345 protein-coding genes, 1 tRNA gene and 6 pseudogenes (1 of these 352 cut by a window edge) are annotated in these 461,373 nt (G+C 61.5%); 181 read left to right on the top strand and 171 right to left on the bottom strand.

Annotated features, from left to right (window positions below; all coding sequences use genetic code 11):
- Positions 1 to 317: 317 nt before the first annotated feature.
- A complete protein-coding gene (locus tag MJP36_RS20480) occupies positions 318 to 1,373 on the bottom strand; it encodes a permease (protein WP_090372095.1) in 1,056 nt (351 codons plus the stop codon).
- Positions 1,374 to 1,417: 44 nt separating this feature from the next.
- Entirely contained in the window at positions 1,418 to 2,119 is a 702-nt protein-coding gene (locus tag MJP36_RS20475) for a histidine phosphatase family protein (RefSeq protein WP_090372093.1), read from the bottom strand.
- 165 nt (positions 2,120 to 2,284) lie between these two features.
- On the opposite strand from MJP36_RS20475, the gene MJP36_RS20470 reads away from it, so the two are divergent.
- The 3 genes from MJP36_RS20470 (at position 2,285) to hemB (ending at position 4,949) form a co-directional block, all read left to right on the top strand.
- Positions 2,285 to 2,983: a glutathione S-transferase N-terminal domain-containing protein gene (locus tag MJP36_RS20470; protein ID WP_060752442.1), complete on the top strand. Its 699-nt coding sequence runs from the start codon at positions 2,285 to 2,287 to the stop codon at positions 2,981 to 2,983.
- Positions 2,984 to 3,000: 17 nt separating this feature from the next.
- Positions 3,001 to 3,843, top strand: a complete 843-nt coding sequence (locus MJP36_RS20465) for a PhzF family phenazine biosynthesis protein (RefSeq protein WP_244383904.1) — start codon at positions 3,001 to 3,003, stop codon at positions 3,841 to 3,843.
- 131 nt (positions 3,844 to 3,974) lie between these two features.
- Complete coding sequence (gene hemB, locus MJP36_RS20460; RefSeq protein WP_060752444.1) at positions 3,975 to 4,949, top strand: porphobilinogen synthase; 975 nt, start codon at positions 3,975 to 3,977, stop codon at positions 4,947 to 4,949.
- 54 nt (positions 4,950 to 5,003) lie between these two features.
- On the opposite strand, the gene MJP36_RS20455 is transcribed toward hemB, so the two are convergent.
- Genes MJP36_RS20455 through MJP36_RS20445 form a run of 3 tightly spaced genes read right to left on the bottom strand, consistent with a single transcriptional unit; the run spans position 5,004 to position 10,566 of the window.
- Positions 5,004 to 5,420: a hypothetical protein gene (locus tag MJP36_RS20455; protein ID WP_235593993.1), complete on the bottom strand. Its 417-nt coding sequence runs from the start codon at positions 5,418 to 5,420 to the stop codon at positions 5,004 to 5,006.
- A gap of 35 nt (positions 5,421 to 5,455) precedes the next feature.
- Positions 5,456 to 5,866, bottom strand: coding sequence for a DUF6896 domain-containing protein (locus tag MJP36_RS20450; RefSeq protein ID WP_060752445.1), 411 nt, complete (start codon positions 5,864 to 5,866; stop codon positions 5,456 to 5,458).
- Positions 5,863 to 10,566 carry an RHS repeat-associated core domain-containing protein gene (locus MJP36_RS20445; protein ID WP_244383903.1) on the bottom strand — a complete coding sequence of 1,568 codons (4,704 nt, stop codon included), beginning with the start codon at positions 10,564 to 10,566 and terminating at the stop codon, positions 5,863 to 5,865. Before MJP36_RS20445 ends, MJP36_RS20450 begins: the two co-directional genes overlap by 4 nt.
- Positions 10,567 to 10,799: 233 nt before the next feature.
- Here MJP36_RS20445 and MJP36_RS20440 point away from each other — a divergent pair, with 233 nt between their 5' ends.
- On the top strand, positions 10,800 to 11,885 hold the full coding sequence (locus tag MJP36_RS20440; protein WP_244383902.1) for a DUF1615 domain-containing protein: 1,086 nt from the start codon (positions 10,800 to 10,802) through the stop codon (positions 11,883 to 11,885).
- On the opposite strand, the gene MJP36_RS20435 is transcribed toward MJP36_RS20440, so the two are convergent.
- Positions 11,886 to 12,671: a DUF4349 domain-containing protein gene (locus tag MJP36_RS20435; RefSeq protein WP_244383901.1), complete on the bottom strand. Its 786-nt coding sequence runs from the start codon at positions 12,669 to 12,671 to the stop codon at positions 11,886 to 11,888.
- Positions 12,672 to 12,828: 157 nt separating this feature from the next.
- Here MJP36_RS20435 and MJP36_RS20430 point away from each other — a divergent pair, with 157 nt between their 5' ends.
- On the top strand, positions 12,829 to 13,248 hold the full coding sequence (locus MJP36_RS20430; RefSeq protein ID WP_104993254.1) for a PaaI family thioesterase: 420 nt from the start codon (positions 12,829 to 12,831) through the stop codon (positions 13,246 to 13,248).
- Positions 13,249 to 13,346: 98 nt separating this feature from the next.
- Here MJP36_RS20430 and MJP36_RS20425 read toward each other — a convergent pair whose 3' ends face one another.
- The 3 genes from MJP36_RS20425 to MJP36_RS20415 are packed head-to-tail and all read right to left on the bottom strand — an operon-like array spanning position 13,347 to position 15,933.
- Positions 13,347 to 14,528, bottom strand: coding sequence for an acetyl-CoA C-acetyltransferase (locus MJP36_RS20425; protein ID WP_161550142.1), 1,182 nt, complete (start codon positions 14,526 to 14,528; stop codon positions 13,347 to 13,349).
- An 11-nt stretch (positions 14,529 to 14,539) separates the two neighbouring features.
- Positions 14,540 to 15,199 carry a CoA transferase subunit B gene (locus MJP36_RS20420; protein ID WP_065872325.1) on the bottom strand — a complete coding sequence of 220 codons (660 nt, stop codon included), beginning with the start codon at positions 15,197 to 15,199 and terminating at the stop codon, positions 14,540 to 14,542.
- 35 nt (positions 15,200 to 15,234) lie between these two features.
- Positions 15,235 to 15,933, bottom strand: coding sequence for a CoA transferase subunit A (locus tag MJP36_RS20415; protein WP_090372081.1), 699 nt, complete (start codon positions 15,931 to 15,933; stop codon positions 15,235 to 15,237).
- A gap of 133 nt (positions 15,934 to 16,066) precedes the next feature.
- On the opposite strand from MJP36_RS20415, the gene MJP36_RS20410 reads away from it, so the two are divergent.
- Positions 16,067 to 16,969, top strand: coding sequence for a LysR family transcriptional regulator (locus MJP36_RS20410; RefSeq protein ID WP_090372079.1), 903 nt, complete (start codon positions 16,067 to 16,069; stop codon positions 16,967 to 16,969).
- Positions 16,970 to 17,036: 67 nt separating this feature from the next.
- Here MJP36_RS20410 and MJP36_RS20405 read toward each other — a convergent pair whose 3' ends face one another.
- The 6 genes from MJP36_RS20405 to MJP36_RS20380 form a co-directional block, all read right to left on the bottom strand.
- Entirely contained in the window at positions 17,037 to 17,366 is a 330-nt protein-coding gene (locus MJP36_RS20405; protein ID WP_060756451.1) for a hypothetical protein, read from the bottom strand.
- Between the two features lie 495 nt (positions 17,367 to 17,861).
- The gene (locus tag MJP36_RS20400) at positions 17,862 to 18,713 is read right to left on the bottom strand and encodes an NAD-dependent protein deacetylase (RefSeq protein WP_244383900.1); all 852 of its coding nucleotides are present in this window, start codon (positions 18,711 to 18,713) and stop codon (positions 17,862 to 17,864) included.
- A gap of 8 nt (positions 18,714 to 18,721) precedes the next feature.
- Positions 18,722 to 19,162: a CBS domain-containing protein gene (locus tag MJP36_RS20395; protein ID WP_244383899.1), complete on the bottom strand. Its 441-nt coding sequence runs from the start codon at positions 19,160 to 19,162 to the stop codon at positions 18,722 to 18,724.
- A 131-nt stretch (positions 19,163 to 19,293) separates the two neighbouring features.
- Positions 19,294 to 21,243: a DNA topoisomerase III gene (locus tag MJP36_RS20390; RefSeq protein ID WP_244383898.1), complete on the bottom strand. Its 1,950-nt coding sequence runs from the start codon at positions 21,241 to 21,243 to the stop codon at positions 19,294 to 19,296.
- Between the two features lie 195 nt (positions 21,244 to 21,438).
- Positions 21,439 to 23,061 carry an MFS transporter gene (locus MJP36_RS20385; protein WP_104993256.1) on the bottom strand — a complete coding sequence of 541 codons (1,623 nt, stop codon included), beginning with the start codon at positions 23,059 to 23,061 and terminating at the stop codon, positions 21,439 to 21,441.
- Positions 23,062 to 23,145: 84 nt separating this feature from the next.
- A complete protein-coding gene (locus MJP36_RS20380; RefSeq protein ID WP_244383897.1) occupies positions 23,146 to 24,807 on the bottom strand; it encodes a GMC family oxidoreductase in 1,662 nt (553 codons plus the stop codon).
- Positions 24,808 to 24,936: 129 nt separating this feature from the next.
- Between MJP36_RS20380 and MJP36_RS20375 the strand changes: the two genes are divergently transcribed.
- The gene (locus tag MJP36_RS20375) at positions 24,937 to 25,830 is read left to right on the top strand and encodes a LysR family transcriptional regulator (protein ID WP_060756446.1); all 894 of its coding nucleotides are present in this window, start codon (positions 24,937 to 24,939) and stop codon (positions 25,828 to 25,830) included.
- Positions 25,831 to 25,963: 133 nt separating this feature from the next.
- On the opposite strand, the gene MJP36_RS20370 is transcribed toward MJP36_RS20375, so the two are convergent.
- The 4 genes from MJP36_RS20370 to MJP36_RS20355 form a co-directional block, all read right to left on the bottom strand.
- Positions 25,964 to 27,823, bottom strand: a complete 1,860-nt coding sequence (locus tag MJP36_RS20370; RefSeq protein ID WP_244385654.1) for a DUF3857 domain-containing transglutaminase family protein — start codon at positions 27,821 to 27,823, stop codon at positions 25,964 to 25,966.
- A gap of 155 nt (positions 27,824 to 27,978) precedes the next feature.
- Positions 27,979 to 29,079 carry a DNA alkylation repair protein gene (locus MJP36_RS20365; RefSeq protein ID WP_244383896.1) on the bottom strand — a complete coding sequence of 367 codons (1,101 nt, stop codon included), beginning with the start codon at positions 29,077 to 29,079 and terminating at the stop codon, positions 27,979 to 27,981.
- 28 nt (positions 29,080 to 29,107) lie between these two features.
- Positions 29,108 to 30,454 (bottom strand): glutamine synthetase family protein, encoded by a 1,347-nt coding sequence (locus MJP36_RS20360; RefSeq protein WP_244383895.1) that lies wholly within the window; start codon positions 30,452 to 30,454, stop codon positions 29,108 to 29,110.
- 11 nt (positions 30,455 to 30,465) lie between these two features.
- On the bottom strand, positions 30,466 to 31,023 hold the full coding sequence (locus tag MJP36_RS20355) for a helix-turn-helix domain-containing protein (protein ID WP_104993258.1): 558 nt from the start codon (positions 31,021 to 31,023) through the stop codon (positions 30,466 to 30,468).
- Between the two features lie 46 nt (positions 31,024 to 31,069).
- Here MJP36_RS20355 and MJP36_RS20350 point away from each other — a divergent pair, with 46 nt between their 5' ends.
- The 3 genes from MJP36_RS20350 (at position 31,070) to MJP36_RS20340 (ending at position 33,094) form a co-directional block, all read left to right on the top strand.
- Complete coding sequence (locus MJP36_RS20350; RefSeq protein WP_244383894.1) at positions 31,070 to 31,438, top strand: nuclear transport factor 2 family protein; 369 nt, start codon at positions 31,070 to 31,072, stop codon at positions 31,436 to 31,438.
- 77 nt (positions 31,439 to 31,515) lie between these two features.
- A complete protein-coding gene (locus tag MJP36_RS20345) occupies positions 31,516 to 31,824 on the top strand; it encodes an RcnB family protein (protein WP_060756441.1) in 309 nt (102 codons plus the stop codon).
- 76 nt (positions 31,825 to 31,900) lie between these two features.
- The gene (locus MJP36_RS20340; protein ID WP_090372057.1) at positions 31,901 to 33,094 is read left to right on the top strand and encodes an MFS transporter; all 1,194 of its coding nucleotides are present in this window, start codon (positions 31,901 to 31,903) and stop codon (positions 33,092 to 33,094) included.
- On the opposite strand, the gene MJP36_RS20335 is transcribed toward MJP36_RS20340, so the two are convergent.
- Together MJP36_RS20335 and MJP36_RS20330 are read right to left on the bottom strand one after the other, a co-directional pair.
- A complete protein-coding gene (locus MJP36_RS20335; RefSeq protein WP_090372055.1) occupies positions 33,057 to 33,329 on the bottom strand; it encodes a DUF1652 domain-containing protein in 273 nt (90 codons plus the stop codon). The two genes, MJP36_RS20340 and MJP36_RS20335, sit on opposite strands and share 38 nt — an antisense overlap.
- Before the next feature lie 102 nt (positions 33,330 to 33,431).
- A complete protein-coding gene (locus tag MJP36_RS20330) occupies positions 33,432 to 34,928 on the bottom strand; it encodes a PAS domain S-box protein (RefSeq protein WP_244383893.1) in 1,497 nt (498 codons plus the stop codon).
- Between the two features lie 175 nt (positions 34,929 to 35,103).
- Here MJP36_RS20330 and MJP36_RS20325 point away from each other — a divergent pair, with 175 nt between their 5' ends.
- Entirely contained in the window at positions 35,104 to 36,072 is a 969-nt protein-coding gene (locus MJP36_RS20325) for a hypothetical protein (RefSeq protein WP_161550153.1), read from the top strand.
- A 78-nt stretch (positions 36,073 to 36,150) separates the two neighbouring features.
- Positions 36,151 to 36,771, top strand: coding sequence for a transglycosylase SLT domain-containing protein (locus MJP36_RS20320; RefSeq protein ID WP_060756436.1), 621 nt, complete (start codon positions 36,151 to 36,153; stop codon positions 36,769 to 36,771).
- A 61-nt stretch (positions 36,772 to 36,832) separates the two neighbouring features.
- Here the strand turns inward: MJP36_RS20320 and MJP36_RS20315 are convergent, their stop codons facing one another.
- The 3 genes from MJP36_RS20315 to MJP36_RS20305 form a co-directional block, all read right to left on the bottom strand.
- Positions 36,833 to 37,999 (bottom strand): hypothetical protein, encoded by a 1,167-nt coding sequence (locus tag MJP36_RS20315; protein ID WP_244383892.1) that lies wholly within the window; start codon positions 37,997 to 37,999, stop codon positions 36,833 to 36,835.
- 14 nt (positions 38,000 to 38,013) lie between these two features.
- Complete coding sequence (locus MJP36_RS20310; protein WP_090372049.1) at positions 38,014 to 38,901, bottom strand: nitrilase family protein; 888 nt, start codon at positions 38,899 to 38,901, stop codon at positions 38,014 to 38,016.
- 121 nt (positions 38,902 to 39,022) lie between these two features.
- Positions 39,023 to 40,966, bottom strand: a complete 1,944-nt coding sequence (locus MJP36_RS20305) for an FAD-dependent oxidoreductase (protein WP_244383891.1) — start codon at positions 40,964 to 40,966, stop codon at positions 39,023 to 39,025.
- Between the two features lie 259 nt (positions 40,967 to 41,225).
- Between MJP36_RS20305 and MJP36_RS20300 the strand changes: the two genes are divergently transcribed.
- The 7 genes from MJP36_RS20300 (at position 41,226) to MJP36_RS20275 (ending at position 48,479) form a co-directional block, all read left to right on the top strand.
- Positions 41,226 to 41,570, top strand: a complete 345-nt coding sequence (locus MJP36_RS20300) for an FKBP-type peptidyl-prolyl cis-trans isomerase (protein WP_104993266.1) — start codon at positions 41,226 to 41,228, stop codon at positions 41,568 to 41,570.
- Positions 41,571 to 41,582: 12 nt separating this feature from the next.
- On the top strand, positions 41,583 to 42,182 hold the full coding sequence (locus tag MJP36_RS20295) for a GNAT family N-acetyltransferase (RefSeq protein WP_090372455.1): 600 nt from the start codon (positions 41,583 to 41,585) through the stop codon (positions 42,180 to 42,182).
- Positions 42,183 to 42,506: 324 nt separating this feature from the next.
- Positions 42,507 to 42,635, top strand: coding sequence for a hypothetical protein (locus MJP36_RS27955; RefSeq protein ID WP_275113256.1), 129 nt, complete (start codon positions 42,507 to 42,509; stop codon positions 42,633 to 42,635).
- Between the two features lie 32 nt (positions 42,636 to 42,667).
- Positions 42,668 to 43,384 carry an MgtC/SapB family protein gene (locus MJP36_RS20290; protein ID WP_060756430.1) on the top strand — a complete coding sequence of 239 codons (717 nt, stop codon included), beginning with the start codon at positions 42,668 to 42,670 and terminating at the stop codon, positions 43,382 to 43,384.
- Positions 43,385 to 43,679: 295 nt separating this feature from the next.
- On the top strand, positions 43,680 to 44,306 hold the full coding sequence (locus MJP36_RS20285; RefSeq protein WP_060756428.1) for a response regulator transcription factor: 627 nt from the start codon (positions 43,680 to 43,682) through the stop codon (positions 44,304 to 44,306).
- Position 44,307: 1 nt separating this feature from the next.
- Complete coding sequence (locus MJP36_RS20280; RefSeq protein ID WP_244383890.1) at positions 44,308 to 47,922, top strand: transporter substrate-binding domain-containing protein; 3,615 nt, start codon at positions 44,308 to 44,310, stop codon at positions 47,920 to 47,922.
- 134 nt (positions 47,923 to 48,056) lie between these two features.
- On the top strand, positions 48,057 to 48,479 hold the full coding sequence (locus tag MJP36_RS20275; protein ID WP_060756426.1) for an aminotransferase class IV: 423 nt from the start codon (positions 48,057 to 48,059) through the stop codon (positions 48,477 to 48,479).
- Here MJP36_RS20275 and dkgB read toward each other — a convergent pair.
- Both dkgB and MJP36_RS20265 read right to left on the bottom strand, forming a co-directional pair.
- Positions 48,476 to 49,294, bottom strand: coding sequence for a 2,5-didehydrogluconate reductase DkgB (gene dkgB / locus MJP36_RS20270; protein ID WP_244383889.1), 819 nt, complete (start codon positions 49,292 to 49,294; stop codon positions 48,476 to 48,478). The genes MJP36_RS20275 and dkgB overlap by 4 nt on opposite strands.
- A gap of 153 nt (positions 49,295 to 49,447) precedes the next feature.
- Entirely contained in the window at positions 49,448 to 50,527 is a 1,080-nt protein-coding gene (locus MJP36_RS20265) for a 3-deoxy-7-phosphoheptulonate synthase (protein WP_244383888.1), read from the bottom strand.
- 605 nt (positions 50,528 to 51,132) lie between these two features.
- Between MJP36_RS20265 and MJP36_RS20260 the strand changes: the two genes are divergently transcribed.
- The 7 genes from MJP36_RS20260 (at position 51,133) to MJP36_RS20230 (ending at position 56,035) form a co-directional block, all read left to right on the top strand.
- Positions 51,133 to 51,882, top strand: a complete 750-nt coding sequence (locus tag MJP36_RS20260) for a carbon-nitrogen hydrolase family protein (protein WP_244383887.1) — start codon at positions 51,133 to 51,135, stop codon at positions 51,880 to 51,882.
- Positions 51,883 to 51,901: 19 nt separating this feature from the next.
- On the top strand, positions 51,902 to 52,336 hold the full coding sequence (locus tag MJP36_RS20255; RefSeq protein ID WP_060756422.1) for a GNAT family N-acetyltransferase: 435 nt from the start codon (positions 51,902 to 51,904) through the stop codon (positions 52,334 to 52,336).
- 205 nt (positions 52,337 to 52,541) lie between these two features.
- Complete coding sequence (gacA, locus tag MJP36_RS20250) at positions 52,542 to 53,183, top strand: response regulator transcription factor GacA (protein WP_003190387.1); 642 nt, start codon at positions 52,542 to 52,544, stop codon at positions 53,181 to 53,183.
- 1 nt (position 53,184) lies between these two features.
- Complete coding sequence (gene uvrC / locus MJP36_RS20245; protein ID WP_161550157.1) at positions 53,185 to 55,008, top strand: excinuclease ABC subunit UvrC; 1,824 nt, start codon at positions 53,185 to 53,187, stop codon at positions 55,006 to 55,008.
- Between the two features lie 32 nt (positions 55,009 to 55,040).
- Positions 55,041 to 55,601, top strand: a complete 561-nt coding sequence (gene pgsA / locus MJP36_RS20240) for a CDP-diacylglycerol--glycerol-3-phosphate 3-phosphatidyltransferase (protein WP_060756420.1) — start codon at positions 55,041 to 55,043, stop codon at positions 55,599 to 55,601.
- Between the two features lie 59 nt (positions 55,602 to 55,660).
- Positions 55,661 to 55,736 (top strand) — tRNA-Gly (locus MJP36_RS20235).
- 23 nt (positions 55,737 to 55,759) lie between these two features.
- Positions 55,760 to 56,035 carry a hypothetical protein gene (locus MJP36_RS20230; protein WP_244383886.1) on the top strand — a complete coding sequence of 92 codons (276 nt, stop codon included), beginning with the start codon at positions 55,760 to 55,762 and terminating at the stop codon, positions 56,033 to 56,035.
- 435 nt (positions 56,036 to 56,470) lie between these two features.
- Here MJP36_RS20230 and MJP36_RS20225 read toward each other — a convergent pair whose 3' ends face one another.
- On the bottom strand, positions 56,471 to 57,010 hold the full coding sequence (locus MJP36_RS20225) for a hypothetical protein (RefSeq protein WP_244383885.1): 540 nt from the start codon (positions 57,008 to 57,010) through the stop codon (positions 56,471 to 56,473).
- Between the two features lie 534 nt (positions 57,011 to 57,544).
- On the opposite strand from MJP36_RS20225, the gene MJP36_RS20220 reads away from it, so the two are divergent.
- The 3 genes from MJP36_RS20220 (at position 57,545) to MJP36_RS20210 (ending at position 61,147) form a co-directional block, all read left to right on the top strand.
- Positions 57,545 to 58,222 (top strand): vWA domain-containing protein, encoded by a 678-nt coding sequence (locus MJP36_RS20220; protein WP_244383884.1) that lies wholly within the window; start codon positions 57,545 to 57,547, stop codon positions 58,220 to 58,222.
- Positions 58,223 to 58,307: 85 nt separating this feature from the next.
- Complete coding sequence (locus MJP36_RS20215; RefSeq protein ID WP_244383883.1) at positions 58,308 to 58,970, top strand: PP2C family serine/threonine-protein phosphatase; 663 nt, start codon at positions 58,308 to 58,310, stop codon at positions 58,968 to 58,970.
- Positions 58,967 to 61,147 carry a protein kinase domain-containing protein gene (locus MJP36_RS20210; protein ID WP_244383882.1) on the top strand — a complete coding sequence of 727 codons (2,181 nt, stop codon included), beginning with the start codon at positions 58,967 to 58,969 and terminating at the stop codon, positions 61,145 to 61,147. The genes MJP36_RS20215 and MJP36_RS20210 overlap by 4 nt, the downstream gene beginning before the upstream one ends.
- Positions 61,148 to 61,485: 338 nt before the next feature.
- On the opposite strand, the gene MJP36_RS20205 is transcribed toward MJP36_RS20210, so the two are convergent.
- The gene (locus MJP36_RS20205; RefSeq protein ID WP_244383881.1) at positions 61,486 to 61,995 is read right to left on the bottom strand and encodes an Lrp/AsnC family transcriptional regulator; all 510 of its coding nucleotides are present in this window, start codon (positions 61,993 to 61,995) and stop codon (positions 61,486 to 61,488) included.
- 196 nt (positions 61,996 to 62,191) lie between these two features.
- Between MJP36_RS20205 and MJP36_RS20200 the strand changes: the two genes are divergently transcribed.
- The 3 genes from MJP36_RS20200 to mdeB all read left to right on the top strand — a co-directional run bounded on the left by MJP36_RS20200 (position 62,192) and on the right by mdeB (position 66,543).
- Positions 62,192 to 63,208 (top strand): 1-aminocyclopropane-1-carboxylate deaminase, encoded by a 1,017-nt coding sequence (locus tag MJP36_RS20200; RefSeq protein WP_244383880.1) that lies wholly within the window; start codon positions 62,192 to 62,194, stop codon positions 63,206 to 63,208.
- 125 nt (positions 63,209 to 63,333) lie between these two features.
- Complete coding sequence (locus MJP36_RS20195) at positions 63,334 to 63,795, top strand: transketolase (protein ID WP_244383879.1); 462 nt, start codon at positions 63,334 to 63,336, stop codon at positions 63,793 to 63,795.
- Between the two features lie 48 nt (positions 63,796 to 63,843).
- Positions 63,844 to 66,543, top strand: coding sequence for an alpha-ketoglutarate dehydrogenase (gene mdeB, locus MJP36_RS20190; RefSeq protein ID WP_244383878.1), 2,700 nt, complete (start codon positions 63,844 to 63,846; stop codon positions 66,541 to 66,543).
- Positions 66,544 to 66,553: 10 nt separating this feature from the next.
- Here the strand turns inward: mdeB and MJP36_RS20185 are convergent, their stop codons facing one another.
- The 7 genes from MJP36_RS20185 to MJP36_RS20155 all read right to left on the bottom strand — a co-directional run bounded on the left by MJP36_RS20185 (position 66,554) and on the right by MJP36_RS20155 (position 74,574).
- Positions 66,554 to 67,708, bottom strand: a complete 1,155-nt coding sequence (locus MJP36_RS20185; RefSeq protein WP_244383877.1) for a M20 family metallopeptidase — start codon at positions 67,706 to 67,708, stop codon at positions 66,554 to 66,556.
- Complete coding sequence (locus MJP36_RS20180) at positions 67,705 to 69,129, bottom strand: M20 family metallopeptidase (RefSeq protein ID WP_244383876.1); 1,425 nt, start codon at positions 69,127 to 69,129, stop codon at positions 67,705 to 67,707. Before MJP36_RS20180 ends, MJP36_RS20185 begins: the two co-directional genes overlap by 4 nt.
- Complete coding sequence (locus MJP36_RS20175) at positions 69,126 to 70,115, bottom strand: ABC transporter ATP-binding protein (protein WP_244383875.1); 990 nt, start codon at positions 70,113 to 70,115, stop codon at positions 69,126 to 69,128. Before MJP36_RS20175 ends, MJP36_RS20180 begins: the two co-directional genes overlap by 4 nt.
- Entirely contained in the window at positions 70,112 to 71,122 is a 1,011-nt protein-coding gene (locus tag MJP36_RS20170; protein ID WP_244383874.1) for an ABC transporter ATP-binding protein, read from the bottom strand. The genes MJP36_RS20175 and MJP36_RS20170 overlap by 4 nt, the downstream gene beginning before the upstream one ends.
- Before the next feature lie 15 nt (positions 71,123 to 71,137).
- Positions 71,138 to 72,040: an ABC transporter permease gene (locus MJP36_RS20165; protein ID WP_244383873.1), complete on the bottom strand. Its 903-nt coding sequence runs from the start codon at positions 72,038 to 72,040 to the stop codon at positions 71,138 to 71,140.
- A gap of 9 nt (positions 72,041 to 72,049) precedes the next feature.
- Positions 72,050 to 72,967 carry an ABC transporter permease gene (locus tag MJP36_RS20160; RefSeq protein ID WP_244383872.1) on the bottom strand — a complete coding sequence of 306 codons (918 nt, stop codon included), beginning with the start codon at positions 72,965 to 72,967 and terminating at the stop codon, positions 72,050 to 72,052.
- An 86-nt stretch (positions 72,968 to 73,053) separates the two neighbouring features.
- A complete protein-coding gene (locus MJP36_RS20155; RefSeq protein WP_244383871.1) occupies positions 73,054 to 74,574 on the bottom strand; it encodes an ABC transporter substrate-binding protein in 1,521 nt (506 codons plus the stop codon).
- A 186-nt stretch (positions 74,575 to 74,760) separates the two neighbouring features.
- Here MJP36_RS20155 and MJP36_RS20150 point away from each other — a divergent pair, with 186 nt between their 5' ends.
- Both MJP36_RS20150 and MJP36_RS20145 read left to right on the top strand, forming a co-directional pair.
- Positions 74,761 to 75,678, top strand: coding sequence for a LysR substrate-binding domain-containing protein (locus MJP36_RS20150; RefSeq protein WP_198762826.1), 918 nt, complete (start codon positions 74,761 to 74,763; stop codon positions 75,676 to 75,678).
- 140 nt (positions 75,679 to 75,818) lie between these two features.
- The gene (locus MJP36_RS20145) at positions 75,819 to 76,226 is read left to right on the top strand and encodes a DUF2000 domain-containing protein (RefSeq protein WP_205345282.1); all 408 of its coding nucleotides are present in this window, start codon (positions 75,819 to 75,821) and stop codon (positions 76,224 to 76,226) included.
- A gap of 102 nt (positions 76,227 to 76,328) precedes the next feature.
- Here the strand turns inward: MJP36_RS20145 and MJP36_RS20140 are convergent, their stop codons facing one another.
- The 4 genes from MJP36_RS20140 to MJP36_RS20125 form a co-directional block, all read right to left on the bottom strand.
- The gene (locus MJP36_RS20140; RefSeq protein WP_244383870.1) at positions 76,329 to 77,792 is read right to left on the bottom strand and encodes a carbohydrate-binding protein; all 1,464 of its coding nucleotides are present in this window, start codon (positions 77,790 to 77,792) and stop codon (positions 76,329 to 76,331) included.
- A 93-nt stretch (positions 77,793 to 77,885) separates the two neighbouring features.
- On the bottom strand, positions 77,886 to 78,092 hold the full coding sequence (locus MJP36_RS20135) for a hypothetical protein (protein WP_060756414.1): 207 nt from the start codon (positions 78,090 to 78,092) through the stop codon (positions 77,886 to 77,888).
- Entirely contained in the window at positions 78,089 to 79,528 is a 1,440-nt protein-coding gene (locus tag MJP36_RS20130; protein WP_244383869.1) for an efflux transporter outer membrane subunit, read from the bottom strand. The genes MJP36_RS20135 and MJP36_RS20130 overlap by 4 nt, the downstream gene beginning before the upstream one ends.
- Positions 79,529 to 79,590: 62 nt before the next feature.
- A complete protein-coding gene (locus MJP36_RS20125; RefSeq protein ID WP_104993279.1) occupies positions 79,591 to 80,406 on the bottom strand; it encodes a helix-turn-helix transcriptional regulator in 816 nt (271 codons plus the stop codon).
- A 319-nt stretch (positions 80,407 to 80,725) separates the two neighbouring features.
- On the opposite strand from MJP36_RS20125, the gene MJP36_RS20120 reads away from it, so the two are divergent.
- The 7 genes and pseudogenes from MJP36_RS20120 to MJP36_RS20090 all read left to right on the top strand — a co-directional run bounded on the left by MJP36_RS20120 (position 80,726) and on the right by MJP36_RS20090 (position 146,564).
- Positions 80,726 to 82,423: a cyclic peptide export ABC transporter gene (locus tag MJP36_RS20120; protein ID WP_060756411.1), complete on the top strand. Its 1,698-nt coding sequence runs from the start codon at positions 80,726 to 80,728 to the stop codon at positions 82,421 to 82,423.
- Positions 82,424 to 82,883: 460 nt separating this feature from the next.
- Complete coding sequence (locus tag MJP36_RS20115; RefSeq protein ID WP_244383868.1) at positions 82,884 to 92,543, top strand: non-ribosomal peptide synthetase; 9,660 nt, start codon at positions 82,884 to 82,886, stop codon at positions 92,541 to 92,543.
- Positions 92,544 to 92,611: 68 nt separating this feature from the next.
- The gene (locus MJP36_RS20110) at positions 92,612 to 102,367 is read left to right on the top strand and encodes a non-ribosomal peptide synthetase (protein ID WP_482082806.1); all 9,756 of its coding nucleotides are present in this window, start codon (positions 92,612 to 92,614) and stop codon (positions 102,365 to 102,367) included.
- Positions 102,364 to 121,863: a non-ribosomal peptide synthetase gene (locus MJP36_RS28200; RefSeq protein ID WP_244383867.1), complete on the top strand. Its 19,500-nt coding sequence runs from the start codon at positions 102,364 to 102,366 to the stop codon at positions 121,861 to 121,863. The genes MJP36_RS20110 and MJP36_RS28200 overlap by 4 nt, the downstream gene beginning before the upstream one ends.
- Positions 121,864 to 122,172: 309 nt before the next feature.
- Positions 122,173 to 143,331, top strand: coding sequence for a non-ribosomal peptide synthase/polyketide synthase (locus tag MJP36_RS20100; RefSeq protein WP_244383866.1), 21,159 nt, complete (start codon positions 122,173 to 122,175; stop codon positions 143,329 to 143,331).
- A gap of 121 nt (positions 143,332 to 143,452) precedes the next feature.
- Positions 143,453 to 144,603: pseudogene (macA, locus tag MJP36_RS20095) on the top strand (macrolide transporter subunit MacA).
- Between the two features lie 2 nt (positions 144,604 to 144,605).
- Positions 144,606 to 146,564, top strand: coding sequence for a MacB family efflux pump subunit (locus tag MJP36_RS20090; RefSeq protein ID WP_104993283.1), 1,959 nt, complete (start codon positions 144,606 to 144,608; stop codon positions 146,562 to 146,564).
- A 60-nt stretch (positions 146,565 to 146,624) separates the two neighbouring features.
- On the opposite strand, the gene MJP36_RS20085 is transcribed toward MJP36_RS20090, so the two are convergent.
- The 4 genes from MJP36_RS20085 to MJP36_RS20070 form a co-directional block, all read right to left on the bottom strand.
- Positions 146,625 to 147,965 (bottom strand): diaminobutyrate--2-oxoglutarate transaminase family protein, encoded by a 1,341-nt coding sequence (locus MJP36_RS20085; RefSeq protein WP_244383865.1) that lies wholly within the window; start codon positions 147,963 to 147,965, stop codon positions 146,625 to 146,627.
- A gap of 396 nt (positions 147,966 to 148,361) precedes the next feature.
- Positions 148,362 to 149,198, bottom strand: coding sequence for a helix-turn-helix transcriptional regulator (locus MJP36_RS20080; RefSeq protein WP_081087076.1), 837 nt, complete (start codon positions 149,196 to 149,198; stop codon positions 148,362 to 148,364).
- Positions 149,199 to 149,372: 174 nt separating this feature from the next.
- Positions 149,373 to 149,978 (bottom strand): LysE family translocator, encoded by a 606-nt coding sequence (locus MJP36_RS20075; protein ID WP_244383864.1) that lies wholly within the window; start codon positions 149,976 to 149,978, stop codon positions 149,373 to 149,375.
- Positions 149,975 to 150,865 carry a TauD/TfdA family dioxygenase gene (locus tag MJP36_RS20070; protein WP_090372002.1) on the bottom strand — a complete coding sequence of 297 codons (891 nt, stop codon included), beginning with the start codon at positions 150,863 to 150,865 and terminating at the stop codon, positions 149,975 to 149,977. Before MJP36_RS20070 ends, MJP36_RS20075 begins: the two co-directional genes overlap by 4 nt.
- Before the next feature lie 188 nt (positions 150,866 to 151,053).
- On the opposite strand from MJP36_RS20070, the gene MJP36_RS20065 reads away from it, so the two are divergent.
- A complete protein-coding gene (locus tag MJP36_RS20065; protein ID WP_060756402.1) occupies positions 151,054 to 152,004 on the top strand; it encodes a LysR substrate-binding domain-containing protein in 951 nt (316 codons plus the stop codon).
- 16 nt (positions 152,005 to 152,020) lie between these two features.
- Here the strand turns inward: MJP36_RS20065 and MJP36_RS20060 are convergent, their stop codons facing one another.
- The 5 genes from MJP36_RS20060 to MJP36_RS20040 form a co-directional block, all read right to left on the bottom strand.
- Positions 152,021 to 153,646 carry a methyl-accepting chemotaxis protein gene (locus tag MJP36_RS20060; protein ID WP_060756401.1) on the bottom strand — a complete coding sequence of 542 codons (1,626 nt, stop codon included), beginning with the start codon at positions 153,644 to 153,646 and terminating at the stop codon, positions 152,021 to 152,023.
- Between the two features lie 123 nt (positions 153,647 to 153,769).
- Positions 153,770 to 154,882, bottom strand: coding sequence for an alkene reductase (locus MJP36_RS20055; RefSeq protein WP_244383863.1), 1,113 nt, complete (start codon positions 154,880 to 154,882; stop codon positions 153,770 to 153,772).
- A 47-nt stretch (positions 154,883 to 154,929) separates the two neighbouring features.
- A complete protein-coding gene (locus MJP36_RS20050) occupies positions 154,930 to 157,167 on the bottom strand; it encodes a xanthine dehydrogenase family protein molybdopterin-binding subunit (RefSeq protein WP_244383862.1) in 2,238 nt (745 codons plus the stop codon).
- Positions 157,164 to 157,637 carry a (2Fe-2S)-binding protein gene (locus MJP36_RS20045; protein WP_060756398.1) on the bottom strand — a complete coding sequence of 158 codons (474 nt, stop codon included), beginning with the start codon at positions 157,635 to 157,637 and terminating at the stop codon, positions 157,164 to 157,166. Before MJP36_RS20045 ends, MJP36_RS20050 begins: the two co-directional genes overlap by 4 nt.
- On the bottom strand, positions 157,634 to 158,878 hold the full coding sequence (locus MJP36_RS20040) for a c-type cytochrome (RefSeq protein ID WP_425226323.1): 1,245 nt from the start codon (positions 158,876 to 158,878) through the stop codon (positions 157,634 to 157,636). Before MJP36_RS20040 ends, MJP36_RS20045 begins: the two co-directional genes overlap by 4 nt.
- Before the next feature lie 256 nt (positions 158,879 to 159,134).
- Here MJP36_RS20040 and MJP36_RS20035 point away from each other — a divergent pair, with 256 nt between their 5' ends.
- The 3 genes from MJP36_RS20035 to MJP36_RS20025 all read left to right on the top strand — a co-directional run bounded on the left by MJP36_RS20035 (position 159,135) and on the right by MJP36_RS20025 (position 162,880).
- Entirely contained in the window at positions 159,135 to 160,031 is an 897-nt protein-coding gene (locus MJP36_RS20035) for a LysR family transcriptional regulator (RefSeq protein WP_104993289.1), read from the top strand.
- Between the two features lie 223 nt (positions 160,032 to 160,254).
- A complete protein-coding gene (locus tag MJP36_RS20030) occupies positions 160,255 to 161,205 on the top strand; it encodes a GlxA family transcriptional regulator (RefSeq protein WP_104993290.1) in 951 nt (316 codons plus the stop codon).
- A 178-nt stretch (positions 161,206 to 161,383) separates the two neighbouring features.
- Positions 161,384 to 162,880 (top strand): ATP-binding protein, encoded by a 1,497-nt coding sequence (locus MJP36_RS20025; RefSeq protein WP_244383860.1) that lies wholly within the window; start codon positions 161,384 to 161,386, stop codon positions 162,878 to 162,880.
- On the opposite strand, the gene MJP36_RS20020 is transcribed toward MJP36_RS20025, so the two are convergent.
- On the bottom strand, positions 162,827 to 165,622 hold the full coding sequence (locus tag MJP36_RS20020; protein WP_244383859.1) for an ATP-binding protein: 2,796 nt from the start codon (positions 165,620 to 165,622) through the stop codon (positions 162,827 to 162,829). The two genes, MJP36_RS20025 and MJP36_RS20020, sit on opposite strands and share 54 nt — an antisense overlap.
- Before the next feature lie 320 nt (positions 165,623 to 165,942).
- Here MJP36_RS20020 and MJP36_RS20015 point away from each other — a divergent pair, with 320 nt between their 5' ends.
- Positions 165,943 to 166,518: a flavodoxin family protein gene (locus tag MJP36_RS20015; protein ID WP_060756392.1), complete on the top strand. Its 576-nt coding sequence runs from the start codon at positions 165,943 to 165,945 to the stop codon at positions 166,516 to 166,518.
- Positions 166,519 to 166,550: 32 nt separating this feature from the next.
- On the opposite strand, the gene MJP36_RS20010 is transcribed toward MJP36_RS20015, so the two are convergent.
- Positions 166,551 to 166,985: a helix-turn-helix domain-containing protein gene (locus MJP36_RS20010; protein WP_104993293.1), complete on the bottom strand. Its 435-nt coding sequence runs from the start codon at positions 166,983 to 166,985 to the stop codon at positions 166,551 to 166,553.
- Between the two features lie 328 nt (positions 166,986 to 167,313).
- Here MJP36_RS20010 and MJP36_RS20005 point away from each other — a divergent pair, with 328 nt between their 5' ends.
- On the top strand, positions 167,314 to 168,237 hold the full coding sequence (locus MJP36_RS20005; protein ID WP_060756390.1) for a LysR family transcriptional regulator: 924 nt from the start codon (positions 167,314 to 167,316) through the stop codon (positions 168,235 to 168,237).
- Positions 168,238 to 168,255: 18 nt separating this feature from the next.
- On the opposite strand, the gene MJP36_RS20000 is transcribed toward MJP36_RS20005, so the two are convergent.
- The 4 genes from MJP36_RS20000 to MJP36_RS19985 all read right to left on the bottom strand — a co-directional run bounded on the left by MJP36_RS20000 (position 168,256) and on the right by MJP36_RS19985 (position 173,903).
- Positions 168,256 to 169,683, bottom strand: coding sequence for a mechanosensitive ion channel family protein (locus tag MJP36_RS20000; protein WP_244383858.1), 1,428 nt, complete (start codon positions 169,681 to 169,683; stop codon positions 168,256 to 168,258).
- 62 nt (positions 169,684 to 169,745) lie between these two features.
- Positions 169,746 to 170,762 carry an alpha/beta hydrolase gene (locus MJP36_RS19995; RefSeq protein ID WP_244383857.1) on the bottom strand — a complete coding sequence of 339 codons (1,017 nt, stop codon included), beginning with the start codon at positions 170,760 to 170,762 and terminating at the stop codon, positions 169,746 to 169,748.
- Positions 170,763 to 171,395: 633 nt separating this feature from the next.
- The gene (locus MJP36_RS19990) at positions 171,396 to 172,118 is read right to left on the bottom strand and encodes a FadR/GntR family transcriptional regulator (RefSeq protein WP_060756387.1); all 723 of its coding nucleotides are present in this window, start codon (positions 172,116 to 172,118) and stop codon (positions 171,396 to 171,398) included.
- A 48-nt stretch (positions 172,119 to 172,166) separates the two neighbouring features.
- Positions 172,167 to 173,903, bottom strand: coding sequence for an IlvD/Edd family dehydratase (locus MJP36_RS19985; RefSeq protein WP_244383856.1), 1,737 nt, complete (start codon positions 173,901 to 173,903; stop codon positions 172,167 to 172,169).
- 191 nt (positions 173,904 to 174,094) lie between these two features.
- Between MJP36_RS19985 and MJP36_RS19980 the strand changes: the two genes are divergently transcribed.
- The 7 genes from MJP36_RS19980 to araH are packed head-to-tail and all read left to right on the top strand — an operon-like array spanning position 174,095 to position 182,413.
- Positions 174,095 to 175,417, top strand: a complete 1,323-nt coding sequence (locus tag MJP36_RS19980; RefSeq protein WP_244383855.1) for an MFS transporter — start codon at positions 174,095 to 174,097, stop codon at positions 175,415 to 175,417.
- Between the two features lie 15 nt (positions 175,418 to 175,432).
- Positions 175,433 to 176,422: an AraD1 family protein gene (gene araD1 / locus MJP36_RS19975; protein ID WP_244383854.1), complete on the top strand. Its 990-nt coding sequence runs from the start codon at positions 175,433 to 175,435 to the stop codon at positions 176,420 to 176,422.
- A 10-nt stretch (positions 176,423 to 176,432) separates the two neighbouring features.
- Positions 176,433 to 178,013 (top strand): aldehyde dehydrogenase (NADP(+)), encoded by a 1,581-nt coding sequence (locus MJP36_RS19970; RefSeq protein ID WP_244383853.1) that lies wholly within the window; start codon positions 176,433 to 176,435, stop codon positions 178,011 to 178,013.
- 16 nt (positions 178,014 to 178,029) lie between these two features.
- Positions 178,030 to 178,893, top strand: coding sequence for an SMP-30/gluconolactonase/LRE family protein (locus MJP36_RS19965; RefSeq protein ID WP_104993299.1), 864 nt, complete (start codon positions 178,030 to 178,032; stop codon positions 178,891 to 178,893).
- A 38-nt stretch (positions 178,894 to 178,931) separates the two neighbouring features.
- Positions 178,932 to 179,936: a substrate-binding domain-containing protein gene (locus MJP36_RS19960; RefSeq protein WP_060756381.1), complete on the top strand. Its 1,005-nt coding sequence runs from the start codon at positions 178,932 to 178,934 to the stop codon at positions 179,934 to 179,936.
- On the top strand, positions 179,933 to 181,435 hold the full coding sequence (gene araG / locus MJP36_RS19955) for an L-arabinose ABC transporter ATP-binding protein AraG (RefSeq protein WP_104993300.1): 1,503 nt from the start codon (positions 179,933 to 179,935) through the stop codon (positions 181,433 to 181,435). Before MJP36_RS19960 ends, araG begins: the two co-directional genes overlap by 4 nt.
- A gap of 9 nt (positions 181,436 to 181,444) precedes the next feature.
- Positions 181,445 to 182,413, top strand: a complete 969-nt coding sequence (araH, locus tag MJP36_RS19950; RefSeq protein WP_060756379.1) for an L-arabinose ABC transporter permease AraH — start codon at positions 181,445 to 181,447, stop codon at positions 182,411 to 182,413.
- 237 nt (positions 182,414 to 182,650) lie between these two features.
- On the opposite strand, the gene MJP36_RS19945 is transcribed toward araH, so the two are convergent.
- The gene (locus MJP36_RS19945) at positions 182,651 to 183,799 is read right to left on the bottom strand and encodes an aldose epimerase family protein (RefSeq protein WP_244383852.1); all 1,149 of its coding nucleotides are present in this window, start codon (positions 183,797 to 183,799) and stop codon (positions 182,651 to 182,653) included.
- 137 nt (positions 183,800 to 183,936) lie between these two features.
- Between MJP36_RS19945 and MJP36_RS19940 the strand changes: the two genes are divergently transcribed.
- Both MJP36_RS19940 and MJP36_RS19935 read left to right on the top strand, forming a co-directional pair.
- Entirely contained in the window at positions 183,937 to 184,704 is a 768-nt protein-coding gene (locus MJP36_RS19940; RefSeq protein WP_244383851.1) for an SDR family NAD(P)-dependent oxidoreductase, read from the top strand.
- Positions 184,705 to 184,899: 195 nt separating this feature from the next.
- A complete protein-coding gene (locus MJP36_RS19935; protein ID WP_425226350.1) occupies positions 184,900 to 186,210 on the top strand; it encodes an ArnT family glycosyltransferase in 1,311 nt (436 codons plus the stop codon).
- A 9-nt stretch (positions 186,211 to 186,219) separates the two neighbouring features.
- Here MJP36_RS19935 and MJP36_RS19930 read toward each other — a convergent pair whose 3' ends face one another.
- On the bottom strand, positions 186,220 to 186,657 hold the full coding sequence (locus tag MJP36_RS19930; RefSeq protein ID WP_244383850.1) for a helix-turn-helix domain-containing protein: 438 nt from the start codon (positions 186,655 to 186,657) through the stop codon (positions 186,220 to 186,222).
- Positions 186,658 to 186,738: 81 nt separating this feature from the next.
- Between MJP36_RS19930 and MJP36_RS19925 the strand changes: the two genes are divergently transcribed.
- Positions 186,739 to 187,227 (top strand): DUF2938 domain-containing protein, encoded by a 489-nt coding sequence (locus MJP36_RS19925; protein WP_244383849.1) that lies wholly within the window; start codon positions 186,739 to 186,741, stop codon positions 187,225 to 187,227.
- Between the two features lie 55 nt (positions 187,228 to 187,282).
- On the opposite strand, the gene MJP36_RS19920 is transcribed toward MJP36_RS19925, so the two are convergent.
- The gene (locus MJP36_RS19920) at positions 187,283 to 188,977 is read right to left on the bottom strand and encodes an AMP-binding protein (RefSeq protein WP_244383848.1); all 1,695 of its coding nucleotides are present in this window, start codon (positions 188,975 to 188,977) and stop codon (positions 187,283 to 187,285) included.
- A 260-nt stretch (positions 188,978 to 189,237) separates the two neighbouring features.
- Between MJP36_RS19920 and MJP36_RS19915 the strand changes: the two genes are divergently transcribed.
- Entirely contained in the window at positions 189,238 to 190,014 is a 777-nt protein-coding gene (locus MJP36_RS19915) for an ABC transporter substrate-binding protein (protein WP_060756372.1), read from the top strand.
- 208 nt (positions 190,015 to 190,222) lie between these two features.
- Here the strand turns inward: MJP36_RS19915 and MJP36_RS19910 are convergent, their stop codons facing one another.
- The 12 genes from MJP36_RS19910 to MJP36_RS19855 form a co-directional block, all read right to left on the bottom strand.
- On the bottom strand, positions 190,223 to 190,849 hold the full coding sequence (locus tag MJP36_RS19910) for a helix-turn-helix transcriptional regulator (RefSeq protein WP_060755458.1): 627 nt from the start codon (positions 190,847 to 190,849) through the stop codon (positions 190,223 to 190,225).
- Complete coding sequence (locus MJP36_RS19905) at positions 190,849 to 191,982, bottom strand: NAD(P)/FAD-dependent oxidoreductase (RefSeq protein ID WP_244383847.1); 1,134 nt, start codon at positions 191,980 to 191,982, stop codon at positions 190,849 to 190,851. The genes MJP36_RS19910 and MJP36_RS19905 overlap by 1 nt, the downstream gene beginning before the upstream one ends.
- A gap of 21 nt (positions 191,983 to 192,003) precedes the next feature.
- Positions 192,004 to 192,951 carry an ornithine cyclodeaminase family protein gene (locus MJP36_RS19900; RefSeq protein ID WP_244383846.1) on the bottom strand — a complete coding sequence of 316 codons (948 nt, stop codon included), beginning with the start codon at positions 192,949 to 192,951 and terminating at the stop codon, positions 192,004 to 192,006.
- A gap of 169 nt (positions 192,952 to 193,120) precedes the next feature.
- Positions 193,121 to 194,188 (bottom strand): ABC transporter ATP-binding protein, encoded by a 1,068-nt coding sequence (locus tag MJP36_RS19895; protein ID WP_244383845.1) that lies wholly within the window; start codon positions 194,186 to 194,188, stop codon positions 193,121 to 193,123.
- A complete protein-coding gene (locus MJP36_RS19890) occupies positions 194,185 to 195,777 on the bottom strand; it encodes an ABC transporter permease (protein ID WP_425226322.1) in 1,593 nt (530 codons plus the stop codon). The genes MJP36_RS19895 and MJP36_RS19890 overlap by 4 nt, the downstream gene beginning before the upstream one ends.
- Positions 195,778 to 196,794, bottom strand: a complete 1,017-nt coding sequence (locus MJP36_RS19885) for an iron ABC transporter substrate-binding protein (RefSeq protein WP_198763588.1) — start codon at positions 196,792 to 196,794, stop codon at positions 195,778 to 195,780.
- Between the two features lie 321 nt (positions 196,795 to 197,115).
- On the bottom strand, positions 197,116 to 198,447 hold the full coding sequence (locus MJP36_RS19880; protein ID WP_244383844.1) for a c-type cytochrome: 1,332 nt from the start codon (positions 198,445 to 198,447) through the stop codon (positions 197,116 to 197,118).
- 16 nt (positions 198,448 to 198,463) lie between these two features.
- The gene (locus tag MJP36_RS19875; RefSeq protein WP_244383843.1) at positions 198,464 to 200,701 is read right to left on the bottom strand and encodes a xanthine dehydrogenase family protein molybdopterin-binding subunit; all 2,238 of its coding nucleotides are present in this window, start codon (positions 200,699 to 200,701) and stop codon (positions 198,464 to 198,466) included.
- A complete protein-coding gene (locus MJP36_RS19870; RefSeq protein ID WP_060755441.1) occupies positions 200,701 to 201,153 on the bottom strand; it encodes a (2Fe-2S)-binding protein in 453 nt (150 codons plus the stop codon). The genes MJP36_RS19875 and MJP36_RS19870 overlap by 1 nt, the downstream gene beginning before the upstream one ends.
- A 174-nt stretch (positions 201,154 to 201,327) precedes the next feature.
- Complete coding sequence (locus tag MJP36_RS19865; RefSeq protein ID WP_244383842.1) at positions 201,328 to 203,691, bottom strand: TonB-dependent receptor; 2,364 nt, start codon at positions 203,689 to 203,691, stop codon at positions 201,328 to 201,330.
- A gap of 30 nt (positions 203,692 to 203,721) precedes the next feature.
- Complete coding sequence (locus MJP36_RS19860) at positions 203,722 to 204,699, bottom strand: FecR domain-containing protein (protein WP_060755439.1); 978 nt, start codon at positions 204,697 to 204,699, stop codon at positions 203,722 to 203,724.
- Positions 204,700 to 205,215 (bottom strand): sigma-70 family RNA polymerase sigma factor, encoded by a 516-nt coding sequence (locus MJP36_RS19855; RefSeq protein ID WP_060755438.1) that lies wholly within the window; start codon positions 205,213 to 205,215, stop codon positions 204,700 to 204,702.
- Between the two features lie 166 nt (positions 205,216 to 205,381).
- Between MJP36_RS19855 and MJP36_RS19850 the strand changes: the two genes are divergently transcribed.
- Positions 205,382 to 207,544: a TonB-dependent receptor gene (locus tag MJP36_RS19850; protein WP_244383841.1), complete on the top strand. Its 2,163-nt coding sequence runs from the start codon at positions 205,382 to 205,384 to the stop codon at positions 207,542 to 207,544.
- Between the two features lie 52 nt (positions 207,545 to 207,596).
- On the opposite strand, the gene MJP36_RS19845 is transcribed toward MJP36_RS19850, so the two are convergent.
- The 13 genes from MJP36_RS19845 to MJP36_RS19785 form a co-directional block, all read right to left on the bottom strand.
- Positions 207,597 to 208,646: a hypothetical protein gene (locus MJP36_RS19845; protein ID WP_244383840.1), complete on the bottom strand. Its 1,050-nt coding sequence runs from the start codon at positions 208,644 to 208,646 to the stop codon at positions 207,597 to 207,599.
- Positions 208,643 to 210,466: a hypothetical protein gene (locus MJP36_RS19840; protein WP_244383839.1), complete on the bottom strand. Its 1,824-nt coding sequence runs from the start codon at positions 210,464 to 210,466 to the stop codon at positions 208,643 to 208,645. The genes MJP36_RS19845 and MJP36_RS19840 overlap by 4 nt, the downstream gene beginning before the upstream one ends.
- Before the next feature lie 3 nt (positions 210,467 to 210,469).
- A complete protein-coding gene (locus tag MJP36_RS19835; protein WP_244383838.1) occupies positions 210,470 to 211,720 on the bottom strand; it encodes a hypothetical protein in 1,251 nt (416 codons plus the stop codon).
- Positions 211,721 to 211,739: 19 nt separating this feature from the next.
- Positions 211,740 to 212,657: a hypothetical protein gene (locus tag MJP36_RS19830; protein WP_244383837.1), complete on the bottom strand. Its 918-nt coding sequence runs from the start codon at positions 212,655 to 212,657 to the stop codon at positions 211,740 to 211,742.
- A gap of 60 nt (positions 212,658 to 212,717) precedes the next feature.
- Positions 212,718 to 215,081 (bottom strand): hypothetical protein, encoded by a 2,364-nt coding sequence (locus MJP36_RS19825; protein ID WP_244383836.1) that lies wholly within the window; start codon positions 215,079 to 215,081, stop codon positions 212,718 to 212,720.
- 10 nt (positions 215,082 to 215,091) lie between these two features.
- The gene (locus MJP36_RS19820) at positions 215,092 to 216,231 is read right to left on the bottom strand and encodes a hypothetical protein (RefSeq protein WP_244383835.1); all 1,140 of its coding nucleotides are present in this window, start codon (positions 216,229 to 216,231) and stop codon (positions 215,092 to 215,094) included.
- On the bottom strand, positions 216,201 to 217,646 hold the full coding sequence (locus MJP36_RS19815; protein WP_090371891.1) for an alkaline phosphatase family protein: 1,446 nt from the start codon (positions 217,644 to 217,646) through the stop codon (positions 216,201 to 216,203). Before MJP36_RS19815 ends, MJP36_RS19820 begins: the two co-directional genes overlap by 31 nt.
- Entirely contained in the window at positions 217,636 to 218,856 is a 1,221-nt protein-coding gene (gene eboE, locus MJP36_RS19810) for a metabolite traffic protein EboE (protein ID WP_244383834.1), read from the bottom strand. The genes MJP36_RS19815 and eboE overlap by 11 nt, the downstream gene beginning before the upstream one ends.
- Positions 218,853 to 219,737, bottom strand: a complete 885-nt coding sequence (locus MJP36_RS19805; protein ID WP_090371887.1) for a TatD family hydrolase — start codon at positions 219,735 to 219,737, stop codon at positions 218,853 to 218,855. Before MJP36_RS19805 ends, eboE begins: the two co-directional genes overlap by 4 nt.
- 24 nt (positions 219,738 to 219,761) lie before the next feature.
- Entirely contained in the window at positions 219,762 to 220,430 is a 669-nt protein-coding gene (locus tag MJP36_RS19800; RefSeq protein WP_244383833.1) for an EboA domain-containing protein, read from the bottom strand.
- The gene (locus tag MJP36_RS19795) at positions 220,427 to 221,311 is read right to left on the bottom strand and encodes a UbiA family prenyltransferase (protein WP_244383832.1); all 885 of its coding nucleotides are present in this window, start codon (positions 221,309 to 221,311) and stop codon (positions 220,427 to 220,429) included. Before MJP36_RS19795 ends, MJP36_RS19800 begins: the two co-directional genes overlap by 4 nt.
- Positions 221,308 to 223,173, bottom strand: coding sequence for a 3-dehydroquinate synthase (locus MJP36_RS19790; RefSeq protein ID WP_244383831.1), 1,866 nt, complete (start codon positions 223,171 to 223,173; stop codon positions 221,308 to 221,310). The genes MJP36_RS19795 and MJP36_RS19790 overlap by 4 nt, the downstream gene beginning before the upstream one ends.
- A 382-nt stretch (positions 223,174 to 223,555) precedes the next feature.
- Positions 223,556 to 224,485: a LysR family transcriptional regulator gene (locus tag MJP36_RS19785; protein WP_060755425.1), complete on the bottom strand. Its 930-nt coding sequence runs from the start codon at positions 224,483 to 224,485 to the stop codon at positions 223,556 to 223,558.
- A 109-nt stretch (positions 224,486 to 224,594) separates the two neighbouring features.
- Here MJP36_RS19785 and MJP36_RS19780 point away from each other — a divergent pair, with 109 nt between their 5' ends.
- Together MJP36_RS19780 and MJP36_RS19775 are read left to right on the top strand one after the other, a co-directional pair.
- Positions 224,595 to 226,094 (top strand): CoA-acylating methylmalonate-semialdehyde dehydrogenase, encoded by a 1,500-nt coding sequence (locus MJP36_RS19780; protein WP_244383830.1) that lies wholly within the window; start codon positions 224,595 to 224,597, stop codon positions 226,092 to 226,094.
- Between the two features lie 351 nt (positions 226,095 to 226,445).
- Positions 226,446 to 228,995 carry a hypothetical protein gene (locus tag MJP36_RS19775; RefSeq protein ID WP_244383829.1) on the top strand — a complete coding sequence of 850 codons (2,550 nt, stop codon included), beginning with the start codon at positions 226,446 to 226,448 and terminating at the stop codon, positions 228,993 to 228,995.
- A gap of 71 nt (positions 228,996 to 229,066) precedes the next feature.
- Here the strand turns inward: MJP36_RS19775 and MJP36_RS19770 are convergent, their stop codons facing one another.
- The 4 genes from MJP36_RS19770 to xylA all read right to left on the bottom strand — a co-directional run bounded on the left by MJP36_RS19770 (position 229,067) and on the right by xylA (position 234,242).
- Positions 229,067 to 230,203 carry a sugar ABC transporter permease gene (locus tag MJP36_RS19770; RefSeq protein WP_090371873.1) on the bottom strand — a complete coding sequence of 379 codons (1,137 nt, stop codon included), beginning with the start codon at positions 230,201 to 230,203 and terminating at the stop codon, positions 229,067 to 229,069.
- Entirely contained in the window at positions 230,204 to 231,757 is a 1,554-nt protein-coding gene (gene xylG / locus MJP36_RS19765; protein WP_244383828.1) for a D-xylose ABC transporter ATP-binding protein, read from the bottom strand.
- Positions 231,754 to 232,755, bottom strand: a complete 1,002-nt coding sequence (xylF, locus tag MJP36_RS19760) for a D-xylose ABC transporter substrate-binding protein (protein WP_090371868.1) — start codon at positions 232,753 to 232,755, stop codon at positions 231,754 to 231,756. The genes xylG and xylF overlap by 4 nt, the downstream gene beginning before the upstream one ends.
- Positions 232,756 to 232,925: 170 nt before the next feature.
- Positions 232,926 to 234,242, bottom strand: coding sequence for a xylose isomerase (xylA, locus tag MJP36_RS19755; RefSeq protein WP_244383827.1), 1,317 nt, complete (start codon positions 234,240 to 234,242; stop codon positions 232,926 to 232,928).
- Between the two features lie 139 nt (positions 234,243 to 234,381).
- Here xylA and MJP36_RS19750 point away from each other — a divergent pair, with 139 nt between their 5' ends.
- Positions 234,382 to 235,557 carry a XylR family transcriptional regulator gene (locus tag MJP36_RS19750; RefSeq protein WP_198763543.1) on the top strand — a complete coding sequence of 392 codons (1,176 nt, stop codon included), beginning with the start codon at positions 234,382 to 234,384 and terminating at the stop codon, positions 235,555 to 235,557.
- Here MJP36_RS19750 and MJP36_RS19745 read toward each other — a convergent pair.
- From MJP36_RS19745 to MJP36_RS19735, 3 genes are all read right to left on the bottom strand, one after another.
- Positions 235,554 to 236,819 (bottom strand): carbohydrate porin, encoded by a 1,266-nt coding sequence (locus MJP36_RS19745; RefSeq protein ID WP_161550126.1) that lies wholly within the window; start codon positions 236,817 to 236,819, stop codon positions 235,554 to 235,556. The two genes, MJP36_RS19750 and MJP36_RS19745, sit on opposite strands and share 4 nt — an antisense overlap.
- Positions 236,820 to 236,875: 56 nt before the next feature.
- Complete coding sequence (locus tag MJP36_RS19740; RefSeq protein WP_244383826.1) at positions 236,876 to 239,284, bottom strand: glucose/quinate/shikimate family membrane-bound PQQ-dependent dehydrogenase; 2,409 nt, start codon at positions 239,282 to 239,284, stop codon at positions 236,876 to 236,878.
- A 114-nt stretch (positions 239,285 to 239,398) separates the two neighbouring features.
- Positions 239,399 to 240,274: a bestrophin family protein gene (locus MJP36_RS19735; protein ID WP_060755415.1), complete on the bottom strand. Its 876-nt coding sequence runs from the start codon at positions 240,272 to 240,274 to the stop codon at positions 239,399 to 239,401.
- A gap of 396 nt (positions 240,275 to 240,670) precedes the next feature.
- On the opposite strand from MJP36_RS19735, the gene MJP36_RS19730 reads away from it, so the two are divergent.
- The gene (locus tag MJP36_RS19730; RefSeq protein WP_372241720.1) at positions 240,671 to 241,462 is read left to right on the top strand and encodes a hypothetical protein; all 792 of its coding nucleotides are present in this window, start codon (positions 240,671 to 240,673) and stop codon (positions 241,460 to 241,462) included.
- A 3-nt stretch (positions 241,463 to 241,465) separates the two neighbouring features.
- Positions 241,466 to 242,506 carry a GGDEF domain-containing protein gene (locus MJP36_RS19725; protein WP_090371857.1) on the top strand — a complete coding sequence of 347 codons (1,041 nt, stop codon included), beginning with the start codon at positions 241,466 to 241,468 and terminating at the stop codon, positions 242,504 to 242,506.
- Positions 242,507 to 242,508: 2 nt separating this feature from the next.
- Here MJP36_RS19725 and MJP36_RS19720 read toward each other — a convergent pair whose 3' ends face one another.
- Genes MJP36_RS19720 through MJP36_RS19710 form a run of 3 tightly spaced genes read right to left on the bottom strand, consistent with a single transcriptional unit; the run spans position 242,509 to position 244,537 of the window.
- Positions 242,509 to 243,111, bottom strand: coding sequence for a glutathione S-transferase family protein (locus MJP36_RS19720; RefSeq protein ID WP_244383825.1), 603 nt, complete (start codon positions 243,109 to 243,111; stop codon positions 242,509 to 242,511).
- A 29-nt stretch (positions 243,112 to 243,140) separates the two neighbouring features.
- Complete coding sequence (gene mug / locus MJP36_RS19715; protein ID WP_104993326.1) at positions 243,141 to 243,674, bottom strand: G/U mismatch-specific DNA glycosylase; 534 nt, start codon at positions 243,672 to 243,674, stop codon at positions 243,141 to 243,143.
- Positions 243,671 to 244,537, bottom strand: coding sequence for a LysR substrate-binding domain-containing protein (locus MJP36_RS19710; RefSeq protein ID WP_090371850.1), 867 nt, complete (start codon positions 244,535 to 244,537; stop codon positions 243,671 to 243,673). The genes mug and MJP36_RS19710 overlap by 4 nt, the downstream gene beginning before the upstream one ends.
- 134 nt (positions 244,538 to 244,671) lie before the next feature.
- Between MJP36_RS19710 and MJP36_RS19705 the strand changes: the two genes are divergently transcribed.
- From MJP36_RS19705 to MJP36_RS19680, 6 genes are all read left to right on the top strand, one after another.
- The gene (locus tag MJP36_RS19705) at positions 244,672 to 245,721 is read left to right on the top strand and encodes an agmatine deiminase family protein (RefSeq protein ID WP_244383824.1); all 1,050 of its coding nucleotides are present in this window, start codon (positions 244,672 to 244,674) and stop codon (positions 245,719 to 245,721) included.
- On the top strand, positions 245,718 to 246,599 hold the full coding sequence (gene aguB / locus MJP36_RS19700; RefSeq protein WP_244383823.1) for an N-carbamoylputrescine amidase: 882 nt from the start codon (positions 245,718 to 245,720) through the stop codon (positions 246,597 to 246,599). The genes MJP36_RS19705 and aguB overlap by 4 nt, the downstream gene beginning before the upstream one ends.
- Positions 246,596 to 247,675, top strand: a complete 1,080-nt coding sequence (locus MJP36_RS19695; RefSeq protein WP_244383822.1) for an extracellular solute-binding protein — start codon at positions 246,596 to 246,598, stop codon at positions 247,673 to 247,675. Before aguB ends, MJP36_RS19695 begins: the two co-directional genes overlap by 4 nt.
- A gap of 168 nt (positions 247,676 to 247,843) precedes the next feature.
- Positions 247,844 to 248,944: an agmatine deiminase family protein gene (locus MJP36_RS19690; RefSeq protein WP_244383821.1), complete on the top strand. Its 1,101-nt coding sequence runs from the start codon at positions 247,844 to 247,846 to the stop codon at positions 248,942 to 248,944.
- Positions 248,945 to 248,988: 44 nt separating this feature from the next.
- Positions 248,989 to 249,816 (top strand): glutathione-dependent disulfide-bond oxidoreductase, encoded by an 828-nt coding sequence (gene yghU / locus MJP36_RS19685; protein ID WP_104993330.1) that lies wholly within the window; start codon positions 248,989 to 248,991, stop codon positions 249,814 to 249,816.
- Between the two features lie 64 nt (positions 249,817 to 249,880).
- Positions 249,881 to 250,861, top strand: a complete 981-nt coding sequence (locus tag MJP36_RS19680; protein ID WP_060755404.1) for a Dyp-type peroxidase — start codon at positions 249,881 to 249,883, stop codon at positions 250,859 to 250,861.
- On the opposite strand, the gene MJP36_RS19675 is transcribed toward MJP36_RS19680, so the two are convergent.
- Entirely contained in the window at positions 250,839 to 251,711 is an 873-nt protein-coding gene (locus MJP36_RS19675) for an undecaprenyl-diphosphate phosphatase (RefSeq protein WP_090371838.1), read from the bottom strand. The genes MJP36_RS19680 and MJP36_RS19675 overlap by 23 nt on opposite strands.
- Positions 251,712 to 252,085: 374 nt before the next feature.
- Here MJP36_RS19675 and MJP36_RS19670 point away from each other — a divergent pair, with 374 nt between their 5' ends.
- Entirely contained in the window at positions 252,086 to 252,592 is a 507-nt protein-coding gene (locus MJP36_RS19670; protein ID WP_060755402.1) for a GNAT family N-acetyltransferase, read from the top strand.
- Between the two features lie 31 nt (positions 252,593 to 252,623).
- Here the strand turns inward: MJP36_RS19670 and MJP36_RS19665 are convergent, their stop codons facing one another.
- Positions 252,624 to 253,580 (bottom strand): GlxA family transcriptional regulator, encoded by a 957-nt coding sequence (locus MJP36_RS19665; protein ID WP_244383820.1) that lies wholly within the window; start codon positions 253,578 to 253,580, stop codon positions 252,624 to 252,626.
- 157 nt (positions 253,581 to 253,737) lie between these two features.
- Between MJP36_RS19665 and MJP36_RS19660 the strand changes: the two genes are divergently transcribed.
- Positions 253,738 to 254,415 (top strand): type 1 glutamine amidotransferase domain-containing protein, encoded by a 678-nt coding sequence (locus tag MJP36_RS19660; RefSeq protein ID WP_244383819.1) that lies wholly within the window; start codon positions 253,738 to 253,740, stop codon positions 254,413 to 254,415.
- Between the two features lie 80 nt (positions 254,416 to 254,495).
- Positions 254,496 to 255,620, top strand: coding sequence for an alkene reductase (locus MJP36_RS19655; RefSeq protein WP_198763508.1), 1,125 nt, complete (start codon positions 254,496 to 254,498; stop codon positions 255,618 to 255,620).
- Here the strand turns inward: MJP36_RS19655 and MJP36_RS19650 are convergent, their stop codons facing one another.
- Entirely contained in the window at positions 255,621 to 256,619 is a 999-nt protein-coding gene (locus MJP36_RS19650; RefSeq protein ID WP_244383818.1) for an NAD(P)H-quinone oxidoreductase, read from the bottom strand.
- 152 nt (positions 256,620 to 256,771) lie between these two features.
- Between MJP36_RS19650 and MJP36_RS19645 the strand changes: the two genes are divergently transcribed.
- The gene (locus tag MJP36_RS19645) at positions 256,772 to 257,158 is read left to right on the top strand and encodes a DoxX family protein (RefSeq protein ID WP_244383817.1); all 387 of its coding nucleotides are present in this window, start codon (positions 256,772 to 256,774) and stop codon (positions 257,156 to 257,158) included.
- A 229-nt stretch (positions 257,159 to 257,387) separates the two neighbouring features.
- Here the strand turns inward: MJP36_RS19645 and MJP36_RS19640 are convergent, their stop codons facing one another.
- From MJP36_RS19640 to MJP36_RS19615, 6 genes and pseudogenes are all read right to left on the bottom strand, one after another.
- Positions 257,388 to 258,206: an alpha/beta fold hydrolase gene (locus tag MJP36_RS19640; RefSeq protein WP_161550115.1), complete on the bottom strand. Its 819-nt coding sequence runs from the start codon at positions 258,204 to 258,206 to the stop codon at positions 257,388 to 257,390.
- 117 nt (positions 258,207 to 258,323) lie between these two features.
- Positions 258,324 to 258,575 (bottom strand): annotated as a pseudogene (locus MJP36_RS19635) (peptidase associated/transthyretin-like domain-containing protein); the annotation flags it as partial.
- 70 nt (positions 258,576 to 258,645) lie between these two features.
- On the bottom strand, positions 258,646 to 259,152 hold the full coding sequence (locus MJP36_RS19630; RefSeq protein ID WP_244383816.1) for a flavin reductase family protein: 507 nt from the start codon (positions 259,150 to 259,152) through the stop codon (positions 258,646 to 258,648).
- A gap of 67 nt (positions 259,153 to 259,219) precedes the next feature.
- Positions 259,220 to 260,254, bottom strand: coding sequence for a methionine synthase (locus MJP36_RS19625; protein WP_244383815.1), 1,035 nt, complete (start codon positions 260,252 to 260,254; stop codon positions 259,220 to 259,222).
- Positions 260,255 to 260,280: 26 nt separating this feature from the next.
- Positions 260,281 to 261,264, bottom strand: a complete 984-nt coding sequence (locus MJP36_RS19620; protein ID WP_244383814.1) for a DUF1852 domain-containing protein — start codon at positions 261,262 to 261,264, stop codon at positions 260,281 to 260,283.
- A gap of 259 nt (positions 261,265 to 261,523) precedes the next feature.
- Complete coding sequence (locus MJP36_RS19615; RefSeq protein ID WP_244383813.1) at positions 261,524 to 261,925, bottom strand: RidA family protein; 402 nt, start codon at positions 261,923 to 261,925, stop codon at positions 261,524 to 261,526.
- A gap of 139 nt (positions 261,926 to 262,064) precedes the next feature.
- On the opposite strand from MJP36_RS19615, the gene MJP36_RS19610 reads away from it, so the two are divergent.
- Positions 262,065 to 262,985, top strand: coding sequence for a LysR family transcriptional regulator (locus tag MJP36_RS19610; RefSeq protein ID WP_060755393.1), 921 nt, complete (start codon positions 262,065 to 262,067; stop codon positions 262,983 to 262,985).
- 45 nt (positions 262,986 to 263,030) lie between these two features.
- Here the strand turns inward: MJP36_RS19610 and MJP36_RS19605 are convergent, their stop codons facing one another.
- Positions 263,031 to 264,305, bottom strand: a complete 1,275-nt coding sequence (locus MJP36_RS19605; protein ID WP_244383812.1) for a diguanylate cyclase domain-containing protein — start codon at positions 264,303 to 264,305, stop codon at positions 263,031 to 263,033.
- Positions 264,306 to 264,625: 320 nt separating this feature from the next.
- Positions 264,626 to 265,846 carry an FAD-dependent monooxygenase gene (locus MJP36_RS19600; RefSeq protein WP_244383811.1) on the bottom strand — a complete coding sequence of 407 codons (1,221 nt, stop codon included), beginning with the start codon at positions 265,844 to 265,846 and terminating at the stop codon, positions 264,626 to 264,628.
- A 102-nt stretch (positions 265,847 to 265,948) separates the two neighbouring features.
- Between MJP36_RS19600 and MJP36_RS19595 the strand changes: the two genes are divergently transcribed.
- Positions 265,949 to 266,899 (top strand): LysR family transcriptional regulator, encoded by a 951-nt coding sequence (locus MJP36_RS19595; RefSeq protein WP_244385651.1) that lies wholly within the window; start codon positions 265,949 to 265,951, stop codon positions 266,897 to 266,899.
- Between the two features lie 121 nt (positions 266,900 to 267,020).
- On the opposite strand, the gene MJP36_RS19590 is transcribed toward MJP36_RS19595, so the two are convergent.
- Positions 267,021 to 267,641 (bottom strand): tyrosine-type recombinase/integrase, encoded by a 621-nt coding sequence (locus tag MJP36_RS19590; protein WP_244383810.1) that lies wholly within the window; start codon positions 267,639 to 267,641, stop codon positions 267,021 to 267,023.
- A 469-nt stretch (positions 267,642 to 268,110) separates the two neighbouring features.
- On the opposite strand from MJP36_RS19590, the gene MJP36_RS19585 reads away from it, so the two are divergent.
- From MJP36_RS19585 to MJP36_RS19565, 5 genes are all read left to right on the top strand, one after another.
- Entirely contained in the window at positions 268,111 to 269,529 is a 1,419-nt protein-coding gene (locus MJP36_RS19585; RefSeq protein ID WP_244383809.1) for a DUF3696 domain-containing protein, read from the top strand.
- Positions 269,513 to 270,415, top strand: coding sequence for a hypothetical protein (locus tag MJP36_RS19580; protein WP_244383808.1), 903 nt, complete (start codon positions 269,513 to 269,515; stop codon positions 270,413 to 270,415). The genes MJP36_RS19585 and MJP36_RS19580 overlap by 17 nt, the downstream gene beginning before the upstream one ends.
- A 394-nt stretch (positions 270,416 to 270,809) precedes the next feature.
- On the top strand, positions 270,810 to 272,438 hold the full coding sequence (locus tag MJP36_RS19575) for an AAA family ATPase (RefSeq protein ID WP_244383807.1): 1,629 nt from the start codon (positions 270,810 to 270,812) through the stop codon (positions 272,436 to 272,438).
- Positions 272,425 to 273,243 carry an HNH endonuclease gene (locus MJP36_RS19570; protein WP_244383806.1) on the top strand — a complete coding sequence of 273 codons (819 nt, stop codon included), beginning with the start codon at positions 272,425 to 272,427 and terminating at the stop codon, positions 273,241 to 273,243. Before MJP36_RS19575 ends, MJP36_RS19570 begins: the two co-directional genes overlap by 14 nt.
- Positions 273,244 to 273,826: 583 nt before the next feature.
- Positions 273,827 to 275,233 (top strand): amino acid permease, encoded by a 1,407-nt coding sequence (locus tag MJP36_RS19565; RefSeq protein ID WP_244383805.1) that lies wholly within the window; start codon positions 273,827 to 273,829, stop codon positions 275,231 to 275,233.
- On the opposite strand, the gene MJP36_RS19560 is transcribed toward MJP36_RS19565, so the two are convergent.
- Positions 275,200 to 276,135, bottom strand: coding sequence for a LysR family transcriptional regulator (locus tag MJP36_RS19560; protein WP_244383804.1), 936 nt, complete (start codon positions 276,133 to 276,135; stop codon positions 275,200 to 275,202). The two genes, MJP36_RS19565 and MJP36_RS19560, sit on opposite strands and share 34 nt — an antisense overlap.
- A gap of 98 nt (positions 276,136 to 276,233) precedes the next feature.
- On the opposite strand from MJP36_RS19560, the gene MJP36_RS19555 reads away from it, so the two are divergent.
- Both MJP36_RS19555 and MJP36_RS19550 read left to right on the top strand, forming a co-directional pair.
- A complete protein-coding gene (locus tag MJP36_RS19555) occupies positions 276,234 to 276,563 on the top strand; it encodes a nuclear transport factor 2 family protein (RefSeq protein WP_244383803.1) in 330 nt (109 codons plus the stop codon).
- Complete coding sequence (locus MJP36_RS19550; protein ID WP_244383802.1) at positions 276,560 to 277,342, top strand: SDR family oxidoreductase; 783 nt, start codon at positions 276,560 to 276,562, stop codon at positions 277,340 to 277,342. Before MJP36_RS19555 ends, MJP36_RS19550 begins: the two co-directional genes overlap by 4 nt.
- 126 nt (positions 277,343 to 277,468) lie before the next feature.
- Here the strand turns inward: MJP36_RS19550 and MJP36_RS19545 are convergent, their stop codons facing one another.
- Complete coding sequence (locus tag MJP36_RS19545) at positions 277,469 to 277,831, bottom strand: winged helix-turn-helix transcriptional regulator (RefSeq protein ID WP_244383801.1); 363 nt, start codon at positions 277,829 to 277,831, stop codon at positions 277,469 to 277,471.
- A gap of 114 nt (positions 277,832 to 277,945) precedes the next feature.
- On the opposite strand from MJP36_RS19545, the gene MJP36_RS19540 reads away from it, so the two are divergent.
- Positions 277,946 to 278,680: an SDR family NAD(P)-dependent oxidoreductase gene (locus MJP36_RS19540; RefSeq protein ID WP_244383800.1), complete on the top strand. Its 735-nt coding sequence runs from the start codon at positions 277,946 to 277,948 to the stop codon at positions 278,678 to 278,680.
- Between the two features lie 70 nt (positions 278,681 to 278,750).
- The gene (locus MJP36_RS19535; RefSeq protein WP_244383799.1) at positions 278,751 to 279,350 is read left to right on the top strand and encodes an NADPH-dependent F420 reductase; all 600 of its coding nucleotides are present in this window, start codon (positions 278,751 to 278,753) and stop codon (positions 279,348 to 279,350) included.
- Positions 279,351 to 279,419: 69 nt separating this feature from the next.
- Here MJP36_RS19535 and MJP36_RS28195 read toward each other — a convergent pair.
- The 3 genes and pseudogenes from MJP36_RS28195 to MJP36_RS19525 all read right to left on the bottom strand — a co-directional run.
- Positions 279,420 to 279,854: pseudogene (locus MJP36_RS28195) on the bottom strand (methyl-accepting chemotaxis protein); the annotation flags it as partial.
- A gap of 150 nt (positions 279,855 to 280,004) precedes the next feature.
- A pseudogene (locus MJP36_RS28190) lies at positions 280,005 to 280,643 on the bottom strand (PAS domain-containing protein); the annotation flags it as partial.
- Positions 280,644 to 280,931: 288 nt separating this feature from the next.
- On the bottom strand, positions 280,932 to 281,837 hold the full coding sequence (locus MJP36_RS19525; protein ID WP_244383798.1) for an AraC family transcriptional regulator: 906 nt from the start codon (positions 281,835 to 281,837) through the stop codon (positions 280,932 to 280,934).
- Between the two features lie 99 nt (positions 281,838 to 281,936).
- Here MJP36_RS19525 and MJP36_RS19520 point away from each other — a divergent pair, with 99 nt between their 5' ends.
- A complete protein-coding gene (locus tag MJP36_RS19520) occupies positions 281,937 to 282,674 on the top strand; it encodes an SDR family oxidoreductase (RefSeq protein ID WP_244383797.1) in 738 nt (245 codons plus the stop codon).
- Positions 282,675 to 283,039: 365 nt separating this feature from the next.
- Complete coding sequence (locus MJP36_RS19515; protein WP_060755381.1) at positions 283,040 to 283,621, top strand: DedA family protein; 582 nt, start codon at positions 283,040 to 283,042, stop codon at positions 283,619 to 283,621.
- A gap of 65 nt (positions 283,622 to 283,686) precedes the next feature.
- On the opposite strand, the gene MJP36_RS19510 is transcribed toward MJP36_RS19515, so the two are convergent.
- Together MJP36_RS19510 and MJP36_RS19505 are read right to left on the bottom strand one after the other, a co-directional pair.
- Positions 283,687 to 284,136 carry a GNAT family N-acetyltransferase gene (locus MJP36_RS19510; RefSeq protein ID WP_081087032.1) on the bottom strand — a complete coding sequence of 150 codons (450 nt, stop codon included), beginning with the start codon at positions 284,134 to 284,136 and terminating at the stop codon, positions 283,687 to 283,689.
- Positions 284,137 to 284,817: 681 nt separating this feature from the next.
- Complete coding sequence (locus MJP36_RS19505; protein WP_161550098.1) at positions 284,818 to 285,984, bottom strand: MFS transporter; 1,167 nt, start codon at positions 285,982 to 285,984, stop codon at positions 284,818 to 284,820.
- 94 nt (positions 285,985 to 286,078) lie between these two features.
- Between MJP36_RS19505 and MJP36_RS19500 the strand changes: the two genes are divergently transcribed.
- Positions 286,079 to 286,972: a LysR family transcriptional regulator gene (locus tag MJP36_RS19500; protein ID WP_060755379.1), complete on the top strand. Its 894-nt coding sequence runs from the start codon at positions 286,079 to 286,081 to the stop codon at positions 286,970 to 286,972.
- A gap of 173 nt (positions 286,973 to 287,145) precedes the next feature.
- Positions 287,146 to 287,862 carry a class I SAM-dependent methyltransferase gene (locus tag MJP36_RS19495; protein ID WP_244385650.1) on the top strand — a complete coding sequence of 239 codons (717 nt, stop codon included), beginning with the start codon at positions 287,146 to 287,148 and terminating at the stop codon, positions 287,860 to 287,862.
- 227 nt (positions 287,863 to 288,089) lie between these two features.
- On the opposite strand, the gene MJP36_RS19490 is transcribed toward MJP36_RS19495, so the two are convergent.
- Positions 288,090 to 288,791, bottom strand: a complete 702-nt coding sequence (locus MJP36_RS19490; RefSeq protein ID WP_244383796.1) for a glutathione S-transferase — start codon at positions 288,789 to 288,791, stop codon at positions 288,090 to 288,092.
- 129 nt (positions 288,792 to 288,920) lie between these two features.
- Between MJP36_RS19490 and MJP36_RS19485 the strand changes: the two genes are divergently transcribed.
- Positions 288,921 to 289,526, top strand: a complete 606-nt coding sequence (locus tag MJP36_RS19485; protein WP_244383795.1) for a TetR/AcrR family transcriptional regulator — start codon at positions 288,921 to 288,923, stop codon at positions 289,524 to 289,526.
- Positions 289,527 to 289,536: 10 nt separating this feature from the next.
- Here MJP36_RS19485 and MJP36_RS19480 read toward each other — a convergent pair whose 3' ends face one another.
- Positions 289,537 to 290,982: a phosphatidylserine decarboxylase family protein gene (locus MJP36_RS19480; protein WP_161550091.1), complete on the bottom strand. Its 1,446-nt coding sequence runs from the start codon at positions 290,980 to 290,982 to the stop codon at positions 289,537 to 289,539.
- Positions 290,983 to 291,074: 92 nt separating this feature from the next.
- Complete coding sequence (locus MJP36_RS19475) at positions 291,075 to 291,662, bottom strand: LuxR C-terminal-related transcriptional regulator (protein ID WP_090371786.1); 588 nt, start codon at positions 291,660 to 291,662, stop codon at positions 291,075 to 291,077.
- Between the two features lie 129 nt (positions 291,663 to 291,791).
- On the opposite strand from MJP36_RS19475, the gene MJP36_RS19470 reads away from it, so the two are divergent.
- From MJP36_RS19470 to MJP36_RS19460, 3 genes are read left to right on the top strand one after another with little or no spacing between them, the layout of a single operon-like run.
- Positions 291,792 to 292,970: an acetyl-CoA acetyltransferase gene (locus MJP36_RS19470; protein ID WP_060755375.1), complete on the top strand. Its 1,179-nt coding sequence runs from the start codon at positions 291,792 to 291,794 to the stop codon at positions 292,968 to 292,970.
- Between the two features lie 3 nt (positions 292,971 to 292,973).
- Positions 292,974 to 294,506, top strand: a complete 1,533-nt coding sequence (locus MJP36_RS19465; protein WP_244383794.1) for a class I adenylate-forming enzyme family protein — start codon at positions 292,974 to 292,976, stop codon at positions 294,504 to 294,506.
- 45 nt (positions 294,507 to 294,551) lie between these two features.
- Positions 294,552 to 295,871 (top strand): MFS transporter, encoded by a 1,320-nt coding sequence (locus tag MJP36_RS19460; protein ID WP_104993360.1) that lies wholly within the window; start codon positions 294,552 to 294,554, stop codon positions 295,869 to 295,871.
- Positions 295,872 to 296,034: 163 nt separating this feature from the next.
- Here MJP36_RS19460 and MJP36_RS19455 read toward each other — a convergent pair whose 3' ends face one another.
- A complete protein-coding gene (locus MJP36_RS19455) occupies positions 296,035 to 296,901 on the bottom strand; it encodes a LysR family transcriptional regulator (RefSeq protein ID WP_244383793.1) in 867 nt (288 codons plus the stop codon).
- 93 nt (positions 296,902 to 296,994) lie between these two features.
- On the opposite strand from MJP36_RS19455, the gene MJP36_RS19450 reads away from it, so the two are divergent.
- From MJP36_RS19450 to MJP36_RS19435, 4 genes are all read left to right on the top strand, one after another.
- Positions 296,995 to 297,543 carry a DUF4865 family protein gene (locus MJP36_RS19450; protein WP_244383792.1) on the top strand — a complete coding sequence of 183 codons (549 nt, stop codon included), beginning with the start codon at positions 296,995 to 296,997 and terminating at the stop codon, positions 297,541 to 297,543.
- Positions 297,544 to 297,637: 94 nt separating this feature from the next.
- Complete coding sequence (locus tag MJP36_RS19445; protein ID WP_244383791.1) at positions 297,638 to 298,192, top strand: histidine phosphatase family protein; 555 nt, start codon at positions 297,638 to 297,640, stop codon at positions 298,190 to 298,192.
- A 57-nt stretch (positions 298,193 to 298,249) separates the two neighbouring features.
- Entirely contained in the window at positions 298,250 to 299,005 is a 756-nt protein-coding gene (cobF, locus tag MJP36_RS19440) for a precorrin-6A synthase (deacetylating) (RefSeq protein WP_244383790.1), read from the top strand.
- Positions 299,006 to 299,013: 8 nt separating this feature from the next.
- A complete protein-coding gene (locus MJP36_RS19435) occupies positions 299,014 to 299,733 on the top strand; it encodes an alpha/beta hydrolase (protein WP_244383789.1) in 720 nt (239 codons plus the stop codon).
- A 132-nt stretch (positions 299,734 to 299,865) separates the two neighbouring features.
- Here the strand turns inward: MJP36_RS19435 and MJP36_RS19430 are convergent, their stop codons facing one another.
- Both MJP36_RS19430 and MJP36_RS19425 read right to left on the bottom strand, forming a co-directional pair.
- A complete protein-coding gene (locus MJP36_RS19430) occupies positions 299,866 to 300,420 on the bottom strand; it encodes a DcrB/PsbP domain-containing protein (protein ID WP_244383788.1) in 555 nt (184 codons plus the stop codon).
- 72 nt (positions 300,421 to 300,492) lie between these two features.
- Complete coding sequence (locus MJP36_RS19425; protein ID WP_104993366.1) at positions 300,493 to 302,301, bottom strand: monovalent cation:proton antiporter-2 (CPA2) family protein; 1,809 nt, start codon at positions 302,299 to 302,301, stop codon at positions 300,493 to 300,495.
- Between the two features lie 214 nt (positions 302,302 to 302,515).
- Here MJP36_RS19425 and MJP36_RS19420 point away from each other — a divergent pair, with 214 nt between their 5' ends.
- Both MJP36_RS19420 and MJP36_RS19415 read left to right on the top strand, forming a co-directional pair.
- Positions 302,516 to 304,072, top strand: a complete 1,557-nt coding sequence (locus MJP36_RS19420) for a DUF726 domain-containing protein (protein WP_060755365.1) — start codon at positions 302,516 to 302,518, stop codon at positions 304,070 to 304,072.
- A gap of 39 nt (positions 304,073 to 304,111) precedes the next feature.
- A complete protein-coding gene (locus MJP36_RS19415; protein WP_244383787.1) occupies positions 304,112 to 305,431 on the top strand; it encodes an Nramp family divalent metal transporter in 1,320 nt (439 codons plus the stop codon).
- Between the two features lies 1 nt (position 305,432).
- Here the strand turns inward: MJP36_RS19415 and MJP36_RS19410 are convergent, their stop codons facing one another.
- Positions 305,433 to 306,365 (bottom strand): LysR family transcriptional regulator, encoded by a 933-nt coding sequence (locus tag MJP36_RS19410; RefSeq protein ID WP_244383786.1) that lies wholly within the window; start codon positions 306,363 to 306,365, stop codon positions 305,433 to 305,435.
- Positions 306,366 to 306,482: 117 nt separating this feature from the next.
- On the opposite strand from MJP36_RS19410, the gene MJP36_RS19405 reads away from it, so the two are divergent.
- The 6 genes from MJP36_RS19405 to MJP36_RS19380 all read left to right on the top strand — a co-directional run bounded on the left by MJP36_RS19405 (position 306,483) and on the right by MJP36_RS19380 (position 309,790).
- Complete coding sequence (locus MJP36_RS19405) at positions 306,483 to 306,971, top strand: DMT family transporter (protein WP_244383785.1); 489 nt, start codon at positions 306,483 to 306,485, stop codon at positions 306,969 to 306,971.
- A 4-nt stretch (positions 306,972 to 306,975) separates the two neighbouring features.
- Positions 306,976 to 307,431: a DMT family transporter gene (locus MJP36_RS19400; protein ID WP_060755361.1), complete on the top strand. Its 456-nt coding sequence runs from the start codon at positions 306,976 to 306,978 to the stop codon at positions 307,429 to 307,431.
- 89 nt (positions 307,432 to 307,520) lie between these two features.
- Positions 307,521 to 307,691 (top strand): metallothionein, encoded by a 171-nt coding sequence (locus tag MJP36_RS19395; RefSeq protein ID WP_060755360.1) that lies wholly within the window; start codon positions 307,521 to 307,523, stop codon positions 307,689 to 307,691.
- Positions 307,692 to 307,773: 82 nt separating this feature from the next.
- Positions 307,774 to 308,538 carry an AraC family transcriptional regulator gene (locus MJP36_RS19390; protein ID WP_244383784.1) on the top strand — a complete coding sequence of 255 codons (765 nt, stop codon included), beginning with the start codon at positions 307,774 to 307,776 and terminating at the stop codon, positions 308,536 to 308,538.
- A gap of 88 nt (positions 308,539 to 308,626) precedes the next feature.
- Complete coding sequence (locus tag MJP36_RS19385; RefSeq protein WP_081087031.1) at positions 308,627 to 308,800, top strand: DUF1427 family protein; 174 nt, start codon at positions 308,627 to 308,629, stop codon at positions 308,798 to 308,800.
- A gap of 30 nt (positions 308,801 to 308,830) precedes the next feature.
- Positions 308,831 to 309,790: a quinone oxidoreductase family protein gene (locus MJP36_RS19380; protein WP_244383783.1), complete on the top strand. Its 960-nt coding sequence runs from the start codon at positions 308,831 to 308,833 to the stop codon at positions 309,788 to 309,790.
- Positions 309,791 to 310,046: 256 nt separating this feature from the next.
- Here the strand turns inward: MJP36_RS19380 and MJP36_RS19375 are convergent, their stop codons facing one another.
- Entirely contained in the window at positions 310,047 to 311,075 is a 1,029-nt protein-coding gene (locus tag MJP36_RS19375; RefSeq protein WP_060755357.1) for a purine-nucleoside phosphorylase, read from the bottom strand.
- Between the two features lie 14 nt (positions 311,076 to 311,089).
- A complete protein-coding gene (locus MJP36_RS19370; RefSeq protein ID WP_244383782.1) occupies positions 311,090 to 312,052 on the bottom strand; it encodes a nucleoside-specific channel-forming protein Tsx in 963 nt (320 codons plus the stop codon).
- A gap of 204 nt (positions 312,053 to 312,256) precedes the next feature.
- On the opposite strand from MJP36_RS19370, the gene MJP36_RS19365 reads away from it, so the two are divergent.
- Positions 312,257 to 313,057 carry an aminoglycoside phosphotransferase family protein gene (locus tag MJP36_RS19365; RefSeq protein ID WP_244383781.1) on the top strand — a complete coding sequence of 267 codons (801 nt, stop codon included), beginning with the start codon at positions 312,257 to 312,259 and terminating at the stop codon, positions 313,055 to 313,057.
- Positions 313,058 to 313,063: 6 nt separating this feature from the next.
- Here MJP36_RS19365 and MJP36_RS19360 read toward each other — a convergent pair whose 3' ends face one another.
- Entirely contained in the window at positions 313,064 to 313,984 is a 921-nt protein-coding gene (locus MJP36_RS19360; protein ID WP_244385649.1) for an AraC family transcriptional regulator, read from the bottom strand.
- Between the two features lie 222 nt (positions 313,985 to 314,206).
- On the opposite strand from MJP36_RS19360, the gene MJP36_RS19355 reads away from it, so the two are divergent.
- Positions 314,207 to 314,980, top strand: a complete 774-nt coding sequence (locus MJP36_RS19355) for an L-iditol 2-dehydrogenase (protein ID WP_244383780.1) — start codon at positions 314,207 to 314,209, stop codon at positions 314,978 to 314,980.
- Positions 314,981 to 314,986: 6 nt separating this feature from the next.
- Here the strand turns inward: MJP36_RS19355 and MJP36_RS19350 are convergent, their stop codons facing one another.
- Positions 314,987 to 315,679 (bottom strand): NUDIX hydrolase, encoded by a 693-nt coding sequence (locus tag MJP36_RS19350; RefSeq protein WP_244383779.1) that lies wholly within the window; start codon positions 315,677 to 315,679, stop codon positions 314,987 to 314,989.
- A gap of 146 nt (positions 315,680 to 315,825) precedes the next feature.
- Here MJP36_RS19350 and MJP36_RS19345 point away from each other — a divergent pair, with 146 nt between their 5' ends.
- From MJP36_RS19345 to nadE, 3 genes are read left to right on the top strand one after another with little or no spacing between them, the layout of a single operon-like run.
- On the top strand, positions 315,826 to 316,473 hold the full coding sequence (locus MJP36_RS19345) for a nicotinamidase (RefSeq protein WP_090371727.1): 648 nt from the start codon (positions 315,826 to 315,828) through the stop codon (positions 316,471 to 316,473).
- A gap of 11 nt (positions 316,474 to 316,484) precedes the next feature.
- Positions 316,485 to 317,702, top strand: coding sequence for a nicotinate phosphoribosyltransferase (pncB, locus tag MJP36_RS19340; RefSeq protein WP_244383778.1), 1,218 nt, complete (start codon positions 316,485 to 316,487; stop codon positions 317,700 to 317,702).
- A 1-nt stretch (position 317,703) separates the two neighbouring features.
- Positions 317,704 to 318,519 carry an ammonia-dependent NAD(+) synthetase gene (gene nadE, locus MJP36_RS19335; RefSeq protein ID WP_244383777.1) on the top strand — a complete coding sequence of 272 codons (816 nt, stop codon included), beginning with the start codon at positions 317,704 to 317,706 and terminating at the stop codon, positions 318,517 to 318,519.
- Here nadE and MJP36_RS19330 read toward each other — a convergent pair whose 3' ends face one another.
- Genes MJP36_RS19330 through MJP36_RS19300 form a run of 7 tightly spaced genes read right to left on the bottom strand, consistent with a single transcriptional unit; the run spans position 318,520 to position 324,959 of the window.
- Positions 318,520 to 319,551, bottom strand: a complete 1,032-nt coding sequence (locus tag MJP36_RS19330) for an ABC transporter substrate-binding protein (RefSeq protein WP_244383776.1) — start codon at positions 319,549 to 319,551, stop codon at positions 318,520 to 318,522.
- A 14-nt stretch (positions 319,552 to 319,565) separates the two neighbouring features.
- On the bottom strand, positions 319,566 to 320,663 hold the full coding sequence (locus tag MJP36_RS19325) for an NAD(P)/FAD-dependent oxidoreductase (RefSeq protein WP_244383775.1): 1,098 nt from the start codon (positions 320,661 to 320,663) through the stop codon (positions 319,566 to 319,568).
- A complete protein-coding gene (locus MJP36_RS19320; RefSeq protein ID WP_161549421.1) occupies positions 320,660 to 322,003 on the bottom strand; it encodes an FAD/NAD(P)-dependent oxidoreductase in 1,344 nt (447 codons plus the stop codon). Before MJP36_RS19320 ends, MJP36_RS19325 begins: the two co-directional genes overlap by 4 nt.
- Entirely contained in the window at positions 322,000 to 322,290 is a 291-nt protein-coding gene (locus MJP36_RS19315; protein WP_060755345.1) for a (2Fe-2S)-binding protein, read from the bottom strand. The genes MJP36_RS19320 and MJP36_RS19315 overlap by 4 nt, the downstream gene beginning before the upstream one ends.
- Entirely contained in the window at positions 322,290 to 323,084 is a 795-nt protein-coding gene (locus MJP36_RS19310) for an ABC transporter permease (protein ID WP_060755344.1), read from the bottom strand. The genes MJP36_RS19315 and MJP36_RS19310 overlap by 1 nt, the downstream gene beginning before the upstream one ends.
- Before the next feature lie 4 nt (positions 323,085 to 323,088).
- Positions 323,089 to 323,934, bottom strand: a complete 846-nt coding sequence (locus MJP36_RS19305) for an ABC transporter permease (protein ID WP_244383774.1) — start codon at positions 323,932 to 323,934, stop codon at positions 323,089 to 323,091.
- Entirely contained in the window at positions 323,931 to 324,959 is a 1,029-nt protein-coding gene (locus MJP36_RS19300; RefSeq protein ID WP_244383773.1) for an ABC transporter ATP-binding protein, read from the bottom strand. The genes MJP36_RS19305 and MJP36_RS19300 overlap by 4 nt, the downstream gene beginning before the upstream one ends.
- Positions 324,960 to 325,194: 235 nt before the next feature.
- On the opposite strand from MJP36_RS19300, the gene MJP36_RS19295 reads away from it, so the two are divergent.
- Entirely contained in the window at positions 325,195 to 326,031 is an 837-nt protein-coding gene (locus MJP36_RS19295) for an IclR family transcriptional regulator (protein ID WP_244383772.1), read from the top strand.
- A gap of 37 nt (positions 326,032 to 326,068) precedes the next feature.
- Here the strand turns inward: MJP36_RS19295 and MJP36_RS19290 are convergent, their stop codons facing one another.
- Both MJP36_RS19290 and MJP36_RS19285 read right to left on the bottom strand, forming a co-directional pair.
- Positions 326,069 to 326,731: a response regulator gene (locus MJP36_RS19290; RefSeq protein WP_060755340.1), complete on the bottom strand. Its 663-nt coding sequence runs from the start codon at positions 326,729 to 326,731 to the stop codon at positions 326,069 to 326,071.
- On the bottom strand, positions 326,712 to 330,089 hold the full coding sequence (locus MJP36_RS19285; RefSeq protein ID WP_244383771.1) for an ATP-binding protein: 3,378 nt from the start codon (positions 330,087 to 330,089) through the stop codon (positions 326,712 to 326,714). The genes MJP36_RS19290 and MJP36_RS19285 overlap by 20 nt, the downstream gene beginning before the upstream one ends.
- 312 nt (positions 330,090 to 330,401) lie before the next feature.
- On the opposite strand from MJP36_RS19285, the gene urtA reads away from it, so the two are divergent.
- The 5 genes from urtA (at position 330,402) to urtE (ending at position 335,240) form a co-directional block, all read left to right on the top strand.
- The gene (urtA, locus tag MJP36_RS19280) at positions 330,402 to 331,610 is read left to right on the top strand and encodes an urea ABC transporter substrate-binding protein (protein WP_060755339.1); all 1,209 of its coding nucleotides are present in this window, start codon (positions 330,402 to 330,404) and stop codon (positions 331,608 to 331,610) included.
- A 95-nt stretch (positions 331,611 to 331,705) separates the two neighbouring features.
- On the top strand, positions 331,706 to 332,623 hold the full coding sequence (gene urtB / locus MJP36_RS19275) for an urea ABC transporter permease subunit UrtB (protein ID WP_060755338.1): 918 nt from the start codon (positions 331,706 to 331,708) through the stop codon (positions 332,621 to 332,623).
- A 10-nt stretch (positions 332,624 to 332,633) separates the two neighbouring features.
- A complete protein-coding gene (urtC, locus tag MJP36_RS19270) occupies positions 332,634 to 333,785 on the top strand; it encodes an urea ABC transporter permease subunit UrtC (protein ID WP_244383770.1) in 1,152 nt (383 codons plus the stop codon).
- The gene (gene urtD, locus MJP36_RS19265; RefSeq protein WP_060755336.1) at positions 333,782 to 334,540 is read left to right on the top strand and encodes an urea ABC transporter ATP-binding protein UrtD; all 759 of its coding nucleotides are present in this window, start codon (positions 333,782 to 333,784) and stop codon (positions 334,538 to 334,540) included. Before urtC ends, urtD begins: the two co-directional genes overlap by 4 nt.
- A gap of 10 nt (positions 334,541 to 334,550) precedes the next feature.
- Complete coding sequence (gene urtE, locus MJP36_RS19260) at positions 334,551 to 335,240, top strand: urea ABC transporter ATP-binding subunit UrtE (RefSeq protein WP_060755335.1); 690 nt, start codon at positions 334,551 to 334,553, stop codon at positions 335,238 to 335,240.
- 51 nt (positions 335,241 to 335,291) lie between these two features.
- On the opposite strand, the gene MJP36_RS28185 is transcribed toward urtE, so the two are convergent.
- Both MJP36_RS28185 and MJP36_RS28180 read right to left on the bottom strand, forming a co-directional pair.
- A complete protein-coding gene (locus MJP36_RS28185; protein ID WP_411984738.1) occupies positions 335,292 to 335,999 on the bottom strand; it encodes a methyl-accepting chemotaxis protein in 708 nt (235 codons plus the stop codon).
- Between the two features lie 465 nt (positions 336,000 to 336,464).
- A pseudogene (locus MJP36_RS28180) lies at positions 336,465 to 336,908 on the bottom strand (MCP four helix bundle domain-containing protein); the annotation flags it as partial.
- Between the two features lie 249 nt (positions 336,909 to 337,157).
- On the opposite strand from MJP36_RS28180, the gene fmdA reads away from it, so the two are divergent.
- The 8 genes and pseudogenes from fmdA to MJP36_RS19220 all read left to right on the top strand — a co-directional run bounded on the left by fmdA (position 337,158) and on the right by MJP36_RS19220 (position 368,599).
- Positions 337,158 to 338,387, top strand: a complete 1,230-nt coding sequence (gene fmdA / locus MJP36_RS19250) for a formamidase (protein ID WP_060755333.1) — start codon at positions 337,158 to 337,160, stop codon at positions 338,385 to 338,387.
- A 2-nt stretch (positions 338,388 to 338,389) separates the two neighbouring features.
- Positions 338,390 to 338,737: an FmdB family zinc ribbon protein gene (locus tag MJP36_RS19245; RefSeq protein WP_244383769.1), complete on the top strand. Its 348-nt coding sequence runs from the start codon at positions 338,390 to 338,392 to the stop codon at positions 338,735 to 338,737.
- 15 nt (positions 338,738 to 338,752) lie between these two features.
- Positions 338,753 to 339,787: an aliphatic amidase gene (locus MJP36_RS19240; RefSeq protein WP_060755331.1), complete on the top strand. Its 1,035-nt coding sequence runs from the start codon at positions 338,753 to 338,755 to the stop codon at positions 339,785 to 339,787.
- 130 nt (positions 339,788 to 339,917) lie between these two features.
- Entirely contained in the window at positions 339,918 to 341,273 is a 1,356-nt protein-coding gene (locus tag MJP36_RS19235; protein WP_104993391.1) for an MATE family efflux transporter, read from the top strand.
- A 40-nt stretch (positions 341,274 to 341,313) separates the two neighbouring features.
- Entirely contained in the window at positions 341,314 to 342,486 is a 1,173-nt protein-coding gene (locus tag MJP36_RS19230) for an MFS transporter (RefSeq protein ID WP_244383768.1), read from the top strand.
- A gap of 234 nt (positions 342,487 to 342,720) precedes the next feature.
- Positions 342,721 to 356,757, top strand: a complete 14,037-nt coding sequence (locus MJP36_RS19225) for a non-ribosomal peptide synthase/polyketide synthase (protein WP_244383767.1) — start codon at positions 342,721 to 342,723, stop codon at positions 356,755 to 356,757.
- A gap of 3 nt (positions 356,758 to 356,760) precedes the next feature.
- Positions 356,761 to 357,363 (top strand): annotated as a pseudogene (locus tag MJP36_RS28175) (condensation domain-containing protein); the annotation flags it as partial.
- A 133-nt stretch (positions 357,364 to 357,496) separates the two neighbouring features.
- A complete protein-coding gene (locus MJP36_RS19220) occupies positions 357,497 to 368,599 on the top strand; it encodes an amino acid adenylation domain-containing protein (protein WP_482082805.1) in 11,103 nt (3,700 codons plus the stop codon).
- 293 nt (positions 368,600 to 368,892) lie between these two features.
- On the opposite strand, the gene MJP36_RS19215 is transcribed toward MJP36_RS19220, so the two are convergent.
- Together MJP36_RS19215 and MJP36_RS19210 are read right to left on the bottom strand one after the other, a co-directional pair.
- Entirely contained in the window at positions 368,893 to 371,334 is a 2,442-nt protein-coding gene (locus tag MJP36_RS19215; RefSeq protein WP_244383766.1) for a TonB-dependent siderophore receptor, read from the bottom strand.
- A gap of 110 nt (positions 371,335 to 371,444) precedes the next feature.
- Entirely contained in the window at positions 371,445 to 373,097 is a 1,653-nt protein-coding gene (locus tag MJP36_RS19210) for a cyclic peptide export ABC transporter (RefSeq protein ID WP_060755324.1), read from the bottom strand.
- Between the two features lie 199 nt (positions 373,098 to 373,296).
- Between MJP36_RS19210 and MJP36_RS19205 the strand changes: the two genes are divergently transcribed.
- Positions 373,297 to 374,124: a formyl transferase gene (locus MJP36_RS19205; RefSeq protein ID WP_060755323.1), complete on the top strand. Its 828-nt coding sequence runs from the start codon at positions 373,297 to 373,299 to the stop codon at positions 374,122 to 374,124.
- A 185-nt stretch (positions 374,125 to 374,309) separates the two neighbouring features.
- On the opposite strand, the gene pvdO is transcribed toward MJP36_RS19205, so the two are convergent.
- The 3 genes from pvdO to pvdM are packed head-to-tail and all read right to left on the bottom strand — an operon-like array spanning position 374,310 to position 377,851.
- Positions 374,310 to 375,182, bottom strand: coding sequence for a dihydropyoverdine dehydrogenase (gene pvdO / locus MJP36_RS19200; RefSeq protein WP_090371665.1), 873 nt, complete (start codon positions 375,180 to 375,182; stop codon positions 374,310 to 374,312).
- Positions 375,183 to 375,213: 31 nt separating this feature from the next.
- The gene (gene pvdN / locus MJP36_RS19195; RefSeq protein WP_244383765.1) at positions 375,214 to 376,482 is read right to left on the bottom strand and encodes a pyoverdine-tailoring periplasmic protein PvdN; all 1,269 of its coding nucleotides are present in this window, start codon (positions 376,480 to 376,482) and stop codon (positions 375,214 to 375,216) included.
- Between the two features lie 19 nt (positions 376,483 to 376,501).
- The gene (pvdM, locus tag MJP36_RS19190; RefSeq protein ID WP_244383764.1) at positions 376,502 to 377,851 is read right to left on the bottom strand and encodes a pyoverdine-tailoring dipeptidase-like protein PvdM; all 1,350 of its coding nucleotides are present in this window, start codon (positions 377,849 to 377,851) and stop codon (positions 376,502 to 376,504) included.
- A gap of 141 nt (positions 377,852 to 377,992) precedes the next feature.
- Here pvdM and pvdP point away from each other — a divergent pair, with 141 nt between their 5' ends.
- Positions 377,993 to 379,621, top strand: coding sequence for a pyoverdine maturation tyrosinase PvdP (gene pvdP / locus MJP36_RS19185; RefSeq protein WP_244383763.1), 1,629 nt, complete (start codon positions 377,993 to 377,995; stop codon positions 379,619 to 379,621).
- Between the two features lie 18 nt (positions 379,622 to 379,639).
- On the opposite strand, the gene MJP36_RS19180 is transcribed toward pvdP, so the two are convergent.
- Positions 379,640 to 380,182: an acyl-CoA thioesterase gene (locus tag MJP36_RS19180; protein ID WP_244383762.1), complete on the bottom strand. Its 543-nt coding sequence runs from the start codon at positions 380,180 to 380,182 to the stop codon at positions 379,640 to 379,642.
- 106 nt (positions 380,183 to 380,288) lie between these two features.
- Here MJP36_RS19180 and MJP36_RS19175 point away from each other — a divergent pair, with 106 nt between their 5' ends.
- Complete coding sequence (locus MJP36_RS19175) at positions 380,289 to 381,248, top strand: GlxA family transcriptional regulator (RefSeq protein WP_244383761.1); 960 nt, start codon at positions 380,289 to 380,291, stop codon at positions 381,246 to 381,248.
- 1 nt (position 381,249) lies between these two features.
- Here the strand turns inward: MJP36_RS19175 and MJP36_RS19170 are convergent, their stop codons facing one another.
- Positions 381,250 to 382,113 carry a LysR family transcriptional regulator gene (locus MJP36_RS19170; RefSeq protein WP_244383760.1) on the bottom strand — a complete coding sequence of 288 codons (864 nt, stop codon included), beginning with the start codon at positions 382,111 to 382,113 and terminating at the stop codon, positions 381,250 to 381,252.
- Between the two features lie 101 nt (positions 382,114 to 382,214).
- Here MJP36_RS19170 and MJP36_RS19165 point away from each other — a divergent pair, with 101 nt between their 5' ends.
- Positions 382,215 to 383,213 carry a quinone oxidoreductase family protein gene (locus MJP36_RS19165; protein WP_090371650.1) on the top strand — a complete coding sequence of 333 codons (999 nt, stop codon included), beginning with the start codon at positions 382,215 to 382,217 and terminating at the stop codon, positions 383,211 to 383,213.
- A 61-nt stretch (positions 383,214 to 383,274) separates the two neighbouring features.
- Here MJP36_RS19165 and MJP36_RS19160 read toward each other — a convergent pair whose 3' ends face one another.
- The 3 genes from MJP36_RS19160 to MJP36_RS19150 form a co-directional block, all read right to left on the bottom strand.
- Positions 383,275 to 383,778 carry a hypothetical protein gene (locus MJP36_RS19160; protein ID WP_244383759.1) on the bottom strand — a complete coding sequence of 168 codons (504 nt, stop codon included), beginning with the start codon at positions 383,776 to 383,778 and terminating at the stop codon, positions 383,275 to 383,277.
- Between the two features lie 145 nt (positions 383,779 to 383,923).
- Complete coding sequence (locus MJP36_RS19155; RefSeq protein WP_161549444.1) at positions 383,924 to 384,646, bottom strand: pirin family protein; 723 nt, start codon at positions 384,644 to 384,646, stop codon at positions 383,924 to 383,926.
- An 82-nt stretch (positions 384,647 to 384,728) separates the two neighbouring features.
- Complete coding sequence (locus MJP36_RS19150; RefSeq protein WP_161549445.1) at positions 384,729 to 385,160, bottom strand: helix-turn-helix domain-containing protein; 432 nt, start codon at positions 385,158 to 385,160, stop codon at positions 384,729 to 384,731.
- 170 nt (positions 385,161 to 385,330) lie between these two features.
- Between MJP36_RS19150 and MJP36_RS19145 the strand changes: the two genes are divergently transcribed.
- From MJP36_RS19145 to MJP36_RS19130, 4 genes are all read left to right on the top strand, one after another.
- Positions 385,331 to 385,921 carry an antibiotic biosynthesis monooxygenase gene (locus MJP36_RS19145; protein WP_060755312.1) on the top strand — a complete coding sequence of 197 codons (591 nt, stop codon included), beginning with the start codon at positions 385,331 to 385,333 and terminating at the stop codon, positions 385,919 to 385,921.
- A complete protein-coding gene (locus tag MJP36_RS19140) occupies positions 385,918 to 387,756 on the top strand; it encodes an amidohydrolase (RefSeq protein WP_198761957.1) in 1,839 nt (612 codons plus the stop codon). Before MJP36_RS19145 ends, MJP36_RS19140 begins: the two co-directional genes overlap by 4 nt.
- Before the next feature lie 29 nt (positions 387,757 to 387,785).
- Positions 387,786 to 388,403 (top strand): isochorismate family cysteine hydrolase YcaC, encoded by a 618-nt coding sequence (ycaC, locus tag MJP36_RS19135; RefSeq protein WP_060755310.1) that lies wholly within the window; start codon positions 387,786 to 387,788, stop codon positions 388,401 to 388,403.
- Between the two features lie 168 nt (positions 388,404 to 388,571).
- Positions 388,572 to 389,459 carry a LysR family transcriptional regulator gene (locus tag MJP36_RS19130; RefSeq protein ID WP_060755309.1) on the top strand — a complete coding sequence of 296 codons (888 nt, stop codon included), beginning with the start codon at positions 388,572 to 388,574 and terminating at the stop codon, positions 389,457 to 389,459.
- On the opposite strand, the gene MJP36_RS19125 is transcribed toward MJP36_RS19130, so the two are convergent.
- The 4 genes from MJP36_RS19125 to MJP36_RS19110 all read right to left on the bottom strand — a co-directional run bounded on the left by MJP36_RS19125 (position 389,456) and on the right by MJP36_RS19110 (position 394,040).
- On the bottom strand, positions 389,456 to 390,397 hold the full coding sequence (locus MJP36_RS19125; protein ID WP_244383758.1) for a D-isomer specific 2-hydroxyacid dehydrogenase family protein: 942 nt from the start codon (positions 390,395 to 390,397) through the stop codon (positions 389,456 to 389,458). The two genes, MJP36_RS19130 and MJP36_RS19125, sit on opposite strands and share 4 nt — an antisense overlap.
- Positions 390,394 to 391,563 (bottom strand): acyl-CoA dehydrogenase family protein, encoded by a 1,170-nt coding sequence (locus MJP36_RS19120; RefSeq protein ID WP_244383757.1) that lies wholly within the window; start codon positions 391,561 to 391,563, stop codon positions 390,394 to 390,396. Before MJP36_RS19120 ends, MJP36_RS19125 begins: the two co-directional genes overlap by 4 nt.
- Positions 391,564 to 391,716: 153 nt before the next feature.
- Entirely contained in the window at positions 391,717 to 393,051 is a 1,335-nt protein-coding gene (locus tag MJP36_RS19115) for an LLM class flavin-dependent oxidoreductase (protein WP_244383756.1), read from the bottom strand.
- A gap of 14 nt (positions 393,052 to 393,065) precedes the next feature.
- Complete coding sequence (locus MJP36_RS19110) at positions 393,066 to 394,040, bottom strand: ABC transporter substrate-binding protein (RefSeq protein WP_104993412.1); 975 nt, start codon at positions 394,038 to 394,040, stop codon at positions 393,066 to 393,068.
- Positions 394,041 to 394,322: 282 nt separating this feature from the next.
- Between MJP36_RS19110 and MJP36_RS19105 the strand changes: the two genes are divergently transcribed.
- Positions 394,323 to 394,706, top strand: a complete 384-nt coding sequence (locus tag MJP36_RS19105) for a c-type cytochrome (RefSeq protein WP_060755304.1) — start codon at positions 394,323 to 394,325, stop codon at positions 394,704 to 394,706.
- An 8-nt stretch (positions 394,707 to 394,714) separates the two neighbouring features.
- Here the strand turns inward: MJP36_RS19105 and MJP36_RS19100 are convergent, their stop codons facing one another.
- Positions 394,715 to 396,298: a rhodanese-related sulfurtransferase gene (locus MJP36_RS19100; protein ID WP_244383755.1), complete on the bottom strand. Its 1,584-nt coding sequence runs from the start codon at positions 396,296 to 396,298 to the stop codon at positions 394,715 to 394,717.
- Positions 396,295 to 396,906, bottom strand: a complete 612-nt coding sequence (locus MJP36_RS19095; protein WP_244383754.1) for a cysteine dioxygenase family protein — start codon at positions 396,904 to 396,906, stop codon at positions 396,295 to 396,297. The genes MJP36_RS19100 and MJP36_RS19095 overlap by 4 nt, the downstream gene beginning before the upstream one ends.
- A 217-nt stretch (positions 396,907 to 397,123) precedes the next feature.
- On the opposite strand from MJP36_RS19095, the gene MJP36_RS19090 reads away from it, so the two are divergent.
- Together MJP36_RS19090 and MJP36_RS19085 are read left to right on the top strand one after the other, a co-directional pair.
- Positions 397,124 to 398,029 carry a LysR family transcriptional regulator gene (locus MJP36_RS19090; RefSeq protein ID WP_060755301.1) on the top strand — a complete coding sequence of 302 codons (906 nt, stop codon included), beginning with the start codon at positions 397,124 to 397,126 and terminating at the stop codon, positions 398,027 to 398,029.
- Between the two features lie 105 nt (positions 398,030 to 398,134).
- Positions 398,135 to 398,929, top strand: coding sequence for a class II aldolase/adducin family protein (locus MJP36_RS19085; RefSeq protein WP_104993415.1), 795 nt, complete (start codon positions 398,135 to 398,137; stop codon positions 398,927 to 398,929).
- A 188-nt stretch (positions 398,930 to 399,117) separates the two neighbouring features.
- Here MJP36_RS19085 and MJP36_RS19080 read toward each other — a convergent pair whose 3' ends face one another.
- Positions 399,118 to 400,194, bottom strand: a complete 1,077-nt coding sequence (locus tag MJP36_RS19080) for an LLM class flavin-dependent oxidoreductase (RefSeq protein ID WP_244383753.1) — start codon at positions 400,192 to 400,194, stop codon at positions 399,118 to 399,120.
- A 174-nt stretch (positions 400,195 to 400,368) separates the two neighbouring features.
- Complete coding sequence (locus MJP36_RS19075) at positions 400,369 to 401,223, bottom strand: AraC family transcriptional regulator (protein ID WP_198761946.1); 855 nt, start codon at positions 401,221 to 401,223, stop codon at positions 400,369 to 400,371.
- Positions 401,224 to 401,345: 122 nt separating this feature from the next.
- Between MJP36_RS19075 and MJP36_RS19070 the strand changes: the two genes are divergently transcribed.
- Positions 401,346 to 401,756, top strand: coding sequence for a hypothetical protein (locus MJP36_RS19070; RefSeq protein WP_104993417.1), 411 nt, complete (start codon positions 401,346 to 401,348; stop codon positions 401,754 to 401,756).
- 110 nt (positions 401,757 to 401,866) lie between these two features.
- Positions 401,867 to 402,775 carry a glutaminase B gene (glsB, locus tag MJP36_RS19065; protein WP_090371624.1) on the top strand — a complete coding sequence of 303 codons (909 nt, stop codon included), beginning with the start codon at positions 401,867 to 401,869 and terminating at the stop codon, positions 402,773 to 402,775.
- A gap of 46 nt (positions 402,776 to 402,821) precedes the next feature.
- Here the strand turns inward: glsB and MJP36_RS19060 are convergent, their stop codons facing one another.
- The 3 genes from MJP36_RS19060 to MJP36_RS19050 form a co-directional block, all read right to left on the bottom strand.
- A complete protein-coding gene (locus MJP36_RS19060; RefSeq protein ID WP_244383752.1) occupies positions 402,822 to 403,322 on the bottom strand; it encodes a signal peptidase II in 501 nt (166 codons plus the stop codon).
- 632 nt (positions 403,323 to 403,954) lie between these two features.
- Complete coding sequence (locus tag MJP36_RS19055; protein ID WP_244383751.1) at positions 403,955 to 405,199, bottom strand: saccharopine dehydrogenase family protein; 1,245 nt, start codon at positions 405,197 to 405,199, stop codon at positions 403,955 to 403,957.
- A gap of 28 nt (positions 405,200 to 405,227) precedes the next feature.
- A complete protein-coding gene (locus MJP36_RS19050; RefSeq protein ID WP_090371620.1) occupies positions 405,228 to 406,325 on the bottom strand; it encodes a carboxynorspermidine decarboxylase in 1,098 nt (365 codons plus the stop codon).
- A 186-nt stretch (positions 406,326 to 406,511) separates the two neighbouring features.
- On the opposite strand from MJP36_RS19050, the gene MJP36_RS19045 reads away from it, so the two are divergent.
- The 10 genes from MJP36_RS19045 (at position 406,512) to MJP36_RS19000 (ending at position 415,893) form a co-directional block, all read left to right on the top strand.
- Positions 406,512 to 407,180, top strand: a complete 669-nt coding sequence (locus MJP36_RS19045) for a DUF2268 domain-containing putative Zn-dependent protease (RefSeq protein WP_244383750.1) — start codon at positions 406,512 to 406,514, stop codon at positions 407,178 to 407,180.
- 157 nt (positions 407,181 to 407,337) lie between these two features.
- On the top strand, positions 407,338 to 408,357 hold the full coding sequence (locus MJP36_RS19040; RefSeq protein ID WP_104993419.1) for a LacI family DNA-binding transcriptional regulator: 1,020 nt from the start codon (positions 407,338 to 407,340) through the stop codon (positions 408,355 to 408,357).
- Positions 408,341 to 409,345, top strand: coding sequence for an ABC transporter substrate-binding protein (locus tag MJP36_RS19035; protein WP_244383749.1), 1,005 nt, complete (start codon positions 408,341 to 408,343; stop codon positions 409,343 to 409,345). Before MJP36_RS19040 ends, MJP36_RS19035 begins: the two co-directional genes overlap by 17 nt.
- 15 nt (positions 409,346 to 409,360) lie before the next feature.
- Entirely contained in the window at positions 409,361 to 410,158 is a 798-nt protein-coding gene (locus MJP36_RS19030) for an ABC transporter permease (protein ID WP_060757197.1), read from the top strand.
- On the top strand, positions 410,155 to 410,949 hold the full coding sequence (locus tag MJP36_RS19025) for an ABC transporter permease (RefSeq protein WP_161549453.1): 795 nt from the start codon (positions 410,155 to 410,157) through the stop codon (positions 410,947 to 410,949). Before MJP36_RS19030 ends, MJP36_RS19025 begins: the two co-directional genes overlap by 4 nt.
- Entirely contained in the window at positions 410,946 to 411,977 is a 1,032-nt protein-coding gene (locus MJP36_RS19020) for an ABC transporter ATP-binding protein (protein ID WP_244383748.1), read from the top strand. The genes MJP36_RS19025 and MJP36_RS19020 overlap by 4 nt, the downstream gene beginning before the upstream one ends.
- 9 nt (positions 411,978 to 411,986) lie before the next feature.
- A complete protein-coding gene (locus MJP36_RS19015) occupies positions 411,987 to 412,820 on the top strand; it encodes a phosphodiesterase (RefSeq protein WP_244385648.1) in 834 nt (277 codons plus the stop codon).
- Between the two features lie 137 nt (positions 412,821 to 412,957).
- Positions 412,958 to 414,277 carry an OprD family porin gene (locus MJP36_RS19010; RefSeq protein WP_161549455.1) on the top strand — a complete coding sequence of 440 codons (1,320 nt, stop codon included), beginning with the start codon at positions 412,958 to 412,960 and terminating at the stop codon, positions 414,275 to 414,277.
- Positions 414,278 to 414,626: 349 nt separating this feature from the next.
- Entirely contained in the window at positions 414,627 to 415,235 is a 609-nt protein-coding gene (locus MJP36_RS19005; protein ID WP_244383747.1) for a LysE family translocator, read from the top strand.
- Positions 415,236 to 415,350: 115 nt separating this feature from the next.
- Positions 415,351 to 415,893 (top strand): DUF924 family protein, encoded by a 543-nt coding sequence (locus MJP36_RS19000; RefSeq protein WP_425226349.1) that lies wholly within the window; start codon positions 415,351 to 415,353, stop codon positions 415,891 to 415,893.
- On the opposite strand, the gene MJP36_RS18995 is transcribed toward MJP36_RS19000, so the two are convergent.
- A complete protein-coding gene (locus tag MJP36_RS18995) occupies positions 415,890 to 417,329 on the bottom strand; it encodes an alpha/beta hydrolase family protein (protein WP_244383745.1) in 1,440 nt (479 codons plus the stop codon). The genes MJP36_RS19000 and MJP36_RS18995 overlap by 4 nt on opposite strands.
- Before the next feature lie 173 nt (positions 417,330 to 417,502).
- On the opposite strand from MJP36_RS18995, the gene yfcF reads away from it, so the two are divergent.
- Positions 417,503 to 418,129, top strand: coding sequence for a glutathione transferase (gene yfcF, locus MJP36_RS18990; RefSeq protein ID WP_244383744.1), 627 nt, complete (start codon positions 417,503 to 417,505; stop codon positions 418,127 to 418,129).
- Here the strand turns inward: yfcF and MJP36_RS18985 are convergent.
- Positions 418,104 to 418,379, bottom strand: a complete 276-nt coding sequence (locus MJP36_RS18985) for a hypothetical protein (RefSeq protein WP_244383743.1) — start codon at positions 418,377 to 418,379, stop codon at positions 418,104 to 418,106. The two genes, yfcF and MJP36_RS18985, sit on opposite strands and share 26 nt — an antisense overlap.
- A 144-nt stretch (positions 418,380 to 418,523) precedes the next feature.
- On the opposite strand from MJP36_RS18985, the gene MJP36_RS18980 reads away from it, so the two are divergent.
- Together MJP36_RS18980 and MJP36_RS18975 are read left to right on the top strand one after the other, a co-directional pair.
- Positions 418,524 to 419,168: an ATPase gene (locus tag MJP36_RS18980; RefSeq protein ID WP_244383742.1), complete on the top strand. Its 645-nt coding sequence runs from the start codon at positions 418,524 to 418,526 to the stop codon at positions 419,166 to 419,168.
- Between the two features lie 34 nt (positions 419,169 to 419,202).
- A complete protein-coding gene (locus MJP36_RS18975; RefSeq protein WP_090371598.1) occupies positions 419,203 to 419,544 on the top strand; it encodes a hypothetical protein in 342 nt (113 codons plus the stop codon).
- Positions 419,545 to 419,700: 156 nt separating this feature from the next.
- Here MJP36_RS18975 and MJP36_RS18970 read toward each other — a convergent pair whose 3' ends face one another.
- A complete protein-coding gene (locus MJP36_RS18970) occupies positions 419,701 to 420,447 on the bottom strand; it encodes a creatininase family protein (protein WP_244383741.1) in 747 nt (248 codons plus the stop codon).
- Positions 420,448 to 420,477: 30 nt separating this feature from the next.
- The gene (locus MJP36_RS18965) at positions 420,478 to 421,191 is read right to left on the bottom strand and encodes a murein L,D-transpeptidase catalytic domain family protein (RefSeq protein ID WP_090371594.1); all 714 of its coding nucleotides are present in this window, start codon (positions 421,189 to 421,191) and stop codon (positions 420,478 to 420,480) included.
- A 39-nt stretch (positions 421,192 to 421,230) separates the two neighbouring features.
- Here MJP36_RS18965 and MJP36_RS18960 point away from each other — a divergent pair, with 39 nt between their 5' ends.
- Complete coding sequence (locus MJP36_RS18960; RefSeq protein ID WP_244383740.1) at positions 421,231 to 422,817, top strand: L,D-transpeptidase family protein; 1,587 nt, start codon at positions 421,231 to 421,233, stop codon at positions 422,815 to 422,817.
- Between the two features lie 26 nt (positions 422,818 to 422,843).
- Here MJP36_RS18960 and MJP36_RS18955 read toward each other — a convergent pair whose 3' ends face one another.
- Together MJP36_RS18955 and MJP36_RS18950 are read right to left on the bottom strand one after the other, a co-directional pair.
- The gene (locus MJP36_RS18955; protein WP_060757183.1) at positions 422,844 to 424,235 is read right to left on the bottom strand and encodes a sensor histidine kinase; all 1,392 of its coding nucleotides are present in this window, start codon (positions 424,233 to 424,235) and stop codon (positions 422,844 to 422,846) included.
- Entirely contained in the window at positions 424,213 to 424,896 is a 684-nt protein-coding gene (locus tag MJP36_RS18950; RefSeq protein ID WP_060757182.1) for a response regulator transcription factor, read from the bottom strand. Before MJP36_RS18950 ends, MJP36_RS18955 begins: the two co-directional genes overlap by 23 nt.
- Positions 424,897 to 425,185: 289 nt before the next feature.
- Between MJP36_RS18950 and MJP36_RS18945 the strand changes: the two genes are divergently transcribed.
- Positions 425,186 to 426,091 (top strand): hypothetical protein, encoded by a 906-nt coding sequence (locus tag MJP36_RS18945; protein WP_060757181.1) that lies wholly within the window; start codon positions 425,186 to 425,188, stop codon positions 426,089 to 426,091.
- A gap of 157 nt (positions 426,092 to 426,248) precedes the next feature.
- Here MJP36_RS18945 and MJP36_RS18940 read toward each other — a convergent pair whose 3' ends face one another.
- Positions 426,249 to 427,475 (bottom strand): multidrug effflux MFS transporter, encoded by a 1,227-nt coding sequence (locus MJP36_RS18940; RefSeq protein WP_244383739.1) that lies wholly within the window; start codon positions 427,473 to 427,475, stop codon positions 426,249 to 426,251.
- Positions 427,476 to 427,569: 94 nt separating this feature from the next.
- Between MJP36_RS18940 and pdxR the strand changes: the two genes are divergently transcribed.
- A complete protein-coding gene (gene pdxR / locus MJP36_RS18935) occupies positions 427,570 to 428,991 on the top strand; it encodes a MocR-like pyridoxine biosynthesis transcription factor PdxR (RefSeq protein WP_244383738.1) in 1,422 nt (473 codons plus the stop codon).
- Positions 428,992 to 429,006: 15 nt separating this feature from the next.
- Here pdxR and MJP36_RS18930 read toward each other — a convergent pair whose 3' ends face one another.
- Entirely contained in the window at positions 429,007 to 429,915 is a 909-nt protein-coding gene (locus MJP36_RS18930) for a MurR/RpiR family transcriptional regulator (RefSeq protein WP_060757178.1), read from the bottom strand.
- Positions 429,916 to 430,199: 284 nt separating this feature from the next.
- Between MJP36_RS18930 and MJP36_RS18925 the strand changes: the two genes are divergently transcribed.
- The 13 genes from MJP36_RS18925 (at position 430,200) to MJP36_RS18865 (ending at position 444,854) form a co-directional block, all read left to right on the top strand.
- Positions 430,200 to 432,137 (top strand): bifunctional 5-dehydro-2-deoxygluconokinase/5-dehydro-2-deoxyphosphogluconate aldolase, encoded by a 1,938-nt coding sequence (locus tag MJP36_RS18925; protein WP_244383737.1) that lies wholly within the window; start codon positions 430,200 to 430,202, stop codon positions 432,135 to 432,137.
- A 104-nt stretch (positions 432,138 to 432,241) separates the two neighbouring features.
- The gene (iolE, locus tag MJP36_RS18920; protein ID WP_161549463.1) at positions 432,242 to 433,129 is read left to right on the top strand and encodes a myo-inosose-2 dehydratase; all 888 of its coding nucleotides are present in this window, start codon (positions 432,242 to 432,244) and stop codon (positions 433,127 to 433,129) included.
- A 3-nt stretch (positions 433,130 to 433,132) separates the two neighbouring features.
- A complete protein-coding gene (gene iolB / locus MJP36_RS18915) occupies positions 433,133 to 433,921 on the top strand; it encodes a 5-deoxy-glucuronate isomerase (RefSeq protein ID WP_244383736.1) in 789 nt (262 codons plus the stop codon).
- A gap of 10 nt (positions 433,922 to 433,931) precedes the next feature.
- Positions 433,932 to 435,863, top strand: coding sequence for a 3D-(3,5/4)-trihydroxycyclohexane-1,2-dione acylhydrolase (decyclizing) (gene iolD, locus MJP36_RS18910; protein WP_244383735.1), 1,932 nt, complete (start codon positions 433,932 to 433,934; stop codon positions 435,861 to 435,863).
- A gap of 19 nt (positions 435,864 to 435,882) precedes the next feature.
- Positions 435,883 to 436,893, top strand: coding sequence for a bifunctional inositol 2-dehydrogenase/D-chiro-inositol 1-dehydrogenase (gene iolG / locus MJP36_RS18905; protein ID WP_244383734.1), 1,011 nt, complete (start codon positions 435,883 to 435,885; stop codon positions 436,891 to 436,893).
- Positions 436,894 to 437,027: 134 nt separating this feature from the next.
- Positions 437,028 to 438,056: a Gfo/Idh/MocA family protein gene (locus tag MJP36_RS18900; protein WP_244383733.1), complete on the top strand. Its 1,029-nt coding sequence runs from the start codon at positions 437,028 to 437,030 to the stop codon at positions 438,054 to 438,056.
- Between the two features lie 128 nt (positions 438,057 to 438,184).
- A complete protein-coding gene (locus MJP36_RS18895) occupies positions 438,185 to 438,361 on the top strand; it encodes a hypothetical protein (protein WP_162843538.1) in 177 nt (58 codons plus the stop codon).
- A gap of 48 nt (positions 438,362 to 438,409) precedes the next feature.
- Complete coding sequence (locus MJP36_RS18890) at positions 438,410 to 439,345, top strand: sugar ABC transporter substrate-binding protein (RefSeq protein ID WP_244383732.1); 936 nt, start codon at positions 438,410 to 438,412, stop codon at positions 439,343 to 439,345.
- A 65-nt stretch (positions 439,346 to 439,410) separates the two neighbouring features.
- The gene (locus MJP36_RS18885) at positions 439,411 to 440,964 is read left to right on the top strand and encodes a sugar ABC transporter ATP-binding protein (protein ID WP_060757170.1); all 1,554 of its coding nucleotides are present in this window, start codon (positions 439,411 to 439,413) and stop codon (positions 440,962 to 440,964) included.
- Between the two features lie 25 nt (positions 440,965 to 440,989).
- Entirely contained in the window at positions 440,990 to 442,012 is a 1,023-nt protein-coding gene (locus MJP36_RS18880; RefSeq protein WP_060757169.1) for an ABC transporter permease, read from the top strand.
- Between the two features lie 341 nt (positions 442,013 to 442,353).
- Positions 442,354 to 442,758, top strand: coding sequence for a TraR/DksA family transcriptional regulator (locus MJP36_RS18875; RefSeq protein ID WP_060757168.1), 405 nt, complete (start codon positions 442,354 to 442,356; stop codon positions 442,756 to 442,758).
- Between the two features lie 94 nt (positions 442,759 to 442,852).
- The gene (locus tag MJP36_RS18870) at positions 442,853 to 444,538 is read left to right on the top strand and encodes a methyl-accepting chemotaxis protein (protein WP_425226320.1); all 1,686 of its coding nucleotides are present in this window, start codon (positions 442,853 to 442,855) and stop codon (positions 444,536 to 444,538) included.
- Positions 444,539 to 444,650: 112 nt separating this feature from the next.
- The gene (locus tag MJP36_RS18865) at positions 444,651 to 444,854 is read left to right on the top strand and encodes a hypothetical protein (RefSeq protein ID WP_060757166.1); all 204 of its coding nucleotides are present in this window, start codon (positions 444,651 to 444,653) and stop codon (positions 444,852 to 444,854) included.
- A gap of 8 nt (positions 444,855 to 444,862) precedes the next feature.
- Here MJP36_RS18865 and MJP36_RS18860 read toward each other — a convergent pair whose 3' ends face one another.
- A complete protein-coding gene (locus tag MJP36_RS18860) occupies positions 444,863 to 445,099 on the bottom strand; it encodes a DUF2789 domain-containing protein (RefSeq protein WP_060757165.1) in 237 nt (78 codons plus the stop codon).
- Positions 445,100 to 445,235: 136 nt separating this feature from the next.
- Positions 445,236 to 445,511: a hypothetical protein gene (locus MJP36_RS18855; protein ID WP_244383731.1), complete on the bottom strand. Its 276-nt coding sequence runs from the start codon at positions 445,509 to 445,511 to the stop codon at positions 445,236 to 445,238.
- Between the two features lie 409 nt (positions 445,512 to 445,920).
- Between MJP36_RS18855 and MJP36_RS18850 the strand changes: the two genes are divergently transcribed.
- Together MJP36_RS18850 and MJP36_RS18845 are read left to right on the top strand one after the other, a co-directional pair.
- Complete coding sequence (locus MJP36_RS18850; protein WP_060757163.1) at positions 445,921 to 446,370, top strand: hypothetical protein; 450 nt, start codon at positions 445,921 to 445,923, stop codon at positions 446,368 to 446,370.
- Positions 446,371 to 446,498: 128 nt separating this feature from the next.
- Entirely contained in the window at positions 446,499 to 447,515 is a 1,017-nt protein-coding gene (locus tag MJP36_RS18845; protein ID WP_060757209.1) for an ABC transporter substrate-binding protein, read from the top strand.
- 280 nt (positions 447,516 to 447,795) lie between these two features.
- Here MJP36_RS18845 and MJP36_RS18840 read toward each other — a convergent pair whose 3' ends face one another.
- Positions 447,796 to 449,922: a TonB-dependent receptor gene (locus tag MJP36_RS18840; protein ID WP_244383730.1), complete on the bottom strand. Its 2,127-nt coding sequence runs from the start codon at positions 449,920 to 449,922 to the stop codon at positions 447,796 to 447,798.
- A 93-nt stretch (positions 449,923 to 450,015) separates the two neighbouring features.
- Positions 450,016 to 450,405 carry a DUF2946 domain-containing protein gene (locus tag MJP36_RS18835; RefSeq protein WP_060757161.1) on the bottom strand — a complete coding sequence of 130 codons (390 nt, stop codon included), beginning with the start codon at positions 450,403 to 450,405 and terminating at the stop codon, positions 450,016 to 450,018.
- 93 nt (positions 450,406 to 450,498) lie between these two features.
- On the opposite strand from MJP36_RS18835, the gene MJP36_RS18830 reads away from it, so the two are divergent.
- The 5 genes from MJP36_RS18830 (at position 450,499) to MJP36_RS18810 (ending at position 453,479) form a co-directional block, all read left to right on the top strand.
- Positions 450,499 to 450,936, top strand: a complete 438-nt coding sequence (locus MJP36_RS18830) for a DUF3995 domain-containing protein (RefSeq protein WP_060757160.1) — start codon at positions 450,499 to 450,501, stop codon at positions 450,934 to 450,936.
- Positions 450,937 to 451,047: 111 nt separating this feature from the next.
- A complete protein-coding gene (locus MJP36_RS18825) occupies positions 451,048 to 451,377 on the top strand; it encodes a hypothetical protein (RefSeq protein ID WP_090371566.1) in 330 nt (109 codons plus the stop codon).
- Between the two features lie 107 nt (positions 451,378 to 451,484).
- Positions 451,485 to 452,180, top strand: coding sequence for a fumarylacetoacetate hydrolase family protein (locus MJP36_RS18820; RefSeq protein ID WP_244383729.1), 696 nt, complete (start codon positions 451,485 to 451,487; stop codon positions 452,178 to 452,180).
- Between the two features lie 36 nt (positions 452,181 to 452,216).
- The gene (locus tag MJP36_RS18815; protein ID WP_244383728.1) at positions 452,217 to 453,125 is read left to right on the top strand and encodes a helix-turn-helix transcriptional regulator; all 909 of its coding nucleotides are present in this window, start codon (positions 452,217 to 452,219) and stop codon (positions 453,123 to 453,125) included.
- Between the two features lie 93 nt (positions 453,126 to 453,218).
- A complete protein-coding gene (locus MJP36_RS18810; RefSeq protein WP_060757156.1) occupies positions 453,219 to 453,479 on the top strand; it encodes a hypothetical protein in 261 nt (86 codons plus the stop codon).
- Between the two features lie 289 nt (positions 453,480 to 453,768).
- Here the strand turns inward: MJP36_RS18810 and MJP36_RS18805 are convergent, their stop codons facing one another.
- Positions 453,769 to 454,713 (bottom strand): sensor domain-containing diguanylate cyclase, encoded by a 945-nt coding sequence (locus MJP36_RS18805; RefSeq protein ID WP_244383727.1) that lies wholly within the window; start codon positions 454,711 to 454,713, stop codon positions 453,769 to 453,771.
- A 244-nt stretch (positions 454,714 to 454,957) separates the two neighbouring features.
- Between MJP36_RS18805 and MJP36_RS18800 the strand changes: the two genes are divergently transcribed.
- Positions 454,958 to 455,206, top strand: a complete 249-nt coding sequence (locus tag MJP36_RS18800; protein ID WP_090371558.1) for a DUF1652 domain-containing protein — start codon at positions 454,958 to 454,960, stop codon at positions 455,204 to 455,206.
- On the opposite strand, the gene MJP36_RS18795 is transcribed toward MJP36_RS18800, so the two are convergent.
- The gene (locus tag MJP36_RS18795) at positions 455,203 to 455,343 is read right to left on the bottom strand and encodes a hypothetical protein (RefSeq protein ID WP_178126884.1); all 141 of its coding nucleotides are present in this window, start codon (positions 455,341 to 455,343) and stop codon (positions 455,203 to 455,205) included. The genes MJP36_RS18800 and MJP36_RS18795 overlap by 4 nt on opposite strands.
- Before the next feature lie 226 nt (positions 455,344 to 455,569).
- Here MJP36_RS18795 and MJP36_RS18790 point away from each other — a divergent pair, with 226 nt between their 5' ends.
- Genes MJP36_RS18790 through MJP36_RS18775 form a run of 4 tightly spaced genes read left to right on the top strand, consistent with a single transcriptional unit; the run spans position 455,570 to position 457,410 of the window.
- Complete coding sequence (locus MJP36_RS18790; RefSeq protein ID WP_244383726.1) at positions 455,570 to 455,881, top strand: YXWGXW repeat-containing protein; 312 nt, start codon at positions 455,570 to 455,572, stop codon at positions 455,879 to 455,881.
- A 31-nt stretch (positions 455,882 to 455,912) separates the two neighbouring features.
- Positions 455,913 to 456,491: an RNA polymerase sigma factor gene (locus MJP36_RS18785; RefSeq protein WP_198761908.1), complete on the top strand. Its 579-nt coding sequence runs from the start codon at positions 455,913 to 455,915 to the stop codon at positions 456,489 to 456,491.
- Positions 456,488 to 456,919, top strand: coding sequence for a hypothetical protein (locus tag MJP36_RS18780; RefSeq protein WP_205343643.1), 432 nt, complete (start codon positions 456,488 to 456,490; stop codon positions 456,917 to 456,919). Before MJP36_RS18785 ends, MJP36_RS18780 begins: the two co-directional genes overlap by 4 nt.
- Positions 456,916 to 457,410: a periplasmic heavy metal sensor gene (locus tag MJP36_RS18775; protein ID WP_090371552.1), complete on the top strand. Its 495-nt coding sequence runs from the start codon at positions 456,916 to 456,918 to the stop codon at positions 457,408 to 457,410. The genes MJP36_RS18780 and MJP36_RS18775 overlap by 4 nt, the downstream gene beginning before the upstream one ends.
- Before the next feature lie 103 nt (positions 457,411 to 457,513).
- Here the strand turns inward: MJP36_RS18775 and MJP36_RS18770 are convergent, their stop codons facing one another.
- Positions 457,514 to 457,876 carry an NUDIX hydrolase gene (locus tag MJP36_RS18770; RefSeq protein WP_090371550.1) on the bottom strand — a complete coding sequence of 121 codons (363 nt, stop codon included), beginning with the start codon at positions 457,874 to 457,876 and terminating at the stop codon, positions 457,514 to 457,516.
- A gap of 126 nt (positions 457,877 to 458,002) precedes the next feature.
- Here MJP36_RS18770 and MJP36_RS18765 point away from each other — a divergent pair, with 126 nt between their 5' ends.
- From MJP36_RS18765 to MJP36_RS18755, 3 genes are all read left to right on the top strand, one after another.
- On the top strand, positions 458,003 to 458,992 hold the full coding sequence (locus MJP36_RS18765) for a Gfo/Idh/MocA family protein (protein WP_060757148.1): 990 nt from the start codon (positions 458,003 to 458,005) through the stop codon (positions 458,990 to 458,992).
- A gap of 27 nt (positions 458,993 to 459,019) precedes the next feature.
- Positions 459,020 to 459,649, top strand: coding sequence for a ribonuclease T2 family protein (locus MJP36_RS18760; RefSeq protein ID WP_244383725.1), 630 nt, complete (start codon positions 459,020 to 459,022; stop codon positions 459,647 to 459,649).
- Between the two features lie 111 nt (positions 459,650 to 459,760).
- Positions 459,761 to 460,348 carry a LysE family translocator gene (locus MJP36_RS18755; RefSeq protein ID WP_244383724.1) on the top strand — a complete coding sequence of 196 codons (588 nt, stop codon included), beginning with the start codon at positions 459,761 to 459,763 and terminating at the stop codon, positions 460,346 to 460,348.
- Here MJP36_RS18755 and MJP36_RS18750 read toward each other — a convergent pair.
- Together MJP36_RS18750 and MJP36_RS18745 are read right to left on the bottom strand one after the other, a co-directional pair.
- A complete protein-coding gene (locus tag MJP36_RS18750; RefSeq protein WP_090371542.1) occupies positions 460,290 to 461,165 on the bottom strand; it encodes an AraC family transcriptional regulator in 876 nt (291 codons plus the stop codon). The genes MJP36_RS18755 and MJP36_RS18750 overlap by 59 nt on opposite strands.
- Before the next feature lie 105 nt (positions 461,166 to 461,270).
- Positions 461,271 to 461,373, bottom strand: partial view of an ABC transporter ATP-binding protein gene (locus MJP36_RS18745; protein ID WP_161549478.1) — the end only. Its footprint extends 1,520 nt past the window's final position; 103 of the gene's 1,623 nt are visible here — the last part of the coding sequence; its start codon lies beyond the right edge, outside the window — the gene reads right to left on this strand; its stop codon occupies positions 461,271 to 461,273.

Genomic DNA, 461,373 nt, shown 5'->3' with positions numbered 1-461,373 from the left:
CCGGGTTAGCCGTCTTGGGCCAGGGATGGCCCATGACGGCGGCCCACGGATTCAAGCCTGTGTTCGGGCACACCGAGCTTGAGCGAGGTGCCGAGTGGTGGGGCAAGGACCTTTTGGTTACTTTTGGGTTCTTCCAAAAGTGACCCGCTGTAAGAGCGGAACCATAAGCCGCCGTTACCGCAGCAATGGATATGTACGCGATCTACCTAACATCCAGGTCGGCTGACAAACCGCCACGGGAGCAAGCTCCCTCGCCACAGGTTTCAACCTGGCACAGATACCCCGGTTGTCGCAATGCCACCAGCCTCTGAGAGTCACTAGAGAATGACGGCCCCGATCAACCCACACACCACACCCACCAACATGGTCAACCCGGCCACCGTCACCAGCACCCGTGCATCGAAGTCTTTGCGCAGCATCAGCAGTGACGGCAGGCTCACGCTCGGCAAGGTCATCAGCAAGGCCACTGCCGGGCCGGTGCCCATGCCGAGGGTCATCATGGTTTGTACGATAGGGATCTCGGCGGCGGTCGGAATCACGAACAAGGTGCCGACAATCGCCAATGGCACCAGCCAGAGCAGGCTGTTGGCCATGGCGCCATCCACATGGGGGAACAACCACACTCGCGCTGCGCCCAGGATCAGTACGGCCAGGATATAGACCGGGATGGTGCTCCAGAACAATTGCCACAGGGTGCGCAGCCAACGGCTCAGGAACGGCTGCGATTCGACGACGCTGACCTCTGAAACCGCCTCCAATGCGGCATCGGGCACCTGCTCCGGTCGCGCAATGCGCTGGGCCACCAGCGACACGCCCACCACCAGCACAATCCCCGCCACCAGGCGCAAGGCCGTAAAACCCCAGCCCAACACAAAGCCCATGAATACCAGGGTGGCCGGGTTCAGCACCGGGTTGGCAATCCAGAACGCCAACGCCGCTCCCACCGATACTTGCTGACGGCGCATGCCTGCCGCCACCGGCGCCGCGCAGCAACTGCACATCATCCCCGGCAGTGCGAACAGCCCGCCGCGCACAGTCGATCCCAGCCCGGCCTTGCCAAACAGGCGCAGCAGCCAGTCGCGGGGAATCAACACTTGCAGAAGCGAGCCGAGAATCACCGCCAGCACCGCCGCTTTCCAGATGGCCAGGAAATACACCTGCGCATACGCCAGCGCGGCCATCAGCGGCGCGGTTTGTTGATCGTTGAGGATTGACGCACCAATGCTGTGGTTATCCGCTGCCACGAATGCCTTGAAGTAGTAGGGCGACCACTTCACGTAGTACAGGCCGACGCAGGCAACCAGGAGGAACAGGGCGGGTTTCCACCAGAAAGACCAGCCCCGGGCGGGCTGGGTAGACGTGAGGTTGGGCATGCTGATGATCCGAAGCTGAGTCAATAGCGGTGCATCATACGCCCTCAGATGTCAGCGCTCACCTGGGTGGCATCCGGGCAGGTCTGCTGGCCGTTGTTCAAGCCCTGTTGGTAGTTGCGGCTCAGCAACGATGCTTTGCCGTTGTGCCAGGTCAGCGTCAGCACATATAACGTGTCGTAGTCGTTGCCGGACCAGTCGTGGGCGATGGTGTACTTCGAGCCCACCGCTTCGCTGGCGACCTTGTTGATCAGTTCCGGCAGGTAGCCATGGGACCAGGCGGTGTAGATGATCGAGTTGTGGTACTTGTCTTCCACCAGTTCGTCGGCGAGGGCGCTGGTGTCGTTGGCGGAGAACTTTATATTCACCGGCAGGCCGAGCTTGATGGCGCTGGGGCCGATGGTCATCAATGGACGAATGTAGCTGTAGGAATTGTCATGCTCACCTTCCTCGACATTGCGCGTCGGGTTGGAGGCAAACACATAGTTGGCCTTGCCGAACTTTTCCGGCAACACGCTGGCCAGGTTCATCGCACGGTTGAGGCCCTGGCAGTTGAGCTGACCCAGGCCGCCGGCAGGCTTTTCACCATGGCGCAGGAACACCAGCGTTTGCACGCCATCCACCGGCCCGGCATTGATGAGCGGGGATTCGAGGACCAAGCCGATTGCTCCGCCGAGTAACAGCAATGATGGCAGTAGGTAGGTGTAGCGTTTGAATCGTTGCGCAAGGCGCAAAGGTGAAATGGTCATTGTCAGTTCGAGTCTGCTTTCAACGTTTTGGCGCACGTAAGAGTGCATTTTGGCGCGTTGGTTCGCCTGCGCGGCAGCCTAGCTTGGCTATGTTGCGTAATGATGACCCATGCAGGGCGAGGCCCGGATGACTATGATGGGGGTTTTCAGCCTGGGAATTTTCCGATGAATGCACTTGCCGCTTTCCCGATCAACAGCAAATGGCCCGCCCAGCATCCGGAGCGCCTGCAACTGTATTCGTTGCCGACGCCCAACGGCGTCAAAGTGTCGATCATGCTGGAAGAGCTGGCTTTGCCGTATGAAGCGCACAAGGTCAGCTTCGAGACGCAGGACCAACTATCCCCCGAGTTCCTGTCCCTGAACCCCAACAACAAGATCCCTGCGATCATCGACCCCAATGGTCCGAGCGGTCAGCCGTTGGCGTTGTTCGAGTCCGGCGCGATCCTGATCTACCTTGCGGAAAAGACCAGCCAACTGCTGTCTGAGGACCCGGCCACGCGCTATGAAACGATCCAATGGTTGATGTTCCAGATGGCCGGTATCGGCCCGATGTTCGGCCAGGTGGGTTTTTTCAACAAGTTTGCCGGCCAGGCTTATGAAGACAAGCGCCCGCGTGACCGTTACGTCGCGGAGTCTCGGCGGTTGCTGGAGGTACTGGAAAAACGCCTGCTGGGCCGCACCTGGATCATGGGCGATGACTACAGCATTGCCGACATCGCCACCTTCCCGTGGATTCGTAACCTGATTGGGTTCTACGAGGCGGGTGATCTGGTGGGAATCGCCGATTTCCCCAACGTATTGCGTGTGCTGGACGGGTTTGTGGCGCGTCCGGCGGTGATCCGTGGCCTGAGCATTCCTGGCTGAGCCCTGAAGAGTTGAATATGCGGACTTTCGATTTCAAGCAATTGGATGTATTCAGCGGCGTGCCGCTCAAAGGTAACCCACTGGCGGTAGTGCTGGGCGCCGACAGCCTTACCGATCGGCAGATGGCTGACTTTGCCAACTGGACCAACCTCAGCGAAACCACCTTTTTGCTGGAGCCGCGTGATGCGCGGGCCGATTACCGGGTGCGGATTTTCACCACCCTCACTGAGCTGCCGTTTGCCGGGCATCCCACGCTGGGGAGCTGCCATGCATGGTTGCAAGCGGGGGGCCTTCCGAAGGGCGAAGAGATCATCCAGGAGTGCGAAATCGGCCTGGTGCGGATCCGACGTCGAGGCAATGAGTTAGCGTTTATCGCGCCGCCATTGTTGCGTTCCGGTTTGGTTGAAGCCGCTCTGTTGGAGCGCGTGCGCCTGGGGCTCGGTTTGGCCCCGGAGGCGATTGTGCGCAGTCAGTGGGTCGACAATGGGGCGGGATGGATGGCAGTGATGCTGGCTGAGCGTGACCAGGTACTGGCCTTGCAACCGGACTATGCGCAACTGCAGGGCCTGGCCGTGGGTGTGATTGCTCCCTGTGACCCTGAACGTGATCGGGTAGACACGCAATTTGAAGTGCGCGCTTTCATCGCCGGTGACGGCGCTCCGGAAGATCCCGCCACCGGCAGTTTGAATGCCGGCGTGGCTCAGTGGTTACTGGGTGAGGGCCTGGCGCCCGAGCGCTACGTGGTCAGCCAAGGCACGGCTATCGGGCGAGCGGGGCGCATTTACGTTGAGCGCCAAGGCGCTGAAATCTGGATCGTTGGCGCGGTGACAGGCTGTATCGAAGGACGCGTACAGCTCTAGATCAATAAATTGTTACGCGCCACGCAATACACTGTTGGCCCCTTGGCGTTTGTGCTGCCGGGGCCTCGGGGCATAAGCTTTGGCCCCAAAGATTTTGCTTCTACTGTTTTTAGCCTTCAGCCAGGAAAACCATGACCAGCCAGTTCCCACAAGCCCGTCCACGCCGCCTGCGCCGCTCTGAGCAGTTACGCGGATTGTTCCAGGAAACCGAATTCACCCTTAACGACTTGGTATTGCCCATTTTCGTCGAAGAAGAAATCGACGAGTTCGTGCCGATCACCAGCATGCCGGGTGTCATGCGGATCCCCGAGAAGAAACTGGCCGGTGAAATCGAGCGCTTTGCGCGTGCCGGGATCAAGTCGGTGATGACCTTCGGCGTGTCTCATCACTTGGATGCCGATGGCAGCGATACCTGGAAGGAGCGTGGCCTGGTTTCGCGCATGTCCTCGATCATCAAGGACGCCGTGCCGGAAATGATCGTGATGTCCGACACCTGCTTCTGTGAATACACCGACCACGGCCACTGCGGCGTGATGCACGGTGCCCACGTCGATAACGACGCTACCCTGGCCAACCTCGGCAAGCAAGCCGTGGCCGCCGCCCGTGCCGGTGCCGACGTCATCGCACCGTCGGCGGCGATGGACGGCCAGGTCCAGGCCATCCGCCGCGCCCTGGATGACGCAGGCTTCACCCACATCCCGATCATGGCCTACTCCACCAAATTCGCCTCGGCCCTCTACGGCCCGTTCCGCGAAGCGGGCGGCAGCGCGCTCAAAGGCGATCGCAAAAGCTACCAGATGAACCCGATGAACCGCCGCGAAGCGGTACGCGAATCCCTGCTGGACGAACAGGAAGGCGCGGACGCCCTGATGGTCAAGCCAGCCGGCGCTTACCTCGACATCATCCGCGACATCCGCGAAGCCTCACGCCTGCCGGTGGCGGCGTACCAGGTAAGTGGCGAGTACGCGATGATCAAGTTCGGCGCACAAGCCGGGGCGATCGATGAGGCGCGAGTGGTACGGGAGACGCTGGGGTCGATCAAGCGTGCCGGGGCGGATTTGATTTTTACGTATTTTGCGATGGACCTGGCGTTGGCGGGGATCTAAGGGGACTGCGCAAGCCTGTTGCGGGGGAGGGTGCTCCGCACAGGTTTGTTTTGTTTACCAAGTTGATGGGTCTTCGAGGCTGGCTTTTTGGAGGTCTTCCATCCAAATAATCCGAGCGAATTGATAAGCGTCTGCCAAGAAGTCTCTAGGCTTTTCAAGGTTGTACCATTCTGACCTAGGCCATGAGGCTGCTTCACCTTCACCAATCTTGAATAAGCTTTGGAAATCGTAGTACTTGTCGCTCAGGCAGCATTTTAAAGCTTCGACCAACGCGTATTTATGTCTGTAGGAAAGGTAATCCAAGCTCAATGCGTAGTTTTTTATGAGTTCTTCTCTGTCTGCGTGTTCATTTGGATTGTATTTGTCCAACTCCTTCCCAAGATCTTGCTCTCGGTCGTAAACATCAAATACACCTATGAACCATTTCAAACTGGGGTCGAATGGGATGTTCAGAAATGGGTCTTTGAGCATTATTTTTTTTCGATGGAATGGTTCTGTATTTTTTATTAAGGGTGTATGAAATACAAATTTGATACGGAACCTTCAATTTTCTTGGCTCTGCCCGTTTTTACATATTCGTTGAGTTCATGCTCTAAATATTTCTTATCGGTATATTTCTCATATTTATGTGGTAATTCACATGCGTACATGTAAAGCCGCCAAGCATCGAAGCCATCAACCCTTTCGTCAGGACCGTAATCAAAGTCGATACATATTTCAGGTAGGTGTACTCGGCAGCCAATCCCGTGTAGCTCATAGGTTACGTCATCATTGACTTTGCCTCGTTGTGGAATTTTCCTAGCATGCCATAGGCTCAGAATATTTTTGGTACCGAACGAGTGCTCAAGTAAATCTGTCGCTTTCTTTACCTGCTCCAAATATTCGGTGATCAAATTTTCTAGTTTCTGACTTTTCATCTTCTTGGCTTTTCCAGTCTGTCGTGCCCAACCGAGTTTGAAGCATCTATTATATCTTTGATATTGCTATATGAGCTTTCGTGACCATTTATATCATGGATTAATCGTATGGTAATTGGCGTATGTGTTTGCCTCGCGGCTGCGGCTCGATGATGACCATCAAGAATATAGTATTGCTGGTTATGCTCCACTACATCGATGGGATTGTTTTTGTCGTATCCAGTGCCTCGCATGCTGCGGGCAATTTCCTCCACTTTCCTTGTTGATCGTTTCCCTTCAATGCTGTGTGTCCGATTCAGCGCTCTAGCATCAACCTCGTGGATAAGTGGGGGGGACGGCTGCTTTTCATTCAAGGCTGATTTATAGGATGAGTCGTTAGTACTTATACTAGGTCCGCACCCATCCCCACCAGGACACGTACTCAACCCCAGCGGATCCACCCACCCCGTAGGATTCGGCACGTACAGGTACGCATTGATCCCACCCGCCAGCTTCACCGGATCCGGCGTCAGGTATCGACCAATATCCGGATTGTAGTAACGATGACGGTTGTAGTGCAGCCCGCTTTCTGCGTCGCAGTACTGGCCCTGAAAACGCAACGGATTGTCGATTTTGCCGACATCAAGGCGGGCGATTTCGCCGTAGGCGCGGTAGTGCGCGGACCAGACGATTTCGCCGTCGGGGGCGGTGAGTTCCTGCGGCGTGCCGAGGTGGTCGAGTTGGTAGTGGTAGGGTTTTGTCTCCTTTGGCCCAAAGCCTTCCAGCAGGGCGAGCGGGCGGAAGGTGCCGGGTTCATACAGATAACTGCGATGGCGCTCCGCATGATGCTCGGCAATCAGCTTGTCGCCTTGCCAGAAAAACTCCGTGGTTGTGTCATCCACGGTTTTGCTGATGCGCCGCCCAAATGGGTCGTAGCGATAGTGTGCGGTTTGCCCGTTTGGTGTGGTGAGGCCAATCAAACGGTGTTGGCAGTCGTAGCGGTATTCGGTGACGAGTTGCTGGCCTTTGCCGCGTCGTTCGCGGATGAGGTTGCCGAAGGCGTCGTAGTCATAGTGATGATCGCCCTGGATCATCAGGCGATTACCCGCAACGATGTCCGGGCCGGGGCGGTTCTGCATCAGCAGGTTGCCCGCCGGGTCGTGGCCGAAGCGTTCCTGTACGTCTTGCGAGTGGTTGGCGCGGGTCAGGCGGGCGAGGGGGTCGTAGTGGTAGTCGTGCTGGCCCTTGCGCGTGTCGAGCAGGCGGGTGAGGTTGCCGGTTTTGTCGTAGTCGTATTGGCGTTGGTAAAGAATGTGTTCCTGCTGGGTGATGGCGTGGGCGTGCAGGCGGTGCTGGTCGTCGTAGTGGTAGTGGCTGAGCAACTGGCCTTGTTGGCGTTGGTGTTCACGGCCGTTTTTAAACAGGTGTGAGGTGAGCAGTGCACCGTTGAGTTCAACCGTGGAAAGGTGACCGCCTTTGTCATGGTTGAACACCAGACGGTTGTTGTCCGGCAGGCGCAGGTGTTTTAACTGACCACAGGCATCATAGCCGTAGCGCAGGGTGCCCCAGCCTTGGTGCTCGGCGGTCAGGCGATTCTGGACGTCGTATTCGTAGGCCAGCGCCCAGTGGCCGTCGTTGACACTGAGCAGGTTACCTTGGCGGTCGTAGGCATATTCAACCACTTCGCCATCGGGGAGGATTTTTCTTACAAGGCGCCCGGCGTGGTCGCGCTCATAACGTGTAACCAGCTGACTACCATCGTCACCGTGTTCAGCCTTTTCCAGCAGATTGCCGTTGAGGTCGTAGGCATACGCCGTGCGCTGGCCGTCAAAGCCGATTTCTTGCTGGATCAGGCCGTTGGGGTGGTAATCAAGCTGATAGTTTTCGCCGGCTTCGTTTTCAATCGCAGTCAGCAACAGCCGCACGTTGTCGTAGCGGTACTTGACCTGGGTGCCGTCGGCATTGAGGCGGCGGCTGATCAGGTGCAGGCCGTCGGCGTATTCGTAACGGGTGACGTGGCCGAGTTCATCGCGTTCGGCGGTGATTTTTCCGTAGGGGTTGTAGCTGTATTCCCGACACGCACCGCCCGGCAAGACCACGCGAACCAGGCGGCCCACGCTGTCCCACTGGTATTGGGTCAGCGCGCCGTGCTCATCCTCACGCGCCACCTGCCGCCCAACGTCGTCATAGCGATAACGCTTGATGGCGCCATTGGGCAGTTGCTCCTCCAGCAATTGCCCGCGCTCATTCCAGACCAGCCGATGACAGCTGTGATCGGGGTACCAGACGCCTGTCAGTTGCCCGTATTGGTTGTAGCTGTAGTCGGTGATATGGCCGGCGGGATCCGTCCGACGCGTCACATCGCCCTGGTCATTGCGCTCATATTTCCAGACCGCCTGACCCCGTCGCACCACGCGTACGAAGCCGTTGTCATGCTCGTAGGAGGTTGGTTCGTCCTCCCCCGGAAACATCGCCACCAAGCGTCCGGCATCGTCGTACTGATAGGCCGTCACCGCGCCCAATGGGTCTTGCTCGACCGTCAGCCGGCCCTTGTCGTCGTAGGATTTGAAATGCTCGGCACCGTCCGGGTCGATGCGCTGTACCAGCCGTGCGCGCTGGTCATGCACGTAGACTTCCTGGCTGCCGTCGGCGTTAAACACCGTGACCTGACCGTCGTCACCCCAGGCATAACGCGCGTCCATCTGCGAAAAGCTGGCCCAATGCCGGACACAGCGCGCCGCCTTGCCGGAACGTTCCCATTCCCAATAGAAACTCGCGCCACCGGCCAACTGCCGCTCAAGGATGACGTGCTGATCGTCGTAGCGATAAGCCTCACGTTCACCCACGGCATTGGTCGCACACACCAGTCGGCCTGCGTCGTCATAGGCGTAGGACACAACGTTGTATTCGGTCACCCAAGTGAAGGCTTCATGGCCTTTGGCGCGCTGAACCTGATAGTCCACCGCCACAATGTGCTCAAGCCCATAGCGCAAAAACAGCGAGCGGCCGACGCCGTTATCCAAGCGTTCAATGCGCCCCGAGCTATCCCGCACAATGCGCAACCGGTTGTCGTACGCATCGCTGATGGAGGTCAGCACACCGTCACGAAAGTGGTAGAAGCGTGATGCCTGGGCCAGCACTAACTCATCGGGCAGAGCGCCCAGATAAATCGCCGCTTCGGCCAGGCTGTTGGTGATTGCGGGTCGCGATTCAGTGGGCAGCGGAAACTCAGTGCAGCGATTCTCATGATCCGTCCACACCACCAAATTGCCATCAACGACAAGCCTGTGCGCCAGCGCATGACTCCAGCCAAACCCCAACCCACAATCCACCTCCACGGCACTGGTGCGATACAGCCGCGTCCACTCAAACGGCAACACGCCATCCAGCGTGCCATCGGTCAGCGTCAGCAACTCCTCGCCGGTGACCATCGACACCGGGCAGCCATGGGAGGCGGTCTTGTCCGCCGATGCCGAAGCCTCCCCATTGAGGTTTTTCCCAGAGGACGGCACATCGTCGACAGTCTCCTGCCTGACCAGTACGGTGCGCTGCGTCGCCTTGTCCCGCACTGCCGTCACGGGGTTGGAAACCAACTGATCGCCAGCTTTCAACGGCCCAACCGGCACCGTCTTGATCGGCGTCGGCACACTGCTCAGCAACAGCGGTTTCAGCGCTTCGGCATGGGGCTCCAGAGGTGGCCCCACCAACTGATTCGCCAGCGTTTCCAGCCAGCCCCGCACCCGCCCGGATTTGATATGCCCCAATACCTGGGCTCCCAGCCGAAGCTGCACGCCCATGCCCCGGGTGGCCCAGATCAGAAACAGGTTGATCAGTATTTCACCCGTGATTTCACCCAGCAGCTCATACATGTCAGGCGGCGGCAGCATGCGTATCCAGGCGACCATGGCTGATAGGTAAATGAACAGCAGTGGCTCGTCGCTGAGCACGAGCAAGCCCTGTGCAACGACCTCGCTGCTCAGTTTCAGTAGTTGATCTAGTTCAGTTTGGGAGAGGTATTGCAGCAGCTTCTGGCTGTTGGGCTTGATGTCCGCCAGCAGGTCACAGAGTTGTGTGATGTTGTCCCAAAGGTTGTAGAGGGCTTGGGCGATTCCGCTTGAGAGCGCCACACTTTGCATCACACTGCGTTCCAAAGGCGCGGCCTTTGAAAAGTCGCTCCACCGGGCGTTGAAGGTCTGCGTCCATTCCTCGCGCAGGCGGGTCTCGAGCCCCGCGATCACCGATTGATAAGACGCATACAGCGCCTTGACGTGATCCTTGGATACGTCGGGATAGAATGTGACTTGATAACGCTGATCACGCGTGCAGCCCTGGACTTCAAGGATGCCGCTGGGGCCGATGGTGTCATGGATGGGCGGCCCCACCGGGCTGCCATCTGCTGCAATGGCTTGCAGCGCCACGGGTGTATTGCCGATGGGCACGAACTGCGTGCTTTCGAACATATGCACCAGGGTCAGTGAACCCTGGGCTTTGCACATGGCAACGGTGGCGCTGGGCGCCTTGGACGAACCCGGAGCGGTCAGTGCGACGTCGTCGCCGACCTTGAAGACCTGCTCAAGATCCAGTGCCGAACCGCTCCAAAAGCTTTCAGCCCAGTCGTCGAAGGTATTCAGGCAGGTTCTGAAATCACGCAAGACGTGTTCAACGTCCGGCGTTTTGGCGTCCATGGGGGCCAGGACAAACCTGGCAATCACCGGGATCAAAAGGCAGCCCTATCGGGCAAGGTGGTTACGGAGAAGTACATCGGCGGTCCCTCGCACTGAATGATCAGGCGAAGGACTTTGGAGAGGTTTGTAAGGAAAAGAAGCCGGACCTATTCGTCAACAGAAGTAGGGCGTTTCAGTAGTTTTTGTCCTCCATACAAGTCGGCGAACCCCGGTTAGACTTACCTGTCGATATCCGCAGTGCCCGGCCCGTCGTCGTTCAAGGAAGCCCCATGTATTCAAGCCGTCTGATCCTGTGCCTCACTACCTCATTGGTACTGGCCGGTTGTTCCACCACGCGCAACCCGCAACAGCCGCAGCGCAGCGAGGCCGATGTGAAGGCCCAGATTGTGCGGCTGCTGCCGGCGTCGGTGCCGGACCGCGGCGGTTGGGCTCAGGATATCTACACCGCCTTCGACACCCAGAAGATCTACCCCAGCACCGAAAACATCTGCGCCGTGCTGGCGGTCACCGAGCAGGAGTCCACTTACCAGGTCGACCCTGCGGTGCCGAACATGGGCAAGATCGCTCAGGATGAGATCCTGCGGCGGGCCGGCAAGGTCCATGTGCCGGCGTTCGTGATACGCACCACGCTGCAGTTGCGCTCGCCCACCGGCAAGTCCTACGCCGAACGCCTGAGCGCCGCACGCACGGAGAAGGACCTGAGCGGGATCTTCGACGATTTCATCAGCATGGTGCCGCTGGGAAATACGCTGTTCGGCGGCTTCAACCCGGTACACACCGCCGGCCCGATGCAGGTGAGCATCGACTTTGCGCAGCAACATGCGCGGGGTTATCCCTACACGGTGGATGGCACGATTCGCCGGGAAGTCTTCACCCGACGCGGCGGCATGTATTTCGGCATTACCCATTTGCTGGGTTACCCGGTGAACTACGACCAGCCGCTGTACCGTTTTGCCGACTTCAATGCCGGCTGGTATGCCAGCCGCAACGCCGCGTTCCAGGCCGCCGTCAGTCGTGTCACCGGCACCGAGCTGGTGTTGGATGGCGACTTGATTCGTTACGGCTCATTACTGCCGGGTACCACCGAGCTGGCGGTGCGTTCGCTGGGTTCGAAACTGGATATGCGTAACCCGAGTATCCGCAGCCAGCTCGAGCAGGGCGAGCAGCTGGATTTTGAAGACACCACGCTCTACAAACGCGTGTTCGCCCTGGCCGACAAGGCTGCCGGCAAGCCGATGCCGCGCGCGATCCTGCCGGGCATCGTGCTGAAAAGCCCGAAGATCACGCGCAACCTGACCACGGCGTGGTTCGCCCAACGAGTGGACGAGCGATATCAGCGTTGTATGAAGCGTTGATCAAGTGCGTCGTTTGACAAACCGGCGCCACAACCCCACCCACAGCCATACCACCGGGAACGCCAGGATCACAAACGGCAATACATAGCTGGCGCGCTCCAAGGCGTCCGCCGTGCCGTTCATCAGGTTGTCGCCCAGGTTGCTGAACATTCGGCTGAAGCGCGATTGCTGGTTCGCACCGTCGCTGGAGCGGAAGTTGAGGGTGACGCGGTTGGTATCGAGGCGACGCTGTTGGCCGGCCGCGAGCTGGGCCAGTTCCTGAAGTTCGTTCTCAATGGACGCCTGTTCCTTGCTCAGTGCAATCAGGTCGCTGACGGTGATGTCCTTGCGTTTGGCCAGATCATCCAGGCGCTGCTGCTGGGCTTGCAGACGCTGTTGGCGACGCTTTACGTCATTGACGGCGTCGGCCAGGTCCTCGGCGGTGGTGATGCGCTGGCCGAGTTTGCCGCCTTCGGCCGCCATCGCGACCATCGGTTCCACGCCGGTAGGCGCTATGCGCAAGATGATCTCGCCGCCGTCGCCATCTTCGGTGATGCCCAGGATGTTGCAGGCACCAAAGCGCGCGGTTTCACAGGCTTCGCGGGTGGCTTGCATGCGTGGTGCGAGCAGAGCGCCGGGCAGGGCCAGGGTCAGCTCGTGTTCGTAGGCCAACTGCGCACCGGCCCGACCCTGTTCGCCGTTGATTACCGTGGCGCGGGGGTGGTCCTTGGGCGAACAGCCGGTCAAGACCAGCCCGGCCAGTAACAGCATGAAAAACGGGCGAGATTTGCCGTCCAGATGGCGCATTGCAGTTCCTTGGGATGTACAGCGGAATTGGACGGCGATTAAACCGGGTCTGGCGGATTAACGCAAAGCATCAGAGGGGATATGTGTGGTTGATGGTGATGGCCCTCACGGCGGCCCTCGAGTACACCTCAAACCTTACTCCAAGGACGAATTCACCATGAATGTTCATGCCGTGCCCGAAGGTTTTGTTTCGCTGCCGCGCAGCAGCCCCCTCCTTGATTTGCTGGGTCCTGCTTATGGCCGGGGTGAGGGGCTGCACCTTGAAATTGGTCTGCGTGCGGATAACCGCCACGCCAACGGGCGCGGCACGGTGCATGGCGGCGTGCTGGCGACCTTGGCGGATGTCGGCATGGGGTATGCGATGGCGTTTTCCAGTGAGCCGCCGTTGCCGTTGATTACGGCCAGCATGACATTGGACTACTTGGGGACGGTGCGGGTGGGGGATTGGATTGTGGTGCGACTGGAGCACCATAAACGCGGTCGGCAACTGGCGTTTGCCACGGTGAGCCTGCAGGTGGGAGATCGGGTGGTGGCTCGGGCGAATGCGGTGTTTGCGGTGCCACAACCTGACAGCTGACTCAGATCAACTGTGGGAGGGTGTTTTTCTGACGCGGCCGCCAAAAAGAAAAGGCCCGGTTTGCGTGGAACCTGGCCTTTTCCGTAGTGCGCGTTGAATCAGTTGCGTTCGAGGGCGAGGGCTACGCCTTGGCCGCCACCGATGCACAGCGTCGCCAAGCCTTTCTTTGCATCACGCTTGATCATTTCATGCAGCAGGGTGACCAGCACGCGGCAGCCGGACGCACCGATCGGATGGCCGATGGCAATGGCACCGCCGTTGACGTTGACCTTGTCAGCGTCCCACTCCAGCTCTTTACCCACCGCCAAAGACTGCGCGGCGAAAGCCTCGTTGGCTTCGATCAGGTCCAGGTCACTCAGTTGCCAACCGGCTTTGTCCAGGCAGCGGCGTGTCGCCGAGACCGGGCCGATGCCCATGATGGCCGGGTCGACGCCGGCATTGGCGTAGCTGGCAATGCGCGCCAATACGGGCAGGCCGAGGGCGCGGGCTTTATCGGCGCTCATCAGCAGCACGGCAGCGGCGCCGTCATTGAGGCTGGAAGCGTTGCCGGCGGTGACGCTGCCGTCTTTCTTGAACGCAGGTTTGAGCTTGGCCAGGGATTCGGCGGTGGTGCCGGCACGAGGTTGTTCATCCACGGCGAAGGCGACGGGGTCGCCTTTGCGCTGGGGGATCAGGACTGGCGTGATCTCATCGACAAAGCGCCCGGCCTCGATGGCGGCGACGGCCTTTTGTTGCGAGGCGGCGGCGAAGCTATCCTGGGCCTCACGGCTGATACCGTACTTGTCCACCAGGTTTTCGGCGGTGATACCCATGTGGTAGTCGTTGAACGCATCCCACAGGCCATCGGTGATCATGCTATCGATCATCTTGGCGTGGCCCATGCGCAAACCGGTGCGCGCGCCAGGCAAGACGTACGGCGCCAGGCTCATGTTCTCCATGCCACCGGCAATGATCACCTCGGCGTCACCGCAACGGATGGCTTGGGCGCCCAGGTGCAGGGCCTTGAGGCCCGAACCGCAGACCTTGTTCAGCGTCAGGCTGGGCACCGCGTGGGGCAAGCCGGCCAGGATCGAGGCCTGGCGCGCCGGGTTCTGGCCGGAGCCTGCGGTCAGTACCTGGCCGAGGATCACTTCATCCACCTGGGCCGGGTCCAGGCCGGTCTGCTCCAGCAGGCGGCGGATCACGGCAGCGCCCAGTTCCGGTGCCGGAATGCTGGCCAGTGAACCCTGGAAGCTGCCCACGGCGGTGCGGGTGGCAGCAACAATCACGACGTCTTGCATGGAATCTGTCCTCACTGGAAGTGCATTTCTGGAACGTGGTCCGGGACAATCAGTTTACCGGCGGTCTTGCTCACAATCTCCTCGACGCTGACGCCAGGTGCGCGTTCCTTGAGGACAAAAGCGCCATTTTCGATTTCCAGGTAGGCCAGGTCCGTCAGTACACGCTTGATGCAGTTCGCGCCGGTCAGCGGCAGGCTGCATTGGCTGAGCAGCTTGGACTCACCGTCCTTGGACGCGTGGGTCATGATCACGATGATGTTTTCCGCTCCGGCCACCAGGTCCATGGCACCGCCCATGCCTTTGACCAGCTTGCCGGGGATCATCCACGAGGCGATGTTGCCTTGCACGTCCACTTCAAACGCACCGAGCACGGTCAGGTCGACATGGCCGCCGCGAATCATCGCGAAAGACTCGGCGGAGGAGAAGATCGAGGCGCCGATACGCGCGGTCACGGTCTGCTTGCCGGCATTGATCATGTCGGCATCGATGGTGTCTTCGGTCGGAAACGGGCCCATGCCCAGCAGACCGTTTTCCGACTGCAGCATCACTTCCATGCCTTCGGGAATGTAGTTGGCCACCAGGGTCGGAATGCCGATGCCGAGGTTGACGTAGAAACCGTCCTGCATTTCGCGGGCGACGCGTTGAGCCATTTGTTCGCGGGTAAGAGCCATGTTTTTTTCCTCTTATTGTCTGGGCTGGAGGCGGATTATTTGCGGACGGTGCGCTGTTCGATGCGCTTCTCGAAGGTGCCGCAGATGATCCGGTCGACGTAGATGCCAGGGGTGTGGATCTGCGCCGGGTCCAGCTCGCCCGGTTCGACGATTTCCTCGACTTCGACCACGGTGATCTTGCCCGCAGTAGCGGCCAGCGGGTTGAAGTTCTGAGCGGTGTGACGATAGATGACGTTGCCGAAGTGGTCGGCTTTCCAGCCTTTGACGATGGCGAAGTCACCGGTGATGGACTCTTCCATCAGGTAGGGGCGACCGTTGAATTCGCGGGTTTCCTTGCCTTCTGCAACCGGAGTGCCGACACCGGTTGCCGTGAAGAAGGCCGGAATGCCGGCGCCGCCGGCGCGCATTTTTTCCGCCAGGGTGCCTTGGGGGGTCAATATCACTTCGATTTCGCCGCTGAGCAGCTGCTTCTCGAACAGTGCGTTTTCACCGACGTACGAGGCGATCACCTTGCTGATCTGCTTTTCTTCCAACAGCACCCCCAGGCCAAAACCATCCACGCCGCAGTTGTTGGAAACCACGGTCAGGTTGCGGGTGCCTTTGCGCTTGATCTCGGCAATCAGGTTTTCCGGAATGCCACACAGGCCAAAACCACCGGACAACACGGTCATGCCGTCTTCCAGGCCTGCCAGGGCTTCTTCATAGGACGCCACGCGTTTATCGAAACCTGCCATACGCACCTCTTTTATTGTTTGTGGGCCAGCCAATGAACCGAGTGTTGCGCCGAAGCATTGATTTGTTAAGTTGTTTTTTAAGGTTGATTGATTTAAAAAACAGCATAGTCGCCTGGCCGTTCGGAGTCGCCTCATGACCGTTAAACAGATGCGTGCCTTTCTCGCCGTGGCCCAGAGCCTGAGTTTTGCCGCGGCCTGCGAGCGTCTGCACCTTTCCCAATCGGCGCTGAGCCTGACCATCAAGGGCCTGGAAGAGGGATTGGGCGGACGCTTGTTCAGCCGCAATACCCGTAACGTCGCGCTCACCCCTGAAGGTGAATCGCTGTTGCCGCTGGCGCGTCGGCTGATCGCCGACTGGGACAATGCCGAGGATGAACTACGCCAGCGCTTCACTTTGCAGCGCGGGCGCGTGACGGTGGCGGCGATGCCATCGTTCGCGGGCAACCTGTTACCGCCGATTCTCAAGATATTCCGCGAACGTTACCCCCAAGTGAACGTGACGGTGCACGACCTGATCAACGAGCAGGTACTGGAGATGGTGCGCGACCGGCAGGTGGAATTGGGAGTGGCGTTCGAGCCCTCCGAGGCTTCTTCGCTGGCATTTACGCCGCTGTACCTGGACCGGTTCATCGCGGTGGTGCCGGGCGATTCACCCTTGGCCGAGCGCGTCGAAATCGACTGGAAAACCCTGTTGGCGCAACCGTTCATTACCTTGCAACGGCCATCCACGGTGCGGGTCATGCTGGAGGAGCACCTCGGCGCCCTGCAGATGAAGCTGCCGGTGGCTCTGGAAAGCCATCAGTTAGCCACGGTGGGCAAGATGGTTGCCAGTGGATTGGGCGTCAGCGCTGTCCCCGCTTTATGTGCGCGGCAGATGGAGGAAGCGGGTGCCCACTGCATCACCTTGAGTGATCCGGTGATCGAAAGGCCCATTGGCGTGCTGACCAAGCCGGGGCATGAACTTTCGGCTGCGGCGCAGGTATTGTTTGATATCTTCAGGGATGAAGCGGGGAAGGGCAGGTTTCCAACTTTCTAAGTACGGCCACTATAAATATGGGAGCTGGCTGGCCAGCTCCCATACAAGGGTGAGTACTACTTGTCAGTTAGTAGTAGCGGTCGATCACTTTAACTTGTGAGTTGTCTTTGAAAGACGCCCACGCATTGTTAAGTGTGTCGAACACCTGCTCGATAAAGTTGCGATCAGCTGCAGCCTTCTTGCCGACATAACCCTGGCCGCGGCGGTACATCTTCAGGCGCGCCGCCAGTTCACGGTTATTGCGGTCGAACTCGGCTTCTTCGGTGTGGGGCGCCAGGCAGTCGATTTTCACTTCGCCCGATTTACCTACCCACAGGATATGGTCGTCGAGTGTGTCTTTCTGCGCTGCGAACATTTCAGCCAATTCATTGATAGTTGGTTGGTTGTTCAGATTCATGTGTAAGCCCCTTGACCAGTTGGCGATCTATCAGTTGATTCACGTTAGTTGTCTCCGGTTCCGAAAACCGGGCGTCAGCGACTGTCTGCCGAATACGGGCAGGGTCTTGAACCTGATGCATGTAGTCTTGCTGATGAACTGCTACGCAATGGTTTCATAACGAAGACAAGCAGCGTTTGAGCTCCTTGTACCGAGCCTTGCGGGCCGGTCAGCTTCATCAATCTGCCTTGTGGGCAGTGCACATCCGGAAAAAACAGCTCGGCGGTCAGACGAGCTTGTTCAAAACACGGGTTACCGACGCTCCCGATCCGGGAGACGTCTAGATCATGCAAGGACAAAAACGTTACGTCAACGGTTATGTAGTGATTATTTTAAAGCACTACATAAACTGCTGTAGGGACGGGGGCCTGCCGTAAAACGTGACTTGAGCGTCATTTATTGGAAGACAGGTCGAGGTCAAAAGTGGCTATGTAGTGAGCGGGGCAAGCCCGCTCACTACAGGCATTTCAGTCGTTCGGCCAGCAGGGGTAGCAGCCGCTCGCAGGATGCTTCGATCTTCATCTGTAAAAGGTCGTCTGCGCGGGTCTTGCCCAGGTTGATGGCAATCACCGGCTTGCCTTGCTCGATCATCGCTTTGCACAGGCGAAACGCTGAATAGGCCATCAGTGAGGAACCCACCACCAGCAAGCCTTCGGCGTGCGCCACCGCAGCCATTGCCTTGGCTGCCGTGGCTTGGGCGACATTCTCGCCAAAAAACACCACGTCCGGTTTCAACCGTTGCCCCTTGCAATGGGGGCAGTGGGGGACCTGGAAGCGTTCTTCAAAGGCGGGGTCGAGCAATGTATCGCCGTCGGGCGCTTGTACGGCATCGACACCCGCCAGGTACGGGTTCTGGCTTTCCATCACCCGTTGGATCAGATCGCGCTCGCTGCGCTGCTGGCAGTCCAGGCACAGCACCCGGTGCAGGCTGCCGTGCAGTTCGATCACATCATGACTGCCGGCCTGATCATGCAGCGTGTCGACGTTTTGCGTGATCAAGCCGCTGATTTGTTCGCGGCGTTGTAACGCGGCCAGTGCCAGATGCGCCTTGTTTGGTTGCGCAATGCGCACCCGTGGCCAGCCCAACATGGCGCGAGCCCAGTAACGACGCCGCGCCTGCGGGGTGGCCAGGAACTCCTGATACATCATGGGTGCCTTGCCCCGGCGCACGCCCTCGCTGTCGCGATAATCGGGAATGCCCGACGACGTGCTGATCCCTGCACCGGTCAGTACCAGAAAGCGCCGTTCGGTCATGGCCTGGTGCAGGGTGTCGAGGTGGTCTTCCTGATGTTCCAGCGTATCCAGCATGGGTTCCCCTATTCGCCGCGGATGTACTGCTCCAATTGCTTGATAAGGTCAGCCTGGCTGGCGATGGCTTCCTTCACCAGGTCTCCGATGGACAGCAGGCCCAGCAGTTGACCGTTTTCGACCACGGGCAGGTGACGAAGGTGGCCGTCGGTCATGATGTTCATGCACTCATCGACCTTTTTGTGAGTGTCGACGGTTATCACCGGAGAACTCATCACCTCATGAACCTTGGTCGTGACTGACGATAGCCCCTTGAGCATGATTTTGCGTGCGTAATCCCGTTCGCTGATGATCCCTACCACTACGCCTTCCTTGACCACCGGCAAGGCCCCGACGTTTTTCTCCGACATACGAACCAGGGCTTCAAATACGGTGTGGTCATGTTGGATGGTATGGACGTCCTGGTTTTTCTGGTCCTTGGCTTTAAGCACTTCTGCAACGGTTTTCATGGCGGCCACTCCGGTGTTGTTGTTAGGAAGTCAGGGTCCTCCTACAGAATCCTAGACGGGCCACGGGGCCGCAAGGTCCAAAGCGGCGTTAAACCTGTCGAAAAGCGTCATTCGCTGGATTTTTTTGACGGTTACCCGCTGTTTGCAGGTTTTTTCCCCCGCCTTGGGGTGGTAGCGGCCTTGCGGGGTGCGCTTTTTCGTTTCTTTTTCCATGGGGGAGCACTTTCGCCGCCAGGGCTTGCCGGGCCTGTGATGGTCATGCGCATGCCGTTGCAGCGAGCCACTTGCTTGCTCATCCAGGCCGCTTGTTTGGCGACGAATTCTTCCAGGCTCATTTCTCCGCTCTGCACCATGTCCAGCGCCTGTTCCCAAATGGCGGTAGTGCCGGGGTCGGCGATGGCGCGGGGCACTGCGTCGATCAGGCTGAATGCCGCCGGGGTGGCGCAGAGCGCCTTGCCGTTTTTCACCAGGTACCCACGGTCCAACAGCCCCTGGATGATCCCGGCGCGAGTGGCTTCGGTGCCGATACCGGTAGTGTCCTTGAGCTTTTGCTTGAGCAGCGGGTCTTCCACCAGCTTGGCGACGTTTTTCATCGCCTTGATCAGGTCGCCTTCGGTGAAGGGTTTGGGGGGCTGGGTCCACAGGTCTTTCAGATTGACCTTGGCTACGCTGCAGTCCTGACCTTGCACCAATGTCGGCAGAGCCTGCGGGGCCGGCGCCTCGCGGCCTTTGGCGGGCGCCAGCGCTTCGGGCAAGGCGCGCTTCCATCCCGGCTCGATGATCACTTTACCGACGGCGCGCAACGCCTGGCCTGCACAGTCAAAGTCCGCCTGGGTGCGATCGTACTCGTGGTTGGGCAGGAACTGCGCCAGGTAGCGCGCGCGAACCAGGGTGTAAACGGCGCGGTGTTTGCCGGTCAGTTGCGTGACATCCTTGCCGGCCCCCGTGGGAATGATGCCGTGGTGCGCGCTGACCTTGGCGTCGTTCCAGGCCCGTGAGCGGCGCTGCGGATCGACATGGGGCATCAGTTCATTCAGCGTCGCGTCCGCCCGCGCCAGTGCCGCAAGAATGTTCGACGCTTCGTGATGCTGGCTCAGCGGCAGGTAGCCGCAATCACTGCGCGGGTAGGTGATGACCTTGTGGGTTTCGTACAGCGACTGGGCGATGTCCAGGGTTTCCTGGGCGCCGAGGCCGAGCTTCTTCGAGCAGATTTCCTGCAGGGTGCCCAGGTCGAAGGGCAGGGGGGCCACCTCGCGCATGCGCTCGGTACGCAACTTCATCAATCGCGCGGTGGCGGCGTGGCTCATGGCGTCGGCCGCCTCCCGAGCCAGCTGTGGGTTGAGGCAACGACCCTGGTCGTCGCAGGCATCTTCGCCTGCACGCCATTGGGCGGTGAAGGTCATGCGCTCGTGGCGCAGGTCGACATCGATGGCCCAGTAGGCCACCGGCACGAAGTCGGCGATGCTGCGGTCGCGGTCCACCACCAGGCGCAAGGTTGGCGTCTGTACCCGGCCTACCGGCAATACGCCCTGATAACCGGATTGGCGCCCGAGCAGGGTGAACAAGCGACTCATGTTCATACCGATCAGCCAGTCGGCGCGTGAACGGCCGAGGGCCGAGTGATACAGGCTGAAGGTTTCAGTGCCAGGCTTGAGTGCGGCCAGGGCCTTGCGAATGGAGGCGTCATCCAGCGCCGACAGCCACAACCGCTGGATGGGCCCGCGATAGCGGCAATGCTCTACCAGTTCACGGGCGATCATTTCACCCTCGCGGTCGGCGTCGGTGGCAATCACCAACTCCTGGGCTTCCCCCAGCAGACGCTTGACCGCCTTGAACTGGCTGGCGGTCTTGGGCTTGACCAGCATCTTCCACTTCTGCGGGACGATCGGCAGGTCGGCCAGTACCCAGCGTTTGTATTTGGCGTCGTAGGCATCCGGCGGGGCGGTTTCCAGCAGGTGGCCGATGCACCAGGTGACTGTGACCCCATTGCCCAGCCAGCACCCGTCGCCGCGCCGGCTGGCGCCGAGCACGGCCGCGATATCTTTGGCCTGGGAGGGTTTTTCACAGAGGTACAGCCGCATGGTCATCACATCAGATCGGGTTGATGCCTTGCAGGATGCGCAGTTGGAGGGTTTTGATCAACTGTTATCTGTATGGATGTACAGCGAAATGTGAGGGGGGCTTGTTTGCGATGGCGGTGCTTCAGTCACAAGTGCATTGACTGAGCGACCGCTATCGGGAGCAAGCCCCCTCCCACAAGGGATCAGCAGAGCGGATCAGTTGTTATCGATATCCACATGTCGCGTTTCCTTGAGGCAGAACAACCCCACGATCAAGCTCACCCCGGTGACCACTACCGGGTACCACAAGCCGTAGAAGATATCGCCGGTGTACACCACCAGTGCAAACGACACTGTCGGCAGGAACCCGCCGAACCAGCCGTTACCGATATGGTAGGGCAGCGACATCGAGGTATAGCGGATCCGCGTCGGGAACAGCTCGACCATCAACGCCGCCAGCGGCCCGTAGCACATGGCGGCAATCAGGATCAGCGCCACGATCAACACCACCACCATCACCTTGTTGACCTGGGCCACATCCGCCGATGTCGGGTAGCCGGCCAAGGTCACCGCGCCACGCAGGGCGGCTTCGTCGAAACCGTCGATGCGCACATCGCCCACGCTGACCTGCACCGGGCTGCCTGTCGGGGCGGCGGCGCTGTGGTACGGCAGGCCCTGTTTGACCAGGAAGGTCTTGACCTTGTCGCACGGGCTGTCAAAACGCGCCTTGCCCACTGGATCGAACTGGAAGGTGCAGGTGGCAGGGTCTGCCAAGACGGTGATCGGTGCCTGGCGGCTGGCCTGGTCCATCGCCGGGTTGGTGTAATGGGCCAATCCCTTGAAGATCGGGAAGTACAGCACGGTCGCCAGCAGCAGGCCGAGCATCAACACCGGTTTGCGGCCCAGCTTGTCCGACAGCCAGCCGAACAGGATAAAGAACGGCGCGCCAATCACCACACTGATGATCAGCAGCATATTGGCCAGGGCCGGGTCCATCTTCAAAAATTGGGTGAGGAAGAACAAGACATAGAATTGTGCCGCGTAAAAGGTCACCGCCTGGCCGCCGTTGATGCTGAACAGGGCGATCAACACCACCTTGAGGTTTTCCCATTTGCCGAAGGATTCGCGGATCGGCGATCGGCTGGCCTTGCCTTCCTCTTTCATTTTGAGGAACGCGGGCGATTCATGCAGGCTCATGCGAATCCAGGTGGAAATGCCCAGCAGCACGATGGAGAACAGGAACGGGACACGCCAGCCCCACACCTCGAACTGGTCGCCGGTGAAGTAACGGCAGGCCAGCACCACCAGCAGTGACAACAACAGGCCAATGGTGGCGGTGGACTGAATCCAGCTGGTGTGCAAACCGCGTTTGCCGGCGGGGGCATGTTCGGCCACGTAGGTGGCCGCGCCGCCGTACTCACCGCCCAGTGCCAGGCCCTGCAGCATGCGCAATACGATCAGGATGATCGGCGCGGCGATGCCGATGCTGGCGTAGTTGGGCAATAAGCCGACGCAAAAGGTCGCCACGCCCATCAGGATGATGGTGACCAGGAACGTGTATTTGCGCCCGATCATGTCCCCCAGGCGGCCGAATACCAGGGCGCCGAACGGCCGCACCACAAAGCCGGCAGCAAAGGCCATCAACGCGAAGATAAACGCGGTGGTGTCGTTGACCCCGGCAAAGAACTGTTTGCTGATTACCGCCGCCAGGGCGCCGTAGAGAAAAAAGTCATACCACTCGAACACCGTGCCCAGGGATGAGGCGAAGATGACTTTCTTTGAGTCGTTGCTGGTGCTCGCGTCGATTACCGAGCCCAGGGGTTGCGCATGTTCTGACATCGGGTAGCCCTCACAGTGATTATTTATTGTTGTTCCACTGTCGGCGCCGGGGGCGGCGCCGCTATTGCTTCATTCATTGCCTCTTTAAGCCGGATGCGCTGCGTTTTCGTTGACGTTCTTCGCGAGCAAGCTCGCTTCTACAGTATTGGGCGACAAGATGAGCTGCGCCGCTTTCTCAGCGATCATCAAGGTCGGTGAGCAGGTGTTGCCGGAAGTGATGCGCGGCATGATCGACGCATCGGCGATGCGCAGGCCGGGTACGCCATGCACCCGCAGTTGCGCGTCGACCACCGCGTCCTTGTCATCGCCCATGCGGCAGGTGCCCACCGGATGGAAGATCGTGGTGCCGATCCGCGCGGCGGCTTCGTGCAGTTGCTCTTCGGTTTGCAGTGCGTCACCGGGCAGGTATTCCACCGGCTTGAACTGGCTCAGCGCCGGCGCGGCAACAATCCGCCGAGTCAGGCGGATCGCGTCGGCGGCCACTCGCAGGTCTTCCGGATGGCTGAGGTAGTTGGGCCGGATCAATGGGGCATCTGCCGGGTTGGCCGAACGGATATCGATGCGGCCACGGCTGTGTGGGCGCAGGTCGCAGACCGACGCGGTAAAGGCCGGGAACCCGTGCAACGGCTCGCCAAAACGCTCCAGTGACAGCGGCTGCACATGGTATTCAAGGTTGGCCGAAGTCTGCTCGGGGCCGGAGCGGGCAAACGCGCCGAGCTGGCTGGGCGCCATCGACAACGGGCCACTGCGGTCATACAGGTAGCGCAGGCCCATGCCCATCTTGCCCCACACCGAGCCTGCGATCTGGTTCAGGGTGCGTGCGTTTTCCAGTTTGTAGATCAGGCGCAACTGCAAGTGGTCCTGCAGGTTGCCGCCCACCCCCGGCAGATCATGCAGCACATTGATGCCCAATGGCCTGAGCACGTTGGAAGGACCTATCCCCGAGCGCTGCAGAATACCCGGGGAGCCCACGGAGCCGGCGCACAGCACGATCTCCTGGCGCGCCTTCCAGCCGACCTGCTGGCCATGCTGACGGCCGAGGACGCTGGTTGCCCGGCCGTTTTCCAGCAATACGCGGTCGACTTCCACCTCGGTCAACACAGTCAGGTTGGGCCGCTGGCGAATCGGCTTGAGAAACGCCTTCGCCGCATTCCAGCGTACGCCGGCCTTCTGGTTGACCTGGAAGTAACCGCAGCCTTCGTTATCGCCCTGGTTGAAATCGCTGAGCGCTGCGATGCCGCTTTGCGCGGCCGCGTCGCGGAACGCGTCGAGGATCGGCCAGTGCAGACGCTGTTGATCGACGCGCCACTCGCCGCCATCGCCGTGAAATGCAGAGCTGCCGGCAAAATGGTTTTCGCTCTGCTTGAACAGCGGCAGTACATCTTTCCAGGCCCAACCCGGATTGCCCGCCGCCGCCCAGCCGTCGTAGTCCTTGGCCTGGCCGCGCATGTAGATCATGCCGTTGATGGACGAGCAACCGCCCAGCACCTTGCCCCGTGGATAGCTCAGCGCACGGCCCTGCAGGCCCTCCTGGGCTTCGGTCTTGAAGCACCAGTCGGTGCGCGGGTTACCGATGCAGAACAGGTAGCCGACGGGGATATGGATCCAGGGGTAGTTGTCGCGGCCGCCGGCTTCGAGCAGCAGCACACGGTGGGCGGGGTTGGCCGACAGTCGATTGGCCAGCAGGCAGCCGGCCGGGCCGGCGCCCACTATCACGTAATCGTATTGAGCAGTTGCACTGGGCATCTCGGGTCTCGCTTGTTTTTCTTATTGGCTTCATCCTAGTTGTTAGTTTTCGTCTTAAAAATGTTAGTTTTTACCCAGCTGCTGTGCGTTTTTAAACAGCGTGCATGGGACTTGCGCAACGGAGGCGATATGTTCGACTGGAACGACCTGCGGTATTTTCTGGAGTTGCAGCGCAGTGGCCGCCTGCTCACCGCCGCGCAACGCTTGAAAACCACCCACGCCACCGTCGCTCGGCATATCGAAGCCATCGAGAAAAGCCTCGGCACGGCGCTGTTCGTGCAGCACGCCCAGGGCTACGAACTGACGCCCGCGGGCGAAGCGTTGCTCAAGCATGCCGAGGCCATGGAAAACGTCGCATTGCTGGCCGAAGACGAGCTCACTCATTCAGCCGCGCCCCTGGGCAAGATCCGCCTGGGGGTGGCCGAAGGGTTGGGGGTGATGTTCCTCGCCGGCCGCATGGGCGGGCTGTTCGAGCGGTATCCGGGGTTGGAAGTGGAACTGGTGGCGGTGCCGCGCTTCGTCAGCATCCTCAACCGTGAAGCGGAAATCAGCATTCACCTCGAACGCCCCAGCGTCGACCAACTCGTCACGCGCAAACTCACCGATTACCGCCTCGCGCTCTACGCCAGCCGCGCCTACCTGGAGCGTCACCCGCCGATCGAAAAGCGTGAAGACCTCGCCACCCATTCCTGGATCGATTACGTGGATGACCTGCTGTTCAGCCAGGAACTGAAATTCCTCAGCAGCTTCTGCCGAAACCCTAAAGTGGTCTTCCACAGCACCAGCGTGATTGCCCAGCACCAGGCTGCGCGTTCGGGGTTGGGCATCGCGGTACTGCCGTGCTTCATGGCGGCGGGGGATGCGGATCTGGTGGCGTTGTTGCCGGGGGAGAGTATTCAGCGCAGTTACTGGATCAGCTCGAGGCGGGAGTTGCACAAATCCGTGAGGTTGCGGGTGTTGTGGGATTACGTCGTGGAGTTGTGCGCACGGGAGCAAGCGTTGCTGCTCAACGAGCCTGACTGAATAAACCGGATTAAAAATGTGGGAGGGGGCTTGCTCCCGATAGCGATGGCTCAGTCACAGATGTATTGACTGACCGGCTGCTATCGGGAGCAAGCCCCCTCCCACAATTGGACGGTGTTGCGTCAGGGTGACCTTAAAGCTTCACCACCTGATGCACCTGCTCGGCACACGCGCGCGCATTCTCAATCATCGTGCCAAACGCCTCGCTGGCAATCTCATCGTGGGCCAGCCAGCGCTTTTTCTGGCTCAAGCGGTAGTGGTAGCGCAGTTCGCCATCCTTGAGGGTTCCGTCGAGGTCCAGGTCGTACCAGGGCGAGCGCACTTGGCATCCGGGGATGGCTTTTTCCATCTGCCCGCCGCTGAGGGTGATGGTGTAGTCATTGGTTTCGGGGTTGCCCAGGTACAGTTCAGCCTGTTGTCCGTGGCGGCGATAGTTGATGAAGCTGTCCCAGCGATCTTTCAAGGATGCATCGCTGTAGACGTAATCGTTCGCCAGTTTTTCCAGGGCATGCTGGTCGTTCAAGGTGGCTTTGACGGTATAGCCATCGTGCATGACGAAGGCGGTGGGCTCGCGGGTGATGTGGCAGTCGCTGATCTCGTTGCCGAAGTTGGCGCAGATGTTCTGGTCGGTGGCAGTGGCGCCTTGCTGGCGGTCGGCGACGCTCAGTTGCATCAGCGGCAGGCGGCTGAAGGTGATGGTGGCCTGGGTCGCGCCGTTGCCCTGTTTGTCGAAGTGGACTTTTTTATCCAGGAGCAGGGTGGTTTCGGGGCGTTCCAGCGGGATGTGTTCTTCGCGTACCTGGCCCTGGGCATCGTTGACCAGTACCCAGCGGTCCTGGATGTCCGGCATCACCTGGCCGGGCGCAAACACCGGGTTGGTCGGGTCGAGCCACCACACCTGGTCATCCACTTCGGCACGCACGATGGCGTGGTTCGGGGCGAGGGTGCCGGGGATCAGCAAGGACTCGACCACATCGCCACGGCTGACCCAGGCCGTCTCGGCCTTGATGCCACTGGCCTTGAGCATGGCGGTCAGCAGAATCGCCAGGTCTTTGCAGTCGCCATAACCATGCTGCTCGATTTCCGCCAGGTTGAACGGCACGTAGCCGCGTTCGGTGGCGCGCCAGTCGCCCAGGTAGCGGTAGTGGTCGTTGATGTGTTGCATCAGTGCGGCGACTTGTTCGGCCGGTGCCAGGCCGCGTGCGGCGACTACGGCGGCGGCACTTTGCGTGGGCAGGCTGGCCCCAAGGATCTGGTTGTAACGTTGGGCGAAATCGCCGAAATACGCCTGGCGATCCAGTGCGCTGCCCACCTCCAGGCGCGGGATGCGCAACAGGGCGGCGTTGGCGGATTCGTTGATGTAGTTCAGGTAGGCGGGGGCTGTTTGCACTACGTCCAGAGTCTTGCCGTTGGCCGAGGGCGTCACCTTGAAACCTTCGAACAATTCACTGCGCCATTCGATCGGCCGCTCGGCGGTAAAGCGCGCCTTGAAGTGGTCGCGCCGTGTCGCGCTGGGACCGAACTTGAGCGCGTAGTGAAACTGGGTCATCAGCGGTTTCGCGGGGTTGTGTTCGCGCACGGTCAGGCGGATCTGTGTGCCAACGCGCAAGTTGGGGAAGGCCAGGGAGGTCTGCTTGTCGCGGCTGAAACCCTGGTCCGGGTTGGGCGCGGTGCGTGTGTCGATCTGTGCGGCACCCAGTGCTACCGGCTTCGCGCCGGGTTGGGTGGATTGCGCGCTGATCACTTCAAAGGTGTCGCCTTCGGAGTAATCGAAGTCGATGCGCGAAAGCATTTCGCGGCCGTTGGGCTTGAGGATGGTGTAGTGGTAGGTGGTGGTGCAGTCGGTGCTGGCGTCGCGGTTGAAGTGGCAGTGCAGTTCGGTGTCGCTGGCCAGCGGGGCTTCGGCCATGGGTTGCAACGCAGCGTAGGTGGACTGGGCAGCGAGGCCCAGGCTGAGGGCAAGCAACGGGCGGTGAAACGGAAAACGGTACAAACGGGACATTGGCGCCTCGGGTGACACATTGAAACAACTACCCGATGGGTAGTGAGAAGGCGGCGAATGATAATGGATCGCAACAATAAAGGCCAGGATTGTTCGACAATATATTGGCTGTAAGGCCCGAGATAGAGCCTTTTCTATGATTTATGTCAGGGGTTCAGCAGTTCGAATTCGGCGCTAGCAAGCTTTTCGCCATTGATCAAGACATGTACCGCGTGTTTGCCGGGGTAGTGCTTGCGCGTGGTCAGCTCGCGGATATGTTGTTCACGACGGATGCTCTGACGCTCGCCTGCGCCGAGGGTAAATGCCTTGAGCTTGAACACCTTGGCCGCGCTGTGACCGGCGCTTTTGACGTAATCGATGGCGTAGTCCACCACCAGCTTTTGCGCAGCGGCGGCGGTGGATTCCAGGCTGAAAGACAGGTTGATGCGTTCCCCCAGGCGGATCACGGCCGGTGTGACGCAAAGGTGATGAATCTTCACCTCGGCTTTGTCGCCCGCGCCCATGATCGTCAGCGCGCGGCTGTTACCTTGCTTGATCAGGCTGCGCAGTGCGTGACGGGCGATCCAGGCGGTGTGCGGGTTATCCAGGGACCAGCCTTCGATCAGGGTGAGCACCCAGTCCGGGTGGTCCTTGGTGATGTCGTTGAGGTGGTTGGCCACCGATTTGCGCACGTACAGGCTGCTGTCGGCCTTGAGGTTGTCGAGGATCACCGCGCACAGCTCGGGGTTGGCTTGCACTTGACCCAGGCGAAAGGACCAGGGCAGGCGAGGGCGCGAACCTTCGCTGGCGAGGCGACGCACGTGTTCATTGGCATCCAGCGACCAGGTCCGCATCACCGCCAGGGTGCGTTCGAAGTCGTCCAGCAGGAACTGGCGGATAGCGAATTCGGCTGAACCAAAGGTGGTGAAGTATTTGAGCGCGGCCATGGAGCGCTCGAAGTCGTCACGCCCGTAACTGGCCACGTAGTGCGGCAGGAACAGGCTGACGAACCCGCTGTTCAGGCGCGGGGCCAGCGCATAAAGCAGCTTGAGGGTGTGCGGGTAATCCAGTGGGATGACCGCATGCAGGCTTTCACTGACCCGCGCCATGCGCTGCATCACCGACAACTCGGCAAGCCCCGCCTTGGCGCGCTTGAGGAAGCCCTTGGCGTCGAAATCCGGGTACACCGCCGTCATCTCGGTGGCGATGTGTTGCAGGCGTTCGAGGTTGAAGATTTCCTTGAGGGCCGGGGCGCTTTGTTCGGTCATCGGTGAGTCCATGCAGGGTGGGGGCGGTTCAGAGAAACCAGCGGTATTCCCGTGCCGCGATCTCTTGGTGGAAGGCCAAGTGATCCTGGCGTTTGTTTTCGCAATACACGTCGACGAATTCGCCGCCCAGCTTATCGCGCAATACCGGTTGGTGCTGCATGGCACGCACGGCGTCGAGCATTTCCAGGGGGAAGTCGGCGCCGCTGGTGCGGTCTTCGTTGAGCGGTGCGATGGGTTCGCGTTTGGCTTCAAGGCCATGCTCCAAACCGGCGAGGATGGCGGCCAGCACCAGATACGGGTTGGCATCGGCACTGGCCAGGCGATGCTCGATGCGCAGGTTGCGTGGGTCGGACTCGGGGATGCGCACACAGGCGTCACGGTCCTCAAAACCCCAACTGGCGCGGGTCGCCGCGTTGACCGTACCGCCCAGGCGGCGGAAGGCGTTGTGGTTGGGCGAGAAAATCGGCATGCAGTGCGGCAACAACTCCAGGCAACCGGCCACGGCATGGCGCAGCGGTTGTTGCTGGTGCGCCGCCAGCAGGTTGTTGCCCGCCGCGTCATACAGGCTCACATGGACGTGCATGCCACTGCCGGGATATTGCAGATAGGGCTTGGCCATGAAACTGGCGCGGTAACCGTGCTTGAGCGCCACGCCACGGGTGCTGCGGCAGAACAGGGCGGCCCAGTCGGCGGCGCGCAGGCCGTCGTCCAGATGGCCGAAGTTGATCTCGAACTGGCCGGGGCCGAGCTCGGCGGTGATCACTGTGATGTCGATGCCTTGGTCCTTGGCGGTCTGTGCCATGTCGTCCAGTACCTCGCTGAAGCGCGACAGGCGTTCGATATGCAGGTTGGGCTGGTCATCGGCGTCGTCGCTCAGCGCGTCGCGGGCAAATTGCGGCAGGCCGTTGTCGAGTTGCTTGTCGAACAAATAGAACTCCAGTTCGAACGCCACTACCGGGTGGATGCCCTTGTGTTGCAGGCGTTCCAGCACTTTGGCCAGCACTTCACGGGGTTCGAATTCGATGGGCACTTCGGTGCCGTCGGAGGTGATCAGCATTTGGCCCAGTGGCTGTTTTTCCCAGGTCACGGGTTTGAGCGTACCCGGCACCAGGCGGCGGTTGGCATCCGGGTCGCCGTCGTTGAAGCAGTAATCACCAATCTTGAACAACCCACCCTGAACCCCCAGCAGCACGGCGTTTTGCGGCAGCTTCAAGGGGCTGCCGGCGGCGACCTTTTCCAGCATCTCCACGGGGTAGCGTTTGCCGTAGAAGTGCCCGGGGATATCCAGGGCAATCAGGTCGACATAACGTACGTCGGGGTGGTTCTGGCGAAAGGTCCGGACTTCGGCCAGCAACGTCGAGCAATGGCTTTTCACGGGTGCAGCTCCTAGTTGTAAACCCACAGTACGCGGGCGGGCAGATCGGTCAGGTTGGCGTAGCGACAGTGGGCGAAACTGGCCAGGTGGAAGCTGTCGCCGGGGCCCAGGGTGACCGACTCGGCTTCGCCCTCCACCCACAGCGTCAATTGACCCTCCAGCACGAAGCCGGCCTGCTCGGCGCGGTCGCTCATGGTTTGTTCGCCGCTGTTGGCACCGGGTGCCAGCAGGCTGTCGAGCATCGAGAAGGCGCCGTTCATGCTGGGCGAAACCAGAATGTCGGTGATGCCATTGGCGTAATACACCGTGCGCCGCTCGTTGGGCCGGGTGACCCAATCCACCGCCTTGGGTTTGGGCAGGCTGTAGAAGTAAGTGGTGGGCACGTCGAGGGCGTGGCTGATGGCGGTCAGGTCAGCCACGGTCGGTCGCGACAGGCCACGTTCGACCTGGGACAGAAAACCCACCGAACGCTCGATTTTTTGCGCGAGTTGGGCCAGGGTAAGTTTCTTGTGCTTGCGCAGGTCGTGGATGAGGGTGGCCAGGACGGCAAGTTCTTCTTGTTGGTTCATGAAATTTATGTCGAATAATTTCATGAAAAATTACAGGATTTATTTCATGCGAGCAATGAGGACGACGTTGGAAGCGCTTTTGTTCCAGTTGGAGCGGGAGCTGCAAGGCGGTGCCACCCGTTTGAATGCGGCGCGGCTGTCGCAGTTGCTGGCGGATGATTTCGTTGAATTTGGTGCCAGCGGCCATGTGTGGGGTAGCAAGGCTCAGGTGATTGCCGGGTTGCAGGATGAAGTGTTTTGCGAACGCCGGATGACTGAGTTTGCGCTCAACCTGCTGAGCAAGGGCGTTGCGCTGGTGACCTATCGCTGCCACCGGGAGGGCGTGGGCGATTCGCTACGCAGTTCGGTGTGGCGGGAGGAGGAAGGGCAGTGGCGGATGGTGTTTCATCAGGGCACACCCGCTGCGGACCTATAATCGCCGATTGCCGGTTGAATGTTCAGACCGGTAGGCGGTCGTAACCTGGGTACGCATCATTCATTGAAGGAGTTTCCATGAAGTCAAAAGCCCTCGTTGCCTGCCTGCTGCTCACCGCCGGCCTGTCCACTGCCAGCTTCGTCGTGCAAGCCAATGATACTCCGCAGGAAACCGTGCAACCTTCAAGCATCAACGCCCGTGACTTGAAGGAAGGCGACCGTGCCCCGGATATCCTGATGCGCAAGGAATCGGCGATCAGCAATTGGAAAAAACACGGTCTCAAGCAGCCTGAAGCCGACAGCCAGTGGGCGCGGGTCGGCGATAAATTCGTGTTGCTCAAGACCACCAACGGCACCATTCTCGAGATCACTCCCGTTAAAAAATGACCTCCCGTAACACCCTGCTCTTGCGTTAAGGTAACCGGCCCGACGGACCGCGTTACCTTCAAAGAAAGAGAGCAGGATGCTTGCCACAATAAGAAACTACCCCCGCACGGTTAACCTGTTGCTGTCCGCCACATTGATGCTGACGTTGGCCAAGGCAATCACCTTTCCCTACCTGGTCATTTACCTCACCAGCCGCTTTGGCCTCGATATCTCCCAGGTTGGCCTGGTGATCGGCAGTTCGTTGATTGTCGGCTCGCTGCTCAGTGTCTACGGCGGCTTTCTGGTCGACCGCATCAACAGTTATCGCCTGCTGCTCGGCTTGAGCGCGCTGTTTGTACTGGGCTTTATCGGCACGGTGCTCGCGGGGAATATCTGGGCGTTCTACAGCTGCCTGATCCTGATCAACCTGGCCTACGCCGTGATCGATATTGCGGTGAAAGCCGGCTTCGCCAGCCTGTTGCCGGAAGACGCGCGCAGTGAAGTGTTTTCCATCAAGTACACCCTGACCAATATCGGTTATGCGATCGGGCCGGCGTTCGGGGCGGTAGTGGCCAAGCTGGATATCAGCCTGCCGTTTCTGCTGTCGGCGCTGTTGGGCGTCGGGTTTTTCCTGCTGTACTGGCGCTGGGGCGATCGCACGCTGACCAGCGTCGATGCCACGCAAAAACCCGTGCCGTTCATGGCCGTAGGCCGTGTGCTGCTGCGAGATCATCGCCTGGTGTGCTTTACCCTGGGCGGCGTCCTCAGTGCCGTTGTGTTCGGCCAATTCACCGCCTGGCTGTCGCAGTACCTGGTCACCACCACGACAGCGCAATACACCTACACCGTGATCAGCGCCGTGCTCACCACCAATGCCGTGGGGGTTATCGCCTTGCAGTACGTGATTGGCCGGCGCATCTCGCACCGCTACCTGGGCCAGTGGCTGGTCGCCGGCTTGGGCATGTTCATGTTGGGCTTGATCGGCTTTGCGCTGGCCACCAGCGTGGTGTGGTGGGTAGTGGCGATGGCGGTATTTACCGTGGGGGAAATCATCGTGTTCCCGGCCGAGTACATGTTTATCGACCGGATCGCCCCGGACCACTTGCGTGGCATGTATTACGGGGCGCAGAACCTGTCCAACCTGGGCGCCGCGCTGGGGCCGGTGCTGTGCGGGCTGGTATTGGCCAACCTGCCGGCCCACACCCTGTTCTACATGCTGGGGGCGTTCATTGTCGGCGGTGGAGTGTTCTATTTCATTGGGGCGTCGTTGAAGGCAAATCATCCAGCGTAAGCTTGCCCACGTTGTTGCTTTCCAGCTCGTAGCGTAGCTCTTCGACCATCTTGGCGACTTCTTGCGGGGTCTGCAGTCGGTTGGTGCTGATCCCGGTGACCACCAGGTCGACCCGGCCCGTTGCGGCGTCGAAGACCTTGAGAGTCAGGGATGCGTCCCGGCACAGGGTGAATTCGCAGGTCAGTGGCGACAGGCCTTCTTCGATGCAGTTTCGCAATTGAGAGACGGTAAACATGCGGGTTCCTTCATGGCATCAATACGATGCCTTGAAGGTTATGGCTTAGCCTGGGCCGCAATAAGGTGAGTTCGCACTAGTCGCACTAGTGCATTTGCACTTTCATGGCTTGTTTTTCAGGCGCAACTCACCGGCGAACAGCCCGCGTTCACGGGCCCAGACGATGGCGCCACTGCGGCTGTGCACCCCCAGTTTGGAATACACCGTGGCGACATGGTTACGCACGGTATTGGGCGCCAGTTTCAGGCGTGAGGCGATCTCCTTGTCGGCCAGCCCCTCGCAAATCAAACCCAGCACATCGCGCTCTCGAGCGGTGAGGTCGGTAAAGGCCACGTTCGGCAAATTGGGGCTCTTGACGCTCTTGGCGTTGGCGAGCTTCTCGATCAGGGTCTGGCTGAACCAGGACGCGTCCTGCATCACTTCCTCGATCGCCGCGACGAGTTCAAGCTCGGTGCGCTTGCGTTCGGTGATGTTCATCAGCACCAGCAGGTAGCAGGGCACGTCCTGGATGATCACGGTGTCGGCGGAGGCCACGCAGTCGATCACTTCATTGCCTTTCTTGCGCACCCTGATGTCCTGGCCTTCCAGCCGACCGGCTTTTTCCAGGTTGGCAAACAGTTGCTCACTCGCTTGAGGGTTGTCGATAAAGTCGATTTCCTCAATGGCTTTGCCAATCAATTCCTCACTGGTATAGCCGGTGATATCCATGAAGGCTTCATTGATATCCACGACCTGGCGGTTGTCCGCGCTGCACATCAGGGTGGGTACGGGCGTCAGTCGGAACGACTTGGCGAAGCGCTCTTCACTCTGGCGCAAGGCAATTTCCGCCTTGCGTCGTGGCTCCAGGTCCATGAACGAAAAGAGCATGCAGTCTTCTTCGTTCATGTCCAGCGGCTGGCCGGCGACGATCACCAGTTTGCTACCCCCTTCAGGCAGCCGCAATTCGGCCTGCATCTGCGGGATGGTCGAGCCTTCACCCAGACGCTGGATGGCCAGGTCCTTGCGCTCGGCCTGCTCCAGTACGTCCAGTTCATAGACGGATTTGCCGATGACCTGATCGCGGTTGTAGCCGGTCATCTCCAAAAAGCCCTGGTTGACCTTGATGTAGCGCAGGTCGCTCAAGCGGCAGATCACCGCCGGTGCCGGGTTGGCATTGAAGGTTTTTTCGAAGCGCTGCTCGGCGCTGGCCCATTCGGTGGCGTCGCTGAGGATCAGCACCAGCAGTTCGGGTTCATCGTGTGAGTCGGTGATGACCAGGCTGCGCAGGCGGTGTACCCAGGTTTTCTCCTCCTCTGCGCAGGGGGTGACTTCGACCATCACATCGCTGAACTCTTCGCCCGCCGCTGCACGAGCGAGGGGGTAGTTTTCCAGTTGCACCGGGTGGTTGTTGCGATAACGCAGGGCGAAGCGCTGCGCGTACTCCTGCGTGTTGGCGCCCAATGCTACGACTGACTCCACACCGTGCATGCGCAGTGCGGCTTCGTTGGCCCAGAGAATGGTCTGGTCGACTTCGGCCAGAATCACACCGTCGGACAGCCCGGAAATGATCTGCTGCAGTTGGCGACGGTTGGTTTCTTTGGCAAGAACGTCCCGGGTCATAGAATCTCCTTGGGTTTTGGGCGCATGGAAGTACGACATCCGGGCATCAGGATAGTGCAGAGCAATTCCCCATGCGGGGGTGCGAATGCACCAGGTGGCATGGTGCATTTGAACGAGGACGCCGGACAGCGCGCTCGCCAGACTGAAACGGTCAATCACTGTCAAAGGATCGAACATGACCACTGTCTATGAAACCCATCGTTCTGCATTTCGCGTGTCCTGGAGCTCTGTGCTGGCCGGTAGTGCAATTGCCCTGGTGAGTTACCTGGTGCTCAGTGTGTTGGGCACCGCCATCGGCGCCAGTGCCATCGACCCGATGGAGGCGGGTAACCCGTTGCGGGGTTTTGGTACGGGCGCAGGTATCTGGTTGTTTGTCTCCACGCTGCTGGCAATTGCCGCTGGCGCGTTTGTGGCGGGGCGTACCGCACCGGATCGCGGTGGCTTGCACGGCGTACTCACCTGGACCTTGACCACCTTGTTCACCACTTGGCTGTTGGCGGCATTGGCCTCCGGCGTTGTGGGTACGGCGGGCAATGTGGTCGGCAAGGGCCTGTCCGCTGCCGGCAGTGGCATCGCCGCTGTGGCGCCGGGTATCAGCGACAGCGTCAAGCAGCAGTTGGACGAGCAGGGCATCCACCTGGATTGGAACAGCCTGCAAAGTCAGCTCGACACTTTGCTCAAGCAAAGCGGTAAACCTGAACTGGACCCGGCCAACGTTGAGCAGAAAGCCGATCAGGCGACGGCCGATGGCAAGCAATCGGCGACGGCTGCCGCTACGGACCCGACCCAGGCCGGCGATGCGTTGAAGCAGTGGTTCGATCGGGTCAAAGCCTCCGGCGAACCTGCCTTGAATGCCGCGGATAAAGACGCGCTGATCAACATCGTTGCGGCCCGTACCGGCAAGAGCAAGGCTGAGGCCACCCAGATCGTCGACAATTATGCTCAGGCGTATCAACAAGCCGTGCAGAAAGTCGATGAGCTCAAGCAACAGGCCGAGCAAAAGGCTCGTGAGGCCGGTGAAGTGGCGGCCAAGCAAGTGTCCCGCGCAGCGTGGAGCACCTTGGCGATGCTGTTGCTGGGTGCTGCCTTGAGTTTCCTGGTAGGACGCCTGGCACTGACAACGCGTCGCGTACCTTTGGCGTAAAGCTGTTTGCGGCAAGGACGCCGCTTCGCTGAACGCGTAAAATGCCGGCTTTTTACGCGTATCACACAAAGGTGCCCCTTGAGCGCAGGCAAAGCCGTCGGACTGTTGTTACTCACCTCACTGCTGGCGGCCTGCGGCACCTCGCCGCCACGCACACCCAATGATATCTGCGGCATCTTCCGCGAAAAGGACGACTGGTACGACGCCGCCAAAGTCACGCAAAAGCGCTGGGGCGTGCCGATCCAGGTACCGTTCGCCATCATGTACCAGGAGTCCGGCTTCCGGCAGGACGCCTTGGCCCCGCGTAAATATCTGCTCTGGATCATCCCCTGGGGCCGCGTCTCCACGGCCGCCGGCTACGCGCAGGCCAAAGATGAGGTGTGGAACGATTACCGCAAAAGCACCGGCCGCAGCGGCGCCAGCCGCCAGGACTTCGACGACGCGATCGACTTTGTCGGCTGGTACATGGACAAGACCTACACCATCAATGGCGTCTACAAATACGACGCCTATGGCCAATACCTGAACTACCACGAAGGGTGGGGCGGCTACCGCCAACGCACCTACGCCGCCAAAGCCTGGCTGCCACCGGTGGCGAGCAAGGTGCAGGCACGCTCGCAGATGTATGCGGCGCAATATGCCGGGTGCAAGGATGATTTGGGGCGGGGGTTCTGGAGTCGGTTTTGGCGGTGGTTGTGAGGTCGAAATGTTTGGCTGCTCCCACGCTGTTCAATGTACAGCGTGGGAAAACCTCAGTGACTCAGGCTAACCAGCCCACCAGCGGCACCACCAGCAGCGTGCTTAGCGCCATCGCTATTACATTGCCGATATACGGATGAAAGTGCGGGGGCATTCGCCCAGCCATTGCGCAGGCCAGGGGCGGTGCAATCAGTGCGCCCAGTAAGGCACTTGAGCCGATCACCGTCCAACTGCCACCGTGTGCCAATACTGCCGCAGGCACCACCGATACCAGCGGAACGTAGGTTGGATACCAGCCCCGTTTGATCCATTGTTGCCGCCAGATCACCACACCCAGCGCGGATGTCAGGGCCTGCGCGCCGATCATGTGCAACACCAGGCCCGACCCATAAGCCGGACTGAGCGGGTTAAGGGCGTATGCCAGTAGCACCCCGGCCAGCAGCCCAAGGCTGGCCAGCTCATTTCCGAAAAAGGGGGCTTCAGAGAAGTCCGCCAACACCCGGCGCAGGCTCCACACTACGCCATAGGTGGGTGGCTTGGCCGGCATGGGTCTGATGGGCGCGATGTAGTCCGACCGCACCAGTGCAGGCAGACGATGGCAAAGCAGGAACGCGATGACACTCCCAGTCGCCATGCCCAGCACATTGCCGATCACCACCGGTAAGCCCAGTGGCGTGCATACAAAGTTCACGATCAAGAGACACATCGGCGTAACCAGCAGTGCCCCTGATAACGCACCATTGAACGTAACCTTCCAGCCTCCACCGAACATCAGCACCATCGCCGCCGGCAATGAGACGAAGGCTGCAAACGTCGGTTGCCATGTCTCGGAACTGACGCTCCACCCCCATAACAAGTTGCTCAGCAGTAGCCCCAGCAGCGAGCTGGTGACTAGCCAAGGCCATAGCCCAGTACCATAGGAAATGGAAAAACCTTGCCAGGTTTTCCCGCGCTTGCTTGCCCACCAAGCCAGGTAGGCGCCACCCAGCAAACCGAGCGAAGCAAGCTCGTGCTTGTAGAAGGCAACTTCACTGATGTCCCCGAGTATCCAGCGCAGCCAGGCAGCGGGATGGGGCAGGCTTTCGGTCATTTCGGCATAGCCCGGCCAAGACCCTTGATGACTCAGGGTGACCCAGAACACCAGCAATACGCTTATCAAACCCAGGATGAAGACCGTGGTATCGGCTCTCGATCGGACGAGTGTTGCCTTGGTAAATAACGTTTCCATGGGTGCCCCTCCGATCAGCGTGGCAGGGCAGGGTGTTGGCAATACCCGAGCATTTGATCGTAGAGGTCAGTGCGTCGGTCGCGTTGCAGGTCATTGAGGCTGTTCCAGATTGGCGCGCTTCGGGCACTGGTGATATCGATGTCTGCGAACAGGATTTCCTGGCGATTGGGCGAAGCGACAGCGCCGATAGGCCAGCCATTGGTTCCTGCAATCAGCGAGCAACCGAGATAACGGGCATCGCGCTCTTCACCAATGCGGCTGGCAGCCGCGATAAATACGTTGTTCACATGGGCCGCGGTCATCGTCAGGTACGAGGCCATGCATTTGCCTGCGTCGTCGAATAATGGCGGTGGTGTCCAAACCCAATTATTCAGACTGCAAATGATATCGGCGCCTTGCTGGCTGAGAATGCGCGGTACTTCTGGAAACCAGATGTCCCAGCAGATCAGCAAACCGATGCGGCCGATGGGCGTTTCAAACACCGGAAAACCTGTATCTCCGGGGGAAAACCAGAGCTTTTCAAGGTTCCACAAATGAGCTTTGCGATATTTTCCGATAAACCCGTCGGGCCCTAACAGGACGGCTGTATTGAACAAACGCGTGTCGTCAATTTCGCTCAAGCCCGCAACCAGATACACCTGGTGCCTGCAGGCAAAATCAATCCACGCCCGTACACTGGCGCCGTCCGGTACCGTTTCGGCATGATCAAAGGCATCCTGGCGACTGCTGAAGAAGTACCCACAATTGGAAAGTTCGGGCAGTACGATCAAGTTGGCGCCGCCGTTCACGGCTTCGGTTGCCAATGCAAGACTTTGGTGCAGGTTGTTGGCGCGGTTGTCGATACCGACTTGAGGGTCAAGCTGGATGACCGCTACGCGGGCGGGGCTTATTGGTTCGCTCATGAAGATGACCTCTTATTGTTATACAACCAGGAAATGGTTGGGCGTTTATAAGAGGTGACAACTTGTTTAAATGAAAGTCGGATGGTTCCTACTGCGTAGTAGTCTATTTCTGTTGATTGAGTTACGTTTTATACGCTGGATAGTCTTGAATGCTAAAACCTCCATTAAAAAGCGCTTGGGTTTTGTTGCAGATGTGGATCACCGTATCAATCGCACCTCTGAAACAGGGTTCAGTCCAGCCGGCATCGACAGAAAAGGATTCACCGCAGAGATAAAGGTCCGATGTGTAAGAAAACTCTCTGTTGTATTTCATCAAGGTCACTGCCTCGTAGTAGGCGCCTGCACGATAGAGTTTTGCACAACCGAGTGAGTTTTTATTATTCATCCAGCGTTGGACTACCGCTTGTTCGCGGCCGATATAAGGTGATATTTTTTGTTTTATATTGCTTGATTTTAAAAGGATCCTGTCCAGTTCCTCTATGCACTTGTTCACAAGCTCCTTGTCGCTGAATATCGAAAGTTTTGTAACGTCATCTTCCCATGTGTAGCTGAGCAGTATGCAGTCGTAGGTGTTGTTTTTGTTGTAGCGGTAGGTATAGACATCGTGGACCAAGCTATCGGTAACGATGGTTTGGGGAATGGTTTTGTTATGTGAGAGAAAAGACTTTTTAAGCGGAGCGTACACTTTGCAACTGGTTTCCCAGTGAGCGGCTTTGTAGGCCGCTACTATCTCGAATGGGAGCATTGTCTGATCGAAGTTTTCGAGAAGAATTTGTGTCTCTATCAGCCACGAAGGGAGCGTCATGACAACCGAGTCAGCGTCGATGAATTTCTTCTCCGTCTCATCTGGATGTGCGGCGTTCCAGTCATAGTAAACGCGTATTTGACCATTTTTAAGTTTTTTCAGTTTTGTCACTGAACTGCTGGTCAGCAAGCCGGAAGAACTCTTCATCAGGTGTTCATACAATGATTCCTGGGTCTCGTCTGATTTTATGAATAAGAGAGATTCTGCGAGAGCGCCTAATCCTACGTACTTGGGTTTGTTAAAGTGAAGTCCGCTGGAGTCCACAGTTTCTGTAGCGTCCAAATAAGGCGAGGCTACCGGGGTTCCATCTGCGCTTACGCGTCCATGGATCAATTGCAGATGGCTGCTGAACCCAAATATCGCAGTGCGTAGGGGGTAAATTGAGCAAACGTCATAGAAGGCTCCCCAACTGCCATCACCGATTCCAATAGAGTAGAAAACAGCTGACTCCTGTGCGGTCATGCCCAGCCCGCCAAAATTGCCTGGATCGCTGGCCTGCCATCTATCAATAGCGGGCATTTTTACCAGGTCGCGAAATGAAATACCTTCGTATTTTTTGACGATGGAAGCCCACATATCATCCCAGTGTTCGCAGCCGTAATGCTCTGACACATGCAGGGTCATGCGTTCAGCGAAAATCTTCCATTTTGCGAAGACAGCACCTAGGGTTTCACCCGGTGGTGCTGTTTTTCCATCGGTGTTTTTCCATATAAGCAGGGTGGGCTCGATGTGGCCGTCTATGCTCCCTTCTCGTAGGTATATTCCAGTTGACCGAACGGCAGGACTGCCTGGGTTAGGGAAGTCTGAATGAACCAATTCAAATACGCTCGCATAATAAGCCATGAGTGAGCGCCCTTCTTTTGGGGGCTCATCGGACGTATTGAAAAAAGGCATTCTCATGGCGCCCATTTCAAAAGGCGGGCGGCCGAGGGTATTGCTATTGTTGCTCCCAAGGACTGTGAGATGCCTGCCGCCGATGCGCTTGGACTTTTCAATGAGCGTAATGTTTGTGAAGCCGCACCGATGTAGTTCTCGTGCGGTTGTTAAACCTGTAATGCCTGCCCCAATAATGCAGATTTTATGATGGTTTTGCGTGGCTTGTGCGATACCGTTTTTTTGCTCTACCAGTGCGCGATAGTCAAAGCACAAGTCTGGCGGGTTAGGGAATCTGGCTCTCCATTTATCATTGGGAGAGCGCTTTTTCCGATGATGCTTGTGGGCGATGTCGGCTGGATAGTTGAAGCTTGAGCCTATTGTCATTGTGAGGTTCGCTGATCAGATGATTGTCTGTTCATAGGTTGTCTTCAGTCGCTGGGACAAGAGAATAAGCAGGGAGTGATTTTTGGCTGGGGAAAATCGCGTTCTTTAGTAGGGAAACCGCAAACCGCCAACGTGACCCAGCGCCTTTTTGAGGTTTCCTGGTCACGAGCCGCTCGTTGAGCCGGCCGTTCCGCCCACTTGCCAAACCCCACCAATTCTGGGAAAACCCCCAACCTTTGCGCCGACAACGAGATTCCCCATGAGCACTGACGAACTTCAGATCACCGACATCCGCCCCGGCACCGGCAAGGCCGTCGTCAAGGGCGCGTTGATCACCACCCAATACACCGGCACCCTGGAGGATGGCACGGTGTTCGATTCGTCCTGGGAGCGCGGCAAACCGTTCCAGTGTGTGATCGGCACGGGCCGGGTGATCAAGGGCTGGGACCAGGGCCTGATGGGCATGCAGGTGGGCGGTGTGCGCACGTTGTTCGTGCCGGCGCACTTGGCGTATGGCGAGCGATCAATGGGTGCGCATATCAAGCCCAACAGCAATCTGCGCTTTGAAATTGAATTGCTGGAAGTGCTCACGCGGGATGATTGAACGAGGATGGACATGGACGTTGATGCTCAGGTGATACCGAACTGCTCTATCGAGGGTGTTCGGGTAAGTGAGTTGGGCAGTTGCGATGAGGCCCAGTTGCAACGGCTGTTTGAGCGGGCGCCGGATTACTTCATCGCCGTGAATGGCGAACCGGCGACGCCGACCGAGGCGCACGAGGAGTTGCAGGGCTGTCTGCCCGCAGGTTGGAGCTGCAGCCGGATGTACTGGCTGGGTTACCGGGGGGGTGATGACCAACTGGTCGCCGTGGTGAATATCGCCGCAGACTTGCTGGCAGCCGGTGTGTGGCATATCGGGTTGCTGTTGGTCGATAAGCGTATGCATGGCACCGGTTTCGCTCATCGCTTGCATGAAGACCTTGAAGCATGGGCGGCGAAGCGCGGTGCCCGATGGCTTCGGCTGACGGTAGTCATCGGCAATACCAAGGCCGAGCGTTTCTGGCCCAGGCTGGGTTATGTGCAGGTGCGTACCCGCGAGGGCATCGAGATGGGGCGGCGGGTGAACCGGGTGTCGATACAGATCAAGGCGCTGGCCGATGGGCAGGTTGATGATTACTTGGCGGTGGTGGCGAGGGATCGACCGGGCGCGCCCTGAAAATCACCTGCCTGAACTTACCCTGAAGAATTGTCTCATTCACCATGCGGATACTTTCCTACGGTTTACTCCCGCGCAAACGGGGCGTAAGCTTCGCGCGTTTTCATCAATAGCGGAGACCCTCAGTGGGTACTTGTTCGAGTGACAGTTGTCGGCCGGTTTCGGTAACCGGCACCTACTTGGCAAGATAACGCGCGTTCTTGCGATGCCGTTGTCTCGCCTTGAATTGCGAGAAGCGGCATCCCGGCAGCGGCCAGTCCTGGCACCTGCCCGAATCCCTCTCATGACGCTGATCAGCACCTGGCTCACGCCGGGATGCCACGCATGCGCCTGCCTTTTATGATGGGCGCTGCGTACTGCTCGATCCTTGACATCACCCCGTTGCCACACCTGTGGTATGGGGTTGATGCCGACACGCCGTGCCCCGGTAGTGAAGGGTTTCCACATCCGTAATTCTGGCGGGTAATGAGCAGGGAAGAATCCTTATGCAAGCAATCAACAACATCAACCTCAACTCCCTCGTGGATACTGTGGTCAGCCTCACCGCGGCGTTTATTCTGGGCGGCCTGATCGGTTTTGAGCGCCAGTACCGTCAGCGTACGGCAGGCCTGCGTACCAACGTGCTGGTCGCCGTGGGGGCGGCGATTTTCGTCGACATGGCCAACCGCCTCGGAGGTGCGGAAGGCGCGGTGCGCGTGGTTGCGTACGTGGTGTCGGGCATCGGTTTTCTGGGGGCGGGCGTGATCATGCGGGAAGAGGGCAATGTGCGTGGGCTCAACACCGCCGCTACCCTCTGGGCCTCGGCGGCGGTGGGGGCCTGTGCCGGCGCCGACCTCATTCTCGAAGCGCTGCTGGGCACCCTGTTTATACTGGCGGCCAACACGCTGCTGCGGCCGATCGTCAATAACATCAACCGCCAGCCGTTGGATGTGGTGTCGGCAGAGGTCACCAATATTCTCTATGTGATTGCGCGGCGCAGCCAGCAACAGGCGGTGATGGTGTTGCTGGAAGCCGAGTTGGCACGGTGCAATTACCCAGCCAGTGATGTCGACGTGCGGCCGTTCGGCAGTGAGGAAGTGGAAATCGAGGCAACCCTGGTCGCGACGTCGGTCGATGGGGATGAACTGGATGCGCTGGTGACGCGTATTTCCATGTCAACTCTGGTGGTGCAGGCCTTTTGGAGCCCGAGTACCACCGACTGAGCCTCCTATGAAAACCCGGCGGGTCCAAGGATTGGCAGGGTTGTGCGCGGAAAAGTCCTACACTCAATTAGGATTATCCTTTCAGATGGGGCGTTATTACGTTGTTAAGGTTGCGCACTTGCGGCTGACGGGCCCTTTGGTCCGGCTTCGCGTGCTCGTGGTGTTTTCAATTGAAGGGGCCGGCAGCGCCTGGTGATTGCCTGGAATGTGCGCAGTACCGTTGGTCGGGACTGTCATTTCTCACAGGTGCCGAGGCCCTACGTAATGTGAAAGGGTGTCTACTTAGGGGAGTTTTATGGCCACAGCGTTAATCGCGGAAGACCACCCGTTTATCCGTGCCACGGTCAGGCATCTATTGAAGCTGGAAGGTTTCGATGAGATCTACGAGGCGGGCAACGGTGCGGATGCCATGCAACTGGCGCGGGAGAAGTGTCCCAGCCTGATCATCATGGACCTGGCAATGCCCAAGATGGGTGGGCTGGAAGTGATCAGCCGGATCAAGTCGCTGGGCTTGCCGTGCAAGATCCTGGTGCTCACGTCGTACCTGGCGGTGTTTTTTTCCACCCGCTGCATGCGTGCCGGGGCCATGGGGTTTGTCGCCAAGACCGGTGAACTGGACGAACTGCAAAAGGCGATCAAGGCGATCATGTCCGGTTACAGTTGCTTCCCCAGTATCGCCACCAGCTCGGTGCGTCGCGATGATTTGCAAGTGACGGAGGCGGCCATGGTGGAGGCACTGTCAGACCGCGAATTGATGGTGCTGCAGAAACTCGCCCAGGGCCTGGGCAACAAGGATATCGCCGAAGACCTGTTGCTGAGCCACAAGACCGTCAGTACCTACAAGACTCGACTCAAAGAGAAGTTGCATATGTCATCGGTGGTGCATCTGTCCAAGTTTGCCCAACGCAATCATCTGATCTGAAATGACCCGCGCCACGTTTTTGAGGTTTACCGCGATCTGGCTGGTGAGCCTGTTGCCTCTGTGCGCGGCCGCTCTCGATGAGCCGCGCACGCTGCGGCTGTTGGGGCATTCGCGGGTGGAGCAAGCCAGTGTGGTGCTGGATGAAGCTCAACTGCGCTGGCTGCGCGAGCGGCGAACCCTGGTGATGGGCGTGTCCGCCCCGGATTACGCGCCTTTTGACTTGACCAATAACAACGACGAACTTGAAGGGGTCACTGCCGATTACGCCGCCTTGATCGGGCAGATCCTGAATATGCCCATTGAGGTGCGGCGCTACGATACCCGTGATGAGGTCATTGAGGCGCTCAAACAAGGCAGCGTGGATTTCCTCGGCTCAGCCAATGGTTATGAAGCGGCCGACCCGCAGTTGCGCCTGTCCCGTTCCTATGCCAATGATCAGCCCACGTTGGTGACCCGCACCGGTGACAGCCAGGCGCTGAGTGACGACCTGGCCGGCAAACGCGTGGCGATGCTCTATCACTATATGCAGCCCGCTGCGGTGCAGGCCTTCTATCCCCGTGCCCGGTTGGAGCTGTTTCCCTCGACCGTCGAAGCCCTCGGCGCGGTGGCGTTTGGTAACGCCGATGTGTACCTGGGCGATGCCATCAGCACCAGTTACCTGATCAACCACAACCATCTGAATAACGTGCGCATGGCCGACTTCTCTGCCCTGGAAGTCAACCCTTTTGCCTTTGCCGTCACCCGTGAAAATACCCGTTTGCTGCCCATACTGGACACCGCCCTGGCGGTCATTCCGGCGAGCGAGCAGATGGAAATCCTGCGTCGTTGGAGCGCCGGCAACCTCGGGATCGTCGGTACCGGCCGCTTGCACCTGAGTGCCAGCGAACAGCGCTGGTTGCAGAAACATCCCCGGGTCAAGGTCGCGACGCTCGACAAATTCGTACCATTGTCGTTTTTCGATGAGCACGGGCAATTCGAAGGGTTGAGCGCCGAAGTGTTGTCGCGCATCAGCCTGCGTACCGGCTTGAAGTTCGATGTGGTCTCGGGCACTTCAATGCCGCAGCAGATCGATCAAGTCAGTACGGGCGCGGCGGACATGCTGGCGGTGGTCACCCCCAGCGTCGAGCGTGCCGAGAAGATACGGTTCAGTCGGCCCTATCTCACCAATCCCTTTGTGCTGGTCACGCGCAGTGACGAACGCAGCCCGCTCACCCTGGAAGACATGGTGGGCAAACGCCTGGCGCTGATCCCCGGCAATGGCCTGCGTGATGCGATCACCCAGAATTTCCCGGGGGTTGAATTTGTCGACGTTGAGAACCCGGAGCAAGCCATGGCGCTGGTAGCCAATGGGGGAGTGGACGGCGCGGTCAATTCGCTGATCAGTGCGCGCTACCTCATAGCACGGTACTACCGCGACCGATTGCGGGTATCCAGCACGGTTGGCTCCGAGCCGGCTCGCGTCACGTTTGGCGTCAATCGCAGTCAGCTGGAGCTGTACTCGATCCTCGATAAGGCGTTGCTGAGTATCACACCTCAGGAAATGGATGAATTGATAGGTCGTTGGCGCAACGACATCATCATCGAGGACAGTTACTGGTTGCGTCACCGCAACGCGATCATTCAAGGCTTCGGGTTGGCGGCACTGTTGCTGCTGGTCACATTGGGCTGGGCCATTTATCTGCGCAGCTTGATCCGCAAGCGGGTGCAGGCCGAGCGGGCGTTGAGTGATCAGATGATCTTCATGCGCGCCTTGATCGACGGTACGCCGCACCCGATTTATGTGCGTGACCGGCAGGGGCGCTTGATGGCTTGCAACAGCGCCTATCTGGATGTGTTTGGCTTCAAGCTCGAAGACGTGATCGGCAAGACCGTGGTGGAAACCGACACGGGCAATCCCCCGCAGGCCCGGTCCTTCCATGAGGATTACTTGCGGTTGATGGCTGACGGCGAGCCGCAGATTCAGGACCGCATACTCAAGGTGCCCACGGGAGAGGTGCTGACGATCTACCAGTGGATGCTGCCGTACCGTGATCGTGATGAGAAGGTGGTGGGCATGATCGCCGGCTGGCTGGATGTGAGCGAGCGTCAGCGGCTGCTGGGCCAATTGCAGGAGGCCAAGGATGATGCCGACGCCGCCAACCGGGCCAAGACCACATTTCTGGCGACGATGAGCCACGAAATCCGCACGCCGATGAACGCGGTGATCGGCATGATCGAGCTGGCCCTGAAAAATGCCGAGCAGGGCCGGGCCGACCGTGATGCGCTGGAGGTGGCCTCGGTGGCTTCGCGCGGCATGTTGGAGCTGATCGGCGATATCCTCGATATCGCGCGGATCGAGTCGGGGCATTTGTCACTGGCATTGCAGCCGGCCAATCTGCATGAGTTGCTGGCCTCGGTGGTGCGGGTGTTCGAGGGGCTGGCACGGGTCAAGGAGTTGGTGCTGCAGGTTGAGTTGGACCCGCTGAAGGGGCTCATCGTGATGCTCGACCCGCTGCGCTTCAAACAGGTGATCTCCAATTTGCTGAGCAACGCGATCAAGTTCACCCCGCAGGGCCAGGTAAAGCTGGGTGCCCAGGTGCTTGATGAAGGCGAGTATTTGAGCGTGCAGTTGTGGGTGCAGGACACGGGCGTCGGTATCAGTGCCCAGGATCAACAACGGCTGTTCAACCCTTTTGTCCAGGGCGGCAACAGTGAGCAGTCGGCCCGCAGCGGGTCTGGCCTCGGGCTGGTCATCAGCCGCAGCCTCTGTGAAATGATGGGCGGGCAGTTGCACCTGAGCAGTGTGCTGGGGCAGGGCACTCGAGTCGATGTGACGTTGAGGCTGGCGCGGGCCGCTGCATTGCCGGCCCAGGCGCTGCCGGCGGGCGTACAGACCCCGTCGGCCCGGGCGCTGCGCATTCTGGTGGTGGACGACTACCCGGCCAATCGCCTGCTGCTGGCCCGGCAGTTGAATTTCCTGGGGCATCAAATCACCACGGCCGAAGACGGAATTCAAGGGCTGGCGCAGTGGCAGGCCGGGCACTTCGACGGGGTTATCACGGACTGCAATATGCCGCTCAAGAACGGCTACCAGTTGGCGCAGGACATTCGTGCACAGGAGCGCGCACAGGGCCTGACGCCGTGCCTGCTGCTGGGGTTCACCGCCAACGCGCAACCCGAAGAAACCGAGCGCTGCCGGCAGGCCGGCATGGACGGGTGCCTGTTCAAGCCCACGGGGCTCGAGGATCTGCGGAGCGCGTTGGCTCCCCTCACCGCCAGCCTTTGCGAACCAGAAGTGGCCGCGTTCGATTTGAGCACCTTGGCCGCATTGACGGGTGGAGATCCCCATGTCCTTGAAGAATTACTGATGCCACTGCTCGACAGTCTGGCGGCGGATCGCACGCTGTTGTCGACGCTGCAACGCAAAGCCGATTTCGCCGGGCTGCACGACCTGGCCCATCGTGCCAAGGGTGGGGCGCGGATGGTCAAGGCACACACGCTGATCCAGGGGTGTGAAGCGTTGACGACCGTCTGTGAGCGCCGCGACCGCGAAGCGTTGGGGCCAGTGGTTGAAGCGCTGGATGACGCGATCGATGATTTGCAGCGTGGCCTGAGCATGTATTGCAAGCGGCCTTGACCGCAGTTGATGGCCATTCGGTGGATTTGGGAGAACTCCTACGCGAAGGGGGAACATGCCTGATTTTGTCGTCGAGGTATGTCTGGAAAATGGTCGGCACTCACTGACGAGTACTGCCAGCCCAGGGGCTTGCCATGCCGAACAAAGCACTGACTATCCTGATTGCCGATGAACAGCACCTGCAACGGCTGTACATCGAAAAAATGCTCAACCAGTTGGGGTATCACCGGATTGTGCCGGTGCAAACCTTCGAAGAGGTCCAGATCCTGACGGCCATCCCGGCCGAGCCCTTCGATGTGCTGATCATCAATGCGGGGCTGGCGGCCTGTGCTGACGGGCCAAACCCACAGGTGCGCCATGTGCTGGTCTACGACCAGCTCGACATGGGAGCGCTCGCCGGTGCAACGCCGACGGTGCTGGTACGCCTGCCGGGTGTGCCGGACAACGTCAATCTTGAACACTTCATGGACATCATCGATCCACCCGCGTCCCCCCAGGGGCTGCGGGTGTTGCCATGGCTGCGGGAGTTATCCCGCCGCCCCGTGGCCGGGGTTTAGTCCCACTTCGGTGCGATGCCCTTGGGGCTGGTCAAGCGGTGGCCACGTTCGAGGCCGGCAATCTGCGCCATATCGGCCGGGCTCAAGGTCAGTTGCAGGGCCTTGAGGTTGCTTGCCAGGTTGGCACGCTTGGTCGACGACGGGATCACTGCGTAGCCCAGCTGCATGGCCCAGGCCAGGGTGACTTGCGCCGGGGTGGCCTGATGGCGTTCGGCAATCTGTTGGATTACCGGGTCGTTCAACACTTCGCCGTAGGCCAGGGTCATGTACGAGGTGATCTGGATGCCATGGTCGGTGGCGAAGTCCACCACCTTGCGGTTTTGCAGGTAAGGGTGGAGTTCGATCTGGTTGGTCGCGATGTTCTCTGCGCCCACTGCGGCAATGGCCTGCTTCATCAGGTCGATGGTGAAATTGGAAATGCCGATCTGGCGTGTCAGGCCCAGGCGCTTGGCTTCCAGCAACTGCTCCATGAATTGGGCGACGGGCACCTGGTCTTCCGGCGATGGCCAATGAATCAGGGTCAGGTCCAGATAGTCGGTCTGCAGTTTGCGCAGGCTTTCCTTGAGGCTTGGAATCAACTGGCCTTCGGCGAAGTTGGCGATCCAGATCTTGCTGGTGATGAACAGCTCATCACGCGGCACGCCACTGTCGGTGATGGCTTGACCGACTTGTGCTTCGTTCTCGTAGATCTGCGCGGTATCGATGACGCGGTAACCCAGTTCCAGGCCGGTGCTGACGGAGTCGATGACCACTTGGCCTTGCAGGCGGAAAGTGCCGAGGCCGAAGGCCGGAACAGGTTGTTGGGGAATAGACATCGGTAACTCCTGAAGGGCGATAAACAACGAAGCCGAGTATCCGCCCGTCGTTCCTTCGGAAAAACCGCTTGATCCGAAAAGGACTCTTGACTGCAAATCACGAATCGCAGCCTCAGCCCGAGTCCAGGGGGGAGTGAAAGGGGGCTGCAGGCGTCAGCTGGCGTTGCGATGCAGGCGCAGACGTTCGGCGGCGCTGCGCAACAACGGCTCGGTGCCGTCCCAACCCAGGCAACCATCCGTCACCGACACACCGTATTTCATGGTCGGGCTCAGCGGTTGGCAGCCTTCGAACAAATGGCTCTCAAGCATCATGCCGATCAGCGAGGTATCGCCCTGCAAGCGCTGCTCCAGCACGTCGTTGAATACGGCGGGTTGACGCAGCGGGTCTTTGCCGCTGTTGGCATGGCTGCAGTCAACCATGATCCGCGCCGCCACCTTGGATTTGGCCAGGTCGTGCTTCACCTGCGCCACGCTTTGCGCATCGTAGTTCGGCCCACGATGACCGCCGCGCAGCACCAGGTGCGTGTCCGGGTTGCCGGGGGTCTGAATGATCGCCGGATGGCCCTGGCTGTCGACGCCGAAATGGCGGTGTGGGTGAGACGCCGAGCGCATTGCATCACAGGCAATCGCGACGCCGCCGTCGGTGCCGTTCTTGAAGCCCACGGGCATACCCAGGCCGCTGGCCATTTCGCGGTGGATCTGCGATTCAGTGGTACGTGCACCGATGGCGACCCAGCTGAGCAGGTCATCGAAGTAGCCCGCAGCCATGGGTTGCAGCAGTTCGGTAGCGACCGGCAGGCCCAGTCGCAGCATTTCGCGCATCAGTTCGCGGGACAGGCTGAGGCCGGTGGCCATGTCATCGCTGCCGTCCAGGTGTGGGTCGTAGGCCAGGCCTTTCCAGCCGATGGTGGTGCGCGGTTTTTCGACGTAGGCGCGGATCACCAGCAGCATCTGGTCGCTGACGTCCCGGGCGAGCTTTTGCAGATTGCGTGCGTACTCCATGGCCGATTCCGGGTCGTGGATCGAACACGGGCCGACAATCACCAGCAAGCGTGAATCTTCGCCATTGAGAATGGCGCGCACGGCTTGGCGATGGGCGTGGATCTGTTCAACGAGGAACGGGCTGAGAGGCAGCTGGTGCTTTAAATCCAGGGAACTGGGCAGACGCTGAGTCAGGGCTTCATTGGCGCTGTTCAGGTTCGAAACGGGCAGAGCGGCGACGGAGGAGTTCATATTCAAGGCTTCCTGGGCAAGCGGCGGGTTGTTCCCGCGCGCTCTGCCCTACTGGGGTGTTCGACAATTGGCCGTATTGGCTGCGTGTGTTGGCTTGCCACCAATAGGTGACCGATCGGAGGCGGCAGGCTGTCCCGAACGGAGCTTGCTAAATCGCCAGGCAGTGCAGGTGTCGTAGCGGTAATAGGTGGCGTAGTTCATGTCGTGATTTCCTTGAGTGTTCCGAAAATAAGTGGGGCCTGAAAAAACAAAACCCCCGATCGGGGAGCCGACCGGGGGTTTAGATTTCTCTGGTAGGCGACCCCTTGAGTAGTGGGCGCCGATTTCAGGTATCAGGCGCGCCAGTGGCTAAACCAATACCCAAAATAAAAGCTTACAGCTGCGCTCGAACCGCTCACACGGGTAGCCGATACCGAGCGCTGGGCGCTGGCAGCAGGGCAAACCTGAGTGTGGGTGAGTTGCAACATGGTGTGTCTCCGAAAGATGGAAGGAGCTTACTAGAGGCGCACGGGTGGATTCAATCAGTAATTTCTATTGCCTGGGAGGACTGACGACTATGGGCCGAGATATGCTCACAGAACCTTGATGACTGCCTGGATGTAACCATGAATGCCTTGACCCTTGCTGCGGCTCAATCGATTTCCATCGCGGGTGATGTCGCGGCCAATATCGAACGGCACCTGGTCTTCATGCAGGCGGCAGCCGAGCGTGGTGTGCAATGCCTGGTATTTCCGGAGTTGTCGTTGACCGGGTATGAGCCGTCCTTGGCCGCGGCATTGGCGATTGATCCACACGATCGGGTGCTGGCACCGCTACGCGACAGCGCACGTGAACTGCGCTTGACGGTGGTGGTCGGGATGCCGATCCGGCTGGCGCCAGAGGCGGGCGTATCGATTGGTGCACTGGTTTTGGCGGCAGACGGTTCATTGGCGGTCTACACCAAGCAACATCTGCACCCAGGCGAAGAGGTGGCATTTGTCGCGGGGCAGGGTGGCCGGGCGCTTGAGTTCGGGAGCGAGCGGGTTGCGTTGGCGGTTTGCGCTGACTTCTCCCACGCCAGCCATCCACGCCAGGCCGCGCAAACCGGCGCCAGTGTGTACGCCGCCGGCGTGCTGATCAGCGAAGGCGGCTATGCGACGGACAGTGCCTTGCTCCGGGGCTATGCTGTTGAACATGACCTGCTGGTGTTAATGGCCAACCACGGTGGCCCGTCTGGCGGCTGGGCTTGCGCCGGTCGCAGTGCCATCTGGGACGCCGAGGGGCGCCTGGTGGCTGCCGCGCCAGGGGTTGGCGATGCACTCCTGGTTGCCCAACGCACCGACGGCGGCTGGAGTGGCTACGCAGTCGACCTTTGAGTTGAAGGAGCGCAACCTCATGGGGTTTCACCTGCGCGAAGCGACCTCTCAGGACCGCTTGTTTGCCCGGACCCTGACCTACGAGGCGATGAACCACTATTACCTGCAGTATGGTTTGTCATGGTCGGATAATGGCTTTGATACCGCCTGGGCCTGTCGGGAAAACTGGCTGGTTTGCCGCGACGGGCATGTCATGGGTTTTATCAGCGTGAGTTGTGACAGCGCGGCGTTGTACATCCGCGAGTTGCATATGCTTGACGGTGCGCGCGGGCAAGGTGCTGGCAGTTGGGTGTTGGCGCAGATGGCGCTGAAGGCTCGCGAGCAGGGTCTGCTGCGCCTGACCGTGTTCAAGACAAACCCGGCCAGGCGGCTTTATCAGCGCATGGGTTTGAGTATCGTCGGTGACGAAGGCTGCTTCTGGCGGATGGAAAGGGTCTGTCGCTCACCTTCCTGACCGCTCAGTTGGGTTGAACAGGAAAAAAACAGGTCGCACCCCCGTAAATCCTGACCGTTCTCACAGCAAACTGCGCTAATCGCGTCGCGCTGTGTGGCCGCTATGTATCCAAACTCTATATATATGACGCTTGCAGCTAGGTCTGCGCCTTGGTTTTTTGCTAAGGTGTTCAGCAACCTATAAGACCATATCGCGAGGTGTCTGCTTGATTAGGGTGCTAGTAGTCGATGACCATGATCTCGTTCGTACAGGCATTACACGAATGCTGGCTGACATCGATGGCCTGCAAGTAGTCGGCCAGGCCGAATCGGGGGAGGAATCCCTGATCAAGGCCCGGGAGTTGAAACCCGATGTGGTTTTGATGGACGTCAAGATGCCCGGGATCGGCGGTCTTGGTGCCACTACCAAATTGTTGCGCAGCCATCCGGACATCAAAGTCGTGGTGGTGACCGTGTGCGAGGAAGACCCGTTTCCAACACGCCTGCTTCAAGCAGGCGCGGCGGGCTACCTGACCAAGGGCGCGGGCCTGGCGGAGATGGTGCAAGCCATTCGCCTGGTGTTTGCCGGCCAGCGGTATATCAGCCCGCAGATCGCCCAGCAGTTGGCGATCAAATCGTTTCAGCCCACCAGTGACTCGCCGTTTGATGCACTTTCGGAACGGGAAATCCAGATCGCCTTGATGATCGTGGGTTGCCAGAAGGTGCAGACCATCTCCGATAAGCTGTGCCTGTCGCCAAAAACCGTCAACACCTACCGCTATCGTATCTTCGAGAAGCTTGCCATCAGCAGTGATGTTGAATTGACCTTGCTCGCGGTGCGCCACGGCATGGTGGACGCCAGCGCCTGACATGACCACACCGTTTGATCCGAGCGCCTTTCTCTCCACCTGCAGTGGCCGCCCCGGCGTGTACCGCATGTTCGACAGCGAGGCGCGGCTGCTGTATGTCGGTAAAGCCAAGAACCTGAAGAACCGCCTGGCGAGCTACTTTCGCAAGACCGGTCTAGCGACGAAAACCGCTGCGCTGGTGGCGCGTATCGCCCAGGTCGAAACCACCATTACCGCCAACGAGACTGAAGCGCTGCTACTTGAGCAGACGCTGATCAAGGAATGGCGTCCGCCCTATAACATTCTGCTGCGTGACGACAAATCCTACCCCTATGTGTTTTTATCTGATGGCGCCTTCCCACGTCTGAGTATTCACCGGGGCGCGAAGAAGCAGAAGGGCAAGTATTTCGGCCCGTACCCGAGTGCCGGTGCGATTCGTGAAAGCCTGAGCTTGCTGCAAAAGACCTTTTTTGTGCGTCAGTGCGAAGACAGTTTCTACAAGAACCGCACGCGGCCGTGCCTGCAATACCAGATCAAGCGCTGCAAGGCGCCCTGCGTGGGCCTGGTGGAACCGGCGGAGTATGCCGAGGATGTTCGCCATTCCGTCATGTTCCTTGAGGGGCGCAGTAATGCACTCACCGATGAACTCTCGGTTTCCATGGAGCAAGCCGCCAATACCCTGGATTTCGAACGCGCCGCTGAGCTACGTGACCAGATCTCTCTGCTGCGTCGCGTCCAGGACCAGCAAAGCATGGAAGGTGGCAGCGGTGACGTCGATGTGATCGCCGCTTTCGTCAACCCGGGCGGTGCTTGTGTACACCTGATCAGCGTGCGGGGCGGGCGGGTGCTGGGCAGCAAGAATTTCTTCCCGCAGACCGGCATCGACGAAGACGTCGCCGAAGTCATGGCCGCGTTCCTGGGCCAGTACTATGTCAGCAGTCCGGAGCGCGACTTGCCGTCGGAGCTGATCGTCAACGTGGTGCATGAAGACTTTCCCACGCTGATCGAGGCCATCCACGAGCTGCGTGGTCGTGAGCTGGATATCAGCCATCGGGTACGCGGCACCCGGGCGCGCTGGCAACAATTGGCCGTGACCAATGCCGAGCAAGCCCTGGGCGCACGCCTGGCGAATCGACAGCATGTTGCCGCACGCTTTGACGCCCTGGCGGAGGTCCTGCACCTGGACGAGCCACCGCAGCGCCTGGAGTGCTACGACATCAGCCACTCCAGCGGCGAGGCCACCGTGGCCTCCTGTGTGGTGTTCGGGCCGGAAGGGCCGATCAAATCCGATTACCGGCGCTACAACATCGAAGGCGTCACCGCCGGCGATGACTACGCCGCCATGCATCAGGCCCTCACACGACGCTTCAGCAAATTGAAGGACGGCGAGGGCAAGCTGCCCGACATTCTGCTGGTGGACGGCGGCAAGGGCCAGTTGTCCATGGCGCGTGACGTGCTCAACGAACTGGCGGTGCCCGACCTGATCCTGCTCGGTGTGGCCAAGGGCACCACGCGAAAGGCCGGTTTCGAAACGTTGTACTTGAATGATGCCGCCCATGAGTTCACTTTGAAGGGCGACTCACCTGCATTGCACCTGATTCAACAGATTCGCGACGAAGCCCACCGTTTTGCCATTACCGGTCACCGCGCCCGGCGTGGCAAAACCCGGCGCACCTCAACCCTGGAAGGGGTGGCGGGGGTTGGCCCGACACGGCGTCGCGACCTGCTTAAACATTTTGGTGGCTTGCAGGAGCTGTCCCGTGCCAGCATTGACGAAATAGCCAAAGCACCCGGTATCAGTAAAAAGCTCGCTGAGTTGATTTATGCAAATCTGCACAGCGAATAGAATGCCTTCTCACCTCGTAGCCAGTTGTGCCGATGAATATCCCTAATCTGATCACCGTTCTACGCGTCCTGCTTATTCCGATTTTTATTTTGCTGTTCTATTTACCTTACGAATGGAGCTATGCGGCCTCCAGTTCGGTATTTGCGTTTGCCGCCGCCACCGACTGGCTCGATGGCTACCTGGCCCGCCGCCTGGAACAGAGCACGCCGTTCGGCGCGTTCCTCGACCCGGTGGCAGACAAGCTCATGGTCGCGGTGGCCTTGGTCCTGCTGGTGCAGGAGCACGGCAACCTGTGGCTGACCTTGCCGGCCGCGGTGATCATCGGTCGCGAGATCGTCGTTTCGGCCTTGCGCGAATGGATGGCCGAAATCGGCGCCCGCGCGCATGTTGCCGTATCGAACCTGGGTAAATGGAAGACCGCCGCGCAAATGCTCGCCCTGGTGATCCTGCTGGCCAACCCCTCGGACTTTTCGTTCTGGGTATTCATTGGCTACGCCTTGCTGCTGATTGCGGCCGGCCTGACCCTGTGGTCCATGCTCCAATACCTGCGCGCTGCCTGGCCTCATCTGCGCACTACCGTTGAAAAGAAATAAACTTTTTTGAATCAAGAGGTTGACGGGTTCTGAGAAATCTATAGAATGCGCACCACCAAGCGGGAATAGCTCAGTTGGTAGAGCACGACCTTGCCAAGGTCGGGGTCGCGAGTTCGAGTCTCGTTTCCCGCTCCAAGATTCATAAAAAAGCCACTCAGATGAGTGGCTTTTTTATGCCTGATGTAAAGGCAGGCTGTGTTGCTCAGCTTTCACGCCGAGCATTATCTGCTCATCACAAAGGGCTGACTGAACAGGCTGGCAGGCTTGGCTTGGAAGGCTTCATGGTTGACTATCGCGCTATACAGATGGACTCCTATTTTTCGTCTGTGATTTCTGACTTCATTCGTCAGCGGCTGCTGACCAAGGAAGTGAGTTTTAAGTTTGAAACGGTGATGTCACATCCGAGAAAAGTCGAATTCATGAGAGAGACCTAGGCGTGCGGATATCGCACTTATCTGTACTTCGTGTCGACCGACAATCCTGAAATCAACGTGGATCGGGTTGAGATTCTCGTTAAAGAGGGTTGCCAACCGGGCAGGCCTGAAAAGGTTCGTGAGCGCTTATCAAGTCGCTCAACTTGCTACCGGACGCAGTTGTCGCGAGTGATCAGGTCTTCATTTTAGACAACTAACGAGGCCTTTCTGTCTTGCTCGCGGAAATTACAGACGGCACACAGCTTCAATGCTACACGGAAGACATCTTGGATTAGTTTTTTGAGTCCTACGCTGACAAAGTAGGGGGGCAGTCACTCCCGTGTTAAATTTTCCAAGATGATTGCTGGTTCGCTCGTTCAATAGTGTAAATATCCATTAGGCTGATAGATATTGTTTGGCGCGGGGCGTCAATGTGGCACTTTTATTTAAGTATGGTTAATCGGGGCGTATGAGTTTCCCTGCCGTACAAGGAGCGAGAGGTGCAATTCCTTGCCCTGTGAATCCGAGTCGAGCAGCGGATACGATTGTAGAAGCAGCGTCGGCGACTACTTTTACTCCTGGCGTTGACGAACTAGTTACCTTTGAAATTGCCCCATTCTCAAGTTCGACACCAAAGTTTGATGTTTCGAAAATACCGGGCTCGTAAGAAATGTATTTAATATTTCGTGGGTCAACATCTGCGGCTATTTGTGCTTCCTGTATCTTTACAGGGTCACAAGCTGTAGCTGCAGTATCCGCGTCGGTTCCGGTGAAAATTTTTATAACCTTGCCATCTTTGTCCAAAATTCTATCCTGATAGTAGGTATAAATTCTTTCTCGTAAAGGACTGAATGGAACCCCAACATACCTCGTCTTCTCATTTTCACTCCCAAATTTTTGAGCAGCCTGATCGCTATTCATGACATAGATATGACCAGAGCAGCCGGTCAATATTTGACTAACACCTGTCACCAGCAATATTCTAAAGCGCTTCATGTCCGCAACCTCCCCCTACAGTTAGGTATATTGCTACCATTAATGTAGGTGACTTTCATCTAAGTGCAAGCCGCGCGGCAGTCCTGACTTGATTTTTCATGTCTGTATGAGGACGCCGATAGCATCACGGGAGGGCGAGCGTTGGATATCGGAATATCCACTGGCATAAAGTTTGGGAGTCACGCGTGAGTTTGGAAAACCTCCTATTGTCCTGATAGCCTTATCACTATCTGCTTTACTTGGATGAGTTCTGGACGTGCGTTCGAGAAGTCCGAGTGTCTCAAGAGAAAGAGGTCTGTAAGGTCAGGCCAGCGATACACTGATGTTCAACTCCGCTATTATCAATCGCCCATTTTGTCTTGAAGGCAGCCGTTTTGTTCGCAGATGAACAATGCGACGCCTGTGAACTGGATGCCCAGCCAAGCTCCAAAAGCTGCTGGAGGCTGTTCGGATTAACTTGTGCGTTATATAGTCTGCAATGTTGTCGTGCCATCATGTGTGACAGCTTTGTCAGGGACTGAAAAGGGGGACAAGATGACCGATTTTGAGCAGCAACCGTTTGCGGACGCCGAGTTTGCAGAGAACCCGGAGCAACGATGCCCCTGTATACTGCTATTGGACACGTCATCGTCCATGAATGGCGCGCCGATCCGCCAGTTGAACGATGCGCTGCAATTCTTCAAAGAAGAGCTGTACGCCGATGCAATGGCAGCGAAGCGGGTAGAGTTGGCAGTGGTTACCTTTGGACCGGTCAACGTCCAAACCGAGTTCACGACTGTCGATGGTTATTTCCCCGAAGTGTTGGAGGCCAGCGGTGTCACGCCAATGGGCGAGGCCGTCGAGCGTGCGTTGGATCTGCTGCGTGAACGCAAAGAGCGTTACCGAGCCAACGGCGTCAAGTATTACCGGCCTTGGGTTTTCCTGATTACAGACGGTGCGCCAACTGATAATTGGCAGGAAGCGCGCCGACGTGTTCATGAGGGCGAGGAACGAAAGGAGTTCATGTTCTACTCCGTTGGAGTTGAAGGCGCGGAGATGTCCATTCTCAATCAGTTGGGAACACGTCAACCGCTCAAGCTGAAAGGCCTGGCATTCCGAGAGCTCTTTGCTTGGCTATCGAGTTCTCTGAGCGCCGTATCGCAGTCGAGTCCAGGGGATGCGGTTCCTCTTGCCAATCCGATAGGGCCAACGGGGTGGGCAGTTGCAGAGTAACCTGCATTGGCGCTGGGCTGCAGCGTCGCGTATTGGCACGTCGCATCTACGAATGGGAACGCGGAAGCAGGATGCATTTAGCGTAATGCGCGTCCATTCAGATGCAATGTGTGCGATCGTTTCTGATGGCGCAGGCAGTGCTAGTTACGGAGGGCAGGGCGCTGCATTAGTGTGTCGCACCCTGCGGGGCAATTTTCGTAACTGGTTTAAACAGCATGAAGTTTTGCCGGGCGACGAAACGATCATGTGTTGGATCGACCAACTCCGCGACCATCTTTCTATGGTCGCGCAGGCGCGGGGTGTAACTCGTCGACAGTTTGCTGCCACGTTGGTCATGCTGGTGGTATTCAAAGATCAGGTCTTGGCCTTACAGATCGGCGATAGCGCACTCGTAGCACGCAGAGCGGGTGTGTGGGAGGCCATTTGCTGGCCGGAGAACGGTGAGTTTGCTTCGACGACCTATTTCGTTACCGATGATCCTGAAGTTCGTCTGCATACCTATCGCTTTGATCGGGAGCACGATGCGTTCGCGCTTTTTTCAGATGGGCTTGAGTCCGTCGCGCTGGAGCAGGCGACGCAACAACCTTTTGCTCGCTTCTTCGACCCGATGATCAAACCGGTGGATCAAGCACGGGCGGATGGGCGCCTTGCCGAGTTATCAGACGCGCTCGCAAGTTATCTGCAAAGTCCTTCGCTGTGTGACCGCACGGATGATGACAAGACACTCATTTTGGTGTCATGCCGATGAGTTCTACCCAGGTTAAGATCGGCGGTAAAACCGAGCGACTCGACAAACAACTGGGCAAAGGCGGCGAAGGCGACGTGTACGCCTTGGTTGGTCAGGGTGAATGCGCGGTCAAGATCTACAAGTCGGAGTTGCGAGGCTCCCGCGAGAACAAAGTCAGAGCAATGATTGACGGGCGATTGGCGGGGGCGACAACCCTCGTCGCTTTTCCGGCCGAAGTGGTGACTGACGCCTCTGGCAACTTCCTCGGTTTTACCATGCGGCTGGTGGCGGGATATCGTGCGCTGCATGAGCTATACAGCCCGAAATCTCGAAAGATGCATTTTCCCAAGGCTGATTATCGCTTTCTGGTGCGCGTAGCTCAGAATGTCGCACGTGCTGTCGCCACAGTGCATCAAGCCGGTTGCATCATTGGCGACCTCAATCACTCTGGGGTTCTGGTAGGTCCTGATGCAACGGTCGCATTGATTGACGCCGATAGTTTCCAGTTCAGTTTGAAAGGCCACGCTTACCCTTGTGTTGTAGGTACCGAGGACTTCACACCACCGGAGCTTCACGGTGGTAGCCTTGCGAATGTCGTTCGTACCCAGGCTCACGATAATTTCGGGCTTGCAGTAGCTATTTTTCAGTTGCTTGCAATGGGTAAGCATCCTTACGCGGGTCGTTACAATGGTCCGGATCTGTCTCTGGGCCAATCGATCGCACAGAATCGATTTGCCTTTTCGATGGTTCGACGGAACGACACGCGTACCACACCACCGCCCGGCTCCGTGCTGCTCGCAGATTATCCTGAATCAATAGCGGCGGCACTGGAACGCGCTTTTGGTCTCTCGCCCTCGTCACGTCCAGACCCCGCCACCTGGGTCAGTTTGCTCCAGGGACTTGAGAAGGGACTGCGCCGCTGTGCAGACGTATCGACCCACTATTTTCCAGGTTCGGCAACTTCTTGTTTGTGGTGTCGGCTAGCTAGTCAGTCTGGGGTCGAAATGTTTCCCCAAGGTCTGGTTGTTGGCACTGTGCCCCTGGCAGGACCTTTCGATTTAGAGCGCGCGTGGGTGGCCATTCGAGCGCTGCGTCTTCCTACGCCGGAAGAGGTGTTGCCGGTTTGGAATGGCACTATTGCTGCGCCCAGCCTAGCTGCGACACGAGCAAAGGGTAATCGCCATGATCCCGCGATCTTGGGTGGTGTCGCTTTGCTAATCGCAATTATTGGCTGTGGTCTCGCTTCAAAAGCTGCACTGCTGTGGGGCGCGCTCGGGCTTTTCGGTTTAATAAAGATCTTTGCTACCAATAAGGTCGACTCAACGCCTTTTCGCAAGGTTTATCAAGACGCAGACAATAAGGTGCGCTCGGCGTCCCAAGCTTATCTACAACGAATTGGTCTGCGAGAAATGTATATCTCGCGCGCCGATCTGGAAGATGCAGTCATTCGATATCGGCAGCTTGAAGAGGATCTTGCTCGAGCACTCAATCAACTGAAGCTGACACGCGAGGAGCGCCAGCTTGCAGTTTTTTTGGATCGCTTTTTGATCAGACGCGCGTCGATAGCCGGTATTGGAGCAGGGAAGACTGCCACGCTTGCGTCTTTTGGCATTGAGACGGCTGCGGACGTCACTGCTTCAGCAGTTCGAGCGGTGCCAGGTTTCGGAGAGGCACTGACGGCGAAGATGTTGGCTTGGCGTCAGGGGCATGAGGGCAAGTTTCGCTACAACGCCACGCCCGATCCGTCCGATTTACAAGCAGAACAGTCCACCCGGGCGGCGTTCGCAACCAAACAAATCGAACTCCAAAGAAAAATCCAGTCGGGTTTGGCTGCTTTACAAGCAGCTATACCACGCTGCCTTTCTGCCAAAAACACACCAGATCAGGCGTTCACGCAGGCACTCCAAGAGCGTGCTATCGCACAACATGATTGTGCTGCGTTGGGGATTAATGTGCCGGCGCCGGCTGCAATCTCCATCGATATTCCCAAAAGAACGCAGATACAGCCGAGCAGAGCCCAGCCAGCGCCGATGACCTCTCGTTCATCGGTTTTGACTACCACGCGTTCATCAGCAGCGAACGCTTGTCCGAGTTGCGGTGCTTCCATGATTCGTCGTACCGCACGTAAGGGGAAAAATGCGGGGCGTCAGTTTTGGGGTTGCTCCAAGTTTCCTGTATGCAAAGGCACGAGAAGCTAAGGTTGGGCTAGCGGTAAGCTATGCTTTGCGGCATCTCCATGAATGGTATGGGCGGTGAGCACGGTCAACGCGGTAAGCAGATCCTTTCATAGGCTTGTTATGCTCAAAGAAGTAGTTCATGATTCTGTCCATAGAAAGCGTTTATTGGCTTAAAAGATCAACGTTTTCATAGAGATAGATGTTTAGTAAGACACTCGTTTCCGCTCCAAACACAAAGAAAAGCCACTCAATCGAGTGGCTTTTTTTTTGCTCGTCAGATTCCAGGCAGACTCTGGCGGGAACTCGCTGATCAACGAAAAAAACCACATACGCGCAGCCTTTCGAATCTGATTCAAGCCTCAAAACGGAATCTGAGTCGTCGACAGGACCTGGCGCAGCCCCATGAATGACCGAATCTGGCGAACGCCGGGCAGGTAAAGCAATTGCTCCGCGTGGAGCCGGTTGAAACTGTTGCTGTCCTTGGTCCGTATCAACATGAAGTAGTCGAACTCTCCCGTCACCACATGGCATTCCATGCAGCCGGAGACTTTTTGTGCGGCCGCCTCGAAGGCGGCGAAAGATTCCGGTGTGGAGCGGTCCAGCACGACACCGATCAAGACCACCATCCCCGCGTCCAGCGCGTCATTGTCCAGCAGTGCGACGATGCCTTTGATCAGGCCGACCTGCTTGAGCCGCTCGACACGCCTGAGGCAGGCCGGGGCACTCAATTTCACCTTCTCTGCAAGCGCCACATTGGAGATGGAGGCATCTCGTTGCAGGGCCTTGAGAATCGCGCGGTCGGTTCGATCCAGTGGCTGCGGCTCTGGGGCTGTAGCGCCCGGCTTGTTGCGATTATTTGTTGCTTTCATATCGTGTTTTACACATTAAAAGTGTGTGTGATGTGAATTTCTGGAAATTATGTTTTTCCAAATGGCAAAAACTTGCAACACATATTTTCTGAATTCTTCTTAGTATTTAACTCATCGAAGCCCTCCTGAAAGAGCCCGGAATGTGGCCTCTTTCTCTCGTCTGGCGCTTGGATATCCACTATCAAGGAGCACAGTCATGAACCTGAATCGTTTTAAACGTTATCCGTTGACCTTCGGTCCTTCTCCCATCACGCCCTTGAAGCGCCTGAGTGAACATCTGGGGGGCAAGGTCGAGCTGTATGCCAAACGTGAAGACTGCAATAGCGGCCTGGCCTTTGGTGGGAACAAGACGCGCAAGCTCGAATACCTCATTCCCGAAGCGATCGAGCAAGGCTGCGATACGCTGGTGTCCATCGGTGGCATTCAGTCGAACCAGACCCGCCAGGTCGCTGCGGTCGCAGCTCACTTGGGCATGAAGTGCGTACTGGTGCAGGAAAACTGGGTGAACTATTCCGACGCAGTGTATGACCGCGTAGGCAACATCGAGATGTCGCGCATCATGGGCGCTGACGTGCGGCTTGACGCAGCAGGCTTCGATATTGGCATTCGGCCAAGTTGGGAAAAGGCCATGAGTGATGTCGTGGAGCAGGGTGGCAAACCCTTTCCGATTCCGGCGGGTTGTTCCGAGCACCCCTACGGCGGCCTGGGCTTCGTCGGTTTTGCCGAAGAAGTGCGGCAGCAGGAAAAAGAACTGGGCTTCAAGTTTGACTACATCGTGGTCTGCTCGGTGACCGGCAGTACGCAGGCGGGCATGGTTGTCGGTTTCGCCGCCGACGGTCGTTCCAGGCAGGTGATTGGTATTGATGCTTCGGCCAAGCCGGAACAGACCAAGGCACAGATCCTGCGTATCGCTCGACACACCGCTGAGCTGGTGGAGCTGGGTCAAGAGATTACCGAGGCGGATGTGGTGCTCGATACGCGTTTTGCCTACCCCGAATATGGCTTGCCCAACGAAGGCACATTGGAAGCCATCCGCCTGTGCGGCAGGCTTGAAGGGGTGCTGACAGATCCGGTGTACGAAGGTAAATCGATGCACGGCATGATTGAAATGGTGCGTCGCGGTGAATTCCCCGAAGGCTCGAAAGTGCTTTACGCACACCTGGGCGGGGTGCCGGCGCTGAACGCCTACAGCTTCCTGTTCCGTAACGGCTGAGCGTAGCGCTGCCTGGAGTGTCCCCTGGGAACGGGCCAGCCCGTTCGCACGGGGTTCGAGTCTAGGCCGACGGACACTACTCATGCCGTAGACGCTCGCGTCCAGATCACGCCGGGAGTACCACCATGCATGCGATATCGCAGTCTGCAATCTGGGTGAAAGAACCCCTGGCGGATACCGGGGTGGTCATCGTGACCAGCGCCGCTTTGCCCAAATACCTGATTGACGCGTTGCACATGGCGATTGACGACTGGGATCAGGTCGCCTACCTGGCGGTCCGGCAATCGAGGGCGTTTATGCTCGACTGGTTGCAGTCGGGTTCCAACCCGACAGCCTCGGCGCCGGCAACCCCCTGTCAGGCCAGCCAACTGCTGCGCGGCGTATCCAAGGGCTGCTTTTTACTGGATGTCGAAGTCAGCCCGATACCCCGTCTCACCTGGCTGGGATCAGTCTGCGGTCATCCGCTGCGAGTCCTGAGGCTGGAATACGCAGCATCCCACGCAGCGCTTGATCAACAGGTCGAAGAGATTTTATCGGTGACGCGCACGCTGGTGAAAAGTGTGTTGCAGGAACGTTGTTTCAGCTAGCAGCCATCCATGCTTGAACTTCATTATCCAGATAGAAAGGCTCAACCCATGAACCTGTCCGATATTCATGCTCAATGGCCGGGCCAGACCGCTGAGGATGCTCTAGAAGTGGCTGAATGGCGGGACGCCTTGTTGTCGGTTATCGCCCATAGCGGCACGGTACAGGCCAGGCAGATCCTCGACATGCTGGTGACTGTGGCAAGTGCCGCAGACATCGGCTGGCGGCCCAGCCATGGCACGCCCTACATCAATACCATCGGTGTAGAGCGTCAGCCGGTGTTTCCCGGGGACTTGGCCATCGAAGAACGGCTGGCCTCGATCATGCGCTGGAATGCGTTGGCGATGGTTGCCAGGGCCAACCACGCTTATGGTGAATTGGGCGGGCATATCGCGAGCTATGCCAGTGCGGCGGATTTGTTCGAAGTGGGCTTCAATCATTTTTTCAAGGCGCGGACCGAAAGGAGCGCCGGCGACTTGGTGTTCTATCAGCCGCATTCGGCGCCCGGCATCTATGCCCGGGCGTTCCTTGAGGGACGCCTGGAAGAACAGGACCTGCTGCATTATCGGCAAGAGATCGGCGCGCGGGCCAAGGGTAGCCGAGGGTTGTCGAGTTACCCGCATCCTTGGCTGATGCCGGACTTCTGGCAGTTTCCGACGGGCTCCATGGGCATTGGTCCGATCAGCTCGATCTACCAGGCGCGCTTCATGCGTTATCTGGCGCACCGTGGCCTGCAAGACACCTCGGGACGAACCGTCTGGGGCGTATTCGGCGACGGGGAGATGGATGAGCCGGAGAGCATGTCGGCACTGACGTTGGCCGCGCGCGAAGGGCTGGATAATCTGGTCTGGGTGGTCAATTGCAACCTGCAACGGCTGGACGGACCGGTTCGTGGCAATGGGCGAATCATTGACGAGCTGGAGGCGCTGTTTGGCGGAGCCGGCTGGAACGTGATCAAACTGGTCTGGGGGGGCGACTGGGACAGTTTGTTTGCCCGCGATACAGAGGGTGCGCTGGTCAAGGCGTTATCCAGTACCGTCGATGGGCAGTTCCAGACATTCGCGGCAAAAGACGGGCGCTTCAACCGTGAACATTTCTTTGGCCAGAACGAGGCATTGGCGCAGCTGGCACAGGGTCTGACGGATGAACAGATCGACCGTCTGAAACGCGGCGGCCACGACATGGTGAAGATCTTCGCCGCGTACCAGAGCGCGTTGCTCGAAGGCAGGAGGCCCACCGTGATTCTCGCGCAGACCAAGAAGGGTTTCGGCATGGGCGATGCGGGGCAGGGCAAGATGACCGTGCACCAGCAGAAGAAGCTCGACCGGGAAGCGCTGATCGCGTTCCGCAATCGTTTCAACTTGCCGCTGACCGATGAGCAGGCCGCCTCATTGAGCTTCTTCAAGCCCGATGAAGACAGTGTTGAAATGCGCTATCTGCATGAGCGCCGCCGTGCCTTGGGTGGGTATATGCCTTCGCGGCTGTCGACAGCCGAATCATTGGCGGTGCCGGACATCGGCAGCTATGGCGGGTTTGCCATTGCCGCCGAAGGCAAGGAGATGTCCACCACCATGGCGTTCGTTCGAATGCTCAGTGGTCTGCTGCGCGACAAACAGCTGGGCCCGCGCATCGTGCCGATCGTGGCGGATGAAGCGCGTACGTTCGGCATGGCCAGCCTGTTCAAGCAGATCGGCATCTACTCCAGCGTGGGGCAGCGCTATGAGCCGGAAGATATCGGTTCGATCCTGAGCTATCGAGAAGCACTGGACGGCCAGATTCTCGAAGAGGGCATCAGCGAGGCCGGGGCGATCAGTTCCTGGGTGGCGGCGGCGACCAGCTATTCGGTGCATGGTCTGCCGATGTTGCCGTTCTACGTGTATTACTCGATGTTCGGCTTCCAGCGCATCGGCGACCTGATCTGGGCGGCGGCGGATCAGCGCGCCCGTGGCTTTCTGCTGGGGGCCACTGCAGGCCGCACGACATTAGGTGGCGAAGGTTTGCAGCACCAGGACGGCAACAGTCATCTAATGGCGGCAATGGTGCCCAATTGCCGTGCTTACGATCCGGCATTCGCCGGTGAGTTCGCGGTGATCCTGGATCACGGCATGCGCCAGATGCTGGAGCGTCAGGTGGACGAGTTTTATTACGTAACCCTGATGAATGAGAACTACCCCCAGCCCAGCCTTCCTGAAGGCGTCGAACAGGCGATTATCAAGGGTATGTATCGGTTCGCCCGGCATGAAGTCGAAGGCGCGCGTGGACGTGTGCAGTTGTTGGGTTCCGGCGCCATCCTGCGCGAAGTGATTGCCGCCGCCGAGTTGTTGGCGAGCGATTGGGGCATCGACAGCCAGGTCTGGAGCGTTACCAGCTTTACCGAGTTGGCACGGGATGCGCGTGAAGTGGAGCGCTGGAATCGACTGCATCCTGGCCAACCCTCGCGCCGCAGCCATATCCAGGCGTCGCTCAACGACTCGGCGCCGATCATTGCCTGTACCGACTACGTCCGCGCCTTGCCGCAGTTGATCGCCAGTTATCTCGATACCCGCTATACGGTACTCGGCACCGATGGATTTGGCCGCAGTGATACCCGCGACCAGCTGCGCAGCTTTTTTGAAGTGGACCGCCACCAGATCGTCCTGAGTGCATTGACAGCCCTTGCCCACACCGGATGCCTCGACGCCAATGTGTGCGCCGAAGCCATTGAACGCTATGCGATTGATGTGGACGCGGTGGCGCCTTGGAACGCTTGAAAGCCGGCAATCAGACGCTATCGCCGACAGTCAGAATGGTCGCCACCAACGCCAGGGCGCGAGGTACCAGTGTGTCCAGTTCCAGGTATTCACGTTCGGTATGCACTTTGCCTCCCACCGGCCCCAGGCCACACAGGGTCGGTATGCCCAGGCTGGCGGTGAATCCGGAGTCGGCACAACCGCCGGTGAACTCGCCTTCGACGCTGAAACCCAATGCCAGCGCTTGTTGTTGGTAGAGATGCAGCAACCGTTCGCTGTGGCAGGCTTCCATCGGGAGAAAGGTAGTCGCTTCCTTGAGGATGGCCTGGGTGCCGGCCAGCTCTTCCTCTGCAACGATGGCCTGGATTTCGGTAAACAGTCGGTCCCAATGCCTGAGTTCGATGAAGCGCACATCCAGCCGGGCGCAGGCGCTGGGCGCGACGGTATTGCTGGAAGTGCCACCGGTTATCAGGCCGACGTTGGTCGTGATGCCTGCCGTGTAATCGGTCAAGGCATGGAGCTTGACGATCTTGCGCGCCAGGGCTTCGATGGCGCTGGCCCCGTCGGCATGGTTGACCCCGGCATGCGCCGCGCGGCCGCTGACTTCGATGATCAGTGTGGCGCCGCCTTTGCGTGCGCTGACCACGTTGCCGCTGGCCCTGCCTGGTTCGGTATTGAGCACGGCACGCGCGCCCAGGGCGGCTTTTTCGATATGGGTCCTGGCGCTCCCGGAGCCGATTTCCTCGTCGCCGGTGTACAGCACCTGCACCGGATAGGGCAACTCACCGGCGCGCTTGAGTGCCTTGAGCGCGAAGCAATTGAGCACCAGGCCGCCTTTCATGTCGGCGACGCCGGGGCCATGGGCGAGGTTGCCGTCGCGGCTGTAGCCGCGAGTCATCACGGTGCCTTTGGGGAACACCGTGTCGCGGTGGCCGAGCAACAGCACCGGCTTTGTGGACTGGCCGGGCACTTCAGCGAGTAACACGTCGCCGAAATGATCGACCGGCATGCGCTTGAGCAGGATGCCGTCGGCTTCCAGTTCCGCCGCGAGCAGCGCGCCCACCGCGTCGACGCCCGCCTTGTCATAGCTGTTGGAGTCCGTGTCGACGAGACGCTGCAGCAGCGTTTCCATGGCTTCGCGCTGCCCGGCAAGCCAGGCCAGCGCTTGTTGTGGCGCGGCGCTCATTGCGCCTGCTCGCGCAAGTGATGTTCCTGAGTCAGGCGTGCTGCGTCGTTGCCCAGGTCCCAGAACAGACCGGCCATGATTTGCAGGCTTTCCTTGACCACCGGTGCCAGCAGATGCTCGTTCGGCGCATGTTGCGAACAGGCCGGGTACGAGTGGGGTACCCACAAGGTGGGCAGGCCGAGCACGTCCGCGAACACATCGTTGGGCAACGAGCCCCCGAGGTTGGGCAGCAGCGCAGGCTTTTTGCCGGTGGTCTGTGCCAGGGAGCGCAGTGCCCAACTCACCCACGGGCTTTGCGGGTCCAGCCGAGTGGCATGCATCACCTCGATGAGGCTTTGCTTGACCTCGACGTTGCTGAAACCGTGCGCATCCAGATGGGCACGCACCGCCGGGATAAAGGTGGTGTAGTCGCTGTTCACCACGAAACGGATATGGCAGTGCGCATTGGCTTTACCCGGGATCGCATGCACGGGGGCCTCCGGGTTGCCGGTCTTGAAGGCGATGACGTCGAGGGTGTTCCAGCCGAACACTTTTTCGCTCAGCGAGAGTTGCGGGTTACCCCAGTTGGCGTCGATTTGCGGATCGCCCGGCCCGCCACCTACGTCAATATCAGCCAATGCCTGCCGAACCGGCTCCGGCAGTGTCTCGGGCTGCAGGCCGGCAACTTTTACCCGACCCTGTTCATCGATCATGCTGGCGATGGCGTTGGCCAGAATGATGCCAGGGTTGGCCAGCAAGCCGCCCCAGTTGCCGGAGTGATGCGCGCCTTCGCGCAAATTGACCGCCAGCTCGAAGTTGAACACCCCGCGTGAACCGAGAAAAATCGTTGGTCGTGCTGCCGCCAGGCGCGGGCCGTCCGAGGCGATGAAGATGTCCGCCGCAAGCTCTTCGCGGTGGGCGGTACAGAACGCGTTCAAGCCCGGCGAGCCTTCTTCTTCGCCCATTTCCAGCAGCAGCTTGACGTTGAAGCCGAGCTTGCCGTCGCGAGCCTTGAGCGTTTGTTCCAGCGCGGTCAGGTTGATCAGGTGCTGGCCTTTGTTATCCGCCGTACCGCGGCCGTACCAGCGCTCGCCGTCGACCGTGACTTGCCAGGGGGACAGGCCCTCACGCCATTGGGCTTCATAGCCGCGCACCACATCACCGTGGCCGTAGCTGAGTAGGGTCGGCAGTTCTGGATGTTCGATACGTGTGGCGATCATGAAGGGGCCACGCTCTGCCACCGGGTTGTCGTAGATCTTGACGCTGAAGCCCATCGCCTCGACCTGCGGAGTGATGAAGTCCTGGAGGTAGCGATACAACTCGGGCTGGCTGTCCGGTGCCTGGCTTTCGGTGGGCAAGGCGACGCTGCGTTCGAGCAGATTGAGAAAGGCGCCGTTGTCGAATTGCGCTGTGGTGTTACTGATGGCCAATGAGCGACTCATGAGGGGACAAGCTCCAGTGTTTGGGCGGGACTGTCGTGAAGGTGGCAACGCACGCTGCCGCCGATAATGGAATCATTGGCCGGATAGGCCGTTTTGCACGGTGCGAAGCAGCTCGGGCAGCGCGGGTGAAACGCACAACCGGACGGCGGTGACATCGGATTGGGAAAGGTGCCGTGCAGGCCGATATCGGGAATGCCCAGGCGCGGGTCGGGCGTGAGCACCGAATCCAGCAAGGCGCGGGTATAAGGGTGGCCGGGTTCGGCGAACAACGATTGGCGCGTGCGTTCTTCGACGATGCGTCCCAGGTACATCACCGCCACCCGATCGGCGAGGTGCTCGATGACCGCGAGGTTGTGACTGATCAGCAGATAGGTCAGGCCGAATTCGCGCTTGAGGTCTTGCAACAGGTTGAGGATCTGCGCCTGCACCGAGACATCCAGCGCGGAGGTGGGCTCGTCGCAGATCAACACATCGGGACGCATGATCAGCGCGCGTGCGATCGCGACACGCTGGCGTTGCCCGCCCGACAGCTGGTTCGGGTAGCTGTCGATCACCCGCTTGGGCAGGCCGACCACATCAAGCATCGCTTCGGTCTTCTTGCGTCGCTCGGCGGTGCTGCCGATGCCGTGCACGATCAGCGGCAGGGTCACGATTTCGCGCAGGGTCTTGCGGGGATTCAGCGAGGAATACGGGTCCTGGAAAATCGGCTGAATATGCCGGGACATTACCTTGCGATCAGTCGCCGCCAGGTGTTGGCCATTGATCAGCACATCGCCACTGGTCGGCGGCAACAGGCCGAGCAGCAGCTTGGCCAGGGTACTTTTCCCGCAACCGGACTCGCCGACCAGACCGAGGGTCTCGCCACGCATCAGGCGCAGGGAAACCCCATCCACGGCTTTCAAGGTGGCGGCCGGTTTGAAAAAACCCTGGTTGATCCGAAACTCGCGACGGATGTCGCACAGCTCCAACGCGATGTCTTTTTTCATGACCTTGCACGCTCCTGCAGGCGAATCGGGGCCGGGGCGGCGAACAGGCAGCGCGCCATGTGCCCGTCCTGTTCGATTTCGGGGATGTGTTGCGCGCAGGCCGGCATCGCCTGGCCGCAACGATTGCGGAATGCACACCCTTGCTGATCGCCGACCAGGCTTGGCACCAGGCCCGGAATCGAACCCAGCGCTTCACCCGGTCGGGTCCGGCCAGGGATTGGAATACTCGCCAGCAGACCGCGGGTATACGGATGCTGCGGGTTCTCGAACAGTTGCTGGGCAGGGGCGGTTTCGACGATTTCCCCGGCATACATCACGGCGACCCGATCGGCGATCCGTGCGACCAGCCCAAGATCGTGGGTGATGAAGATCACCGCCAGGCCGAGTTCCTTCTGAATATCGCGAATCAAGCGCAGGATCTGCGCCTGAATGGTCACGTCCAACGCCGTGGTGGGTTCATCGGCGATGATCAGGTCCGGTTCGCACATCAAGGCCATGGCAATGATCACTCGTTGGCGCAAACCACCGGAAAGTTGATGCGGATATTGGCGCAAGCGCTCGGCGGCATTGCTGATGCCGACTTTCTCCAGCATGCTCCCGGCGCGTGCGAGGGCGTCCTTGCGTGACACTTTGCGATGCCGGGTCAGCACTTCGCTGAGCTGATCGCCAATGCTGTACGCCGGGTTCAGCGAGGTCATCGGCTCCTGGAAGATCATTGCCAGGCGGTTGCCGCGCAGGTCGCACATGTGGCGTTCGCTCTGGCCGATCATGTCGATACCGTCCAGTGTCAGCCGCGACGCAGTTCGTTTGGCCTTGCGTGGCAACAGGTCCATCAGCGCGAGCGACGTCAGGGATTTACCGCAGCCGGATTCGCCGACGATGCACAGCATTTCACCGCGCTCGACTGCAAAGCTCAGGCCGCGCACTGCATGCAGCACATCATCCGGCGTTGGGCGGTTGCCCATGGGGATATCCACGCGCAGGTTTTCTACATGGAGTAGTGCCATGTTCAGTACCTTCTATCAGTTGCGACCGTCGGGCAGGATCAGATCGCGCAGGCCATCGCCGACCAGGTTGATGCCCAGCACCAGGATCATCAGGGCGACGCCGGGAATGGCGATGACCCATGGGGAAAAGAACATGTAGGGCTTGCCTTCGGCGATCATCAAACCCCAGGACGGCGTGGGCGGTTGTACGCCGACCCCGAGGAATGAGAGCGCCGACTCCAGCAGGATCGCGTGGGCCATTTCCAGCGTCGCGACGACGATCAGCGCACCCACCAGGTTGGGCAGGATTTCACTGGCCAGAATGCGCAGGGTCGAACAGCCCAGCGCCTGCGCCGAGGCCACATATTCGGCATCGCGAATCTGTTGCACCGAAGCCCGGACCACCACGGCGAAGCGATCCCAGAGCAGGCAACCGAGCAGTACGATGACCACTTTCAGCGAGCCGCCCATCAGCGAGGCTGAGGCCAGCGCGACCATCACCACCGGCATCGCCAGCCGAGTGGTGATCAGGTAGCTGATAAACGCATCGACCTTGCCGCCGTAGTACCCCGCCAACAGCCCCATGACGGTGCCGATGAAGCCGGAGATCAGCGCCGCCGCAATGCCGATGAACAAGGAAATACGTGCGCCGTAGAGCAGGCGTGACAGGTAGTCACGGCCCAGCTTGTCGGTGCCCAGGACATACTCCCAGGTGCCGTTGGCCATCCAGACCGGCGGCTTCATGCGCAGCATTACGTCTTGCGCATAAGGGTCGTAAGGTGCCAGCCATGGCGCGAAGAGCGCCCCGGCGAAGATGAGTAGCAACAACACTGTGCCGATGGCGAAGCCGCGATGACGAAAGCTCTTGCCGAGTACTCGGCTCAGGCTGCTGGGGGGGGGCAGGTAGTCATTGATCGCGAGGGGAGTGGGGGTGCTCATGTAAGCCTCCTAGCGCACGCGAATGCGCGGGTCGAGCAGTGCGTTGAGCACGTCGGCCAGCAAGGTGAGAATGATGTAGATCACGGCAATGAGCAGGACCACGGCCTGTACCACCGGAAAGTCATCACGGGCGATGGCATCCCAGGCGAGTTGCCCGATACCTTGCAGCGAGAATACGGTTTCGATCACCACCGACCCGCCGAGCATGAAGCCGAACTCCACCGCCGCCAGCGCGACCACCGGAATCAACGCGTTGCGCAGCGCATGCCTGAACAACACGCGGGCAGGGCGCAGGCCCTTGGCGCGGGCGGTGCGGATGTAATCGGAACTGAGCACGTCCAGCATGCCTGCACGCGTCAGGCGCATGATTGCCGGCGTCGCGTAGTAGCCCAGGGCAATGGCCGGCATGACGAAGTGCAGCAGGGTCGAGTTGCCGGACACCGGCAGCCACTTGAGCGTCACCGCAAACACCACGATCAGCATCAGCGCAAACCAGAAACTTGGCATTGCCTGGCCCAGTACCGCAATGCTCAAGGCCAGCCGGTCCACCCAGGTGTCGCGCTTGACCGCAGCCAGCACGCCGAGTGGAATCGCCACCAGCAAGGCGATGCCCAGCGCCATGGCACCTAAGCCGAGGGTAATCGGCAAGCGGCTGGCGACCAGGTTGTAGACCGATTCCTGAAAGAAGAACGAGTTGCCCAGGTCCAGCCGCAACACACCGCCCAGCCAGTTGAAGTACTGGGCCGGCAGCGGTTTGTTCAAGCCGTACTGCACGCGGATCTGTTCGATCTGTTCGCTGCTGGCTTCCGGTCCGCCAATGGCCGTGGCCAGGTCGCCGGACAGATGCAAAAGAGAAAAGCTGATCACCGACACCGTAATGGCAACGCAAATAGCGATGCCCAGACGGCGCAGAAGGAATCCAAGCATGACGAGTTTCCTCATCTCCAGTGGAGATCACACGTTTTGGGACGGCGCGGATGAGTCCACGCACCACTTTTTGACCCGGTCGCGTATTACTTCCAGGTGGCCTCGACGAAGCGCGGCAGTTCATCCGGGTACGGTGTGAAATTCAGATCGGAGGTGTAGGCGTAGTTCATCGAATAGTTGAACAGAGGCGCCCAGTAAGCCTGCTCGCTGATACGCTGCAGCGCTTTTCTGTAGTTGTCCTTGCGCACCTGCGGGTCGAGGGCGTTGTCAGCCGTCTGTAACCAGCCCTGAATCTGTGGATCTTTGATGTTGTCGTCCGGATTGCCCTTGAACCAGGTACCGGCCGACGCCGAGGTGTCGAGGATCGAGAACGAACCCCATGCCTGAAACGACATGGGCACCTTGCCGCCACGTTGCTGATCGCGCAGGGCGGCATACTTCAAGTAGCGCAGCTTGGCGTTGATGCCCACGGCACGCAGGTTGCCGATGATGGCTTCGACATAGTCACGATCGCGATACGCGAAGATTTCCGTCTCGAAGCCATTCGGGTAGCCGGCTTCGGCCAGTAGCGCCCTGGCTTTGGCCGGGTCATAGTCGTACACCGTGGCAGCCGTGGGGTCGCAGCCAAACTGGCCCGGATAACAGGCAACCTGCAACGGCTTGGCTTCGCCACCCACCAATTGCGTAGCCAGCGCATTGCGGTTGATCGCATGGTTGATGGCCTGGCGCACCTTGAGTTGCTTCATCGGCGAGTTTTCAGTGGAGGTGCCTCGCGCATCCAGGATCAGGAAGCCGATGCGCATGGTTTCACCGCTGGTCACGGTCAGGTTCGACATACCTTTAAGGTCGACGGCCTGATCCGGGGTCACGCGCCATGTCCAGTCGACACCATCCGTCATCAACTCGGCCAGGCGGGTTTCCGCATCCGGAATCACCCGGAATTTCAGGTGGCCGATATGGGGCTTGCCTTGTGGGCTGTCCGCGAAGTAGTCCTTGTTGATCTCCATGCTCACACCTTCGCCTGCCACCACCGACACCGCTTTATAGGGCCCGGTGCCTATCGGCTTGCGGCTGAATTCGGCCAGGCCGACCTTCTCGAAATACTGCTTGGGGAACATCGGAACGGCGTTTGACAGGTATTCCAGCGCCGGGGGGAAAGGCTTCTTCAAATGCAGGCGGACGCTGTAGTCACCGGTTTTTTCGGCGCTCTTGATCCAGTCGACGTTTTGCACGGTGACGACTTTCGCCTCGGGCGACACCACGTAATTGAGGGTGAACACCACGTCGTCAGCGGTGAAGGCGTCGCCGTTGTGGAATTTGACGCCTTTGCGCAGCTCGAAGTCGAGGGTGGTGTCGTCGACCTGCTTCCAGGCGGTGGCCAGCATGGGTTTGTATTCGCCGCTCTTGGGATCGCGGTAGATCAGATTGTCCCAGATCAGCCGGCCGAGAATCACGCCTTCGCGCAAATCGTTGTGATAAGGGCTGATGTTTTCAGGCTCGCTGTCGGAAGCGTAAACCAGGGTGTCGTTGGCTTTACCGGCATGTGCCGGGAAGCTGCTGATGAGGCCCATCAGCGCAATGCTGCAGGCGAAACCTTTGATGCCCATGCCGTCGTCTCCGTTGGCGAGAGTGGTTGAATCAAAGGGCAGCGGATCGCAAATGCGCGAAAGGAGAGTGAGAAAATCCGGTCATGTTTTTTTGGTCTGGACACGAATGTAGGGAAAGGCTATCAATGCCGCAAGAATAATATTTCGATACTTGCATTGCCGAAAAGGCAAACCATGGGGGCGCCGATGCAGCTATATGGTGTGCAGTCCACGGCACTGCGCTATTTCCTCGAAGTCGCGCGATGTGGATCGATCAGCGAAGCCTCGCTGCGCCTGAATGTCGCCGCTTCAGCGGTGAGTCGACAAATATCCAAGCTTGAGTTGGCGCTCGATGCCAGCCTGTTCGAACGCCGTGCCCGGGGCATGGTGCTCAGCGAGGCAGGAGGGCGGCTGGCGGCCTATGCGCGCAAATCGCAGCTTGAGGCCGAGCAAGTGGTGCTGGAGATCTCCGCGCTGCATGGCCTGCAGCGGGGCCATGTGCACGTAGCCTGCTCGGAAGGGTTTGCATTGGAGTACATGCCCAGAAGCATCAGTGCGTTCAGGCGGGAGTACCAGGGCATTCATTTCACATTGGAGGTCTGCGCGCCCGCCGAAGCGACCGAGAAGGTGCGTTCCGGCGAAGCCGATCTGGCGATGACCTTCAGCCTGACCCCGCAAAAGGAAATCAAGGTCGAACATGTCCTGAGCGGAGCGATTTTTGCCGTGGTCGCCAATTCCCATCCCCTGGCCGGGCGCGAAGCGGTCAGCCTCGCTGAGTTACAACCCTGGCCCATTGCGTTACCCAAGGCCGACACCACGATACGACAGCTATTCGACATCTGCTGCGGCGTACAGGGATTGTTGTTCGACCCAGTGTTGACCACTAACTACGTGGCCGCGCTCTACAGCTTCGTGCGCGAAGAAGGCGTTATCAGCCTGGCCAGTGAAATGACCTTGCAAAAGCAGGTGGCGGACAAGGTACTGCAATGCTTGCCGATCCTTGACGAAGGCATGCAGGCACGGCGTATCGAACTGCAGAGCATGGCCGGGCGCAACTTACCTGCGGCGGTTTCTGCGTTCAGGGATTTTCTGATTGCTGATCTGGCGAAAATGGAGCGTCGGTGATCTGAAGCAACGGCGGCCACGCTCTCCTCCAGCTCAATCAACCGCGCAGCGGGCATGCACAAACGTTCTAGCCGCTGACATCATTGCTGCGAATAATACCGGCTAATCCCGCCCCCAATGAAACGGTATTGGAGCCGCTAATGTTCGACACCAAAGTCGCGATCATCGTGCGCAACGACTTGAAGATCTGGCAGCGTTTGAACGTCGTCGCATTTCTTGCAACCGGTATCGCGTCGGCGGCTCCCGAAGCCATGGGCGACGCCTATGCCGATGCGAATGGCCACCTTTATGCAAAAATGCTGGGCCAGCCGATGCTGATATTCGAAGCCGATCTGGCGGGCCTCCAGACTGCCCATCGCGTAGCTCTGGCACGGGATATCACGATAGTGCCCTACGTCTTTGCGATGTTTTCAACCGGCCACGATCAGGCGAACCGTGAGGCATTTCTGGCAGAAGACCCCCAGCATCTGAACCTGGTTGGGATCGGTATTCGAGGGCCCAAAAAAGCCGTGGAAAAAGCCACGAAGGGTTTATTGCTTCACACGTGATAATCAGCCCAGGCACATAAACAAAAATGCCCGTATCGAAAGGTACGGGCATTTTGTTTATGCGGCCGGCAATGCGTCCTCTTGGTTATCGTCTGCGGCGGATCACGCCCGCCGTTGAATCGCCACCCTGGACCAAAGGGTAAAGGCAACATTCGGGGCCCAACCGCTATTGGAGGTGTGCTCCTGAATACACACGTAGCGATTGCCTTCATACGTCACCCCATCGTCCTTGCGATAGTGATGATTCAGTTGCCACTCCGGGTATTGCGGATCAGTCATTCCACCCGCGGTCTTGACGTTCAGGCTGACTCCCGGCAACGACTGATTGCCTTGGCTATCGGTGGCGGTGACGAAATAGCTGTACTGGGTATCCGCTGTCAGGCCATTGTCCGTAAAGGTCAACGCGGCGGTCTGGCCTACCGGGCTGCCATTGCGATACAAGGTATAAAACTCGATCGGGCGCACACCGCTGGCAGCGCTCCAGTTCAAGGTCACGCTGACTTCCGTCTGGGCTGGGGAAGACAAGCTCCCCGGCGCCGAAGGCCGCTCATTGCCGCTGTCGCCATGGATCAGTGATGCGTAACGGTTGCGGAACTCCCAGTTGTAGCGGGCTCCCTGCTTGTTGAGGCCGTCATCCCAGTTCACCGACCAGGTCATCAGCCCCTTGACCGACAACCCTGCCGCATCCAGGCGCTTGAAGGCATTGCTCACCGCCGCGGGGTCAATGACGTACCCGGTCGCCGCCGCATCGACATTGCTAGGCAAGCCGATCACGAACTTGTCGGCGGCAATCTTGATGTATTCACGAGTGCCTGTGAGCAGGCTTTCAGTCAGATAAAACAGGAAGTCTTCTTTCAGCGCATCATTGTTCTGGGCAATCCACTCACCCTTTCCGCCGTTGGCTTCCTGGACCCACACACCGTCGCCCCCTTGGTTGTAGTATTGCGGCGCGATGAAATCGTAGTAACCCTCCAGTGCCTGGATGTAGGCGACGTACGCCCCGGTCGTGACGAGATAGGGGAACTCTGGCGCCATGCTGATAATGAAGTGTTTGCCTTCGCCCGCGTAGTGATCCTTCACCAGTTTCAGCGCAGCCGGCAAAACGGTCTTATTGTTGGCGGTGTGAATGGCTTTCTGCTCAAGGTCGATGTCCAGCCCATCGAAACCATAAGTTTCCACCAGGCGGATGATTTCCCTGGCCAGCGGTCGCTCGTCACCGTCATGCAACTCGATATGCGCATCGGCACCGCCGAGGGAGATCAATACGGCTCGGCCCTGACTGTTGAGCACCCCGACCTGGCGACGAAACTCTTCGTCCGACAGGTTGTAAGGCTTGAACGTGGGAATGCCGTTGCCTTTCATGAAGGCCACAGCCACCACGTTGTATTCCTTGGGGATGTCCACCAGGTTGAGGTTGGCGAACTGCCCCTGCTGGTAACCGTCACTGGAACCCGCCGGCCAGTTGTGCCAGAACCCCATGAGGATTTTCTTGCCGGCGATTGACGGCATCAACGACGCTGCATCGTTCGCCAGTTTCTTTACTGAGGAAAAATCAATCTTGCTCATATTCCAATCCTTTAGAATTTGAATGAATCAACAACTGTCCGGTTGTGATTTGAAGTCAGCTCAAGCTTGGGCTGATGCAGAGCGCCGACGTGCTCACTCGCGTGACGCCTTCGGCGGCGCGTCCGCCAACTTGAGGTTGGCGGCGATGTAAAACCCTACGACCGTGCGTTTTTTCTCTTGATATTCACAGGGCACCAGCGTGGTGTTGGGCAGGTGCGTGCTGTCCTGCGCTGGTTTGACCAGCATTCTCTTGCCCCCCGAGCGCAGGCGTACATATTGCCCGGGCTCGAAGGTGCTCATGGGCGCGTCTCGGCAACGGCCAGGCGGGTCGGTTCTCCCCAGGCGCCGCCGAGGGCGGTGTACAGGTTGACCTCGGCGACCAGTTGCGCCAACCGGTCGGTGATCAGCGTCTGTTGCGAGGAAAACAGCGAGCGCTGTGCATCGAGAAAGACCAGGTTGCTGTCCACGCCGATTTTATAGCGACGTTGCGCGAGGTCGTAATAGGTCTGGTTCGCCCGCACCAGGTCGCGTTGCGCGCTCAGTTGATCGTCATAGGTCTGGCGTGCCGCCAAGCCATCGGAGACTTCCTGGAACGCCGTCTGAATGGCTTTTTCATACCGTGCGATGCCGATGTCTTTCTGCAGCTTGGAATAGTCGAGGCTTGCGCGCAGGCTGCCGGCATTGAAGATCGGCAGGTTGATCTGGGGCTGGAACGTCCAACTGCCCGAGCCACCCTTGAACAGGCTGGACAGTTGGGAGCTGGAGGCGCCCGCATTCGCAGTCAGGCTGACGCTGGGGAAGAACGCGGCACGGGCCGCGCCGATATTGGCGTTGGCGGACTTGAGCTGGTATTCGGCCTGCAGGATATCGGGCCGGCGTTGCAGCAGGTCCGACGGCAGGCCGGAAGGCACCTGGGCGATCAAGTCACTGGCCAGCGGCCGAGCCGGCAAGGATGGCGGCAGTGCGCCGCCGATCAACAGCGTCAGGCTGTTGCGGTCCTGCGCCACTTGACGCTCGTAGCGGGCCAGGTTGGCGCGGGCGTTCTCGACACTGGTTTGCGCCTGTGCGGCGTCCAGTGACGACGCGGTCCCCACCGCCAGGCTGCGCGTGGTCAGGCGCAGGCTTTCCTCGTAGGAGGCCAGGGTCTGGCGGGTCAGCACCAGTAACTCCTGGTCGGCGCGCCAAGTCAGGTAGGCATTGGCGACGCTGGCGACCAGGCTCAGTTCCGCGCTGCGGCGCGCTTGCTCGGTGGCCAGGTAAGCCTGCATCGCCTGCTCGCTAAGGCTGCGTACGCGACCGAAGAAATCCAGTTCGTACGCACTGATCCCCAGCGTCGCCGAATAGGTGGAGGTGATTGCCGCTTTGCCGGTGCGGGTAATGCTCGCCGGGACACGCTGGCGGGTGCCGCCGACGCCCGCGGAAATCGCCGGGAACAGGTCGGCGCGCTGTATCTGGTACTGCGCGCGGTAAGCCTCGACATTCAGGGCGGCCACACGCAGGTCGCGGTTCTGGGTCAGGGCGGTCTGAATCAGTTGCTGCAGGGCCGGGTCGCGAAACAGTGTGCGCCACCCCTGGCTGGCCGCTTCTTCGCTGACCGTCCCAGCGGCAGCGGCATATGCCGGACCTTGGGGATACTGTGGCGCCACGGGCGCGGCCGGTTGCTGGTAATCGGGGATGAGCGAGCAGCCGCTCACTGCCACTGCAACCGTTACCAGAGAGAAAGCAAACTTGTTCATGAGCCAGCCTCATTTGAAAAGGGGCACGGGTGGCTGCGCAGCCACCCGTTGCTTGAGTTGCGCTAGGCGCCGACCATCCATCGGGTCAATCCATGTCGGCCGCTGACCCCAAGCTTTGCGGTGGCACGCTTGAGGTAGGTTTCGATAGAGCTATTTTTCAGCTGCAGCGTTTCTGCTATTTCCGGCACCGTCTTGCCGTTGAGCAAACCCAGGCAAACTTCCTGTTCGCGGGTCGATAAGGTGATGTCGCACAACGCCAGGCGCTTTTGAAACTCGCGATGAATGTGCGTCGGTTCCTGATGGGTGACCAGGGTCGCCATCCAGCTGCCCATCTTTCGCAGCGAGCTCTGGCGGCTGAACTGGGCATAACTTTCAATCAGCGGCAGCAGGGCTTCGGAGAGATTCTTGAGCAGCGACAATTCGCTCAAGGAAAAATCCTTGTGCGTGGGCGACCGATACAAGGTCACGACGCAGCGCCGGTTGCCGTCGCGTGACGCCAGCGTGCACTGGTGCGCCGCACGGCGCGTGCCCTTGCCGGCTGCACCTTTGGGGCGCGTGTTCATACGGATCAACAACGAGCCTTCCATCTCCAGCACCTCCTTGAGCAATTGAGGGTTATGGGCAGGAAGGCTTGCGTCGGGCGCAGGGAAGTCGGCGGGGTCGCCGGCATTGCCCAGGGGCTTGATGTCGGTCAGTTGAGCGTTTGACTTATCGAGTGTCCATTCGCTGAGCGTCAACGCCGTGACCGGCAAGAGTTTGTCGATCAGCTTGAGCATGTTGAGTGCGAAGTGATCCTGGTCAGTACTGGAGATCAACTCGCCGAGTATGAAATAGAAGTGTGGGCTGTCCGCATTTCGAATACTGCTGGTCAGATCCATAGTCCAATCATCCTTGATGGCGCCGTTTTTATAAGTTGTTGGTGAGCGAGCAGTGCAGCCATCGTTCACTCCTGAAGGGTTCAACTCGGGTCCGTATTAGGCCCACTCATTGCGCGACGGTCTGTAATAGAAAGCGGGGACATTCAAGCCTCACCCGCTTGCCCCTCATGGATTTGCCTCACTCAACGCTTTGTACAGGCTTTCGGGGACAGCCGAATTCCGGGCAATCCGTACACTTGCGGCTCCGGCACCCTGGCCAGTCGCAGCGGTTTGCCTGACGGGCCACGCCCGGTCTTGAGTGTATTTGAGGAGTTAATCCATGAATAAAGAGCATGAGAAGCCGCCCAAGCCGGGCTCGGTCTTGCGCCTGCTTTGGCAAAATCATCCCTGGCTGGCCTTCTTTTCAGTGGTCACCGGCATCGTCAGCGGCGTGGCGGCGATCGCGGTGGTGAACGTGATCAACCAGGCGATCTACGAGCAGGGATCGCGGTTGCACTTGCTGTACTGGTTTGTCGGTTTGAGTGTGGTGGCGCTGGCGTTTCGCAACGGCGCGACCTTGTTTCCCGCGTACGCCAACATGAAATTGATGACGCGCCTGCGCATAGCGTTGTGCCAGAAAATCCTTTCTTCGCCCCTCGAAGAAGTGGATCGGCGCGGCCCGCCCAATGTGCTGACGCTGCTGACCACTGATATTCCGCAGCTCAATGCGACGCTGCTGGTGATGCCCGTGGTCCTGGTGGAATGCACGGTGTTCATGTGCGGCCTGGCTTACCTGGCCTACCTGTCGTGGACGGTGTTTGCGTTAACCCTGGCGTTGTTGGCAGTGGGTGCGATTCTGTACGTCTTCCTGTTTCTCGGCGGCGTAAAGTTCACCGGACGCGTGCGTGATGAGTTCACCGCTTTCAACGAACACACGCACGGGCTGGTCTTCGGCCTCAAGGAGTTGAAGCTCAACGGCATTCGCCGCCGCTGGTTTGGCCGCTCTGCCATCAAGGAGTCGTCCACCCGGGTGGCGCGCTTCAATTTCATCGAGCATATGTGGTACCTCGGTGCGGAAAACATGGGGCTGGTCACCCAGTCACTGCTGATCGGCAGCCTGGTGTTCGCGTTGCCGTTGCTGATGGTGGCTGACAGTCAAGTGATGACCGGCAGCGTGTTGACGGTGATGTATATCCTGGGGCCGCTGGGGTTGCTGATCGGTGCGATGCCGGTCGTGGCGCAAGGGCGGATTGCGGTCAGTCGTCTCGCCGAATTTGGTTTCCTGATCAACGAACACCACGCCGAACAGGACGAACCGGATAACACCAATGTCCTGCGCCTGGAGCACAAGAAGCATTGGCGCCAGATCACGCTCAAGGGTGTGGTGATGAACTATCGTGGCGCCGACGCGGAGAACGGTTTCGCGCTGGGGCCGGTCGACCTGACCATCAACAGCGGTGAGTTGATCTACATCATCGGCGGCAACGGTTGCGGCAAAAGTACCCTGGTCAAGGCGCTGTGCGGGTTGTACGTGCCCCAGGCCGGGCAGATATTGCTCGACGGCGTCGCCGTCAACGATGAAACCCGCAGTGACTACCGTGACCTGTTTTCTGCGGTATTCAGTGACTTCCATCTGTTCAACCGCCTGATCGGTCCTGAAGGCGAGGAGGTCAATCCGGCCCAGGCGCAGAAGTACCTGGCCGCACTGGGCCTGGCGGAAAAAATCAAGATCGAAGGGCTGGGGTATTCCACCACCAAAGAGCTGTCCTACGGCCAGCAAAAACGCCTGGCCCTGGTGTGTGCCTACCTGGAAGATCGCCCGGTGTATGTCCTTGATGAGTGGGCGGCGGACCAGGATCCTCCGTTCAAGCGCTTCTTCTATGAAGAGTTGCTGCCGGAGCTCAAGCGTCGCGGAAAGACCGTGCTGATCATTACGCATGATGATCAATACTTCCAATTGGCTGACCGCATCGTCAAGTTGGTCGACGGCCATATCGTCTCCGATGTAAGCCTTGTCGCCGAGGACCGTCGCGCCTGATCCAGGCGATGCCGACGCCTTTCCCCAAGCACGACACCTATAGTTTTAATAACTAGCGGTGTCGTGCTTTTTTGTTTTTAAAAATTCTTAAATATCAAAAAGATAATTGAGAAATTGCGAAATATTTCCGTGTCCCGTGATTGTCCGGGATTCGGGTGACATACAGCCAAAAACGCCGATGATTAAATTTGCCAATGCGCTTATCAGGTCACGCTGTGGGCGGCTTTTTTATCCGGCGTACGAGGCCGTATAGGCATATTGAGTTGCCCATTGGTCTGACGTTTTTAACGATTTTTGCCTCAATTTCCCTCGCTGCTGCGCTGTGACCCAGGTGGCACTGACAAAACTCTGAGAAGGCTTTTATGAAACGTTTTTCTGCAGTGGCCATGGGCGACCTTGTCGCGAAAAAAGTCCTATCAAGCAACCTTGCCGTGGCAGGGTTTACCGCGCAGGTGATCGCATGAATTCGCCCGTGCAGTTGCCGCAGACATTCCCGCTGACCGCCGCGCAGAAAGCCATCTGGCTGGACCAGATCACGCAGGCTGAATCGCCGCTGTACAACATCGGCTCTTACCTGGAGCTCAACGGCCCGATCAACGCCGAGCGGATGCAACGCGCCGCCGAGTTGCTGGTGGCCAAGCACGACGCCCTGCGCCTCACGCTGCTGGAAGCCACCGATGCCGATGGCGTGCCGCTGCAATGTATCGCGTCAACTGTGCCGGTGGAGGTTCCGCTGCTAGACCTCTCTGAACACGCCGATCCTGTCAGCGCCGCGTTGGTATGGATGGGCGAGCATATGGCCCGTCCGTTTTCGCTGACCCAGGCGCCGCTGTTTCGCTTTTTCCTGATCAAGTTGGGGGAGGCGCACTACTACTTCGCCAGCCAGGCCCACCACATCATTCTCGACGGCTGGGCCTTCGGTGAAATGCTGCAATCGCTGGGCGGCATCTACAGCGACCTGGCCGAGGCGCGACAGCCTGACATGCAGGCCAGCTCCTATGTCGACTTCATTGATGAAGACCTGCGTTACCGCGAGTCGGCACGTTATGCAAAGGATCGCGAATACTGGCAGCACAAGTATCAGACCCTGCCCGAAGCGCTGTTTGCCCCGCGTTATCAGAACCAGCATGCCAAGGGCAAAGCCCCTGGCCGGCACTATGTGCGGCCGTTCCCGGTGGTGTTGCACGATCGTATGGGAGAGCTGGCGAAAGCCTGCCAGGCCTCGACCTACCACGTGTTGCTGGCGGCCATGTATGTCTACTTCACGCGTGTGAGCCAGCGCGATGAATGGGTGGTGGGCTTGCCGTTGCTCAACCGCTCGGCCAAGTTCAAAACCACCTTGGGTCTGTTTACCCAGGTCAGCGCCGTGCGCTTCAGCCTCGGTCGCGAGCTGACCTTCAGCGCCCTGGTCGGCGCGGTACGCGATGCACTCAAGCAGGATTATCGCCACCAACGCTTCCCTTTGAGCGGCATGAACCTTCGGACCGAAGGTGGCCAACTGTTCGACCTGACTCTGTCTTACGAACAGGACGACCACCTGTACCAGTTCGCCGAGCAGGGCGGGCACCTGCTCAAAGTCACCAACAACCACGAGCAGATGCCTCTGGCGTTTCACCTGCGGGCGAGTAATCACAAGGACAAGGCGTGGGCGCACTACGTTTATAACGAAGCGTATTTCAACGCCGATGATATCGAGACCCTGGCCGAGCGCTTTACCCGCGTGCTCGAGCAGGCCCTGGAGAATGCCGATCTGGCCGTGGCTGAGTTTTCGTTGACCACCGAAGCCGACCGTGCGCTGATGCAGCATTGGAATGCCGACGTCGGCACGTACCCCAGCCATGCCACTCTCCATGGGCAGTTTGAGGCGCAGGCGGCAGCGCGGCCCCATTCGACAGCGCTGATTTTCGACGGCCAACACTTGAGCTATGGCGACTTGAACCGCTGCGCCAACCAGGTGGCGCATCGTTTGCTGAGCCTGGGCGTGCGCCCGGATGACCGGGTGGCGATCTGCGTCGAGCGCGGGCTGGACATGATCATCGGCCTGCTCGGCATCCTCAAGGCCGGCGCCGGTTACGTGCCGATCGACCCGACGTACCCACAGGAACGCATCAGCTACACCCTGCAGGACAGCACGCCGGTAGCGGTGTTGGTGCAGCAGGCGACCCGTGCCCTGGTGACCGAGCTGTCGGTGCCGGTGCTCGAACTGGACGGCGGCGATTGCCAGGGTGAGTCCACTCAGAATCCCCACGTACCGGGCCTGACTTCGGCCCACCTGGCGTACGTGATCTACACCTCCGGTTCCACCGGCTTGCCCAAGGGCGTGATGATCGAGCACCGCAACGTGGCGCGCCTGTTCAGCGCCACCGAGGGCTGGTTCCATTTCAACGAGCAAGATGTGTGGGCACTGTTCCACTCGTTTGCGTTTGACTTCTCGGTCTGGGAAATCTGGGGCGCGCTCATCCACGGTGGGCAGTTGCTGGTGGTGCCGCAGCTCACCAGCCGTTCGCCGGACGCCTGTTATGCGCTGTTGTGCAGCGGCGGGGTGACTATCCTCAACCAGACGCCGAGTGCCTTCCGTTCGTTGATTGCGGCCCAGGGCCAGAGTGCCCTGAAGCATTCCCTGCGCCAGGTGATCTTCGGCGGTGAAGCCCTGGAACCGGGGATTCTCAAGCCGTGGTATGCGCGTGCGAGCAACGCCGCTACGCAACTGGTGAACATGTACGGCATCACCGAAACCACCGTGCATGTGACCTATCGCGCACTGACCGCCGCTGACGCCCAACGCGTCGGCACGAGCCCGATTGGCGGGCGCATACCGGACCTGCGCCTGTACATCCTCGATGCACAGGGCCGGCCCGTCCCGCACGGCGTGGAAGGTGAGTTGTACGTGGGTGGCGCGGGCGTGGCCCGTGGTTACTTGAACCGGCCGCAATTGAATGCCGAGCGCTTCCTCGACGACCCGTTTGACACCACTGCGGGCGCACGTATGTACCGTACCGGCGACCTGGGTCGTTGGCAGGCGGACGGCAGCATCGACTACCTGGGGCGTAACGACGACCAGGTGAAGATCCGTGGTTTCCGTATCGAGCTGGGTGAGATCGAGGCTCGCTTGGCCGCCTGTGAAGGCGTGCGCGAAGCGGTGGTGATCGCCCGCGAGGATGAGCCGGGAGACCAGCGCCTGGTGGCCTATGTGATCGCCACCGACGGCGCTGAACCGTCGGCCGCCGAGTTGCGCACGCAGCTGCGCGTGTCCCTGGCCGAGTACATGGTGCCCAGCGCCTTTGTGCTGTTGAAGAGTTTGCCGCTGACCACCAATGGCAAGCTGGATCGCAAGGCTTTGCCGGCGCCGGATACCGAAGCCTTTGCGCGACGCGAGTACGCGCCGCCGCAAGGTGAGCTTGAAACCACCCTGGCGCGCCTCTGGAGCGAACTCTTGGGCGTCGAGCGGGTAGGGCGGCATGATCAGTTCTTTGAGTTGGGCGGCCACTCGCTGTTGGCGGTCAAGCTGATCGAGCGCATGCGCCAGGTTGGCCTGAACGCGGATGTGGGCGTGCTGTTCGGCCAGCCGACCTTGGTCGCGCTGGCCGCTGCCGCCGGCAGCCGACACCAGGTACAGGTGCCGGCCAATGCGATCCCGGCCGATTGCACGCGGATCACTCCGGCCATGTTGCCCCTGACGCGTTTGCCCCAGGAGCAGATCGACCGCGTGGTCGCCGGCATCCCCGGCGGTGTCGCCAACGTACAGGATATCTATGCGCTGGTGCCGTTGCAGGAAGGCATCCTGTTCCACCACCAGGCCAGCACCGAGGGCGACCCCTACCTGTTGCAGGCGGTGTTGCGCATGTCCGGTCGCGAGCAGGTGCAGAGCTTTGTCGAGGCCCTGCAACAGGTCATCGATCGCCACGATATCCTGCGCACCTCGGTGGCCTGGCAAGGTCTCGACGAGCCGGTGCAAGTGGTCTGGCGCGAGGCACGCCTGCCCGTGCAGGAAGTACAGTTCGATCCGGCAGTGGGAGCGGTGGCCACGCAACTGTCCGAGCGCTTTGACCCACGTCACACGCGCATGGACCTGACCCGCGCGCCGATGATGGCCCTGCATATCGCCCAAGACCTCCCAGGTACCGGCTGGGTTGCGGTCCTGCAATTCCATCACCTGATCGATGACGCGACCTCGCTGGCGCTGCTGGGCCAGGAAATCGAGGCCGTGATGCAAGGTCGCGGCGATCGGTTGGCGCCGTCGGTGCCGTATCGCAACTATGTGGCGCAGACCCGCCTGGGCATCAGCCAGGCCTCCCACGAGACGTTCTTCCGCGAGATGCTGGGCGACGTCGACGAGCCGAGCTTGCCGTTCGGCTTGCAGGATGTGCAGGGCGATGGCCAAGGGGTGACCCAAGCCAGCGTGCCGGTGGCCAAGCTGCTCGGGCAGCGCCTGCGCACCCAGGCCCGGCGCCTGGGCGTGAGCAATGCCAGCCTGTACCACTTGGCCTGGGGCCAGGTGGTCGGGCATCTGGCCGCACGCCGCGACGTGGTGTTCGGCACCGTGTTGATGGGCCGCCTGAGCAGCGGCGAAGACGCCGACCGTGCCTTCGGTATGTTCATCAATACCTTGCCATTGCGCGTTGAAGCGGGCGACCAGGGTGTCGAACGTGCGCTGAAAACCACCCATGCGCGCCTGGCCGCCTTGCTCGGCCATGAACATGCGCCGCTGTCCCTGGCACAACGGTGCAGTGGCGTGGCGGCACCGACACCGCTGTTCAGCGCCTTGCTCAACTACCGGCATGCCGCCGTCGGCGCACAATCGGCGGAAGATGCCGGCAAGGCCCTGGTCTGGGGCGGGGTGGAAATGGTCGGCGGCGAAGAACGCACCAACTTCCCGCTGATGTTGTCGGTGGACGACCTCGGTGATGCCTTCGGCTTGAGCGTGCAAGCCGTGGCCGGCGTCGACCCGCAGCGCATCTGCGGCTACATGCACCGCGTACTCGAAGCCATCGCCGACGCCCTGGAGCACCAGCCGGATCAAGCGTTGCATAGCCTCGCGATCCTGCCGGACGCTGAACGTCAGGTACTGCTGGCCGACTTCAACGCCGTCGATATTCAATACCCGGTCACGGCAACCGTGCACGCGCTGTTCGAAGCCCAGGCGCAGCGCCAGCCGGAGGCGATCGCCGTGACCTATGCCGGCGAGTCGCTCAGCTATGGCGATTTGAACGCCCTGGCCAACCGGCTTGCCCACCGCCTGATCGCCGACGGCATCGGCGCCAATGACCGTGTGGCGATCTGCGCCGAGCGCAGCCTGGAAATGGTCGCCGGCCTGCTGGCGATTCTCAAGGCCGGCGCGGGTTATGTGCCCTTGGACCCGGCGTACCCGGACGAACGCCTGGGGTACATGCTGCAAGACAGCGCACCCAGGGCCTTGCTGACCCAGCAGCGCCTGGCGCAACGTTTCCACCCGTGCAGCGTGCCGACCTTGTTGCTGGATGCGGTTGACGGCCTCGCTGCGCAGCCCGCGCACAACCCGCAAGTAGCGGGCCTGAATGCCGAGGCCCTGGCCTACGTGATCTACACCTCCGGCTCCACCGGCCAGCCCAAGGGCGTCGCCATGCCACACGGGCCGCTGGTCAACCTGATGCAGTGGCAGATTGCGCAAACCCTGGCCGATGGCCGTCCGGCCCAGCGCACCCTGCAGTTTGCCGCATTGGGCTTTGACGTGGCCTTCCAGGAGGTCTTCAGCACCCTGTGCGCAGGCGGTGAGCTGTCGTTGATCCCGGGTGACTTGCGCCTGGATTTCCGCGCACTGTTCCGACATCTCTGCGAGCAGCGCGTGCAACGCCTGTACCTGCCGTGCATTGCCCTGCAGGCGTTGGCCGAAGCCGTGGCCGAGACGCCCGAGTTGGGGCGCTTGCCCTGTGCGCTGCAGGATGTGATCACCGCCGGTGAACAACTGCGTATCAGCGAGCCGATGCGCGAGCTGTTCCAGCGCCTGCCTGGCTGCCGCTTGCACAACCACTATGGGCCGACCGAATCCCATGTCACCACGGCCCTGACCCTTAAGGGGGATGCGCGGTCCTGGCCGGTGCTGCCATCGATTGGCGTGCCCGTGGCCAACACGCGGATCTACCTGCTCGACGAACACCTGCAACCGGTGCCGTTGGGAGTTGCCGGTGAAATCTATATTGGCGGCGCCTGCGTGGCCCGTGGTTATTTGCACCGCGATGACCTGACCGCCGAACGCTTCCTGGCCGACCCCTTCATGCCCCACGGCCGCCTGTATAAAACCGGTGACTTGGGGCGCTACCAGGCCGACGGTCAAATCGATTATCTGGGGCGTAACGACGGTCAGATCAAGATCCGCGGTTTCCGTGTGGAACTGGGCGAGATCGAAGCGCGCCTGGCCCAGCATCCGGGCATCCGCGATGCGGCGGTGCTGGTGCGCGAAGACAGCCCCGGCGACAAGCGCCTGGTGGCCTATTTCACCGCCCACGCCGAGGCGCAGCCTGCGGGTGTCGACGTGCTGCGCGAGCATCTGCAGGCGCTACTGCCCGACTACATGATCCCTGCGGCCTATGTGCATCTGGACGCGCTGCCGCTGTCGCCCAACGGCAAGCTCGACCGCCGCGCCTTGCCGGTGCCGGATGTCGAGGCGTTCGCCAGCCGTGATTATGAAGCCCCGCACACCGCCATCGAGACCACCCTGGCGGAACTGTGGAGCCAGCTGCTGGGTGTGGCCCGCGTGGGGCGCCAAGACAACTTCTTCGAACTGGGTGGCCACTCGCTGCTGGCGGTCAAGCTCATCGAACGCATGCGCCAACAGGGCCTGAGCGCCGACGTGCGCGTGCTGTTCGGCCAGCCGACACTGGCGGCCCTCGCGGCAGCGGTGGGGGGCGGCAGTGAAATCCAGGTGCCGGCCAACGGTATCCCGGCGGATTGCGCACACATCCGCGCCGACATGCTGAGCCTGATCGACCTGGGGCAGGACACCCTCGACCGTATCGTCGCGCGGGTGCCGGGCGGGGCGCGCAATGTGCAGGACATCTACCCGCTGGCACCGTTGCAGCAGGGCATTTTGTACCACCACATCACCAGCGAGCAGGGCGACCCCTACCTGTTGCAGGCGACCTTCAGCCTGGACAGTCGCGCGCAGCTCGAGACCTTCATCCAGGCGCTGCAGGCCGTGATTGACCGGCATGACATGACGCGTACCGCGATCTACTGGGAGGACCTGCAACAGCCGGTGCAAGTGGTACTGCGCCGCGCCGAGCTGCCTCTCGAAGAACTGCATTTCGATCCGGCTCGGGGCGCCATGCTGGAACAATTGCACGCGCACTTCGACCCGCGACGGGTGCGGCTGGAGTTGAGCCAGGCGCCGCTGCTGCACCTGGCCTACGTGCACGATGAGGCCAACCAGCGCTGGCTGGCGATGCTGCTGTTCCACCACATTGCCATGGACCACACGGCCTTGGATGTGATCAGCGAGGAGGTCCTTGCCTATCGCAGTGGCGGTTTTGCACAGTTGGACGCGGCGATACCGTACCGCAATTACGTGGCGCAGGCGCTGTTGGGCGTCAGTCAGGCCGACCACGAACAGTTCTTCCGTGAAATGCTTGGCGACATCGATGAGCCGACGCTGCCGTTCGGCCTGCAGGAAGTGCAGGGTGACGGGCTCGCGGCTGAAGAAGCCAAGATCCAGCTCGAAGCTGGGCTGTGCCGGCGCCTGCGGGCGCAGGCGCGCCACTTGGGTGTCAGCGCGGCCAGCCTGCACCACCTGGCCTGGGCGCGGGTGCTGGCCAGCGTCAGCGGGCGGGATGACGTGGTGTTCGGCACCGTGTTGCTGGGGCGCATGCAAAGTGGCGACGGCGCTGACCGGGCGCTGGGCATGTTCATCAACACCTTGCCGCTGCGGGTCAGCATCGATGAGCAAGGCGTGCGTGCCGCGGTGCGCGCTGTACACGCCCGGCTCTCGGCACTCTTGGGGCATGAACATGCACCGTTGGTGGTGGCGCAGCGTTGCAGCGCCGTGCCGGCTTCGTCGCCGCTGTTCAGTTCAATTCTCAACTACCGACACAGCCCGTTGCTGGAGCGCGAAGGGCCGCAGTATTGGTCCGGCGCGCAGGTGCTGGAGGTGCGTGAGCGCACCAACTACCCGTGCATGCTGTCGGTGGACGACCAAGGCGAAGGCTTCCTGCTCGGCGTACAGACCAGTGGCGTGGATGCCCAGCGCGTAGCAGCCTACATGCAGACCGCTTTGCAGCAATTGGTGGAGGCGCTGGAGACGGCGCCGCACACTGCTGTGCGGCACCTCTCGGTGATCCCGGCAACCGAGCGTGAGACCCTGCTGGAGCGCTTCAACGACACCGCCCAGGACCACGCGGTGCAACAGACGATTCACGGCTTGTTCGAAGCCCAGGTGCAGCGCACGCCGGACGCGATTGCGCTGCAGGCGGACGGCCGGCGCCTGAGCTATCGCGAGCTGAACCAACATGCCAACCGTCTCGCCCATCATCTGCTCGAACAGGGCGTAGAACTGGAGTCGCGGGTCGGCATCTGTGTTGAGCGCAGCGTCGAGATGGTCATCGGGCTGCTGGCGATCCTCAAGGCCGGCGGCGGGTACGTGCCGCTGGACCCGGCGTATCCGCTGGACCGCCTGGCCTACATGCTGGAAGACAGCGCGCCGTCGGTGGTCCTGGTACAAGGCTCTACCCGCGCCTTGCTCGGTGACGTCGGCGTGCCGGTGGTCGACCTGGAGCACGTCACTTGGCAGCACCAACCGGCAAACGACCCGCTGATTGCCCAATTGTCCCCGCAGCATCAGGCCTACGTGATCTACACCTCAGGTTCCACCGGCAAGCCCAAGGGCGTGATCAACGAACACAGCCCGGTGGTCAACCGCCTGCTGTGCATGCAGGACACCTATCGCCTGGACGGCTCGGATGCGCTCCTGCAGAAAACCCCGTTCAGCTTCGACGTGTCGGTGTGGGAATTCTTCTGGCCGCTGTTCACCGGTGCGCGCCTGGTCATGGCTCGCCCCGGTGGGCATAAAGACCCGGCCTACCTGTGTGAGGTGATCCAGGCCGAACGGATCACCACGGTGCATTTTGTGCCCTCGATGCTCGATGTGTTCCTGGCCCATGGCGATGTCAGCCAGGCGGCCGGGCTGGTACGGGTGATGTGCAGCGGCGAGGCCTTGCCGGGCAGCCTGGTGCGCCGTTTCAAGGCGCAACTGCCGGACAGTGCCTTGTTCAACCACTATGGCCCCACCGAAGCGGCGGTAGAGGTCACGGCGTGGGATTGCAACGGCGCCGTTACCCCGGACAACACCCCGATCGGCAAGCCGATTGGCAACGTGCGCATGTACGTGCTCGACGCGCACTTGCAGCCGGTGCCGCTGGGCGTCAGTGGCGAGCTGTTCATCGGTGGTGTGCAGGTTGCCCGAGGCTACCTGAACCGTCCCGAGTTGAACGCCGAGCGTTTCCTCAAGGACCCTTACAGTGCTGGGCGAATCTACCGTACCGGTGACGTTGCACGGTATTTGCCCGATGGCAACATCGAGTACCTGGGCCGCAACGATGACCAAGTGAAAATCCGTGGTGTGCGCATTGAGCTGGGGGAAATCCAGGCACGCCTCGGCGAGTTCCCGCATCTCCAGGAAGCCACGGTGCTGGCCCGTGAGGACGTGCCGGGCGACAAACGCCTGGTGGCCTATTACACCGGCGTGCCGGCCGCCACCGAGGCGCTGCGTGCGCACCTGTTGGAGCAATTGCCCGACTACATGGTGCCGCAACTCTTCGTGCACCTTGACGCGCTGCCGCTGAGCCCCAACGGCAAGCTTGATCGCAAGGCCCTGCCGGCGCCGGACGTGGGAGCGCTGCGCACCCATGCCTACGAAGCCCCTCAGGGCGAAATTGAAACCGCCATGGCGCGGCTCTGGACGGAGTTGTTGAAGGTCGAGCGCGTGGGTCGCCACGACAACTTCCTGGAGCTGGGTGGGCATTCGTTACTGGCGGTCAGCTTGATCGGGCGCTTACGCCAGGAAGGCATCGAGGCCAACGTCAAGGCGCTGTTCGAACACTCCACGCTGTGGGAGTACGCGGCAATTACGGAAAGAATGGAGATGGTCCTGTGAGTGTTATCGAACTGTTGGCGACACTGAAGCAAAAGGATGTGCAGCTGTCCGTCAAGGGCGATCAACTCGTGTTGCAGGGCAACAAGCTGGCCTTGAGCGAGCCGGGCGTGCTGGCATCGCTGCGCGAGCATAAAGCCGCGCTGATCGCCTTGATCAAGGCCGGCGATTACTCGGCGCAGCGCGCTGGGCAACTCGAGGTTCCGGCCAATGCCATCCGCCCTGACTGCACCCGGATCACCCCGGCGCTGCTGCCGCTGGTCAACCTGAGCCAGGCGGCGATTGACCGTATCGTCGCCACGGTGCCCGGCGGCACCGCAAATGTGCAGGACATTTACCCGCTGGCGGCGCTTCAGCAGGGGATTTTCTACCACCACGTCACGGCGCGCCAAGGCGACCTCTACCTGATGCGCTCACAGTTCGCGATCACCACGCGGCCGCGCCTGGAGGCTTTTGCCCTGGCCCTGCAGCAGGTGGTCAACCGTCACGACATCCTGCGCACCAGCATTGTCTGGGAGGGGCTGGATGAGCCGGTGCAGGTGGTCTGGCGCGAGTCGCAACTGATGATCGACGAGGTGCTGCTCGACCCGGCAGACGGGCCGATCACCGAGCAGTTGTACCGGCGCTTCGACACCCGCTCGATGCATATGCCTCTGGGCCAGGCGCCGCTGTTGCGTGTGGTGTTCGCCGAAGACCCGGCCAACCAGCGGTGGGTGGCGATGTTGCTGTTCCATCACATCGCCATTGACCATGTGGCCATGCAGGTGGTGTATCAGGAGATCCATGCCTGTCTGTACGGCAATGCCGAACAGCTCGGCGCGGCGGTGCCATACCGCAACTATGTGGCCCAGGCACGCCTGGGCACGACCGAGCAGGAGCATGAAGGGTTCTTTCGCGACATGCTTGGCGATCTGGATGAGCCGACCCTGCCTTTCGGTCATCAGGATGTGCAGGGCGACGAGCAGGTCGGCGAACAGGTCCATCGACTCGACGCCGAGTTGAGTCGACGCCTGCGCACCCAGGCCCGGCAGCAGGTGGTCAGCGTCGCCAGCCTGCATCATTTGGCCTGGGCCCAGGTGCTGGGGCGTATTTCCGGGCGTGACGATGTCGTGTTCGGCACCGTGCTGATGGGGCGCATGGGCGGTGCCGAGGGCAGTGAGCGCGGGCTGGGGCTGTTTATCAATACCTTGCCGCTGCGTCTGGATGTGGGCGCACTGGACGTACAGGCCGCGGCCAAGGCCGCCCATGTGCGCCTGACGCGCCTGTTGGGGCATGAGCACGCGCCGCTGGCGCTGGCTCAGCGTTGCAGCGGCGTGGCCGCGCCTACGCCGTTGTTCAGTGCCTTGATCAACTATCGCCAGAGCCACGCGTCGGCATCGAGCGGGCCGCAATGGGACGGTATCGAGCTGCTGGGCGGCGAGGGGCGCAGCAACTATCCGCTGGTGCTGTCGGTGGATGATGTCGGTGAAGATTTCAACCTGACACTGCAAGGCGTCGCCAGCATGCCGTTGGCGCGCATCCTCGGTTATCTGCTCACCGCGCTGCACAGCCTGGTCGAGGCGCTGGAGCAGGGCCACGCCACGCCGATGCAGGCTTTGCCGATCGTGCCCGCCGAAGAGCGGCGCCTTCAGTTGGTCGGTTTTAATCACACGGCCAGGGATTACCCGCGTGGGCAGACCATTCACGCCCGGTTCGAGGCGCGTGTACGGGCGTTGCCCCAGGCGGTGGCCGTGCGCCAGGGCGCGCAGCAACTGAGCTATCAACAGCTCAACGAGCAGGCCAACCAACTGGCCCACCATTTGATCGAACGGGGCGTGGGCCCTGACGATCGCGTTGCGATCTGCGCTCGACGCAGCGTCGAAACCCTGGTGGGCCTGGTGGCGATCCTCAAGGCTGGCGCGGCCTACGTGCCGGTCGACCCGGCGCACCCCCAGGAGCGTATTGCCTACCTGTTGCAAGACAGCGCGCCCGTGGCCGTTCTGGTGCAGGCGGCGACCGCCGGCCTGGTTGCCGGGCTGCCGGTTGCGGTCATCGATCTGAATTCGGCTGCCTGGCACACCACGCCTGTCGACAACCCGCACGTGGCCGGCCTGACCCCGGCGCACCTGGCCTATGTGATCTACACCTCCGGTTCCACCGGCCAGCCCAAAGGGGTGATGGTCGAACACCAGACCCTGGAGAACCTGGTGAACTGGCATTGCGATGCCTTCGACCTGCACGCCGGCAGCCAGACGTCCAGCGTGGCTGGTTTCGGTTTTGATGCCATGGCCTGGGAAGTCTGGCCGGCCTTGTGCGCGGGGGCGACCCTGCACCTGCCGCCTGCGCAGCAAGCCCATGAAGACATCGACGCACTGCTGCAATGGTGGGTCGCCCAGCCGCTGGATGTGAGCTTCCTGCCGACGCCGGTGGCCGAGTACGCCTTCAGCCAGCACCTGGAACACCCGACGCTCAAGACCTTGCTGATTGGCGGTGACCGTCTGCGTCAGTTCCATACGCCTCGGCGCTTCAAGCTGGTCAACAACTACGGCCCGACCGAAGCTACGGTCGTTGCCACCTCCGGCTTGATCGAAGCGGGCAAGCCCCTGCACATCGGCAAACCGGTGGCCAACGCGCAGGTGTACGTGCTCGATGCGCAACGGCAACTGTTGCCGCAAGGAGTGGCCGGCGAGCTGTATGTGGCCGGTGCCGGGGTGGCGCGGGGTTATCTGAACCGCCCTGAGATGAGCGCCGAACGCTTCCTTCAGGACCCGTTCAGCCGCGACCCGCAAGCGCGCATGTACCGCACGGGAGACCTGGTGCGCTGGCGTGAGGACGGCACCCTGGAGTACCTGGGGCGTAACGATGACCAGGTGAAAATCCGTGGCGTACGCATCGAACTGGGCGAAATCGACAGTTGCCTGGCCGCCCATCCCCAGGTCCGTGAAGCGGTGGTGCTGGTCCGTGACGGGCGGCTGGTCGCCTATTTCACCGCCGACCATGCGCTGGACGCCGAGAGCCTGCGTGGCTTTGTCCAGGTGCAGTTGCCGGAATACATGGTGCCGGTGGCCTACGTGCAGCTCGATAGCCTGCCGCTGACCGCCAACGGCAAGCTCGACCGCAAGGCCCTGCCGGAGCCCGGGCTGGAAGCATTGCTCAGCCGAGGCTATGAAGCCCCGGAGGGCGAGGTGGAAACCACCCTCGCGCAGCTCTGGGCCGATGTGCTCAAGGTCGAGCGGGTGGGGCGGCATGACCACTTCTTCGAGCTGGGCGGGCATTCGTTGCTGGCCGTCAACCTGGTGGAGCGCATGCGCCAGGCGGGCCTGAGCGCCGATGTACGCGTGCTGTTCAGCCAGCCGACCCTGGCGGCCCTGGCGGCGGCGGTGGGCGCCGGCCATGAAGTGGCGGTACCGGCCAATCGCATCGAGGCCGGCTGCACTCGGATCACCCCGGACCTGCTGCCCCTGGCCACACTGGATCAGGCGAGCATCGACCGGATCGTCGCCGCGGTGCCCGGTGGTGCGGCCAATGTGCAAGACATCTATCCCTTGGCGCCGTTGCAGGAGGGCATTCTCTACCTGCACTTGTCGGCCGAGCACCGTGACCCGTACGTCCTCACGTCGCAATTCGAATTGGCGGATAGCGCGCGGTTTCAGGCGTTTTGCCAAGCCCTGCAACAGGTGGTCGAACGCCACGACATCCTGCGCACCGCCGTGCTCTGGGAAGGGTTGGAGCAGCCGATGCAAGTGGTGTTGCGCCATGCGCCATTGCCGGTGGAGCCGTTCACGCCGGCCCCTGGCGCAACGCCAGTCGCCGAGCAACTGCGTGCCGAAGTACGGGCGCGCTACGCCCGTCTCGACCTGAACCAGGCACCACTGATGCGCCTGGTCTACGCCCATGATGCGGCACGCGGGACAATCGTCGCGTTCTTTGTCTTCCATCACTTGGTGCTCGATCACACCGCTGTCGAGGTGGTGCAGCATGAAATGCAGGCGTATCTGCTGGATCACGCCGACCGCCTGGGAGCGGCGGTGCCCTATCGCAACTACGTCGCCCAGGCGCGTCTGGGCGTCAGTGAGCAGCAGCATGAAGCGTTCTTTCGCGAAATGTTGGCGGACATCGAGGAACCGACCCTGCCGTTTGGCCTGCAGAGCGTCGAGGATGCCGGGGCGGACATCGACGAAGCCGAACTGACCCTCGACGCGGGCCTGAGCCGCCGGCTGCGTGTACATGCCCGGCAACTGGGCGTCAGCCCGGCGAGCGTGTTTCACCTGGCCTGGGCGCGGGTGCTGAGTGTTATCGCGCAGGCCGACCGCGTGGTGTTCGGTACGGTGATGATGGGCCGCATGCAGGGCGGAGACGGCGCCGACCGGGCGCTGGGCATGTTTATCAACACCCTGCCGCTGCGTGTCGATATCGATGACCAGCCGGTGCAGGCGGCGGTCAAGGCCACCCATGCCCGCCTGAGTGGCTTGCTCGGCCATGAGCACGCCGCACTGGCGCTGGCGCAACGTTGCAGCGCGGTGCCGGCGAGCGTGCCGTTGTTCAGTGCCTTGCTCAACTACCGGCACAGTGCGCTGCTATCGTCGGCCGAGCAGGCCGAGTACCAGCACGCCTGGCGCGGCATTGCGGTGATGGATGTGCATGAGCGCACCAACTACCCGCTGAGCGTGAGTGTCAACGACCTGGGCGAGCAGTTCAGCCTGAGCATATTGGCGGTTGCCACGCTGGACGCGGAAAAAATCGGTGTTTACTTCAATACCGTCATCGAACAGTTGGTCGATGCGCTGGCCCATACGCCATCGGCGCCCCTCAACGGTGTGTCGATACTGCCGCCGGCTGAGCGTCATCAGGTGCTGCAGGCGTTCAATGGCACTGCCAGGGATTACCCGCACACCTGCACCTTGCACGCGCTGTTCGAAGCCCATGCGGCGGCGGCTCCCCAGGCGGCGGCGGTGCATGGCGAGCAAGCCGTGAGTTATGCGCAATTGAACCGACGGGCCAACCAGTTGGCCCATCACCTGCTCGGCCAAGGCGTTGCGCCCGGCGACCGCGTGGCGATTTTGCTGGAGCGTTCCGTGGACCTGCTGGTCAGCCAGTTGGCAATCAGCAAGTGTGCGGCGGTGTATGTACCGTTGGATGTCAACGCGCCGTTGGACCGTCAAGCCTTCATGATCTCGGACAGCGGAGCGGCTCTGTTGCTGACGGCAGCCTCGATCAAGGTGCCGGAGGGGGCGCGTCGTCTAGATCTGGATCGCCTCGACCTTGCCGACGAACCCGAGCACAACCCGGCGTTGGAGCAATCCGCCGAGACGGCGGCGTACATCATGTACACCTCCGGCTCCACCGGTACGCCGAAGGGCGTGCTGGTGCCGCATCGGGCGATCACGCGCCTGGTGATCAACAACGGCTATGCCGATTTCAATCAGCAGGACCGCGTGGCATTCGCTTCGAACCCGGCGTTTGACGCCAGCACCCTCGATGTCTGGGCACCTTTGCTCAATGGCGGGGCAGTGGTGGTGGTCGATCAGGACACGCTGCTGTCCCAGGCCGACTTTTCCGCGCTGCTGAAGGCACAAGCAGTCAGCGTGTTGTGGATGACCGCCGGGTTGTTCCACCAGTACGCCGAAGGATTGTTGCCGGTCTTCCCGCAACTGCGTTACTTGATTGTCGGTGGCGATGTACTCGATCCGAGCGTGATCGCCCGGGTCCTCAAGGACGGAGCACCCCAGCATCTGCTTAACGGCTACGGCCCGACCGAGGCTACGACGTTCTCGACTACCCATGAGATTACGCGGGCAGACGAGGGCAGCATCCCGATTGGCCGTCCGGTGGGCAACAGCCGTGCCTATGTGCTCGACGCCCGCCAACAACCGGTGCCGGTCGGTGTGACCGGCGAGTTGTACATCGGTGGCCAGGGTGTCGCCCTGGGCTACCTGAACCGCGCTGACCTGACGGCGGAGAAATTCCTCGCCGACCCGTTCAACGACGGAGCGCTGATGTACCGCACCGGCGACCTGGTGGCCTGGCGTGCCGACGGTACCTTGCAGTATCAGGGGCGTAACGACCAGCAGGTGAAGATCCGCGGTTTCCGTATCGAACTGGGCGAGATCGAAACGCGCCTGAGTGAACACCCCCAGGTCAAGGACGCGGTGGTACTCGTGCGTGAGGACGAACCGGGGAAAAAGCGCCTGGTGGCGTATTTCACCGAGCGTGAAAACGTCGATATCCAAGCCTTGCGTGAGCATCTGCACGCGCAGTTGCCGGACTACATGGTGCCGGCCGCCTACGTGCGCCTGGACCATCTGCCGCTGACCAACAACGGCAAGGTCGACCGCAAGGCCCTGCCTGCACCGGACCAGGAAGCCCTGCTGAGCCGTGGCTACGAAGCGCCACAAGGAGAAGTGGAAACCGTACTGGCGCAGATCTGGGCCGACCTGCTCAAGGTCGAGCAAGTCGGTCGTCACGACAACTTCTTTGAACTGGGCGGCCACTCGCTGATGGCGGTCAACCTGATCGAACGCATGCGCCGCGCCGACCTCAGCGCCGACGTGCGCGTGCTGTTCAGCCAGCCGACTTTGGCAGCGCTGGCCGCTGCGGTGGGCAGTGGGCGTGAGGTAGCCGTACCGGCCAACCTGATCACGCCCGATTGCGTGCGTATCACCCCGGACCTGCTGCCCCTGGCGAACCTGGACCAGGTGGCGATCGACCGCATCGTCGCCAGTGTGCCGGGCGGCGTGGCCAACGTGCAGGATATCTACGCCCTGGCACCGTTGCAGGAAGGCATCCTGTACCACCACATCACGGCGGAGCAGGGCGACCCGTACCTGTTGCAGTCGCAAATGGCGTTCGACAGCGTGGAGCGTCTGCAGCGCTTTGCCCACGCCTTGCAAGGCGTGATTGACCGTCACGACATCCTGCGCACCGGGATTGTCTGGGAGGGCCTGAGCACCCCCGCGCAAGTGGTGTGGCGCAAGGCCGATCTGGCGGTGCAGGAACTGGTGCTCGACCCGGCCGAGGGCGACATCCTGAGCCAGCTGCATGCACGCTTTGATGCCCGGCATTACCGCCTGGATGTCAGCCAGGCGCCGTTGATGCGCCTGGCCTATGCCCGTGATGAACTCAACGAACGGATAGTGGCGGTGCTGTTGTTCCACCACACGGCATTGGACCACACCGCGCTGGAGGTGGTCAGTTGGGAAATGGCGGCCAGCCTGTTGGGTTCCACCGAACCGCTGGCCGCGCCGGTGCCGTACCGCAACTACGTGGCCCAGACACGTTTGGGCGGCGTTGAACAGGAACATGAAAGCTTCTTCCGCGAGATGCTCGGTGACGTTGACGAACCGACCTTGCCCTTCGGCATGCAGGACGTGCAGGGCGACGGCAACACCGTGGCCGAGGTCACGCAGGTGCTGCCGGCAGATGTCAGCCAGCGCCTGCGTGCGGCGGCGCGTACCCTGGGCGTCAGTGTCGCCAGCCTGTTCCACCTGGCCTACGCCCAGGTGCTGGGTGCGGTTTCGGGCAAGCAGGATGTGGTGTTCGGCACGGTACTGGTTGGGCGTATGCAGGGCGGCCAAGGCGCCGACCGCGCATTGGGCATGTTCATCAACACCTTGCCGCTGCGCGTCGACCTCGGTCAGCACAGCGCACAAGACGGCGTGCGTGCAACCCATGCACGGCTGTCGGCGCTGCTGGGGCACGAGCATGCCTCGCTGTCCCTGGCCCAGCGTTGCAGTGGCGTGGCCGCGCCGGCACCGTTGTTCAGCGCGATGCTCAACTATCGCCACAGTGCCAGCGATGGGGTGATGCACCAGACCCGTGACGCCTGGGTCGGCATCGAAACCCTGGCCAGCGAGGAGCGCACCAACTACCCGTTGGCGTTGAACGTCGATGACCAAGGCGACAGTTTCCGCTTGAACGTGCAGGCCATCGCGGTGGATGCCCAACGCGTGCTGGATTATGTGCAGACCGCCTTGTACAACCTGGTGCAAGCGCTAGAGACCGCACCGCATACGGCCTTGTGGCAACTGTCAGTACTGCCGGCCGAGGAGCGCGAAACGCTGCTGGTGGCGTTCAACGACACGGCCCGCGACTACCCGTTGCAACAAACCCTGCACGGCCTGTTTGAAGCCCAGGTGCAACGCACGCCAGATGCCATTGCACTGCTGTCTGACACCCGGCAGCTGAGCTATCGCACGCTGAATGAGCGCGCCAACCGTCTGGCCCATCACCTGCGTGAGCTGGGTGTACAGCCGGATTCGCGCGTGGCGATCTGCGTCGAGCGCAGCCTCGAAATGGTCATCGGCCTGCTGGCGATCCTCAAGGCCGGTGGCGGTTATGTGCCGCTGGACCCGGCTTATCCGCAGGAGCGCCTGACCTACATGCTCGAAGACAGCGCGCCGGCCGTGGTGCTGGTGCAAGAGGCGACTCGTGGTCTGCTCGGTGAAATCAGCGTACCGGTGGTGGACCTGGAGCAGGAGACCTGGCAACAGGCGTCGGCGAGCAATCCGCTGATTGCCGGGTTGACCCCGCAACACCAGGCTTACGTGATCTATACCTCGGGCTCCACCGGTAAACCCAAGGGGGTGATCAACGAGCACAGCGCGGTGGTCAACCGCCTGTTGTGGATGCAGGAAGAGTACGGCCTCGACGCCAGCGACACGGTGCTGCAGAAAACCCCGTTCAGCTTCGATGTGTCGGTGTGGGAATTCTTCTGGCCATTGTTCACCGGCGCTCGCCTGGTCATGGCTCGCCCGGGTGGGCACAAGGACCCGCAGTACCTATGCGAAATCATCCAGGCCGAGCGCGTCACCACGCTGCACTTCGTGCCCTCCATGCTCGATGTGTTCCTCGCCCATGGCGATGTCAGCCAGGCGGCCGGGCTGGTGCGGGTGATGTGCAGCGGTGAGGCACTGCCTGGCAGTGTGGTGCGTCGCTTCAAGCAGCAACTGCCGGCCAGCTCGCTCTTCAACCTCTATGGGCCGACCGAAGCGGCGGTGGACGTCACCGCGTGGGATTGCGCAGGGCCGGTCACCCCGGATAACACGCCAATCGGCAAACCGATCGCCAATACGCGCATGTACCTGCTGGACGAACATCTGCAACCGGTGCCGCTGGGTGTCAGTGGCGAGCTGTTCATCGGTGGCGTGCAGGTTGCCCGTGGCTACCTGAACCGCCCGGAGCTGGCCGCCGAACGCTTCCTCGACGACCCGTTCAACGCCGGACGCATGTACCGCACCGGTGACGTTGGACGCTTCCTGCCCGATGGCAACATCGAGTACCTGGGGCGTAACGATGATCAGGTGAAGATCCGTGGCCTGCGTATCGAACTGGGGGAAATCCAGGCGCGCCTCGGCGAGTTCCCGAATATCCAGGAAGCCACGGTGCTGGCCCGTGAGGACGTGCCGGGCGACAAGCGCCTGGTGGCCTATTACACCGGCGCGCCGGCCGAGACCGAGGCGTTGCGTACGCATTTGCTGGCGCAATTGCCGGACTACATGGTGCCGCAACTGTTCGTGCGTCTGGATGCATTGCCGCTGAGCCCCAACGGCAAGCTGGACCGCAAGGCCCTGCCGGCGCCGGACCTGGCGACGCTGCGGGTGCGTGCCTATGAAGCGCCGGTGAGCGACACGGAAATGGCCCTGGCCCGGCTCTGGGGCGAATTGTTGAACGTTGAGCAAGTCGGTCGGCATGACCACTTTTTTGAATTGGGCGGCCATTCGTTATTGGCCGTCAGCCTCATTGGGCGACTCCGCCAGGAAGGCATCGATGCGAACGTCAAGGCGCTGTTCGAGCAACCCACGCTCTGGGAATACGCCGAAATTACAGAAAGAATGGAGATGGTCCTGTGAGTGTTCTCGAACTGTTGGCGACATTAAAAGAAAAAGACGTTCAACTTGCAGTCAAGGGTGAGCAACTCGTGGTGCAGGGCAACAAGCAAGCGCTGAAGGAACCCAGCGTGCTGGCTGCGCTGCGTGAACACAAGGCCGCGTTGATCGCCTTGATCAACGCCGGCGAGTACCGCGCAGAGCGTGCCGGGCAAGTCACCATTCCGGCCAATCGCATCCCCGCCGAATGCACGCGCATTACCCCGGACATGCTGACGCTCATGACGCTGGATCAGGCGACTATCGAGCACATCGTCGCGTGCATCCCCGGCGGCGCGCCCAACATCCAGGACATCTACCCGCTGGCACCGCTGCAATCGGGCCTGCTGTTCCATCACCTGTCCGAGCCACAGGGCGATCCTTACGTCTTGCAATGCCTGATCGGCCTGGACAACCGCCAATGCCTGGACGATTTCAATCAGGCCCTGCAACACGTGGTCGACCGGCACGACAGCTTCCGCACGGCGGTGTTGTGGGAAGGGCTCGACGAACCTGTGCAAGTGGTCTTGCGCCAGGCCCGCCTGCAGGTCGAAGAAGTCGCCCTGGACCCGACCGTCGGCGATATCCGCCAGCAACTGGAGCAGCGTTTTGACAACCAGCATTACCGGCTGGATCTCAGTCAGGCGCCGCTGATCCGTATCGCGTGTGCCGAGGACCCGGCGACGGGGCGCTGGCTCGCCCTGATGATGTTGCATCACATCGTATCCGACCACGCCGCGTTGGCGGTGGTGCAGCATGAAATCCAGCACTATTTGCTGGGCCAGGCTGCGCAACTGGGCAAACCGGTGCCGTACCGCAACTATGTAGCGCAGGCGCGCCTGGGCGTCAGTGAGCAGCAGCACGAAGCGTTTTTCCACGAGATGCTCGGCGACGTCGACACGCCGACACTGCCGTTGGGCCTGGCGGATGTGCAAGGTGATGGGCATTTGCTGCAAGAGGCCGCGCTGACGATCCCGACGACGTTGAGCCAGCGCCTGCGAGCCCAGGCGCGGCAGCAGGGGGTCAGCACGGCCAGCCTGTGTCATCTGGCGTGGGGCCAGGTGCTGGCGGCCGTTACCGGCAATGAGCGGGTGGTCTTCGGCACGGTATTTCTCGGGCGTATGGACAGCGGCGAAGGCGCCGAGCATGCGCTGGGTATGCTGATCAATACCTTGCCGCTGCGAGTGGACATCGGCGAGCAGGACGCACCGGCCGCGCTCAAGGCGACCCATGCACGGCTGACGGCGTTGCTTGGCCATGAGCACGCGCCGCTGGTGCTGGCCCAACGCTGCAGCGGCGTGGCCGCGCCGCAACCGTTGTTCAGTGCCTTGCTCAACTATCGTCATAAAGCGCATGACCTCGCGTCCGAACAGGCCCAAACGGCCTGGCGCGGCATCGAGTTCTTCCACACGGAAGAGCGCAAGCGCACCAATTACCCGCTGACGCTCAGTGTCGATGAACTGGCGGACGGCTTCTCTTTCACCGTGCAGGCGTTGCCGGTGCTGGGCGCGCAACGTTTCTGCGAGCGCATGCACGTTGCCCTGGAACACCTGGTGCAGGCGCTGGAGCAGGGCTCGACGCTCGCGGTCAATCAACTGCCGGTGCTGCCGAGTGCTGAGCGTCGACAGGTGCTTGAAGACTTCAACCAGACCCAGATCGACTACCCACGTGGGTTGACGCTCCACCAGCGTATTGAACAGCACGTGCAGCGCAACCCGCAGGCGGTCGCCGCGGTGTATGACGGACAGGCGCTGTCCTATGCCGAGCTGAACCAGCAGGCCAACCACCTGGCTTTTCAACTGATCGAGCTGGGCGTGCAGCCTGACGACCGCGTGGCCATCTGCGCGCGGCGCAGCCTGGACACCCTGGTCGGGCTGGTGGCGATCCTCAAGGCCGGTGCGGCGTATGTCCCCGTCGACCCGGCGCACCCGCTGGACCGCATCGGCTACTTGCTCGAAGACAGCGCCCCGGTTGCGGTGCTGGTGCAGCCGGAGCTGGCCCAGCGTTTACCGACGTTGCAGGTGCCGGTGCTGGAACTCGACAGCCGCTTGTTGCACGGTGCTGCCTGCGGCAACCCCCAGGTCGCCGGCCTGAGCCCGGCACACTTGGCCTATGTGATTTACACCTCCGGTTCCACCGGTCTGCCCAAGGGCGTAATGGTCGAACATCAGACCGTGGAAAACCTGGTCAACTGGCATTGCGATGCGTTCGACCTGCACGCCGGCAGCCATACCTCCAGCGTCGCCGGGTTTGGTTTCGATGCGATGGCCTGGGAAGTCTGGCCGGCCCTGTGCGTCGGGGCGACCCTGCATCTGCCGCCGGCGGCGCAGGGCAACGAAGACATCGACGCCTTGCTGGCCTGGTGGCAGGCGCAACCGCTGGATGTCAGCTTCCTGCCGACGCCAGTGGCCGAATACGCCTTCAGCCAGAACCTGCAACACCCGACCCTCAAGACCCTGCTGATCGGCGGTGACCGTCTGCGCCAGTTCAGTCAGGCGCAACGCTTTACCTTGGTCAACAACTATGGCCCGACCGAGGCCACCGTAGTGGCGACCTCCGGCGTGATCACGGCAGGGCAGGCATTGCACATCGGCAAGCCGGTGGCCAATGCCCAGGCGTACGTGCTGGATGCACAACTCAAGCCGGTGCCGCTGGGCGTGACCGGTGAGCTGTACGTGGGGGGTGCCGGGGTGGCGCGGGGTTACTTGAACCGTGCAAAAATGACCGCCGAACGCTTCCTCAAGGACCCGTTCAGTGCCGACCCGCAGGCGCGGATGTACCGCACCGGCGACCTGGTGCGTTGGCTGGCGGACGGCACGTTGGAATACCTGGGGCGTAACGACGACCAGGTGAAGATTCGCGGTGTACGTATCGAACTGGGCGAGATCGACAGCTGCCTGGCCGCCCATCCTCAGGTGCGTGAAGCGGTGGTGCTGGCCCGTGACGGACGGCTGGTCGCTTATTTCACCGCGCATGACGCGTTGGATGTCGAGAGCCTGCGCGGCTTTGTGCAGGCGCAGTTGCCGGAGTATATGGTGCCGGCCGCCTACGTACGTCTGGAGCATATGCCGCTGACCGCCAACGGCAAGCTGGACCGCAAGGCCCTGCCGGAACCGGACCAGGACGCGCTGCTCAGCCGCAGCTATGTGGCACCGCAGGGCGAGGTGGAACGCACCCTGGCACAGATCTGGGCCGAGGTGCTCAAGGTCGAGCGCGTGGGGCGGCATGACCACTTCTTCGAGTTGGGCGGGCATTCTTTGCTCGCGGTGGGGTTGGTCAGTCGCATGCGCCAGGCCGGTTTGAATGCCGATGTACGCGTACTGTTCAGCCAGCCGACCCTGGCGGCATTGGCCGCCGCCGTCGGCCAGGGGCGTGAAGTGACGGTCGAGCCCAACCGTATTCAAGCGGATTGCCAACGCATCACCCCGGACCTGTTGCCGCTGATCACGTTGGACCAGAGCAGCATTGATCGGATTGTCGACAGCGTACCGGGCGGTGTCGGCAACGTGCAGGATATCTACCCGCTGGCACCGTTGCAGGAAGGCATCCTTTACCATCACCTCAGCGCCGAACAGGGCGACCCGTACTTGCTGCAGGCGCGTTTCAGCTTTGCCGACGCGCAGCGTTTGCAAGCGTTTGTCCAGGCCCTGCAGGCGGTGATCGATCGTCATGACATCCTGCGTACCGCCATCGTGCTGGAGGGTTTGCAAGCGCCGGTGCAAGTGGTCTGGCGCAAGGCCGAGCTTGATGTGCAAGGCGTATCGGTGGACGCCGCCCACGGGGACGTGCTGGCCCAGCTGGAGCAGCGTTTTGGCGCCCGTCACCACCGCGTGGACCTGGCTCGCGCGCCACTGATGCAACTGGTGTATGCCCAAGACCCGCTCAATCAGCGGGTGGCGGCGATTTTGCTGTTCCACCACATTGCCCTGGACCATACCGCGCTGGAGGTCGTCAGCCAGGAAATGCAGGCCTACTTGCTGGACCCGACAGCCGAGCTGCCGGTGCCGGTGCCGTATCGCAATTACGTGGCCCAGGCCCGCCTGGGTGTCAGCGAACAAGAGCATGAGGCGTTCTTTCGCGAGCTGTTGGGCGACATCGAAGAGCCGACGTTGCCCTTTGGCTTGCAGGATGTGCAAGGCGATGCCCAGGCGATCGAAGAGGCCAGCCTGCGTATCGACCCCGAGTTGAACCAGCGCCTGCGAAGCCAGTTGCGCCACCTCGGGGTCAGCGCCGCCAGCGTGTTTCACTTGGCCTGGGCCCAAGTGCTGGCCGGGGTGACCGGTAAGCAAGACGTAGTCTTCGGCACGGTGCTGATGGGGCGCATGCTCGGTGGCGAAGGGGCGGAGCGGGCGCTGGGCATTTTCATCAACACCTTGCCGCTGCGCATCGATGTGGATGGTCGCGACGTTCGCGCCGGTGTGCGCCAGGCGCACTCGCGCCTGAGCGCGCTGTTGGGGCATGAACATGCCGCGCTGGCCCTGGCGCAACGTTGCAGCCAGGTGCTGGCGCCGTTGCCGTTGTTCAGTGCGCTGCTCAACTATCGCCATAGCAGTGTCGGCGACGGGGTGGCGCAGGCCCAGGCCTGGCAAGGGATGGTAGGGCTCGGCGGCGAGGAGCGCACCAACTACCCGCTGACTTTGAACGTTGATGAATGGGGCGACGGTTTCAGTCTCACGGTGTTGACCCTGCCACAAGTCGGTGCGCAACGCCTGTGCGCTTTTGTGCACCAGGCGCTGGAACACTTGGTACACGCGCTGGAGCATGCCCCCACGACTGCGCTGCAGGCACTGGCAATCCTGCCGGCGGCTGAACGCGAGCAAGTGTTGAGTACCTTCAATACCACGGCACGGGAATACCCGGCGGCACACACCGTCCATGAGGTTTTCGAAGCGCTTGCCGCCGTACAACCGACGGCATTGGCGGCCGTGCATGCCGAGCAACGGGCGACCTACGCCGAACTGAATCTGCGGGCCAACCGCCTGGCGCATCACCTGATCGGTCTGGGTGTGGCGCCGGGTGCCAGCGTGGCGATCCTGCTGGAACGCTCCGTGGACCTGCTGGTCAGCCAGCTGGCAATCAGCAAGTGCGCGGCGGTGTATGTGCCGCTGGACGTCAATGCGCCGTTGGACCGTCAAGGCTTCATGATTGCGGACAGCGGGGCGGCTCTGCTGCTGACGGTGGCCTCGGTTGAGGTGCCGGAAGGTGTTCGTCGCTTGGACCTGGACAGCCTGGATCTGAGTATCGAGCCGGATCACAACCCGGCGCTGGAGCAATCCGCCGAGACCGCGGCGTACATCATGTACACCTCCGGCTCCACCGGTACGCCGAAGGGCGTGCTGGTGCCGCATCGGGCGATCACACGCCTGGTGATCAACAACGGCTATGCCGATTTCAATCAGCAGGATCGGGTGGCGTTTGCTTCGAACCCGGCGTTTGACGCCAGTACCCTCGATGTCTGGGCACCTTTGCTCAATGGCGGGGCAGTGGTGGTGGTCGATCAGGACACATTGTTGTCCCAAACTGATTTCGCGGCGTTGTTGCAGGAACAAGCAGTCAGCGTGTTGTGGATGACCGCCGGCTTGTTCCACCAGTACGCCGAAGGGCTGCTGCCGGTTTTCCCGCAACTGCGTTACCTGATTGTCGGTGGCGATGTACTCGATCCGAGCGTGATTGCCCGGGTCCTCAAGGACGGCGCGCCCCAGCATCTGCTTAACGGCTACGGCCCGACCGAAGCCACGACGTTCTCGACTACCTATGAGATCACTCGTGCAGACGAGGGCAGCATTCCGATTGGCCGTCCGGTGGGCAACAGCCGTGCCTACGTGCTCGACGCTCGCCAACAACCGGTGCCGGTCGGTGTCACCGGCGAGTTGTACATCGGTGGCCAGGGGGTTGCCCTGGGCTACCTGAACCGGGCTGACCTGACGGCGGAGAAATTCCTCGCCGACCCGTTCAGCGACGGGGCGCTGATGTACCGCACCGGCGATCTGGTGGCCTGGCGTGCCGACGGCACCTTGCAGTATCAGGGCCGTAACGACCAGCAGGTGAAGATCCGTGGTTTCCGCATTGAACTGGGCGAGATCGAAACGCGCCTGAGTGAGCACCCGCAGGTCAAGGACGCGGTGGTACTCGCTCGTGAAGACGAACCGGGGCACAAGCGCCTGGTGGCGTACTTCACCGAGCGTGAAAACGTCGATATCCAATCCTTGCGTGAGCATCTGCAAGCGCAGTTGCCGGATTACATGGTGCCGGCCGCCTACGTGCGCCTGGACAGCCTGCCGCTGACCAACAATGGCAAGGTCGACCGCAAGGCCCTGCCTGCACCGGACCAGGAAGCCCTGCTGAGCCGTGGCTACGAAGCGCCACAAGGTGAAGTGGAAACCGTGTTGGCGCAGATCTGGGCGGATGTGCTCAAGGTCGAGCAAGTAGGGCGTCACGATAACTTCTTTGAACTGGGCGGCCATTCGCTGCTGGCGGTCAATTTGATTGAACGCATGCGCCAGGCCGACCTCAGCGCCGATGTACGCGTGTTGTTTCGCCAGCCCACCCTTGCGGCGCTGGCGGCTGCCGTCGGCTCCGGGCGTGAGGTGGTTGTACCGGCCAACCGGATTACGCCTGACTGCGCACGCATCACTCCCGACCTGCTACCCCTGATGACCCTGGACCAGGCGAGCATCGACCATATCGTCGCCCAGATCCCGGGCGGCACGGCGAATGTGCAGGATATTTACCCGTTGGCGCCATTGCAGGAAGGCGTGTTGTACCACCATATCCGTGCCGAAACCGGCGATCCCTACTTGCTGCAATCGAGTTACGGGTTTGACAGCCTGGAGCGTTTCCAGGTGTTTATCGAGGTGCTGCAGGCGGTCATCGATCGCCATGACATCCTGCGCACCAGCCTCGTCTGGCAAGGCCTGGAAAACCCGGTGCAAGTGGTGTGGCGCAAGGCCGCGCTGGCGGTGCAGGAAATGCCCGCCGACCCGCACGGCGATGACGTCGTGAACCAGCTGCGTGAGCGTTTCGATGCCCGTCACTATCGCCTGGAACTGACCCAGGCACCGTTGATGCGCATCGTCTATGCCCGTGACGAGGCCAATCAGCGGATCGTCGCGTTGCTGATGTTCCATCACTTGATCATGGACCATACCGCCCTTGATGTGGTGCAACAGGAAATGCACCTGTTGCTGCAGGGTCAGGCCGAACAGCTGAAGCACGCGGTGCCTTACCGCAATTATGTGGCGCAGGCACGTCTGGGCAGTACTGATGCGGAGCACGAGCGGTTTTTCCGCGAGATGCTCAGCGATATCGATGAGCCGACCTTGCCGTTCGGTCTGCAGGATGTGCAGGGCGATGGGCATGGCGTGGGCGAAGCCACACACCTGCTTGATAAAGGCTTGAGCCTGCGCCTGCGCGAACAGGCACGCCAGACCGGCGTCAGCGCCGCCAGCCTGTTTCACCTGGCCTGGGCACGGGTGTTGGGCAGCGTGTCGGGCCGTCGCGAGGTCGTGTTCGGCACCGTGTTGCTCGGCCGCATGCAAGGCGGTGAAGGGGCGGACCGTGGGCTGGGGATGTTTATCAATACCTTGCCGCTGCGAGTCGATGTCGACGCAGTGGGCGTGCGCTCGGCCGTCAAGGCAACCCATGCGCGACTGACGGCGTTACTGGGGCACGAGCATGCTTCACTGGCGCTGTCCCAGCGTTGCAGCGGGGTGCCGGCGAGCGTGCCGTTGTTCAGCGCCTTGCTCAACTACCGGCACACTGGCGTGGTCGAGGACATGGCTGCGCTCGAACAGGTATGGCACGGTATGTACTTCCTGCACGCCGAAGAACGCACCAACTACCCGATCACCTTGAGCGTCGATGACCTGGGCGAGCAATTCAATCTCAATGCACTGGTGGTTTCGCCCCTGGAGGCGCGCCGTCTCTGTGACTACCTGCTCACCGTCGTGGAGCAGTTGGTGCAGGCACTGGAGCAATCCCCCGATCTGCCGTTCGAGCAATTGTCGGTATTGCCGGCGAGCGAAGTACACCAGGTGCTGGTCGAGTTCAACCCGACCACGCGTGCCTACCCCGAAACGCTGACCTTGCACGCGCTGTTCGAAGCCCATGCGGCGGCTGCTGCGCAAGCGCTGGCCGCAGTGCATGGCGAGCAAGCCGTGAGTTATGCGCAATTGAACCGACGGGCCAACCAGTTGGCCCATCACCTGCTCGGCCAAGGCGTGGCGCCCGGCGACCGCGTGGCGATCTTGCTGGAACGCTCCGTGGACCTGCTGGTCAGCCAGTTGGCAATCAGCAAATGTGCGGCGGTGTATGTGCCGCTGGACGTCAACGCGCCGTTGGACCGTCAAGGTTTCATGATCTCGGACAGCGGGGCGGCTCTGCTGCTGACGGCGGCCTCGATCGAGACGCCGCAGGTTGCTCGTCGCCTGGACCTGGATACTCTGGATCTGAGTCTTGAGCCTGATCACAACCCGGCACTGGAGCAATCCGCCGAGACGGTGGCGTACATCATGTACACCTCCGGCTCCACGGGGACGCCAAAAGGCGTGCTGGTGCCGCACCGCGCCATCACGCGCCTGGTGATCAACAACGGCTATGCCGATTTCAATCAGCATGATCGGGTGGCGTTTGCTTCGAACCCGGCGTTTGACGCCAGCACCCTCGATGTCTGGGCGCCATTGCTCAATGGCGGCGCGGTGGTGGTGGTCGATCAGGACACATTGCTGTCCCAGGCCGACTTTGCCGCGCTGTTGCAGGAACAAGCAGTCAGCGTTTTGTGGATGACCGCCGGGTTGTTCCACCAGTATGCCGAAGGGTTGTTGCCGGTTTTCCCGCAATTGCGTTACCTGATTGTCGGTGGCGATGTGCTCGATCCGAGCGTGATCGCCCGGGTCCTCAAGGACGGAGCACCCCAGCATCTGCTTAACGGCTACGGCCCGACCGAGGCGACGACGTTCTCGACCACCCATGAGATCACGCGGGCAGACGAGGGCAGCATCCCGATTGGCCGTCCGGTGGGCAACAGCCGTGCCTATGTGCTCGACGCCCGTCAACAACCGGTGCCGGTCGGTGCCACCGGCGAGTTGTACATCGGTGGTCAGGGTGTCGCCCTGGGCTACTTGAACCGGGCTGAGCTGACGGCGGAGACATTCCTCGCCGACCCGTTCAGCGACGGGGCGCTGATGTACCGCACCGGCGACTTGGTGGCCTGGCGTGCCGACGGCACCTTGCAGTATCAGGGGCGTAACGACCAGCAGGTGAAGATCCGCGGTTTCCGCATCGAACTGGGCGAGATCGAAACCCGCCTGAGTGAACATCCGCAGGTCAAGGATGCGGTAGTACTCGCCCGTGAGGACGAACCGGGGCACAAGCGCCTGGTGGCGTACTTCACCGAGCGTGAAAACGTCGACATTCAAGCCTTGCGTGACCATCTGCACGCGCAGTTGCCGGATTACATGGTGCCGGCCGCCTACGTTCGCCTGGACCATCTGCCGCTGACCAACAACGGCAAGGTCGACCGTAAGGCCCTGCCTGCACCGGACCAGGATGCACTGCTCAGCCGTGGCTACGAAGCGCCACAAGGTGAGGTGGAAACCGTACTGGCGCAGATCTGGGCGGATGTGCTCAAGATCGAGCAAGTCGGTCGTCACGACAACTTCTTCGAACTGGGCGGCCATTCGCTGATGGCGGTCAACCTGATCGAACGCATGCGCCGCGCCGACCTCAGCGCCGACGTGCGCGTGCTGTTCAGCCAGCCGACCCTGGCCGCGCTGGCGGCTGCGGTGGGCAGTGGGCGTGAAGTAGCCGTACCGGCCAACCTGATCACGCCCGATTGCGTACGCATCACCCCGGACCTGCTGCCCCTGGCGGACCTGGACCAGGCGGCGATCGACCGCATCGTCGCCAGCGTGCCGGGCGGCGTGGCCAACGTGCAGGATATCTACGCCCTGGCACCGTTGCAGGAAGGCATCCTGTACCACCACATCGCAGCGGAGCAGGGCGATCCGTACTTGCTGCAGTCGCAGCTGGAATTCGACGATATCGAGCGTCTGCAGGCGTTTGCCCAGGCCTTGCAGGCGGTGATCGAGCGCCATGACATCCTGCGCACCGGCGTGGTCTGGGAAGACCTGGCCATTCCCGCCCAGGTAGTCTGGCGCAAAGCCGAGTTGCCGGTACAGGCAGTGGACCTGGACCCGGCCGATGGCGATATTCTCAGCCAACTGCATGAGCGTTTTGATGCCCGGCATTACCGCCTGGAGGTCAGCCAGGCGCCGCTGGTTCGTCTGGTGTACGCCGAAGACCGCGCCAACCAGCGGATAGTGGCGATCCTGTTGTTCCATCACCTGGCGCTGGACCATACGGCCCTGGAGGTCGTCAGCCAGGAAATGCAGGCCAGCCTGCTGGGGCTGTCCGAGCCATTGGCGGCGCCGATCCCGTATCGCAACTATGTGGCTCAGGCGCGCCTGGGGCTCAGTGAGCAGGAGCACGAAGCGTTTTTCCGCGACATGCTCGGCGATATCGAGGAGCCGACCTTGCCGTTCGGTTTGCAGGACGTACAAGGCGAAGGGCATGCCATCCGTGAAGCCTCGGTGGCTCTGGACGCCGATTTGAGCCGGCGCCTGAGGGCGCGGGCGCGGCTGCTGGGGGTCAGCGCCGCGAGCGTGTTCCATCTGGCGTGGGCGAAGGTGCTGAGCAGCGTGTCCGACTCGCGGCAGGTGGTGTTCGGCACCGTCCTGATGGGCCGCATGCAGGGCGGGGACGGCGCTGACCGGTCGCTGGGCATGTTTATCAACACCCTGCCATTGCGGGTCGATACCGAAGGCTTGGGGGTGCAGGCCGCCGTCAAGGCGACCCATGCACGCCTGACCGGCCTGTTGGGGCATGAACATGCCTCGCTGGCCCTGGTGCAACGTTGCAGTGGGGTTGCGCAGTCGACCCCACTGTTCAGTGCGCTGCTCAACTATCGCCATAGCCCGGCGGCCCATGCCGGCCTGACGGCCGAGATGGAGCAGGCCTGGCGCGGCATGCGCTTCCTGACGTCCGAGGAGCGCACCAACTACCCGGTCAGCCTGAGCGTCAACGATCTGGGCGAAGACTTCAGCCTGGATGCACTGACGGTTGCATCGGTCGATCCGCAGTTGGTCTGCGGTTACCTCGTGACCCTGCTTGAACAGCTGGTCGAGGCTCTGGAGCACGCGCCACAACGGGCGTTGGAGCAACTGTCGATCCTCTCGCCGGCACAGACCCGCCAGTTGCTCGCGGATTTCAACGCCACCGACGCGGATTACCCACGGGACCTGACCGTGGTGCAGATGATCGAGGCGCATGCCTTGCACACGCCACATGCCGTCGCGGTGGTGCTGGGCGACCAGGCGTTGAGCTATCGCGAACTGAACGAACAGGCCAACCAGGTCGCGCATCACTTGCGCAGCCTGGGTGTGCAGGCCGATGCCCGCGTCGCCCTGTGCATGGAGCGCAGCCTGGCGATGATTGTCGGGCTGCTGGGCATCCTCAAGTCGGGTGCCGCCTATGTGCCGCTCGACCCCGAGTACCCTGCGCAACGCCTGGCCCTGGCGCTGCAAGACAGCCAGCCGCTGGCGGTGCTGGTCCACGCAGCCACCCGCACGGTGCTGGAGGATTCGGGTGTGGCACAGGTCGACCTGGACGCACTGTCGTTGACCGCACAGCCACGCCACAACCCGGTCGCGGTGGCCGGGCCGAATGACCTGGCCTACGTGATCTTTACCTCCGGCTCCACCGGCCGCCCGAAAGGGGTGATGGTGGAGCATGGTTCGCTGGTCAACCACATCACCTGGCAGACCCGCACGTTTGGTTTTGATGCCAACGAACGGATCTTGCAACGCACCTCGGTGGCCTTCGACGCCTCCGTCTGGGAGATCTGGACGCCGTTGGCGATTGGCGCGCGCCTGGTGCTGTTGCCGGCGCAAGCCTCGAGGGACGTCGAGCAAATGGCGCAGACCCTGGTGGAACACCAGGTCAGCGTTGCGCAATTTGTGCCAAGCCTGCTGCGCCTGCTGGTGCAACTGCCGGACAGCGGCGTGCGCTGCCGTTACCTGTTCAGCGGCGGTGAAGTGCTGGAGCCGCAACTGGCAATGCAGGCCCGGGCGCTGACCACTCACGGGATCGTTAACCTGTATGGGCCGACCGAAGCCACCATCGACAGCACGTCGTGGACCTGCGACGGCAGTGCGCCGGTCGAGTCGGTGCCGATTGGCAAGCCCATCGCCAATGCCCGCGCCTATGTGCTCGACACACGCCTTGAGCCGGTGGCGCTGGGGGTGGTGGGCGAGTTGTACATCGGCGGTGCCGGTGTGGCGCGTGGGTATCTGGGCCGCGATGACTTGACGGCCGAGCGCTTCCTGGCGGACCCCTTCACCGGCAACGGGCGCCTGTACAAGACCGGCGACCTGGTGCGTTACCTGGCCGATGGCACGCTGGAGTACGTGCGACGCAATGACGATCAGGTCAAGTTGCGTGGTTTGCGTATCGAATTGGGTGAAATCGAAGCGCACCTGGCGGCGCATAGCGCTGTGCAGGAGGCCGTGGTGCTGGTGCGTGATGAGCGCCTGGTGGCGTACTGCACGCGGCGCGATGCGCAGTCGCAGATCGATATCGAAGCCTTGCGTGAGCATGTGCAGCAGTCTGTGCCGACCTACATGGTGCCGCAGGCCTATGTGGTGCTGGAGGCGCTGCCGCTGAGCCCCAACGGCAAGCTGGACCGCAAGGCGCTGCCGGAGCCGGGCATGGAAGCGGTGATCGCACGGGGTTATGAAGCACCCAGCGGTGCGGTCGAGACCCTGCTGGCACAGCTCTGGGCCGATGTGCTGAAGGTGGACAAGGTCGGTCGTCACGATCACTTCTTCGAACTGGGCGGGCACTCGTTGCTCGCCGTCAGCCTGATCGGACGCATGCGCCAGGCCGGCCTCAACGCCGATGTGCGCGTCCTGTTCAACCAGCCGACCCTGGCCGCGCTCGCCGCGGCCGTGGGCAGCGGGCGCGAGATCCAGGTGCCGGCCAACATCATCCCGGCCGGTTGCACGCACATTACGCCGGACTTGCTGCCACTGCTGACCCTGGATCAGCCGAGCATCGACCGTATCGTCGCCACCGTCGTCGGCGGCGCGGCCAACGTGCAGGATATCTACCCGCTGGCGCCGCTGCAGGAAGGCATTCTTTACCACCACATCAGCGCCGAGCAGGGCGATCTGTACGTGCAGCAGGGGCAGTTCGCGTTTGCCGATCTTGCGCGCCTGCAGCAGTTTGCCGAAGCCCTGCAACGGGTTATCGACCGCCACGATGTGCTGCGTACCGGGTTTGTCTGGGAGGGCCTGGAGCAGCCGGTGCAGGTGGTCTGGCGCCAGGCGCGGATGGTCACCCGCGCGGTGCAGTTCGATCCGCGCGGCGGCGATATCGCCGCGCAACTGGCGGCGCACGTCGACCCGCGCCGCCATCGCCTGAACGTGACCCAGGCGCCACTGATGCAACTGGTGTACGCCGACGATGAGGCCGGCCAGCGCATTGTCGCCACACTGCTGTTCCACCACACGATCATGGACCACATGGCGATGGACGTGGTGTGGCGGGAAATGGAAGCGTTCCTGCTCGGCAAGGGCGATGAATTGATCGCCTCGGTGCCTTACCGCAACTACGTGGTGCAGACGCGCCTGGCCAGTCGCGAGCAGGAACACGAGGCGTTCTTTCGCGACATGCTCGGCGATATCGAGGAGCCGACCCTGCCGTTCGCACAGCAGGACGTGCGCGATGACGGCTACGATATCGAAGAGGTCGACCTGACCCTGGACGCCGGCTTGAGCCGACGCCTGCGCGCGCTGACTCGCCAGAATGGCGTCAGCCCGGCCAGCCTGTTCCACCTGGCCTGGGCACGTGTGCTGGGGGTGGTTTCCAGCACTGAGCGGGTGGTGTTCGGCACGGTGATGATGGGCCGCTTGCAAGGCGGTGAGGGCGCCGACCGGGCGGTGGGCATGTTTATCAATACCTTGCCGCTGCGCGTCGATATCAGCGGTCAAGGCGTGCAGGAGGCCGTCAAGGCCACCCATGCGCGTCTGTCGGGCTTGCTTGCCCATGAGCTGGCCTCACTGGCCCAGGTCCAGCGTTACAGTGCTGTGCCGCAGTCCATGCCGTTGTTCAGTGCGTTGTTCAACTACCGCCATACGCCGGACAATGCTGCTGAAATCACCGAGGCGTCGCGTCGTGCGTGGCAAGGCATGGAGTTGTTACAGGCGCGGGAGCGTTCCAACTACCCACTGACCTTGAGCGTCAACGATTTGGGCGAGGCTTTCAGCCTGAGCGCACTGGCGCTGGCATCGATTGGCGCGCAACGCCTCTGCGAGTACGTGAACCGGGTCGTCGAGCAACTGGTCGAGGCGCTGGAACACGCCCCGCACACCGCGATGAACAGCCTGTCGGTGCTGCCCGCCGAGGCGCGTCGGCAGTTGCTCGAAGGCTTCAACGCCACCCGTGTCGACTATCCCCACGGCCTGACCATTCACCAACGCTTCGAGCAGCAGGTCGAGTTGTACCCGCATACGCTGGCGGCGGTGTACCAGGGCCAAAGCCTGACCTACGTCGAACTGAACCGCCAAGCCAACCAACTTGCCCACCAATTGATCGAACTCGGGGTGCAACCCGACGATCGCGTGGCGATCTGTGCGCAGCGCAGCCTGGAAATGCTGGTGGGCCTGGTCGCCATTCTCAAGGCCGGTGCGTGCTATGTGCCGATTGATGCGGCGCACCCGGCCGAGCGCCTCAGTTACCTGCTCGACGACAGCGCACCGGTGGCTGTGCTGATCCAGCCGGCGCTGGCGCAGCGTCTGCCGACCCTGACCGTGCCGGTATTGGAACTCGACAGCCGTCTGTGGCAAGGCCCGTCCAAAGGCAACCCACAGATTGCCGGCCTGACCCAGGCACACCTGGCTTACGTGATCTATACCTCCGGTTCTACCGGCCTGCCCAAAGGCGTGATGGTGGAGCATCGCACTTTGGAAAACCTGGTGAACTGGCACTGCGATACGTTTGAACTGGGGCACGGCGGCAAGACGTCGAGCGTCGCCGGTTTTGGTTTCGACGCCATGGCCTGGGAAGTCTGGCCGGCCTTGTGCGTGGGGGCGACCCTGTATATGCCGCCGGCCCATGAGGGCGGTGAAGACATCGATGCGCTGCTGCAATGGTGGTTGGCGCAACCGCTGGATGTGAGCTTCCTGCCCACCCCAGTGGCCGAATATGCCATCAGTCAGGACCTGCAACACCCGACCCTCAAGACGCTGTTGATCGGCGGCGACCGCTTGCGGCAGTTCAACAAGCCGCAGCGTTTCAACCTGATCAACAACTACGGCCCGACCGAAGCCACGGTGGTGGCGACCTCCGGGCGCGTTGACGCCGGGCAGGTGCTGCATATCGGCAAGCCGGTGAGCAATGCCCAGGTGTATCTGCTCGATGAATACCAGCAGCCGGTCCCCCTGGGAGTCGCGGGTGAGTTGTACGTGGCGGGTGCCGGGGTGGCCCGGGGTTACCTGAACCGCCCAGAGATGACCGCCGAGCGCTTCCTCAAGGATCCTTTCAGTGCGGATCCGCAGGCGCGCATGTACCGCACCGGCGACCTTGCGCGTTGGTTGGAAGACGGTACGCTCGATTACCTGGGCCGTAACGATGATCAGGTGAAAATCCGCGGCGTGCGTATCGAGCTGGGTGAAATCGAAACCCGCCTGAGCGAACAGGCCGGCGTCCGCGAAGCCGTGGTGCTGGCCCGTGACGGACGCCTGGTGGCGTATTTCACCGAACAGGCGGCGCTGGATATCGACACCCTGCGCAGCGGTTTGCAAGCGTGCTTGCCGGAGTACATGGTGCCGGTCGCCTATGTGCGCCTGGACCACCTGCCGCTGACCGCCAACGGCAAGCTGGACCGCAAGGCACTGCCGGAGCCGGATCAGGACGCGATGCTCAGCCGCGGCTATGAAGCTCCGCAGGGCGAGGTGGAAACCACCCTGGCGCAGATCTGGGCCGAGGTGCTCAAACTGGAACAGGTGGGTCGCCACGACAACTTCTTCGAGCTGGGCGGGCACTCGTTGCTGGCCGTGGGCCTGGTGGAACGTATGCGCCAGGCGGGCTTGCAGGCGGATGTGCGCGTGCTGTTCAGCCAGCCGACCCTGGCCGCCCTCGCGGCGGCGGTGGGCGCCGGCAACGAAGTGGCGGTACCGGCCAATCGCATCGACATCGGTTGCACCCGCATCACTCCGGACCTGCTGCCCCTGGCCACGCTGGATCAGGCAAGCATTGACCGGATTGTCGCCAGTGTGCCGGGCGGTGTGGCCAACGTGCAGGACATCTATGCCTTGGCGCCGTTGCAGGAGGGCCTGTTGTATCACCACATCAGCGCCGAACAGGGTGACCCGTACCAGCAACACGCGCTGTTCGCGTTCGACAGCCGCCAGCGGCTGGACCGGTTCGCCCAGGCGCTGCAATACGTGATCGGTCGCCACGACATCCTGCGTACCGGGCTGTTCTGGGAGCAACTGGAGGTGCCGGTGCAAGTGGTCTGGCGCGAGGCCCCGCTGACGATGGACGAACTCGTCCCGCAGGCCGGCGAGGTGCTGACGCAATTGCGTGAGCATTTCAGCCTCGGCCGTCATCGCATGGATATCCGCCAGGCACCGATGATGCACCTGGGCTTTGCCCATGACCCGCAGCATCAGCGCTGGATCGGCATGTTGTCCTTCCACCACCTGGTCAACGACGCGACCTCCATGGGCGTGCTGGTGGCGGAAATCGAAGCGCACATGAGCGGGCGCGAGCAGAAACTGGGCGCTTCGGTGCCGTACCGCAACTATGTGGCGCAGACCCGCCAGGGCAAGGACCGTGCGGCCCATGAAGCGTTTTTCCGCGAGATGCTCGGCGACGTCGACGAACCGACGCTGCCGTTCGGCGTGCAGCGCATCGACAGTGAGCGGGATGCCACCGAGGAGGTCGATCACTGGCTGGGCGCTGCGTTCAGCCAGCGTCTGCGGCGCCAGGCACGGCAGTTGGGGGTGAGTGCCGCCACGCTGTATCACTGGGTCTGGGCCCAGGTCATCGGCGCGGTGTCAGCCCGTGATGACGTGGTGTTCGGCACCGTATTGCTCGGCCGCCTGCAGGCCGGCGACGGCGCCGAGCGTTCCCTGGGGATGTTCATCAACACCTTGCCGCTGCGCGTGCGCCTGAAGGATGAAAGCCTGACGGCGGCGGTCAAGAACACCCATGCGGCCTTGAGTCAGTTGATGGCTCACGAGCATGCGTCGCTGACGTTGGCGCAACGTTGCAGTGGCGTGGCCGCGCCGGCACCGTTGTTCAGTGCCTTGCTCAACTACCGTCATGCCTCGGCCAGCGTCAGTGAGGCCAGCCGCGTCGCTTGGGACGGCATCGAGATGCTCGCCAACGAAGGGGTCAACAGTTACCCGCTGATTCTCTCGGTGGATGACGTGGGCGAGGATTTCCGGGTCAGTGCCCTGGCACCGCGCTCAGTGGGTGCGCAGCGGGTCTTGGGCTACGTGTGCACGACGTTGGCCGGGCTGGTCGAGCAGTTGGAACAGGCACCGCATTCGGCAGCCAATCGCCTGTCGGTCTTGAGCAGCGATGAGCGCCGGCAGTTGTTGCAGACGTTCAACGATACGGCGCGGGGCTACCCGCAACTGCAACCGCTGCATCAGGTGTTTGAGGCATGGGTACAGGCGCATCCGCACGCCCTGGCGGCGTCGCACGGGCAGCAACAGGTCAGCTATGCCGGGTTGAACGCACGGGCCAACCGCCTGGCCCATCATCTGATCGGCCTGGGGGTAGCCCCCGGTGACCGCGTGGCGATCCTGCTGGAACGCTCGGTGGACCTGCTGGTCAGCCAGTTGGCAATCAGCAAGTGTGCGGCAGTGTATGTGCCGCTGGATGTCAACGCGCCGTTGGACCGTCAAGGCTTCATGATCTCGGACAGCGGTGCGGCGCTGGTGTTGACGGCGGCCTCGATCAAGGTGCCGGAAGGCGCCCGTCGTCTGGACCTGGACAGCCTGGATCTGAGTATCGAGCCGGATCACAACCCGGCACTGGAGCAATCCGCCGAGACGGCGGCGTACATCATGTACACCTCCGGCTCTACCGGCACGCCCAAAGGCGTATTGGTGCCGCACCGGGCGATCACACGCCTGGTGATCAACAACGGCTATGCCGATTTCAATCAGCATGACCGCGTGGCGTTTGCTTCGAACCCGGCGTTTGACGCCAGTACCCTGGATGTCTGGGCGCCATTGCTCAATGGCGGCGCAGTGGTGGTGGTCGATCAGGACACATTGCTGTCCCAGGCCGACTTTGCCGCGCTGTTGCAGGAACAAGCAGTCAGCGTTTTGTGGATGACCGCTGGCTTGTTCCACCAGTACGCCGAAGGATTGTTGCCGGTCTTCCCGCAATTGCGTTACCTGATTGTCGGTGGCGATGTGCTGGATCCGAGCGTGATCGCTCGGGTCCTCAAGGATGGCGCACCCCAGCATCTGCTCAACGGCTACGGCCCGACCGAGGCGACGACGTTCTCGACTACCCATGAGATTACGCGGGCAGACGAGGGCAGCATCCCGATTGGCCGTCCGGTGGGCAACAGCCGTGCCTACGTGCTCGACGCCCGCCAGCAACCGGTGCCGGTCGGTGTGACCGGCGAGTTGTATATCGGTGGCCAGGGGGTTGCCCTGGGCTACCTGAACCGGGCTGACCTGACGGCGGAGAAATTCCTCGCCGACCCGTTCAGCGACGGGGCGCTGATGTACCGCACTGGCGACCTGGTGACCTGGCGTGCCGACGGTACCTTGCAGTATCAGGGGCGTAACGACCAGCAGGTGAAGATCCGGGGCTTCCGTATCGAACTGGGCGAGATCGAAACGCGCCTGAGTGAGCACCCGCAGGTCAAGGACGCGGTAGTACTCGCCCGTCAGGACGAACCGGGGCACAAGCGCCTGGTGGCGTACTTCACCGAACGTGAAGCGCTGGATATCGAAGTGCTGCGCGCCTATCTGCAAGCGCAGTTGCCGGAGTACATGGTGCCGGCGGCCTATGTGCGCCTGGACAGCCTGCCGCTGACCAGCAACGGCAAGGTCGACCGCAAGGCCTTGCCGGCACCGGACCAGGAGGCGTTGCTCAGCCGCGTTTACGAGGCACCCCAGGGGCCGACGGAAGTGGCCCTGGCGCAACTGTGGGAGAAGGTACTCAACGTCGGGCAGGTGGGGCGCCATGACCACTTCTTCGAGTTGGGTGGGCATTCATTGTTGGCGGTGAGCCTGGTCGAGCAGATGCGCAAGCAAGGGATGGACGCTGACTTGCGCGTGTTGCTCGCTCAACCGACGCTGGCTGCAATGGCCGCGGCGGTGGGGCAGGTCGAGCATGTGGTCGTGCCGCAATCGAGCGTGCCCACGTTCGAGCGCAAACGTCGGATCTGATCGACACACGCCTGGCAGACCGACGCGGGTGAACCGCGCCGGTCTGTCGGGCGTGCGCGTTTTTGACAGTCACGTGTCACCCCTACGTTGTCCCTGCTTCCTATGACATACACCTTTCCGTGGATGTTTTAGTTTTCCAGCCCTGTGGGAAGCCCTGGGGCACGCATTCAACCCATCACTTTTTGAACCTGACGGCGACAGCGTCGAGCCCATGCCGGGCCGCACGCTGCTGTTTGACGCCGGGTGCTCAGGTTGCAATTGAAACCGGACTTTCTCGTCACTGTTTTCGAATCTTAAGCAGGTCACACCATGCACTTCAGCGAATTGATGGCAGTTCTTTCGACTCACGCGATCCACCTGCAACGTGAAGAGGATGACCTCGTCATCCTGGGCGACGATGAGGGGCTCGACGATGGGTTGATCGACCACTTGCGCGGACACAAAGCGCAATTGCTGGAGTTGATCGCGCGCAATGGGGGGGACTGGTTGAGCCCGGCCTACCGCATTACGCCGCAGATGCTGCCGTTGACGACCCTGGACCAGGCAACCATTGACCGGATTGTCGACGCCGTGCCGGGCGGCCTGGCCAACGTCAAGGACATCTACCCGCTGGCGCCGCTGCAGGAAGGCATGTTGTACCACCATTTGACGGCGGAGCAGGGCGACCCCTATTTGCTGCAATCGCTGTATGCCTTCGACAGCCGTGCGCGGCTGGAGCACTTCACCCAGGCGTTGCAGTACGTGATCAAGCGTCACGACATCCTGCGCACCACGGTGGTCTGGGAAAGCCTCGATGAACCGATGCAAGTGGTACTGCGCAAGGCCACGTTGATCAGTGAAGAGCTGCATCTGGACCCACGCGACGGCGATGTGCTGGGCCAGTTGCGCAGCCGCTTCGATGCGCGTCACTACCGCCTGGATATCCGCCAGGCGCCGATGATGCGGGTGGCCTTCGCGCTGGACTCGCCGAACCAGCGCTGGGTGGCGGTGCTGTTGTTTCACCATATGGCCCTGGACCACACGGCAATGGAGGTGGTGCAGCACGAAATGCAAGCCTTCCTGCTGGGGCAGACCGAGCACCTGGGCGAGCCGGTACCGTATCGCAACTATGTGGCGCAGGCTCGCCTGGGCGTCAGTGAACAGCAGCATGAAGCGTTCTTTCGCGAGATGCTCAGTGACATCGATGAGCCGACGCTGCCGTTCGGTCTGCAGGACGTGCAGGGTGACGGTCATGGCATCGAAGAAAGCCATCGCATGCTGGATAACGCCTTGAGCCAACGGCTACGCGTGCAGGCCCGGCAGTTGGGGGTGAGTGCGGCCAGCGTGATGCACCTGGCACTGGCCCAGGTACTGGGTAAAGTCTCCGGACGCCAGGAGGTGGTGTTCGGCACCGTATTGCTGGGCCGGATGCACGCGGGCGAGGGCTCGGACCGTGCCCTGGGGATGTTCATCAACACCCTGCCGCTGCGTGTGAGCGTGGGCGAGCAAAGCGTGCGCAGTGGCCTGAAACTGACCCACCAGCGGTTGACCGCATTGCTCCAGCATGAACACGCCTCGTTGGCCCTGGCTCAGCGTTGCAGCGCGGTGGCGACGCCGACGCCGCTGTTCAGTGCCATGCTCAACTACCGCCACAGTGCAACCGGCGGCAGTGCCGAGGCGCAGACGGCGTGGGCCGGCATCCAGGCGCTGGGCGCCGAGGAGCGCACCAACTACCCGCTGACCGTCAACCTCGACGACCTGGGTGAAGATTTTCATATCACGGTGCTTGCAGATGCCGAAATCGGCGCGGCGCGGATCGCGGATTATCTGCATGCCGCCCTGGAAAGCCAGGTGGCCGCACTGGAGCACACGCCGCAGGCGGCGTTGCAAACCCTGGGCATCCTGCCGGCAGCCGAGCGCCAGCACCTGTTGCACCACTGGAACAGCGGCGATGGCGTATTTGCCGACAGCGCCTTGATCCACCAGCAGGTCGAAGCCCGGGCAGCGGCCGAACCCGACGCTACGGCGGTGCTGTTTGAAGACCAGCGCCTGAGCTACGGTGACTTGAACCGCCGCGCCAACCAGGTGGCGCATCGCTTGTTGAGCCAGGGCGTGCGCCCGGATGACCGGGTGGCGATCTGCGTCGAGCGCGGGCTGGACATGATCATCGGCTTGCTCGGCATCCTCAAGGCGGGGGCCGGTTATGTGCCGATCGATCCGGCGTACCCGCAGGAACGCATCAGCTACACCCTGCAGGACAGTGCACCGATGGCGGTACTGGTGCAGCAGGCGACCCGTGCCCTGGTGGCCGAGGTTTCGGTGCCGGTGCTCGAACTGGACGGCGGTGATTGCCAGGCCGAATCCACCCGGAATCCTGATGTACCGGGCCTGACTTCGGCCCACCTGGCGTACGTGATCTACACCTCCGGTTCCACCGGCTTGCCCAAGGGCGTGATGATCGAGCACCGCAACGTGGCGCGCCTGTTCAGCGCCACCGAGGGCTGGTTCCACTTCAACGAGCAAGACGTGTGGGCACTGTTCCACTCGTTTGCGTTTGACTTCTCGGTCTGGGAAATCTGGGGCGCGCTGATGCATGGCGGGCAGTTGCTGGTGGTGCCGCAATTGACCAGCCGTTCGCCGGACGCCTGCTATGCGCTGTTGTGCAGCGCCGGGGTGACCATCCTCAACCAGACGCCGAGTGCCTTCCGTTCATTGATTGCGGCCCAGGGCCAGAGTGCCCTGAAGCATTCCCTGCGCCAGGTGATCTTCGGCGGCGAAGCCCTGGAACCGGGGATTCTCAAGCCGTGGTATGCGCGTGCGAGCAACGCCGGTACGCAACTGGTGAACATGTACGGCATCACCGAAACCACCGTGCATGTAACCTATCGTGCGCTCGAAGCGGCGGATGCGCAGTTGGTCGGCGTCAGTCCGATTGGCGGGCGCATTCCGGACTTGCAACTGTATGTGCTCGACGAGCAGAACGAACCCGTGCCGGTGGGCGTGGTCGGCGAGTTGTACGTGGGTGGCGCGGGGGTTGCCCGTGGCTACTTGAACCGGCCGCAGTTGAATGCCGAGCGGTTCATTGCCGACCCGTTCAGCGGTCGTGCGCAGGCGCGCCTGTACAAGACCGGTGACCTGGCGCGTTGGCAGGCGGACGGCAGCCTTGACTACCTGGGGCGCAACGACGACCAGGTGAAGATCCGTGGCTTCCGTATCGAGCTGGGCGAGATCGAAGCCCGCCTGGCCGCCTGTGAAGGCGTGCGCGAAGCGGTGGTGATTGCCCGCGAAGATGAGCCAGGAGACAAGCGTCTGGTGGCCTATGTGATCGCCGCCGAGGGGGCCGATCCGTCGGCCGCCGAGCTGCGTGCGCAGTTGCTGGTGTCCCTGGCTGACTACATGGTGCCCGCTGCGTTTGTGCGGGTGGCGCAGTTCCCGTTGACCACCAACGGCAAGCTGGACCGCAAGGCGTTGCCGGCGCCGGATGCCGACGCCCTGGCGCGTCGCCAGTTCGAAGCCCCCGAGGGGGAGGTGGAAACCACGATTGCCGCGATCTGGCAGGATTTGCTCGGTGTTGAACACGTGGGCCGCCAGGATCACTTCTTCGAGTTGGGCGGCCATTCGCTGTTGGCGGTCAAGCTGATCGAGCGCATGCGCCAGGTCGGGCTGGGCGCCGATGTGCGTGTGCTGTTCGGCCAGCCGACCCTGGCCGCACTGGCGGCCGCCGTGGCCGATGCGAGCAAGGACGTGGTGGTGCCCGCCAATCGTGTCCCAGAAGGCTGCGCACACATCACCCCGGACATGCTGCCCCTGGCCACGCTGGATCAGGCCGACATCGACCGCATCGTCGCAACCGTGCCGGGCGGCGCGTGTAACGTCCAGGAAATCTACAGCCTGGCGCCGCTGCAAGAGGGGATTTTGTACCACCACCTCGCGGCGGCCCAAGGCGATCCGTACCTGCAATACATCACCTTCAGCTTTGACAGCCGCGAGCGCCTGCAACGCTTTGCCGCAGCTCTGCAAGGCGTGATTTCGCGACATGACATCCTGCGCACCGCCGTGGTCTGGGAGCGCCTCGACGAGCCGGTACAGGTGGTCTGGCGCGAGGCGCAACTGGGGATGGATGAGATTCACCTGGACCCGGCCGCCGGGGATATCGCCACGCAATTGACCGAGTGCCTCAACCCGCGTCACCACCGCCTGGATATTCGCCAGGCGCCCATGATGCGCATCGGTTACAGCGAGGATGCGCCCAACCAGCGCTGGGTCGCGGTGTTGCTGCTGCACCATCTGGTGGATGACGCCACGTCGCTGCGTATGCTCATCTCGGAAATCGAAGCTCATACCCGTGGCGAAGAGGCCCTGCTGCCACCGTCGGTGCCGTACCGTCATTATGTGGCTCAGGCGCGCCAGGGCGTGAGTCGCGAAGAGCATGAGGCGTTCTTCAGCGAGATGCTCGGGGACATCGATGAACCGACCCTGCCTTTCGGTCTGCAGGACGTGCAGGGTGAGGGCCACGGTGTCGAAGAGGTCGTCCTGATGCTCGATGACCGCCTCAGCCAGCGCCTGCGCGCGCAGTCCCGCCAGTTGGGGGTGACGCCTGCCAGCCTGTATCACTTGGCGTGGGCGCGGGTGCTGGGTGGCGTGTCGGGACGCACGGATGTGGTGTTCGGCACCGTGTTGCTGGGGCGCTTGCAGGGCGGTGAAGGCTCAGACCGTGCCCTGGGGATGTTCATCAACACCTTGCCGCTGCGGGTCAGCCTCGCTGAAGCCGGCGTACGCGCCATGGTCAAGAGTACCCATGCGCGCCTGACCGGCTTGCTCGGTCATGAGCACGCCTCGCTGGTGCTTGCGCAACGCTGCAGCCAAGTGGCGGCGTCGACGCCGTTGTTCAGTTCGCTGCTCAACTATCGCCAGCTCGGCGGCGCGGACGTTTCGGCACAAGCGCAGACGGCCTGGGAAGGCATTGCCGTGGTCGACAGCAAGGAGCGCACCAACTACCCGCTGACCCTGTCGGTCAACGACATGGGAGAGGCGTTCAGCCTGTCGGTCATGGCCGACGGTTCGATTGGCGCGGGGCGAGTGTGCGGCTACATGCAATGCGTCCTGGAGAACCTGGTCCAAGCCCTGGAGCAGACCCCGCAGGCTTCGCTGCAAGGGTTGGCGATGTTGCCGGCGGGCGAGCGCGAACAATTGTTGCAACACTGGAACGCCACCGACAGCCTGTTCGCCGATACCGCATTGCTGCATCACCAGGTCGAGCTGCAGGCGGCTTTACGACCTGACGCTACGGCGGTGCTGTTTGAAGACCTGCGCCTGAGCTACGGCGACTTGAATCGCCGCGCCAACCAGGTGGCGCATCGCTTGTTGAGCCTGGGCGTGCGCCCGGATGATCGGGTGGCGATCTGCGTCGAGCGCGGGCTGGACATGATCATCGGCCTGCTCGGCATCCTCAAGGCCGGCGCCGGTTATGTGCCGATTGACCCTGCGTACCCGCAGGAACGCATCAGCTACACCCTGCAAGACAGCACGCCGGTAGCGGTGCTGGTGCAGCAGGCGACCCGTGCCCGGGTGGCCGAGGTGTCGGTGCCGGTGCTCGAACTGGACGGCGGCGATTGCCAGGGGGAGTCCACTCAGAATCCCCACGTCCCGGGCCTGACTTCGGCCAACCTGGCGTACGTGATCTACACCTCCGGCTCCACCGGCCTGCCCAAGGGGGTGATGGTCGAGCACCACAACGTGGCACGCCTGTTCAGCGCCACCGAGGGCTGGTTCAACTTCAACGATCAGGATGTCTGGGCACTGTTCCACTCGTTTGCGTTTGACTTTTCGGTCTGGGAAATCTGGGGCGCGCTCATCCACGGTGGGCAGTTGCTGGTGGTACCGCAGCTCACCAGCCGTTCGCCGGACGCCTGTTATGCACTGTTGTGCAGCGCCGGGGTGACCATCCTCAACCAGACGCCGAGTGCCTTCCGTTCGTTGATTGCGGCCCAGGGCCAGAGTGCGCTGAAGCATTCCCTGCGCCAGGTGATATTCGGTGGTGAGGCCCTGGAACCGGGGATTCTCAAGCCGTGGTACGCACGCCCAGGCAACGCCGGTACGCAACTGGTGAACATGTACGGCATCACCGAAACCACCGTGCATGTGACGTATCGCGCCCTTGAAGCGGCGGATGCGCAGCGGGTCGGCGTCAGCCCGATTGGCGGGCGCATTCCGGACTTGCAACTGTATATTCTCGACGACCAGCGCGAACCGGTGCCGGTCGGTGTCGTCGGCGAGTTGTACGTGGGGGGCGCGGGGGTTGCCCGTGGCTACTTGAACCGGCCGCAGTTGAACGCCGAACGGTTTATCGCCGACCCGTTCAGCGGTCGTGCGCAGGCGCGTCTGTACAAGACCGGTGACCTGGGACGCTGGCTGGCGGACGGCAGCATTGACTACCTGGGCCGCAACGACGACCAGGTGAAAATCCGTGGCTTCCGTATCGAGCTGGGCGAGATCGAAGCCCGCCTGGCCGCCTGTGAGGGCGTGCGCGAAGCCGTGGTGATTGCCCGTGAAGACGCCCCCGGTAACAAGCGTCTGGTGGCTTATGTGATCGCCGCCGAGGGCGCTGAACCGTCGGCCGCCGAGCTGCGTGCGCAGTTGCTGGTGTCCCTGGCCGATTACATGGTGCCCAGTGCGTTCGTCCTGCTTGAGCGCTTGCCACTGACCACCAACGGCAAACTCGACCGCAAGGCCTTGCCGGCCCCCGATGGCGATGCCCTGGCCCGTCGCGAATACGAGTGCCCTGAAGGCGAGATGGAACTGACCCTTGCCGCGCTCTGGCAAGAATTGCTCGATGTGGAGCGGGTGGGTCGCCACGACAACTTCTTTGAACTGGGTGGTCATTCGCTGCTGGCGGTCAAACTGATCGAACGCATGCGCCAGATGGACTTGAGCGCCGATGTGCGCGTGCTGTTCGGCCAGCCGACCCTGGCGGCACTGGCGGCGGCGGTCGGCGGGCATCAGGCACTGGAGGTGCCGGCCAACCGCATTGAGCCGGACTGCCAGCGCATCACCCCGGACCTGTTGCCCCTGGCCGACCTAGACCAGGCCGCTATCGACCGCATCGTCGCGAGCGTGCCGGGCGGCGTGCGCAATGTGCAGGATATCTACGGCCTGGCGCCGCTGCAGGACGGCATGCTCTACCACCATCTGGCGGCGCCGCAAGGCGATGCCTACCTGCTGCATATGTTGTTCACCTTCACCGGGCCTGAGCCGGTGAACCTGTTCGCCAAAGCGCTGCAAAGCGTGATCGAGCGGCACGACATCCTGCGCAGCAGCATCGCCTGGGAAGGGCTCGAGGATCCGGTACAGGTCGTTTGGCGTCAGGCAACCCTGGGGCTGGAAGAGGTGGTGATCGACCCGGCGGACGGTGACGTGCTGACGCAGTTGCACGAGCAGTTCGACCCACGCCATTACCGTCTTGACCTGAGCTGTGCGCCGCTGATGCATCTGGCCTACGCGCAGGACAGCGCCCATCAGCGCTGGGTCGGCATCCTGTTGTTCCATCACATGGTGCTCGACCACACCGCGCTTGAGGTGCTGATCGAAGAGGTCCAGGCCAGCCTGAAAGGCCACACCGAAAACTTGGCGCCGTCGATTCCCTATCGCAACCATGTGGCGCAGTCGCGCCTGGGCGCGGATCGACAGGCCCATGAACGCTTTTTCGAAGGCATGCTCGGTGACATCGATGAACCGACCCTGGCCTTCGGCCTGCGCGATGTGCAGGGCGATGGCAGCGGTGTCGAAGAAGCCCACCTGATGCTCGACAGCCAACTGAGCGGGCGCTTGCGCGAGCAGGCGCGCTTGCTTGGCGTCAGCGCCGCCAGCCTGGTGCACCTGGCCTGGGGCCAGGTGTTGGCGCAGGTCGCGGGGCGTGACGATGTGGTCTTCGGCACGGTGTTGCTCGGCCGCCTGCAAGGCGGTGAAGGCGCCGGCCGTGCCTTGGGCCTGTTCATCAATACCTTGCCGCTGCGTGTGAGCATCGGCGGGCAGGGTGCCCGCGAGGCCGTGCGTGTCACGCATGAGCGACTGTCGCAATTGCTCGCCCATGAACACGCGTCATTGTCCCTGGCCCAACAGTGCAGCGGCCTGCCGGCGACGCAGGCGCTGTTCAATACATTGCTCAACTACCGGCACAGCGCGCCGGTCGAGGCCACCAGCGCGGATATCGCCGCGTGGGACGGTATCCAGGCGGTGAGCATGGAAGAGCGCACCAACTATCCGCTGGTGTTGAACGTCGATGATTTTGGCGCCGGCTTCCAGCTCAACGCCCAGGCGCTGGTGAAAATCGGTGCGCAACGGATTTGCGGCTTTATGCAGGTGGCCCTGGCGCACCTGGTGAGCGCGTTGGAGCACACGCCACACCAGCCGTTGAGTCAGTTCTCGGTGCTGTCGGCCGCCGAACGGGAGGCCGTGCTGGTTGACGTCAACGCCACTGCCGTCGATTACCCCGAGGCGCAGACCATCCACCGCCTGTTCGAGGCTCAGGTCGAATGCCAGCCGGATGCCACGGCCGTGCGCCAGGACGACCAGCACATCACTTATCGCCAGCTTAATCAGCGCGCCAATCAGTTGGCCCACCGCCTGCTCGAAGAGGGCGTGCGTCCGGATGACCGGGTGGCCATCTGCGCGCGCCGCAGCCTGGAAACCCTGGTCGGTCTGGTGGCGATCCTCAAGGCCGGTGCGGCGTATGTGCCGATCGATCCGGCGCACCCGCAGGAGCGCATCAACTACCTGTTGCAGGATTGCGACCCGGTGCTGGTGCTGGCGCAATCGAGCACGCGCTCGCTGCTGAGCCACACCGAACGGCCGGTGATCGAACTGGACAGCGACCAGTGGCACCGTCGTCCGACGCTCAACCCGAGCGTGGCGGGCCTGACGCCGGCGAACCTGGCTTATGTGATCTACACCTCCGGCTCCACCGGCTTGCCCAAGGGCGTGATGGTCGAGCACCGCACCCTGGAGAACCTGGTGCACTGGCATTGCCAGGCGTTCGACCTGCACGCGGGTGGGCACACTTCCAGTGTCGCCGGGTTCGGTTTCGATGCCATGGCCTGGGAAGTCTGGCCGGCCCTGTGTGTGGGGGCGACGTTGCACCTGCCTCCCGCCAAGCAGGGCAGCGAAGACATCGACGCGCTGTTGCGCTGGTGGCTGGTGCAACCGCTGCACGTGAGCTTCCTGCCGACCCCGGTGGCGGAGTACGCGTTCAGTCAGCAGTTGCAGCACCCGACCCTGAAAACCTTGCTGATCGGCGGCGACCGCCTGCGTCAGTTCAGCACGCCGCAGCGCTTCGATGTGGTCAACAACTATGGTCCGACCGAAGCCACGGTGGTCGCGACCTGCGGCCTGATTGAGGCCGGCAAGGCCCTGCACATTGGCAAACCCATCGCCAACACCCAGGTCTATCTGCTCGACGAGCACCTCAAACCGGTGCCGCAAGGTGTGGCCGGTGAGCTGTACGTCGGGGGTGCCGGTGTGGCGCGCGGTTACCTGAACCGTGCGGAACTGACCGCCGAACGCTTTTTGCAGGACCCGTTCAGCCAGGACCCGCAGGCTCGCCTGTATCGCACCGGCGACCTCGCGCGCTGGCTGGAAGACGGCACGCTGGACTACCTGGGGCGCAATGACGACCAGGTGAAGATCCGCGGTGTGCGGATTGAACTGGGTGAAATCGAAACCTGCCTGGCCGAGCACCCGGACGTCAGCGAAACCGTGGTGCTGGCCCGTGACGGGCGCCTGGTGGCGTATTTCACCGAACACCAGGCCCTTGACCGCCAGGCCCTGCGCAGTTGGTTGCAGGCGCAATTGCCGGAGTACATGGTGCCGGCGGCGTATGTGCGCCTGGACAGCCTGCCGCTGACCGCCAACGGCAAGCTCGACCGCAAGGCCCTGCCGGTTCCCGATCAGGATGCCGTGCTCAGTCGCGGTTACGAAGCGCCCCAGGGTGAAGTGGAAATTGCCCTGGCGCAGATCTGGAGCCAAGTGCTCAAGGTCGAGCAGGTCGGGCGTGAGGATCATTTCTTTGAGCTGGGCGGGCACTCGTTGCTGGCGATGCGCTTGATCTCCCAGGTGCGCCTGCACCTGGGGGTGGAACTGGACCTCGCGGACCTGTTCGCCCATCCGCAACTGACGGCGCTGGCGCAGGTGGTGGCCAAGGCCGGGCGCAGCAGCCTGCCGCCGATTGTACCGGTGTCCCGAGAAGAGTCCTTGCCGCTGTCGTTTGCCCAGCAGCGCCTGTGGTTCCTGGCGCAAATGGAGAATGCCGGGGCGGCCTACAACATGCCGGTCGGCCTGGGCCTGCGCGGCGCGCTGGACATCCTGGCGCTGGAGCGTGCACTGGCGCGGATTGTCAGTCGCCATGAGGTGCTGCGCAGTGTCTTCGTGATGGATAACGATGAGCCGCAACTGCGGATCACACCTGTCGAAGGTTCATTTGTACTGGAACAGGATGACCTGCGCGGGCAGGCCGATGCCGTGCAGCGCTTGCAGGTGTTGACCGAATATGAAGCGTCGACGCCGTTTGACCTGGTCAACGGGCCGCTGCTGCGCGCACGCCTGGTACGCATGGGCGACGAGCACTCGGTGTTGTTGCTGACCCTGCACCACATTGCCTCTGACGGCTGGTCGATGGGCGTGCTGAGCCGCGAAATGGTGCTGTTGTATGGCGCCTTCAGCCAGGGCCTCGCCGATCCATTGCCACCGCTGACGCTGCAATATGCCGACTTCGCCGTCTGGCAACGCCGCTGGTTGAGTGGCGAGGTGTTGCACAAGCAGAACCTGTATTGGCAGCAAACCCTGGCCGGCGCGCCGGCCATACTGACCCTGCCGACCGACCGGCCACGCCCGGCGCAACAGGATTTCTCCGGCGCGGTGCTGGCGTTGCAACTGGATAAGGCACTGACTCAGGGCCTCAAGGACCTGAGTCAACGACATGGCACCACGTTGTACATGAGCCTGCTGGCGGCATGGGGTGTCTTGTTGGCGCGTTTGTCCGGGCAGGATGAAGTGGTGATCGGCTCGCCGGTGGCCAACCGCAACCAGCTGGAGCTGGAAGGTCTGATCGGCCTGTTCGTCAACACGCTGGCGCTGCGCATCGATACCTCGGGCGAACCGACGGTGCAAACCCTGCTGGCGCGGGTCAAGGCCCGGACGCTGGGTGCGCAGGCGCATCAGGACCTGCCGTTCGAACAAGTGGTCGACATCGTCAAACCGGTGCGCAGCATGGCCTACAGCCCGGTGTTCCAGGCCATGTTGACCTGGCAGGGCAGTGAAGGCGGTGGCGCACCGGTCGTCGGCGACTTGATCATGGAGGACGGCGGCCAAGTCAACACATCGGCGAAGTTTGATCTGTCCCTGGAGTTAAGCGAAGCCCAGGGCCATATCATCGGCTCTTTGAGCTATGCCACGGCGCTGTTCGACGAGGCGACCCTCAAGCGTCACCTGGGCTACTTCGAGCGCCTGCTGCACGCGATGGTTGCCGACGATCAAGGCGTGCTGGCCCGCGTGCCCCTGCTGGATGAGCGGGAGCGCCAGCAGCAGTTGGCCGGCCTCAGTGGCCTGCATACGCCGCTCCACCCCGGCACCGTACACAGCCTGTTTGAAGCCCAGGCCATGCGCACCCCCGAGGCGCTGGCGGTGCAGACGGCGGCTGTGACGCTGACTTACCGTCAGCTTAATGAGCGGGCCAACCAGTTGGCCCATCACCTGCGTGAGCTCGGCGTGGTGCCGGATGCCCGCGTGGCGATTTGCGTGGAGCGCAGCGCCGAGCTGATCGTCGGGTTGCTGGCGATTCTCAAGGCCGGAGGCGCCTATGTGCCGATCGACCCGAACTACCCGCTCGAACGCATTCATTACATGCTCAAGGACAGCGCCCCGGCGGCGTTACTGGTGCACGCTGCGACCGCGCAACTGGCCGCTGCGGGCGGCCTGCCCGTGGTCGACCTCGACCGTGAGGCGTGGCGCGGGCAAGCGCTGGACAACCCACAGGTGCCCGGGCTGAGCGCGAAACACCTGACCTATGTGATCTATACCTCGGGCTCCACCGGGCAGCCAAAAGGCGTGATGGTCGAACACCAGGGCGTGGTCAACATGCTCCACTGGTACCTCGAAGACGTCGGGCTGGACGCCGACGACGCGGTGTTGTTGCTGACGTCGCACAGCTTCGACCTGACCCAGAAAAATATCTTCGCCAGCCTGGCCGTCGGCGCCACCTTGCACCTGGCCGACAGCCCGTTTGATCCTTCGAGCATCGTGCGCCAGATCGACGCGCAGGCGATCACCCATATCAACCTGGCCCCGAGTGCGTTCTATACGTTGATCGACGCCGATCAACAGCACGTCTTGAGCCGCCTGCGCCGGGTCGTGCTCGGCGGTGAGCCGATCAAACTGTCGCAGTTGGAGAAACTGCGGGCGCCGCGTCCGCAATTCATCAACAGCTATGGCCCGACCGAGTGCAGCGACGTGGTCGCCTGGCACGGCATCAATGCGGATCTTGCCAGCTATGGAGCAGGGGATATTCCGCTCGGCCAGCCGTTGCGCAACCTGACGCTCTACGTGCTGGACGCCTACGGGCAACAGGTCCCTACCGGCAGCGTCGGCGAGTTGTACATCGGTGGCGCGGGCGTGGCACGCGGTTACCTCAATCGCGAGGACCTGACGGCCGAACGTTTCCTCGACGACCCGTTCACCGCCCAAGGACGCATGTACCGCACGGGCGACCTGGCGCGTTACCGCGCGGACGGCACCCTCGACTACCTCGGGCGTAATGATGACCAGGTCAAGATTCGCGGCCTGCGCATTGAACTGGGTGAAATCGAAGCCTTGCTCGCCGCCCATCCCGAGGTGCTTGAAGCAGCCGTACTGGTGCGCGACGAGCGCCTGGTGGCCTACTTCACCGCGCACGTGGCGGGGCAGGCGCCTCAGATCGAGGACCTGCGGACCTACCTGCAAAACGAACTGCCGGAATACATGGTGCCGTCGGCCTATGTTCAGTTGCCGGCACTGCCGTTGAGCCCCAACGGCAAGCTGGATCGCAAGGCGCTGCCGGCACCGGGGCTCGATGCGGTGGTCAGTGGGGTGTATGAAGCCCCCGAGGGCGACATTGAAACGACGTTGGCGCAGATCTGGCAAGACCTGCTGGGGCTTGAACAGGTCGGTCGCCACGGGCATTTCTTCGAATTGGGCGGGCACTCGCTGCTGGCGATGCGCCTGATTTCCCAAGTGCGCCAGCGCCTGGGGGTGGAGTTGGCCTTGGCCGAGCTGTTTGCCCATCCGCAGTTGGCGGCGTTGGGCCAAGTATTGGCCCAGGCGGCACGCAGCACCTTGCCGGCGATCTTGCCGGTGCCACGGGACCAGGATTTGCCGCTGTCGTTTGCCCAGCAACGCTTGTGGTTCCTGGCGCAGATGGAAGGCGCCAGCACCGCCTACAACATGCCGATTGCCCTGGGGCTGCGCGGCCAGCTGGATGCCCAGTCGCTGGAGCGAGCACTGACAGCCATCGTGGCGCGCCATGAGGCGCTGCGTAGCCGGTTCGTGCAGCACAACCATGAGCCGCTGGTGCGTATCGAGCCGGCCGAACGGGCGTTCGCGCTGCTGCGCCTGGAAGTGGACAGCGATGCCGATCTGCAGGTGCACGTCAGCCAAGAGGCGCTTGAACCCTTCGATCTGGAGCAGGGCCCGCTGATTCGTGCGCGCCTGGTGCGACGCGCCGACGATCACCATGTGCTGTTGCTGACCATGCACCACATCGTGTCCGACGGTTGGTCGATGGGCGTACTGACCCGTGAGTTGATGGCGCTGTATGAAGCGTTCCGTCTGGGGCAGGCCGACCCGCTGCCACCGCTGGCCCTGCAATACGGCGATTTTGCCGTATGGCAACGGCGTTGGCTGAGTGGCGAGGTGCTGCAGCAACAGAGCCAGTACTGGCAGCAGGCGTTGGCGGATGCGCCCGCCTTGCTGTTGTTGCCCACCGACCGCCCACGGCCGGCCCGGCAGGACTACAGCGGTGCGACCTTGAGCCTGTTGCTCGATGTCAACCTGACCGCCGGGCTCAAGGCCCTGAGTCAGCGTCATGGCACCACGCTGTACATGACCATGATGGCCGCGTGGGGCGCGTTGCTCTGCCGTCTGTCCGGCCAGGATGAGGTGGTGATCGGCTCGCCGGCGGCCAACCGCATGCGTGCAGAAGTCGAAGGGCTGATCGGCCTGTTCGTCAACACCCTGGCGGTGCGCATAGGGGCCGGCGAAGAGCTGACCGTGGCTGCGCTGCTGGCCCATGCCAAGGACCGCACCCTGGCGGCGCAGGCCCATCAGGACTTGCCGTTCGAACAAGTGGTGGAAGTGCTCAAGCCGGCGCGCAGCCTGGCCCACAGCCCGGTGTTCCAGACCTTGCTGACCTGGCAGAGCAGTGATGCGCCGAGCCTGGTAATGGGCGATCTGCAGTTCGAAGGGCTCGGTGAGGCCGGCAACTTTGCCAAGTTCGACCTGTCCCTGGACCTCGGCGAAATGCAGGGACACATCGCCGGGACCCTGGAGTACGCCACGGCGCTGTTCGACGAGACCACCCTGCAACGTTACCTGGGATATTTCGAGTGCCTGCTGCAGGCCATGGTTGCCGACGACCAGGCGTTGCTGGCGCACATTCCCTTGATCGATGAAGACGAGCGCGACTACCTGTTGCACGGCCTCAACGACACCCACGTGGCCTATGCGCAGGACAGCACCATTCACCAACTGTTCGAAGCCCAGGTCGAGGCGCATCCGGATGCGATTGCCGTGGCGTTCGAACAGCAGCGCATCAGTTATGCGCAGTTGAACCGTCGGGCCAACCGCCTGGCGCACCACTTGATCGGCCTGGGCATCGGCCCGGATGACCGCGTGGCGATCTGCGCCGAACGCGGCGATGAAGTATTGGTGGGCTTGCTCGGGGTGCTCAAGGCCGGCGGCGCGTATGTGCCGCTGGACCCCAATTACCCGCCGGAGCGCCTGGCCTACATGATCGCCGACAGCGCACCGTCGGCCGTGCTGACCCAGCGCGCGTTGCAGGACCGGTTGCCGCCCCTGGCGATTGCGCAGGTGTTGCTGGACGAGCCACACAGCGGTGCCGAGCACAACCCGCAAGTGCCGGGGCTGACGGCCCGCCACCTGGCGTATGTGATCTACACATCGGGTTCCACCGGCAATCCCAAGGGCGTGATGATCGAACATCGCGGGCTGGTCAACTACAGCCTGGACGCCGCACGCCTGTTCGGCCTGACCGCGCAGGACACGGTTTTGCAGCAGAACACCCTGAACTTCGACCTGTCGGTGGAGGAAATCTTCCCAGCCTGGCTGGCCGGCGCGACCCTGGCGCCAAGCCGTTATGTGTTTGGCACCGAGGCCGCACGCGACCCGGCGATCACGCCGACCTTCCTGCACTTGACGGCGGCGCACTGGCACACCCTGGCCGCCGAATGGCACCACAGCCCGGAGCAGGCGCAGGCGCATTTGCGCAATGTACGGTTGATCAACGTGACCGGTGATGCACTGTCGGCGCAGAAGTTGAAGCTGTGGGACGAGGTCCGCCCGGCCCATACCCGGCTGATCAACACGTATGGCCCGACGGAAGCGACGGTGTCCTGCACCACCGCTTATGTGACCCATACGGGCGATACCACGGGCAATACCACCATCGGTAAACCGATGGCCAACACCCGTATCTACCTGCTCGATAGCCAGCAGCAACCGGTACCGTTCGGGGTGGCGGGAGAGATCTTCATCGGCGGTGACGGTGTGGCACGGGGGTATCTGAACCTCGACCAGATCAGTGCCGAGCGCTTCCTCGCCGACCCGTTCAACGACGCCCCGGGGGCGCGGATGTACAAGACCGGCGACCTGGCGCGCTACCTGGCGGATGGTTCCCTCGAGTACCTGGGCCGCAACGACTTCCAGGTCAAGGTGCGCGGCTTCCGGATTGAACTGGGCGAGATCGAATCGCGCCTCGGCAACTGTGCCGGGGTCAAGGAAGCGGCGGTGATCGCCCGTGAAGACCGTCCTGGCGAGAAGCGCCTGGTGGCCTACGTGGTGCCGCACGCCGGGGTCAGCTTGACGGCGGCCGGTTTGCGCAGCTTCCTGGCGCCGTTGCTGGCCGAATACATGATCCCGTCGGCGTTCGTGAGCCTCGACGCGTTGCCGCTCACGCCCAACCGCAAACTGGACCGCAAGGCCTTGCCGGCGCCGGATCAGTCGGCGGTGGCCAGCCGCGATTACCAGGCTCCCGAGGGGCGCATTGAACGCAGCCTGGCGCTGATCTGGGCACAGGTGCTGCAACTGGAGCAGGTCGGTCGGCATGACAACTTCTTCGAGCTGGGCGGCCATTCGCTGCTGGCGGTCAAGTTGGTCGAGCGCATGCGCCAGGACGACCTGCGGGTCGACGTCGGTGCCTTGTTTACCCACCCGACCCTGGCCGGCCTGGCCAAGGTCGTGGGCAGCCGCCGTGCGCTGGAGGTGCCGGCCAACGGCATCACTGCCGAGTGCCAACGCATTACGCCGTCGATGCTGCCGCTGGCCAGTCTCAACCAGGACGAAATCGACAGCCTTGTCGCCGGCGTGCCGGGCCAATTGGCCAACGTGCAAGATATCTACGGCATGACGCCGTTGCAGGAAGGCATCCTTTATCACCACTTGCTGGCCGATGAGGGCGACCTTTACCTGGAACAGGCCTCGTTTCATTTCGACAGCCGCGAGCGTCTCGAGGCATTTGCCCAGGCCTTGCAGGGCGTGATTGAGCGCAACGATATCTTGCGTTCCACGATGCGTTGGGAAGGCTTGAGCGAGCCGGTACAGGTGGTGTTGCGTCATGTGCCGTTCGCGCTGGAAGAGATCAGCCTGGAAGGCGAGGAAGAGGCCGGTGCGCAACTGCGTGAGCGTTTCAACCCGCAGCACTTCCGCATGGACCTGCGTGATGCGCCGTTGATGCGCCTGGTGTGCGCCTACGATCGGCCGCAGCAACGATGGGCCGCGTTGCTGATGTTCCATCACATGTTGTTCGATCACGTCGCCATGGACCTCCTGCAATACGAGTTGCAGGCCTTCCTGGCGGGTGAGGAAGCCCGCCTGAGTGCAGCGGTGCCGTATCGCAACTATGTGGCCCAGGCGCGCCTGGGGATGACCGAACAGGAACATGAAGCGTTCTTCGGCGCGATGCTGGCCGATATTGATGAACCGACCCTGCCGTTCGGCCTGCACACGGTGCAGGCCGGTGGCACGCTGGAACTGGCACGACTGCCTGTGGAAGAGGGCCTCGGCCAGCGCCTGCGCAGCGCTGCCCGGCAACTGGGGGTGAGTGCCGCAAGCCTGATGCATGTGGCTTGGGCTCAGGTGCTGGCGCATGTCTGCGGCCAGGATGATGTGGTGTTCGGCACCGTGCTGATGGGCGGCATGCAGGGCGGTGAACGCGCCCTGGGGCTGTTTATCAATACCTTGCCGTTGCGCATCAGCGTCGGTGCCGAAGGTGCACAGGCCGGGGTCAAGGCCACGCATGCACGCCTGAGCACGTTGCTGAGCCATGAGCATGCCTCCCTGGCGTTGGCGCAGCGTTGCAGCGGCGTGGCCGCGCCGGCACCGCTGTTCAGTGCTTTGCTCAACTACCGTCACAGCGCGGCCAATGCCTCCAGTGAGGACATGGCTGTATGGAGCGGTATCCAGGCCCTGGGCGGTGAAGAACGCAGCAACTACCCGCTGTCGCTGGACATCGATGACTTCGGCCAGGCGTTTGCGCTGACCGTCCAGGTCAGCCCGCACGTCGGTGCGCAGCGTGTGTGTGCGTACATGCACGCTGCGCTGGACAGCCTGGTGGACGCCCTGGAGCGCACGCCGCAGGCGTCGCTGAGCAGCCTGGAAGTGCTGCCGCTGAGCGAGCGCCGCCAAGTGTTGCTGGACTTCAACCAGACCCGCACCAGTGATCCGCAGGACCAACTGATCCATGAGCTGTTCGAGCAGCAGGTGCTGCGTAACCCCGACGCGGTTGCGCTGGAGTTCGATGGCCAGTCGCTGAGCTACGCCGAGCTCAATGCCCAGGCCAACCAGTTGGCCCATCATTTGATCGCTCTTGGCGTGCAGCCTGATGACCGCGTGGCCATCGCCCTGGAGCGCGGTACGCAGATGATCGTGGCATTGCTCGCTAGCCTGAAGGCCGGCGCCGCGTATGTGCCGCTCGACCCGGCCTACCCGGCGCAGCGCCTGGCGTTCATGCTGGCTGACAGCGCACCGCGTGTGTTGCTCAGCGAGTACGCGGTGCTGCCGTTGCTCGGTGCGCTACCGGAAGGCTTGCAGGTGGTGACCTTGAACAGTGCGCTGCAACCGTGGCGTGAGTTGAGCGAGCACAACCCGTCGGCGACTGAGCTGGGGCTTGGCGGCGAACATCTGGCCTACGTGCTCTACACCTCCGGGTCCACAGGGACGCCCAAAGGCGTGATGATCGAGCACGCGGGGTTGTGCAACGAGATCCGCGCCATCAGCGGCTTGACCGGCCTGACGGCGGGCGATCGTGCGCTGCAATTTGCGACCATCAACTTCGATGCGTCCATCGAGGAGATTTTCGCTGCGCTGACCTGTGGTGCGACCCTGGTGGTGCGCAGTGCCGCCTGGTTGACTGATGCCGCTCAATTCTGGGCACTGGCGGCGCAGGCGCGCTTGTCGGTGATCAGCCTGCCGACGCGCTTCTGGCAGGGCCTGGCGGACGATCATGCGAGTGTCATTCCGGCCTCGGTACGGGTGATCGTGGTCGGTGGTGAAGAACTGAGCCCGGAAGCGGTGCAGCACTGGTTCCTGCGCAGTGGGCACACGCCACGTTTGCTCAATACCTACGGCCCGACTGAAGCCACGATTATCGCCACCGCCAACGAGGTGTGCGCGGCCAACCCGCATCCGCGCGCAATCGGGCGGCCGATTGCCAACACCCGGGTGTATGTGCTGGATGCCCATGGGCATCCGACCGGGTTGGGGGTGGCCGGCGAGATTCATATCGCCGGTGCCGGTATCGCCCGGGGTTATCTCAACCAGCCGCAACTGAGCAGCGAGCGCTTCCTGGCCGACCCGTTCAGCGAGGTGCCGGGCCGCCTGTATAAAACCGGCGACCTGGGCCGCTGGCTGCCGGACGGCACCCTGGAGTACCTGGGCCGCAACGATGACCAAGTGAAAATCCGCGGCTTCCGCATCGAGCTGGGTGAAGTCGAGAGCGCGCTGCTGGCCTGTGAAGGGGTGCGCGCGGCGGTGGTCATGGCGCGTGACGACAGCGAAGGGCAGGTCAGCGGCAAACAGTTGGTCGCCTACCTGTGCGGTACGCCGGGTTCGGTCGAGCAGTTGCGCGAAGAGCTGCTGACACACCTGCCGCAGTACATGCTGCCCAGTGCCTATGTACAGCTGGACAGCCTGCCGGTGACGCCGAACGGCAAGCTGGACCGCAAGGCCCTGCCTGCCCCTGAGCAGGTGATGTTCAGCCGCGACTACGAGGCCCCGGCGGATGCGCTGGAAGAACGCCTGGCGGCCCAATGGGCGTTGGCGTTGAAACTGCCACGGGTTGGGCGTCACGACAGTTTCTTTGAAATGGGTGGGCATTCCCTGCTGGCTATCCGTCTGGTCAGCCTGTTGGCTCAGGTCGAGGTACAGGTGACGCTGGCGGAGTTGTTCCAGCATGCCAGCGTCGCGTCGATGGCTGCGCTGTTACGCTTGCGCACCGAGGTACCGGTGGCGGAGCAAGGGCTTGTCACCGTGCGTGCCGAGGGGACGCAGGCACCGTTGTTCCTGGTGCATGAGTTCAGTGGCTTGAACGTGTATTTCCCGGCGCTGGGCCAGCACCTGGATGCCGATATTCCGGTGTACGGGCTCGAGGGCGTGGCCTGGGGCGAGCCGCAATTGCGCACCCTGGAATGCCTGGCGGCGCGGCATATCGACTTGATGCGCAGGGTTCAGCCGCACGGCCCGTACCGCCTGGCCGGTTGGTCGTTCGGCGGGGTACTGGCATACGAGATCGCCGCGCAGTTGATCGGTATGGACGAGGAGGTCGCGTTCCTCGGCCTGCTCGATACCCACGTGCCGCGCCTGGTGGATCAGGGCAGGGCACGCTGGTCGGTGGCCCATGCCCACCAGTTGCACCTGCTGGAACAATGCCGCGCTTACTGCCAGGCCCAGGTGCCGGTGGACGGTCACGCACTGGCGAGCCTGGTGCAACTGGAGTCCGAAGCCGAGCACATGGCCTTTGATGAGCTGTGGCAGCGCGTCCGTGACGCCGGTTGGCTGCAGCCGCAACTGGCGGCGCTGTCGCGTGAAGCGCTGTGGGCCTACCTGGACCGTGAGGTTGCCCACGGCCATGCGCAGGCGCATTACAGCCTGTTCCCGTTGAACCTCCCGGTGCATCTGTTTACCGCCGAACAGCGCATGGACGAGGCCTCGCGCAGCAGCGAAAGCCTGGGCTGGGAGCAGATCGTGCCGGCCGCGTTGCTGCACCGCATCGATGTGCCGGGCGATCACCAGAGCATGATGCAGGCGCCGCATATCGCGGCGTTGGGCAAGGCCATCGGTGCGGCGTTGAGCGCCACGCTGCCTGCGCCGACGCAGGTGGCGTATCAGCCAGTGCTGACGATCCAGAGCGGGCAGGCGGGGCGAGCACCGATCTTCTGTATCCCAGGCGCCGGCGACAGTGTCACCGGGTTTATCGGCCTGACCGATGCGTTCGGACCGGGCTGGCCGATCCATGGCCTGCAGCCTCGTGGGCTGGACGCCAAGGCGGTGCCGCATAGCCGCGTGGAATCGGCGGCGCGCGCCTATCTGGTGGCGCTGGAGCAGCACTGCCCAAGCGGGCCGGTGCATCTGCTCGGGCATTCCTTCGGCGGCTGGGTGGCGTTCGAGATGGCCCTGCGCCTGCAGGCCCAGGGGCGTGAAGTGCTGTCCTTGAGCCTGATCGACAGTGAGGCCCCTGGCGGCACGGGTACGGCGGGCCAGCCCTACACGGCGACCGGCGTATTGCAGCGCTTGATTGAAACCATGCAACTGGCGGCCGGCAAGCCTTTCGGGATTGATCCGCAGGTGTTTGCCGGCCTGGATGAAGCGGCCCAGTGGGTCGCGTTGCACCGCGCCATGGTGCAGGTCGGCATGCTCTCCGCGCGTTCGACGCCTGACGTGATGTTCGGGCCGGCGCGGGCTTTCGGTGCCGCGCTGCGCACGGTTTACCAGCCACGCCAGCGCTACAACGGCCAGGTCCGCCTGGTGCTGGCCGATGATCCGAGCCTGGATGCACAGGGCAATCAGCGTGAGCAGGCCGGCATGATCGAGGGCTGGAGCCGGTTCACCGATCACCTGGAAACCTGGTACGGCCCAGGTAACCATTTCACCCTGCTCAAGGCGCCGCATGTCTACAGCCTGGCGTCCTGGTGGCACGACGGGCTGGTCGCACCGGTCGGCAAGGTGACCTCATGAAGTGTGACAGAGGGGGAGTCGGCACGGGCGCTTGCGCCCTAACCTGAAGCGAACATTCACGCAATTTAGTGCGAACCCGGCCACCGGTCGGGTCTACCTTTCAACGTATTAGTGGTCATCTATGGAAAAGTCGAAGTTTCGCAAGGTTTTTTGGGGCGTGGGGCTGGCGGTCGTGGCTGGGATGATTGTCTATTCGGTGCAATCACCCGCCGAGCCACCCGAATATCTGACTGCCAAGGTCGAGCGCGGCGAGATCGAGAACTCAGTGCTGGCCACCGGGATTTTGCAGGGGGTCAAGCAGGTTGATGTCGGCGCGCAAGTCTCCGGCCAGTTGAAATCACTGAAGGTCAAGCTTGGCGATAAGGTCAAGAAGGGCGAGTGGTTGGCGGAAATCGACCCCTTGGTGCTGCAGAACACCCTGCGCCAGGCCCAGGTCAATGAAGAAAATCTGGAGGCCCAGCGCAAGGCGACGGCGGCGCAGGTTGCCCAGACCAAATCGGTCTGGGAGCGTTACACCCAACTGCAATCGGACGCGGCCATTTCCCGGCAGGATTTCGAGACCGCCGAATCCAACTATCTGGTACAGAGCGCCAATCTGGTCGCCCTGGATGCCCAACTGAAAAATGCGCGTATCCAGATCGACACCGCCAAGGTCAACCTGGGCTACACCCGTATCGTCGCGCCGATTGACGGTGATGTGGTCGGCATCGTCACCCAGGAAGGCCAGACCGTGATCGCCGAGCAACTGGCGCCGGTGCTGCTGAAACTGGCCGATCTGGACACCATGACCATCAAGGCACAGGTGTCGGAAGCCGATGTGATTCATATCCGGCCGGGCCAGGAGGTGTACTTCACCATCCTGGGCGAAGCCGACAAACGCTACTACGCCAAACTGCGCGGCACCGAACCCGCACCGCAGAACTACCTGGACACCCAGGCCGCGGGCACCCCCCAAGCAGAACACGGCGGTGTTCTACAACGCCTTGTTCGATGTGCCCAACCCGGAACATCGCCTGCGTATTTCGATGACCGCCCAAGTGCATCGTGCGTGACATCGCCAAGGATGTGCTGATGGTGCCGGTGGCGGCACTGGGCAAGCGCAATGGGGACGGTTCGTACGTGGTGCGGGTGATCGACGAGACCGGTCACGCCCAGGAGCGCAACGTGCAGGTGGGGATCAATAACAACGTCAAGGCACAGATCAAGGATGGCCTGGCAGAAGGCGACAAAGTCGTCATCGGTGATCCTGCGCCTGCCGTGGCGGGGGTCTGACAATGACTCAAGCCTTGTTGGAGCTCAAAGGCATCAGCCGCAGTTTTGTGGCCGGTGAGAAGGCCTTCATGGCCCTCAAGAATGTCAACTTGACGATCAACGCCGGGGAAATGGTGGCAATCACCGGCGCCTCGGGGTCGGGCAAGTCGACATTGATGAATATCCTGGGTTGCCTGGACTACGCCACTGAGGGCAGCTACACCATCAACGGCCGTGAAACCCGCGACCTGGAAGACCATGAACTGGCGGAACTGCGCCGTGATCACTTCGGTTTCATCTTCCAGCGTTACCACCTGCTGCCGCACTTGAGCGCCATGCACAACGTCGAGATGCCGTCGATCTACGCCGGCGTCACGGAAGCTCAGCGCCACAGCCGTGCCAAGGAACTGCTGGCGCGCCTGGGCCTGGCCAATCACCTGGTCAACCGTCCCAGCCAGTTGTCCGGTGGCCAGCAGCAACGGGTGAGTATTGCGCGGGCCTTGATGAACGGCGGTGAGGTGATTCTGGCCGACGAACCGACCGGCGCCCTCGACACCGCCAGCGGCAAGGAAGTGATGAACATCTTGCTGGAGCTGCACGCGGCGGGGCATACGGTGATTATCGTGACCCACGATGCGAAGGTCGCGGCGAATGCCGAACGTATCATCGAGATGCGCGACGGCGAGGTCCTCAGTGATCGGGCCAATGAACGCGTCGGGGTCGAGGCGGCAGCGCCGGCGGCCGCCCAGCTCAAGGCCAGCCCGGGGCGGCGCCTGGTGGCGAGCCTGGGGCTGTTCAAGGAAGCCTTCGTGATGGCCTGGATCGCGTTGATTTCGCACCGCATGCGCACGTTGTTGACCATGCTGGGGATCGTGATCGGCATCACCTCGGTGGTGTCGATCGTGGCGATCGGCGAAGGGGCCAAACGTTACGTCCTCAGTGATATCCAGGCGATCGGCAGCAACACCATCGATATCTACCCGGGCACCGACTTTGGTGACAGCCATGCCTCGGCCATCCAGACCCTGGTGCTGTCCGATGTAACCGCGCTCAGTCAGTTGCATTACATCGACAGCGCAACCCCCAACGCCGGGCGCAACCTGCTGCTGCGCTTCGGCAATATCGACGTGGATGCCACGGTCAACGGCGTGAGTGCCAGCTCGTTCCAGGTGCGTGGGATCAAGATCGCCGAAGGCATCACCTTCAGCCAGGAGGATGACACTCGCCAGGCTCAGGTCGTGGTAATTGACCACAATACCCGCAACCGTTTGTTCGGCCCGAATGTCGAGGCACTGGGCCAGATCATCCTGGTGGGGAACTTGCCGTGCACGGTGATCGGGGTGGCGGCGGAGAATAAAAACATCTTCAACACCAGCAAGGCCCTGAATGTCTGGGTGCCGTACGAAACCGCGGCCGGCCGCCTGCTGGGCCAGCGTTACCTGGATAGCATCACGGTGCGGATCAAGGACGGGCAGCCGAGCAAGGTGGTGGAAGCCAACGTGGTCAAACTGCTGGAACAGCGCCACGGCACCAAGGACTTCTTCACCTACAACCTCGACAGCATCATGCAGACGGTGCAAAAGACCAGTCAGTCGCTGGCGTTGCTGCTGTCGCTGATCGCCTTGATTTCCCTGGTCGTGGGCGGCATCGGCGTGATGAATATCATGCTGGTGTCGGTGACCGAGCGTACACGGGAAATCGGCATCCGCATGGCGGTGGGGGCACGTCAGTCGGATATTCGCCAACAGTTCCTGGTGGAAGCGGTGATGGTCTGCCTGATCGGCGGAGTCATCGGTATCTCGTTGTCGTTCGGGATCGGCTTTGTGTTTTCCCTGCTGATCAAGGAATGGCAGATGGTGTTTTCCCTGGAGTCGATTGTCACTGCGTTCGTGTGTTCAAGCCTGATTGGCATCATCTTCGGCTTTGTACCGGCCCGCAATGCGGCGCGACTGGACCCGATCGAAGCCCTCGCACGGGACTGAGGCACCCGTTAAAAAGCCCGCCACCGTTGACGGTTGGCGGGCTTTTTTTGCGGCCGGTGGTCAGGCCGACTGACTAACGCTGTGCAAGCGGTGCGCGGTGGCGGTACTGACGGCGTCTTCGAAGCGCTCGAGCACGTTGCCTACCTGGGCTTCGGTGATGGTCAGGGCGGGCAGGAATCGCAGGACGGAACCGTGACGACCGCCGGTTTCGATAATCAGGCCGTTATCGAAACAATTGAGCTTGATCGCCCGCGCCAGGGTGCCATCACCCAGGCCCACCCGACCGTCCACGCGTGACTTGGTGACCTCGACCCCGATCATCAGGCCACGACCGCGTACATCGGCGATCGGGTCATATCGCCCGGCGATCTCCTGCAGGCCGGCCAGCAGTTGCGCGCCACGTGCCGTGGCATTTTCAACCAGGTTGGCCTGGCGGATATGGCGCATGGTGGCACGCCCGGCGACCATGGCGATCTGATTGCCGCGGAAGGTGCCGGCGTGCATGCCCGGGCCCCAGGTATCGAGGTGTTCGGCGTAGACAATCACCGACAGCGGGTAGCCGCCGCCGATCGCCTTGGACAGCACCAGGATGTCGGGCACGATACCGGCATGTTCGATGGCAAAGGTGCTGCCGGTACGGCCCAGGCCGGTCTGCACTTCGTCGATGATCAGCACAATGCCCAACTCGCGGGTGATCTCGCGTAACCCACGCAGCCACTGGGCGGAAGCGGGAATACAGCCACCTTCACCTTGCACCACTTCGACGAGCACGGCGGCGGGGCGGGTGACGCCACCTTCCGGGTCGGAAAGTACGGTGCGGATGTAGTCGATTGACAGTTGGTCCGTCTGCTCGCCATCGGTGCCGAACGGGCAGCGGAAGCGATACGGGAAGGGCAGGAAGTGGGTGTTTTGCGCGGTGACGCTGGGGATGTTTTTGGGGTTGAGATTGCCCATGGCCGACAGGGCGCCGGCGGTCATACCGTGATAGCCGCCGTGAAAGGCCATCAGCGCCGAGCGTTTGGTGTAATGACGCGCCAGTTTGATCGCGGCTTCCACCGCATCCGAGCCGCTGGGGCCGCAGAACAGAATCTTGCTGGAGTCACGCATGGCGGCCGGCAATTGGGAAAACAGTTCCTGTACAAACGCCTGCTTGGCGGGTGTGGCCAAGTCCAAGGCTTGTTGCAGTTGGTCGGTGCCGAGGAAATCCAGCACCGCTTCTTTGACGACGGGCGGATTATGCCCCAAGGCCAGAGTTCCGGCGTTGGCCAGGCAGTCGAGGTATTCCTTGCCTTGGGCATCCTTGACCCACACGCCTTTGCCGCTGACGAACAGGCGCTGGAACGTGGCGGCATAGGTGCGTGCATTCGATTCGACTTTCTTCAGATAACTTAGCTCTTCCATAATCATGCACTCATCGGCTGCGGCAAAGCGCAGCGCTGGATAGTTGATGGAACAAGAGACGGCGTGTCGTTAATAACGAGCGTTATTCAAGGCAGTAAACGGTGGGCCGGTTATATGACCGTATGACGTTTGTTGCTGGAAAATAAACGCAGCCGTAAAGTTAGCCGAACAGCCTGTAAAGTGAGCACTGTCAAGTTAACTTATGACCCGGTTTAGTTTGAAGGAAGGCGGCAACGGCCGCTATCGGTTCAGGCGCGGGATGTCCCCGGAATCTCTGTCAATCAGGTGACAATAAGAGTAATAACCCGCGCCTGCGCTTGAACCGTGAAAGTTGTGTGTGGTTGCACGAAGAAAGTGTCAGTGATTCTGCTGTTAAATGAATAAACAGGGTGTTTTTTATTGCAGGCGTGTCACCGTCGGGTTACCAGGATTGGCATGCATCCAACGGATCAGCGAATGGCGCCCGCTGATGCCCATCTTGATCACCGCGCGTTTCAAGTAGCTTTCCACGGTATTGACTTTGAGCTCCAGCGCTTCAGCCAGCTCAGGCGCGGTACGCCCCGCCAGCAGGCCGGCGCAGATTTCCTTTTCGCGGTTGGACAGCCTCAAGCCAGATTGCACCAGGCGAGCCTCAAAACGCTGGCGCAGGGAATCCATGTCCCGGTTTTGTGGGACAAGCCCATCAACGGCGATATTTTTGTCCGGCATGCCTTGAGAATTTATCGCATTAATGTGCTTCTCTACCAACGCCAGCAGGAGCAAGGAGAAATCCTTGAGGATTATCTGCTCCTGCATCGAGAAGTCATCGATGTGTTCGCGGTAGAACGAAATTATATAAAAGTATTCTTTTTTCCGGGATTTGAGATGCAGCTGGGAACTGAAGGGAATGGGCGTCAACGCCGGTTTTGAAGACGCGCCGGCCGACGCTGAAAAGCTCGCCACGGATTGCGCGAGGACGGGCTTTGCTACCTGTAGGGCGGTCGGTGATTCAGGTGTTCTGGGTTGAGCGGACTTGATCAACGAAGACATGTGCTCCGGGCTCAGGATCTCCGCGCCGGCCCCGGTGGGCTCTACGCGCGCGCCGTCAGCGCCATCGATGCGCACATGGGTGATGTGCGTGGCATCCACGGGCACCTTGGTGAGTACCAGATCATGCAGAAATCGCGAGAAGTGGCGGCTGCCCGTACTGGCGATGACTTTACCGATGAGAGGAAACAGTGTTTGAGCGTTCATTATTTCACCGTCATGTTTCGGTTGATGACTGTCACAGCGGTTGGGTCGGTTGAAGCGCAAGCCTCACGGGGTAAAGCGGCAAGAAAGCCCGAGCTTTGGTTGCATGTTTTTAAACGGTGACCTAGCATCATTTTTGAATGATGGCTTAATGATATTATTTGGCGTTGCACGTTTTCATCCCTGCATCAGCCGCTGTGTGCCCATCACTCCGGACAGCAGGCCGATCCCCAGCAGAAATACACTGGGGGCCTTGGCCATGACTTTCTGGGCCACCGCGAAGGACAGCATCTGGCGCGAGATGGCGCCATAGATCAGCAGGATGGTGATATCGATCACCCCCCAGATCAGGGCGAGGATCAGTCCCTGTTTAATGAAGTCGCCATTGGGTTCGATGAACCCAGGCAGGAAAGCGAGGAAAAACAGGATGTCTTTCGGGTTGGACAACCCCACTTTCAGGGCGCGCCAGAAAAAATGACGCTGGCTTTTTTGCACCCTGGCAACGCTGTCCGAACTGGCCAGGAGGCTGGACACCCCCAGCCAGGCCAGATACAGCCCGCCGACCACTTGGCCCCAGTTCAGCAGCACCGGGCTCACATCCAGCGCGGTATAGATGAGCGTCAGGGTGATCAGCAGCAAGAGTTGGGCGGACACCACGCCGCCCGTGATCGTGGCCGCAGGCCAGGCTTGCCTGGCATCGGAGATGACCAGGGCCACCACCGGGCCGGGCGAGGCAATCAGGAAAAACACGGCCAGGGCAAAGGTCAGGTGCAGCATGCTCATAGGGTGGTTACCAGGTCCAGGACACGTTGGTTTTTGCCCAGGCGTTGCGCGTAGTAGCGATAGCCGGCGACCGCGAATGTGCGTTGGATCCAGCGATCGCGGCCATCCAGGCCAGCTGAGAACGCACTGCGGGCATGCGCGGTTTTACGGTTGTCGATGATCAACAGGTCACCGGCCTTGAGGTGCACCGGGTGGGCGACTTCCCAGGCGGCCTTGCGCAGGAGTTCGAGCTTGAGTTGCGCGTGTTTGCTGCTGGCCACCATGAATTGAGGGTCAAAGCGGAAATAGGGGGACTCGGGGTCACCGTATAGAACCGTTTGTTTTTGGTTTATATCAATGCGGCAGTTTTTTTCTGTGGCGCAGTAGTCCGACAGAAAGTTGTATTTTTCTTCATGGAAATAATTCAGGTCATGCGGGGTAATAATGTCGCGAATGCCATCGATGGAGCTGATGAAGGTCGCGGCCTCGGCGCCGGGGTCCTGGCGCAGGCAGAAAAGCACCAGATAATCCGGAGACACGGCATGAAAGGCATTTTCGGTATGCAGTTCCAACTCACAATCGTAGCTGTCCGAGTTGGCACCCTTGGAGTACTTTTTATGCGGGAAAAAGTTATTGATGATATCGCCGTTGGATTCCTGGATATAACCAATTGGGTCGCCCAGCATGGCCGTGGCTTTCAGAATGATCTGCTCACTGATCGTGCACTCTTTTTGCAGGCTGGCGCGGTCGCTCGGTGTTGGCGGAATTGTGCCGATGGGCAGGTCTTTTAAATGCAGGAAGCCTTTTTTATTACCAAATAAACGAAAATTCAATATATCGGATTCGGTCGCCTGGTCGAGTTTCGCTTGCTGGATACTGGAAGACAGGAGTTGATTGAAATTAGGCATGGTGAAGGATCTGCTGTGTGTTTAAAAACTATTAAAGGCCGCAGAGGTTAGGCGCATGCCAAGCATGATTGGATTTTTTATAGGGTTCGGTTGCGCTTGAAATGACTAATAAGTCTGTCGCTTATTTGTACGGTTGATTATTTGTCAATCGCACGGTATTTAAAAACGGAAAAAAATGATGGGTAAGGATGAGTATGAATCATGATGCGCTTGATCAGGGCGCGCGCCGGCTGCCGCCGCTCTACGCATTGCGGGCCTTCGAATTGGCTGCGCGTTTCAGTTCTTTTACCCAGGCTGCCGACACCCTCTTTATCACCCAAAGCGCCGTAAGCCGGCACGTCAAGGCCTTGGAGGAGCATTTTGGCTGCGCATTGTTCGAGCGCAAAGGGCCGAAAATTTTCCTCACCCAGACCGGACGATTGTTGGCTCAAGAATTGAAAGTCGGCTTTCGCCTGATCGAAAATGCCTGCACCGTCACCAGCCGCAAGGAGAAAACCCTGAGGGTCAAGGCGCCTTCCACCTTGACAATGCGCTGGTTGCTGCATGTGCTGGATGAGTTCAATGCCGTGAACGGTATAGAGCAGGCGCAATTGTCCAGCGAGTGGATGGACGTCGATTTCGTCAACTTCGATGTCGAGCCGTTCGACTGTGCCGTGTTGTTGGGCAACGGGCGTTTTTCCGATGACCTTGAGTTTATCAAGCTGTTTGATGAATGGCTGATACCGGTCTGCTCGCCGAGCCTGCTGGAGCAGCACAACCTGAGCGGTGAGGGGATATTCTCCGCGGAATTGATCCACCCGTCCCGAGACCGGCGCGATTGGCAACGCTGGCTGGAGCGTGTGGGCTTGATGTCGGCGGTTTCCTGGCAGAAAGGCAAAATTTTCGACACCCTGGAACTGGGTATCTCCGCCGCGATCCAGGGGCGCGGCGTTTCCATCGGTGACCTGGCGCTGGTCGGTGACGAATTGGTCAAGGGCTCACTGGTACTGCCCTACAACAAGGCGGTCAGTACCGGTGACAGCTACTACCTGGTATGGCCCGCACGCAGCAATCACAACGCCGCGCTGGAGAGCTTCAAGCGTTATTTGCTGGAAACCGTGCCGGTGATAGACGAGCGCGGGTTGGAATTCTTGAGTTGACGCAGCCCTGGCAACGTCAGGTTCGAAAGCGTCCCACCAGCGTGCTCAACCCTGCGGCCAGCGTTGCTAGCGCCTGGCTGGCTGCGCGGGTCTGCAAGGCACCTGCCGCAGACTGCGCCGACAGGTCGCGGATCGCCAGCAAATTGCTGTCCACCTCACGGGCAACCTGAGCCTGCTCTTCGGCTGCACTGGCAATCACCAGGTTGCGCTCATTGATCTGGCTGATGGCCGCGAAAATATCTTCCAGCACGGCCCCCGACGCCTGGGTGATACCCAGTGTGTCTTGCGCCCGCGCCGTGCTGCTGCGCATCGAACCCACCGCCTGTTCGGCCGTGCTTTGCACGTTCGCAATCATCTGTTCGATCTCGCGGGTCGATGTCTGGGTACGGTAGGCGAGGGTGCGCACCTCGTCGGCCACGACGGCAAACCCCCGGCCTGCTTCACCTGCGCGGGCCGCTTCGATGGCCGCATTGAGGGCCAGCAGGTTGGTCTGCTCCGAGACTGAGCGGATCACGTCCAATACCTTGCCGATGTTGCGCACTTCATCGGCGAGGTGCTGGATATGCGTTGCGCTGCCCTGAATCTCGGTGGCCATCGATTGCGTGCCGCTGATGTTCTCGCGTACTTGCTGGCGGCTTCTTTCCGACAGCGTATGGGAGGCGGTGGCCGCTTGCGAGGTAGACACTGCGTTGCGCGCCACTTCTTCGACCGCGCTGGTCATCTGGTTGACGGCTGTCGCTGCCTGTTCCAGTTGCATGTCCTGCTGTTGCAGGCCACGGTTGCTTTCTTCGGTGACGGCATTGAGTTGTTCAGCGGCTGAGGCCAACTGCGTGGCGGAGTCAGCGATCTGGATCAGAGTTTCGCGCTGGCGGGTCTGCATGCGTTGGAGTTCAACGAACAACTCGCCGATTTCGTTGCGACCAGGCGAGACGACCTCACAGGTCAAGTCGCCCCCGGCAATGCGTTTGAAGTGTTCGCCGGCCTCGCGCAATGGCCGCAGGACCCTGCCGGCAATGAATGTCCAGCAGACGAGCGCGAGTGCCAGGGTCGACAGGGTCAGGGCGATAGCCAGCGTTTGCGCAGTCTTCAGCCGCGCAGCCGCTTGCGTGTTGATCTCTTGGGCGCGGGCATTCAAAGCGTCGACCAGCTTCACGCGGATTTCCTGCAGCTTGGTCATGCTATTGCCGGCAGCGATATTGACCTGGAAATACTGATCGGCCGAATGCGCACGAGTGGCGGCGCGCTGGCCGGCGATGGCCGTACCGTATTCGGCGAATGCCTCTTTGAGAGTGTCGGCGAGCGCTTTCAGCGCCGGCTCACGCAAGTCTGTGGTCGAGGCATCGAGCTTGGCGATGGCCTCGCTCCAGATAGCCTCGCTGCGAACCAGCCGTGCCTGCGACTCATCAAAGCGTGCGCCGACGGTCTCGATAAACGCCGAGGACACATTGGCGCTGGTGCGAATGGCCAGTAGCAATGCGTTGTTGATCCCGTCGATTTGGCGTGAAGTGCGCCCCAACTCGTCAATCTGGTCGTGACTGCGTTCGGCCGACCACCAACCGTTCAGGGCCGAGAACAGCAGTGCAATGACGAACAGCAGGAGCACCCCGAACATACCGGTGCGAATTTTCAGATGGGCGAGCATGAGGCCACTCCGTGAACGACTGGATAATAGTGACCGAGCTATCCGCCGCCGCTTCAGGAACTTAAGCGGCAAAAGTGGGAACTCGTTCGATTACCGGACGTTAAATGCGGCGCGGGTTGAGGCTTATGGATGAGCGGGGTAATCAGTGTATCCGCGCTGGTCGCCACCAAAGAAGGTACTGGGGTCTGACGCGTTGAGCGCCAGTCCCTCACGGATGCGCCGTGGCAAGTCAGGGTTGGCCAGGAACGGCCTTCCGAAGGCAATGATGTCAGCGCGGTTGGCGGCCAGGGCATGTTCTGCGGTTTTCGGATCGTAACCACCGGCCACCATCAGCACGCCTTTCCATTGCGTACGAAGTTGGCCGATGATTGCGTCCCAGCGCGGATCGAAATGCTCGTCCTTGACGGTGCCGACCACGGCAGGTTCCACAAGGTGCAGGTAGGCCAGGGGCCAGCGGTTCAGGGCGCTGACGATATGGCCGAATGTGGCTTCGGGAGTCGCATCGCCCATGCCCATGAAGCGGCCCATCGGTGTCAGCCGTACACCTACGCGCTCCGCCCCGACTTCATCGCCAACCGCCTCGACGACTTGCAACAACAGGCGCGCGCGATTTTCCACACTGCCGCCGTAGGCGTCCTCACGCTGGTTGCTGTTGCTATTGATGAACTGGTCGAGCAGATAACCGTTGCCCGCGTGGATTTCAATGCCGTCCATCCCGGCTTTCAAGGCGTTGCGCGCGGCGCGACGGTAATCCTCGATGATCTGCACAATCTCCGCAGTTTCCAGGGCACGTGGTACGGGTACATCCCCCCAGACGCCGTTGCCATCGTCATCGACGATAAATGTCTTGCCTGGCACCGGCAGTGCGCTGGGGGCAACCGGCAGGGCGTTATCGGGTTGGAAGCTGGGATGGGAAACACGCCCCACATGCCACAGTTGCATGAAGATCAGTCCCCCGGCTTCGTGCACCTGTGTACTCACCTGGCGCCAGCCTTGCACCTGTTCATCACTGTAAATCCCCGGGGTCCAGGCGTAGCCCTGACCTTGACGGGAAATCTGCGTGGCTTCGGTGATGATCAAGGCGGCACTGGCGCGTTGCCGGTAATACTCGGCGTTCAGGGCGGTCGGAAGATCGCCCGGCTGGCCGGCTCGGGAGCGGGTCAGAGGGGCCATGGCCACACGATGAGCCAGTGTGTAGGGGCCAACGGCGATAGGTTGAAACAGGTGCTGAGTCATGGGTATTTCCTTTGCGTCAAACGCAATGCGTTGAAGGGGGCTTAGGGCTATGCCTGTTGTACTGAGCGGGTCAGGGGCAGGTTCAGCCAGCGGCGGCCGGTGGCGTTCGCGACGGCGTTGCCGATGGCGGCGGCCATGGGGCCCTGGACGATCTCGGCCGCGCCAAGAAAGGGTTGTCCGGGCTGATCGAGCAAATGTACGTCGACCTGCTTGGGTAACTGAGGAAAGCGCAGGATCGGGTAACCGCTCCAGTCGTAGCTGCGGACTCCGCCCGGGTCGTAGCCGACTTTTTCATACAAGGTCCAGCTGGCGGACTGCACGATGCCTCCCTCCACCTGGTTGCGCAGGCCATCGGGGTTGACGATTTGCCCCACGTCCACGGCGGTTATCACTTGGTCGAGCTGAATCTCGCCGGTTTGCGGATGCACGTGCAAACGCACGGCGAGTGCGCAGTAGCCCATGATGTTCTTGTAGCGGGCAAACGCGAAGCCAATGCCGGAGCCCGGTTGATTGCCTTTATGCGGCCAGCCGCTGGCATCCCGGACGCGCTCGACTACCGCACGGGCTCGCGGGTCTGCCAGATGGGCAAGGCGCAAGGCAACCGGATCGATGCCGGCCTGGATGGCCAGTTCATCGATACAGGCTTCGATGGCGAAGATATTGATGTGGGCCCCCAGCGAACGCATGGCGGATGTGCGAAACGGCATTGTGGTCACGAAGTTCATGTCGATGCGCGTAGAGGCCAGGGTGTACAGCGGCACCGCATTCCGATCGCCATCCCCTTCGGGCTGGGCGATTGGAACCGACGGCGCGGAGACGAACGGACGGGCCAACAGCCGAGCGGGGATCAGTCTGCCGGCATTTACGATGCGTTCGTTGTGTGGCGTGGTCCACAGCTCATAGGCCCAGTCCTGCAATTTGCCCTGTGCATCGAGGGTGGCCCGGACCTCGGTGAGCATGGCACTGCTGTAGGGCTCCCAGAGGTTTTCCTGCTCGCGCATCCATTGCACACGCACGGGCGTGCCGGCGACGCGCATTGCAATCAGCGCGGCGTCGGCTGCCGCGTCGTCCGCGCCATTGTGGCCGTAACAGCCGGCCCCCTCGACATGGATGCAGCGCACCTGCGCCGGTGCCAGCCCCAGCATCTCGGCGATCCCGGTGCGAAGAGGGTAGACACCTTGCGTGTGGGTCCACACGGTGAGCATGCCGTCCTTGAACCAGGCCACGGCGCAGGACGGGCCAATGGACCCGTGCATGAGGTACTGCTTGGTGACGCGCGCGTGATAACTCGCGCCGGCTACGGCGGCCGGGTTGCCTTCATGGCTGATGGGATAGCGATGGGCGGGCAGGCGGGTCAACAACGAGTGGATGTCATCCGCGTCGGGAATCGCCTCTGCACCGCTCCAGCGGGCCAGTGCATACCCGCTGCGCATCGCTTTGATGGCTTGCCATTCATCTTCGGCCACCACGGCCAGGTAGTTGCCGTCACGCACCACCTGTACGACGCCGGGCAGGTTTTTGACTGACTCGGTATCGAACGCTTCAAGCAGGCAACCAGGACGTGGTGGACGGATGACGCGGGCATGTAGCATGCCGGGCAGGCGCAGATCCTGGACGAACGCTGCGCCACCACTGACCTTGGCCGGGATATCCAGGCGTGCAAGAGAATGGCCGATCAGCTTGAACGCGGACGCCGGCATCGAGGGTGATTGCGCCTTCGCATAGTGGTGCAGGTCAACGCCCTTGACGGCTTCGGCATAGGTCATCCGTTGCCCGTTCAGGCCCTCGATGACGCCCTCCTGAGTGGTCAGCAAGGCGGTTTCGACTTTCCAACGGCGTGCCGCCGACTCCAACAGCAACTCGCGAACCTGAGCCGCCGCATTGAACAAGGCCGTGCCGCTGTCGAAAATACTGTGGCTGCCGGCGGTGTAGCCTTCGTCGGGCGTCAGGGCGGTATCCGCAGTGAGCAGACGGATCGCGGAGGGTGAGATATCCAGGCGTTCGGCGGCAATCTGCAGGAGGGCGGTTTTCACGCCTGTCCCCAATTCAACCTTGCCGGTGTAGACGGTGATGCCCTCGGCATCGACGCGGATCCAGGCATCGAGGTAGGGATTGGTGCGCAGGCTTCCAGGAAGATCGGGTGCCAGCACCACCGTGCCGAGCGTATCGACTTCGCTGTCGGCCAGTGCATGCCGCGCTGCCGGTAAAAGGGTGAATGTCAGGACCAGCGCGCCTGCGCGCAGAAAAGCGCGGCGCCCCTGATCAACCTCAGGCTGAAGGGTCATACGGCGCTCCTGTCTTGCCTGGCGACACGGCTGATGGCCTCGACGATCCGCAAGTGGGTTCCGCAGCGGCACAGGTTGCTCGCCATATGCTCGCGAATGGTGTCTTCGTCTGGATGGGGAGTGTGCTCAAGCAACGCCTGGGCGCGCATCAGCATGCCGGCGATGCAGTAACCGCATTGCGCGGCCTGGGTCTCGATAAAGGCCTTTTGCAAAGGGCCTGGACGCTCTGCCGTGCCCAGGCTCTCGACCGTGCGGATGGCCTTGCCCTCCAGGCCCGTGCAGGGGGTCAGGCAGGAAAATACCGGCTGGTCATCCACCAGCACAGTGCAGGCACCGCACTGTCCCAGACCGCAGCCGTACTTGGCGCCGTTAAGCCCCAGATGATTGCGCAGCGCATACAGCAACGGCATGTCGGGCGCGAGCTCCAGCGAGTGGGGCGAGCCGTTGACGTTGAGGGTCATTTGGGTCATTGCGCCTCCTGGCGTAACTCGTGAAGGGTGGAAGAAAGGTCTGTCCATGGCTGGCCCGGCTTCGCCTGCTCGCGAAGAAATGCAGCCAGTGCCGCGATCTGCTCGTTGTCCAGGCTGGCAACGAACGGTGGCATGGCCGGCCCGGGTTGCCCTGGGGTGGCCGGCACGCCTTCGAGCACCGTCTTGAGAAAGTTGCGCGCGCTCACTGCCTGCAGCGCTGAGGTCTGGCCCAGGGCGGGGCGCCCGTCGATCTCGCGCATCGGCGCGGCCGGGCCATGGCAACCCGCACAGGCGCCTTCGAACAACAGGGCGCCAGACGCCTGCTCGGCTGCCCCGATGGGGCGTGTGACCGCTGGGGCGGGGGAGGGAGATGCGGCGCTCGTGAGGCTCAGCAGGTATTCGGCAATGGCTTCGGCGTCGCCGGCGGGCAGCTTGGCCAGGCCCAGGCTGACCGGGCGCATCGGCCCGGCCGCGGTACCATGGCCTGCCACGACTTCCGCGCGCAGATAGCTCACCAACTGCTCGCTGCTCCAGGCAGGGGCACGGTTGGCCAGGCCCAGCAGGGAAGGCGCGTCCCATCCGTCGACCCGCCCTCCCGCAAGGTGCTCAGCGGTTTTCTCGGCGCCCAGCGGGTCAAGTGGAGAATGGCAGCCGGCGCAGTGGCCTGGACCTTCGACCAGGTAGCGGCCACGGTTCCAGCTTGCCGATTGCTGCGCCACGGGCGTCAAGGGTTGGGTATGCAGGAACAGCAGATTCCAGAACGACACCAATGGCCGGATGTTCATCGGGAATTTCATCTGGTTCGGTACGGCTGGCGAGTGCACGGCGGGGCCACTCATCAAATAGGCATAGACGTCCTGGATATCCCCTTGCGTCAGGCGGCGGTAGTGCACGTAGGGGAAGGCGGGATACAAGAAGTGCCCATCGCGCGCGACCCCTTCGCGCATGGCTCGCTCAAAGGCCGGTAATGACCATTGGCCAATACCGGTCTCGGCGTCCGGTGTGATATTGGTGCTGTAGAGCGTGCCGAACGGTGTTACCAGAGCCAATCCACCCGCCAGGTATTGGCCGCCGGGTCGCGTATGGCAGACTGCGCAGTCGCCGGCTTCGGCTACCCGCGCGCCCTGTTTTACCTGAACGGGATCGAAGTGCCGTGGCGGTTCGGCCGGTGCGATCGCCGGGCGCCACATCAGCAGCACCGCGCATATTCCACCGGCCAAGGCGAGAACTGCAGCGCCCACTCCTAGCTGCCTGGCTTGCATGACATCACCCTTCATTCGTCCGTGAACCCGCAAGGGATTCGTATCGCCGAGGGTAGAGAAGAGACGCACGCGGCGGTATTGCCAAACCGCGCAACGGCGCTTTGCGTCATACGCATCGCTCAGTTGGCCCAGCGTCGGATTTTCCTCGGCGCCGGTGCCTGAGCACACGTGTGCAAGACACTCCATGCACGCTTGGGCATAGTGGTTCGCTTGTTTTTTTGTTCGGAATTGGCTGATGGACAAATTGCTGGCGCTGAAGATGTTCGTTGAAACCGTGCGGTGTGGCGGCTACTCATCAGCGGCGCGCAAGCTTGGTCTCTCGACGTCTTCGGTGACGCGCCAGGTGGCCGGCCTGGAAAGTGCCTTGGGCGCCAGCCTGCTTAATCGCACCACACGCAACACCAGTGTCACGGCTGCGGGGCAGGCTTATTTCGAAAAGGCCGTGGTGATTCTCGACGCCGTCGACGAAGCCGATGCCACCGTCGCCGACCGTGGCACCGAGATCCAGGGGCACCTGCGTGCCAGCGTCCCGGTAGAGTTCGGGCGACGCATTATCGCGCCTCACCTGGGGCGTCTGCTTGAGCGTCATCCGGGCCTGGAGATCAGCCTATCGTTGAGCGATCGGGTCAGCGACCTGATCAGCGAGCGCATCGACGTGTCTGTGCGCCTCGGTTCTTCGATGGTCAACGAGGACGTCGTCAGCAAGAAGATCGGGGATTTCCAGCGTTGGGTCGTGGCCAGTCCCGAGTATCTGGCGCAGGCCGGTCTGCCGCTGCATCCCAATGACCTGCTCAACCATCAGTGCCTGCGGTTTGACTATGGCGCGGCGCACCACGACTGGACGTTCCAGGGCGACGAGGACACCTTGCGCCTGAGCGTGCAGGGGCGCTTGCAAAGCAACAACGCCGACATCCTGCGCGAAGCGGCACTGGCGGGTGGCGGGGTGGCGCTACTGGCCGACTGGCTGGTGCGTGACGACGTCGGCCGGGGCCATCTGACCCGCGTGCTGGAACAGTATGAAGTCAATCCCGGCACCGCCAGCACCGGCATCAATGCGCTGTACCTGCCTAACCACCGTGGCTCGCGGCGTATCAATGTGTTTATCGCATTCCTTGAGGAAATCCTCGGCTAACGCCCTTCATCTGGCGTACGGTTTCTGCCAGCCAGCGCAAGACTGGCGGGTGGGTTGCGCGATTGCGCGAGCCGTTTACGATCAAAGCCGAAATCGAAATACTGTCTCAACAAGGTTGACAGTAGTGTGCGTGGGTTCACGTTTCCTTCACGTTGCAATTGGCCATAATGGTCAGCACTGCCCCACGTCTCCTATTTCCTTTGACATCAGTGATTTCCAACCCATGAAAACCGTGGCAATGGTGCTGTTTCCAGACTTTCTCCTGCTCGATATGGCCGGGCCCATGGAAGTGTTTTCCATCGCCAATCGTTATCTGGCGGCGGCCGACCATTATCAGTTGTTGACGATCGGCACCGAGCATGGCGCCTTGCGCGCCTCCAATGGCGTCAATGTTCAGGCCGACGTGCACATAGACCAGGCCGGCGACAGCTATGACCTGTTGCTGGTGCCGGGCGGCCCGGGGGCCTACAACGGAAAACACCGGCCGTTGCTCGACTGGCTGCAGGGCGCGGTCGGCCAGTCGGCCAGGTATGGCTCGATCTGCACCGGGGCGTTCATATTGGGGCATGCCGGTTTGCTCGACGGTTATCAGGTGACGACTCACTGGCATTACACGGAGCGGTTGATTCGGGCGTTCCCCAAGGCAATCGTCAAGACCGATCAGATTTACGTGCAGGATCGCAACCTGAACAGTTCCGGCGGGGTCACCGCCGGCATCGACCTGGCACTGGCGCTGGTCGCCCAGGACCACGGCAAGAAAATCGCCCAGGACGTGGCCAAGGTCTTGCTGGTGGTGATGAAGCGCCAGGGCGGGCAAGCGCAGTTCAGCCCGTTGATGCCTGCCGTGGCGCCGCCGGAAACGCCGGTAGCCCGGGTGCAGAACTATGTGCTCGAACACATTGATGAGGCCTTTAGCGTCGAACGCATGGCCAGCCTGGCGAATATGAGTGCGCGACATTTCGCCCGGGTGTTTGCCCGTGAAGTGAACATGACGCCCATGGAGTTTTTGCAAAGCGCGCGTATCGACTGGGCCCGCAGCCTGCTGGAAACCAGCGACCTGCCGCTCAAGACCGTCGCCTACAAGAGTGGTTTCGGCAGCGTGCGGCACATGCGTTTTCTGTTCGGTGAAAAACTCGGCTTGACCCCCGCCCAGTACCGCGAACTGTTCAACTGAGGCGTGGTTGTCCGTCCTGCGCACCGGGATGGCCGTGACGCTCCCTCCAGGGCGGTTGTCCCGTCACGGGTGTCTGCCAAGATGTTTATGAACTCTTGGCAATGGAGATGCGAGAGCCTGGGCGAACTCGTGCAATGCGCTACCTCGAGTCGGGCCAGGTTTTGCGCACTGAATGTGCATGAACAGACTCAGCGATTTAAACAACAGTGCGGTGTTGCGGTTTGGTCCGTATGTGTTTCACACGCGCCAACGGTTGATCCTGCACGGTGATCGGCCGCTGCGCATGGGCGGGCGGGCCCTGGATATCCTCCAGGTACTGGTCGAACACGCAGGCGACGTGGTCAGCAAGGAGGCGTTGATTGCCCAGGTCTGGCCGACTTCGGTGGTCGAGGAAATCAACCTGCGCGTGCACATCGCCGCCCTGCGTCGGGCCCTCAACGATGGCCAGGACGGCTGTTGCTACATCGTCAATGTCCCCCAGCGCGGTTATTGCTTTGTCGCCCCGGTGCAACGCGAGCCGGACGGGCTGCCGGTTTCGATCGAGACCGTTGAGCAACCCCGACACAACCTGCCGGTACGGATCACGCCGGTAATCGGTCGGGATTCGCTGGTGGGCAGCGTGGTCCGGCAGTTGCCGGTGTGCCGTTTCATGACACTGGTCGGCCCCGCCGGCATTGGCAAGACCACGGTGGCTTTGCGCGTGGCCGAACTGTTGTTGCAGCACTATGACGATGGCGTCTGGTTGGTGGATCTGGCGGCACTCGATGATCCGGCGCGGCTCGTCGATTATCTGGGCCAGATGCTTGAACTGGACGTGGCTGGGAAGGCGCTGGCGCAACGGCATGCGTTGCTGGTGCTCGACAATTGCGAGCACTGGCTCGAATGCTGCCGAAAGCATGTGGAGAGCCTGTTGGCTGCGGCGCCACGGTTATCGATCCTGGTCACCAGCCGCGAGCCGCTGCGGGCTGCGCGGGAGACGGTGCAGTGTCTGCCGGCCCTGGCGGTGCCGCCGATGTCGGCGTTGCACAGTGTCGGCGAGACCCTGAGCTATTCGGCGGTGCAGTTGTTTGTCAGCCGTGCCCGTAGCCGCCAACAGGGCTTTACTCTGCGTGAGCAGGACCTCCCGGCCGTGCGGGAAATCTGTCGGCGCCTCGACGGTCTGCCGCTGGCCATCGAGCTGGCGGCGGCGCAGATCGATGCGCTGGCACTGGTTGGGCTGCGTGCGCAACTGGATAACTGTTTTCAATTGCTGACCCAGGGCCGGCGCACCGCCGTCGCGCGGCATCAGACACTCAAGGCTGCATTGGACTGGAGCTATCAGCGCCTGAGCCCGCTGGAACAGACCGTCCTGCAAGGGCTGGCGGTGTTCAAGATAGCCTTTACATTGGACGCAGCCATCGGCGTCATCAGCTGTGCGGTGCTGCGGCCCGCCAGCCTCGTTGAAGTGATAGACCGGCTGGTGCATAAATCGCTGTTGTCCGCTGAACAAAGCAATGGCATCACCCGTTATCGGTTCCTCAACACCACCCGCACTTACGTGCTGGAAAAACTGGAACTGAGCGGGCTGCAGCGCGTGTTTGAAGTGCGTTATGCCGGCTACATCAGCCGGGCACGCTGGGTTTCAGGCAAGCCGGTGTTGTTGCAACTCGTCAAGCAAGCGACGGACTTTGCTTAGGTCCGGGGTGGCAAAGCCTTCGGTAAACGCGTTGTAGAGGGGCGCCAGCAAATCATGGGCTTGTTGCTGGCGTCCTTGACGCTGCCAAAGCTCGGCCAGTGATGTCGCCGTACGCAGTTCCCACGCCCGTGCCCCCTGGGTTCTGGCAATTTCCAGGGCTTGGAGCAGCACCGTCTCGGCAGCACTCTGGCTGTTTTGCGCAAGCAGGGCATTCGCTCTGGCCCGCAGGATTTCCGCGGTGCTCCAACCGGCAGCGCCGTTTTCGGCGCGTGCCAGCAAGGCGTCATCGACGAAACCGCTATCCAGGGTGACCATGATTTCATGGATCAGCCCGTTGCCGGCTGTCGCGGTCGGATGTGCGCCCTCGGCATCGAGCACCTGCGCATACTGCCGGGCCCAGTTATAGAACAGCAGCACCGAGTGCTTTTGTGCCTGTTCGAGCAGCAGGCGCAACAGCTCGCGGGCCGTTTGGCGGTCACCGTTGTAGTGCGCGATCAGACACCCGGACAGCGCCAGCGTGTAGCAGATGGACGTGCCGTGGTCGATCTGGACGGCAATGTCCAACGCCTGCCGGGCAGTCTTCCAAGCCTTTTCGGGAAGGCCCTGTAACCAGAGGATCCGCGCCAGAATGGTCAGGGACGCGACGCTCTGGTCGTACTGGATGCCAAAGCCATGGGTGAAGCGATTGAGGTGGCCGCTCTGGGCCATGCACTGGAGGACCTGTTCGGCGCGCTGGCGTGCCTGGTGCTGGTCACCGGCAAAGTGCAGGGCCAGCACCTGCAAACGCTGGGTACTCAGGGAAACGGCGGCGTTGCCTTGCACGCCCAGGCGATCGAATTGCAGGCTCTGTTCCAGGGCCGTTTGATAGTTGCCGCAACTGAGGTTGACCGCCATGTGCCCGGACACGGCCCGGAGCTGGCCGGCCAGGTCGTTGTTGCTTTCGGCCAGGGTTCGGGCGCTTACAAAGGCTTCGACGGTTTCGGCGGTGCCCCCTTGGGTGTGGTAGCAGGCACTGCCGAGGGCGAGGTTGAGGGCCGTTTTCAGGCGGGGGCAGGGCGCGGGCGTCAATTGGAGCAGGGCCAGGGCCTTGCGCACGTAGACACCGTGCTCCTTGAGCAGCGACAGTTCCTGCCAGAGGGGCGTCGACACCGAAGCTAGCTGGATCGCCACGGTCTGTGGCCCTTGCGCGTTAAAACCCCAATCCAGGGCCGCGCGGATGTCTTCCAGGTGGCGCGCGTAGCGCTCGATCCAGACCTCGGTCTGGACCTGCTCCCAGTCGTTGCCGGCCTGGTGCATCAAGGCCAGGCAGCTCTCGGCGTGGCGTTGCAGCGTGCCCTGCAAATCATTTGCCTGGTCGAGTTTTTCCAGGGCATAGCTGCGGGTGGTGTCGAGCAGACGGTAGAACACCTGCTCGTCACCGACCTCCACGTTCAGCAGTGACTTGGCCACCAGTTGCGTAATCGCGCCCAGTACCGCGTGGGGTTCGAGCTGCTCTCCGACAATCACCGTCGCCGCGGCCTCCAGCGTGAAACTGCCCCTGAATACACTCAGTCGGCGCAGGCTGATCTGTTCACAGGGCGTCAGCAGCTCGAAGCTGCAGTCGAGTGTCGCGCGCAGGGTCTGATGCCGGCCCAGGGTCGTCTGGCAGCCCTGTGCGTACAAGCGAAAACTGCCTTGCAGTTGCTTCAACAGTTCGCTCAGGCCGAGGCTGTTCACGTGTGCGGCGGCCAGTTCGATCGCCAAAGGAATACCGTCCAGGCGGCGGCAGATCTCGATCGCCAGAGGCAGTTCGTCATCGCTCAGTTCGAAACTGTCATGGCTGGCCATTGCCCGTTCGACGAACAGTTGCACCGCCGAAAAGCCCAGGGCCTGGGAGCGCTCCAGCGCGGCGATGGGCGGCGGGCAGTCGAGTGTTTCCAGGCGCTGCACGAATTCGCCTTCGGCCCGCAGGCTCTCGCGGCTGGTGGCCAGAATGTGCACATCGGGCGCCCCGCGAAGGAGGCTTTCGCTGAGTAGCGCAATCGCGTCGATCAGATGCTCGCAGTTATCGAGGACCAGCAGCATGTGCCGTTCATGCAGGAAGGTCGTCAGAGCGCTCAGCGGCTCGGCGTCGTGCAACGACAGCTCCAGCAGGGTCGCCAGGTGGTTGGCGATCATCGCGGGATCGCTGATCGAGGCCAGGTCCAACAGGCGAATGCCGTCCCGGTAGTGACCGATCAGCTGTTCCGCGACGCGCAGCGCCACGCTGGTCTTGCCGATACCCCCAGGGCCGACAAGGGTGATGAAACGCTGGCGTGGCAATTGCGTTACCAGACTGTCAACCAGGGCCTGGCGACCCACCAGGCGCGTATGACGAATCGGCAAGTTATGCCCGCGCTGCCCCTGGCCGCTGCTCGGCGGGCGTTGTTCGGCAGGCGCCAGCGAATACGGCGCGACGAAGCTGTAACCCCGCTGGGCCACGGTGACGATATAGCGCTGGCCGGCTTGACCGTCGCCAAGGGCTTTGCGCAGCGCCGCGATATGCACACGCACATTGATGTCTTCGACAACGCTGTTGGGCCAGACCCGTGCGATCAACTGCTGCTTGCTGACCAGATCCCCGGCGTGCTCCAGCAGGATCAACAGAATGTCCATGGCGCGCCGGCTCAGGCGCAGGGGCTGGTCGGCCTCCAGCACCAGGCGTTGTCCGGGGTAGACCCGGTAAGGGCCGAAATGCACAGCCTGTTCGGGGGAAAGGGTCAACGGGTCACTCCTGCCTGCATGCGTCTATCACGGGGTATCCGAGCATGTTCCTGAGTTTTTTCCGGCAGCGCAACGCGGCGGTACCGGGTATACGTTGCCGGCAACGTTTGTGGTGCCGTTCACCCGTGCCGTATTGACTGGGGCTGCGCTGACAAAAGGCTGAGTCGCGGCTTTTGGCGCACCCCTGAGAATTAACAACGTTTAACTCGTCCTGCGTCTGGTTTACACCCAAAAATCCAAGGCTTCCAGTCCATCAACCGAAGGCACTGGTTTTTGTGCTCGTGCAGCAAAAGGGATGGACACTTCAGGAGAAGGCTGGAATGAGCGACGTGGTGGTGGTCTATCACAGCGGTTATGGCCATACGCGGGTTATCGCCGAAGCGGTGGCTCAGGGGGTGGAGCGGCACTCGGGCAGTACGTGCCGGTTGATCCCGGTCGAGGAGGTGGACGAGCAGTGGGACTGCCTGCACCGCGCCGACGCGATCATCTTCGGCGCCCCGACTTACATGGGCAGCGCGTCGGCGTCCTTCAAGGCCTTCATGGAGGCCACCGCGTCGTTCTACCTGGCGCAACCCTGGCGCGACAAGCTGGCAGCCGGGTTCACCAATTCCGGTTGCCTGTGTGGCGACAAGCTCAACACCTTGCTGCAGATGGCCGTATTCGCCGCCCAGCACTCGATGATCTGGGTCGGCCTCGACCTGTTGCCGGCGCGCTCCAGCGTTGGCCGGTTCGATGGGCAATTGAATCGTCTGGGCAGCTCGCTGGGGGTCATGGCTCAATCAAATGTCGAGCAGTCCCCGGACCATGCGCCACCTGCCGAAGATCGCTGCACCGCCGCTCACCTGGGGGAGCGGGTGGCGCGCCTGGCCGAACGCATGCACCCTGCGTCGGGTTGATGCATCGCGTCCCATCCCTCACAAGGCTCAGCTCAGCAGTGAGCGGCTTGCGCTGCTGAAGAGGCAGGCAGGGCCCGTACGGCCTGGCAGCGCCAGGCGAACGGCGTGATGCCTTCGCTGCGGGTGAACATGTGGCAGAAGTGCGCCTGATCGCAGAAGCCACACTCCAGGCTGATTTGCGTCAAGGTCAGGTCGGTGTCCTGGATCAGTTGTTTGGCGCGCAGGATGCGCTGGCAACGAATCCAGTCCTGGGGCGACAAGCCGGTGCTGGACTTGAAGGCGCGAGAGAAATGACTGCGAGACAGGGCGCAGGCCCGAGCGAGTTCGGTGACTTCCAGCGTTTCACTCAACCTTTCGAGGATCAATTTCTTGACCAGGCTTTCCCGCCAGGGAGAAAGGCCTCCGGTGGCCGGGGTGCGCGTTTGAGTGGTTGATACACGGACGGCGTTGTACTGAGCGTGGGCCATGGCAAATATCCGTATCGATGGGAGCGCGCTGGCGCACTGCGCGATGGCTCAGCAGCTTCCCGCGTTAGAAAACAGTCCTGCACAGAGGGCTTCATTTTTGGGCGCGGGTCGGTGGTTGGCGAGTTAAACGTTGTTAATTCCCTTCCTGTGCAACAGCATCCATTGAGCACATTGCTGCAATTTCTTGCGCCGAAAACGCGTGCATAATTGCGCGTATTTCGCCGGAGCCTATCGAACGCGGGTTTTACCGGCGGGCGGCAAGAGCGCCGATGCTCGAGTGAAGTTCGACTGAGGCGTACCTGGCTCAACACACAATGGGACTGTGCCTATGAACCGTAATGATCTGCGCCGCCTGGACATGAACCTGTTGGTGATTTTCGAGGCCCTGATGTTCGAAAAGAACCTGACCCGTGTGGCTGAGAAGCTGTTCATGGGGCAGCCTGCGGTGAGTGCTGCGCTGGGGCGCCTGCGCGATTTGTTCGACGACCCGCTCCTGTTGCGCAATGGTCGCGGGATGGAGCCGACGGCGCGAGCGTTGGCGATTCTTAAAGAGCTGCAACCGGCGATGGACATCATCTCGGGTGCCGTCAGCCGGGCCAAGGAGTTTGACCCGGCGACCAGCTGCGATGTGTTTCGCATAGGCCTTTCGGACGATGCCGAATTTGGTCTGTTCCCGCCGTTGCTGCGCCAGTTGCAGCAGGAGGCGCCGGGCATTGTCGTGGTGGTGCGTCGGGCCAATTATCTGTTGATGCCGGCCTTGCTCGCCTCGGGGGAGATCTCCGTGGGGGTCAGCTACACCACCGACTTGCCGGCCAACGCCAAGCGCAAGCGGTTGCGTGATATTGCCTGCAAAGTGTTGCGTGGGGATGACCGGCCTGGTGAGCTGACGCTCGATGAGTACTGCCAGCGCCCCCACGCGATGGTGTCGTTCTCGGGCGACCTGAGCGGCAACATCGACCTTGACCTTGCCAAGGTCGGGCGTGCCCGGCGCGTGGTGCTGGGGGTTCCGCAGTTCAGTGGCTTGCGGGCGATGCTCGCCGGTACTGAAATGATCGCCACCGTGCCCGACTACGCGGCGTGCGCCTTGGTCGAAGGTTGCGCCCTGCGAGCCGAAGACCCACCGTTTCCCATCGATGCGGCGCAACTGTCGATGGCCTGGAGTGGCGTTCACGACAACGATCCGGCAGAGCGCTGGTTACGTTCGCGGATCAGTCAGTTCATGTCGCAACCCCTGGACATCGCGACCCCCTAGATCCGGCTGAAAGCGGGGTCAGCGTTTTTGCAACCAGCCCAGGAAACCGCCTTTCCTGACCGGCACGGGCTTAGCCATCAACGCCAGCCGACTGTTCTGTTGCCGTACCGCCTGCAACTTGTTCAACGCCTGGCCGACCTCGCTGCGCTGCGCCATGCACTGGCGGGTCAGCTGCTTGTCGAGACGGTAGATGATCGAGGAGGTCAGCGCGGTGAATGTCGCCTGGGACGGTGTATCGGCAAGGATGCTCTGTTCGCCCATGACCTCGCTCGGCCCCATGCGACCGGCCTCGGCCAGGCCATTGCTGTCGGACACGCTGACACTGACGATACCGGTGGCAATCACAAACAGGCTGTCCGGCACTTCGTCCAGATCCAGCACCACCTGGCCGGCGCTGTATTGTTGCGGCACCATTGATTCGGCGAGGCGGTCACGCTCCTCATGGCTGAGCGAGCGGAAAACCTTCACCTCATCGAGCAACGCACGGGCGCGGCTCGAGGGTTCGATCACACCGTCCGGATGCCTCGAGATACCTGCCGCCTCAAGATGCCGATGGGCGAGGTCGAACAACTGGTTGCGCACATCGCCTTTCCTGGCCAGTTCGGCGATGAAACCGCTGGCCACGTATTCGGACATTTCCTCTCCCGCCTCCTTGAGCAACGCTTTCGGCGCCGGGTTGAGCAACAGGCTGCTGCTGCCTTGCAGCGTCCGGTCGAGGGCATCGAGCACCCGGCGCGGCCGTACGTGATTCGGCACCTTGATGCTGATCGACACGCCGTGCAGGTTGGTGGGGCGGCTGAGGTTGACGATCTTGGCCTTGGCCGCCACCGAGTTAGGCACCACCGCCAGCGTGCCGGCGCTGGTCAGCAGATGGGTGGCACGCCAGTCGATATCGAGCACCTTGCCTTCGACGCCGTCGATCATCACGAAATCGTCTACCTGATAGGGCTTGGTGGTGTTGAGCACGATGCCGGAGAACACGTCGCTCAGCGTACTTTGCAGCGCCAGGCCGACCACAATGGCGACCACCCCGGAGGTGGCGAGCAAGCCTTTGACCGGCAGCTCCAGCACATACCCGGCGGCGGCGACAATGGCCGCCAGGAACACCAACGCGCCGATCACGTCCTGCAACAACCGACCGCTGTGCCCGATGCGCCGCATCAGAATCAGGCCGACCACTTCGGTCAGCACCCGTGCGGCGTACAGCCACCAGAGTATTCCCAACGCCGTAGCGCCCAGTTGCGCAACCCGGTCATCGGCAAACAACGGCGCCTGCAACGGGCTGACGCCGGCATTGATGACCAGCGCGCTGAACGCCACGAACAACAGCAGGCGCACGCCGATGCGCGAGGCGCGGTGCGTGAACGGGGCGAGATGCCAGAGCAACGCGTCGAGCACCAGCAGCAGGGCGCTCCAGGACAACGGGTGGGTGAGGAAAAGGCTCATGGATTGCACTCCGGCGGGTACAAAAAACTCGCCACACCCTGAGGTGTGGCGAGAGGTCGGACTCAGTTCAGATGCGTCTTGAGTTCGGCTGCGGCTTGACGTACCGCCGCTTTGACTTCCGGAATCTGGCTCAGCGGATTGAGCAGGCCGAAGTCATGAATCATCCCGTTGTAGCGCACCGCAGTCACCGGTACACCGGCCGCGTCGAGGTGGCGGGCGTAGCTTTCGCCTTCGTCACGCAGCACGTCGAACTCGGCGGTTTGCACCAGCGCGGCAGGCAGGCCCTTGAGCTGTTCGGTGCTGGCATTCAGGGGGGATGCGTGGATCTGTGCGCGTTCGGCCGGGTTGGTGGTGTAGTTGTCCCAGAACCACTGCATCATGCCTTTGGTCAGGAAGTGGCCTTCGGCAAACTGCTGGTACGAGGCGGTTTCGAACCCGGCGTTGGTCACCGGCCACATCAGCAGCTGGAAGCGCAGGGCCGGGGTGTGCTGTTCCTTGGCTTTCAACGCCACCACCGCTGCCATGTTGCCGCCGACACTGTTGCCGGCCACCGCCAGACGCTTGCCGTCGACGCCGATGTCCTTGCCGTGCTCGGCCACCCATTGAGTGGCGGCGTAGGCCTGGTTGATCGCGGTCGGGTAATGAGCTTCCGGCGACGGGGTGTAGTCGACGTACACGGCAACTGAGCCCGAGCCCACCACCAGATCACGAATCAAGCGTTGGTGGGTCGGGAAGTCGCCCAGCACCCAACCGCCACCGTGGAAGAACATGAACACTGGCAACTCGCCCTTGACCTTGGCCGGACGCACCACTTTCAGGTTGATCACCTGACCGTCAACCTGGATCGCCTTGTCGCTGACCTCAACCCCCGACAGATCGACCTTCACCGACGCCTGGGCACCGGTCAGCACGCTGCGGGCATCTTTCGGGCTCAGTTGCTCCAGCGGTTTGCCACCGCCGGCGGCAAGGGCGTCGAGGAACGCCTGGGTGTTGTGTTCGACGCCAGGGCTGCCGGCGGCGAAAGCATTGCCGATGGACAGGGCGAGCAGGGAAGCGGTGAGGGTTTTCTTGAGGCTCATGATTAATTCCTTTTTCAAACGTTCGAGTTTTTATGCCGTGGGATCGGGCTGCTGTGACGCTGGGTTCAGGTCTCAGCAACACCGTGAGCACAGATTAATGAGGCGCTCGAAAGTGAAAAAGCGGCTGGAAGCCGTTTAACTGTCAATCAGAATGTGACAATTAGCTTGTTCGAAAGCGGCTTTAAAGGCCGCGCCCGCTGCGTTTTTGATCGTGATCTTGATCTTGCTTTTGATCTTAAGCGCCCCGTCAAACCACGCTGGCCGAACGCAGGCTTGAATCCGTGGGTAACCCGGCAGGACGCCGGGTTAGCCGTCCTGGGCCAGGGATGGCCCATGACGGCGGCCCACGGATTCAAGCCTGTGTTCGGGCACACCGAGCCTGAGCGAGGTGCCGAGTGGTGGGGCAAGAGCCCTTTTGCTTACTTTGGGGCTGGGCCGGCATTCCGGCTCTTTTCCAAAAGTGAGCCGCTGTAAGAGCGGAACCTTAAGCCGCCGTTACCACTTCAATGGATATGTACTCGGACCACTCCAACATCCCGGTCGGCCCATAGGCCGCCACGGGAGCAAGCTCCCTCGCCACAAGTGCCAACCTGGCACCAGAGTTTTAGATAGGGAAAGAGGCGAGCAACGAGCCTACAACGGCGTCAACACATTCATCACGGTATCCAGCGCCACACGGGTGTCATCCAGCTGCACCAGCGAAGCATGCCGGGCACCGAGCGCGTCTCGGTTCTGGATCGCTGTGAGGATCGCCTTGTGCCGGGGCAGGCTGAGGCCCTGGATATCCGGACGTCGGTTGGTGATATTGATCGACTCGCGCAACGGCAGCGACAGCATGTTGCACATGTAGGCGAGCAAATCGTTGCGCGTGGCGTCGGCGATGGCCCGGTGAAAATCCAGGTCGGCCTGCAGCAATTGTTCGTGAGTCTGCGCGGTCTCCATGCCACGGTAGGCCTCCTCGATCGTGGCGATGTCCTCGACGGTGGCGGTGGTCGCGGCCATCGCGGCGATTTCCGGTTCGAGAATGCGCCGCACACCCGCCAGTGTGTTGAAAAACTCACTATGGGGCGTGGACTGCATCAGCCAGGACAACACGTCCGGGTCGAGCAAGTGCCATTTCACACGCGGCCGCACCACCGCGCCGACCCGTGGCTTGGAATACACCAGGCCCTTGGCGCTGAGTACTCGCGTGGCCTCCCGCAACACCGAGCGGCTGACCTTGTATTCCTCGCAGAGCGTGGCTTCCAGGGGCAGTTTTTCTTCGGGCTTGAAGCGGCCGGAAACGATGTGCATGCCCAAGTCCTGAACGATCTGGGCATGCATGCTCTTGCGCGGTTTGGGCGGCTGGTGATCCATAACGACAGGGATGCTCTGACTTAGATTCGCGGCATCATAGCATCCCAATTAGTGGGAATGACGTGGGACTTCAGCGCCACGGCAACCCACCAGGAAGTCAAAGTCGCAGCCTTGGTCGGCCTGCAACACATGGTCGATATACAACTGGCGGTAGCCACCGACGATCAGCTTCTGCGCGGGCTTGAGGTCGGCCATGCGGGCTGCCAGCTCTGCGTCGGGGATGTCCAGGTGCAAGCGGCCGTTGGCGCAGTCGAGTTCGATCCAGTCACCTTCCTGCACCGCAGCCAACGGGCCGCCGGCTGCGGCTTCCGGTGCGACGTGCAAGACCACCGTGCCGTAGGCGGTGCCGCTCATGCGTGCGTCGGAGATGCGCACCATATCGGTGACACCCTGGGCCAGCAGCTTGGCCGGCAGGCCCATGTTGCCGACTTCCGCCATGCCTGGGTAACCCTTGGGGCCGCAGTTTTTCATGACCAGGATTGAGTTGGCATCCACGTCCAGCTCCGGGTCGTTGATGCGTGCCTTGTACATGTCGAAGTCCTCGAACACCACCGCGCGGCCTCGGTGTTGCATCAGCTCGGGGCTGGCGGCCGAAGGCTTGAGGACTGCGCCCAATGGCGCCAGGTTGCCACGCAAGACGCAGATACCGCCGTCGGCGCGGATCGGATTGTCGAGCGTGCGGATGACCTCGTCCTGGCCGTAGATCGGCGAGTCCTGGGTGTTCTCGCCGAGGGTTTTACCGTTCACGGTCAGGGCATTCGGATGCGGGATCAAGTTGGCTTCACCCAGACGGCGCAGCACGGCGGGCAGGCCGCCGGCGTAATAGAACTCCTCCATCAGAAAACGCCCCGACGGCTGCAGGTCGACGATGGTCGGCATGCCACGGCCGATGCGGGTCCAGTCGTCGAGGTCGAGTTCCACGCCAATACGCCCGGCGATGGCTTTCAAGTGGATCACGGCGTTGGTCGAACCGCCGATGGCCGCGTTCACACGAATTGCGTTTTCAAAGGCTTCCTTGGTGAGGATCTTCGACAGTTTCAAATCTTCGCGCACCATCTCCACGGCGCGCATGCCGGACATATGCGCCAGCACGTAACGCCGCGCATCCACGGCCGGTATCGCCGCGTTGTGGGGCAGCGACGTGCCTAGCGCCTCGGCCATGCACGCCATGGTCGACGCGGTACCCATGGTGTTGCAGGTGCCCGCCGAACGCGACATGCCGCCCTCGGCCGCGAGGAAATCATCCAGGCTGATGGTACCGGCCTTGACCTGTTCGCTGAGCTGCCAGACCACGGTGCCCGAGCCGATGTCCTGGCCCTTGTGCTTGCCGTTGAGCATCGGCCCACCCGTGACCACGATGGCCGGTACGTCGCAACTGGCCGCTCCCATCAGCAGGGCCGGGGTGGTCTTGTCGCAGCCGGTCAGCAGCACCACGCCGTCGATGGGGTTGCCGCGAATGGCTTCCTCCACATCCATGCTCGCCAGGTTGCGGGTGAGCATGGCGGTCGGGCGCAGGTTCGACTCGCCGTTGGAGAACACCGGGAATTCCACGGGGAAGCCGCCGGCCTCGATCACGCCGCGTTTGACGTGCTCGGCGATCTGGCGGAAGTGCGCGTTGCACGGGGTCAGCTCCGACCAGGTATTGCAGATGCCGATGATCGGTTTGCCATGGAACTGATGGTCGGCAATGCCCTGGTTCTTCATCCAGCTGCGGTACATGAAGCCGTTCTTGTCGGCAGTACCAAACCACTGGGCGGAGCGTAGGCCGGGCGTTTTATCAGACATGATCGATTCTCTTATTGTATGACTATATGTTCTATCTGCGGCTAAACATAAGCGTAAAAACCCTGCTTTGGAAGAGTTGTTTTGCAAATAGTCCTACTATATAGTTTGTCTCAACTGAGGTATGACCCTGGCGGATGTTCGCGAGAGGTGTCCCCCGAGCTTCTATAAAAACAACAATCGGAGATCGACCCATGAGCCAGGAACTGCGGCTTATTCGGCGCATCACGCTGAAATTGATTCCCTTCCTGATCCTGCTGTACCTGATCGCCTACGTGGACCGTTCCGCCGTGGGCTTCGCCAAATTGCACATGGGCGCCGATGTCGGCATCGGCGACGCCGCCTATGGCTTGGGCGCCGGGTTGTTCTTTATTGGCTACTTCCTGTTCGAGATCCCCAGCAACCTGATGCTCGACCGTTTCGGCGCACGCCGCTGGTTTGCGCGCATCATGGTTACGTGGGGCGCGATCACGATCGGCATGGCCTTCGTGCAAGGCCCGCACAGCTTCTATGTGATGCGCTTTTTGCTGGGCGCGGCGGAGGCGGGCTTCTTTCCGGGCGTGCTCTACTACATCACCCAGTGGTTTCCGGTGCGCCATCGCGGCAAGATCCTTGGGTTGTTCATCCTGTCCCAACCCATCGCGATGATGATCACCGGGCCGGTCTCCGGTGGCCTGCTGGGCATGGATGGCCTGCTCGGCCTGCACGGCTGGCAGTGGCTGTTTATCGTGATCGGCACGCCGGCGCTGCTGCTGACCTGGCCGGTGCTGCGCTACCTGCCGGATGGTCCCCGGCAGGTCACCTGGATGAGCGACGACGAGAAAGCCTGGTTGACCGGTGAACTCACCAAAGACTTGCAAGCCTACGGCCAGACCCGTCACGGCAACCCACTGCACGCCTTGAAAGACAAGCGCGTGTTGCTGCTGGCGCTGTTCTACCTGCCGGTCACCCTGAGCATCTACGGCCTGGGCCTGTGGCTGCCGACCCTGATCAAACAGTTCGGTGGCACTGACCTGGTTACCGGTTTCATCTCGGCCGTGCCCTATGTGTTCGGCATCATCGGCCTGCTGATCATCCCGCGCAGTTCCGACCGCTTGAACGACCGTTACGGCCATCTCGCGGTGCTTTATGTGTTGGGAGCCATTGGCCTGTTCTGCAGTGCCTGGCTGAGTCTGCCGGTGCTGCAAATGGCGGCGCTGTGCCTGGCGGCGTTCGCGCTGTTTTCCTGCACGGCGGTGTTCTGGACCTTGCCGGGGCGGTTCTTTGCCGGCGCCAGTGCGGCAGCGGGCATTGCCTTGATCAACTCGGTGGGCAACCTCGGTGGCTATATCGGCCCGTTCGTGATCGGTGCGCTCAAGGAGTACACCGGCAACCTGGCCTCGGGCTTGTACTTCCTGTCTGGCGTAATGGTGTTCGGGTTGTTGCTGACCGGCGTGGTCTACCGCCTGCTGGAACTCAAGCATGTACTGCCCGCCGACCAATTCGCCGCCAGCGCCCGTGGCGCCACCCGTACTTAATGGAGGAGAAGCTTCATGCGTTTAGTTCAGTTCGAGTTGCACAACGGTGAGCGCCGCGTCGGCGTAGTGGACGGCCATCAACTGCGCGAAGTGCGGACGGCCCACAGCGTGCGAGAACTGGCGCTGGCCGCCATCGAGGCGGGCGTCAAGTTGCAGCAGCAGGTGGAGAACCTCGGCCTGGGCGCCAGCCACGACTACGCGGCCTTGCTGGCCGGGCAGCAGATCCTGCCCCCGCTGGACCATCCGGACCCGGCCCATATGCTTATCAGCGGCACCGGCCTGACCCACCTGGGCAGCGCCGCCGCACGCGACAAAATGCACCAGGCCGGTGACGACAGCGCACTGACCGACACCATGCGCATTTTCAAGTGGGGCGTGGAGGGCGGTAAACCCGCCGCCGGCCAGGCCGGTGTGCAGCCGGAGTGGTTCTACAAGGGCGATGGCAGCATCGTCGTGCGTCCGGGCCAGGCTTTCGCGGTGCCGCCGTTTGCCGAAGACGCCGGTGAAGAACCGGAAATCGGCGGCCTCTATGTGATCGGCCCGGACAGCCTGCCGTATCGCCTGGGCTTCGCGGTGGGCAACGAGTTCTCCGACCACGTGATGGAGCGCAAGAACTACCTGTACCTGGCCCATTCCAAACTGCGCAGTTGCAGCTATGGCCCGGAGTTGCGCGTTGGTGAGTTGCCCCAGCACCTGGCCGGCACCAGCCGCATCCTGCGCAATGGCGAGGTGATCTGGCAGAACGAGTTCCTCAGCGGCGAGGCCAATATGTGCCACAGCCTGGAAAACCTCGAGTACCACCACTTCAAATACCGTCAGTTCCTCAAGCCTGGCGATGTGCACATCCATTTCTTCGGCACCGCCACGCTGTCATTTGCCGACGGTATACGTACCCAACCGGGCGATGTCTTCGAGATCAGCCAGGCCGAGTTCGGCGCACCGCTGGTCAACAGCGTCGGCAGCGTTGACGCGGCATTCGAACCCGGCCAAGTAGTGCCCCTTTAAGGAGATCGACATGACCCAGTTCCTCGGCCACAACTACATCGGCGGCCAACGCAGCGGCAACGGCAGCGTCAAGCTGCAAAGCATCGACGCCACCACCGGCGAAGCCTTGCCGCAGGATTTCTACCAGGCCACCGCGCAGGAAGTCGACGCCGCCGCCCAGGCCGCAGCGCAAGCTTATCCAGCCTACCGTGCCTTGAGTGCCGCACGTCGTGCACAGTTCCTGGACGCCATTGCCGATGAGCTGGACGCGCTGAGCGACAACTTCGTTGAGCTGGTGTGCCGCGAAACCGCATTGCCCGCCGCCCGTATCAAGGGTGAGCGCGCACGTACCAGCGGCCAGATGCGTCTGTTCGCCAGCGTGCTGCGCCGTGGTGATTTCTACGGTGCGCGCATCGACAAGGCCTTGCCGGATCGTCAACCATTGCCACGTCCGGACCTGCGCCAATACCGCATCGGCCTCGGTCCGGTCGCGGTGTTCGGTGCAAGCAACTTTCCGCTGGCGTTTTCCACGGCCGGCGGTGACACCGCCGCCGCGCTGGCGGCCGGTTGCCCGGTGGTCTTCAAGGCGCACAGCGGGCACATGGCCACGGCTGAACAGGTGGCCAACGCAATTATTCGCGCGGCCGAGGCCACCGAAATGCCGGCGGGCGTGTTCAATATGATCTTTGGCGGTGGCGTCGGTGAGGCGCTGGTCAAGCACCCGGCGATCCAGGCGGTGGGGTTTACCGGTTCGCTCAAAGGCGGGCGTGCCCTGTGCGATATGGCGGCGGCACGCCCGCAGCCGATCCCGGTGTTCGCCGAAATGTCGAGCATCAACCCGGTGATCGTGTTGCCCGAGGCCCTGCAAGCGCGTGCCGACACCATCGCCCGCGACCTGACCGCCTCGGTGGTGCAAGGCTGCGGCCAGTTCTGCACCAACCCTGGCCTGGTGATCGGCATCGCGTCGCCGGCGTTCACCGCGTTCACCCGGCAGGTGGCGCAGTTGATCGGTGAGCAACCGGCGCAGACCATGCTCAACGCCGGCACGCTTGGCAGCTACGGCAAAGGCTTGCAAAAGCTGCTGGCGCATCCGGGTATTCAACACCTGGCGGGGAATGCCAAAACCGGCAACCAGGCGCAGCCGCAGTTGTTCAAGGCCGATGCCCGCCTGCTGATCGACGGCGATGAAGTTTTGCAGGAAGAAGTGTTCGGCCCCACCACGGTGTTTGTCGAAGTGGCCGATCCGGCGCAACTCGACGCCGCCTTGCACGGCCTGCAGGGTCAGCTCACGGCGACGATCATTGGCGAGCCGGCCGACCTGCAACAGTTCGCTGCGCTCACGCCGCTGCTGGAGCAGAAGGTCGGGCGCATCCTGCTCAACGGCTACCCGACCGGCGTGGAAGTGTGCGATTCGATGGTGCATGGCGGCCCGTACCCGGCGACCTCCGATGCGCGTGGCACCTCGGTCGGCACCCTGGCCATCGACCGTTTCCTGCGCCCGGTGTGCTTCCAGAATTACCCTGATAGCCTGCTGCCCGACGCGTTGAAAAACGCCAACCCATTGCGTATCCAGCGCCTGGTGAATGGCACGCCATCGCGCGATTCGCTGTAAGGCACCCGGAGGTTCCATGTCGTGTCATGCGGTCACTGCACACCGTGCACAATTGGGCGAAGGCCCGTTCTGGGACGTGCCGACCCAGGCGTTGTATTGGGTCAATATTGCCGGCAAACAGGCACTGCGCCTGATGAACGGGCAGTTGCAGATCTGGCAGTTGCCCGAGCATGTCTCGGCGTTTATCCCGTGTGCCCGTGGCGACGCACTGGTGACGTTGAGCAGTGGCGTGTATCGCCTGGACCTGAGCACCGAAGCCTTGACGCTGCTCTGTGTGGCCGACACTCAGCCGGGCAACCGTGGCAATGAAGCGCGCTGCGATGCCCAGGGCCGCCTGTGGCTGGGCACCATGCAGAACAATATCGGCGAACACGGTGAAGACCTGCCGATTACCCGGCGTTCCGGCGGGCTGTTCCGTATCGACGCCGATGCACAGGTCACGCCGTTGCTGCGGGGCCTGGGCATTCCCAACACGTTGCTGTGGAACGAGGAGGGCACCCAGGTGCATTTTGGCGACAGCCTGGACGGTACGCTTTACCAGTATTCGATCCAGCCCGACGGCCAGTTGGCAGCGCCACAGGTCTGGTTCGGTCCGCACAGCCGCGGCGGCCCGGACGGCTCGGCGATGGACGCCGAAGGCTACCTCTGGAACGCACGCTGGGACGGCAGTTGCCTGCTGCGCCTGACACCCACGGGGGAGGTGGACCGCATCATCGAGTTACCCGTCAGCCGGCCCACCAGTTGTGTCTTCGGTGGGCCGAACCTGACCACCCTGTATATCACCAGTGCCGCCAGCCCCTTGGATCATCCCTTGGATGGTGCGCTGCTGGCCATCGAGGTCGACGTGCCAGGCACACCCTGTCACCGCTTTGCCGGTTAAACAACCAGACTTGAAAACAACAATAAGGAGTCACCCGTATGAATCTTCGTCGTGGTATCCGTTCCCTGTGCTGCACCGCGGTGGCGGTCTCGGCCCTGAGCCTGAGTGGCCTGCTGCTGGCCGCTGAAGAAGTGAAGATTGGTTTTCTGGTCAAGCAGGCCGAAGAACCGTGGTTCCAGACCGAATGGGCGTTTGCCGAAAAAGCCGGCAAGGAGCATGGGTTCACGGTGATCAAGATCGCCGTGCCGGACGGCGAGAAAACCCTCTCGGCCATCGACAGCCTGGCCGCCAACGGCGCCAAGGGCTTTGTGATCTGCCCGCCGGATGTTTCCCTCGGCCCGGCGATTGTCGCCAAGGCCAAGGCCAACGGCTTGAAAGTGATTGCGGTGGATGATCGCTTTGTCGATGCCAAGGGCAATTTCATGGAGGACGTGCCGTACCTGGGCATGGCGGCCTTCGAAGTGGGCCAGAAGCAGGGCGCCGCGATGGCTGCCGAAGCGAAAAAACGTGGCTGGGACTGGAAAGACACCTATGCGGTGATCAATACCTTCAACGAGCTCGACACCGGTAAAAAACGTACCGATGGTTCGATCAAATCCCTGGAAGAAGCCGGCATTCCCAAGGACCACATCCTCACTGCCGCGCTCAAGACGCTCGACGTTCCCGGCAGCATGGACGCCACCAACTCGGCCCTGGTCAAGTTGCCCAGCGGCGCGAAGAACCTGATCATCGGGGGCATGAACGACAACACCGTGCTCGGCGGCGTGCGCGCCACCGAAAGCGCAGGGTTTGCCGCCGCCAACGTGATCGGTATCGGCATCAACGGCACCGACGCCATCGGCGAATTGAAGAAGGCCAACAGCGGCTTCTTCGGCTCCATGTTGCCCAGCCCGCATATCGAGGGCTACAACACTGCGCTGATGATGTACGAGTGGGTCACCAAAGGTACCGAGCCGCCTAAGTACACCGCCATGGACGAAGTGACGCTGATCACCCGTGCGAACTTCAAGGACGAACTGACCAAGATCGGACTGTGGAAATGATGGCTGCGGCCCTGCGGTTTGACGGTATCGGCAAGACCTTTCCCGGGGTCAAGGCGCTGGACGGCATCTGCTTCACCGCCCACCCGGGGCAGGTGCACGCCTTGATGGGCGAGAATGGCGCGGGCAAGTCGACGCTGTTGAAGATCCTGGGCGGCGCCTATATTCCGAGCAGCGGCACGGTGCAGATCGGCGAGCAGACCATGGCCTTCAAATGCGCCGCCGACAGCATTGCCAGCGGTGTCGCGGTGATCCACCAGGAGTTGCACCTGGTGCCGGAAATGAGCGTGGCCGAGAACCTGTTCCTGGGGCACTTGCCGACGCGCTTTGGCGTGGTCAATCGAAGCCAACTGCGCAAGCAGGCGCTGGCGTGCCTCAAGGGCCTGGCCGATGAAATCGACCCGGACGAAAAGCTAGGACGCCTGTCGCTCGGCCAGCGCCAACTGGTGGAAATCGCCAAGGCACTGTCCCGTGGCGCCCATGTGATTGCCTTTGACGAGCCGACCAGCAGCCTGTCGGCGCGGGAGATCGACCGCTTGATGGCGATCATTGCGCGCTTGCGCGATGAGGGCAAAGTGGTGCTGTACGTGTCCCATCGCATGGAAGAGGTGTTCCGTATTTGCGATGCGGTGACCGTGTTCAAGGACGGCCGCTTCGTGCGCACCTTCGACGACATGCGCGCTCTGACCCACGACCAGTTGGTGACCTGCATGGTCGGTCGCGATATCCAGGATATCTACGACTACCGTGCGCGCGAACAGGGCGCGGTGGCGCTCAAGGTCGACGGCCTGCTTGGCCCGGGCTTGCGCGAGCCGATCAGTTTTGAGGTGCGCAAAGGCGAGATTCTTGGGTTGTTCGGGCTGGTCGGGGCCGGGCGCACCGAGCTGTTGCGGCTGCTCAGCGGCCTGGAACGTGCCAGCGCCGGCACGCTGGAACTCTGTGGTGAGCCATTGCCGTTGCGCTCGCCTCGCGACGCGATTGCCGCCGGGGTGTTGCTGTGCCCGGAGGATCGCAAGAAGGAAGGCATCATCCCGCTGTCCAGCGTGGCCGAGAACATCAATATCAGTGCCCGTGGTGCGCATTCGAGGTTTGGCTGGTTACTGCGCGAGGGTTGGGAAAAAGGCAACGCCGACCAGCAGATCAAGGCGATGAAGGTCAAGACGCCGAATGCGGCGCAGAAAATCCTGTACCTCTCCGGCGGCAACCAGCAGAAGGCGATCCTGGGTCGCTGGCTGTCGATGCCGATGAAAGTGCTGCTGCTGGATGAGCCCACGCGCGGTATCGATATCGGCGCCAAGGCCGAGATTTACCAGATCATCCATAACCTTGCGGCCCAGGGCATCGCGGTGATTGTGGTGTCCAGCGACTTGATGGAAGTCATGGGCATCTCCGATCGCATCCTGGTGCTGTGCGAAGGCGCCATGCGCGGCGAACAAATCCGCGAACACGCGACTGAATCCAACCTGCTGCAGCTGGCCCTGCCGCGCGGCCTGGCGAACTGAGAGAACACCATGACCACTCAAAACAACGCGTTGCCAACGGCACGCAAACCCTTGGATATCCGTGCACTGCTCGACAACTGGGCGATGCTGCTGGCGGCGGTGGGCATCTTTGTGCTGTGCGCCTTGCTGGTCGATAACTTCCTCTCGCCGCTGAACATGCGCGGGTTGGGCCTGGCAATTTCCACCGTGGGCATCGCCGCGTGCACCATGCTGTTCTGCCTGGCGTCGGGGCACTTCGACCTGTCGGTGGGCTCGGTGATCGCCTGCGCCGGGGTGGTGGCGGCCATCGTCATGCGCGATACCGACAGCGTGATGCTGGGCATCGGGGCGGCGCTGGTGATGGGCCTGGTCGTCGGGCTGATCAACGGGATCGTGATCGCCAAGCTGCGGGTCAACGCGTTGATCACCACGTTGGCGACCATGCAGATCGTGCGGGGCCTGGCTTATATCTTTGCCGATGGCAAGGCGGTGGGCGTATCCCAGGATCAATTCTTTGTGTTCGGTAACGGCCAGTTGTTCGGCGTGCCGGTGCCGATCCTGATCACCATCCTGTGCTTCCTGTTCTTCGGCTGGCTGCTCAACTACACCACCTATGGGCGCAACACCATGGCCATCGGCGGCAACCCGGAAGCGGCGTTGTTGGCGGGAGTGAACGTTGATCGCACCAAGATCCTGATCTTCGCCGTACACGGCGTGATTGGCGCCCTGGCCGGCGTGATCCTGGCCTCGCGCATGACCTCCGGCCAACCGATGATCGGCCAGGGGTTCGAACTGACGGTGATCTCGGCGTGTGTGCTGGGCGGGGTGTCGTTGAGTGGTGGTATCGGCATGATCCGACATGTGATTGCCGGGGTGCTGATTCTGGCGATCATTGAGAATGCGATGAACCTGAAAAACATCGACACGTTTTATCAATATGTGATCCGAGGGTCCATCCTGCTGCTGGCCGTGGTCATCGACCGCATGAAACAACGCTGATCCAAGCCATGTGAAGAGCAAGTGTGGGAGGGGCGGTGCGACGATTCGACTTGCTCCCGATAGCAGTGGTGCAGCACCGGATGTAACAACTGACCCACCGTCATCGGGAGCAAGCCCCCTCCCACAGTTTTAATCAGTGGTGAGTTTGAAGACGGTGTGATCCTCGGTGCTGTTGGCCAGCGCTGATCCAAGCCATGTGAGGAGCAAATGTGGGAGGAGCAAGCCCCTCCCACAGTTTTAGTCGGTAGTGAATTTGAAGACGGTGCTCTGGGTGTAGGTCTGCCCAGGGTTCAGGCGGGTCGAGGCAAACTTCGGTTGATTGGGCGCGTCCGGGAAGTGTTGGGTTTCCAGGGTGAACCCGCCCCAGTGCAGGTACGGCTTGCCGCCTTTACCCTTCACTGTGCCGTCGAGGAAGTTGCTGGTATAGAACTGCACTCCAGGCTCCGTGGTGTAGAGCTGCAACCGCCGCCCGGACTCAGGGTCATGCACCTCGGCCGCCAGTTGCTTCACATCACCTTTGCTATCCAGTGCCCAGTTGAAGTCGAACCCGCCTTGTTTCGGCTCGGCGAATTTCAGTTGCGGGTGATCATCCTTGATGTGTTGGCCGATGGCGGTGGGTTTGAGGAAGTCCATCGGCGTGCCCTGAACGGGCGCAAGTTCGCCGGTAGGAATCAAGGTGGCATTCACCGGGGTGTAGTGGCTGGCATGCAAGGTCGCGACTTGCTTGAGGATGTCGCCGTTACCTGCGCCGGCGAGGTTGAAGTAACTGTGGTTGGTCAGGTTGAGCACGGTGGGTTTGTCGGTGCTGGCCTTGTAGTCGATGTGCAGTTCGTTGTTATCGTTGAGGCTGTAGGTGACCTCGGTTTTCAGGTTGCCCGGGAAGCCCATCTCGCCGTCCTTGGACAAGTAGGTGAGGGTGACGCCGACCGAATCCTTGCCGTTGACCGGCTTGGCTTGCCACACCTGCTTGTCGAAACCCTGGGCGCCGCCGTGCAGCGAATTGGGACCGTCGTTGAGCGGCACCTGATAGCGTTTGCCATCGAGTTCAAAGGCACCGCCGGCGAGCCGATTGCCGAAGCGTCCGATGGTCGCGCCGAAAAACGCCGTGCCGGCTTGGTAACCCTGCACATCATCGAAGCCGAGCACCACGTCGTCGACCTTGCCGTGTTTGTCCGGCACCTTCAGCGACTGCAACACGCCGCCGTAGGTAATCACCGTGGCTTGCATGCCATGGCTGTTGCGCAGGATGTACTGTTCGACGGGCGTGCCGTCGTTGGTTTTACCGAACGGTTTGTGCTCGCTGCTGAGCCCTGCCGCCTGGGCGCCGCCGCTGGCAATCAGCAGGGACATGGCGAGACCCGAAAGCAGGTATCGAGGGTGCTTCATGATCGAACTTCCTTTTGTTGTTTTGAGTGGAATAGTTCTACTAATGTGCGATATTTGTCGCTGTGACAGCGAATTTATAGCCTTTAAAGCCGGTTTCGTAAAATAAAATAAGACTAATTGATCGAGGCAACCGTTATATGAGTACTGCACAGGCTGTTTATCCCGACCTTGAAGGCAAGACCGTACTGATCTCCGGAGGCGCGTCAGGCATCGGCGAATTCATGGTGCGTGCCTTCGCCGCCCAAGGCGCCAAGGTGGCCTTTGTGGACCGCGCGCAAAGCCAGGGCGAGCGCCTGGCGGCACTGCTGAACTCAAACGGGCACAGGGTAGAGTTCGTCTGCTGCGACATCACCGATGAAATCGCCTATAAGGCCGCCATCGGGCGTTTCGAGCATTCCCTGGGGCCGATCAGCGTACTGATCAACAATGCAGCCAATGACGTGCGCCACACGTTGGACGAGGTGGATTCGCAAACCTTCGACAAGCTGATCTCGGTCAACCTCAAGCACGCCTTTTTTGCCGCCAAGGCCGTGGTGCCGATGATGAAAAGCGCCGGCGGCGGCTCGATCATCAACCTGGGCTCGGTCGGTTGGATGATGGCGTCCGCCGGCTACCCCGTATACGCCGCCAGCAAGGCCGCCGCCCATGGCATGACCCGCGCATTGGCGCGGGAGCTGGGGCCAAGCCGTATCCGCGTCAATACACTGGTGCCCGGCTGGGTGATGACCGAAAAACAGTTGGCGATGTGGGTAGATGATGCGGCCCGCGAGTTGATCAGCCGCAGCCAGTGCTTGCCGGGGTCTGTCGGGCCTCAGCATATTGCCGATATGGCGCTGTTTCTGGCGTCTGATGTGTCCGCGATGTGCTCCGCGCAGAACTTTATCGTGGATGGCGGCTGGGTTTAGGTGTGATTTGGCCAGCCGTAGCCCGGCTGGCCAATGCTCTCGAGACGAGGTACGGTTTTTAACAACTCTTTACTTTTAGCGTCTGGATTACCCAAAAAACAAAGTGCTAATTTGCGCGTTTTCTGGGGGCGATGGAACGGTGTGGACAAACTAAGGGAAGTGGCTTTAAAAAAGCCGTGCTCATTTATCTTCATCATGGCTTTTGTGGTCTTGGCGGTATTGCAGTACAAGCCTGCGGTACTCAACTACACCACGCGCTTTGTCGATTTTGCCGAATATATGCTGCAGTACGGCGTCACCCTGTTTCCTATTGCGGATGATCTGCAGCCCTATCCTGACTATACGGTCTTCAATACATTACTTGTCTATCTGGTCTCCCTGCCATTTGGGCGCATCTCGATTCTTTCGATGGGCGTTCCCTTTTGTATAGCCGCCGCCTTGATGCTGGTGTTCATTTACAAGTTGGGAGCACTGCATGAAAAGAAATGGGGTGCATACGGTGTCGTGTTTGCGCTGTTCACCTGGTCTTTCCTGGACGGTGTGAATTCCTTGGCGCTGGATGTCTACCCGGCACTGTTTACGGTGATGTGTTTTTACCTGGCTTATACGGGAGAGATGTACAAGCAACGTTTGCGCTTGCTGCTGGTTCTCGCGGTTCTTGCGCTGGGCTTTGCGTTTCGTGGCCCGATTGGCCTGATTGGTCCGGCCAGTGTGGTCGCCTCTTACTATCTGCTGAGCCGACAGTGGCGCATGCTGGTGGTGTTTTCCTTGCTGGCTGGCGTGGTGCTGACCTTGGGGGTTGCCATACTCGCGTGGGCGGCCTATTTACAAGGCGGCGAGGCTTTCCTGCATGAGGTGCTGGTCATGCAGGGACTGGGACGCTTTGGCAGTGATCACGCTCCCCGTTACTACTTCTATTTTTCGGCGGGCCTGTTGACCTATGGCGTCACCGCTTTAATTGCTGTGGGCGTCATTATCAAGAAGGGCAAGCAGTTTTTTGCCGATACACCTCACCCGTCGACAGACATGCTGTTGTATCTCACCGGCTGGTTCTTGGTGGTGCTCGTGCTGTTCACGATCCCCAGTTCGAAGAAGGCGCGTTATATACTGTCGATCACACCCGCTATTTCATTGTTGGCCGCTTATATTTTTGTAGAACGTAGCCAGCTATTTGCAAGGACGCGGCAAAAGTTGTTGAAGTTTTGCTTGAACTTGCCGGTGATCGGGCTGGGCATGCTATTGCTGGCTTGGGTTCATGGTTTATATGCCCAGACGCCCCTTCATCCCAATTATCTTGGTGCGTCCGTTGGCTTGATTGCCCTCGCTGCACTTCGGCCCTGGATGGAGTCGCGCCTGCGCACCTACCCACATCGCGAGTTCGTGGTTTTCTGCTTTGGTGCCGCCGCCTTTCTCCTGCTGGATTTGTTTTTCTTTAATTCCATTACTTACCATTTGGAGTTGGCCAATGAGCCGACTCCCAAATTCCTGCCTTATTGGTTTTGGTAAGGCATGCCGTCAGCGGTGCATGAGGCTATCCGCAGGGCCGGCCTTGTGCCTGGAGCGCTTGAAGGCTCCCGCTGCGGCAATGTTGAGTAACCGGCGAAAATTCGGGCATTGCGCGTGGCTGGGGGCAGAGCATGCGGCGGCATGCCGCAAGCCCTTGCTCATGGCCTGCAGTTGCTTGACCGTCGCATCAAGCTCATCGGCCTTGGCCAACAGCACCGCTCTGTCCACGGTCACCTGACCACTGGCGGGCAGCATGGCCTGTATCTCGTCCAGTGAGAGGCCTCCCGCTTGCCCGAGTGCAATCACCGCCAATTGCTCGACCACTGCTGCGGCAAACTGGCGGCGAGCGCCGGGTGGGCTGATTGCCGTGATCAAGCCTTTCTTCTCATAGAAACGCAAGGTGTGGGCAGGAATGCCCGTGCGCTTGACGACCTCAGTGATATCCATTGATAGACCATTGACTTGAAGTTGACTTCAACTTCTATGATGCCTGCGCATGTTTAATCGGTCCATGGACAAGAGGTGGATATGGCATCGCTGGAGATGGCTGCACAGGTTGTTTTGTTGGGCGCCGGCGCTACGGTGGTGATGGATGTGTGGATGTTGATCCTGAAAGCCTTTGGCGTTCCAACGCTGAATTTCGCGCTGGTTGGACGCTGGGTCGGGCATGCCTGCCGAGGGCAGTTCGCTCATCGCAGCATTGGGCAAGCGATGCCCGTGCGAGGTGAAGTCGCTCTGGGCTGGATTGCGCACTACGTCACAGGCGTTGTGTTTGCCGTGTTGCTGGTGTGGATTCAAGGTGTTGACTGGCTGCAGCAACCCACCTTCCTGCCGGCATTCGCGTGGGGCGTGGTCACAGTGGCTGTACCACTGTGTGTGATACAGCCCGCCATGGGGGCGGGATTCGCATCCTCCAGGACGCCGACGCCGGGCAAGAACCGCTTGCGCAGTTTGGTCAGCCATGCCGTCTTCGGCGTGGGCCTCTACCTGGCTGGGGTCGCGATTAGCTGGGCCTAGAGGGGCACCCAATGCAATCGCGGCCAATGCCGTAGCGTCGTCCCTGTGGCTTTTTTCAGCCCTGTGGCTGCACAAAGTCTTCCTCGAAGTGCTCGTGTTCACCTCGTGTATCACCCTGGCGACGCAGCACTTCCATCTGGCGCAGTTCCACGCGGCGGATCTTGCCGGAAATGGTCTTGGGCAGCTCGCTGACGAACTCGATACGCCGCACCCGCTTGTAGGGCGCCAATTGTTCACGGGCGAAAGCCAGGATGTGGCGGGCCAACTCGGCGTCGCCGACGCTGTCATGGGCCAGGATCAGGAATGCCTTGGGCACGGCCAGGCGCAACGGGTCGGGGCTCGGCACCACGGCCACTTCCATCACGGCCGGGTGTTCGATCAGTGCGCTTTCCAGTTCGAAAGGGCTGATGCGATAGTCGGAGGCTTTGAACACATCGTCGGCGCGCCCCACGAACGTGATGTAACCGTCGGCGTCGATCTGTGCGGTGTCGCCGGTGCGGTAGTAGCCGTCGCGCATCACTTCTGCGGTTTTTTCCGGGCTGTCTTCGTAGCCGAGCATCAAGCCGAGCGGGCGTACCGCCAGGGGCAAGGCGACTTCTCCCTCGGTGCCGGGCCGGCCGTCGGGATCGAGCAGCGCCACTTGGTAACCCGGTAATGGGCGGCCCATGGAGCCTGGCTTGAGCACCTGACCGGGTGTGTTGCCCACCAGGGCGGTGGTTTCCGATTGGCCAAAACCGTCGCGCAGCGGCAGCCCCCAGGCCAGCTGGATCTGCTCGATGATTTCCGGGTTCAGCGGCTCGCCGGCGCCCACCAGTTCACGCAGGTTCAAGCGTGGCTTGTAGGCGGCCAGGTCTTCCTGGATCAGCATGCGCCACACCGTGGGCGGTGCGCACAGGCTGGTCACGCCGTAGCGTTCCAGCGCGCCGAGCAGGGCCGGTGCGCTGAATCGCGCCACGTTATGAATAAAGATGCAGGCACCGGCATTCCAGGGGGCGAAGAGGCAGCTCCAGGCATGCTTGGCCCAGCCCGGCGAGGAGATATTCAGGTGCAGGTCGCCTGGCTGCAGGCCGATCCAGTACATAGTCGACAGGTGGCCCACCGGATAGCTCTGGTGACTGTGCAACACCATTTTGGGTTTCGAGGTGGTGCCGGAGGTGAAGTACAGCAGCATCGGGTCGATGGCCTGGGTGCTGCCGTCGGCTTGGAACGCCTCGGGATATTCGAAGGCGGCACTGTGGGCGACCCAACCGGAGGGTGGCGAGCCGACACAGATACGATTACAGCCGTCAGCCAGGCCGGTGAACTTGCTGATATGTGCCTGGCCGACCACCAGATGGCGTACTTGCCCGCGCTCGATGCGGTCGCGCAGGTCATCGGGGTTCAACAGCGCCGTGGCGGGGATGACCACGGCGCCGAGCTTGAAGGCGGCGAGCATGGTTTCCCACAGCGCCACATCATTGCCGAGCATCAACAGGATGCGCTCACCACGCCGCACTCCGAGGGCACGCAGGTGGTTGGCGACCTGGTTGGAGCGTGCCGACAGTTGCTGGAAGCTGTAGCGCTGCTCACTGCCGTCTTCTTCGACGATCCACAGCGCATCGGCCGAATTGCCCTCAGCCATGGCATCGAAGTAATCCAAGGCCCAGTTGAATGCGTCCAGCTGCGGCCAGCGAAAATCGCGGACAGCGGTGGCGTGGTCAGTGCGGTGAGCGAGGAGAAAATCCCGAGCGGCCAGGAAGGGCTGGGTCATGGTGGCTGTCCTTAATTATTGTTGTGGGGACTGGCCCCCGGCGCGACCGGGTGGCTGAGCCGAGTATAGGCACGCATAAATCAGAGCAAAACGCTCAAAAACACCACTGCGTTGTGCAAAAAAGTCATGGGGGGCGGCAACATCGAGGTGTGATTGACGGTTAATACATAAAAGTCCAGTATGGAATTATAAGTACAAAAAGTAGCGTCACCTCGTTCTTCACGCTTGCCAAACCAACAACAACTTGCGAGAACACGACCATGAAGAAACGCGCGCTCATCACAGCCTTGACCTTGGGTTTGATCGCCTCCAGCCATCTGCTGGCCGCCGAGAAAACCCTGCGCATCGGCATTGAAGCGGCCTATCCACCGTTCGCTTCCAAGACCCAGGAAGGCAAGATCGTCGGGTTCGACTACGACATCGGCAACGCGTTATGCGCGCAGATGCAAGCCAAGTGCGTGTGGGTAGAGGGTGAGTTCGACGGGCTGATTCCTTCCCTCAAGGTGAAGAAAATCGACATGGCCTTGTCGTCCATGACCATCAACGAAGACCGCAGGAAGTCGGTGGATTTCACCCACAAGTATTACTTCACCGGCTCGCGGCTGGTGATGAAGGAGGGAGCGGTGGTGGACGATCAGTACGCGAGCCTCAAGGGCAAGACCGTCGGCGTGCAACGCGCCACGACCACCGACCGCTATGCCACCGAGGTGTTTGAGCCCCAAGGGATCAACGTCAAGCGCTACAGCAACAATGAAGAGATCTACATGGACCTGGCCGCAGGCCGCCTGGATGCGATTTTCGCCGACACCATCCCCCTCAGCGACTTCCTGTCGATGCCGCGTGGCAAGGGCTATGCCTTTGTCGGCCCGGAGCTAAAGGACCCCAAGTACGTGGGCGAGGGCGCCGGTATCGCGGTGCGCAAGGGCAACACGGCGTTGGTCAGTGAGCTGAACGCCGCGATTGACGGCATCCGCGCGAGCGGCGAGTACCAGAAGATTTCCCAGCAGTACTTCAAGTCCGACATCTACGGCGATTGATAACCCTGGTCCCAACTGCGGGCTTGTCCTAATTTCTGTCAGTTAAGCGATAGAGCAGACGATGGATAACCTGTGGGAGGGGGCTTGCTCCCGATAGCGGCGTGTCAGGTTCAGAAGCCGTGACTGACACACCGCTATCGGGAGCAAGCCCCCTCCCACCGTGACAGCGTTAAGCCTTAACTGACTGGCATCAGGGCAAGCCCGCTCACTACAACTTCAGTTCTTTCAGGTGTTTGTAGACGGTCGCCCGGCCCATGCCCAGCACATTGGCCACATAGTTGGAGGCGCTCTTGCCCTTGAATGCGCCCTCGGCATGCAGCGCCAGTACCAGTTCGCGTTTGTGGTCACGGGTCAGCAGGTTCAGGCTCAGTTGGCGTTCACGCATCCAGGCGTGCAGGAACGTGTTGATGCGTTCCTGCCAGTCATCGCGAAACAGCGAGTCCGGCTGGGGGATCAGCTTGCTGGGCGACAGGAACAGGTCCAGCGCTGCTTTGGCGTTTTCGAACAGTGAAATATTCAGGTTGATGCACAGTACCGCGAGGCGATGGCCCTGGTGGTCGTGCAACACGGTACTCAGGCTACGAATTTTCTGACCGTCCCAATTGAGCTTTTCGTAAGGGCCGATATTCACTTCGCTGACGTCATCGCTGAGCATGTCCTCCAGCGAGGAGTCATCGCCAATGGCTCGTTTCGACAGGTTATTGGCGATGTAGTCGACGGTTTGCGTGCGCAAGTCATGCAGCACCACTTCCGCATGGGGAAAGAACAACGTGGCGATCGCATCGGCGATCGCACGGAAGTTCTGCATGACCTTGTCGTGTTCAGCGGTGTTCATCAATGGGGCTCCAGGCGGACGGGGGAGAGCATACCAGCGTCCAGGCCGAACCGCGTCAGGTGCTCGGGCAATGGGGCGCCGCGTGCCAGGGCGGCGCTGGCCTGGCCCATGGCGGGCGAGGTCTGGATGCCATAGCCGCCTTGCGCCGCGACCCAGAACAGCCCGGGCACGCGGGTATCGAAGCCCGACAGCAAATTACCATCCGGCACAAAGCTGCGCAGGCCAGCCCAGGTGCGGGTGGGGCGGCGGATGGTCAGGGTGGTGGCTTCTTCGATCTGGTAGATGCCCATGGCGATGTCCAGTTCTTCGGGCTGCACATCCTGGGGTTCCACCGGGTCGGCATTGGCCGGTGAACCGAGGAACATGCCGGCATCGGGCTTGATGTAGAAAGCTTCGTCGAGGGCCACCAGCATCGGCCAGGCATGGCTGTCGACGCCCTCAGGCCCGGCGAAGATAAACGCCGAGCGGCGCTTGGGTTGCAGGCCGATGGACGCGGCGCCCGCCAGCGCGCCGATGGAGTCGGCCCAGGCCCCGGCGGCATTGATGATAACCGGGGCGGTGAAGGTCGCGTGCTGGGTACGCACCTGCCACAGGCCGTCGGCATCGCGGCTCAGGCCCAGCACGTGGCTGTCGGTGTGCACTTCGCCCTGATTGCGGCGGATGCCGCGCAAATAGCCTTGGTGCAGGGCGTCGGTGTCGATGTCGCTGGCCGTCGGATCATAGATCGCACCATGGACTTTTTCGCGGCGCAGGATCGGCAAGCGTGCGCAAGCCTCGTCGGCACTCAACTGTTCGACCTGCGGCACCGTGGCCTTGGCGCTCAGGTATTGGGCGTTCAATTCGGCGGGGTCATTGTTGAAGTCGACGGTCAACTCACCCCGTGGCGTGAGCAACGGGTGCTCACAGAAACCTGCGGGCGGGTTATCGAAAAACGCCCGGCTGGCCAGGGTCAGCGCACGCACTTGCGACGTACCATAAGCGGCGGTGTAGAGCGCCGCCGAGCGCCCGGTGGAGTGATAGGCCGGGTGGTTTTCACGCTCCAGCACCAACACCTTGCCGTGCGGCGACAGCCAGAAACCCGTGGACGCACCCGCAATGCCGCCGCCGATGATGATGAAGTCTGCATGGCTCATGAACATCTCCTTGAATGGGATTCAGCGCTGGATCTGGTAGAGGGCATTGGCCAGTGCCACATCTTCCAGGCCCAGCCCGATGGAGCGGAAAAAAACGTGGCGATCGTAGTCCGGACGCTGTGCCCTGTCGCTGAGCAACTCGGGCAGGTCGCCGACCACGGCGCGTTTATCCCAGCCGTGCTGCTCGGCAGCAATCAGCATTTCGCCGGCCGCGTCCGGCGTGGTCTGGCGATAGTCGCAGAATACATGCATGGCGTTCAGGCACTGGGGCGGTACTTCATGGGCACGGGGGGCGTTGGTGCTGATGGAGGTGATCAGCGCCGGTTTACTCAGGTGCGATGGATCGATCACCGGACCGGCCGACGAGGTGCACAGCAGGATAACGTCGGCGTCTTGCAGGGCCTCGTCGCAGGATCGGGCCAGACTCAGGCGCGGGTCCAGCGCCTTGAGCTGCGCGAGGGTTTCAACGCCGGCACTGCCAAGGCTTGGCGAATACATGCGGATGCTTTGCCAGCCTCGCAGGTGCTGCACGTAGTGCAGGTGCGCCTGGGCGACCTTGCCGCTGCCGATAATCGCCAGGCGTCGGGCTGCCGCGGGCGCCAGGGCATCCACGGCCAGTGCTGTCGTGGCGGCGGTGCGGGCGGTGGTCAGTTCTGCCGCGTCGCACAGCAGCAGCGGCTGCCCGGTGTGCATCGACATCAGCAATGTCCAAGCCGTCACCAATGGCCCTTGCTCGCGCACGATATACGGTGAAGTCTTGACGCCGTACACCTCTTCGGCGGCCAGCACGCCCAGGTAATTGATGAAGTCACCCGCGCCGTGCGGGAACTCTACCCACTGTTGCGCGGGCTGCACCGCTTGCCCAGCGGCCAGGTCGCGAAACAGCTGGTGCAGGATGCGCGGCACATCGACTTGTGCGAGCAGTTCACGGGCCTGGCCCTGGTTGATCACGAGAGGCGTGCTGGACATGGATATCTCCGCATAAACTATTTTGTCCATTATGGACTTTTAGTTATGCCTGGCAACATCCGCACGAAAAAAGCGTTGGGCGAACGTTACGTCGCCAGCCACACCGTGATACACAGCCCGCGCTTGTTCTTCCTAGGTGATATCGGGCCTCGAAGATAAGCCCCGAAACTCAGCTGAGACTGAGCGCCGCGTCTTTTTTCAGGATATGTGCCATGCCGATCGTGGTGAGGTGCACCTCAGTGCCGGTCGGCGGCGCCTGCAAGCCCGAACTGCGCACCAGGATCGCCTGGCCCGGTTCGTCCTCATCGGGGTGCAATACCACGGTCAGGGTGCAGGTATTGCCGCCGAATTCGCGCTCGGTCACCACGCCACGGCAACCGGCATCACCGCTGGTGCTCAACTGCAGCTGCTCCGGGCGCAGCATGATCCGTGTGGTGTCGTGCAGGGACGGGTTGTCGACCGGCACGCGCCCCAGGCCGCAATGCGCCCAGCCGCCTTCTACCCTGGCGGGCAGCACCACCGCTTCACCGAGGAACAACGCGGTTTGCTCATCGACCGGGTATTGGTACAGGTCCATCGGGTGGCCCGATTGCACCAGGCGGCCCTGGCGCATCACCGCCAGTTGGTCGGCAAACGACAGCGCCTCACTTTGGTCGTGGGTCACCAGAATGGTGGTGATGCCGGCGTCGCTCAGAAGGCGTGCAACCATCTTGCGCATGGCTGAGCGCAAGCCGGTGTCCAGTGCCGAAAACGGCTCGTCCAGCAGCATCAGCCGTGGCTGTTGCGCCAATGCACGGGCCAGGGCGACACGCTGCTGCTGGCCGCCGGACAACTCGTGGGGCCAGCGCCGGGCCATGTTGGCGTCCAGGGCCACGCTGTCCATCAGCTCGGCGATGCGGGTGTCGCGGGCCTCACCTTTGGTCGCCAGGCCGAAGCCGATGTTGTCGGCCACGGTCATGTGCGGGAACAGCGCGCCGTCTTGCGGCACGTAGCCGATCTGGCGCTGGTGCGCCGGTACGGCGTGGGTGGCGTCCACCAGGGTCTGGCCGTTGAGGGTCAGGCGGCCGGTGTCGGGGAATTCAAAGCCTGCGATCATGCGCAGCAAGGTGGTCTTGCCGGAACCGGACGGCCCGACGATCACTGTGCGGCTGCCCGTGGGCACCGACAGGCTGACGTCCGCCAGGGCACGCTGGATGCCGAAGGTCTTGCAGAGGGCGTGGAGTTCGAGGGCGTTCATCGGCCTGCCGTGCGTTTGGATTGGTGGTAGAGAAGGCCGGTCAACGGCAGTGAGAGCAGGATCATGATCAGCGCATAGGGCGCCGCGGCGGCGTAATCGATTTCGCTGGTCATTGCCCAGAACCCGGTGGCCAGGGTGCGCGTGCCGTTGGGGGCCAACAACAGCGTCGCCGTCAGTTCATTGGTGATCGCCAGGAACACCAACGCAGCCCCCGCCGCGGCTGCGGGGGCGGCCAGGCGCATGGTGATCAGCCACAAGGCGCGGCCCGGCGAACGGCCGAGGCTGCGTGCCATGTTTTCCAGCTCTACCGGCGCCTGGGCGATACCGGCGCGCAGACTCACCAGCGCCCGTGGCAGGAACATCAGCAAGTAGGCGAGCAGCACGGTGATCGTGGTCTGGTAGATCGGCCGGGCAAAGTGGATGGTCACCGTGACCAGGGCCAGCGCGACGACGATACCCGGCAGCGAACTGGTGATGTAATTGCAGCCCTCCAGAATGCGCTGCAAGCGCCCCGGCGCACGGATCGACAGCCACGCGATCGGTACCGCCGCGCACGTGGTCAACAGCGCCCCGGCAATCCCCAGCAGCACGGTCTGCTCCAGTGCCGGCAACAGTTCGCCGAGCTGCCAGACCTCGCTGCCACCGGCGATCAGCCATTTGCCCAGGGTGACCAGCGGAACGCCCAGGGCCAGTGCGCAGGTGGCGACCTGCAAGGCCAGGGCGAGCAGGGTGGTGGTCGCGCCCAGTGTGACGGTGCGCTGTTCGCGGGCGCTGCCGGAACCGACCCGCGCATAGCGCGCATGCCCGCGTGCGGCGGATTCGACGGTCAGCATCGCCAGGCAGCACAACGCCAACACCGCAGCCAGCATGTTCGCCGCCGGGCCGTTAAAGGTGGATTTGAACTGATCGAAAATGGCCGTGGTGAAGGTGTCGAAGCGGATCATCGCGTACAGGCCATATTCGGCCAGCAGGTGCAGGCCCACCAGCAGCGCGCCGCCGCAGATCGCCAGGCGCAGTTGTGGCAGCACCACCCGCCAGAACACCGCCCAGGGCTTGAGACCCATGGACTCGGCCACGTCTTCGATGGCCGGATCAAGCCGGCGCAACGTCGCCGCCACCGGCAAGTACAAAAACGGGAAGTAGGCAATCACCGACACCAGCACGCCTGCCGGCAAGCCGTGGATCGACGGCACCAGGCTGACCCAGGCGTAACTGTGCACAAACGCCGGCACCGCCAGCGGCGCTACGGCCAACAACGACCAGGCGCGCCGCCCCGGCAGGTTGCTGCGCTCGGTCAGCCATGCCAGCGCAATGCCCAGCGCCATGCACAACGGTAAGGTGAACAGCACCAGCAATACGGTGTTGAGCAACAGTTCGCCCACACGCGGGCGCCACACTAGCGCTTCGATCTGCGCCCAGCCAATTTGCCACGACACGCCGATCACAAACGCGATCGGCAGCAGGGCCAGCAGCGAAACCAGTACCGACAAACTGGTGACCCACGTGCCGCCACGGCTTTTGAACAGGCCGTGGAAGCGTTTGCGCGGCGACGCGTGGGCGATGCCGGTCAGGGAAGGTTCAGGCAACAATCAGAGCAGTCCGGCCTGGGTCATCAGCTCGACCGCTTTTTTGCTGTTGAGCTTGGACGCGTCGACCTTCGGTGCATCCAATTGCGCCAGCGGGGTCAGCTTGGGGTTGGACTGGGCGTTCAGGCCCACCGCGTATTCGAACGAGTTGCCGTCCTTGAGAATCGCCTGGCCGTCTTTGCCGGTGATCCACTTCAGGAAGGCTTGTGCCTGTTCTTTATGTTTGCTGGAGGCCAATACGCCGCCACCGGAGATGCTCACGAACGCGCCCGGATCCTGATGCTTGAAGTAGTGCAACTGGGTGTTCTTGCTGTTTTCACCGGTCTTGGACTGATCGACGAAGCTGTAATAGTGATAGATCACGCCGCTGTCGACCTGGCCTGCATTGACGGCTTTGAGCACGGCGCTGTTGCCACGGTAGATGCTCGCGTTGGCCTTCATTGCCTTGAGCCAGTCGAGGGTGGCGGCTTCGCCCTTGAGTTCCAGCACGGCGGCGACGATGGCCTGGAAGTCGGCACCGGCCGGCGAGGCGGCCCAACGGCCTTTCCAGCTTGGCGAGGCCAGGTCCATCAGCGATTTGGGCAGGTCGGCGTCTTTCAGTTTGCTCGGGTTGTACACAAACACCGTGGAGCGTGCGGCAATCCCCAGCCATTTGCCGTGAGCCGGACGGTAGGCAGGGTCAACCTGTTCCAGGGTGGCCGGTGCTACCGGCGCGAACAGGCCGGCGTTGTCCACCAGGACCATGGCCGGGGAGTTTTCGGTGAGGAACACATCTGCCGGGGAGGCGGCGCCTTCCTGCACGATCTGGTTGCCCATCTCCGTGTCATCGCCATTGCGGATCGTCACCGGAATCCCGGTTTCCTGGGTGAAGCCTTCGACCCAGGCCTTGGTGAGGCTTTCGTGCTGGGCGTTGTACACCACCAGGCCGACTGACTCGCTGGCGGCATACACATGCCCGGCACTGACCAGGGCAGTGGCAAGCAGGGCTTTTTTGACGAACGAAGGAAGGCGACTGGTCATGCGGTGAACACTCCGGGTCTGATGGCTGCGCGAGAGATACGCGAGAAATCGGTCGAGACTAAACCAATAGGAATCATTTTCATATTGAGGCGCGGCAATGTAGAGCCGGGAATGAGAAAAAAACGTCAAAAACAGGATAAATCGGGAACTATCGGAAGGCGCCTCTAATGCGCTAGCTGACTTTGTAGTGAGCGGGCTTGCCCCGCGCTGGGGGGCGTAGCCGCCCCAACAAGGACGCTGCGGTGTTTCAGAGAGACCGAGGTGTCTGGTTTTAGGGCGGCTGCGCCGCCCAGCGCGGGGCAAGCCCGCTCACTACAGTGGTCAGCGCATGTGGAGGATGATCGGGCTGCTGCTGGCCGGATCGGTGTGTCCGCGCAGCTTGTTCACCGCTGATGCTTCAATCGCGCCGCCATGATTGCCCCAGGTACTACGCACGTAACTCAGCACTTCGGCGATTTCTGCGTCCGACAACTGCTCACGAAACGCCGGCATGCGGTACGCGTCCGGCATGCCGGCGGTCACGACCCGTTGTGAGCCGTTGAGGGTGATGTTGATCGCTGAGGCACTTTCCGTTGCCAACGCCGAGGTAGCACCGGCCAGGGGCGGCATCCACTCGGGCTGGCCCTTGCCGTCCGCGCCGTGGCAGGAAGCGCAGCGGGTGGCGTAGGTGTGGGCGCCGGGGCGGGTGTCGACGGCGGCGTTCTGGTATTGCCAGGGCGTGCCGTCACGCTGCGGGTCGCCGGGCAGTGACTTGAGGTAATGGGCGATGGCTGCCAGGTCCTCGTCGTTCATGAACTGGGTGGAGTTATTGAACGCCTCGGTCATCGAGCCATATACCACGGCATGCCGGTTGCGACCGGTCTTGAGGAACTGCACGATCTCAGGCTCGCTCCAGCGGCCCAACCCGGTGTTGGGGTCCTGGCGCAGGCTGGGTGCATACCAGCCGTCGAGCAGGGCACCGGCGAGGAACGGGGTGCCGGACTCATCCAGGGCTTTTTCATTGAAGGCCAGGCCGCGTGGTGTGTGGCAACTGCCGCAGTGGCCGGGCCCCTGGACGATATAGGCGCCGCGATTCCATTGCGCATCCTGGCCGGGTTTGGCCGCGTACGGGGCGCTGGGGGCAAACAGGCCGTTCCAGAGTGCAATGGGCCAGCGCATATTCAACGGCCAGGGAATATCACTGGGGATATTGGGCTGGTTGGAAGGCTGCACGCCCTTCATGAAAAACGCGTACAGCGCACGCATGTCGTCATCGCTGAGCTTGACGTAGGACGGGTAGGGCATGGCCGGGTAAAGCCGTCGCCCGCCGGGTGCCACGCCGTGGCGCACCGCACGGTCAAAGTCGGCCAGGGTGTAGGCGCCGATACCGGCGCCCTTGTCGGGCGTGATGTTGGTGGCATGAATCGCCCCCAACGGCGTGGCCATCTCCAGGCCACCGGCGAACGGTGCCTTGCCCGGCAGGCTGTGGCAGGCCACGCAGTCACTGACGCGGGCGACATACTCGCCGCGGCTGACCAGGCCCGGGTCAAAGGTCTGTTCCTGCTCGAAAGGCGTGGCGGGCTGGCGTGTGACATACCAGGCCAGCGCGCCGGCCGCGACCAGGCCGGCCAGCACCAGCCAGCCTGCGGTTCTTGCGAATCGTGGGTTGTTCATGGGCGGTTCCTGTCGGTTAGGCGAACGTATATCGGCTCAATGGCAGGCTGCGGATGCGCTGGCCGGTCAGATGCGCCACCGCATTGGCCACGGCGGGCGCCACTGCAGGCAGCGGCGGTTCACCGATACCGCCCATTTTTTCGCCACTCTCGACGATCTTCACGTGCACCTGCGCCATGCGTGAAGGCGGCAGGATCGGGTACAGGTCGTAATTGCGCGCCCGGGGCTTGCCGTCTACCCACACCGACTCTTCCACCAAGGTCTGCGACAAGCCCAACGCCACGGCGCCATGCACCTGCGCCTCGACAATCGCCGGGTTGACGATGCTGCCCGGGTCGATCGCTTCCCAGATGTGATGCACCTTGACCTGGCCATTTTCAATCGACACTTCGGCGACTACCGCCGCCTGGGAGCCGAACGGCGAGGCCATGGCGATGCCGCGGGCGCGTCGGCTGCCATCTTCCGCGGTGTACGGCCCGCGCTTCCAGCCGCCGGACAGTTCCGCCGCCGCTTGCAGCAGGGTGGTCAGCCGTTTGTTGTCGCGCAACAGGTGCAGGCGCAACTCGTAGGGGTCGTGGCCGCCTTTGTCGGCCAGTTCATCAAGGAACGCCTCGTAGAAGAAGTCGTTGAGCGAATTGCCCACCGAACGCCAGTAGCCGAGCATGGGCGCGCCTTTGACGTAGATCTGTGCGATGCGTTTGTTCGGGATCGCGTAGGCTTTGCCCGACAGCCCTTCAAGGGCCGTGGGGTCGATTTTATCGCCCTGTTTGCCGGCAAGGGCTTCGGTCGGGCCTTCGGTGGCGCTGACCGCCTCGAGGGCGACCGGCAGGCCCTTGTCGTCCAGCGCAGCGCGGAACTTGACCACGGCGACCGGGCGCAGCACATCACGCAGGAACTCTTCTTCACGGCTCCAGATCAACTTGACCGGGCGACCGACTGCCTTGGCCAAGGCAATGGCCTGCGGATACGGGTTGGCCGAGTCATACAGGAAGTGCCGGCCGAAAAAACCACCGAGCAACGGCGAGTGCAGGGTGATCTTCGCGGGGTCGAGCCCGGTGCGCTTGGCGATATCGCCGCGGAACATGTCCGGCGCCTGGTTGGGCAGCCAGACCTCCAGCGTGCCGTCGGGGTTGAAGCGTGCCAGGGCCGACGGTGGCTCCAGTTGGGCGTGGTTCAGGTATTGGTTGTGGTAGGTGGCTTCGACCTTGGTTTTGGCATTCGCCAGCGTACCGGCTACATCGCCTTCCTTTTCGTCGTCACGGGCTGGCCCCTGTTGGGCGGCAAGGAAGTCACGGTGCTTGTCGCTGGAAAAATTCGCAGGCATGACCCGCAGCGGCGAGTCGGCCTGCGCTTCCAGCCAGTCCACCTGGATCGCCTCGACGGCACGCTTGGCATGCCACCAGCGTTCGGCAACCACGGCCACTGCGCCGGGCAGTTGATGGACCGAGTGCACCCCCTTCATGGCTTCGACCTGCGCCTGGTTGCGCAGGCTGCCGACGGTCATGCCCAGGCGCGGCGCATGTTGCACGGCGGCGTGGAGCATGTTGTCGACCTTGAGGTCGATGCTGTATTGCGCCTTGCCGGTGGACTTGTCGTAGGCATCCAGGCGTTTGACCGGCTTGCCGATCCAGCGGAACTGGCTTGGATCACGCAGGGTGATCGTTGCCGGATCGGGCACCGGCATGTCCAGCGCGCGACCGGCCAGTTCGCCATAACCCACCGAGCGGCCGGAGGCGGTATGCACGACGCGGCCGGGTTGCGTGGTCAATTGGGCCACGGGCACGCCGAGCTGTTCGGCACCGGCCTGCAGCAGCATGGCGCGGGCCAGGGCGCCGAGGCGGCGCATGGTCGGGTAGCTCATCCGCACCGACATACTGCCGCCGGTGATGCGCATGCCGTTTTCCATCACCACATAGGCTTCACCGGGCGGGGCAGCCTCGACGATAAAGGTGGCGGGGTCGGCATCCAGCTCTTCGCCGACAATCTGCGCCATGGCGGTGTGGGTGCCTTGGCCGCCTTCCATGAATGGGCTGCGCAGGTGAATGCTGCCGTCCGGGCGGATTTCCAGGAACGCCGGCACCTGGGTACCCCGTTCTGCGGCGTTGGCTGTGGCTGCCAATGCCCTGGGCGAACTCAGCGGCAGGCCAAAGCCAATGACCAGCGCGCCCACGGCGGTGCCGGCAAGGAAGCGACGGCGGGACAGGTTGACCGGATCGCCCAGGGGCAGGTCGAGGTTTTTGTCGGAGGTATTCATCAGACGACCTCCTTCGCCAGGTCCTGCATGGCGGTATGAATCGCGTTATAGGTGCCGCAGCGGCACAGGTTGACCATCGCCGCGTCGATCTGCGCCGGCGTGGGCGCTGGGGTGTGCTTGAGCAGCGCCGTGGCTGCCATTACCTGCCCGGACTGGCAGTAACCACACTGCGCCACCTGATGTTCGACCCAGGCCGCGACCACGCGCTTGCCTACGTCATCGTTTTCAACGGCCTCGATGGTGGTGATCTCCCGTCCCACCACGCCGGCCACCGGCGTCACGCAGGAGCGCACCACGTTGCCGTCCACCAGCACCGAACAGGCACCACACTGGGCCAGGCCGCAACCGTATTTAGTGCCGGTCAGCCCCAGGTCATCGCGGATAACCCACAACAAGGGCGTGTCGGCGTCGGCCTCAACCTGATAGGCCTTTTGGTTTATACGTAATTCCATGGCTGGGTCACCTGCTGATCATCGGTTGGTGGTGCTGATTTCTTATAGGAGTGGTGCGACAACAAGTCGCCCATCGTCGAACTCTAGACCAGCGCGCAAGAGGGATCTATCCGCTAGTCGGCAAGTTCAGAGGATCAGGCAAGTATTCGAGAGGATTGGGTGAGCGTACGGGTTTCAGAAATCGACGGTGGCTGATAGCACGAGGGTGCGCGGCGCGCCTTGGGAGAAGGCACCGTAGGAAGCTACGCCGGACCAATAACGGTGGTCGAACAGGTTTTGCACCGAGGCACGGAATGTGGTCGGACGTTCGGCGATGCGCGTGCTGTATCGCGCGCCGGCATCGATGCGGGTCCAGGGGGCCAGTTGCTGGGTGTTGTCCTGGTTGACGTATTGGCTGGCGGTGTAGAGCGTGCCGCCGGTCAGCGTCAGCCCTTCTGCCCAGGGCACATCCCATTCGGTCCAGAGGTTGGCCTGCACCTTGGGTGCACCCACCGGGGTATTGCCCAGGTCGGCGGCAACGCCGGTTCGGGTCAATTGCGCATCCAGCAACGTAATACCGCCGAGCAGGCGCACGCCTTGGGCGACTTCGCCCAGCAGGCTCAACTCCAGGCCACGATTGCGTTGTTCACCCTGTACTGAAAATCTCCCGTTGGCTAATTCGCCACTGGGCTTGGAAATCTGGAACAGCGCCAGGGTCGACATGAAGGTGCCGTAGTCGAGTTTCAAGCCGAGTTCGTGCTGCCTCGAAACGTAAGGCGTAAAGACCTCACCGGCGTTCGAGGCGTTGGCGGGGGCGATGTCACCCTTGCTCAGACCTTCGACGTAGTTGTAATAGAGCGACACATGCTCCCACGGCTTGACCACCGCGCCGAACAGCGGTGTGGTCTTGCCTGCGTCGTAGGGCGTGGCCACCGCGCCGTTCGCAGTGTAGTTATGCGACTGGATGTGCTGCTGGCGCAGGCCGACGGTCATTTGCACACGTTGCTCCAGCAGCGACAGGTTATCGGCAATGGCGACGCCGGACAGTTCGGAAGTGGAGACCTTCAGGGCGTCCGGCTTGGCAATCGATGGCTCAGGGCGGTCGACGGGATGGTAGAGGTTGGACAGGATCGGCGTACCGGAATTGATCCCGCGCGACAGCTCGTCGCGATAACGACTGACCTGCACGGTGGTGCTGTGGCTGATCGGGCCGGTATCGAAGTGCAGGCGTGCACCGCCATCCACTGTGTACCGCCGGACCTCGAAACGGTAATAGCCAGGGGTCGATGAGGTGTCGCCGGCGGTATTGATGATTGTGGGTGTCTGATCGGACAGGCGTGCCACGCCCGATTGGCCGCCACCGGCATGGGTGAATACGGTGAGTGTGTCGCTCAGGTCGTATTCTGTGCTGAACAGGGCGGATTTATCCCGGGTTTTCGACCAGCCCCAGTCCTGGCTCACGTTGGTACGCCCATTGGCGGCGTCGGGAATTTTTATACCTGGGGCGATCAGGAACGGTCGGGAAGCGGCGTCGAATTGTTCCTGTTGGGCGATCAGGTCCAGGCTGGTACGCAAGCGGTCACCCTGGTAATCGAGGGACAGGGCACCGATGTCGACTGCACGCGATTGCGCGTCGACGCGTGTATCGCCTTGTTGCACGCCGCCATTGAAGCGCACACCGAAGCGGCGTTCGTCGCCGAAGCGTCGGCTGATATCGATCCGATTCGCGACGTGCGCATCTTGTGCGTAACTGGCGGTGTAACGGGTCAGGTCCTCATCCAGCGAGCGTTTGGGCACCACGTTGATCACCCCGCCGACAGCGCTGTTCGGCGAGATGCCGTAGAGCAGGGCGCCCGGGCCTTTGACCACTTCGACACGCTCGGCGTAGTCGGTGAAGACCCGATAGTTGGCAGCCACGCCGTACACGCCGTCGAACGCCAGCTCACCGAGGTTGCCTTCCCCGACAGGAAAGCCGCGTATGAAGAACGAATCGACAATCCCGCCCGCCTGGCCGGTGGAGCGCACCGATGAGTCTCGTTCCAGCACATCGCCTACCGTCACTGCCTGCTGGTCCTGGATCAGCGACGCGGTGTAGGTGCTGAGGCTGAAGGGCGCGTCCATCACATCCGTATTGCCCAGCATACCCAGGCGCCCGCCGGCGGCGGCCTGGCCGCCCGAGTAGGGCTGCGGCAAACTCTCGGTACGGGGTGTAACGCCGTTGACCGTGGTGGCGGACAGAATGACCTGGCGCAGCATCAGGGTATAACTGCTGTCGTCGCGCGGCACCATCTCCAGGCCACTGCCGGCCAGCAAACGCGTGACGGCTTGCTGGGCCGAATAAGTCCCGGACAGGCCGGGGCTGGTGCGCCCTTCGGTCAAGGCCGGCAGGAACGACAGGGCAATACCGGCGTCCATGGCGAAACCCGACAGCGTGGGGCCCAGTGGTCCAGGGGCAATCCGGTAGGTGCGTGGGCTGAGCGAATCCAACGGTGGTGGGGTGGCTGCCAGGGCCGCGCCGGCTAGCGCCAGGCTGAGCAGCGTGCTGCGAATGACGAGCATGAAGAGGCCCCTTATTATCGGTGCGCCGGGTCAGGCGGGGGCAAGGGTGACCCAATAGCCGCTCAAATGGTCGGCCGCACGCACCGGGTAGGTGTGCACCAGCATGTTCAAGGTGCGCTGGGTGTCGCTGATGGGGAAGGCGCCGGAAATGCGCAGGTCGGCAATCGCCGGATCGCAGCGCACGAAGCCTCGGCGGTAGCGTGCCAGTTCGGCGACAAAATCTGCCAGGCGCATCTTGTCGGCCATCAGCATGCCCTGGGTCCAGGTATCGGCGTTGCGATCGGCCAGGCTCGGCGCGTCGAAGGTCTGTGCAGAGAAGGCGGTGCGTTGCCCGGCATTGACGACCAGCGGTGACGTCTGACGGTTCTCGGCCAACGCGACCTGCACCGCGCCTTCGAGCACCACCAACTGGGTGCGCGGACCCCGTTCACGCACGGTAAAGCGCGTGCCCAGGGCACGCATGCGGCCTTGGCGGGTATTGACCAGAAACGGCCGGGGAAGGGCGGCTGTATCCGTTGCGGTCTGCACCAGGATCTCGCCCTCGCGCAAATAGACCAGGCGCTGCTGGTGGTCGAACCGCACATCGATGGCCGTGTCGGTATTGAGGGTGATGCGCGAGCCATCGGCCAGGGTCAGTTCGCGGCGTTGGCCCACGGCGGTACGGTAGTCCGCTGTCCACTGCTGGGATTGGGCCAGCTTCCAGCCGCCCCAGCCCACGGGCATCATTGCCAGTAACAAGGCCAGTTTGCCCAGGGCCGCGCGCCGTTCCGGGTGGCTTGGCCGATCCAGTGCCGACATCGCCAGGGACGGCGGCAGGCCGCCCAGCGTACTCTGCAGCCATTGTGCCCGCGCCCAGGCGCGGGCACGCTCCGGCGTACTGACCTTCCAGCGTTCCCAGTCGGCACGCTCGCTGTCGTTCAGGTCGTTCTCGCTCAGGCGCATCAGCCACTCGGCGGCTTCTTCGAGGGTTTCGGCTGCCAGCGGTGGCTCTCTACGCACTGTGGGCATTCATTCGACCCACGTCAGGCATTGCAGGAAGGCTTGTTTCATGTAGCGCTTGACGGTGATCAGCGACACGTCCAGTTGCACGGCGATGTCGTGGTATTTGAGGCCGTTGATCTGCGACAGCAGGAAAGCACGTTTGACCATGGGCGGCAGCGCGTCGAGCATCGCATCGATTTCATGCAGGGTCTCCAGCACCAGAAAGTGCGATTCCGGCGAAGGCGCCTCGTGCTGCGGCGCATGGGCGAGCGCATCCAGGTAGGCGCGTTCCAATGCCTTGCGCTGGTACCAATTGACCAGGATGCCCTTGGCCACGCAGCTCAAGTAAGCCCGTGGCCGCTCGATGACAGTGACTTGGGAGGCGAGGATGCGAGTGAAGGTGTCCTGGGCCAGATCCGCCGCATCCATGGCATTCCCGAGTTTTCTTTTCAGAGTGGCGTACAACCAGCCGTGGTGCCCGCTGTAAAGCGCCTCGATCGCGCGCAGGTGGTGGTTGTGATCGTCGGAACAGGTTTCGCTCATGGCGCGCATTCGTGCAATTGAGAAGTATTCCCAATGCTAAAGGGCAAAGCCTTGATCGCGCAACGCCCATGAGGTCAAAAAATATTCAGGAGGCTGATACTTTTTCGCGAGTCGACTGGCAATAGGCGTAATTCCCATTGCCTCTCGTTGAAAGGACCCCGATGTCATGCCCGTTACTCGCCGGTTAACACTCGCCATTCGTAGCGCCTTGATCCTGGCCGTCTCAAGCCCCCACGCCTGGGCCGCCACCCCGGAACCGGCTGACGGCACGCAGCCCCTGACCCTTGACGCAACCAACGTCAACGCCCGTTACAACGGCCCTGGCGACTTGCCCGACGTGCTTGCCGGCGGCCAGGTGGCCCGTGGTGCTCGCCTGGGTATGCTGGGTAACAAGGACGTGATGGACACACCATTCAGCGTGACCAGTTACACCGCCAAGACCATGTCCGACCTGCAAACCGTGACGGTGGCCGATGCCCTGGAGCGCGACCCGTCGGTGCGCTCCACCGGGCAGACAGGAGGCATCGTCGATTCGTTTTTCATTCGTGGGTTTGCCGTCGGTGAGGGCAACCTGGGCGAGTTGGCCTACGACGGTGTGTACGGCGTGGCGCCCAATTACCGAGCCTTCACCGACTATGCCGAGCGCATCGAGGTGCTCAAGGGGCCGGGTGCGCTGATGTACGGCATTTCGCCCAACAGCGGTGTCGGCGGGGTGATCAATATCGTGCCCAAGCGCCCGCTGGACCAAGACTTGACCCGTTTCACCGGTAGCTACGCCTCGGACTCCCAAGTAGGGGGGCACCTGGATATCAGCCGCCGCTTTGGTGACGAAAACCAGTTCGGCGTGCGTTTCAACGGCAGCCTCCAGGGTGGGGACACGGCGGTCGACAACCAGAGTCGCGACGTGGGGGTCGGGGCGATTGCCCTGGATTACCGCGGCGAACGGTTGCGCCTGAACCTCGACTACATCAGCCAGAAAGAAAGCTTCGACGGCGCATCGCGACCGTTCACCATTGCCGCTGGCGTGCAGGTGCCGTCGGCCGCCAATGGGCGTACCAGCCTGCCGCAGAAATGGGGCTGGTCGGACACCCAAGAGCAGTCGGCACTGCTCGGCGGCGAATATGACTTGAACGACTCACTGACCGTGTTCGCCCATGCGGGCGGCGGCCGGTCGGATGTGAAACGCATGTCCGACCAAGTGCCACAGATCCTCAATGACGCCGGTGACACCCGCAATACACCCGGTTACTACAAATTCAATGTCGATCGTTCGACGGCTGATATTGGCCTGCGGGGCAACTTTGTCACAGGCCCGGTGAGCCATATCACCACGTTGATGGCGACTCGTTATCAGGATGAGTTGTCCCGTGGCATCAACAATGGCACGCCGATCCTTTCCAACATTTATCACCCGGTGGACGCGCCGAAGCAGTCCATCAACAGCCCCAAGGTGCTGCGCATTTCCGAATCGGAGTTGTCCGGCCTCGCATTGAGCGACACCCTCGGCGTGCTGGACGACCGTATTCAGTTGACCCTGGGCGTGCGCCGCCAGGATATCGAGTCGCGTAACTACGCGGCCACGGGCGTCGTCAGTTCGCGCTACAAAGACAACGCGACGACGCCGCTGGTGGGGGTGGTGGTCAAGCCCTGGGAGGATGTTTCGCTCTACTACAACTATGTGGAGGGCCTGAGCAAAGGCGATATCGCGCCGGGCACGGCGGTGAACGCCGGGGAAGCCTTTGCGCCGTATACGTCCAAGCAGCATGAGTTGGGTGTGAAATATGAGTACGGCACCTTCATGACCACCGTGGCGCTGTTCCAGATTGAGAAGCCCGGCGGTGAGGTAGGCGCTGACGGCGTGTATTCGGTGCAGGCCGAACAGCGCAACCGGGGTGTCGAGTTGAGTGTGTTCGGCGAAGTGGCCCCCGGCACGCGCTTGATGGGCGGTGTGACGTTGCTCGATGGTGAGCTGACCCAGTCGGCCACTGCCGCCAACCGTGGCAATAAACCGGTCGGCGTACCGGACATCCAGGCCAACCTGTGGGGTGAATGGGATACGCCGTGGCTGGAGGGCTTTACCCTGACCGGCGGGGCGATCTACACCGACCGTCAATACGTCAACCAGGCCAACACCCAGGTGCTGGGTTCCTGGACGCGCGTCGATGCCGGTGCACGCTATGCGACGAAGATCGAGGGCCGCCCGACAACGTTCCGCGCAACGGTGCAGAACGTGTTTGATCGTGAGTATTGGTCGGGCGTTGCGTCGTATGGGGCTTTTTCGCCAGGCTACCCGCGCACCTTGCAACTGTCGGCCACGGTGGATTTCTAAGCACGTGCCAAACGGCGGGGGAGCGTCCTGCAACGCTCTCCCGCCTGATCACTCAGAGCAGCACCCGCCGCAGCCTGCCGCTCAGCGGTACGCTCCTGTGGTCGGGCGAAGGCAGCGCTCGCCCCGTCAACCCCATCCCTTCACTCACCAATACCGCACCGTCCACTCGGCATACATTGGACGGTGTATCCAGCCCGCGGGCCAGCACTTCTACCTGCCCGGTCTTCAAGCCGCATCGCAGCAGCCGCCCGCTGAAACGGGTAAACCCGCCATGCAAAGGTGCGCCACTCCAGTCCGGTGGCAAGGGCTGTTGCAGGTGGCTGCAGAGTTCCAGCACCAGTAGTTGCCCATCCGGGCAGAGTGCCAGGCCGGTAGGCAGTTGCAGGCCGTGAACCACCACGTCGATACGCCCACTCGATGGGTCTACCCGAATCACTTGGCCGGCGCGGTCAGCGAAGTCGATGCCTTTGCGCGCAGGATCAGCGTGCAGTTCACCGGAAAACAGGCTGATCAGCACCGCATCGGTCTGGGCTTCGTACACCAGGGTGACGGGCACGGCGTCCTGGCCTTGCGCCAGATCGGGCAATTGCACCAGCACGCGCTCGTCCGCACCGCTGCTGAACTCCACCAGTTGGTTGGTATCGGGCTTGACCGCCAGCCAACTCTTGCGGGTGGGGTGATAGCACAGCGCATTCAGGTTGCCCCGGCTGTGGAATACCGGCTCAGGCGGGCTGTATTGCAGGTCCAGCAGTTTGGAGCCGCCAACGTAATCGGTCTGGCTGGCCAGACAGCGCCCGCCACCGCAGGCGATGTCCGACAGGCCCATGATCTCATCGCGCAGCATGCGCGCCTGCATATTCATGGCGCGAAACCCTTGGGCCAATACCTCGCCAGGCAGGTAGGCGCCGGGCTGATGGGGATCGGGTCGCAGGCGGCTGATACGACCGCTGAACGGCTGGTCCGGCAAGCCGGAGCCGGCTTCGGCCAGCAACAGGCTGCCATCGGCTTGCAGGCACAGGCCGCGGGGGTTGAGCAAGCCTTCGGCGATCAATGTGCTGGGGCGCAGGTTTTCGCCGGGCTGCGCAGGTATAAGAAGGGTCATGACTGATGCTCCGTCTGCGGCGGCTGCCACGGTTCACCGGTGAGGTACGCCCGCAGCAGCGCCCGCTGGCAGGGCGACATCGAGCGAACCACCGGCATGAACAGTGTGGTGCCTTTGTACACGTCCGAGGTGCGCGCGAGGATGGCATCTTTGGCGCCCATGACTGCGTCAGGCTGATTCAACGCGACGTAGCGCGACATGGCAGGGAAGGCCAGGTAGTGAAAACGCAGGACCTTGGGATACATCATTGCCCAGGTGATCGTGGTGCCCTTGGGAATGCCGAAATCGGTCTGCGCGTATTTGCGCAGGTTGGTGAAGTAGGCGCCGCTGGGATGGCCATTGACGCTATAGGCCAGGGCGACGAAACCCGCCTGGGCGGCACTGCCGGGTTTGAGCGTGACGGGGAAGCGGACGCTGGGCTGGCCGGCTTCCAGCGTCACGCTGGCGGGCACGTTGAGGAAATCCCAGTATTGCGGGGCGTCGTAGACCGCCGGTGCGCCGGGCGTCAGGTCGATCCGGGTGGTGTTGGGCACCGCGCCGCCCAGGTAGCTGACATACAGGGTAATCGACAAACCCTTGGGGTAGTCCTCCAGGTACACATTGCGCTGGTCGGCATACACCCGGTACACCGACTCGATGGCGTTCAGTGAGGTCTCGGCCACCCGGTTCGGCGCCTTGATGGCCAGGGCGCTGGTCTTTACCGCCTGCTGCTGGCTGGTGTTCAACGGCACATCGACGATACCGCCGTACACGTAGTAATTGACCAGCGGGCTGGCGCTGGGGTCGAGGGTGATCAGGGGGGTGGTGCCGGCGGTCAGCGTGACCGGGCCGTAATTGGCGTTAGGCCCGATGGGGCTGGTGATGTCGTCCCTGACGGCGCGGAAAGTCTGTTTGGGGATCACATTGACCATATCGAGGCTCAACAGCGCCGCATTGGCCAACTGCGCGTAGCCCGTGTTCCTGGTGTCCTGGTTGATCAGTTGCCGGCCCGGCTGGCAATCGAGGGGTTCGCCGGCAAATGCCGGGGCCAGGGTGCCGATGACCCGGCCGATGCTCGGGTTCGGCGTATCCCGGCCGTTGGCGTAGTCGTCGACCAATTGCGCGGTGGTCATCTGCGGGCACATTTCGAACATCACGAAGCGCAGCACGATCCCGGTGGCCCCCGGCGCCTGGATGATCGCGCGCAGGCCGCTGCTGTTCTGGTTCCAACTGACGATACTGCTCAACGGGAAAGTCAGTTGAAAGGTGCCGCTGAACCGAAAGGAGCCCGGTGCATCCATGCTGGGCGGTTCCAGCACGCGTTTTTTCACATCCAGGCTGCTGCACACCGCATTGGCGTGAATCAACAGTTGGATGTTGTCGTTGTTGCCGATCTGCAGGCCGCCGACGAAGATCTGGGTGGTGGTCGAGGCCGTGGGGTCCAGGTCCACCATCATCGGGCCGGAAATCGGTCCTTGTTGGGTCACCGGGTCTATGGAGCCCAGCAGGTAGACCGGCTGGCCGACCTGGTCGCCGCTGGTGCCGACATTGCCCGGGCTGCCTTGGGAACTGATCAGCGCGTTCTTCATGCTCACCACATGTTGCCCGTAGTGGTTCCAGCCGCCGGCGGTGTAGTAATTGCCGTTGGGCGTATTGATCATGTTGTTCAGTTGCTCGTCGCTATACAGCTCGGCCTCGGGGGCCAGGGTGGAGGTGGTCAGGTCAAACAGCGGCCAGTTGGCGTCCGAGTTCTGCGGCAGGGTCGGGGAGTTGTTCGGCAGGCTGACGTCCGTGCGGATGCCGCCCCAGAAATTCAGTCGGGGTCCGTTGAGGATGCTCATGGTCTATTCCTTGTCCTTGGGCGATGGATTGCCCGGCGCGTTGGCGAATTTGAACAGGTAGGAGAAGTCGGACTTGTAGCGGCTCTTCACCGGCGTCGCCATGGAGTGGCAATTCATGCAACTGCTGTTTTGCTGGATATAGCTCTCCATGGTCACGTTGGCCGACAGTGCCGGGGTCGGGTCACCCAAGGGGTTGCCGGGGTCGTTCGGTGTGGTCGGGCGCTGGGTGGTGATGAGCTGGTAGTACTTCAACGGGCTGTTTTGCAGCCCGGTGTTGGCGCGGTAGGTCGTGTTGACGGCCTGGGTGATGTCGGCAATCGGGGTCACGCGGCTGAGCGGGTTGGGGGTTTGGAATGTCATGCCCGGTTTGGGCACGCAGACCAGCTGGGTGCCGTGGGTTTGCCAGTCGCAGGGCGACTGGTTGGTGGTTTTGGCGTCTGGGTTGAAGTAGCTGTAGGTGCCGTTACTACTCTGCGCAGACGGCAGGTTGTCGACCTGCTCGAAGGTTGACCAGATCCACTGCGGATAGCCGGCCGCCTTGGTGATGACATGCAGGCCTACCAGCCCCAGGTAGGCTTCGGTCACACCGGTACGCTGGCCCTGGCTGTCGAATGTGGGCACACGGGCGAGCATCGTCAGATAGCGGCTGGCGTTGTCGTGGGGGGTGAGGATGCGCCAGCTGGACTTGACCTCGATGACGCCATTGGGGAAAGCGATGTTTTTCGCCTTGGACACCACATTGGCGTTGTAGAAGGTATTGCTGACAATGTAGTTGTAGGAGATCTCGTTGGCCGAAATGTCGTAAAAGGTCGGGTTACCGGCCTGGTCGATCAGCCAACCGCCGACCGCCTGGTCAACCGAGTTGACCTGCGAGCTGTTTTTCAATGCGGCAATATTGATGATGCCCAGGCTTTTGGCGAGTAGCGGGGTGTTCCACGGCCCCGGGTTGGCGGCCTGTGGCAGGAATATTTCTTCGACCGTCTTGTAGGTCTGCCACACGGTGTAACCGGCAGCGCCCGGTGTTTTGCTGCAGTCGGGCTGGCCGCGCTGCCCGTTTTGTGCCGGCCAGTTCAAGGCGATAAACAACTGCCAACTGTAGTTATCGAACGGTCCTTGCCCGGCGTCGGCTGCCGGTGCGCTGGTCGGCGGCCGGCAATTGAGCTGGGTCGCTTGTGCCGACGGCTGGGGAGCTTCCCGGGCCTGGGCCGACAGGCTGGCCAGCCCGAGTAACATCACACTCAGTAGCATTTTCATGGCGGTTCATCCTTGAAGGTCAGGGCTTGCGCTGCATGAGCTGGTTCCACTGCGCCTTATGCCCATTGCTCTGGGCTGCCGGTGGCTCGAACAACTGGCAAGGCGGCGGGTTCGACGGGCACATGGCGGCCACTTGATTCCAGGTCTCGGCCGGGTCGGGCTTGGCGATGCGAAAGTGGGTGTAGTTCTGGCTGACGATGGGCGCGTTGGCGACGCTGGTGTCCCCCGAGAAGAAAAACGATTGCGGCAGTCGGTAAGGCGGCTTGCCCGTCAGCTGCTTGTTGAAGGCATAGCCGAACAGAATCGGCCCCGACGGCGACTGCAAGTCCAGGGCGTAAGCCTGCACGCTGCCATTGAGGTGTTGGCTGCGTTCGACGCTGTAGGGCAGGTGCTGCACGAAGTCCTGGCGCGGCGGGTGGTTCATCGGCGAGAACATGCAGCAGGCCGGCATGTCTTTCGGGCGGTCCTGCGGGTACGTGAGGAAGTACGCCTTATTGCCCAGGGACACGAAGGAGCAGCTGTAATTGTTGTTCTTGATCGGAAAGATCGGCAGGCAGTACTTCTCGTAGTGCTCCATCATCGCGCCGAAGCCGTCGCCGTCTGCCGGGATGTAGGTGGTGTCGTAATAGCTGGTGCCCTTGGATACCGTGTAGTCCGAAGGTTGCAGGGTCGAGGGCGGGGTACTGTAGGGCGGTGGGTTTTTCTCGTAGTTGTGCATCACCCGGTACATCGTCCACTCGCTGATCCATTGCGCCGGGAAGAACGGGTCGGACGGCTCGCCGGGAAGCCGTTTGGCGATGCAGTTGCCGTTTTGTTCATTGCACCCTTCGGTGTTGTGCACGCCGTTGGTGAAGTACACGGCAGCGTCGTCGGCAAACGCGCCGGGGCTGAGCAGCGTTAGCAGCAGCAACAGCCGGTTCAAGAGGCGGGTATTCATCATCACACTCCTGTGTTGTGCCGGGTGACGCAGGTGTCACCCGGTGGTTCCGTCAGTGGTTCAGTGGTAGTCGCTCATGCTGAGCGGTATGGGAGGGTAATTGCGCTTGACCAGGGCTTGTGCCCACAGCTCCAGCACCGCGCGACGGCTTTGCGGCATGTCGCGGGTGATCGGCATCGCCAGGGTGCTTTCTTCTTGGTACGGCTTGCTGATCAGCACAATCAACTGGTCCACGGCGCCTTCAATGCGCGTCAGGGAGTTGAGCGGCATGTACTTGCTCATGATCGGGTACAGGTAATAGAAAGGTTGCAGGATGAAGGGGTAGATGAAGGTCTCCCAGATGATCTGGCCGGCATCTTCGCGCTGGTAAATCAGGTTCCACGCATTGACGAAGTCCTGTTGCAACTGGGGTTCCAGCGGCAGCACGCGCAACGGCGCGAGGAAGTCGGTGTAGGCTTGGTTGAGGGGGAAGCTGAAGGGGATGGTCGGTGCCTGCTGACCTTCCTGCACAAAGAAGCGCAGCGTGGGAAACCCCGGTGCCTGGGCCGTGACGGTCAGGTTGGCGATACCGTTGGCGTCGGTCTGCACCTTGGCCAGGCTGTATTGCACGGTGTTGCTGAGGGGGTCCTTGAGCGTGCCTTGCATGGAGATCGGGTTGGCAAAGGTGAGACACGGGCTCAAGGCAACCGAAGCCGGTGTCGGCAGAAATTGCCGGTAGGTCAAAGGCTCGGTCTGATCGTCGGACACGGCGAGGCGCGTCGCCATCAGCTGGCGGCCGGTGCCTTCGGTGATCTGGCCGGCCAGCGGTATCGTCCCAATGAATTGCGGCAGGTTGGGGCTGTTGTTGATGGGGTTCTGCGGGTCGTTGTTGAACAGCGTGAAGTCCGCATCATTACTGAATGCCAGGTAGTAATCGGTGGTGCACAGCATGTAGGCGTTGTTGTATTGCGCAACCCACAGCGTGGTACCGGCCGGTGCCGGCTGGCCGTCGAATTGCACCATGATCTGCAGCGTCTTGGTGTCTCCCACATCGATGAAGCTGGCGCTCTGCACCACTTCGGCGGTCCACAGTTGCTGGGTCGCGGCGATGATGGCCGTGGTGCCGGGTTGTTGCAGTTCCAGGCTACCGGTCTGCAACAGGCTTTGTGCATCGACCGTCAACGGCAGGTCGAGGATGCCCGAGCGCTTGTCGAATTGCGCCTGTTGGTAATCGTCGTAGCCGAAGCTGGCGATGGGGGTGAATTGCGTGCCCTGGCGCACGCCCACTTGATAGTCGCCGGCCTGGTATTTGGCTGCGACGGGGATGTCGGTCTTGGGCTCCAGGGGATAAAACGGGAAGGTGTTGCCCAGGTCCAGAGACAAGGTATTGCCATGGGCCTGGGCCGAGATCACGCCGAGCTGCGCCGAGGTGGCATCGCTCGGTGAGGTTTTGTAGATCGGCACCGGCTGGGCGGGTACCAGGCGCCGCCCGGCGGGGGCAGTGGGAAATTCGTCATCGAACCACAGGCCCAGGGTGCCCACCGTACGGCTGTAGGCCGGGTTGAAGAAAATATCGCCGACGTTGTCCAGGCCCTGTTGATACATGGCCTGCACTTTAGCCTGGGCCTCGGGCGTGGCGTCATGGGTATCGATCGGTGGGTAGTTGTTGAGGATGCCGTTCTTGTCGTAGCAGGTCAGGTAGGTGGAAAAGCGGAACATCAACCCCTTGGCATTTTGCTGTTGCATCTGGGTTTGCAGGTTTTGCAGCAACGCTGAATTGCCGAGCACCCAGGACAGGTTTTCTTTCGGGAAGCAGGTTTGCCAGGTGGTGGTGACGTAGGCCAGGCCGCCGAGGTTGGCCCAGTTGAAGTTGAGAAAGCGGTCGAGCATGCGGTGCTCGCGCTTGAGCGTCAGGCCACATTGGGCATTGCCCAACACCAGGCTGTCGAAGTACAGCGCGGTGAAGGTGTTCTGCCAAGGGCTCACATCGACGAAGCGCGCCGGTGAGTTCGGCGCACCGCCGAACGAGTTGCCGAGCAACTGAAAGCTCTGGTTGATCAGCGGGTCCTGGCTCACGTAGCCACCCCCCGGCAGCTCGCCGCCAGTGATCACCGACTGCGTCTGGTTGTAGCTCACGGTGCCGCAGGCGTTGTCGCCGAACAGGTTCCATTCGCCGGGGATGGTCGGCGCGGCCAAATTCGCGGCATTGCCCGGCACCTGCATGACGTAGGCGGGCACCTGGGCCGGCGGCAGCGGCGTTATGGTCCAGGGCAGCAGAGTGCTGGCAGCGTTCCATGGCGTGATGTCGAAGTCTTTCAGGAACCGCCAGTTCATCTGCATCTTCACCGCGTCGTAGAGCGGGAACATGTCATTGTTGTTGGCGGTCGGCGGGTTCCAGAACATATGGCCGCCGAGGTAGATGCGCGGGAAATTCAATACGCTCATGTCAGGCTCCTTAACGTTGCCACTGGGCGCGTTTGAGCGACCAGACAAAATCCAGTTTGTGGTAACCAACAAAGTCGGTGTCCGGTAGCGGGGCGGTGGGGTAGACGATGCCGCCGTCTTTGTTCAGGGCGAAATTGAAGTAGCCCTGCTTGGGCGAATACGCGGCGGTGCCATGGCAGGCGAAACACGACGACTGGCTCTGGAACGCTGATTCCAACTGGGAGTTGGCGAGCAAGGTCGGGGTGGTCTTGGACTGCACGCCGATCAACTCATACTGCGCCAGTGCCGGGTACTGGGCCTGGAATGTGCTGTTGACCGGTTGCGCCGCCGGGGTCGGCCCGGTGCTGTTGGTCATCGGCGTGGGCGGGATTGCGTTGGTCACGGTGTACTTGCCGTTATTGCGGTTTTCGAAGGTGGTCCACACCCAGTCGGGATTGAGTTTGTTGATCACATGCAGGCCGCTCAGCGCGGCATACCCCACCACATATTGCGTGCCTTGCTGGTAGTAGGCCTGGGCGATGTAGTAGCCGTCACTGGCCAGTTGCTGCTGGTAACTTTGGTCGTTGCCGATCCACAGCCAGGCGGCTTTGAGCTCCCAGGCAGTGGCGGGAAAATCAAGGTCGCTGGTCAGCGCGGCCTGGCCATTCACGTTGTAGACCTTCTGCTGCACGATGTAATTGAAGGTGTCCTCGCCCATCAGCAGTTGGAAGCGCACCGCCTGGCCTTGTTCGGCGGCGGGTACCTGGCCGCCCATTTCCAGGATCAGCCCGTCCACCTGCTGGGTGGCGTTGAGGTTGTGGAAGGTGCGATTCGGGTTCATACCCATCGCCTGGGCCTGGGTCAGTACGGCGGCAGGCGGCGCCGCGCTCTGGTTGTAGGGTTGGGGCTGGGCGCCATTGGGCAGGTAGACCTGGTCGGAGGGTTTCAAGGTTTCCCACACCACATTCGGGCTCTGTGCAGCGGCCGGCTGATTCAGGCAGGCAAACCAGTTCCAGGCCAGGGTCTCGGGGCTTTGCACGAAGGTGGCCCGGGTCTGATCGAGGTTGCCTCCATACTGCAAAAAGTTCGTGCAGTCGAAGGGGTTGGTGTCTTGGGCATGGGCCAACCCGGCCAGTGCACTCAGGACTGTGATAGATAAGGCTCGCCGCATGGAAGCTCCTTGGCTGTGGCCGGTTCGGTCTGTGGGCGCCCCAGGAAATGTTCCAGGAGCAGTTGCTTCACGGCCGTCGCCGCCAACCGTGGCGGTAACGACAGTGCGCAATCGGTGATCAGCAGCGGGCCGTTCTGCGCGTTGCTCGGAAGGCGACCATGGCTGCCACGCACCAGTGAGGTGTCCAGCGGGATCAGGTCCATGTAGTAGCGAAAGCCGAGTTTTTTTTGCAGCAGGCGCCGCGCCACTTTCAGCGTGGGAAAGCGAATGGCCGGGTCGACAAACAGCTCCACCGGGTCGTAGCCGGGCTTGCGGTGAATGTCCACGGTACGCGCGAAGTCCGGTGCTTTGCGCTCGTCCAGCCAGTAGTAGTAATCGAACCAGCACCCGCTGGCGGCCACGGCCACCAGTTCGCCGCTGCGCGGATGGTCGAGCTGCCAGGCGTGTTGCTCGGCCTTATCCAGCACCTGTTCGATGCCGGGCTGGCGCTGCAGCAGGGCCTTGACCCGAGGAATGTCCTGGGCGCGTTTGACGTAGATATGTGCAATTTGATGGTCCGCCACCGCAAACGCCGGGCTGGCGCCAGGGTCGAGCAGTTCCCAGCCCAGGGACTGGCGCACCTGCAACAGACCTTCGTTGCGCAGGATGCGGTTGATCGACACCGATTGCTCGACCGCATCGATTCCATATTCCGAGAGCAGCATCACGGCGGCGCCCTGGGCCTGGGCAAAATCCAGCAGGCGCCCGACCTGACTGTCGATGGCGCGAACTTCGGCGGCGATCGACGGATGCTCAGGCCCCACGCGTTGCAGGCTGTAATCCAGGTGGGGCAGGTAGATCAGTTGCAGATGTGGCCGGTTGATCTGGAATTCGGTGATGGCGCAATCAACGATCCAGCGGCTCGAGGCAATGCCCGCCGCCGGCCCCCAGAACCCTGGGAACGGGAACTCGCCGATCTGCTGCTCGATCTGCTCATGCAGCCCGGGTGGCGACGAATACAGGCCGAACTGTTTGCGCCCATCGGCCGGGTAGTGCGGGCGCGGGGTGATGGCGGCGTCCACGTCGGCATACATGTTGAACCACCAGAACAACTGGCTGCAGCGAAACCCCGGGATTTCGCGTTGGAGCGTGTGCCAGACCTTTTCCCCCTGGATCAGCCCATTGGGTTGCAGCCAGAAACGCACCTCGGCCTGGTCGCGAAAGTACCAGCCATTGCCGACGATGCCATGCTGCGACGGCGGCGCGCCGGTGAGGATGGACGCCTGCACCGTCGAGGTCACGGCGGGGAATACCGGTTGCAAGTGAGCCAACTGGGCGGTCTTGAGCAACCGGTTGATGTGCGGTGTCGCCTCACCGAGCAGCGCAGGCGTCAGCCCTACCACGTTGATCAGCAGCAGCGGTTGCTCAGAAAGCATCGGCGTAGGCCTCCCGGCTATAGGCGTGCAACAGGCCGCGCTGGCGCAACTGGTCCTCGACCCAGTGCAGTTCGGCGACGATGCCTTCGAGCTGGGCCAGGGTGGTGGTGGGGCGCAGTTGAGCGGGCAGCACGCCCCAGCTGTAGGTCTCGACCTCCAATACCGGGTGAAACTCGACGTGGTCGGACAGGTAGTCGAAGGTCTGCGCCAGCGCCTCCTGGCTGCCGCTGAGTTCGGGCAGCAGCAGCCGTTCGCTGAACAGCGGGATATGGAAGTGAACGCGCAGCTCGCGAAACTCACTGCACTGCGCCAGGGCTGCGGGCAAGTCCGCCCAGGCCACGCGTCGACCCTGTGGGTCGAGAGCCTTCACCTGGTGCAGGTAGGTGGCTTCGGCAAAGCGGCCCAGGGTGTCGAGCACGTGTTCGCGTCGCGGATCATGCGGCGGCGGCAGGCGGCAGATCATCGCGTTGGACAGCTGGACCTTGCCCACCGGTACGCCCGCCTGGCGTAGCCGATCCAGGGACTGGTAACAATCCTCGAACATGACGGCCTGGTGGCACACGTCGAAACACAGGGCCAGGTAGGCATGGTTCGGGTCCATCGCCTGCCGTCGCTGGAAAAACGCAATGGCCTGCTCGGTGTTTTCCAGCACGCAGTCCGGCTCCATCTCCAGGCAGAACACAATTTTCTTGCCGCTGTCCTGGTGCAATTGGGCGAGTGCGGCGGTGAGTTGGCTGAGGTGCTCGTCGGCACGCGCCTGCAGCACCGCGCTCCAGGTGGCGGCATAGCCCAGCGGCACCGTGGATATCACCCCTTGGCGGCAATCCGGCGGTAACGCCTGGGCCAGCAGGTACGCCAGGTCGAGGCTGTAGGCCAACCGCTGCGGGTCGGCCCAACTGGGCAGGTAGACCTCGGCTTTCACCGCGCCCTGATGGAACTCGCCATAGGGGAAGCCATTCAAGGAGGTCAGGCGCAACCCACTGCTTTGCAGCAACGCCAGGAATTCCTGGCGCGCCGCGGGTTGCTGCAACTGCCGGGCCGCGTGAGCGCAGATCCACAAACCACTGTCCTGCACGTCCAACCCGCGCAGGTTGCGCACGCCTCGGAAATGTTCGGCGATCGAGGCCCTGAGCCCGGCCAGGTCGCGGGTCGGGTGCACATTGCTGCAATAACCGACCTGAGTGGCCGTCCAACCGCCGATGTCGCTCATTTGACCACCGGCTCCTGGCCGCGCAGGGCCGAGTTGTCCTGCCATTGCTTGCGCTGGTCGATGGGCAGCGGTGTGCTGACCAGGGCCTTGTCCAGCTGGCCGCTCTGCGCGAAGAAATCCACCGGGTTATGGAACAGCACCTGTTCGACCTGCGCCTGGCTGAAGCCCGCCGCCAACATCGCCTGGCCGGTCTTGGGCACCTTCAGCGGGTCGCTGATGCCCCAGTCAGCGGCACTGTTGACCACCATTTTTTCCGTGCCGTATTCCTGGAGCAGGGCGACCATGCGCTGCTCCGACATCTTGGTGTTGGGGTAGATGGAATGGCCGCGCCAGCAGTCGCTGTCGAGCACCAGGGGCAAGGTCAGTTCGTTGAGGTGGTCGATGATCACCAGGTGCTCGGCAATCCCCACTTCGCGGATCACCGCCAGGGTGCGCTTGGTGCCGCCGATCTTGTCGCGGTGGGGCGTGTGCACCAGCACCGGCAGGTTGAACTGCCTGGCCAGCTCCAGTTGCGCGGCGAGAAAACGGTCCTCTTCGGGGGTGATGTCGTCGTAGCCGATTTCACCGACGGCCACCACACCGTCTTTCACCAGGTAACGCGGCAATATCTCCAGCACCTCATTGGCCACCGACAGGTCATTGGCCTCCTTGGGGTTCAGGCCAATGGTGCAGAAATGATGGATGCCGAACATGCTGGCGCGAAAGCGTTCCCAGCCGAGCAAGGTGTCGAAGTAGTCGATGAAACTGCCGACGCTGGTGCGTGCCTGGCCCTGCCAGAACGCCGGCTCGATCACCCCGGTAATCCCGGCGGCGGCCATGTTCTGGTAGTCGTCGGTGGTGCGGCTGACCATATGGATATGCGGATCGAAGTAGGTGGGCATAGTGAATCCTCTTCAGGGAAAGTCTCAGTTCAGGTACGGGTGCCACTGCGGTGGCAGGTGTCGGCGTTGTTCCGGGTCCAGCAGGTGGAAGGCGATCACCTCGGGCAGGCCGGGCGATATGGGACGGCCCGCGGCCTGTTGCTCTTGCATCAGGTCCAGGGCCAACTGATTGAACGTGGTGCTATGCCGTTGCTTGAGGCCGACCACACGCCCGACGTCCAGGCCCATGCCGAGTGCCTTGAGTACAAGCTGGTGAAAGGCCCGCTCGGGGTAATGGCGTGATGGGTAGGCGTTGTCGAGGGCCAGGGCGGCAAACACCTGCGGGTTGCTGGTGCGTCCGGCCTGCAAGGCCAGCGCCAGGCACTGACCGTTGCTGTCGAGCCAGTCGAGGGCACCGAGCAGGGCGATTTTTTCCTGATCGTCGCCCCACAGGAACCACTGGCGTAGCAGGGGCAAATGTTCGGCAATGGCGGCGGTTTCCAGCACCTGGGCCAGCAGCAGTGCACGCGCCAGGTCGACCTCAGGGGCCGTCAAGTGACGCTTGCACTGGCTGCTCAACAATGCCGCCGTGGTGGCGTCTGGTTGTTGCGCGAGCGTGGCCTGCGCCTGGCGCCACCACAGCGCTTGGCTGTCGTGCAGTTGCTGGCTTAGCGCTTGGCGCAGTTCGATAAGGCGATCCTGGCGCATGTTCATGTCGGCTTGATCCAACGCTGAAAGTGGGGAAGCAGGAAAAACACCAGCACACACAGCAGACTGCCCAACGGCTGGTCGGCCACGGCCAACACCAGCCCATCGAACAGCGGCAACGCCGCCAGGCCTGCGCCGATAAAAGCGCGCACCTGGCGTTGTTGCGGGTTGGCCAGGTGCCTGCGGTAGTGCAGGCCCAACCAACCCAGCCAGAGCAGCAGCACCGGCCAGAACCACAGGTTGTTGGAGTAGATCGCCAGGGCCAGCGGGCTGAGCATCAGCAACAGCGGCAGGCGGCTGACCAGTTGGTTGCGGTGTTCCTGGCGAGCCAGGTAAGTCAGGCCGCTGATGTACACGCCCAGCAGCATTGCGCACAGCCAGATCGGCTCCGGCGGCAGTGCCAGGCTGGCTGCCGCCGTGAGGTACAGCGCCGAGCGGCACGCTCCCATCAGCCATACGCTGTGGGCGTATTTTTTGTGCAGCAGGTTGTAGCCGAAGATGCAGGCCAGCAGCAGCCCCACGCCGCCAAGCAGCCAGTGGGGCTGATCGATCAGGCGGCTCAGGCCCAGCACGGCCATGGCGGCGAGGATCAGCAGCAGCGCCGTGGCCAGGCCCACTTGCTGCCGGCTGGCCAGGCCCAGGGTGATGGGGCGCGGGTTGTGGTGTTGTTGATCCCAGTCGGCGTCCAGCCAGTCGTTCAACAGCATGCCGGCCAGGTACAACAGCGACAGCGTGCTCAGCAGCAACCCCCAGACCAGCGACGACGGCGGCGCCAACGCTCCGGCGCTGCTGGCGAGCAGGGCGGCAGCCAGCGTGTTGGTCCACACCGTGGGCAGGTTGGACACGCGACCCAAGGTCAACCAGGTTTTCAGGTTGGCCTGGCTCATTGCGCGTAACTCAGTGGCAGCGCCAGGTCGCCGCGGTTCGCCAACCGTTGCAGCGCCTGTTCCATTTGTGCGTCATCGATGGCATGCAGGTCTACCGACTCTCCGATGCAACGAAGCATGGGGATCGACAGCTGCCCGCCCAGGTGCTGACGGAACTCCTCCAGGCCGAGCAACACCTGGGAGCGGCCCTGGGCATCTTTCATCTTCAGTTCCGGCGGGCACAGGTTGAAGCCCAGGGTGTGCAGCAGGTTCATCAGCCGTTGCGTGTCGCTAGCGCTCAACAACCCCACGGCATTGGCGTACAGACTGTCCAGGGCCATGCCCACGGCGACGGCTTCACCATGACGCAGGCGGTGCTGGCTGAGGTTTTCCAGCTTGTGCGCGGCCCAATGCCCGTAGTCCAGTGGGCGGCCATTACCGCGTTCGAACGGGTCCCCGGCGCCGGTGATATGCCCCAGGTGCAGTTCGGCGCAACGGCGAATGGCGTAGCGGCTGGCCGGGTGATCAAAGCGCGCGAGGGCGTCGGCATGCTGCTCCATCCACTCGAAAAACACCGAGTCCTTGATCAGCGCCACCTTGACCGCTTCGGCCAGCCCGGCGATCTGGTCGCGGTGGGTCAGGCTGGTGAGCAATTGGAAGTCGTTGAGCACCGCTGTAGCGGGATAGAACGCGCCCAGCAGGTTCTTCTGACCGAAGGCATTGATGCCATTTTTCACCCCGATACCGGCGTCGTTCTGCGCCAGTACCGTGCTGGGGACGCGCACCAGACGGATGCCGCGATGAAAGGTCGCGCAGGCGTAGCCCACCGCGTCCAGCACCGCACCGCCGCCCAGGGCCAGTACGTAGCAATGCCGGTCCAGATGGTGCTGCAGCATGTCGCTGTAGAGCTGCTCCAGGACTTGGGTATTTTTGCTCAGTTCGCCGGCCGGCACGGCGATGGGCGCCGTTTGCAGGTGCAGATCGGTGTGGGCGGCGAAATACGCGTCGATCTGCTCCCGCAGCTGAGGCGCGCTGTGCAGCAGTTGTGCGTCGGCAAATATCAGCACCGTCACTGGCCCGTTGTGCGGTGCGCTGAGTTGTTGATGCAGGCAAGGGTTGCGTGGGTCGAACAGATGGTCGGTGAACACCACCGGGTAGTCATAGCTGACGCTGAAGCAGCCACGCAACGCTTGTTCGGCAGCGGGTTTGCGCAAAGATTTGTATAGGCTGTACCCCGCCACGAACAGCAGCGGTAGCACCATGCTGGCAAGGATCGTCACCAGCAGTGCATTCTGCTCGATCAGGAACGTGCCGATGGCGGTATAGGCCAACGCCAGGCCCGCATTGGCCAGCGTGGTAATCAACAGAAACGCGCGCAGCGGGTAACGCTGCATTCCGGCGGCCACCACCGAAGTTTCCGCCAGCACCGGCACCCCGCGCAGGCAAATCAACGACAGCGTGTTCAGCCGATACGCCAAGTGCCCCGGGCGACGCTGATGCAGGCCAAGACGACCGGATAACAACCGAAAGTAGCCGGCGCCCAACGCGTAGCCCAACCCGGCACCCAGGCACAAGCCGATAAAAATCACCAGGTAGCCGCCCAGGCTGCCGAGCATGGCAACCGCCAGCAGCGCAACCACGCTCGAGGGTACGGGCAGCAGCACATCCAGCGCGAGCAGGGTAATCAGCAGCAGGGCCAGGTTGAGTGCCACACCGGGCGTGGAAGGTTGGTACAGGTTGAGGTGAAGCAGGAAGGCCTGGATCTGTTGCTCGAACAACAGGAAGCTGGCGATGACCAACACGCAAAAGCCAAACAATGACAGCCAGAAATGTTGGGCTGGCCCCTTTTTCAAGAACGCACGATACGGCTGGCTGCGTTTCATCAAAGCATCCCTTCTGAGTATTAAGACTTAAGTTCCGTGTCTGTATTTAGAGCAGCGTCGGGTCTTGTTTCAGAGCAATAGAATCCCTCGCCAGAATGGCTGGCTGAATGAACAATGGCGGTTGGCCTTCACGGTATTCATGAACCTAGACGGTTGTGGTTTTTTTGCAAGTACGTCGAGTCACAACGGCTGTAACGTAGACGGTATGGGCAAGATTTTTATATTCAATACAAATAGTTGTATTGAAATTCAGCGGGCGTCAATAACTTGTTATGAGCCCACATAGTTGAAGTGTTTGTTATGAGGATTATTGCCGCTGGCTATATGGTTTATTATTAAAAAGCGGTTTGTCGAGAATGATTCCGCTTAATGTGCTTGTTGTTTATCCAATGAAACGAAACCCCGCTGATAACTTGTTCTTTAGATAGCCAACTAACGTACTGACCGACTTGGGTACATGGGGCGAGTAGGGGCGGATCAAGTAGATCTCATCGGCAAATACCCCTTTGAGTGTCCAACCCTCGAGCACCTGCACCAGCGTGCCGCTGGCCAATGCGGCGTGGGCACTGAAATCCGGGAGCAGGGCGATACCCAGGTGGTTGAGCGCCGAGTCGCGCAGGGCTTCGCTGTTGTTGGTGGCAAAGCTACCGGCGATGGGCACGGTGATACGCTCGGCGTTGCGTTCGAAGGTCCAGGCCGGTTGGTCGGCCCCGCGTGGGTAGAACAGGCAATTATGCGCAGTGAGGTCGCCGGGTTCGCACGGCTCGCCGTGGCGTTGCAAGTATTCGCGGGTTGCCACCAGCACCGAGGCGGTGTCGCACAGCTTCCACGCCACATGGGTTTCCGGCACCTGGAAACCGTGGCGCACCGCCAGGTCGTAGCCCTCGGCCGCCAGCGAACTCAAGGTATCGGAAACATCCAGTTGAATGCGCACCTGCGGGTAGAGCTGCAAGAACTCCGACAGATGCGGCACCAACTGTTGCCGGGCAAAGGCCACCGGCGCGGTGAGGCGCACCAGGCCGCGAATCTCCCCGGCCGAGTCGCGTACCGAAGAGAAACTGCGCGCGATTTGGGCATAGGCGCTGCGCACTTCGCGGGTCAGGGACTGCCCCGCATCGGTCAGCCGTACGCTGCGTGTGGTGCGGGTGACCAACCGTGTACCGGTGGCTTTCTCCAGGTCCGAGATGCGCTGGCTGACGGCGGACTTACTCACGCCCAGGCGCGCCGCGGCGGCGGTGTAGGTGCCTTGCTCCTCCAGCACCGACAGCCAGTGAATATGGGTCCACAATCCCTCGATCTCGGCTTTTTCCATGGTGCTATTGTTCGCTTGTATGGACAATAAGTTCTGAATTCTGCTCTGGTTGGGAACAAAGCGAAAGCCTATCGTGGCTTCCATTGCCATCCACCAGGGAGCCTCTGCCATGACTACCACCCTCGAGCACTACATCAACGACCAGCGCGTGAGCCGCGATGATCGCTATCAGGACGTCTTTAACCCGGCCACTGGCGAAAAGACCGGCCGCGTCGCCCTGGCCAGTCGCCAGACCGTGTCCGAGGCCGTCGCCGCTGCCCAGGCTGCGTTCGCAGGTTGGGCCGACACACCGCCGATCCGCCGTGCTCGCGTGTTGTTCGAGTTCCTGCACCTGCTGCGTGAGCGCAAGGATGACCTGGCGCACATCATCGTCGCCGAGCATGGCAAGGTCTTCACCGATGCCCAGGGTGAAGTCGACCGTGGTATCGACATTCTTGAGTTCGCTTGCGGTATTCCCAACCTGCTCAAGGGCGAGCACTCCGACCAGGTGTCCCGTGGCATGGACAACTGGACGATGCGCCAGCCTCTGGGCGTGGTGGCGGGCGTGACGCCGTTCAATTTCCCGGTAATGGTGCCGATGTGGATGTACCCGATCGCCATTGCGGCGGGCAACACCTTCATCCTCAAGCCGAGCCCGACCGACCCGAGCGCCTCGCTGTTCATGGCCGAACTGCTGCGCGAAGCCGGCCTGCCCAAAGGCGTGTTCAACGTGGTGCAGGGCGACAAGGAAGCAGTGGATGCGCTGATCGAACACCCGGACGTCAAGGCCGTGAGTTTCGTCGGCTCCACGCCGATCGCCCAGTACATCTACGAAAGCGGCGCCCGCCACGGCAAACGCGTGCAAGGGCTGGGCGGCGCGAAAAACCACATGGTGGTAATGCCCGACGCGGATATCGAGAAAACCGTCGACGCACTGATGGGCGCCGCCTACGGCAGTGCCGGCGAGCGTTGCATGGCCATTTCCGTCGCCGTGCTGGTAGGCGATGTAGGTGACAAGGTCATCGCCGCCTTGACCGAACGGGCCAAGCAACTGCGCATCACCGATGGCCGGGACTTGAAAGCCGAAATGGGCCCGATCGTGTCCCGTGCCGCGCTGGAGCGCATCAGTGGCTACATCGAACAGGGCGTGCAAGCCGGTGCGCAATTGCTGCTCGACGGGCGGGGTTACGTGCCGTCCGAGGCCGGCCTGGAACACGGCTTCTGGCTCGGCGCCACGCTGTTCGACCACGTGACCCGGGACATGAGCATCTACCGCGAAGAAATCTTCGGCCCGGTACTGGCCTGCGTGCGCGTCAACGACTTCGCCGAAGCGATCAAACTGGTCAACGACCACGAGTTCGGCAACGGCGTCAGCTGCTTTACCCGCGGCGGCCACATTGCCCGCGAGTTTGCCCGGCGTATCGAAGTCGGCATGGTCGGCATCAACGTACCGATCCCCGTGCCCATGGCCTGGCACGGGTTTGGCGGCTGGAAGAAGAGCCTGTTTGGCGACATGCATGCCTACGGCACCGAGGGTGTGCGCTTCTACACCAAGCAGAAGTCGATCATGCAGCGCTGGTCGGAGAGCATCGAACAAGGCGCCGAATTCGCCATGCCGGTATCCAAGTAACAACCTGCAGAACGCCGTAGGGTAAATGTGGGAGGCGGCAAGCCCTAATGCCAGTCAGTTAAGCGTAAGTGCCGTCTGTAGGAGCGAGCTTGCTCGCGAAAAACGTCAACGATAACGCGTGTTGCCTGAATGAACGCGGCGCCTGTGAGTTTTTCGCGAGCAAGCTCGCTCCTACAAAAAGCCTTAACTGACTGGCATTAGGGATTGCCCCCTCCCACAAGTTTGTCGCATTCAGGCATCCCATCGTGCAATGGAACAATTTCTTACCTCAGTACCACACAGGGTGGACAAATCTACCGCCGTGTTTCCTACCGTGGTCGAGAGAACATTCCACTCGCATGATGATGAATAATGACCACCAATATTCTTGCATTTCCTACTGATCGCCATTGGGCCAGAAACCTTGAAGGGGGCGCAGAAACAGCGAGCAGTCGTACCAAGCGATCTTCGGGTTCTGACGCAGCGGGCAACAGTGAGGCGCCCAAATCGGCATCAGGCCCCTCAGCCGCCAGCCCGCCTCAGGTCACCGGCGGCTCATCGGTCCATGTGGGCAAAAATAATGCGCCATCGGAACTCAGCAAAAGCTCTGTGAGTTGGGTGAGTTATCAGCACGGTGTCAACCTGGCCGAAGCCATCGAGCCGGGCTCTTCGAAGCGGATGACCCAGGATGAACTGATCGCCTTGCCCGGCAAAATGAATGCTATGGCGGTGACACCCGAACAAGAGCTGTTGATTGCGTCGACGCGCATTGGCCCCGCGCTGGAGTGGGCCGTTGCCAACGGCATTCTTGAATATAAAACCGAATTTTCGCAGGCGGACATTCAAAAAGCCCTTGCCGCATTGGATCAGCATCTTGAAAAGATGGCGGGTGCCATCGGTAGCCTCTCTAGCCCCATGCCAATGAGGAAGGATTATTTCCTTGGGACGCAACAGGTATCGCCCATCAAAGGCCATGCCGATCCGGATAATAAAAAATACCCGGTGGCTATCTACGATGACCAAAAATTCGGCGAAGACTTCAAAGCCGATCTGGCGAACAAGAAAGCCGCCTACGGCACGATAATCCAATACGCTCTCTCAACGCTGCCCCCGGCGGATCAAATCGCCATAGCGCACGGTGACGTCGGTGTGTATGCGATGAAGTCACCCGGAGAGGGCGGCGAGCCCGAGCGCACTACGTTCTTGATTAAAGCGGTTCACGAAGGAAAGACGACGGTCTATGAAGTCAACCCTGAACGGGGGACCGTGGTTAAGCGGGACGATTACGTCGGTGTATTTCAGGGCCACAGTGTCATCGGAAAACAACGTTTACCCGACGGCAGTTATGCGAACGCATTCACCGCGTGGCCAAAACCCAGCATTCAAGGGCAGCGTTATGAGGCGAAAGCTGATCAGCCAGTGGGCGCCCGATCGGACAATACGCCGTTTTCCGCCCAGCTTTATACGTTGGAACCGCTGGCGACCTTTCCGGCCTCTGCGCAAGGCAGCGCCGGAAAGCCAACCTATCAGGCAAAGTTCGTGGAGCGAACCGGTCAGATCGGCACGACGGTGTCCGAAAAACTGTTTTTTATGAAGGATCTGGATTTGCTGGAGAGGGCAAAAGAGGATCCGGAGCGCGTGACTGAAGCCGAAAAAGAGGACAGAGACAACTATCAGACATTCAAGGCCGACAGGGAGAAGCGTCGTGAAATCCTTAAAGGTTTCGTGCCTTTTTGGCACGGTGTCGAGGCAATAGTTGCGGGTCGCCCGTTCGAGGGCATCGCGCAAATATGGATTGATCTGCTCTCACTGTTTACGCCTGTTGAACAAGCCGCCGCTGGCTTGACCAGGGGAGTTGTCCGATGGGTCAAACCCATCCTCCCGAAGTTTTTGAAACCGTCGGTAAATTTTGCGAGTTACAGCTTAAAGCCTGGGGTTGCCGGGGTTAAATGGGAAGGCGGCGTACAGGGTTTGAAGTGGGCACCCAATGCTTCCAAAAAAGCCTCTCAGGGCATTGAGCAGTTCAAGGCTGCCGCCGTGCCGTTGCCCCGCAGCCAACCGGGTGTCAGACAGATCGAGCTGAATGGTGTGAAGTATTTTGCTTCCGAAAAGCCTGATGCCGGCGATGGCGTCCACTATGTGTTACGCATCGCCAAACCGGATGACCCTACGAAGTTAGTCAGTAGCGGAAAAATTGCCAAGCCTGATGACGCAGGTGTCTGGAGGAGAAGAGGCGTCGAGGGCGGCGGGAAAATATCAGAGGTTTTTTCGCAAAAATATAGAGATGCTCGTAAGGAACTGGCTGGCGTTGTGGAAAAACACAAGCAGTCAGGGGGCGCGCTCTCCGAGCAGCAGAAGGACGAGTTCACCAAGACCCTGACTAAACTTGTCGGAGAAAGTAATGCTGATGATTTTGAGCATGTGGGTACTTATACTCGCGCAGGCTCAGACTTCGTCAATCAGCCCCTGCGTGCGAATCGGCGTACGCCGGAACTTGAAGCGTTTTTGCGTGAGTTTGATCAATTAAAGCCCTATGAGGGCAAGGCGTATCGTTCGGCGTTCGTCACCCCAGAGGGTGCAAATCGGCTTAAAAATGGCGTAGGCAAAGTCTTCCAGGATCCTGGCGTACAGTCCGCCTCGGCGACCGTGCACAATTCAGTGGAGTGGGAAGGTTGGGCGAAAGGCGTGGCAAAAGGTCAGGGGCAGGGGACTCAGCAGGTCGTCTATGTCTTTGATGAGTCCATACCGAAGAAGAACGTATCAACCAGTTTCTTGAAGGATCATGTCGCGATCGGCGCGGGCCAACCCGTCAAAGTATTGGCTGTCCAGGAACACGGTGGAAAGTTGTTCGTCTATTTTTCGTCGCCTTCCGAGGTCCCTGACCATCTCTACAATATCTACAATGGCGCCCAGATTTATTGACGTCATAGGCTTTCGGCACGGACGCATAGCCCTGATCATTCCCACATCCCGTGGGAATGATCAGGGCGGGTTCAGCGCCGCCCAGCCCGCGTACTCACATCCACCCACACCGCCAGCACCAGAATGCTGCCCTTCACAATCATCTGCCAGTAACTGTCCACATCCAGCATCGACATACCGTTGTCCAGGCTGGTAATCACCAACGCCCCGAGCAACGCGCCATACACCGTGCCCGAACCGCCGCGCATGGACGTGCCACCGATAAAGCACGCAGCAATGGCGTCGAGTTCACCCATGTTGCCCGCCGACGGCGAACCGGCCGCGAGGCGGGCGGTGTTGACCAGGCCGGCGAGGGCGCACATCACGCCCATGATGCCGAAGATCCATAGCTTCACCGCCTGTACGTTGATACCCGACAGGCGCGTGGCTTCCATGTTGCTGCCCACCGCGTAGACGCGACGACCGAACACGGTCTGGCTGGTGACGTAGCTGAACACGCCGAGCAGCACCAGCAATAACAACACCGGCACCGGGATGCCGTCGTAGCTGTTGAGGGTGGTGACGAACCCGGCCAACACCACGCCGATCACCCCCACGCGCAACCCATCACGCACTCGCGAGTGCGCCGCCAGGCCATGCAAGGCGCGGTTGCGCCGCTGCTTCCAGGTGAGAAACACGGTCAGCGCAAACAGCAGCACGCCCAGGCCGACTCCTACCGTATGCGGTAAATAGCCCTGGCCCACGTACACCAGTGACGGCGATACCGGTGCGATGGTGGTACCGCCGGTAATCCCCAGCAGAATCCCGCGAAACGCCAGCATCCCGCCCAAACCTACGATAAACGACGGGATACGCAGGTAAGCCGTCATGTAGCCGTTGGCCAAGCCGATCATCAGCCCGCACAACGCCACCAGGCTCAGGTTGGCCAGCAGCGGAATGTGGTACACCACGTCCAGGATCGCCGCGAGCCCGCCCAGCAGCCCGAGCAACGAGCCCACCGACAAATCGATCTCGCCGCTGATGATCACCAGCACCATGCCGCAGGCCAGGATTCCGGTGATCGACATCTGCCGCAGCAGGTTCGACAGGTTGCGCGGCGTCACGAAGCCGCCTTCGGTCTGCCAGCTGAAAAACAGCCAGATAAACGCCACGGCGATGACCAGGGCCAGCATTTTATAGCGGGTAAAAAGGTGTTTGACCTGATTCATCTACGCGGTCTTCCGATCATGATGGTTTTGGCTGAGCGCGGCGGCGAGCACCTGTTCCTGGGTGAGGTCTTCATTGATAAAGTTGCCACGCAGTTGCCCGTCGCCGATCACCAGCACGCGGTTGGACACGCCCAGCACTTCGGCCAGTTCCGAGGAAACCATGATGATCGACACGCCTTCGGCCGCCAGTGCGCTCATCAGTTTGTAGATCTCGTACTTGGCGCCCACGTCCACGCCGCGTGTGGGCTCATCGAGGATCAGCACCTTGGGCTTGGCCATCAACATCTTCGCCAGCACGGCTTTTTGCTGATTGCCACCGGACAGGCTGGTGATCGACAGCGACGGGCTGGCCGTCTTGAGGTGCAGGCGGGCGATCTGTTGCTCGATGCTGCCCAACTCGGCTTCGGCGTTGATGCGCGTCAGGCGCGAGTAGGTTTCCAGCACGGTCAGGGTGATGTTCTGGCCCACCCCGAAATCCGGAATGATGCCTTGGCGCTTGCGGTCTTCGGGCACCATGCACAGCCCCGCGCGGATCGACTTGAGCGGCGTGCGCGTGTCGACCGGCACGCCGTCCAGCCACACTTCGCCGCTGTAGCGGCCGGGGTAGGCACCGAACAGCGCCGATACCAGTTCCGTGCGTCCGGCGCCCACCAGCCCGGCGATGCCGAGGATTTCCCCGCGCCTGAGCACAAAGGAAATATCGTCAACGCGTTTGCGCTTGGGGTTGTCGACGTCATAACAGGTGACGTTGCGTGCTTCGAAAATCACTTCGCCCACCGCGTGGGGTTCGGTGGGGTAGAGGTTGTTCATCTCGCGGCCGACCATCTGGGTGATGATCTGCGGGATATCCATGTCGGCCATGGCGGTGGTCGCGATGTGTTTGCCGTCGCGGATCACGGCAATGGTGTCGCACACCGCCGCCACTTCATCGAGCTTGTGGGAGATGTACACGCAGGCCACGCCCTTGGCCTTGAGGTCTCGGATGATATCCAGCAGTACCTCGATTTCCGAACGGGTCAGGGCCGAGGAGGGCTCATCGAGGATCAACAGGCGTGCCTGTTTGTTCAGGGCCTTGGCGATTTCCACCAGTTGCTGGTAACCGCCGCCGTATTGCGACACCGGCAACGCCACGTTCATGTCCGGCACCTTGAGCTCGCGCATCAAGGCTTCGGCGCGGTGGAGCATGGCCGGGTAGTTCATGCGCCCGCCGGGCAAAGTCAGCTCGTGGCCCATGAAGATGTTCTCAGCCACCGACAGGTCAGGCACCAGGGTCAGCTCCTGGTGAATGATGACGATGCCGGCAGCCTCGGTTTCGCTGATGGACTGGGCCTTGAGCGGTTGCCCATCCCAGAGGATTTCACCCTCCCAGGTGCCGTGCGGATAGACCGCCGACAGCACCTTCATCAAGGTGGATTTACCGGCGCCGTTCTCACCGCACAGGCCGACACATTCCCCCGGCCGCACGTTGATATCGATACCGTTCAGGGCGGGCACACCGCCAAAGGTCTTGACGATGCCGCGCATTTGCAACAGGTAGTCGGACATGACCATCATTGCCCGGCAATCTGTGCCTTGGTATAGAACCCGTCCTTCTCCAACAGATCGATATTGGCCTTGGTCAGCGGGGTGGGCGTGAGCAGGATGGTGTCGACCTTTTTGCTGCCGTTGTCGTATTGCGAGCTGTAGCTAGGTTTTTCATTGCGCGCCAGTTGTACCGAGAGTTTGGCCGCCTCGGTGGCGATCAGCTTGAGCGGCTTGTACACGGTCATGGTCTGGGTGCCGTCGAGCACGCGCTTCACGGCGGCCAGGTCAGCATCCTGCCCCGAGATCGGCACCTTGCCGGCCAGCTTCTGTGCGGCCAGGGCCTGGATCGCACCGCCGGCGGTGGCGTCGTTGGAAGCGACGATGGCGTCGATCTTGTTGTCGTTACGCGTCAGGGCGTTTTCGACGATGCTGAGGGCCTCGGTAGGGTTCCATTCCTTGACCCACTGTTGGCCGACAATCTTGATATCACCCTTGTCGATGGCCGGTTGCAGCACCTTCATCTGGCCTTCGCGCAGCACCTTGGCGTTGTTGTCGGTGGGGGCGCCGCCGAGCAGGAAGTAATTGCCCTTGGGCGCGGCTTGCAGCACGCCGCTGGCCTGCATCTCGCCGACTTTTTCGTTATCGAAGGAGATGTACGCGTCGATATCGGCATTGAGGATCAGGCGATCATAGGACACCACCTTGATCCCGGCCTTCTTGGCTTCGGCGACGGCGTTGGTGAGTACGGTCGCGTTGAACGGCACGATGACGATCACATCGACACCACGGGAGATCAGGTTTTCGATCTGGGAAATCTGCTTCTGCTCGTTGGCATCAGCCGACTGTACAAACACTTTGGCATCCAGCTTTTCGGCTGCCGCCACAAAGTAGTCGCGGTCGCGGGACCAGCGTTCCAGGCGCAGGTCGTCGATGGAAAAGCCGATTTTCGGGTGAGCGGAATCAGCCATCGCCGGCAGGGCGAGCAAAGCCAGGGCAGAGGCAAGAAGAGTGCGTTTGAATGACTTCATAGTGGTGCGTCCTTTTATTGTTGTAGTAAGACTCTGTAGTGAGCGGGCTCGCCCCGCGCTGGGTGGCGCAGCCGCCCCAAACCCAGGCACCGCGGTCTTCCTGACATAGCGTAGCGTCCCTGTCTGGGGCGGCTGCGCCACCCAGCGCGGGGCAAGCCCGCTCACTACAATCAGCTGTAGATGAAGCGGTTCACGACACCTTCGAGCATCTCCTGTCGCCCGCTCACGGCCTGCGGGTTCAGCTCATGGGCAAATGCATGCTCGGCCAGGGACTCCAGGCTGTACTCGCCGGCCAGTACGGCCTGGCCCAGCGGCTGTCGCCAACCGGCATAACGCTGGTCCTTGAATTGTTGCAAGCGGTCGTTCTGCACCATGGCGGCTGCGCGTTCCAATGCCAGGGCCAAGACATCCATGGCGGCCACGTGCCCGTGGAACAGGTCGACTTCGTCCAGGCTTTGGCGACGGACCTTGGAGTCGAAATTGTAGCCGCCATTCTTGAAACCACCGGCCTTGAGGATTTCATAAGTGGCGAGGGTCATTTCCTCGACGCTGTTGGGGAACTGGTCGGTGTCCCAGCCGTTCTGCGGGTCGCCACGGTTGGCATCGATGCTGCCGAAAATGCCAAGGGACACGGCGGTGGCAATTTCATGCTGAAAACTGTGCCCGGCCAGGGTCGCGTGGTTGGCCTCGATGTTCACCTTGATTTCCTGTTCCAGGCCGTACTCATGCAGGAAGCCGAACACCGTGGCGCTGTCGTAATCGTACTGGTGCTTGGTCGGCTCCTGGGGCTTGGGCTCGATCAGCAGGTCGCCCTTGAAGCCGATCTTGTACTTGTGCTCCACCACCATGCGCATAAACCGGCCGAGCTGCTCGCGTTCGCGCTTGAGGTCGGTGTTGAGCAGGGTTTCATAGCCCTCGCGACCGCCCCACAGCACGTAGTTGGAGCCTTTGAGCCGCAAGGTGGCGTTCATCGCACTGCACACCTGGGCGGCCGCATAGGCAAACACCTCCGGGTCCGGGTTGCTGGCGGCGCCGGCGGCAAAACGCGGGTTGCTGAAGCAGTTGGCGGTGCCCCATAACAGCTGGATGCCGGACTGTTCCTGATGACGCTCCAGGTGATCGACCATCTGCGCAAAGTTATGGCGATATTCCTTGAGCGAGCTGCCTTCGGGGGCGACGTCCGTGTCGTGAAAGCTGTAGTAATCGATGCCCAATTTGGAGAAGAACTCAAAGGCGGCCTGCGCCTTGCCGATCGCCAGCTCCATCGGCTCGCCACTGCGCTGCCACGGCCGCTTGAAGGTGCCCAGGCCGAACACGTCCGAGCCCGGCCACACAAAGGTGTGCCAATAACAAACGGCCATGCGCAAGTGCTCGCGCATGGGTTTGCCGAGGATCAGTTTGTTGGCGTCATAGTGGCGGAAGGCGAGGGGCGCGTCGCTGTCGGGGCCTTCGAAGCGGACCTTCTCGACACCAGGGAAATACTGCATGGCGTTTTCCTTATTGTTCTTGGCGGTGTCTGGATACTAGCAACGGCGTTGGGCCCGCCGATTATGAAAATCACCAAGGGAGGGTGCGATTTTGAGTGGCGGGGTTTAGTCTGTGGCGACTGGCCTCAGGACAAAAACAATGAAAACCCTACCGCCCGTTCACCGTATCGCCCTGTTGTTCAACGGCAGCAAAATCTACGATCGCGGCATCATCGCCGGCATCGGCAACTACCTGAGCAGTACCCGTGCGTCGTGGGATCTGTTTCTGGAGGAAGACTTCCTGTGCCGTCTCAAAGGCATCGAGCATTGGCAGGGCGACGGCATCATTGCGGATTTCGACGACCCGCTGATCGGCGAAGCGCTGGCCGGGAGCCGCTTGCCGGTGGTGGCGGTGGGCGGCTCCTACGAGGATGCGCGCGCCTACCCCAAGGGCATTCCCTATGTGGCCACCGACAATCATGGCCTGATGAAGCTGGCGTATGAACATTTGATCGAGGCGGGGTTGACCCGGTTTGCCTGTTTCAGCTTGCCGCCGGCCCAGTCTAACCGCTGGGCGCAGGAGCGCGAAAAGGCCTTTCGCAGCCTGTTGACGCGTGATGGTGTGCCGGTGGAGATCTATCGCGGCCTGGGCACCAGCGCACCGCTGTGGGACAGCGCGGTGGAGCAGCAGATTGCCTGGCTGGAAAGCCTGCCCAAACCCATCGGCATCATCGCCGTCACCGACGCCCGTGCCCGGCAACTGCTGCAAGCCTGCCTGACGGCCGGGATCGCCGTGCCGGAAGAAGTGGCGTTGATCGGCATCGACAACGACCCGCTGACCCGCACCCTCACGCGGGTGCCGCTGAGTTCGGTGATCCAGGGCACCGAGACCATGGGCCGTACCGCCGCCGCCCTGTTGCACCAGATGCTGCACGGCAAACCCTGCGCCGGTACGCAGATCCTGGTGCCGCCGGAGGCGATCAACGTGCAAGCCTCCAGCCTGCACCAACCCTTGGGCAACCCCTACGTGATGCAGGCGTTGCTGTTTATCCGCCAATACGCATGCCAGGGTATCAAGACCGCCCAGGTGGCGGCCTATGTGGGCGTATCACGCTCATCCCTGGAGTCGCACTTTCGCAAGGAACGTGGCTGCAGCGTGCACGACGAGATCCTGCGCTTCAAACTGGCGGCCGCCGCCAAGGGCCTGGAGAACCACCGCGTGGCGATTGCCGAGGTTGCCGCGCGCTGCGGCTTCAAATCGGCGCAGTACCTGCACACGGTGTTTCGCCGGGAGTTCGGCTGCACGCCACGCGAGTACCAGCAGGGCGCGGCCTAGAACACGGCTTTGACCTGCAACCCCACGACCAGCGCGTTATCGATGTTCTCACCCGAAAACGCGCCCGGCTCGATGATGTATTGCACATCCGGGCGCAGGGTCAGCCAGGGCGTGGCCTGGTAGCCATAGCTGAGTTCGATCAACTGCTCGGCATTGTTCAGGTCGGGATACTCGGTCCCCGCCTTGAAGGCCGCCAGTTCCTGTACGTCACGGCTGCGAGGGTTCGGTACCGCACGGCCGTAACCCAGGGCGACGGTATCGCGTGGCCGACCTTCGAAGGGCTTGTACAGCACCAACCCTGCGCCGTACCACTTGCTGAACGGCGACGCTGCTTCACTGGCTGCCGAGTACTGACCGAAAGCATGCAGCGTGCGCCCGGCGGAGGCCTCGGAGGCCCACACCGCCTGGTCGATCAGCAGGTAATGGCCGCCACGCCCGTTGACCTCTTTATTGCTACCGATGCGTTTGACGTTGGAGCTGTCGTAGTAATAACCCAGCTTGTACTCACCGGGCAGCGGGCCTGCGTGTTTGTACACCAGTTCGATCGGCACCACGGTGCCGGTGGTGTGTTTCGGGTCCAGGCGCCAGGCGCGGCTGGAGTTACCGTTGCTCTCGGGGTCGACGTTGAAGGCTGCGACGCGCAGTTGCCAGGACGGTGAAAAATCGTATTTCACGCGGGCACCCAGGCGCGCATTCGGGTAGTTGGTCCAGCCGCTGCCGCCGGACATGTTCAGCGGATGCCCGCAGAAACCGGCGTTCATGAAGTTGCAGAGGATGCCGCTGTCCAGGCCGCCGAGGTCATTGCCCATGGCCATGTAGCCCAGCTTGACGTTAAGCGCCGGGGTGAACAGCGTGCGCTCGTAGCTCAGTTCGGTGAGGCGGGTATAGAGGCCGCCGTAGTTTTCCTGGATCGGCAGGCGGTTACCCACCAGATCCTCGGAGGCGCTGTTGCCGCGACGGTCATTGATCGTGACCTGGATGCGGTCGCCATGGTTGAAGCCGTAGAGCTTGCCCAGGTCGAACTGCACGCCGAGCTTGATGTTCTGCGAGTAGCGTGCCGCACGGTGTTGGCCGCCGTCGGCGTTGTAGGCGGTCTCGCCGCTGTAGTCGCCGGTGAAGCGAATGCCTTGCTCGTCGAGTTCACGGCGCAGGCCGCCCCAGTCGCCGGTCAAGGTGGTGTCGTCGGCTTGTGCGGGCAGCGCGGCGCCAAAGGCCAGGCCCAGCAACAGGCGCCCAATGGACGTAGGAGAAACGGGGAACATGCAGGTTCTTCCAAATAGACGGCGCGGTGCCGAAGCACCGCGCAAACACAGGGTTTTTATGGCAGGGCGTAGGCGATCACGTAGTCGCCACGGTCGGTGGACTGGCGTGCGCCACCTGCGGTGATGACCACGTACTGCTTGCCGGTTTTCGGCGAGACGTAGGTCATCGGGCCGCCCTGGCTGCCGACGGGCAGGCGGGCTTTCCAGATTTCTTCACCGTTGCCGCTGTTGAAAGCGCGCAGGTAGAAGTCCTGGGTGCCGGCGATAAAGATCAGGCCACCCTGGGTCGACAGCGTACCGCCAAGGGTCGGCAAACCGATCTTGATCGGCAGGTGCATGCGGATACCCAGCGGGCCGGTGTCTTCCACGGTGCCGACCGGCACTTGCCAGGCGACTTTCTGGGTCTTCATGTCGATCGCGGTCAGGGTGCCGAACGGCGGCGCCTGGCACGGAATACCGGCCACCGACAGGAAGCGGTTTTTGTTCACCGCATACGGCGTGCCCTTGAGCGGTACGGCGCCCATGCCGGTGTTGAGTGCTTCACCACCGGACGAGGCCTGGGCGCGGTTCTGCGACGGGATCATCTGGATCCACAGGCCCAGGCGCATGTCGTTGACGAAGATAAAACCGTGCACCGGGTCGGTGGAAATACTGCCCCAGTTCATGCCGCCCAGGGAACCTGGGAAACTCAGCGATTTATCGGTGCCCGGCGCGGTGTACAGGCCGTCGTAGCGCATGCCCTTGAAGTCGATGCGGCACAGCAACTGATCGTACGGCGTGGCACCCCACATGTCCGCCTCGGTCAGGGTTTGCGCGCCGATCTGCGGCATACCCACCGATTTGGGCTGGGTCAGCGAGTAAGGCTCGTTGGGGATGTTCGCCGCCTTGACGGGCACTTCCTTGACGTCGGTCAGCGGCTTGCCGGTGGCACGGTCGAGCACATAGATCTGCCCGGCCTTGGTGCCGATCACCACGGCGGGCACGGCTTTGTCGCTACCCGGCGGGGTGAAGTCGATGAGGCTCGGCTGCATCGGCAGGTCGAAGTCCCACAGGTCGTTGTGGACAGTCTGGTAGACCCATTTTTCGCTGCCGGTGGAAGCATCCAGCGCCAACACCGAGGCGCCGTATTTATGGTTGAGCTGGGTGCGTTCCACGCCATAGATATCGGTGGAGGAACTGCCCATCGGCAAGAACACGGTGTTCATCAACGGGTCATAGGACATCGGTGCCCAGCTGTTCGGCGTACTGCGCACATACGTGCTGCCGGCTGCGGGGGCTTGCTTGTCTTCGGGGTTGCCCGGGTCGAAGGCCCAGCGCATTTTGCCGCTGATTACGTCGAAACCCCGGATCACGCCGCCGGGCATGTCGGTCTGCACGTTATCCGCCACGCGCCCGCCGACCACCACGGTGGTGCCGGCCATCAAGGGCGCCGAGGACAATTGGTAGTAGCTGTCCGGTACGTCGCCCAGGCCGGCTTTCAAGTCCACCTGACCATGGGTGCCGAAGTCTTCGCAGAATTTACCGGTGTCGGCATCCACCGCGATCAGGCGCGCATCAATGGTGTTGGTCAGCAGGCGACGCTGGCATTGCGCACCGGCCGGTAGGCTGGCGGCGAGGATCGGCGAGCTGTTGGGCTGCGTCGGTTGGGCAATCGGCGCGGTGGCGTCGAAATACGCCATGCCACGGCAGCGCTGCCACACCGCCGACTTGGCGTTGATCTCGTTCTTCCACAGCTCTTTGCCGGTGTCGGCATCCAGCGCAATCAGGTTGTTGTGGGGGGTGCAGATAAACACCTTATTGCCGATCTGCAACGGTGTCAGTTGGTCTTCGGCACCGTTGCCGTCGCTGATCGCCACGTCGCCGGTGTGGTAGGTCCAGGCCACCTTGAGCTTATTGACGGTGTCGCGGTTGATCTGGTCCAGTGCGGCAAAGCGGCTGCCGCCTTCGGTATTGCCGTAGTGAGCCCAGTCTTTTTGCGCGTCGGCCGCAGCGACCGGCGTGATGCCAGGGCCTTGACCGGTCGACGCGACGCTTGGGTGGGCGACAAACATATTGCCTGCCGCGACCGCCACGCCCACCGCCAACACGGCGGCAATCGCATAGGCGCCCCGTGCCGGCCGGTTGACCAGCAGCGGGTACACCAGCGCCACGACCACGCCGATCACCGCGAACATGAACAGTCGCGAGAACATCGGCCAGAACACCAGGCCCACATCCGCAATCGCCCACACGGCGGTCCCTACCAGGAACGTCGCGAACAACCAGGCGCCCGCCGGTTTGCGCTGGGCAATCAACAGCCCGGACACCGCCATCGCCAGGCCGCCGATCAGGAAGTACCAGGAGCCACCAAGGCTCACCAGTTTGGCGCCGCCCACGGCCAGCGCCACGCCGAGCAGGGCGATGATGACGCCCAGGCCCAGCAGGAGAAATCTAGAGGCGCCGGTGGCGCGCGATGCTCGTTTCATATCGATAAATGCTCGAAGGTGAGAGGCGAAGGCGCGATTTTAGCAATATAAGTAACCAGTTAGTACATTATGCTCGGTAATAGTCTGTTACCGGCTCGGCGATGATGCCCGGCGTCAAGCCAGGGCATCCCGCTGCATGGACTGCAGGTTCTTCTCGATGGTCTCGCAGATGTTTTCCATCTGTATCTGGTGTTCGCTGGAGCGAAACGGGCTTTGCAGGTCGGTGCCGATGCGTTCGATCGCCAGCAGCATGAAGCCCACCACCGTTGAGGCCAAGGGTGTGAACCAGCCCAGGGACTCCACCAGGCCCACCGGCACGATCAGGCAAAACAGCGAAATGAACAACCGGGGGAAATACACGTAAGGGTAGGGCAGCGGCGTATTTGCAATCCGCTCCATGCCGCCCTGGCTGTTGGATAAATCCACCAGCGTGGACTCCAACCGCGCCAGGCGAATGCTGTCCAGGCGCCCGGCCTGGTATTCCCGGGCCAGCAAGGTCGCCGAACCGGTGAGCAGGTCATTGGCAAAATTATTCGTGGCGCCGTTGCGCGCGAACTCGTCCGCCGGAATAAACGCACTGACCTCATCAGGGCAAGGGCGACCCCTGAGGTGCGCCGCCAGGCAGTTCACATAGGCGACGTGGCGACGCAACAAAGTCGATTTGATCGGGTTCACCTCGCCCTGGGCATCATCGAGCAAGGTCAACACCTGGCGGGCGTAGCTGCGTGAGTTGTTGACCATCGCCCCCCACAGCGTGCGCGCTTCCCACCAACGGTTATAGGCGCTGCTGTTACGGAAGCTGATCAATACCACCAGGGCCGAACCCAGCAGTGTCAGGGGCATCAGCGGCAGGTTGATCTTGGCATTGAGAAACAGCATGAAATCCACCGTGACGGCGATGTCCCACAACAGCAGCCAGAACAGCGACCAGCCCACATAACCCATGGTTTTGATGATCAGACGGTATTTCTTGAGGATCGCGGCTTTCAAATCAAGACCTCGCAGGGAACGGTTGGTAACAGTGCTCTGATTCGGACGTGCGCAGTCTGGGAAAGGTTCGCTGATCAATGCGTGAATGGAGTTATTCAATAAGTGCAAGGCGTAAATACGGGGGAAGTGTCACAAGAGTTCTCTGGATTGTGCGCAATCAGCGCCTTGGAACAACTTTGGTATTGATGATGTGTGGTCGGCCAATCGCTGTACATTGCGCCATCAGGCAAAGCGCCATTACCTGAAGTTTTGCGACGTGATTTGTTGTGGGACCGGGTCACGGAAACTTCTGTGGCCGAGATCAGTGGAAGACAGTTGGTTGGTCAGGGCTCATTCATGCACGTCAGTTCGTTGAAGTTGGCTATATGTCACACGGCGCAGGAGCTCGAACGCCATGTGGATTTTGAACGTTCCATCCGGGCCCACTACACGGTGCAGTTGGGCCCCTATTCAAGACGGCCGTTTTTCTACAAGAGCGCACTCAAATACAGCCGTTTGATGGTGTCGTTTGCGTTGTTGAGTGAATACTTCCGCAAGCCGACGCCGTTACTGTCCGAGGTCAAAACCTTTTGTGTGGCGCGCGGGTACTGCTCGCGAAACAGCCTGGAGTCGATCTTTTCGTTACTACGTGCCTTGGGTTTCATGGAAGTCGCGCCACACCCGGAAGACAGCCGTTTCCGGGTGTATTCACCGTCGGAGGAAGCCTGTCGCGAAGTGCGTCTGATGCTGGCGTCGATTACCCACTCATTGACCCGGATGTGCCCGGATCGCGCCACCTTGCAGCGCATGCATGCGCTGGATGACCAGCAGTTCCTGGCGACCTATTTCAAAGGCTTTGGTGTCATCCTGGCCGCCGACCTGACCGTCGATGTGTTGCTGCCCGAGTGTTACTGGCTGGTCAAGCGAGATGCCGGGCATATGTTGATGCTCGCCATCTACAACGATGCGTTTGCGCCGGACAATCAACGGGCGCGCTTTCGTTCGTCTTCCTACCTGGCACTGGCCAAACAACTTTCAGTATCGAAAACCCACGTCATCCGAGTGGTTCAGGAGGGGGTCGAAAAGGGCTACTTCAAAGTCCACTCCAAGACCCGATTGGAAGTGCTGCCGCGATTTGCCAGCCTGGTCCGGCGGTTTATGGCGTTTTCATTTGCGGTGAGCGTGCATGCCGTTGAGATGGGAGCCTAAAAGATGCCTGCTCACTTGAAGTTGAGACCCAGAATGCGCCGGTTGCTCTCGCCGGCGGTCACCTGGGCCGAAGGGATAGGGATTGTGGCCTGGGTGGGCCAGTTGCTGATTCATCCGGGCATTGAGTTCGACGGTATCACCTTGTTGATCAGTATCTGCCTGCTGGTGGTGTGCCGGCTTCATTATGTGGTCGAGAACTTTCACCTGTGGCGGGCGCTTGGCATTGTCTACGTGGTGGTGCTGTCGGCAGGTTTTGCCTATGTCATCGAGGCTCAGGACGCGTTGCGTATTTTTGTGCTGCCGCTGGCGGTCACACTGGTCATCAGCAGCGCCATCCTGTTTATCAGTGTTCGCGACTATCTGGTTTGTACGGCATTGGTGTGGCTGATCCTGTGGCCGTTGATGCAGACCGATAACTACGCTCAAACGCAGACTTACCTGTGGATGTTTTGCCTGTCGTCGGTGTCGATCGGCTTTGTCTTGAGCTTTTCCTATTTGAAGACCTTGCGTTCGGTACTGCTGGTGGAAAGTGAGTTCCGCGTGATGGCGGAGACCGATTACCTGACCTCCATCCTCAACCGCCGCGCGTTCATGCAATGCTTCGACAACCTGATCGCCGAGGGGCAAAGCGGCTACTTCCTGATGCTGGATATCGACAGTTTCAAGTCCAAGAATGACCTTTACGGCCACGATGTCGGCGACAAGATCCTGTGTGCCATGGCCACCTGCCTGAGAAACGCCCAGGGCAGCCACAGTTTCGGCCGGATCGGCGGCGAAGAGTTCGGCGTGCTGTGGCTGGGCGATGACTCGGCGCTGGCCTGCGACTTTGCCCTGGACCTGTTGCAAGCGATCCGGCGCAGTGTCGCCGCGCCGCACAACTACACTTGCAGTGCGGGCATGGCGCGGTTTTCAGCGGGGGCGGAGCTGTCGGTGGTGCTCAAGAGTGCCGACAGGAATTTGTACAGCGCCAAGCGTAATGGCAAGGATCGCGTTTATCTGGAAGGCGAGCTGGTCGCCGCACCGTGTGGTGCGACGACGCTGTGAATTTACTCGATCGGGTAGCGTTTGAAGGCTGGACGCTGTTCCAACTGCTCGGCGTGGCGTTGCAGGTTGGCAAATGCGTCGGCTTTCACCACCGAGGGCACGGTGAATTGGCTGAAGGACCAGGCCACTGCCGCCGTCAGCGACGCCTGGGAGATCGCGTTACCGGAGGCCTGGCCCAAGTGTTTGTCGAGCAAGCCAAAGGCGGCCAGCAATTGCCCGCTGACCCGGTCGAGCCAGGGGGCGTGTTGTTTCTCGGCGGGGCGCAGGTTGCGCTCATACACGATCTGCACACTTTTCTCACAGGCGGCCAGCGCCAGCCCGAGCAGTTGCAGATCGCGCGCACGTGCGGCGGGCGAGGGGGGCAGCAGCTTTTTGTCAGCCGGGGCCAGGGTTTCCAGATAGTCCAGGATCAGGCTCGAATCCATGAGTACCGTGCCATCGTCCAGCACCAGGGTGGGCGCCTTGACCACCGGGTTGATCTGGGCGAATTCGGTGTAAGTGCTGAACACCGAGAGTGCTTCATGGGTGAAGTCCACCCCGTACAGGTCCAGGGATATGGCCACGCGGCGTACGTAGGGCGAGTCCAGCATGCCGATCAGTTTCATGAAGCCTCCATTGCTTGCGGGTATCGGGCTCAAGAGAGTAAGGGCATCGGCTCGGCGCGCGCAATCGCTTCACGCAGCGGCTGGTAGGCCTGCACCAATTGTTCCAGGCTGAATGCCAGGTTGCGCCCACTGGGGTTGGGCAGTACCCACACCGAGGCCTCGGCGAAGGGTTGTGGCTGCAACCCCCAGGCAAGGGTGCGCTGGCCTGACAGTGCGCTATAACCTGCCTTGCCGAGAAACGCCAGGTAGCGCGGCCGACAGCGGCGGATTTTCTGTTCGAACGCTGTCGCCGCCTGCAGGAATTCATGCCGGGCCAATTCCCCCGCGCTGGCGGTGGGCCGCTCCACCAGCGTGGTCAGGCCGCAGTGGTATTGCAACAACGTGGGGCCGTCCTCGGGGTGAATCTCATGGGGCGTAAAACCCGCCAGGTGCAGCGTGCGCCAGAAGCGGTTGCTGCGATTGGCAAAGTGCTGGCCGATGGCGGCGGAGCCCTTGCCGGGGTTGATACCGCAGAACACCACGCTCAGGTGCTCGGCGAGGATGTCTTCAAGCCGCTCGTTCATGTCGGGTCTACCTGCAAATGGGTCAGCAGCCACGCGGTGAAATGACGCGCCATGGGGTCGTGCTCGCTGTCACGATGGGTCAGCAGCGCCCAACTGGGGCCGCGGATCGTGGCTTCCACCAGGGGCGACAGCAAACCGTCCGCCCGCGCCTTGCGACTGAGCAACTGGCTGACCAGGCCAATGCCCAATCCGGTACACACCGCGTCCAGCAACAGGCCAGGGTCGGAAAAATTCAGCCCCTGAGCTTGCTGCCCCACGTCGATCCCGGCTTCCACCGCCCAATGGCTCCAGTCCATTTCCCGTTCGCCGTGCAAGGTGGTGCGCTGGTCGATGGGCAGTTGCAATACCTTGGGGTGGCACGCCGGAAACAGTCGGTCGGCGTGCAAGACCTTGAAGCTGCATTCGGCCTGGGAACTGATGTCGTCGCGCACCGCCAGGTCGATGGTCTGGCTGGCCATGTCGGGGACTTCGTCGGTGCTGAAGATCCACAGGTCGACCTGCGGGTGCTGAAGGCGGAAATCCGCAAGTCGCGGTAGCAGCCAATGCCGGGCAAAGGTCGGCGTGGTGTTGAGCACCAGTTGATTCGGTTTGCGGTACTGCCCCAGCCGGCGCACGCCCACCGCCAGTTGCTGCAACAACGCTTGGGTGGTGCTGAGGAAGTCGTGGCCGGCGTCGGTCAGGCTCACGCTACGACCGCTGCGAAAGAACAGCGGCTGTTCCAGGTACGCCTCCAGGCTGCGGATCTGTTGGCTGATCGCCGATTGGGTCAGGTGCAGTTCCTCGGCGGCCTTGTGAAAGCTGCCCAGCCGGGCGGCGGCTTCAAAGCCGCGCAGGGTGCCGAGGGGCGGCCAGTGATTGAGCATGCTGATAAGTTCCTCTAATCAGTTTTCTACAAAATCCATCGTTTGTTTGGTCAATAGCGCCAACGTAGCATGCATGCCAGCACTCCGTGGGCAGTTTTCACTGAACACAATGACTTAACTCAAAGGTACTTGTCATGCAGCGCAATGAACATTTAAGCAGGGGGTGGTGGATGCCCGCGGAGTGGACCCGACATGCGGCGACCTGGATGGTCTGGCCCCATAACCAATCGCTCTGGGAAACCACCTGGGGCGTCACCTTGCCCGGGGTGCAGGAGGACTTCGCCAGGGTGGCCAATGCCATCGCACGGTTCGAACCGGTGAAGATGATCGTGGACCCGTCGGCCCTGGCCCGTGCGCGAGCGCTGTGCGGGCCAGGGGTCGAGCTGATTGCGCAGGCGGTCAACGACAGTTGGTGTCGCGACTCCGGCCCGACCTTCATCTGCCACCCGCAACAGGGCTTGGCCGGGGTGAGTTGGCGCTTCAATGCCTGGGGCGGCAAGTCGGCGCATGACTTGGACGAAAGCCTGGCACGACGGGTGCTCAATCACCTGGGCCTGGAGTGCTTCGGCACGCCTTTGAGCAATGAGGGCGGGGCAATCCATGTCGACGGTGAGGGCACCTTGATCACCACCGAGTCGGTGCTGCTCAACCCCAACCGCAACCCCGGCATGACCAAGGCCGATATCGAGGACATCTTCGAGCGCCTGTTGGGCATTCGCAAAACCCTCTGGTTGCCCGGTGACCCGGATTACGTCACCGGCGACATGACCGATGGCCACGTCGATGGCGTGTGTGCCTTCGCGCGCCCCGGTGTGCTGTTGGTGGATGCGACCCACGACCAAGGTTCGGTCTACGCCGAGGTGGTGCGCGAAAATCGTCGCGCCCTGGAGTTGGCCACGGACGCCAACGGACGCCGCTTTGAAATGCTTGAGTTGTACGAAGCGAGCGAGGCCGTCGATAGCGAGGCCGAGGTGTTCTGTGCCTCTTACACCAACTTCTATATCGCCAATGGCGCGATCATCATGCCGGCCTATGGCGTTGCCGCCGACCAGGCTGCCGCCGAGGTGCTGGCCCAGGCGTTCCCTGGTCGGGAAATCGTCCCGGTGCAGATCAACCAGCTGGCCCATGGCGGCGGCGGCGTGCATTGCATCACCCAGCAACAGCCTGCAGGAGCCATGCGATGAGCCTGCTGACGATCGCGACGACGCAAATGCCGTGCACCTGGGATTTGCCCGGTAACCTTGATCGCGCCGAGCAGTGGGTGCGCGCTGCCGCAGCCCAGGGCGCCCAGGTGATTTTGTTGCAGGAACTGTTCGCCACGCCTTACTTCTGTATCGAGCAGCACCCCAGGCACTTGGCGCTGGCCGAGGAGTACGCGCACAGCCAGGTGCTTAAACGCTTCGCCGCCTTGGCCAGGGAGTTGGGGGTGGTGCTGCCGCTGAGCTGGTTTGAAAAAGCCGGCAATGCCTTCTTCAACTCTCTGAGCGTGGCCGACGCCGATGGGCAACTGCTGGGGGTGTACCGCAAGACCCATATCCCCAACGCCATCGGCTATCAGGAGAAGGAGTATTTCAGCCCCGGCGACACAGGTTTTCGCGTCTGGGACAGCGCATTCGGGCGCCTGGGCATCGGCATCTGCTGGGACCAGTGGTTTCCCGAGACGGCACGCTGCCTGGCTTTGCAGGGCGCCGAAGTGCTGCTGTTTCCCACTGCCATTGGCTCGGAACCCGGCTGCGCGACGCTCGATTCCCGCGACCATTGGCAGATGACCATGCGCGGCCACGCGGCGGCGAACCTGCTGCCGGTGGTGGCGGCCAACCGTGTCGGCCGCGAAGTCGCAACCACCGATAGCGCGCTGCAAATGGACTTCTACGGTTCCTCGTTTATCTGTGACCATAAAGGCGCATTGTTGGCCGAGGCTGACCGCGACTCGACGGGGGTATGGGTCCACAGCCTGGACCTTGCGGCGATGCGCGAAGAGCGCCTGACATGGGGCATCTTCCGTGATCGCCGCCCGGACATGTACGGCGCACTGCTGACGCTGGACGGTCGCCCATCATGAAACGACTGCTGATAGGTACACTGATGCTCAGCGCCGCCTGCGCCTCGGCCGACGACAAAACCCTGAAGCTGTACAACTGGGCCGATTACTTCGCGGCCGACACCTTGTCCCGATTCACCGCTGAAACCGGTATCCAGGTGATCTACGACGTCATGGACGGCAGCGAGACCCTGGAAGCCAAGTTGATGGCCGGCGGCAGCGGTTACGACCTGATCTTCCCGGGCGACACGGTGGCCGAGCGCCTGATGCGCGCCGGCAGCCTGCAGCCGCTGGAACCCGCCAGGCTCACTGCGCTGAACGATATCGAGCCGGGTTTGCAACAGCTGCGCAGCCGCTACGTCACCTCGAACAAAGCCACGGTGCCCTACACCTGGGGCACCATCGGCCTGACCTATAACGCGCAGAAGATCGAACAGCGCTTGGCGAATGCGCCGGTCAACAGTCTTGACCTGCTGTTCAAGCCGGAGCTGGCGGCCAAATTCGCCGACTGCGGCATTTCGCTGATCGACTCGCCGGACGAAGTGCTGGCGGTGGTGCTCAACTACCTCGGCCGCGACCCGCGCAGCGCCAAGCGCGAGGACCTGGCCGCCGCCAGCGCGCTGCTGCTGAAACTGCGGCCGTACATCCGCAAGTTCCAGTCGCAGCCGGTGACCGACCTGGTCAACGGCGACCTGTGCCTGTCCCTTGGCTACAGCGGCGACATGACCCAGGCCCAGCGTGCCGCCGATGCTGCCGGCAAACCGGTGACTTTCGGTTATCACATCCCCCGCGAGGGCACCACGGTGTGGATGGACACGATGGCCATTCCCGTCGACGCGAAACACCCGGAATATGCCTACGCGTTCATCAATTTCGTGATGCGCCCCGAGAACATGGCCGCCATCAGCAACTTCACCGGCTACCCCACGGCCAACGCCAAGGCGCGGCCGGCGGTGGAGGCGCGCATGCGCGACAACCCCGACCTCTACCCGGATGCGCCCACCTTTGAACGGCTGATTGCCGGCAAGGACATCCCCCAGGCCGACATGCGCGCCCGGATGCGCATATGGACTAAATTCAAAACAACTCCCTTGTAGTGAGCGGGCTTGCCCTGCGCTGGGTGGCGAAGCCGCCCCAATATCAAGGACGCCACGGTGTTTCAGAAAGACCGAGGTGCCTGGGTTTAGGGCGGCTGCGCCCCCCAGCGCGGGGCAAGCCCGCTCACTACAAAGCCCGTTAATTCAATGCCGTACTCAGAGACTGATATGCCAACCCGTCGAAACTTCCTCAAACAAGCCAGTGTGGTCTGCGCCATGACGTTGCTCACCCCTTATGTACGCGCCGCCGTAAAGGGCCAGTTCTATATGCCCGACGAGGGTGAAACGCATCGCCAGGCGTTTATCGCCTTTGGCGCCCAGGATGCGATCTGGGAAGACTTCACCGCCGACGTGCAAGCGGCGCTGGGCCGTATTGCCCGGGCGATTGCCGTGTACGAGCCGGTCACGGTGTTTTGCCGTGAAGACGAGCGCGGGCTGGCCGAGCAGCACTGTGGCACGCGCAACATCACCTTTGTGGAAACCGAGTTGGACGATATCTGGATGCGCGACACCGGTGCCAATTTCGTCGTCGACGGTGCGGGTGGCCAGGGCGCGGTGGACTTCAACTTCAACGGCTGGGGCAACAAGCAACAGCACGCCGAAGACGCCATGCTGGCCGGGCAGGTTGCCGAAGTCACCGCTGCCCGCCATATCCGCAGCGAGCTGGTGGGTGAGGGTGGTGGGATCGAGGTGGATGGCCTGGGCACTGCAATCATGACCGAGAGCAGTTGGATCAATCGTAACCGTAACCCCGATTGGAGCAAGGCTGACGTCGAAGCCGAACTCAAGGAGCGCCTGGGCCTGCGCAAGATCATCTGGTTGCCGGGCATCAAGGGCAAGGACATCACCGACGCTCACGTCGACTTCTATGCACGCTTCGTGTCGCCCGGCGTGGTGCTCGCCAACCTCGACACCGACCCTGAGTCCTACGATCACAAGGTCACCCTGGCGCACCTGGCAATTCTCAACAGCGCCACCGACGCCGATGGCCGCCCGTTGCAGGTACACACCGTGTCGCCGCCGCTGAATCCGCGCAAAAGCAAATTCAGCCGAGGCAACGCCGACTTCGCCGCCGGCTACATCAATTATTTCGTGATCAATGGCGCGGTGATCGCGCCTGAATTTGGCGACCCGGTAGCGGATCGCAGGGCCTTGGAGCTGTTGTCGCGGCTGTATCCGAAGCGCACCGTGATGCAGCTCAATATCGATGCGATCGCGGCGGGCGGGGGTGGCATCCACTGCGTGACCAACCATCAACCTTTGGTTTAGTCTGGAGCGCTTCGTTGATCGAAAGCGCCTCTGGAGCACTCAGCATGACCGATTACGTACCGCCTGAAGTATGGACCTGGGACAGCGAAAGTGGTGGCACCTTCGCCAGTATCAACCGGCCGATTGCCGGCGCGACTCACGAGAAAGCGCTGCCGGTCGGCAAGCACCCGTTGCAGCTGTATTCCCTGGCCACGCCGAACGGGCAGAAGGTCACCATCCTGCTCGAAGAACTGTTGGCCCTGGGGCACACAGGCGCGGAATACGACGCCTGGCTGATCAAGATCGGCGACGGCGATCAGTTCGGCAGCGGCTTTGTGGCGGTCAACCCGAACTCCAAGATCCCGGCCTTGATGGACCACAGTGGCGATACGCCGATTCGGGTGTTTGAGTCGGGGGCGATCCTGCAGTACCTGGCGCAGAAGTTTGGCGCGTTCTTGCCGACCGAGCCGGCCGCGCATGCCGAGTGTTTGTCGTGGTTGTTCTGGCAGATGGGCAGCGCACCCTATCTGGGCGGTGGTTTTGGGCATTTTTATGCGTATGCGCCGAGCAAGATGGAATACCCCATTAACCGGTTTGCCATGGAGACCAAGCGGCAGCTCGATGTATTGGACCAGCGTTTGGCGGTGAGCCAATACATTGCCGGGGATGAGTACACCATTGCCGATATTGCGATCTGGCCCTGGTACGGCGGGTTGGTGAAAGGGCGTCTATATGGCGCGGCGCAGTTTTTGTCGGTGCATGAGTACAAGCATGTGCTGCGCTGGGCCGAGGCGATCGAGGCACGGCCGGCGGTGCAGCGCGGACGGCGGGTGAACCGGACTTCGGCCGATGAGGGTGTACTTGAACGGCATGCGGCGAGTGATCTGGACTGATCTGTCGGATATGAACTGCTAATCTGCGCGAATTCAAACCTCCTTTAGCCTGTGGAACCTCATCATGAAAACCTGTCCGGTACGGCCGCCCCTGGAGCCGCAGTCTGTTTGCCACCCGATCACCAGCAGCGCGATTTTCATGGTCGCCACCCTCGCACCCGGTAACGTCGACAGCGTGCGCGCCTGGTGCGCCGATATCGCCGGCCTGGTGCGTTCGGTGGGCAAGCGCGTACCCTCGGGCAACCTTACCTGTGTGTGCGGGTTTGGCTCCCAGGCGTGGGACCGACTGTTCGGCGCGCCGCGCCCGGCGGCATTGCATCCGTTTCGCGAGTTCGGTGTAGAAGGGCGCAAGGCGGTGGCCACGCCAGGGGATATTCTCCTGCACATCCGCGCCGATCAGATGGACCTGTGCTTCGAGCTGGCCACCCAGTTGATGGCGGCCTTGGGCGACAGCGTGAAAGTCGTGGATGAGGTCCAGGGTTTCCGTTACTTCGATATGCGCAGCATCATCGGGTTTGTCGACGGCACCGAGAACCCGGTGGGGCGCAAAGCGGAGGCGTTCGCCCTCGTCGGCGACGAAGACCCGGGTTTCAGCGGTGGCAGCTACGTGCTGGTGCAGAAATACCTGCACAACATGACGGCCTGGAACGGCCTGACGGTGGAAGCCCAGGAAAAGGTGATCGGGCGCACCAAGTTGGCGGACATTGAGCTGGATGACGAGACCAAGCCGACCAACTCCCACAGCGCGTTGACAGTGATCACCGACGAAAACGGCGAAGAAGTGAAAATCCTGCGCGACAACATGCCTTTCGGGCGCCCCGGCGCCGGGGAGTTCGGCACCTACTTCATCGGCTATGCGCGTTCGCCGCAGCCGCTGGAGCAGATGCTGGAAAACATGTTCGTCGGCCGTCCGGTCGGCAACTATGACCGCTTGCTGGACTTCAGCACGGCCGTCACCGGGAGCCTGTTTTTTGTGCCGTCGGCCGACCTGCTCGAGGAGCTGGCCGACCGCGAACCCGGTCTTAGCCCAACAACCCCGTGCTGACCGCCACAATCAGGAAAACCCCCAACAGCGCGCGGTAGATCACGAACGGCCAGGTGGAGAACCGCTCCAGGAACTTCATCAGGCCCCAGATCGCAAAGAACGCCGATACGCTGGCAACCACCAGCCCGAAGAGCAAGTGCGACCAGGCATGGGCCGGCATCTCGGCGTGCAGCAGCACCCACAGTTCCTTCAAACCGGCCAGCGCAATGGCCGGCAGGCCCAGCAGGAAGGAAAAGCGTGCGGCTTCTTCACGCTTGAAGTTGAGAAACAGCGCGGCGGTCAGGGTCGAGCCCGAACGCGATACGCCTGGGATCAACGCGCCGATCTGCGCAATACCCACGATCAAGGCGTCACGCAGGCGCATTTCGCTCACTTCCCGGGTATGGCGAGCCCGCACCTCGGCCACCGCCAGCAACACGGCCATGACCACGCAGGAAATGCCGATCACCATCAAGCCACGCAACGGCGAGTTGCAGGCGTTCAGCGTGGAAGACAGCGCCAGGCCGGCGATGCCGATCGGAATGGTTGCCAGCACAATCGCCACGGCCAACTTGAACCAGCGGTCGTTGTAGTCACCGCGGCGCACCGCGCTGATGCTGCCGGTGGTGACCTGGCGCACATCGCGCCAGAAGTAACTGACCACCGCCGCCAGGGCCGCCAACTGCATCGCAGCGGAAAACGCCGAGCCGGGGTCTTGCCAGCCGAGCAGTGCCGGCACCACACGCATGTGGGCGGTGGACGACACCGGCAAGAGTTCGGTAATGCCCTGGATCACGCCCAGGATGAAGATCTGCAGGTAGTCCAGTGAGGCAAAACCTACGTCAAGGCCAGCGGTACAAACGTTCGTCAAAATAGGTGTCCTTGAATAAAAAGGGCGGCGTAATTGGCTAATGCCAGTCAGTTAAGGCTTAACGCGGTCATTGTGGGAGGGGCGGTGCGACGATTCGACTTGCTCCCGATAGGCCGCGCAGCGGCCTCAAAAATGGGCCTGCTACGCAGGCCATCGGGAGCAAGCCCCCTCCCACAGGTTATCCATCGTCTGCTCTATCGCTTAACTGACAGGCATTAGGGTAATTGGCAAAGTTTATTCTAAATGTTTCAGGATTTTGGCCGGGGCAGGATAAATACGCAATCGGTTCAGCCAACAGAAAGGTTGGACAATGTATTGGCCTGCCTGCGGGTTTTGTGAACAATGGCGCCCTGTGTTTTTTCACTGAGAGCCCCATGCCTGAAACCACCGTCGAACTGATCCAGACCGGCCCCGACGAAGCCGAGCTGATCCGCAATCTCTACCAGTACTACGCCTACGAGTCCTCGGACTGGGAGCAGGAAGATGTCGAAGCGGACGGCCGTTTCTACATCCACGACGAACATCTGGCCCGTTACTGGCAAGACCCGCAGTGGAGCGCCAACCTGTTGTTGGTCGATGGCTACATCGCCGGCTTCCTGCTGATCGAAGGCAGCGAGTTGCCGGGCATCGACGCCCTGGAACTGGCCGACCTGTTCATCCTCAAGCGCTATCGCCGCAAAGGCATCGGCCGCGCCATCGCCACCCAGGTGCTGTGCAGCGGCGAGGCCAATTGGCTGCTGCGTTTCTATGACCAGGACGAAGTGGCCCAGGCGTTCTGGCGCAATGTGCTGGATAACCTGCCGCGCCCGGTGCAAACCCTCGAGCTGGACGATGAACCGCAGTTGGTGAGTTACCTGATCACACGGGCAGCGCTGCACTGACAGCAGGGTTGAGCGTCGAGACGCCCGGCGATCAGGCGCGGGTGCTGCCCGCGTGTGTCGCGAACAGCAGCTGCTGCATGGCCTGCGGCGGTTGCCCGAACGCGCGCAGGAACGCCTGGCGCATGCGCTCGCGATCCCCGAAGCCGGTTTCGCGGGCCACCACTTCGACCGGGTGACGGCTGGTTTCCATCAAGGCCCGGGCCGCCTCCACCCGCAGGGACTCGATGGCCTTGGCCGGGGTTTGCCCGGTTTCTTCACGAAACACCCGGCTGAACTGGCGTGGGCTGAGCCGCGCCACGTCGGCCAGGGCCTCCACCGACAAGTCATGGGTCAGGTTCTCGCGGGCATAGGCCAGGGCCAGTTGCACGCGGTCGGACTTGGGGTCCAGTTCCAGCAGTGCCGACAATTGCGACTGCTCGCTGCCACGGCGCTGGGCGATCACCAATTTGCGTGCGATACGCCGGGCCAGGTCGCTGCCCAGGTCGTTCTCGACCATGGCCAGCGCCAGGTCCACACCGGCACTCATGCCGGCGCCGGTCCACACTTGACCATCGACGACAAACAGCTTGTCTTCTTCCAGGTGGATGTGGGGGTAGCGCTTACGGAAGGCCGGGGCGTGAATCCAGTGGGTGGCGGCGCGCTTGTCGTCGAGCAGCCCGGCTTCGGCCAGCACGAAGATGCCCATGCACAGCGAAGCGATCCGTCGCGACTGCGCGGAGGCGCTCTTGACCAGGGCCGGCAAGTTGGCCTCGGGTAATTGGAACTCCAGATAACCGCTGACGATCAACGTGTCATAGCCCTGCGGCCGCATCGGCGTGGTATTGACCGAAAAGCCCTGGGACGTCATCACGGCACCGCCATGCTCCGACACCAGATGGAACTCATAGACCGGCTCGCCCTGGAGCAGGTTTGCACACTCGAACACCGAGGCCAGGCTGAGGCTCAGGGATTGGAAGTTCGGGTAAACCAGCAGCGCGACGCTATGCATCGTGTTTCTCCAGGGGCAGGGGCGAGGGATTGTCGGTGGATGGCGGGCAAACGGCAACTGCCACTGTGGCATGTCCGAAAACCTTGCGGATATGACGTTGTGCGGCAACCACCCGGCTCATAAGCTTCAACCCACAGACATCCCGAGGCACTGAACGATGAAAGTATTGATGGTACTGACCTCTCACGACCAGCTTGGCGATACCGGCAAGAAAACCGGCTTCTGGCTTGAAGAGTTTGCTGCACCCTATTACGTATTCAAAGACGCCGGTGCCGAGGTGGTACTGGCATCCCCGGCCGGTGGCCAGCCGCCGCTGGACCCGGTGAGCGATCAACCGGGTGCGCAAACCGAGCAGACGCGACGTTTTGCGGCGGACCCGGCAGCGCAACAAGCCCTGGCCAGCACCCTACGCCTGGAGACGGTCAAGGCCGCAGACTTCGACACGGTGTTCTACCCCGGCGGCCATGGCCCGCTGTGGGATCTGGCTGAGTCGCCGACGTCCATCGCACTGATCGAGTCGTTCGAACGCGCCGGCAAGCCCATCGGTTTTGTCTGCCACGCGCCGGGCGCGCTGCGCCACGTCAAGGCGGTGAACGGCGAGCCGCTGGTCAAGGGCCGCCGAGTGACCGGCTTCTCCAATTCGGAAGAGGCGGCCGTGGGCCTGACCGACGTGGTGCCGTTTCTGGTTGAAGATGATTTCAAGGCCCTCGGCGGCCACTATGAAAAAGGCGCCGACTGGCAGTCTTTTGTGCTCCAGGACGGTTTGCTGGTCACCGGGCAGAACCCGGCCAGCTCCAGTGATGCGGCCAAGGCCCTGCTGAAACTCACCGCTTAACTCACTCAACCTCTCTATTGAATTGGCGACCCTCAAGGGTCGCCAAGGCTTTCGTTCGTGCTGAATCTGGAATCTTGCTGATGATCCACAGTGTTTTAAATGCTCCGATCAAGTTGGGCAACCACACCTTGAACAACCGCATCGTGCTGCCCCCCTTGACGCGCCAACGCAGCGCACAACCCGGCGACATCGCCACCGCGCTGATGGCCGAGTATTACCGCCAGCGCGCCAGCGCCGGTTTCATGATCAGCGAAGGCACGCAGATCGAGCCCCGAGGCCAGGGCTATGCGTGGACGCCGGGTATCTACACCCCGGCGCAGATCGACGGCTGGCGCACCGTCACCGACGCGGTCCATGCCGAAGGCGCGGTGATCTTTGCGCAGTTGTGGCACGTCGGCCGCGTCTCGCATAACGCGCTGCAACCGGATGGCGCCGCTCCGGTTGCGCCGTCCGCCCTCGCTGCCCAACAAGCGAAAGCCTTTATTGCCACCGGGCCGGGCACGGGGGAGCTGGTGCAACCGCCCGTACCACGCGCGTTGAGCGTGTTGGAAATCGAGGAATTGGTGGGGCATTACGCCCAGGCCGCCCGCAATGCCCTGGATGCGGGCTTCGATGGGGTGGAGATCCACGCCGCCAATGGTTACCTGGTCAATCAGTTTATCTCCGCCCATGCCAACCAGCGTGACGACGAGTACGGTGGCTCGCTGCACAATCGCTTGCGTTTCCTGCGGGAAATCGTCGAGGCCGTGAGTGCCGTGGTCGGGCCGCAGCGCCTCGGTGTGCGTTTCTCGCCGCTGTTCAGCGGCACGCAGCAGGAGCGGGTGTATATCGGCCTGGTGGAAGACGATCCGCATCACACCTACATCGAAGCGATCAAGGTGCTGGAGGCGTCGGGGGTTGCCTATGTATCAATCGCCGAGGCGGATTGGGACAACGCGCCGGACCTGCCCGACACCTTCCGTGAAGCCGTGCGCAGCACCTTCAGCGGCCGCATCATTTACGCCGGCCGCTACACCGCTGAACGCGGTGCACGGCTGGTCGAAGCGGGCCTGGCGGACCTGATCGCGTTCGGACGTCCGTTCATTGCCAACCCGGACCTGCCGCAGCGGATCTTCAACGGCTGGCCGCTGAATCCGCTGCGGGCTGAAGGCTTGTATGGCGGGACGCAGGCGGGGTACACCGATTACCCGGCCTACGCCGAATAGTCAGGCGACCCGCAACACGATCTTGCCAATATGGTCGCCACCTTCCATCCGCGCATGGGCTTGGGCGGCCTCGGTGTAATCGAACACCTGGTCGATCATCGGCACACAACGTCCCGCTGACAGCGCCGGCCAGACGTGTTCGCGCAACTGCTCGGCAATCGCGGCTTTCTCTTCGCGGGTGCGCGGGCGCAGCAGCGAGCCGGTGATGTTGGCGCGCTTGGCCAGGATGGTCAGCAGGTCGACGTCATTGGCCTTGCCGCCCCCGAGGAAGCCCAGCATCACCAGGCGGCCGTCCATCGCCAGGGCCTTGAGGTTGTTGTTGAGGTAAGAGGCGCCCATGATGTCGAGCACCACATTCACCCCTTGGCCGCCGGTTTTTTCGGCGATGACCTGAGCGAAATCCTGCTCGCGATAATTGATCGCCTCGGCTCCCAGCTGGGTGATGGCGGCGCATTTGTCGGCGCTGCCGGCGGTGGCAAAGGCCTGGATGCCGAATTCGCGACACAGCATCAACGCGGTGGTGCCGATGCCGCTGGTGCCGCCGTGGATCAAGGCACGCTGGCCCTTGTGCGCACCGCCCAGACCGAACAGGTTGGCCCACACCGTGAAGAAGGTTTCCGGGATGGCGGCGGCATGAATCCAGTCCATGCCGTCGGGGACCGGCAACGCCTGGCTGGCAGGCACGCTGCAATATTGCGCATAGCCGCCGCCATTGGTCAGCGCGCACACCTTGTCGCCCAGGGCGTAGGTCGTCACGCCGTCGCCCAGCGCCACCACCTCACCCGCCACTTCAAGCCCAGGAATCGGGCTCATGCCAGGTTTCATCGGGTACTTGCCGGCGCGTTGCAGGGCGTCGGGGCGGTTGACCCCGGCGGCATGCACGCGGATCAGGATTTCGCCGGCGGCCGGGGCGGGCACCGCTGCCGAACGTGGCTTGAGCACCTCGGGGGCGCCAGGGCTGGTGATTTCAATCAACGTCATGTCTTGAGGCAGGGACATCGTGCGATTCCTGTAGTCGTGGACCTATGAAGTGGGACTACCTTACGCGGCCGTTGATTCAATCGGAACCCTTTCATGTGAGCACATGGCTGCAAGCCAATGGGCGGTGGCTGCAAGACAATCGTCCTGGTTTCCCTAGACACGAGGTGCGTATGAACGAATCAAGACATCAGGATATCGGGCTGCTGTTTTTGCGCGTCAGCGGGGCGTTGTTCTTGCTGTGGGTCCATGGTTTGCCGAAGTTGCTGGACTACAGCGCGCAGCTGAAAGTGATCGAGGACCCTTTTCACTTGGGCGCCAACCTCACCTTGCTGTTGGCGATTTTCGCCGAGGTGCTGTGCCCGTTGCTGATCATCGCCGGGGTGCTGACCCGCCTGGCGTGCTTGCCGATCCTGGCTGTGCTGCTGATTGCGATGTTGGTGGTGCATCCTGAGTGGACGCTGTTCGAAGGGCAGTTCGGCTGGTTGCTGCTGATCATCTTCACCAGCGTGTTGATCAGTGGGCCGGGCCGTTTGGCATTGGGCCGGCATTGGGCCTGAATAAAAGGTCCTGAATAAAAAAGGGCCGGGCAAGCCCTAATGCCAGTCAGTCAAGGCTTAACGCTGTCACTGTGGGAGGGGGCTTGCTCCCGATAGCGGTGAGTCAGTCGATAAACTGCTGACTGACACACCCTCATCGGGAGCCCCCTCCCACAAGTTATTCATCGTCCGTTCTATCGCTTGACTGGCTGGCATCAGGGCAAGCCCGGCTAAATAAGGAGACGGTGTTTCAACGGTTCAGGAACGCCAGCAGATCTTCATTCAATGCCTGGGCATGCGTCACGGCGAACCCGTGGGGTGCGTCCTTGTACACCTTGAGCTCGGCCCCTTTGATCATCTGGGCGGCGACCTTGCCGGTGGTCTCGAACGGCACGATCTGGTCACCGTCGCCGTGGATCACCAGGGTCGGTACGTCGATCTTGGCCATGTCCGGGCGGAAGTCGGTTTGCGAGAAGGCGGTGACGCAATCCACGGTGGACTTGAGCGAAGCTTGCAGGGCGATCTGCAGGGTCTGGGTGAGGACGCCGTCCGAGACTTTCTGGCCCTTGTTGAGGCCGAAGAACGGCGCATTGAAGTCGGCGATGAACTGCGCACGATCCTTGAGCAGACCGACTTTGATGCCATCGAACACCTCGGTCGGCACACCCTGCGGGTAATCCGGTTTCTGGCCGAACAGCGGTGTCACCGCCCCCAGCAGCACCAGGCCGGCTACGCGGGCGGTACCGTGGCGTGCGATGTAGCGGGCCACATCGCCGCCGCCCATGGAGAAGCCCACCAGGGTCACCTCCTTGAGGTCCAGGTGGTTGATCAACTGGGCAATATCATCGGCGAAGGTGTCGTAATCGTTACCGGTCCACGGTTGATCCGAGCGGCCGAAACCCCGGCGGTCAAACGCGATGGTGCGAAAGCCGCGGCTGCTCAGGTATTCCATCTGGTATTCCCACATGTCGGCATCCAGCGGCCAGCCGTGGCTGAACAACACGGGCTTGCCGCTGCCCCAGTCTTTGAAATAGATCTGTGTACCGTCTTTGGCTACGAATGTACTCATGGAAAACTCCTCGGATGGGGGCAAGTGGCTCAGCGCACTATCGTGTGAAACCGGACCCGAGGTCTTGTATGCCTGTGCTCGGTTGAACGGTTCAGGCACCAAGGTGTTGCTTGGGCGTCAGAAATCGAAAAGCACGGTTTCTGCTGCGCCTTGGACATGAATATCGAAGCAGTAGGCCAACCGGCCATCCACGGTACAGCGCTTGGCGATCAAGGGGGCGCGACGATGGGGCTGCTCGATCAGGTTCAGTACCGGGTCCAGTGCATTGGCCTCAGGTTCGTCGTCGAAATATAGACGGGTTTGCAGATGAATGTTGATGCCGTGCGCAAACAGCGAGACGTTGATATGCGCCGTCATCGCAACGCCAGAGCGCGCAGGACGATATCAAAGCGAAAAGCCAGGCTTATGATGGCGTTCAAGGTCTATGGTTTGCCCCTCATCACGCACCATGCGCGGCGAGGTTGCGGTACTGCCCTTTGAAATACAGCAAGGGTTGCGTGGCAACGACTTCCTGCAAATTTAACGCCTTCACTTCCCCGATCACAATCAGGTGGTCACCTGCCGCATGCTCGGCGTGAATCTCGCAATCCAGCCAATGCAGGCTGCCGACTATGATCGGATTACCCAAGGGTGATTCCTGCCAGTTGACGCCGTGCCATTTGTCCGTGCCTCGCCGAGCGAACTGGTTGGAAATTTCGACCTGCTCGCCCGAGAGGATATTGACCGCAAATCGACCTGCCCGACGAATTTTTGGATAGCTCGCCGAGCTGGCCATGACGCTGAATGACACCAGTGGCGGGCTCATCGACACGCTATAAAACGACTGGCAGGTGAAACCAATCGGTTCGCCATCGACGTGTGACGAGATGACCGTGATACCCGAAGCGTAGTGCGCCAGCGCCTCGCGAAAGCGCAATGAATCAATGGCATTACCCATCAGTGACATGACAGCTCCTAAATAGAGTGCAACTGACGTGGTTAAGCAAGCGGCGTACGCCACCTCGGAACGTAGCTCAGCGTGCGTTCAGAAGCTCTCTGCGAACGATCTCTGCGCCAGCACTCAACGCGTTCAATTTGCCCCTGGCGACGCGACGGGGCAGGGGCGCCATACCACAGTTGGTGCAGGGGTAGAGCTTGTCGGCATCGACGAATTGAAGTGCTTTGCGCAGGGTATTGGCCACTTCCTCGGGCGTTTCAATGGCATGGTTGGCCACGTCAATGGCGCCGACCATGACTTTCTTGCCTCGAATGAGTTCGATCAGCTCCATGGGGACATGGGAGTTGTGACACTCCAGCGAAACGATATCGATGCTGGATTTTTGCAGCTTGGGAAAGGCTTCCTCGTACTGTCGCCACTCCGAGCCCAGTGTCTTCTTCCAGTCGGTGTTGGCTTTGATGCCATAGCCGTAGCAGATATGCACGGCGGTTTCGCATTTAAGCCCTTCAATCGCCCTTTCCAGCGTGGCGACACCCCAGTCGTTGACCTCATCGAAAAACACGTTGAATGCCGGCTCGTCGAATTGAATGATGTCGACCCCGGCAGCCTCCAGCTCCTTGGCCTCCTGGTTGAGAATCTTGGCGAATTCCCAGGCCAGCTTTTCACGACTCTTGTAATGAGCATCGTAGAGGGTATCGATCATCGTCATCGGGCCTGGCAGGGCCCACTTGATAGGCTGCCCGGTCTGCTGGCGCAAAAACTTGGCGTCTTCAACAAAGACCGGCTTTTTCCGAGCGACGGCGCCCACGACTGTCGGCACACTCGCATCGTAACGATCACGAATCCTGACCGTCTCGCGGTTTTCGAAATCAACGCCGTCGAGGTGCTCGATGAAGGTCGTCACGAAATGCTGACGCGTCTGCTCACCATCGCTGACGATATCGATTCCGGCCAACTGTTGTTCATGCAGCGACAGGCGCAGGGCATCGTGCTTGCCCTCAACCAGTTCATCACCTTGCAGTTTCCACGGTGACCAGAGCGTCTCAGGTTGAGCAAGCCAGGAAGGCTTGGGCAAGCTGCCGGCGGTAGAAGTGGGTAAGAGTTTTTTCATGAAAAATGACCTTGGCTTTCAATTAATCAAAGAGCGCAACTGACAGACCACTGCTCAAGTACGGCTTGATAGGGCTTGATAAATTGTTCTTGGGCAAACTTTCCTTGCTCGATCGCCAGCCGACTGCGTTCTTCTCGGTCGTACACGATCCGAGTCAAGGAGTAGTCCTGGTTCTTCAGGCTCGGCTGATAGGATTTTCCGGCCGCCGAGTTAGCGTTATAGATCTCCGGCCGATAGATCTTCTGGAAGGTATCCATCGTGCTGATGGTGCCGATCAATTCAAGGTTGGTGTAATCGCCCAGCAGATCGCCCGAGAAATAAAACGCCAGCGGCGCAGCGCTGTTCGGCGGCATGAAATAGCGAACCTTCAAGCCCATCTTCTTGAAATACTCATCCGTCAATGAGTACTCATCCTGCACGTACTCAAAGCCCAGCACTGGGTGCTGATTCTCGGTTCGATGGTAGGTTCTGGCGCTGGAAATGCTCAGGCAAATAACCGGCGGTTTGTCAAAGCGCTGCTTGTACGTCGTTGAATTGACGAAGTACTTGAACAGCTTGCCGTGCAAATCGCCAAAGTCTTCTGGCGTACTGAAACCTGACTGGTTTTTGTTGTGCTCCAACAACCGCACACTGAAATCATAGTCGCGTACGTAGGAGGAGAAGTTGTTACCCACGATGCCGTTGATGCGCTCACCGGTTTGTCGATCGACAATCGTAGTTTTCAACACTTCAATCAACGGGACCGCATTGTCTCGGCTTTGCGCGTCGATACTCATTGCGGCGGAGATGATCTCCAGCTCGACCTTGTAACGATCACCCGTGGGGTTATCCCAGTGCGCCAGCGCATTGAAGCGGTTGTCAATCATCTTCAAGGTGTTGCGCAAATTCTCTTCACGGCTCTCACCCCTGGCCAGATTGGCGAAGTTGGTCGTGATCCGGGTGTTGTCTGAAGGCGTGTAATGCTCATCGAAGCAGACGCTTTTGATAGAAAATGTGAGTTCTTCGTTCATCGTGCCTTGCACCCCGTTTTTACGTGCCAGAACTGAATGGGCTGATTGCCTTTCAGTTCTGGCCAATAGTCTGTTTTCTCCCGTGGCAGCCTTCAGGGCGCCTCAGTGAAGAGCTGCCGGTATTTTAGGGGGGGGTGCTGTATGAACAAAAACGAATTGATTTCAATAAAGTATTAGTTACGCTCATGATCAAGTGGGCATTTTGCAACCGAGCCCAGAGCCTCTTGCTGACGCCCTCTTGCTGATGGAAACGCTCGTGCTAGCGGACCTCCGGTAGTTTGGCGATCACCTTGATCTCGAAGTCGAAGCCGGCCAGCCAGGTCACGCCGATGGCGGTCGCTGTCGAGTAGGGCGCTTCGCCCCAGTACTCAGCCGCTACTTCCCAGATCGTTTCGAACTTCGAGTCGGGGTCGAGCATGAAGATGGTCGTGTCGACCACATCGTCGAAACTGCTGCCGGCCTCTGCCAGGATCGCGTTGAGGTTGGTGAAGGCCAGGCGCACCTGTGCCGCGAGATCCGGTTCGGCCGAACCATCCTTGCGGCTGCCGACCTGGCCGGATACGAACAGAAAGCCATTGGAACGAATCGCCGGCGAGTAGCGGTGCAGTTCGTAGAGTGCATGGCGGTCAGGCGGGAAAACGACATCACGTTTAGGGGTCATGGCCTAGCTCCTTCAGGGCCATCGCGGCCCGTTGTTCAAGAGGGAGCCACTGTAGAAAGGCCGCCGGCCTGGATAAACCAGCAACTCTGGTCATGATTGTTTGTAGAATCCAAACTATCCCGACCTATTGAGGCGTGAAATGGACCGTTTCGATGCGATGCAGGCCTTCGTCCGAGTGGTGGAAACCGGCAGTTTCACCAAGGCGGCAGCCACCCTGCACATGAGCAAGACCAGCGTGACGCAGCTCGTCCAGCAACTGGAAGCAAGGTTGCGCGTGCGCCTGCTCAATCGCACCACCCGCAAGGTCAACATCACCGCCGATGGCGCGGCCTACTATGAACGTGTGATCCGGCTGCTGGCCGATATGGACGATGCCGAGACCAGCTTGTCCAGCGCATCGACTGCGCCCCGCGGCCGATTGCGGGTGGACGTGCCCAGCCCGCTGGCGCGCATGGTACTGATACCCGCCTTGCCAGGGTTCTATGCGCGCTACCCGGAAATCCAGCTGACCATGGGCGTCAGCGATCGCATCATCGACATCATTGGCGAGAACATCGACTGCGTAGTGCGTGGCGGCGAGATCACCGATCAATCCCTGGTGGCACGGCATGTGGGGGACCTCAAGCTCGGCATCTATGCCACGCCAGGCTACCTGCAGCGTTTCGGCAAGCCGGCGCATCCGCGTGAGCTGGAGGATGGCCGGCACAGTACGGTCGGCTTTCTGTGGTCGCGTACCGGCAAAGCCTTGCCCTACACCCTGCAGCGGGGCGAAGAGATCATCGAGGTCCAAGGCCGCCCGCTGTTGATCATCGACGATGGCAATGCCTACCTTGCGGCAGGGCTGGCGGGCCTGGGCGTGCTTTGGCTACCGCAGTACATGGCCAAACCGCACCTTGCCAGCGGCGAGTTGCTGCCGCTGTTCGAGGAATGGCAGATGGAACCGATGCCGATGTATCTGGCATTCCCGCCCAACCGTCATGTCAGCACCAAGGTGCGGGTGTTTATCGACTGGGTCATAGAGTTGATGGCCGAGCATGCACCGGTCGTTGCGAGGGGGTGATGCTAAAGGGTCGTTCGGCCAGGGATGCCCCAACGTAGTTTGCATTCAGCTGTTGCGGGCGCGCAGTACCTGAGTCTGCGCCTGGCCCAGGCGATACTGGTTGTCGCCGCTGCGCTTGGCCTCGTACATCGCCAGATCGGCGACATGAATCAGTTGGTCGCGCGTCTGCGCGTGATCGGGGAAGAGGGCGATGCCCAGGCTGACTCCGACCAGCTGCTGCGTATTACCCAGACTGATGGGAGCGTCCAGCGAAGCCAGCAATCTCTGCGCGATCATCCCGGCCTCGTCTTCGGGGGAACGTTCGGCCGATAAACCTTCGAACACGGTGACAAACTCGTCGCCGCCCAGCCGCGCCACACTGTCCGAGTTGCGCAGTGTTTCGTGCAGGCGGGTCGCGGTGGTCTTCAAGACCTGATCGCCGGCCGCGTGGCCAAGGTTGTCGTTGATCGCCTTGAACCCGTTGAGGTCGATGAACACCAGTGCAACCCGGCTGTGGTTGTGCCGGGCCAAAGCCAGGGCACTTTCCAGGCGTTCCTCGAACGTTAAACGGTTCGGCAGGCCGGTCAGCGGGTCATGGTGGGCTAGCCGGTGCAACTGATGGGCCCATGCTTTTTCCTCGGTGATATCACGCACCACGCCCATCATCTTGATGGGCGTGCCAAGTTCATCCTTGATCACGTTTCCGGTCTCGCGCAGCCAGCGCAGCGTACCGTCCGGCCAGACCACCCGATACTCCTCGTCGTGGTTCTCGCCGGTTTCGATGCAGCGTAATTCGCCGGCACGCACACCGGCCCGATCGTCCGGATGAACCGCCTTGCAGAACAACTCGTAGCTGGGCGTCACCTCATCGACCGAATAGCCGAACATGCCGAAGATGGCGTCGGACCAGTACAGGTGGTTGGTGTCGATGTCCCAGTCCCAGGTACCGATTTGGGCGAAATACTGGCTGCGCTGAAAGCGTTCGGCCTCGACCAGGACCGGACGGATCAACAGCCATTGCGTTGCATAGGTCGTGCTTTGCTGGCTGATGTGCAACGCGCGTGGCTGGCCATCGTCGCCCGTGACCTGCACCGTGCCGGCGGGTGCGGTCAACGGAGGCAAGCGTTCTCGCAGGCGCAGGCCCAGCAGCGGCGTGCGGGCACAACCGAGCAATTCGGCGGCGGCCGGGTTATGCCAACGCACTCGGCCATTGCGGGCCAGTTGCAATACGCCCACGTCCAAATCCGCTAGCAGCGCACAGTGTTCCTGGCGTTGGCGGTGGAGTACCCACAGCAGGGTCAGGGAGGGTAGGGCGGCGAGCAGGACGAACAGGGCAATCATCGGGCACCGACCAATCCGAGGGGCTAGGCAATGGGGTTATTATGCATATCTTTTGATGGCAGTTTGCCCATAAGCGCGATCAACCCTCCTGTTTGCTGCTTGGCACGGATCATTCGAGCGCGGTGTGAGCTGGGGGCCGTTGGGGATGTAGTCGCAGGTTGCGATAGGCCGTTTCCGGCCAGAAGCGGACATATAAAGAACATCAGTGTGAGCTGCCAGACTTGGCGCTCCAGCGCAGCGGGCAAAGTCATGGGCCTCGGTTTACAGTGAGGCATGTCGGGGCCGGAGACGCCATGCGGTGTCCAGATTGCCGCAGTCTTTCAGAGGCGGTACAGACTGACGAAGTCAGCGCCATCCATCGGCGTGCTGTCCGTGCAGCCCGTCATCGGCAAACCCTGTGACCATCCTGCCGCCAAGGCCTGCACGTCACGCAAGGGATCGGACGCCTTGGCGCGTTCATTGCGAATGCGGCAGGTTTCAGGATCAGTGGCAAACAGACCTCGAGCGAAGATTCGACCCTGCTCGGCTAGCTTGGCGGTCTTCGGCCCGCGGATCTCCGCGAAGCGCTGCAAGGCGTCATCAAGGCCGCTCGTTCGTTCCAGGCATCTAGCAAGGTGCCAAGCGTCTTCCAACGCCTGACAAGCGCCCTGGCCTGATGTCGGCAACGGCGCGTGCGCCGCATCTCCCACAAGCAACACATTAGCCCGGCTCCACGCGTGCAGCGGGTCCAAGTCGTGCACGGCAATCATTCGGATGGCGTGCGTCGGCGTCGCCTGGATGATACGGGCGATAGGCTCCGGCCATCCCGCGAACAGATCCTCGATCTCCTTGCGCATATCGGCTGAGGGCGTCGGCCCCGACAATGGCCGCGCCTGCGCCGCTGCCCAGTAGGCCAACTCCGGCCGGACCGGCACGCAACCGAAGCGATTGCCCGAACCCCAATAATCCTGAATCGCTATATCGCTCACCAACGCACTTTCCCCCTGTGCCACACCTATCCAGTTCACAAATCCCTGATAAACCGGCGTGTTATCCCCCGCAACGAACTCGCGTGCCACCGACCCCATACGGCCATCGGCGCCGATAAGCAGATCTGGACGGATACTCACCCCGTTCTGGAAGCGCGCCACTGCTTTGCCATTAGCCTCCAGATCGATCCCCACCGCCCGATGCCCGAACTCCACCGGGATTCCGCTCTGTGCCGCATGTTTCAGCAGCACTGCCTGCAAGTCCCTCCGCAAAATGGTATGAGTCGGATATCCCATTGTCTCGTCCAGCAGCGCGATATCTATGCCCCCCAACGAATTGCCCGCAGCGTCCTGGCGGCGCACTACCACTGGCCGGCCACCCGCTGCCGCGATGTCTTGGAGGAGGTCCAGTTCCTCCAACACAAAGCCAGCGTTGGGCCAAAGCGTCACGCCAGCCCCCATGGTCGCTGGCCCCGCCCGGCGCTCATATACGCGGGGACTGTGTCCCCGCTTGCGCAAGGCAAGCGCCACGCTCAACCCCGCAATTCCGCCGCCAAGTATTCCGATTTCCACGCTGGATCTCCTATTCAATCCGCCCCGACGCGCCATCGGCGACAACCCATCGGACGAGACAGCATCTTAGATTCCGTCAATGGGGAGAACTATTATGTGAAAATGGGCGACTTTAATACCTTAATCGGGATAATCATGCGCAATGCCCTCGACCTGAACACCGTCCGTGTATACGTGGCGGTCGTCGATGCACAAAGCTTTGCCGGCGCGGCGCGCCTGCTGTCCCTGCCATCCTCTAACGTCAGTCGCCACGTCGCCTCGCTGGAGCGCAGATTGGGCGTTCGCTTGCTGGAGCGAAGTACTCGCCATCTGCGCATGACTGAAGCCGGCAGACTTCTCTACGAACGTGCAAAACCTTTGCTCGACTCCTTGCTCTCCACTGAGGAAGAACTTGGCGCGGTGCAACATGAACTGCGGGGGCCCTTAAGGATGTGCATGCCAGGCGAAGCGCCAAGGCTACTGGCCCCTATCCTGGCCGAATTCTGTAGCCTCCATCCCGGCGTCGAATTGGAGTGCGACATACGCCTGACCGGTTTAGAAGCGCTCCGGGAAGACGTGGACCTCTCCATCGTCTTCCATCGTGGGCGCCAGGATGACAGCGCCATCATCACCCGCGAACTCGCTACGCTACCCAGCATTGTGGTCGCGGCTCCCGCTCTTTTAGCCAAAACGGGAACTCCGCGCCAAGTGCGCGAACTAGAGTCCTTGCCGTGCATTACTACACTGAGCGCATTGAAGGGCCAGCCCTGGCTATTTCTCGACGGCACAGGCGAAATCATGAAGGTATCTGTGCGTAGCCGCTATCGTGTCAACAGCGGAGAACTTGCGTTGGCGGGCGCGCGGCAAGGCATCGGTTTCGCGATAGTGGCAGCCTATCCATGCCAGGAAGATCTTGCAGCAGGCCGATTGCGGGAAGTGTCGCTGGACCTTCGCCCTGCGCCGCTGCAATTGCTTGGCGCGTACAGCCACCGCCATTCTGCGACCGCGCGGGTTCGGGCGTTGCTGGAATTTATACAGCTGCGGCTGGAACGAGTTGGGAGCGGCTCAAGATGAAAGTCGAAATGAGGGCAGCGTCCGAATGGCCGAGGTCCTACCCCGGGTCGTTTTCTGCCTTTCCTGTATGACTGCAATGGCCGGTTAGCGACAGTCTGACTTCGACCGTCGCTATACATGGTCAAACCTCAGTCTGTTCCGCCATCTCCAGGGCGTCATCGACCTCAATCCCCAGGTATCGAACAGTGCTCTCCAGCTTCGTATGGCCGAGCAGCAACTGAACCGCTCGCAGGTTCTTCGTCCTGCGATAGATCAGTGATGCCTTCGTACGTCGCATTGTGTGGGTGCCATACATGGCTGGATCAAGACCCACGGCTTTCACCCAGCTTTTGACGATACGTGCGTATTGACGAGTAGATAGATGGTCTGAAATATGCAGCCGGCTAGGAAAAAGGTAGTCCTCGTTGCGTAGCTGGGCCCGACGTATCCAAGCTGCGAGAGCAGATCGTGTTTGCTCAGTAATCTCAAACTGCACAGGCCGCTGCGTTTTCTGCTGCATCACCATGGCTCGTGATGATACGTGCTCGCCATGAGCAACATCGCGCACGCGGAGGTTGGTTAAGTCGCAGGCTCGAAGCTTGCTGTCAATGGCCAGATCGAAAAGAGCCAGGTCTCGGGTTCTTTCCGCAATTTGAAGCCTTACTCGGATGGCCCAGATATCTCTCATTCGGAGTGGGGTTTTCTGCCCGACCAATTTTCCTTTGTTCCAGGGCTGACGGCTGCAGGTAGCAATGATGTTCATGAGAAGTCCTCCACGAGGGGAAGGACAAGGATGGCTAATCAGAGCAACGGTCGCTAACGGCCAGAAGGGAACATTCTGAAAGAGCTGCTTTCGCGCGATGGGTGCAGCTCACGAACGATTGCTCTAGGCCAAATACACCATTCGCGCGGCACTGAGATCGACAAAAAACACACGTTTGAAAACGACGTCGCCTGCCCTCTCCATCTCCTGATGCCTTCGTAAAGAAAATCCATGCAGATGACTAAAATGCTGAATTTTACGCGGGCGCACTAAAATCAGAAAAGATCGATGCCTGACATCTCAATTGAATCGAAAGGGGATGGAAACAATGGTGGCATGATGCTATAACGCTGAGTCAAAAGCTGACATATTTATTACACCGCGCAATGATGCACCCAGCGAGCAGGAGCTCACAAAATGTTTAAAGTTAGTAGTGCATGCCTTATAAGGCAAAAGCAGGATATCAAACATGATTGATAAAATAGACCTTGAAAACTTCAAGCGCTTCAAGTTTGAAAGCCTCGATTTGGAGAAGCCAATCACCCTTCTTTATGGCGAAAATAGCTCGGGAAAGTCTTCCATATTAAAAGGGCTCGCCGCGTTAATTCAGACCTTTAGTTGGAGTAGAAACAAACATGAACCATTGATGGCCCAAGGAGAATATGCCAACCTTGGAATTTTTAAAGATTACGTTCACAATCATAACACATCTAACAAAATTACTTTTTCTCTCACTACAGCACCTCAGACCTGGCACTCAGTAATTAAAACGAAGTCAGGAACGGTTTTAAAGTACATCACCAGCCTTTGCTACGATAGATCCCCGTATACAGAGCAGGCTAGGATTTATTCCATAGTTGTGCATGGCGTAGTGGAGAATGGGGAGCTTTTGGAGATTCTAAAGCTCAAAAGAGCCGAAACCAAGTCTTATTACACCATAACGACGTGTTACGAACTGCTAAAAAATGAATCAGGTTCGTTTGTTCGGGTAAAAGCGAATGTAACGGAAAAAGAGATAAAGCGCACAGCTGCTTTGAAGACAAAGCTGCATTACACTGAAGGCTTTACCTTTCATCTGGCGTCTGGCAAAAAAGATGATATATCAATTTTTAAGGTCCGCATACTAGATCGTTTTATATATGCTCTTTTTGAGTTGCCAGAAAAATATAAGTATTTAGGTCCTCTGCGTTCAAGTCCAAGTCGAAGTTATACATTGTCAGCAGCAAGCTCTGATGTTGGTTCGCGAGGAGAAAATACGCCGTCAGTGATATCATACTTAAAAAGAAGTAGCGAAAGCATTAAGCCTAATAAGGAGGCGTACCGAAAGATTCAGCACTGGGTAAATCTTCTTTTTCCAGGAAGATCTATTGCAGTAGAAGATTATGAAGAGTTGGTGAAGCTGAGGATTACTAGAGATGGAATAGCGGACTCTATTCAAGATGTTGGTTTCGGTTTTTCGCAAGTATTACCAATTATAGTCCAAGCGGCAGCGTTGAGAAAAGATCAGTGCATGATCATAGAACAACCTGAGCTACACCTGCACCCCCGAGCTCAAGTCGCATTTGCTCAGTTCCTTGTGGAGGCCTGTAGGGAAGGGAAGCGGTTTATCATTGAAACGCATAGCGAGCATGTGTTGCGAGGTTTGCAGCTGGCCATATCTGATAACTCAATGAACAATACATTGGGGATTGAGAAAGAAGACCTGAAGGTTTACTACTTTCCAAGTGAGCAAGGAGCTAATGCGTTCGAGATAAAGATAAATTCTGATGGCGAACTTGTAGATGGGTGGCCAGCAGGCTTTTTTGATGAGTCATACAACTTAACCAAAAGAATTATCAATAACAAAATCGCCAAACTCGCAGGACTGAGCCATGAGAGCAGTAATTGAAAAAGAGGTGCTGCAGGAGGTGTTTTCCGGGGCGTTCTCAGAGATTTTTATTACTGCGCACTCCGCTGTACTAGGAGTAACTCCTGCAATTATAAGCGAATACTTGAATATCTCCGATGGCGCGGGAATGTTTAAAGAGTGGTTTGATAAAACATTCAGTACCCAGAATAACTATTTTCTAGTGTCCCCGGATAGCCTTTCAAAATATCAACTTGATGCAGCATGTCTGCAGTCTAATTATGTTGGCGCTGCATACCATAACTCCGGACCTATCATTGCACAGTCTGCGAATTCATTCAATAAGCTTTCTCCGTGCTCTTGGGGAGTGCCAATTGTAAGCGCTAAAGATTACAAGTTCAAAGTATCTGCTAACCAAGCCGGGGCGAAGGTGGCAGAAATAATTTCATTGAAGCCAAAGGGAACTCAAAATCCAGACGTACTGAAGAGTTATTTACTGAAAGAAAATCGGATTTTTATTTTTGATAAAAGCATAAATTTCTCAGGCGCGGACTTTGTTTGTGAGATTACTAAATATTGTGCGCCGAAGTGCAAGATAGTAGTTATGTCAAACTTTAATGGTTGCGCCGGTAGAGGCTTGATGTCTATGCTGGATTTGCAGAAGTATATAAATCAAAGGAAGACAAACGGTACAGTTGAAGTTCTTCAGGCCAGCAAGGAAACAGTAGGGCGTTATCACGACCGATTCATATTTTTAGGAGATAGATTTCAAATTTCGTTTTCAAGTGGTATCGATTGTTTCGGCAGGCCTCCGGCTTGGATCAACACAGACGGAGATGTAACGATACACTGCGTGTATAACTCAACCACTCTTATGGAATTTGACGCGGGAGCACGGAAGAGGTTTAAGCTAAAAGCAAAAGGTTAGGCAAAATTAATTAATTCCTGTTCCTCTCGAAGGGGAGCACTTGGCCGAATGCTGCCGCTCATGGACGGCCGCTTTTGGCCGATAGCTGCCCGTCACGAGCGGCAGTAATCGGCCAAAAGCGGTCGTGTCCAAGCGGTAGCTTTCGTCCTACAGCGGCCGATCCAGATTCTGTGTAACCAGCTAATTCAGAGCTTGGCAGATCAATCGGATACGTTTTTGACAGCGTGGGTGGCGCATGTTACTTGTCAACTTGGCCTCAGCTTCCCCTGTGCGCGCATCTCGACACAAATTGAGGTAAGTATCGGACAATGCATACCTTGGTCGACAAGCCGATTGGTAGGAGTATTCGAAGTTGTCCTGAGTGTGTGTCAGCTAATAACTAAGAGGCCCTAGCATGGCTAAGAAACTAAAAAACATCATCAAAAAGTATAAGGTCTACTTTTTAATGGACGAGGACTTGATTCACTCAAGTGACGGGGACGCATTCATTATTCCGAAAAAGAAGCGAGTTGATGAATTCGGTTATGCAGTATCTTGCAGATTGGGATTAAGAACCACCGACGGGAAGTTTTTTATTTTTGATGGTCTATGCGCTATAAAAGGACAGAAAAACCTGCATAAATTCATTTCCGGTTTGCTCGCGGAGAATTTGCGCCCATTGCCCGTTGAGGAAATCGCTTTACCATTTAAATGTTTATTTGTAGATGCTAAGTCATATAGCTTAGTTAGGCGCGCCATTGGAATAGAGCGGGGAACGGAGCTTCTAAAGGCATTGCATGACATGGCTGTCAGCACTTCTGTATCAAGGGACTGGATGGAATTTTTCGCTGATCCCATCTTTTCATTAGCAATGATTAGATCCAGTGAAGCCTTTTTTGCTTATCGTCGCGGAGCAAGAATGTTAAGTGGACTCCGGGAGGAAAGCAGTGACTCGCAGAGACCTTTCAAAGTTGAGCTGAAAGGAAGTGGACCGAAGTACAAATTTGATTTCAAGTTTGAAGAGGCTAACCTTCTCCGAGGAAGGATTGCTGTTCTAATTGGTAAAAACGGCTGCGGGAAAACCTCTAGTCTTGCTAAGATATCAAGGGCTTTAATAGATACGCACAGCCGTTTGGCAACGGTAGTTAATAAACCTGACCTTAATCAGGTGGTTGTATTTATTCATACCTCTTCGGTAAGAGATTTTACCCCGAGTTCAAAAGAAGGGGCAGCGCGAGCGCGAGTTTTTACTTTCAATCCTGGCACACCTCGCAAAGCTAATAGCGAGTCGATGGCAGTTCTATTGGTTGATGTGGCGCGTGGTCATGATAATAATGGGCCACTGCTAACCCATTTTTCGGAAATTTTAAAAGACGAATTTCCCGATTTTGAAATGCGGGTGCCCGTACGAATTGAACAAGATGGACCTCGACCGAAAGTTGATTATGTGCCTTTTGACGTTTGGTCGAATGGAAATGAACAAGAAATATTAGAGAACTCAGGAAAGGTTTTCACTAGTTATCCGTTAGAGTTTTTTGACTCCGATGGAGCCCGCCGAAAACTTAGTTTGGGGCAAAGTTCTTTTCTTCGTTTTGTGCTTACAGCCCTATCGAATGCAGGGCCTGCTTCAGTACTGGTTATTGATGAGCCCGAAAATTTCCTGCATCCCAATTTGATATCAAGGTTTATGCGTACTCTCAACAGAATACTTGAGGGGACACGCTCCATAGCCATCATTGCAACACACTCTCCTTTCGTCGTACGAGAAGTGCAGAGTGCGCACGTGCATGTAATGGATGTTGAGGACGGAGAGAGTGTCATCAAAAAACCGTTGGTACAGACGCTCGGCGCTAGCATCTCGACGATTTCCAATGAAGTCTTTGGTGATGATCTACCCAGTCATTTGTACGATGAACTACTTGACCGGGCGGAGTTTCATAGCCACTCTTTCGAAGAGGCGCTGGAGCGCTATGCATCGGAGTTGAGCGTGCCTGCTTTGATGACCCTTAGGTTGAAAATGGGAGTGAAAATTGCGCAAGATTGATTGCCCCATTATCCAAGACTCACTTTTGCTAGATGCCTTGAGACTGTCTCCAAGTTCAGCAGCACAACTGGCTGCACCGTATTTCGATGCTATCGCGCTGCGCTATTCGGCTTATGAACTTAGCTTTGGTGATCCTTGGGCTGTATTGCCTGACACAGGTTTCCTTCCTGTTAAAGAACAGTTGAAATCTTTATACAGCACTCCTCCTGTGGCGTTGAGTTTCATAGGTGAACTAAGGGACTCACTAAGAGGCGCCTGTCCGGTTTGCGGGCGTGATGCACTTGGCACTTTGGACCATTATCTGCCCAAAAGTTTATATTCCGAGTTTTCTTTTTTCTCAAAGAACTTAGTCCCCTGCTGCGATCGATGCAACAATAAGCGTAATGCACTTGTAAGGGGGGCTGGCATCGGTGAAAGGCCACTCCACCCTTACTTCGACAATTTCGCAGTAAACAGAATCCTCAGTGTGCAGTTTGAACCTGATTGGAGAGCTCCCAAGATAACGCCTATACCATTCGATGTGGCTGGTCAAGAGCTTGCAACGGTTCGTTGGCATATCGAGAACGTTATTCGCCCTGCAGGTATAGATGAGTATTTGATTGATCTCTGGGGAACAATGGTCAGCGAATTAAAGCAGATCTTTCCGGAGGTATTGACCATCGACGACTTTAAGAGAGAAATTTTGCAATACGAACGTTATGAGCGGGTTGTGTCACAATCTCCAAACTCCTGGAGATCTGCGTATTACCATGGACTTGGCCGTAACGATGAAGTCATCGCGTACCTATACGGGTTACTTATTTGATGGTTTTTACCTGCGGAGTAGCAACACAAGCGGGAGATAGATTCTGGCGTTCGACTCCTTAATTGTGTATAGCTCCGAGACGAAATGTGTCCGGGTGGTAGGGGGCGTACCCGCCCGCTGTTCCAAAGGCACTTGTGCCAGAAATACCATATACGTGCTTTCGAACGACAGCTTCTGGCCGAAAGTGGCCGTTCATGAGCCTCTGCTTTTAAACGTTTCCTCCCAACCATTAGAAAGCCGAAATCGCTAAACATCGCACTCTCAGCAATCCCCCTCGTTAAAGAGCACTCAACAACCAAAATGATTATCGCCATTCTCTTATGACCCACTGGTTCCCACCGCGAACAAACCCTCCTGACGTGTCGATATCAGACATGACCACGACGCAATCAGGCTACTCAGTCAGCGCACGGGCCAAGTACTGTGAAGTGTCTTTCCACCAAACCGACCACATCATGACGATGGGTCCGATAAGAACTGCGGCGGTTGCACGGGCCTCCTCCGGGAAGCTCATCAGGCAGCGATAGTCATCGTTAACTGACTCCACTCGCCAAATGTCGATCAGCAGAGAATAAAAAAACCAATGATCAGCCCGAACTCAATGGATTCGAGTAGCCAATTGGCGCAGGGCTTCAAGCCTCGTCATGTCACCATGTTGTCCATCGCTGGAATCATCGGCGCCGGTTTATTCGTTGGCTCCGGCCATGCCATTGCGGCGGCGGGCCCGGCGGTGCTGTTGGCTTATCTCTTCTCGGGGCTGCTCGTGGTGCTGGTCATGCGCATGCTCGGCGAAATGGCGGTGGCCAATCCGGACACCGGCTCGTTCTCCACCTATGCGGACCAAGCCATCGGGCGCTGGGCCGGTTTCACCATTGGCTGGCTTTACTGGTGGTTCTGGGTTCTGGTGATTCCTATCGAAGCGTTGGCGGCCGGGCATGTGTTGAACCAATGGTTTGCGCAGGTCGATGCCTGGCTGTTCGCGTTGGGGTCGATCATTGCGCTGGTGGTGACCAACCTGTTCAGTGTGTCCAAGTATGGTGAGTTCGAGTTCTGGTTCGCCATGGCCAAGGTCGTGGCGATCATCGGGTTCATCGGTGTCGGCTTTGCGGTGTTGATGGGCTGGGTGCCCGATCACGAGGTCAGTGGGCTGAGCGGCATGATGGCCGAGCACGGCGGGTTCGCGCCCAACGGCCTGTCGGCGGTGGTCGGCGCTTTCATCACCATCATGTTCAGCTTTATCGGCACTGAAGCGGTGACCATCGCGGCAGCCGAATCGAATAACCCGGCGCAGAATATCGCCAAGGCCACGCGCTCGGTGATCTGGCGTATCGGCGTGTTTTACCTGCTCTCGATCTTCGTGGTCATCTCCGTAGTGCCCTGGAATGACCCGCTGCTGGCCTCGGTAGGTTCTTATCAGCGCGCCCTGGAAATCATGAACATCCCCCATGCCAAGTTCATGGTCGACGTCGTCGTGCTGATTGCCGTGGCCAGTTGCATGAACTCCTCGATCTACATCGCCTCGCGCATGTTGTACTCGCTGGGGCGTCGCGGCGATGCGCCCAAAGTCCTGAAGGCGACTTCTGCGGCAGGCGTGCCGCGTGCTGCGGTGATTGCCAGCACCGTGCTCGGTGCGTCGATCACCGTGTGGAGCTATTTCATGCCTGCCGGGCTATTCGAGTTCCTGCTGGCCAGTTCCGGCGCGATTGCCTTGCTGGTGTACCTGGCGATTGCGGTCTCGCAGTTGCGTATGCGCCGTCTATTACGCCAGCGCAATGTCGAGCTGACTTTCCGCATGTGGCTGTTTCCATGGCTGACGTGGCTGGTCATTGTGTTTATCTGCGCAGCGCTGGCGGTGATGATGCTCACCCCGGAGCACCGTACCGAAGTCACCACCACCATTGGCTTGGCACTGGCGATTTCCTTTATCGGCTTGATGACGTCGCGTCACCCTGGTTCTCAGAGTTTGTCAGCAGACCTCGGCGGCGTTTGATCGAACGGCTCGCGATCCAACAGGCAGTCAATGAATGCACCGAGGGCAGCCGGTCTGTGCCGCCTGTTCGAGTAGTAGAGAAACAGCCCCGGACGGGTGATCGACCAGTCTGCAAGGACCTGAACCAGCTTTCCTTGGGCCAGGAGTTCACCCACGCCATCTTGCTCAAAATGGTAGGCAATGCCGAGGCCCTGTACCGCCGCAGCAACGCCGATATCAGGGTGATTGGTGACGATAGGGCCATCCACCGCGATCTCGAACGACTGCCCCCGTTTCTTGAACTCCCAGCGATAGGGTTTGCCGTCTGACTGAAGCCGCCAGTTGATGCACGCATGTTCGTGCAAGTCGACGGGGGAGTGGGGTGTGCCTCGATGCGCGAGGTAATCGGGAGACGCCACGGCCATCATCTTCAAGTCGGGGGTGAGCCGAACGGCAACCATGTCTTTTTCGAGTTGCCCACCGACGCGGATACCCGCGTCAAAGCGGCCAGCGACGATGTCTGCCAGCGTATCGTCAACCACGATATCGAGTACCACATCAGGGTGTGCATGCTGGAAGCGTGAAAGCCTGGGGGCAATGATGGTCCTCGCTGCGATCCCCAGGGTGTTGATTCTCAACGTGCCACTCATCTGACCTGTGGTCTCGCTGGCTTGGGCCACCGCCACGGCGATCTCTCGAAACATCGGGGCTATGCGCGAGTAGAGTTGCTCGCCACTCGCTGAGGGCGCGACGCTTCGAGTCGTGCGGTTCAGCAGGCGTGCGCCTATGCGGTCTTCGAGCTGTCGGATGGTCTGGCTGAGTGCAGAGGGCGACAGGCCCAGGTGCTCTGCGGCCCTTGCGAAGCTTTTACGCTCCACTACGGCGACAAAGGCCTTTAGCTCAGCAAATTCTGATCCGCGCATTATGCATTGTTCTCTAAATAGCCAATGCTGATCTTGGAGGATTCTTGAAAGGATCGCCAGGGCACATCCTATGAGCCGTCCCAATCAAGGAGTCCCTCATGTCAGTGCTTACTCTTCCAGATCCCATCACCGCGTATTTCGCCGCGGATAGCCAAGGCCCCGATGCCGTCGCTCGCTGTTTCACGTTGCAGGGCGTGGTCAGAGACAAGGGGCAGATCCACACCGGCCGCGATGCCATCGCGGCATGGAAGGCCGAGGTATCAACCCTTTACACCTGCACCACGGAGCCTTTCTTGATTGAACAGATGGGTGATGTGATTGCTGTTCACAGCCACGTGGCCGGCAATTTTTCAGGCAGCCCGATTGATCTCAAGTTCTTGTTCCGTCTTGAGCAGAATCTGATTGCAAGCCTGGAGGTTACCCTATGAGCCTGGATCTTCGGCTTAACGCGCTACGGGCGGTGGTTACCGGCGGCACGAAGGGTCTTGGCGCCGCCGTTGTACAAAGCCTGGTGGAGGCCGGTGCACGTGTGGCGACATCAGCGCGCGTCATGCCGGCACAAACGGTGGAGGGTGTCACTTACATCCCGGCGGATCTGACGACATCCGCAGGCGTGGCGCACCTCGCACAGGCCGTTCTCAAGGAGTGGGGCGGGGTCGATGTGGTGATCAATGTACTCGGTGGTTCAGAGACTCCAGGTGGCGGGTTTGCTGCCCTCACGGATGAACACTGGCTGGCGGAACTGAACTTGAATCTGATGCCCGCAGTCCGTCTTGATCGAGCCCTCTTGCCCGCCATGCTTGCCCAAGGTTCAGGTGTGATCATTCACGTCAGTTCGATCCAGCGCCTGATGCCTCTGCCCGAAGCCACCACCGCCTATGCTGCCGCAAAGGCGGCCCTCACCACGTACAGTAAGTCCCTTGCAAAAGAGGTCATGCCCAAAGGCGTTCGTGTGCTGAGCGTCGCGCCAGGATGGATTGAAACCGAAGCGTCCGTAAGGCTGGCAGAGCGGCTGGCGGCCCAGGCTGGAACAGATTACGAAGGCGGCAAGCGCATTGTCATGACATCGATCGGCGGAATTCCACTGGGCAGGCCAGCCAAGCCTCAAGAGGTGGCCGATCTGATCAGCTTCCTGGCGTCACCGCTTGCCGCCTCGATCTCGGGGGCTGAGTACCGTATCGACGGGGGGACCGTGTCTACGCTTTGACCGATGGCCCTGGATCAGGTGAGTAAAGTCGGGAGCATTTAAACGCTTGGACGGGGGGCACCGGCGGCCGCATGTTGGGTCTTGCTGATTCGGCGTCGGCGGTATTGGCCGCCTCCTGCACCCCCGCTAAACCACCGCATCACGCTCGGCAAAAATACGCGCCATTTGCGCCGCATTCTCAGTCCCCCAAGTGCACAGCGGCACAATCGCCTCAGCCAGGCTGACGCCCAGCGGGGTCAGCGAATAGTCCACGCGTGGCGGTACTTCCTTGTAGTCGGTTCGCGCCAATACGTGATCGGCTTCCAGGTCCTTCAACTGCTGGATCAGCACTTTATCGCTGACGCCGGGGATCAAGCGTTTCAGCTCGCCGTAGCGCTTCGGGCCGGTGCGCAGGAAAAACAAGACCAGCGGTTTCCACTTGCCCGAGATGATGCGCAGCGTGGCGTTGAGCCCGCAACCGGTGTCACAGATTTCAGCAGTTTTCGTCATTTTTTTGATACTTACCAAAAGGTGCATACTTGTCCTTAGGTTATCAGGCCCGCATCCTGAGTCTCAAGCAGGCAATTGCCTGTTTGGGTACAACGCCAACGAAGGATGCACGACATGACCAGACTGAATGCAAAGACCGCCGTGATCACCGGCGGCGCCACCGGTATCGGGCTCGCTGCGGCAAAGCGTTTTGTCGAGGAGGGGGCCTTTGTCTACCTCTTTGGCCGCCGACAGGAAGCACTCGATGCTGCTGTGGCCGAGCTCGGCCCGAATGCCCGTGCGGTGAAGGGCTCGGTCTCTGAGCCGGCCGACCTTGACCGACTCTACGCAGCGGTGAAGGCTGAGCGCGGCACGCTCGACATCGTCTTCGCCAATGCCGGAGCGGGAAGCCCGCTTGCGCTTGGTCAGATTACGGCCGAGCACATTGATGAAACCTTCGAAACCAACGTGAAGGGCTTGATCTTCACGGTCCAGAAAGCGCTGCCGTTGATGGGGCAGGGCGGTTCGATCATCTTGACCGGATCGAGCGCCGGCACCACCGGCGCGCCGGCTTTCAGCGTCTACAGCGCGAGCAAAGCGGCCGTGCGCAACCTCGCGCGGACATGGGCGCAGGATCTGAAGGGCACAGGGATCCGGGTCAATGTGCTGTCGCCCGGGCCCACAGCGACCGAACTCGCGAAAGCAGCGCTAGGGGAAGAAGGCATGCAGGTCTTCGCTGCGATGAATCCGCTGCAGCGCATGGCCACACCCGCTGAAATCGGCGCCGCCGCCGCGTTTCTCGCGTCGCAGGACAGCAGCTTCATGACCGCCAGTGAGGTCGCCGTCGACGGCGGTTTGGCGCAAATCTGACTCGCTACGCCCGCCGCTCGCTCCACCGATGTGGGGAGCCCGTTGGGCGCGGCAAAACCAAGGAATATGTATGAACTATGCAATTATCGGCTTCGGCAATCTCGGCCAGGCCCTGGCTAAAGCGTTTGCCCGCAGCGGCATCGAAGTTTGCGTTGCAACCACTCGCGATCCTGACAGTTTTGCTCGCGAGGCGGCCGCGATCGGGCCAGGGGTGATTCCTGCAACATTGGCGCAAGCTCTCCAGGCGGACTGGGTCTTTTTGGCCGTGCGTTTTGAGTCTCACCCAGATGTCGCGAAGGCACTGCCGAGCTGGCAAGGCAAGACCGTCATCGATGTGACCAACGCCTACGGCGTACCACCCGAAGCGCTGGGAGGGCAGCCTTCTTCCAAAGTCGTCGCTCAAGCCTTCACCGGGGCCAGACTGGTCAAGGGCTTCAACCATTTGGCTGCCGGCGTCCTGGGTCAAGACCCGGCCATACAGAGCGGCAGGCGCGTCGTGTTCTTGGCGGGCGACGACGAGCAGGGCATGGCGGACGTCGCTGTGCTTGCGCAAAACCTTGGTTTCTCGCCGATCAAGCTTGGCGGGCTATCGGAAGGTGGGCTACTCGTGCAGGCGCGTGGAAATAGCTGGGGGCAGCTGATTTTCAAGGACTTGCTCAAGTTCGACTGAGGCGACCCGGCCTCGTGGGCCAAGGGCCGTCCCAGCCTGAGCGAGGTCGCCTGCGGCCCACCTCGCTCGCTAAGCCAACTGCGTCGCAAACCGGCCCACCGCATCGACCACTTGCTTGGCGCCATCCTGAATTTCAACAATCACCTGGCCTGCCTGTGTAGCCAGTTCAAGACCTTGTTCAGCCTGATTCTTGCTGTTTGCCATCTCCGCGACGGTCTCATCCACCAGCTTCTGGTTTTGCAAGACGACCGAGGCGATTTCTTCCGTGGCCGTGCTGGTGCGTCCAGCCAGTTGGCGAACTTCATCCGCCACCACCGCAAAACCTCGCCCTTGCTCACCTGCGCGAGCCGCTTCAATCGCAGCATTCAACGCCAGAAGATTGGTTTGCTGGGCGATGCTGCTGATCGTCTGGATAATCGAGCTGATCAACAGTGACTGTTTGCCAAGCGCTTCGACTCCCCCGGACGCAGCCTGCATATCAACGGCGATTTTACGCATGGTGTGCATCGTGTCGTTGACCACGACTGCGCCCCTTTGAGCGCTGACATCCGTTTGCTGAGATATTTCAAATGCGGTCTGGGCCGCTCCGCTGACTTCCTCTTCACGGGCGACCTGATCGGTCACCACCGTGGCAAATTTCACCACTTTGCAAAGGTTGCCTTCGGTGTCGTAAACCGGGTTGTAGGTGGCCTCCAACCATACGGTTTGGCCGTGACTGTCTAAACGTTCAAACCGGCCGGCAACAAATTCACCCCGGTTCAACGTTGACCAGAAATCCTTGTAGGCCTGGGACGAAGTTTCCTCTGGTTTACAGAAAATACGGTGATGGCTGCCTTTTGCTTGTGCCAGGCTGTAGCCCATCGCCTGTAGAAACCTGTCATTGGCCGTGAGCACATGCCCGGAAAGATCGAACTCGATCACTGCCGTCGAGCGAAGCAATGCCTCAATGAAAGAGGCGTTTTCCGAGGCTTTTTCTACGCGGGAGGTAATGTTCGTGGCGTAGCACGTGATGTGGCTCAACTGGCCGCTCTCATCCGTGATGGGCTGCCAATGGGCATGAATCCACACTAACGAGCCATCCGCATGCAGGTACCGGTACTCGTCGGTGATGGACTTGCCTGCGGCCACTGCCGCGCGAAAGTTATGAAAGCATGGCAGCTTGGAAACGTACTGCGGCACGATCTCGGCCATGGGACGACCTGTCAGCCGGTCCGGGGTATAGCCCAACGCATTGGCAAAGTTTTCGTTGCAGGCCGTAATTTTGAAGGTGGAATCGATACTTAGCCTCAGCATTTCACGGTTCAAACCATCGCGCAGTTGGCGCAGCTCCGACAGCTCGCTTGCCTGCGCTTCAAGCTGCTTCTTGAACTTGTTGTTGAACATGGGAAACCGCCTCTTGAGTTATACCAATCCTATCGGCCTATCAAGGTGCATATTGAGGCCATCCATGGGGAAAACGGATTCAGATGAACACAGCGTAGTTGAGCAAAATTTTTGTGAAAGTCCGAAATTGCGTAAGCCGATCCCCCGTGTCCTGAGCGTGACGAGAAACAGTTGCCAGACCACTATTGTTTCCAGGGATCATTCCGCGATGACTGCTTGCCAATAGCGTCCAGGCGTAATGCCCGTATAGCGTGTAAAGGCAACACTGAAGGCGCTCACGGAGCTGTAGCCGACCCGTTGCGCGATTTCGGCAATGCTGTCGTCTCGTCTACGCAGCAGGTTTTTGGCCAGGGCCATTCGCCACGTCAGCAGATAGGTCATGGGGGCCATGCCCATCGCTTGTTTGAAGCGCTCGAAGAAGGTGGAGCGGGAGAGGGCCGCTTCTCTGGCCAGTTGCACCACTGTCCATGGCTGGTTCGGGCGCTCATGAATTCGGCGTATTGCCATCGCCAGACGTTCGTCCGCGAGCCCGCGCAACAGGCCGGCGGGTGCGGTTTCGGTGGTGGTAGAGCGCAGGGCTTCGATGAACAGTACTTCAAGCAGGTGTGCCAGGATGACATCCCGCCCCGGGCGCTGCCCACGCGCTTCCTCGGTGAGCAGTTCCACCAGCACGGTCAGTCGGCGTTCGCCGCGAACGTGGATCAGTTGGGGCAGCAGGGTTATAAGTAACTCAGCGTCCGGCGAGCCGAAGGTGCAGTGGCCTACCAGTAATTGAACGTCGGCCGCGATATCGGGTGTACCCACCAGGATGTGCCGCGGCCGTAACTCTACAGGCACTGTATCGGCGTCTTCGGCGGCCAGCGGCTCGACACTCATCATCGTGAAGTCGTAGGCGGCCGGGATCAGCACAAAGTCGCCGGCTTGCAAACTCAGGGGCGGATTCCCGGCCACTGAAAGCCTGCAACCCCCTTCGAGAATCGCGCAGTAAAAGGGTTGCCCGTACACCGAGCGTCGAACGCGCCAAGCGCCGGCACCGGTGACGACCTTGGATAGCGAGGCACCGGGTTGCAGCAGGGTGACGACTTCGGTGAGCGGGTCGAACATCTCGGACTCCTGCGAAAGATTCGCGGACTGGCGATGATATTAAGTCCGACCACGACAGCCTATCGTTGCAGTCCTGTCAATCAACGAATGGAAACTTCCATGAAGACTGTGCTGATTACCGGCTGCTCCTCCGGCTTTGGTCTGGCCACTGCGCAATATTTCCTCGAGCGTGACTGGAAGGTCATCGCGACGATGCGTAACCCGAACGAAAAACTCTTGGAGGCCTCCGAGCATTTGCGCGTGCTGCCCCTGGACGTCACAGACCCCGACAGCATTCAACAGGTTGTAGAGGCTGCCGGCCCCATCGATGTGCTGGTCAACAATGCCGGTATCGGTTTGCTCGGGGCCCTTGAAGGCATCTCGATGCAAGCGATTCGTGGCATTTTTGAAACCAACACCTTTGGCACCATGGCGATGACTCAAGCGGTGCTACCCCAGTTTCGGCGGCGTAAGTCCGGGGTTGTGGTCAATGTCACCTCAAGCGTCACGATGAAGTCGTTACCCCTGCTAAGTGTCTATACCGCCAGCAAGGCTGCGGTGAATGCCTTCACCGAGTCTCTGGCGCTGGAGCTTGAACCGTTCAATGTTCGGATGAGCCTGGTGCTGCCGGGGCGGGCTCCCACGACAGACTTCGGTAAAAATGCGCAACCACGAATGCAAGGAAGCATCCCAGAGGCGTACTCCGATCTGGCGCAGCGGGTGTTTACCGAGTGGTCGCAATCCACTGTCGTCACTGAGGCCCAAGACGTCACCGAAGCGATATGGCGTGCAGCGAACGACCCCACCTCACCGATGCGCATTGTTGCTGGAGCTGATGCCATTGCTCTGGAGCGTTAGCGCAGGCCCTCTGCATAAGATTGAAAAAACCGAGGTGCATGTTCAAGCCCCTGCTGCGGTTAATGGCTTCAAGGTTTGAGGCTCGGGGGATTGCCGCGAGATAGTCATTGTTGCAACCTCATCGTTCATTTTGGTACGGGGGTGAGACATGGACTGGAGTGACCTTGCGATGAGCCTCACCCTGCTGACGTTGTATTCACGCGCAGTCCGGCATCTCGTGGGGATGAAACCGGCAAATGCTGGCGCGCGCGATGCAGAAATCGTTTCAACTGTAGGTAAGGGAACTTGCTGTGATTGCCACCGAACTAACGTAGCTGAATATTTCCGAACAACCGGACGTGCTCGCATTCCGCAAGAGAGATCGCATGCTCGAACATCTAGACCTCAATGCGCTGATAGCCGTCTACGGCTACTGGGTCATTTTTATCGGCTGCCTGCTGGAAGGCGAAACCGTTCTGATCCTCGGTGGAATGGCAGCCCATCAGGGCACCTTGCAAACGCTGCATGTGATCGGTTGGGCCACGCTGGGCGGCCTATTGGGTGATCAGTTGCTGTTCTGGACCGGGCGTTATTCCGGTGAGCGCTTGCTGCCGAAACTCAAGCGACATCGCTCTGCAATCGAACGGGTCGAGGGCCTGATCCATCGCCACCCCATGACGTCTGTATTCGCCGTACGCTTTCTCTACGGAATGCGCCTTGTAGGCCCCATGGTGATAGGCGCAAGCGGTCTGGCCCCCTGGCGTTTCGCGCTGATCAATGTGCTGAGTGCGGCGATCTGGGCAACCCTGTTCGTCGGCGCCGGATATTGGGCCGGCGAGGCGTTACAGCATTTGCTGGGTGATTTGAAGCCGTATCGCCTGCCGATCTTTCTCGGGGTGTTGGCACTCGTCGCCCTCACGGCGGTAGTCCGGCATTGGCGTCGTCGAGCCAAGGCTTCGCAACGCTGAGGCGGAAAATAAATCCGTCCCTTTTTGGGTCGTTAGCGGCAGCTACTGGTACTGAAAGCAGGCTCTCAAGCAGTCAGCTGCTTTTCCATCGGCTGATAGACCAGCCCGGCAAACTCGCCAACGTCCCCCGCCAACGTAAAACCGTAACGTTCATAAGCGGCCACTGAGGACAACGACGCCCTCACCGTCACCACATTGGTCCTGGCCTGCTCCAGCGCCGCGTTCACGAGGCGCCTGCCAACGCCACGGCGCTGCAAGCCCGGTGTAACGAACAGCATCGTCACATGTCGCCCTTCCTTGAGCTCGATCAGCCCGGTCAAGCGTCCCTCTGCGACACAAACCAGCATCAGGTTGTCACCCACCATTCGTTCGGCAAACGCCTGCTGTGCGGCCACCTTGACGAAGGTTTCCACGCCCTGCGCCGACAGCGAGGGCGCAACCGCGAGCATGAACGCCTCCAGGCACAGGGCGTTGGCGCCGGGTAAGTCGTCGTGAGTCATCTCGCGTATCTGCATGGTCGTCGTCCGTGATTTGAGAGTGGTGTTTATAACAGAACGTCCAGACTTGTGGTGCTTGCTTCCGATAGCGGCCTGTCAGTCAGCTTATTTGTGGCTGAAGCCCCGCTATCGGGAGCAAGCCCCCTCCCACAGGGTTATGCGGTGTGCAGGGCGCCAGCGCTTAACAATGCAGGCCACCCATGCATCACAAGTGGAATGAGGGTTGGCTTGCCTGCACACAATTTGTGGGAGGGGGCTTGCTCCCGATGGCGGCCTGTCAGTCAGCATATTTATGACTGATGCCCCGCTATCGGGAGCAAGCCCCCTCCCACAGGGTTATGCGGTGTGCAGGGCGCCAGCGCTTAACAATGCAGGTCACCCATGCGGCACAAGTGGAATGAGGATTGGCTTGCCTGCACACAATTTGTGGGAGGGGGCTTGCTCCCGATGGCGGCCTGTCGGTCAGCATATTTATGACTGATGCCCCACTATCGGGAGCAAGCCCCCTCCCACAGGGTTATGCGGTGTGCAGGGCGTCAGCGCTTAACAATGCAGGTCACTCATGCGGCAGAGGTGGAATGAGGGTTGGCTTGCCTGCACACAATTTGTGGGAGGGGGCTTGCTCCCGATGGCGGCCTGTCAGTCAGCTTATTTATGACTGATGCCCCGCTATCGGGAGCAGTTCCCCCCTCATCTTCGTCACACCACTGCTGCTTCAATCGTTCTGGAACGCCAGGCATACGCCAACACCATCAGCAACCCCAGAGCAGCCATCGCCGCTCCGGCCAGGGAAATCGCCGGATAACCCAGACCCGCGTTGATTACCGCTCCGCCCAACGCCGCGCCAATCGCGTTGCCAAAATTGAAGGCGCCAATGTTCACTGCAGAGGCCAGGTTGGGCGCGTCCTTCGCTGCTTCCATGACGCGCATCTGTAGCGGCGGCACCAGGGCGAAACTGGCGATACCCCATACCAGGATGGCCAGAGCCGCCGGCACTGTCCAACGCATCAGCAGGGTAAACGCCAGCAAGACGAGAATCAGAACGCTGAGCGAGACGATCAAGGTGCGATCTATCGAGCGGTCCGCGGCCTTGCCGCCCCACAGATTGCCCAGCGTCAACCCCACGCCAAAAAGCATCAGCATGGCAGTGATGTAGGCGGTGGAACCATGGGTCTCGCTGCTGAGGATCGGCGCGATGTAGGTGAAGACGGTAAACATTGCGCTGGATCCGACTACGGTCAGGGCCAACGCGCCCAGCACCGGACCACGCCCCAGTACCCGAATTTCGGCCATTACACCGCCGCTTTGCGGCGTCTTCAGGTTAGGCAGGGCGAACCACAACGCGGCCATGGTCACCACGCCGAGGCCGGTGATTCCCCAGAAAGCGGTGCGCCAACCGAACAGTTCACCAAACCAGGTGGCCATCGGCACACCACCGATGGTCGCCAGGGTCAGGCCCATGAACATCGCCGCAACCGCCCCGGCACGTTTCTCCGGGGCGACCACGCTGGCGGCGACGATGGAGCCAACGCCAAAAAATGCACCATGGTTCAGTGAGGTCACCACCCTGGCGACCAGGAGGCTGTAGTAATCGGTGGCCAGCGCTGACATCAGATTACCCAGGGTGAAAATTGCCATGAGCCCGATCAGCAGATAGCGCCGGGGAATCCTGCCGGTGGTCAGGGTCATCAGAGGTGCGCCGAGCAATACGCCCAACGCATAAGCACTGACCAGCAAACCGGCGGCAGGAATGGAAACGCCCAGATCTGCAGCGATACCCGGCAACATGCCCATGGGGGCGAATTCTGTTACGCCGATGCCGAAGGCACCGATGGCGAGCGCGACAAGTGGTGGATTGATATGCATGGAAGGCTCCTTATCTGTGCCGTCAATGCTACGATCCAGTCTTTTTAGGCGGTAGTTGGCATTTTGGGTAATCACCTTTGCGCAGGAGGCACAAGTGGACTTCAACGGTAGGTCAGGTGAAATGAGCGTGTTCACCACCGTGGCGCAGGAAGGCAGCCTGTCGGCCGCCGCGCGTGCACTGGGCCTGACACCCTCGGCAGTCAGTCGGATCATCGCGCGTACCGAGCAACGTCTTGGCACCCGCCTGCTGTTGCGCACCACCCGAGCGATCACCTTCACTGCCGAGGGCGAAGCGTTCCTGCGCGGCGCCCGGCGTATCCTGGCCGACATGGACGAGGTCGAAGAAGCCATCGCCGACCAAGGCGTTCCCAGGGGGCGATTGCGAGTCAGTGCCGCCCTTGGCCATGGACGGCTGGCCATCGTTCCTTTGGTCGCAGCATTCAGCGCCCGTTACCCGAACATTGTCGTCGACCTCACCCTCGGCGACGAAGTGGTCGACATTCTCGGCGGACAGGCCGACGTCGCGGTCCGCTTTGGCCATCTGCCCGACAGCCCGCTGACCGCGCGCAGGATCGGCGACACCGGTCAGGTAGTGGTGGCATCGCCCGAGTATCTGCAGCGCCACGGTATCCCTCAGGAACCGGAGGACCTGCTACAACACAACTGCCTGCGCTTCAACTTCCGGCGCGCTGAACCCAACTGGCCGTTCATCCGCGATGGAAAAGAGTTTTCCCTGAAGGTCAGCGGCAATATCGAATGCAGCAGTGGTGAAGCGCTGGCACAACTCGCGCGAGTCGGTGCCGGTATTGCACGTATCGGTGAGTTCACCGTGAGAGGGGATCTGCAGCGCGGCGAACTGGTTCCGCTGTTGGAAGCCTGGAACCCCGGGGACCAGGAACCGATTCATGCGGTGTTCGTCGGCGGGGCGGCAATGCCGGCGCGGGTGCGATTGTTCGTGGACTTCTTGCTGGAACATCACCGGATGTAAGCGCAGGTCCAAGCTTATATTTTCCGGGTGCTCGTGATGTTGAGTGAACAATCTTGAACTCTGGCATTGATGGGATGGCGTTTATTCTTTGCAGGAATGCAATTCATAAAATTAATGAATTTTTATTATCGCAACACATGACCTATGTTGATTCAAGGACATGGAGAACTCCCTTGAACTCATCATCGCCCAACTCAGTTGAAAAGTTCGATAACACCCGCGCCAACGAGTACGCACGTCAAAGCCGCATCGCACTGGCCGGTTATGACGCCTGTCAGGATCTGGCGGCGTGCATGCTCGCGGCAAGCCTCGGCAGCCGGGACTCGGCAAAAGTCCTGGCAGTCGGTGCGGGCGGTACGGCGCAGGAGATTATCGCGATGGCCAGGCTTGAGCCGGGTTGGCGCTTCACCGCCGTTGACCCCTCCGAATCGATGCTTGAAACCGCGAAGCAGCAGTTGGTCGCCAATGACCTGCTCGAAAGAACCGAACTGGTGCTTGGACACGTTGAAGCACTGGCGCCGGATGAATCTTACGACGCCGCCACCTTGATCGGTGTACTGCATCATCTCGATGGGGACGAGGCCAAGGGACACATCCTGCGAGCCATTCGGGCGCGTCTGAAACCGGGGGCTCCGTTGATTGTGGCGGGCAATCAATATGCCTATGCCAGCCAGCCGTTACTCCTGGCGGCCTGGGGGCAACGCTGGCGGCAGCACGGCGCCAGCCCGGATGAAGTGAAGGTCAAGCTCGGGAAAATTCTTCAAGGCGCTGACCCTCCGCATTCTGAAGCGGCGGTTCAACAGTTGTTGCATGAGGCGGGGTTTGGGGACGCGACGCGTTTTTTCAGCAGCCTGTTCTGGAGCGCTTGGTTGACGTGTAAAACCGGTTGAGCAGGGCGGCGTGAGCCGCGGTACAAACCGGGGACATCGTTTACAGGCTAATACCCATCGCTTAAGCGTAAATCGCCAAATGTAGGAGCGAGCTTGCTCGCGAAGAACGTCAACGATAACGCGTGTCGCCTGAATGAACGCGGCGTCTGTGAGTTTTTCACGAGCAAGCTCGCTCCTACAAAAAGTCATAACGGATTGACGTTAGTCGTTAGGGCGCCTTTTCCATATTAGTTAAGCGGCTCGCCGCGCTCGACCATCGCTCGCCATTGCTGCACGCTTGGGCGCTCCTGCATACGGGCATGCCAGTCGCGCAGGGCAGTGCATTCATCCGGCACCGGCAGCTCAACCAGGGCCGAGAAAATCATCCCGCCCAGCACAGCGATGTCAGCCATGGAAAAACTATCGCCAGCGATAAAGGGTTGATGCTGCAACAGGTTGTCGAAATAGCGCATCCCCCGTACTGCCTTGTCATGCATGCGCATGCCCCATTCGGCGTTCTGGTACAGCTCCACTTCTGGACCAAGCCCCGGTGTCGCATGGTGAAAATACGTACTCACCGCATCGAGAAATTCGATCTCTGCGCGCTTGGTCATCATGTGTATCAGGCCTTTCTCCACGGGAGTGCGACCGGTGAGGGTCGGGTTACCGTCGAGTACGTCCAGGTACTGAGTGATAGCGGTACATTCGGCGATCAGCGTGCCGTCCTGTAACTTCAGTACCGGCAGTGTTCCGGAGTAGTTGATATTCAGGAATTCCGGTTTCTTGTGTTCACCTTTCCACAGATTCACCGAGACGAATTCGGTGTGCGACAAAAGTGATTTTTCTGCCAAGGCGATCCGTACACGGGCCGGGTAGGGGCCGTTATACCAGTCGTAGATTTTCAATGCGGGAGCGGAGAAAGTGCCGTTTTGGGTATCGTTCGTGGTCATGATGTTTTAGCTACCTGTCAGTTGGTAGGTAAAGATTGCGACTGAAATTTGGTCCTGTCAAGCCCTACCTACCAATTGGCAGGTATGCCTCGGACGGGTACAATCCGTCATTGATCGGAGGACAGGGATATGAGCGAAAACGCACGAGAAGCGATTCTGGAGGCTGCGAAAGCGGCAGCACAGACCCATGGTTATAACGGCATCAACTTTCGCAGCATCGGCGAGATAGTGGGGATCAAGAACGCCAGCATCTACTATCACTTTGCGAGCAAAGCCGATCTTGGCGCAGCAGTGGCCGAACGCTACTGGCAAGACACGGCCAAGGTTCTGGAAGGCATCCGAGCGTCCAACCTCGAACCTCAGCGGTGCCTGGAGCTGTATCCGTCGATTTTTCGTACTTCATTGGAAAACGGTAATCGGCTATGCCTCTTCAGCTTCATGGCCGCCGAGTACGAAGACCTGCCGGATGAAGTCAAACAGCAGCTCAAGACATTCGCAGAGGTCAATATCGAGTGGCTCGCACAGGTGCTGGCCCTTGCCGGAACGGCGAGTGAGGACCTTTGTAAAACGCGAGCCCGCGCCATTTATGCCGCCGTTGCCGGTGCGCAGTTGATTGCGCGTAGCCAGGGCGATATTGCGGTGTTCGATGAGTTGATCAGCAACTATCAAGATGCCGGGCTGATGTCGGGGGGGCGGGGTCAGACCCCATTTAACGTCAACGTGGTCTGCCCCTAGTTTCTCGCCCCTAGTGACTTGGCGCCGGCCCCTTGGGTTTGCGCGGGACCAGCGCCGTCGCAATCACACTGCCCATAGGCGTTGGTTTGGGCGCCTGGCGGTGCTCCACGGCCTTGACCGCCCATTCTTCCAGGCGCACGCGGTCGCGTTGGAACACCATCACGTGGGTCGAGCCGCCGAACTCGAAGTGACCGATTTCCGTACCGCGCTTGATCGTGACCGGCCTGGCACCTTCGTCGACGATAAACGCCGGTTCAATGATGCAGGTCGACACCTCCACCATGCCGATGCAGATCAACGCCACGTACCCGCAGGCGGGGTGCTCGAAAATAAAGATCGCGCGTGCCGCCACGTGGCCCAGGTAGGGTTGTGACTCGGTGCCTTCCCAGGTGCCCGGGCCTTCCTTCTGGGCCGGGCGTTGGGCGAAGTAAGTCCCGGGCTGCACCCATGAGCGCACGAGGGTGCCGTCCAGTGGTGCGTTCCAGCGATGGTAGTGGGTGGCCGACAGGAAGCCCTGGTAAAGCTGGCCGCCTTCAAACAGCTTCGCCAACGTGGATTGGCCGGCGAACAGGTCCAGCAGCGAGTAGTTGACGTCCTTGATCCAGAAGTCGCTTTCAAGGGCGATATCGTTCTGATACTCCCACGGCGTGGTCTCGCAGCCGATATTGACTTGTGTCTTGGCATCGCCCTGGAACGGCCGCGCGCCGGGCACGAACTTGCGGATGAAAAACGCATTCCACGAATCGAAGCCGTAGCCGGGTTTTTTCGGGTCGCACTCCATCTGGTCCCATACCCCGGCTTTCCAGGCGGCCTTGGAGATCCAGGAGCCCGGTTTCTCGGGGTTGTTGATGTCAAGTTTGTCCAGCGACTGCGGGCTCTTGAGGTAGGCGTTCCAGGTGTCGAGCACCTGCTTGAACTGCTGGTTGAAGGTGGCGTCATGAAACAGCGCAACGCCGGCTTCGGTGGCCATGGAGATCGCCAGGAAGCCATTCATGGGCGTGCCCACCTGAGCGGTGTCGTTGAAGGACGACGAGGTGCTGACGATCTCGTTGAGGATCTCGAAGAAACTGTCGTAGCCCTCGATCCACACCGCGTCACCATCTTCGGTCTTGATCTGGTCGCGGGTGTGGGGGGGCAGGGTCCTCACGAAGGCGTTGGCCTGCTCGATCATCGACATCACCCACATGCGGTACACGCTGTGGCTGGTCACCCATTGCTTGAAGGCCACCAGCTGCGGCTGCATGGGTGCCAGGGTGCCGGCTTTTTTCATCGCGGCGATATAGTTGCGCAGGGGCACCAGGTAATTGGCGGTCGCCCATACGCGGTTGGGCACCCAGAAGCCCATTTGCACGGGGCCGGCGTTGTCCAGGGTGAGCAGGTTGGAGCCGCTGCCCTCGACGGGCGGTGGGGTTTTACGCGGGAGAGTGGCAGGTGAAGAACGATCAGAGTGCGCCATGGCATTAGTCCTTTAAACATCGCTGCGTGGGGAAGCTCCTCTTGAGCAGTGTTCAGCGTAGCCAGCGCGGGACCGGGGTTTGTAATGGTTGGCTATAACCAGCTGCGGCCCCCGACGAAAATCATCTTCGACACCAGCTCCACAATGTTCTTCACCTCCAGTTTTTTCATCAGCCGTGCCCGGTGCACCTCCACCGTGCGGTGGGAAATCCCCAGGCGCAGGGCGATTTCCTTGGACTTGAGGCCGTTGACGATCAGCATGGCGATTTCCCGCTCCCGTGGCGTGAGATCGCCGGTGCCGGTGTGGGGGCGGTCCAGGCGTTCGAAGTGCCAGATCATCAGCTTGAACGGGTCTTTGGGGGTGAGGGTGTAGCCATGGGACCGGGCCCAGAACACTTCGCCGCTTTTGTGCTGCATGAAGCGTTCATCGGAGTAGAAGCCGTTTTCACTGTCGAGCAACCAGTCATGGCTGCGCTTGCCGATGGCGTGGTAATCGGCCTGGGACGGGTAAATCAGCAGGGTCAACTGGTTGACCAAGGCATCGCGGGTGTAGCCGAACAGCTTCAGGAATGCTTCGTTGCAGTCGACCATCACGCGGTGGCGGGTAACGATCTGTGGCGCGGGCGACAGCTGGAACGCCAGGCGCTCGATATCTTCGAAGAGCGGTTCAAACACAGTCATTGGGCGTCCTGCCTCGTTGTATATCGCTGCGGTTACTACTTATCCATGTAAGTAGTTACACGAATTGGCGAGCGATCCAGGGTGGTTCATTGTAGGGAATGTTTACACCCACACCAGAAGAAATTGAATATGCCTGCTGATTGCGTCTCCATAGTTGCCGCTGGTCATTCGCGTTTTGGTCGCCTGGATGGCACCACCCTTGAGGACCTGATCGTAGAGGTCACCCGCGAAGCCCTGATGGACGCGGCCATTGATGCGGCAGAGATTGACGCGCTGTTTCTCGGCCACTTCAATTCAGGGCTGGTGCCCGACGGCTTTGCCGCCTCGTTGCTGTTGCAGGCCGATCCGGGGCTGCGCTTCAAACCGGCGACCCGTTGCGAAAATGCCTGTGCATCCGGTTCGGCGGCGATCCAGGCCGGGGTCAATGCGATCCTCTCCGGCAGCGCCGAGCTGGTACTGGTGGTGGGCGCCGAGAAGATGACCCATACCTCGACGGCCGCCGTCACCCAGGCCCTGGCCGGTGCCGGTTATCAGAACGACCCGGCCGAAGCCGGCCTGAGTTTCCCGCAATTGTTCGGCCGCGCCGCCCGGCAATACGCCGAGCGCTACCATTGCCCGCTGGGCTCGATGGCCGCCATCGCCACCAAGAACCACACCAATGCCATGGCCAACCCGTTGGCGCAGATGCATCGGGTGATGGATTTCGAGCACTGCAACAATGTGTCCCAAAGCAACCCGTTCGTGGCCGAGTCCCTGCGCCTGACCGATTGCTCGCTGATCAGCGACGGCGCCGCCGCGATTATCCTGGCGTCGCCCAAGCGTGCGCGGGCGTTTCGTCGCGATGTGCAGATCCGTGCGCTGACCCAGGTCAACGACACACTGCCCATCGCCCGGCGCGACATCCTCGCCTTCGAAGGCCCGCAGCGGGCGATTCACTCGGCGTTGCGCGGGGCCAACATCACCCTGGCCGACCTGAGCTTTGCCGAGGTGCACGACTGCTTCACCATCGCTGAACTGCTGATCTACGAAGCCATGGGCCTGGCGCCCAAAGGCGAGGGCCACCGTGTGCTCGACAGCGGCGTAGTGCGCGCGGGCGGGCGGCTGCCGGTGAACCTTTCCGGCGGGCTCAAGGCCAAGGGCCATCCGGTGGGGGCGACCGGCGTATCCATGCATGCCTTGGCGTTTCGACAACTGACCGGCGAGCCGATTGGCCTGGCGGTGCCCAACCCCGAGTTCGGCCTGGTGTTCAACATGGGCGGCATGGCGGTGGCCAACTACGCCTCGGTCCTGCACGCGCGGCGCAGCTGAACCATGAACATCGCCCATTGGCTACACGACACCCAACGTCGCCATCCGCAGCGCCCGGCGCTGTTCGAGGGCGCCCGGCAAGTGGCCGACTACGCCACCTTCGCCGCCCATGTGCGCCAGCGTGCCGCCTGCCTGGTGGACCAGCACGGCCTGGTGCCGGGCAATACCGTCGCGGTGCTGATGAAGAACAGCTGCGACTACCTGGAACTGCTCTACGCGATCTGGTGGATGGGCGCGGTAGCCGTGCCGATCAATGCCAAGTTGCATCCGGCGGAGGCGGCGTGGATCGCCGCTGATGCCGAGGCGCGCCTGATCTTTACCGACGGCGGTCGGGTATTCTCGTCGCGGGATTTGCCCGCGCGCTGCAAGGAACTCGACGGTCACGTATTGCCGCCGACCCGTGGCTGGCCGACCCTGGCGCAGCCGGTATCGCGCCAGGACCAGGACCTCGCCTGGCTGTTCTACACCTCCGGTACCACCGGGCGTTCCAAGGGCGTGATGTTGTCCCATGGCAACCTGATCGCCATGTCGCTGTGCTACGCCACGGATGTCGACCCGGTCAGTGCCGACGACGCGGCACTGTATGCGGCGCCGATGTCCCATGGCGCCGGGCTCTACAATTTCATTCATGTGCGCTGCGGCGCACGGCATGTGGTGCCGGCGTCCCACGGCTTCGAGGCGGCCGAGCTGTTCGGCCTGGCGGCGCAGTTGGGCAAGGTGTCGCTGTTCGCTGCGCCGACCATGGTCAAGCGCATGGTCGAGCAGGCGCGGCGTCAGGGGTACCACGGCGAAGGCATCAAGACGATCGTCTACGGCGGCGGGCCGATGTACCTGGCCGACCTGCGTGAAGCCGTCGACAGCTTTGGCCCGCGGCTGGTGCAGATCTACGGCCAGGGCGAGAGCCCGATGACCATCAGCGTGCTGCCCCGCGCGGTGATCGCCGACCGCCAACGCCCTGATTGGGACAGCCTGGCGGCGTCGGTCGGGCATGCGCAAGCTTGTGTCGAGATCCAGATTCTCAACGCGCAACACCAGCCGGTGCCGACCGGCGAGCGTGGCGAAATTGCCGTGCGGGGTGCCACGGTCATGCAAGGCTATTGGCGCAACCCTGAGGCCACCCGCCAAACCCTGGTCGACGGTTGGCTGCTGACTGGCGATATCGGCTTTGTCGATGCGGCTGGTTACCTCACGCTCACGGACCGTTCCAAGGACGTGATCATCAGTGGCGGCAGCAACGTGTACCCGCGTGAGGTCGAGGAAGTGCTGGCCCAGCACCCCGAGGTGTTTGAAGTGTGCGTGGTGGGCGAGGCGGATGCGCAATGGGGCGAGTCGGTGGTCGCGTTTGTGGTGACCCGCAGCGGCCGGCCGCTCGACGAGGCTGAGCTGACCGCCTGGTTTTTGGCACGCATGGCGTCTTTCAAGAAACCCAGGAAATACCTGTTCCGCGATGAGTTGCCCAAGAACAGTTACGGCAAAATCCTCAAGACCGACTTGCGGCAGTGGTTGAAAGACGCGAGTATCGCCGCCACTCGCTAGCCCGCATTTTTTCATGGATAGAACAACCGACAAGGAGTCCCTTCGATGGGCATTCACCCGCAAGACACGCTGCGCAAGCGGCGCCGCGCGTTTCTCGGCGCCACCTCCGGCCACTTGATCGAGTGGTACGACTACGGCGTCTACGGCTTTCTTGCCGTGTACATCGGCCAGGCGTTTTTCGTCTCCGATGACCCCACCACCAGCCTGCTGGCAAGCTTTGCCGCGTTCGCCCTGAGCTTCTTCATCCGGCCCTTGGGCGGGCTGTTCTTCGGCCCCTTGGCGGACAAGATCGGCCGCCGCAAAACCCTGATCATGGCACTGGTGATGATGACGGGCTCCACCGTGTTGCTGGGCTTGCTGCCCAGCTACGCGACCCTGGGCATCGCCGCGCCGATCCTGCTGATCCTGGTGCGTTGCGTCCAGGGCTTCTCGGCAGGCGGCGAGATCGGCACCGTCACCAGTTTTATCTCCGAATACGCCGGCCCCGGCCGTCGTGGCTTCGCCACGTGCTGGCTGATGGTGACTGCGGTACTCGGCCTGTTGCTGGGCGGTGCGGTCGCCAATGGCATGACCTGGGTGCTGGGCGCCGATGTGATGCAGGAATGGGCCTGGCGCGTGCCATTCCTGATCGCCGCACCGCTGGGCTTTATCTCGATGTACATCCGCTTGAAGCTTGAAGACAGCCCTGAGTTCCTGGCCCTGCAACGCGCCGGGCAAACCTCGCGGGCACCGCTGCGTGAAGTCTGGCAGTGGAAGCGGGCGATTGCCCTGGTGTTCTTTATCATCACCTTGCACAGCTCGATTTTTTACCTGGTGCTGACCTTCGCCTCGACCTACATGGCCAAGATCCTCAAGTTCGACAGCGGCACCACCTTGCTCTATGTGTTTGTCGCGAGTTTTTCGGCGGCCTTCGTGATGCCGTTCGGCGGTGCGTTCACCGATAAGTATGGGCGCAAGCCATTCCTGATGGTGATAGGCACACTGGCGACGCTGGCGATGTTCTGGCTGTTCAAGTCGGCCCCGACCGCCACGCCGGCAACGTTCTTTGCACCGCTGATGGCGGTGGCGATTCTGTTTGGGCTGTATGCCTCGTCTACCTATGCGCTGATGAGCGAGCTGTTGCCGACGCGTATCCGCTCCACCGGGATTGCGGTGGCGTACAACGTGCCGGTGGCGGTGTTTGGTGGCAGTGCGCCGTTGATCTCGACCTGGTTGATCAAGGTGACTGGCGACATCACCTCGCCCTGGTATTTCTATGTGGCCACCGGCGTGGTGTCGTTGATTGCGCTGGTGGTGTTGCGCCGGGAGGACTTTGTGGCCAACGGTAGTCCTGCGACGGTGCCGGCCAATGCGGCGCTTGCCTGACGGGAGGGGGTTGGTCCGTTAAGACACAACTCTGTCACTGTGGCGAGGCAGCTTGCTGCCGCTGGGTCGCGAAGCGGCCCCCGCTTTTGCTTTGAAAAGACTGGGCCTGCTACGCAGTCCAGCGGGAGCAAGCTCCCTCGCCACAGGTTACCCGTTGTCCACTCTAGCGCTGCAGCACCCCACGAAAAGTCGCGCTCAAGGCCCGCAGCGTGTCGCGGGATCGCTCGTCGTTGATGCGGCTGTGCAGCTTGACCTCACTGACGGGCAAGGCGGGTAACCCGTATTGCTCGCCGACCTCCACCGCGCCGGCCGGTGCCACGCGGTGTGCCAGTGCGGCCACCCCCAGGCCAGCGCTGACCGCCGCTCCCACGGCCAGCACACCGCCGCCGACAAACACTTCGGTCCAGTCGATGCGTGCGTCATCCAGGGCTCGGGTTGCCAGCTGGCGAACACCGCAGGGCGCTGCCAGGGTTGCGATGCGCAGTGGGGCATCCGGATTGTGTTGCCATGTCGGCGCGGCAAACCAGCCAAAGCGCTCCACCGCCAATACTTCGCCATCTTGGCGATCGCCTTCGTTACGCACGATGACCGCGTCCAGCTCGTTGCGCTCGAACGCGGCGACCAGGTCGCGAGATGAGGCGATGCGCACTTCAAGAATCACCAGGGGATCGTAGGCCGCAAGGCGGCTGAGCCAAGTGGGCAAATCCGGCCCGGCCACGTGGTCGCTGATGCCGATCACCAACCGCCGCGCTGCGTGGCCGCCCAGGTCACCGAGGGCGCGTTCATGGGCGTTGAGCAGGGTACGGGCGGCGCCGATGAATCGCTCACCCTGTGGCGACAGCCGCACATGCCGGGGCGTGCGCTCCAGCAGCCGATAACCCAGGCGTTCTTCCAGGCGCTTGAGCTTGAGGCTGATGGCGGCCTGGGACGTTTCCAGGGCCTCGGCGGCACGCGTGAAACTGGCGAAATCCGCCACCAGGACGAAGGCTTGCACGGTGTCGATATCCAGCGGTTTGCTCGTATCAGTCATATCGAATACTTATTTCACATATATCCATTGATATCTTGTTGAAATTATCGGCGCTGCGCAAGCTGGCATCTCATCTTGCACGGGAGTCTTTCCATGTTTGCCAAACAGTATTCACACCGCTTGCCCGCCGACTACGACATGCGCGTGATCCACCAGCGCGCCGCACAATTGGGGCCTTTGTGGGATCACACCGAGGGGTTGCTGTTCAAGGCGTTTATCGCCCAGGAGCGTGGGCAGGCGGCGGGCAATGTCTATGCGTCGGTGTACTTGTGGGCCGACCCGTTGCAGGCGGTCGACTTTTTGCTGGGCGAGCGCTTCCAGAAAGTACTCGACAGCTTTGGTCGACCGCATATCGAGAGTTGGTTGCCGGTGGATGTGGTGCGCGGCCCCGCGTCGGGCGCGCTGAGTCTGTACCGGGAAGAATGGCCGCTGGCCCCCGATGCGGACCGAGCGCAGGTATTGGCCGAGCAGAAACGCCACAATCAACAGCTGGCTGAGCGCACCGATACATTTGCCGTGTTCCTGGCCCTGGATGTCCAGGCATGGCGGCTGGTGCGGTTTACGCTGTCGGCCGGCGCGCTGGAGGCGGAGCATCCTGGCACCGGCTATCAGGTCTTGTACCTGGCCCATCCTGGTGCCTAGGCCGACAGGCGGGGCTTCTGATCGTTGTTCGTTGTAACATCGGGAGGACCTCGCCGGTCGACGATGACCGCGCACCGAACCGAAGTGAGCTGTGATGCGAACCACCCGCTTGACACTTATCTGCCACGCCAGCACCCAGGCCCTGAAACGCGGGCGTTTTGCACGGGATGAGCCCGTGGATATGGATTGGCAACAGGCGGCACTCTCCCTGGCGGGTCGATTCAAGCGGGCACCCCGCGTGGTCTGTGGCCCTGAGTTGCGTACATGGCAGACGGCGCGGATGTTTGCCGAGCAGCCGCAAGTCGACCCGTGCCTGCGTGAGTATGATTTTGGTCGATGGCAAGGCCAGCCCCTGGAGGCCATCCAGCAGTCCGAGCCCCAAGCCTTGCAGGATTGGCTGGGTGACAGCAATGCCGCGCCACACGGTGGCGAATCCGTGACGCAACTCTGCGAACGCGTCGGCCAATGGCTGCATGACCTCGAACGGACCCCCGGCCATGTACTGGCGGTAACCCATCCGTTCGTGATTCGCGCCGCGTTGCTGCAGGTGATGCAGTGCGCGCCGGCTGCGTTCGGGGCGATTGATGTCGAGCCGTTGTCGTCGACTGAACTCAGGTTCAATGGGCGATGGCGCCTGCGCCTGGAGTGATTTGACCCAGCAGGCCGACAACATGGCAAAATCCACATCCCGCACTGAGAGCACCCCATGAAAACCATCCTGATCATCGGCATTGGCGCCGGCAACCCCGACTACATCACGATGCAGGCCGTGAAGGCGCTCAACCGTACCGATGTGTTTTTCCTGATGGACAAGGGCCAAAGCAAAGACAAGCTGATCGACCTGCGTCGTGAAATCTGCGAGACCTACATCACCGACCCGGGCTACCGTTTTGTCGAGGCCGACTGCCCCGAGCGTGTGCGCGGCGATATCGATTACACCACCGCCGTGCAGGACCTTAACCGCGATAAGCAAGCAACCTTCGAGCGGATGATCACTGAGCAAATGGCTGACGGCGAGGTGGGTGCGTTCCTGGCGTGGGGCGACCCGGCGTTGTACGACAGCACCATTCGTATCCTGCAGGCGATCCTTGCCAGTGGCCGCTGTGCGTTTGAATTCGAAGTGATCCCCGGCATTACCAGCGTGCAGGCCCTGGCCGCCCAGCACAAAGTGCCACTGAACCGTATCGGCCGTTCCATCGAGATCACCACCGGCCGGCGTTTGGCGGCGGGGCAGGCAAGTGATGCCGACACCCTGGTGGTCATGCTCGATGCCGAGGATTCCTACCGTACCGTGGCCGATCAGTGCCTGGATATTTACTGGGGCGCTTACCTGGGCACGCCGGACGAGATCCTGATCAGCGGTAAAGTCGCCGAGGTGGCGCCGGAGATCGAACGGGTGCGCAAGGCCGCGCGCCTGGCCAACGGCTGGATCATGGATACCTATTTGCTGCGCAAACCTTGAGGTTGCCCATGTTCAAACTCTTCGCGCTGACATTGGCTTTGCTGGCCGGCACTGCCCAGGCCGACGTCACCTTGCACACCGATTTGCCGCTGTCGTACCTGGAGCAGACCCAGGGTGAGGCGCGCAACCAGCCGTTGGTGATTTTCCTGCATGGGTTCGGCAGTAACGAGGAAGATCTGTTCGGCATCAAGGACGCGCTGCCATCGACCTGGACCTACTTGTCGGTACGCGCACCAATGCCGGTCGACCCCAGTGGCTATCGCTGGTTTGCCAGGAAACCCGGCGACGGTGATTACGATGGCGAGACGGCTGACTTGCAACGCAGCGCCAGGCTGATCGAAGACTTCGTGACCCAGGCCACTGCCAAATATCACACGCAAAGCGATCGGGTGTTCCTGGTGGGGTTCAGCCAGGGCGCGATCATGTCCTACGAAGTGGGCTTGCGAAAGCCCGGGTTGGTGCGTGGGATCGCGGCCTTGAGTGGCAGCGTGTTACCGGTGCTCAAGGCTGAACTGAAACCCGATGCGGCATTGGACAAGCTGGCCATTTTCATCGGCCATGGCACGTTGGATCAGGCGCTGCCGTACACCGCGGCCACGCGGGCCAATGATGTGTTGCTGGGGTTGGGCTTGAAGCCCGAGTTCCACGGGTATATGGGCATGCCGCATACCGTGAGTGAAGCCGAGGTACAGGACCTCAAAGCCTGGCTGGAAAAAAACCTGCGATAGAAATGCGGTCAAAAATGTGGGAGCGGGCTTGCTCGCGAATGCGGTGTATCAGGGGCAGATGAAGGGCCTGACACCCCGCATTCGCGAGCAAGCCCGCTCCCACATGGGTTTTGCAGTGTTTGGCAGATCGGGTTATTTACCGCCGGTGATTTGCTTCACCAACTGTTCATGCCCCTTCACATCATCGGCCCGGGAGATCGCCTGGATCACCAGCAGATGGTTGCCTGAACCGCCCAAAAAGGTCGAGTTCAAGGTCTTGCCGCCGCCTTGGGTCGCAGTGCTGTCCACTTGACGCAGGCCCAAGCCTTTGAAGGTCAGTTTTTTCTCGTTTTGCTTCTTGAAGTCGGGCAGGGCGGCGCTCTGGTCCTTGACGAAGTCGGCCACCGCGCGGTCGAGGAATTGCGCGTCGTTATCCTTGATCGTAGCTCCATCGTTGCGTACGGTTTCGGCGACGATCACCACACTTTTTGTGGTCGCGTTGGCGTACAGCGTGCCCTGGGTGTCGGCGGTGCCATCCTCTGCCTTGCCGGAAGGCAGCGTGTCGGCAATGTAGGCCTTGGGCAGGCTGAAGGTGAATTTGCCGCCCAAGGTCGAGATGGTTTGCGTGGTCGGTTTGCCGGCAGCGAATACGCTGCCGGCGGTAAGCGCGAGGGCCAGCAGGGCGGCGGTCTTGATGAAAGTGGCCATGAAGCGCTCCAGTGATGAACGAAATTGCGGCGTATTCTGTCAGAAAATTCGCAAAATCGTTCATCGGCAGCCCTACACCTTATCGGACTCTTCCTGAAGCCGGTCCATCTCAAACAGCCGCGCCAGTTCTGCGCGGGCTTCCTGGGCGGTCTGCATCACCTTGGCCGCGTCGTCGTATACCGCATGTTGGGCGGCGAGGACTTGCAGGTCGTGGTTTTTGAAGCGCGTGATGCGGGCGTCGGCCTGGGCCTGGCTCAAACCGAGGCCAACCAGGGTGCGGCGGCTCATCTCCAGGCTGGAATAGAAGGTTTCGCGCACCGGCGAGGCGTCCAGGTCTACCAGACGGTGCACGTGCTGGCGGTTACGCGCACGGGCGATGATCTTCATGTGCGGGTAGAGGTTGCGCACCAGTTCGGCGGTCTTGATGTTGATCTCGGGGTCGTCCATGGCGATCACGAAGAACTCGGCCTGGTCGACCTTGGCCGCGTGCAGGATTTCCGGGCGCTGCGGGTCACCATAGAACACCGGCATGCCGCCGAAACTGCGGGTCAGTTCGATGGTTTCCACCGACGTGTCCAGTGCAATGAACGAAATATTCTGCGCCCGCAGGATACGCGCGACGATCTGGCCCATGCGGCCCATGCCGGCAATCACCACCCGTGGCGCATCACTCTCGATGGTGCGGTATTCCTCCGGCACTTCCACCGGTTTGACCTTGGGCTTGAACAGCTTGGGGCAGACCAGCAGCAACAGCGGCGTCACGGCCATGGACAGGGTGATGGTCAGCACCAGCACATCATACAGGTGCGGTTCGAACAGGCCCTGGTCACGGCCGATCTTGAACACCACGAAGGCAAACTCACCGCCCGCCGCCAGCACCACGCCCAGGCGCAGCGCGCTTTCGCGGTTGAGATCGCCCACCAGGCGCCCGACTGCGTATAGCAGCGGCAGTTTGAGGCCGATCAACAGCAGGGTCAGGCCGATGACCACCAGCGGCGAACTGAGCAACAGGCTGAGGTTGGCGCCCATGCCCACGCTGATGAAAAACAGGCCCAGCAGCAGGCCCTTGAACGGCTCGATCTGGGACTCCAGTTCGTGGCGGTATTCCGAATCCGCCAGCAGCAGGCCGGCGAGGAAGGCACCGAGGGCCATGGACACCCCGACCAGCTCCATCAGCCAGGCGGTGCCGATGACCACCAGTAAAGCGGTGGCGGTGGACACTTCACGCAGACCGGTCTTGGCCACGATGCGAAACACCGGACGCAGCAGGTAACGCCCGCCGATGATCACCACGGCGATGCTGCCGAGAATTTGCAGTACATGCTGCCAGCCTTGGGCTTCGGTGGTGGGGTGGTCGCTACCGGCCAGCAGCGGCACCAGGGCGATCAGCGGGATCGCGGCAATATCCTGGAACAGCAGAATCGCAAAGGCCAGGCGCCCGTGGGGCTGGTTGAGTTCCTTGCGCTCGGCCAGGCTCTGCAGGCCAAAGGCGGTGGAGGACAGCGCCAGGCCCAGGCCGAGTACGATTGCGCTGTTCCACGCCTGGCCAAATAGCCACAGAGCCACCACACCCATGACCAGGCCGGTGAGCAACACTTGGGCCAGGCCGACGCCGAACACCGCCTTGCGCATTACCCATAACCGCTTGGGCGACAGCTCCAGGCCGATGATGAATAACAGCAACACCACGCCCAGTTCCGAAAACTGCGCCACGCTTTGCGGGTTACCCACCAGGCCCAGCACCGAGGGGCCGATGATCACGCCAGCGAACAGATAGCCCAGCACCGCGCCCAGTTGCAGACGCTTGGCCAAAGGCACGGTCAGCACGGCGGCGAGCAGGAACACCACGGCTGCTTGTAACAGGTTGCCTTCATGGGGCATGGAGAACTCCAGGATCAGTAAACATGAATCTACAGGCGCCATTAGAACGCCTTTTACCGTTGGAAACTTGTACTTGTGCGGCGAGATTATAATCAGCCCCTGCGAAAAAACTCCCGCAGCAAGGCGGCGAGCGCTCACGCCGGTCAGGATTCACCTTTGTCAGCGCCATGCTTTGTTACTATCGCCGCCCATCGTCACCAGGAGTCACCGGCCCATGCAACACCAGTGGGATGAAATGCACCGTACCCGCAAGCCCACCTTTTTGCTGTGCGGCGAGCCCCAGGGGGAGGTGCTCAATCTCTACGTTCACGGTTATTCGGCGTTCTTCAACCGCCAGCAACTGGGCAGTTTCAAGCAACAACTGGCGAGTATCGAAGGCTCGACCAACCTGATGCTGTTCTGGCCGGCGGGGCATTTCCTGGAAAACCTGTTCGCACCGTTCAAGGACGTGCTCGCCTCGATGCTCGGCGGTGGCGGCGTGGGCGCTGCAACGGTGGGAGTGGGCAAGGCGATTGCCTATTTTCTCGACCATTACAAAAGTGTCGAGGCGCGTGTCGATGAAGTGGCCAAGACCTTATTGCCCGAGCTGGCCGGCTACCTGCGCGCTGAAGCGCTGCCGGTGCGGCGTATCAACCTGATCGGTCATTCCCTCGGCGCGCGCATCCTGGTCAAGAGTGTGTTGGCCAGCCCGCAGGTTGCCCGCGAGTTGCCGTTGAATAATCTGCTGCTGATGGGCGGGGCGATCTGTACGTCCAGCCCGTGGGAAGAGGTGTCGGTGCCATTCAAGGGGCGGGTGATAAACTGCCACTCGAGCAAGGACTGGGCACTGGCGATAAAACCGGATACCGAGCGCTGCATTGGTCGCTATGCCATTGAGGTCACACCGGCGTTGAAGGCCAAGGTCACCAATGTGCATCTGCCGACCTTCGATCACGCCGCCTACTGGCCGCAATTGCAGACGGTGGTGCAGTACACCGACCTGTTGCAAGAGCGGCGCGGCCTGATCCGCGCCGACCAGCGTAGCGCTGAGGTGCGGTTCGCCGAGGAGGACGTGGCGCTGTTCCCGGCACTGGTGCAGGCGCGCCCGGAAGAGCTGAAGTTTCTCGCTGAGCTGATGGCGCAAAAGCGCAGCGCCTCAATCGATGCCAGTGTGCGTGAACCGCTGAAACTGGCCATCGAGTTGCAGCGCATGGGCGGTGACAGCTTCATGAACCTGGCCCGCGGCCATGGCGTGAGTTATCGCCAGATAGCCGAGGATGTGGCTCAACGGCTGGGGATCAAGTTCGATGAGCCGGTTGAGTCCGTGGCACTGGCGGAGATCGAGGCGCAGGTCGCGCAAACACTGATCGAGCAGTACAAAGACAAACTGAGCGGCGCCGATCGGCAGGCTTTCGACGCTGAACTCAAGGCTGCCGCCCAAAGAGAGCAGGGGTTGTTCACCCGCTTCGACCTGGGCCGTTCGGCGACCACCGCGTTGAGTGGTACCGCATTGGCGGGGCTCACCGGGTTTATCCTGCGCCGGGGCGCGGCCACCGCGATTCCGGTGGTGGGCCAGGTGCTGGCGGCGGCGATGTTGCTGGTCAGCGGTGTGCGTGCATTTTCCGGCCCGGCTTACTCGATCACCACCTTGGCGGTGCTGGTGGTCGGCATGATTCGCCAGCGCATGGAGCGTGAGGCTCTCAACCAGGAAATGGACCTGGCGGTACAAGTGGTCGAAGCGTTTGACCTGCCCCGGGAAACGGTGATGCGCACGGTTGCGTCCGACTGCTAAGCTGCACGCCTGTCTTGTGTTGTCTGCCTGGAATGCCGCGTGAAATTCAGCCTGCCGAAAATCGCTACCGCCCCGTTCTGCCCGCCGGAAGTGGCAGGCTCCGTTGCCGTCGACCCCAAGGCTTCGTTCTTCAAGCGGATGTTGATGTTCGCCGGCCCCGGCCTGTTGATCTCCATCGGATACATGGACCCGGGCAACTGGGCAACGGCCATCGAGGCCGGTTCGCGCTACGGCTACAGCCTGTTGTTTGTGGTCCTGCTGGCAAGCCTGGCCGGCATGGCGGTGCAATGCCTGTGCTCGCGGCTGGGTATCGCCACCGGCAAAGACCTCGCCCAGCTGTGCCGCGAGCGCTATAGCCGGCGCTCTGCACGCACCCAGTGGGTGCTGGCGGAAATCTCCATCATCGCCACCGACCTCGCCGAAGTGCTCGGCTGCGCCCTGGCGTTTCACCTGCTGCTTGGCGTGTCGCTGACCACGGGCATCGTCATCACCGCCTTCGACACGTTATTGGTCCTGGCCCTGCAAAACCGAGGGTTCCGCCGCCTGGAGGCAATCATGCTGGCGCTGGTGGCGACCATCGGCGTGTGCTTCTTTATCGAGCTGGTGCTGATCAAGCCTTACTGGCCGGACGTGCTCAGCGGCTTCACTCCGTCGCTGTCGGCTATCAGCGACGCGGCGCCGCTGTACCTGGCCATCGGCATCCTGGGCGCTACGGTGATGCCCCATAACCTCTACCTGCACACCTCCGTCGTGCAAACCCGGTTGATCGGCAAGGACCTCGCCAGCAAACAGGATGCGGTCAAGCTGGCCCGTATCGACACCATTGGCTCCCTGGCCCTGGCATTGCTGGTGAACGCCGCGATCCTGGTGCTGGCGGCGGCTGCGTTCTACAAGACCGGCCATACCGATGTGGTCGAGATCCAGGACGCCTACCACCTGCTGGACCCACTCGTGGGTGGTGCTTTCGCCAGTATCCTGTTCGGTATCGCCCTGCTGGCCTCCGGGCAAAGCTCCACCTTTACCGGCACCATCGCCGGGCAGGTGATCATGGAGGGTTACCTAAACCTGCGCATTCCGTGCTGGCAGCGACGGTTGATCACTCGTGGGCTGGCGCTGATCCCGGCGTTTCTCGGGGTGTGGCTGATGGGGGACGAGGCTATCGGCAAGCTGCTGATCCTTAGCCAGGTGGTGCTCAGCCTGCAGTTGCCGTTCGCGCTTTACCCGCTGATCCGCTTGACCGATGACAAGCAATTGATGGGGCCATTCGTCAATCGGTTGCCCACGCGGTTACTGGCGTGGTTCCTGTTTGCGCTGATCAGTGGGGCGAATGCGTGGTTGATTGGGCAGTGGTTGTTCTGAATCACCGATCCCAATACGGCTCCCGTCCAAAACACTCCACAAAATAATCAATCACCGTGCGCACCTTCAGCGACAGCCGTCGGCCGCCGGGCCATAGCGCGGCTATCTGTTGCGGCTCCAGGGTCGTCGCCACTTCGTAGTCGGTGAGCACCGCCTGCAAGGTGCCGGCGCGCAAGCTCTCGCCAATCAGCCAGGACGGGAACACCACCAACCCCAGGCCCTGTTCGGCGGCGTGGGTGAGTGTGTCGGCATGGTTGCCGGTGATGGGGCCTTTGACGCTATAGGGTGTCCAGTCGCCTGGGGTGCGTCGAAAGAACCAGCGTTGCTGGCCGGTGACGCCCTTGTAGGCCAGGCATTGATGCTTGACCAGTTCATCAGGGTGGCTCGGCGTGCCATGGCGGGCCAGGTAAGCGGGGCTGGCGGCGATACGAAAGCGTTGGGGCGCGAAGATGCGTGCCTGCATGCTGGAGTCGTTGAGCACACCGATGCGAAACAACAAGTCGGTGCCGTCTTGCAACGGATCGACGTAGGTGTCGGTTTGCTGGATTTCCAGTTGCAACTTCGGGTAGCGCCTGCACAGCTCGCCGAGCCATGGGGACAGATGACGCTGGCCGAACACCATCGGCGCATTGATGCGCACCAGGCCGCTGGGCTCTCGTTCATGTTCCTGCAGGGCTTGGCCGGCGGCTTCCAGTTGTTCCAGCATCACGCGTGCATGCTGGCCGAGCAGGCGCCCGGCCTCGGTGGGGCTGACCGCACGGGTGTGGCGGTAGAGCAGTTGTTGGCCGAGGGCCTGTTCCATCAACTGGATCTGCCGGGAAATGGAGGAGGGCGCCAGGCTTTCGCGGCGCGCCACTGCGGAAAAACTGCCGTAGTCGAGCACCGCGACAAACAGGCGCAACGCCTTGAAACTCAGTTCATTCAAACCCTGCATGGTAATCCCTGGCTGTGCGTATTGCGCAAAGGTGTTGTCAGCATGCTCCCATTTATCGCACAGGACGGCCACCGGATAATGCGCGCCATGTTTCCTTTTCTGAAGCGCAGGTGATGTATGCAAGCCAGTTCTACTGCGGCCATGGCGCAGGCCCGGCCGAAAAAAAACCTATTGCAGCTGCTGTTGTTACCGTTGGTGATCATGGCGGGCATGGGCTTGTCGGTGGAGGCCGGTCTGTTGGGGCCGCTGGGGGCTCAAGTCGGCCATTTATGGGCGACCTTGAGTATTTTTGGCGTCGGCTCGGCGATCCTGTTTTTGCTGCTGTTGTTCAGCGGCCCGCAAAAAGGCCCGGCGCTGGCCGGGCTGCCGCGCTGGCAATTGATCGGCGGGTTCCTGGGGCCGATCTACGTGGTGGTGCTGACGCTTGCCACGCCGCACATCGGGGTGGCGATGACCATGATCGCGATCTTGTCGGGTCAAGTCGGCAAGAGCGTGTTGATCGATCATTTCGGTTGGTTCGGCACCGCACGCAAACGGGTCAATGCCGAGCGCTGGATTGCGCTGGCGTTGATTGTGGCGGCATTGATCTTGATTGCACGAGGGTAAGGCGATGAACCTGATTTTATTATTGGTACTGGTGATCGCCGCCGGTGCGGTGCTGAGTGTGCAGGCGGCGATCAACGGTCGCCTGGGGCAGTCGGTGGGCGTATTGCGCAGCAGCTTGCTGACCTTCGCGGTCGGCGCACTGGTCACGGCATTGTTGGTTTTCTTCTTCGAACCGGCCCATGCCGTCAGTTTGCTGGATGTGCCCAAATGGCAGCTGACCGGCGCCTTGTTCGGCGTGGTGTACATGATCGTGATGGTCGGCGCGGTGCCCGTGGTCGGCACGGCAGTGGCGACGGTGGCGGTGATCGTCGGCCAGTTGGGCATGGGCATGCTGATCGACAATTTCGGCTGGCTGGGCAACCCGGCCATCGAACTGTCGGGCAGCCGGATCCTGGCGATGGTGCTGCTGGCCCTGGCCCTGGTGTTTATGTATCGCAGCAACAGAAGCCAGGTCGACTAACGGCGCTGAACCCTGCTTGCTTGCCGGCAGTCACTGTTTAAGGTGCGGCATCCGCTGCGCCGGGACGACCATGTAAAAGGAGTCTGACCATGGCTGATAACACCTGTGCCTGCCCACATTGCAAATGCGTACTGGGTAAAAATGCGGTGATGAAGGACGGTAAGGGCTATTGCTGCGAAGGCTGTGCCGAGCACCATGCCCATGGCGAGCCGTGCGCCTCGTCGACCGGCTGTGAATGCGCCAAGTCGGCGCATGCTTGAATACGCTCGGTTAAAAATCCTCTCGGATTATCGGGTGGCGGTCATTACCATGGCCGCTCACCCTTGACTGAATGTGCACCCCATGGCCCTGGCCGCTCCCCCCGACCTGACTGATCATGCCGTCCCCGTGCAACCCCTGGCACGCACGTACCCGCGAGGCTTGTATGTGGAGCCGCACAGCCATGACTGGGGGCAGTTGCTCTACGCCATGAGCGGCGTGATGTGGGTCGAGACGCCCCGTGAAGCCTTGGTTGTGCCGCCGCAGCGCGCTGTGTGGCTGCCACCGGGTGTGGAGCATGGGATTCGCGTGGTCTCGGACCTGCAGATGCGCAATATCTACCTGCGCCCGGCGTTGGCCGCGACACTGGACAGCCAGGTGCAGGTGATTGAAGTCGGTGGGCTGCTGCGTGAGTTGATCGTCAGCCTGGTCGAGCAAGGCGATAACGGTGATTCGACGTATTACGACGCGGTGGTCGGCCTGGCGCTGCTGGAGCTGCAACGGGCACGCCGCTCGCAGATCCGCATCGCCATGCCGCCGCAAGCGGATCGGCGGCTGATCAGCGCCTGCCAGGCGGTGATGGCGGCGCCGTCGCTGGAGATTCCCTTCGAGCAACACGCCGAGGCGGCAGGTGCCAGTGTGCGCACCCTGGCGCGGTTGTTCCAGCAGCATCTGGGCATGGGCTTCGCCGAGTGGCGTCGGCAAGTGCAGTTGGCCACGGCGGTGGCTGAGCTGATCCAGGGCCAATCGGTCAGCGGCATCGCCCGCTCCCTGGGCTATTCACCCAGCAGTTTCAGCGACATGTTCCGACGCGAACTCGGCGTGGCGCCGTCGCACTATGTCGGCTGAGGCTTGGCCGAAATCCTGAAGCACTTGGCCGATGCTTCCGGGATGGGCTCACTACACTGAGCCCATCAACTCGCCAGGCGTGAACGTCATGAACTACTTTGCTTCCCTCGCCATCGGCCTGCTCGTCGGCCTGATCTACGGTGCCTTGGACTTTCGCTCCCCCGCACCGCCCGCCATTGCCCTGGTGGGCCTGATGGGCATGCTGCTCGGTGAAAAGCTCTGGCCCATGGGGCGTGAGTGGCTGAGCGCCTGGTTGTCCTGATTTACTCTTTCCCTTCGATGGATATTGGCCATGAAAGCATTGCAATTTTCCGCCACGGGCGACCTGGCGGCCCTGAGTTTCGTTGAGGTCGCCCAACCGGTGCCGGCTGCGGGTGAAGTGTTGGTCCAGGTCAAAGCGGCCGGCCTGAACCCCAGTGATGTGAAAAACGTGCTCGGGCGTTTTCCCTACACCACCTTGCCGCGTATTCCCGGACGGGACTTTGCCGGTGTCGTGGTGGAAGGCCCGCCAGCACTGGTCGGCCAGGCGGTTTGGGGCACCGGCCGTGACCTGGGTTTTTTTGCCGATGGCTCTCACGCGCAGTACCTCACCGTGTCGGCCAAGGGCGTGGCGCACAAACCCACACACTTGAGTTTTGCCCAGGCCGCCAGCCTTGGTGTGCCGTACACCACCGCTTGGGATGCCCTGGAGCGCAGCGGTGTCGGCAAAGGCACGCGCGTGTTGGTGATTGGCGCCAACGGTGCTGTCGGCAGCGCGGCGTTGGCCCTGGCGAAAATTCGCGGTGCCCAGGTGCTGGCGGCGGTGCGCAAGGCCGATCAGGTCGAGGTACTGCAGGCGCAAGGGGTTGATGCGATTGCCCTGGCGCAACCCGAAGCATTGGGCAAGCAGGTCAATGCGGTGTTCGAGGGCGGGGCGGATGTGATCTTCGATACCACCGGTTTTTGGCTGCCGGCTGCGGTCGCGGGGTTGGCGCCATTCGGGCGCATCGCAATCATCGCCGCGCCGGTCGACGGTCACGTGCAACTGCCGGCCCTGGCGTTGTACCGCAAGGGGGGCTCGGTGGTGGGTATCAATTCGCTGCTCTACAACTGTGAGCAGTGCGCGGTGATGCTGGAGCAGTTTGGGCGCTTCTTTGATGAAGGCTCGCTGCCGCTGCCGACAGGGTTGCGTGAAGTGGCGTTGGCCGGGGGCGTCCAGTGCTATGAGCAGGTGAACAGCGGCAGTGCGGACAAGATTATTTTCCTGCCTTGATGCCGCCCAAAAATGTGGAAGGGGGCAAGCTCTAATGCCAGTCAGTTAAGCGATTAAGCGGGCGATGAATAAATTGTGGGAGGGGGCTTGCTCCCGATAGGCCGCGCAGCGGCCTCAAAAATGGGCCTGCTACGCAGTCCATCGGGAGCAAGCCCCCTCCCACAGTGACCGCGTTAATCCTTAATTGACTGGCATTAGGGCAAGCCCGCTCACTACAGATCATGTGTTCTGCAGCCCTCCCTGCATTTGATCTTTATCAGGCGTCTGGAACGCCTTTTTCCCACGCCGACCAGTTCTTCAGGATCGCCTGTACCAACGGGTTACCCGTGCGGTACAGGTTTTCCAGTGCCGGCACGAACCCCCCTTGGTCTGCGTACTTCAACAGGTTGTCCACCTCGCTGTAGCCGGGATAAGGCCGGTCGAAATCGGAGCCCGCACGCACCACGGCCAGCCGCTGGATATCCACCAGGCCTTCGCGACTGGCGCGCAGCAAGGCTTCATAGGTGGAGTTGTCTTCCTGCTGGGTGGTGCAGTATTCGCCTTTATTGTCCGTGAGCAGGCGGGTCCAGACCTCGGCGCGCTCGCTCAGGCGCGTGCCGGAGAACCAGGTGTTACCGGCCAGGGTGTCGCAACGTGTGACCTGTGGCGGTTGGTTGGCCGGGGCGGACGGGTAGTGTTTACGCCAGGCGCTGGATTCCTTGCTTTCGCTCAACTCGACTTTCTGCGACAAGGCAAACGCCTTGGCCTGCAGCTTGGGGTTGAGCTCAAACACTTCGGTCTTGTAGTCCAGCGGTGGTTTCTCGTTCGGCCCCTTGGTATTGATGCCGATGTAACCCGTCGGCCAATCCTTGGGCGCATCGCGCGAATCCAGCTCCCACTGGGTGCCGAATTCCACCAGGTAATGGGCCCAGGCGGCTGTACCGATAGTGCCGTGCTTGGGGTTGATACCGGCAATCCCGGCGATCAGGAAGTAGCTCTGGCGCAGGTCGAACTTGGGCGACAAGGCCAGGGCGAGGGTGGAAGCGGCGGCGTTGGTCTGGCCCATGCCGGTGACCAGCAGGCAAACAGCCTGAGTGTTGCAGCGTATCACCGGGTATTCGGCGGAAAGCCCCGGCACGCGGACTTCCTGCTTGAGTTCCAGACGGTCTATCCAGGTTTGCGCCTCAGGGGCGAACATGGTGATCAGCATCACCTTCGGCTTGATCGGCGCAGGCGCATCGGCCAGTACCACATGCGGCAAAAACGCCAGGCCGATGGCCAGCGAGAGACGGGTAAGCACGTTCATCTAAAGCTCCTTGATCAGAATTGGTAACCCACACCGGCGTAATAGCCCCAGCCTTCGGAGCGGGCGCGGAAGTTGCCCTCGCCGAAGTTCAGCTCGCTGCCATCCTCCCAGTTGCCGCCGTTGTGGAAATAACGACCCACCAGGGTGAAGCGCAGATGGGTAAACGAGTACAGCAGCACGTTGGTGGCCACCAACGCATTGGCGGTGCGCGCCGGGTTGTCCTTGTGCAGGCTTGAGCCGAAATCGTAGTTGGTAAAACCGATATAGGTCAGCGACGCACCGTTATCGAACGTACTGATCGGCACGATGTACTTCATTTGCGCACGGTAGCCGTCCCACGAATATTCATTGCTGGCGCCATAGTTTTCCCATTGGTAGCGCCCATAAAAGTTGGCCGACAGGTTGACCCGCGAATGGGTGTCGATGTCGGTGCCCAGGCCGCTGTACAGGGTGTTGGCACGGTTGGACTTATTGCTGCCGTGGTCATAGATCCAGTCAAACGCGACGTACCATTCCTTGAACGGGCCGACGGCCAGGCTGCGACCTGCCAGGTAGTCGATGGATATCCGCGGCTCGTGCTCCATGAACACGGGCGAGCCATGGTCCCACGCGCCTTTGTCATTACTGTTACCGATGCCGAGAATCTTCGGTACGTCGATATAGCCATACAGCTCGAACGGGCCCTTGCGGCCGAAGTACTCGTATTCCAGGTAGACGTCATCTTGCGGCTTGGGGCCGAAGCTGATGTCTTTGCTGCCGATCAGCGTCAGGTCCTGGTTGAACCAGTCCGACAGGTACGTGCCTTTTTTTGCGGGGCCGGCATCAGGGTTCTTGGTTTCAGGACTGAGCGTTTCGCCCTGTGCTGAGTCATCGACCGGTGTCGGCTGCGCCAAAATGGGTGCGCTGAGTACTCCCGTAACGGCGGCCAGTAGCAAGGAAACACCAACGCAAGCATGACGCCTTGAAGTGGAGTGCATTGAAAATCCCTATTCGTACGCGGTTTGAACCCGATTGCTCGGGTAAGGTGAACTTGGCTACCAAGTTTATTTCGCAAACGTTTGCACGCGGCGTACCAACTTTGCTCAAAGGGTTGAGCACTATGAAAAAAATCTGAATTAATTGGCCTTTTGATCAAAAATGACTGGGTGTCATTTTTACGGGATAACCCAAGGAGTTCCTTGATGTTCGAGCGCTATTTGCAATCCTGGAACCTGAGTGCCGACGGCGAGCCTATCGTGACGCCCGGCAGCCACTTGCTGCCCGTGCGCTGGCAAGGCTGCCCGGCGATGTTGAAAATTGCCAATACCTCGGAAGAAAAGCTCGGTGGGCGGTTGATGAGCTGGTGGGCAGGCGACGGCGCCGCGCAGGTGTACGCCCATGATGACGATGCGTTGTTGATGGAACGTGCCACCGGCTCGGGTTCCTTGATGCGTATGGCGCTCACGGGTCAGGATGACGAAGCCAGTCGGATTGCCTGCGCGACGGTTGCCAGACTGCACGCGCCGCGTCCATCGCCACCGCAAGGGTTACTGACCCTGGACGTCTGGTTTCAGTCTTTGTGGAATGCGGCTGAGGATGAGGGCGGCAGGTTGCTCGACTGCGCAGCGACGGCGCATGCGTTGCTGGCGGCGCAACAGGACATCGTGGTGCTGCATGGTGATGTCCATCACGACAATATTCTCGACTTCGGTGCGCGGGGTTGGCTGGCGATCGACCCAAAGCGGGTGATGGGCGAGCGCGGTTACGACTACGCCAATCTGATCTGTAACCCGGATTTGCCTACCTGTAACGACCCGGTACGTTTCATCCGCCAGGTTGACGTGATTGCACAAACGGCCGGCCTCGCACGCCCACGCCTGCTGCAATGGGTAGTGGCGCATGCCGGATTATCGGCAGCCTGGTTTCTTGAGGACGGAGAACGCCAGCGCGCAGAAATCAATCTTGAGGTCGTCCACCTGGCACAAAGCGCGTTGGCCCGGTAACCGATGCTACAGGCCAGTGCGGTTGAACCATTGCATCGCCGTTTCACGGCGATATTCACTCGGCGTCAGATTCATCTCGATCCGAAAGTGCCGGTTGAAGTTGGACAGGTTGGCGTAACCCACTTCAAAGCAGATAGCCGCCACCGACATCTCGCTTTGCAGTAACAACCGGCAGGCGCGCTGCACGCGGAACTTGCGCATCAGCTCGATAAAACCATGGCCGGTGTTGCGCTTGAAGAACCTCGAGAAGCCCGCTTCGCTCATCTCCAGTTGCCGGGCGATCACCGACAGGCGCACGTCGCCGGTGAGTTCCCGGATCAGGTAGTCGAAGGCCTGGTTGATGCGTTCGGCACTGCGCGCATCCAGCGTGGGGGCGTAGCAGGGGCTGGCCAGTGTCTGAACCTGCTGCTGTGGTGCGTTTTTCAGGGTGTCGAGCAGTTGCAGGAACAGGATCAGCCGTTGCAGGCCGTGGGCACTGCCGATGGCCTCGATCAACTGTGCAGCCTGCGTGGCCGTGCAGGCGCTGAATGCCAGGCCGCGCCGCGCCTGTTCGAACAAGGGGCGCAAATCGCCCAGCTCCGGCAGGTTTTTACGCAAGGCGAGGAGGGCGGCGCCGTCGAATTGCAGCACCACGTCGCGCCCCTTCAGGTATTCGCCGGGGGCGAGGTCGCCGATCCAGTCGTGAGGCAGGTTCGGGCCGATCAGCGCAACATGCCCGGCGTTGAAAGCGCCGATGTAATCCCCAGCGACCAGTTTGCCGCTGCCTTGGCGGATCAGGTGGATTTCGAACTCGGGATGGTGGTTCCAGCGCGCCAGGTCGTAAGGGTAGTCATGTTCGAACCAGCGAAAGCAGCGGTCCGGTTCGGGCAGGATCACTTCAAGTTCGGCGGGGCGATGCTCGAACAGTTCGGCGCGGCTGACGGGCATGCTCATGCCTCTTTCCAAGTAGGGGAACGCCTCAAAATACGCGCACCGGCAGCCTCTGCGCTACCCAGGGTTTCGCCCTGAGCCGATACTTTTTTGATTTTGACGATGAGGTTAAAAAAGCATCAGTCGAGCATTCGCCATGTGTTTGAGCGGGTTTGGTCAAGCTGCTGTAATCGGCCCTCAACCCCAAAAACACGCTATGACCCCCAAGGGACCACGCTCATGAAACGACTGCAAGGTAAAAGCGCGCTGATCACCGGATCGGCACGCGGTATCGGCCGCGCCTTTGCCCAGGCCTATATTGCCGAAGGGGCTAGCGTCGCGATCGCCGACATCAACCTGCAACGCGCCCGGGCCACGGCACTCGAGTTGGGCCCACAGGCTTACGCGGTGGCGATGGACGTCACCGACCAGGCCTCTATCGATGCGGCGATTGCCGCCGTGGTCGCCCATGCCGGCAAGCTCGACATCCTGATCAACAACGCGGCGCTGTTCGACCTGGCGCCGATTGTCGAGATCACCCGCGACAGCTATGAGCGGCTGTTCTCGATCAACGTCGCCGGCACGCTGTTCACGTTGCAAGCCGCCGCACGGCAGATGATCAACCAGGGCCATGGCGGCAAGATCATCAACATGGCCAGTCAGGCAGGGCGGCGTGGCGAGCCGTTGGTGGCGATCTATTGTGCGACCAAGGCGGCGGTGATCAGCCTCACGCAGTCGGCGGGGTTGAACCTGATCAAGCACGGTATCAACGTCAACGCCATCGCCCCGGGGGTGGTAGACGGTGAGCACTGGGACGGGGTGGATGCGCTGTTCGCCCGGCATGAGGGGCTGGCCCCCGGCGAGAAGAAGAGGCGGGTAGGCGCCGAAGTGCCGTTCGGGCGCATGGGCACGGCGCAGGACCTGACCGGGATGGCGATCTTCCTGGCCTCGCAGGACGCCGACTATGTGGTTGCGCAAACCTACAACGTCGACGGTGGCAACTGGATGAGCTGACCGCGTTTATTCAGCAAAGCTGCGATCAAAGAAATACACCGCTCCAGGCCTCAGGCTCTGCACGGTCGCCTGGGGCCTGCCGCCTTCGCCGTGCTTCTTGCGCCCGGTCTCACGCAGATATCCCGCCTCGGTCAGCTTCAACAGACGCTGACGAATACTGGTCTTCAACACCGGCCGCGCCAGCACCAGCGAAAAAATCGTGGTCGCTTCCGGCGCACTGAATTCATTCCCCAGGAACAGCAACGGCAAGCTGCTGTACAGCGACTTGGAAAACAGCCGCTCCTGGACTGCCGCGACGATCAGGTTATGGTCAAACGGTAGCTTGATGCTGCCATTTGCCAGCGCATTCAGTGAAAACCAGCCCTGGTGTTCGGCCAGCGTCACCTCATCCGCGACGATCGCCAGGTAGAAGGTGGACGACGACCAGCAACGCGGGTCGCGAAATGCGTCGCCCACGGTGCCGACCTGCTCGCACCAGGCCAGGTCCAGGCCGACTTTGGCGCTCACCCGCAAACGCTCCACCGCATCCTTGAGGCTCAAGTCTTGCACATCGCCGTTGACCACCACCCCGGGCAGCGCCCAATGCCCGGCGAAGGGTTCGGCGTCGCGCTTATTGAGCAGCAGTTTCAATTCGCCGGAGGCGCGGCAGTAGAACAGCGCGCAGAGGTCGACGGTATGCAGGTAAGGGCTAAGTGGCATGGGAAATCCTTCGCAACAGCGGTGGCGCACAGTCTAACCAATCGAACAGATATGTCATGTACTGGTTCCAGCATAGATAAACAAATGTTTCTTGCAATGAAAGTACATGACATGTACTTTTGTTTCCAGGCCACAGGAGAACCACCATGACCCTCGCGAAAACCGCCCTCGCTTCATTTGATGTCGATGCCCAGAAGAGCTTCACGCCGCTGTGCCCCAACGAACTGCCGGTGGCGGGTGGTGACCAGATCGGCGCCGAGCTCAACTACATGGCCAGCCTCGTTGGCCACCGTGTGGGTAGCAAGGACGCCCATACCCCGCACGCACCGTGGGTGGTGACCGAGGCCAGCGCGATGTTGCAACCCACCGGCCTGCCTCACGCCGACCTCACCTGGGTCAGCCACTGCGTGCCGGGTACCGAGGGTTTTACGCTGCTCGATGAACTGCCCGCCCCGTATGACTACGACTACTTCGTCTGGAAGGGCGTCGAACCCGATCTGCACCCTTACGGTGCCTGCTATCACGACCTGCACGACAAGCTTTCCACCGGTGTGATCGAGTATTTGAAGGCCCAGGGCGTCGTGCGGGTGATCGTCGGCGGTCTGGCCCTGGACTACTGCGTCAAGACCACCGCGCTGCAATTGCTCAAGGCCGGCCTGGAGGTCGTCCTGCACCTGCCGGCCTGCCGGGGGATCAGTGAGGAGGGCAGCGTGCAGGCCGTCAATGAATTGCTCAAGGCCGGTGCCGTCATCAGCAGCACCCGCGAAGAACTGGCAGTACACGCCACGCGTTAAGGAGACTCACCATGGAAAGTGCCTACAACTACGAAACGCCGGTGATCCAGGGCTTGCTCGACACCGACTACTACACCTTCACCATGATGCAGGCCGTATTGCATCAGTACCCCAACGTCGATGTGGAATACAACTTCATCGTGCGCTCCAAGGAGAAGCTCGGCCACTTGATCCCGCAACTGCGCGCTGAACTTGAGAACATGGCCGGCTTGCAGGCCCGTGAAGGCGAACTGCGCTTTCTGTTCAACCCGCGTTTTCGCGAATACCTCACGCCGGATTACGAACGCTTTCTCGGCCTGTTCCGTTTCAACCTGCGCTATATCCACGTCAGCGAAGTCGACGGCCAACTGAATATCCGGGTTATCGGCCCGATGCTGCACTGCATCATGTTCGAACAACCGGTCTTGGCGCTGGTCAGCGAACTGCGCAACCGTGACAAATACCCCGACGTCACCTTGGAAGACGTCACCCGCAAGCTCTACCAGAAGTTCGACTGGCTGGAGAAAAACCTCAGCCGCGAGGAGTTGGCCGACTTGCGCGTGTCTGACTTCTCCACCCGTCGGCGCCTGTCGTTCAAGGCCCAGCGCGAAGTGGTGGACATCATGCGCCGCGACTTTCCCGGCCAGTTCGTCGGCACCAGCAACGCGCACCTGGCCTACGAATTCGACCTGCCGTTGATCGGCACCATGGCTCACCAATGGCTGATGGTGCACCAGCAACTGGGGCGCCTGCGCGAGAGCCAGAACGCCGCACTGGAGCACTGGGTGGGTGAGTACCGTGGCCGCCTGGGGATCGCCCTGACCGATACGATCAGCACCGATTTCTTCCTCAAGGATTTCGATCTGTATTTCGCCAAGCTCTATGACGGCCTGCGTCAGGACTCCGGCGACCCCATCGCCTGGGCCGACAAGGTGCTGGCCCGCTACAAACAGTTGGGTATCGACCCGATGACCAAGGACCTGATGTTCTCCGATGGCTTGAACTTCGAGAAATGCCTGCCGATCCTGCGGCACGTGCGCGGCAAGGCCAAGTTCGGGTTTGGCATGGGCACCAGCCTGGCCTGCGATGTGGACGGTGTACAACCGCTGAGCATCGTGATGAAGCTGGTGCGGGTGCACGGCGAGCCGGTGGTGAAGTTCTCGGATGACCCGATCAAGAACGTCTGCGAAGACGCCTCGTTCTTGCAGTATGCAGCACAGGTATTCAACGTCGGCAGCGTGGAGGTGTGACATGCAAACCCAGCAACGTATCGCTCAGGAACTGAACATCGACCGCTCGCTGGTCCAGGGCGGCGAGCCCCGTGAGATTCAGCGGCGTATCGACTTCATCAAGTCCACGTTGCGCCAGTCGGGTTGCACGGCGTTGGTGCTGGGCATCAGCGGCGGCGTCGACTCACTGACCGCCGGGCGCCTCTGCCAACTGGCCGTCGAGCAACTGCGCGCCGAAGCGTATGCCGCAAGCTTTATCGCCATGCGCCTGCCCTACAAGACCCAGGCCGACGAAGGCGACGCCCAGGCGTCCCTGGACTTCATCGCCCCGGACCAGATCGAAACGCTCAACATTGCCGCCACTGTCGATGGCTTGATGGCCAGCCTGCGCGCCGCAGAGGCCAGCGCCAGCCATGTCGATTTCATCAAGGGCAACGTCAAGGCCCGGGCACGCATGGTCGCCCAATACGCGGTGGCCAACCTGCACAACGGTTTGGTGGTGGGCACCGACCATGGCGCGGAAGCGTTGATGGGCTTCTTCACCAAGTTCGGTGACGGCGCCTGTGACCTCGCACCGCTGTCGGGCCTGACCAAGACCCAGGTACGGCTGCTGGCCAGCGCCCTCGGCGCACCGGGCAACCTGGTGCACAAACACCCCACCGCCGACCTGGAAGAGCTGGCCCCGGGCAAGCTCGATGAGCACGCCTATGGCTGTTCTTACGCCGAGATCGATGCCTACCTGATGGGCGAACCGGTGACTGAACGGGTGCGGGCAATCGTCGAGAAGGCGTACCGCCAGACAGCGCACAAGCGTGCGCTGCCGATAGCGCCTGTCTGATCAGCGCTCGATCGACCGGCTCCAGCGCGCGTTCCACTCCGGCCGCGCCTGGTTGACCTGGTCCCAATCAATCGAAATTGCGCTCTGCAAGTAATCCTGCATGGCCTCCACCCGGCCACGGGTCTTGTCGGTGGTCGGGGTGGTCGGGTTCGACGGAATCTGGTCGCCTTCTTCCAGTGCCGGCGCCTGGGCTTCGGCGGTCAGCAAAAACGCCGCGAGTTTCTGCGCCAGTTCCGGCTGGTCATTGCGCGCAATCACGCACTCGGCCACGTTCAGCACCACCGCACCTTCCTTGGGCTGGGCATATTCCATCGGGATGCCGAGCAGTTTCTGAGTGGTGACCTGGGTCGGTGTGAGCGGGAAGATGGCGGCTTCGTCGGTTTGCACCATTTCAGATATTTTTGCGGAGCTGGCGATGTACTCCAGCACATTCGGGCCGATGGTGCTTGGCCAGGCCTTGAAGCCGGGCTCCACGTTGGTCTCGTCGCCGCCCTGGATGCGGTTGAACATCAAAAAGCCGTGCAGGCCGAAAGTGGAGGAGGCCAGCGACTGGAACACCACTTTGTCCTTGAAGCGCGGGTCGGCCAGGTCCATCCACGAGGTGGGCGCCGCCCAGCCTTTTTCCTTGAACATCTTGGCGTTGTAACCAAGGCCGGTCACGCCGAGCGTGACGGCCACGGCTTGATCCTTGATCTTCGCCTTGGCGGGGATCTGCTCCAGGGTCGGATTGGGCGTGAGCTTGTCGCACAGGCCCATGGAGATGGCGCGGTACATGATGCCGTCATCAAGGAACATCACGTGCATCTGCGGGTTGTCTTTGTTGGCCTGGACCTTGGCGAGGATGTCCGACGACGTGCCGGGCACGATCACCACCTTGACGTTATTGGCTTTTTCGAAGGCGGGCAGCACCTTGTCGGCGTACACCCGCTCCATGGTGCCGCCGTTCATGCCCAGGTACAGCGTGGGCGCTGCCTGGGCGGTGCAAGCAAGTGTGGCGAGGGACAAGCAGGACAGTGCAATACGTAGGCTCATGGATGTTTTTCCTCTCAGGCTTGGAAACGACGAATGGAAAACGCTGCAATGGGTTGGCGGCTGGCGCCTGAGCAGACCAGGTCCGCCAGGGCTTCACCGACCGCCGGGCCGAGCTGGAACCCGGCGCCGGCAAAGCCGAAACCGTGGAGCAGGCCGGGTTGGGTGCTGCTGGGACCGATCACCGGTTCATGATCGGGGAGGTAGCCTTCGGTGCCGCTCCAGGTACGGATCGCCTGCGCGCCCTGGAGGAACGGGTACAGCTCAGTGGCGTTGCGCAAGATCTCCAGCACGGCCGCTTGCCCTGGGCGCGCCGTCAGCGGGCCCAGGGCGAAGCCGCGGCCGCCGCCCAGGATGCAATTGCCCCGGGCGACCTGGCGCGCGTAAATCCCACCGCCTTCAACGCCGGTACTCACCGTCATCACCACCGGCAGCGGTTCGGTCACCAGCATCGCCGGGTGCGCCGAAGTGATGGGCACCGGCTCGCCAAACTGTGCGGCGACGGTGCCGGCCCACGCGCCGGCACAGTTCAGCAGCCAGGGTGCGTGTAAGTGCAGGCCGTTGGCACAGCGCACCTGGAAACACGCTCCGTCGTGCTCAATGCCAATCACTTCGGCCTGCTCAAAGATCGTTGCGCCCAGGCGTTGCGCGGCACGGGCGAAGGCCGGCGACACCAGGCGCGGGTTGGCATGGCCGTCCTCGGGGCACAGCGAAGCACCGACCGCGATGTCGCCCACCCAAGGGAACCTGGCGCGCAGCTGCGCATGATCGAGCAGTTGCAAGCCCAGGCCGAATCCTTGCGTCTGGTCTGCGTAAGCCTGCAACGCGGCAAAATCTGCGTGACTGCGCGCCAACTTCAGATGCCCGGAGCGCACGTACTCGCCATCGATACCGATCAACCCCGGCAGGTCGGCCCAGAGCTGATGGGCACGTTGCGACAACGGCAGTTGATGCAATGGCCGACCCTGACGCCGCACGCCGCCATAGTTGACGCCGCTGGAATGGGAGCCGCAAAAGTCCCGTTCCAGCAGCGCCACGCGCTGGCCGCGCTGCGCGAGCATCAGGGCCGCCGATGCGCCAACAATGCCACCCCCCAGCACAATGACGTCGATCATGGTTGCACCTGCACGCCAAATGGCAGCGGCTTGATCGGTGCCTGGCCGCGCAGCCGCCCGACCTGCTCAATGCCTCGGCCACTGTGCTCGGCAATGATTTCCGCCGCCGCCAAACCGCACATGCGGCCCTGGCAGCGGCCCATGCCGACGCGGCAATGGGCCTTGACCCGGTTGATCTCCCAGTGGCCTTCGTCGACCACCGCGCGCACATCGCCCACGCGGACTTCCTCGCAACGGCACAGGATCAACGCATCGGGCGCCTCGGCTGCCCACTGCTGCGGGAAGGGGAAGGCGGTTTCCAGGCCCTGACGAAAGCGCTGGATGCCCGCCAACTGCTGCTCCAGCCAGGCGGCGCGACGCTGATCAATGGTGATAGCCAAATCATCCAGCAGCGCCAAGGCTGCCCGCTCACCGGCCATGTGGGCAGCCTCCGCGCCCATGATGCCGGCGCCGTCGCCGGCCAGGTACACCGCGTCGGCACTGCTGCGCCCGGCGCTGTCGCGTTGCGGCAACCAGGCACGATTCAGGGCGTTCCAGGAAAATTCGCAGCCGAGCAGGTCCGCCAGCTGGGTTTCGCTGCGCAACGCATGGGCGAAGGCCACCGCATCACAGGCCAGGCTCTGTTCAGCCCAACGGATGGCGCTGACCCGTTGTTCACCGTCAATCTGCTTGAGCGTCACCCCCTGATGTACGGGAACCCCATGGGCCGTGAGCCAGGCGCGGTAGTACAAGCCCTTGGCCAGGGTCAGCGGTTGCCCGAGCAACGCCGGCAATGCCCGGCATTGAGCGCTGAAGGGCGCGCTGTCGAGCACCGCCACCACGTTGGCCCCGGCCTTGGCGTATTGATACGCCACCAGATACAGCAACGGCCCGCTGCCGCAAAACGCCACGCGCTCACCGATGGCACAGCCTTGAAACTTCAAGGCGATTTGCGCAGCGCCAAGGCTGTACACCCCAGGCAGGGTCCAGCCCGGCACCGGCAGGATACGATCGGTGGCGCCGGTGGCAACGATGATGCGTGAGTACGCAAGGCTTTCGGCACGGCCGTGATGGAGCAGGTCCAGGCGACCGCCTTCGGCATTCCACACCAGGGTTTCGGGCCGGTAGTCGAGCAACGGCGCCAATTCATCCATCGTGCGGTGTACCGCCTCAGCCTTGCCCGCTTCAAAACCGTAAAGCTGCTTGGCCGAACGCTGGAAGTTCGCCGGTTGCCGCCGATAAATCTGCCCGCCGCCGCGCAGGCTTTCATCGATCAGGCACGGTTTGATGCCATGTTCGAGCAGGGTACGCGCCGCACTGATCCCCGCCGGGCCTGCGCCCACAATCACCACCGGCTTCATGCTTGGCGCCCCGGGTCGCGGCTGATGGCCTGGCCCTCTTCCAGGAGCGTCGAGCAGGCCCGTACGCGACGCCCGTCCTCCAGCCGTACCCAGCAATCCTGGCAGGCGCCCATCAGGCAGAACCCGGCGCGGCGCTCGGCGCTGAAATCGCTGCCTCGCAGGTGGTCGGCGCAGGTCAGGATGGCCGTGAGCAGGGTGTCGCCCAGCAGCCCCGTGGCCGGTTGCCCGTCCAGGGTAAAGGCCAGGGCAGGGCGCGTGGTTTCGGCCAATCGCTTGAACAGCGCCATCAGTGTTTCCCCACCAGGACGCGGTCCAGGCCGTAGACCCGGTCCAGTACAATCATGGTGACTGCCGTCAACCCGATCACCAGCGCCGACACTGCCGCCATCATGGGGTCGATGGATTCGGTGGCGTAGACGTACATGCGCACCGGCAGCGTTTGCGTGGCCGGTGAGCTGACGAAGATCGACAGCGTCACTTCATCGAAACTGTTGATGAATGCCAGCAGCCAGCCGCCGGCCACGCCGGGCAGGATCATCGGCAGGGTGATCTGGCGAAACAGCGTAAAGCGCCCGGCACCGAGGGATTCGGCCGCTTGCTCGGCACTGCGGTCAATACCGATGGCGGCCGCCAATACCAGGCGCAGCACATACGGCGTGATGATCACCACGTGCGCCAGCATCAGCCAGGTGAAGCTGCCGTTGACGCCCATCAGCGCAAACAGACGCAGCATCGCCACCCCCAGCACCAGGTGCGGGATGATGATCGGCGACAGGAACAAGGCACTGCAAAAATTGCGTCCGGGGAACTGATAGCGGCTGATGGCCAAGGCGGCGGGCACCGCAATCAGCGTGGCCAGGCTTGCCGCCGTGAAGGCCAGGACCAGGCTGTTATAGAACGCCTGGATAAAGTCCGCGCGCTCGAACACCGCACGAAACCAACGCAGGGAAAACCCCGATGTGGGCAGGCTCAAGGTGTTTTCCGGGGTGAAGGCCACCAGGCACACCACCACCAGCGGCGCCATCATGAACAGCACCACCAGGCTGTGAAAACCCAGGGCCAAAGGACCGTTTCTGGACATGCGCTTAAACCCCCAGGGACTTTTTGTAGCGGCTTTCGACCATGCGGTTCCAGCTCAGCATGATCAGCAGGTTGACCAGCAGCAGCACCACCGCGATGGTCGCGCCCATGGGCCAGTTGAGTTCCGAGAGGTACTGGTCGTACACCACGGTGGCGACCATTTTCAGGCGCCGCCCGCCCAGCAGGCCGGGAATGGCGAATGAGCTGGCGGCCAGGCCGAATACGATCAAGGTGCCGGACAACACGCCGGGCATCACCTGCGGCAAGACGATCTTGCGCATCACCGTGGCCTGGCTTGCGCCCAACGAAAGCGCCGCCTGTTCAGCCGACGGGTCGAGTTTTTGCAGCGAGGTCCACACCGGAATGATCATGAACGGCAGCATCACGTGCACCAGCGCGATGATCACGGCAAATGGCGTGTACAGCAGCTTCACCGGGCGCCCGCCGAGGGCCTGGATCACTTGATTGACCAAGCCGTCGGCGCCCAGCAGCAAGCTCCAGCCGAAGGCGCGCACCACCACCGAGATCAACAGCGGGGTGAGGATCAGGATCAGGAAAATCGAGCGCCACGGGGTGCCCATGCGGCTGAGGATGTAGGCCTCGGGCACGCCGATGACCACGCACAGCAAGGTCACCAAGGCGCTGATCCAGAAGGTGCGCCAGAAGATTTCGTAGAAATACGCATCGCGCAGCAAAGACAGGTAATGGGCGAAGGTCCACTCATCGGCCTTCACGCCGACCTGATAGTCGAACACGTTGAACGACAGCACCAAGGTCAAGCCCAGCGGCAGCAGCAACAGCCCGGTAAACAGGGCCAGGGCCGGCAACGACAATAAGTAGCCCCGACTCATGGGCACACCTCATCCGCCGCCAAGACGCGCAACAACTCGTCTTGCCACTGCAGGCCCACCGCCGTGCCGCAGCCCAGTGGCGTGCTGCCGTCGTTGCTGCAGGCCACGGTGATTTCGCCGAGCGGGGTCTGGACGCGGTACAACCATTGGCTGCCGAAAAAGTAACGGTCGCGTACGCTGCCTTGCAGGAGGCCGAGGCCGGCGTCTACCAGTTGGATTTTCTCCGGGCGCAGGCTCAGGGTCAGTTCACCGCTGCCGCCTGCCTGGCGCACTTGCGGGTTGCCGAGTGCGTCGTAGTCGCCGGGCAACAGGTTGGCTTTGCCGACGAAGTCCGAGATAAACCGGGTGCGCGGGTGCTCATAGAGTGTGTACGGCGCGTCGATCTGGGTCACACGCCCGGCCTGCATCACCACTACGCGGTCGCTGATCGACAGTGCTTCGGCCTGGTCGTGGGTGACCATCAAGGTAGTGATGCCCACGGCGCACTGGATGCGGCGAATTTCAAATTGCATTTCTTCGCGCAGGCTGGCGTCGAGGTTGGACAGCGGTTCGTCCAGCAGCAACACCGGCGGTTCGATCACCAGCGCACGCGCCAGGGCCACCCGTTGGCGCTGGCCGCCGGACAGCTCGCGCGGGTAGCGCTCGGCATGTTGCGCCAGGCGTACCAGCTCCAGCACGTTTTTGACCTGGGTGGCGATTTGGCTGGCTGGCACTTTGCGCATTTTCAGGCCGAACGCGACGTTGTCGCGCACGCTCATGTGCGGGAACAGCGCATAACTTTGGAACACCACGCCCAGGCCGCGACTGGCGGGCTTGGCGTGAGTGATGTCGCGACCGTCGAGCAGGATTTGCCCGCCAGTGACGTCCACGAAGCCTGCGATCATTTGCAAGGTGGTGGTCTTGCCGCAACCCGAGGGGCCGAGCAGGGACACGAATTCGCCTTTTTCCACCGCAAGGTCGGTAGCGACCACCGCGTCGACGGCGCCATAGCGTTTGCTCAAGGCGTTGAGTTGGAGAAATGCCATAGTGCGTTCCACCTTTTTGAGTCGCGTCGAGACGCGCTTTTTTGTTTTGGGCAGATGCGAAAGAAGTGTCTCGGGTGCGTTGGCGCTCGATCTCAAGTCGGCTGCCGATTGTTGTTCATTTCGCCCCTGTGAACGCAGATTAGGACGAAGACCCGGAAGGGTGGAAGATGGAATTTCACTGAATGAAGTATTATTTTCAGTTTTATTCAATGATCAGAATAGTTGAGGCTTTTAGATGGAAAATGATTCCACTGAGCGGAATGTTGAGAGCAGGGAAGTCGGCGCGGGCAGTGTGTCTCGGCTGTTTGCGTTATTGCGCACGCTGGGTACGGTGCCGGAAGGCGGCGAACGCGTGACCCAACTGGCGCAGCAGGTGGGCCTTTCCCAGCCCACCACCCACCGCCTGCTGCGCAGCCTGGTGGACGAAGGCATGGTCGAGCAGGATGCGCGCAGCAAGCGCTACCGCCTGAGCCTGGAGTTTTTCGCGCTGGCGGCGAATGCAGGCAAGACCGGCAACCTGCGTGACCTGGTGCGGCCAAGCCTGCTGCGCCTGAGTGCGTCCCTGGGCGACTCACTGTTTTTGCTGGCCCGCAGCGGTTTTGATGCGATCTGCCTTGACCGCAGCGAAGGTCCATACCCGATCCGCACCTTCACCGGCGATATCGGCGGGCGCGTGGCGCTGGGTGTGGGGCAGGGCAGCCTGGCGATCCTGGCGTTCCTGCCGGAGGAAGAGCGTGAAACGGTGATCCGCTACAACTTGCCCCGCCTAAAGGACTTCCATCTGTATGACGAAGTGCTGTTGCGCTCGGAGGTGCAGAACGTGCGCCAGCTTGGCTATGCGGCGCGCAATACCGGGGTGCTGGAGGGCATGGCCGGGCTGGCGGTGCCCATCCTCAATCGCGAGGGGCATGCGGTGGCGGCGTTGAGTGTGGCAACCATCAGTGACCGGCTGGGGCCGAGCCGCTTACCGATGGTGGTGGAGTTGTTGAAGCGCGAAGCGGCGGCGATCGGGCCGCGGATCAACCCGTTTGATCCGACCTTGCGTCGGCCTTCACAGACGTTTGGGGGATAACTCATTTTCGCTGTACCCCCTATCGCCCCGCACAGGTCTAGATCGCGGCCAGGGCTACCGACGTGGCTGCCGTGCGGGTCTCCACGCCGAGCTTCACATAGACATGCTCCAGATGTTTGTTCACCGTCCTCGGACTCAACCCCAGAATATCCCCGATATCCCGGTTGGTCTTCCCGCACGCCACCCAGCGCAACACTTCCACCTCGCGCTCGGTCAGCTGGAATCTGGCTGACAGCAGCCTTTGTGCCGGCGCATCTTCAAGCGTCAGTACACTCGGCTGCCGTGCCTCCCTTGCCGACAGCAAAATACGCGACGTGCGCAAATGTGCCGCCACCCGTGCCAGTACCTCATCGGTCTGGATCGGCTTGGTCACGTAGTCGCTGCCACCTACCTCAAACCCCTGCACCACATGCTTGCTATCGGTCAGCCCGGTCATGAACACCACCGGAATGTCTGCGCTGGCAGGCTGCGCCTTGAGCCGACGGCAGGTCTCGAAGCCGTCCAGGCCGGGCATCATCGCGTCCAGCAGGATCAGGTCCGGGCGCCGGCGTTGCACGCGGTTCAACGCGCTGAGGCCGTCGAGGGCAACCAGTACCATATAGCCCGCGTCGTCGAGGGCGTCGGAGAGCATGGCCAGGTTATCCGGGGTGTCGTCCACGATCAGCACGACGCCGGGTTCATTACTGGTCAATGCATTCATCTGCGGCCTCCTTGAGGGTTCGGTTGAGTTCATCCAGGCGGAAGCCCTTGAGCAGCCCGCGGACCTTGCTGATAAAAGGTTCGGTGTCCGGGCGCTGTTCAAGGAGGGTGTCGAGTTTGGCATGCAGGCCCCGCACATAGCCGATGGCGCTGAGCTCGGCGAGTTCAGCCAGGTCTGCAGCGCTGGGCAATACGCTGGGTGGTGGCGGTGGTATCCGACTCTGGGTGCGCCGCAGCCATTGCAGGCCCAGGTGCTGTTGCAGGCAGCCGAGCAGCTCCGGCGTGCGCACGGGCTTGGCCAGGTAATCGTTGCAGGCGGCGGCAATGCTGCGTTCGCGGTCGTCGGTGAACGCGTTGGCCGAGATCACGATGATCGGCGCGGTGGACAACGCATTGCGGCGGATCAGGCGGCTGGTTTCATAGCCATCCAGGGTCGGCATCGAGAGGTCCATCAGGATCAGGTCGGGTGCCAGCAGCGCCACCTGGCGGATTGCATCCTGGCCGTTGCTGGCCTGGATCACCTCGAAACCCAGCGGCGTGAGCATGCCGCTGAGCACCTTGCGATGATCCACATGGTCATCCACCACCAGAATGCGCCGTCGCGTGCCTTGATAGCCAATGATGTCGTGCTCGACATGTACCACCGCTTGCGGTGCGCGCACCTGCGACAGGAACAGCCGCACCTGGAAGCAGGTGCCCTTGTCCAGCTCACTGGTGACCCGCAGTTCGCCGCCCATCAAGGACGTGAGCATGCGGGTGATGGTCAGCCCCAGGCCCACGCCATTGCCCTGGCGCATCAGGTCGCCGCGTTCGAACGGTTGGAAAATCCGCTCCAACTGCCCGGGGTCGATGCCGATACCGGTGTCGATGATTTCAAAGTTGGCGGTCTCGCGCCTATAGCTGACCCTCAGGCACACCTCGCCGCTGTCGGTGAAGTTCACCGCATTGCCCAACAGGTTGATCAGAATCTGGCGCACGCGTTTTTCATCGCCACGCACCACGGCGGGGATCTTGCCCACGCAGTCCAGGCGAAAGCGCAGGCCCTTGTCCCGGGCTTGCGGAGTGAACATCTGTTCCAGGTCGTGGAGCAGCTCGGGGAAGGGGATCTCGGTGGGTTCCAGGCGCAACTTGCCGGCCTCGATCTTGGCCACGTCGAGCAGGCCGTCGATCAGCGAGACCAAGTGCGAGCCGCTGCGCAAAATGGTCGCCAGCGCATCCTGGTGCTGTTCGGGCATGGCGCTGTCACGCTGCAGAATCTGGGTGAAACCGAGGATGCTATTGAGCGGCGTGCGCAGTTCATGGGACAGGCCGGTGACGTAGCGGCTCTTGGCGGCATTCGCCGCTTCGGAGGCCTCCTTGGCTTGTTGCAGCGCCTGGTCGGTGAGGCTGTGGGCGTCGATTTCCTGCATCAGCAGCAGGGTCTGGCGGTCGGATTCTTCCTGGGCCACGCCACGGCTTTCGCGGGTCAGCACCACCCACCAGGCGAGCACCGCGGCCAACACGGATAACGTCAGGAAAGCCTTGAAGAACGCCTGGTACAAGGTTTCCGAATGCGGCAAGCCTTGCGCTGCCTGCACATAGATCAAGGCCAAGGCACCGGCGAGCATCAACACCAGCGCCATCAGCAATCCGAGGTAATGTGCCAACCGGGTATGCAAGCGTGGCATCAGCGTATTGGGCAGCAACCAGCGCAGTATGCTTTCGAACTGGGTGACTAAACGGGCGTGGGGCTTGCAACGATCTCCGCAACGCGCATCCAGCGAACAGCAGAGCGAACAGATCGGCGTGCCATAGGCCGGGCAGAACGCCATGTCCGCCGTCTCGAACGGGTTGCTGCACAGCCCGCAGACCGCGTGCGTCGCGCAGGCAACCGGGTGAATCAACTGCACGTCGCTGGTACGGGCGATGTAGTACTTGCCCTGGGTCAGCCAGGCCAACAGTGGCGCCATCACCAGCGCGGTACCCAGTGCCACGAAGGGCGGCGCAGCATGGGCCAGGGCGCCGAACAGGCCAAAGTGCGCGAGGATCGACAACAATGAAGCAATCAGCATCGAGCCGACGCCTACCGGGTTGATGTCGTAGAGGTGCGCGCGCTTGAACTCGATGTGCCTGGGCGACAGGCCCAAAGGCTTGTTGATCACCAGGTCGGCCACCAGGGTGCCGATCCAGGCAATCGCGATATTGGCATAGAGCCCCAGTACCTGATCGATCACATCGAACACGCCCAACTCCATCAACATCAGCGCAATGGCCACGTTGAACACCAGCCACACCACACGGCCGGGGTGACTGTGGGTGACCCGGGCAAAGAAGTTGGACCAGGCCAGCGAGCCTGCATAGGCATTGGTCAGGTTGATCTTCATCTGCGAAATGAACACGAACAACACCATGGCGCCGAGTGCCCATTCCGGTGAGCTGAACACATAGCGGAACGCGACCAGGTACATCTGGGTCGGTTCGGCGGCGCGCTCCATGGGGATTTCATGTTGCAGCGCGAGAAATGCCAGGAACGCCCCGCCGAACATCTTCAAGGCGCCGGGGACGATCCAGCCGGGGCCGGCACACAGCAGGGCGGCCCACCAACGCTTGCGGTTGGCAGCAGTTTTTTCCGGCAGGAAGCGCAGGTAGTCCACCTGTTCGCCGATTTGCGTCACCAGCGACAGCGCCACGGTGCAGGCGGCGCAGAACGCCAGCAGATTGAAATCGCCGCCGTCGGCGTTGCGCCCGACGAAGCTGGTCCAGTCGCTGAAAGCGTCGGGGTTTTTCCACGCCACAAAGCCGTAGGGCAACACCAGCAACAGCAGCCAGATCGGTTGCGTCCACAATTGCAGGCGGCTGATCAGGGTCACGCCGTAAGCCACCAACGGGATCACCAGCAGTGAGCAGATCACATAGGCCAGGGCCAGCGGGATATGGAAATACAGCTCCAGGGCCAGGGCCATGATCGCTGCTTCCAGGGCAAAGAACAGGAAGGTGAAGCTGGCGTAGATCAGCGAGGTGATAGTCGAGCCGATGTAACCGAAGCCGGCACCGCGAGTGAGCAGGTCCATGTCCACACCGTAGCGCGCGGCGTAGTAGCTGATGGGCAGGCCGCTCAAGAAAATTATCAGGCTGATGGCGAGGATCGCCCAGAAGGTGTTGGTGAAGCCGTAACTCAAGGCCAGCACGCCGCCGATGGCTTCCAGCGCCAGGAACGACACCGCGCCGAGGGCCGTGTTGGCAATGCGCAGTTCCGACCATTTGCGAAAGGACTTGGGGGTGTAGCGCAGGGCATAGTCTTCCATGGTCTCGTCGGCGACCCAGGTGTTGTAGTCGCGGCGGATCTTGATGATGCGCTGGGTACCGGGAGGGGGCTGCACGGTGGAAGGCTCCGGGAAGTGGGCGAGATTGATCAGCAAATTCCATGCCCCGACAGGCACCCAGATCCAAATGTGCGAGCGGGCTTGCTCGCGAATGCGGTGTGCCTGTAGCTGATGGGGTGACAGCTACCGCGCATTCGCGAGCAAGCCCGCTCTCACAGGGGATCTCCAGTGCCTGGGGGAGCGTGATCCTGCCCTGGATTGGTGCGCCGCGGCATACGTCAAATGACGTACACCGTTACGTCAGGCTGCGTATACCCGAGCCGGATGACTGCCGCCATGCTGGACACCTCATTGCAGAGGAGTCGCCCCATGGCAATACGATTGATCCGCTCCACACCGCTGTTGGCCTTGTCATTGCTGGCGGCCGCTCTGTTCAGCCAGGGCGTGCTGGCCGATAACGAAGGCCTGGCCGTGACCCCCACCGAAGTCACCGTCGGCCAATTGCATTCGGCCACCGGCACCATGGCTATTTCCGAGACCGGCTCGATCCAGGCCGAGCGCCTGGCCATCGAACAGATCAACGCCTCGGGCGGGATCCTGGGACGGCAGATCAAGGTCATTCAGGAAGACGGCGCCTCCGACTGGCCGACCTTCGCCGAAAAAGCCAAGAAACTGCTGGTCAACGACAAGGTTGCCGCGGTGTTCGGCTGCTGGACGTCGGCCTCGCGCAAAGCCGTGCTGCCGATATTCGAGAAAGAAAACGGCCTGCTGTACTACCCGACCTTCTATGAGGGCCTGGAACAGTCGAAAAACGTGATCTATACCGGGCAGGAAGCCACCCAGCAGATTCTCGCCAGCCTCGACTGGATCGCCAAGACCAAGGGCGCCAAGACCTTCTACCTGGTCGGCTCCGACTACATCTGGCCGCGCACCTCGATGAAGATCGCGCGCAAGCACATTGAAAACGTACTGCACGGCACCGTGGTCGGCGAAGACTACTACCCCTTGGGCAACACCCAGTTCGGTTCGCTGATCAACAAGGTCAAGCTGAAAAAGCCTGACGTGGTGTTTGCCGCCGTGGTGGGCGGTTCCAACGTGGCGTTCTACAAACAACTCAATGCCGCAGGCGTGAATGCCTCCAAGCAGACCTTGCTGACCCTGTCGGTCACCGAAGACGAACTGCTCGGCATTGGCGGCGAGAACATGGCCGGTTTCTATGCCTCGATGAAGTACTTCCAGAGCCTGGACAATCCTAACAACAAAGCCTTCGTCGAAGCCTTCAAGGCCAAGTACGGCAAGGATGCGGTGATCGGCGACGTAACCCAGGCAGCCTACCTCGGCCCATGGTTGTGGAAAGCGGCGGTGGAGAAGGCCGGCAGTTTCGACGTGGATAAAGTGGTGGCCGCGTCCCCGGGCATCGAACTGAAAACCGCGCCGGAAGGCTATGTGAAGATCCACGAGAATCATCACCTGTGGAGCAAGTCGCGCATCGGCGAAGTGCAGCCGAACGGCCAGTTCAAGGTGATCTACGAGTCGGATCTGATCGAGCCGAACCCATTCCCGAAAGGCTACCAGTAACGGGGTTCACCTGTGGAAGGTGGCTTGCCCTAATGCCACCTCCCACATAAAGCCAAGGCAGCCCGCATTTCATTTCTCTGCAGGAGACCATCATCATGGAATGGCTATCGGAATTTGGAGCCATCGCGGCGATGCAGGGGTTCAACGGCTTGTCCGTGTTCTGCGTGCTATTGCTGATGGCATTGGGGCTGGCGATCATCTTTGGCCAGATGGGCGTGATCAACATGGCCCACGGTGAGTTCCTGACCATCGGCGCCTACACCACCTACGTGTGTTCCAGCCTCACGGCGCACTTCGCACCGAGCTTCCAACCCTATTACTTCTTCTTCGCCATCGCCCTGTCATTCCTCGTCGCCGGTGCCATTGGCTGGCTGGTGGAATGGGCGATGATCAGCCGGTTGTACAAGCGCCCGTTGGACACTTTGCTTGCCACCTGGGGCTTGTCGCTGGTGATGCAACAGACCTTCCGGTCGGTATTCGGTGCCCGTGAAGTCAGCGCTGAACCACCGGCATGGCTGATGGGGTCGGTGAACTTCACCGATGCCATCGAGATCCCGCGCAACGGCCTGTTCATGATGGGCCTGACCCTGCTGCTCACCGCTGCGATCTTCCTGATGCTCTACCGTTCGCGCTGGGGCTTGCAGGTACGCGCCACGGTGCAGAACCGTCTGATGAGCCGTGCGGTGGGTATCAATACGCGCAAGGTCGACCGCATGACTTTCGCCCTGGGCTGCGGCGTGGCCGGTGTGGCCGGCGCGGCATTCACCACGATTGGCTCGACCGGGCCGACAGCGGGCTCGCAGTACATCGTCGACACTTTCCTGGTGGTGGTGTTCGGCGGCGCGCAAAGCCTGTTCGGCACCATCGCCTCGGCTTTCGTGATTGCCCAGACCCAATCGCTGTCGGAGTTTTTTCTCAGTGGCTCGATGGCCAAGGTGCTCACCTTGTCCTCGGTGATTCTGATCCTGATGCTGCGCCCGCAAGGGTTGTTCTCCATCAAAGTGCGCAAGTAGAGGCGACCGGATGAAGGCTTTAGACAAGCTGCTGGGCGGCCAGCAAAACCTGATCGGCATCGTGTTGCTGGCGGTGTTGATCCTGGTGATATTTCCCCTGACCCTTGATGCGTTCCGCCTGAACATGGTCGGCAAATACCTGACCTACGCGTTTGTCGCGGTCGGCCTGGTGCTGTGCTGGGGCTATGGCGGCATCCTTAGCCTGGGGCAGGGCGTGTTCTTCGGGGTTGGCGGCTATTGCATGGCGATGTTCCTCAAGCTTGAGGCCTCGGACCCGGAAAGCACCAGGATTCAATCGACGCCGGGCATCCCGGACTTCATGGACTGGAACCAGATCACCGAACTGCCGTGGTTGTGGCAGCCATTCCACAGTTTCAGCTTCACGCTGGTGGCAGTGATTGCGGTGCCGGTGCTGCTGGCCTTCATCATCGGCATGGCGCTGTTCAAGCGGCGCGTGGGCGATGTGTATTTCTCCATTGTCACCCAGGCGATTGCGCTGATCCTCACCGTGCTGATCGTCGGCCAGCAAGGTCTGACCGGCGGCGTCAATGGCATCACCGACCTCAAGACCCTGCTGGGCTGGGACCTGCGCACCGACAGCGCGAAGATGGCCCTGTACTTCATCAACGCCGGGTTGCTGTTCGGCTGCATCCTGATTGGCCGTTTCATCCTGGCGTCAAAGCTCGGCCGGCTGCTGATGGCTATGCGCGACAAGGAAGAGCGCGTGCGTTTCTCCGGCTATGACGTGGCCAGCTTCAAGATCTTCGTGTTCTGCGTGGCGGCTGCCTTCTCGGCGATCGGCGGGGCGATGTTTGCCTTGCAGGTGGGTTTCATGTCGCCTTCGTTCGTGGGCATCGTGCCATCGATCGAGATGGTGATCTTTGCGGCGGTGGGTGGGCGCATGTCGCTGCTGGGCGCGGTGTACGGCGCGCTGCTGGTGAATTACGGCAAGACGTACTTTTCCGAGTCGTTCCCCGAGTTGTGGTTGTACCTGATGGGCGGGCTGTTTATCGCGGTGGTGATGTATTTCCCCAATGGTCTCGCCGGGCTATGGGACAGCCATGGTCGCCAGGCGCTGGCGAAACTGTTGCGACGCAAACCGGTAGTGCAAGCCCCGATTAAAGCCAAGGCCAGCACCAAGATCCTGGAGACCCAACCATGACCGCCGTCGGTTTTGAAATGAACAAACCGGTGCTCGCCATCGAAGGTCTCACCGTTTCGTTCGACGGTTTCAAGGCCGTCGATAACCTCAACCTGTATATCGACCGCAATGAAGTGCGCGTGGTGATCGGCCCCAACGGCGCGGGCAAGACCACCGTACTCGACCTGATCTGCGGCAAGACCCGCGCCACCAGCGGCAGTATCCAGTTCGATGGCCAGGAACTGACCAGGATGCGCGAGTACAACATTGTGCGGGCCGGGGTCGGGCGCAAGTTCCAGAACCCGTCGATCTACGAGAACCTCACGGTGTTCGAAAACCTGGAAATGTCCTACCCGGCGGGGCGCAAGGTGTGGGGCGCGCTGTTCTTCAAGCGCAGTGCCCAAGTCATCCAACGGGTAGAAGCGGTGGCGCAAGAAATCTTTCTTGGCGACTTGCTGCAACAACAGGCTGACCTGCTGTCCCACGGGCAAAAACAGTGGCTGGAAATCGGCATGTTGCTGATGCAGGACCCCGAGTTGCTGATGCTCGACGAACCCGTCGCGGGCATGAGCGTCAACGAGCGCGCGCAAACCGCCGAGCTGCTCAAACGCATCAGCCAGGGCCGTTCGGTGCTGGTGATCGAGCACGATATGGAGTTCGTCAAAAGCATCGCCCACAAAGTCACGGTGTTGCACCAGGGCAAGGTGCTGGCCGAGGGCAGCATGGAGTCGGTGCAAAGCAACCCGAAAGTCATCGAAGTGTATTTGGGCCACTGAGGAAACAGGTATGTTCAAGATCGACCAGTTGTCCTGCGGCTACGGGCAGAGCCAGATCCTCCACGACCTGCATCTGGACGTCGCCAAACGTGAAATCGTCGCTGTGATGGGCCGCAACGGCATGGGCAAGACCACCCTGTTCAAGAGCCTGATGGGCATCCTGCCGCAGTGGAAAGGCCAGGTCAGCGTGGACGGCCACGATGTGTCGGCGCTGGAAACCCATGAACGGGTGGCACGTGGCATCGCCTATGTGCCTCAGGGCCGCATGATTTTCCCGAGCATGACGGTGTTGGAGAATATCCAGACCGGCCTGCCGGCGTCGGCACGCGGCAAAGTGCCGGAAGACTTGTACGCACTGTTCCCCGTGCTCTACGACATGCAATCGCGCAAGGGTGGCAACCTCTCCGGCGGCCAGCAACAACAGTTGGCGATCGCCCGTGCGTTGGCGACCAATCCCAAGGTGCTGTTGCTGGATGAACCGACGGAGGGCATCCAGCCGTCGATCATCAAGGACATTGCGCGCACGCTGAAGGAGATTCGCAACCTGCGCGACCTGACTATCGTGGTGTCGGAGCAGGTGCTGTCGTTCACCCTGGACATCGCCGACCGCTTCCTGGTGATCGAGAAGGGGCGGTTTGTGATCGAAGAGACCCGGGACCGGGTCGACGAAGCGACGATCAGCCGCTATCTGTCGGTGTGAAAGTGCTGTGCGCTTGACCTGCAAGCTCTTGCAGATCAAGCGCGACAAACTTCAGGCCACGTTGAAAAACGCCACCTGGGTGCTCAAGCGGTCCGCTAGCTCCACCAGTTCATGATTGGAGTTTTCTACCTGTTCGGAACGGGCCGCCGACTGCACGGTGGAGCTGTGGATGCGTGTGACGTTCTGCGCGACTTCTTCGGCGGCGGCGCTTTGCTGGACTGCGGCACTGGCGATCTGCGCATTCATCGCGTTGATCGCGCCCACTTCCTGGCTGATCTTGCCCAGTGCCGCTTGTGAGTCGCGGGTCTGCGCCACGGTGACCTGGGCCAGGCTGCGGCTGCGTTGCATGATGCCGGCGGCGTCCTGGGTGCCGCTTTGCAGCTTGCCGATCATGTCGCGGATTTCCTGGGTGGACGCCTGGGTGCGCGTCGCCAGCGAGCGGACTTCGTCGGCCACCACCGCAAAACCACGACCCTGTTCACCGGCCCGCGCCGCCTCAATGGCGGCGTTGAGTGCCAGCAGGTTGGTCTGGGCGGCAATCGCGTTGATCACTTCGATCACGGTTTCGATGTTTTCACTGTCACTGGAAACCTGGTTTACCCGGCTGGTGGCCTGGTCGAGGATCGTCGCCAGCTCCTCGATGGCCACGGTGACCTCGCCCACCAGGCGATGGCCGCTGTCCACTTCGGCATCCGCCAGGCTCGTCGCTTTCGATGCGGTCGAGGCGTAGCCCGAAACCTCGCTGACCGAGGCGGCCATTTGCGTGATCGCGGCCGCTACATGCTGGGCCTCGCTGGTTTGCAGGGTGATCTGCTGGCGGTTGTCACTGGCCACCGTCAACAGGGTGACCGAGGAGTGGCGTAGCGCCTGGGCCGCCGAGCGTACTTCGGTGATGGTGTCGCGCAGACGCGCCAGGGCGTTTTTCAGGATGCCCATCACGCTATCAGGGTAGCGGGTTTCGATGAGCTGGTTCAAATCGCCATTGGCCAGGCGACGGATCGCTTGGGCGACTTCTTCCGGCTCGGCACCGAGGGTCGCCTTGACCTGGCGAATGATCAGCAGCGATACCAGCACACTCAAGACGATTGCCACGGCACTGGCCAGCAGCATCAGCACGGCAAAATTGCCGGCTGCCGATTGCACCGTGTCCAGGCGTTGCTTGATCTGGGCTTCCTCGAAGTCGATCAATGCATTCACGCGCTTGAGCCATTCGGTGTAGTACGGCGATGCCTGGGTCAGCAGCAGCTCCTGGGCGCCGGCAATGTCATTGCCGCGACGCAGGCTGATCACGCGTTCGGTGGAGGCCAGGGCCTGGGTCTCGATGGCCTTGATATCCCCCAGAAGCCGGGATTCTTCGGCGCCGGCCGTGGTCTGGGCGAACAGGCGATCCATCAGCACCGCCGAGTCCTGGTAATCGCGTTTGAGTTGCTCGATCTCGGCCAAGTGGTGGCTGAGCGTCGTCTCATCCTTGACCAGTACCGCGTCGCGAATGGCGATGGCGCGGTTGTGCACGCTGCCACGGAAGTTGATCGCGTAGCGTTGGACCACGGCGGCTTTTTCGCCGACATCCTTGAGCGTGCTGTCGATAAAGCCCACGCGTTGAATACCGACCGCAGTGATCAGCACCAGTAACGACAGGGTGGACGCGAAGCCCAGTCCGATGCGCATCGCCAACGACATAGGTTTTTTCATGGAAAGCTCGATATTCGGGAGGGCAAGGAGTGATGGCTAAAAGCTATCTGTGCCGCGAATCTATCGATCTGCCTGCCACGGGTCCAATCAGTAAATACTTAAACCATCATCGAGCAAATTGATGGAATAAAACCTGGATTCATACGTCATCCGACGTATTTCCCGTTTTTCCTGGCCGCCTGAGACTGGATCCCACGCCTTGTCATCCTTCCCAGGAGCCAGTCCATGACCGAAACACTGATCAAAGTCGACCTCAACCAGCCTGTTACCGAGAACGAGCACATCCACAACCGCTGGCACCCGGATATCCCGATGGCGTGCTGGGTCAAGCCGGGTGATGACTTCATCCTTGAAACCTACGACTGGACCGCCGGCGCGATCAAGAACAACGACGACGCCAGTGATGTGCGCGATGTGGACCTGTCCACCGTGCATTACCTGTCCGGGCCGGTAGGTGTGCACGGCGCCGAGCCGGGGGACCTGCTGGTGGTCGACTTGCTGGATATCGGCGCCAAGGCGGATTCCCAGTGGGGCTTCAATGGGTTTTTTTCGCGACAGAACGGCGGCGGCTTTCTCACCGATCACTTCCCCCATGCGCAAAAAGCGATTTGGGATTTCAAAGGCATGTTCACCAGCTCGCGGCACATTCCCGGCGTGAACTTCGCCGGCCTGATTCATCCCGGCCTGATCGGCTGCCTGCCCGATCCGGTGATGCTCGCCGACTGGAACCGCCGCGAACAGGAACTGATCGACACTGACCCGACCCGTGTCCCGCCACTGGCCAATGCACCGCTGGCCGCCACAGCCCATATGGGCAAGATGAAAGGCCAGGCGCGTGATGATGCCGCCGCGACCGGTGCGCGCACGGTGCCACCGCGTGAACATGGGGGTAACTGCGATATCAAGGATCTGTCCCGGGGCTCGAAGATCTTCTTCCCGGTCTATGTCAAAGGCGCGGGACTGTCGGTGGGCGATTTGCACTTCAGCCAGGGCGACGGCGAAATCACCTTTTGCGGCGCCATCGAAATGGCCGGCTGGGTGCATATGAAAGTCGAGTTGATCAAGGGCGGCATGGCCAAGTACGGGATCAAGAACCCGGTGTTCAAGCCGAGCCCGATCACGCCGAACTACCAGAACTACCTGATCTTCGAAGGCATCTCGGTAGACGAACAGGGCCAGCAGCACTACCTGGATGTCAACGTCGCCTACCGCCAGGCCTGCCTGAACGCGATCAACTACCTGACCAAGTTCGGCTACTCGCCGGCCCAGGGTTATGCGCTGCTCGGCTCCGCGCCGGTGCAAGGGCACATCAGCGGCGTGGTGGACATCCCGAATGCCTGCGCGACCTTGTGGTTGCCGACGGAAATCTTCGAGTTCGACATCAACCCCAGCGCCAACGGCCCGACCCGGTTCCTCGACGGCAGTATCGACCTGCCCATCGCCCTGGACCTGTAGCCATGCCGACCTACGAATACCCCTGCGACAGCTGCGGCACTTTCACGATGTTGCGCCCAATGGCGCAGCGCAACGAACCCAGCCAATGCCCGTACTGTGAAAGACCTGGCGGGCAACTGCTGGTATCGGCCCCGGCGCTGCAAACCCTGTCGGCAAACCAGCGCAAGGCTATCGCCGGCAACGAGCGCAGCGCCCACGCGCCGCAAACCGTCGGCGAATACCAGGAAAGTCGCAAGCACCCGGTCGGTTGCAGTTGCTGCGGTACGAGTAAAAAAGTCGTGCCGAGCAAGGCCAATCCCTTGGGGCTCAAGACCAGGACCGGCCCACGGCCGTGGATGATCAGTCACTAGAACAGGAGCATTGCAATGCGCCATGGCGACATTTCCAGCAGCCCGGACACCGTCGGTGTAGCGGTGGTGAACTACAAGATGCCGCGCCTGCACAACAAGGCCGAAGTCATCGATAACGCCAAGAAGATTGCCGAGATCATTGTCGGCATGAAGCAGGGCCTGCCCGGCATGGACCTGGTGGTGTTCCCCGAGTACAGCACCATGGGCATCATGTACGACCCTGAAGAAATGATGGCTACCGCGGCGAGTATTCCCGGCGAGGAAACCGCAATCTTCTCGGCGGCCTGCCGCCAGGCGAATACCTGGGGCGTATTTTCCCTGACCGGCGAGCGCCACGAAGAGCATCCGCACAAGGCGCCTTACAACACGCTGGTGTTGATCAATAACCTCGGCGAGATCGTGCAGCGTTATCGCAAGTGCATTCCCTGGTGTCCGATTGAAGGCTGGTATCCGGGGGACCGTACCTACGTATGCGACGGGCCCAAGGGCATGAAAATCAGCCTGATCATCTGCGATGACGGTAACTACCCGGAGATCTGGCGCGACTGCGCGATGAAAGGCGCCGAGCTGATCGTGCGTTGCCAGGGTTATATGTACCCGGCCAAGGAGCAGCAGGTGCAGATGTCCAAGAGTATGGCCTGGGCGAATAACTGCTACGTGGCGGTGGCCAATGCGGCCGGGTTCGACGGTGTGTATGCGTACTTTGGCCACTCGGCAATCATTGGCTTCGACGGGCGTACTCTGGGCGAATGTGGCGAGGAGGAAATGGGCATCCAGTATGCGCAGCTGTCGGTGTCGCAGATTCGCGATGCACGGGCCAATGACCAGTCACAGAACCATCTGTTCAAGCTGCTGCACCGTGGCTACACCGGCATGCATGCCTCGGGGGACGGCGACAAGGGCGTGGCGGACTGTCCGTTCGAGTTCTACCGCAACTGGGTGCTGGACGCACGAAAGGCGCAGGAGACTGTCGAGCAGTTCACTCGCAGCGCGGTAGGCGTCGCCGCGTGCCCGGTGGGGCAATTGCCTCACGGCGGCGAAAAGAGATAGCGGAGTAGGCTGAGTTTGAGCCGGCGCTTGCCGCATGCCTGTTGCAAGGCGGCGCCCAAAAGCACAGGAAGATGGGATCCAATTGCGGTATAACCCTCGGACGCTTTAGTGACCCGAGGCCCCGTTTTTCATGCAAAGCCCCTTGCAACGCCCGCTTTGGCAGATCTACCTGCTCTTTCTGGCACCGATGGTGCTGTCCAACTTTCTACAGAGCTTTTCCGGCACCCTCAACGGTATCTACGTTGGGCAGATGCTCGGCACCCAGGCGTTGGCAGCGGTGTCGGGGATGTTCCCCATCGTGTTTTTCTTTATTGCCCTGGTGATCGGCCTGGGGGCGGGCGCCTCGGTGCTGATCGGTCAGGCCTGGGGTGCCCAGGAAACCGCCATGGTCAAGGTGATCACTGGCGCCACCCTGACCTTGGGCGCGCTGGTGGGCTTGGTCGCGGCGGTGCTGGGCAGCCTGTTTGCGCGCCCGGCCCTGCAGGCGTTGGGCACGCCGGTTGATGTCTTGGAGGAGGCCGTCGGGTATGCCCAGATGATGATGTTGATCATGCCGCTGTTGCTGGTCTTCATCCTCTACACCCAGTTGTTGCGCGGCGTCAGTGACACGATCTCGCCGCTGCTGGCGCTGATGGTGTCGACGTTGGCCGGCCTGCTGCTGACACCGGCGTTGATTCGCGGCTGGCTCGGCCTGCCGCCCCAGGGTATCCAGAGTGCGGTGTACGCAGGGCTGGTGGGTAACACCCTGGCGATGCTGTTCCTGATGCTGCGCCTGCGGCATAAAAACCATGTGATGGCGCCGGACCGTGAGTTGCTCGGCGCCTTGCGCCTGGACCGCGTGATTCTCGGTAAAGTCCTGCGTATCGGCCTGCCCACCGGCTTGCAGATGGTGGTGCTGTCGCTGTCGGAGTTGGTCATTCTCGCCCTGGTCAACGGCCACGGTTCCCAGGCCACGGCGGCGTATGGCGCGGTGACGCAGATCGTCAACTATGTGCAATTCCCGGCATTGTCGATCGCCATTACCGCCTCGATCCTGGGCGCCCAGGCGATCGGTGCCGGGCGCCTGGAACGTATCGGGCCGATCCTGCGCACGGGCCTGCTGATCAACACCTGCCTGACCGGTGGCTTGATCGTGCTCGGCTACCTGCTGTCGCATTGGCTGCTGGGGCTGTTCATCACCGACGAGGCTGCGCGAGTCAACGCCGAACACCTGCTGCACATCATGCTGTGGAGCGTGCTGGTGTTCGGTTTCCAGGCGGTGATCGGCGGGATCATGCGTGCCAGCGGCGTGGTGCTGATGCCGGTCGCCATCTCGATCTTCTGTGTCCTGTGCGTTGAGCTGCCGATGGCGTACCTGTTCAATGCGCATTTTGGCCTGGAAGGGGTGTGGATGGCGTTTCCGGTGACCTACCTGGCAATGCTGGCCTTGCAGACTGCGTATTATCGAGTGGTATGGCGGCACAAACAGATCAAGCGCTTGGTGTGATACAAGCTTGCACAAATCCACAAAACAAGACCTTTGATTGATGGCAAATCCCTACGCCCAGCTGTTCCAGGCGCCTGGCTCGCGCGCTTTCGTGTTGGCCGGCATGTTGGCGCGCATGCCGGTGTCCATGACCGGTATCGGGCTGATCACCATGCTCTCGCAGGTGCACGGCGGCTACGGCCTGGCGGGCTCGGTGGCAGCGGTGTTTGCATTGGCCACGGCCTTGTGTGCGCCGCAGGTTTCACGTCTGGTTGACCGTTACGGCCAGGGCCGGGTCCTGCCGATTGCCGCGTTGATCGGCGGCGGGGCCTTGTTGCTGTTGTTGCTGTGCACCTATGTGCAAGCGCCGGACTGGACACTGTTCGTATTCGCGGCCTTCGCCGGTTGCATGCCCAATATGTCGGCCATGGTGCGGGCGCGCTGGACCGCGTTATATCGCGGCCAACCCAAGCTGCAAACCGCGTTTGCGCTGGAATCGGTGCTGGATGAAGTGTGCTTCATCATCGGCCCGCCGATATCGGTCGGCTTGTGCGTGGTGGTGTTCCCGCAGGCCGGGCCGTTGGTTGCGGCTTTGCTACTGGCGGTGGGCGTCACCACCTTTGTGCTGCAACGCGCAACCGAGCCGCCGGTCCACGAACACCAGAGCCATCATGGCCGCTGGCTGATCGCTTCGCCCTCGGTGTTGATCCTGATGGTGCTGTTGCTGGCCATGGGGGTGATCGTGGGCGTCGTGGATGTGGTCAGCGTGGCCTTTGCCCAGCAGCAAGGCCAGCCGGCCGCGGCAAGCATCGTGTTGTCGGTGTATGCCATCGGTTCGTGCCTGGCCGGGCTGGCTTTCGGCGCCTTCAAGCGCAAGGCGCCGTTGCCCCGGCAGTTCCTGTTCTGCGGTGTGGCGACCGCGTTGAGCACATTGCCGCTGCTGCTGGTGAGCAATATTCCCGGCCTGGCGCTGACGGTGTTCGTCTCCGGCTTGTTCTTCGCGCCGACCCTGATTGTGTCCATGGCCCTGGTGGAGCAGATCGTCCCACCCAGCCGCCTGACCGAAGGCATGACCTGGCTGATCACCGGCCTGAGCATCGGCGTGGCCATGGGGGCCGCCAGTTCGGGTTGGATGATTGACCACTACGGCGCCACCCGTGGGTTCTGGGTGGCGCTGATGGCGGGGGCGGTGGTGCTGGGATCAGCAGTGGTAGGGTATCGGCGGTTGGGCTGATGCGGCCCCTCTGCTTGTCCTGCAACAGTTCGGTGACCTGGCGCCGCTCACACTAGGCCAGGCATTTCACTCGCAACATCAGTTGCGTACGGGTTTCGTGTAGGACCGTTCCCTGTCGCTGCGTTCCAGCAGATACCGGTCCCAACCCCCCCCCGCTAATTTTTCCCTTCCCGGTTCGTTTTATAGGGACGACGTGCCTTTGTGCTTCCCGCCTATTGCTCCGGACCCCAAGAAATGAATGCTGAAGACTCCTTGAAACTTGCTCGCCGGTTTATCGGACTGCCCCTGGAAAAACGCCAATTGTTCCTGCAGGCCCTGCAGAAAGAAGGCGTGGATTTTTCCCGGTTTCCGATTCCGGCAGGAGTGGAAGTGGAGGATCGCCAGGCGCTGTCCTACGCCCAGCAGCGCATGTGGTTTCTCTGGCAATTGGACCCGGCAAGCGGTGCCTACAACCTGCCCGGTGCCGTACGGCTAAAGGGTGCGCTGAATGTGCCGGCGATGGAGCAAGCCTTCGCCAGCCTGGTGGCGCGCCATGAAACCTTGCGCACGGTGTTCCAGCGCCAGGCGGACGATCGCCTTGCGCAAGTCGCCAAAGTGCCGTCGCTGGTCATCGAACAGGTGGATCTCAGCACATTGCCGGCTGACACGCGCGAGCCGGCCGTCAACGAGGCGGCAACCCGGCAATCGCTGCTGGCATTCGACCTGGAGAACGGCCCGCTGCTGCGCGTGCAACTGCTCAAGCTTGATGAACAGGAGCATGTCCTGCTGCTGACCCTGCACCATATCGTCTCCGACGGTTGGTCGATGAACGTGCTGATCGACGAATTTATCCGCTGCTACGACGCCCATGAACGCAATGAGCAGCCCCAACTACCGGCGTTGCCGATCCAATACAGCGACTACGCCCTGTGGCAGCGCCGGTGGCTGGAAGCGGGGGAGCAGGCGCGTCAGTTGGAATACTGGCAGGCGCGTCTGGGCGATGAGCATCCGGTGCTGGAGTTGCCGACCGACCGTCCACGCCCGGCGATGCCCAGCTATCAGGGCACCCGCCATAATTTCGCGATTGACCCGGCACTGGCCGCGCAACTGCGCAGTTGCGCGCAAACCCATAACGTCACCCTGTTCATGCTGCTGCTCGGCGCGTTCAACGTGCTGCTGCATCGCTACACCGGGCAGGGCGATATTCGCGTCGGCGTGCCGATCGCCAATCGCAACCGCACCGAAGTCGAAGGGCTGATCGGTTTCTTCGTCAACACCCAGGTCCTGCGCACCGAACTCACTGGGCAAACCCGTGTTGCCGAGTTGCTGCAAGGCATCAAGGAGCACGCCCTGGAGGCCCAGGCCCATCAGGAATTGCCGTTCGAGCGCCTGGTGGAAGCGCTGAAAGTCGAGCGCAGCCTCAGTCATACGCCGCTGTTCCAAGTCATGTACAACCACCAGCCGCTGGTCGCAGATATCGCCGCCGTCAGCACCGCGTCGGGCCTGGAACTGGCGCTGGTGGAGTGGCAAGGGCGTACCACCCAGTTTGACCTGACCCTCGACACCTTTGAAAAGTCCGGCACCCTGCATGCCGCGCTGACCTACGCCAACGACCTGTTCGACGCGCCGTCCATCGAGCGCATGGCGCGCCACTGGATCAGCCTGCTGCAGGCCATGGTTGCCGATGGCGAGCAACGCATCGGCGAGCTGCCGATGCTGGCCGCCGACGAGCAACATGTGCTGGTGAACGCATGGAACCAGACCGCCGAGACCTACCCGACCGAACGCGGCATCCATCAGTTGATCGAGGACCAGGTGCAGCGCACGCCGCACGCACCGGCGTTGCAGTTTGGTACCAGCACTTTGAGCTACGCCGAGCTGGATGCCCGTGCCAACTCGTTGGCTCATGCCCTGCGCGAACAGGGCGTCGGCCCGGACGTGCTGGTCGGCATCTGCGTCGAGCGTTCCATCGAAATGGTGGTGGGGTTGCTGGCGATCCTCAAGGCCGGGGGCGCCTACGTGCCGCTGGACCCTGAATACCCGCAGGACCGCCTGGCCTACATGATCGAAGACAGTGGCATCGCACTGCTGCTCAGCCAGCAACACCTGCTGCCGATGTTGCCCGCCGCCGGTGTCCCGGTGATTGCCCTGGACCAGGCCGCAGGCTGGCTCGACGGCTACAGCCGCGAATCGCTGGCCGTGGATCTCCAGGCGTTGAACCTGGCCTACGTGATCTATACCTCCGGTTCCACCGGCAAACCCAAGGGCGCCGGCAACAGCCATCGTGCGCTGGTCAATCGCTTGTGCTGGATGCAGCACGCCTATGGCCTGGATGAGGGCGACGCGGTTTTGCAGAAAACCCCGTTCAGCTTCGACGTCTCGGTGTGGGAGTTCTTCTGGCCGCTGATGACCGGCGCTCGCCTGGTGGTCGCAGCGCCGGGTGAGCACCGTGAGCCGGCGCGCCTGATCGAAACCATCGGCCGGTACGCCATCACCACCTTGCACTTCGTGCCCTCGATGCTCCAGGCGTTCATCCATGAGCCGGGCGTGCACGCCTGCACGGGCCTCAAGCGCATTGTGTGCAGCGGTGAAGCCTTGCCCCTGGACGCGCAATCGCAAGTGTTCGCCAAGTTGCCGGGGGTGGGGTTGTACAACCTCTATGGTCCGACCGAAGCGGCCATCGATGTGACCCATTGGAACTGCGTCGAAGAAGGCGCCGACAGCGTGCCGATCGGCCGTCCGATCGCCAACCTGGCCACTTACGTGCTCGATGCCCAGCTCAATCCGGTGCCAGCCGGGGTCGCGGGTGAGCTGTACCTGGGCGGCACCGGCCTGGCGCGCAGTTACCATCGGCGCCCGGCGCTGACGGCCGAGCGTTTTGTGCCGAGCCCGTTCCTGCGCGGCGAGCGCTTGTATCGCACTGGCGACCGTGTGTGCCAGCGTGCCGACGGCGTGATCGAATACCTCGGCCGCCTCGATCATCAGGTGAAACTGCGCGGTTTGCGCATTGAGCTGGGCGAAATCGAGGCCCGCCTGCTGCAGCACCCTACAGTCCGCGAAGCCGTGGTGCTGGTGCAGGGCGGCAAGCAGTTGGTCGGCTACCTGGTGCTGGAAAGCGCCGAGCCCGCCGACCTCAAGGCCTGGCTGCTCGGCAGCCTGCCGGAATACATGGTGCCGACGCACCTGATGGTGCTGGCCAAACTGCCGGTGACCGCCAACGGCAAGCTGGATCGCAAAGCCTTGCCGCTGCCGGACGCCGCGCCGCAACAGGCATTTATCGCGCCGGAAAGCGCGCTGCAAAAAGCCCTGGCGGCGATCTGGAGCGACGTGCTGGGCCTGGAGCAGGTCGGCCTGGACGACAACTTCTTCGAACTGGGCGGCGATTCGATCATCTCCATCCAGGTGGTCAGTCGTGCACGCCAGGCAGGCATTCGCCTCAGCCCACGGGACTTGTTCCAGTATCAGAGCGTGCGCAGCCTGGCCTTGGTGGCAAGCTTTGAGCAGGCCAGCGTGATCGACCAGGGGCCGGTCACGGGCGAGGTGGTCCTGACGCCGGTGCAGCAGAGCTTTTTCGAGCAGGCGATCCCGGCGCGCCACCACTGGAACCAGTCGTTGCTGCTGACCCCGCGTGAACGGCTGGAGCCTGAGCGTCTGGAGGCCGCGCTGACGCACGTGATCAACCATCACGACGCGCTGCGCCTGCGTTTTGTGCAGCATGCCGATGGCTGGCAGCAAGCCTACGCGGCGCCGGTCAGCGAGGCGGCGTTGTGGCAGTCCCAAGCCGACGATGACACTCAACTGGCCGCCTTGTGCGATGAAGCCCAGCGCAGTCTCGACCTGGGCCACGGGCCGCTGTTGCGCGCCGCCCTGGTCAACCTGGGCGATGGCAGCCAGCGCCTGTTGTTGGTGGTGCATCACCTGGTGGTGGATGGCGTGTCGTGGCGCATCCTGCTGGAAGACCTGCAACAGGCTTACCGCGTAGCACCGCTGCCGGCCAAGACCAGTGCTTTCCAGCAGTGGGCGCGACAGTCGCAAGATCATGCCCAACGCCTCAATGCGCAACTGCCGTACTGGCAGGCGCAGGCCGTCGACGCCGAGCTGCCCTGCGACAACCCCCATGGCGGCCTGCAAAATCGCCTGGGCAGCAAGATTGAAATCCGCCTGGATGCCGAACATACCCGCCAACTGCTGCAAGAGGCGCCTGCGGCGTATCGCACCCAGGTCAATGACCTGCTGCTGACCGCACTGGCCCGCGTGGTCGGGCGTTGGAGCGGCCAGCCCGCTGCGTTGATCCAGTTGGAGGGGCATGGGCGTGAAGACCTGTTCGACGATATCGACCTGACGCGCACCGTGGGTTGGTTCACCAGCCTGTTCCCCGTGCGTTTGCAGGCTGAGGGTGAGCTGGCGAGTGCGATCAAATCGGTCAAGGAACAGCTGCGCGCCGTACCCGACAAGGGCTTGGGCTACGGCCTGCTGCGCTACCTGGGCGCCCCTGAGGTGCGCGAGGTCCTGGCCGGCGCCGCTGCGCCGCGTATCACCTTCAACTATCTGGGGCAGTTCGATCGCCAGTTCGATGACTCGACGCTGTGGGTGCCGGCCAGCCAGACCAGTGGCCAGGCGCAGGACCCCGAAGCGCCGCTGGCCAACTGGCTGACGGTGGAAGGGCAGGTGTACGGCGGTGAGCTGGCGTTGCAATGGGGCTTCAGCCGCGACATGTTCCAGGCCTCGACCATCCAGCGCCTGGCGGACGAGTACGCCACTGAACTCAAGGGCTTGATCGAGCACTGCTGCGCCACGCCGGCAGGGCAGGTCACGCCGTCGGACTTCCCGTTGGCACGCTTGACCCAGGCGCAACTGGACGCGCTGCCGGTCGCCGGGCCGGCCATCGCCGATCTGTATCCGCTGTCGCCCATGCAGCAGGGCATGCTGTTCCACACCTTGTACGCGCCCGAGGGGCAGGCTTACATCAACCAGCTGCGCCTGGACATCGAAGGTCTGGATCTGCTCAGGTTCGGCCGCGCCTGGCAGGCGGTGCTGGACCGTCACGACATCCTGCGCAGCAGCTTCCATTGGCAGGGCCTGGACAGCGCCCACCAGGTGATTCAGCGTCAGGTCGACCTGCAATTGCAGGTGATTGAAGACGTAAACGCCGACTGCGAGGTGCTGGCCGCGGCTGAGCGCGAGCGCGGCTTTGAGCTGAGCAGCGCGCCGCTGTTTCGCCTGCTGCTGGTGCGCGGCGCAGGCACGGCCTGGCAGCTGATTTTCACCAGTCACCACATCCTTATGGATGGCTGGAGCAACGCCCAATTGCTCAGTGAGGTCCTCGCCCATTACGCCGGCCAGGCGCTGCCGGCGCCGTTGGGGCAGTTCCGCGATTACCTGGGTTGGCTGCAGCAGCAAGCGTCGGGCGAAGTGTTCTGGAAAGCCGCCCTGGCGCCGTTGCAAGCGCCGACCTTGTTGGCTGACGCGCTGCGTGCGCCGGTCGATGGCGTGGGCATGGCGGATCATCACGTGGCCCTTGGCAGTGAGTTCACCCAACGTCTCGGGGCCTATGCCCGTCAACACAAAGTTACCCTCAACACGCTGTTGCAAGGCGCCTGGAGCCTCTTGTTGCAACGCTACACCGGCCAGGTGTGCGTGGCCTTCGGCGCCACCGTGGCCGGGCGTTCAGCACCGTTGCCGGGGATCGAACAGCAACTGGGCCTGTTCATCAACACCTTGCCGATCATCAGCGCGGCTGCACCGGCGCAATCGGTTGCCGACTGGCTCGGCGAGCTGCAAGCCCTGAACCTCAGCCTGCGCGAGCATGAACATGTGCCGCTTTACGACATCCAGGGCTGGGCCGGTCAACCAGGTGCTGCGCTGTTCGACAGCTTGCTGGTGTTTGAAAACTTCCCGGTGGCCGAGGCCTTGAAGCAGGGCGCACCGGCCGGCCTGCGCTTCGGCCCGTTGCACAACCATGAACAGACCCATTACCCACTGACCCTGGGCATCGAGTTGGGCGCCAGCCTGCGCCTGGAGTTCAGCTACGACTGCGAGCGTTTCAGCGCGCCGCAAGTCGCACGGTTGAGCGCCAACCTGCAGCACCTGTTGACGCAGATGCTCGCCGACGCCCGCGCGCCGCTCGGCACCCTGCAACTGCTGGACGCCAGCGCACAGCGTGACGTGCTTGCACTCAGCCAGTGCGCCGCCGCTGCCCAGCGGCACACGCGGGTCCATGAGCGCATTGCCGCTCAGGCCCAGGCTACCCCGGATGCCTTGGCGGTGCAGGCCGGTGATGTGCGTTTGAGCTATGCCCAACTCAACGCGCGCGCCAACCGCCTCGCCCACCATTTGCTGGAGCAGGGCGCAGGCCCGGGCCGGCGGGTAGGGCTGGCGGCACGGCGCGGCCCGCAATTGATCGTCAGCCTGCTGGCGGTGCTCAAGAGCGGCGCGGCCTATGTGCCCCTGGACCCGAACTACCCGGCCGAGCGCCTGGCCTACATGCTGGCTGACAGTCGCCTTGATCTGCTGCTCTGCGAAACCGGGTTGCTCAACGACCTGCCGCTGCCCCCGGGGCTGGCCCGCGTGGCGTTCACCGCCAGCGGCGACGAGTCCGCCGGCTACCCCGCCAGCAACCCGCTCAATCGGGCAGCCGCGGCCGACCTGGCCTACGTGATCTATACCTCCGGCTCCACCGGCCAGCCTAAGGGCGTGGCCATCGACCACGCCGCCCTCGGCCAGTTCTGCGACAGCGCTGAACGCTACAGCCGCCTGACCGCCGAGGATCGTGTACTGCAATTTGCCACGTTCAGTTTCGACGGCTTTGTCGAACAGTGCTACCCGCCACTGTGTGCCGGTGCGGCGCTGATCATGCGTGGCGATGAACTGTGGGATGCCGGGCAACTGGCGCGGGAAATCGTCGAGCAAGGCGTGACCCTGGCCGACTTGCCGGCGGCCTACTGGTACTTGCTGGCCAAGGAATGCGCCGTCGACCGCAAGCCACTGGGTAACCTGCGCCAGGTGCATGTGGGCGGTGAAGCCATGTCGGTGGAAGGCTTGCGTGCCTGGCATGCGGCAGGGTTGGGCGGCGTGCGGCTGGTCAATACCTACGGGCCGACCGAAGCCACCGTGGTGTCCAGCGTGCATGACTGCCAACTGGCCGATGCCAGCGAGGTGTTCGGTGTGCCGATTGGGCAGGCGATTGAAGGCCGCTCGCTGTATGTGCTCGACAGCGCGTTTGAGTTGCTGGCCACCGACGGCGTTGGCGAGCTGTGCATCGGCGCCGACGCCGGGCTGGCCCAGGGTTATTTCGACCGCCCGGCGCTGACCGCCGAGCGTTTCCTGCCGGACCCGTTTTCTGCCGTGCCCGGTGCGCGGCTTTATCGCAGTGGCGACCTGGCCCGTTACAACGCGGCAGGCGCCCTGGAGTATGTCGGGCGCATCGACCATCAAGTGAAGATTCGCGGTTTCCGTATCGAAATCGGCGAAGTCGAAGCCAGCCTGCAAGCCTTGCCCCGGGTGCGTGAAGCGGCGGTGATCGCCCAGCCGAGCGCCACCGGCGCGCAATTGGTGGCCTACATCGTTGCCGCCCGCGAGCAGACACTGGACACCCAGGCACTGGCGAGCACGCTGCGCCAATCCCTGCCGGACTACATGGTGCCGGCCCATTGGCAAGTGCTGGACGCCTTGCCGTTGAACAACAACGGCAAGCTCGACCGTCGCGCATTGCCGCTGCCGGACCTGAACCGGATGCAGCACGCCTACGTCGCCCCTCACAGTGCCGTGCAAATCCAACTGGCGGCGATCTGGCAGGCCGTGTTGCAGGTTGAACAGGTCGGGCTCGATGACCATTTCTTCGAGCGCGGCGGCCATTCGTTGCTGGCCACCCAAGTGATTTCGCGGGTGCGCCAGGCCCTTTCGCTGGAAGTGCCGTTGCGCATGCTGTTCGAGCAGCCGACCCTGCAAGCCTTCGCGGCCGCCTGCGCGGGTTTGCAAGCCGACACCGCGCCGCCGCTGGTGGCGGTGAAGCGCGATCAACCGCTGCCGTTGTCCTTTGCCCAGGAACGCCAATGGTTCCTCTGGCAATTGGACCCGGCCAGCGCCGCTTATCACGTGCCGAGCGCCTTGCATCTGCGCGGCCCGTTGGACATCGCCGCGCTGGAGCTGGCCTTTCAAACCCTGGTGCAGCGTCATGAGCCGCTGCGCACCACTTTTGTGGAGCAGGGCGAGCAGACCTGGCAGGTGATTCAACCGCGCCAGACGACTTCCATCGAGCTTGAACACGTCGCCGCTTCCAGCGTCGAGCAGGCCGTAACGCAAGAGATCCAGCGCTCGTTCGACCTGTGCAACGGCCCGCTGATGCGCGTCAAACTGCTGGTGGTGGCGCCCGAGCACCACGTGCTGGTGATCACCCAGCACCACATCATCTCCGACGGCTGGTCGATGCAGGTCATGATCGACGAACTGGTGGCGCTCTATCAGGGCCAGGCTCCGCTGCCGGCGTTGCCGCTCCAGTACGCCGACTATGCCGTGTGGCAGCGCGACTGGATGGCGGCCGGGGAAAAACAGCGCCAGCTCGATTACTGGCGTGGGCGCCTGGGCGGTGAACAGGCGGTGCTGGAATTGCCGCTGGACCATCCGCGCCCGGCGCAGCAAAGCCATCGCGGTGCACGCTGCACGATTGAGCTGGACCGTGCCTTGTTGGCCGAACTCAAGGCCCTGGCCCAGCGCCAGGACGTGACCTTGTTCATGTTGCTGCTGGCCTCGTTCCAAACCTTGCTGCATCGCTACAGCGGGCAGTCGCAGATTCGTGTCGGGGTGCCGATCGCCAACCGCAACCGCCTGGAAACCGAGCGGCTGATCGGTTTCTTCGTCAACACCCAAGTGCTGCAAGCCGACCTCAGCGGGCACATGACCTTCGAGCAGTTGCTCGCCCAGGTCAAGCGCCATGCCCTGGAGGCCCAGGCGCACCAGGACTTGCCCTTCGAACAATTGGTGGAGGCGCTGCAACCGGAGCGCAGCCTGAGCCATAACCCGCTGTTCCAGGTGATGTTCAACCACCAGGACAACCTGCGTCCGGCGCCGCTGCAGTTGCCTGGCCTGGACCTGCAGCCGGTGGACTGGGCGGCGCACAGCACCCAGTTCGACCTGAACCTGGAAACCGAAGCGTCGGCCGACGGTTTTTGGGCCTCGCTGACCTACGCCACCGACCTGTTTGAGGCGGCGACCGTGGAACGCTTGGCCGAGCACTGGCAAAACCTGCTGCGTGCCGTGGTGCGTGATGGGGCGCTGGCCCTGGATGAGTTGCCGATGCTCAGCACGGCGCAATCGCAGCAACTGATCAGCGATTGGAACCGTAGCGACCGCGCTTACCCGCGTGAGCGTTGCGTGCATCAGTTGTTCGAAGCCCAAGCGCTGGCCCAGCCGCACGCGGTTGCGCTGCAATTCAATGACCAGGCCCTGAGCTATGGCGAACTCAACCGACGCGCCAATCGCCTGGCCCACCGTTTGATCGCCGCCGGCGTCGGTCCGGATGTGCTGGTGGCCGTGCATGTCGAACGCTCGGTCGACATGATCGTCAGCCTGCTGGCCACGCTCAAGGCCGGTGGCGCCTACGTGCCGCTGGACCCGCAATTCCCGGCGGACCGGCTGGCCTTCATGCTCGAAGACAGCCGTGCCCGGGTGCTGTTGACCCAGCCGCACCTGCTCGGGCAACTGGCGCAACCGCAAGGTCTGCGGGTGTTGCAGGTGGACGCCGCCGACGGCGCTGAACACAACCCACAGGTTGAGGTTACGCCTGAGCATCTGGCCTACGTGATCTACACCTCCGGCTCCACGGGCAAGCCCAAGGGCGTGATGGTGCGGCACCAGGCGTTGTGCAGCTTTACCAGCGGCATGGCCGACACCCTGCACATCGATGCGCAGGCGCGCGTGCTGTCGCTGACCACGTTCTCCTTCGACATTTTTGCCCTGGAGCTGTACGTACCGCTGACGGTCGGCGCCACGCTACTGTTGAGCGACCAGGCAATGGCCCTCGACCCCGAAGCCATTCTCGATCTGGCTCACCAGCAATCGGCCAGTGTGCTGCAAGCCACGCCGTCCACCTGGCGCATGCTGCTCGACAGCCCACGCGCCGAGCTGTTGCGCGGTATCCAATGCCTGTGTGGCGGCGAGGCGCTGCCGACGGACCTGGCCCAGCGCCTGCTCGACCTGCAAGGGCCGGTCTGGAACCTCTATGGTCCGACGGAAACCACCATCTGGTCGGCTGCCCACCGTCTGTCTCAGGCGCAGCCTTTTGTCGGACGGCCGATCGCCAATACCTCGCTGTTCATCCTGAATGCCGGCATGACCCCGTGCCCGTTGGGCGCCCCCGGTGAGTTGCTGATCGGTGGCGTGGGCTTGGCGCGGGGTTATCACGCACGGCCGGCACTTACCGCCGAACGCTTCGTGCCCAACCCCTTCGGCGCCCCTGGCGAGCGCCTGTACCGCACTGGCGACCTGGCGCGTTACCGCGACGACGGCGTAGTGGAGTACATCGGCCGGGTCGACCATCAGGTCAAGGTGCGCGGGTTCCGCATCGAACTGGGCGAGATCGAGGCCTGCCTGCGCGAGCACCACGGTGTGCGTGAAGCCGTGGTGCTGGCCGACAACGAGCGCTTGATCGCTTATCTGGTCAGCGCGGCGCCCGATACGCAGGAGGCGTACAAAGCCGCCTTGCGCGGGCGCCTGCCGGATTACATGGTGCCGGCGCACCTGCTGTTTCTCGACAGCCTGCCGTTGACCCCCAACGGCAAGCTTGACCGCAAGGCGCTGCCCAAGCCGGACGCGAGCCTGGCGCGCCAACGCCATGTGGCGCCGGTCAGCCCAAGGGAGCAACAGGTTGCGACGATCTGGGCCGAGGTGCTCGACGTGCCGCAGGTCGGCCTCGACGATCACTTCTTCGAGCTGGGCGGGCATTCGCTGCTGGCCACGCGGGTGGTGTCGCGCGTGCGGCAGGCACTGGCCCTGGAAGTGGCGCTCAAGACCTTGTTCGAACAACCCTTGCTGGGTGACTTCGTACGTGCCCTGGGCGAAGAGGGCGTCGCCGCACCGGCGCTGCTCAAGGCCGACCGCACGCAACCGTTGCCGCTGTCCTATGCCCAGGAGCGCCAATGGTTCCTCTGGCAACTGGACCCGCACAGTGCGGCTTACCACATTCCCAGCGCTTTGCGTCTGCACGGCCCGCTGGACCTGGACGCACTGCAACGCAGCTTCGACAGCTTGCTGGCCCGCCACGAAAGCCTGCGCACCCATTTGCGCCAGGACGCCGGTGGTACGGTGCAGGTCATTGAAGCGACCGGCGTGATCGATATCGCCCTGGCCGACACCGAATACGCCGACCTCAAGGCGCGGGTCGCGGACGAGATCGCACGGCCGTTCGACCTGCTGCGCGGGCCGCTACTGCGGGTGACGTTGTTGCGTCTGGCCGAGGATGATCACGTGCTGGTGCTGGTGCAGCATCACATCGTCTCCGATGGTTGGTCGATGCAACTGATGGTCGAGGAACTGGTGCAGTCGTACGCCGCCTTCAGCCAGGGTGAGCAACCGCAGCTGCCGGCGCTGCCGATCCAGTACGCCGACTATGCCGTGTGGCAACGCCTATGGATGGAAGCCGGCGAGAAAGCGCGTCAACTGGCCTACTGGCGCGAGCAACTGGGCGGTGAACAGCCGGTACTGGAATTGCCGTTCGACCACCCGCGCCCGGCGCTGCCCAGCCATCGTGGGGCACGCTTGGGTATCGAGCTGGCGCCCGAGTTATTGGCCGGGTTGCGCCAACTGGCGCACAACACCGGGGTGACGCTGCCGATGGTGCTGCTGGCGTCCTACCAGGCGCTGCTGCACCGCTACAGCGGCCAGGAAGATGTGCGCGTCGGGGTGCCCATCGCCAACCGCAACCGCCTTGAAACCGAGGGGTTGATCGGTTTCTTCGTCAACACCCAGGTGCTCAAGGCCGATCTCCATGGGCAGATGAGCGTGGAGCAATTGCTCGCCCAGGTACGCCAACGCTCCTTGCAGGCCCAGGCCCATCAGGACCTGCCGTTCGAACAACTGGTGCAAGCGCTGCAACCGGAGCGCAGCCTCAGCCTGAGCCCGTTGTTCCAGGTGCTGTTCAACCACCGCGTCACTGCGGCGGACAGCCATCTGCAACGTTTGGTCGACCTGCACGTCGAGGTATTGAGCGGGGAGGACGGCGTCGCGCAGTTCGACCTGGCGCTGGACGTGGAAGAAAGCCAGCAGGCGCTGCGCGCCTCTCTGAGTTACGCCACCGACCTGTTTGCCCCGGCCACCATCGAACGCATGGCCGGGCATTGGCAGAACCTGTTGCAAGGGATGGTTGCCAACCCTGCGCAACCCCTCAGCCAACTGCCGTTGCTGGATGCTGCCGAGCAGCAGCAGATTCTCGACCGTTGGAACTGCACCGATTCCGGCTTCTCGGCCGAGCGCCTGGTACATCAGCTGTTCGCCGACCGCGCCCGGGAGAACCCCGACGCCGTCGCAGTGAAGTTCGATACGCAAACCCTGAGTTATGGCGAACTCGACCGCCAGGCCAACCGCCTGGCCCATGCGCTGATCGCCCGTGGCGTGGGCCCGGAAGTGCGTGTGGCCATTGCCATGCCGCGCAGTGCCGAAATCATGGTGGCCTTCCTGGCGGTGCTCAAGGCCGGTGGCGTATATGTGCCGCTGGATATCGAGTACCCACGCGATCGCCTGCTGTACATGATGCAGGACAGCCGCTCCCAGCTGTTGCTGACCCATTCGGCGGTGCAGCATCGGTTGCCGATTCCCGACGGTTTGCAAGCCCTGGCAATCGATGAGGTGTCGGTGTGGGCAGATTACAGCGACAGTGCGCCGCAAGTGACGCTATACGGCGACAACCTGGCCTACGTGATCTACACCTCCGGCTCCACCGGCCTGCCCAAGGGCGTGGCGGTGTCCCACGGGCCGTTGGTGGCGCACATCATCGCCACCGGCGAGCGCTATGAAACCGGGCCGACCGATTGCGAATTGCACTTCATGTCCTTCGCCTTCGACGGCTCCCACGAAGGCTGGATGCACCCGCTGATCAACGGCGCCAGCGTGCTGATCCGCGACGACAGCCTATGGCTGCCGGAATACACCTACGAACAGATGCACCGTCACAAGGTGACCATGGCGGTATTCCCGCCGGTGTACCTGCAACAGCTGGCCGAGCATGCCGAACGTGACGGCAACCCTCCGGCCGTGCGCGTGTATTGCTTCGGCGGTGATGCGGTGGCCCAGGCGAGCTATGACCTGGCCTGGCGCGCACTGCGTCCGACCTACCTGTTCAATGGCTACGGCCCGACGGAAACCGTGGTCACGCCGCTGCTGTGGAAAGCCCGCCAGGGCGATCCGTGCGGGGCGGTGTATGCGCCGATCGGCACGCTGCTGGGCAACCGCAGCGGCTACGTGCTCGATGCGCAGTTGAACCTGCAACCCATCGGCGTGGCCGGTGAGTTGTACCTGGGCGGCGAGGGCGTGGCGCGGGGTTACCTGGAGCGTCCGGCGTTGACCGCCGAGCGTTTTGTGCCGGACCCGTTCGGCAAGCCCGGTAGCCGCGTGTATCGCAGTGGCGACCTGACCCGTGGACGCCCGGACGGCGTGGTGGATTACCTGGGGCGTGTCGACCATCAGGTGAAGATCCGTGGTTTCCGCATCGAGTTGGGTGAAATCGAAGCGCGCCTGCGCGAGCAGGACAGTGTGGGTGAAACCGTGGTGGTGGCCCAGGACGGCCCGACCGGCAAGCAGTTGGTGGCGTACGTCGTGCCGGCCGATGCCGGCCTGAGCAATCAGGCCGAGTTCCGTGACGCCTTGCGCCGCGCCCTGAAAGCCCGCCTGCCGGATTACATGGTGCCTGCGCACTTCATGTTCCTGGCCCAGATGCCGCTGACGCCCAACGGCAAGCTCGACCGCAAGGGCCTGCCCGAGCCGGACGCAAGCCTGCTGCAAAAGCAGTACGTGGCACCTGAGAGCGAACTGGAGCAACAGATCGCCGCGATCTGGGCCGAGGTACTGCGCCTGCCGCAGGTGGGCTTGAACGACAACTTCTTCGAAGTCGGCGGCCACTCCTTGCTGGCGATCCAGATCACCTCGCGGGTCCAGGCCGAACTGGGCCTGGAGGTGCCGCTGGTGGAACTGTTCCAGACCGAATCGCTGCGCAGCTACGTGCAGGCTGCAGCCACCTTCCGCGCCGGCAGTGCGGAAGATTTTGATGATCTACGTGACTTTTTGAGCGAACTAGAGGCGATTTGAACCATGCTTTCCAACCCCAATATCGACCTGGTGTCGCGCTTTCTTCGCTTGCCTCTGGAGCAGCGCCAGCAGTTCTACCAGCGCTTGCAAAGCCGTGGCATGAGTTTCGCTCAACTGCCGATTGCCCCCACGCGTCACGATGCCGAAGTGCTGCCGTTGTCTTACGCCCAGGAGCGCCAGTGGTTTCTCTGGCAACTGGACCCAGAGAGCGCCACCTACCACATCCCCGGTGCCCTGCGTTTGCAGGGGCGCCTGGACCTGACGGCATTGCAGCGCAGCTTCGACAGCCTGCTGGCCCGCCACGAAAGCCTGCGCACCCGATTGGTCGAGCAGGGCGAACAGGTGCTGCAAACGGTGCTGCCCGAGGCGCAGGTCGAGATCCATCAGGCGTGCATTGAAGAAGTGCAGTTGCTGGCCTTCGTGGAAGCGGAAGTTGCGCGGCCGTTCGATCTGCACCAGGCGCCGCTGTTGCGGGTGACCCTCTTGCAGCTAGCTGAGGACGAACACGTGCTGGTGATGGTGCAGCACCATATCGTCTCCGATGGCTGGTCGATGCAGGTGATGGTCGAGGAGCTGGTGCAACTCTACGCGGCCTTCAGCCAGGGCACTGAGCGGCAACTGCCGGCGCTGCCGATCCAGTACGCCGACTACGCCCTGTGGCAACGCGGCTGGATGGAAGCGGGGGGAGCGTGCGCGCCAATTGGCGTACTGGCAGACGCTGTTGGGCGGCGAACAACCGGTGCTGGAACTGCCCCTGGACCGCCCGCGCCCGGCCCAGCAAAGCCATCGCGGTGCGAGCCTGCAAGTGCACCTGCCTGCGGCGCTGGTCGCGGGTCTCAAACGCCTGGCGCAGCAAGAGGGCGTGACGCCGTTCATGTTGTTGCTGGCGTCGTTCCAGACCTTGCTCTATCGCTACAGCGGGCAGTCGGATATCCGTATCGGCGTGCCGATTGCCAACCGTAACCGCGTCGAGACCGAGCGGCTGATCGGTTTTTTCGTCAATACCCAAGTGCTCAAGGCCGACCTTGACGGGCAGATGACCTTCGCCGAGCTGCTGCAACAGACCAAACGCCGCGCCCTCGAAGCCCAGGCCCACCAGGACCTGCCATTCGAGCAACTGGTGGTGGCCTTGCAGCCGGAACGCAGCCTGAGCCATAACCCGTTGTTCCAGGTGATGTTCAACCATCAGACCGACGCCCAGGGCGGTCGAGACGGCCAGCAACTGCCGGGCCTGCGCGTGGTGGAGCTGGACTGGGCCAACCACACCACCCACTTCGACCTGAGCCTGGACACCCACGAGTCCGCCGAAGGGTTCTGGGCGGCGCTGACCTATGCCACCGACTTGTTCGATGCCGCGACGATCACGCGTCTGGCCGAACATTGGCAGAACCTGCTGGCGGCGATCGTCAGCACGCCTCACTGCCGTCTCGCGGAACTGGCCATGCTGAGCACCGCGCAAACCCACGCGCTGCTGCACGACTGGAATGCCCCGGCGACGGCCGCCGAACCCGAGGCGGTGCATCATCGGTTCGAGGTGCAGGCCCAGGCTCAACCCGAGCATCCGGCGCTGGTGCTGGATGACCAGGTCATCAGCTACGGCGAATTGAACCGGCAGGCCAACCGTCTCGCGCACTACCTGATCGACCAGGGCGTCGGCCCGGAAGTGTTGGTGGGCGTTGCCGTCGAGCGCTCCTTTGCGATGGTGGTCAGCCTGCTGGCGGTGCTCAAGGCCGGCGGGGCCTATGTGCCACTTGATCCGCAGTATCCCCGTGAACGCCTGGTGCACATGCTCGAAGACAGCGCCGCGCAACGGGTGCTCACCCAGTCCCACTTGCGCCCGCGTCTGCCGTTGCCGGCGGGGCTGGCGGCATTGGACCTTGACCTTGCCGACAGCGCATTGGCGCAGTACAGCGACGAGAATCCGCAACGGGCTTTTGAACCGCAGAGCCTGGCCTATGTGATCTACACCTCCGGCTCCACCGGCAGACCCAAGGGCGTTGCCATCAACCATGCCGCCTTGAGTGAGTTCGCCGGTATCGCGGCGCACTATTCACGGCTGGTCCCGAGTGACCGGGTGTTGCAGTTCGCGACCCTGAACTTCGATGGTTTCGTCGAGCAGCTGTACCCGGCGCTGACCCTGGGCGCCAGCGTGATCCTGCGCGGGCCGCAGCTGTGGGACGGCGCCGAGTTGTACCGGCAGATCATCGCCCAGGGCATTACCCTGGCCGACTTGCCGACCGCCTACTGGAAGCTGTTCCTGCACGATTGCCTGGCAGCCGGGCCACGCAGTTATGGGGCGTTGCGCCAGATCCATATCGGCGGCGAAGCCATGCCGCTGGATGGGCCGATGGTGTGGCAGCGGGCGGGGCTGGGCCATGTGCGCCTGCTCAACACCTACGGGCCGACCGAAGCCACGGTGGTGTCCAGCGTGCTCGATTGCACCGACCCCGCCAGCGTGGTTGGCGTCACGGCCAGCCCGATTGGCCGTGCACTGCCTGGGCGCGGCTTGTATGTGCTGGACGGCGACCTGAACCTGTTGCCGACCGGGGCCGTGGGCGAGCTGTATATCGCCAGCGTCAGCGGTTTGGCCCGCGCCTATTTGCAGCGCCCGGGCCTGACCGCCGAGCGCTTTGTCGCCGACCCGTTCAGCGCCGCCGGCGAGCGCCTGTATCGCAGTGGCGACCTGGCGCGTTATCGCGCCGACGGTGTGGTCGAGTACGTCGGGCGTGTCGACCACCAAGTGAAAATCCGCGGTTTCCGTATTGAACTGGGGGAGATCGAGGCCTTGCTGCTGGCCCAGGACAGCGTGCGCGAAGCGCTGTTGCTGGCGGTCGACAACCAACTGTTGGCCTATCTGGTGCCGACGCAGCCGTTGTCCGACGCCGAGCGCGTGGCGGCGGGCGAGCTATTGATGCAGACCCTGCGTGAGCATCTGCCGGACTACATGGTGCCCGCGCACCTGATCTTCCTCGACCGCATGCCCCTCAACCCCAACGGCAAGCTGGACCGCCAGGCGCTGCCCAAGCCGGACGGCAGCCCGCTGCAGCAGGCATGGCTGGCGCCGGTCAGCGCGTTGCAGCAGCAAGTCGCGGCAATCTGGGCGGATATCCTGGGTGTCGAGCGGGTCGGTTTGAACCAGCACTTCTTTGAACTGGGCGGGCATTCGCTGCTGGCAATGCAGGTGGTATCGCGTATTCGCCAGGCACTGGGCCTGGAAGTGCCGCTCAAGGCGCTCTTCGAACACCCGCGCCTGGAAGCTTTCGTGGCCGCGATGCAGGTCCAGGACAACAGCGCGCCAACGGCTCCGGCCTTGTTGCCGGCCGGTCGCGAACAGCCGTTGCCGCTGTCGTACGCCCAGGAACGCCAGTGGTTTCTCTGGCAGTTGGAGCCCCACAGCGCGGCTTATCACATCCCCAGCGCACTGCGTTTGCACGGGCAGTTGGACCACGCCGCGCTGCAACGCAGCTTTGACACGCTGCTGGCCCGACACGAAAGCCTGCGTACCCATATCCGCCAGGAGCATGCGGGCGCGGTGCAGGTGATCGAGGCGTTTGCGAGGTTGCCCATCACCCGGGTGGATATCGATGAAACCCAGCTCAAGGCGCGGGTCGAGGCAGAGATCGCCCAGCCGTTCGATCTGCAACAAGGCCCATTGTTGCGCGTGACCTTGTTGCGCCTGGCGGCGGACGAACATGTGTTGGTGCTGGTGCAGCATCACATCGTCTCCGATGGCTGGTCGATGCAGTTGATGGTCGAGGAACTGGTGCAGTTGTATGCCGCTTACAGCCAGGGCCAGGACTTGCAACTGCCGGCGTTGCCGATCCAGTACGCCGACTATGCCGTGTGGCAGCGCCAGTGGATGGATGCCGGCGAGAAGCAGCGTCAGTTGGCGTACTGGCGCGACGTGCTCGGCGGTGAGCAAAACGTGCTGGAGTTGCCGTTCGACCACCCGCGCCCGGCGGTGCAAAGCCATCGCGGTGCGCGCCTGGCCATTGAGCTGGCGCCGGCTTTGACGGTGGAGCTCAAGGCGTTGGCCCAGCAACAAGGCGTCACGCTGTTCATGCTGTTGCTGGCGTCGTTCCAGACCCTGTTGCACCGCTACAGTGGCCAGGAAGAGATTCGCGTCGGCGTACCGATCGCCAACCGCAACCGCAGCGAGACCGAACACCTGATCGGTTTCTTCGTCAACACCCAGGTGCTCAAGGCCGATCTGCACGGCCAGATGAGTGTCGAGCAGTTGCTGCAACATACCCGCCAGCGGGCGCTGGAGGCTCAGTCGCACCAGGATTTGCCGTTCGAGCAACTGGTCGAAGCCCTGCAGCCGGAGCGCAGCCTCAGTCACAATCCGCTGTTCCAGGTGATGTTCAACCACCAGACCGATGTCGGCCAGGCGCAGGTGCAGCAGCAACTGCCACGCCTGCGGGTTGAAGGCCTGGAGTGGGAAAGCAAGACCGCCCACTTTGATCTGGACCTCGATATCCAGGAGTCTACCGAAGGTATCTGGGCGACCTTGGGGTACGCCCAGGACCTGTTCGAAGCCGCCACCGTGCAACGCATGGCCCGGCATTGGCAGAACCTGTTGCAAGGCATGGTCGCCAACCCTGCGCAACCCCTGAGCCAACTGCCGTTGCTGGATGCTGCCGAGCAGCAGCAGATTCTCGAACGCTGGAACTGCACCGATTCCGGCTTCTCGGCCGAGCGCCTGGTGCATGAGTTGTTCGCCGACCGCGCCCGGGAGAACCCCGACGCCGTCGCCGTGAAGTTCGATACGCAAACCCTGAGTTATGGCGAGCTTGACCGCCAGGCCAACCGCCTGGCCCATGCGCTGATCGCCCGTGGTGTCGGCCCTGAAGTGCGCGTGGCCATCGCCATGCCGCGCAGTGCCGAGATCATGGTGGCCTTCCTGGCGGTGCTCAAGGCCGGTGGCGTATATGTGCCGCTGGATATCGAGTACCCACGCGATCGCCTGATGTACATGATGCAGGACAGCCGCTCCCAGCTGTTGCTGACCCATTCAGCGGTGCAGCAACGCTTGCCGATTCCCGAGGGTTTGCAAGCCCTGGCGATCGATGAGGTGTCGGTGTGGTCGGGTTATAGCGACCTTGCGCCGCAAATGTCGCTATACGGCGACAACCTGGCCTACGTGATCTACACCTCCGGCTCCACCGGCCTGCCCAAGGGCGTGGCGGTGTCCCATGGGCCGTTGGTGGCGCACATCATCGCCACCGGCGAGCGCTATGAAACCGGGCCGAGCGATTGCGAGCTGCATTTCATGTCTTTCGCCTTCGACGGCTCCCACGAAGGCTGGATGCACCCGCTGATCAACGGCGCCAGCGTGCTGATCCGCGACGACAGCCTATGGCTGCCGGAATACACCTACGAACAGATGCACCGTCACAAGGTGACCATGGCGGTATTCCCGCCGGTGTACCTGCAACAGCTGGCCGAGCATGCCGAACGTGACGGCAACCCGCCGGCCGTGCGCGTGTATTGCTTCGGCGGTGATGCGGTGGCCCAGGCGAGCTATGACCTGGCCTGGCGCGCACTGCGTCCGACCTACCTGTTCAATGGCTACGGCCCGACGGAAACCGTGGTCACGCCGCTGCTGTGGAAAGCCCGCAAAGGCGACCCGTGCGGGGCGGTGTATGCGCCGATCGGCACGCTGCTGGGCAACCGCAGCGGCTACGTGCTCGATGCGCAGTTGAACCTGCAACCCATCGGCGTGGCCGGTGAGTTGTACCTGGGCGGCGAGGGCGTGGCGCGGGGTTACCTGGAGCGTCCGGCGCTGACCGCCGAGCGTTTTGTGCCGGACCCGTTCGGCAAGCCCGGCAGCCGCGTGTACCGCAGCGGTGACCTGACCCGAGGGCGCCCGGACGGCGTGGTGGATTACCTGGGGCGTGTCGACCATCAAGTGAAGATCCGTGGTTTCCGCATCGAACTGGGTGAAATCGAAGCGCGCCTGCGCGAGCAGGACAGCGTGGGTGAAACCGTGGTGGTGGCCCAGGAAGGCCCGACCGGCAAGCAACTGGTGGCCTATGTGGTGCCCCTGGACCCGACCCTGCTGGACGACGCCGTGGCCCAGTCCAACGGCCGCGAAGCCCTGCGTCGCGCCTTGAAAACCCGCCTGCCGGACTACATGGTGCCCACGCATCTGCTGTTCCTCGAACGCATGCCGCTGACGCCTAACGGCAAACTCGACCGCAAGGGCCTGCCGAAGCCGGATGTGAGCCAGTTGCAGCAGGTGTATGTGGCGCCCCAGAGCAAGCTGGAGCAGCAGATCGCCGCGATCTGGGCCGATGTGCTGCGCTTGCCGCAGGTGGGGCTGCACGACAACTTCTTCGAACTGGGCGGTGACTCGATCATTTCGATCCAGGTGGTCAGCCGCGCGCGCCAGGCCGGTGTGCGGTTCACGCCCAAGGACCTGTTCCAGCACCAGACCGTGCAGAGCCTGGCTGCCGTGGCCCGTGAAGGCGAGGGCGCGGTGCAGTTGGACCAGTCGGCGCAGACCGGCGCGTTGTTGCTGCTGCCGGTGCAACAGGCGTTTTTTGCCGATGAGATCCCCCAGCGTCACCACTGGAACCAGTCCGTAGTGCTGCACCCCCACCAGCCGTTGCAGGCGTCGCTGCTGGTCGCGGCCGTGCAGGCGCTGATCGTGCACCACGATGCCCTGCGCACGGCATTCGTCGAGGGCGCGGCGGGCTGGAACGCGACGTATCGCGGGCCGCAGCTGCATCAGGCGGACCAGCTGTTGTGGCAGACGTCGCTGAACCAGGTCGAGGAGCTCGACGCCCTGGGCGACGAGGCCCAGCGCAGCCTTGATCTGGCGACCGGCCCCTTGCTGCGTGCGGTGCTGGCGCAATTGCCCGACGGCTCCCAGCGTTTGCTGCTGGTGATCCACCATTTGGTGGTGGACGGCGTGTCCTGGCGCATCCTGCTGGAAGACCTGCAACGCGCCTATCAGCAGCTCGCCCAAGGTGCCCCAGTGGTCTTGCCGGCCAAGACCAGCGCCACCCGCGCCTGGGCCGAACGCCTACAAACCTATGCGCGCAGCGCGGCGCTGGAGCAGGAGCTGGGCTGGTGGCAAACGCAGTTGCAGGGCAGCCCTACCGATTTGCCGGTGGCCGACCCGCACGCCAGCTTGAGCAACCGCCTGGCCCTGAGCGTGAGCACCCAACTGGACGCGAGCGATACCCGTCGTTTGTTGCAAGACGCACCGAGTGCCTACCGTACCCAGATCAACGACCTGCTGCTGACGGCCCTGGCCCGAGTCATCGTGCGCTGGACGGGTGAGGCGTCGATGTTGATCCGCCTGGAGGGCCATGGGCGCGAAGACCTGTTCGACGAGATCGACCTGACCCGTACGGTCGGTTGGTTCACCAGCCTCTATCCGCTGCAACTGGTGCCGGCGGACTCCCTGGCCGCGTCCCTCAAACAGATCAAGGAGCAACTGCGCGCGGTGCCCGACAAGGGCCTGGGGTTCGGCGCGCTGCGCTACCTGGGCAATCCCGAGGCACAACAGGCGCTGGCCGCCTTGCCGCGCCCACGCATTACCTTCAACTACCTGGGGCAGTTCGACGGCAGTTTCGACAGCGGCGAGCAAGAGGGGCTGTTCGCGCCCTCCGGTGACGCCAGCGGTGCCGAGCAAAGCCCCGATGCACCCCTGGGCAACTGGCTGGAGATCAACGGCCAGGTCTACGGCGGCGAGCTGAAGTTGAACTGGAGTTTCAGCCAGGCCATGTTTGACGAAGCCACCGTGCAGCAACTGGCCGACGATTACGCCGCGCAACTCAAGGCGCTGATTGATCACTGTTGTGAGCCGGCCAGCCGGGGCGTGACGCCATCGGACTTCCCCTTGGCGCGGTTGTCGCAAGCGCAACTGGATGCCTTGCCGCTGAATGTCAGTGAGGTCGAAGACCTGTATCCGCTGTCGCCCATGCAGCAAGGCATGTTGTTCCAGTCGTTGTATGGCGCAGGGTCTGGGGATTACATCAACCAGATGCGTATCGATGTGCAGGGCCTGGACGTCCCGCGTTTTCGCCAGGCGTGGCAGGCGGCGGTCGACCGTCACGAGATCCTGCGCAGTGGTTTCCTCTGGCAGACCGAGCTTGAGCAACCCTTGCAGGTGGTCTATAAACAGGCCCGCCTGCCGTTTGCCGAACTCGATTGGCGCGAGCGGGCAGATAGCGCCCAGGCGCTGGATGACAGGGCGCAGGCCGCCAGGACCCAGGGTTTTGTGCTGGAGCAGGCGCCGTTGTTGAGCTTGTCGGTGGTGCGTACCGCAGCGTCGAGTTATCACCTGATCTACACCAACCACCATATGCTGATGGACGGCTGGAGCGGTTCGCAGCTGTTCGGCGAAGTGTTGCAGCAGTACGCCGGTGAAGCGTTGCCGGCGCCGACCGGGCGTTACCGCGACTACATCGCCTGGTTGCAGGCACAGGACAAGGCGGTCAGCGAAGCGTTCTGGAAAGACCAGCTGGCAAACCTGCGTGAGCCAACCCGCCTGGCCCGTGAGGTGCGCGACGCGCAACCTGGGGCCAACGGCGAGTACCGCCTGAGCCTGGATGCCGCGCAAACCGAACAGCTGAAAACCTTCGCCCAGCGCAACAAAGTGACGCTCAATACCTTGGTGCAAGGCGCTTGGCTATTGCTGCTGCAGCATCACACCGGGCAGGCCACGGTCGCCTTCGGTGCCACCGTGGCCGGGCGCCCGGCGGAACTGCGCGGCATCGAGCAGCAAGTCGGCTTGTTCATCAACACCCTGCCGGTGGTGGCGACGCCGGATGCGCAATGGACGGTCAGCCAGTGGCTGCAACAGGTGCAGGCACAGAACGTGCGCTTGCGTGAGCAGGAGCACACGCCGTTGTTCGACATCCAGCGCTGGGCCGGGTTGGGCGGCGAGGCGTTGTTCGACAGTATCCTGGTGTTCGAAAACTACCCGGTGTCCGAGGCGCTGGAGCAGAGCGCGCCGTCGGGCCTGAGCTTTGGTGCGGTGCACAGCCTGGAGCAGACCCACTATCCACTGACCGTGCTGCTGGCGATTGGCGATACCTTGGGCCTGGAGTTCAATTACAACCGCCAGTGCTTCAGCGCACCGCACATTCAGCGCCTGGCCGAGCACTTCCGGCAATTACTGCAAGCACTGGCCGGCGATGCCTCGCAGCGCCTTGGCGCATTGCCTTCACTGGCCCGCGTCGAGCGCGAGCAAGTGCTGCTGGGGTGGAACGCCACGGCCGAGACTTATCCGCTGGATCAGGCGGTGCATCAATGGATCGAGGCACAGGTGGTGCGTACGCCGCAGGCGCCGGCCGTGGTGTTTGGCGGGCAGTGCCTGAGCTACGCCGAGTTGAATGCGCGGGCCAACCGTCTGGCCCATCGCTTGATCGCAGAGGGTGTCGGGCCGGACGTGCTGGTCGGGCTGGCGCTGGAGCGTTCGCTGGAAATGGTGGTGGGCCTGTTGGCGGTGCTCAAGGCCGGCGGCGCCTACGTCCCGCTGGACCCGGAATACCCGCGTGACCGGCTGGCCTACATGCTCGAAGACAGCGGCGTGGCCTTGTTGTTGACCCAGGGTCACCTGCTGGCGCAATTGCCGATCCCCCAGGGCGTCCAACACCTGGTGCTGGAGCCGGGTGACGCCTGGCTGGCGGACTATGCCGAGCACAACCCAGGCATTGCGGTCGATGGCGAAAACCTTGCCTATGTCATCTACACCTCCGGTTCCACCGGCCAACCCAAGGGCGCCGGCAATCGCCACAACGCCCTGACCAACCGGTTGTGCTGGATGCAGCAAGCCTATGGCCTGGATGCCGGTGACAGTGTGCTGCAGAAAACCCCGTTCAGCTTCGACGTGTCGGTGTGGGAGTTCTTCTGGCCGTTGATGACCGGCGCGCGCCTGGTCGTGGCGGCGCCGGGGGATCACCGTGACCCGGCCCGGCTGGTCAAGTTGATCAACGCCGAGACCATCACCACGTTGCACTTCGTGCCATCGATGTTGCAGGCGTTCCTGCAGGACGCGGCGGTTACCTCGTGCCATAGCCTGCAACGCATTGTGTGCAGTGGTGAAGCCTTGCCTGCGGATGCCCAGCAGCAAGTGTTTGCCAAGCTGCCGGATGCAGCGTTGTACAACCTGTATGGCCCCACCGAAGCGGCTATCGACGTGACCCACTGGACCTGTGTGGAGGAGGGTCGCGACGCCGTCCCGATCGGTCGACCGATCGCCAACCTCGCTTGCTACGTGCTGGACGGCAACCTGGAGCCGGCGCCGGTGGGCGTGTTGGGCGAGTTGTACCTGGGCGGCAAGGGCCTGGCGCGGGGTTATCACCGCCGTCCGGGGTTGACCGCCGAGCGCTTTGTGACTGACCCGTTCGGCAGCGGCGAGCGGCTGTATCGCACCGGTGACCTGGCGCGTTATCGCGACGACGGCGTGATCGAATACGCCGGGCGCATCGACCACCAGGTGAAGCTCCGCGGCTTGCGTATCGAGCTGGGAGAAATCGAGGCGCGCCTGCTGGAGCACGCGAGTATTCGTGAAGCGGCGGTGCTGGCGGTGGATGCGGCTTACCTGGTGGGTTATGTGGTGCTGCAACAGCCAGAGGACGACTGGAAGGCCGCAGTCATGGCCCATCTGGGCGCGCAGTTGCCGGACTACATGGTGCCGGCGCAGTGGGTGGTCCTGAGCCAGATGCCGTTGAGTCCCAACGGCAAGCTGGATCGCAAGGCTTTGCCCAAGCCCCAGGCCCAGGGCGCCGAGCGCTATCAGGCGCCCCAGACCGAACTGGAGCAGCAGGTGGCGGCGATCTGGAGCGACGTGCTGGGTGTGGAGCGGGTTGGGCTGAACGACAACTTCTTCGAGCTGGGCGGCCATTCGTTATTGGTGCTGATGCTCAAGGAGCGGATCCGCAAGCTCAGCGAGGTCGATTTGTCCATCAGCCAACTGATGCTCAACCCGACCGTGCGCGGCCAGGTCAACTGCTTGCAGGGCGACACGCGTCGCTCGCTGATCGTCAAGCTCAACAGCCAGACGCAAGGCACACCGCTGTTCATGTTCCACCCAAGCTTCGGCTCGGTGCATTGCTACACCGCGATTGCCCTGGCACTCAGGGAGCAGCGTCCGGTATTCGGGGTGATCTGCCGTGCACTGGCCGAAGCCGGTACGGCGGTGCCGCCGTGGCAGGCGATGGTCGAGGATTACACGGCGCAGCTGTTGGCGGCGCGGCCCCAGGGCGCCTTCCGCCTGGCAGGCTGGTCGCTGGGTGGCAATATGGCGATGGAAGTCGCCTATGGCCTGGAGCAGGCCGGGCGCGAGGTTGAGTTTGTCGGCTGGATCGACTCGGCACCGCCGCAGTGGCTCAAGCCGTATTGGGATGCGGTGGTGACGCAGGATGATCGCGAGGTCTCGGCCAACGAGCGACGTGCGGCCTTGCTCGGGGTGATGTTCCCGGCCTTTGCCGAACAGATCCAGGACGCCTGGCAGGCGTGTCAGCGCGAGGCTGAGGACCAGCAGTGGTCGGTGTTCGTCGCCTGGGCCGAACAGACCCTGGGCGAAGCCTTCACGGCGATCAAGGAGGAGTTGCTGCGTGGCAATGAGGCGCAGATCTCCTGGGAGGTTGACCGGGCCTTGAGCGAACGCATGACGGCATCCGACTTCAAGCCGATCAAGGCCCCCGTGAGTTGCTGGTGGGCGTCCATGAGCCGGGCAGGGCGCTTCAAGGACCTGATCGAGCAGAACATGGCGACGGTGATCGGCCAGGGGCGCATCGAGCGTTCGGTGATGATCGATACCGACCATGACGGCATCATCGACAGCGCCGCGTTCATCAGCAGCCTGGTGGCCGCCATGTAGCGAGCGGGGTAAGCCCAAATGCCAGTCAGTTAAGGCTTAACGCGGTTACTGTGGGAGGGGGCTTGCTCCCGATGGCGGTGTGTCAGTCACGGTTCTGAGCCTGACACACCGCCATCGGGAGCAAGCCCCCTCCCACAGGTTGTCCATCGTTCGTTCTATCGCTTAACTGATTGGCAGTAGGGCAAGCCCGCACAAGGTGCGGTCGCAAGGGGGCAGGTATAAAAAAACGCCCGATGAAAGCAGGGCTCTCATCGGGCGTTTGTTCGACCACGCTGGGTGGTCAAGGGCTCAGGTCAGAAGTCCCAGCGGGTGCTGACCATCACGTTACGCGGCTCACCGTAGGCGGCCGAGTTATAGAAGCCCACGTTGGTGTAGTAGGACTTGTCGAAGATATTGTTGAAGTTGACGGTCGCCGACAGGTTCTTGGTGACCTGGTAGCGGGTCATCAGGTCCACCAGCCAGTAGGATTCCTGGGTAATGTCCTGGTTCTGGTTGAGGGGTTGGTTCCAGACCTCTTGCCAGCCCTTGGTCTGCCAGCGCACGCCACCACCGATGGTGAACTTGTCGAGGTCGCCCTTGAGCTTGTAGGTGGTGTTCAGGTTGACCTGGTGCTCGGGTTCGAAGGTGGAGATTTTCTTGCCGTCGTCGTCACGCACGATCTTGTGGGTGTAGCCGCCCTGGACTTGCCAGCCCGGGCTCAGCTCACCGGAAATCTCTGCCTCATACCCCTTGGTGACCGCCTTGGAGCTCTTGAACGCGTAGTTGTTCGGGGTTGGCGTTTGGTTGTTGTAGGCGTCGTCCGAGATCGGCCGGTTGGTCTCGTGCACTTCGAAGTAGGCGATGCTGGTGTTCAGGCGGCCGTCGAAGAACTCACCCTTGAGGCCCAGCTCGTAGTTTTGCCCTTCGTCCGGGTCCAGCAGTTTGCTGTCGCGGTCCTTATAGGTGCTTTCCTGGGGCTGGAAAATATCGGTGTAGCTGGCGTACGCGGAGAAGTTGTCGTTGAGGTCGTAGATCACCCCGGCGTAAGGGATGAACCGCCCGGTTTCCTTGTACGAAGGGTTGTTGCCGGTGACATGGTAGTTGGCCACGCGCCCGCCGAGGATCACGTTCAGGTCATCGATCACGTTCAAGCGTGTGGTCACGTAGTAGCCGTTCTGGCGGATAGTGTCGTCGATGTACTGCTGCACCGGCCCGTAGATTGGCCTGCCGAGCTTGCCGTTCCAGTTGTAGAAATCGACTTTGTTGCCCTGCGGCCATTCCGGCGACCAGTAACCTTTGCCCTGCCAGCGCGAAGTACCGATCGAGCCGCCCACCACCAATTCATGTTCACGACCAAAGAGGCTGAACGGCCCGGTGGCATAAAGATCGGCCGAGGTGCTTTTGGTTTCACCCGTGTATTTCTGTCCGTTGATCTCGGCGGTGCCATCGGCAGCCGGCTGGACGAACTGAATCGATGCAAGGTCAGCGTGGTAGCCGTTGATCTTGTGGTCCAGTTGCAGTTTGGTCACCCAGCCGTCACCCAGGTCATGCTCGAGCATGGCGAAGGCGGTACGGGTGTTCTGCTCCCATGAACTCCAGGTGGTGCCGTTGTTGTAGGAGCGCGGCATCTTGTTGATGCTGCCGTTGGAGTTGACCAGCGGGAACGCGCCGGACCAGCTGGAACCTTTCGGAATGTTGTCCTGGTAGTCGAAGCCGACGGTCAGCATGGTGTCCGGGGACAGGTCGAATTCGGTGATGCCGTAGTAGGTTTCGGTCTTGCGCGAGTAGTGGTCCATGAAGGACTTCTTGTCCTGGTACGCCGCCACCGCCCGGCCACGCACGTTGCCGCTCTCGGTCAAGGGGCCGCTGACATCGACTTCACTGCGATAGTTGTCCCACGAGCCTGCACCCACGGTCACATGGCCCTTGAAGTCGGCGGTGGGCTTCTTGCGGATCAGGTTGATGGTCGCACCCAGGGAGCCTGCGCCGTTGAGCAGGCCGGTGGCGCCCTTGAGGATTTCGATACGGTCATAGATCGCCATGTCGCTCAGGGTATTGCCCGCCGAGTAGCCGACGTTGCGCACGCTGGACGGAATGCCGTCGTACTGGAAACTGTTGACCGAGAAACCCCGGGAGTAGTAGTTGGTACGGTCGGTGTCATAGGCCGACACGGTGATGCCCGGGGTGTGGCGCATCACGTCATCGACGTTGTTGAGGCCGAAGTCTTCGATGTGCTGGCGGGTGACCACGGTGATCGACTGTGGGGTCTGGCGTGGCGTGAGGGTCAGGCGCGTCGCGGTGGCGATGGTGCCTGGGGTGTAGGAACCGGAGCCCTCGGTAATATTGCCCAGCACGTTACCATTGACCTGGGTGGGGCTCAGCTCCAGGGCGGTGGTGTCGCCGGCGGCGGCAACGGTCAACGCATTGCCGTTGAGGCTGTGGGTGGTCGATGTGCCCGCCAGCAACTGGTCGATGGCTTGCTGTGGCGCCATCTTGCCCTTGATCGTACGGCTGTTTTTGCCCTGCACGTCGCTGGGGCTGTACAACACCTGCACGTTGGCCTGGCGCCCGAATTCCTGCAGTGCGCTCCCCAGCGCCTGGGCAGGAATATTCAACTCGATCTCCTGAGCCTGCACATAGCCTGCGATCGGCAACGATACTGCCAGGGCCAAGGCGCTTGGAAGAAGGTTGATGTTCAGGGCCCGGCGCATGGTTAACGCCTTGCTCAGTGGGCTGAGGCCGAGTCGTGCTGGCATGGATGCTTTCTCTTCTAGGTTTTAAGTGGGCAAATTCTAGGTGTTAATTGAGGCTGGTTCTCATTACCACTAGTGAGACGTTCCTACCTCAGAAAACCGGAAAACAAAATTCACGCCGGTTCCAGCGCGTGCACCACCTGGCCGGCACGCAAGCGCACCAACTGGTCGGCGATATCGAAATAACGGTCGTCGTGGCTGATCACGATGATGGTTTTGCCCAGGCGCTTGAGGTCCGGCAGCAGCTCGGTGTAGAAGATCCGGCGGAACGCCGGGTCCTGGTCGGCGGCCCATTCGTCGAACACCAGTACCGGGCGCTCCTCCAGCCAGGCGTTGACCAGGGCCAGGCGCTTGCGCTGGCCGGTGGACAGGTCGGTGGTGCTGAACACGCCATCCTTGACGCTGACCTTGTGCGCGATTTCCAGGCGCTCCAGGTATTTGGCGGCACTGTCCAGCGACTGCGTGGCGCTGCCCTGCACCAGGTCATCGAACAGGTAATAGTCGGAGAAGATCGTGGTGAACAGCTGGCGATAATCGTCGCGCTCGGGGTCGGTCACGGTCTCGTCATTGAGGCGGATTTCGCCCGACTGCGGGGTGTACAAACCCAGCAGCAGTTTGATCAGGGTGGTCTTGCCGCTGCCGTTTTCGCCGACGATAAACACGATATCGCCTTGCTTGATGCTCAGGTTGATCGGCCCCAGGTGAAACGGCGCGCTACCCTCGACCGCCGGCGGGCTGTAGCTCACATTGCGCAGCTCCAGGCTGTTGACCATCGGTTTGGGCGCCTCGCTGTCGTCCATCAGCAGGTGCGGCTCGGGCGACGAGAAACGCTCGGACAATTCACTGATACGGCCAAAGGCGATCTTCGCCTTGCCCACCACCGGTAGGTAACCCAGCAGATGTTCCAGGGGGCCTTTCATGTACAGCAGCACCAGCACGAAACCGGTGATCACCGTGGGGTCCGGGTTGGGGTTGTATGCCTGCATCGCCAGGGCCAGGCCGATGACCACGAAGAACAGCATCGAGCCGAAGGTCTTGGCCAGGATGTAGATGTTGACCGAGCGCACCTGGATGTCGCTGATGCGGTCGGCGGTTTCCTGGATGCGGTGGGTGTTCATGCGAAAACGCCGTGGGCGGTGCATGCGCAGCTCCTTGGCGCCGGAGGCAATCGCGTTGTAGTAACGCTGCAATTCATCCTCATGGCTGCGCGCCAGGTCGAAACCCTGGATGCCTTTGCCGCCGGCAATGAACTGCACGGCGCTGCCGATGATGATCGCCACCACCATCATCAGGAACATCGGCACCGACAGGTAGGCCAGGTAGCCCAGGCAACCGAGGGTGACCGTGGCGGCGATGGCCAGCGGGGTGAATGCAAAGGAAAAGTCGCTGATGGTGTCGACATCGTGGGTCAGCACTGGGATCAGCCGGTGGGAACGGTAGCGTTCGATCTGCCCGATGGGCGCCGACAGCACCTTCTCGCCGAGGTCTTTGCGCAGGGCGGCAATGATGCGCTGCCCGACGTAGTTGGTGCCGATGTCCGAGATGATCGAACTGACCAGCGCCACCACGCACAGCGCTGCAAAGGTCAGCACCACGCCCTGGGTCATGCCGTTGGCCGAGTGCAGGGCATTGTTGATGGTGGCCAGCAGCAGGGTAATGGCCAGGCCGCCCGCCATGCCGAGGGCGACGGAGACCGTCACGATCATACGAAAGGGCCTGAGCAGGGCGAGCAGGCCATTGAAGGCGCCGCGTTTGGGGTCGGTCATAAGTACATCCCGGAGAGTGAAAAGAGGGGCTGGGCACACAGACCCTTACCCCTGACAAACGAAGCGTCGGCGCAAGGATTTAGCTCGGCGCGCCGGGCGGCGGCCACGCCGGATAAATTGCCGCGACGCTGGTTCGTTCTTGTGCTGTAGGCGCACGTGTATCCACGCGCTGCGCAGTCCCCTCAGCGAGAGCGAAACAATGACGAAAAAGAACCTGGTGTATGTGTGGTCCCTGAGAAATGCCGCCGCCGACAAGGCCGGGCAGCCGGTGGCCTACAAGGACCACGAGCGCTACATGAAGTCGGTGCTGGAGTTTCTGGTGGGATCCCTCAATGACACGCCGCTGGGCCAGCGCTACAACCTGGTGGGCGTGGTGTATGACGATGACGAGCAGAACCCACGGGACCAGCAACTGGTCAGCGACTATGGCTTTGCCTACCAGCCTGGCCGCCAGTGGCTGTACCCGGCGGACTTGCGTGTGCAGGGCACGCTGGTCAACGACCTGCTGCTGAGTGTGCCGTCCACCTACCGTCGCTTGCCGCGTGGCAGCGCGGAACATATCGCCGGCAAGCAGGATTTCGAGCGTCGCCTGCACGACACGCTGGTGGAGTTGAAGGCCGATATCGTGGTTCTGGACGGTTTGCTGGTGATCCTCGATGAGCTGGTACGCCCCGGCGCGCCGTTTGCCCGACGCATCATGAATATCCACCCCGGCATTACCCGCCTCGAGTCGCCCTATGAGCGCCGTGGCGCCTATGCCACCTGGAATGCGTTGTACGGAGCGCGTGGCCAGGCGGTGGTGGACTGGGCGACCAAAGAGACCAAGCCTTGCGAGCCGCTGTACCTGACCGGTGCGTCGTTCCACTACGTGGACAACGGCATCGACTCCGGTGAAGTCTTCCACGACGTGCTCAACACCGAGATATCGCCGCAGGACACCATCCTCGAACTGCGCTGGAACAACTTCAACAACAGCTTGTTCCCGGCGTTGCATGAAGGGCTGGAGCGGTTGGCGCAGCAGGGCTGAACTTGCATGTGATCCAAGTGTGGGAGGGGGCTTGCCCTAATGCCAGTCAGTTAAGCGATAGAGCGGACGATGGATAACTTGTGGGAGGGGGCTTGCTCCCGATGACGGTGTGTCAGGTTCAGAAACCGTGACTGATACACCGCCATCGGGAGCAAGCCCCCTCCCACAGGGGATTAGAGTGTGCGCTAGAGATCACGCACTACGCGAAACCCGATCCAGTCGCCCCGCGTCTGCGGGTAGATGTTGTTGCGGTTGCCCGAGCGCGAGAATACCGGTGCTTCGCCCCAGTCATTGCCGCGGATCTGGTAGGACTCGCAGTTCGGCTCCATCCAGGCGCTGCCGTCGGTTGGGGCGCCGATGTAGTTGGGGTGTTCGCAATCGGCGACCCGTTCGTAGACGTTGCCGTGCATGTCATACAGACCAAACGCATTCGGCGGGTAGCTGCCCACCGGCGATGAATAGCTGTAGCCGTCCGCCGGTCCATAGGTGTTGGCATGCTGGGCGATGCTGTAGCCCTTGCCTTCATCGAACGGGAAGGGGAATGGCCCGGTGGAACCGGCGCGGGCCGCGTATTCGCGTTGGGCTTCGCTGACCATGTGGTATTGCTGGCCGGTTTTCTTCGACAGCCAGGCCACGTAAGCCTTGATGTCGTCCATGTCCATGCACACCGCCGGCTGGCGCGGCCCCTGGGGGTAGCGCGGTTTGCTGGCGATGCATTCACGACCAGGGCGGTCGTCACCATTGGCGATCTTGACGCCGGTCTGGCGGACGTAGCTGTCCCATTCGCCGGCCGTGACCTGGAAGCGGCTCATGGCGAACGGCTTGGCAAAGGTGACTGCATGCATCGGGCCCTCATCGGGCTCGCGGCCGACTTCGTCTTCCGGTGTGCCCATGGTGAACGTACCGGCGGGCAGTACCACCATTTCCGGGCAGTCCTTGCAGTCCTTGAACACTTTGCCGGGTTGCGCGGCGGCGGCCTGGGCCAACCCCGGCAGCAAGGTGCTGCACAGGGCGGTCAGCGCCAGCGTGGTCAAGGGTTTGAGTCGCAATGCAATCATGGGGACGCCTCGTTCAAAGGAAGAATAAGAGTCACAACCGCTGGCTCAGCACGGTCATGAAACGGTGTATCTCATCCGAGCTGTTCAGCAGGCCGGGGGAGGTGCGGATCACCGGGCCGACATCACGGTCGACCGCATCGATGACCACGCGGTTTTTCAGCATGTGCGCGGCCACTGCATCGCTGTCCTGGCCCTTGACCCGGAAGAACGTAAACCCCGCCGACAGTTCGGGGCTGCGCGGTGTGACCAGCTCGATTTGCGGGTGAGCCTGCAGCTGGTTCTTCAGTTCGCTGTTGAGGGCATGGATGCGCGCCTGCACCGGCGCTTTGCCCAGTTGCAGGTGCAGCTTGAACGCCTCATCGGCCGCCCAGCGATGCTCGAAGGCGTGATAACCGCCGGGCGTCATGGTGGTGGCGAAGTTGGTGTCTTCGGAGAAGGTCGGCACCATCGGCGTGACGTACTTGTTCTCGGTTTCGCGGGCGCAGACCAGGCCGGTACCGCGTGGGCCAAACATCCATTTGTGCGTGCCGGCGATGAAGAAGTCGCAATGCATATCCGGGAAGTCGAGGTTTTCCACGCCGAAGCCGTGTACGCCATCGATCACATACAGAATGCGGTCCTGGTCGTCACGGTTGCGATTGTGTTCCGCCACCAGTTTGCCGATCTCGCCGACCGGCAGTTTCACGCCGCTGCCCGATTGCACCCAGGTCATGCCGAGTACGCGGGTGTTGGGGCGCAGGTTGCGCTGGATATTGCCCAGCACTTCATCTGCGGACACGCGGCTGGGGTTGTCGAACAGCGTGATGCGGCGTACCTGGGTGCCTTGTTTCTGCACGCGGAAATCCAGGCTGTTCTGGGTCGCGTAGTGCTCGTGCACCGTCGTCAGGATTTCCTGGTCGGCGCGTACCTTGATCCCGCCGTAGATCATCGCCAAGCCTTCGGACGTGCTGCCGGTCAGGGCGATCTGCGCCGGTGTGGCGTTCAGGTAACGCCCGGCCCATTCGCGGACCTGGCCTTCGCGCTTCCAGGTTTCCTGCAGGTCCCAGTCCATCGCCAGCCCGGGGTTGCGGTCGATCTGCATGCGGTAGCGCTCGATGGCGTCGCGCACGGGCTTGGGGTGTGACGCCACCAGGAAGTTGGAAAAGTGCAGGTAATCCGGGTCCTGGTTGAACAGTTGCTTGAGTCCCGTCCATGGGTCGTTCGCCAGCGGTGTGGCTGGCGCTGCCAGTGCCTGTGGCAGCAGCGGCAGGCCGGCGGCGAGTACGCCGGCCTGCTTGAGAAAAGTACGGCGGTTGGTCATGGACTTACTTCGTCGGTGATTAACGGTTGGCCAAAGGCTTGGCGGCTTTTTGTACCTGGTCCCATACCCGCAGGAAGTTACCGCCCCACAGCTTGGCGATATCGGCTTCGGAGTAGCCGCGCTGGATCAGTTCGGCGGTGACATTGCGCACTTCGCCGACGTTCTCCCAGCCCTGGATGCCGCCGCCGTCGTTGAAGTCCGAAGCGAGACCGACGTGATCGATACCGATCTTGCGCACGGTGTAGTCGATGGCGTCGCCCAGGTCCTTGAGGGTGGCCTTGGGTTCTTCGTCGAGGATGGCGTACAGCGCACTGGCGTATTGGCCGAAGCGCTGTTCGGGCCATGCGGCAATGATTGCGTCGCCGGGCATCAAGGCCACGGCCAGGTTGGGCAGGGGCGGCAGGTCGAAGCGTGCGCGCAGGGCGTTGAGCTTGTCCTGGGTTGGCTGGCTCAGCGGGCGCAGGTAGGCGGAAAACCCTACGATCTGCACCACGCCGCCGCTGTTCTTGATCAATTGCAGCTCTTTGTCGCTGAGGTTGCGCGGGATGTCGACGAACGCCCGCGGTGCCGAGTGGGAGGCCACCAGCGGCGTGCGGCTCGTCTGTGCCACTTGCTCCAGGGCTTTGGTCGACATCTGCGACACATCAATGATCACGCCCAGGTCATTCAGGCGGTGGACGGCTTGCTTGCCGATCTCCGACAGTCCCTCGAGTGCGTCCACCGAATCGTTGAAAAACGGCAATGGGCGCGAAGAGTCGGACCAATCGTTGTTGCCCACGTAACTGAAGCCGAACATGCGCATGCCGCGCGCGGTCCACAGGTCCAGCTGGTTCAGGTCGTTGCCCAGCGGGTAGGCGTTGAGCATGCTGATGAAAATCGCGAACTTGCCTTCGCCATGCAGGCGCCGGAAATCATCCGGGGTGTAGGCGATGCCCACCTGGTTGGGAAAGTCGCGCACCATGCCGGAGATGATCTTGTAGCGCACCTCCTGCTCGTGGCGCGCTTCTTCGACAAAGCCCTCGGTGGGTTTGTGAGGCGCGTTGGGGCCGTTCCAGATTTCCGGCCAGCCGAAAATGGTCAGCGCCGCGCCGGACAAGCGACCACGCGCCGCCTTGGCCAGGTCGAACTGGCCGCCGCCATCCTTGTCGACCTCGTTGCCGGCGGTGCCGAAATCCAGGGGGACGGTGATGTGGCTGTCGAAAGACAACAAACGGTCCTGCATCTCGTTGGCCTGCTTGATCACCTCCAGCGGGTAACCGGCATTGCCCTTGAACCAGTGATCCCAGGCCAGGAAACCGGCCCCGGCACCGATCGCCAGTACCAGCGGCAGGCCGATGTACAGCGCCTTTTTCGAACGTGGTTTTGTCATTGCCATCTCAGTCAGTTGCGGCCTTTGCTATCAGGGAGGAACGAGCGATGGCGGGGGAAATTTAGAGCCAGCGATGCGCCGGTAAATTTTGCCGGGCTGCAAACGTTCTAGCTCTGATTAAGCCGTTTCCTAAGGTAGACAATGACGATCTCTCGACGTGGGTTCATCGCAGGCCTGGCGCTGACCGGCGCGGCTGTGCCGGCGGCCCTTTATGCCCATCGTGAGTTGACGCGCGAAGAAGCGTTCCCCATCACCCCCGGCGAAGCCACGGTCGACCTGGCCGATACCCAGGGCCAGCACCTGGCCAATACCTTGCGTGGCGTCTGGAGCCTGCGCCTGGAAGGGCGCGATGCCGGCCTCAAGGGCTTGCCGTTGCAAGGTCTGGCGCTGCTGCTGGACATCGCCCCTCGTGGCCGTGGCCTGCGCGGTTACCTGGACACCGCCGACAACCTGCGCGCCGAAGGCGAGCCGCGTTACCGCGTGCTGGGCGATCTGGTGACGGGCGAGGGCGCCTTGCTCTATTGGCGCCTGATCGACCGCGATTCGCCCGCCGGCGTCCCCGCCTATGAATTCAAGATGACCCTCGATGAAGTCTGGGCCGATTTCGGCAACGCCGGCAGCGGCACCCTGACCGGGCAGATCCTCGACCTCAATCGCCCATTGGCGCTGACCGAACGCGACAACCGTTTTGTCGCGCACAAACAGCTGTTCCCCGAAGCCCGTCAGCGTATCGGCCTCAACCCCACGTTGCTGGCCTGGTTGATCTCGCCAGAGCATCGCCTGTTTCACCAGCTGTGGCACGCCACCCGTGACCAATGGCACAAGCTCTCCGAGGAAAAACGCGACGCCCTGCGCGGTATCGGCTGGCAGCCCGGCCCGCGTGGCCAGGAGCGTGATGCGCGAGGCCAGCGCAAGGACCGCAACGGCTCGGGCATCGACTTCTTCTTCATGCACCGGCATATGCTCGGCACGGCGCGCTCCATGCAGGACCTGCCGTCATGGCCGCAATTCCCCGAACCGCAACCGGCGCTGGAACGCGACCGCCTGGGTTTCCTGCGTTACTTCGACAACCACGACGGCTTCGCGCTGCCGCCGGCCTGGTCGGCCCCGGACGATGCCGATTACACCCAGTGGGTCGGTGACATCAAGGCGGCCGAGACTTACCACAGCAACTTCCAGGTGTGGGAGTCGCAATACCGCGATCCGCGTTACCTGGCCAAGTTGACCCTGGGCCAGTTGGGCTCGGAAATGGAACTGGGCCTGCATGACTGGCTGCACATGCGCTGGGCCTCGGTGCCTCGCGATCCGTCCAACGGCGCCCCGGTGCCTTTCGCCCGCGACCCCTCGGACTTTGCCGCCCGCTGGTATGCGCCCGAAAACGACTTCCTCGGCGACCCGTTCTCCTCCCACGTCAACCCGGTGTTCTGGCATTTCCACGGCTGGATCGACGACCGCATCGAAGACTGGTTCCGTGCTCATGAACGCTTCCACCCGGGCGAAGTGAGCCGCCGCGAAGTCAACGGCGTGGCCTGGTTTGCCCCAGGTCGTTGGGTCGAAGTCGACGACCCGTGGCTGGGCCCCGATACCCACGGCTGCAGCACCACGCCAGGGCTGCAAATGGGCCGCTCAATGGAGATGGACCCGGAAACCATGAAGCTGGCCCTGCGCATCACCTTCGGCACCGATGAAGACCTGCTCAAGGGCTGGTTCAAGCGCGTGCCGCAACGGCCGTGGTATGCGCGGCATTTGAAGGTCAAAAGGGACGACTGAGCCTTTGCACCAGTGAGCTCAAACCTGCTCCTCCCCCCGCAACTGCACGCTCATGGCGTCACAGCTGGCTGCCCAGTCGCTTAACCACTGCGGCATCGCAGGTGAGGTCTCGTCCAGGCCCAGTTCACGCAGGAAATCCGCCGGGGGCAGGGTGCCTTTGGCGTTGCGGAACAGCCCGCGCATCACCACCACGCCAACCACCCGGCTCTGGCTGACGAAGCGGTGCTCCATCAGGCTCCACTTGTGGTCCCAGCCGAGCATGCGGGTGTGCACCTCGAACGCTTCGAACAGTTTCAACTCGCGGCGGAACTTGCCCCAGGTATCGCCCACGATCGGCAAGGCTTTTTGGCGCAGGGCCACGCGAAAGGCGCCGGTGCGCAGTACAAAATCCATGCGTGCCACGTCCGCCAGGGAAAAATACCGGCCATTGGTGACATGCCGGTTGAGGTCCAGGTCCAGCGGCCACACCCGCATACGCACCACGGTGGTGTCCAGCCCATGCACAGGGTTACGCCAGGGGCGGCGGCACAGCATGCGGAACAAGCGAAACCAGAGATTCATAAAAACGCCAGGCAGTTGATCGGAGCGGGCACTGTAAAGGTGTCGGATCGGCTAAGGTAGGTGCGCAAATGACTTATTACATGCGAAAAGCGCAATAGGCCCCTCAATGCACATCACCTTGCTTCTGGCCGATCAATGCTCCGCCGCCAGTGCCACCCTGGCCCTGGAAATGCTCAGCGCCGCCAACCTGTTCGCCGAGACGCCGCCCTTTGAGATCACTGTTGCATCCCTCGACGGCGAGCCTGTGGCGGCCTGGGGTGGGCAGCGTTTGCAGGTGGACCGTTCGCTGGCGCAAGTGGCCCAGACCGACCTGGTATTGATCCCGGGATTTCTCTTTACCCTGAAAGACGCCTTGCCGGCGTTTCCAAGCTACGGCCCCTGGCTACGTGAGCAGCATGCGCGTGGCGCGGTGCTGGCCTCGATGTGCACCGGCGCTTTTCTACTGGCCGAAACCGGCTTGCTATGCGACCTGCGCGCCACTACCCACTGGGCGTTTGCCGAGCTATTCCGGCGCCGCTACGCCACGGTGCGCCTGGATGAGGCGCAGATCCTGTGCGAAGAAAACCGCATGATCACCTGTGGCGGCGCCAGTGCGGCAATGGATTTGATGCTGCACCTGATTCGCCGTTTCGGTTCGCCGGAACTGGCCCACACGTGCAGCCGATACCTGCTGATCGATACGGTACGCACCGAACAATCGGTGTATGCCATGTGGTCGCTGCCCAAGAGCCATGGCGACGTTGAAATTCTGCGGGTACAGCATTGGTTGGAGCAGCACTTTGCCCAGCCGCTGGTGATCGACGAGGTGGCGCGGCGCTTTGGGTTTGGCGTGCGCAATTTCAAGCGGCGCTTCAAGGAGGCGACCGCCCATACGCCGATTGCCTACGTGCAGGCCCTGCGCCTGGAGCGGGCCAAGCAGATGCTCGAATCGACGCGCATGACCCTCGAAAGCATCACCTACGCGGTGGGGTATGAAGACAGCAATTCGTTTCGCCGCCTGTTCCAGCAACGGGTGGGGATGTTGCCGGCGGCGTATCGCAAGAAATTTCTCGGCGTTGTGCGGTGATTCAACGGCGCAATTGCGGCTCGTCTTCGATACACGTCACCAGAAACTCCATCACCCCTTTCACCGAGGGTGAGCGGCGCATATCCGGGTACACCGTGAGCCAGATATCGCGCACCGGACCTTCGCTGGCCGTGGGCAGCCTGACCAGTAACGGATCGTGGTCGCCCACCAGGGTCGGCAATACCACGGCACCGACCCGGGCGCGGGCTGCCATTTGCTGGGTAATCAGCTCACTGGCGGCAAACACTACCGGGCGTTGGCCGCGCACTTGATGCATCCACGCCTGTTGGGGCAGGTGGTCGCGGCTACTGTCATAGGCGACGAAGCCCCACTGCGGCGCTGGCAATTGTTGGAGCTCGGGCGAGCCATACAGCCCGAAGCGCACCACACCGACCTTGCGCCGCACCAGCGCGTTCTCGTCGGGTCGCACGGTGCGCAGGGCGATATCGGCCTCGCCCTTGTCCAGTGCCGCAACCTGGGTAGACGGCATCAGTACCAGGTTCAACTGGGGGTACTGCGCACGCAAACGGGCAATGTGGGGGGCGATGCAATGGTTCGCGATGGACGGCGGGCAACTGACCCGCACCGTACCGGCCATTTCGATGGAGGCGACCCGTGACAGGCGCATGACGTCAGTGGCCATTTCGTTCATGCCGGCCGCCAGTTTCGCCAACGCCAGGCCCTGCGCAGTGAGCGGCCGGCTGCGCGGCAAGCGGTCTACCAGCTTGACGCCCAGGGCTTTTTCCAACGCATCGACGCGGCGCCCGACGGTGGCATGTTCCACCTGCAACTCCCGCGCGGCCGCCGACAGCGACTGGGTGCGCGCCAATACGGTGAAGTAATACAGATCCTGCCAGTCGAACATCGGGTTATTTCCGCACGGAGGCTGTGAATGGATGGGGAATTTTCAGTCTGATAGCGTCCTTTTACCATGGGCGCTTCCTACTGCAAACGGAGTTGTTCCCCATGAAAGCCATCACCCTGCACACCTACGGCGGCCCTGAAGTGGCCCAACTGCGCCATGACGTACCCAAACCCCAGGTCATCGCTGGGCATGTGTTGGTGCAGGTTGCCTGTGCGGGCATCAATTTCATGGATATCCATACCCGCCAGGGCAAATACGCCAGGTCAGCGACCTACCCGGTGCGCCTGCCTTGCACACTGGGCATGGAAGGCGCGGGTGTGGTGGTAGAAGTGGGGGCCGACGTCAGCCATTTGCACGTGGGTGACCGCGTAGCCTGGTGTATCGCCTGGGGAGCCTATGCCGAGTACGCCTGTGTGCCTGTCGACAAAGTGGCACAGATTCCCACCGCGATCCCTTTCGATCAGGCGGCTGCAGCGATGTTTCAAGGGAGCACCGCCCATTACCTGATCGAGGATGTGGCGCGGCTGAAAGCCGGTGATACCTGCCTGATCCACGCGGCATCCGGCAGCATCGGTCAATGGCTGGTGCAGATGGCGCGTCGACTCGGCGCGACCGTGTTCACGACCGGTAGCACCGCTGAAAAATGTGCGATTGCCCTGGAGCGGGGGGCTCACCACGCCTGGACCTATGACGGATTTGCCGAGCGGGTGCTGGAGGCCACCGATGGGCGCGGGGTGGACGTGGTATTTGATTCGCTGGGTAAAACCACCTTGCGCGACAGTTTCAGGGCATGCCGTACCCGTGGCTTGATCGTCAACTACGGCAATGTTTCCGGCTCGCTGACGGACCTTGATCCGATGGAGCTGGGGGAGGCCGGTTCATTGTTTTTGACACGACCGCGGCTGGCCGACCATATGGCCGATGGTCCTACCGTGCAACGACGGGCGAACGCGGTGTTCGCGGCAATGCTGGAGGGCTCGCTGACGGTGGAGATCGAAGGGCATTACACGTTGGAAACGGTCAAGCAAGTGCATGAACGCATCGAAGCACGGCAGCAGATCGGCAAGGCGGTGCTTTGGCTGGAGCGCAACCTGCATTAATCGAAGACGAAAAAAAACCGGCTGATCAGGCCGGTTTGGGGTTCCCGCCAACAGCGCGGGGTCAGGCATTGTTGCTGTGCAGACGGTCGGCACCACCTTCGGCCAGGCCACGCTCTTGCAGACGATCAGCGCCACCTTCGGCCAGACCACGTTCCTGCAGACGATCAGCGCCACCTTCGGCCAGGCCACGTTCCTGCAGACGATCCGCGCCACCTTCGGCCAGGCCACGTTGTTGCAGACGATCAGCGCCACCTTCGGCCAGGCCACGTTGTTGCAGACGATCAGCGCCACCTTCGGCCAGGCCACGTTGTTGCAGACGATCCGCACCGCCTTCGGCCAGACCACGTTGTTGCAGACGATCCGCGCCGCCTTCAGCAAGACCACGTTGTTGCAGACGATCAGCACCGCCTTCAGCTACGCGGCGTTCCAGCAGGCGGTCAGCACCGCTTTCGGCTACACGGCTATCCATCAGGCGATCCGCGCCGCCTTCAGCGACAACGGGGTGAGCAAAAGCATTGGCGGCGAGTACCGAGAAAGCGAGGCTAAGCAAGATTTGGCGTTTCATGAGAGTGTGCTCCGAGTATTGGGTTTGGGTGCTGCTGGGTATGGGTTTGATGTTACGCGTTGGATTTTTCAAGAGAACTTCATTGCGCTGATGGTGACTATCGATGCCAACGATGGCCCGTTCTCACGGGCCATCGCAGGGCCGGTCATGGCATCTGCGGCAGTTCCTGAGGGCGCAGGTCAAACACCAGCACCTCGGCGTCAGTGCCCTGGCTCAGGCGAATCTGGCGTTCATCGCGGATGCGTGCGCCGTCACCTTCCTGCAGGCGCTGCCCATTGATCTCGACGCTGCCACGTGCCACATGGATGTACGCGTAGCGGTCCGGCGCCAGATCGAGGGTTGCGCTTTCGTCACCGTTGAACAGGCCCGCATAGACCCGGGCATCCTGGCGCACGTTGAGCGAACCCTTGGCGCCATCCGGCGAGATGATCAACTGCAAGCGCCCACGTTTCTGCGCCTCGCTGAAGTGCTCTTGCTGATAGCGCGGCTTGGCGCCGACCACATCCGGCACGATCCAGATCTGCAGGAAGTGCACGCCCCGGCTCTGGCTGTGGTTGAACTCGCTGTGGGCTACGCCGCTGCCTGCGCTCATCAGTTGCACGTCACCGGGGCGGATCACCGAACCGGTGCCCAGGGTGTCCTTGTGTTCCAGGGCGCCTTCGAGCACATAGGAGAAAATCTCCATGTCGCGGTGCGGGTGCTGGCCGAAGCCTTTGCCGGCGGCGACGCGGTCATCGTTGATCACCAGCAGGTCGGAAAAACCCTGCTCCTGGGGGTTCCAGTAATTGGCGAATGAGAAGGTGTGGAACGACTTCAACCAACCGTGATTGGCGGCGCCGCGTTCCGAGGCTTTGCGAAGGGTCAGCATGGGATGTTCTCCTCAAAAGAAGCGGTCTGCACGATGCAGGGCTTCGGTGTGAGGAGAAGGTTACTGGTTAACGATAGGTTGATTAAGAAGCTGAATTTTGAATGACTGTCCCGCTACAGTTGACGATTGCCCGCTGAGCCGCCCTGAGGTAGTCGCGATAGCGCAGTTGAAGTTTGCGCCAGGTCATCGGGTTCACCCCTTCGATACGGCTGAACAGGTGGCAGAAGTGCGCCTGGTCGAAGAACCCGCATTCCTGGCTGATTTGCGTCAGGCTCAGGCCGGAGACGGCGATCAGCCGCTTGGCTTGCTTGACGCGTTGCTGGCGGATCCATTCCTGGGGGGCTACACCTGTAGTGCGCTTGAAGGCCCGGGAGAAATGGCTGCGCGACAGTTCACAGGCGCGGGCCAGTTCCGTCACGTCCAGCGTCCCGGACAGATTGGCGAGGATCAACTGTTTGACCCTCTGTTCGCGCTGTGGGCACAGCATTCCGGTGGTGGCAACGGGTTGAGCCATGATCGATCTCCATGGTCGATGGGCGCGGGTTCCTGCCTACCTTACCGGTGAATGCAGCCCCCGTGTAGAGCGCTGCAAGCATCTCTTGCGCAGAGCACATACGTGCAATTTTTGCGGATCGGCGCACTGCACACTACTGCCAATATTCAAGTACCCAGAGGAAAAACACGATGGACTCAACAGCGCAAGGCGGGCCGGATGAGGTCGTGACCCTGGTGGTCAAACACCGCGTGAAAAAGGGGCTTGAAGCCGATTACGAAGCCTGGCTTCGACGCATTGTGCGCATTGCCGGTGAGCGTCCGGGCCACCTCGGCGTTGATGTGGTGCGCAGCAAGCAGGACGCCCTGGCGCTGTTCACCTGCGTGTTGCGCTATCGCTCGGCCGATGACCTCAAGCACTGGCTGGACTCCCCCGAGCGTCAGGAGCTGATCAACCAGGCCGCACCGATGCTCGCCGACGGCGACCGCACTGAAGTCGGCTCGGCCAACGAGTTCTGGTTCTCCCCCCTGGCCGACACCGCCGCCAAGCCTCCGCGCTGGAAGCAGGCGGTCGTCACCCTGTGTGTGATCCTGCCGCTGACCCTGCTGGTGCCGATCATCTGGGGCCCGGTGCTGCGCTTGCATCCGCTGCTCTCCAACTACGTCGTCGCCACATTCCTGATCACCCTGACCATCGTTCTGCTGGTGGTCTACCTGCTGATGCCGGCGGCCACCCGCCTGTTCGCTCCCTGGCTTGAAGCCTCTGTAAAGGAAACCCTATGAACGCCGATCTGATTTTGTTCAATGGCCAGTTCCACACCGTGGATCGTGAAAACCCGCGTGCCACCGCCGTTGCCATCAGCCAGGGGCGCTTCGTCGCCGTGGGCACCGATGGTGAAGCCATGGCCCTGCGTGGCAGCGGCACCCAGGTCATCGACCTCAAGGGCCGCACAGTCATTCCGGGGCTTAACGACTCGCACCTGCACTTGATTCGTGGCGGGCTCAATTACAACCTCGAGTTGCGCTGGGAAGGTGTGCCGTCCCTGGCCGATGCCTTGCGCATGCTCAAGGACCAGGCCGACCGTACGCCCACGCCGCAATGGGTGCGTGTGGTCGGTGGCTGGAACGAATTCCAGTTCGCCGAAAAACGCATGCCGACCCTGGACGAACTCAACCAGGCCGCGCCGGACACCCCGGTGTTCGTGCTGCACCTGTACGACCGCGCCTTGCTCAACCGTGCCGCATTGCGCGTGGCCGGGTACACCAAGGACACGCCCAACCCACCGGGTGGCGAGATTGTGCGCGACAGCCACGGCAACCCTACCGGGATGCTGGTGGCCCGGCCCAATGCGATGATTCTGTATGCGACCCTGGCCAAGGGGCCGAAACTGCCGTTGGAATATCAGGTCAACTCCACCCGCCAGTTCATGCATGAACTCAATCGCCTGGGCCTGACCAGCGCCATCGACGCGGGCGGCGGTTTCCAGAACTACCCCGATGACTACGCGGTGATCGAGCAACTGGCCAAGGACGAACAGTTGACGGTGCGCATCGCCTACAACCTGTTCACCCAGAAGCCCAAGGAAGAACTCAGCGACTTCAAGAACTGGACCGGCAGCGTCAAGTTGCACCAGGGCGATGATTACCTGCGCCACAACGGGGCCGGCGAGATGCTGGTGTTCTCGGCCGCCGACTTCGAAGACTTCCTCGAACCGCGTCCCGACCTGCCGCAGACCATGGAACAGGAGCTGGAACCGGTGGTGCGCCACTTGGTCGAGCAGCGCTGGCCGTTCCGCCTGCACGCGACCTATAACGAATCCATCTCGCGCATGCTCGACGTCTTCGAGAAGGTCAACCGCGATATTCCGTTCAATGGCCTGCCGTGGTTCTTCGACCATGCCGAAACCATCACGCCGCAGAACATCGAACGTGTACGTGCCTTGGGTGGCGGTATCGCCATCCAGGACCGCATGGCGTTCCAGGGCGAATATTTTGTCGAGCGCTACGGCGCCAAGGCCGCCGAAGCCACGCCGCCGATCCAGCGCATGCTCGCCGAAGGCGTGCCGGTAGGCGCGGGCACCGACGCCACGCGGGTGTCGAGCTACAACCCGTGGACCTCGCTGTACTGGATGGTCAGCGGCCGCACCGTCGGTGGCCTGGCGCTGCATGCCGAGGGCCTGCCGCGTCTGACCGCGTTGGAACTGTTCACCCATGGCAGCGCCTGGTTCTCGTCCGAGCAAGGCAAGAAGGGGCAGATCAAGGTCGGCCAATTGGCGGACGTCGCGGCGTTGTCCGCCGACTTTTTCAGCGTCGATGAAGAAGCCATCAAGTGGATCGAATCGGTGCTCACCGTCGTCGGCGGCAAGGTGGTGTACGGCGCCGGTGACTTCGAAGATTACGCACCGCCGCGCGTGCCGGTGCTGCCGGACTGGTCGCCGGTGGTCAAGGTGCCGGGCCACTGGCGCCCGAGTTCACCGTTGCAGGCGCAGGTCCACCAATGCAGCGGCCCCTGCGGCGTGCATTCCCACAGCCACGAAAAAGCGCGCCTTTCCAGCGTGCCGGTCAGCGACTTCCAGGGTTTCTGGGGTGCGTTCGGCTGCTCGTGCTTTGCATTCTGATTACCCAAACCCCCGTAAGGAGTTGAACCATGGCTAGCCCTCGTTTGAACAAAGATGACGCCGTTGTACTGTTGGTCGATCACCAGACCGGCCTGATCTCCCTGGTGCAGGATTTCTCGCCCAACGAATTCAAGAACAACGTACTGGCCCTGGCCGATGTGGCGAAGTTCTTCAAGTTGCCGACCATCCTCACCACCAGCTTCGAAAGCGGCCCCAACGGCCCGCTGGTTCCAGAGTTGAAAGAACTGTTCCCGGACGCGCCGTACATCGCCCGTCCTGGCCAGATCAACGCCTGGGACAACGAAGACTTCGTCAAGGCAGTGAAGGCGACCGGTCGCAAGCAGATCATCATTGCCGGTGTGGTGACGGACGTGTGCGTAGCGTTCCCGACCCTGTGCGCGCTGGAAGAAGGCTTTGAGGTATTCGTGGTCACCGATGCCTCCGGCACCTTCAACGAAACCGTACAACAAGCGGCCTGGGCACGTATGACCGCCGCCGGTGCCCAACTGGTCAACTGGTTCGCCGTGGCCTGCGAGCTTCAGCGCGACTGGCGCAACGACATGGAAGGCCTGGCCAACCTGCTGTCGCCACGCATCCCCAACTACCGCAACCTGATGAACAGCTACTCGGCCTTCACCGCCAAGTAACCCATCCCCATCGTTCCCACGCTCCGCGTGGGAATGCCTCCCGTGTCGCTCCGCGTCACGACCTGCATTGCGGACGCGCAGCGTCCAAGGGCTGCATTCCCACGCAGCGCGTGGGAATGATCAGTCAGGGCGTGTTATAAACCCGGAAATGTCCACCGAGAAGCGACAATGAACCCCTTCGAAGACATGCGCCTGTTCTGCCAGGTCATGGAGTCCGGCAGCTTTACCGCCGCCGCCGAGCAATTGGGCCTGTCCAAACAATTTGTCAGCCGCCGCCTGATCCAACTCGAAGACCGCCTCGGCGTGCGTCTGCTCAACCGCTCCACCCGCCGCCTCGACGTCACGCCGCTGGGCCAGAGTTACTACGAATCCGCCTTGCGCCTGCTCAGTGAAGTCGAGCAGGTGGAGCAGGGCATCGCCGGCCAGAACAGCGAACCACGCGGCACTATTCGCCTGAGTGCGCCCTTGTCATTTGCCATGGCGCACCTGGGTTGCCTGCTGCCGCTGTTCCTGCAACGTCACCCGCACGTCTCGGTGGAAGTCGACCTGAGCGACCGCCCCGTCGACCTGATCGGCGAGGGTTATGACCTCGTGTTGCGCATCGGCACCCTGGAGGATTCCACCCTGATCGCTCGGCGCATCGCCAGCGTGCAGCGTGTGTACTGCGCCAGCCCCGACTACCTGGCCGTGCGCGGTACGCCGCAAAAGCCCGAAGACCTGGCCGGCCACGATTGCCTGCCCTACGGCCACGGCCGCCAGGTGCAGTGGCGCTTCCAGGCCAAGGGCAAGTTGCAGTCGCTGAATGTCAGCGGGCGTATGCGCGTCAATAATGGCGAGCTGCTGCGCGACACAGCCATCGCCGGAATGGGCGTCACCTACCTGCCGACCTTTATCGTCGCCGATGCCTTGAAGGACGGGCGGCTGGTGACGCTGCTGGATGAGTACGCCCCCGACCCCCTGACTCTGTCGGCGGTGTACCCGCAGCACCGGCAAAGTTCGCGGCCGGTGCAGGCGCTGGTGGAGTTTCTACGCGAGCGCCTCGCCGGCGGTTGTTAATTGGCCCGGTTGTGGAGTGCTTGCTGAGCCAGGTAACGCTCCAGATTGGCCAGGAACGCGTCGGCGATCTCATGCTGGCTGCGCGTGGAAATCGCCGAGGTGTGCGGCGATAAGCGCACCCGCGGATGACTGTACAGCGGATGACCCTCCGGCAACGGCTCCGGTTCTGTCACATCCAGTGATGCCAGCCCGATCTGACCGTTGTCCAGCGCTTCGAGCAGTGCCTCCTGATCCAGCAAACCACCCCGTGCGATGTTGATCAGGTGCAATCCCGGCTTGGCGCTCCCCAGGACCTCACGGTTGATGACATGTCGCGTGGCTTCGGTCAGCGGTGCGGCTACCACCAGGTGATCGGCGCGGGCGAACAGGTCATGGATATCCTTGGCGGTTTCCACGCCCGAACTGAACGGTGCCTGGCTTTGACGTAGCGCCACGACGTTGATCCCCAAGGCCAGGGCCTTTTGCGCCAGGCGTTCGCCAATCGCACCAAACCCCAGGATCCCCAACGTGGTGCCCTTGAGAGGACGCAGTGCGGTGAACTGCCACTGGGCATCCTTCACCCAGATATCCGGCAAGTGTTTGGCCGCAGCAAAGATCGCCGCCAGGGCGAACTCGGCGAGGTTATCGGCGGCGCTGCCGCGTGAGGTGGTCACCGGCGGGCCGTTGAACAGCCACTGGGGGTAGAAGTCGATACCCGAGGACACCAGGTGCACCCACTGAACGCCGTAAGGCCAGCCGGGCGGCGGGGTGTCGGGGGCGGTGTAGCCACGCACGTTGATCGGGCGCAGCAGCAGGACATTGGCCTGGGGCGGCAGGTCGCTGGGCACGCCGACCGGTACACCGATGACCTGGGCTTGCGGGTGCAGCGTGACCAGGCGCTGGCGGATCACGGTGTTGAAGTCTTCGTCCAGCTGGCTGGCGATAATCACCTGACTCATGTGCGTTCCTTCTGACGTTGTGCGAACACGGCTTTGCCGACGCCTTGCAGCACGGCGTCGTTCTGCGGGGTGTGGACGCGGCTGCACAGCACGTCGCGATAGTGCCGTTGCAGCGGGCTATGACGTGAAAGGCCGGGGTTGCCCGAGGCTTCGATGGCCAGCTCCACCGCACGGATCGCGTTGTGGGTCACCAGGTATTTCAATTGTGCCGCGTTGGCGGCCGGGGTGTGCCCTTCGGCGGCAGCGTCCAGCAGGCTGCGGTTGGCGAACAGCAACGTGTCGATATGCCCGACGGTTTCCTGGAACCGTGGCAGGGTGGCCAGCGCCGCCCCAAGGTTGGATGGCTTGCGTTCTTCCAGCCAGGTAACCAGCCAATCCCGTGCGGCCTGGGCCACGGCGTCGTACACCGACGACAACAACACCGCCATCCACCGGAACCCTTCGCCATCCAGCTCGGGTTGCGGCGCGCTCCAGGGGCTGACGCTGACCGCGTGGTCCAACGGCACCAGCACGTTGTCGAACACCACTTCATGGCTGCAGGTGGCGCGCATGCCCAGGTGGTCCCAGGTGTCGATGATGCTCACGCCGGGGCTGTTTTTTGGCACCAGCCAGGCGCCCACCAGCGGGTCGGTATCGTCACTGCGCGCCCACACGATGAACCAGCTCAGGCCATGGCTGCCGGTGGAGTAGATTTTGCGCCCGCTGATGCGCCAGCCGTCAGCGCTGCGTACCGCGGTGGTGGATGGCAGGCCGCCACGGGCCGGGGTGCCCAGGTCGGGTTCTACACGCAACGCATTGATCAGCGCGCCGTTGCGCACCGCCTCTTCTGCTACTTGGACACGCAGGTGCTGGGGCCAGGTTTTGCTGTCTTGCAGACGCGTGTGTTGCAGGTATTGCATCACCAGAATCAACGCGGTGGAGGGCTCGCCCTTGGCAATCGCACTGATGGCCTTGCGCGCCTGGGGCAGGCTGGCGCCGCCACCGCCCAGGGATTTGGGCACGGTGAGGGCGACCAGGCCGTGCTCGTGCAACAGCTTGAAGTTGGCGTGGGGGAAGGCGCCGCTTTCATCAAACCGATGCGCAGTGCTGGCCAGCTCGGCGCTGAGACGCTCGAGCAGGGCATCGAAATGGGTGACTTCCACGGAACGCAAGGACGCTTGAGTCATGAGTCTGTACTCGCTTGAAATGGTTGTAGTGAGCGGGCTTGCCCCGCGCTGGGGGGCGTAGCCGCCCTAAATCCGGTCACCTCGGTATTCCTGAAACACCACGGCGTCCTTGTTGGGGCGGCTGCGCCCCCCAGCGCGGGGCAAGCCCGCTCACTACGAGGCTTCGGTGTAGCGGTTGGTTGGTACTTGCAGGCCCAGGTTGTCGCGCAACGTATGGCCGCTGTACTCGGTGCGGAACAACCCGCGTTGTTGCAGCACCGGCACCACCCATTCGGTGAAGGATTGCAAGCCGTCCGGCAGGAGCGAATTGATGATGAAACCGTCGCTGGCACCGGCCTCGAACCAGGTCTGGATCGCATCGGCAACTTGCTCCGGAGTGCCGACGAAATCACGCTTGGGCCGTGAGAAGCGCAGCGCCACTTCGCGCAGGGTCAGGCCCTCGTCCCTGGCCCATTGCTTGATGCGGTCGGAGCCGCCTTTCTGGCTGTTGGAACCCAGGTCGCCGAGCTCCGGGAAGGCGGCGTCCAGCGGGTATTGGCTGAAATCGTGGTCGTTGAACGGGCGGCCGAGGGCGACGATGGCGTCTTCTACGGAGACCAGATCGACAGCCTGCTGATAGCGGCTTTCCACCTCGGCGGCATCGCGCCCGATGATCGGGCGGATGCCCGGCAGAATCGCCAGGCTGTCGGCATCGCGGCCAAAGCCTTCGGCGCGCCGCTTCAGATCCTGGGTATAGGCCAGGCCTTCCTCGAGGCTCTCCACATGTACAAAAATCGCATCGGCATGCTGTGCGGCGAAGTTACGCCCGTCTTCCGAGGTGCCCGCCTGGAAAATCACCGGCTGGCCCTGGTTCGAGCGGGCGATGTTCAGCGGGCCTTTGACCGAGAAAAACTCGCCTTTGTGGTTCAGCGCATGCAGCTTGCCGGGGGTGAAAAACTCGCCGCTCTGCTTGTCATAGACAAAGGCGTCATCTTCCCAGGAGTCCCACAGACCCTTGACCACGTTGAGGTGTTCCTTGGCGATGCGGTAGCGCACGGCATGCGGCGGATGCTCGGCTTTGCCGAAGTTGTCGGCGGTGCCGCTGAGCCACGAGGTGACGACGTTCCAGCCGGCACGGCCGCCGCTGATATGGTCCAGGGAGGCAAACTGGCGCGCCACCTGGAAGGGCTCGGTGTAGCTGACGGTCACCGTCGCCACCAAACCGATATGGGTGGTCTGTGCCGCCAGTGCCGAGAGGAGGGTCAGCGGCTCGAAACGGTTGAGGTAATGCGGGCTGGATTTGGCATGAATGTGCAGGCTGTCGGCGATAAATACAAAGTCGAACCTGGCACGTTCTGCCAGCGCGGTCTGCTGCTGGTAGAAGCCGAAATTCGTACTGGCATTGGGTTGCGCCTGCGGGTGGCGCCATTCGCCCCAGCCGTGGCCGACACCATGGACCATGGCGCCCAGTTTCAAATGGCGTGGCTTGAATTGACGTGGCTTGCTCATGTGCGGCTCCTGGCTCAGCGCGAGGCTTGGGAAGTGGGGAAACGGGTGGCGTTGAAGCTCCTGTCGAACCCCTGGGAGACGTCGATGCGTCGGGGGAGCAGGCCCTCTTTCTGATAGGTATCGGCCGTGGCTTGCAGGCCACTGATCACCGAGTCGTCGATGGCGACCGGGCTCAGGTGCGTGTCTTTGGCCACTTCCACATGCACGGCCAACGGCAGGCCGGTGATTTTGGCCTGGGCGGCGGCGTATGCATCAGGGTGCGCGTTGGCCCAGGCATAGGCGCGGTCGACGCGAGCGACAAAGTCGTCCAGTTGTACACGCTTGTCGGCGATCGCCTGGCTGGTCGCCGCGAAGTACAGGTGATTGCTCAGCAACCGATTGCCGCTGACCAGCACGCGGGCCTGGCTTTGCGAGGTGACCACGGTGGTGTAGGGATCCCAGGTGGCCCAGGCGTCGACCGTACCGTTATCCAGCACCAGGCGGGACTCACTGGGCAGCAGGAAAATGAACTGCACATCCTGGGTGGTCAGGCCGGCACCGGCCAGGGCCTTGATCGCCAGGTAATGGCCGATGGAGCCACGCCCGGTGACGATCTTCTTGCCCTTGAGGTCGGCCACCGTCTTGATCGGCGAGTCTTTGGGCACCAGCAGGGCAGTGGTGTTACGCCCTTCGGCGTGGATGATGCTGACCACCTTGAGCGACGCACCGGCCCCCAGGGCGAACACATACGGTGCATCGCCGAGCGCACCGACATCCACGGCGCCGGCATTCAGCGCTTCACCCAAAGGCGAGGCGGAGGGGAACTCCGACCATTGGATGGCGTAGGGCACATTGCGCGTTTCGCCGGAGGCTTCCAGGAGCGCCTTGATCGTGGATTTCTGGTTGGCAACACGCAGGGGTTGCAGGTCGGCGGCGGCGACTATGCCAGCCAGCCCCAGGGTCAAGGCGGTGCCCAGCAGCAGGCGTTTGAAGACGAGGGTCAAGACCATGGGATGCAGGCTCCAGGCAGATCAGAATAAGGGTTCGGCTACCTCCGCCTGGAGAAGGGGTCGGTGAGGAGTTAACGTTATTCCCATAAAAACCTGCTGTGAAGTTCTTTTTGGTTATATGTTAATTATTAAAAAAAGTGATTATTTTAGTTTGTAAATATTCTTAAAGTGCATTTATTGTCGGCACGCTTGGCGTGTGATGGAGGGAGGTGAGCCTTGCATGCGAGGATGCCCCGAAGCAGAATCCGCAGCTTTCCAAGGACTCGCACAACAAGGATATCCATGCCGTTGAACACGCTATTCATCGCTTCGCTGGGGCTTTTAGCGCTGGCGCAAACATCACTCGCCTGCGCGGAGAACGCCAATGGCAAGAACCTCTATTTCCAGAGGTGCGCCATGTGCCATGGCGCCGATATCAAGGGAACGGGGCCGCTGGCCAATAAAAGCACGCCGCCCACGCCCGATCTCACCACCCGCGCTTTCAAGAAGCGCCTCAGTGATTACCCGGGCGTTATCGTCGCGTCGGTCATCCTTCGCCCCAATGGCGACCTGATTCCCAGGACTTTGCGAGAGAACGGCGTCAAGATTGCGCCGTTCGCTTGGGGCGTTAAGGACTTTCGCGACTTGAATCAGTACATGACGGATGTGATTTCGAAAGCCCAGTGAGGGTGGGCTCAGATCACATAGAACCCATGGGTGCCATCACGCGCCAATTGCGCCACCAGGCCGAACTCCCAATCCAGGTACGCCTGCATGGCTTCCTTGGGGTTGTCGGTGCCCTCATACGGTCGGCGATAGCGGTCGATACGTGGTGAGGCCAGGTGGGTTTCGCCTTCTTCCAGCGGCAGTTGCGCATTGATCCAGCCAGCGGTGCCGTCTTGCAGCAGGAACACTTGCTTGCCGGTGATGGCCTCGACTTCAGCCACTGCCAGGCGCGCCAATTGGCTGCTGCCACAGGTCAATACGTAGCGTTGGGCACTGGGCACCTTGGCCAGGGCCTGGGGCAATTGTGCGCGCAGCACCCACCAGGCCCCCGGAATATGGCGTTTGACGTAGTTGGCACTGGCGGTGAAATCCAGTACCACGGTATCGCCCTGGTCCAACCAGTCGGCGAGGGTGTGAGGGCTGATCAATTCGGCCTGGGGCGGCGCAGGTACGGGGGCGACCCACGCACCTTGTTCGCTGAGATCGGACGCTTGCACATCATCCAGCACATGCACCTCCCAGCCCATTTGAGCGAGCCAGGATGCAGACATATTGGCGCGCACGCCATCGTCATCCACCAGTACCAACCGCGCCCCGCGGACGCTGGCGACATGGTCGGTTTCCTGCACCAACTGGCCACCCGGCGTGGAGCGTGCGCCCGGTAGATGGCCGGCTTCGAATTCTTCCGGGGTACGTACATCGAACAGGTAAGTGGTGCGCGCGGGTTGCTGCTGCCAGCGGTGCAGGTCTGCCAAGGTGGCGCGGCCGACGCGAGCCTTGTCGGCGACGCGGCGTGCCGCCTGGGCGGCTGCCTGGCGATGCTCTTCGCTGGTCGGCGCAAAGCGGCGCGACTGGCCGTGGGCAAGCTTCTGCCCGGCCAAGGTCCAGCCGATGGTGCCATTACGCAAGGCCGAGACCGGGTTGGCCACGCCGGCATTGATCAGCGACTGGGTGCCGATAATGCTGCGGGTGCGCCCGGCACAGTTGACGATGATGCGCGTGGCGGGATCGGGGGCCAACTCGCGGGCGCGCAGTACCAGTTCGGCGCCGGGTACGCTGATACCGGTGGGGATGCTCATGGTCTGGTATTCATCGAAGCGGCGTGCGTCGAGCACCACCACATCGGCCTGGCTATCGAGCAGGGCCTGCACGTCTTCGGCGGCCAGCGACGGCGTATGGCGTTCGCTTTCCACCAGTTCGCCAAAGGCTTTGCTGGGCACGTTCACGTCGATAAACAGCTCGCCACCGGCCCGGCGCCAACCGTCGAGGCCACCGTCGAGCAGGCTGACCTGGGTGTAGCCCAGCGCAACCAGGCGCTCGGCGGCGCGGGCGGCCAGGCCTTCGCCATTGTCGTAGACGGTGACCGGGGTATCGCGTCGTGGAATACGCGAATACACCTCCAGCTCCAGTTTGGACAATGGGATATTCGCGGCGAACAACGGGTGGGCTTGGGCAAACGGCGCTTCTTCACGCACGTCGATCAGGGCGACTTCTTCACGGTCCAACAGCGCCTGGCGAATCCGGGCGAAGCTTGCAGTCGATACGGTGCTCATAGGGCAGGGCTCTTTTCTTTGGACAAATCCCAGATGTTCGGGAGGAAGGCGTTGGAGTAACCGGAGATAAACAGCTTCTCGCTGCCGTCGGGCTGGTACACCGCGCGGCGCACGGCACCGATGTTGGCGCCGTACACGTGAATGCTGATCGACACCTGGTCACGGTAGGCGTTGCTGACCTGATGAATATCGCCGACCTTGGGCGACACCGCCTCGACCTGGCCTGGCACCAATTGAATCGACTTGCCTGCGGGCTTCAGGCTGCCATCGGCGGCGCGTTCGAACCCCTGGGAATACTCAGCGCCGCGCAACATACCGATCAACCCCCACACCCGATGGTCATGAATCGGTGTACTTTGCCCCGGCCCCCATACAAAGCTGACGATGCTGAAGCGCTGGCGCGAATCGGCATGCAGCAAAAACTGCTGATAGCGCTCGGGGTCGGGTTGCGCGAAGTCATCAGGGAGCCAGTCATCATGGCTGACCAGGGATGCCAGAAGCTTGCCACCCCGGTGCAGCAAGTCGCCTTCGCGAGGGTGGCCGTCGATCAATTCCGCCAGGGCGCCTATGAAGGCTCTGAGTCTCTCGGGGTGCTTGGCCTGGGTCATGACAACTCCATCCTGTGGTCGCTGGTGATGGTTTTATATAAGCATAATATCTGAGCTTAATATGCTATTTATTAATGATTAGCTTATAGCTGAAGGTAATTTAGAACTGGTCCGAATAGCGTTAGACGTTATTGATTACAGCCTGGGCTATCCAGGCAACGCGCCTGCAACTATGCTTCCCACACATCTTAATGACGCTTCTCTATGTGCGGCCCAAATGAAAATTGACGATATCGATGCCTTTGTCGAAGTGATTCGTTGCCAGTCCATCAGCCACGCCGCCGAGTCGTTGCAACTGACCCAGCCGGCCATCACCCGCCGCGTGCAGAACTTCGAGCAGGCGCTGGGCGTGGAGCTGTTCGACCGCAACACCAAGCCACTCAAGCCTACGCTGATCGGCACCCGGGTTTATGAACAATGCCGGTTGATCTTGCGCGAGATGGATGCCCTGCGCGAACTGGTGGCCACCGACGCACCGCCCACCGGCGTGTTGCGCCTGGGCGTGCCGCAGACCCTCGGCGACGTGGTGTTGCTGGACGCGCTCAAGCAGTTGCGCAGCGACTACCCCGACCTGCGGGCCCAGGTCGCCACCGGCTGGGGTAGCCAGTTGGTCGGCAAGATCGAACGTGGCGAACTGGATGCCGCGGCCGCGTTGTTTCCGGCGGGCAAGATCTTCCCTGACAACATCGTCGGCGAGTCCATCGGCAAGATGGAGTTGGTGGTGGTGTGCGCCAAGGCCCAACTGCCGAAAAAGCCGGGCAAGTTGGCGGATGTGTACCAGAGCGGCTGGATTCTCAACCCTGATGGCTGTGGTTTTCGCGCCGGTTTGCAGCGCACCTTGTCCGACCAGGGCCTGGCGTTGCGCGTGAACCTGGAAACCTTCGGCACCGAGCTGCAACTGGGCCTGGTGGCGGATGGCTTGGGCTTGGGCCTGGTGCCGCGCCCTTTGTTGGAGCGCAGCGCTCACCGCGAGCAATTGGCGGTGATGCCACTCAAGGATTTCAAGCCGGTGATGGATCTGTGGCTGATCTATCCGCACTTCCTGGGCAACTTGCAGGGGCCGGTGGATGCGTTCGGCAAGTGGGTGGCGGCCTCGCTGCAGAAGATCCGAGCGGCGGCATGATATGAAAAAAAATAATAATTAGCTTAGATTAAAATGTGCTTTTTATTATTTTTCGGCATCCCCTAGGCTGCCTGGACGTCCTTAAGGCCATCCAGGAAGTTTGCCATGAGCAGCGTCACCTCTATCTCCAGCGTGTCCAACACGGTTCGTCAACGCGTGACTCCAGAAGAGTGGGAGGTACGCGTCAAGTTGGCCGCGGCCTATCGCCTGGCGGCGCTGTACAAGTGGACCGACCACATCTACACGCATTTCTCCGCCCGCGTGCCGGGGCCGGATGAGCATTTCCTGATCAATGCCTTCGGTTTGCTGTTCGATGAAATCAGCGCTTCCAACCTGGTCAAGGTCGACCTCGACGGCACCCTTGTCGACGACCCGACGGGGCTGGGCATCAACTACGCCGGCTACGTGATCCATAGCGCGATCCACGGCGCGCGGCCGGATTTGCAGGCGGTGTTGCACACTCACACCCGCGACGGCATTGCGGTGTCGGCGCAAAAGAATGGCTTGCTGCCGATTTCCCAGCATTCCATCGCGTTCTCCGGGCGCGTGGCGTACCACGGGTATGAAGGCGTGGCGTTGGACCTGGACGAGCGCGAGCGGCTGGTGGCGGACCTGGGCGACAAGAGTGTGATGATCTTGCGTAATCACGGGCTGCTGACGGCTGGCGTGAGTGTCGAGCATGCGTTCCAGCAACTGCAAAGCTTGGAGCGTGCGTGCAATATCCAGATCGCGGCGCAGGCGGCGGGGAATGAAGAACTGATATTTCCGCCCGCAGAGGTGGTGGCCAAGGTGGAGGAACAGGCCAAGGTGTTCAGCAACGGTGAAGGCCCGGGCGTGGCGCGGCATTGGAACGCGTTGATCCGGCAGCTGGAACGCAGCGATACCGACTACAAGAACTAATCTTTAAGCTAAGTGATAACAAAATGTGGGAGGGGGCTTGCTCCCGATAGGCCGCGCAGCGGCCTCAAAAATGGGCCTGCTACGCAGTCCATCGGGAGCAAGTCGAATCGTCGCACCGCCCCTCCCACGGTGACAGCGCAAGCCTTAACTGACAGGCATTAGGGCTTGCCCCTCCTGGGCTTTATGTCTTACGCGACTTGCTGCGTTCGTTGCGCGACCAACTGACGGGTGAGGGGGATCAAGCGCTTGCCGTAGTCAATCGCGTCATTGAGCGGATCAAACCCACGGATCAGGAACGTGGTAATGCCCAGATCGTAGTAATCCAGCAAGGCTTCGGCGACCTGTTCAGGCGTGCCCACCAACGCTGTCGAGTTCCCCTGCGCGCCGAGCAAGCCGGCGATCCCGGTCCACAAGCGCTTGTCCAGCCGTGCTCCTTGTGCCGCCGCCGCCAGCAACCGACGGGAGCCTTCATTCGGGGGGGCGCGGCGCACAAAGCCAGTCTGCTCGGCCAACGCCGTGGCCTGCTGCAAGATGCTTTCGGCACGTGCCCAGGCGGCCTCTTCGGTTTCGGCGAGGATCGGCCGCAGCGACAGACTGAAGCGAATCGTGCGGCCGTGCCTGGCCGCTTCCGCGCGCACCAGGGCCACGGTTTCGCGCACCTGCTCGTAGGTTTCACCCCAGAGCGCATACACGTCGGCATGTTTGCCCGCCACCGCGATCGCCGCCGCAGAGGAGCCGCCAAAGTACAGCGGAATATGCGGCTGCTGCGGCGATTTCACCGAGGAGTGTGCGCCTTCGACCTGATAGTAGGTGCCGGCGAAATCAAAGGGTGTTTCGCTCGTCCATTCCTGGCGCACCACACTCAGGTATTCGTCGGTGCGCGCGTAGCGCTCGTCCTTGCCGATATGGCTGCCGTCGGCACGCAGTTCGCGGTCGTCGCCGCCGGTGATGATATGCACGGCGGTGCGTCCGCCGTTGAATACATCCAGGGTGGCGAACTGGCGAGCGGCCAGTGTGGGTTGGGCAAAGCCCGGGCGATGGGCGATGAGGAACTGCAGCTTTCGAGTGACGCTGGCGGCATGGGAGGCAATCAGCGTGCTGTCCGGGCTGTTGGAATGGAAGGCCACCAGGGCGCGGTCGAAACCTGCCTCCTCGTGGGCGCGGGCCACGGTTTCGACATACTCGGGTTGCAGCACCGGGCCGCTGCGCGGGTGGATTTCTGAGGCGTGATGGCCGCCGATATAGCCGATGAATTCGATGCTCATGGTCACTCCTTGTTGGGTTGGGGTTCAACACCTCCACCGGGCAAGGGGTCGGTTATCCGGGTCAAAAGTAGGGCGGGGAGCGCGCCTTGTAAAATGCCGATTGGTTCTAACCTAATCATTAAAGAGTAGAATTACTCGTTATTGTATTTATCAGTAATTTGCATTTTATCGGTGTCAGGCAGGCGCATCCGCCAGCGCAATGCTCGGCTGGTCGGCATTGCCGCTGGCCCCCATGCGGTCGGCCAGGTAACGCGCCGGCGGTTGGCCCACGGCCTTGCGGAACATGGTGATAAAGCCACTGGCGTTTTCATAACCCAGGTCCAGCGCCACCGTTTGCACGCTGTCGCCCTTGGCCAGGCGTTGCAGGGACAGAATCACGTGCAACTGCCGGCGCCAGCGACCAAAACTCAAACCCAGTTCCTCCAGCAACAACCGCGTCATGCTGCGCTCGCTCATGCCGATGCGGATGGCCCATTGGCCGAGGCTGGATTTGTCGGCGGGATCAGCCAGCAGGCTGTCGGCCAGGCGGCGCAGCCTCACGTCCTGGGGCATGGGCAGGTGCAGGTCTTCGATGGGCGCTTCGGCCAGTTCGTCGAGCAATGTATTGATCAGGCGCCCCTGGGCACCGTCGACGTCGTACAGCGGCGGGAAACTCACCGCCTTGCTGATCAGCTCGTGCAACAGCCGCGACACCGCCAGGGTGCAGCACTGCTCAGGCAAGGCATGGGCGGCGTCGGGGTCGATCAACAGGCAATAGATCTGCGCTTCACCCGACCCGCGTGCCGCATGGAAGGTGCCGCCGGGAATCCACAGGGCGCACTGCGGCGGCACGATCCAGATACCCGCTTCGATCTCGCAGTGGATGACCCCGCGCAAGGTGTACATCAACTGGCCTTTGCGGTGGGCATGCTGCTGATGTTCCCAGGTGACCGAGGTGCTGCTGGCGCCCACTCCCACCACGGCGCGAGGGAAAATGTCGGCGTCCCTGGACATCGAAGGGTCGTGCATATCAAGGCGGTGGTGTCTCATGGCGGGCTTGGCACATTGGCTGAATTGCGAAATAGTTTGGCTATTCTGTGCAATGCCGTCCAGTGCCTGGCGCTCTATGATGAGAGTCACTCTCATTAAGGTGAGTTTTAAGGAGCAATGCCATGCGACTCGACAGTTCAACATTTCCCATCGTCAAAATCGTTTTCGATGCCCCCAACGATGGCGGGCCGGAGGATGCCTTCCTGGTTTTCGAAGGCCTGCTCGCCCGCCGGCAACCGTTCCTGCTGCTGCACGAAAAAGCCGTGGACGAGAACAACTATGCGCACTCCCACGAAGAGCGCAAGCTTGCGTCCCTCTGGATGAAGAAGAACAAGCCGGCGCTGCAGGCGTTCGTCAGAGGCATGATCCAGGTGGAACCCAGCGCGGCCAAGCGCCTGGCGCTCAAGCCGTTTACCGTGACATTCGGCAAGGCCTGGGGTTACCCGTTGCTGGTGGTGGAATCCAGGGACCGGGCCTGGGCGCTGGCGCGGGATGTGCTGGATGAAGAGGTGTCGGATGTGGCGCATTTTTGAGGGCATGCCGGCTGGCCTGTGGCGTGGGGGTAGCTCCCTTGCCACAGGCATTTCAGGTATTCTCCGCGCCCCGCTTATCACCGATTCCAAGAAAGATGACAGGACAAGACATGCAGGCGCTGCTGGAGTCGATTCTCGACGAAGTACGCCCCCTGATCGGCCTCGGCAAAGTCGCCGACTACATTCCCGCGTTGGCCGACGTGCCCGCCAACCAACTCGGCATTGCGGTATACGGCAACGACGGCTCGGCCTACTGCGCCGGTGATGCCCACACCCTGTTCTCGGTACAGAGCATTTCCAAGGTCTTCAGCCTGGTCCAAGCCATCGATCACGGCGGTGAAACCATCTGGGAACGCCTGGGCCATGAGCCTTCCGGGCAACCGTTCAACTCGCTGGTACAGCTGGAATTCGAACGCGGCCGCCCACGCAACCCCTTCATCAACGCGGGTGCGCTGGTGATTTGCGACATCAACCAATCGCGGTTTGCCGTGCCGATTCTGTCGATGCGGGACTTTGTACGACGCCTGTCGGGCAACCCGCAGATCCTGGTCAACAGCATCGTCGCCGACTCCGAAGCCCAACACGGCGCGCGCAACGCGGCCATGGCCTACCTGATGAAATCCTTCGGCAACTTCCACAACGACGTGGACGCCGTGCTGCACAGTTACTTCAACTATTGCGCGCTGCAGATGAGCTGCCTGGATTTGGCCAAGGCATTCAGCTTCCTGGCCAACGAAGGTACCAGTGCCCACAGCGGCGAGCAGATCCTGACCGCACGCCAGACCAAGCAGGTCAACTCGATCATGGCCACCAGCGGGCTGTATGACGAGGCGGGTAACTTTGCTTATCGCGTGGGTTTGCCGGGCAAGAGCGGGGTGGGTGGCGGGATCGTCGCCGTCGTGCCGGGGCAGTTTACGGTGTGCGTATGGTCGCCGGAGTTGAATGCAGCGGGGAATTCGCTGGCGGGGATGAAGGCGCTGGAGTTGTTGAGTGAGCGGATTGGGTGGTCGGTGTTTTGAGTCGTTGAGCGCGTTCCCACGCTCCGCGTGGGAACGAGCTGTTACCTCAGGCCTTACGTTTTACAAACAGATCCACCATCAAGAACAGCGCCCCGGCGGTAATCGCAATATCTGCGATATTGAACACCCCGGTATGCGTCGGCCCCACGTTCAACACCAGGTAGTCAACGACATGACCGTCGCGAAAGACACGGTCGATCAAGTTGGCGATACCACCGAGGGCAATGGCATAAAGCGGCAAGACTTTACGCAGGGGTTGATTCCAGTTGGACAGCGACCACCCCATCGCCCAGGCCACCACGACGGCAACCCCCACGATAAAAACCAGTTGTTTGACCTGAGGGGGGAGGGCAGCGCCCAGGCTCAGGAATGCGCCGGGATTCAGGCTCAGCTCCAACGCAAGGTTGAACGGGGTGGAGCCGATTTTGAAACTGTTGGCTTGTAGTGAAACCAAAGCCAGAAGTTTCACCAACTGGTCCACGGCAATAAAGGTGATGCCGGCGAGGAGGGCGAAGGTGCGGCCTCGCAGCAGGGACGATGTGCTCAAGCGGTAACTTCCTGTTCCGGGTCTGTCGGGAGGGCGCCTGAAGATAGCTCAGGCGCCTGGTGCCGTCCACGCTCACGCCGCTAGGTGAGTGAGATCGTCCCCACGCTCCGCGTGGGAACGCATCCCGTGACGCTCCGCGTCACCACTGCGCGTGATTCGAACCTCGTACTAAGCGACGGGACGCGGAGCGTCCCAGGCGGCATTCCCACGCGGAGCGTGGGAACGATCATGGTAGGTGTTTTGAGTTGTTGAGCTCGTTCCCACGCTCTGCGTGGGAATGCATCCCGTGACGCTCTGCGTCACCATTGCGCGTGATTTAAACCTCGTACTAACCGATGGGACGCGGAGCGTCCCAGGCGGCATTCCCACGCAGAGCGTGGAAACGATCAGGCGTGACCGCGTAAAGCGCCTGTCGGCCAAGATCGTCCCCACGCTCCGCGTGGGAATGCATCCCGTGACGCTCCGCGTCACCACTGCGCGTGATTCAACCTCGCACTAACTGATGGGACGCGGAGCGTCCCAGGCGGCATTCCCACGCAGAGCGTGGGAACGATCATCTCAGCGTGATGGGGGCTCCACCCAAAAAAAATGCGCCCCTGAGGGCGCATTTTTTGTTCAGTCAGCAATCGCTATCAAGCAATCGCATCCCACGCACGATCACCGTGCTCATCCTTGATTCGGGTCGGCAACCCCATCACGTCCAGCGCCTTCAAGAACGGCTCAGCCGGCAGTTCCTCGACGTTGACCATGTGTTTCACATCCCACTCGCCACGGGCAACCAGCAGCGCGGCGGCTACCGGTGGCACGCCTGCGGTGTAGGAGATGCCCTGGCTGTCCGTCTCGGCATAGGCTTCTTCATGGCACGCCACGTTGTAGATGAACATCTCGTGGGGCTGGCCATCCTTGGTGCCTTTGACCAGGTCACCGATGCAGGTCTTGCCGGTGTAGCCCGGAGCGAGCGACGACGGGTCGGGCAGCACGGCCTTGACCACTTTCAATGGCACCACTTCCACGCCTTCGGCGGTGGTGACCGGCTTTTCCGAAAGCAGGCCGAGGTTTTTCAGTACGGTGAACACGTTGATGTAGTGCTCGCCGAAGCTCATCCAGAAACGCACATTGGGCACGTCGAGGTTTTTCGACAGCGAGTGCACTTCATCGTGGCCGGTCAGGTACAGGTTCTGCGAGCCGACGACGGGCAGGTCGTCAGTGCGCTTGACTTCGAACATGGTGTTGCTGGTCCACTGGCTGTTCTGCCAGCTCCACACCTGTCCGGTGAACTCACGGAAGTTGATTTCCGGGTCGAAATTGGTGGCGAAGTATTTGCCATGGGAGCCGGCATTGACGTCGAGAATGTCGATCGAATCAATGCGGTCAAAATGCTGTTGCTGCGCCAGCGCGGCATACGCGTTGACGACACCCGGGTCGAAGCCCACGCCAAGGATGGCCGTGATGTTCTTCTGTTTGCACTCTTCCAGGTGGTTCCATTCGTAGTTGCCGTACCACGGCGGGGTCTCGCAGACCTTGCCCGGCTCTTCGTGGATGGCGGTGTCGAGGTAGGCAACGCCCGTATCGATGCAAGCGCGCAGCACCGACATGTTGAGGAACGCGGAACCTACGTTGATGACGATCTGCGATTGGGTCTCGCGGATCAGGGCCTTGGTCGCTTCCACGTCCAGGGCGTTCAGCGCGAAGGCTTGGATGTCGGCGGGAACCTTGAGGCTACCCTTGGCCTTGACGCTGTCGATGATGGCCTGGCATTTGGAGATGTTGCGCGACGCGATAGCAATACGACCGAGTTCGTCGTTGTGCTGCGCGCACTTGTGGGCCACCACCTTGGCGACACCTCCTGCACCAATGATAAGAACGTTCTTTTTCAATTGCTTTATCTCTCCTTTATCCGCCAGCTTACGAAAGGCTGGACAGGTAGTCGTCGTAACCAAATTCACGAACCACTTCGACGGTACCGTCGAGTTGTTTCACTACGATGGACGGCATTTTCAGGCCGTTGAACCAGTTTTTCTTGACCATGGTGTAGCCTGCGGTGTCGATGAACGACAGCCGATCGCCGATGGCCAGCGGACGATCAAATTGATACTCGCCGAAGATGTCACCGGCCAGGCAGGATTTGCCGCACACCATGTAGGTGTGGTCACCCTCGCTCGGCGCCAGCTTGGCGTTGAGGCGGTAGATCAGCAGGTCCAGCAGGTGGGCTTCGATGGAGCTGTCTACCACGGCGAGGTGCTTGCCGTTGTAGAGGGTGTCGAGCACGGTCACTTCCAGGGAGGCGCTGTTGGTGATCGCCGCTTCGCCGGGTTCCAGGTACACCTGCACGCCGTATTTTTCGGAGAAGGCTTTCAAGCGCGCGCAGAATGCGTCCAGCGCATAGCCTTCACCGGTAAAGTGGATGCCGCCGCCGAGGCTGACCCACTGGACCTTGTGCAGCAGCTCACCGAAGCGTTCTTCGATGGTGCCCAGCATCTTGTCGAACAGGCTGAAGTCGCCGTTCTCGCAGTTGTTGTGGAACATGAAGCCGCTGATCTGCTCGATCACGCCTTCGATCTTCACCGGGTCCCACTCGCCGAGGCGGCTGAACGGACGCGCCGGGTCGGCCAGCAGGTAGTCGGAGCTGCTCACTTGCGGGTTGACGCGCAGGCCGCGGGTCTTGCCTTCGCTGCGCTCGGCAAAACGCTGCAGTTGGCTGATGGAGTTGAAGATGATCTTGTCGCAGTTATCCAGCATCTCTTCGATTTCATCGTCGGCCCAGGCCACGCTGTAGGCGTGCGCCTCGCCTTCGAACTTCTGGCGACCGAGCTTCAACTCATACAGCGACGACGAGGTGGTGCCGTCCATGTATTGCTGCATCAGGTCGAACACCGACCAGGTGGCGAAGCACTTGAGGGCCAGCAACGCCTTGGCGCCGGACTGCTCGCGCACGTAAGCAATCTTCTGCATGTTGACCAGAAGTTTCTGTTTATCGATGAGGTAGTACGGCGTTTTGATCATTTTTGAGAGCCTGCGGCGGTGCCTGCCAAAAAAGGACACGCATTGTGCCCGCACTTGGATCAGATCGAAAGGTTAGCGAGCGGAATTCACCGCGCGCGTTTGCAAGTTACGCAGCTTGTGTGACTTTCTATCGCTATGATGGTCCGCCTGGGCACGTGGTCCTGGAGTTGTCGACGGGAGGTCATGATGGATGCATGGACGTTGCACTGGCTGGAGGCGTCTGGCTCCCTGGCAGAGTTTCATCAGGTGTTGAAGGAGGAGTTCGAGCTGGCCTACCGTGCGATTGCCCGCCGTATGCCGCCGCCGCGACTGGATGTGCTGGTCCAGCGATTGCCCGGCGAAACCATCGCTGAACTCGGCCTGGTCGGGCGAGCCTACCGTAGCACGATGTTCTCCATGACCCTGGATCCCGACAATCCGAATTTTGCCGCCAGCCTCAAAGGCGGGGCCGTGCGTCGGCATATCGTTCACGAGGTGCATCATTGCCTGCGCATGGCGGGGCCGGGTTACGGCTGGACGCTGGGTGAAGCACTGGTCAGCGAAGGGCTGGCCGGGCAGTTTGTGCAGCATGTACTGGGTAGCGAGCCGGAGCCTTGGGAGTGCGCGCATGGCCTCGAAGCACTGCAAGCTGCGCCGGTGAGCCTGAGTGAGCTTGAAGCGACTTACTATGATCACAACGCGTGGTTTTTCGGCACGGGAGACAAGCCCAGATGGCTGGGGTACGCGTTGGGTCATCAGATGGTCGGGCGATGGTTGGCGACGGTTGGGCAGCCGAACACCGAGGCTTGGGTCAACGTTTCCGCCCTGGACATACTTGCCGTGGCGTTTGAAGAGGGCATGCTGATTCGAGGCTGAATGCCAAACCTGTTGCAGTCAGCGGGCCTCCTTTTTCAATCGAGAGGGTAGGGGCCCCCCCCCTGAGTTGACATCAAACCGTCATCTCCCCACCACCGTCCTGCCATATTGCGCCTGTACTGTCCTCGCCAATGAGATCGATCTCAAGCGAGCGACAATGACTGACCTGAAAGACGTAGCAAGGCTGGCTGGCGTATCACGCGCCACCGCCGCGCGCACTTTTGCTTCCCCCGACCAGGTGCGACCGGCCACCCGTGAACAGGTGTTCGCCGCGGCCCGTGAGCTGGGGTTCCGTCCCAATCTGCTGGGCCGCCAACTGCGCCTGCAAACCACCCGGTTGATCGGCGTGGTGGTGCCCAACTTGCTCAACCCGGTGTTCGCCGAACAGTTCCAGGCCATGGAGCGTGCGGCACGGCTGCGCGGTTACAGCCTGCTGTTGGCGACCACCGACTACAGCAGCGAGCGCGAAAGCAGTGTGGTGGAAGAGCTGCTGCGCCAACGGGTCGACGGCTTGGTGCTGACCGTCACCGATGCCGAAAGCAATGCGGTGCTCAGTAGCCTGAATACCGAGAAAACCCCGTTTGTGCTGGCGTATCACCAACCGGGCAATCCCGATTACAGCGCTGTGTCGGTGGACAACCGCGCGGGCATGGCGCTGGCCACCCGCTATTTGCTCGAGGCGGGCCACCGACGCATCAGCATGGTCGCCGGTCCCGCGTTGCAGTCGGACCGTGCGCGCTTGCGTTACGCCGGTTATTGCGACGCGATGCAGGAATACGGCCTGCGCATCCGTCCGGTCATCGAAATGCCCGCCCACACCCAGGCCGAATACGCGGTCATCGCGCCGTTTCTGCAAGGCGCGCAGGCGCCCAGCGCACTGGTGTGTTCCAACGACTTCCTGGCCATCAGCCTGATCGCCGAGCTGCGCCGCAACGCCTGGAACGTGCCCGAACAGTTGTCGGTGATGGGCTTTGACGGGATTGCCCTCGGTACCCAGATGCACCCGACCCTGTGCAGCGTGGTGCAGCCCATCGCGCTGCTGGCCAGCACCGTGATTGACCAATTGTTGGCGCAGATCGCAGGTCTTGCCCCGACGTCCCATTGCCTGCCTTGCCATATCCGGCCGGGCGAAAGTACTCAACCCCATCAGGAGACTCTTAATGCGCACACTGCGTAAAACCCTGGCCGCCGTGCTGCTGTTCGGCACCGCCAGCCTGGCCCAGGCCGCCGAGACCGCGATTTGCTACAACTGCCCGCCGGACTGGGCCGATTGGGGCACTCAGTTGCAGGCCATCGCCGACAGCACGGGTGTGCACGTGCCGCTGGACAACAAGAATTCCGGGCAGTCGCTGGCGCAACTGGTCGCCGAAAAAGCCGCACCGGTAGCGGACGTCGTCTACTACGGCGTGACGTTCGGCCTGCAGGCGCAAAAGGCCGCAGTGGTCGACGCCTACAAACCCCGGGCTTGGGAGCAAATTCCGGCAGGCATGAAGGACCCGGCCGGTCACTGGTTCGCGATCCACTCCGGCACCTTGGGCATCATGGTCAATGTTGATGCGCTCGGTGGCCTGCCGGTGCCGCAAAGCTGGGCCGACCTGCTCAAGCCGCAATACAAAGGCATGGTCGGTTACCTTGACCCGTCCAGCGCTTTCGTCGGCTACGTGTCGGCGGTCGCGATCAACCGCGCCATGGGCGGCGACCTGGACAACTTCGCCCCGGCCATCGACTACTTCCAGAAACTGGCGAAAAACGCCCCCATCGTGCCCAAGCAAACTGCGTACGCACGGGTGCTGTCCGGCGAGCTACCGATCCTGGTGGACTACGACTTCAACGCCTACCGCGCCCGCTACAAGGACAAGGCCAATGTCGCCTTCGTGATCCCCCAGGAAGGCAGCATCAGCGTGCCGTATGTCATGAGCCTGGTCGCCAACGCGCCGCACCGTGCCAATGCCGAGAAGGTCCTCGATTTCGTGCTGTCGGACCAAGGCCAGGCACTCTGGGCCAAGGCTTACCTGCGCCCGGTACGGGCGATGAAAATGCCCGCCGATGTTGCCGCGCAGTTCCTGCCCGACAGCGACTACGCCCGCGCCGGGGTGGTGGACTACGCAAAAATGGCCGCCGTGCAGGAAGCTTTCGCCGCCCGTTATTTGAACGAGGTCAAGTAAGTGGCAGCAAAACGCATGACCTGGCCGCTCGCGCCGGCCCTCGCGCTACTGCTCGCGTTCTGGCTATTACCGCTGGCGCATCTGATGCTGCTCGGCGCCGAGAGCCGTGACGGCCAGGGCAGTGGTTACTGGCAGGTGCTCAGCAGCGCGCAGTATCTGGGCAGCCTCGGGCAAACCCTGGTCCTGGCCGTAGTGGTGACAGCGGTCGCGCTGGTGATCGGTGGCATCAGCGGCGTATTCCTCGCTCGCCAGCAATTCTTCGGGCGTTCGGCGCTGGTCGCGTTGCTCACCTTTCCGTTGGCGTTTCCCGGTGTGGTCGTGGGGTTCCTGGTGATCCTGTTGGCCGGGCGCCAAGGACTGTTCGCCGCACTGGGCCTGCAACTGGCCGGTGAGCGTTGGATCTTTGCCTACTCGCTGGCGGGGCTGTTCGTGGGTTACCTGTACTTCTCGATCCCACGGGTGATCCTCACGGTGATGGCGGCGTGCGAGAGCCTCGACCGCAGCCTGGAAGAAGCGGCCCACTCGCTGGGCGCCGGGCACTGGCGCGTGGTGTGCGATGTGATCGTGCCGGGCCTGGCGCCCGCGTTGGCGTCCTGCGGGGCGATCTGTTTTGCCACGTCCATGGGGGCCTTCGGTACGGCCTTTACCTTGGGCACACGACTGAATGTCACCCCGGTGGCGATCTACAACGTATTCACCAACTACGCCAACTTTGCCGTCGCCGCTGCGCTGTCGGTGGTGCTCGGCGCGGTGACCTGGGCGGTGTTGTTGCTCACGCGACGCCTGGTGAAGAACTCGGGGACTGTGCTGTGAAGCGTTCATCTTTGTTTGTCATTCAATTGCTGTTCACCCTGCTGGTATGCGCCTTCATGTTGGTGCCGGTGCTGATGTCGTTGCTGGCCGGGCTGACGCGCAACTTCTTCGTGGGCTTGTCCAGCGGCTTGACCTTCGATTGGTTGCTCCAGGTGTGGCAGGCCTATTCGCCCACGGTGTGGTTGTCGCTGCAACTGGCCCTGGCCTGCGCGGTCGTTGTCTGCGTGATTGGCGTACCTGCGGCCTATGCCCTGGTGCGCATGAACAACCGCTTCAGCCGCGCCTTCGAAGAATTGATGGTGCTGCCGGTGGCGATGCCGGGGTTGGCCAGTGCGTTGGCATTGCTGTTGACCTACGGCCAGTTCGGCAGCTTTCGCAGCAGTTGGTTGTTCATCCTGGTCGGCCACGTGCTGTTCACCTTGCCGTTCCTGGTCCGCCCGGTGATGGCGGTGATGCAGCGCCAGCAACTTCCGGTGCTGGAGGAGGCCGCCGCAAGCCTTGGCGCGGGGCCGCTCAAACGTTTCTTCAGCGTGGTGGTGCCCAATTGCCGGGCAGGGATCCTCGCGGGTGTGCTGATGGTGGTCACCCTGTCCCTGGGTGAGTTCAACCTGACCTGGATGCTCCACACACCGATGACCAAGACCTTGCCCGTTGGCCTGGCCGACAGCTACGCCTCGGCGCGTCTGGAAATAGCCAGTGCCTACACCCTTATCTTTTTGCTGATGATCGTGCCGCTGTTGATTGCGTTGCAGGCCATCAGTGCTCGTTTGTCCCGTGGAGAGCGTCGATGACCGCTATCACCCTTGATCTGAAAGGCTGTCGCAAGGCGTTCGCCGACGGCACCGTGGCCGTGCATGACTTGAACCTGACCGTCGAGGGCGGTGAAACCCTGGCGATTCTCGGGCCTTCCGGATGCGGCAAAACCACCACGCTGCGCCTGATCGCGGGGCTTGAGCGTCCGGATGTGGGCCAGGTGTTTTTCGGCGATCAGGATGTCACCCGCCTGCCCATCGAGCGTCGCGACGTGGGCATGGTGTTCCAGAACTATGCGCTGTTTCCCAACCTGGATGTGGCCGGGAACATTGTCTATGGCCTGAAGATTCGCGGCCTGTCGGCGCCCGAGCGCAATAAGCGCTGTGAAGAGTTGCTGGAACTGGTGGGCTTGCAGCACCACGGCAAACGCAGCATCCACGAACTCTCCGGCGGCCAGCGTCAGCGGGTGGCACTGGCCCGTGCCTTGGCGCCACGCCCGAAGGTGTTGCTGCTGGATGAGCCGTTGGCAGCCCTCGACGCGCAACTGCGTGAACGCCTGCGCAGTGAGCTGAATGAACTGCTGCGTGGCCTCGGTATCACCAGCGTGTTTGTCACCCACGACCAGGGCGAAGCCATGGCCCTGGGCGATCGCATCCTGGTGATGGAACACGGCCGTGTCGCCCAGCTGGCCAGCCCCCGCGACATCTACCAGAAGCCGGCCAACGCCTTCGTCGCCGGGTTTGTCGGCAACCTCAATGCCTTCTCGGTGCTCGGGCAAACGCCGCACGGCCTGAAAGTGTGTGGCGGTGAACTGCCGTGGCAGGCGCCCGACCAGCCCGGCACGGTGTATTGCCGCCCCGAACACCTGCGGGTGATGGAAGGCGAAGGGCACTTGTACGGCCACGTGGTGGCGCAGTTTTTCCAGGGCGCGCAAAGCCGCCTGATCGTCGAAGTGGGCGGCCCGCAACCGCTGCTGGTCGACAGCCAGGATAACCAGTTGCATGCCGTTGGCGCGCCGATTGCCCTGGCGATCGCGCCGCACATGTTGTTCACCCTGAATGCTTGAGAATTTATGTTGAATCGTCCGTTTCTAGTCGCGCAGATCAGTGACCTGCACCTCAAAGCCGGCCAGCGCCTCACCTATGGCGTAGTCGATACCCTGGGCGCGCTGCGCCGTGCCGTCGACCATTTGAACGCCAGCCACCCCCGGCCCGACATCGTAGTGATCAGCGGCGACCTGGTGGACTTCGGCCGCGCCGATGAGTACGCCGTGCTGCGCCCCGAACTCGCGCGCCTGCTTATGCCGTGCTACCTGGTGCCCGGCAATCATGACAACCGCGGGGCGCTGTTGGATGCATTCCCCGAGCATGCCTACCTGCCGGTGTCGGCGGATGGCCCATTGGATTGGGTGGTGGATGAATATCCGCTGCGTTTGATCGGGCTTGACTCCACGATTCCCGGCGGCCATGGCGGCCAGTTGCTGGACAGCCAGTTGCAATGGCTCGACGAGCAATTGTCGTTACGCCCGCACGCGCCGACTTTGCTGATCCTGCACCACCCGCCGTTTATCAGCGGTATTGGCCATATGGACCGTGAGCCCTTCATCAATGCCGCAGCCCTGGAACAACTCGTCTCGCGCCATTCGCAAGTCGAGCGCCTGTTGTGCGGGCATTTGCACCGTCCCATGCAGCGGCGTTTCGGTGGCAGCCTCAGTTGTGTATGCCCCGGCACGTCCCACCAGATCGTGCTGGATTTGCAAGACGCCGCGCCCGCGCATTTCAACCTCGAGCCGGCGGGTTACCTGTTGCATCGCTGGGATGCGCAACACGGCTTGATCAGCCACAACGGCGTGTTCGGGGAATACCCGGGACCGTATCCGTTTTATGACGCCCATGGATTGATTGACTGAGGTCTTACGGAGGTTCACTCGCTCAACTAAGTCTCTGACCGTTCGTTAGCGCACCGGCCCACTCAAGTGCGGTCGCGTGCATCCTGCTGCTTATTTTTTGCGCCCGGAACCTGGATTCCGCGCCGGAGTTCGTCCTGATGAAAGCTACTTTGAATGTATTAAGCGTATTGACCGGCGGCCTCGGTCTGGCCCTGAGCCCCTTGGCCTCGGCTGATTTCCTGGGGGACAGCAAAGCCAACCTGGGCCTGCGCAACTTCTACTTCAACAACGACAACCGTGACGGCGCCGCCGCACCGTCGAAGACCGAAGAGTGGGGCCAGGCGTTTATCCTCAACTATCAATCGGGCTTTACCGACGGTACCGTCGGCTTCGGCCTGGATGCGGTCGGCATGCTCGGGGTGACCCTCGACAGTGGCGCCGGGCGCCACGTCGGCAGCTCGATGATCCCCAGCGATGACGGCAAGGCCACCGACAACTGGGCGCGTGGCGGTGCGACGGCCAAGGCGCGTTTTGCCAAGACCGAAGCGCGTTACGGCTACCTGCGCCCAAACCTGCCGATCCTGGTCAGTAACGATGGTCGCCTGTTGCCGCAGTCCTTCGAGGGCGGGCAAATCACCAGCAAGGACATCGACAACCTGACCCTCATCGGCGGCCAACTGCAACACACCACCGGCCGTGGCTCCAGCGACAGCAGCGGCCTGGCGGCGGCGGGCGGTACCCGGGAAAGCAATAAATTCAACTACGCCGGTGCCGACTACCAAGTGAACAAGGACCTGATGGTCCAGTATTACTACGCCAACCTCGAAGACTATTACCAACAGCACTTCGCCGGCTTGATCCATGTGTTGCCGCTGGGTGACTACGGCTCGCTGAAGACGGATCTGCGCTACTTCAAGACCACGTCCGACGGCAAGAACAGCAGCGCCGCCGGCCGTGCCGAGGGCTACAAGTTCGGCGGCTATACCAAAAACGGCAGCGGTGAAATCGACAACAACACCTGGAGTGCGGCGTTCATCTATTCTCTGGGCCCACACGCGATTACTGCCGGTTACCAGCAGGTGTCAGACGACAGCAACTTCGCCCAACTCAACCAGGGTGGCCTGGTGAACAAAGGCGAGGGTGGTTCCAGTCTGTACCTCTACACCGACCGCACCGTGCAGACCTTCATCCAGGCGGGCGAGCGCACCGCGTTTGCGCAATACGCCTATGACTTTGCTGCCTTGGGTGTACCCGGCTTGAAGGCTTCGGTGATGTACTTGAAGGGTGACCATATCCAGACCGCCAGCGGCCAGGATGCCAGCGAATGGGAACGTGATATTTCCCTGGATTATGTGGTGCAGAGCGGCACCTTCAAGAACGTCGGGTTCGGCTGGCGTAACGGTATGTCACGCAGTGAAGTGGCCAGGGACCAGGATCAGAATCGCTTGTTCGTGAGCTATTCGATTCCCCTGCTGTAAACCCATTGTAGTGAGCGGGCTTGCCCCGCGCTGGGTGGCGCAGCCGCCCCAACAAGGACGCCACGGTGTTTCGGGACGACCGAGGTGCCTGGATTTGGAGCTGCTTCATCACGCGATAGCACCTGCCCCTGAAACAGGACTGTAGTGAGCGGGCTTGCCCCGCGCTGGGCGGCGCAGCCGCCCTAAACCCTATCGCCGCAGTGTTTCAGGAAGACCCAGGTGCCTGGGGTTGGGGCGGCTGCGCCGCCCAGCGCGGGCAAGCCCGCTCACTACAACGACCACAAACGTACAAGAGTGTTGCCAATCGCCCTCAGTAGACTCAAGGCATTCTTTTTACTGCAGGTTCCCCATGGATATCTTCCTCTACGCCTTCAGCGTCATGTACAGCCCTGGCCCGGTGAATTTCATGGGCCTCAACGCCGGGCTCACCGGTCAGTTTCGTCGCTCTACCGGGTTCTTCGCCGGCGTGGGGTGCGCGATGTTGGTGTTGTTCGTGCTGTTTGGCTATACCGGCGAAGCGATCATTTCCCACGCGGCATTGCCGTACATTTCCCTGGTGGGCGGGGTGTACGCCTTGTACCTCGCCTATCAGGTGTTCACCGCCCGTACGGTAGTGGATGAAGACACTTCAACGGCACCGGCCAAAACCCTCAAGTTCTGGAATGGCCTGGTGATCCAGCTGCTCAACCCCAAGGGCATCATGGCGGTGTTGCCGATCACCAGCGTGATGTTGCCGGCGGCGCATATCACCGGGCTGGCCATTGCCAGTGTTTCTGCCGCGTTGGCCTTCGCAGCGTTCGGCGCGCCGTGGATGTATGCGTTGCTCGGGGCTTTGTTGGGGCGGCGGATCAATGGCGCGTCGGCGTTCACGTTGTTCAATCGCTGCATGGGTGTGGCCCTGGCGGTCTGTGCCTATTTCATGTTTCTCGCGTTTTACAGGCATCTGAGTGCAACATGAGGAAAACTTGTGTTTGTCTCAAATAGTATGAGTTTGTCTCACTATCGCGCCGCTCCTTTGCTGTTAGGGTCAAGCGATGAAATCCGTGGTTTGACCCAGGGGGAGAGTGATGAGCATGCCTGCACAACCGGCCGAGGCGGTCGTTGAATTTTGGAAACGGGCCGGACCCAAGCGTTGGTTCGCCAAGGATGCTGCGTTTGACGCGGCCTTTCGCGACACCTTCTACGAAACCCATATGCAGGCCGCCCGTCGCGAACTGGAAGACTGGCTGGCGTCGGCAGAGGGCGCGTTGGCCTTGCTGATTCTGCTGGATCAATACCCACGCAATGCCTTTCGCGGCACCGCGCATATGTTCGCCACCGACCCCCTGGCGCGGCTGTATGCCCGGCGCATGGTGGACGCGGGGTTGGATAAGCTGATCGAACCTGAGCTACGTGCGTTCTGTTATTTGCCGTTCGAGCATTCCGAAGACCCGGCGGATCAGCAGCGCTCGCTGGCGCTGAATCAGCAACTGGATGCCCGTACCTTTCATTGGGCCAAGGAGCACGCGAACATCATCGAACGGTTCGGGCGTTTTCCCCATCGCAACGCGGTGCTGGCCAGGGCTACCACCGAACCAGAGCAGGCGTTCCTCAAGGCGGGTGGTTTTGCGGGTTAAGCCTTGGCGGGGGCCGCCGTTTCCAGGGGCTCGGTCGAGCGAAATCGCCGCAGACCCTTGAGGTCGATCGCCCAGCGCAGGGCCTCGGTGGCCGAAGGACGGGGGCCTTGGCTGATCGCGTGTTCATCCTGGGTCAAGGCGCCGAGGTAGCCCTGGGCGCCGCTTCGCTCGCTCCAATAGTGGGTGTGGCTGAGCCAGGAGCGTGCGAGCCAGCCTTTGCAGCGACCCACAGTGACCGGCAAATCCAGCACGCCATTGCCCATCACCGGCTTGACCGGGCCGCCGACGATGTCGCCAAACAGGCCGTAAGGTGCGGGGAAGTAGAGGTTGGTCCAGCGCGTCACCGCAAACGCGGCGGCATGGTGCAGGTAGAGCGGGGTGAAAGCCTGCCCACCGAGCGTGACCGGTTGGCGGGCGCTGTAGCCGTAGCCTTGGTCATCCTTGGTGGGCGGGCAGGCCGGGGCTTCATGACGCTCCATGCGTTGCTTGAAGTCGCTGACGCTGCGGCCCAGCAACAGGCTGGCATGCGCCATCGGGCTGCCCACGGTGACCAGGTCGGTGATACGCCAGGGGTTGCCCAGGTTGCGTTGTTCGATAAAGGCCGCGGCTTGCTGTTCGCGAAATCTCAGGGTGCTGCCCAGGCCGCCATCAAGGGCCGCGCCGGCGTCGGGCAGCGCTTGCTTGAGCACCGGTTGCAGCGGTTCGTGGTTGGCGTAGCGTCTGGCCAATTCGTGATTGCTGGGGATGACCTTGTTCAGTTGATCGTGATGCTCGTGCCACAGGTAACCGACGATGTCGTAGGCAATCACGCTGCCCAGGCTGTGGCCGACCACGATGATCCGGTCGTAGTCACCCTGGTTATGCAGGGCGCGCAACAGCGCTACGCCATCGGCGCGGATCTGTTCGCGCACCACGACATTCTGCGGGTTGGGGCTCAGGTATCGCGCCGCATCACCCAGGTAGGACAGGGCGGAATAGCGTAATCCGAGGCCGATGGCGCCCAGTAGCAACGGCACCAGCGCGAAGGGGTTGTCGGTGTGATCGAAGCGGCCCCAGGTCGTGGCCAGGGTGCCGCTGGCGATCAGCAGCAAAAGTACTAGTAGTGTCCAGCGCGTGGTGCGCCAGATCGGCACGATCGCGTCGGGAATATCCCGGCGCGGGCGCTTGAAGAGGTCCCACAACCAGCTCAGCAGGTGGCCAAGCTTGGTGCCCTGCATCTTGTGGGCCCAATAATATTCGTAGAAGTCGGTGGACGTGCGGCCTGGCGACTTCAATACGCGCAGGTCGAAATTGCGCGACAACCGATCCGGCTTGCTCCAGTAGAAGGGTTTTGCGTCGGGCGTGTTCGCCGGGATCATGGCGTCCACAAAGCCATGCAGGGTGTCCATCGGGCGCTGTTCGCCGATGCCGTGGATGACCACAACCGCTTGTTTCATGTGCTATTCATTCCTTGAAGGCCACGAAGGGGGAGCGATGTCGAGAAATCGCGAATAGCCATAATATTGCCACTACCCGTGCTATTCCTGCCAGGAATGCCCCCATAAAAAACCTGCATTTTCTTTACCAACGCATATCTCGTAGCGTGGCACTTCACCCAAGGAGACTCGCCATGCAGCCGTTACGCCTCTACGTTGACGCTCAATTCACCAGCCCCTATGCGATGTCGGTATTCGTCAGCCTGCACGAGAAGGGGTTGGCGTTCGACACCCGTACCCTGGACCTGGACGCCGCACAACAACAGGCGAAGGACTACACCGAACTGTCGGTGACGCAGCGCGTGCCGACGTTGCAGGATGGTGACTTTGCCCTGTCGGAGTCCTCGGCGATCACTGAATACCTCGAACAGGTCTACCCCGAGACGCCGGTGTACCCGGCTGACCCCAGGCAGCGGGCGAGGGCGCGGCAAGTCCAGGCGTGGTTGCGCAGCGACTTGCTGCCGATCCGCCAGGAACGTTCGACGCTGGTGGTATTTTATGGCGCGAAAATGCCGTCCCTGTCGCCCGTGGCGCAAACCGCTGCGCAGAAGTTGATCAGCGCGGCGCAGGCGTTGTTGGCGGGCAACCCGGCGTACTTGTTCGGCGAGTGGTCGATTGCCGATGTGGACCTGGCGGTGATGCTCAATCGGCTGATCCTCAACGGTGACGAGGTGCCGACCGAGCTGGTGGCGTATGCCGAGCGCCAATGGCAGCGCCCGTCGGTGCAGGCCTGGGTCAACCTGCAACGCCCGGCGCTGTAAGCGGCGACAGCCATTCGTGGGTGACACGCCGGTCGAGGTCTTCCCAATCAGCCATGCCCAGCACGCGGGTGGTGTTCAAGCCACGCAGGTAACCGCGCAGTTGCTGGGCGCTGGCGTAGCGCTCGTCGGCGTCGGCCGTTTCGTCCTGCAGCACGGCTTCATAATCGACCAGGTAATCGGCGACCCGCTCGCGAAACTCCGGCAGTACGGCTTCGCGAATGCGGTCGAAGGTTTTCTGGTGCGGCTTCATGGCGTGGTCCTTATAAGTTTTATTGAAAGCGGGCGGTGTAACACTATCGGTTCAAATGATAGTCACCATCAAGGATCGCAAGTTCTGTTTTTGCTGGAAAAGGGGAGAATTGCACCATCGAGACGCTGCTCAAGGAAATGCGCGATGAGGACGATAATCCAACTGGGTTTGATGATGTTGATGCTGGGGTCGGTGGTCATGACCACCCCGGTTATTGCCGATGAACTGCGTACGGGCCATTTGCTGCCACTCGTGGGTAGCGTAGACTCCCTGGCGCACGCGCAGTCGGTGGGGGTGTTGTACAGCGAAAACACCCGCGACAACCTCCGCTACCTTGAGCGCTACCACGCCATGGCCATGAACGGCGCCAAGGATGCCCTTGACGGACGTATCCGCGAGGCATTCGTCAACAGCTCCGATCCGGAGTTGGCCATTGATTGGCTATTGGGTTCGCTGCAGGGCACTTTTTTGTCCGTCACGGTCTATAGCAGCCTGGATGAGCTGGTGCAGGCGCACCCGGACGTAGTGGTGATGCTCGATACCCATAACCAACTGCTGACCCCGCGCAACGACTGGGTGGAAGCAAGCTTTACCGCACGGTTCTATGACGCGGACTTGCAATACATCGCCAAGGCCGAAGGTTCGGTGCACAAGCAGGTGTCATCGGTGTGGGTGCATGACAAGGCGGCGCCCGAGATCGCCGCGCAGATCGAGCAGCAGCGCGATGTGCAGCAAGATGCCTTGAGGCAGTTTGATGTGTCGCTCAAGGCGTTGGTCCGAGCGGGTTGATGTGAACTTTTTTCAGTTATTTTCAGGAATTTCTATGCGCTCTTTTTTCGCCCCGGCCCTGGCCTTTGCTTCTTTGGGACTGACCGGTTGTGTTTCCGCACCCAATGCTCCGACCTTGACCCTGCAAACCAGCAAGACGCCTGAAGGCTATGTGCAGTGCGTATTGCCCACGCTTGAAAAGCACGGCATCACCTCCACCGTGACGCAGAACTCGCGCCACGCCAAGGTGCTGCTGACCAGCAAGTTCGCTGCTGATGATGTGCTGGAAGCCTACAAGTCCCAGGACGGCACCAAAGTGTTCCTGTATGAGCGCAAGCCGCTGGCATCGGCGATCACGCCCTCCCGGCTGGAACAGGCAGCCAAAGACTGCCAGTAACCTGTAGTGAGCGGGCTTGCCCCGCGTTGGGTGGCGAAGCCGCCCTAAACCCTGCCGCTGCGGTGTTTCAGAAAGACCGAGGCGCCTGGTTTTGGGGCTGCTACGCAACCCCGCGCGGGGCAAGCCCGCTCACTACAAGGGTCGCAGGGGGAGGGCTCAGGGTTTCGCTTCGCTGCTGAAACTGTCGACCGCCCTGACCAGGCCCTTGGCCGCCAACGCCACCAACTCACCGCCTTTTTCCACGGTCGCCAGGGCCGGGTCCGAGCCCATGCGTCCGTCGGGGAAGCGTGCGCGGAAGTCCAGCGCCTCGCGGATCGGACCGGTGTTGGCAATCTGCGGCGAATAATCGGCTGACTTGATCGACTCCGGATACGCCCACTGCGTGACCGCGATCTCCGACGGCGTGGCATGGCTGCCATGGCCCACCGGGAATTGGCGGTGCGCCAGCTCGCCGACGCCTTCAAGGTCCCACCAGTTCACCAGCTTCAGCGCAAACCCGGCTTCGCGATGGGCGTAGCTGGCCTCGGCATACAGTTCGGAAAACGCGGCCTCGATGGTGGCGATATTGCCGCCATGGCCGTTCAGAAACAGGATCTTCTCGAAACCGTGCCCGGCCAGTGAGCGCACCCAATCGCCAATCGCGGCGATAAAGGTGGAAGGGCGCAGCGAGATGGTGCCGGGAAAGCCCAGGTGATGCTGGGCCATGCCGATATTGAAGGTGGGGCCGATCAGGATGTCGGCGTTCTTCTGTGCCTCATGGGCGATGATCTCCGGGCACATCCAGTCGGTGCCCAAGAGGCCGGTCGGGCCATGTTGTTCATTGGAACCAATGGGGATCACGACCGTGCGGCTGCGCTCCAGAAACTGCCCGATTTCGATCCAGGTGGACTTGTGTAGAAGCATGCGAAGCTCTCTTTTATCGGTGGGGACAGGCTATCCACCACGGATTGTACGACTACTGGCCACCTGTTGGGGTTTGCAATTGAGGTAGGTCGAGGACTTCAGCCAATGCCGGTCCGGGTACCAGGAAAACATGAATTGCCCATCCTTGAGCTTGTCCACCACCTGACGCGCCACTTGCGGGCGTACGGCCGGGCAACCCTGGCTGCGACCGATGCGGCCTTCGCGTTTGCTCCAGGCCGGGTTGACGTAGTCGGCGGCGTGAATCACCAGCGCACGGTCGCGGGCCTGGTCATTGAAACCGGGCTCCAGGCCGTCCATGCGCAATGAATAACCGTGGGTGCCCAGGTAACTTTCCTGGGTGCGAAACAGCCCCAGGCTGGACTGGTGGCTGCCCTCGCGGTTGGAAAACTGCGTGGCGAAGTTTTCCCCGGATTTTGCGCCATGGGCCACCAGGTCACGCAGCACCAGGGTTTTCTTGCGCAAATCGAAGATCCACAGGCGACGAGCGGTCGAGGGTTGCGAGTAGTCGATAACCGCCAGGCGATCGGAGCGTTCTTCACCATTATTGACCGCACACTGCACGGCGTTCAGGGCGCTTTTCAATACGGTGGGATTGAGTTCTGGAGCCGAGCGCGCCAGGCTGTTATACAGGGAGGGAGGATTGCCATTGGCGGCGATCGCAGCCTGGCTCAATACAGCCAGGCTCATGGCAGCCAGGCCGAGGCGACGGATAAAAGTCAGCATCTACAGTACATCCCCCCACTGTGGATTGGAGCAAAGTCATTGTTCAAAAAACACGCATGTTACTTGAGCATTTGCTTGCTCGTTGCACCACTGGTCGCGACAGCCGAACTGTTGCCGACAGACGCAGTCTCCGTTGCACCATCCAGCCCGATCCAGCTGGCCCTGGCGCAATTGCCCAGCGTATGTCCCGACCTGGCGCCACGCATCGACGCTGCCGCCCTGCTGCGGTTGCAGGCGTTCTACCAGCAGCAGGGCGACGCTCCGTTGTGGGCAAGCGGTGAACGCCGTTCAGCGTTGCAGGCCCAACTGCAGTTGCTGGCCGACGATGGCCTGGACCCCACCCACTATAGCCTGCCTGCCGTAGACGCCACGGCCAATGTGCTGTGCAGCGATATCGACAGCAGCCGCCAGTACCTGCAAGCCCTGCAGGACCTGCATTACGGTCGCCTGCAGCAATCGCGGTTCGAGCCGCTATGGCATGCGCTGCCGCCAACCCGTGACCCGGACACCGTGGTGCTGGCGTTTGCCGCCACGGGGTTGCAAGACATGGCACAAGCGTTCGATCAGGCCCGCCCCAGCGCCGACTTGTATCGCAGCCTGCGCAATGCTTACGCGACCGTGCGCCTGCAACCCTTGCCGCATTGGGACCCGGTCGCCAACGGCCCCTTGCTGCGCCCCGGCATGGAAGATCCGCGTGTGCCGGAACTGGCGCGCCGCTTGTTCAGCGGCGGCTACCTGGCCAAGGCGAGCCCCGGAAACGGCAAGCAGTACCGGGACGAGTTGGTCAAGGCGGTGAAGGCGTTCCAGGCCAGCCACTCATTGCAAGCGGATGGCGTGATCGGCGCGGGGACCGTCGCCGAACTCAATATCAGCCCGGCCATGCGTCGCGAACAACTGCGCATCAACCTCGAGCGTTTCCGCTGGCTGGCCCAGGACCTGGAACCCGAAGGGGTGGTGGTGAACGTCGCGGCGGCGCAACTGAGCGTCTACCAAAGCGGTATCCCGGTGTGGCAGACGCGCCTGCAGGTGGGCCGCGCCGAACGCCAGACGCCGCTGCTCAAGTCGCGCATTACGCGGTTGACCCTCAACCCCACCTGGACCATCCCGCCGACCATCATGCGCGAGGACAAACTCCCGGCCATTCGTTTGAACCCCGAATATTTGCGCCAGCAAAACTTGCAGGTGCTCGATGCCCAAGGTCATCCGTTGACGGCAGACCAGGTGGACTGGTCGCGCCCGGGCAACATTCTTCTGCGCCAGGACGCCGGCCCGCGTAACCCGTTGGGCCGGATCGTGATGCGCTTTCCCAACCCGTATTCGGTGTACCTGCACGACACGCCCAGCCAGCCGTTGTTTACCAAAGGGCCGCGAGCGTTCAGTTCAGGCTGTGTGCGGGTGGAGCAACCGTTGCTGTTGCGCGACCTGCTGGTGAGCCCGGCCGAACGGACGCGCACCGACGAATTGCTGGCCACCGGCGTGACCCATGAGTTCAGGCTGGCCACACCGGTGCCGGTGCTGCTGGGGTATTGGACGGTTGAGGTGGATCGTCAGGGTGGCTTGGTGTACGCGCCCGATATCTATGGGCGCGACCCGGTGTTGATCAAGGCGATGGGGGCTGTGCTCTAGGGGCTACCCAGCCCCGTTGGGCGGCGTTACTCGGGGATCAATTGCTGGCGGCATTCCAGCACCAGCCGGGCGCCGCCCAGTTCACTGGTGCCGACCTCCAGCTTGAAGCCATGCAGGTTGATGATCGCCGCGACGATCGAGAGACCCAAGCCGAAGCCGCCTTGCTGATCGCTTTCATCCACCCGATAGAAGCGTTGGAACACCGATTTGCGTTCGGCCACCGGAATGCCGGGGCCCGAGTCGAGTACTTCGATCCGCGTGCTGCCCATATCCGTGGCGGCGCGCAGGATGACTTTACCCCCGGAGGGGGTGAACTTGATCGAGTTGCTCAACAGGTTGCTCAAGGCTTCGAACAGCAACGCGCGGTCGCCGGTGATCCACGGCAGGGATTCGGGGATCTGCAGCACCAATTCCACTTCGCCTTCTTCCGCCAGGGGCAGGTAGAAATCATGCAGTTCGCGCAGCAGCGGCAACGGGTCCATCACCAGAAAACCCGAGCGCCGCTGGTGGTCTTCCAGCTCGGAGATGCGCAGCAGCCCGCGAAAGCGCGCCATCAGGGTGTCGGTCTCGGCGATGGCGTCATCCAGTTTCACCGCGTGGGCGGAGTCTTCTTCGGCTTGTTGCTTGATGCGGTAGAGCTGGGCGCGCAAGCGTGTCAGCGGGGTGCGCAGGTCATGGGCAATGTTGTCGCAGACGCCCTTGACCTCATTCATCAGTTTTTCGATGCGGTCGAGCATGGCGTTGACGATGGCCGCCAGCATATCCAGTTCGTCACGCCGATTGGACAGCGGCAGGCGGTGCGTCAGGTCGCCGGCGACGATGGCCTCGGCGCTGGCCTGAATCCCACGAATGCGTCGTAGCGGCTGGCGCCGCAATAGATGCCAACCGGCCGCGCCGGGGATGATCGTCAGGGACAGGGCCCACAACAGGGCATGCCAGATGATCCGGGTGACACCGAACAATGAACCGTTGGCGCGCACCAGTACCAGCCAGCGGCCGTCTTCGGTGTGGGTGGCGACGGCGTCGCAGCTGTCCTTGGGCAGCTTGGGGTCGTTGGAGTCGACGCAATTGGCCAGGGCGTGGATCTTGCCGTCCAGGGGCAGGTCGGGCGGCACCGCACGGATCGGCCCGCTCAATGGGCGGAACTGTTCATCGAACAGGCCGTAGGCGTCCACGCCCTTCATGTCGAAGGTCATGCTGGTGGTCAGTGCCTCGACCAGTTCCTCGCCGTCAAAACGCTGGAACAGGTGCTGACGCTGCATCAGGGAGTGACGCGACAAGTCGCCCAGGTAGCCCGAGACCTCGTAGTACAGCACCCCCATGAGGATGCAGCTCCACGCCACGAACAACGAACTGTACAGCGCCAGCAAGCGGCTGCTGGAGGAGCGCCAGCCCTTAGAGGGGTTCAGCAATGACATACCCGGAACCTCGTACCGTGCGGATCAACGGCGTGAGGCCCGGTGGATCGATTTTTTTGCGCAGGCGACCGATGTGCACGTCGATCAGGTTGGTGCCGGGATCGAAGTGGTAACCCCAGACTTCCTCGAAGATCATCATCCGCGACAGGATCTGCCCGGTGTTGCGCATCAGGAACTCCAGCAGTTTGTATTCGGTGGGCAACAGGCTCAGCGGCTGTTCGGCACGGCTGGCTTCGCGGGTGATCAGGTTCAGTTCCAGGTCGGCCACGCGCAGGGCGGTTTCGAGTTCCTTGACCGTGCTTTTGCGCCGCAGCAGTACTTCGACCCGGGCGGCCATTTCATCGGAAGCGAACGGTTTGGTCAGGTAATCATCGCCACCGGCGCGCAGGCCGCGCACACGCTCGTCGACGTCGGAGAGGGCGCTGATCATCAGGATCGGCGTCGACACCCCGATGGTCCGCAGCGTGGTGACGATGGCCAGGCCATCGAGTTCCGGCAGCATGCGGTCGAGGGTGATCAGGTCGTAATCTCCGCTTACGGCACGGACCAGGCCTTCACGGCCGTTGTCCACCCAGTCGACATCCAGTCCATGGCTACTCAGCTCGGCGACGATCTCGCGGGCCGTTACGGCGTCATCCTCGATGGTCAAAATGCGTGTCATAGGATTACCTGGTGAGCGTTCACACTAGAAGTGGGGGCATTTTGCCAAGAAATGATAGCGGGCTTACTAAAAAAATATTCATGTTAGGCAAATCGAGCATTCGCTGGGTGGAAGTGCATAACGCCCACCTCTCACGGCTCATTCTTGCAAGTTGCATGATTTCGAGAAGTTCAAGTTATTTAACTGTTTGAAATATATAGAATTTATTTTTGTCGGCGACTGGCATGGTGCCTGCACTGTCCTTTTTGGGACTTGTAACACTATTTTTCATGCCTGGAGCTAAACAACAATGATCACATCCTCATCCACGCTGCAAGAATCAAGCACGCTCTCCGGGGTTTCCTGGGGGGCTATCTTTGCCGGGGCCGCAGCTGCCGCTGCACTTTCCCTGATTCTGGTACTGCTGGGCTTCGGCCTGGGGTTCTCGGCGGTTTCGCCGTGGGCTGACAGCGGGATCAGTGCCAAGGGGCTTGGCATTTCTACCATCGTCTGGCTGGCCTTCACCCAGATCGTCGCGTCCGGGCTCGGTGGTTACATCGCCGGTCGGTTGCGGGTGAAGTGGGCCAATATGCACACGGATGAGGTGTACTTTCGAGACACCGCCCATGGTTTCCTGGCCTGGGCCGTCGCGACGCTGATCACCGCAGTGCTGGTGGTCGGCTCGGTCAGCAGCGTCGTCAGCGGCGGTGTAAAAGCCGGTGCGGCGGTTGCCTCGGGTGCCGCCAGCGGCCTGACACAAGCAGCCGGCGGTGCCGCCAAAGGCGCCAACAGTGGCGACTTCGATTATTACGTCGACAGCCTGTTCCGCGATGACCGCCCAGCCGCCGTCAGCGATGATGCCGCCCATGGCGTGGTTGCACGTATCTTCACCCGCACCCTGAGCAACGACGGCCAGCTCGCTCCTGAAGACCGGACCTACCTGGCCCAGTTGATCAGCCAGCGCACCAACCTCAGCCAGGCTGACGCCGAAGCGCGTATCGACAAGGTCTACGGCGATGCCCGCAAAGCCATCGAAGACGCCAAGCTCAAAGCCAAGCAAGCCGCCGACACCGCTGCGAAAGTCGCTGCCTACACGTCGCTGTGGACCTTCATCACGCTGTTGATCGGTGCATTCTTCGCCAGCTTCGCCGCCACGTTCGGCGGTCGCCGTCGGGATGCCGTGGTGTATGTCGAAACCGAAACCTACGTTCGTTAATTCAAGGAGAACACTCTCATGCGCTCATTACTCTTGTGGTTTCTCGGCGTGCCTATCCCGGTCATCATTCTGATCGCGATCTTCATGCACTAACCTGAGCCTGGCTCGGTCCCTTGTGGGGGCGGGCTTGCTCGCGAAGGCGGTCTTTCAGCGATTATCAGCTGACTGACACACCGCTTTCGCGAGCAAGTCCGCTCCCACATTTTGTTTTGCGCAGCGTCAGCCAACCGCTGAGCAGCAACACACTCGCCGCTGACGTCATGATCACCAGCGGGGTTGAAGTGCCATCCGACAGCAACCCGGTGAGCCAGCTGCCCACGGCCGTCAGGAACATCTGGATAAAGAAGAACAGCCCCGAAGCCGTCCCGGCCACTGCGCCGTAGGGCTGCAACACCGACAGCTGGCAAGCTGGAATCGCCATGCCCACCGACACCATGATCACCACCATCGGCAGCACAATCGCCAACCATTCTCCCGGCAAAACAGAAGTCGCGGTGGCAAGTGTCGCACTCCCGACGATGTTCAAGCCGATTGCGGCGCTGATCAAACGGTCGGGTTCGAAACGTTGTACCAGCCGCCGAAACAGGTTCGCGCCGAGCATGTAGCCGCTGATCGTGGCGGCAAACACCAGCGCGTAAGCCGTGGCAGACAAGTGAAAGCCGCGTTGGAGCAAGGCCGACGACTCACTGATGAACGGAAAGTAGGTGCTGTAGACGCAGCCGATGGCGAGCGAATAGCGCAGGAAATAGCGGTCACGCAGCAGTTGGCCGTAGAGCTGCAACAGATTGCGCGGCGGCGCGGCAGCCACCTCTGTCGGACGGGTTTCCGGCAAGCGCTGATACACCACCACAGACAGCGCGGCCCCGATCAGCCCAAGCAGCACGAACAGCCCGCGCCAGTCGATCAACGGCAGCAGCAGGCTACCCAGCACGGGGGCGGCCATCGGCGACACGGCCATGGCCATGGAGATCAAGCCCAGCAGACGTGCCTGCTCCTGGCGGTCGAAGTAGTCGCGCACGATCACCCGGCCGATCACCGTGGTGCAGCATCCGCCCAGGGCCTGGAACAAGCGGGCGATGATCAGCACGCCGAGGTTGTCGGACCCGGCGCAGGCGGCGGTGGCCGCCACATACAGGAACAGGCCGCTCAGCAGCACCGGTCGACGACCGAAGCGGTCGGTCAGCGGGCCGCTGACCAGCAGGGAAATCGCCGAACCCAGGGTGTACAGCGTGAGGGTCAATTGCAATTGGGCGTCGCGGGCGTGGAAATAGTCGGCCATGGCGGGCAGGGCCGGCAGGTGCAGGTCCAGGGTGATACGCGGCAAGGCGATCAGGAGGGTCAGCAGCACCAGCCAGAATCCCGTGGAGAGGGCGCGTTGTGTCATGGAAAGCCTCGATACCGTTCGTGGAGCCTCGAACTCTACTGGCTTTGTGGTTTAATCCTTTGAGCCACTTATGCCTGGAGTGAATGGACCACTTATGAGTCGAGGAAAAGCCGCATCCGCCTTGGACCTGCCGCGTCCCGCCGCCTTGGACGCGGGCAAGCAGCAGGGCGCTTACGATGCGTTGCGTACCGCCATCCTGAACCGGCAGCTGCCGGCGGGCAGTCGCTTGCCGTCTACGCGCAGTCTGGCTGAGCGCTGGTTGGTATCGCGCGGCACCCTCGAGGCGGCCTATGAGCGCTTGCAGGGCGAAGGCTATGTGCAGCGGGTGGCCGGCTCGGGCACGCGGGTATGTGCGGTGATCCCCGAACAGTTCATTGCGGCTGCGGCGCCCAGCGCAAGCGTGCGCCGTGCGGCGTTGCCTGATCAGCCTGACGCGGTGGTGCAGAGCCACGTGCCTTTCGTGGCACGGCGCCCGGATGCCGGCCTGTTCGACTTGAAAACCTGGGCGCGTTGCCTCTCCCGTGGCTTGCTCCGCGTGGGCCCTGGTGTGCTGGAAGCCGCCCACCTGGCCGGGCTGCCGGCCTTGCGAGAACAGATCGCCGATTACCTGCGCAGCTATCGCGGCCTGCAATGCGAGGCCGATGAAGTGATCGTCACCACCGGCATTCGCCACGCCCTCGACCTGATCGCCCGCACGCTGCTCAAGCCCGGTGACACGGCCTGCGTTGAAGACCCCGGTTACACACCCGCACGTCGCCTGTTCGGCTTGGCGGGTGCACAGGTCAAGGCCGTGCCGGTGACGGCCGAGGGCCTGGATTGCGCGCAACTGCCTTCCACCGCACGCCTGGCCTATGTGACCCCGGCGCACCAGGCGCCGCTGGGCATGACCCTCTCGGTGTCGCGGCGCCTGGCGTTGCTGGACTGGGCCGCCCGCGCCGACGCCTGGGTGATCGAAGACGACTACGACAGCGAGTACAACTACAACAGCGCCCCCCTGGCGGCGCTCAAATCCCTGGATTGCGGCGACCGGGTGCTCTACTGCGGCAGCTTCAACAAGAACCTGTTTCCCGGTTTGCGCGTGGGGTTCATGGTGGTGCCCAAGGCGTTGCGCCCAGCGCTATTGCGCACCCTGCAACTGACCGGGCATTCGGTGGGCGCCACGGATCAGCTGGGGTTGGTGGAGTTGCTTGGCAGCGGTGCCTTTGTGCGGCATCTGCGCGCTTCGCGCCAGGCTTATCAGGCACGGCGCGACGCATTGCTCGCGTGCCTGCCGGATGGTTGCTCAGTGAGCGGCCAGCAGGCCGGGCTGCACTTTGTCTTGTGGTTGCCGCCGCGTGTGGAGGAGCAGGACTTCTGTGAGCGGGCCGCTGCCGTCGGGTTGGCGCTGCAGCCCTTGGGCAAGTTCTGCGTAGAGGCCAGCCTGCCGCCGGCGGTGATCATCGGCTACACCGCGCTGACCCTGGCGCAGATCCGTTTTCACGGGCGGGTGCTGACAAAGTTGCTGATCGCAATGTGAGTCGGTGTCTGTCGCTCAGTCTTCGAACCCGACCTGTTCATGAATCTCGTCCACCTTCAATTCCAGGCGATACGCCACTGCAATGAACAGCGCCTGGCACAGGCACAAGGTGGCGCTCAACGAGCGGAAGGCGAACGAGGAACCTTCGTTCACCAACAGCACCGTGTTCGCCCGCTTGGCCAGGGGCGAGAGGTTGCTGTCAGTGATGATCAGGGTCTTGGCCTGCTGGTGCTGGGCGATGCGCAGGCAGTGCTGGGTCTCTTTGCCGTAGGGCGTGAAGCTGATGGCGATCACCAGGTCGTTGGCCCGTACGCTGCGCATCTGCTCGCGGTAGCTGCCGCCCAAGCCTGAGATCAGGTGAATGCGCTTGTTGGTGTGCTGCAGGTTGTAGACCAGGTAATCGGCGACGGCGAAGGAACGGCGCACGCCGACCACATAGATATTGTCGGCATTGACCACTAGGTCCACGGCTTTTTCGAACGCCGCGTCATCGAGTTCCAGCCCCAGGCGCTCTATGCCGGACAGCGTGGCGTTGACGCATTCACGTGCCAAGTCGCCGCCGCTGGCTTTCTGCGACTTGTTGGCGATCATGCTGCGGATGCGCTGCTGGTAGTTCTGTACCGGCGTGGTCTTGTGGGTATACGCCTCGCGAAACAGCGCCTGCATCTCACTGAACCCACTGAAGCCGAACCGTTGCGAAAAACGCACGATGGCGGAGGGGTGCACTTCGCATTCGCGGGCGATATCGCTGATGCGGTCGACCATGATCCGGTCGCGCTGCTGGCTCATGTAGCTGGCAATGCGCTTGAGCTGACGCGGCAGGCTTTCGTATTCGTCGGTGATCAGTTGCAACAGGCGCTCGGCATTGATCGGAGGGCTGGCGAGCGTGGCTTCCAGGGTAGTCTCGGGATCGGTGCGGGACATGGGCAATCCTTCTGGCGTTTTCGTCTGTTGCGCGGGTGGGTGGCGCAAGTCTACAGGGTAGGCGCAAAAAAATACCCCGGCATCACGGCCCGCGCGGCGTGCTGAAACGATGCACGGCGAATGGCGAGCCATTATGTCAGTGTATTGGAAAAAATATTCCACAAAAAATAAATATGGAATAAATATTGATTGCGCTCCCCGGACGTTCTAGTCTGCTCCCACCAAGAGCGTTTGCTGTCGCCACGGCAGTACAACGCAGGCTGATAAAAATAACAGGAGCCAGCATGGGCCAGACTCGTTTTGCCAGTGGGCGTCAATTGGATCTGATTTGCCTCGGGCGCCTGGGCGTCGACCTCTACGCACAGCAAGTGGGCGCGCGGCTTGAGGACGTGTCCAGCTTCGCCAAGTACCTCGGCGGGTCCTCCGCCAATATCGCTTTCGGCACCGCACGCCTGGGGCTCAAGTCGGCGATGCTGAGCCGGGTAGGGGACGACCATATGGGGCGTTTCCTGGTGGAATCCCTGGCCCGTGAAGGCTGCGATGTCAGCGGCATCAAAGTCGATCCTGAACGCCTCACCGCCCTGGTGCTGCTTGGCCTCAAGGACCGGGAAACCTTCCCCCTGGTGTTCTACCGCGAAAACTGCGCAGACATGGCCCTGCGCGCCGAAGACATCAGCGAAGCCTTTATTGCCTCCAGCAAAGCCCTGCTGATCACCGGTACGCATTTCTCCACCGATGGTGTGTACAAGGCCAGCATCCAGGCGCTGGACTATGCCGCCAGGCACAACGTCAAGCGCGTGCTGGACATTGACTACCGCCCGGTGCTGTGGGGCCTGGCCGGCAAGGCGGACGGTGAAACCCGTTTTGTCGCCGACCAGAATGTCAGCCAGCACGTGCAGAAAATCCTGCCGCGTTTTGACCTGATCGTGGGCACCGAAGAAGAGTTCCTGATCGCCGGTGGCAATGAGGACTTGCTGAGCGCGCTGCGCAACGTGCGCGAACTGACCCCGGCCACCCTGGTGGTCAAGCTCGGCCCGCAGGGCTGCACGGTGATCCACGGCGCCATCCCGGCGCGACTGGAAGACGGGGCGATCTACCCCGGTGTGCGCGTGGAAGTGCTCAATGTGCTGGGCGCCGGCGATGCGTTTATGTCGGGCTTCCTCAGCGGTTGGCTGAACGATGCGGGCGATGAGCGTTGCAGCCAGTTGGCCAATGCTTGCGGCGGCCTGGTGGTGTCGCGCCATGCCTGTGCCCCTGCGATGCCCACGCCTGCCGAACTGGATTACCTGTTCAACAGCCCGGTGCCCATCACGCGGCCGGATCAGGACGTTACCCTGCAACGCCTGCATCGCGTCACGGTGCCGCGCAAGGTCTGGAAGCCGTTGTTCGTGTTTGCGTTCGACCATCGCTGGCAATTGGTCGACCTGGCGCAAAAGGGCGGGCAGGATCCGGCGCGCATCAGCGATATCAAGCAACTGTTTATCCAGGCCATCGAACGGGTGGAGAAAAAACTTGGCGAGCAGGGCGTCGAGGCCGATGTGGGCCTGCTGGCCGACCAGCGTTTTGGCCAGGATGCGCTCAACGCCGCCAGCGGTCGCGGCTGGTGGATCGCGCGCCCAGTGGAAGTACAGAACTCGCGACCCCTGGCGTTCGAGCATGGGCGTTCGGTCGGCAGCAACTTGATCGCCTGGCCTCAGGAGCAAATCATCAAGTGCCTGGTGCAATTTCATCCGGACGACGAGCCGCTGCTGCGCCTGGAGCAGGAAGCGCAACTCAAGGCGCTGTACGAGGCCTCGCTGGTCAGCGGCCATGAACTGCTGCTGGAGGTCATCCCGCCCAAGGATCATCCATCCCCTTACCCGGAGGTGCTGTATCGCAGCCTCAAGCGCCTGTACAACCTGGGCATCTACCCGGCGTGGTGGAAGATCGAGGCGCAGTCGGCCGAGGACTGGAAAAAGCTCGATGAACTGATTCAAGAGCGCGACCCTTACTGCCGTGGCGTGGTGCTGCTGGGCCTGAACGCGTCGGCGCAATGCCTGGCCGATGGCTTCCAGCAGGCCAGCCACAGCACCACCTGCCGTGGTTTCGCCGTGGGCCGTACGATCTTCCAGGAGCCGAGCCAGGCGTGGATGGCGGGGGAGATTGATGACGAGACCCTGATCCAGCGTGTGCAGGCGACGTTCGAGCAGCTGATCAACGCCTGGCGCAGTTCCCGAACCTGATCACAATTCCAAATATGCAATGCAATCAAATGTGGGAGGGGGCTTGCTCCCTCCCACATAAAAGCAGATCTCAGCGATACCTGAAAAATAAAAAAGGTGCAGCCATGCCCGCAATCCGAATTGGCATCAACCCGATCTCCTGGAGCAATGACGACCTGCCGGCCCTGGGCGGTGAGACTCCCTTGAGCACCGCCCTCAGCGAAGGCAAGGACATCGGCTACGAAGGTTTTGAACTCAACGGCAAATTTCCCAAGGACGCCAAGGGCGTCGGCGATGTGTTGCGTCCCTATGACCTGGCGTTGGTCTCCGGCTGGTACTCCAGCCGTCTGGCGCGGCGTTCGGTGGCCGAAGAAATCGAAGCTATCGCCGGCCATGTCGAGCTGCTCAAACAGAACGGCGCCAAGGTGCTGGTGTATGGCGAAGTCGCCGACTCCATCCAGGGTTCGCGTGTGCGCCTGATCGAGCGCCCGCGCTTGCACAGTGAGCAAGCCTGGCAGGCATACGCCGACAAACTCACTGAACTGGCGCGTTTCACCCTGTCCCAGGGGGTGAGGCTGGCCTACCACCACCATATGGGCGCCTACGTCGAGTCTCCCGAAGACATCGACCAGCTGATGCGCCGCACAGGCCCTGAAGTCGGCCTGCTGTTCGACTCCGGCCATTGCTACATGGGCGGTGGCGAACCCATCGAGGTGCTGCGCAAACACATCGACCGCATCTGCCACGTGCATTTCAAGGACGTACGCAAAGCGGTGGTGCAACTGGCCCGCAACCAGATGTGGAGCTTCCCCGATTGCATCGTCAACGGCACCTTCACGGTGCCGGGTGACGGCGATATCGATTTTGCCGAATTGCTCGATGTGCTGCTGGCCGCGAACTACCAGGGCTGGCTGGTGGTGGAGGCCGAGCAGGACCCGGCCGTGGCGCCCAGCTATATCTACGCCAAAAAGGGTTATGACACCTTGCGTGCACTTCTCGACGAGAGGGTTTGAGTGATGAGCTTGCTGGTCAAAAGCAGCAAACGCGGACAAACCATGGTGGCCCTGGAAGCCGGGCGCCTGGAGTACGTGGGTTTTTCCGCTTACCGCCTGAGCCTGGGCGAAACCCTGCCCGTCAGCGCCGGGGATAACGAGCTGTGCCTGGTGCTGCTCAGTGGCCGGGTCGATATCCAGGGCGAGGGCTTCAACTGGCAGAACCTCGGTGATCGCCAGTCGGTGTTCGAGGAGAAGTCTCCGTTCGCCGCCTACCTGCCGCCCGGCACCGAGGCCCAGGTGACGGCGTTGAGCGATGCGCAGATCGCTGTCTGCGCCGCGCCCGGTGCTCCGGGTTTCGAACCGCGCCTGATCCGCCCCGAACAGTGCAGGCGCAGCGTGCGCGGCAAGGGCGCCAACACCCGCTATGTCTGCGACATCCTGCCCGACAGCGAGCCGGCGCATTCTCTGCTGGTGGTGGAAGTGCGCACGCCGTCCGGGCATTCGTCGAGCTACCCGCCGCACAAGCATGACACCGACGACCTGCCGCGCCAGAGCTTTCTCGAAGAAACCTACTACCACCAGATCAACCCGCCCCAGGGCTTCGTGTTCCAGCGCGTCTACACCGATGACCGCAGTATCGACCAGGCCATGGCCGTGGAAAACAGTGACCTGGTGGTGGTGCCCAAGGGCTATCACCCGGTCAGCGTACCGTATGGCTATGAGTCCTATTACCTGAACGTGATGGCCGGCCCCAAGCGTGCCTGGCATTTCCATAACGACCCGCAGCACAGCTGGCTGCTGGACCTTTAAGGGGCGCTTCATGACCACAACCCGACTGACCATGGCCCAGGCCCTGGTGAAGTTCCTGGATAACCAATACATCGAAGTCGATGGCGTGCAGAGCAAGTTTGTCGCCGGGGTGTTCACGATTTTCGGCCACGGCAATGTGCTCGGCCTGGGCCAGGCCCTGGAGCAGGACAGCGGCGACCTGGTGGTGCATCAGGGGCGCAACGAGCAAGGCATGGCCCACGCGGCCATCGGTTTCGCCAAGCAGCACCTGCGTCGCAAGATCTACGCATGCACGGCGTCCGTGGGCCCGGGTGCGGCGAATATGCTGACCGCCGCGGCGACGGCCACCGCCAACCGCATCCCGTTGTTGCTGTTGCCCGGCGATGTGTATGCCAGTCGCCAGCCCGACCCGGTGTTGCAACAGATCGAGCAGTTCCATGACTTGAGCATCAGCACCAACGACGCCTTCCGTTCCGTGAGCAAGTACTGGGACCGTATCAACCGCCCCGAGCAATTGATGACGGCGGCCATTCACGCCATGCGCGTGCTCACCGACCCGGCTGAAACCGGCGCGGTCACCCTGGCATTGCCCCAGGACGTGCAGGGCGAAGCCTGGGACTATCCCGATTATTTCCTGCAAAAGCGCGTGCATCGCCTCGAGCGTCGCCCGGCCACCACGGCGATGATCGAGGATGCCGTGGCGGCGTTCCGGGGCAAGCGCAAGCCGTTGATCATCTGCGGTGGCGGGGTGCGTTACTCCGGCGCGAATGCTGCGCTGCAAGCCTTTGCCGAACGTTTTGATATTCCCTTCGCCGAAACCCAGGCCGGCAAGAGCGCCGTGATCTCCAGCCATCCGCTGAACGTCGGTGGCCTGGGGGAAACCGGTTGCCTGGCGGCCAACCTGCTGGCGCCGCAAGCGGACCTGATCATTGGCGTCGGCACCCGTTATACCGACTTCACCACCTCGTCAAAGTCGCTGTTCAAACATGCCGAGGTGACGTTCCTCAACCTCAATATCAACCCCTGCGACGCGTTGAAACTCGATGGCGTGCAAGTGCTGGCGGATGCGCAAGTTGCCCTTGACGCGCTGGTCGATGCGCTGGGGCATTATCGCGCCGGTTGGGGCGAGCAGATCCAAGAGGCCAAGGCACTGTTCGACGCCGAGGTAGACCGTGTGCACCAGGTGGAATATCAGGGCGACGACTTCGTGCCTGAGGTCGATGACCGCCTGGACCGTGCGGTGCTGCGTGAATTTATCGAGCTGACCGGCTCCTGCCTGACCCAGAGCCGCGTGCTCGGCGTGCTGAACCGGACCCTGGCCGACGACGCGATCATCGTCGCCGCCGCCGGCAGCCTGCCCGGCGACTTGCAGCGTGCCTGGCGCAGCAAGGGCGTCAACACTTACCACGTCGAGTACGGCTATTCGTGCATGGGCTACGAGATCAATGCGGCCCTGGGCGCGAAGCTGGCCGAGCCGGGCCGGGAAGTCTATGCACTGGTGGGCGATGGCTCCTACCTGATGCTGCATTCGGAGCTCGCCACCTCGATTCAGGAGCGGCGCAAAATCAACGTGGTGCTGTTCGACAACATGGCCTTCGGCTGCATCAACAACCTGCAGCTCGGCAATGGCATGGACAGCTTCGGCACGGAATTTCGCTTTCGCAACCCCGAGAGCGGCAAGCTCGATGGTGGGTTGGTGCCGGTGGACTTCGCCATGAGTGCGGCGGCGTACGGTTGCAAGACTTACAAGGTGAGCACGCTGGAGCAACTGGAAGCGGCCTTGGCCGATGCGCGTACGCAGACCGTCTCGACGCTGATCGACATCAAGGTACTGCCCAAGACCATGGTGCATGGCTACCTGTCGTGGTGGCGGGTGGGCGTGGCGCAGGTCTCCACCAGTGAGCGCACGAATGCGGCGGCGAAAAAACTCAATGAACAGCTGGCCAAGGCCCGGCAGTACTAATAACAAGAGGAATGAATCTATGTCGTTGAAGCTTGGAGTGATCGGTACGGGTGCCATCGGCCGGGACCATATCCGGCGTTGCAGCCAGACCCTGCTCAACAGCCAGGTGGTGGCAGTCACCGATATCAACCTTGCGCAAGCCGCCCAGGTGGTGGCGGACTTGAAGCTGGACGCCGAGGTGTACCCGGACGGCCATGCGCTGATCGCCTCACCGCAGGTCGAGGCGGTGCTGGTGACGTCCTGGGGGCCGAGCCACGAAGAGTTCGTGCTGGCGGCCATCGCCGCCGGCAAGCCGGTGTTCTGCGAGAAACCCCTGGCAGTGACGGCCGCGGGCTGCCGCAGGATCGTCGACGCCGAAGTGGCATACGGCAAGCGCCTGGTGCAGGTCGGTTTCATGCGCCCGTATGACGAAGGCTATCGCGCCCTCAAGGCCGTGATCGACAGCGGCCGGATCGGCGAGCCCCTGATGTTGCACTGCGCGCACCGCAACCCGAAGGTCGGCGAGAACTACAAGACCGACATGGCGATCACCGACACGTTGATCCACGAGCTGGATGTACTGCGCTGGTTGCTCAACGACGATTACGTCTCGGTGCAAGTGGTGTTCCCACGCAAGTCGAGCAGGGCGTTGGCCCACCTGCGCGACCCGCAGATCGTGCTGCTGGAAACCGCCAAGGGCACCCGTATCGATGTGGAAGTGTTCGTGAACTGCCAATACGGCTATGACATCCAGTGCGAAGTGGTGGGGGAGACCGGCATCGCCAAACTGCCGGAGCCGTCCCAGGTGCAATTACGCAGTGAGGCGAAACTGTCGAATGCGATTCTGATGGATTGGAAAGACCGTTTTATCGCGGCCTACGACGTGGAGCTGCAAGCCTTCATCGATGGCGTGCGCGCCGGCCAGGTGGGCGGGCCTTCCGCGTGGGATGGGTTTGCGGCGGCGGTGGCGGCGGACGCCTGTATCGAGGCGCAGGGCAGTGAGCAGATTGTGAAAGTCAGTCTCCCTGAGCGCCCGCACTTCTACGGCTGAGCGAACCTGTGGGAGGGGGCTTGCTCCCGATAGGCCGCGCAGCGGCCTCAAAAATGAGCCTGCTACGCAGTCCATCGGGAGCAAGCCCCCTCCCACATATGGATTGGGTTTGCCGTTCAAGAAGGAGTTGAAGCATGCGAATTGGACTAGTCGGCTACGGCCACGGCGGGCGATTTTTTCATGCGCCGCTGATTGCCACACTACCGGGGGCCACCTTTGTCGGGGTGGTGACACGCTCAGCGGAACGTCGGCAGCAATTGAGCAGCGACCATCCCGGGGTGAAGGCGTTTGACAGCATTGGTCAGATCGTCGAGGCGGGTGTCGACGCGCTGGTCATTTCGACCACGCTCAAGGGCCGCCCGGCGCTGGTACTGGAGGCCATCGAACATGGTGTCGCCGTGGTCAGCGACAAACCCTTCGCCGCCAATGCCGAGCAGGCCCAGGCGCTGATTACCGCCGCCGAACGCCAGGGCTCGCTGTTAAGCGTCTATCAGAACCGGCGGTGGGATTCGGACTACCTGACCCTGCGCAAGCTCATCGACGCCGGTGCCCTGGGCGAGATCACCCGATTTGAATCCCGGGTCGAACGCTACAGCCCGCAAGCGGTGGGCAATGCCAGTGGCGGTGGCTGGCTGCGGGACCTGGGCAGCCACTTGGTGGACCAGGCGCTGCAACTGTTCGGCCCGGTGGACCGGGTGTTTGCACAGCTGCAGTTCAGCCGCGACTACCCCAGCCTCGACCACGGGTTTTTTGTCAGCCTGACCCACGCCAATGGCGTGATTTCCCATTTGTGGGGCAGTGCGCTGCAAAACAGCCAGGCGCCGCGCTTTCGGGTGAGTGGCACCGGAGGGTGTTACACCGTGGACGGGCTGGACGGCCAGGAAGAAGCCTTGATGGCCGGCAAGTCACCGAAAACCGAAGGTGAGCACTGGGGCGCTGAAGAGCACCGGCGCTGGGGTTGGTTCGAGCAGGGGCCGGAGCGCGAGCGCGTGCCGTCGGAGAAAGGCTGCTGGACCGAGTTCTATCGTCAGTTGCAGCGCGCCGTGCAAGGCCAGGGCCCGCTGCCGGTGGAGGCCTGTGACGCGCTGGAAACCACCCGTATATTGGACGCCGCACGCCTGAGCGCCGAGCGCCAGCAGGTGGTTTCAACAAAAATGGAATAAAATTCCAAAACATATTGATATAGAAATTATTTTCCAATAAAGTCTTTTCCAGGTTGCAAAAAAGTACGTTCGAACCCGATTCGCACGACTCAACAAAAACAAGATAAAAAACAACCAGGTACCGTCAGATGAAAATCTTCAACGCTGTACTGCGAGTTTTACGCCCCGCCTTTGCGTCACGCGGTCTGCCCCGCCCCCGTCCGTTTTACTTCTCTTTCCTGAATGTGCTGTGCGTCGAAAACCAGGGCGCGCTGGTGTGCTGCATTCCCGGCGCACCGGTGGTCCGACTGCCCGCTGAGCTCTGATCAACGCAACGTCCAGAAAACCAACAAAAATGTGGAGACAGACCGTTCATGAAGACCCCGATCCGTTTTACCGCGCTGGCCCTGTCCATTCTGCTGACCAGCGGCTTTGCTGCGGCCGCCGATCTCAAGATCGGCGTAACCATGTCGCAGTTCGATGACGCCTACCTGACCACTGTGCGCGAGTACATGCTCAAGCAGGCCAGTTCCTATCCCAAGGGCGATGGTGTGCAGCTGCAATTCGAAGACGCGCGCGCCGACGTGGTCAAGCAACTGAGCCAGGTCGAGAACTTCATCAGCCAGAAAGTCGACGCCATTATCGTCAACCCGGTCGACACCGCCTCCACGGCAAGAATCAGCAAGGAGGCAACCGAAGCCGGCATCCCGTTGGTCTACGTCAACCGTCGGCCGGATCAGAAGGATCTGCCCAAAGGGGTCGCGGCCGTGACGTCGAATGATGAAGAGGCCGGCCGCATGCAGATGCAGTACATCGCCGAAAAATTGGGCGGCAAGGGCACGATCGTGATCCTGCTCGGCGATCTGGCGAACAACTCCACCACCAACCGCACCAAGGGCGTCAAGGAAGTTTTGGCCAAGTATCCGGGTATCAAGATCGAGCAGGAACAGACCGGTGCCTGGCTGCGCGACAGGGGCATGACGCTGGTCAGCGACTGGCTGACCCAGGGCCGTGCGTTCAACGCGGTGATTTCCAATAACGATGAAATGGCGATTGGCGCCGCCATGGCCTTGAAATCGGTGGGGACCAAGCCGGGGAGCGTATTGATCGCGGGTGTCGATGGTACGCAGGACGGTTTGAACGCGGTGGCCAAGGGTGACCTGGCCATGTCGGTGTTCCAGGACGCCAAAGGCCAAGGGGACGGCGCGGTAGAAGCGGCACGCAAGATGGCCAAAGGCGAAACGATCGAACAGAACATTGTCATCCCGTTCAAGCCGATCACCGCCGACAACGTCAAAGACTTCAAGTAGCCCTGGTATAACAACAATAAGCCGGCAGGGCGGTCTCGGCCGTCCTGCAGATGGAGTACTTTTCTATGCTCGCTCAAGCGACTGCTTCGCAGCCTCCGGGTATCCAGCCTGTCGAACCGCAAGAACCCTACCTGTTGGAGATCGTCAACGTCAGCAAAGGCTTTCCCGGTGTCGTGGCCCTGGCCGATGTGCAACTGCGTGTGCGCCCAGGTACGGTGCTGGCGCTGATGGGGGAGAACGGTGCGGGTAAGTCGACGCTGATGAAAATCATCGCCGGGATCTATCAGCCGGACGCCGGCCAGATTCGCCTGCGGGGCAAGCCGGTCAAGTTCGAAACGCCCCTGGCGGCGCAGAAGGCCGGGATCGCGATGATCCACCAGGAGCTCAACCTGATGCCGCACATGAGCATCGCCGAGAATATCTGGATCGGGCGCGAGCAGCTCAACAGCCTGCACATGGTCAACCACCGCGAAATGCACCGCTGCACGGCGCAGTTGCTGGCGCGCTTGCGCATCAACCTGGACCCCGAGGAACAGGTGGGCAACCTGAGCATCGCCGAACGGCAGATGGTCGAGATCGCCAAGGCGGTGTCCTACGACTCTGACATCCTGATCATGGACGAACCGACCTCGGCGATTACCGACAAGGAAGTCGCGCACCTGTTTTCGATCATTGCCGACCTCAAGTCCCAGGGTAAAGGCATTGTCTATATCACGCACAAAATGAACGAAGTGTTCGCCATCGCCGATGAAGTGGCGGTGTTCCGTGACGGCCAGTACATCGGTTTGCAACGTGCCGACAGCATGAACAGCGACAGCCTGATCTCGATGATGGTCGGCCGCGAACTGAGCCAGTTGTTCCCGGTGCGCGAGACGCCGATCGGCGAGTTGTTGCTCTCGGTACGCGACCTGAGGCTGGACGGCGTATTCAAGAATGTCTCGTTCGACCTGCACGCCGGTGAAATCCTCGGTATTGCCGGGCTGATGGGCTCGGGACGCACCAACGTCGCAGAGACCCTTTTCGGTATTACCCCAAGCGACGGCGGGCAGATCACCCTTGATGGCAAGGCGGTCCGCATCACGGACCCGCACATGGCAATTGAAAAAGGCTTCGCGCTGCTGACCGAAGACCGCAAGCTCAGCGGTCTGTTTCCGTGCCTGTCGGTGCTGGAAAACATGGAAATGGCGGTGCTGCCGCATTATTCGGGTAATGGCTTTATCCAGCAGAAGGCCCTGCGGGCGCTGTGCGAAGACATGTGCAAGAAGCTGCGGGTGAAAACCCCCTCCCTTGAGCAGTGCATCGACACCTTGTCCGGCGGCAACCAGCAGAAGGCCCTGTTGGCGCGTTGGCTGATGACCCACCCAAGGCTGCTGATTCTCGATGAGCCCACTCGCGGCATCGACGTAGGCGCCAAGGCCGAGATCTATCGCTTGATCGCCTTCCTCGCCAGCGAAGGCATGGCGGTGATCATGATTTCCTCGGAACTGCCCGAAGTGCTGGGCATGAGCGACCGGGTGATGGTGATGCACGAAGGCGAACTGATGGGCACCCTGGACCGTGCGGATGCGACCCAGGAAAAAGTCATGCAGCTGGCTTCCGGTATGACGGCAGTCCACTGACGCAAGCATAAGAAGGTGATTGGCTATGAATGCGATAACAGAAAACAAACCGGCCACGGCCCCGGCCAAGAACCGTCGACGCCTGCCCACCGAGCTGAGTATTTTGCTGGTGCTGATCGGCATCGGGTTGGTGTTCGAACTGTTTGGCTGGATCGTGCGCGACCAGAGTTTCCTGATGAACTCCCAGCGCCTGGTGCTGATGATCCTGCAGGTGTCGATCATCGGTCTGCTGGCGATTGGCGTGACCCAGGTGATCATCACCACCGGTATTGATTTGTCCTCGGGCTCGGTGTTGGCACTGTCGGCGATGATCGCCGCCAGCCTGGCGCAGACGTCCGATTTTTCCCGGGCAGTGTTTCCCAGCCTGACGGATCTGCCGGTCTGGATTCCGGTGGCGATGGGGCTGGGCGTGGGGCTGCTGGCGGGGGCGATCAACGGCAGTATCATCGCCGTCACCGGTATCCCGCCGTTCATTGCCACCCTGGGCATGATGGTTTCGGCCCGTGGCCTGGCGCGTTACTACACGGAAGGCCAGCCGGTGAGCATGCTGTCGGATTCGTACACCGCAATCGGCCATGGCGCCATGCCGGTGATCATCTTCCTGGTGGTCGCGGTGATCTTCCATATTGCCCTGCGCTATACCAAATACGGCAAGTACACCTATGCCATCGGCGGCAACATGCAGGCGGCGCGTACCTCGGGTATCAACGTCAAGCGTCATCTGATCATTGTCTACAGCATTGCCGGTCTGCTTGCCGGGCTGGCCGGTGTGGTGGCCTCGGCACGCGCCGCCTCCGGCCAGGCCGGCATGGGCATGTCCTACGAGCTGGATGCGATTGCCGCCGCTGTGATCGGCGGCACCAGCCTGACGGGCGGGGTAGGGCGCATTACCGGTACGGTGATCGGCGCACTGATCCTCGGCGTGATGGCCAGCGGGTTTACCTTTGTGGGCGTGGATGCGTATATCCAGGACATCATCAAGGGCCTGATCATCGTGGTGGCGGTCGTCATCGACCAATACCGCAACAAGCGCAAGCTCAAGCGCTGACGCGCAGCCGCAAGTCAGCAGCCATGAGCCACAAGCGGCAAGCCGAGCTTTACAGCTTGTCGCTTGCAGCTTGCGGCTTATAGCTGTTTCACGAACTTTCCTGCTATAAACGCACTCCGATGACCATTCTCCGAGCCCGTCCTGATGCTTCTGGGGGTTATCTCGGAAAAATTGCCTGTCTTTTCAGTTGCTGCGCTCTCAAGTCGGCCTTAGACTGCCGCCCCTCGTAAATTGAGTGCCGGGTGGCGCTTGGAATGGATGGCGCCCTTCCGAGACCTGCAGAGGTCGACCGGAACGCTCCCTTATTCGCCTTAATGCACGTATTTTTTATAGAGAAATCAATGACAAAGGAAAAGTTGCTGGCCATGCCGGCAGATGACTACATGAATGCCGAACAGCACGCTTTTTTCGAGCAGATGCTGCAAGACATGAAAGTGGAACACCACGCGCGCATTGAACAGAACCGCATCGCCATTGAAAGCCTGGACACCCCGGCCGACCCGGCTGACGCCGCTTCCGTTGAAGAAGAGCGCACCTGGCTGGTAAACGCCATCGACCGCGACCAGCGCATGCTGCCGCAACTTGAGCGCGCCCTTGAGCGTATCAAGGAAGACTCCTTCGGCTGGTGTGATGACAGCGGCGAGCCTATCGGCCTCAAGCGCCTGCTGATCAGCCCGACCACCAAGTACTGCATCGAAGCGCAAGAGCGCCACGAGCAGATCGACAAGCACCAGCGTCAAGCCTGATGCGGTGAGCGGGGGGCCGTCCCGTCGGCTCCCCCGAGAAATATCCGTTACACCCTGGTTATTGATCTACTGCAGGTTCTCCCACTAAAGGCCCATGGATAATGGCTCGATAGTGGCGTTTAATGCAGAAACAATAACGACAAGCAGCGGGGTAACGACGATGGCTGGAGACGGATCTCTGATGGGCGCATCAGTGCCGCCGCACACGGTGACGCGCGCGCTCCCCCGCTGGCTGACGCCATTTTTGCAGAGCACTGCCCTGGTGCTGGTACTGCTGGGCCTGGCGTTCGCCGGTTTGCCGATATACCTCTGCCTGCCGCTGGCCTTGCTGGTCATCTGGCTGCCTTCCCTCAAAGCTCGTACACCACGAGTGGCACCGGCCCAGGCCGTCGATGCGATAGGCGAGCTGACCCGCGATCTGTCCTATACCACCAGTCATAACGCGCTTTCCGCTGCGGGCGTGGCCTATTCGGTCAAGCAACTGGCGGCGCGGGTGCAGTCGCAGCTGGGTGCCGCCAGGCAGATCGTCAGCAGTGCCGAAGTGATGATCGGCACCGAGCAGGTGACCGCACAACTCAGCCGTCAGGCCCTGGAGGCGGCCAGCCAGGCCCACCAACGCAGCACCGAAGGTCGTGAAGTGCTGGCTGAGTCGATCACCCGCATGCGCCAACTCAGCCAACGCGCCAATGCCAGCCGCGAACTGATCGAGGCGTTGAGCCAGCGCAGTGAAGAGATCCAGCGCGTGACCCTGGTGATCCAATCCATCGCCAGCCAGACCAACCTGTTGGCGTTGAATGCGGCGATTGAGGCCGCGCGTGCCGGTGAGCATGGGCGTGGATTTGCCGTGGTGGCCGATGAAGTGCGCGGCCTGGCCGGGCGTACGGCCTCCGCCACCGATGAAGTCGGCGTGATGGTCGCCGATATCCAGCAGCGCACCGCCCAGGTGGTGGAGCAGATTCGCCAGTTGTCGGCGGACCTGCACATCGGCGTCGAGCGGGTGGAGCAGGCCGGCGAACAGCTGGAAAGCATCGCCAGCCTGGCTGCGGGTGTGGAAGGGCAGGTCAATGAAATTGCCCAAGGCACCGATACCAACCAGGCGCAACTCGACAGCCTGTTCCATGCCGTGGAACAGATGCGCAGCGATTTGTCGGAAAGCGATCAGCAAACCCGCCAGTTGGCCGAGGTTGCCGTGCAAATGGAAGGCCAGGCTGAAACGATCAGCGAGCGCCTGGCGCAAGTCGGGCTGGATGACTATCACCAGCGTATCTATGACCTGGCCCGAGAAGGTGCCGCGCGCATTGCCGAACAGTTCGAGGCCGATATCCAGCAGAATCGCATCAGCCTGGAGGACTTGTTCGACCGCAGCTATACCCCGATCCCGAATACCAGCCCGAGCAAGTACCACACGCGTTTTGACGGTTACACCGATCAGGTGCTGCCGGCGATCCAAGAGGCCTTGCTACCGCGCCATGAAGGGCTGGTGTTTGCCATCGCCTGTACTCCTCAAGGCTACGTGCCGACCCACAACAAGGCGTTTTCCCACGCCCTGACCGGCGATGCCCAGGTCGACGCGGTGCAGAATCGCACCAAGCGCAAGTTTGATGACCGTACGGGGATTCGTTGTGGCAGCCATCAACAAGCCGTGTTGTTGCAAACCTACACGCGTGACACAGGCGAACTGATGCACGATTTGTCGGTGCCGATCATGGTCATGGGCCGGCATTGGGGCGGCTTGCGCCTGGGCTACAAACCCGAAGCCGCGAAGACCCATCGCCAGTGATTGTTGCGGTTTATGCAACGCAGCTATTCCGGGGATAGCTTTTTCCTACTGGCAGAAAACCGTAGCATGCTGAACATTGTTAGCCAGCTAACTAATGCGACGGAGAAGCTCCATGCAAAACAAAGTCGATGTGGCGGTGATGATCGGCAGCGGCGTGCCTGCCACCCTGCGTGAGCTGGGCCAGAAGGCTTGTTGGGTGGTATTGCTCAATGGCGAGCAACGCGGCACGGCGTTCGCCAGCCGCGATGAAGCAGAGGAGTGCAGGGCTGCCTGGCAAGCGTTGATGAACCTGGAAAAGTCAGACAGCCTGCACTGAGGTGTGCGTTATTGCGGTTGATGCAGGCGCTGGTTCAGTTCATCCACCGGGATCGCCCAATCGGCGTCCTCACGCAGTTCTTCCTTGAGAAATTGTGCTTGTTGCGGCGTCCAGAACGGGGCGTCGATCAACTTCACGTCGTCAGGCAGCGGATGGGCGGCGATAAATGCGTCGATGGCTTGCGGCGTCGAGTCCAGGCCCAGTTGTTCGAACAGGGTTTCAAGAGTGGGGATAGGCGCGTCCATGGTGGGGTCTCCATGCAGGATGAGGGTTGTTGTGCATGTGAGGCTTTGGCCCCGGCAGAGTTCTATCGGATTATCCTCAATCGAGCGTGCGCGAATCCAAGGCAGCCCTGAGGGCTGTGTACGCCGTGCCGGTCGGTCATTCCTGCGTCGCAACAATCCCGGCCTGAAAGGCTTGCAGCCCGGCCTCAAGCTGTTTGGCCAACTCACAGGCCTGGATATGGTCACTGCGAAAGCCTTTGACCCTGCCGCTGGTGACTTCAAGAATATGAAAAAAGTTCTTTCCGGCCGGAACCACCTGATAAAGGACCGAATTCAAGTACCCATCGGGGTTGTGCAGGCAGTAGTATTGGCGCCCATCATGACATGTTGAACGAATGCGCGAAGACGTAGCGTCGTGTTGAGGTCGGTTCATCGTCAGCTCCTGTCGCTCGATCATGTTGACCCATCAGCAGCGTTTCGGGTGGTTTTGTTCGGTGTTGCTGTTTTAGTATTGTCGTCGGCAGTTCACGCCTGGTTCCATGCTCGAGTCTTTTCTTTTGTGTCAGGTGTCAGAAACTGCGTTTTTAATAAGGTTATTCTCTGAAGTTGGTCGACCCGTATTCTCGGGTTGTTGAACCTGTGATCTGCTGTGGTACCGGATGGCCCTTGCACAAGGTCTGTCGCGCCCGACTGTACGAGTCTTATGGCGCCCCAGCGGGGTCTCTTCAGTTTTTTGACGAATGTGTGATCGCGCCGTAACGGCCGTTTTTTTGTGCTGCCCGCTTCAGCGGACAGCGCCTTTTTGATGTGGGGGCGTTTCCTTGGCAGTCAGTAATCTGGATATGCACGCGTTATTCGTGCTGGGTGATTTGCGCGCAAAGTTGGTCAAGCAGTTTCAATCCCGTTTTGTTTATGTCACTGAACAGACGCCGGAAGGTATTTATATCGCCGAGATTGATACCGAAACGGCAATGGTCGTGGACGACAAACCACGCCTGGAACTCAAGGTCGGCGACCATTTTCGCGCAGCCGTATTGCCCAGCCGTGAAGGTGGCAAGTTCGAACTCAAGTTTCGCGATATCAAGTTGACGGTGTACGGCTTGGGCGATTATGCGTTTGTCTCCTCGGCCGAAGGCCAGGGCATCCTGTTCAAGGAAGGCCACAGCGTGATGCTGGTGTTTGCCGCCAATGAACAACTGCAGGAAGGCCTGACCAAGACCCTCAAGGCCGTGACCGGCAAGGCCGCCAAGTGGCGCAAGGGTGAACTGGTGACCTTCAAGGCCAGTGAGTAACCCTGAACACGCTGTGTATCTTGCTCTTTTGGAACCTCTACTACAGTTGAGTTGACTTAACTATTCAGAGGCTTCGCGCATTGGCAGCAAAGCCGCCCGCTATGGCTGCGAAAATGCGAGGTGAAGGCATGAAAGGATTGAAATCGCTGTTGGCAGCGTCCCTGACGACCTTGAGTCTGTCGCTGGCCTCGGTGCCGGTATCCGCCGCTCAGGCACCGGTGCATTTTGCCGACCTGAATTGGGAAAGCGGCAGCCTGATCACCGAGGTGCTGCGTTTTATCGTCGAGAAGGGCTACGACCTGCCCACCGACACCTTGCCCGGTACCACCATCACCCTGGAAACCGCCCTGGCGAAAAACGATATCCAGGTGATCGGCGAAGAGTGGGCCGGCCGCAGTCCCGTATGGATCAAGGCTGAGGCTGAAGGCAAGGTGCTGGGCCTGGGCGATACGGTCAGGGGCGCCACGGAAGGTTGGTGGGTGCCGGAATACGTGATCAAGGGCGATCCCGCCAAAGGTCTCAAGCCCCTGGCGCCGGACCTCAAGACCGTGCAGGACCTGGCGCGCTACAAAGAGGTGTTCAAGGACCCTGAGTCACCTGGCAAAGGGCGCTTTCTCAACAGCCCGATCGGCTGGACCTCGGAAGTGGTCAACGCACAAAAGCTCAAGGCGTATGGCCTGGACGGTAGCTATGTGAATTTCCGCAGCGGTTCGGGCGCTGCACTGGACGCCGAGATCGCCTCGTCGATTCGTCGCGGCAAGCCGGTGCTGTTCTACTACTGGTCGCCAACGCCCCTGATGGGGCGTTACAAGCTGATCCAGCTGGAGGAACCGGCGTTTGATGCCGAGGCCTGGAAGACCCTGACCGACGCGGACAACCCTAACCCACGGCCAACGCGTTCGCTGGCGTCCAAGTTGAGCATTGGCGTGTCGACGCCGTTCCAGAAAGAACATCCGCAGATCGCGGAGTTTTTTACCAAGGTGCAGTTCCCCATCGACCCGCTGAACAAAGCCTTGGCGACCATGAGCGAAAATCACACGCCACCCCGGGAAGTGGCCCAGGCGTTTCTCAAGGCGCATCCCGAAGTGTGGAAGGCGTGGGTGACGGATGATGTGGCGAGCAAAGTCGAGGCAAGCCTGAAATAACGACACGCGCTGCAGCCAAGTCGCCCTAATGCTGGTCAGTTAAGAGAGCCTGCCGCACCAAACTCTGTAGTGAGCGGGCTTGCCCCGCGCTGGGTGGCGCAGCCGCCCCAAACCCGGGCGCCTCGGTCTTTCAGAAACACCACGGCGTCCTTGTTGGGGCGGCTGCGCCACCCAGCGCGGGGCAAGCCCGCTCACTACAGATGATGTGTTCTACATCCCACCATTTGACTGACTGGCATTAGGGCAAGTCCCCTCCCACATGTTTGATTACATTGCAGGTTCAGAACCGGGTTTGCACTGCCAACTCGAACGTGCGTGGCGCCCCCAGGTAATACGCCGGCGATACATGGGCAAACTCGGCATATACCTCATTGGTCAGGTTGCGCACCCGGCCGGTCACCGAGGTATGGGCGTCCACTTTGTAGCGCAGGAATGTGCCGAACAACGTATAGGCCGGCACCGTGAGGGTATTGGCGTTATCCGCATACACCTCGGCGACGTACCGCGCATCCACACCGCCTTGCCAAGCCTCGGTAAAATCATAGGTCAGCCACAGGTTACCGACGCGCTTGGGCACGTTGGTCGGCGTGTTGCCCTTGCGTGATACCACCGCACCGCTGGCAAGTTTCTCATTGAAGTCATCGTACTCGGCATCCACCCAGGCAAAGTTGCCTTCCGCCAACAGTCGGGGCGTGATCCGCAGTGAGCTGGCCAGTTCGATGCCTTTGGACGATTGCGCCCCCACCGGAATGCTGTTGTTCGGATCCAGCGGGTCGGTGACGGCGAAATCCTTGCGCTCGATCCTGTAGGCGGCAACGGTGGCCGAGCCGCGACCGTCCAGGTAGTCGAACTTGCTGCCGACCTCCCACTGCCGGCCGGTGGACACATCGAAGACTTGGGTGGTGGTCGATGGTTGCTCGGCCGCCGTGCTGTATTGCACATACACATTAGCCGACGGGATGAACTGGTAAGTCAGGCCGACGCGGCCGGTCACTGGTTCCCAGCGGCGTTTGAAGTGACGCGGATTGGTGGCCGTTATCTGGCGGTGGTTGGTCACGTCGAGGTCGATGGCGTCGTAGCGCAGGCCCGTCAGCAACGAGAGTTTATCGGTGAGGCCCAGGCGGTTTTCCGCGAACAGTGCCTGGGTCGTCACTGCATTGGTCTTGTCCGGTACGAACCCTGGCCGGGTGCCCGGGATGTCGTAAAAGTGCCCAGGGTCGTAGTGGTTCGGGTCGACCGTGCTTTTACCCGGTACGTTCAGCGGGTGGTTGGTGGTGCTGTTGACCTTGTATTCAAAACCGCCCGACCAGGTGGTCGAAAGCCCCCACAACGTATTGTCATGACGCAGTTCGAACTGGTTGCCGTTCTGCTCACCCTGGTGGCGCACCTGATACGCGGTCGAGCGATTCACGGCGCTGTTGTCGGCGTTGTATTGGTAAGTTTCCAGGTTTCGATAGTCGCGCTGGCTGTCCAGGTGATAGAGGGTGTTCTTCAGCGTGGTGTTGTCGTTGATCCGGTAGTCGATGATCGAGCGCGCCCAGATCGTGCGCTGTTCGTATCGGCCATCGCCGACGTTGTAATTGTTGAAGCGGTTGTGCCGGTCGATCTTCAATTCGCCGGCCTTGGGGTTGAGCACCGGCGTGCCCCAGTAGGGGCTGTCCTCATGCTCATCCTGGTATTCCAGCGCCAGGGTGTGCGACAGGTGGGGCGTCAAGTCGCTGAGCACGGAAAACGCCAGGCTCCAGGCATCGCGCTGGTCGCGGTCGATGTAGCTGTGGTTGGTATTACGGCTGACGTCCAGGCGTGCGTAATGCTGCACCTCGGCGCCGGGTTCGGTCAGGGCGTGGTTGAGGCCCAAGGCCATACCGGCGGTGTCGTAACTGCCGTAGGTGAGCTGGCCTTCAGCCGCCTGTTCTTCGCGGGTTGCCAGTTTGGTCACATAGTTCAACGAGCCGCCCACGGAGCCGGCACCGTTGATCAAGGAGGAGGGCCCGCCGACGAGTTCGACCCGGTCATAGATCCAGGCATCCACTGGCCGCGCCAGGCCGGTGGCGACGTTGATACCGTTGAACATCTGGGTGATCTGGCTGCTGGTAAAGCCCCGATAGGACACAAACCCACCAAACCCCGGCGGTGCGCTGGCGTTGACGCCGGGCAGGGTATTAGCCGCATCGCGGAAGGTCTTGGCGCCATGGCGCTCGATATCATTGCGATTGGCGATGGCCACCGACGCCGGGGTTTCCCGCACACTCAGGCCAAGGCGCGACGCCATGCCGCTGGGCTGATCCAGCGCCAGGCCAGGCTCGGTGCTTTGTTCACCATCAATGGTGGTGGGGGCCAGTTCAAGTGCCCAGCCACAGACAGGCAGGCAGCCGAACAGGCCCGCCAACAGGGGTAAATGTTTCATGGTTGAATCCTGAAAAACTCAGCTTGAAAACAACGCACAGCCGCCCGTAAACCCGAGGGGAACGGTGAGCGGTGCAGATCGGAAAGCGAAGGATCAGGCGACAGCGGGAGGCGCGCGCGGGTGGGCCGTGGGCCAGGTGAAGCGGGCAGGAACGTCAGCGGCAAACACCACAGCCGCAGGCGGCGCGTGCGGTTGTGGCAACACGGCCACATTCAAATGGGTGTTGAGCGCAGGGCCCATGCCGCCGGTGGAACACAGCGGGCAACCGAACGCCTTGGACAGCGTCGGCAGGTTCTCGTCAGTGGACCGGGTTGGGGTGGGGGCCTGAGTGCGCGGGTCTACCGTACAGAACTGACCACCGATGCCGTTGAGCTGCATCCCCAGCATCTGCCCATGGCCAATACTGCAGGCGAACACATTGAACAGGACGCAGCAGTAGAGCATCCAGGCAATGAGCGAGCGGTCGGTACGGGCAAGTTTCATGGGGCGGCACTTTACCATCAGCCGCCGACGAAATGCCTACAAAAAATCCCAGGGCGACTATCCTGAATCGCACATTTTTGGAGAGAGCCGGCCATGAGCTTTTTCATCGCGCGATGGATCGTTGGCGTATTTACCTGCATCAGCATGGTGCATTTGTACTGGGCCGCCGGTGGCAAACTCGGCATGCTCGCTGCCATTCCTCAACTGCCGGGCGAATTCGCCAGCGGGCCGAGGCCGGCGTTCAAACCCTCGGCGCTGGCCACGTTCCTGGTCGCGATGGGGCTGGTGGCGATTGCGCTGCTCGTGTGCTTGCGGGCCGGGCTGTACTTTTCGCCGGTGTCCCATGGGGCGTTGCAGTGGGGCATCAGCGCGATCGCCGTGGTCATGTTTGCCAGGGCGATTGGGGACTCGGAACTGGTGGGTTTTTTCAAGAAGGTGGGCGGGTCGAGGTTTGCACGGTTGGATACGTATGTTTATTCGCCGTTGTGTCTGGTGTTGGGGGTGGGGTTGTTGGTGGTGGCGTGGGGGTGATTGATCGAGACGAAAGTAAATGCCGACGCAATAAGGCAATTTAATGGCCCCTTTGTAACAAAATCCTCGCCAGAATCGCTTTTATTTTCAGGTGGTTAGGTGGGGATGCGAATGCGCACTGTTGGAATCATGCTGATTGCCTGCTCCCTGGCGGGTGGTACGGCTGCCGTGCAGGCAAGGGAACTGCGCGAGGGTGACAAGTACATGTGCAGTTGGGGCGCCGGTACGGCGGCCAGGGCTCAGGAGCTCAAGTTGGCGGGCGTGTCGTTGTATGCGGCGCGCCAGAAGATCCAGACAATCAAGTTCAGCAAATCGTGGATGCGCATGATGGCCATGGGCATCACCGAGCAGACCTATGACAGCCGTTCCCGGCTCAAGCCTGAGGTGATTCGCCAGAGCTTCTATCAGGACTGCTTGCGCTACAAGGTGGCGCGCAAGTAGCCCCTGGGCGTTTTGCACCGGGCAGTGCAAAATCTGCGTAAGCCTGTCCAACTTTCCCCGGAGGCCGCTCGCCATACTGGTGCCAGGTAAACCAGGAGGCACAGGCCATGACCGATTACGTATTCCCCCCCGCGCAAACCCCATCCCTGGCCATACAGGGCAGCGATGCGCGTTTCCCCCTGCGTCGCGTGTTCTGCGTTGGTCGCAATTACAGCGAACACGCCCGGGAAATGGGGCATGACCCGGATCGCGAGCCGCCGTTCTTTTTCATGAAACCGGCGGATGCGGTGGTGCCGGCCGAAGGTGTGATCGCCTATCCGCCGCTGACCTCCGACCTGCACCATGAAGTGGAATTGGTGGTGGCCATCGGCAAGGGCGGGGTGGATATCAGCCCTGATGAAGCTTTTTCCCACATCTGGGGCTATGGCGTGGGGATCGACCTGACGCGCCGCGACCTGCAAGCCCAGGCGAAAAAGCTCTCACGCCCGTGGGAATGGGCCAAAGCCTTCGATGAGTCGGCGCCCAGCACGGCGTTGCAGCCGGTGAGCGCGGTAGGGCACCCGTCCACCGGCAAGATCTGGCTGAAGGTCAATGGCGAACAGCGCCAGCTCGGCGACCTGGCTGACCAGATCTGGTCGGTCAGCGAAGTGATCAGCCACGCCTCCCGATCCGTCGCGCTCAAGGCCGGTGACCTGATCTTCACCGGCACGCCCGCCGGTGTCGGCGCGTTGCAACCGGGCGATACCGTGACGGCCGGCATCGACGGCGTTGGCGAGTTGAGGTTCACCCTCGGCAACGGTTGAGGCTAAAGTGGTGCCCTGGCCACCCGAGACAGCGCTATGCCCGGCACCCGCGTCACCACCTACGGCATGGAACAACGCAGCGACCGCCCCGACTTCTATATCCGCGACAAACGCGGACGGGCGGCGCTGACCAGCCCCCATCGGCACGAATACTTCCAGATCCAGATCAACCTCGGTGGCGACACCGTGCAGCATATCGGTGGGGCGGTGCGACCGTTTCCGCGTAAAGCCCTGGCGTTCATCCTGCCCCATCGCCTGCATGTGATTCCCCATCCTGAGGATGGCGAGTTCATCTTGATCAACTTCAGCCAGGCGTTTTTCCTGCCGCAACTGAGTTGTGATCCGCTGGACCTGGAGGACATTCCTATCGGCCAGGCACCAGAGCTATCGCCGTTTCGCTTTCAGGAGCAACTGGACTTTATCCTCGATGATGCCGCGTTCGAAGAAGTCAAAACCTGGCTGGCCCATATGCGCGCCCTCGACACTCACCGCACTTTTGGTGCCCGCGAGAGGCTCAAGGGCTACCTGTTTCAACTGATTGGCCTGGTCTGTGAGCAGTACGCCGAGCCGCTGCAAGCGTTTGCCGCCAACAACGCTATCCGGCGCGGGCGTAAGGACGCCTTGGCGCGGGTGCAAGGCTATATCCGCGCGCATATCCACGAACCCAGTCTCAACCTTACCGATACGGCCGCCGCCGCATTTCTATCGCCCAACTACCTGACGCACCTGCTGCGCAAGGAAACCGGGAAACCCTTCTCCCAGTGGGTGCTGGACCGCCGCATGCAACTGGCGCGCACGTTGTTGCTGAACAGCACCCAACTGATCGGGGTGATAGCGCAACGTTGCGGGTTTACCGACGAGGCCTACTTCTCCCGCTGCTTCCGCAAGGCCCAGGGCATGACGCCCGGGCAGTTTCGCCGTAAGCAGCTGACAGAAATGTTGTAGTCACACGGTTTTTACAAATCCACGACAATGAGTAGGTTTCAATGTGCATACAATTCGACGCTTCTAGTCACTCCAGCAGGACGCTTGCGAGACATGAATCAACCAGAACCCCCATCCTCAAGCGGCTTTCGCTCTTTTGCGATCGGGGTTGTGTGCGTGGCGGTGCTGTTGGGCACTTATTTCATGCGCCTCAACGCTGAGGTTGACCGAGAGCGGGAGCAGGTTGCAGAGCGTCTGGCTTTCTGCCAGCACCTTGAAAGTGTGACCCGTGTGGCGGCGTCCACGAACCTGGAATCCCCAGAAGCCTGCAAGCAACTCAAAAAACGTTATGCCGAAAGTGTTGCGCCGTTATAACCAATAACCCCAATTACAGAGTGGAAATAAGCGGGCGAAGTGTGCACGCTTAATCAGCGCTTATTGCACCAAAAAGTGGCACTTATGGCGTTGGCTACCTTAAAAAATGTGTGGATATTGAATGACTTACGGCGCTTTTAATCCGACGAAAGGATTAAAATAATCTTGTTGCAGGTTTTAACAACCGTTACTATAGCCGGGCGTTCACCTCCCACGGTTTATGCATTTTTAAATCCCAAGTTTCCATCAGCTACTTGGGATTTTTTTTGCCCGGAATTTGCTCTCGGCGTCAAACTTCTATGTCGGCAAACTCTGCTCGCATCCGGCCATTGTGCTTGGCTTGATAGAGCAACTTATCGACGGATTCGACAAACCCCAACACGTTGCTGTCGGGTGTCACGATGTGGGTGCCCACGCCCAGGCTCAATGTCAGCAGGTTCGACACCGGCGAGAACCCGTGCTCGATCTGTTGTTGGCAAATCAAATGCAGGCAACGCTGGGCAACCTGCCGAGCCGATGCGGCGTCGGTTTCCGGCAACAGCCAGACAAACTCCTCGCCGCCGATACGGGCAATGAAATCCCGGGGCCGGTTGGCGGCCTGGGCCAGGGTGCGCGCCACCTGGCGCAGGCACTCGTCGCCCTTGATATGGCCGTAGTGGTCGTTGTACTGCTTGAAGAAATCAATATCGAGGATGAGCAACGACAGCGGCAACCGGCTGCGCAGCGCACTGGCCCATTCCCGTTCCAGCACGGTGTCGAACATGCGGCGGTTGGCGATGCCGGTGAGGCCGTCCTGGAACGAGTACTCCTCCAGTTGTTTTTGCAGGCGGATCAGGTGTTCCTCGGTCTTTTTGCGTTCGCTGATATCGAACATGAAGCCGATCAACGCCTCCACTTCACCGTCCTTGCGCACGACGTGCACCACATCGCGAATCCACACGTAATCGCCATTCACCGTGAGCGCGCGGTAATCGGCCTCGTGGTCGACCCCGGCACGCGATTGCGACACACAGAAATTCACCACATATTCACGGTCGTCCGGGTGCATGCGTTCAACCCAGTCATCCACGCTGGCCCAGCTTTGCGGCGTCCAGCCCAATAACGTCTCGATCTGCGGGCCGATATAGCTGAAGGTCATGGTCTGCCAATCAATGCGCCAAGGGATAGCCTTGGTCGACTCCAGCAGGGTCTTGTAGACGTCGCTGTCGGGCAGGCGTGGAGCATCGATGTTCATGGGCGGCGGCTCGCATGATGCTAAAAGCCAACAGCGTCTTGTGAGCGAAGCCCTGAGTCAAGCCTTCGCGAAAGCCGCAGACGAGAGGTCGTGTGCTGGGTTTCTGGCGCCAGCACACCAGTATTTGTTGGGCATAGTGAGGCACAGCTAACACTTTTGAGTTAATTGTTCGGTAGCAGGCAAAAGCTTATCTACGCTGTTTACATCACACATTCAGGGATGCATCCACGGACGGGGCTTTATCATGATTCCGATCGTCGAATTCAACCGCATCATGGCCGCCGGGTTCCTGCCGCTGGCGTGTGATTGCAGCCTCAACAGCGACGGTTCGCTGCGCATTCGTGTGTTCGAGCCGGAGTCTGGCCGTGTCGAGCTGCTGTTGACTCGGGTCTCGCCCCAAGGTCTGGACAGCATCCGTTCCATCTCAAACCTGATTGGCGAGTTGCGCACCGAGATCAAGGCCGGGCGCCGTGGCTTTGCGGTGATGGGTTAGCTGTTGACGGTACTGGTGGTGGGAGTGGCGGCGCCGTAGTAGCGCCAGCAGCAATGCCGGTGTTCCGGCAGGATCACGCAACCGCTGAGGCTCACGATCAACAGGGCGGCGACCAGCATATATAGGCGACGGGACATGATGTTTCCTCTTGGTGTGTTCTGCGTCACTCCTTGAACGCAACCACCGACACAAATCCGTCGCAATGCTTGCAAACTTTTCATCAAGCCCTGTGATTCCCTGGGCAATACTTTCTCTGGGCCACCGTGTGGAAAAAAACCTGTTTTTTCTGCGACGGATTTTCCTGCGCCTGGCGTTCAACCCATCAGCAGCGTGCACTTTCGCTCGCCGTATGAAGGAGTTGCCATGAACTCACTGACCAAACTGCGTTGTGCCGTGCTGGCTCCGCTGGCTTTCGCCGCGTTTGTCAGCACCCCGGTTTTCGCCGAGACCGAAGTGATTATCCGCCAGGCACCACCGGCAGAGCGTGTCGAAGTGATCCCTGCCGAGCGCCCCGGATACGCCTGGGATCGCGGCCACTGGCGTTGGGAACACGGTGCCTACGCCTGGGTGCCTGGCCACTGGCAACCGGTGATGCGCAATGCCCGGTGGGAGCCAGGCCATTGGGAATCGCGTGGGCCGAACTGGTACTGGCGCGAAGGGCATTGGATTCGCTGAAACCTAACTCCCCGGACCGAGTATTACCCGATTGAAAGACACTGATCCGGACGTTGAGCTACTGGCACGTATCGGCAACAACGAAGCCGCCGCGGTCAATGAAATGGTGACGCGCAAGCTGCCGCGGTTGCTGGCGCTTGCCGGCCGGCTGTTGGGGGATGCCGACGAGGCCAGGGACGTGGCTCAGGAAAGTTTTCTACGGATCTGGCGCCAGGCGGCCAATTGGCGTGCCGGTGAAGCGCGCTTCGACACTTGGCTGCACCGAGTGGCGCTCAACCTGTGCCATGACCGCTTGCGTCGACGCAGAGAACGCCCGTTGAATGAGGAAGAGGTGCTGGAACTGGCGGACAGCGCACCGTCCCCTGAGGAACAGTTGGAAACCAGCCAGCGCAGCGCCCGCATGGCCGCCGCGTTGGCGGCTTTGCCGGAGCGTCAGCGCGAAGCCATCGTGTTGCAGTATTACCAGGAGCTGTCGAACATCGACGCCGCGGCCCTGATGAATATCAGCGTCGAGGCACTGGAGAGCCTGCTGTCGCGGGCCCGCCGCCAGTTGCGCAGTCAACTTGCCGACACACCCGGGCTCGCCCGCCCAGGAAGGGGAACACCATGACACTTGAACGATTTGCTTATCTGGCCGATGCCTACGGCGCCAGCCTGCACCGCTGGCCCGTTGCCGATCAAGCGGCGGCCCGCGCCTTGCTCGACAGCGGCGACCCTGGCGCCCGCGAAGCACTGAATGCGGCGAGTTGGCTCGATCAGCAGATGGACAGCCATCAACTGGCGCCCGTCGACCCCGCACTGGTGCGGCAAATTCGTCAGTCGGCTGTGCAGCGCAGGTCATTCTGGTCGCGCTATGCCAACTGGTTGTCACCGGCCGGTCTGGTGGGCGTGGGCATTGCCGGTATCGCTGCCGGGGTGCTGGTGGCGTCGATGAGCGTGCCGCTGCCGATGTTGTCATCCGAAGTGTTGCCCAGCGTCTTCGATCAAGGCGATGCCGACGTCGTGTTTACCGTCAACGCCGAGGAAACCGAGCAATGACAGCCAAAACCCTTAAGCCGTGGTTGGTCGTCTCAGTGTTGCTCAACGTATTTTTGATTGGCGGGGTGGCGGGCGGCCTCTATCACTGGATGGCCGTTGCCGCGCCTGCCGAGGCGGTGGTCAACCAGCATGGTCTGCGCCAGGCGATGTTCAAGTTGCCCGTCGAGCGGCGTAAGGAGTTGCGTCAGTTGCTGCGCCACAACCGTGCCGACAGCCAGCCGTTGATCATGGCGGGTCGTGAAGCCCGGCTGGGGGTGATCAAGCAATTGGAGGCGCCGACGCTGGACCGCGCGGTGCTGGTGTCTGAATTGGCCAAGGCACGTGAGGCGGATGTTGCGCTTCGGGCGTTGGTGGACGATACCTTGGCGCAGTTTGCGAGTAATTTGCCTCAGGATGAGCGGCAGAAATTGGTTGAGGCGCTTTATCAGCGCGGGCAGGGGAAGGCCAGGGATAAGGTGACGCAAGGGCTGGGGAGTAAGCCGCGGTCTTGAGCGGGGCGACTACCTATCCATTGCTGCCGTAACGGCTGATGGCGCTGCCGCGTTCGTCAATTCCTTTGTCGAACGGCAGGGCGTAGAGGCAGGGATGCAAGGGTCAGAGGCGACGCAGGAAGGCTTTGACGATATGCCGGGTGGCGTTGGTGGTGTCCAGGTCGTCCACCGCGGTGTAGGGGTGCCACCGGCAATCGATGATTTCGTTGCAGGGCCGCGCGTCCGCGAGGTTGATCACGGAGGCTTCAAACACGTGGTGCTCGGTGTCACTGGTTTTCAGTTCCTGCAGGTAGAGCAGGCCGTCGACCTTCAATCCGGTTTCTTCGTGCAACTCCCGTTCGGCCGCGCCCACGGGGCGTTCGCCGGGTTCGACCTTGCCGCCCGGCAAGGCCCATTTTGATCGGACTTTGCGCACGAAGAGGATATGCCCCTCATGTGCGCAAATGACGGTTGCGCGTGTTTTCAATGTGTGAAGCTCCGTAGCGAGATGACTGTCATCAAAGTGTAATGCAATTGTCATGCTGGGCGGCTGTGGCACTTGCATCAGGGGATGTGGATACTGCTCGCTGGACAACACGGACGAGGAAGGCAGATGAGTACCGTACGCTGGGGCATGATCGGCTGTGGCAGTGTCACTGAGTTAAAGAGTGGACCCGCTTTCTACAAAGCGCCAGGTTCGGCGCTGGTGGCGGTGATGGGGCGACGTGTCGAAGCGGTGCGCGATTATGCGGCACGCCATGGCATCGCTCGCTACTACACCGATGCCCAGGCGTTGATCAACGACCCCGAGGTGGATGCGGTGTACATCGCCACACCGCCCGACAGCCATCTTGAATACAGCCTGATGGTGGCGGCAGCCGGCAAGCATTGTTGCGTCGAGAAACCCATGTCGTTGAATGCCGGGCAGAGCGCGTTGATGCAGCGCACTTTCGAGCGCGCCGGGCTGCATTTGTTTGTGTCCTACTATCGACGCTCCTTACCGCGCTTCCAGCAAGTGCGCGATTGGCTGCAGACCGGGCGTATCGGTGAGTTGCGTCATCTGACCTGGACCCTGTGCAAGCCGGCCGCCGCAGCGGATACCAACCCGGCCAACTGGCGCACCGACCCGGCGATTGCCGGTGGTGGCTACTTTGCCGATCTGGCCAGCCATGGTTTTGACCTGTTTCAGTACCTGGCCGGGGATATTGTCGATGTGGCCGGGTTCACCGCGCGCCAGGCCGGCCGTTATGCCGCGGAGGATGCGGTGACCGCCAGCTGGCGCTTCGCCTCGGGTGCGCTGGGCATGGGCGCCTGGAACTTTGTGGCGGACCGGCGCGAAGACCGGGTCGAGTTGATCGGCAGCCATGGGCGCATCTGTTTTTCGGTGTTCGAAGACCAGCCGATACGTCTTGAAGCGCAGGCCCATGAAGTGCTGACCGTGCCGTGCCACGCGCATATCCAATGGCATCACGTGCTGGGCATGAATGCGCATATTCGCGGGGAGGCGCAGCACCCCTCGTTGGCCATCGAAGCATTGAAGACCGATCAAATCCTTGACCGGGTGTTGCAACGTAACCCCGTTCATCCCGAGTCGTCGTACTAAAGTCAGCTTTTTTCAAGGAACACGCAGATGAAATACTGGATGTTGTTATGGCTGGTGCTGGCCACGGGGGCCGTGGCGGCTCCGCGCAGCCAAGGGCAGGCGGGGGAGTTTGATTTTTATGTGTTGTCATTGTCGTGGTCGCCGACCTTTTGCCTGACGCACCCGGACAACGAGCAGTGTTCGGGCAAGGGGTACGGCTTTGTGCTGCATGGTTTGTGGCCGCAATACGCTCGGGGCGGGTGGCCGGCCTCGTGCGACTCGCCGTCGTCGCTGAACCGCCAAGCCATGGACAAGGGCGCTACGTTGTTCCCCAGCCGTTCACTGATCAAGCATGAATGGGCCAAGCATGGCACGTGCTCCGGGCTTGAGCCGCTGGCCTATCTGGAAAAGGCCGACGCCGCGCTGGGGGCGGTGAATATTCCGCCGCAGCTGCAGCCGCTCAACTCGCCGCCGTCATTGCCGGCCCAAGCGATCGAGGCGTTGTTTCGCGAAAGCAACCCACGCATGGGCAACCACGGGCTGGCGGTGATCTGTAAAGGCAAGGTGCTGTCGGAAGTGCGCGTGTGCCTGACCAAGGACCTGGCATTCGCCGGCTGCCCACGCAGCGTCAAGACCCAGTGCCGCGACGGGGATATCCGCATTCCTTCACAGCGTTGAGGCAACAGCGCCTCGCTGTTCGGCGCCAGAGGGTGATTTTCTTCAATACCGCGCGTGCCTTGCCCTTTAACGTGACGTCATCTTGATCGTCACCACCTAAAGGGAATCGCAATGAGCTTGATCATTTCCATGGCCGCCTTCGCCTTGGCGACCTCCATTACGCCGGGCCCGGTCAATGTGGTCGCCTTGAGTTCCGGTGCGCGCTTCGGTTTCGTCGCCAGTCAGAAGCATGTATTTGGCGCCGCCGTGGGTTTCACTTTGTTGCTGGTGCTGATCGGCCTCGGGTTGCATGAAGTGCTGTTGCGCTGGCCCATCCTCACCCAATTGATTCAGTGGGGTGGTGTGGCCTTCCTGCTGTACATGGCCTGGAAACTGGCCGTGGACAATGGCCGGTTGGACGCTGAGGGTACGGCTACCGCACCGTCGATGCTGTACGGCGCGATCATGCAGTGGCTCAACCCGAAAGCCTGGTTGGCCTGTGTCGCGGGCATGGGCTTGTTTGTGGCCGATGGCGACGCCGCGCAGGTATGGCTGTTCGCGGCGCTCTATCTGGTGATCTGCTACCTGTCGGTGGCGTGCTGGGCCTATGCCGGCACGTTCTTGCGTCGCTACCTCGGCAACCCGCAGGGTGTGCGACTGTTCAACCGTTCAATGGCCGCGTTGCTGGTGGCCAGTGTGGGTTATTTGCTGATGGCTTGAGCCGGTCGCGGTACTGGCCAGGCGTGGCGGCGAAGTGTTGTTTGAAGGCGCGCTGGAAATGCGCCTGGTCGGCAAAGCCCGCCGCCAGGGCCACATCGGCAATCAGCTTGCCCTGGCGCAGTTGGGCGCGGGCAAACTGGATGCGTTGGTTGATCAGGAAGGCATGGGGCGTCAGCCCGTAATACTGCTTGAAGGCGCGGATCAGGTACGAGGGCGACAGCTCGGCGGCCAGGCAGATGTCTTCCAGTTTCAAGGCTTGCGTGCAGTGCGTGCGAATGTAGTCGGCCGCCCGTTCCAGCTTGTGGTTGACCTCGCGTACCGGAGTGTCCGCAGGGTTGAGGCGCTGCTGGACTTCGGTGAAGTAACTCACCAGCGCGCTTTGTTTTTGCAGATGTTCAGCCTGTGTATCCACCAGTATCCGGTACAACTCCAGCAGGCCGCGATACAGCAGCGGATCGCGCACGTAGGGCGTGTTGAACGGCCGGTAACCCTGGTCGGTGCTGAAGCCCAGTTGGTACTGCAGGTCAGTCAGCCAGGGCGTATCGATGTACAGCATCTGATAGGACCACGGCTCATTGTCGATGGGGTTGCAGGCATGCACATCGCCGGGGTTCATCAGGACCACCGTGCCCGCGTCGATCTCGAACGTCTGCGTACCGTAGTGGTAATAGCTGCGTCCGGTGGTGATTGCCCCAATCGAAAAATGCTCGTGCGCATGCCGGCTGTAGGTCACCTTGCGCCCGTCCGCAATGGTGCGCGCCTCAATGAACGCCAACGCAGGGTCACGCCAGAAAAACGGTGCTGTAGCGGCGGTCATGGCAGGCGCTCCCTGAAAGAATTGGAATGAGCAGGCAACAGCCTCATACAAAAGGTGGGCTTATTCAAGCCTTGCGCATCACACGATACGCTGCCACGCGGTGCTCTATTGGCCTGACTGATTAACGGGAGGTGGTACCAGGAACGCCGCCTCCAGCAATTGCCGGGTATACGCATGCTGCGGATCGGCAAAAATCGTCCCTGCCTCG

It is taken from the genome of Pseudomonas palleroniana, assembly GCF_022836895.1.
GTDB lineage: Bacteria > Pseudomonadota > Gammaproteobacteria > Pseudomonadales > Pseudomonadaceae > Aquipseudomonas > Aquipseudomonas palleroniana.
Note: the sequence above shows the minus strand (reverse complement) of the source record. Positions and strands in the feature narration are given on the sequence as shown.

Coding starts and splice junctions, on each gene's coding strand:
- MJP36_RS20280 (WP_244383890.1), top strand. CDS start 44,308: ATGACCCGCGCCACGTTTTTGAGGTTTACCGCGATCTGGCTGGTGAGC.
- MJP36_RS20215 (WP_244383883.1), top strand. CDS start 58,308: ATGCGCGTCCATTCAGATGCAATGTGTGCGATCGTTTCTGATGGCGCA.
- MJP36_RS18815 (WP_244383728.1), top strand. CDS start 452,217: ATGCCCGGCACCCGCGTCACCACCTACGGCATGGAACAACGCAGCGAC.
- MJP36_RS18890 (WP_244383732.1), top strand. CDS start 438,410: ATGAAGACCCCGATCCGTTTTACCGCGCTGGCCCTGTCCATTCTGCTG.
- MJP36_RS28185 (WP_411984738.1), bottom strand. CDS start 335,999: ATGGCCGCCTCGGTCAGCGAGGTTTCGGGCTACGCCTCGACCGCATCG.
- MJP36_RS19610 (WP_060755393.1), top strand. CDS start 262,065: ATGGACCGTTTCGATGCGATGCAGGCCTTCGTCCGAGTGGTGGAAACC.
- MJP36_RS19310 (WP_060755344.1), bottom strand. CDS start 323,084: ATGTCCAGAAACGGTCCTTTGGCCCTGGGTTTTCACAGCCTGGTGGTG.
- MJP36_RS19580 (WP_244383808.1), top strand. CDS start 269,513: ATGAGAGCAGTAATTGAAAAAGAGGTGCTGCAGGAGGTGTTTTCCGGG.
- MJP36_RS19375 (WP_060755357.1), bottom strand. CDS start 311,075: ATGAACGTGCTTACCCGTCTCTCGCTGGCCATCGGCCTGGCGTTTTTG.
- MJP36_RS20405 (WP_060756451.1), bottom strand. CDS start 17,366: ATGAATCTGAACAACCAACCAACTATCAATGAATTGGCTGAAATGTTC.
- MJP36_RS19525 (WP_244383798.1), bottom strand. CDS start 281,837: ATGTTCGACCCGCTCACCGAAGTCGTCACCCTGCTGCAACCCGGTGCC.
- MJP36_RS19020 (WP_244383748.1), top strand. CDS start 410,946: ATGACCGCTATCACCCTTGATCTGAAAGGCTGTCGCAAGGCGTTCGCC.
- MJP36_RS20145 (WP_205345282.1), top strand. CDS start 75,819: ATGTTCGACACCAAAGTCGCGATCATCGTGCGCAACGACTTGAAGATC.
- pvdP (WP_244383763.1), top strand. CDS start 377,993: ATGACGATCTCTCGACGTGGGTTCATCGCAGGCCTGGCGCTGACCGGC.
- urtE (WP_060755335.1), top strand. CDS start 334,551: ATGTTCAAGATCGACCAGTTGTCCTGCGGCTACGGGCAGAGCCAGATC.
- MJP36_RS19510 (WP_081087032.1), bottom strand. CDS start 284,136: ATGCAGATACGCGAGATGACTCACGACGACTTACCCGGCGCCAACGCC.
- pncB (WP_244383778.1), top strand. CDS start 316,485: ATGGAAAGTGCCTACAACTACGAAACGCCGGTGATCCAGGGCTTGCTC.
- MJP36_RS18760 (WP_244383725.1), top strand. CDS start 459,020: ATGAAATACTGGATGTTGTTATGGCTGGTGCTGGCCACGGGGGCCGTG.
- MJP36_RS20000 (WP_244383858.1), bottom strand. CDS start 169,683: ATGAGCCTTTTCCTCACCCACCCGTTGTCCTGGAGCGCCCTGCTGCTG.
- MJP36_RS19165 (WP_090371650.1), top strand. CDS start 382,215: ATGAAAGCCATCACCCTGCACACCTACGGCGGCCCTGAAGTGGCCCAA.
- MJP36_RS19670 (WP_060755402.1), top strand. CDS start 252,086: ATGCCTGAAACCACCGTCGAACTGATCCAGACCGGCCCCGACGAAGCC.
- MJP36_RS19565 (WP_244383805.1), top strand. CDS start 273,827: ATGATCAGCCCGAACTCAATGGATTCGAGTAGCCAATTGGCGCAGGGC.
- MJP36_RS20390 (WP_244383898.1), bottom strand. CDS start 21,243: ATGCGGCTGTACCTCTGTGAAAAACCCTCCCAGGCCAAAGATATCGCG.
- MJP36_RS19170 (WP_244383760.1), bottom strand. CDS start 382,113: ATGTTCGACTGGCAGGATCTGTATTACTTCACCGTATTGGCGCGCACC.
- MJP36_RS20010 (WP_104993293.1), bottom strand. CDS start 166,985: ATGGCCCACGCTCAGTACAACGCCGTCCGTGTATCAACCACTCAAACG.
- mug (WP_104993326.1), bottom strand. CDS start 243,674: ATGAACGAGCGGCTTGAAGACATCCTCGCCGAGCACCTGAGCGTGGTG.
- MJP36_RS20470 (WP_060752442.1), top strand. CDS start 2,285: ATGAATGCACTTGCCGCTTTCCCGATCAACAGCAAATGGCCCGCCCAG.
- MJP36_RS19370 (WP_244383782.1), bottom strand. CDS start 312,052: ATGCACTCCACTTCAAGGCGTCATGCTTGCGTTGGTGTTTCCTTGCTA.
- MJP36_RS20380 (WP_244383897.1), bottom strand. CDS start 24,807: ATGCCCAGTGCAACTGCTCAATACGATTACGTGATAGTGGGCGCCGGC.
- MJP36_RS20350 (WP_244383894.1), top strand. CDS start 31,070: ATGCGAGCAATGAGGACGACGTTGGAAGCGCTTTTGTTCCAGTTGGAG.
- MJP36_RS18775 (WP_090371552.1), top strand. CDS start 456,916: ATGACAGCCAAAACCCTTAAGCCGTGGTTGGTCGTCTCAGTGTTGCTC.
- MJP36_RS20475 (WP_090372093.1), bottom strand. CDS start 2,119: ATGACCATTTCACCTTTGCGCCTTGCGCAACGATTCAAACGCTACACC.
- MJP36_RS19455 (WP_244383793.1), bottom strand. CDS start 296,901: ATGACTGATACGAGCAAACCGCTGGATATCGACACCGTGCAAGCCTTC.
- MJP36_RS20315 (WP_244383892.1), bottom strand. CDS start 37,999: ATGGAAACGTTATTTACCAAGGCAACACTCGTCCGATCGAGAGCCGAT.
- MJP36_RS19720 (WP_244383825.1), bottom strand. CDS start 243,111: ATGAAACTGATCGGCATGCTGGACTCGCCCTACGTACGCCGCGTGGCC.
- MJP36_RS19660 (WP_244383819.1), top strand. CDS start 253,738: ATGAAAGTATTGATGGTACTGACCTCTCACGACCAGCTTGGCGATACC.
- MJP36_RS19395 (WP_060755360.1), top strand. CDS start 307,521: ATGGCTGATAACACCTGTGCCTGCCCACATTGCAAATGCGTACTGGGT.
- MJP36_RS19295 (WP_244383772.1), top strand. CDS start 325,195: ATGGAAAATGATTCCACTGAGCGGAATGTTGAGAGCAGGGAAGTCGGC.
- MJP36_RS20455 (WP_235593993.1), bottom strand. CDS start 5,420: ATGCTCAAAGACCCATTTCTGAACATCCCATTCGACCCCAGTTTGAAA.
- MJP36_RS20055 (WP_244383863.1), bottom strand. CDS start 154,882: ATGACTCAGCACCTGTTTCAACCTATCGCCGTTGGCCCCTACACACTG.
- MJP36_RS19555 (WP_244383803.1), top strand. CDS start 276,234: ATGTCAGTGCTTACTCTTCCAGATCCCATCACCGCGTATTTCGCCGCG.
- urtC (WP_244383770.1), top strand. CDS start 332,634: ATGAAGGCTTTAGACAAGCTGCTGGGCGGCCAGCAAAACCTGATCGGC.
- MJP36_RS19105 (WP_060755304.1), top strand. CDS start 394,323: ATGCCGTTGAACACGCTATTCATCGCTTCGCTGGGGCTTTTAGCGCTG.
- MJP36_RS19425 (WP_104993366.1), bottom strand. CDS start 302,301: ATGCCCCATGAAGGCAACCTGTTACAAGCAGCCGTGGTGTTCCTGCTC.
- MJP36_RS19930 (WP_244383850.1), bottom strand. CDS start 186,657: ATGGATATCACTGAGGTCGTCAAGCGCACGGGCATTCCTGCCCACACC.
- MJP36_RS19215 (WP_244383766.1), bottom strand. CDS start 371,334: ATGCCAGCACGACTCGGCCTCAGCCCACTGAGCAAGGCGTTAACCATG.
- MJP36_RS19230 (WP_244383768.1), top strand. CDS start 341,314: ATGGCAAATCCCTACGCCCAGCTGTTCCAGGCGCCTGGCTCGCGCGCT.
- MJP36_RS18880 (WP_060757169.1), top strand. CDS start 440,990: ATGAATGCGATAACAGAAAACAAACCGGCCACGGCCCCGGCCAAGAAC.
- MJP36_RS20035 (WP_104993289.1), top strand. CDS start 159,135: ATGGACAAATTGCTGGCGCTGAAGATGTTCGTTGAAACCGTGCGGTGT.
- MJP36_RS20115 (WP_244383868.1), top strand. CDS start 82,884: ATGAATTCGCCCGTGCAGTTGCCGCAGACATTCCCGCTGACCGCCGCG.
- MJP36_RS19400 (WP_060755361.1), top strand. CDS start 306,976: ATGAACCTGATTTTATTATTGGTACTGGTGATCGCCGCCGGTGCGGTG.
- MJP36_RS19960 (WP_060756381.1), top strand. CDS start 178,932: ATGAATCTTCGTCGTGGTATCCGTTCCCTGTGCTGCACCGCGGTGGCG.
- MJP36_RS20285 (WP_060756428.1), top strand. CDS start 43,680: ATGGCCACAGCGTTAATCGCGGAAGACCACCCGTTTATCCGTGCCACG.
- MJP36_RS18855 (WP_244383731.1), bottom strand. CDS start 445,511: ATGAACCGACCTCAACACGACGCTACGTCTTCGCGCATTCGTTCAACA.
- MJP36_RS20170 (WP_244383874.1), bottom strand. CDS start 71,122: ATGGCACTACTCCATGTAGAAAACCTGCGCGTGGATATCCCCATGGGC.
- MJP36_RS19410 (WP_244383786.1), bottom strand. CDS start 306,365: ATGCAGGGTTTGAATGAACTGAGTTTCAAGGCGTTGCGCCTGTTTGTC.
- MJP36_RS20275 (WP_060756426.1), top strand. CDS start 48,057: ATGCCGAACAAAGCACTGACTATCCTGATTGCCGATGAACAGCACCTG.
- MJP36_RS20310 (WP_090372049.1), bottom strand. CDS start 38,901: ATGAGCGAACCAATAAGCCCCGCCCGCGTAGCGGTCATCCAGCTTGAC.
- MJP36_RS20160 (WP_244383872.1), bottom strand. CDS start 72,967: ATGCTTGGATTCCTTCTGCGCCGTCTGGGCATCGCTATTTGCGTTGCC.
- MJP36_RS20230 (WP_244383886.1), top strand. CDS start 55,760: ATGAGTGGCTTTTTTATGCCTGATGTAAAGGCAGGCTGTGTTGCTCAG.
- MJP36_RS19035 (WP_244383749.1), top strand. CDS start 408,341: ATGCGCACACTGCGTAAAACCCTGGCCGCCGTGCTGCTGTTCGGCACC.
- MJP36_RS19945 (WP_244383852.1), bottom strand. CDS start 183,799: ATGAAGCACCCTCGATACCTGCTTTCGGGTCTCGCCATGTCCCTGCTG.
- MJP36_RS20065 (WP_060756402.1), top strand. CDS start 151,054: ATGAGTATGAATCATGATGCGCTTGATCAGGGCGCGCGCCGGCTGCCG.
- MJP36_RS19075 (WP_198761946.1), bottom strand. CDS start 401,223: ATGAGACACCACCGCCTTGATATGCACGACCCTTCGATGTCCAGGGAC.
- MJP36_RS20195 (WP_244383879.1), top strand. CDS start 63,334: ATGCATGCGATATCGCAGTCTGCAATCTGGGTGAAAGAACCCCTGGCG.
- MJP36_RS19780 (WP_244383830.1), top strand. CDS start 224,595: ATGACTACCACCCTCGAGCACTACATCAACGACCAGCGCGTGAGCCGC.
- MJP36_RS19770 (WP_090371873.1), bottom strand. CDS start 230,203: ATGAATCAGGTCAAACACCTTTTTACCCGCTATAAAATGCTGGCCCTG.
- MJP36_RS19940 (WP_244383851.1), top strand. CDS start 183,937: ATGAGTACTGCACAGGCTGTTTATCCCGACCTTGAAGGCAAGACCGTA.
- mdeB (WP_244383878.1), top strand. CDS start 63,844: ATGAACCTGTCCGATATTCATGCTCAATGGCCGGGCCAGACCGCTGAG.
- MJP36_RS19870 (WP_060755441.1), bottom strand. CDS start 201,153: ATGGAATTACGTATAAACCAAAAGGCCTATCAGGTTGAGGCCGACGCC.
- MJP36_RS19350 (WP_244383779.1), bottom strand. CDS start 315,679: ATGCCACTTAGCCCTTACCTGCATACCGTCGACCTCTGCGCGCTGTTC.
- MJP36_RS20030 (WP_104993290.1), top strand. CDS start 160,255: ATGAAAACCGTGGCAATGGTGCTGTTTCCAGACTTTCTCCTGCTCGAT.
- nadE (WP_244383777.1), top strand. CDS start 317,704: ATGCAAACCCAGCAACGTATCGCTCAGGAACTGAACATCGACCGCTCG.
- MJP36_RS19725 (WP_090371857.1), top strand. CDS start 241,466: ATGCCTGCTCACTTGAAGTTGAGACCCAGAATGCGCCGGTTGCTCTCG.
- MJP36_RS19445 (WP_244383791.1), top strand. CDS start 297,638: ATGCGAACCACCCGCTTGACACTTATCTGCCACGCCAGCACCCAGGCC.
- MJP36_RS18950 (WP_060757182.1), bottom strand. CDS start 424,896: ATGACACGCATTTTGACCATCGAGGATGACGCCGTAACGGCCCGCGAG.
- MJP36_RS19590 (WP_244383810.1), bottom strand. CDS start 267,641: ATGAACATCATTGCTACCTGCAGCCGTCAGCCCTGGAACAAAGGAAAA.
- MJP36_RS19130 (WP_060755309.1), top strand. CDS start 388,572: ATGAACCCCTTCGAAGACATGCGCCTGTTCTGCCAGGTCATGGAGTCC.
- MJP36_RS19650 (WP_244383818.1), bottom strand. CDS start 256,619: ATGTCCCTGCCTCAAGACATGACGTTGATTGAAATCACCAGCCCTGGC.
- MJP36_RS19925 (WP_244383849.1), top strand. CDS start 186,739: ATGGCATCGCTGGAGATGGCTGCACAGGTTGTTTTGTTGGGCGCCGGC.
- MJP36_RS18900 (WP_244383733.1), top strand. CDS start 437,028: ATGCGAATTGGACTAGTCGGCTACGGCCACGGCGGGCGATTTTTTCAT.
- MJP36_RS19790 (WP_244383831.1), bottom strand. CDS start 223,173: ATGAAACGCAGCCAGCCGTATCGTGCGTTCTTGAAAAAGGGGCCAGCC.
- MJP36_RS19225 (WP_244383767.1), top strand. CDS start 342,721: ATGAATGCTGAAGACTCCTTGAAACTTGCTCGCCGGTTTATCGGACTG.
- MJP36_RS18970 (WP_244383741.1), bottom strand. CDS start 420,447: ATGCTTCTACACAAGTCCACCTGGATCGAAATCGGGCAGTTTCTGGAG.
- fmdA (WP_060755333.1), top strand. CDS start 337,158: ATGACCGAAACACTGATCAAAGTCGACCTCAACCAGCCTGTTACCGAG.
- MJP36_RS19645 (WP_244383817.1), top strand. CDS start 256,772: ATGAACGAATCAAGACATCAGGATATCGGGCTGCTGTTTTTGCGCGTC.
- aguB (WP_244383823.1), top strand. CDS start 245,718: ATGAGCCTGCTGACGATCGCGACGACGCAAATGCCGTGCACCTGGGAT.
- MJP36_RS19355 (WP_244383780.1), top strand. CDS start 314,207: ATGAAACGACTGCAAGGTAAAAGCGCGCTGATCACCGGATCGGCACGC.
- MJP36_RS19380 (WP_244383783.1), top strand. CDS start 308,831: ATGAAAGCATTGCAATTTTCCGCCACGGGCGACCTGGCGGCCCTGAGT.
- MJP36_RS19460 (WP_104993360.1), top strand. CDS start 294,552: ATGGGCATTCACCCGCAAGACACGCTGCGCAAGCGGCGCCGCGCGTTT.
- MJP36_RS18755 (WP_244383724.1), top strand. CDS start 459,761: ATGAGCTTGATCATTTCCATGGCCGCCTTCGCCTTGGCGACCTCCATT.
- urtA (WP_060755339.1), top strand. CDS start 330,402: ATGGCAATACGATTGATCCGCTCCACACCGCTGTTGGCCTTGTCATTG.
- MJP36_RS19145 (WP_060755312.1), top strand. CDS start 385,331: ATGGACTCAACAGCGCAAGGCGGGCCGGATGAGGTCGTGACCCTGGTG.
- MJP36_RS19690 (WP_244383821.1), top strand. CDS start 247,844: ATGCCAACCCGTCGAAACTTCCTCAAACAAGCCAGTGTGGTCTGCGCC.
- MJP36_RS19835 (WP_244383838.1), bottom strand. CDS start 211,720: ATGAAAATGCTACTGAGTGTGATGTTACTCGGGCTGGCCAGCCTGTCG.
- MJP36_RS19745 (WP_161550126.1), bottom strand. CDS start 236,819: ATGTTCCCCGTTTCTCCTACGTCCATTGGGCGCCTGTTGCTGGGCCTG.
- MJP36_RS20335 (WP_090372055.1), bottom strand. CDS start 33,329: ATGTTTACCGTCTCTCAATTGCGAAACTGCATCGAAGAAGGCCTGTCG.
- iolB (WP_244383736.1), top strand. CDS start 433,133: ATGAGCTTGCTGGTCAAAAGCAGCAAACGCGGACAAACCATGGTGGCC.
- MJP36_RS18940 (WP_244383739.1), bottom strand. CDS start 427,475: ATGACACAACGCGCCCTCTCCACGGGATTCTGGCTGGTGCTGCTGACC.
- MJP36_RS19585 (WP_244383809.1), top strand. CDS start 268,111: ATGATTGATAAAATAGACCTTGAAAACTTCAAGCGCTTCAAGTTTGAA.
- MJP36_RS19995 (WP_244383857.1), bottom strand. CDS start 170,762: ATGAGCCTCAAGAAAACCCTCACCGCTTCCCTGCTCGCCCTGTCCATC.
- MJP36_RS20260 (WP_244383887.1), top strand. CDS start 51,133: ATGAATGCCTTGACCCTTGCTGCGGCTCAATCGATTTCCATCGCGGGT.
- MJP36_RS19910 (WP_060755458.1), bottom strand. CDS start 190,849: ATGAACACCGCTGAACACGACAAGGTCATGCAGAACTTCCGTGCGATC.
- hemB (WP_060752444.1), top strand. CDS start 3,975: ATGACCAGCCAGTTCCCACAAGCCCGTCCACGCCGCCTGCGCCGCTCT.
- MJP36_RS19805 (WP_090371887.1), bottom strand. CDS start 219,737: ATGCCCACCTACTTCGATCCGCATATCCATATGGTCAGCCGCACCACC.
- MJP36_RS19385 (WP_081087031.1), top strand. CDS start 308,627: ATGAACTACTTTGCTTCCCTCGCCATCGGCCTGCTCGTCGGCCTGATC.
- MJP36_RS19000 (WP_425226349.1), top strand. CDS start 415,351: ATGCCTGCACAACCGGCCGAGGCGGTCGTTGAATTTTGGAAACGGGCC.
- MJP36_RS19695 (WP_244383822.1), top strand. CDS start 246,596: ATGAAACGACTGCTGATAGGTACACTGATGCTCAGCGCCGCCTGCGCC.
- MJP36_RS19290 (WP_060755340.1), bottom strand. CDS start 326,731: ATGAATGCATTGACCAGTAATGAACCCGGCGTCGTGCTGATCGTGGAC.
- MJP36_RS19965 (WP_104993299.1), top strand. CDS start 178,030: ATGTCGTGTCATGCGGTCACTGCACACCGTGCACAATTGGGCGAAGGC.
- MJP36_RS19125 (WP_244383758.1), bottom strand. CDS start 390,397: ATGAGTCAGGTGATTATCGCCAGCCAGCTGGACGAAGACTTCAACACC.
- MJP36_RS19475 (WP_090371786.1), bottom strand. CDS start 291,662: ATGACTGTGTTTGAACCGCTCTTCGAAGATATCGAGCGCCTGGCGTTC.
- MJP36_RS20225 (WP_244383885.1), bottom strand. CDS start 57,010: ATGAAGCGCTTTAGAATATTGCTGGTGACAGGTGTTAGTCAAATATTG.
- MJP36_RS19815 (WP_090371891.1), bottom strand. CDS start 217,646: ATGCTTTCTGAGCAACCGCTGCTGCTGATCAACGTGGTAGGGCTGACG.
- MJP36_RS19365 (WP_244383781.1), top strand. CDS start 312,257: ATGTTCGAGCGCTATTTGCAATCCTGGAACCTGAGTGCCGACGGCGAG.
- MJP36_RS20220 (WP_244383884.1), top strand. CDS start 57,545: ATGACCGATTTTGAGCAGCAACCGTTTGCGGACGCCGAGTTTGCAGAG.
- MJP36_RS27955 (WP_275113256.1), top strand. CDS start 42,507: ATGCGCCTGCCTTTTATGATGGGCGCTGCGTACTGCTCGATCCTTGAC.
- MJP36_RS19795 (WP_244383832.1), bottom strand. CDS start 221,311: ATGAGCCAGGCCAACCTGAAAACCTGGTTGACCTTGGGTCGCGTGTCC.
- MJP36_RS19330 (WP_244383776.1), bottom strand. CDS start 319,551: ATGAGCCTACGTATTGCACTGTCCTGCTTGTCCCTCGCCACACTTGCT.
- MJP36_RS18790 (WP_244383726.1), top strand. CDS start 455,570: ATGAACTCACTGACCAAACTGCGTTGTGCCGTGCTGGCTCCGCTGGCT.
- MJP36_RS19605 (WP_244383812.1), bottom strand. CDS start 264,305: ATGATTGCCCTGTTCGTCCTGCTCGCCGCCCTACCCTCCCTGACCCTG.
- MJP36_RS19345 (WP_090371727.1), top strand. CDS start 315,826: ATGACCCTCGCGAAAACCGCCCTCGCTTCATTTGATGTCGATGCCCAG.
- MJP36_RS18875 (WP_060757168.1), top strand. CDS start 442,354: ATGACAAAGGAAAAGTTGCTGGCCATGCCGGCAGATGACTACATGAAT.
- MJP36_RS19560 (WP_244383804.1), bottom strand. CDS start 276,135: ATGCGCGGATCAGAATTTGCTGAGCTAAAGGCCTTTGTCGCCGTAGTG.
- MJP36_RS20265 (WP_244383888.1), bottom strand. CDS start 50,527: ATGAACTCCTCCGTCGCCGCTCTGCCCGTTTCGAACCTGAACAGCGCC.
- MJP36_RS19520 (WP_244383797.1), top strand. CDS start 281,937: ATGAAGACTGTGCTGATTACCGGCTGCTCCTCCGGCTTTGGTCTGGCC.
- MJP36_RS19140 (WP_198761957.1), top strand. CDS start 385,918: ATGAACGCCGATCTGATTTTGTTCAATGGCCAGTTCCACACCGTGGAT.
- MJP36_RS18750 (WP_090371542.1), bottom strand. CDS start 461,165: ATGACCGCCGCTACAGCACCGTTTTTCTGGCGTGACCCTGCGTTGGCG.
- MJP36_RS19245 (WP_244383769.1), top strand. CDS start 338,390: ATGCCGACCTACGAATACCCCTGCGACAGCTGCGGCACTTTCACGATG.
- MJP36_RS20365 (WP_244383896.1), bottom strand. CDS start 29,079: ATGACCGAACAAAGCGCCCCGGCCCTCAAGGAAATCTTCAACCTCGAA.
- MJP36_RS19850 (WP_244383841.1), top strand. CDS start 205,382: ATGCCCGTTACTCGCCGGTTAACACTCGCCATTCGTAGCGCCTTGATC.
- MJP36_RS20425 (WP_161550142.1), bottom strand. CDS start 14,528: ATGCAAGACGTCGTGATTGTTGCTGCCACCCGCACCGCCGTGGGCAGC.
- MJP36_RS19465 (WP_244383794.1), top strand. CDS start 292,974: ATGAACATCGCCCATTGGCTACACGACACCCAACGTCGCCATCCGCAG.
- araD1 (WP_244383854.1), top strand. CDS start 175,433: ATGCGTTTAGTTCAGTTCGAGTTGCACAACGGTGAGCGCCGCGTCGGC.
- MJP36_RS19630 (WP_244383816.1), bottom strand. CDS start 259,152: ATGTCACTGATGGGTAATGCCATTGATTCATTGCGCTTTCGCGAGGCG.
- MJP36_RS19980 (WP_244383855.1), top strand. CDS start 174,095: ATGAGCCAGGAACTGCGGCTTATTCGGCGCATCACGCTGAAATTGATT.
- MJP36_RS19970 (WP_244383853.1), top strand. CDS start 176,433: ATGACCCAGTTCCTCGGCCACAACTACATCGGCGGCCAACGCAGCGGC.
- MJP36_RS19905 (WP_244383847.1), bottom strand. CDS start 191,982: ATGAGCCATGCAGACTTCATCATCATCGGCGGCGGCATTGCGGGTGCG.
- MJP36_RS18980 (WP_244383742.1), top strand. CDS start 418,524: ATGAGGACGATAATCCAACTGGGTTTGATGATGTTGATGCTGGGGTCG.
- MJP36_RS19665 (WP_244383820.1), bottom strand. CDS start 253,580: ATGCATAGCGTCGCGCTGCTGGTTTACCCGAACTTCCAATCCCTGAGC.
- xylG (WP_244383828.1), bottom strand. CDS start 231,757: ATGATGGTCATGTCCGACTACCTGTTGCAAATGCGCGGCATCGTCAAG.
- MJP36_RS19620 (WP_244383814.1), bottom strand. CDS start 261,264: ATGAACGAAGAACTCACATTTTCTATCAAAAGCGTCTGCTTCGATGAG.
- MJP36_RS19885 (WP_198763588.1), bottom strand. CDS start 196,794: ATGACCAGTCGCCTTCCTTCGTTCGTCAAAAAAGCCCTGCTTGCCACT.
- MJP36_RS19110 (WP_104993412.1), bottom strand. CDS start 394,040: ATGGTCTTGACCCTCGTCTTCAAACGCCTGCTGCTGGGCACCGCCTTG.
- MJP36_RS20375 (WP_060756446.1), top strand. CDS start 24,937: ATGTTCGACTGGAACGACCTGCGGTATTTTCTGGAGTTGCAGCGCAGT.
- MJP36_RS18925 (WP_244383737.1), top strand. CDS start 430,200: ATGGGCCAGACTCGTTTTGCCAGTGGGCGTCAATTGGATCTGATTTGC.
- MJP36_RS20340 (WP_090372057.1), top strand. CDS start 31,901: ATGCTTGCCACAATAAGAAACTACCCCCGCACGGTTAACCTGTTGCTG.
- MJP36_RS19325 (WP_244383775.1), bottom strand. CDS start 320,663: ATGATCGACGTCATTGTGCTGGGGGGTGGCATTGTTGGCGCATCGGCG.
- MJP36_RS18860 (WP_060757165.1), bottom strand. CDS start 445,099: ATGGACGCGCCTATCCCCACTCTTGAAACCCTGTTCGAACAACTGGGC.
- MJP36_RS20435 (WP_244383901.1), bottom strand. CDS start 12,671: ATGCGCCATCTGGACGGCAAATCTCGCCCGTTTTTCATGCTGTTACTG.
- MJP36_RS20325 (WP_161550153.1), top strand. CDS start 35,104: ATGACCACTGTCTATGAAACCCATCGTTCTGCATTTCGCGTGTCCTGG.
- MJP36_RS19070 (WP_104993417.1), top strand. CDS start 401,346: ATGCGACTCGACAGTTCAACATTTCCCATCGTCAAAATCGTTTTCGAT.
- MJP36_RS19750 (WP_198763543.1), top strand. CDS start 234,382: ATGAAAACCCTACCGCCCGTTCACCGTATCGCCCTGTTGTTCAACGGC.
- MJP36_RS20120 (WP_060756411.1), top strand. CDS start 80,726: ATGAATAAAGAGCATGAGAAGCCGCCCAAGCCGGGCTCGGTCTTGCGC.
- uvrC (WP_161550157.1), top strand. CDS start 53,185: ATGACCACACCGTTTGATCCGAGCGCCTTTCTCTCCACCTGCAGTGGC.
- MJP36_RS19920 (WP_244383848.1), bottom strand. CDS start 188,977: ATGACCCAGCCCTTCCTGGCCGCTCGGGATTTTCTCCTCGCTCACCGC.
- MJP36_RS20075 (WP_244383864.1), bottom strand. CDS start 149,978: ATGAGCATGCTGCACCTGACCTTTGCCCTGGCCGTGTTTTTCCTGATT.
- MJP36_RS19740 (WP_244383826.1), bottom strand. CDS start 239,284: ATGAAACGAGCATCGCGCGCCACCGGCGCCTCTAGATTTCTCCTGCTG.
- MJP36_RS19010 (WP_161549455.1), top strand. CDS start 412,958: ATGAAAGCTACTTTGAATGTATTAAGCGTATTGACCGGCGGCCTCGGT.
- MJP36_RS20410 (WP_090372079.1), top strand. CDS start 16,067: ATGACCGTTAAACAGATGCGTGCCTTTCTCGCCGTGGCCCAGAGCCTG.
- MJP36_RS20080 (WP_081087076.1), bottom strand. CDS start 149,198: ATGAACGCTCAAACACTGTTTCCTCTCATCGGTAAAGTCATCGCCAGT.
- MJP36_RS18945 (WP_060757181.1), top strand. CDS start 425,186: ATGATCACATCCTCATCCACGCTGCAAGAATCAAGCACGCTCTCCGGG.
- MJP36_RS18955 (WP_060757183.1), bottom strand. CDS start 424,235: ATGTCATTGCTGAACCCCTCTAAGGGCTGGCGCTCCTCCAGCAGCCGC.
- MJP36_RS20465 (WP_244383904.1), top strand. CDS start 3,001: ATGCGGACTTTCGATTTCAAGCAATTGGATGTATTCAGCGGCGTGCCG.
- MJP36_RS19860 (WP_060755439.1), bottom strand. CDS start 204,699: ATGCCCACAGTGCGTAGAGAGCCACCGCTGGCAGCCGAAACCCTCGAA.
- MJP36_RS19040 (WP_104993419.1), top strand. CDS start 407,338: ATGACTGACCTGAAAGACGTAGCAAGGCTGGCTGGCGTATCACGCGCC.
- MJP36_RS19535 (WP_244383799.1), top strand. CDS start 278,751: ATGAACTATGCAATTATCGGCTTCGGCAATCTCGGCCAGGCCCTGGCT.
- MJP36_RS20135 (WP_060756414.1), bottom strand. CDS start 78,092: ATGAGCACCTTCGAGCCCGGGCAATATGTACGCCTGCGCTCGGGGGGC.
- MJP36_RS19390 (WP_244383784.1), top strand. CDS start 307,774: ATGGCCCTGGCCGCTCCCCCCGACCTGACTGATCATGCCGTCCCCGTG.
- MJP36_RS20200 (WP_244383880.1), top strand. CDS start 62,192: ATGAACCTGAATCGTTTTAAACGTTATCCGTTGACCTTCGGTCCTTCT.
- MJP36_RS18975 (WP_090371598.1), top strand. CDS start 419,203: ATGCGCTCTTTTTTCGCCCCGGCCCTGGCCTTTGCTTCTTTGGGACTG.
- MJP36_RS19595 (WP_244385651.1), top strand. CDS start 265,949: ATGGGCGACTTTAATACCTTAATCGGGATAATCATGCGCAATGCCCTC.
- MJP36_RS19705 (WP_244383824.1), top strand. CDS start 244,672: ATGCAGCGCAATGAACATTTAAGCAGGGGGTGGTGGATGCCCGCGGAG.
- MJP36_RS18995 (WP_244383745.1), bottom strand. CDS start 417,329: ATGAAACAAGCGGTTGTGGTCATCCACGGCATCGGCGAACAGCGCCCG.
- MJP36_RS20130 (WP_244383869.1), bottom strand. CDS start 79,528: ATGAACAAGTTTGCTTTCTCTCTGGTAACGGTTGCAGTGGCAGTGAGC.
- MJP36_RS19100 (WP_244383755.1), bottom strand. CDS start 396,298: ATGAGCACCGTATCGACTGCAAGCTTCGCCCGGATTCGCCAGGCGCTG.
- MJP36_RS18850 (WP_060757163.1), top strand. CDS start 445,921: ATGCACGCGTTATTCGTGCTGGGTGATTTGCGCGCAAAGTTGGTCAAG.
- ycaC (WP_060755310.1), top strand. CDS start 387,786: ATGGCTAGCCCTCGTTTGAACAAAGATGACGCCGTTGTACTGTTGGTC.
- MJP36_RS18965 (WP_090371594.1), bottom strand. CDS start 421,191: ATGCTGACTTTTATCCGTCGCCTCGGCCTGGCTGCCATGAGCCTGGCT.
- MJP36_RS20150 (WP_198762826.1), top strand. CDS start 74,761: ATGCAGCTATATGGTGTGCAGTCCACGGCACTGCGCTATTTCCTCGAA.
- MJP36_RS18895 (WP_162843538.1), top strand. CDS start 438,185: ATGAAAATCTTCAACGCTGTACTGCGAGTTTTACGCCCCGCCTTTGCG.
- MJP36_RS19045 (WP_244383750.1), top strand. CDS start 406,512: ATGGATGCATGGACGTTGCACTGGCTGGAGGCGTCTGGCTCCCTGGCA.
- pgsA (WP_060756420.1), top strand. CDS start 55,041: ATGAATATCCCTAATCTGATCACCGTTCTACGCGTCCTGCTTATTCCG.
- MJP36_RS19180 (WP_244383762.1), bottom strand. CDS start 380,182: ATGAATCTCTGGTTTCGCTTGTTCCGCATGCTGTGCCGCCGCCCCTGG.
- urtB (WP_060755338.1), top strand. CDS start 331,706: ATGGAATGGCTATCGGAATTTGGAGCCATCGCGGCGATGCAGGGGTTC.
- MJP36_RS20100 (WP_244383866.1), top strand. CDS start 122,173: ATGCACTTCAGCGAATTGATGGCAGTTCTTTCGACTCACGCGATCCAC.
- xylA (WP_244383827.1), bottom strand. CDS start 234,242: ATGCAGTATTTCCCTGGTGTCGAGAAGGTCCGCTTCGAAGGCCCCGAC.
- MJP36_RS19120 (WP_244383757.1), bottom strand. CDS start 391,563: ATGACTCAAGCGTCCTTGCGTTCCGTGGAAGTCACCCATTTCGATGCC.
- MJP36_RS19775 (WP_244383829.1), top strand. CDS start 226,446: ATGACCACCAATATTCTTGCATTTCCTACTGATCGCCATTGGGCCAGA.
- MJP36_RS19450 (WP_244383792.1), top strand. CDS start 296,995: ATGTTTGCCAAACAGTATTCACACCGCTTGCCCGCCGACTACGACATG.
- MJP36_RS19050 (WP_090371620.1), bottom strand. CDS start 406,325: ATGATCAAAACGCCGTACTACCTCATCGATAAACAGAAACTTCTGGTC.
- MJP36_RS20330 (WP_244383893.1), bottom strand. CDS start 34,928: ATGACCCGGGACGTTCTTGCCAAAGAAACCAACCGTCGCCAACTGCAG.
- MJP36_RS19435 (WP_244383789.1), top strand. CDS start 299,014: ATGTTCAAACTCTTCGCGCTGACATTGGCTTTGCTGGCCGGCACTGCC.
- MJP36_RS18835 (WP_060757161.1), bottom strand. CDS start 450,405: ATGAAACTTGCCCGTACCGACCGCTCGCTCATTGCCTGGATGCTCTAC.
- MJP36_RS19155 (WP_161549444.1), bottom strand. CDS start 384,646: ATGCTGACCCTTCGCAAAGCCTCGGAACGCGGCGCCGCCAATCACGGT.
- MJP36_RS20050 (WP_244383862.1), bottom strand. CDS start 157,167: ATGACCCTTCAGCCTGAGGTTGATCAGGGGCGCCGCGCTTTTCTGCGC.
- MJP36_RS19575 (WP_244383807.1), top strand. CDS start 270,810: ATGGCTAAGAAACTAAAAAACATCATCAAAAAGTATAAGGTCTACTTT.
- MJP36_RS20175 (WP_244383875.1), bottom strand. CDS start 70,115: ATGAAAAAAGACATCGCGTTGGAGCTGTGCGACATCCGTCGCGAGTTT.
- MJP36_RS20480 (WP_090372095.1), bottom strand. CDS start 1,373: ATGCCCAACCTCACGTCTACCCAGCCCGCCCGGGGCTGGTCTTTCTGG.
- MJP36_RS19625 (WP_244383815.1), bottom strand. CDS start 260,254: ATGAAAAAACTCTTACCCACTTCTACCGCCGGCAGCTTGCCCAAGCCT.
- MJP36_RS20090 (WP_104993283.1), top strand. CDS start 144,606: ATGACTCAAGCCTTGTTGGAGCTCAAAGGCATCAGCCGCAGTTTTGTG.
- MJP36_RS19315 (WP_060755345.1), bottom strand. CDS start 322,290: ATGGCGCTGTTCAAGCGATTGGCCGAAACCACGCGCCCTGCCCTGGCC.
- MJP36_RS19785 (WP_060755425.1), bottom strand. CDS start 224,485: ATGGAAAAAGCCGAGATCGAGGGATTGTGGACCCATATTCACTGGCTG.
- MJP36_RS19895 (WP_244383845.1), bottom strand. CDS start 194,188: ATGAACGCCCTCGAACTCCACGCCCTCTGCAAGACCTTCGGCATCCAG.
- iolG (WP_244383734.1), top strand. CDS start 435,883: ATGTCGTTGAAGCTTGGAGTGATCGGTACGGGTGCCATCGGCCGGGAC.
- cobF (WP_244383790.1), top strand. CDS start 298,250: ATGAAAACCATCCTGATCATCGGCATTGGCGCCGGCAACCCCGACTAC.
- MJP36_RS19800 (WP_244383833.1), bottom strand. CDS start 220,430: ATGAACATGCGCCAGGATCGCCTTATCGAACTGCGCCAAGCGCTAAGC.
- MJP36_RS19150 (WP_161549445.1), bottom strand. CDS start 385,160: ATGGCTCAACCCGTTGCCACCACCGGAATGCTGTGCCCACAGCGCGAA.
- MJP36_RS19935 (WP_425226350.1), top strand. CDS start 184,900: ATGGCTTTTGTGGTCTTGGCGGTATTGCAGTACAAGCCTGCGGTACTC.
- MJP36_RS19305 (WP_244383774.1), bottom strand. CDS start 323,934: ATGAGTCGGGGCTACTTATTGTCGTTGCCGGCCCTGGCCCTGTTTACC.
- MJP36_RS19485 (WP_244383795.1), top strand. CDS start 288,921: ATGAGCGAAAACGCACGAGAAGCGATTCTGGAGGCTGCGAAAGCGGCA.
- dkgB (WP_244383889.1), bottom strand. CDS start 49,294: ATGTCTATTCCCCAACAACCTGTTCCGGCCTTCGGCCTCGGCACTTTC.
- MJP36_RS20400 (WP_244383900.1), bottom strand. CDS start 18,713: ATGCTGGATACGCTGGAACATCAGGAAGACCACCTCGACACCCTGCAC.
- MJP36_RS19710 (WP_090371850.1), bottom strand. CDS start 244,537: ATGCTCAATCACTGGCCGCCCCTCGGCACCCTGCGCGGCTTTGAAGCC.
- MJP36_RS18805 (WP_244383727.1), bottom strand. CDS start 454,713: ATGAACATCGATGCTCCACGCCTGCCCGACAGCGACGTCTACAAGACC.
- MJP36_RS20300 (WP_104993266.1), top strand. CDS start 41,226: ATGAGCACTGACGAACTTCAGATCACCGACATCCGCCCCGGCACCGGC.
- iolD (WP_244383735.1), top strand. CDS start 433,932: ATGACCACAACCCGACTGACCATGGCCCAGGCCCTGGTGAAGTTCCTG.
- MJP36_RS18985 (WP_244383743.1), bottom strand. CDS start 418,379: ATGAAGCCGCACCAGAAAACCTTCGACCGCATTCGCGAAGCCGTACTG.
- MJP36_RS19085 (WP_104993415.1), top strand. CDS start 398,135: ATGAGCAGCGTCACCTCTATCTCCAGCGTGTCCAACACGGTTCGTCAA.
- MJP36_RS20015 (WP_060756392.1), top strand. CDS start 165,943: ATGAGCGACGTGGTGGTGGTCTATCACAGCGGTTATGGCCATACGCGG.
- xylF (WP_090371868.1), bottom strand. CDS start 232,755: ATGAAGTCATTCAAACGCACTCTTCTTGCCTCTGCCCTGGCTTTGCTC.
- MJP36_RS18780 (WP_205343643.1), top strand. CDS start 456,488: ATGACACTTGAACGATTTGCTTATCTGGCCGATGCCTACGGCGCCAGC.
- araG (WP_104993300.1), top strand. CDS start 179,933: ATGATGGCTGCGGCCCTGCGGTTTGACGGTATCGGCAAGACCTTTCCC.
- MJP36_RS19900 (WP_244383846.1), bottom strand. CDS start 192,951: ATGTCCAGCACGCCTCTCGTGATCAACCAGGGCCAGGCCCGTGAACTG.
- MJP36_RS19550 (WP_244383802.1), top strand. CDS start 276,560: ATGAGCCTGGATCTTCGGCTTAACGCGCTACGGGCGGTGGTTACCGGC.
- MJP36_RS19505 (WP_161550098.1), bottom strand. CDS start 285,984: ATGCATATCAATCCACCACTTGTCGCGCTCGCCATCGGTGCCTTCGGC.
- MJP36_RS18845 (WP_060757209.1), top strand. CDS start 446,499: ATGAAAGGATTGAAATCGCTGTTGGCAGCGTCCCTGACGACCTTGAGT.
- pvdO (WP_090371665.1), bottom strand. CDS start 375,182: ATGATTGCATTGCGACTCAAACCCTTGACCACGCTGGCGCTGACCGCC.
- yghU (WP_104993330.1), top strand. CDS start 248,989: ATGACCGATTACGTACCGCCTGAAGTATGGACCTGGGACAGCGAAAGT.
- MJP36_RS19090 (WP_060755301.1), top strand. CDS start 397,124: ATGAAAATTGACGATATCGATGCCTTTGTCGAAGTGATTCGTTGCCAG.
- MJP36_RS20355 (WP_104993258.1), bottom strand. CDS start 31,023: ATGAACCAACAAGAAGAACTTGCCGTCCTGGCCACCCTCATCCACGAC.
- MJP36_RS20005 (WP_060756390.1), top strand. CDS start 167,314: ATGAACCGTAATGATCTGCGCCGCCTGGACATGAACCTGTTGGTGATT.
- MJP36_RS20440 (WP_244383902.1), top strand. CDS start 10,800: ATGTATTCAAGCCGTCTGATCCTGTGCCTCACTACCTCATTGGTACTG.
- MJP36_RS20205 (WP_244383881.1), bottom strand. CDS start 61,995: ATGAAAGCAACAAATAATCGCAACAAGCCGGGCGCTACAGCCCCAGAG.
- MJP36_RS19830 (WP_244383837.1), bottom strand. CDS start 212,657: ATGAATACCCGCCTCTTGAACCGGCTGTTGCTGCTGCTAACGCTGCTC.
- MJP36_RS19360 (WP_244385649.1), bottom strand. CDS start 313,984: ATGCCCGTCAGCCGCGCCGAACTGTTCGAGCATCGCCCCGCCGAACTT.
- MJP36_RS19470 (WP_060755375.1), top strand. CDS start 291,792: ATGCCTGCTGATTGCGTCTCCATAGTTGCCGCTGGTCATTCGCGTTTT.
- MJP36_RS20060 (WP_060756401.1), bottom strand. CDS start 153,646: ATGCTCGCCCATCTGAAAATTCGCACCGGTATGTTCGGGGTGCTCCTG.
- MJP36_RS20185 (WP_244383877.1), bottom strand. CDS start 67,708: ATGAGCGCCGCGCCACAACAAGCGCTGGCCTGGCTTGCCGGGCAGCGC.
- MJP36_RS18800 (WP_090371558.1), top strand. CDS start 454,958: ATGATTCCGATCGTCGAATTCAACCGCATCATGGCCGCCGGGTTCCTG.
- MJP36_RS18830 (WP_060757160.1), top strand. CDS start 450,499: ATGAGCTTTTTCATCGCGCGATGGATCGTTGGCGTATTTACCTGCATC.
- MJP36_RS20210 (WP_244383882.1), top strand. CDS start 58,967: ATGAGTTCTACCCAGGTTAAGATCGGCGGTAAAACCGAGCGACTCGAC.
- MJP36_RS19080 (WP_244383753.1), bottom strand. CDS start 400,194: ATGAGCATCGAATTCATCGGCTATATCGGCGGCCATCACGCCTCAGAA.
- MJP36_RS19210 (WP_060755324.1), bottom strand. CDS start 373,097: ATGACCGACCCCAAACGCGGCGCCTTCAATGGCCTGCTCGCCCTGCTC.
- MJP36_RS18825 (WP_090371566.1), top strand. CDS start 451,048: ATGCGCACTGTTGGAATCATGCTGATTGCCTGCTCCCTGGCGGGTGGT.
- MJP36_RS19845 (WP_244383840.1), bottom strand. CDS start 208,646: ATGACCCTTCTTATACCTGCGCAGCCCGGCGAAAACCTGCGCCCCAGC.
- MJP36_RS18865 (WP_060757166.1), top strand. CDS start 444,651: ATGCAAAACAAAGTCGATGTGGCGGTGATGATCGGCAGCGGCGTGCCT.
- MJP36_RS19205 (WP_060755323.1), top strand. CDS start 373,297: ATGACGAAAAAGAACCTGGTGTATGTGTGGTCCCTGAGAAATGCCGCC.
- araH (WP_060756379.1), top strand. CDS start 181,445: ATGACCACTCAAAACAACGCGTTGCCAACGGCACGCAAACCCTTGGAT.
- pdxR (WP_244383738.1), top strand. CDS start 427,570: ATGAGTCGAGGAAAAGCCGCATCCGCCTTGGACCTGCCGCGTCCCGCC.
- MJP36_RS18840 (WP_244383730.1), bottom strand. CDS start 449,922: ATGAAACATTTACCCCTGTTGGCGGGCCTGTTCGGCTGCCTGCCTGTC.
- MJP36_RS18810 (WP_060757156.1), top strand. CDS start 453,219: ATGAATCAACCAGAACCCCCATCCTCAAGCGGCTTTCGCTCTTTTGCG.
- pvdM (WP_244383764.1), bottom strand. CDS start 377,851: ATGACAAAACCACGTTCGAAAAAGGCGCTGTACATCGGCCTGCCGCTG.
- eboE (WP_244383834.1), bottom strand. CDS start 218,856: ATGAGCGACATCGGCGGTTGGACGGCCACTCAGGTCGGTTATTGCAGC.
- MJP36_RS20420 (WP_065872325.1), bottom strand. CDS start 15,199: ATGGCTCTTACCCGCGAACAAATGGCTCAACGCGTCGCCCGCGAAATG.
- MJP36_RS20295 (WP_090372455.1), top strand. CDS start 41,583: ATGGACGTTGATGCTCAGGTGATACCGAACTGCTCTATCGAGGGTGTT.
- MJP36_RS19990 (WP_060756387.1), bottom strand. CDS start 172,118: ATGGATCACCAGCCGCCCAAACCGCGCAAGAGCATGCATGCCCAGATC.
- MJP36_RS19405 (WP_244383785.1), top strand. CDS start 306,483: ATGCAAGCCAGTTCTACTGCGGCCATGGCGCAGGCCCGGCCGAAAAAA.
- MJP36_RS19235 (WP_104993391.1), top strand. CDS start 339,918: ATGCAAAGCCCCTTGCAACGCCCGCTTTGGCAGATCTACCTGCTCTTT.
- MJP36_RS20430 (WP_104993254.1), top strand. CDS start 12,829: ATGAATGTTCATGCCGTGCCCGAAGGTTTTGTTTCGCTGCCGCGCAGC.
- MJP36_RS20255 (WP_060756422.1), top strand. CDS start 51,902: ATGGGGTTTCACCTGCGCGAAGCGACCTCTCAGGACCGCTTGTTTGCC.
- MJP36_RS18870 (WP_425226320.1), top strand. CDS start 442,853: ATGGATAATGGCTCGATAGTGGCGTTTAATGCAGAAACAATAACGACA.
- MJP36_RS19420 (WP_060755365.1), top strand. CDS start 302,516: ATGCAACACCAGTGGGATGAAATGCACCGTACCCGCAAGCCCACCTTT.
- MJP36_RS19160 (WP_244383759.1), bottom strand. CDS start 383,778: ATGAAACGCCAAATCTTGCTTAGCCTCGCTTTCTCGGTACTCGCCGCC.
- MJP36_RS19655 (WP_198763508.1), top strand. CDS start 254,496: ATGATCCACAGTGTTTTAAATGCTCCGATCAAGTTGGGCAACCACACC.
- MJP36_RS18765 (WP_060757148.1), top strand. CDS start 458,003: ATGAGTACCGTACGCTGGGGCATGATCGGCTGTGGCAGTGTCACTGAG.
- MJP36_RS19005 (WP_244383747.1), top strand. CDS start 414,627: ATGGATATCTTCCTCTACGCCTTCAGCGTCATGTACAGCCCTGGCCCG.
- MJP36_RS18885 (WP_060757170.1), top strand. CDS start 439,411: ATGCTCGCTCAAGCGACTGCTTCGCAGCCTCCGGGTATCCAGCCTGTC.
- MJP36_RS19615 (WP_244383813.1), bottom strand. CDS start 261,925: ATGACCCCTAAACGTGATGTCGTTTTCCCGCCTGACCGCCATGCACTC.
- MJP36_RS18820 (WP_244383729.1), top strand. CDS start 451,485: ATGACCGATTACGTATTCCCCCCCGCGCAAACCCCATCCCTGGCCATA.
- MJP36_RS20045 (WP_060756398.1), bottom strand. CDS start 157,637: ATGACCCAAATGACCCTCAACGTCAACGGCTCGCCCCACTCGCTGGAG.
- pvdN (WP_244383765.1), bottom strand. CDS start 376,482: ATGACCAACCGCCGTACTTTTCTCAAGCAGGCCGGCGTACTCGCCGCC.
- MJP36_RS20070 (WP_090372002.1), bottom strand. CDS start 150,865: ATGCCTAATTTCAATCAACTCCTGTCTTCCAGTATCCAGCAAGCGAAA.
- MJP36_RS19865 (WP_244383842.1), bottom strand. CDS start 203,691: ATGCTCGTCATTCGCAGCACGCTGCTCAGCCTGGCGCTAGCCGGCGCG.
- MJP36_RS20155 (WP_244383871.1), bottom strand. CDS start 74,574: ATGGGCATCAAAGGTTTCGCCTGCAGCATTGCGCTGATGGGCCTCATC.
- MJP36_RS20165 (WP_244383873.1), bottom strand. CDS start 72,040: ATGAGCACCCCCACTCCCCTCGCGATCAATGACTACCTGCCCCCCCCC.
- MJP36_RS19115 (WP_244383756.1), bottom strand. CDS start 393,051: ATGAGCAAGCCACGTCAATTCAAGCCACGCCATTTGAAACTGGGCGCC.
- glsB (WP_090371624.1), top strand. CDS start 401,867: ATGCAGGCGCTGCTGGAGTCGATTCTCGACGAAGTACGCCCCCTGATC.
- MJP36_RS19490 (WP_244383796.1), bottom strand. CDS start 288,791: ATGACCACGAACGATACCCAAAACGGCACTTTCTCCGCTCCCGCATTG.
- MJP36_RS20305 (WP_244383891.1), bottom strand. CDS start 40,966: ATGACAATAGGCTCAAGCTTCAACTATCCAGCCGACATCGCCCACAAG.
- MJP36_RS19240 (WP_060755331.1), top strand. CDS start 338,753: ATGCGCCATGGCGACATTTCCAGCAGCCCGGACACCGTCGGTGTAGCG.
- MJP36_RS19820 (WP_244383835.1), bottom strand. CDS start 216,231: ATGCGGCGAGCCTTATCTATCACAGTCCTGAGTGCACTGGCCGGGTTG.
- MJP36_RS19545 (WP_244383801.1), bottom strand. CDS start 277,831: ATGACGAAAACTGCTGAAATCTGTGACACCGGTTGCGGGCTCAACGCC.
- MJP36_RS19095 (WP_244383754.1), bottom strand. CDS start 396,906: ATGACCCAGGCCAAGCACCCCGAGAGACTCAGAGCCTTCATAGGCGCC.
- MJP36_RS20395 (WP_244383899.1), bottom strand. CDS start 19,162: ATGAAAACCGTTGCAGAAGTGCTTAAAGCCAAGGACCAGAAAAACCAG.
- MJP36_RS19880 (WP_244383844.1), bottom strand. CDS start 198,447: ATGAACAACCCACGATTCGCAAGAACCGCAGGCTGGCTGGTGCTGGCC.
- MJP36_RS20345 (WP_060756441.1), top strand. CDS start 31,516: ATGAAGTCAAAAGCCCTCGTTGCCTGCCTGCTGCTCACCGCCGGCCTG.
- MJP36_RS19320 (WP_161549421.1), bottom strand. CDS start 322,003: ATGAAGCCGGTGGTGATTGTGGGCGCAGGCCCGGCGGGGATCAGTGCG.
- MJP36_RS19825 (WP_244383836.1), bottom strand. CDS start 215,081: ATGAGCGTATTGAATTTCCCGCGCATCTACCTCGGCGGCCATATGTTC.
- MJP36_RS19840 (WP_244383839.1), bottom strand. CDS start 210,466: ATGAGCATCCTCAACGGACCCCGACTGAATTTCTGGGGCGGCATCCGC.
- MJP36_RS19680 (WP_060755404.1), top strand. CDS start 249,881: ATGAAAACCTGTCCGGTACGGCCGCCCCTGGAGCCGCAGTCTGTTTGC.
- MJP36_RS19480 (WP_161550091.1), bottom strand. CDS start 290,982: ATGGCGCACTCTGATCGTTCTTCACCTGCCACTCTCCCGCGTAAAACC.
- MJP36_RS18795 (WP_178126884.1), bottom strand. CDS start 455,343: ATGTCCCGTCGCCTATATATGCTGGTCGCCGCCCTGTTGATCGTGAGC.
- MJP36_RS20025 (WP_244383860.1), top strand. CDS start 161,384: ATGAACAGACTCAGCGATTTAAACAACAGTGCGGTGTTGCGGTTTGGT.
- MJP36_RS20290 (WP_060756430.1), top strand. CDS start 42,668: ATGCAAGCAATCAACAACATCAACCTCAACTCCCTCGTGGATACTGTG.
- MJP36_RS19430 (WP_244383788.1), bottom strand. CDS start 300,420: ATGGCCACTTTCATCAAGACCGCCGCCCTGCTGGCCCTCGCGCTTACC.
- MJP36_RS19855 (WP_060755438.1), bottom strand. CDS start 205,215: ATGAGCGAAACCTGTTCCGACGATCACAACCACCACCTGCGCGCGATC.
- MJP36_RS20415 (WP_090372081.1), bottom strand. CDS start 15,933: ATGGCAGGTTTCGATAAACGCGTGGCGTCCTATGAAGAAGCCCTGGCA.
- MJP36_RS19515 (WP_060755381.1), top strand. CDS start 283,040: ATGCTCGAACATCTAGACCTCAATGCGCTGATAGCCGTCTACGGCTAC.
- MJP36_RS19915 (WP_060756372.1), top strand. CDS start 189,238: ATGAAGAAACGCGCGCTCATCACAGCCTTGACCTTGGGTTTGATCGCC.
- MJP36_RS20180 (WP_244383876.1), bottom strand. CDS start 69,129: ATGAGTCGCTCATTGGCCATCAGTAACACCACAGCGCAATTCGACAAC.
- MJP36_RS19875 (WP_244383843.1), bottom strand. CDS start 200,701: ATGAATACCTCCGACAAAAACCTCGACCTGCCCCTGGGCGATCCGGTC.
- yfcF (WP_244383744.1), top strand. CDS start 417,503: ATGCAGCCGTTACGCCTCTACGTTGACGCTCAATTCACCAGCCCCTAT.
- MJP36_RS19540 (WP_244383800.1), top strand. CDS start 277,946: ATGACCAGACTGAATGCAAAGACCGCCGTGATCACCGGCGGCGCCACC.
- MJP36_RS20125 (WP_104993279.1), bottom strand. CDS start 80,406: ATGGATCTGACCAGCAGTATTCGAAATGCGGACAGCCCACACTTCTAT.
- iolE (WP_161549463.1), top strand. CDS start 432,242: ATGCCCGCAATCCGAATTGGCATCAACCCGATCTCCTGGAGCAATGAC.
- MJP36_RS18930 (WP_060757178.1), bottom strand. CDS start 429,915: ATGTCCCGCACCGATCCCGAGACTACCCTGGAAGCCACGCTCGCCAGC.
- MJP36_RS19640 (WP_161550115.1), bottom strand. CDS start 258,206: ATGAGTACATTCGTAGCCAAAGACGGTACACAGATCTATTTCAAAGAC.
- MJP36_RS19030 (WP_060757197.1), top strand. CDS start 409,361: ATGACCTGGCCGCTCGCGCCGGCCCTCGCGCTACTGCTCGCGTTCTGG.
- MJP36_RS20140 (WP_244383870.1), bottom strand. CDS start 77,792: ATGAGCAAGATTGATTTTTCCTCAGTAAAGAAACTGGCGAACGATGCA.
- urtD (WP_060755336.1), top strand. CDS start 333,782: ATGACCGCCGTCGGTTTTGAAATGAACAAACCGGTGCTCGCCATCGAA.
- MJP36_RS19175 (WP_244383761.1), top strand. CDS start 380,289: ATGCACATCACCTTGCTTCTGGCCGATCAATGCTCCGCCGCCAGTGCC.
- MJP36_RS20385 (WP_104993256.1), bottom strand. CDS start 23,061: ATGTCAGAACATGCGCAACCCCTGGGCTCGGTAATCGACGCGAGCACC.
- MJP36_RS19300 (WP_244383773.1), bottom strand. CDS start 324,959: ATGGCATTTCTCCAACTCAACGCCTTGAGCAAACGCTATGGCGCCGTC.
- MJP36_RS20450 (WP_060752445.1), bottom strand. CDS start 5,866: ATGAAAAGTCAGAAACTAGAAAATTTGATCACCGAATATTTGGAGCAG.
- MJP36_RS19985 (WP_244383856.1), bottom strand. CDS start 173,903: ATGTCTGATAAAACGCCCGGCCTACGCTCCGCCCAGTGGTTTGGTACT.
- MJP36_RS20085 (WP_244383865.1), bottom strand. CDS start 147,965: ATGGAAGAGCTAAGTTATCTGAAGAAAGTCGAATCGAATGCACGCACC.